The organism is Micromonospora sp. CNZ280 (genome assembly GCF_011759515.1).
Map to the genome: position 1 here is coordinate 835164 of NZ_JAAOYP010000001.1, position 457060 is coordinate 1292223.

Genomic DNA, 457060 nt, shown 5'->3' on the forward strand with positions numbered 1-457060 from the left:
GGTCCCGGGCGCCCCCCGCATCGAGGACGGCCTTCTGGTCTCGACCAGCCCCGCGACCGGCGCCGAGGCCGGGCGCTATCCGATCGCCACCGCGGCCGAGGTGACCGAGGCGGTCAAGCGGGCTCGGGCGGCCGCCGAGTGGTGGGCCGGCCTCGGCTTCGCCGGGCGCCGGCGGCGGCTGCTGCGCTGGCGGGCCCTGCTCGCCCAGCGCATCGAGCAACTCGCCGAGCTGATCCACACCGAGGGCGGCAAGCCGATCGCGGACGCCGTCGTCGAGATCGTCACCGCCGTCGAGCACGTGGACTGGGCGGCCCGCAACGCCCGCCGGGTGCTCGGCCCGCGCCGGGTCCGCTCGCGGCTCGTGCTCGCCGAGTTCTCCGCCCACCTCGAATACCAGCCGTACGGGGTGATCGGCGTGATCGGCCCGTGGAACTACCCCGTCTTCACGCCGATCGGGTCCACCGCGTACGCGCTGGCCGCCGGCAACGCGGTGGTCTTCAAGCCCAGCGAGTACACCCCGGCCGTCGGGCAGTGGCTGGTCGACAGCTTCGCCGAGGTGGTGCCGGAGCACCCGGTGCTCACCGCGGTGCACGGGCTCGGCGACGTCGGCGCGGCGCTCTGCCGCTCCGGGGTCGACAAGATCGCGTTCACCGGCTCCACGGCGACGGCGAAGAAGGTGATGACCGCCTGCGCCGAGTCGCTGACCCCGGTGCTGCTGGAGGCCGGCGGCAAGGACGCCATGATCGTGGACGCGGACGCCGACCTGGACGCCGCCGCCGAGGCGTGCGTCTGGGGTGCGCTGACCAACGCCGGGCAGACCTGCATCGGCATCGAGCGGGTGTACGCCGTCGAGCCGGTCTTCGACGCCTTCGTCGACAAGGTGGTGGAGCGGGCCGGGCGGCTCTCCGTCGGCGCGGACGGCGCCGACATCGGGCCGATCACCATGCCGAGCCAGCTCGACGTGATCCGCCGGCACATCGACGACGCGCTGGCCCGGGGCGGGCGCGCGATGCTCGGCGGCGCGGACGCGGTGCAGCCGCCGTACGTGCGGCCGACCGTGCTGGTCGACGTGCCCGAGGACTCCGCCGCCGTACGCGAGGAGACGTTCGGCCCGACGCTGACCATCAACCGGGTCCGCGACGCCGAGGAGGCGGTCAGCCGGGCCAACGCCCTGCCGTACGGCCTCGGGGGTTCGGTCTTCGGGCGGCGGCGCGCGGTGGCGATCGCCCGCCGGCTGCGCTCCGGCATGGCCTCGGTCAACTCCACGCTGACCTTCGCCGGGATGTCCACCCTGCCGTTCGGCGGCGTGGGCGAGTCCGGCTTCGGCCGGATCCACGGCGAGGACGGGCTGCGCGAGTTCGGGCGGGCCAAGGCGATCACCCGCCGCCGGGCCCGCTCGCTGCTGCCCTCGACCACCTTCGACCGGACGCCCGCCGACGTCGCCCGGCTGGTCAAGGCCATCAAGGTGATGTACGGCCGCTGACCGCCGGCCCGCCGTGGGCGGGTGACCGAAGGTGCCCGCCCGGGGCCGCCGTGGGCGGGTGACCGCCGCGGGTCGGCCGCCGGCGGTCAGAACAGGGTCAGCTCGTCACGCTCGATACCGCGCAGCTTGTCGTAGTCCACCACCACGCAGCGGATCCCTCGGTCGGTGGCAAGCACCCGGGCCTGCGGCTTGATCTCCTGCGCCGCGAAAACCCCGGTCACCGGGGCCAGCAGCGGGTCGCGGTTGAGCAGTTCCAGGTAGCGGGTGAGCTGCTCGACGCCGTCGATCTCGCCCCGACGCTTCACCTCGACGGCGACTGTGGCGTTCTGCCCGTCCCGGCAGAGCAGGTCGACCGGGCCGATCGCGGTCATGTACTCCCGGCGGATCAGCGTGAAGCCCTCGCCCAACGCCGTCGGGTTGGCCGCCAGCAGCTCCTGCAGGTGCGCCTCCACGCCGTCCTTGCGCAGGCCCGGATCGACACCCAGGTCGTACGAGGTGTCCTGGAAGATCTCCTCCAGGGTGATCCGCAGCTCCTCGCCGGCCTTGTTGACCACCCGCCAGACGCCCGGGGCCTCCTCCAGCCGGCACGGCGGGCTCATCCAGTTGAGCGGCTTGTACGCCCGGTCGTCGGCGTGGATGGACACCGACCCGTCCGCCTTCACCATCAGCAACCGGGTGGCCGGCGGCAGGTGGGCCGAGAGCCGTCCGACGTAGTCCACCGAGCACTTCGCAATCACCAACCGCACCCGACGAGGGTAGCGGAGGCGCGGGCCGGCGCCACCGAGCGGCACTGGCGTGCCGGTGCGATGCTGAGACGGTGTTCGAAGTCCTCACCGGCACCGGCCTCGCCGCCTCGGCGGGCCTGAACGCCTACATCCCCCTGCTCACCATGGGGCTGCTGGCCCGCTACACCGACCTCATCGACCTGCCCACCGGCTGGCAGTGGCTCGGCAACGGCTGGGTGATCCTCATCCTCGCCGTGCTGCTCGCCGTCGAGGTGGTCGCCGACAAGGTGCCGGTGGTCGACCACGTCAACGACGTGGTGCAGACCGTGGTCCGCCCGACCGCCGGCGGCCTGGCCTTCGGTGCCGGGTCCACGTCGGAGACGGTCACGGTGAGCGACCCGGGGAGCTTCTTCTCCTCCAGCGAGTGGATCCCGGTGGTGACCGGGGTGCTGATCGCGCTCGGCGTGCACCTGCTCAAGTCCGCCGCCCGACCGGTCATCAACGCGACCACCGCCGGGGTGGGGGCGCCGGTGGCGAGCACCGCCGAGGACGCCACCAGCGTGGTGATGTCGGTGGTGGCGATCATCCTGCCGGTGCTGGTGCTGGCGTTCCTGGCCGGCATGGCGCTCTTCCTGTTCTGGCTCCTGCGCCGCCGGTCCGACCGCCGCCGGGAACGCCAGGCCGCCCGCGCCGCCGGCTACCGCGTCTGACCGCTTCTTCCCGCCAGTGGTCGGGCCAGGCTGCCCGCTTTGGACATGCCGCAGGGCCGGCGCCCGGTGGTGGGTGCCGGCCCTGCCGGTGGTTGGTATGTGCTGCTGGCCGGCACCTGTTGGGTGCCGGCCAGCAGTCCCCCTGTGAGGAAAGTGTTTGTTCGGTTGGGTCAGCTGTTCCAGTGCTCGGCGACGAGGTCGGCGGCCTGCTGTTCCCATTGGGCGTAGTGGTCCGGGTAGGCCGACACCTGCACGGTCTGCGCGGCCTTGGTCAGGGGCATGTCCTGCCACCCGTCGACCTGCTTGAGGCCCTTCAGGAACGCCGTGGTCGAGTACTCGGGGTCGGTGATCTGCTCCACCGTGCCCCACCCGCTCGACGGGCGCTGCTGGAACAGGCCCTGCGAGTCGTGGTCGTTGCGCTCGCCCAGGTGACCCAGGTTCTCCAGCTTCGACTCCTGCAGGCTGGTGGCGATGGCCACCACGGCGGCGCGCTCGTCCATGTCGGACGTCTTCGTCGCCGCGATGATCGCCTTCACATTCGCGACCTGCTCGTCGTTGAGGTCGATGCGCGACTGCTCACCCTGCACGCCGTGCGGGATCAGCTTGCCCATGTCCGGCTTGTCAGCCTGCACCGCAACCGCAGCGACCGGCTTGACGGCCTCGACCGGGCCGGTGTCGGCGTGGGTGGCGGGGCCAGCGGCGATGCCACCGGCGAAAGCCAGACCAGCAATACCCAGAACGCTCTTCCGCATGATCGTGTTCATCACACAGCTCCTTCCGGGGGATAACGCCCACCAGCCCAAGGGGGGCAGGCCGACAGGGCGCAAGCACCATCAGGCGCTCAGAAAGACTCGAGAGAAAACATGGCACTCTGACCGGGCGGGGGATACCCGTGGCGCCGGGTGCCCGGCCGACCTGCGGGGCAGGGGGTCGCCCTTCGCGGTGCCGGACTGTGTGCAACGACCGCCAGCCCACCATCATTCCGGGAGCCGCGACCCGCATCGGCCGGAGCCCAGACGCTGCGTTGCTGCGATCGCCGGGTGATGTAACGACCGGCCGCCCGCCATCATTCCGCGAACCCAGGACCCCGGGCCGGCCCTGCCGGCCACGTGCCCCTGCTCGATCGTCCGCATGATGTAACGCCCCCGACCAGGCCCCGATTCCACCACCCGGATGCCACCAACCACACCCACAAACCCGACACACACCCCACCGACCGCATCCCAGCAAACGCCCACCCCGGAGGCTGGGCAAGGTGATCAACTCCGGGTCAGCGGGGAGGGGGCCACCGAGGAACGAGCGGGATACCTCAGCGGCATATCGATGACTCAGAGGTATCACCCTCCCGGACACCATGCCCAGCCCCCGACGACACACCCGACCCGACCAGCCACCGAACCCCACTGGACCGAGCGGACCCGGACCACCACCAACGGTGGCGCACACCGTGACCACACGAACAGAGCCGGACCACGGCGCGGGAGTGGCCTGCCGGGACCGGCGCAGGGACCAAGCCTGACCACCCGAACCAGTCACGGCGGGCCACACGAGCCGAGGCGGCACTGCGATCATCTTGCGGTGCTCGTGAAGATCTCCCGCGTTCGCCTGGTCGCGATCCTCGCCGCAGTGGTCGCGGCGGCCGCCCTGCTGACCGGCCCCAGCCCGCTCCGTACGTCGGCCAGCGCCGGCATGGTCCGGATGCCGGCGACCGCGCCCGCCGCCCAATCCCCCTCGCCCGCGACACCACGGACGTCGGCACCCGCCTCGGCGCCGCCGGTCACCTCCCGGCCCGGAACCGGCCCGGACCTGCCGGGCGCCACCACGGTCGGCAGCCCACCTCCCGTCGTCGACCACGGGCCGCGTACGGGGAACAAGGTGGCGCTCACCTTCGACGCGGACATGACCGAGGCGATGCGGCACCAACTGCGCAGCGGCGCGGTGCGGTCGTACGCGAACCTGAAGATCATCGACCTGCTGGAGCGGGAGCGGGTGCCGGCCACCTTCTTCCTCACCGGCATGTGGGTCGAGCAGTACCCGGCGCTCACCCGCCGGCTGGCCGCCAACCCGCGCTTCGAACTGGCCAACCACACGTACGGGCATCTGGCCTTCACCCGGGACTGTTACGGCCTCCCGCGCATCGCGGACCGGAAGATGGCCGCCGACGTGGCCCGGACGTTCGACCTGATGGCCGAGTACGGCGGGCGGCAGACCCGCTACTTCCGCTTCCCCGGCCTGTGTCACGACCGGAAGGCGCTCGCCGCACTGGCACCGCTGGGGCTGACCGTGGTGGACGGGGACGTGGTGAGCGGCGACCCGTTCGCGACGTCCTGGCGGCCGGTGGTGCGGGCGGCGCTGGCGGACGTCCGCCCGGGCTCGGTGATCATCATGCACGTGACGGAGGCGAACGCGCCGATGACGGACGAGGCGCTGCCGCACATCCTGGCCGGCCTGGCCGAACGCGGCCTGGAGCCGGCTCCGCTCTCGGAAGTGCTCGAGCACGGCTGAATCCCGATCAGGAAGGCCGACAAATCCCTAGAATCTACGCAAGACTAGAGGAGGTCGGCATGACCGCAGCGATGGAGATGCCCCGCGTCCAGGAATGTGTGGTCGCGGCGTGCGCCTACAACCACACCGGCGACTGCCACGCGTTCGCCATCACGATCGGCAGCATGGACCACGCGCACTGCCACACGTTCATCGAAATGCCCGCGGTCCAGGCCGGCGTGGACGGCATGACCGCGCAGGTCGGCGCCTGCCAGCGGGCCGACTGCCGGCACAACGACCAGTTGGAGTGCCACGCGCCGGCGATCAAGGTCGGCCCGGACAACGACATGGCCGACTGCATCACCTACGACCAGCGCTGACCCGTCGCCCGACCGGGGAACCGGCGCTGACCCGCCGCCACCGCCCCGGTGGTCGGTGACGGCGGGGGCCTCAGCGCAGACCGTTGGCCTGCCGAACCACGGTGACGAGCTCGTCGATGATGCCGGTGAGGGCGAAGTCCTTCGGCGTGAAGACCCGGGCCACCCCGGCGGCGCGCAACTGCTCCGCGTCGCCCGCCGGAATGATGCCGCCGACCACCACGGGCAGGTCCGGCCGCCCGGCGGCGCGCAGCCCGTCCAGCACCGCGGGCACCGCGGCCAGGTGCGAGCCGGAGAGCACGGAGAGCCCGACCAGGTCCACGTCCTCCTCGACGGCGGCGGCGACGATCTGTCCGGCGGTCAGCCGGATGCCCTGATAGACCACCTCGAAGCCGGCGTCCCGGGCGCGTACCGCGATCTGCTCGGCGCCGTTGGAGTGCCCGTCCAGGCCGGGCTTGCCGACCAGCAGCCGCAGCCGGCCACTGCCCAGCTCCCGGGCGGTGGCGGCGACCCGCTCCCGCACTCCGGCGAGCCCGGCGTCCACGCCGGCCCCGGCCCCGCCGGCCAGCCCGGTCGGTGCCCGATACTCGCCGAAGACCTGCCGCAGCGCGCCGGCCCACTCGCCGGTGGTCACGCCGGCCCGCACGCACTCCAGCGTCGCCGGCATCAGGTTCGTGCTGGTCGCGGCGTCCGCGCGCAGCCGGGCCAGGGCCGCGTGGACCGCGGCCGCGTCCCGGTCGGCCCGCCATTCACGTACGGCGGCCGCGGCGGACTTCTCCACCGCCGGGTCCACCTGTTCGATCGCCTCGGCGCCGGCCGCGGTCAGCGGCGACGGCTCGGTCTCGGTGAACCGGTTGACGCCGACCACCACGTCGGTGCCGACCTCCATCCGGCGGCGTCGCTCGGCCAGCGAGGCGACCAGCGCGCTCTTCAGGTAGCCGGTCTCCACGGCGGTGACCACGCCGCCCATCTCCAGCACCTTCTCCAGCTCGACCCGGGCGCCGGTGACGATCTCGTCGACCAGGGCGGTCATCACGTGCGAGCCGGCGAACAGGTCGGGGTACTCGAGCAGGTCCGACTCGTACGCCAGGACCTGCTGCATGCGCAGCGACCACTGCTGGTCCCACGGCCGGGGCAGGCCGAGGGCCTCGTTCCAGGCCGGCAGCTGCACGGCGCGGGCCCGGGCGTCCCGGGAGAGGGTGACGCCGAGCATCTCCAGCACGATCCGCTGGATGTTGTTCTCCGGCTGTGCCTCGGTCAGCCCGAGCGAGTTGACCTGTACGCCGTAGCGGAACCGCCGCTGCTTGGGGTTCTCGACCCCGTAGCGGTCCCGGGTGATCTCGTCCCAGAGCGCGCCGAAGGCACGCATCTTGGCGATCTCCTCGACGAACCGCACCCCGGCGTTGACGAAGAACGAGATCCGCTGCACCACGTCGCCCATCCGCTCGGCGGGCACCTGGCCGGAGTCGCGTACCGCGTCGAGCACGGCGACCGCGGTGGCCAGCGCGAAGCCGACCTCCTGCACCGGCGTCGCGCCGGCCTCCTGCAGGTGGTACGAGCAGATGTTGACCGGGTTCCAGCGCGGCATCTCGCGCAGCGTGTACGCGATGACGTCCGCGGTGAGCCGCAGCGACGCCGCGGGCGGGAAGATGTACGTCCCCCGGGACAGGTACTCCTTGATGATGTCGTTCTGCGTGGTGCCCGCGCAGCGGGCCAGCTCGGCCCCCTGCTCGGCGCCGACCGTGCCGTAGAGGGCGAGCAGCCACATCGCCGGCGCGTTGATGGTCATCGAGGTGTTCATCTCGGCCAGCGGGATGCCCTCGAAGAGGGCCCGCATGTCGCCGAGGTGGGCGACCGGCACCCCGACCCGGCCGACCTCGCCGGCGGCGAGTTCGTGGTCCGGGTCGTATCCGGTCTGGGTGGGCAGGTCGAAGGCGACCGACAGGCCGGTCTGCCCCTTGGCCAGGTTGCGGCGGAAGAGCGCGTTGGTCGCGGCGGCCGAGGAGTGCCCGGCGTAGGTGCGCATCACCCAGGGGCGGTCGCGCTCGGGCAGCCGGCCGGGGGGAGCCTTCTCGTCCATGGCCGGAGTCTAAGTTACCGTTCAGTCACCGGCGCTGTGGAAAACCACACAGCTCCATGGAGCGGACGTCCGGGTGCCAATCGCCCGACATGGCGGGGACCACCACACCCCGGCCGGTCGGTGCCACCGCCCAGGTCGCACACTTGACGGCATGGATGACGAGCTCGCGATCTCCGTACGGGGGCTGCGCAAGGCGTACGGGGACACCGTCGCGGTGGCGGGCGTCGACCTCGACGTGCACCGGGGTGAGGTGTTCGCCCTGCTCGGCCCGAACGGCGCGGGCAAGACCACCACGGTGGAGATCCTGGAGGGCTTCCGGCACCGGGACGCGGGCGAGGTCGCCGTGCTCGGTAGCGACCCCGCCCACCAGGCGGCGGACTGGCGCTCCCGGGTGGGCATCGTGCTGCAGGGCACCGGCGAGTTCGACGAGCTGACCGTCGGCGAGGTGGTCCGCCACTTCGCCGGGTTCTACGCCGACGCCGACGACCCGGACAAGGTCGTCGAGCGGGTCGGCCTGGCCGGTAAGGCGAGGGCCCGTACGCACACCCTCTCCGGTGGCCAGAAGCGCCGGCTCGACGTGGCGCTCGGCATCGTCGGCCGACCCGAGCTGCTCTTCCTCGACGAGCCGACCACGGGTTTCGACCCGGAGGCGCGGCGCGAGTTCTGGGAGCTGATCCGGGACCTGGCGGCGGCCGGCACCACCATCGTGCTGACCACCCACTACCTGGACGAGGCCGAGGCGCTGGCCGACCGGGTAGGGGTGATCGCGCGCGGCCGGCTGGTCGAGGTGGCCGCGCCGAACCGGCTCGGCAACCGCCAGGAGGCCCTGGCCACGGTCTCCTGGCGGACGCCGGAAGGGGCGCTGGAGAGCGTCGCGAGCGCGACGCCGACGGCGCTGGTGGCGGAGCTGGCCGCGCGCTTCGGCGGCGAGGTGCCCGGTCTCACGGTGACCCGGCCGACCCTGGAGGACATCTACCTCACCATGATCGGACACGCATGACCGCCACCATGAAGCCGGCAGCGCCGGCCGCCGCGGCACCGGTCCGGCGGCGGGGCCCGGTGTCCCTCGCCCTGCGGCAGGGTCGGCTGGAGATCACCCAGTTCCTGCGCAGCCGGGAGTCCGTCGTGTTCACGATGGGCTTCCCGGTCATCATGATCCTGATCTTCGCGGCGATCTTCAGCGACGAGATCGCCCCCGGGGTCAGCTACACCCAGTACTTCATCACCGGCATGATCGCCACCGGCCTGATGACCGTCAGCTTCCAGAACCTCGGCATCTGGATCCCGATCGAACGCGACCGGGGGGTGCTCAAGCGCTACCGGGGCACGCCGATGCCGAAGTGGGTGTGGTTTGCCGGCAAGGTGCTGATGGTGGTCGCCATCGGCGTCGCGGAGACGGTGCTGCTGCTCGCCGTCTCGGTGGCGCTGTTCGACCTGGCCCTGCCCGGCACCGCCGCGAAGTGGCTGACCTTCGGCTGGGTGTCGGTGCTCGGCGTGACCGCCTGCACCCTGTGCGGCATCGCCATCTCGTCGCTGGCCCGCACCGCGCGCAGCGGGTCGGCCGTGGTCACCCCGGTGGCGCTGGTGCTCCAGTTCATCTCCGGAGTGTTCTTCGTCTTCACCGAGCTGCCGTCCTGGATGCAGCAGGTGGCGGCGCTCTTCCCGCTGAAGTGGATGTGCCAGGGGCTGCGGTCGGTCTTCCTGCCGGAGAGCTTCGGCGCGCAGGAGCCGGCCGGCGGGTTCGAGCTGGGCCGAGTCGCCCTGGTGCTCGCCGCGTGGTGCGTCGTCGGCCTGGTGCTCTGCCTGACCACCTTCCGCTGGACCACCAAGCGCGACGGCTGACCCGGCGGGCCGGCGCCACCGACCCCCGCTCAGCCGCTGGCGGCGAGCGCGTCGCCCAGCGGCGTACGCCAGTAGAGCACCTCGCGCCCGGACCGCCGCTTGCTGATCGCTCCCGCGCCCAGCAGCACCCGCAGGTGGTCGCTCACCGTGCCGAGGGACAGCCCGGTCACCACCACGAGCTGCGAGGTGCTCAGCGGCGTGTCCAGCCGGGCGAGGATGTTGGCCCGGTTCGCGCCGATCAGCCGGGCGAGCCCGTCGGGCGCCGGTGAGCTGGGGTCGACCAGGATCCCGCGCGCCGGGTACACCATCCCGAACCGGGTCGGCCGGTCCCAGACCACCCAGCCGCGCCGGCAGTGCGCCGGGAGGAAGAACAACTGCTCGGCCCCGTCCAGCGACAGCGGCGGCTCCGGGTAGTCGTTGACCTGGAGACGACCGTCGCCCAGCCAGCCCATGTTGCGGTTGAGGTCGGCGAACACCCGGGCCCAGCCGCCCGTGCTCAACGCCGCGGTGCGGGCCACGATGTCCGCCCGGAGCCGGCGTTCCCGCTCCGGCCACTCCGGTTCGACGGTGTGCGTCCAGACCCAGTCGAGGAGCTCCACCACCTGCCCGGTGAGGCCCTCCGCCAGCAGCTCGGCGGCGAGCGGCTCCGGACGGGTGGCCCGCAGGTCGGCCCGGATCCGCTGGTCGGAGAGCCGCCCGACGGCCGCCAGCTCGGCCGCGAACGGGGGATCCGGCGAGGCGGGCGCGATGGTGAGGAAGTCCGCGACCCACCGGGGGTTGAACGACGCGGCCAGCAGCGCCCGGGCCACCGGCCGGCTGCCCAGCATCCGCCGGAACGCCTCGACGTGCGGCCCTCGCCAGGCCCGCTGCCAGGGCGTACGCGGGTCGTACAGCGCGCGCAGCGCGGCGACCGTGTCGACCATCGGGGAGACCGTGAAGCGGCTGCGCGCGAGCAGATCCGATGGCACCTGCCAGACGCCCACGTTTCGCCTCCGGACGTAACTCTACGGGATACCACCCGGCGCCCCGGACGATCGTGCCCGTGAGAACGTACGCAGACCTGTTCGCCGCCCGCGAGTTCCGCAACCTGTTCCTGGCCAACTGCGCGGGGATCGCCGGGCACACCACGTCGGCCCTGGCGCTGGGGGCGTTGACCTACGCGTCGACCGGCTCGGCGCTGCTCACCGCGCTGAGCATGTTCGGCGCACCGCTGGCCGGCGTGCTCGGCAGCCTGACGCTGCTGTCGGCCGCGGACAGCCTGCCGCCGCGCCGGGCACTGACCCTCGCCGCGGTGCTGGTCACCGTCGGAGCGGCGGTGCAGGCCGTGCCCGGGCTGCCCCTCTGGGCCCGCTTCGCGATCATCTTCGTCAGCGCGTACGTCGGCTCGATCACCGGTGGGGCGAGGTGGGCGCTGCTCACCGACATCCTGCCCGCCAACGCCTACGTACTGGCCCGGGCCACCATGAACACGAGCGTCGGGGTGATGCAGATCGCCGGGTTCGGTCTGGCCGGCGCCCTGCTCGTGTGGCTGAGCCCGTACCAGGTGTTCCTGCTCGCCGCGGCGCTCCGGGCGGTGGCCGCCGCGGTGGGCTGGTTCGGGCTGTCCGAACGCCCGGTCCGGGTCACCGAGCGGACGACGGTCGCGCGCACCGTGCGGGTGAACCGGGAACTCTGGGCAGACCCGGGCCGCCGGTCCCTCTTCCTGAACCTGTGGGTGCCCGGTGGTCTGGTCGTCGGGTGCGAGGCGCTCTTCGTCCCGTACGCCGGTGATCGCGCCGGGTTCCTGTTCGCCGCCGCCGCCCTCGGCATGCTGACCGGTGACGTGGTGGTGGGGCGGTTCCTGACCGGGGCTCGCCGGGAGCGGTGGATTCCCGGACTGCGGCTGCTGCTCGCGGTCCCGTACCTGGTCTTCCTGCTGTCACCGCCGCTGCCACTGGCCATGGTCGTCGCGCTGGTCGCCTCGGTCGGCTTCGCCGCCGGGCTGCCGTTGCAGGAGCGGTTGATCGCCCACTCGCCGTCCGAGGCCCGGGGCCAGGTGCTCGGCCTGCACCAGAACGGCATGATGGCCGGGCAGGCGGTGTGTGCCGCGCTCGCCGGCACGATCGCGGACCTGGTCCCGGCCAACCGGGCCGTCGCGCTGCTCGCCGCGGCGGCGCTGGCGGCCACGCTCCTGCTCACCGCCGGACTGCGGCGGACCGCCCCGGCGCCGGTGGGAGCGGTCCGCTGAGCGGCCCGGGAAGCGCGCCGCCCCGATGCCGTCAGTACGTGTAGAAGCCCTTGCCGGTCTTGCGCCCCAGATCGCCGGCGGTGACCATGCGCTGAAGCAGCTCCGGCGGGAAGAACTTCTCGTCGGCGGTGTCGGTGTAGATGTTCTTCGAGGCGTGCAGCAGCACGTCCACGCCGGTCAGGTCCGTGGTGGCCAGCGGGCCCATGGCGTGGCCGAAGCCGAGCCGGCACGCGGTGTCCAGGTCCTCGGCCGACACCACGCCGGACTCGACCAGCTTGACCGCCTCCACCACCAGCGCGGCGATCAGCCGGGTGGTGACGAAGCCGGCGATGTCCCGGTTGACCACGACCACCGTCTTGCCGATCTCCTCGGCGAAGGCCTTCACGGTGGCCAGCGTCTGGTCGCTGGTCTTGTAGCCGCGGACCAGCTCGCAGAGCTTCATCATCGGCACCGGCGAGAAGAAGTGCGTACCGACCACGGCCTCCGGGCGCTCGGTGACCGCGGCGATCTGGGTCACCGGAATGGCCGAGGTGTTGGTGGCCAGCACCGCGTCCGACTTGCAGATCTTGTCCAGCGCCCGGAACACCTCGTGCTTGACGTCCAGCCGCTCGAAGACCGCCTCGACCACGATGTCGGCGTCCGCGGCCGCCTCCAGGTCGGTGGTCGGGGTGATCCGGCCCAGCGCCGCCTCGATCTCGGACGCCTCGATCTTGCCCTTCTCGGCGAACTTCTCCAGCGACTTCCGGATGCCCTCCAGGCCGCGCCGGGTGGCCGCGTCGTCCAGGTCCCGCAGCGTCACCTGCCAGCCCGCCTGCGCCGCCACCTGGGCGATCCCCGAGCCCATCAGCCCGGCCCCGACGACCGCGAGTCGACCCGCCATCTGCTTACTCCCTCGCCTGAATGAGTGTCTGCCAGCACCCTAGTCGGCGAGCCTGAACGACTGCTAAGGCCCTCAGATGGCGACCGCCGGCTCCTCCGGGGCGAAGCCCCGCTCCACCTCGACGCCGAGCGCCCGCAGGTCGGCCACGAAGTCCGGGTAGCCGCGGTCCACGTGGTGCACGTGCGAGACCTCGGTGACCGCGTCCGCGCAGAGCCCGGCGATGATCAGCCCCGCGCCGGCCCGGATGTCGGTGGCGCGTACCGGGGCGCCGGAGAGCCGCTCCCGGCCCCGGACCACGGCGTGGTGGCCGTCGGTCTTGATGTCCGCACCGAGGCGCATCATCTCGTTGGCGAACATGAACCGCCCGTCGAAGATGTTCTCGGTGATCAGCGAGGCGCCGTCGCTGACCGCGGCCAGCCCGATCGCCATCGGCAGCAGGTCGGTGGCGAAGCCGGGATACGGCAGGGTCACGACGTCCACCGCGTGCGGCCGGTCGTCCATCCGCACCCGGAAGGCGCCCGCCCGCGTCTCCACCAGGCCGCCCGCCGAGACCACCTTGTCCAGCGCGACCTCCAGGAACGCCGGGTCCACCCCGGTCACGGTCACGTCGCCGCGGGTCATCGCCGCGCCGAAGGCCCAGGTGCCGGCGACGATCCGGTCCCCCACCGTGGCGTGCCGCACCGGCCGCAGGTCCGAGACTCCCTCGATGTGCAGGGTCGAGGTGCCGGCCCCGGATATCTGGGCGCCCATCTGGTTGAGCATGGTGCAGATGTCGACGATCTCCGGTTCCCGGGCGGCGTTGTCGATCACGCTCGGCCCGCTCGCCAGCACCGCCGCCATCACCAGGTTCTCGGTCGCCCCCACGCTGGGAAAGTCGAGCACAATGTCGGCCCCGCGCAGGCCGTGCGGCGCGGCGGCGATCACGAAGCCGTGTTCGCCGGAGATCTCGGCACCCATCCGGGTCAGCCCGGAGATGTGCATGTCCAGGCCGCGGGAGCCGATCGCGTCACCGCCGGGGTGGGCCACCCGCACGTACCCGCGCCGGGCGAGCAGCGGGCCGAGCACGCAGATCGACGCGCGCAGCCGGCGGACCAGGTCGTAGTCGGCCTCCGTGCCCGGCTGGTCGGGCACGTCGATGGTGACCGACAGGGAGCGGGCGACCCCGCCCCGGGCGACCATCGGATCGACCGGGTCGTCGTCGTCGAAGCGCACCGCGCAGCCGAGCCGGCGGAGCACCTCCCCCATGATCGCGATGTCGGTGATCCGGGGCACGTTGGTGATCACGCTGGGGCCCGGGGCGAGCAGCGCGGCCGCCATCAGCTTCAGGGCGGAGTTCTTGGCCCCCACCACGTGCACCGTGCCGGCCAGCCGGGCGCCGCCGTTCACCCGGATCACGTCGACGTCGTTGACCGCCGGGTCGCCAGCGTCGCCGGGGCCGACCCCGGCCGGCCAGCCGGCGGCGGTGTCCGGCCGCAGCGGGATCGTCAGGTCCGGTATCCGTAGGCTGTGCGTCATGGCCGTCCACCTCACGCGCATCTACACCAAGGCCGGCGACGCCGGCATGACCAGGCTGAGCAACAACGAGCAGGTGCCGAAGACCGATCCGCGGATCGCCGCGTACGCCGACGTCGACGAGTGCAACGCGGCGATCGGCGTGGCGCTGGCGCTGGGCCAGCTCGACGACGAGCTGCGGGCGGTGCTCGCCGTCGTCCAGAACGACCTGTTCGACGTGGGCGCCGACCTGGCCACCCCGGTCGAACCGGACCCGAAGTACCCGCCGCTGCGGGTCACCGAGGAGTACGTCGAGCGCCTCGAGGGCTGGTGCGACGAGTACAACGCACGCCTGAGCAAGCTCGACTCCTTCATCCTCCCCGGCGGCACCGCGGGCGCGGCGCTGCTGCACGTGGCGCGGACGACCGCCCGGCGCGCCGAGCGTGCGGCGTGGGCCCTGGTCAGCCATGACTCCGAGCGGACCAGCACTCTCCCGGCAAAGTATCTCAACCGGCTCTCCGACCTGCTCTTCATCCTGGCAAGAACGGCAAATCCGGACGGAGATGTGCTATGGGTTCCCGGCGGTAAGCGCTGACCGCGCAGCCGCCGGCACCAGCCCTTTCCCGCGTGGGCGGGTTGCACCACGTCGAGATCTGGGTACCCGACCTGACGGCCGCCCGCCGGAGCTGGGGCTGGCTCCTGGGTGAGCTGGGCTGGACGCCGTTCCAGGAGTGGTCGGCCGGCCGCTCCTGGCGGCTCGGCCCGACCTACCTGGTGCTGGAGGAGTCCCCCGCGCTCTCCGGGCGGCGGCACGACCGGCTCGCCCCGGGCCTCAACCACCTGGCCTTCCACGCCGGCCCGCCGGCCGCCGTGGACCGGCTGGTCGCCGCGGCGCCGGCGCACGGCTGGACGCTGCTCTTTCCCGACCACCATCCGCACGCCGGCGGACCGGGAACCTACGCCGCCTACCTCACCGACAACCAGGGGTACGAGGTCGAACTGGTCGCCGCCGTCGACTAGACCGGGGCGGCGGCGACAGGCGCGACGCCGCTATGGTGCGCCGGTGACGGAAACCCGAAACGTGGTGTACGCCGACGGCTGGGACGGATCGGTCGTCAACCCGCTGAGTGGGACGCAAGCCGAGGCGCGCGACGCGGCGGGCACGCCGTACGCGGTGCTGCTGCTGGCGGACGGCCTCCCGGAACGCGTGCTGGCGGTGTCGTGGAGCGACGGTTACTGCGGCACCACCCGCTTCGACCACCGGGGGCGACGGGTGGCCGTCGACGAGTGGCGCCGGACGCCCGACGGCGACCTGTTCCTGCGCTGCCGCCGCACCTGGAACTGCCCGGACGGCGTCGGCGAGCACGAGTTTCCGCACGTGGCGGCCCGGCACGCCACGACGTACCGGCTGGACGGCCGCCGGCACGACATCGACGAACCGCAGGGCGACCGGGGCGGTCGGCTGGACACGTCCCGGATCGAGGCGGCACCCCGGACGCCCCGCCCGGCGTTCGGACGCTGGCACGACCTGCTCGGCCTGGCCGGCGGCGTTCGGCTCGTCGAAACCGCCGACCACGGGTTGCCCGTGACGTCGGGCGAGGAACCGCCCTGGCGGCCGCCTCGGCCGATGTTGCCCGGCGACGTCGAGAACCTCTTCGTCGAGGGATCGGAGCGACCCGTCGCCGGCGGCGCCGAGCGGGCCCGGCTGGAATTACGCCAGGTCGGCGACCTCCACCTGCCGTCCGGGCGGTTGATCGCGACCGACCCGGCGTGGCTGGAGCATGACGCCGTCCCGTACACCGCCACCGTCCCGCCCGGCCGTTACCCGGTGACGCTCAGCCTGGCCCGGATCGGCGACGATCCCCGCCACCTGCGCGTGGCGGCCGCCCGGTTGGCCGTCACCGACCGGCCGGTACGGAGATGGGAGATGGCGCTGCGGCCGGGGCAGGACCCGCTCGACCTGGGCCACGACGAGTTCTTCGGGTTCGGCGTCGACGCCGGGATGGCCTGCTTCGTGGACGCCGACGAGGCCGCCGGCCGGATCGACGCGTGGCGGGAACTCGGGTTCGGCGACGAGGCGTACCTGCGCGCCGGGGACGGCGGGATGGTGCTCTGGCTCAGTGGGTGGGGCGACGGGGCGTACCCGACCTGGATCGGGCGGGACGCCGAGGGCGGAGTGGTCTGCTTCGTGGCGGACATGCTGCTCTGACCCGGGTCCGCCCCCCGGGGCTTTTGATCACCGGCTGCGGAGCGACCGGTCAGGCGGCGGGCCAGTCCTGGGAGGCCAGACGCGGCGAGACCGCCCCGGGTGGGGCGGCCTCGAGCCAGGAGAGGAATCCGGTGACGGTGGAACGCGCCATGGCGATCTCGACCGGAGCGTGCTGGCTGGTACACCGGAGGATCACCCAGTCGGCAGGCATGGAGAGCCGTTCCTGACCCTCGGGGAGGCGGCGGCGCTCCACCGCCAGCCCCTTGCGGGACAGCACCCGCTTGGGGCGCAGGGCGAAGCTGAACATCCGGTACCAGCGGAGTTCGTCGCCGACGAACCGGCCGAAGCCGGGCGACCAGCCGCGGCCGTCGAGCATGGTGGAGACCCGGACGCTGAGCCGGATGATGCCACCGCTACGGGTGACCACCGCTCGCCGGACGAAGAGGATCAGCAGCGCGCCGAGGATCACGGCGATGCCGATTCCGATCCCTTCGACGATCTCCATCGACGGTACGGCTCAGCGGCTCTGCGCGGCGGATACCGGGGTGGCGCTCTCGGCCAGGACGGTCACGCCCTCGGCGCTCACCGACAGGAAGCCGCCGGCCACCTCGTAGGAGACCTGCTCGCCGCCGGCGAGCTTGATGCGTACCTGCCCGGGCTCGGCGAGCTGGCCGAGCAGCGGCGCGTGCCCCGGCAGCACACCCAGCTCACCCTCGGTCGTCCGGGCGACGACCATCTCGGCCTCGCCGGACCAGACCTTCTCCTCGACGGCTACGAGCTCGACGTGAAGCTGCTGTGCCACGCTGTCTCCTTGCTGCGGCGGCGGATTGCCGAAAGTCTAGTCCCGCCGCCGGAGCGCCCCCAAGGCGGGTGGCGAGAGCTACGCCACGCGCTACTTGGTCTTGTTCTGGAAGCCCGGGTGCTCCAGCAGGAACGCGTCCAACTGCTCGTTGTGCAGCGCGGCGAAGAAGTCGTCCACCTCGGGCTTGAAGGCCTCGCCGCGGTACTTGCCGTTCTCGGTCACGCCGCCGCCGGGCAGCTTGACCATCTGGATCGTCTCCGGGCGGATGTTCTTCAGCGCGAGCCCGAAGTCCACCACGCTGTGGCCGCGACCGTTGAAGATCAGCGACTGCCCGGCGGCCCGGAGCACCCGGTCCAGCTTGAGCGGGTTGGTCACCACGTCGGCGCTGAACGCCTGGCCGACCATGGCCTTGACGAACTGCTGCTGGTGGCGCTGCCGGCCGTAGTCGCCGTCCGGGACACCGTTCTTCGGGTAGCGCTGCCGGACGTAGTCCAGTGCCTGCCAGCCCTTGAGGTGCCGGTTGCCCTTCTTGTATTCCGCCTGCGGCCCGATGTAGCCCTCGCCGTTCGGGTTGCCCTTGCGGTGCTTGCCGTCCGGCTCTCGGTGCTCCGAGCGCACATCGCGCTCGATGTACATGTCAACGCCACCCATCGCGTCGACGATCTTCTGGAAGCCGGTGAAGTTGATGATCGCCCCGGCGTCGAAGCGCTTGATCCCGGTCACGTCCTGCACGGTCATGGCGAGCAGTTCGAAGCCGCGGGCCGCGTCGGGATTCTTCCCGGGCACCCGGCTGCCGTACGACATGGCGGCGTTGAGCTTGTCGGTGCCGCCGTTGAAGTCGGCCTTGCTGAACTTCGGGATCTCCACGACGAGATCGCGCGGCATGGAGAAGAGGTAGGCCCGGTCCATCGAGGCGGGCACGTGCAGCACCATGATCGAGTCGGCCAGCGGCGGCGTCTCCGGGTTGCGCGGGTCGATGCCCACCAGCAGGATGTTCAGCGGGCCCTTGATGTCGCTCTTGCGCTCCTTCGCGCCGGCGGCCTGGTCGCCGAAGAGGTCGGCTTTGCCCACCGCGCCCTCGTAGCGGGCCATCAGCGCCTCCGCGCCGACCAGCACCGCCCCGCTGAGCAGCATCAGCACGGCGCCGAACACGGTGCAGACGCGGGCCCACCGGGGCACACCCGCCCAGATGGACGGCCGCTTGCCGCCCTTGCCGGCCTTACCCACGATCATCTCCGTTCGTCACGCCCACGATCAGGAGACGGGCGCACCCAGCCGAATGGTTGCCATAGACCAGCGCTCATTCCGGTGAGCGCGCGAACCGACGGTACCTCGCGCGCGGCACGATCGCCGAGCGCGGGAAACCGGCCAGCGGGCAGGATACGGCGCGAAGATGAACAAAAGGCCGCCCCGGCATTGCCGGGGCGGCCTTTTCTTGCTCACAACGGGCGGGCTCAGCCCTCCGCCATCAGCTCCTTCGCCTTGCGCTCCAGGTCCTCCAGACCACCGCACATGAAGAAGGCCTGCTCGGGGAAGTGGTCGTACTCGCCCTCGCTGATCTTGCGGAACGCCTCGATGGTCTCCTTGATCGGCACCGTCGAGCCCGGCACACCGGTGAACTGCTCCGCCGCGTAGGTGTTCTGCGAGAGGAACCGCTCGATCCGACGGGCCCGGCCGACCGTGACCTTGTCCTCCTCGGAGAGCTCCTCGATACCGAGGATGGCGATGATGTCCTGCAGGTCCTTGTAGCGCTGCAGGATCCGCTTCACCTCGGTGGCCACCTGGAAGTGCTCCTGGCCGACGAACTCCGGGGCGAGGATCCGGGACGAGGACGCCAGCGGGTCCACGGCCGGGTAGATGCCCTTGTCGGAGATCGACCGCTCCAGGTTGGTGGTCGCGTCGAGGTGGGCGAACGTGGTGGCCGGAGCGGGGTCGGTGTAGTCGTCCGCCGGCACGTAGATCGCCTGCATCGAGGTGATGGCCTGGCCCCGGACGGAGGTGATCCGCTCCTGGAGCTCGCCCATCTCGTCGGCCAGGGTCGGCTGGTAACCCACCGCGCTCGGCATCCGGCCGAGCAGGGTGGAAACCTCGGAACCGGCCTGGGTGAAGCGGAAGATGTTGTCGATGAAGAGCAGCACCTCCTGCTTCTTCACGTCGCGGAAGTACTCCGCCATGGTCAGCGCGGAGAGGGCGACCCGCAGCCGGGTGCCCGGCGGCTCGTCCATCTGGCCGTAGACCAGCGCGGTCTTGTCGATGACGCCGGACTCGGTCATCTCGGCGATGAGGTCGTTGCCCTCACGGGTGCGCTCCCCCACGCCGGCGAAGACCGACGTACCACCGAAGTTGCGGGCGACCCGGGTGATCATCTCCTGGATGAGCACCGTCTTGCCCACGCCGGCGCCGCCGAACAGGCCGATCTTGCCGCCCTTGACGTACGGGGCGAGCAGGTCGATGACCTTGATGCCGGTCTCCAGCATCTCGGTCTTCGGCTCCAGGTCCGCGAAGGCCGGGGCCTTGCGGTGGATGCTCCAGCGGTCGTCGGCCTGGAGCGTCTCGCCCTCGGTGAGGTTGAGGACCTCGCCGATCGCGTTGAAGACGTGGCCCTTGACCGCGTCGCCAACCGGAACGGTGATCGGCGAGCCGCTGTCGCGCACCTCCGCACCGCGAACCAGGCCGTCGGTCGGCTGCATCGAGATCGCGCGAACCAGGTTGTCACCCAGGTGCTGGGCGACCTCCAGGGTCAGCGTCTTCTCGCCGCCGGAGAGCGTCACCTCGACGTGCAGGGCGTTGAACAGGTCCGGCATGGCGTCGCGCGGGAACTCGGCGTCGACGACCGGGCCGATGACCCGGACCACGCGACCCGTGGCCGTCTTGGTCTCTACTGGGGCAGTCATCACACTTCACTTCCCGACGCGGCCAGCGCGTTCGCGCCGCCGACGATCTCGCTGATCTCCTGGGTGATCCCGGCCTGGCGGGCCGAGTTCATCTCACGCGTGTACTTCTCGATCATCTCTTCCGCGTTGTCGGTGGCGCTCTTCATCGCCCGCCGCCGGGCCGCCGACTCGCTGGCCGCCGACTCGATCAACGCCGCGTAGATCCGCGTGTTGATGTACTTCGGCAGCAGCGCGTCGAGCAGCGCCTCCGCCTCCGGCTCGAACTCGTACGCCGGCAGCAGGCCCTCGGACCGCGGCCGATCCTCCACCTGCATCGGGCCGATGATCTTCGCCACCGGGGTCTGGGTCATCAGGGACTTGAACTCGGTGTAGACGATGTGCAGCTCGTCGATCCCGAGCACCCCGTCCGGCCCGGCGCCGCCGTCCACGTCGTCCGCGCCGGCCGAGAACGCCTTGATCAGCGTCTCGCCCACCTCGCGGGCGTCGGTGAACGACGGCTGCTCGCTGAAGCCGGTCCAGTTCGCCTCGATCGGCCGGTTGCGGAACCGGTAGAACGTGACGCCCTTGCGCCCGACGACGTAGAGCACCGGCTCCTTGCCGTCGGCCTTGAGCCGGGCGATCAGCGACTCAGCGGTCTTGATCGCGTTGGTGCTGTAACCGCCGGCCAGGCCCCGGTCGCTGGTGACCAGCAGGACGCCGGCCCGCCGCACCCGCGGCCGCGGGGTGAGCAGCGGGTGGTCGATCCGCGCGTTGGACGCCAGCGCCGTGAGCACGTTGGTGATGGCCTGGGCGTACGGCAGGGACGCCTCCACCCGGGCCTGGGCCTTGGCGATCCGGCTCGTCGCCACGAGCTCCATCGCCTTGGTGATCTTCTTCATCGACTTCGCCGAGCGGATCCGTTGACGAAGAACGCGAACCTGGGCCGCCATGGTCAGCCCTTACTGGTTCTCGACCGGGCGGTCGGTCGTGCCGTCGCGGAAGCGGGTCACCGTCTCACGGGCCTCGTCACCCTCCAGCGGGGCGGCCGGCGCCTCGTTGATCCGGCGCTCGTCCTCCTTGCCGAGGAAGACCTGCTTGAACTCCGTGATGGCGGTGTCCAGCGAGCCGATGATGTCGTCGTCCCACTTGTTGTCAGCGATGGCCGCGAGGACGCCCTCGTGCTTGTGCCGCAGGTACTGCAGGAACTCCGACTCGAACCGCCGGATCTCACCCACCGGGATGTCGTCCAGCTTGCCCTCGGTGCCGGCCCAGACCGAGACGACCTGCTCCTGCACCGGGAACGGCGAGTAGTTCGGCTGCTTGAGCAGCTCGACCAGGCGGGAACCGCGCTCCAGCTGGGCCCGGGAGGCCTTGTCCAGGTCGGAGGCGAAGGCGGCGAACGCCTCCAGCTCGCGGTACTGGGCCAGGTTCAGCCGCAGCGAGCCGGCGACCTTCTTCATCGGCTTCACCTGCGCGGCGCCACCGACCCGGGAGACCGAGGTGCCGACGTTGATGGCCGGCCGGACGCCCTGGTTGAACAGGTCGGTCTCCAGGAAGATCTGGCCGTCGGTGATCGAGATGACGTTGGTCGGGATGAAGGCCGAGATGTCGTTGGCCTTGGTCTCGATGATCGGCAGACCGGTCATCGAGCCGCCGCCCATCTCGTCCGACAGCTTCGCGCAGCGCTCCAGCAGCCGGGAGTGCAGGTAGAAGACGTCACCGGGGTACGCCTCGCGGCCCGGCGGGCGGCGCAGCAGCAGCGACACGGCGCGGTAGGCCTCGGCCTGCTTGCTCAGGTCGTCGAAGACGATCAGGACGTGCTTGCCGCCGTACATCCAGTGCTGCCCGATGGACGAGCCGGTGTAGGGGGCGAGGTACTTGAAGCCGGCCGGGTCGGAGGCCGGGGACGCGACGATGGTGGTGTACTCCATCGCGCCCGCCTCCTCCAGGAGGCCCTTGATCGAGGCGATCGTGGAGGCCTTCTGGCCGACGGCGACGTAGATGCAGCGGACCTGCTTCTTCGGGTCGCCGGAGCGCCAGTTGTCCCGCTGGTTGAGGATGGTGTCCAGGGCGACCGTGGTCTTGCCGGTCTTCCGGTCACCGATGATCAGCTGCCGCTGGCCCCGGCCGATCGGGGTCATCGCGTCGACCGCCTTGATGCCGGTCTGCATCGGCTCGAAGACGGACTGCCGGGCCATCACGTTCGGAGCCTGCAGCTCCAGCTCACGGTAGCCCTCGTTGGCGATGTCGCCGAGGCCGTCGATCGGCTGGCCGAGCGCGTTGACCACGCGGCCGAGGAAGGCGTCGCCGACCGGCACGGAGAGCACCCGGCCGGTGCGCTTGACGCGCTGCCCCTCCTCGATGCCGGCGTAGTCACCGAGGACGACGACACCGATGTCCCGGACGTCGAGGTTCAGCGCCACGCCGAGCGTGCCGTCCTCGAACTCCAGGAGCTCGTTGGTCATGGTCGAGGGAAGGCCCTCGACGTGGGCGATGCCGTCGCCGGCGTCGGCGACGGTGCCGACCTCCTCGCGGGAGACGTCGGACGTGTAGGAGGAGACGTAGCGCTCCAGGGCGCCGCGGATCTCCTCCGTCGAGATGGTCAGCTCGGCCATCCTCTGCTTCCTTAAGTATCAGGGGCCCGGGATACCTAGTACCGACCGGTCCGAATGGCGTCTATTCAGGGCGCTGCGCGGCGGGGCCGCCTCAGCGCTTCGCGAGCGCGTTGCGGGTCTCGTTGAGGCGGCGCAGGACGGTGCCGTCGTACAGGTCGGAGCCGACCCGCACGCTCGCGCCACCGAGGACCTCGGGGTTCACCGTCTGCTTGACGGATACCTCCCGACCGTATATCGCGGAGAGGCTCGCGCCCAGCCGGCGCTCCTCCTCTTCACTCAACGGGGCCGCCACGGTCACGTACGCCACCTGCCGGTCGCGCCGGTCGGCGGCGAGCTCGACCAGCCGGGTGAGCGCCCCGGTGAAGGAGCGTCCCCCGAAGCCGGCGAGCGCGACCCCGACGAGGTAGCCGGTGACGGGCCGGGCCTTGCCGGCGAGCAACTGGTCGACCAGGGTGGCCCGCTGCTTGGCCGGCGCCATCCCGTCGGAGAGCGCGTTGGACAGCTCGGGCGAGCCGGCGACGACCTGCCCGAAACGGAACAGCTCGTCCTCGACCTCGCCCAGCTCACCGGCGGAGTCAGCGCCCGCCAGGAGCGCCTCCACGCCGAGCCGCTCGGTGGCGTCGAGCAGTTCCGACGGCGCCGACCACCGGCCGGCGGCCAGCGCGGTGAGCAGTTCGAGCGCGTCCACGCCGACCTTGCCGCCGAGAATCCCGGTCAGCAGGGCGGCCCGGTCCTCGCCGGAGCGGGCCGGGTCGGAGAGCGCCCGGCGCAGCCGCGGCTCCCGCCGCAGCAGCGCGGCGACGGAGAGGATGTCGTCGGCGGTGGTGACCACCGCCGACGCCTCCGCGCCGCGGACGTACGCGTCGAGGCGCTCGGCCGCGACCTTGTACGACTCCCGGCTGGCGGCCTGCATCAGCGGGCCCCCGTGCTCTCGAGACCGCTCAGGAACCGGTCGACGGTGCCCTTGCGGCGCGCCTCGTCGGCGAGCGACTCACCGACGATCTTGCTGGCCAGGTCGACCGCGATGGTGCCGACCTCGGTGCGCAGCTCACGCACGATGGTGGCTCGCTCCGCGGCGAGCTGCTCCTTGCCGGCCGCGATGATCCGGTCGGACTCCTCCCGCGCCTTGGCGAGGATGTCCTGCCGGATGCCCTCGGCGTCGGCCCGGGCGTCGTCCCGGATCTTGGCGGCGTCGGTACGCGCCTCGGCGAGCTGCGCGCGGTACTGCTCGAGCAGCTGGTTGGCCTCGGCCTGGGCGGCCTCGGCGCGCTTGATGCCGCCCTCGATCGCGTCCACCCGAGCCTGGAACGTCTGCTCCATGCGCGGGAAGACGAACTTCATCAGCACGAAGCAGAGGATGGCGAAGGCGATGGTGCCGACCACGACCTCCTGCCAGACAGGAATGATCGGGTTGTGGGTCGACTCACCACCCTCAGCGGCGAGCAGGAACATGGATGACCTCCCGGTCGAGGGGCGGGATTAGAGCTGGCCCTGCCAGATGAAGCCGAAGGCGATGCCCAGCAGCGCGAGCGCCTCGATGACGGCGAAGCCGATCCAGACGTACGGCAGGGTCATCCGGGACGACTCCGGCTGGCGGGCCGTCGACTGGATGTAGGCGGCGAAGACCAGGCCGACACCGATGCCCGGGCCGATGGCCGCGAGACCGTAGCCGATGGCGGCGGTGCTGCCCTCTACCGCGGCGTAGATGTCCATTAGTGGGTTCCTCCTGGTTATCACGCGTGACGGTCACGCGGGACGACAACGGGTGGTGCGGTGGATCAGTGCTCTTCGGCGAGCGCGCCCTGCACGTAGCTGGCGGTGAGCACGGTGAAGACGTAGGCCTGCAGGACGATCACCAGGAACTCGAGGAAGGTGAGCGCGATGGTCATCACCCAGGAGAGGAGCGAGACCGGCGCCAGCCAGGCGTTGGCGTTGAGCATCGCGAAGCCGCCGAGCGTGAAGACCAGCAGGAGCATGTGGCCGGCGAACATGTTCGCGAAGAGACGGACGGCCAGCGAGAACGGCCGGACGAGGAAGGTGGAGAAGAACTCGATCGGGATCAGCAGCGGCAGGATGTACCAGGGCGCCGGCGGGATGAGGGAGTTCTTGATGAACTTGCCGGCGCCGTGGTGCCGGATGCCCGCGTAGATGAAGAGCACGTAGCTGATCACGGCGAGGAACGCCGGGAAGGCGATGTGCGAGTTCGGCGAGATCTGGAGCAGCGGGAAGATCGCGAAGAAGTTGGTCAGCAGGATGAAGCAGAAGAGCGTGGTGAAGTACGGCGCGAACCGCACCCCCGCGTGCCCGATCATGTCGACCGCGATGTTGTTCCGCACGAAGCCGTAGATCGACTCGGCGAACCACTGCTTCTTCGTCGGTACCAGCTGCGGCTTCCGGTAACTGGCCAGGAAGAAGATGATCAGCACGCCGACGGCCAGCCAGACCATCGCGGTGATCTTGGTGAACCAGTAGGAGTTCTCCGCACCCCAGGGCAGGATGCTGGGCAGGTAGAAGTCCTCCACGCTGGGTGGGAATGCTGCCTCGCCCTGAGCCAGAACGTTCGCCGCTCCGAACACCTGCGTCCCTTCCTAAGTAGGCGTGCCGAGTCGGCGGACGACCAGGATGATCCCCCCGGCCATGCCGAGCACGACGCCGATCCCGGTGGCGATGCCCCCGGTGTCGAGCCACTGGTCGACCAGCCAGCCGATGAAACCCCACACGAGCATGCCCGCGATCAGGTACGTGAGCGCGGTCCAACCCTGGCCGGCGCCGGACGGAACGTCGTCCCGGTCGCCGCTGGGTCGGGGGGTTTGGTCACCAGCCATGACGGGGCGAACGATATCAGTCGGGAAGTCGAGGCTGTGCCTCACCCCCCGCACAACCGTCGTTGTGTGGGCGTCGGGCGGGCAGGCTCGTCTGTGGGCACGCTACTCCCCTTCCGCCAGCCTGGAAATGACCAGTGCCGGACACATTTCCGCGCCGTCCGAGGGGTGGGATTCCCGCGGTCAGCGGGTACCGCGGGCGTGCACGGCGGTGAGCCACCAGATGTGCACCCCGGTCCAGACCACCACCCCGGCGGCGATGCCCAGGCAGAGCGGGATCAGGCCGGCCCAGCCGGTCGACGCCACGGCCACCATCACCACCCCGAGCAGGGTGAACTTGGCCGCGTAGAGACCGAGTCCGAAGGGGAGCACCAACTGCGGGTTCACCGAGTCGGCCCAGGCCAGCACCACGGTGGTCAGGGTGTAGCTGGCCACCGTGACGCCCACCCCGGCCGCCGCGCCGAGCGCCGCGTCGGCTCCGCCGGTGACCGCGCCGACCAGCGCGGCCACGGCGGTCAGCAGGCCGCTCGCGGCCAGCAGCACCGGCAGGTGCCGCAGCCGCCAGCGCCGGTCGGCGGCCGCGACCGGCTCGCGCACCCCGGGCTCAGCCACGGGGGTACGCCGGGAACTCGGCGACCAGCTCGGTCACCTCGGACGCGATCGCGGCCAGCCCTTCGGCGCCGCCCGGATCGGCGGGATCGGTGCGCACCGCCCGGGCGATCAGCCCGGCGACCCGGCGCAGCTCACCCTCCCGCATGCCCTGGGTGGTGACGGCGGGCGTGCCGACCCGGATCCCGGAGGCGACCATCGGCTTCTGCGGGTCGTACGGGATGGCGTTCTTGTTCAGCGTGATGCCGGCGGCGTCGCAGCGCGCCTCGGCGTCCGCGCCGGTCACCCCCACCTCGCGGAGGTCGATCAGGGCGAGGTGGGTGTCGGTGCCGTCGGAGACCGGGCGCATGCCCTCGGCGGCCAGCCCGGCGGCGAGCGCCTGCGCGTTACGCACCACCTGGGCCGCGTACGCCTGGAACTCGGGCTGCGCGGCCTCGCGCAGCGCGACGGCCTTGGCCGCGACGGCGTGCATCAGCGGGCCGCCCTGGGTGAACGGGAAGACCGCCTTGTCGATCCGCTGGGCCAGCGGCTCCCGGCACAGGATCATGCCGCCGCGCGGCCCGCGCAGCACCTTGTGGGTGGTGGCGCAGACGACGTCGGCGTACGGCACCGGGGACGGGACGGCCTTCCCGGCGACCAGCCCGATGAAGTGCGCGGCGTCCACCATGAGGTACGCGCCGACCTCGTCGGCGACCTCGCGGAACCGGGCGAAGTCGATCAGTCGCGGGTAGGCGGTCGCGCCACAGATGATCATTTTGGGCCGGTGCGCGAGGGCGAGGTCGCGCACCTCGTCGTAGTCGATCAGCTCGGTGTCCCGGCGCACCGTGTACCCCACGGTGCGGAACCACTTGCCGGAGAAGTTCACCCGGCTGCCGTGGGTCAGGTGCCCGCCGTGCGGCAGGTCCATGGCGAGCACCGTGTCGCCCGGCTGCACCAGCGCCGCGTACGCGGCCAGGTTGGCGCTCGCCCCGGAGTGCGGCTGGAGGTTGGCGTGCTCGGCCCCGAAGAGCTCCTTCGCCCGGGCGATGCCGATCTCCTCGGCCCGGTCCACCTCGGCGCAGCCACCGTAGTAGCGCCGGCCCGGGTAGCCCTCGGCGTACTTGTTGGTCAGCGTCGAGCCGAGCGCGGCCAGCACCGCCGGCGAGGTGAGGTTCTCGCTGGCGATCAGCTGGAGGCCGCCGCGCAGCCGGTCCAGCTCACCGAGCACCACCCCGGCGATCTCCGGGTCGGTGGCCCGGAGCTGGTCGAAATCCGGCCCCCAGAAGGTGCTTTGCGCGGTGTCCACAGCGCCAGAGTCTATTGGGCCGCAGACTGGGGATCGTGAGATGCCTGGTCACCGGAGCAACGGGGTACATCGGCGGGCGGCTCGCCCCTCGCCTGCTGGCCGACGGCCACACCGTACGCTGCCTGGCCCGCAAGGCCGGCCGGCTGCGGGACGTGCCGTGGGCGGGCCGGGTCGAGGTCGCCGAGGGCGACCTGCGCAAGCCGGACACCCTGCCGGCCGCGCTCGACGGCGTGGACGTCGCCTACTACCTGGTGCACTCGCTCGGCCAGGCCGGTTTCGAGGCCGCCGACCGGGAGGCCGCGGCGAACTTCGCGACGGCGGCCCGCGCCGCGGGCGTCCGCCGGATCGTCTACCTGGGCGGGCCGGAGCCGGCGGCCGACCGGTCGGTCCCCTCGGCGCACCTGCGCTCCCGGGCCGAGGTGGGGCGGATCCTGCTGGACAGCGGGGTGCCGACCGCCGTGCTGCGGGCCGCCGTGATCATCGGGTCCGGCTCGGCCTCGTTCGAGATGCTGCGCCACCTCACCGAGCGGCTGCCGATGATGGTCACCCCGCGCTGGGTGCGCAACCGGATCCAGCCGATCGCGGTCCGCGACGTGCTGCGCTACCTGGTCGGCTGCGCGGAGCTGCCGCCGGAGGTCAACCGGGCCTTCGACATCGGCGGGCCGGACGTGCTCACCTTCGAGGACATGATGCGGCGCTACGCCCGGGTGGCCGAGCTGCCCCGGCGGATCATCGTGCCGGTGAAGCCGCTGACCCCGGCGCTCTCCTCGCTCTGGGTCGGGCTGATCACCCCGGTCCCGAACGCGATCGCCCGGCCGCTGGTGGAGAGCCTGGTGCAAGAGGCGGTCGCCCGCGAGCACGACATCGCCCGGTACGTCCCCGACCCGCCGGAGGGGCTCACCGGCTTCGACCGGGCGGTGGAGCTGGCGCTGGCCAAGATCCGCGACGCCGCGGTGGAGACCCGGTGGTCGAACGCGAGCGGCCCGGACGCGCCGGCCGAACCGCTGCCCAGCGACCCGAAGTGGTCCGGCGGCACCACGTACACCGACATGCGGGAGCGCGCCGTGGCCGCCCCGCCGGACGCGCTCTGGCGCGTGATCGAGGGGGTCGGCGGGGAGCACGGCTGGTACTCCTTCCCGCTCGCCTGGTCGGTGCGTGGCTGGTTGGACCGGCTGATCGGCGGGGTGGGGCTGCGCCGGGGGCGGCGCGACCCGCACCGGCTCCAGGTCGGCGAGGCACTGGACTTCTGGCGGGTGGAGGAGATCGTCCCCGGTGAGCTGCTGCGGCTGCGCGCCGAGATGCGGCTGCCCGGCCGGGCCTGGCTGGAGATGCGGGTGCTGCCGGCCGAGGACGGGCACAGCCGCTACCACCAGCGGGCGGTCTTCCTCCCGCACGGCCTGGCCGGGCACGCGTACTGGGGTTCGGTGGCCCCGTTCCACGCGGTGGTCTTCGGCGGGATGGCCCGCAACATCGCCCGGGGCGCCGAGCACCTGGCCGAGTCGTCGGTCAGTTCCCGGTCCGCTCCCCGCTGATCTCGAAGGCGATCGCCTCGCTCGGCGGCACGAAGTCGCGCACCGGCTGGTCGCGCAGCGCGAACGACATCACCTCGGCCACCGCGTCCACCATCCGCCCCTGCACCGCCTGACCCACCCCGTCCCGCGGGTCGTCCGGGTTCGCGGCGATCGCGGCGACCGCGAGCTGCGGGGTGAACGCCACCACGGTCTCCGTGGCGTACCGCTCCGAGCTGCCCGTCTTGCCGGCCACCGGCCGGCCCAGCCGGTCCCGCAGCCGGGTCGCGGTACCACCGTCGCAGCGGTTGTACATGGACTGGTCGCCGACCGGGCAGCGGGCCGCGTCCGCCGCCGCCCGGGCCACCTCGGTGTCGATCACCTGGCGGCAGTCCGGCTTGGCCGCGTCGACCGGACGGCCGGCCGCGTCGGTGATCGAGGTGACCGGCAGCGGCGCGCACCAGGTCCCCTCGGCCGCCAGCGTGGCGTACGCGCCGGCCAGGTCGAGCGGCGTGGTGGTGGCCACGCCGAGCACGAACGGGCCCCAGTTGCGGGCGCCGTGGCGGGCCAGCCGGGCGTCGTCCGGGGAGCGCAGCACGATGCCGAGCCGCTCGGCCATCTCCACCACCCGGTCCGCCCCGACCCGTTCGGTCAGCCAGGCGAAGTACGTGTTCACCGACTCGCCGAAGGCGGTCCACATGTCGTGCCAGCCCGCCATGGACGAGCTGGCGTTCTCCGGGCACCAGTAGCCGTCGCAGCTCGCCGCCCCGGAGGCCGGGTAGCGGGTGACGATCCGGTCCGGCGCGTCGAACTCGGTGCGCAGCGGCAGCCCGGACTCCAGGGCGGCCAGCATGGCGAAGAGTTTGAACGTCGAGCCGGCCTGGTAGCCCTCGATCGCCCCGCCGCCGGCGACCAGCTGGTTGACCGTGTTCGGGCGGTTCTTCTGCCCGGGCGGGTTGGCATCCACCCGGTAGTTCCGGTTCACCGCCATGGCCAGCACCCGGCCGGTGCCGGGCTGCACCACCGCGGTCGGCATCGCCCGGCGGTCGTCCACCCGGTAGATCCGGTGTACCTGCTCGGCGGCGGCGCGCTGCACCGCCGGGTCGAGCGAGGAGACGATGGAAAAGCCGCCCCGGCGCAGCGTCCGCTGCCGCTCGTCCACGCTGGCCCCGAACGCCGGCTGGGCGTTCCACCACCGGGTGAACCAGTCGCAGAAGTAGCCCCAGTCGTTGTGCCCCTCGGGCACCGCCGTGCAGTCGTTCGGCGTCTCGCTGGGGCGCAGCTTCAGCGGCTCGGCCGCGGCCCGGGCGGCCTCCTCGGCCGGCACCTGCCCCGCCTCCACCAGCCGGTCCAGCACGTACGCCCGGCGGCGCAGCGCGCTGTCCGCGTCCCCGTTGATCGGGTCGTCGCTGTGCGGGGAGCGGACCAGACCGGCCAGCAGGGCCGCCTCGCCGAGGGTGAGGTCGGCCGGCGCCTTGGAGAAGTAGCGCTTGCTGGCGGCCGCCACTCCGTACGCCCCGGCACCGAAGTACGCGATGTTCAGGTAGCGGGCCAGGATCTGGTCCTTGCTCAGCTCCCGCTCCAGCGCCAGCGCGTATCGCATCTCCTGGATCTTGCGGGCGGTGGTGATCTCGGTGGCCGCGGCCCGCTGCGCCTCGCTGAGCCGCGGGTCGCTGCTCAGCACGTTGCGGACGTACTGCATGGTCAGCGTGGACGCGCCCTGCCGGGTCTCGCCCGAGCCCTGGTTGACCGTGAAGGCCCGGGCCACGCCCCGCAGGTCCACCCCGCTGTGCTGGTGGAACCGGGCGTCCTCGGCGGCCACGATCGCCTGGCGCATCACCGGCGCCACCTCGGCCAGCGGGACGTCCACCCGGTCCTCCTGGTAGAAGGAGGTGATCAGGGTGGTGCCGTCGCCGGCGTACAGGTTGGACCGCTGGGCGGTGGGCGGGGTGCGCAGCGTGTTCGGCAGCTCCGCGTACGGCGCGGCGAGCGCCGAGAAGCCGATCCCGAAGACCAGCGCGGCCGGCAGGGCCGCCGCCGCCAGGGCCAGGCCGGCCAGCACGCCGGCGATCAGGATGGTCAGCAGTCGGTGCAAATGGGCCCGGGTCATCAGCTCTCCCCGCAGGAGCCGGATCGCGCTAGGACCCGTTCAGAATGACCCGAAACGCCCCTTTCGCCCCCGTGTTTCGGCAAACCCGCAGGAAATTCGCGAGCCGGACACGACACGCGCCGCCGGACACGTCGTCCAGCAGCGCGCCGACGGGGTTGACCATGAAGTTGTTGCCGCGCACATCGGCGTGTCGGGTCAACAACTTCATGATCGACACGCTGGGGCGGGGTGGGGCAGGTGGGCTCAGGGGAACAGGGCTGTGGCGAGGGGGTGCACGGTCTCCTCGATCTCGTCGGCGACCCGGCTGAAGCACTGGTCGCCCCGCCCCCACGGGTCGTCGAGATCGTCGGTGGGCAGCGGACCGGCCCCCTGGCGGGCGGCGTGGGCGGCCTCGACCAGCGCCACTCCGCGGGCGTACACGGCCTCGCCGGTGGCCTCGGCCGGAGGCAGCGCGGCGGCGTCCACCGCGGCCAGCAGCCGGCCGAACTCGCCGAGCACGAAGGTGCGCTCGGCGGCGTCCGGGCGCAGCGCCACCACGTACTCCTGCTGGTCGGCGGTGGCGGTGAGGACCAGGTCGGCCGCGTCGATGAGGTCCGAGCGGAGCTTGCGGGCGGCGAATCCCTCGGTGCTGCCGCCGCGGGTGGTGACCTGGCGGGCCGCCGGCGGGTTCATCTCCTCGCCGGCGTGCCAGCCGCCGGTGCCGGCGCTGTGGCTGTGCAGCAGTTCGTCCGCGCGGGCCGGGTCGAGCCCGCGGCGGGACAGCCGTTCCCGGACGGCGAGGGCGAGCAGCCGCTCGGCCATCGGCGACCGGCAGATGTTGCCCATGCAGACGTGCAGCACGGTGAACGGGGGCACTCAGGCCACCTGGCTCTCGACGATGTCCGGCACCACGTCGCGCAGCTTCTCCAGCGGGATGGCGCCGAGCCGGAGCAGCTGCGGCACCTCGCCGGTGAGGTCCACGATCGTGCTCGGCACCGGGTCCGGGCAGGGCCCGGCCTCCAGGTACGCGCGCACCGAGTAGCCGAGCTGGTCGCGCGCCTCCTCGGCGGTGACCGCGGCCGGCTGGCCGGTCTTGTTCGCCGACGAGACCGCCATCGGGCCGGTCTCCCGCAGCACCTCCAGGGCCACCGGGTGCAGCGGCATCCGCACCGCCACCGTGCCGGTCTTCTCCCCCAGGTCCCACTGCAGGCTCGGCGAGTGCTCGACCACGATGGTCAGCGCCCCGGGCCAGAACGCCTCGACCAGGTCCCGGGCCGCCTGGGGCAGCGAGAAGACCAGCCCGTCGAGGGTGTGCCGGGAGCCGATCAGCACCGGGGGCGGCATCTGCCGGCCCCGGCCCTTGGCGTCGAGCAGCGCCTTGACCGCGTACGGGGTGAACGCGTCCGCGCCGATCCCGTAGACCGTGTCCGTCGGCAGGACGACCAGTTCGCCGTTCTTGACCGCCTCGATGGCCGCAGCGATGCCGCGGTCCCGGTCGGCGGGCGACCGGCAGTCGTAGAGCATCACGAGGAGCCAGTCTGCCACGCCGCGCCGGTGGACCGGTGCTGACCGTCCGCTCGCCGGGACGCGGTGGCGAACCGGGGCCGGCCGGTCAGGTCCGGATGGTCGACGATGTCGGCGTACCGGCCGTCGGCGGCGAGCAGCTCCGGCACCACCCGGCCGTGGCTGTCGTCGTGCTCCACACCGAGGGCGCCGCCCGGCCGCAGCAGCACCGCCGACCGGGTCACCACCGGGCGGATCACGGCCAGCCCGTCGGGTCCGCCGAAGACCGCGTTTGCCGGATCGTGCCGGGCCACCTCGGGTGGCACGGCCACCGCGGCCGGCACGTAGGGCGGGTTGCAGAGCAGCACGTCCACCTGGCCGGCCAGCTCGGCCAGCAGGTCCGGCGCGGTGACGTCCGCGGCGACCACCTCGATCGGCCGGTCCCCCGCCGCGGCCCGCTCGGCCGCGTTGCGTCGCAGCCAGGGCAGCGCCGCCGGCGAGCCCTCCACCGCCACCACCCGGGCCGACGGCAGCTCCTGGGCGACCGCGAGGGCGATCGCGCCGCAGCCGCTGCACAGGTCCACCACCAGCGGGTTGGCCACCCGCGCGGCCTGCTCGACGCCCCAGCCGGCGAGCAGTTCGGTCTCCGGGCGGGGCACGAACACCCCCGGGCCGACGGCCAGCTCCAGGTGCCGGAAGGCGGCCCGGCCGGTGAGGTGCTGCAACGGCTCCCGGTCCGCCCGGCGGGCGACCAGCGCCGCGTACCGGTCGCGCTGCGCCGCGGTGAACCCGTCCGCCAGGGCGAGCCGGCCGCGCGGCACGTCCAGCACGTACGCGGCCAGCAGCTCAGCCTCCGCCCGCGCCGCCTCGACCCCGGCCTCGGCCAGAACGCGGGCCGCCCGGAGCACCGCCACGGACGGACGCTCCCGGTTCGTCCCTTCGGACGGGTGTTGCGGCACGATGGTCACGACATAATCATGAAGCGTCGCGGTTCACATTACGAGCGGGTGCGTGCCGACGCACACCGACAGGAGGTCGCGAGTGGGCTGGCTCGACCGGGTCACCGACCAGGTTGACGCCCTGCGGCAGTCCCGGGCGCTGCAGGAGGCGAGCCGGTCCGCCGAGGCGTACGGCGTGGTCGACCGGGTGATCCGGAGCACCAGCGACCCGTACGCCCGGGCCGACGCGCTGGTGCAGCGGCTCTCCGCCCTGATCAACCTGGGCCGCACCGCGGAGTTCACCCGGGCCATCGAGGAGGCCTCCGGCGCCGTCCGCGACCTCGCCGAGCCCTACCTGCACGGGCACCTGAACGCACTGGCCGCGCTCGCCGCCCACCACCAGGGCGCGCTGGACCGCTGCGTCACCCACCTGGTCAAGTCCGCCCGGGCGCTGAGCGCTGTGAACGACCCGGACCGGGACACCGCCTGGGGTTGGCACGACCTGGCGATGGCCTACTCGTACCTCAGCTTCCACGGCTACGCCCTCGGGGCCATCGAGCGGGCCCGCCAGCTCGGGCAGGCGGCCGGCATTCCCGAGGAAACCTTCGCCGCGCCGGGCATCCGGCTGCGCAACGCGGTGGCGCTGGACCACAACGGCGACAGCGACGGCTGCCTGCGGGTGCTCCGCGACGTCGCCGCCGACCTCGGCCGGTTCATCCGCGGCGGGCGGGCCGGGCGGCTGCGCCCGAGCAGCCTCGCCGCGTACGGCTACGCGGCCGCCCGGCAGGCGGCGCTGGGCGACCGGCTGGAGGTTGGCACCGACGCCGCACCGGCCCGGCTGCTCGGCCACGGCGGGGACAGCGCCCGCGCCCGGGACATGCGCGAACTCGGCCAGGTGTGCCTGGCCATCGCCGAGGGACGGCCGATCGAGGCGGTCACCCGGCTGGAGTCCGTCCGGGTCTCCAGCGAGACGCTTGGCGCCGCCGAACCGGCCCGGCTGCGCAGCATCGCCCTGTCCCGGGCCGGCGACCACGCGGCGGCGCACCGGGCCGACCGGCTGGCGTTCCGGCTCGCCGCCCAGCGCAACGACCGGCTGCGGGACGTCTACATCGACGGCATCGCCGCCCGCATCGACCACGAGGAGATGCGCCGCGAGGCGGCCCGCTACGAGGGCGAGGCACTGACCGACCCGCTGACCGGGCTGCCCAACCGCCGCCGCCTGGAGCGCTACATCGCCGCCGTGGTCGCCCGCGGCGAGCAGGTGGTGATCGGCGTCTGCGACCTGGACGGCTTCAAGGCGGTGAACACCCGGCACGGGCACCACTCCGGCGACCTGGTGCTGCAACGGGTGGCCGGGGTGATCAACCGGGTGATGCGCCGGGGCGACTTCGTGGCCCGCTACGGCGGCGACGAGTTCGTGGTGGTGCTGCCCGGCGCGGGGATGGCGGAGGCCGCCGAGGTGGCCCGCCGGATCGAGGCCGCCGTGCGTACCGAGGACTGGGAGTCGCTGGTGCCGGGCACCCCGGTCGGGGTCAGCATCGGGTTCGCCGAGGTCTCCGGCTCGGGCGCCGGCCTCCGCGACGCGCTCGGAACCGCCTTCGAGATCGCCGACCGGGAGATGCTCCGCGCCAAGACCCGCCCCCGCGCCTCCTGATCCACCCACCCACTGGGCGCTCTTTCACTGAACGAGTGGCTATTTCACGTGGAACAGCCACTCATTCAGTGAACGTGCGGGCCCGGGCCGCCCGCGGGGAGGGGCGGGGGGGCGGGTGGGGTGGGTCAGCGGCGGGTCAGTTCGGGGTCGCCGGCCAGGCGGGCGGCACGGTCGGCCTCGGTCAGGGCGTCCAGCACGCCGTCCAGGTCACCGGCGAGGGCCAGGTCCAGGTTGTACGCGGTGTAGCCGATCCGGTGGTCGGTGATCCGGTTCTGCGGGAAGTTGTAGGTGCGGATCCGCTCCGAACGGTCCACCGTGCGCACCTGCGCCTTGCGGGCGTCCGCGGCGGCCGCGTCGGCCTGCTCCTGGGCCGCCGCCAGCAGCCGGGCGCGCAGGATCCGCATGGCCTGCTCGCGGTTCTGCAGCTGGGACTTCTCGTTCTGGCAGGAGACCACGATCCCGGTCGGCAGGTGGGTGATCCGTACCGCCGAGTCGGTGGTGTTCACCGACTGCCCGCCCGGGCCGGACGAGCGGAACACGTCGATCCGCAGCTCGTTCGGGTCGATGGTGACATCGACGTCCTCGGCCTCCGGCAGCACCAGCACGCCGGCCGCGCTGGTGTGGATCCGGCCCTGCGACTCGGTGACCGGGACGCGCTGCACCCGGTGCACGCCGCCCTCCCACTTCAGCCGCGACCAGACGCCGTTGCCCCCCTCGGGCACACCCCTGGTCTTGATCGCCAGCGAGACGTCCTTCACCCCGCCGAGGTCGGAGTCCTGGGCATCGATCACCTCGGTCAGCCAGCCACGCCGCTCGGCGTACCGGGTGTACATCCGCAGCAGGTCGGCGGCGAAGAGCGCGGACTCCTCGCCACCCTCGCCGGCCTTGATCTCGACGATCACGTCCTTGGCGTCGTGCGGGTCGCGCGGGATCAGCAGCTCGGCCAGGCGCTCCTCGAGCGCCGGCAGGGACGCCGCGATGGACTCGGCCTCGGCCGCGAAGGCGGGATCCTCGGCGGCCAACTCGCGGGCGGCGGCCAGGTCGGCCCGGGCCTGCTCCAGCTCACCGGCGGCCTTGTGCAGCGGGACCAGCTCGGCGTACCGGCGGCCGACCCGTCGGGCGGTGCCCTGGTCGGCGTGGATGGCCGGATCGGCCAGCCGCTTCTCCAGTTCGGCGTACTCGTCGAGGAGGGCGGCCAGGCGCTCGCTGCTCATGCTGGGGTTGCTCCTTCGACGCGACGGACCGGGGGACATACGGACGGCGCCCGCGTCCGGCACGAAACCGGACGCGGGCGCCGAACGAGAAGTTACTTGCCCTTCTTGGCCTGAACCTTGGCGTACTTCTGCTGGAACTTCGCGACCCGACCGGCGGTGTCGAGCACGCGCTGCTTGCCGGTGTAGAAGGGGTGGCAGGCGCTGCAGGTCTCGACGTGGATCGAGCCGCCCTTGGCGGTGCTGCGGGTCGTGAAGGTGTTGCCGCAGGAGCAGGTGACCTCGGTGGTCACGTACTCCGGGTGGATGTTGGGCTTCATGTCGCCTCGGTCCTCTCGTCGGTGGTCGCCGGGTCGCCGTCGCCACCCGTCGCGGTGAGCGACGGGCTCGGGCGTGAACCGGAACCGGTGGCCGATTGACCAGTGTGCCATGGGCGTACGCCGACCCGGCAACCGGGCCGCACAGCGGGTCCGGCATCGACAACACCGGCCCACCCCGCCGCATTCCCGCCGCCTGGCGGGGCATTCACCCCGGGACCGCCGGGCACGGCTGTGCCCCGCCCGGGGTACGCCGGCCCGCCGATCCGTCGGCCGGAGACCCCGGCCGGCGAGCGCTTCCGGCCCCGCCCGTCCGAGCCGACCGGAGTGAGTGATGGCCCGCCTGATCGCGACCCGGGGACTGCCCGCCTCGGGCAAGACCACCTTCGCCCGCACCCTGCAACCCGGGGTGGTCCGGGTCAACCGGGACGACCTGCGCCGGATGCTGCACGGCGAGCGGCTCTTCACCCAGCGGGCGGAGTGGCAGGTGACGCTGGCACAGCGGGCCCAGGTGGAGACGCTGCTGCGGACCGGGGCGGACGTCTGCGTGGACGACACCAACCTGCGCTCCCGGACGCTGCGGGACTGGGCCGACCTGGCCGCCCGGCACGGCGCCGGGTTCGAGGTGCACGACTTCACCGACGTGCCGCTGGCGGAATGCCTGCGCCGCGACGCCGGGCGGCCAGAGGCGGACCGGGTCGGCGAGGCGGCCATCCGCCGGCTGCACGAGCGCTACCTGGAGGGGCGCCCGCTGCCGCTGCCGGTGCCGCAGGCGCGCACCGGCCGCCCCGCCCGGGTGCACCCCCCGTCCGCCGAGCCGCCGGAGATCGTGCTGGTCGACATCGACGGCACGGTGGCGCTGAACGTCTCGCGCAGCCCGTACGACATGACCCGGGTCGGCGAGGACGAGCCGAACCCGGCGGTGATCGCGGCGGTGCGGGCGATGCACGCCGCCGGCCACGGGGTGGTCTTCTGCTCCGGCCGGGACGCCTCGGCCCGGGCCGACACCGAGGCGTGGCTGGCCCGGCACGTGCGGGTGCCGTACCTGGCCCTGCACCTGCGGGCGGTCGGCGACTCGCGGAAGGACTCGGTCGTCAAGCGCGAGATCTACGAGCGCGAGGTCCGGGACCGGTACCGGGTGGTGGGCGTCTTCGACGACCGCCAGCAGGTGGTGCGGATGTGGCGCGACCTCGGCCTGACCGTCTTCCAGGTGGCCGAGGGCGACTTCTGACCCCGGTGGGCTCCCCGCCGTCCGCGGGGAACCCACCGGCGCGCGGTCAGGCGGCGGGCGCCTCCGCCGCCGTCGCCGCGGTCAGGGCGATGCTCGCCTGCGCCCGTTCGCCGTTGACCTCGACGGCGAGGGTGACCTGGGCGCCCGGGCGCAGCGCGGTGAGCCGCCCGGTGACCGGGTCGAAGCGGGCCACGTGCCACGGTCGCAGCCCGGCGGCCGGGCCGATGTGCAGGTTCGGCGAGGCGGACCAGTCCGCGCTCACCGGCGCGGCCACCGGCACCGTACGCCCACCCGGCTGGGTGACCGTGGCGGTGACGGTCGCCGGTGCGCCGACCGCGACGGTCGCCGGCGCCGCCAGCGCGAGCTGGTCGACGTGGGCGTGCGTCTCGGCGCTCACCCAGCGCGGCCCCTCGGCGAGCGGGTCGCGGCGGGCCCGGTCGGCCTCGGCCGGGCTCACCGGGTCCACCCCGAACTCCGTCCAGCCGGTGAAGCCGCCCTGGTCGGCCGGGGTGGACGGGTTCTTGCCGGCGTTGCCGTTGATCACGTACGGCACCCCGTCGACCCGGTCGGCGTGGAACGTGCCGACGTGCCCGCCGACGAAGAGCGCGCCCTTGCCGGTGCGGTGCTGGAAGTCGGCCAGCCACTGCTCCAGCAGCGCCGCCTCCTTCCGGTCGCCGAGCTGGCTGGCCTTGGCCGGGCTCGGGTCGCGCGGCGGGTGGTGGTGCAGTACGACCACCGAGCCGACGGCCGGGTCGCCGGCCGCGGAGTCCAGCGCCTCGCGCAGCATCCGGACCTGGTCGAAGCCGCCGCCGCGGAGCGAGCCGGTGGACGAGTTCAGCGTGACGAACCGGGTGCCCTTGTGGTCGAAGACCCGCTCGGTGTCGCCGAAGACGGCCCGGAAGTTGCTGATCGGGGCGCCCATGATCTCGTGGTTGCCGGGCACGTAGTAGTACGGCAGTTCCCCGCCCAGCTCCTCGTCCAGCACCCGTTTCGCCAGCGCGAAGTCGGCCGGGTACGCGGTGTCCACGAAGTCACCGTTGATCACCAGGAAGTCCGGCCGGGCCGCCTTGACCTCGCGCAGCGTACGGCGGGCCTGGGCGACCAGGTCGCTGTCCGGGTCGGCGGCGACGAACTGCGCGTCGGACAGCACCGCGAACCGCCACGGGGCGTCGTCGACGCCGCCGTCGCGCAGCACCACCCGGTCGGTACGCGGCGCCTCCGTCGGCACGTCGACCGTCGGCGGCACCCGGGCCACCAGGTCGTCGATGATCACTTCGCTGCGGTACTGCGCGGCGGCGTTGGTCTCCGCCACGTAGAAGCGGCGGATCCGCACCGGGTACTGCACCCCGGCCGGGACGGTGAACTCGACGTACCGCCAGCCGGTCCAGGTGACGTAGGGGCCGCGCAGCACGTGCTGGGTGTCCTGCGCGTCGTGCAGGTGCAGGCTGGGCCACTCGCCGGTGCCGTTGCCGTGGATCCACATCCCGAACGCCTGCGGCTGGCCGGCGACCGGGATCCAGGCCGGCGGGTCCGCGTACGCGGCCCGGGTGCCGGTGGACTGGCTGAAGTCGTACGTCATCCGCAGGCCGGTGCCGGTGTGCCCGGGCGCCGGGGCGACCGCGCCGCTGGCCCGGGCCTGGCTGAACCGCCAGGACGCCGCGTCGTCGAAGGTGGCCACCGGCACGTCGGTGAGCCCGACGGTGACCGGCACTGCCGTGCTGCTCCGGCCGACGTGGACGGTGACCAGGGCGGACCCGGTGTCGCGCCGGGCGGTCACGGAGAGGTTGCCGTCCGCGGTCGGGGTGATGTCCAGCAGCTCCCGGTCGTAGTCGAGCCGCAGGTCGGCGGGCTCGATCGGGGCGGTGTTGCCCTCGGCGTCGTAGCCGACCACGCCGAACAGCGCGGTGCCGCCGGTGGCGGTCAGCCCGACCCTGTCCACTGTGGAGTCGATTCGGGCCAGCGGCCCGAGCACGGTCAGGTCGAGGTTGCCCCGAGCTTCGCCGCGCCAGGCGGTGACCGTGGTACGGCCGGGCAGCCCGGCCCGGAAGCGGCCCTCGCGGTCGACCACGCCGTGCACCGCCGGGTCGGCCCGCCACCTGGGCGCGCCGGCCGCCGGGCCGTACGTCTCGTCGTAGCCGGCGGCGGTGAGCCGCCGGGTGAGGCCCGGGAAGACCCGGTCGGGGTGGCCGCCGCGCACCGGGGAGACTCCCGGCGCGGTGGTCGGGTCGCTGGCGGTCTCCAGCCAGTAGCCGGTGAGCCGGCCGCTGCCCTTCGGCGCGTAGAGCGCGAGGCCGTTGGGCACGGCGCGTTCGGTGCCGTCCGACGGGCTGTTCTCGACCTGCACCGCGGCCGCGCCGGGCTCCCGGGCGAGCAGCGTGGAGGAGCCGCCGCCGTCCAAGTTCAGCGCGTGGTGCGCGCCGAGTTCGGCCATCATCCGGCCCATCTCGGTCTGCGTGACGCCGCGGCTGTCCACCTGCCGGCCGTCCACGGTGAGCATGATCATGCGGCGGCCGTCGGCGGAGAACCCGACAGCGGTCCGCGGCGCCAGCGACGCGTCCGCGATGCTCTGCACCACGCCGTCGCGGACCAGCACGTTGCCGCCACCGACCGCCGCGTGCAGGGTGCTGCCGTCTGCCGGCTTGGGCTGGTAGGCGACGTCCACCGGGTCGCCCGGGCGCAGCCCGGCGAGCGCGTCGGCGCCGGCCTCCCGGCCGAGCAGCACGGTGGTGCCGGCCGGGATCGGCCCGCTGCCGGCCGTCGTGTCCACGCTCGCCACCCGGCCGTCCACCACCACGACCTCGGTGACCCGGCTGGCCCCGGCGACCGTCCGCTCCCGGGTGTACGAGCCCCAGAGCGCGGTGAACACGCCGATGCCGTTGGTCTGGACCATGTTGTTGAACTGGGTCAGCGGCACCGGCCCGGTGGGCAGGGTCGCCGTGCCGTCGAAGTTCACCTCGATCACCCGGCCGAGGCCCTCGGTGGTGATCGCGACGGCGTTGCGGTGCCCGCTGACCGCGGACTGCACCAGCTTGCCGCTCTGGATGCCGACGCCCTGCGCGGCGCCGGAGTTGTTGATGTCGAAGAAGTCCCCGTTGACCGCGGCGACGGCGCGGGCGGCGTCCACCGCCCCACGCAGCGGCTCGGCCCGGCTCACCACGCCCGAGTTGACGTAGTCGACGGTGACGCCGCCGGTCAGGTCGGCGGTGAGCGCGTCGGCGCGCAGCCAGCCGTCCGCGTCGTACCGGTCGAACGAGGTGAGCTCCAGGCCGGGGGCGACCGGACGGGTGGTCTTCGTGGTCTCCAGGCCGCCGGCCGGCTCCACGCCGGTCGGCGCCCCGGCTGCCGCCGTGCTCGCGGCCGGGTCGCCGGCCAGCGTCACGGAGCCCGTGGGATGGGAGGAGGCGCGCGGCGCATCCTCGGCGGCGGTGGCGAAGCGGTCGGGCGTCGGGGCCGGCGCCCCGGCGGTCGCCGGCACAGGGCCGGCCAGGGTGAGCAACGGCGTCATCAGCAGGACGCCGGCGAGCCGGGCGGATCGTCTGCGGGTACGCATGGACGACAGTCAACCGGACAATGAATAGAAGTTTCAATACTCTACGACTGAACCGAAGGAAAACTTCGGCACCCGAGCGGGCGTGGCCACCGGCGGGGAGCTGAACGGCCGGTGGCCGCCGGCACGACGAAGGGGCACGGCCGACCGGCCGTGCCCCTTGTCGTCCGTCACCCGGGGAGGGTCACTCCCCCGGCGTCGACTTGGCGATCTGCATCAGGAACTCGATGTTGGTCCGGGTCTGCTTGAGCTTGTCGAGCAGCAGGTCCAGGGCCGCCTGCGAGTCCAGCGAGTGCAGCACCTTGCGGAGCTTGTGGACGATGGCCAGCTCCTCCGGCGCGAGCAGGATCTCCTCCTTGCGGGTGCCGGACGGGTGGATGTCGATGGCCGGGAAGGTCCGCTTGTCGGCGATCTTCCGGTCCAGCTTCAGCTCCGCGTTACCGGTGCCCTTGAACTCCTCGAAGATGACCGTGTCCGCCATGGACCCGGTCTCCACCAGCGCGGTGGCGAGGATGGTCAGCGAGCCGCCGTTCTCGATGTTGCGGGCCGCGCCGAGGAAGCGCTTCGGCGGGTAGAGCGCGGTGGAGTCGATACCACCCGACATGATCCGGCCGCTGGCCGGCGCCGCCAGGTTGTACGACCGACCGAGGCGGGTCACCGAGTCGAGCAGCACGACCACGTCGTGGCCCAGCTCGACCAGCCGCTTCGCCCGCTCGATCGCCAGCTCCGCGACCGTGGTGTGGTCCTGCGGCGGACGGTCGAACGTCGCCGCGATGACCTCGCCCTTCACCGACCGCTGCATGTCGGTGACCTCTTCGGGCCGCTCGTCGACCAGCACCACCATCAGGTGGCACTCCGGGTTGTTGTGCGTGATCGCGTTCGCGATCGCCTGCAGCACCATCGTCTTACCGGCCTTCGGCGGCGAGACGATGAGCGCCCGCTGGCCCTTGCCGATCGGCATGACCAGGTCGATCACCCGGGTGGTGAGGATGTGCGGCTCGGTCTCCAGCCGCAGCCGCTCCTGCGGGTACAGCGGGGTCAGCTTGTAGAACTCCGGCCGGCGCTTGGCCTCGTCGGGCTCCATCCCGTTGATGGTGTCCAGCCGGACCAGCGGGTTGTACTTGTCCCGCCGCTGCTCGCCGTCCCGGGCCGCGCGCACCGCACCGGTGATCGCGTCACCGCGCCGCAGGCCGTACTTCTTGATCTGGGACATCGAGACGTAGACGTCGTTCGGGCCGGCCAGGTAGCCGGTGGTCCGCACGAAGGCGTAGTTGTCGAGCACGTCGATGATGCCGGCCACCGGGACGAGCACGTCGTCCTCGCTGACCTGCGGCTCGCGCCCGCCGTCGCCGCCCTCGGCGCGCTCGCCCCGGCCCCGCCGACGGTCGCGGAACCGGCTGCGCCGGCCACGCCGGCCGCCGCCCTCGCCCTCGTCGTCGGAGTCGTTGTCACGCTCGGCGCGCTGCCCGCGGTCGCCCCGGTCGTTGCGCTCGCCACGCTCGGCGCGCTCGCCACGCTCGCCACGCTCGGCGCGCTCGCCACGCTCGTTGCGGTCACCCCGCTCGTTGCGATCGCCACGCTCGTTGCGATCGCCGCGCTCGGCCCGCTCGGCACGCTCGGCCCGCTCACCGCGCTCCGCGCGCTCGGCGGTCCGCTCGCCGCGCTCGGCACGGTCGCGGCCGCCGCGGCCCTCGCCGCGCTCGGCCCGCTCGCCGGTCTCGGCGGTGGCCTCCTCGGCCCGCGCCTCGGCTGCGGCGGCCCGGCTACGCCGGGACCGGCCCCGGCCCTCGGACTCGGCGGCCGCCGGCGCCGCGGGGGTCTCCGCGGTGCGCCGCTCGGCCTCCGGCCGCTCGCCGGTCTCCCGTACCTCGGCGTGGACCTCGTCACGGGCGGGAGCGGCCGCGGCCGCAACCTCGGCCCGCGGTCGAGGGGTCCCGGCGCCGGCGCCGCCCTGCCGCTCGGAGATCGCGCTGATCAGCTCGCCCTTGCGCATGCGAGCCGTACCGGAGATGCCGAGCGACGCGGCCAGGCTCTGCAGCTCTGGCAGCAGCATCGCCGACAGACCGGTGCCGCTACGCCGACGACGGGCGGGAGCGGCGGTGGTGGCATCGCCAGCGACGTTGGAAACATCCGACGTCACGTCGGTGGTGTCGCTCAATGGATTCCTTCCCTCGATAGGCCGGGACTGCCCGGAGTCGAACAGCAGGTGGCCGGGCGGCCTCGGTGCACCCGCCTCGCATGGACGCGTCGCGGGAGTCTGTGACACAGCAGCCGGTCGGTCTCCCGACTCACCAGCGTCGGTGAGCAGGTCTCGCCGTCTGCGGCGACCTGTGGAAACTGCGGTGCGGCGTGGGCCTAGGCAGGGGTGACGGGCTTACCGCCGAAAGCTTCGGGGGTGCGCCGACCCGCAGGAGATCGCATGCTTCGCGGCTGTGCTAAGTCTAGAGCGTAATCAACTCTTCCGACCTGCGGCAACAGGGTCCCGCTCCGCGTGTCCAAGTCTACCCCGGGCGACCTGTGCGCCGCCTACGTCTGTCTGCAACCGCTGAACCTGCCAACCTGTTCCCGCCGCGAAGCCTTCCGGCGGCTCGGTCAGCGCCAGCACGGTCGGCCCCGCCCCACTGACCACAGCCGCCACACCGGCCGCACGCAGCGCGTCGACCAGGGCGGCGGTGCCGGGCATGCCGGGCGCGCGGTATTCCTGGTGCAGCCGGTCTACGGTGCCCGGCAGCAGCAGCGCGGGATCCGTGGTCAGCGCGTGCACCAGCAGGGCCGCCCGGCCGGCGTTGAACGCCGCGTCGCGGTGCGGCACGGTCGCCGGCAGCGCCGCCCGCGCGGTGGCGGTCAGGCCCCGCTCCTCGGGTACGAAGACGGTGGGGCGGACGCCCTCGGCGACCGGCAGCGACACCGCCCGGGCGCCGGACGACTCCGTCCAGGCCAGGGTGAACCCGCCGAGCAGACAGGGGGCCACGTTGTCGGGGTGGCCCTCGATCTCGGCCGCCAGCCGCAGCGCGCCGGCGCCGTCGAGCCGCCGCTCGCCGTCGGCCACCAGGGCCCGGGCCAGCAGCACCCCGGCCACGATCGCCGCCGAGGAGGACCCGAGCCCGCGGGCCTGCGGGATGCGGTTGACGCACTCGACCGCCAGCCCGGGCGGCTGCGCGCCGAGGGCGTCGAAGGCCACCCGCATGGCCCGCACCACCAGGTGCCGGTCGTCGGCCGGCAGCTCACCGGCGCCCTGCCCGGCGACGGTCACCGCCACGCCGCCCGAGGTGACCTCGGCCGCCACGTCGTCGTAGAGGGTCAGGGCCAGCCCGAGCGCGTCGAAGCCCGGCCCCAGGTTGGCGCTGGTGGCGGGAACCCGGACCCGGACCGGCCCGGGCGCGAAAGTCGTCGGCACCGGCTCATGCTATGGCCCGGCACCGACAGCACGGGTCGCCGTCCGCACCCTGGGACCCCGGACGGAGGCCACCGGGTGGGCCCACGGCCGGCGGCTACCGGACGGCGGTCGGGTCCGGCTCGGCGACCGGGTCGGAGAGCGAGAGCCGCCGGGTGGCGATCCGCCAGCCGACCGCGTAGACCAGCGTGACCAGACCGCAGCCGGCCAGCACCACCCGCTCGTCGACCGTGTCCACCACGGCGGCCACCACCAGCTGGCTGACCGAGATGGCCAGCGTCGCCAGCATCATGTCGGTGGCGAAGACCCGTCCCCGCAACCGGTCCGGCACCTCACCCTGCAACGCGAAGTTCGACATCACCCAGTTGCTGCCACCCGCGAAGTGGGCGACGAAGACCAGCGCCAGCACCAGCGGGAACCAGTCGACCAGCGAGATGCCGAGGTAGGACAGCCCGTACAGCGACATCGACAGGGCCAGGCCCGGCAGCAGCCAGGAGCGGTTGGTCAGCACCCGGCGCATCAGGATCGGCCCGACCAGCGCGCCCGCCCCGCGGACCGCGAAGAGCAGGCCGGTCCCCGTCGAGCCGGCCCCGTACACCCCGGCCAGCAGCGGAAAGACGGTCAGCACGCCGTTGCCCAGGCCCACCGCCGACTTCACGGTGACCAGCGCCAGCACCCGGGGCCGGTGCCCGATGTAGCGCAGCGCCTCGCCGACCGCGGCCCAGGTCTGCGGCGTCGGCCGCCCGCTCTCCCGCGGCGCCTGCAACGGCCGGCGGATGAACGCGGCCAGCCCGGCCGCGAGCACCAAACCGACCGCGGCCACCCAGAAACAGACGTACGGGCCGACCTCCCCGTTGAGCACGCCGCCGAGCGATGCGCCGACGATGGTCATCGTGCCCCAGGCCGACCCGGCGACGGCGTTGCCGGCGGCCAGCTCGTCCGGCTCGAGGACGTTGGGCAGGGCGGCCTGGGCCGCCGGGGAGTAGAACGCCTTGGCCACCGCGACCACGCCGATGCCCAGCAGAGCCAGCCACGCGGTGCCGGCGTCGCGGACACCGAGCAGCAGCAGCACGCCGAACAGCGCGGCGACGTTGGCCGCGATCATGATCTTCCGCCGGTCGAACCGGTCGGCCACGGTGCCGGTGTACGGCAGCAGCAGCGCCACGATCCCGGTGTCCACCGCGAGCACCAGCGCGCCCCACACCCCGCTGCCGGTCAGCTTCGGCAGGAGCACGAGCAGCGGCACCATGACGAACCAGTCGGCGCCGAAGACCACCAGCTCGGCCAGGAAGAGGTTGCGGAAGTTCCGGTTGCGGGTGAGGACCGAGAGGGTGGACGCCACGGACCGGACCCTACCCGTCAGGCCACCGCGGAACCGTCGGAGCGCGGACAGCGTACGCCCCCGACAGGAGACCCGTCGGGGGCGTACGCGGTGCGGCCGGGATTACTCCGTCGGCGGCAGCGGCGAGGTGCGGCTCTTCGGCAGCCGCAGCACCTCGAACTGGTCGGTGCCGTCCACCAGCGCGGCCGACGGGGCCGGGCGGGGCGCCGGCTCGGCGCGCTCCCGGTCACCGGTCCCGCCGGCCGGGACGGCGGCTGCCGGTTCCCGCTCCGCCGCGGGCTCCCCGCCCTCGACCGGCGGGGCCGGCTCGGCCGGGGTGGCAGCGGCGGAACCGTCCCGGCGACGCCGGCGCCGCTGTCGGATCGACTCCTTGGTGTGCTCCACCATGGCGTAGAGCGTCGGCACCAGGATCAGGGTCAGCAGCGTGGAGCTGAGCAGACCGCCGATCACCACGATGGCCAGCGGCTTGGAGATGAAGCCGCCCTCCCCGGTGAGCCCGAACGCCATCGGCAGCAGCGCGAAGATGGTGGCCACCGCGGTCATCAGGATCGGCCGCAGCCGCCGCCGTCCGCCCTCGACCACCGCCTCGGCCACGCCGAGGCCCTGGGCCCGGTACTGGTTGACCAGGTCCAGCAGCACTATCGCGTTGGTCACCACGATGCCGACCAGCATGAGCACACCGATCAGCGCCGGCACGCCGAGCGGGGTGCCGGTGCCCAGCAGCAGCGCGATCGCGCCGGTCGCGGCGAACGGGATGGAGATCAACAGGATCAGCGCCTGGGTGATGCTCCGGAACGTCGCCACCATGATCAGGAAGACGATCGCGATCGCCGCCAGCACCGCCAGGCCGAGGTCGGCGAAGGCCTCCTCCTGGTCGGCGCTGACGCCGCCGATCCGGAACGTCGCGCCCGGCACGTCGATGCCGTCCAGCCGGCGCTGCAGCTCCTGGCTGGTCGCCCCGAGGTTGGAGCCGGTGGCCGTGCCGGTCACCGAGACGCTGCGCTCGCCGTCGATCCGGGTCACCTGCTGCGGACCCGCCGTGGTGGCGATGTCGGCGATGTCGTCCAGCTTCACCGGGCCGACCGGCAGCGCGCGCAGCTGTTCCACCGTGGTCGGCGGCACGGCGGACAGCCGCAGCACCGCGTCCCGCTGCCCGCCGTCGAGCGTCACCTGGCCGAGCGGGGCGCCGCGGAAGGCCTGCGACACCAGCTGGCCGACGGCCGCCTCGGTGAGGCCGAACCGACCGGCGGCGACCCGGTCGACGGTCACCTCCACCCGCTCCACCTCGGCGGCCAGGCTGCTGGCGACGTCCTCCACGCCGGCGATCCCGGCCAGCGCCGCCTGGGTCTCCTTGGCGGCCCGGTCCAGCGTCGCCGGGTCGCTGGCCTGGATTACCACCTCGATCTGGTTGGCCGCGGCGCCCTGCCCGCCACCGAAGCTGAACTCGCCCGCGCCCGCGCCGAGGGCGTCGAACTCCTTGCGCAGGATGCCCCGCATCTCCTTGGCGTCGGTGTCGTCGCTGAGCGAGAGGGACCAGGTGGCGACGTTGTTGCCGCCGCCGCCCGCCCACGGGGTGTCACCGGCCCCGGCGGTCAGCTGGTACGTCTCGACGCCCGCGGTCCGCTCCAGCACCGCCTCGACCTGGCGGGCCGCCGCGTCGGTGCCGGCCAGCCCGGTCCCGACCGGCAGCTCCTGGCGGATGCTCAGGGTGTCCTGGCCGGAGTCGTCGAGGAAGTTGGTCTCCAGCTGCCGGGACAGGCCGAACGTGCCGAACAGCACCAGCACGCCGAGCCCCAGGGTGATCCAGCGGGTGGCCCGCTTCCGGGTGGCGAACCCGATCACCGGCAGGTACGCCCGCTGCAACGGGCTGCGCAGCTCATTCTCCTCCGCCGCCCGGCGTACCGCCTCGTCGTCCGGCGTGTCGCCCTGCGGCTTCAGGAACCAGTAGGCGAGCACCGGAATGACGGTCAGCGAGACCAGCAGCGAGGCGAGCAGGGCCACCGTGACGGTGATCGCGAACGGCGCGAAGAGCTGCCCGACGAAACCGCCGACCAGGGCGATGGGGGCGAAGACGGCGACCGTGGTCAGGGTGGACGCGGTCACCGCGCCGGCCACCTCGCGGACCGCGGTGCGGATCGCGTGGATCTTCTCCTCGCCGTACTCCAGGTGCCGTTTGATGTTCTCCAGCACCACGATCGAGTCGTCCACCACCCGACCGACGGCGATGGTCAGCGCGCCGAGAGTGAGCAGGTTGAGCGAGTAGTCGCCGATCCAGAGCGCGATCAGCGCAACCACCACGGATAGCGGGATGGAGACCGCGGTGACCACTGTGGACCGTACCGACAGCAGGAAGACCAGGATCACCACGACCGCCATCACCAGGCCGAGCAGGCCCTCGGTGGTCAAGCTCTCGATGGACTTCTCGACGAACGGCGCCTGGTCGAAGACGATGGTCAACTCGGCGCCGGAGGCCTCGCGCAGCTGGGCGAGCCGGTCGCGGATCTCGTGGGAGATCTCCACCGCGTTGCCGTCCGGGCTCGCGGTGATCGCGATGCCCAGGCTGTCCTTGCCGTTGGTGCGGGTGATCGCGGTGGCCGGGGCGGTCTGCTCGGAGACGGTGGCCACGTCACCCAGCAGCACCGGGCCGGTCTTGCCCGCCGCCGGGACGACCACGATGCCGCGCAGGTCGTCCAGCGTGCCGAGCGGGGTGCCGACCTGCACCGGCAGCGCCTCGGTGCCTTCGGTGACCGTGCCGACCGGGATCGTCACGCCGTTGGTCTTCAGCGCGGTGCCGATCGCGGTGGGCTGGAGCTTCGCCGCCGCCAGCTTCGCCGGGTCGGGGCTGATCACCACGACCTGGTCCCGGGTGCCGGTGACGTCGACCGACCGGACCCCGTCGATCGCCTCCAGCTCCGCCACCACCGTGCCGCGCAGCCGCTCGGCGAGCACGCGCTGGTCGTCGCCGCCGGACGCGGCCAGCACCACGGCCGGCAGGTCGTCCGTGCTACCCGCAATGACCTGCGGGTCGACGTTCTCCGGCAACTGTGTGTCGATCCGGCTCAACGCGGTCTGCATCTTGTTGACCACGTCGTCCAGGTCGGTGCCGAACTTGTAGAGCACCTGGACGGTCGCGAAGCCCTCGCGGGAGGTCGAGGTGACCTCCTCCAGCCCCGGGATGCCCTGGAGGCTGGTCTCGATGGGCTCGGTGACCTGCGATTCGACGATCTCCGGGCCGGCGCCGGGGTAGGCGGCCACCACGAACGCGGCCGGGAACTCCAGCGATGGCAGCAGCTGCTGCTTGAGCGACGGTACGGCGAACGCTCCGAACGCCGTGGCCACCACCGCGATGAGGGCGACCAGCCCTCGGTTGGCAAGGCTGAATCTGGCGAGCAGCGACATCGGCTCGGCTCCTGAAGAGGGATGGGTGGATACGGAGAGTGTGCCCGACCCGATCTCCCCCACCCCGCGCGCCCCCGCCCTCCGTCCCGCCCACGGGACCGCTCCCACCCACCCCGCCCCTTGACCCCCACCCCCCGGAGGGATCTCGTGTGGACCAACCTCTCCCGGGCCCGTTGATCAAGGGATTTGCGTCAGGACGCGCCGCGGATCTGACTCAAAGCCCTTGATCACCGGCGCTGGCGCGGGCGCCTGGAGGTGGGCCGGTGAAGGATTACAGTCAGGCGAGGTCGAGGGAGCGGGCGGCGGCCAGGGGGTCGTTGGCGATGGTGACCGGGGCCGGGGCGGTGGAGATCGCCCACTCCGGGTCCTTCAGGCCGTGCCCGGTGACCGTGCAGACCACTGTCGAACCGGCCGGCACCCGGCCGGCGGCAGCCTGCTGGAGCAGACCGGCCACGCTGGCCGCGCTACCGAGTTCCACGAAGACGCCGACCTCCCGGGCCAGCAGCCGGTACGCGGCCAGGATCTCCCGGTCGGTGACCGCCTCGATCAGGCCGCCGGAGGCGTCCCGGGCGTCCAGGGCCCTGGTCCAACTGGCCGGGTTGCCGATCCGGATGGCGGTGGCGATGGTGGACGGCTCCCGTACCACCTCGCCAGTCACGATCGGCGCCGCGCCGGCGGCCTGGAAGCCGTACATCTTCGGGGCCCGGGTGGCGTTGCCGTCCCTCAGGTCCTCCTCGTAGCCCATCCAGTAGGCCGAGATGTTGCCGGCGTTGCCGACCGGCAGGCAGTGGATGTCCGGCGCGTCGCCGAGCGCCTCGACGATCTCGAACGCCGCGGTCTTCTGGCCGTGCAGCCGGTCGATGTTGACCGAGTTGACCAGGGCGACCGGGTAGTCCTGGGCGAGCTTCGCGGCCAGCGACAGGCAGTCGTCGAAGTTGCCGTTGACCTGGAGCAGCTTCGCGCCGTGCACCAGCGCCTGGGCCAGCTTGCCCAGCGCGATCTTGCCCTGCGGCACCAGCACGGCGCAGGTCAGCCCGGCCCGGGCGGCGTACGCCGCGGCGGAGGCGCTGGTGTTGCCGGTGGAGGCGCAGATGATCGCCTTGTTGCCGGCCTCGACCGCCTTGGACACGGCGAGCGTCATGCCCCGGTCCTTGAACGAGCCGGTCGGGTTGGCCCCCTCCACCTTCAGGTGGACGTCGCAGCCGAGCCGGGCGGAGAGCACCGGCGCGGGCAGCAGCGGGGTGTCCCCCTCGTGCAGGGTGACGACGGGAGTGGCGTCGGTGACCGGCAGCCGGTCCCGGAAGGCGTCGATCAGGCCCCGCCACATGTCGCTCTCCTCGCTTCCGCCGCTACGCCCCGCCCAGGGCACGTCCAGCCTGGACCAGCCTCGCCCGACGGCCCCCGGCGCACCCGCCATTAACCACCTGGCGGGACGGGAGCGCCAGCGCACCCGCCGACCGGGTCACAGCCCGCCCTCGACCCGCAGCACGCTGGTCACCGAGCGGACGATGTCCAGCCCGCGCAGCTCGCCCACGGTGGCGGCGAGCGCGGCGTCCGGCGCCACGTGGGTGACGATGACCAGCTCCGCGTCGTCGCCCCGGCCACCGGCGGCGGTGCCGCCCGCCGAGCCCTGCCGCACGGTCGCGATCGAGACGTCGTGCCGGGCGAACACCCCGGCCACCGCGGCCAGCACACCCGGACGGTCGGCCACGTCCAGGCTGATGTGGTAGCGGGTCAGCGCCTCCCCCATCGGTCGTACCGACAGGTCGGCGTACGCGCTCTCGCTGGCCGCGCGGACCCCGGCGAGCCGGTTGCGGGCGACCGCCACCACGTCGCCGAGCACCGCGCTGGCGGTCGGCGCGCCGCCGGCGCCGCGGCCGTAGAACATCAGCTGGCCGGCCGCCTCGGCCTCGACGAAGACCGCGTTGAACGCGTCGCCGACGCCGGCCAGCGGGTGGGTCAGCGGGATCATCGCCGGGTGCACCCGCACGCTGACCGTCTCCCGGCCGGCGGCGTCCGCGCCCCGGGCCGCGATGCAGAGCAGCTTGATCGTGCAGCCCATCGCCTTGGCGCTGGCCACGTCGGCGGCGGTCACCTCGGTGATGCCCTCCCGGTGCACGTCGGCCGCGCTCACCCGGGTGTGGAACGCCAGCGAGGCCAGGATGGCCGCCTTGGCCGCGGCGTCGAAGCCCTCCACGTCGGCGGTGGGGTCGGCCTCGGCGTACCCCAGCTCGGTCGCCTCCTCCAGCGCCTCGGCGAAGCCGGCGCCGGTGGCGTCCATGGCGGAGAGGATGAAGTTGGTGGTGCCGTTGACGATGCCGGTGACCCGGGTGATCCGGTCGCCGTGCAGCGACTCGCGCAGCGGGCGCAGCAGCGGGATGGCCCCGGCCACGGACGCCTCGTAGTAGAGGTCGCCGCCGCCCTCGGCCGCCGCGTCGTGCAGCGCCGCGCCGTCCTCGGCGAGCAGCGCCTTGTTCGCGGTCACCACGCTCTTGCCGGCGCGCAGCGCCTCGACCAGCCAGCCGCGGGCCGGCTCGATGCCGCCGACCACCTCGACCACGACGTCGACGTCGTCGCGCTTGACCAGGCCGAGCGCGTCGGTGGTGAACAGCGCCGGATCGACCGGCAGGTCGCCGCGGTCGCGGCCGGGCCGACGGACGGCGATGCCGGCGATCTCGATCGGGGCGCCGATCCGGGCGGCGAGGTCGGCCGACTGCTCGTGCAGCAGCCGGACCACCTCACCACCGACCGTGCCACAGCCGAGCAGCGCCAGGCGCACAGGTGACGTCATCCAACATCCAATGCGAGCAGGTCCTCTTCGGTCTCCCGCCGGACGATCACACGCGCCTGGCCGCCGCGCACCGCGACCACCGGGGGGCGGGGCACGTGGTTGTAGTTGCTGGCCATGCTCCGGCAGTAGGCACCGGTGCCGGGCACCGCGACAAGATCTCCGGGCTGCACGTCGGCGGGCAGGAATTCATCCTTCACCACGATGTCCCCGGACTCACAATGCTTTCCCACCACGCGGGCGAGCATCGGCTCGGCGGCCGACGCCCGGGACGCCAGGGTGGCGGAGTAGGACGCGTCGTAGAGCGCGGTGCGGATGTTGTCGCTCATCCCGCCGTCGACGCTGACGTACGTCCGGATGCCGTCCACGTCCTTGACCGTGCCGACCTCGTAGAGGGTGAACACGGCCGGCCCGACGATGGCCCGACCCGGCTCGATGGAGAGCCGCGGCACGGCCAGCCGCTCGGCCGCGCACTCCCCGTCGACGATCTTGCGCAGTCGCTTGGCCAGGTCGTGCGGCGCGGCCGGGTCGTCCTGCGTGGTGTACGCGATGCCGAAGCCGCCGCCGAGGTCCAGCTCGGGCAGTTCCACCCCGCGCGCGTCGCGGATCTGCGCCTGCAGGGCGAGCACCCGGCGGGCGGAGACCTCGAAGCCGCTGGCGTCGAAGATCTGCGACCCGATGTGCGAGTGCAGGCCGCGCAGTTCCAGCACGTCCTCGTCGAGGATCTTGAAGGCGGCCGCCGCGGCGGCCCCGCCGGCCAGCGAGAACCCGAACTTCTGGTCCTCGTGCGCGGTGGCGATGAACTCGTGGGTGTGCGCCTCCACGCCGACGGTGACCCGGACCAGCACCTTCGGCCGGACGCCGCGTTCGCGGGCCAGCGCGCTGAGCCGGTCGATCTCGGTGAACGAGTCGACGATGATCCGGCCCACCCCGGCGTCCACCGCCCGGGTCAGCTCGGCGACCGACTTGTTGTTGCCGTGGAAGCCGATCCGCTCCGGTGACATCCCGGCGGCCAGCGCGGTGGCCAGCTCGCCGCCGCTGCACACGTCGAGGTGCAGGCCCTCCTCGTCGATCATCCGCACCACGGCACGGCAGAGGAACGCCTTGCCGGCGTAGTAGACGTCGACGTCCGGGAAGGCGGCCCGGAAGTCGCGGCAGCGCGAGCGCAGGTCGTCCTCGTCCAGCACGTACGTCGGGGTGCCGAACTCGGCGGCGAGGCCGCGCACGTCCAGGCCCGCCACGGTGAGCGCACCGTCCGCGCCGCGCGCCACGTTGCGCGGCCACAACAGCGGTACCAGGGCGTTGACGTCGGCCGGCGTACGCAGCCAGGCCGGACCGCGGTTGCCGATGTCGCCGTGCAGCGCACCGGCCTCGTGGGCTCGCATGTCACATCCTCTCGGGCGCGGAGACGCCGAGCAGGAAGAGCCCGTTGGCGATCACCGTGCGGGTGGCGTCGTTGAGCCAGAGCCGGGCCCGGTGCAGGTCGGTGACCTCCTCGTCGCCGCGCGGCAGGATCCGGCAGTTGTCGTAGAACCGGTGATAGGCCCCGGCGAGGTCCTCCAGGTAGCGGGCCACCCGGTGCGGCTCGCGCAGCTCGGCCGCGGTGGACACCACGGCGGGGAACTCGGCGAGCGCCTTGAGCAGCTCGTTCTCCTTCTCGTGGTCGAGCAGCTCGGGACGGAACGCGGCGGCGGCGCCCCGGGTGAGCCCGACCTCGGCGGCGTTGCGCCCCACGCTGGCCGTCCGGGCGGCCACGTACTGCACGTAGTAGACCGGGTTGTCGCGGGTGGCCCGGGTCCACAACTCGACGTCGATGTCGATCGGGGAGTCGCTGGAGTAGCGGGCCAGCGCGTAGCGGGCCGCGTCGACCCCGATCGCGTCGACCAGGTCCTCCAGGGTGACGACGGTGCCGGCGCGCTTGCTCATCCGCATCGGTGCGCCGTCACGGACCAGGTTGACCAGCTGGCCGATGAGGATCTCCAGGTTGCGCTCCGGGTCGTCGCCGAAGCAGGCGGCCATCGCCTTCATCCGGCCGATGTAGCCGTGGTGGTCGGCGCCGAGCATGATGACCACCCGCTCGAAGCCGCGCTCGCGCTTGTCGAGGTAGTAGGCGCAGTCGGCGGCGAAGTAGGTCCAGTCGCCGTTGGACTTGCGCAGCACCCGGTCCTTGTCGTCGCCGAACTCGGTGGTGCGCAGCCAGATGGCGCCCTCGGCCTCGAAGACGTGCCCCTGCTCCCGCAGCCGGCTCAGCGCCAGGTCGAGCTCGCCCCGGTCGTGCAGGTCCTTCTCGTTGAAGTAGGTGTCGAACTCGACCCCGAAGTCGCGCAGCGACGAGCGGATCTCGTCGAACATCAGCGCCACGCCCTCGACCCGGAAGACCTCCTGGGCCGCCGCGTCGTCCAGGGTGAGCACGTCCGGCCGGCGGGCCTGGACCGCCGCGGCGATCTCCCCGAGGTACGCCCCGGCGTAGCCGTCCTCCGGGGTCGGCTCGCCCCGGGCGGCGGCGAGCAGCGAGCGGGCGAACCGGTCGATCTGCGAGCCGGCGTCGTTGAAGTAGTACTCGGTGCCCACGTTGGCACCGGTGGCGCGCAGCAGCCGGCCCAGCGCGTCGCCGACGGCGGCCCAGCGGACCCCGCCGATGTGCACCGGACCGGTCGGGTTGGCCGAGACGAACTCCAGGTTGATCCGCTGCCCGGCGAGCCGGTCGCTGCGGCCGTACTCCGGACCGGCCTCGACGATCGACCGGGCGAGCTGGCCGGCGGCGGCGGCGTCCAGCCGGATGTTGAGGAAGCCCGGTCCGGCGATCTCCACCGACTTGACCCCGGCGGCCCGGCCGAGCTGCTCGGCGAGGGCGCCGGCGAGCTCCCGCGGCGGGACGCCCACCTTCTTGCTGAGCTGCAGCGCCAGCGTCGAGGCGTAGTCGCCGTGCTCGGGGTTGCGGGGTCGCTCCACCGCCGTCCGCTCCGGCAGGGCGGAGCGATCCAGGCCCCGCTCGGTGAAGACGGCGTGGGCTGCGGAGAGGACGACCTCGGCGAGTTCTGCGGGAGTCACCGAACCATGTTATCGGGGGTAGACTCGGCACCCGCGGCGGCGACCCAGCATGTGAACTCCGACCGCCGGCTCCCCTGACCGACCGACCTGACGAGGCACGATGAGCATCAGCACCCCGGGCGGCGAGCAGCGCCGTCCGACCGTGGTCAGCACCGGCAAGAAGCCGGCGGCCCGGCCGGCCGCTGCCGGCAAGCCGGCCGGTGGCAAGGCCGGGTCCGGCAAGGCGACCGGTCCCCGTCCGGGCGCTGGCGGCAAGGGCCGCAAGCCGGTCACCCCGGTCAAGGTCAGCCAGGGCCGGTCCTGGGGCCCGATCGCGCTCTTCGTCGCCGTGGGCGTGCTCGCCGCGTCGATCATCGGCTACGGCGCGTGGGCGGCATTCCAGGGCTCGAAGCCGTGGGAGGACCGGGCGGCCGACATCTCCGGCATCGTGAACTACCGCGAGCTGGACAAGGAACTCGTCAAGGGCAGCAACCACCAGGCCGGCCCGATCAAGTACGAGATCAGCCCGCCGGTCGCCGGCCCGCACAACGCGTCGTGGCAGAACTGCATGGGTGACGTCTACGACGCCCCGATCGCCAACGAGCACGCGGTGCACAGCCTGGAGCACGGCACCGTGTGGATCACCTACCGTCCGGACCTGCCCGCCGACCAGGTGGCCAAGCTGCGTGGCAAGGTCGAGGGCGTGGAGAAGACCATGCTCAGCCCGTACGAGGGGCTGGACAAGCCGATCTCGCTACAGGCCTGGGGCTACCAGCTCAAGGTCGACAACGCCGACGACAGCCGGATCGACGACTTCATCAAGACGCTGCGGGTGAACGCCTCGATCGAGGGGCCGACCGCGCTGTGCAACCAGGGCATCACCGCGACCGGCACCACGCCGCGCGACGGCGCGACGATGCCGCAGGGCTGAGGGGACGATGAGCGCACCGACCACGACCGAGACCCCGAGCCTCGGCGAACCGACCCCGCCGGAGCGCCCGGACACCGGGCGCCGGTGGGGCGTGGTTGCCCTGGCCCTCGCCGTCGTGGTCGGGCTGCTCCTCGGGTACGCCGGCGGCCTGCTGACCCCCCGACTGACCCGCCCCGGTGACGCGTCGGTGGAGGCCGGTTTCGCCCGGGACATGACCACCCACCACGCCCAGGCGGTGGAGATGGGGCTGATCGCCTTCCAGCGGGCCACCGACCCCGAGGTCCGCAGCATCGGCGGCGACATCGCGCTCGGCCAGCAGGGCGAGATGGGCGCGATGCAGTCCTGGCTGCGGTCCTGGGAGCTGGACCCGACCGGCTCGCAGCCGCCGATGTCCTGGATGCCGGACGGCGCGATGACGGTCAAGAACGGGCTGATGCCGGGGATGGCGACGCCGGAGGAGATGGCGGCGCTGCGCGGGGCCCAGGGGCGCGACCTGGAGGTCCGGTTCCTGAACATGATGATCAAGCACCACCTGGGCGGCATCCACATGATCGACGCGGTGCTCGACGCCACCGACGAACCGGACGTCGTCCGCACCGCCCAGACCATGAAGAACACCCAGCAGACCGACCTCACCAACCTCCAGAACGCCCTCAAGCGCCTCAACGGCTGACCCACCCCGCGCCTCCTCGTCGATCAAGAGGTTTGCGTCATCGCCGGCCCCGCCGGCCGACGCAAACCTCTTGATCATTTTTCCGAGCGGGAGGGGTGGGCGGGTTTGGGGGTTTTGGGGTAGTTTGGAGAGTGTGGGCGATTGCGTGGCTAAGGGAGTTTTCTCCGCACATATCGTGACCAGTTGCGATTCGGGCTCGTTGCGCAGGACGTGGGGGTTGCACTCAGAGACGCGCGGCGTTCGGTCACCAGCTGGTGCCGGCGCCACACCATCGGCGGTGACGGGGCGGTGGCAGCCGCCCGTCGCGGACAGCGGCCGGGCGAGCCGGGAACGCTCAGCCGCGAACAGGAACTCGAACTGATCGACGTGCTGCGGGGCGTCCACCCCGACGAGTTCGGCCTGGACGAGGAGCTGTGGACGCGGCAGAGCCTCCAGACGCTCATCCAGCGCCGGTTCGACCTGTCGTTGGACGCCGGCGCGGTCGGGGCGTACCTGCGGGCCTGGGGGTTGGGTCCGCGGGAGCCCCGGGAACGGGCCTGCGGGCTCTGCGTGGGCGCGGTCGAGCGCTGGGTACGCAGCGAGTACCCGGCGATCACCCGGGCGGCCCAGGAACACCTCGCCGAGGTCTACTGGATCGGCCGGGTGCGGCTGCGCGGCACCATGCCGGCGGCCGACGTGATCTCCGCCGTCTCGTCCCGCGGCCGGGTGCGTTTCATGATCACGACGCCGTCGGTCGACCCGCCGCTCCCCCGCGAGTTCGTGCTCCGGCTCAGCGGCGAGGAGCAGCGGACGGTGCACCTCATCGTGGACGGCTCGTGGCCCCGCAACGAGTGGCCGCGCCGGCTGCCCCGCCGCATCGTCCTGCACCCCCTGCCCAGCTGCGGTCGCGCCGTCGCGGCCTGACCGCCGCCGACGCTCCCGTCCACCTCCCGCCGAGGCGAACGGGAGCGTCGGCGTCCCGCCGCGGCCGGTCGGCCGGTCAAGGTCGGTGCGGCCTCGTCGACGTCGAGGCTCCAGCCTGGTCGGGCGGGACGACGCACGCGCGGGGACGCGTACGCCCGTGGGGGGCTGCGGCACCCGCACCGGGATCGACGGTGCGGGCCCGCGGGAGCCCCCGCCCGGCCGGCGCGACGCGCGGCCCGGATACCGATTCGTCGTTCGCGGAGGAGGTTTGCTAGTCTTCTCCAGTCGCTGAGCCCCCGTAGCTCAGGGGATAGAGCACCGCCCTCCGGAGGCGGGGGCGCAGGTTCGAATCCTGCCGGGGGCACCCTGACAACCAGCACTGAAGGCCCCTGACCAGGGAGACCCGGTCAGGGGCCTTCATCGTGCGGCCGACGGCGTCCGGCCGTCAGTGGCCGATGGCGGGCGTCTGTGCCGAATACGTGCCGTAGCGCGGCAGCGACACACGTCACCGGCTCGTTGGCGGGGAGCCACTGCCCGGCACGTTCGGCGAGTGCCCTGCGCCGCATTCGGGCCGAACTCGCCCGCCATCGCCTGCGTCGTGGCGCGTCCGCCCTGGTCAACCCGAGATGATCGCGGGTGGAACATCGCCCTTCCGGAGGCGGGAGCGCAGGGTCGAATCCCGCTGGCGGCACTCCAACCGGCGCCGGTCACCGAACCTGTCAGGTCAGCGGCCGGTTACGCCGGCCGCCGCTCGTGCTCAGCATCCGGGCCGAGATGCCGATCCGTTTCGCCAGCCCGTACATCGTGATCGGGCTGCTGCTGACGGTCTCCTTGTAGAGCACGGCCGCCCGGCCGGTGAGCAGCCACCGCCGCGGAGTGTCGTCGGGGTAGGTGAACTGGATCACCGCGTCCCGACGCCCGAGGCTGACCGGCTGGTGCAGGTAGCCGAACCGGAACGGCCGGAGCGCCTTGCCGCGCACCTGACGGGCGATGCTCCCGGCGACGTGGGCGGCGGTCGGCAGGCCGCTCTGGCAGGTGCCGTGGATGACGCCGTACGCCTGCCGAACCGCGGCGGCATCGCCGATGGCGTAGATCTCCGGGTGCGACACGGAGCGCAGGGTGGCGTCGGTGACGATCCGGCCGGTGTCGTCGGTGACGATCCCGGCCTCCGTGGCCAGCGGCGGCACCCGCACCCCGGTCGTCCACAGCGTGCCGTCAGCCGGCACGACCTCACCCCCGGCGAGTTCCACGCCTTCCGGCAGCACCTTGGCGATCTCGACACCGGTGCGGACGATCACGCCCAACCGGTCGAGTGACGCCCGCAGATAGCCGCGGGCCCGGGCGCCCATCATCGCGCCCGGCTCGCCCCGGGTCAGCAGCGTCACCGTGACGTCCGGGCAGGACTCGGCGATCTCGGCCGCCGTCTCGATCCCGGTCAGCCCGCCTCCGCACACCAGGAAGGTGCTCCGACCCGCGGCCCCGAGGTGTGCGGCCATCCGCCTCGCGTCCGCCGGACTGCTCAGGGTGAAGGCGTGCTCGGCACCCGGAACGCGGGCGGTGTCGGTGGTGCTGCCGATCGCGTAGACGAGATTGTCGTAGTCCAGTGCGACCTCACCGTCCGAGTCGGACACCCGGACCGTGCGGGCGAGCGTGTCGATGCCGGTCGCCCAGCCCTCGACGAAGGTGATCCCGGTGCCGGCCAGAAGCTCCGGGATGCGGTGCTCGGCGAGCGGCTGCCCGGTCGCGAGCTGGTGCATCCGCAGCCGTTCGGTGAACCGCTCCCAGGGGTTGACCAGGGTCACGGTCACCCGGCCCCGGGCTCGGCGTGCCACGCCGAGCGCCGCCAGCATGCCGGTGTATCCGGCGCCGATAACCACGATTCGCGTCTGCCGTGTGTTCGTCATGCCCCACGGACGAGGCCGCGCGCCGCCGCGTGAGGTGGCATGACCCGCGTCACATTCCGCCGACGGCGGTGAGCTTCTCCGGGTTGCCGACCAGGTGGATCTCCCGGGCGCGGCCGTCCACCAGGTGCAGCACGATGACCGCCACCGGGGTCTCGGCGGAGTAGATGATCGCACCGGGGCCGCCGTTGACCTCCGCGATCACCACGCGCGGCGACTCCGGCATGCGTCCGGCGAACGTGACCAGCGCCCGCGCCACCAGCTCGCTGCCGTCGATCGCCTTGCGCGGCGCGGGGGCCAGGCCACCACCGTCGCAGACCAACCGGACGTCGGGCGCGAGGACCGCCATCAGGGCGGTCAGGTCGCCGCCGGTGCTGGCCGCCAGGAACGACTCGGTGACCTTGCGCCGGGTCGCCCGATCGGTGTCATAGCGCCGGCGGCGTCTGCTCACGTGCTCGCGCGCGCGGACCGCCGTCTGGCGTACCGACTCCGGGCTCCGGTCGACGATACCGGCGATCTCGTTGTGCGAGTAGCCGAATGCCTCGTGCAGCACGAAGACCGCCCGCTCCAGTGGCGACAACGACTCCAGGACGAGCAGCATGGCCAGCGACACCGACTCGGACCGGGCCACGTCGTCGGCGACGTCGGGCGCGGTGAGCACCGGCTCGGGCAGCCACGGCCCGACGTACGACTCGCGCCGGGCGACCGCGCTGCGCAGCCGGTCGATGGCCAGCCGGGTGGTCACCCGGACCAGGTAGCCCTCCGGGTCCTCGACCTGTTCGAGGTCGACACCGCTCCAGCGCAGCCAGGCGTCCTGCACCACGTCCTCGGCATCGCTGGCCCGACCCAGCACCCGATAGGCGACGGCCACCAGGAGCGGGCGGTGCTCGGCGAACACCGTGTCGTGCGGCATCGGCCCAGGATACGGAGACGCCGTGCCGACCGTCGCCCGCCGACCGGCCGGACCGGGCGCCGGGCGTGGGTCGGTGTCGCTCAGCCGGCGGCGCGGCGGGCGCGGGCCCGGCGCTTGCCCTCGTGCATGGCCTGGACCCGGGCGACCGGGATGGTGTGGCCCTCGGCGACCAGGTCCGCCGGGAGCGGCTGTGGCCCGGGCATCTGCTCGGCCCACGGGTCGCGGTCGGCGACCAGGCCGGGCACGGTACGGATGGTGAAGTCGGCCGGCGTGACGTCGCCCAGGTCGGCCCAGCCGACCGGGTACGACACCGGCACCCCCGGCCGCAGCCGCGGGCTGTACGCGGCCACCACCGTCGCCCCGCCGGCGCGGGTGGAGTCCACGAAGACCTTGCCGCCCCGGTCCTCGCGGATGAAGGCGGTGGTGGCCAGCGCCGGATCGAGCCGCTCGGCACGGGCCGCGACCGCCCGGGTGGCGGCGGCCATGTCCACGGCGGTGGCGCCGGCCGCCACCGGCACGAAGACGTGCACTCCCTTGGCCCCGCTGGTCTTGACCGCCCCGGCCAGCCCGCAGTCGGCGAGCGCCTGCCGGACCAGCCGGGCGGCGGCCACCGCCAGGGCGAACGAGTCCCCCTCCGGCGGGTCGAGGTCGAGCACCAGGTGGGTCGGGTGGTGCAGGTCGGCGACGGTGGCCAGGGTGGGGTGGTACTCCACCGCCCGCTGGTTGGCGAACCAGAGCAGGGTGCGGTGGTCGTCGCAGAGCGCGTACGACACCTCGCGGTGCGACGCCTCGGCCCACACCGGGGTGCGGCGCACCCAGTCCGGGGTGTATTTCGGCAGGTTCTTCTGCATGAACGGCGCCTGCCCGCGCAGCGCCCGGATCACCGACAGCGGTCGGTCCCGCAGCTGCGGCAGCAGCCGGTCCCGGACCGCGTCGAGGTAGTCGACCAGATCCCGCTTGGTCGCGTCGGCCCCGTCGAACAGCGCCTGGTCCAGGTTGGTCAGCGCCACCCCGGCCCGGTTCTCGTCAGCCCCGCCCATCCGATCACCTTCCCGGCCCGCGGGCCGGCGGTCAACCGGACACGACCGGCGGCCAACCGGGCACGTCCGGTCGCCGGCGGTCAACCGGGCCCGACCGGCGCCCGGCGGCCGGCGGTCCACCGGGCGCGGCGACGGTCGGGGGAAGGCCGCCCCGGCGGGTCAGGGCGCCGTCGGTGGGTCGCCGGCCGCCACGGCGTCGAGCAGCCGGGCGGTGTACGCGCGGGTGGCGGCGTAAAGGCCGGATCCGTGGCTGACCCGGGCCACCCCGAGCGCGGCCAGGCCGGCCCGGCCGAGGGCGCCCGGACGGGCCAGCACGTTCACCGGGCCGGTCACCGCCTCGACGAAACTCCGGAGCTCGCCCGGGTCGGCCAGCATGATCGGGTAGACGCAGTCCGCGCCGGCGGCGAGGTAGCGCCGGCCCCGGCGGACCGCCTCGGCCAACCGTTCGGCCGGGTCCCCGGCGGGCCGCAGGAAGACGTCCACCCGGGCGTTGAGCACCACCGGCACCCCCGCCGCGTCGGCCGCCGCCCGCACCTCGGTCAGCAGGTCGGCCTGCTCCTCGGCGTCAACCAGCGCGCCGGTCCGCGGGTCGGAGTCCTCCAGGTTGAGCCCGACCGCCCCGGCGGCGAGCAGTCGCTCCACCAGTTCGGCCGGGCGCAGCCCGTACCCCCGCTCCAGGTCGGCGGTGACCGGGACGGCGACCGCCCGGGTGATCCGGGCGACCGCGGCGAACATCTCGCCGACCGGGGTGGTCTCGCCGTCGGCGTGGCCGAGCGACTCGGCGACGGCGGCGCTGCTGGTCGCCACGGCCGGGAAACCGGCGGCGACGACGGCCCGGGCCGAGCCGGCGTCCCAGGCGTTGGGCAGGATCAGCGGGTCACCGGGGCGGTGCAGCGCGCGCAGCGCCGCCGCCCGACCCGTCGGGGTGGCGGTCATCCACCGATTCTCGACCGGCCGACGGCCCGCTCTAAGCTCCAATTCCGTGCCGATGGACTGGGCCGCTTTCGGGGTCGACCTGCACCTGGAGCTGGACGCGACGGCCGGCCGCCGCGCCGGGCTGGAACGCGCGCTCCGGGAGGCGATCCGGGACGGGCGGCTGGCCCCGGCGACCCGGCTGCCCGCCACCCGCACGCTCGCCGCCGAGCTGGGCGTTTCCCGCGGCACGGTCAGCGCGGCGTACGACCAGCTGATCGCCGAGGGCTGGCTGGTGGCCCGGGTGGGCGCCGGCACCGAGGTGAGCCCGCTGCTGCGCACCGCGCCGCCGCCGGCCGCCGCCCCGCCGGGCCCGGTCGCGCCCCGCTACGACCTGCGACCGGGCAGCCCCGACGTGGCCGCCTTCCCGGTGACCGCCTGGCTGCGAGCCACCCGGCGGGCGCTGGCCGCCGCCCCGGCGAGCGCCTACGGCTACGGCGACCCGCGTGGGCGCATCGAGCTGCGCACCGCGCTCGCCGGTTACCTGGGCCGGGCCCGGGGGGTGCTGGCCGACCCCGACCGGATCGTCGTCACCACCGGGTACGTGCAGGCACTGGCGCTGCTGGTGGGCGTGCTGCGCGACGCGGGCCGGCCGGTGCTGGCGATGGAGGACCCAGGGCTCGCCTTCCACCGGGAGGTGGCCCGCCGGCACGGCGGCAGCGTGCTGCCGCTACCGGTCGACGACCGCGGCGCCCGCACCGACCTGCTCGGCACCGGCGGGCTGGCCGGGGTCGCCGCCGCGGTGGTGACGCCGGCCCACCAGTACCCGACCGGGGTCACCCTGGCGCCCGAGCGCCGGCACGCGCTGACCGGCTGGGCGCGGGACCGCTACGCGCTGGTGGTGGAGGACGACTACGACGGCGAGTTCCGCTACGACCGGCAGCCGGTGGGTGCGGTGCAGGGCACGGCACCCGAGCAGGTGGCGTACGTGGGCACCGCCGCCAAGACCCTCGGCCCGGCGCTGCGGCTGGCCTGGCTGGTGCTGCCGGCCCGGCTGGTCGAGCCGGTGGTCGAGGCGAAGCGGCACCTGGACCTGCACTCGGAGACGATCGGCCAACTGGCGCTCGCCGACCTGATCACGAGTCACGGCTACGACCGGCAGATCCGGGCGGTTCGCCGGCACTACCGTCGTCGCCGCGACCTGCTGCTCGACCGGCTCGACGCGGCCGGCGGGCGGTACCGGGTGGGCGGCGTCTCCGCCGGCCTGCACGCGCTGCTGCACCTGCCGCCGGACGGACCGGGCGAGGCGGCGCTGCTGGCCGAGGCGGCGCGGCGCGGGCTGGCCCTGGGCGGGCTGGCCGCTCACCGGCACCGCCCGGGCGCCGGCCCGCCGGGCCTGGTCGTCGGCTACGCCACCCCGCCCGGGCACGCCTATTCCGCCGCCCTCGACGCGCTGCTCGCCGTGCTGGGCGCCGCCGAGCCGGGCTGACCCACCGCCGCCGGGAGAGGTTCCCGGTCTCCTCGGCAGCCCCGACCGACGAACCGGCGCCACCGGAGGCCGACCCCGGCTCGGCGGCGACGCTGACCGACGGGCCGGGCCGGGCCGGGCTGTCCGCGCCGGCGACCGTCGACCGGTCGCCCGTCGTTGAGCGCCGGCGGAGGGTGGCCACCGCGACCAGCAGAGCGGCGGTGACCAGGGCGGCGGCCACGGCGAAGGCGGTCCGGTAGCCGGCCGCGAGGGCGGCGGTCCCGGTCCAGCCGGCGCCCCGCAGGCCTTCGGTGCGGGTGGCCGCCAGGGTGGCGAGCGCGGCCAGCCCGAGCGCGCCGCCGACCTGCTGGGTGGTGTTCGCCAGCCCCGACGCGAGCCCGGCGTCGGCCTCGCCCGCGCCGGCCATGGCCAGCGTGGTCACCGCCGGCAGGGTCAGGCCGCCGGCGGCGCCGAAGACCAGCATCGCCGGGAGCACGTCGACCGGGTAGCTGCCGTCGACCGGCAACCGGGCCAGCAACAGGAAGCCGACCACGGCGAGGGCCAGCCCGGTGAGCAGCACGGCCCGGGCGCCGAACCGGGCCACCAGCCGGCCGGCGAGGCCGAGCGAGACCACCGCGATCATCACCGGGGCGGGCAGGAAGGCCAGCCCGGTGGCGGCCGCGTCCAGGGCGAGGACCAACTGGAGTTCCAGGGCGAGCAGGAACTGGAAGCCGAAGAACGCGGCCACCATGAGGAACTGGACAGTGTTCGCGGCGACCAGGTCGGGCGCACGCAGCAGCCGGGGCGGCAGCAGCGGGGTGGCGGTCGTCCGCTGCCGGACCGCGAAGCCGCCGAGCAGGACGGCGGCGAGCCCGGCCGCGCCGAGCGTGCGGGCCGAGGTCCAGCCGTGCTCGCCGGTGCCGACGATCGCCAGCACCGCGGCCATCAGGCCGGCGGTGACCAGCACCGCGCCGAGCAGGTCCAGGCCGGCGCGCAGCCCGAGGCCCCGGTCCGGCGCGATCCGACGCACCGCGGCGACCAGGATGACCAGCCCGATCGGCAGGTTGATCAGGAAGATCGCGGGCCAGCCGGCCAGGTCGGTGAGCACGCCGCCGGCGAGCATGCCGATCGAAGCGCCGGCGGCCCCGGTGAAGCTGAACACCGCGATCGCCCGGGCCCGCTCGGCCGGTTCCGGAAAGAGCCGGACGATCATGCCGAGGCCGACCGCCATGGTGAGCGCCCCGCCGACCCCCTGGGCGAAGCGGGCGGTGACCAGCACCGCCGGCCCGGTCGCCACCGCGCAGAGCAGCGAGGCGAGGGTGAACAACGCCACCCCGGCGAGGAAGACCTGGCGGCGGCCGAGCAGGTCGCCGAGGCGCCCGGCGAGCAGCAGCAGCCCGCCGAAGGCGACCAGGTAGGCGTTGACCACCCAGGCCAGCCCGGTGGCGGTGAAGCCGAGATCGCGCTGGATCGCAGGAAGCGCCACCGCGACGATGCTGCCGTCCAGGATGATCATGAGGCTGCCGGCGCAGAGCACCAGCAGCGCCGACCAGCGGGACGGAACGGTACGGATCATCGAGAGCTCCCCCTAGGTGCATGGTTTGTTACCGAAGCCATCCTCTGTGACCATGAGGCGGAGCGTAAGGAGGCACTTTGATGTCCCAGGGGAACAGCGGTGTGCCCGTGAGCGTCGACCGGGGCCAGGCGTGCGCCGCCGGCGACGCCCCGTTCACCCCGGGGCAGGCCCGGGCGTGCACCGTCCGCGAGGTGCTCGACCGGGTGGGCGGCAAGTGGAGCATCGGCATCCTGGTCGCCGCCTCCCAGGGCCCGGTGCGCTTCACCGAGCTGGAGCGGTGCGTGGAGGGGATCAGCCGGCGGATGCTCACGCTGACCCTGCGCAACCTGGAGCGGGACGGCCTGCTGCACCGCCGGGTGTACCCGACGGTGCCACCGAAGGTGGAGTACACCGCCACCCCGATCGCCCTGGAGCTCTACGAGTCGCTGGTCACGCTGACCAACTGGGCCGAGCGGCACCGGACGGCGATCGCCGAGGCGCGGGCCGCGTACGACCGGGAGCACGGCGCCCCGAGCTGAGCCGGCCGGCGGACCGTGCGGCGGGCCCGGCCGGGCCGTCCCGTGTGGTGAACGCCACCGGATCGGTCTGACCGATCGGTCAGCATCTGACCGATCGGTCAGGCATGCTGGTTCGGGGGTGACCGGCATGGCACGGGTGGTACCGGAGACGCGCGACGAGATCATGGCCGCGGCGGCGCGGCGGTTCGCGGTCAGCGGCTACCGGGGCACCTCGCTGCAGGACATCGCCGGCGAGGTGGGCTGCTCCAAGGCGGCCGTGCTCTACCACTTCGCCAACAAGGACGCCATCCTCACCGAGCTGATGGCTCCGGCGATCGACGTCCTCCGAGCGCTCGACGAGCGGATCGCCGCGCACCACGGCGCGGCCGCCCAGCGGGTGGCCGCCGAGGGCTTCGTCGATCTCGCGGTCCGCTTCCGGCGTGAGATCGCCCTGCTCCGGGGGGAGTTCCCGGAGCTGCTCCAGCAGCCGGCCTTCGCGCACATCCAACGGATCTCCGAGCGTTTGATCGAGGCGCTCGCCGGGCACCCGGAGCGCCCCGCCGCCCGGATCGCGGCGCTGGTGGTGCTCGCCGGCATCTCCGAGGCGTGCGGCGAGTTCGCCGACGTACCTGACGAGGAGTTGCGCGACGCGCTGCTGGCACTCGTCCGGCGGGCGCTGGAGCCCGTCGACTGACTCGTTCCCAACCATCCACGACACGAGGACAAGGAACTCATGGCCACCCTGCTCTACCGGCTCGGTCGGGGCTCGATGCGCCGGCGGCGACTCGTCGCGGCGATCTGGCTCGTCGTACTCGTCGGTCTCGGCCTGGCCGCCGCGACCCTGCGCGGCCCGATCGCTGACAACTTCACCATGCCCGGTACCGAGTCGCAGCGTGCCCTCGACCTGCTCGCCGAGCAGTTCCCGGAGGCCAGCGGCGCGACCGGCACGATCGCGGTCAAGGCGCCGGCCGACGGCGCGCTCGGCAGCCCGCAGGGGCAGGCCGTGGTGAAGGAACTCACCCAGGAGGCCGCGACGCTGCCCGGCGCCGTCGGCGCCGTCGACCCGTTCCAGGTGGGGGCGGTGTCCCCGGACGGCCGCTACGCGCTGGTCCAGGTGCAGTTCGCCACCGGCGCCGACGAGGTGACCGACACCCAGCGCGACGCGTACGAGCAGGTCGGCGCGCGGGCCGAGGCCCAGGGCTGGCAGGTCGCGCCCGGCGGCGAGGTGCTCAACGCCGTGCCGGAGGTCGGCTCGACCGAGGCGATCGGCGTCGCGATCGCCGCGATCGTCCTGGTGGTCACCTTCGGGTCGCTGGTGGCGGCCGGGATGACCATGCTCAACGCGCTGATCGGCGTGGGCGTCGGCATGGCCGGGCTCTTCACGCTCAGCAGCGTGGTCGACCTGACCAGCACCGCGCCGATCCTCGCCCTGATGCTCGGCCTCGCGGTCGGCATCGACTACTCGCTGTTCATCACCTCGCGCTACCGGCAGAACCTGCTCGAAGGGCTGCCGCCGGACGAGGCGGTGGGCCGCGCGGTGGGCACCGCCGGATCGGCGGTGCTCTTCGCCGGCGCCACCGTGGTCATCGCGCTGGCCGGGCTGGCCGTGGTGAACATCCCGTTCCTGACCGTCATGGGTCTGGCCGCCGCCGCCACGGTCACCGTCGCGGTGCTGGTCGCGATCACCCTCCAGCCCGCCCTGCTCGGCTTCGCCGGCCGCCGGGTCCTCCCCCGCAAGCTGCGCGCCTCGGTGCCGGCCGGCGACCGGACGGACGACGACGCCCCGACGGCCGTACCGGCCGCCGAGGATCGCTCCGGCTTCGGGTTCCGCTGGGCGCGCGCCGTCACCCGGTTCCGGGTGCCGGTGATCCTGGTCGGGCTGCTCGGGCTGGGCCTGCTCGCGCTGCCCACGCCGGACATGCGGCTGGCGCTGCCCGACGCGGGCACGGCGCCGGCCGGGTCGCCCGCCCGGGAGTCGAACGACCTGATCACCGAGGGCTTCGGGCCGGGCTTCACCGGCCGGCTCGCGGTGGTGGTCGCCGGGGACACGCCGCAGGCCGCCTCGGCCGCGATCCCGCAGGTCACCGCGCTGCTCCAGCGCACCGACAACGTCCTCGCGGTGGCCCCGCCGCAGCTGAGCCCGGACGGCCGGACCGCGCTGCTCGGCGTGGTGCCGAGGACGGGCCCGACCGACGAGGCCACCGAGACCCTGGTCAACGACGTACGCAACTCGGTCGGCCAGTTCCGCGACGTGGACGTGCTGCTGACCGGCGTGACCGCCATCGGCATCGACGTCTCCGAGAAGCTCTCCGACGCCCTGCCGGTCTACCTGCTGCTGGTGGTCGGGCTCTCGGTGCTGCTGCTGATGCTCGTCTTCCGCTCGCTGCTGGTGCCGGTCAAGGCCGCGCTGGGCTTCCTGCTCACGGTCGCCGCCACCTTCGGCATCACCGTGGCGGTGTTCCAGCAGGGCCACCTCGCCGACCTGGTCGGCCTGGACACGCCCGGCCCGCTGGTCAGCTTCCTGCCGATCCTGCTGATCGGCATCCTGTTCGGCCTGGCGATGGACTACGAGGTCTTCCTGGTCTCCCGGATGCGGGAGGACTTCGTGCACGGCGACACCGCGCAGCAGGCGACCATCAACGGGATGGGGCACGGCGCCCGGGTGGTCACCGCCGCGGCCCTGATCATGATCTCCGTCTTCGGCGGCTTCGTGTTCCTCGACGATCCGGTGATCAAGTCGATGGGCTTCGCGCTCGCGATCGGTGTCGCCATCGACGCGTTCGTGGTGCGGATGACCATCGTGCCCGCGGTGATGTCGCTGCTCGGCCGGGGCGCCTGGTGGCTGCCGCGCCGGCTGGACAGGGCCCTGCCAAACGTGGACATCGAGGGCGAGGGCCTGCGCGCCCACCTGGCCGAACCCACCCCGGCCGCCCCACGCCGCTGACCCGCGCGGCCCCGCGCCGCCACCCATCGAAATGGCCACTCTTTCGCTGAAGGAGTGGCCATTTCGCCCCTCGACGCCACTCGTTCAGTGAATCTGCGGCGCGAGGTCGGTGTCCCGGGGGCGCGCGGGGTGGGGTCATTCTTCGCGGGCCGCGCGTTCCAACTCGGTCGGAGTGCCGGCCATGATGATCCGGGCGTGCCGGGCCACCTGCTCCGCCGGCCAGTTCCACCAGGCGAGGTCGAGCAGTCGCCGTACGTCGTCGTCGTCGAAGCGCCGCCGGATCAGCCGCGCCGGGTTCCCACCGACCACCGTGTACGGCTCGACGTCGGCGGTCACCACCGAACCGGCCGCGATGATCGCCCCGTCGCCGATCCGTACGCCCGGCATCACCAGGCAGCCGCAGCCGAACCAGACGTCGTTGCCGACCACCGTGTCGCCCCGGCTCGGCATGCCCATGGCGAGGTCCAGCGTGGCGTCCCGCCAGGCGCCCTCGAACATGGCGAACGGGAAGGTGGAGACCCCGACCGTGGGATGAGCGCCGCCGGCCATCAGGAACCGGGTGCCGGCGGCGATGGCGCAGTACCGCCCGATGACCAGCCGCTCCGGTCCGTACGCGTAGAGCACGTTGGTGCGCTCGAAGTCGTCCGGACCGGCGGGATCGTCGTAGTAGGTGTACTCCCCGACCTCGATCGTCGGCGAGGTGACCACGGGCTTGAGGAAGGCGACCCGGTCGAAGCCGGGCAGCGGGTGGCGGGTCGTCGGGTTGGGGACGGCGGTCATGCGACTCCTCTCCGCGCGGCGCGCGGCGCGCACCTAAACGCGACTTGTGTTGCGATAGCATCAGCATGCCACCGCTCACGTCGTAATGCAACTGGAGTTGCTTTTGCCGTTCGATCCCGCTCGCCCCGCCGACCGCGCCGCCGGCCCGGGCGGTCCCGCCACCCGGCCCGGCGACCGTCCCGCTCGTCCCGGCGGCCGTACCGCCCGGGTGCGGGCTGCCGTCCGCGCGGCGACCCTGGCCGAACTCGGCGAGAAGGGCTACCAGGGGCTCACCGTCGAGGCGGTCGCCGACCGCTCCGGCGTCCACAAGACCACCGTCTACCGGCGGTGGGGCAGCGTCGAAGGGCTGATCGCCGACGCCCTGGAGCTGGCCAGCGGCGAGCCGTGGCCGGTGCCGGACACCGGCGACCTCGCCACCGACCTGCGGGCGCTGACCCGGGAGGTGCTGACCGGCTTCACGGATCCGGAGACCGGGCCGGTCGCCACCGCCTTCGTCTCGGCGGCCGTGCAGAACCCGGCGGCCGCCCGTGCCCTGCACGCCTTCTTCGCCGCCCGGCACGAACAGTCCGCACCGGTGGTGCGGCGCGCGGTGGCGCGTGGCGAACTGCCCGCCGACACCGACGCCGCCGAGGTGGTCCGGGTGGCCGTCGCCCCGCTCTACTACCGGCTCTTCGTCAGTGGCGAGCCGATCGACCCGGCGGTCGCCGACCGGGCCGCCGACGCGGCGCTGGCCGCCGCCCGGGCCGGCGCGCTGCGCGCCGCCTCCCCACCGGCCGAATCTCCCGCTTCAACTCCACCCACCGACCCCTCACCCGGGTAGTCGCCCGCCGCCCGGTGGCCGACCACCGCGTGCCGGGTGGCCGGTGGCCCCCGGCTCAGACGCCGGCCGGGTAGGTCTCCATCTCGCCCGGCGCGCTGAGCGCGGGCAGCGGGTGCAGGGCGGTCGCCTCGTCGCACCAGATGAACGCGTCGTACCGCTGGCCCAGCCGGGTCGGCACGTAGTTGCCCCACGACTCGAAGGACGGGTCGTAGACCACCCCGATCGCCCGGTGGTCCACGGTGTCGGTGACCCAGCCGGGCTGGTCGTCGCCGCCGAAGACCAGCACCGCCCGCTCCGGCAGCAGTTCGTGCAGCCGCCGCTCGATCGATCCGGGGCGGGCCGGCGGCACCACCATCGCCTCGGCCGGCGAGCCCCAGCGGGGCGCGGCGACGACGGTGCCCCGGTAGCTGCCGAAGCCGACCAGCGCCACCGCGTCGGCGCCGTGCCGCTCCCGGCCCAGCTGCCCGATGTTGACCATGCCGTCGGTGGCCATGTCGGTGGCCCGGGCGTCGCCGACGTGGGTGTTGTGCGCCCAGACGACGCCCCGGGATCCCGGGCCGTAGCGGTCCAGCAGCCGGTCCAGGGTGTCCGCCATGTGGATGTCCCGGACGTTCCACGACTCCGGCCCACCGGCAACCATCAACCGGTAGTAGCGCTCGGCACCGGCCACCACCTCGGCGTTCTGCCACGCCGAGAAGCTGTCCGCGCCGTCCACGGCGGCCTGCTCCCGGGTCCGGGCCAGCAGCCGGACCACCTCCTCCTCGCACCGGGCGGAGACGAACCGGCTGGCCGCCCCGTACTCCTCGACCCGCTTGCCGTACGGCTCGAAGCAGCGGTACGCGTCCTGCGCCGCCTCCAGTGACGCCGGATCCTCCTCGCCCAGATAGTCGAAGATCGCCTGCATCGACTCCCACAGGCTGTAGACGTCCAGGCCGTGGAAGCCTGCCCGGTCCGGCTCGGGGCGCTCCAGGTTCCACGCGCGCAGCCAGCGGCAGAACCGGGCCACCTCGGCGTTCGCCCACATCCAGGTCGGCCAGCGCTCGAAGCGTTCCAGCGCGGTCACCGGCTCGGCGGCTCCACCGGGGGCCGCGGTGACCGAGCGGTGCACCCGGTCGCAGTCCGGCCAGTCACCCTCCACGGCCACGAAGGAGAACCCGCATTCGGCGATCAACCGCCGGGTGAGCTGCTCGCGGAGCCGGTAGTAGTCGTAACTGCCGTGGGTGGCCTCGCCGAGCATCACTATCCGGGCGTCCCGGACGCGTTCCAGCAACGGGTCGAAGTCGCTCGGCGCGCCGAGCCGCTGAACCAGCATGTCCGCGGCTACCCGGCGGGTCCGGCGGGCAAACCGTGGTGTGCCGGGCGGCTGGACGGGTAGCCGGCGGACATGACCGTCACCGGGGTGCAGTTGCAGGAGTACCTGGCCGGGCTCGACTACCCGGTCTCCCGTGAGGACCTGGTCCGCTGGGGCCAGGAGAACGGGGCCAGCACCGAGATGCTCCAGATGCTGCGGGCGCTGCCGGCCGAGCATTTCGACGACCCCGCCGAGCTCAGCGAGGCGCTGAACACGCTGGCCTGACACCGGCCGGCCCCACGACGTGCCCGTGGGGCCGGCCGGGCCGCGGATCAGCGCCGGTCAGCGCGCGTGCAGCAGGCGGAACAGCACCAGCCACTGCTCCGGCCAGACCTGCCCGACCGGGGTGGCCGGGTCGAGCCGGGTCGCCCGCAGCGCGGCGGCCAGCCGGGCCCGCGGCTGGTGCCGCGCCAGCGAGGCCGCGAGCGAGCCGCCGACGCCGTCGAACCCGGTCGCCACCATCCGGCGGTACGCGGGCAGCGCGGCCGGCGGCAGCAGCGGTTCCGACCGCCGCTCCAGCCGCAGGATGCCGGCGTCCACCCGCGGCACCGGCCGGAACGCGGTGCGCGGCACCCGCCCGACCAGCCGCCACCCGAACTCGGGCCAGGTGAGCACGGTGAGCCGGGTCCACCGGCCGTAGTCGCCACTGCGCCGCCGGGCGTACTCCAGCTGGGTGAGCAGCGTCGCCGCGTGCAGCGTTGGGGCGGCCAGGCACCAGCGGACCACCGCCGAGGTGAGCGACCAGGGGATGTTGCCGACCACCTCGAACGGCTCCGGCGGCGGGTCGGTGGCCAGGAAGTCGGCCTGCCGGTGGGTCGCGGTGGGCAGCGCCGCGCAGACCGCGGCCAGCTCCGCACCGGCGACCGGATCCACCTCGTACGCGATCAGGCGCCGGCAGCCGGCGGCCAGCGGCCGGGTCAGCTGGCCGCGACCGGCGCCCACCTCCAGCACCAGCCGGTCGGGGTCGGGGCGGGCCGCCCGGACCAGCCGCGCGATGGCGGCCGGGTCGGCGAGGAAGTTCTGGGAGAGTACGCGACGGGACCGGTCGCGTTCGGTTGCTCGGGTACGGCGGGGTGCCACGGGTCGTCGTCCTGTCTGTCGCCGGTCGGCGACGGTACGGACAGGCGGCACGCGGAGGCGGGCCTGTCCGGTCGGTCAGAGACTCGGACGGCCCTGGTGCGGCGAGCGGGACGGTTCGGCGCGAACAGCACACCCGGGCGCTACCCGGGCAGGCGGTCACTCACGGGCGATGCCGGAGCGTGCGGAGGGTCGATCAGGCGCGGGTCGCGTCCCAGCCGGCCAGGGCCGGACGCCGGACTCGCGGGCGGGCCGACAGCAGCGGCCCGAAGGCGGCCGGCGTACCGACCCCCTCGATCAGCGCGTGCGCAGACATGCCCCGCACCCTAACCCCACCCTCCCCACGCCGCGACCCACTTTCTCCCCACCCCTTGACCCCGTCGATCATGAAGTTGTCGACGCGACACGCCTGGGCGGCCGACAACAACTTCATGATCAACCAGGTGGGGCGGGCGGCGGCGGCACTGTCAGGCGGGGACGGTGATGGTGCAGGAGTTGCGGCGGGAGGTTTCGGCGGCGGTGAGGACGGCGACCACGTCACGGCCGAAGCGGACGTCGCAGCGGTGGTCCCGGGTGCCCGCTTCGATCTCCGCCAGCAGCTGGTCGATGGCCACCCCGTACGCCTCCACCGCGCTCCCCTGCCCGGGCGGCAGCGTCTCGATGCCGTTCTCGCCGTAGCAGACGAACTCGCGGGTCATCGCCTCGGCCGGTGCCTCCAGGGTGAGCGAGACGGTGCTGGTCGCCCCGCCCGCGTGGGTGAGCAGCAGGTGCACGATGCCGCTCGGGCCGTCGGCGGCCGCCACCCGGTCCACCCGGCCGAGCACCGGCAGCAGGATCGACAGCGCGTGCGGGCCGATGTCCCACAGCGCGCCGTGCTCCCGCCGCCACACCGACTCCCCGTACGGGTTGCCGGGCTGGTAGATCGAGGCGAACATGGTCACCCGGGCGTGCTGCCAGCCGCCGGCCGCCGCCGTCGAGGCCAGGAACGCGGTGACGTTCGGGTGGTAGCGCTGGGTGAAGAAGACCACCGAGGCCACGCCGGACTGCTGGGCGGCCTCGACCACCCGGTCGGCGTCGGCCAGGGTGAGCGCGAGCGGCTTGTCGAGCAGCAGGTGCCGGCCGGCGCTGGCGGCCCGCGCCGCGATGTCGGCCTGTACGTCCGGCGGAAGGGCGACGGCGATCGCGTCGCAGGCGTCGATCAGCGCGTCGACGTCGTCGAAGGTGGGCACCCCGAACCGGCTCCCGAGGGCGGCGGCGTTCTCCGGGTTACGTCCCCAGACCCCGACGAGGGTGGCCTTCGGGTGGGCGTCGAGCGCCGCGGCGTGCGTCTCCGCCGCCCAGTGACCGGTGCCGAACAAGCCGAACCGCAGCACGAGAACCCCCGGTGTCGTCGCCGGCCGCGGCGAGCCCCGCGGCCCCTGATCCACGCTAGTCGCCGCGCCCACCGCCCGCCCCCTCGACACCCACGCCGGACGGGCGACCGGGGCGGAAGCCAGTACTACACGGGTTAGTAGGCTGTCCCGGTGACCGAATCGAGCACCCGCCGATGACCGCGGCCGCCGCGGCCGGCTCGCCGGTGGACGGGATCCTGTCCACCGCCGCCATCGTGCTGTCGCTGCTCGTCGCGGCCTGGGCCCTGGTCGCGACGCTGCGGCACCGCGCGCCGGACCGCGTACAGCTGATCGGGCTGGCCGTGCTGGAGGTGGCGCTGCTGGCGCTGGCGGTGCTGGCGCTGGTCGCGCTCGGCGGCGGGGACCAACCGGGCGAGCCCGGCGCGTTCGCCGGCTACCTGGTGACGCTGGTCTGCCTGCCGCCGCTGGCCTGGGTGCTGGCCCGGATGGAGCCGACCCGCTGGGGGTCGGCGATCGTATGCGCGGTCTGCCTGGTCACGCCGGTCGTGGTGGTCCGGCTCCAGCAGACCTGGGAGGTGCTCGGTGGCTGAGGCCCGCACGGCGCCCCGGAACCGCACCAACGCCGGCCCCGGCCGGCTGCTGATCGCCGTCTACCTGCTCTTCGCGATCGCCGCGACCAGCCGGGCCGGGTTGCAGATCGCCACGAAGTTCGGCGAGGCGCCGGTGGCATACCTGCTCTCCGCGCTGGCCGCGCTGGTCTACATCGTGGCGGCGGTCGGGCTCGCGCGGGCCGGCGCCGCGGGTCGGCGGGTGGCGCTGGCCTGCTGCTCGGTGGAACTGGTCGGGGTGGTCGGCGTCGGCGTGCTCAGTCTGGTCGACCCGGAACTCTTCCCCGACGAGACGGTCTGGTCGCAGTTCGGCAGCGGCTACGGCTACATCCCGCTGGTGCTGCCGGTGCTCGGCCTGGCCTGGCTCTGGCGCACCCGCCACGACCCCGCCTGACCTACGACTGCCTCCCCAGGGACGCGGAACGGCCACGCTCACCGGGAGAGCGTGGCCGTTCGTGGTGCGCGGAAGGGTCAGTCCTTGGGGCCGCCGGCGACGTAGATGACCTGGCCGGAGACGAAGGACGCGCCCTCGCTGGCCAGGAACGAGATGGTGTGCGCGACGTCCTCCGGCCGGCCGGTGCGGCGGACCGGGATCTCGGCGGCGGCGTGCTGCTGCAGCGCCTCGAAGTCCACCTTCATCCGGGCCGCGGTGGCCGCGGTCATGTCGGTGACGATGAAGCCCGGCGCGACCGCGTTGACGGTCACCCCGAACGGGCCCAGCTCGATGGCGAGGGTCTTGGTGAAGCCCTGCAGGCCGGCCTTGGCGGCGGAGTAGTTCGCCTGCCCCCGGTTGCCCAGCGCCGAGGTGCTGGAGAGGTTGACGATCCGGCCCCACTTCCGCTCGACCATGTGCTTCTGGGTGGCCTGGCTGAACAGGAACGCGCCGCGCAGGTGCACGCCCATGACCGTGTCCCAGTCCCCGTCGGACATCTTGAACAGCAGGTTGTCCCGGAGCACGCCGGCGTTGTTGACCAGCACGGTCGGCGCGCCCAGCTCGGCCGCGACCCGCTCGACGGCCGCCTCGACCTGCGCCCGGTCGGCCACGTCGGCGCCCACGCCGAGCGCCCGGCCGCCGGTGGCGGCGATGGCGTCGACGGTCTCCTTCGTCGCCGACTCCTCGATGTCGACCACGGCGACCGCCATCCCGTCGGCGGCCAGCCGGCGCGCGGTGGCCGCGCCGATACCGCGCGCGGCTCCGGTGACGATGGCGACGCGGGGCTCCTCCGACATGATTACCTCCCGGTAACTTGGGCTCGATCGAAGGAGCTTAACCCAGGCGTACGCGGCCGAACCCGGCCCGCTCGGCCGGGCTCAGCGGCCCCGGCCGCGGCACAGCCGGATCCAGCGGTAGCCGTAGCCCGCCAGCTTGAGGCGGTCGAGCTTGCCCACCGGCTGGTAGTTGCGGTCGGCGAGCACGTCGATCGGCAGGTCCGCCTCCTCGGCCAGCATGCCGAGGTCCACCTCGGCGTCGACGGTGCCGAGGTTGTGCAGGAAGACCATCGTCCCGGTCGGGCCGTCGGCCCGGTGCGCCAGCACCCCGGGCGGCATCGGCACGTCGATGTGGGTGGTCGAGCCGGAGCCGACCTCCGGGGCCTCCCGGAGCGTACGGATCATGCGCTCGAACCAGGCCAGCAGCGACTTCGGGTCGCCCCGCTGGGCGGTCACGTTGACCTGGTCGTAGCGGTGGTCGCCCCTGTCGATCACCGGGCGGACCAGCTTCTCGGGGTCGGCGGTGGAGAAGCCGGCGTTCGGCTGGTACGACCACTGCATCGGGGTACGGATCGCCTCCCGGCCGGGCAGCGAGAGGTCCTCCCCCATCCCGATCTCCTCGCCGTAGCGCAGCACCGGGGTGCCACGCAGCGAGAACTGGAGCGAGTACGCCAGCTCGATCCGGCGCCGGTCGTTGCCGAGCATCGGGGCGAGCCGGCGGCGGATGCCCCGGTCGTAGATTCGCATGTTCTCGTCCGGGCCGAACTCGGCGTACACCTGGTTGCGCTGCTCGGCGGTGAGCCGGGAGAGGTCGATCTCGTCGTGGTTGCGCAGGAAGGTGGCCCACTGCCCGCCCTCGGGCAGCGCCGGGGTGTCCCGCAGCGCCTCGATGATCGGCTCCGGGTCCTGCCGGGCCAGGGCCAGCATCAGCCGGCCGTTGAGCATGAAGTCGAAGAGCATGTGCAGCCGGTTCGCCGAGCCGCCGGAGTCGCCGAAGAAGGTCGGTAACTGGTCGGGCTCGACGTTCGCCTCGGCCAGCAGGACGCCGTCGCCGCGCCGCCACTGCACGTGCTGGCGCAGCTCGGTGAGGAACTCGAAGTCCTTCGGCGAGTTCGGGTTGCCCGGCTCGGTCAGCTCGATGATGAACGGCACCGCGTCCATCCGGAACCCGGCGACGCCGAGCTGGAGCCAGAACGACATGATCTTCTTGACCTCCTCGCGCACCCGCGGGTTGGCGAAGTTGAGGTCCGGCTGGAACTTGTAGAACCGGTGGTAGTACCAGGCCTTGGCGGTCCTGTCGTAGGTCCAGGTCTCGTTCTGCTCACCGGGGAAGACCATGCCCTGGTGGCGGTCGTCCGGCTCGTGGTCGGACCAGACGTACCAGTCCCGGTACGGCGAGTCCGGCGAGGAACGGGCGGACTGGAACCACGGGTGCTGGTCCGAGGTGTGGTCACCACCAGGTCGATGATCACCCGGATGCCGCGGTTCTGCGCCTGGTGCAGCAGCTCCGCGAAGTCGCCGAGGGTGCCGAACCGGGGGTCCACGTTGTAGAAGTCGGTGGCGTCGTAGCCGTCGTCCCGGTTGGGCGACGGGTGGATCGGGTGCAGCCACAGGCAGGTCACGCCGAGCCGGGCCAGGTAGTCCAGCCGGCCGAGCAGCCCCCGGGTGTCGCCGACGCCGTCGCCGTCGGAGTCCGCGTACGTGTCGATGTCGAGGCAGTAGACGACCGCCTCCGAGTACCACCGGTCAGCCATGCCCGACTACCTTCTCCGATCCGACCACCCGGCAAACACCGGCTCGCGCGCACGGCGCCCCCGCGGCGGTACGGTGCCGGGCATGGACTCCACCCCCGTCCCGGTCGACTGGTCCACCGGGGACTGGTTGAACCCGCCCGCCCGGTCCACCTGCGAGCCCGGCGGCGACCTGGTGGTCGAGCCGGCCGAGGGCAGCGACCTGTGGCGGCACACCAGCTACGGCTTCGTGCACGACGACGCCCCGGCGCTGCTGGCCCCGTTTCCGGTCGACAGCGCTGTGGAGGTGAGCTTCCGGCTCGACTACACCGAGCAGTTCGACCAGGCGGGCGTGCTGGTCCGGGTGGACGAGCGGACCTGGGTCAAGGCCGGGGTGGAGGTCAGCGACGGCCAGCCGCAGGTCGGCGCGGTGGTGACCCGGGAGTTCTCCGACTGGTCGGTCGCCCCGGTGCCGGAGTGGATCGGGCGGGAGATCACCGTCCGGGCCAGCCGTGCCGGTGACGCGCTGACCGTCCGGGCCCGGGCGGGCGAGGAACCGTGGCGGCTGGTCCGGCTCGCCCCGCTGGCGCCAGGGGCGGCGGCGACCGCCGGGCCGTACTGCTGCGCGCCGACCCGGGCCGGGCTGCGGGTCCGGTTCACCGGCTGGCGCCGGGGCCCGGCGGACGCCGTGCTGCATCCGGAGTGAACCGGCGACGGTGGGCGCGGTCACGGTCACGGTGAGGTGTGACCGCCAGGGCATCGGGTAGGGGAGTCAGATCCCCCTTCCCGGCCGGCGGAAAGGATCCCCATGGCTCTCGCCGAGAACGTCGACCCGACCCGACTCGGCGGGCTCACCGGCTGGGTGGCGGGGGTGATCGACGCGGCCGGCGCGCTCGGGGTGGCGCTGCTGGTCGCCCTGGAGAGCATCATCCCGCCGATCCCGAGCGAGATCGTCCTGGCGATGGCCGGCTACCTGGCCGGCGAGGGACGGTTCAACGTGGTGCTGGTGGTGCTCGCGGCCACCGCCGGCTCGCTACTCGGCGCGCTCGTGCTGTACTGGCTGGGCGCGGTGGTCGGCGAGGACCGGCTCAAGCGCTGGCTGGACCGGCTCCCCCTGGTCGACCTGGACGACCTGGAGAAGGCGGACCGCTGGTTCGAGCGGCGGGGCCGGTGGGCGGTCTTCTTCGGCCGGATGGTGCCGGTGGTCCGCAGTCTGGTCTCCATCCCCGCCGGGGCGAACCGGATGCCGCTGACCGAGTTCGCCGTGCTCACCACGCTGGGCAGCGGCATCTGGAACTCGCTCTTCGTCGGGCTCGGCTTCGCCCTCGGCGCCCGCTGGCAGCAGGTGGAGCAGTACAGCAACTGGTTCGACTACGGGATCCTCGCCGTCTTCGTTGTCATGATCGCCTGGTGGGTCGTGAAGAAGAGCCGGCGCCGCCGCTCCCGCCGCCCCCAGCACGCCGACGCCACCCGCTGAACCACCCGGAGGTGGCGCCCCCGCGACCGGACACCGGCCGCGGGGCAGCACGTCTGCGTGATCCGGCGAGCGTCAGGGCAGCGTGTCGAGGTGCGGGGCGACGGTACGGGCGAAGGCGTTGTTGTTGGTCACGTCCCAGTTGACCGACCAGGTCATCGCGCCGCGCAGGCCGGGGTAGGTGCGCGGCGGGTGGAAGCTGCCGCAGTTGGTGCCCCGGGACAGGCAGTCCAGCGCGGCGTTGACCACGCTCGGCGCGACGACGCCCCCGCCGGCCGCGCCCGGCCCGGCCGGCAGGCCCAGGCCCACCTGGTCCGGACGCAGCCCAGCCTCCAACTGGATGCAGGCCAGCGCCACGATGAAGTTGACGGTGCCCTGGGCGTACGCGGCGTTGTTGTCGCAGCCGAGCATCGCTCCCGAGTTGTAGAACTGGGTGTTCACCACGGTGAGGATGTCCTTGATGTCCAACGCCAGCTTGAAGTAGCTGGTGCCGGGCGATTGCATGTCGATGGTCTGCGGGGCCATCGCGATGATCAGGTTGGCGCCGACCCGCGACCGGAGCGAGCGCAGCGCCTGCGCCATGTAGGTCGGGTTGAGCCCGTTCTCCAGGTCGATGTCCACCCCGTCGAAGCCGTAGCGCTGGATCAGCGCGTACACCGAGTCGCTGAAGGCGACCGCGGAGGCGGCGTCGTTGACCGCCACCCGGCCGGTCTCGCCGCCGACCGAGATGATCACCTTGTTGCCCCGGCTCTGCAGGGTGCGCACGTCGGCGGAGAAGTCGGCGTCGGTGTAGCCACCCAGCGCCGCCGACAGCCCGGGATCGACCGCGAAGGTGACCGCGCCGGGCGTGGCGGTGGCCTCGGCGAAGGCGACCGCCACCAGGTCGTACTCGGCGGGGACGTCGCGCAGCCGTAGCTCGACCGCCGGGTTGTCGAAGTTGTGCCAGTAGCCGGTGAGGATGTGCCTCGGCAGGCCGGTGGTCGGCGGCGGCGTGGTCGGCGGCGGGGTGGTCGGCGGTGGGGTCGTGGTGGGTGGCGGCGTGGTCGGGGTACCGCCGCCACACGGGGCGCCGTTGAGCAGGCAGTTGGTCGGAGCGCCCGGGCCGCTGCCCAGGAAGCCGAAGGAGACCGAGGCGCCCGGCGCGATGGTGCCGTTCCAGGACCGGTTGGTGAACGTGTGGCGCTGGCCGGCGGAGGTCAGCAGCGCGTCCCAGTAACTGCCGACGGTGGTGCCGGCGGGCAGGTCGAAGCTGACGCTCCAACCGTTGACGGTGGAGCCGCCGCCGTTGGTGATGGTGTACCTCGCCTCCCAGCCCGACCCCCAGTCGGACGTCTTCACGAAGCTGGCGGTGGCCCCGGCGGCGAACGCCGGCAACGCCACCCACACCGCCCCCACCGCCGCCGACAGCGCGGTGACCAGCGACAACACCAGAGATTTGGAACGTTTCACGGCATCCTCCACACCCGGACGACATCCACAGCCATCAACGTTGGCGCTTATTATTAAGACTGTTAACTGTTATTGTCCAGAGTGGTCGCCGAACCGAACCGAACCGAACCGAACCGGGCCGGAGCGGGAGCACCGGGCCGGGCCCCATGCCACGGGCCCGGCCCGGTGCGGCTCATGGTGCGATCAGCGGCGGAAGGTGAACCAGTTGACGTTGACGAAGTCGTTCGGCTGGCCGCTGCTGAACGTCAGGTAGACGGTTCGCCGACCGGTGGGCCCGGCGACATTGCCGGGGACGGAGCGCCAGCTCTGCCAGCCGCCGGTGTTGGCGATCGCGAAGCTGCCGATCGGCGGGCTGGTCGGGCTGTCCAACCGGACCTCCACCAGGCCGCTCACCCCGGCGCCCGCGCCGGAGGCGACCCGGGCCAGGAAGTCCCGGGGCGGCGTGGCGCCGAACTCCACGTTGTCGAAGCGCACCCAGTCGCCGTTGCGCAGCGCGCCGATGTTCTGCCCGCCCTCGGCGCAGGCCTCGACGATGACGCCGTTCTGGGCGTTGAACGACTCCGCCTGGATGGTCGCGTACGCGTCCCGCGGCCCGCCCGGCGGCGGGGTGGTCGGCGGCGTGGTGCCGCCACCGCGGCTGTAGACGGCGACGTAGTCGACCAGCATCGGCCGGCCCGGGACGGTGGCCGTGGTGGGCGTGGCGGAACCGGCCACCCCGTTCGGGAAGGCGCCGCCCATGGCCACGTTGAGCAGCAGGAAGTAGCCGGCATGGCCGGTCATCTGCGACCAGTACGGCTCGCCGACCCGGGACTGGCTCACGGTGTGGTAGAGCTGCCCGTCGACGTACCAGCGCAACTGCTGCGGGCTGACCGAGGAGTCCCACTCGAACCGGTAGGTGTGGAACGCCGACTGGCAGGTGCTGCCGGGGCAGGCCCGGGATGCGCCGATGCCGTTGAACTCGTCGCACGGCCCGCCCGGGGCGACGCCGCAGTGCAGCACCCCCCACACCGAGTTGATGCCGTTGACGTTCTCCATCACGTCGAACTCGCCGATGGACGGCCAGTTCTGGTAGTTGCCCCGGTAGGGCGAGCCGAGCGCCCAGAACGCCGGCCAGTAGCCGGCCGCCGGCGCGCCGGTCACGTTGGGCATCTGGATCCGGCCCTCGATGGCCAGCACGCCCCCGGACGGCGGCTTGAAGTCGCTGCGGACGGTCTCGATGCGCGCGGAGGTCCACCGGCCGGAGCCGTCCCGCAACGGGGTGATCCGCAGGTTGCCACCGCCGTCGTGGCTGACGTTGGCGGTGCTGTTCGTGTACGTCTGGATCTCGCCGGTGCCCCAGTTGGGCGGCCCGCCGGGGTAGCTGGTGCCGGTGTCGATGATCCAGTTGCTGGCGGACGGCAGCGTGCCGGCCGCGCCGGTGAAGTCGTCGCTCCACACCAGACTCCACCCCGAAGGCGGCGGCGGCACCGCGGCGTTCGCGGTCACGGTGATCCCGGCCAGGACGGTGGTGGTGGCGGTGAGCAGGGCCAACGCCAGCGGGAGCCGGCGTCGTACGGGCAGGGCGGCGGGAGCCGCCGGTGCAGGTCGCATGGGCGTGCCTCTCTGCGGGGACGGGCGAGAGAGCGCTCTCTCAGGAGTTGTACGGGCATCGGACGCAGTTGTCAACGTCGATCGACGCCCGCCCCGGCCGGCGCCGGTCGCGGCCGGCGCAGCACCGCCTGCTCCAGCGCCGACCACGCGGTGGTGGTGACCAGGTAGATCACCGCGGCCAGCGGCAGCACCAGCGCCACCAGAACCGTCCCGTACGGCAGCAGCGGCAACAGCCGGGCCACGGTGGCCGCCCCCGGCCCGTCCGCCGGGGCGCCGGCCACCGTCCCGGTCGCGGCGGCGGCGCGCCGGATCCGGCGCGACATCAACCAGGCCAGCACCACCAGCAGCGCCAGCAGGCCGCCGAACAGCGGCCCGGCGGCGCCGGCCAGCCCGTCGGTCAGGTGGTGCCCGAGCGGCACCCCGGCGAGCCGCTCGTCGAGCAGCCCGGTGCCGCCCTCAGCGGTGGCGAAGAGCCGGTACATCACCAGCAGGAACGGCGCCTGAAGCAGCACCGGCAGGCAGCCGGTGACCGGGTTGGCGCCGGCCGAGCGGTAGAGCCCGAACAGTTCGGACTGCAATCGGGCCGGATCGTCGGCGTACCGGCGATGGAGGTCGCCGACCTGGGGAGCGAGCGCCGCGCGGCGCCGCTCGCCGCGGACCTGCGCGACGGTGAGCGGTGAGATCAGCAGCCGGACGGCGACGGTGAGCACGACGATGGCGGCGGCGGTGGCCGCGCCGCCGGCCAGCGGTTCGAGCAGGTCGGTGAGCCAGGACAGGGCGGCGCCGGCGGCGCCGACGGCATCGTGCAGCGGTGCGAAGGCGAGCATGGTGAGACCCCTCGGTCGATTCCGGGTGGCGCCCGTCGAAGCGGGCGCGGATGACGGCGGAATCGGCCGCGTGGCGGGCGGCTACGCGGCCGAGGGGCACACCCCGGGCGCGCGTGGCCGGGGCCGGCCGGGTGCGTCGGGGTCGACCTGGCGGGGCACCCGGCGACGCCGGGCCCGGGCCCGCAGCGCGGTCGCCCGCCCGAAGGCCGCCGGCGCACCGGCGGCGGCGACCGCGTGCACCGCGAGCAGCGTGGCCAGCAGCACCAGCGCGGCGCCGGCGAGCAGCTCGGCCGGGCGGTCCGCGAGCACGGTCAGCTGGGCGAGCGCGTACGCCCACGTCCCCAGCACCAGTCCCAGCGCTCCCGGCACGGGCCCAGCCTAGGACCCGGTGTCACGCCGCCGCGGGCCGTCGCGCCGCGCCACCCACCGGTGACGCGACACCCGTCGACTCGCCGGGCCGGCGTTTCCGGCCGTGACCACGGTGGGTAACCACTGCCGGCACGGCGGCCGACGGTCGTCGACGGTGCGGAAACGGATGGTGGTCACGATGAGCGGCCAGGTGGCGACGGCCCCGGACGCGACGGCGCGCACTGGCGGGCCGCCCACGACGGCCTGGAGGGCGACGGGGTGGACCTGACCGACGGCGAGCTGCGCCCGGCCTGGCAGTTGCTCGACGATCTCGTGGCGCGGGTCCGCCCGGCCCTGGAGCGGCACGGCGACCTGGCTGAGGTGACCGATCTGCTCGGCGGGCTGCGGCGGCACGGCAGCCGCGCCGCCCGGCAGCGGGCCGTCTTCGCCCGCACCGGCCAACTGGCCGACGTGGTGGCGGACGTCGCGCGGCACACCCGCGGCTGAGCCGTTCGTGACAGGATGATGCCCGTGGCGCAACGGCTCGTGGTGATCGGGGCGGATGCCGCCGGCATGGCGGCGGCGTCCCAGGCTCGACGCCGCCGCGACCGCGACGACCTGGAGATCGTCGCGTTCGAGCGGGGGCACTTCACCTCGTACTCGGCGTGCGGCATCCCGTACTGGATCAGCGGGCTGGTGCCGGAGCGGGACCAGTTGATCGCCCGCTCACCGGAGACGTTCCGCGATTCGTTCGACATCGACGTGCGGCTCCGGCACGAGGTGACCGCCATCGACCTCGACCGCCGCGAGGTGGTCGCCCGCGACCTCGACCGCGGCGGCGAGGTCCGCGCCGGGTTCGACATCCTGATGTACGCCACCGGCGCGGACCCGATCCGGCCGGACTGGGCCCGCGGCGACGTCGGCGGGGTGTTCGGGATGCAGACCCTCGACGACGGTGCGGCGCTGCTGAATTGGCTGGACGCCGACCCGATGCCGCGCCACGCGGTGGTGGTCGGCGGCGGCTACATCGGGGTGGAGATGGCCGAGGCGATGATCCAGCGCGGGCTCTCGGTCACTCTCGTCGAGCGGGACGAACAGCCGATGTCCACGGTCGATCCGGACATGGCCGAACTGGTCGTCGACGCGATGCGCGAGCTGGGCATGCAGATCCGTACCGGACTGTCGGTGACCGGGCTGGAGGAGCGGGACGGCCGGGTGTCCGCGGTGGTCACCGAGGAGGGGGCGATCCCCGCCGACGTCGTGGTCCTCGGTCTCGGCGTACGCCCCAACGTCGCGCTCGCCCAGGCCTCCGGCCTGCCGCTGGGCCCCAGCGGCGGGGTACGGGTGGACCGCCGGATGCGGGTGCCCGGGGTGCCGGGCGTCTGGGCGGCCGGCGACTGCGTGGAGACGCTGCACCGGGTCAGCGGCATGCCGGTGAACGTGCCGCTGGGCACCCACGCCAACAAGCAGGGCCGGATCGCCGGGATCAACATCGGCGGCGGCTACGCCACCTTCGCCGGGGTGATCGGTACCGCGGTGACCAAGGTCTGCGACCTGGAGGTGGGCCGCACCGGCCTGCGCGAGCGGGACGCCGTCGCCGCCGGCTTCGAGTTCGTCTCGGTGGTCGCCCAGTCGACCAACCGCGCGGGCTACTACCCCGGCGCCCGGCCGATGACGGTGAAGCTGATCGCCGAGAAGCCCAGCGGGCGGCTGCTCGGCGCGCAGATCGTCGGCTGGTCCGAGGCGGCCAAGCGGGTCGACACCCTGGCCGTGGCGCTCTGGAACAAGATGACGGTGGACGACATGACGGCGCTCGACCTGGGCTACGCCCCGCCGTACGCGCCGGTCTGGGACCCGGTGCTGATCGCCGCCCGTAAGGCGGTGGACGCGCTGGCCGGCTCCGGCCGCTGACCCACCGCGGCCCGCGCACCCACGCGGCCGCGCAACGCGGCAGGCGGCGTGGCGCGGCAGACGGCGTGGCGCGGCAGACGGCGTGGCGCGGCGGGGCTGTCGGCTTTGGGTGCGCCCGTTGTCGTTGGCGCGACAACAGATGCGCCCGAAGGCCGGTCCAAATGGGCCGGTGCGGTTACCGGAGGATGACGCGCCGGCGCTGCGGTGGCTCCTGTTCGAGCAGTCGGGCATGCTGACCTGGGCGCAGGCCACGGGCGAGCTGAGTCCGGCGAGGGCACACCACATGGACGTCCGGCACTGGGCAGCGGACCTACGGCGACAGAACAAGGTGTGGATCGAGGGTGACCGGATCCTCCGGTTCACCGCGTTCGACGTCCGGCGCCGCCCGGACGAGGTGGCGGCGCAACTGCGCGCCGCCCTGTCCGCAGCCGGCTGGGCCCCCTGACCGCCGGCCCTCACGCTCGGGTGCGTCTGGTGTCGCTGCAGCGACAACAGACGCACCCGTCCTCCCGCCAGGCCGGTCCCGCTGCCACCCGGCCGGCGAGCGCCCGACGGCACCGGCCGGAATCAGTTGTACGGGCCGAGCGGTTCCGGCCAGGATGGCGCGGTGGACGGCGCGCTGCAGATACCGGACGGGTTGGACTGGGTACGCGGCACCCCGGACGGACGGCGGTGGCTGGCGGACCTGCCGGAGCTGCTGGCCGCCTGCGTCGAGCGGTGGTCGCTACGGGTCGGCCCGCCCTTCGGGTACGCGTTCGCCTCGCTGGCCCTGCCGGCCGAGCTGCCCGACGGCACACCGGCGGTGCTCAAGCTCCAGTACCCGGACCCGGACAGCGTGCACGAGGCGACCGCGCTCGACCGGTGGGCGGGCGAGGGTGCGGTCCGGCTGCTCGGGCACGATCCCGAACGCCGGGCGCTGCTGGTGGAGCGCTGCGTGCCCGGCACGCCACTGCACACCGTGCCGCCCGAGCGGGCGCTCGACGTGGTGGTCGGGCTGCTGCCCCGGCTCTGGTGCCCCGCCGGGGCGCCGTTCACCCCGCTGGCCGAGGAGGCGGCCGGCTGGGCGGAACGGCTGCCGGTGAAGTGGGCGCGCACCGGCCGCCCGTACGAGCGGCGCCTGCTCGACGCGGCGCTCGGGCTGCTGGCCGACCTGGTGCCGAGCCAGGGCATGCAGGTGCTGGTCAACCAGGACCTGCACGCCGGCAACGTGCTCCGGGCGACCCGGGAACCGTGGCTGGTCATCGACCCGAAGCCGCTGGCCGGCGAACGGGAGTTCGGGGTGACGCCGCTGGTCCGCGGCGCGGAGCTGGGCCACTCCCCCGCCGCCGTCCGGCACCGGTTGGACCGGCTCAGCGCGGAGCTGGGGCTGGACCGGGACCGGGTGCGCGGCTGGACCATCGGGCAGACGCTCGCCTGGAGCATCGGCGACGACCAGGTCTTCCCTCGCCAGATCGAGGTGGTCCGCTGGCTCCTCGACGGCGACTGACCACGCCGGCCCCGGCCGCCCGGCGCCGGGCACGCGCGGGAGCCCTGGCGGCAGCGGGCGGCGCTCGGCCGCGCAAGACGGCGAACGGTAGCACGACGGCGGACCGACAGCGGGCGGCGCTCGCCGCGAGCAGACCGGAAGCGGTACCGACCGGAGCCGCAGCGAATCAGGCCGGTCGACGGCGGGCGGCGCTCGCCGCACGCCGACCGGAAGCGGTGCCGACCGGAGCCGCGTCGGGTCAGGCCGGTTGGCAGGTGGCGCACCAGTAGAGGTTGCGGCCGGCCAGCGCGCCGCGGCTCACCGCGGTGCCGCAGACGTGGCAGGGCGCGCCGGGGCGACGGTAGACGTACACCTCGCCGCCGTGCCGGTCCACCCGGGCCGGCCGCCCCATCGCCTCGGGCAGGTGGGCGTCCCGGACGGTGTCGATCCGGCCGTGCACCACGGCGCGGCGCATCAGCGCGACCAGGTCGGCCCAGAGCCGCTCCCAGCCGGCCCGGGTCAGCTCCCGGCCGGCCGTGGTCGGCGACAGCCCGGCCCGGAACAGCGCCTCGGTGGCGAAGATCAGCCCGGTGCCGGCCACCACCGACTGGTCGAGCAGCAGCGCCGCCAGCGGCGTCGGGCTGCGGGAGATCCGGGCGTACGCCCGCTCCGGGTCGGCCTCGGCGCGCAGCGGATCGGGGCCGAGCCGCTCGCGCAGCGCCGCCACTTCGGGCGGGGTGAGCAGCTCGCAGGCGGTGGGGCCGCGCAGGTCGAGCCAGTGCCGGTCACTGGTCAGCCGCAGCCGCACCTGGCCGACCGGCTCGGGCGGCTCTCCGGCGCCGTCGGCGAACTTCCCGTACAGCCCGAGGTGCACGTGCAGGGTCAACCCGCCGGCGTAGTGGTGGAGCAGGTGCTTGCCGTACGCCTCGGTGGTTTCCAGGACGGTGCCGGTGAGCCGGGCGGCGCCCTCGGCGAACCGGCCCTGCGGGCTGGCGGCGTGCACCTTGTCGCCGGCGAACAGGTCGGCGTGGCGGGCCGCCAGGCGGTGGATGGTGTGTCCCTCTGGCACGACCACCAACCTAGCCCCGGCCGCGACCGGACCGGCCCACCCGGGTGGTGAACCCACCGGCCAGCGCAGCGGGTGTCAGAAAACGGCCAGCTGGGTATTCCGGGTGGATATCGCGTGGGTGCCGTCCGTTCCATCGGCCACCCCGCATTCATCAGGAGGTGTGTTGTGGTCAAGATTCCTTCGCGGCCGCGCCGGCCGGAACCGGCGACGCCGCGGAACGAGAACCTGCCCGACCGGGATACCACTGCCGCTGACGGCCGGGACCGGCCGACCAACTCCGGAGCCGGCCGGTTCGACAGCCGCGGCGGATCGAACCGGTCGGCGGTGAGCGACCGGGACGAGCCGACGACCTACCGGGGTGGCGCGGCCACCACCACGGTCGACGACCGGGACACCGACGCGGAACGCCGGGCCGGCGAGCGGGCCGCCGTCGCGCGGGCCGCCACCGGCCGTCCTACCGACGAGGACACCCGCCGGTCGGCCGACCCGACCCTGGAGCGCACCGGCGACCGGGACCGGAACGGCACGGCGGCCCGGCCCACCGGGGTCGACCGGGACGGCGACGGGGTGCCCGACCGGGCGGAGCGGCCGGTGGTCGCCGGCCCGAAGCCGCGGGCCAGCCTGCTCGCCACGCTCGGCCTGATCGTCGGCGTGGCCGGGGCGCTCTTCGTGCTCACCGGCACCCTCGCCGGGTACGGCATCGGGCTCGGCGCGCTCGGCGCGGTGCTCGCCGTGCTCGGCCTGGTCGCCACCCGCCGGCGGCACATCGCCGGCAAGACCGACGCGCTGTTCGGCATCGTCTTCGGGCTCGGCGCGGTGGTTCTCGGTGTGCTGGCGATGACCGGCCAGTTCGACTGGCCGACCACCGACGGGGACTGGGTGCAGCGGTTCCGTGAGTGGCTTGATTCACAGTTTGTGGATCGCTTCTAGCGGGCACTGTCCGGCTCGCCGGCGGTGCGCCGGCCGGCTCACCGGTGGTTCACCGGTGGCCAGCCCGACCAGCCTGGTGGTTCACCAGCCGGGCACCCTCTTTCGGGGGCGGCGGTCTCGCCGCCCCCGAAGCGTTCCCAGGGCCGAGCCGGGGTGGGTCCGTCCTCAGCCCCGGCCGGCGCGGACGCAACGATCCGCCGCCGAGTCCGGGCCAGACGCAACGATCGGTCGGGCTGTGCAAGCCTCGACGGTGGATCCTGCCGGGTAGCGCCGCATACCGTTGAGCAACGGCGCCAGCCCGTGGGCCGAAGGTGGCCGGGCGCGCCCGACCCCTGGGAGCAGGACAATGACGATGGACGCCACCAGCCAGCGCTTTCTGATGTGCCGGCCGACGTACTTCGCCGTGGACTACGCGATCAACCCGTGGATGGACCCGACCGCGCCGGTCGACGCCGACCTGGCGATCCGGCAGTGGGAGCAGCTGCGGCAGGTCTACCGCGACCTGGGCCACACCGTCGAGGAGATCGCTCCGGTGCCCGGCCTGCCCGACATGGTCTTCGCCGCCAACGGCGGCACGGTGATCGACGGCAAGGCGATGGCCGTGCAGTTCCGCGACCCGCAGCGCGCCGACGAGGCCCCCGCCTACCGCGCCTGGTTCGAGGCCGCCGGCTTCGAGATGTACGACCCGAAGCACGTCAACGAGGGCGAGGGCGACATCCTGCTCGCCGGTGACGTGCTGCTGGCCGGCACCGGGTTCCGCACCGCGCACGCCTCGCACGCCCAACTGCAGGAGGTCTTCGGCTACCCGGTGATCACCATGCAGCTGGTCGACCCGCGCTTCTACCACCTGGACACCGCGCTGACCGTGCTCGACGAGCAGACCGTGGCGTACCTGCCGGAGGCGTTCTCGCCCGGCAGCCAGGCCGCGCTGCGCCGGCTCTTCCCGGACGCGGTGCACGCCACCATGGCCGACGCCGAGGTGCTGGGGCTCAACGCGGTCAGCGACGGGCGGCACGTGGTGCTGCCCGCCCAGGCCACCGACCTGGCCGCGAAACTGCGCGACCGGGGCTACGAGACCATCGGTGTCGACCTGTCCGAGCTGCGCAAGGCCGGCGGTGGACCGAAGTGCTGCACGTTGCGACTCCGTCAGGGAAAGGCAAGCAAGTGATCGTCGACGACATGCTGCGGACGCCGGGAGCGGTCCGGGACGCGGAACGCTGGACCGCGCACAACTACCACCCGCTGCCGGTGGTGATCTCCTCGGCCGAGGGCGCCTGGCTGACCGACGTGGACGGCCGCCGCTACCTCGACTTCCTGGCCGGCTATTCGGCGCTGAACTTCGGCCACCGGCACCCCAAGCTGATCGAGGCGGCGCACACCCAGCTCGACCGGCTCACCCTGACCAGCCGGGCGTTCATCCACGACCAGTTCGCCGACTTCTGCCGTGAGCTGGCCGAGCTCTGCGGCAAGGACCTGGTGCTGCCGATGAACACCGGGGCCGAGGCGGTGGAGACCGGCATCAAGGTCGCCCGCAAGTGGGGCTACCAGGTCAAGGGCGTACCGGCCGGGCAGGCCAACATCGTGGTCGCCGAGGGCAACTTCCACGGCCGGACGACCACCATCGTGAGCTTCTCCACCGACGAGGACGCGCGCGCCGACTTCGGGCCGTACACCCCGGGCTTCACCGTGGTGCCGTACGGGGACCTGGCCGCGCTGACCGCGGCGATCGACGAGAACACGGTGGCCGTGCTGCTCGAGCCGATCCAGGGCGAGCAGGGTGTCGTGGTGCCGCCGGAGGGCTACCTGACCGGCGTCCGCCGGGTCTGCACCGAGCGGAACGTGCTCTTCATCGCCGACGAGATCCAGTCCGGCCTGGGCCGCACGGGTGCCACGTTCGCCTGCGACCACGAGGGCGTCACGCCGGACATGTACCTGCTCGGCAAGGCGCTCGGCGGCGGGATCGTGCCGGTCTCCGCGGTCGCCGCGGACGCGGACGTGCTCGGCGTGCTCAAGCCGGGTCAGCACGGCTCCACCTTCGGCGGCAACCCGCTGGCCTGCGCGGTGGCCACCGAGGTGGTCCGGCTGCTGGCCACCGGCGAGTTCCAGCTCCGCTCGGCCGAGCTGGGCGAGCGGCTGCACGCCGGCCTGCGCGGGCTGATCGGCAAGGGCCTGGTCGCCGTCCGGGGCCGGGGCCTGTGGGCCGGGCTGGACATCGACCCGGCGCTGATGACCGGCCGGCAGGCGTGCGAGCGGCTGGCCGAGCGCGGCGTGCTCGCCAAGGACACCCACGGGTCCACCATCCGGCTCGCCCCGCCGCTGGTGGTCACCGAGGAGGAGATCGACCACGCGGTCGCCCAGCTCGCGGCCGTCCTGGCCGGCTGAGTTCAGGTACGACAGCGGTGGGCGTCGGGACCACGGTCCCGGCGCCCACCGTCGTCACGGCGACCCGCGGCCACCGGGCGCGGGGCCCGGGCGGTCAGGGGCGCGGCAGGCGCATCGCCATGGTCGGCGCCTCGGCCATCACCGAGGTGGGGGTGTACGGGGCGCCGGCGGGCAGTTCGCCGGGCCGGCCGACCTGGACGCCCGGATAGAGCTCGACCATGTCACCGGCGTCGAGGACCCGGGACTGCTGGGGCTTGAGCGCGATCCGGTCCGGCTCGGCCATCGAGCCGCCCGGCCGGATGCCGGAGCCGTTGGTGCTCACGTCGGTCACGATCACCTCGCCGACCCGCAGCTCGAACCGCACGTGGTTGCGGCTGATCCAGCGCCGGGCCTCGTCGTTGAGCCACTGGCCGAGGGTGATCCCGTCGGTCTGCTCCGGCGCCCGGCCCACCACCACCGGCAGCTCCTCACTGAGCACGAAACGCCGCCGGATCAGCCCGCCGATGCGGACCGCCAACACCTCGGTACGCGGCCGCGGGCCGGCGTCGCCGAGCCGGGTGCCGTGCCGGGGACAGGTGGGCGCACCGCCGCGCAGCGAGGGCGGCGGCTGGCCGGCCGGGCTGCGGTCCACCCGGGCCAGGTCGGCGAAGGCGCCCCCGCCCCCACCGCCACCGAAGAGAGCGCAGCCCGGCTCGGGGCACCGCCACTGGCGGGCGAGCAGCTTGCCGCCGACCGGCGAGCGCTCCCCGGCCACCGGGGTGTCCCCCTTGCCGACGTGGGCCACGAAGACCGGCCCGCCGGGACCGGGCACCGGGGCGAGCACCCGGCCCGGCTGCTCGACCAGCCACGGGTACCGCCCGCGCAGGCCGTCGGCCCGGGCCCGGGTGAGCACCGGCAGGCCGAGCAGGTCGGCCACCTCGAACATCCGGTCGCCCGGATTGTCCAGCACCTCGACCAGCCCGTCGTCGGCCCAGCGGCGGACCACCATCCGCTCGTTCGAGGTCAGGTCCGCGTCGGAGAGCAGCGCCCGGTGCACGATCGCGTACACCGGGACGCTGTCCTCCTCCAGTTGCCGGGCGAGCGCGTCGATGACCATGCCGAGGCGCAGCAGGCTGGCCGGCCGGCCGCCGTCGAGGTCCTGGTAGCGGATCACCTCGGCGAGGTCGACGACGGCGCGGGCCAGCGACGGGTCGGTGCAGACCCGGCCCTCGATGGCGTCCAGCACCTTGCTGATCTCGAATCTCATCGGGCGCTCCGCACGATCTCGTCGATCCGCCGGGCGAGCTCCAGATCACGCCGGGTCACCCCGCCAGCGGAATGGGTGACGCAGCGGAAGGTGAGGGTCCGCCAGCGGATGTCGATGTCGGGGTGGTGGTCGAGTTCCTCGGCCGTCGCCGCGACCCGGTCCACCACCGAGATGGCGTCCGGGAAGCTGGCCAGCTCCACGGTGCGGGTGATCCCGGCGGGGTCTCCCGACCAGTCCGCCAGCGCACCCAGCTCGTCTCGCACCGCCTCCGCGGTGAGCACGTCTGCCATGGGGTGACCCTACCGGGGCAGATCGGGACGACGCCGACCAGCGGGGGCGGGTGGTGTCCGGCCCCACGCGGCCGGTCCGGTCAACCGGCGGGCGCGGCGGGTGGTCGGGGCGACGTGCGGGGCCGGACGGGCTATCGACGTCGGGCGGTGGATGGCGCGGGGTTAGGCTGACCAACGGCCCGGCCCGGGGATCGACCGTCGTCGTCACCCTGGCCCAACCAACACAAGGAGACATCCAGCATGAAGACTCGACGGCTGGCGACCACGGGGGTCGCGCTCGTCGCCGCGCTCGGTCTCGCACTGACCGGCTGCGGCAACAAGTCGGGCGAGGACACACCGGCCGGCAACGGCTCCACCGCGGCGCCGGCGAGCAGCGCCCCGGCCGACGCGCTGGGCGAACTGAACGCCGCCGCGCAGAAGCTCAACGAGCAGAGCGTCCGGATGGACCTGAAGTCGTCCGTGATGAACGGTGGCGGCGTCCTCGACCCGTCCACCAAGACCGGTGACATGACCCTGAACATGGGCGCCTCGGGCAAGTTCCGGATCGTGATCGTCGGCGACGACGCGTACCTGAAGGTCACCGGCATGGCCGGGCTGCCGAAGAAGTGGCTGCACATGGACACCACCAAGCTCGGCGAGAGCGGCCAGCTCAACCTGATGCCGGAGGGCGACCCGGGCGGCGCCAAGAAGCTGATCGACGCGGTAGCCGAGGTCGAGGAGACCAGCGAGGGCAACTACGCCGGCACCCTCGACTACACCCGCACCATGGCCAAGGACAAGGACATCGCGGCGCTGAGCGAGAAGGCCAAGGCCGTGCCGTTCACCGCCAAGGTGGACGACCAGGGCCGGCTCGCCGAGATCGCCATCGACGTCAGCGTGCTGCACGAGTCGCTGGGCACGATGACCACCACCTACTCGGACTTCGGCACCCCGGTCAGCGTCCGCAAGCCGGCGGCGAGCGAGACCCAGGAGGCTCCGGAGGAGCTGATCAAGGCGTTCGGCGCCTGATCCGACCAGCACGGACGGGGGCGGCACCGGTCGGTGCCGCCCCCGTTCCACGTCTTCAGCCGCGCAGCGGCCGACCCACCTCGTGCAGGTGGGCGAGCGCCTGCCGGTACGACTCGACCAGCCCGGCCTCCGCGTACGGGATGCCCCGCTCGGCGCAGTACGCCCGCACGATCGGCACGGCCCGGCGCAGGTTCGCCCGGGGCATGTTCGGGAACAGATGGTGCTCGATCTGGTAGTTGAGCCCGCCCAGCGCCAGGTCGACGAACCGGCCGCCCCGGACGTTGCGCGAGGTGAGCACCTGCTTGCGCAGGAAGTCGAGGCGGTCCGTCGCGGTCGGCATCGGCATGCCCTTGTGGTTCGGCGCGAACGAGCAACCCATGTAGAGGCCCCAGAGTCCCTGGTGGACGGCGACGAAGAGCAGCGCCTTCACCGGCGACATGGCCAGCAGCAGCACGCCGAGGTAGCCGGCGGTGTGCGCGGCGAGCAGCAGCGCCTCGACGCCCCGGTGCCGCATCGGGGTCCGGTACCGGCCGTCCGGTTCCCGCCCGACGACCGCTCGGACGCTCGCCACGTGCAGGTTCAGCCCTTCCAGCAGCAGCATCGGGAAGAACAGCCAGGCCTGCCGGCGGGCCAGCCACCGCCCGAAGCCGCGCGTCTCGATGGCCTGCTCGTACGTCCAGACCAGCGCGCCCGCCCCCACGTCCGGGTCCTCGTCCTCATGGTTCGGGTTGGCGTGGTGCCGGTTGTGCTTGTCGACCCACCAGCCGTAGCTGAGCCCCACCGCCAGGTTCCCGGCGAGCAGGCCGACGAGCTCGCTCGGCCCGCGTCGGCGGAACATCTGCCGGTGGCCGGCGTCGTGCCCGAGGAACGCCACCTGGGTGGTGGCCACCGCCAGCCCGGCGGCCACCAGCAGCTGCGCCCAGCTGTCCCCCACCAGCACCACCGCGGCCCAGCCGGCCAGGAACGCGCCCAGGGTGAGCGCGATCCGCACCGCGTACCACCCCGGCCGCCGGTCCAGCAGCCCGGCCCGGCTGATCCGTCGGGACAACTCCGCGTAGTCACTGCCCCGCCGTACCGGCGGATCCGCCACCGCTCCGAGCATCGTCTCCCGCTCCCGTCCCTCGGTTCGGGCCGTGCCGAGCGGAACGGCCCCACCTCCGAGTCTCCCGAGAACGGTCGCGCTGAGTAACCCTGGCAACCCCCGGATCCCGGGTAGGGCGAGCCCTACCCGATTCCCCTGAGCCCGGCACCGCCCGACCCCGACCCGGACCCCGTCGCCACCGGCCCCGACCCCCGCCCCTCCGGCCCGGGTACGCGGCCGGCTCAGCTCATCCGGCCCACGGCGGCGCGCAGCCGGGCCAGGTCCCGCCGCCGCCGCTCGTAGGTGGCGGCGAGCCCGATCAGCGCGAACCCGCCGACGGCGAGGAAGATCCACCGGGGCAGCAGGTCCCAGCCGCGGCCGAGTTCGTGCAGCGCGAGCAGGGTGAGGGTGCCGCCGCCGAGCAGCACCGGGGCCTGCCACCGCCGGCTCGCCCCGGCCAGCACCACGGTCAGCGCGGCGGCGCCGAGCAGCAGCCGGCGCCACGGCTGCGGCTCCGGTGCCACCAGCACCGTCACGAGGCTGGGCAGCAGCCCGGCGGCCAGCCCGGGGCCGAGCGCGAGCCAACTGTTCAGCCCCGGGCGGGTGCGCAGCGCCAGCGTGCCCGCGCCGAGGGCCAGCGCCGCGGCCGGCAGCGTGTACGCCTCCAGCACCGCCACACCCCCGGCTGCCAGCAGCAGCCAGGCGCCGAGCAGTTCGCTGCCCCCGGCGATGCCGGCGAACGCCCACCGCCGCCCGGCGGGCTCGCCCCGACGTAGCAGCCGCACCGCGACGGCGGCCCCCCAGAGCACGCACACCGCCGCGGCGTGCCGGAGCGCGCCCCCGGTGAGCAGCAGCCCGACCAGCGCCACCGCCTGGGCGGCGGCGTCCAGCGCGGCCGCCGCCGGGTGCCGCCGGCCGGCCAGGGCGGCGGCGACGGCCAGGGTGAGCGCCGCCACGGCCAGCACGGTGAACGCGGCCGTACGCAGCGGCAGACCGCCGGCCAGCGGCGCGGTGACCGCGAGCCCGGCGGCGGCGGCCACGGCGACCAGGCTGCCGGCGAGGCGTACCTCGGCCCGTCGCCCGGCGACACCGACCACGGTCGCGGCCACCACCAGCACGCCGAGGCCGGCGAGGGTGCCGGCCCGGGTGGCCAGCAGGCCGAGCGTCCCGGAGCTGGTCAGCACCAGCCCCACCGGCGCGGTGAGCGGCACGAGTAGCGGGCGCGGCGCTGCCAGGGCGGCGAGCAGCAGCGCCGCCACGCCGAGGGCCAGCACGACGGCCGGCACCACCGGCCAGGGCGCCCCGGCGGCCACCAGCAGCACCGGCGCGGCGGCCACGGCGAACGGCAGGGCGGTGAGCGCGGCCGGCCACCAGCCCTCCGGTCCGCCGGAGTCCGCCGGGTTGCCACCAGTCAGGACGGCCGCACCGGCCGGAACCGCGGCACCGGCCTGGACAGCGGCACCGCCCGGAGGGGTGGTACCGCCCGGAGCTGCCGGAACGGGGGTGGTCGAGCGGTCGCCGGCCCCTCCGGCACGACCCGGCCAACCGGTCAGCGCGGCGGCGAGCGCCAGCACGGCCAGGGCCAGGCCCGCCGGCAGGGCTGCCGGGTCGGGCGCCGCGACCGGCCGCCCCGACCAGGGCGCCGGCGGACCGCCGTACGGGGCGATCAGCGCGGTCAGCACCACCGGGACGACGGCCAGCACGGCCACGGCAAGCAGCACCGCCCCGGCCACCCGCCGGGCGGTCTCGCCGGCCGGCAGCGGCCGCCGGGTCCGGAACCCGCCCAGGGCGACCAGCAGCGCCGCCACGGCCGCGTAGAGCGCCGCCGGCTCGTCGGCCGGCACGGCCAGCGGCCCGAGCCCGACCAGCACGGCCGCCCCGGCCAGCCCCGCCGAGGCGTACCCGGACAGGTCGGGCCAGTGTCGACGGACGGCGTGCAGCACGACCGGCAGCAGCGCGGCGACGCCGAGGGCGGCCCGCGCCTGCCACCAGGCCGGCGCTCCCGCGCCGATCAACGCGACCGCCCCGCCGCCGGGTACCGCGAGCAGCGCGGCCACCAGCGCGCATCCGCCCACCGCCCGCCGCACGGCCGAGCCGCCCCGGCTGGTGGCGGCCGCGGCCATCCCGGCGACCAGGGTCACCGCGAGCGCCGCGCCGGCCCCGGCGGGTGCGGCCAAGCCCACCAGCAGGCCGTGGCCGAGCAACACGGCTCCGGCCGCCGCCGCGGTCAGCACGGTCCACGAGCGAGCCGCTCGGGCCGCCGCGACGACCAGCAGCACCGCCCCGACCGACAGGTCGACGGCGAGCGCGAGCGGCCAGGGCGTCGGCCCGACCGCGGGCAGGGCGAGCGCGACCGCCGCGACGCCGGCCGCGGCCAGCGCCGGGCGCGCCGCCGTGGGCAGCAGCAACGCCACGGCGGCCACGGTGAGCGCCACCGTCACCGGAAGCTGCCAGCCCCAGGCGAAGTCGGGCCCGACGGCGGCGCCCCGCCAGGGCGGCAGCGACCGGGCGACCGCGTCGCCCGCGAACACGACGGCCATCAGCACGGTCAGCTGGAGCAGGCCGCCGGATACCAGCAGCGCGCCGACCCGCGGGCCGGTGCGCGTCCCGGCCGGCAACAGCCGTACCGCGGCGGCCAGCCCGGCCGCGACCAGCGCCGCCGCCACCAGCAGGAGTGACTCCCGCAGCTCGGCCACCGGCCGGAGCAGGGCGCCGGCCAGCACCGGCACCAGCAGCCCGGCGGCCACCGCGCGGAAGACCGCGCCGCCGGTGAGCACCGCCGTGCCCAGCAGGGTCGCCGCCACCAGCAGCAACGGCAGCCCGGCCAGCAGCGGCGTGCCGGCGGCCCGACCGAGCGCGAGCGGCGCCAGGGCGCAGCCGGCCGCCGCGACCAGTGCGGCCGCGTGCGCGATCCAGGCCACGATGCGGCCGGCGATCGCCACACCGGCGGCCCGACCGCGCAACGCCATCAGCACGGCGAGGTTCAGCAGCGCCACCCCGACGAAGACCAGCGACCAACCGGCCGGCCCGGGCCGCGCCTCGACCGCGCACAGCGGCAGCACCGGCTGGGCGGCCAGCATCGCCGCGAACCACGGCACGGTGAGCCGGCTGAGCCGGGCGTACCCGAGGGCGGCCGCCGCGCTGGCCCCCCCGACCAGCGCGGCGTACCGGGTCCCCGGCCAGCCGGCCACCCCGAACAGGTCCACCGTCCAGGCGGCGTAGCCGTCCAGCACCACCAGCAGCAGCCCCACCGCGGCGAACGTCTCCGCGGTGCCCCGCAACCCGCGCCGCACGGCCAGCAGCGGACCGGCCAGCGCCAGCGCGGTCACCGCGGCCAGGATCAGCGCCCGGCCGGCCACCCCGACCGCGGCCCAGGCCACCGCCGTGAAGACCACCGCCGCGGTGCCGAGCAGCAGTCCACCGAGGACGAAGAGCAGACCCTGCACGGTGCGGGTGGAGGCCTCCGCCGCGCCGGGCACGGCAGACGCACCGGCCACCGCGGGCGGCCCGGCCACCGCGGCGGGGCCGGGTCGCGGCGACACGACGGCCGGAACCGGTGGGCGCGCCACCGGGAGCGGGAACTGCGCGCGGATCGCCGCGGCCAGCCGGTCCCGGCGCTGCCGGGTCGTCGCCAGCCGGTCGACCAACTGTTGGTACGTCTGCCGGACCCGCTCCACCTCGGCACCGAGCACGACGATCTCCCGGTCGAGCCGGATCACCTCGGCCGCCGGCGGGAACGGCGGCCGGCCGCAGCCGGAGCAGCCGGAGCGCAGGTCGGCGGGCGCGCCGCAGGCCGGGCAGGGGTAGCCGGTGTTCTCCACCCGGCCATCATCGGCGGCCGGACCTCAGCCGCCCAGAGTGCGCGTACTCAGGGCCGGGTCTGCTCACGCACCCACGCGGCGTACGGCGGGTCGCTCTCCACCCGGGCCACCAGGATCTCCGGCACCTCGTACGGGTGCCCGGCGCGGATCTGGTCGACCAGCGCGGCGACCCGGTCCTCCGTGGTCTTGAACTGCACCGACCACTCGGCGTTGGTCTCCACCGCGGCCCGCCACCAGTAGGTGCTGTCGACCTGGCCGCCCACCTGGGCGCAGGCCGCCAGCCGCGCGTCGACCGCCGCGCCCGCCAGCGCGTCGGCGACCGGCCGTGCGTCCACCACCGTCGTCACCACGCAGATCTGTTCCACGAGCGAACCCTACGCGGGACCGTCCCGGTTGGCCGCGATCCAGTCGTCGATCCGGTGCCACCAGTCGAAGAGCCAGTCGATGCGCTCCTGCCGGTCGGTCGGCACCTTCTCCGGCGGCACCGACCAGAAGCGCATCACGATCCGCTTGTCCATCGGCAGTTCCCGCCAGACGTCCGCGACGGTGAGCATCCGGTCGAGCCCGGTGTGCGCCACGAAGATCACCCCGGCCCCCGGGGCGGCGTCCAGCGCGGCCAGCAGCCCGCCGGGCTGCGGCGCGAGCACGTGCTGCATCCGCTCCGCCCGCAGCGCCATCCGTTCCAGGCCGAGCGAGCGCAGCCGGGCGATGGCCCGCAGCCGGCGTTTCGGGGTGAAGTTGCCGCCCTCCGGGAAGATCACGAACGCGTCGTCGTCGTCCAGGTCGGTGGCCAGGTGCCCGATCTGCTCGGTGACCGACCCGCGCCCGTCGGGCCCCGGCGCGATGAACCGGTTGGGCAGCCGGTTGAGCAGCACGTCGATCGCCGGGTCCCACTGCAGGGTGTCCTTGAGCACGATCCGCGGCTCGCGGCGGAACCAGTTCACCAGGGCATGGATCAGGATGAACGAGTCGCCCGGCCCGGCGTGCCGGCAGAGCACCAGCTCGGGCCGGCCCGGCAGCGCGGTGTCCGGGTCGGTGCCGACCACCTCGATGCTCAGCCGCAGCGTCCACCGGGCCTGCCAGAACAGCAGCCGCAGGAACCACCCGGCGAGCAGGTAGTGCGCCCGCTGGAAGGCCGGGGCCCGGACCCGCCAGCCGCAACCCGAGGCGAGCCAGAGCACGAAGAGCGCGAGCAGTGCGGCGGCGTCCCAGACCAGGTAGACGCAGCCCAACCAGAGCAGCCGCAGCGGCCGCAGCCGCCCCGGGACCAGCGGCGAGGCGGCCGCCGCGAGCAGCGCCCAGATCGGCAGCGTGGTCACCACCAGGAAGGCGAGCAGCACCACCCCGGGTGCCAGCAGCGCCCGGCGGACCCACCGCGGCGGTAGCGGCATCAGCGGTCCAGCTGGGTGGCCAGGTAGCGCCGGGAGGCGGTGTACGCGCGACTGATCCGCCGGCCCACCGCCGCCATGTCCCGGTACGCCCAGGGCGTGTCGTCGCGCGGGTTCAGCCCACCGGTGGGCAGCACGTGCACCTCCACCCCGTCCGGCAGCGCGGCCATTTCCCGGGCGAACCGGTGCCGGCGGGCGATCTCGAACGCGACCTGCGCGATCTCCCACGGCCGGCGGGGCGGGCTCAGCTCCCGCTCGATCCGGCCGACCTGGAGGACGAAGATCTGCCCGGCGCCCGCGGCGACCGCCTCGCCGATCGGGATCGAGTTGACGATTCCGCCGTCGACGAAGTGCTCGTCGCCGATCCGCGCCGGCGGCAGCAGCCCCGGTACGGAGGCGGAGGCGAGCACCGCCGGCACCAGCGGTCCCCTGTCGAACCAGTGCTCGGCCGCCCGTTCGATGTTCGCCGCGCAGCATCGGAACGGCACCCGCAGGTCGGCGAAGGTGGTCTCCGCGCCCAGCTCGTTCTCGAGCAGCTTGCGCAGCGGGCGGGGCGAGTGCAGGTGGGTCCGCGCGGCGAACCGGCGCAGCTGCCGGGCGACCGAGTCGCCGTACACCTCGCTGGCCTCGGGGGAGGCCCAGAGCCGGACCAGCCGGTCGGTGACCGCCTCGGACGGGTCGGCGGCGACCAGCGCGCCGTTCACCGCGCCGATCGAGGTGCCGAGCACCAGGTCCGGCCGGATCCCGGCCCGGAACAGCGCCCGCAGCATGCCCACCTCGACCGCGCCGAGGACGCCCCCGCCCCCGAGCACGAACGCCACCGGTCCCCGCGCCATGTCGTTCATCCTGGCACGGTCGCGCCGGTGCCCCGCCGCGGCGGCTCCGCCGGGCCCCGGCCGCTGCCGTTGACAGGCCGGACACATTCACGCAACCTGATACCGCTCCCACCCCGAGGCAGGTGCGATCCGTGAAGCCAGCGCTGCACCCCGGCCGGTTGCTGGCCCGCCGGTACCGGCTGCTCGACCAGATCGGCGCCGGCGGCATGTCGGTGATCTGGCGCGCCCACGACGAGGTGCTGGACCGGATCGTCGCGCTGAAGGTGCTCGCCCCGTCGCTCGCCGCCGACGCCCGGTTCCGGGACATGGTCCGCACCGAGGCGCGCTCCGCCGCCCAGCTGGTGCACCCGCACGTCACCTCGGTGCACGACTACGGCGAGACGGTCGCCCCGGACGGCTCGATCACCTCGTTCGTGGTGATGGAGCTGCTGGCCGGCGAGGAGCTGGAGCTGCGGCTGACCGAGGGCCCGCTGCCGTGGCCGGAGGCGGTGGAGCTGGGCGCCCAGGTCGCCGACGCGCTCGCCACCGCGCACCGGCTCGGCATCGTGCACCGGGACATCACCCCGACCAACGTGATGATGACCCGGACCGGGGCCAAGGTGCTCGACTTCGGCATCGCCACCCGGGTCGGCGCACCGGACGAGGACGAGGACGGCGAGACCTTCGGCACCCCGGCGTACGTGGCGCCGGAGCGCCTCGACGGGGCGCCCGCGCAGCCGGCCACCGACGTCTACTCCCTCGGCGTGCTGCTCTACCAGGCGTTGACCGGTCGGGTGCCGTACCCGGCCGACACCTGGGATCAGCTCAGCGCCGCGCTGGCGGCGGGCCGGCCGCCGTCGCTGGCCGGAGTGCCCGGGCTGCCACCCGAGGTGGCCCGGATCTGCCTGAGCTGCCTGACCCGGGACCCGGCCGCGCGGCCCACCGCCCGCCAGGTCGCCACCGGACTGCGCGACCAGCTGCTCCCGGCCGATCCGCAGGCGGCCACCATGCTCGCGCCGACCGTTACGCTGCCCGCGCTGGCCCCGGCCGACCCGACCCCGGCGACCCCCGCCTCCAGCCAGACCGGGCCAGCCCTCGTCCCGGGTGACGCCAGGCCGGGCGACGGCAGGCCTGGTGACCGCAGGCCGGGCGGCGCCGGACCGGACCGGGTGGCCGGGGCGACCACGCCGGACGGGGTCGACCGACCGGCGCCGGTGAGCGGCTCGGAGGCCGCTCCGGTCGGCGCGGTCCGCCGCGTGCCGCGGCCCCTGCTGGTCGCGGCGGTGATGCTGCTGGCAGCGGTGGGGCTGGCCGTGCCGGCGCTGTGGCCGGACGACGACCCGCCGCCGGCGGCGCTGCCCACCGCGTCGCCGACGGGGCGGCCCTCGCCCGCCGTACCGGACGCCGCGCCGCCCGGCACGCCGACACCGGCCGCCCGGGGACGTCCCTCACCGACCCGCGCGCTGCCCGGGCCGGAGAGCCTGCTGACCGTGGCCAACCGGCTCGACGGGCTGATCGGCGCGGGGCTCGACGGCGGTGAGATCCGCGCCGACGTCGGCCTGGACCTGCGCAACGAACTGCGAAACCTGACCGCCGCGGTCGGCTCCGGGCCAGCCGATCTGACCGGGCCGGTGGCCCGGTTGCGGGAGAAGGTGGCCACCCGGGTGCGCGAGGGCGGCATCACCCCGGGGTACGCCCGGCGGCTGGACTCGGCGATCGCGGACCTGGCCGCCGCACGGGTCTGACGGCCGCCCGGTCAGCCGCCGAACGGGTCTGACGCCCGCGCGGTCAACAGCCAGCGGACGAGGCGGGGCGGGTGCTCAGGGTGCGGCGCTCAGAGCACCGCCCACCCGCGCGGTTGTCGGCCGCGCTCAGAAAGTGTTGTGATACCTCGGTGTGATCTTTGATGGCTGTGTCGGTAAAGATCACGTCCGTGTCGTTGTGTCTGTAAGCCGGGGTACGAGTCCTCACTGAGCGATCCGCAGTGGGCAGTGATCAAGCCGCTGCTGCCGCGGCGGGATCCACGCCGGGGTGGGCGGCCGCTGGGTTATCCGCGTCGGCTGGTGATCGACACGATTCTGTATGTGCTGCGTACCGGTTGTGCCTGGCGGCATGTCCCGCATGACCTGGCGCCGTGGGATGTGGCCTACCGGTGGTTTCGCTGCTGGAGCGCTGATGGCACGTGGGATCGAGTCCACGACCAGTTGCGAGACGCGGTGCGGGTGGCCGAGGGCCGTGACCCGCAGCCGTCGGCGGCGGTGCTGGACTCGCAGACCGCGCACAGTCACCAAGGCGGGGAGGCGATCGGTTACGACGCCGCCAAACGCACTCGGGGCCGTAAGCGGCATCTGCTCGTCGACACGGCAGGGCTGCTGCTCAAGGCCGTAGTGCACGCCGCGTCTGTGCAGGAGCGTGCCGGGGCCAAGCTGGTGCTGGCAGGCGTCACGGACACGTTCCCGCTGCTGGGCCTGGTCTGGGCGGACGCCGGCTACGTCAACCGCGTTGACGCGAGCCTGCTGGACTGGGCCCGCACCCACGCCGGCATCGAGTTGCAGATCGTGGCCCGCAACGCCGACGTGAAAGGCTTCCAGGTGCTACCCCGTAGGTGGGTGGTGGAACGAACTTTCTCCTGGTTGGGACGGTGCAGACGGTTGGCCCGCGACTACGAGCGCAAGCCCGCGCACGCCGAAGCGATGATCAAGGTGGCGATGATCCGGTTGATGGCCGCGCGCCTGGCCGGTGAGGACGTCGAGCCGCAAGGCCCGATCGAGGCCGAGGCAGCCCGACGCCTCGACGACGAACTCAACCAGAAGTAGCTACCCGGTTACCCAACACTTTCTCAGGCGGGGGCGACCCGGACCGGCTCGCGGATGCCGGTGTGCGGCACCCTCCCGGCGATGAACCGCCGATACACCTCCTCGTAGCCGATTGCGATCCGTTCCGTCGAGAAGCGCTCCTCGACGTGCGCCACGCAGTCGGCCGGGTCGAGGCGGTTCGCCTCGCGCACCGCGTCGGGCAGCTGCTCCTCCCGGTCGCAGATCAGCCCGGTCACCCCGGGCCGGACCAGCTCGGGCACCGCGCCACGATTCAACGCCACCACCGGCGTGCCGGTCGCCATCGCCTCCACCATCACCATGCCGAACGGCTCCTCCCACTGGATCGGCATGATGAGGCAGCGCGCGTCGACCAGCATCCGCAGCGCGGCGTCCCGGTCGGCGTCGAGCACCACCGTGACGTCCTCGCCGAGCAGCGGGCGGACCACCTCCTGGTAGTACCGGCGTTCGGGCGGCTCGTTGCACTTGCCGGCCAGCACCAGCGGCAGACCGGCCGCGCGGCAGGCCCGGATGGCCACGTCCGGTCCCTTGTCCGGGCTGAACCGGGCCAGCCAGAGCACCGGCCCGTCGCTGGGCGCGCGCTTGCTCGGCACGCCGCGCACGTCCATCGCGTTGTGCACGGTGCCCACCCAGGGCAGCCGGGGGTTCAGCCGCCGCTGGGCGTGCGAGATGGCCACCAGTCCGACGCCCTGGTCGGTGTCGCTGAGCACGGTGCCGTACTCGCCCACCGGGTTGCCGTGCACGGTCGCCACCGTGGGGACCGCCCGCCGGCCGGCGACCAGCGGTCCGATGGTGGTGTGGTCGTGGATCACGTCGAAGTCGGCGGCGGTCACCAGTTGGTTAACCCGGGCCAGGTGGGCCAGCTCGGGCAGCGCCTCACCGAGCCGGTCGAACTGCAGGTCGGGCACCGTGGAGACGACGTCGGCGGTGGTCCGGTGCTCCCGCCCCGCACCGAACAGGGTCACCGCGTGGCCGCGCCCGGCCAGCGCGTCCACCAGCACCGCGACCACCTGTTCCAGCCCGCCGTAACCGGGCGGGGGCACCGACAGCCACGGCGGGACCACCATCGCGATCCGCAGGGGCCGCTCCCGCGAACGGTCGGCCGACAGGTGGTTCAAGGCCACGAATCCTCCCCGTCCGTCCCTCGATGCGCGGGCCGTCCGCCGGTCGGCGTCGCCTCGACCGGCCCGGTCAACCGGATCGGTGGCGCATTCCCGGTGGTGATCCCGCTAAACCGGACATCCCGGGGCGCTCACCCACCCACCAGCAGGTGGTCCCGTACCGCCGCCACGCCCTCGGCGGACCAGGCCGTCCGTTCCGCCTGGTCCCGCTCCCACCAGGAGCGGACCACGCCCGCCAGCACGACGGTGTCACCGTCCACGGTCACGGTGACCCGCTCGGTGCCGATACCCCGCGCCAGCGCCCGCTGGATGTCCCGCCGGGTGCGCTCCGAGTCCGGGCGGGTGGCCGGCCGGACCTCCACCAGGTTGGTCACCCCGCGGACACCACGCAGCCGGCGGATCTCGTGCTCGGCGGTACGCCGCTGCCAGCCGAACTCCACCTCGCCGCGGAGCATCACCCAGCCGTTGGCCACCGTCACGTCCAGCCGTTCGGCCGGGACGAAGCTGTCCCACTCCAGGGCCCGGCTGACCGCGACGGCGATGTCCTCGTCGGTCCGCTCGGCCGAGCCGGGCAACCGGACCTCGACGTCGTCGGCCACCACCCGTACGCCACGGACCCGCTGCGCGCAGCGCTCGGCCGCCCACTTCGCCGCGGTGCTGTCCACCCAGCCGGTCAACGTCACCACGCCGTCCCGGACCGTGACGCCGATGTCGTTCGGTTGCACCCGGACGTCCCAGGCCAGTTCCTCGAGCACGTCCCGCTGGATCTGCTCGTCGGTCCGGACGGTCGCTGCCGTGGTCATCGCACCCCTCCCGTACGCCTGCCGGGTCTCCTGCCGACGGTGCCGGCGCGTCGGGTGACGGCGGTTCACCCGGACCGGGTGAACCGCCCGATACAGGAGTGGGCGGCGGGTGACGGGACCAACCCCCTTGGCCCCGTCACCCGCCGCCCGTGGGAGGAGGCAGGCTCGGTACGGATTAGGACGCTTCGGCGAGCGTCACGGTTGCCGTCGACTCGGATCCGTTCCGCTGGTAGGTCACCTCGACCCGGTCGCCGACCTTGCCGGCCTGCACGGCGCCGACCAGGTCGTTCGAGTCGTTGATCACCTTGTCGCCGAAGCGGGTGATCACGTCGCCCTGGCGCAGGCCGGCCTTCTCGGCGGCGCTGCCCGGAGTGACGGCGGCGACCAGCGCCCCGCCGTCCGGGGCGGCGTTGACGCTCACGCCCAGCGACGGGTGGCTGACCTTCTCGCCGCGCTGGAGCTTGCCGGCCACGTCCTTGGCCTTGTTGCTCGGGATGGCGAAGCCCACCCCGATGTTGCCGCTGCCCTGCCCGGCGGTGGCGATCGCGGTGTTGATGCCGATCACCTCGCCGCGGGTGTTGACCAGCGCGCCGCCGGAGTTGCCCGGGTTGATCGGCGCGTCGGTCTGCAGCAGCCCGGAGATCGAGCTGCCCCCCTGGCTCGGATTCTGCCGCTGCTCACCACTGCCGGCCTGGATGGTGCGGTCCCGCGCGCTGAGGATGCCGGCGGTCACCGAGCCCTGCAGGCCCAGCGGGCTGCCCAGCGCCAGCACCTGGTCGCCGACCTGCATGGCGTCGCTGTCGCCGAAGGTGGCCGGCCGCAGGCCGTTGACCCCGGAGGCCTTCACCACGGCCAGGTCGGTCTTCGGGTCGGTGCCGACGATCCGCGCCTGGGCGCTCTTGCCGTCGGCGAAGACCACCCGGACGCTGTTCCCGCCGGCCCCGGCGACCACATGGTTGTTGGTCAGCACGTAGCCGTCGTCGGTGAGGATCACGCCCGAACCCTCGCCGCTGTCCGTGGTGATGGACACGACGCTGTCCTGCACCGAGGCGGCGATCCGCGGCAGGTCCGCGCCGTTGATCACCGGCGCGGCGGAGTAGGTGCGGGTGATGCCGCCCGAGTCGCCGTCCACGGCGAGCGCCAGCGCACCGCCGGCGACGCCGGAGCCGAGCATCAGCGCCAGCACCGCGACGCCCGCACCGGCGAACTTGGCGATCCGGCCGGGTCGCGGCGCGGGGTGCGCCGGCGCCCAGGGCGGGGTCGGCTGGCCCGGGTGCTGCTGTGGGAAGAGCGGTCCGGTGACGCCCGGCTGGCTCCCGCCGGTCCAGCCGGAGTGCTGGCCGGAATACCAGGGGCCGCCGGGGTAGCCGCCGGCGCCCGGGTGGCCGGGCCCGCCGGCCGGGTACGGGTGGCCGCCGGCCGGGGTGTGGCCCGGCCGGCCGGAGGTCGGGTGGTACGGGGCGGCCGAGGCCGGCTGGGCCGCGACGGCCGTCACCGGGACGGTGGGCTCGTCGGCGCTCCGGGCCTGCTCCGGGAACCGGGCCGGGGCGGACGACGTGCCCTCGGCGGTGGGGTGCTCGGCCGGGGCGGCGGCGGGGAAACCGATGGTCGGCCCGACGGGCGGCGTCGGGCCCCCGGCGGACGGCGCGGCCGGCTCGGGGCGCGGCTCGGCGGCCTCGGCGGACCGCGGGGTGGGCTCGGTGGCCGCGGAGGCCGGGCCGGCCTCGGCGGTCGGGGAGTCGGACTGCGCGCGCTCGACGTGCGGCAGCTCGGCGGTGGGGTGCGCCGGCTCGGCGTCGGTGGGGGCCGGCCGGCGCTGCGGGTCGGACTCGTACTCGGTCATGTCTCCACCTTGCCCCGATGCTCTGCGACCAGCCTGGAACGGGCCTGAAGGTTGGCTGAAAGTCACTCGCCGTCGATGTCCGCGTCCGGCACCAGCGGCAGCCGGACCCGGAAGGTGGCTCCCCCGCCCGGGGTCTCGGCCACCTCGACGGCGCCGTGGTGAGCGCTCACCAGCGCGGCGACGATGGCCAGGCCGAGGCCGGTGCCGGTGTTGCCACCGGCCCGCCGGGTCCGGGCCGCGTCCGCCCGGTAGAACCGCTCGAAGACGCGTTCCGCCTGCTCCGGGGCGAGACCGGGGCCGGTGTCGGCCACCTCCACCACGGCCAGGTTGCCCGGCTCGGCCCGCAGCCGCAGGGTCACCGACGCGTCCGGCGGGGTGTGCGTCAGCGCGTTCGTCATCAGGTTGCCGATGATCTGCCGGAGCCGGCCGTCGTCGCCGTACACCACCAGCGGGCCGGAACCCGGCTCGATCTCCAGCTCGACGCGGCGCTGCGGAGCCATCACCCGGGCGGCCTCCACCGCGTCGCTGGCCAGCACCGGAAGCTCGACCGGGGCGAGGGAGAGCGGCCGCTCCCGGTCCAGCCGGGCGAGCAGCAGCAGGTCCTCCACCAGCAGGCCCATCCGGGCCGCCTCGTCCTCGATCCGGCGCAGCAGGTCGGCGGTCTGCTCCGGCGCGCGGGCCGCGCCCTGCCGGTACAGCTCGGCGAAACCGCGGATGGTGGTCAGCGGGGTACGCAGCTCGTGCGAGGCGTCCGCGACGAACTGCCGCATCCGCTCCTCCGAGCGGCGGGCGCGCGCCTCGGACGCCTGCGCGGCGACCGCCGCGTCCCGGGCACTCGCCTCGGCCGAGCGGGCGGCCGTCTCCGAGGCCGCTCGGGCGGTGAAGGCGGCCTCGATCTGGGTGAGCATCGCGTTCAGCGCCCGGGAGAGCCGGCCCAGCTCCGAAGTGGGGCACTCCTGCCCCTCCTCCGGGTCGGGCACCCGCCGGCTCAGGTCGCCGCCGGCGATGGCGGCGGCTGTCCGCTCGATCTCCACCAGCGGTTTGAGGCTGGTCCGGACGATGCCCGCGCCGATCGAGGCGAGCAGGATCAGCACCGCCCCGCCGACCAGCACGTCGATCCAGAGCAGTTGCCGGACAGCGACGTCGACGTCGGCGAGGTTCTGTCCGACGACCTTGAACTCGTCGTCGCTCACCTGGCGGATCATCACCCGCCAGCGGATCCGCTTGTCCGCCGCCTCGGCAGTGAAGGCGCCCTGGTCGGCGTGCTCCTCGTACCAGCGGATGTCGTCGAGGCGGCCGGGCAGGTCTTCCTCCGACAGCGAGCCGTCCCGCACCACCCGGCCTGTTCCGGTGCTCCGGTTGGCCTGGGCCAGCAGGTAGTCCGTCGGCAGGGTCTGGGCCGTGGCCCGGTCGGGCACGATTCCCCGGTCGAGCAAGGCGTTGAGCTGACCGTCGATCCGACCCACCATGTAGCTGTGCAGGAAGTACGCGGTTGCCACGCTGATCACCAGGAGGGCGGCGGTCACCAGGGCCAGCACCGCGGTGACCAGTTTGACCCGGAGCGGGATGCTCCGCACCCGCCCCTTCGCCTGTTGGACCGGGTTCACGCCGCCGGCTTGCGTAGCACGTAACCGACGCCCCGGAGGGTGTGGATCAGCCGGGGCTCGACGTTGTCCACCTTGCGCCGCAGGTAGGAGATGTAGGACTCGACGATGTTGTCGTCGCCGCGGAAGTCGTAGTTCCACACGTGGTCGAGGATCTGCGCCTTGGACAGCACCCGGTTGGCGTTGAGCATCAGGTAGCGCAACAGCTTGAACTCGGTCGGCGACAGCTGCACCCGCTGGCCGGCCCGGTGCACCTCGTGGGTCTCCTCGTCCAGTTCCAGGTCGGCGAAGGTGAGCCGGGACGGGGCCTGCTCGCCGGTGCTGGTCCGCCGTAGCACCGCCCGGATCCGGGCGGTCAACTCCTCCAGGCTGAACGGCTTGGTGACGTAGTCGTCGCCGCCCAGGGTGAGCCCGCGGATCTTGTCGTCGGTGGCGTCCCGGGCGGTCAGGAAGACCACCGGGGTACGGGTGCCCCCCTCCCGCAGCATCCGGATCACCTCGAAGCCGTCCAGGTCGGGCAGCATCACGTCGAGCACCACCAGATCGGGCCGGTGGTCCTTGGCAGCGCTCAGCGCGGAACTGCCGCTGGTCGCGGTGGCCACGTCGAAGCCCGCGAACCGTAGGCTCGCGGAGAGCAGTTCGAGGATGTTGGGGTCGTCCTCGACGACGAGCAGACGTGCCTCGGTCTGGGTAGCGGGCATGTGCCCCATCATCCGCGCCATCGCTGCGTCCGGCCTGGGTGGTGGCTGGAAAAACCCTGTGAGCCGGCCCGCCGGGCGCTGGACGACCGGCCGGGAGCCCGCCGCCGGCGGCGGCGGTCAGCGCAGCAGCCGGCGCAGCCCGTCCAGCGCTCCGTCGAGCAGCCGGACCGCCGTACGCAGCTGGGATTCGCTGAGCCGGCGGGACCGGACCAGCGCGGACACCTCGCCGGTGAACGCGGCCAACCGCTGGTCGAACTCGGCCTGCGCGGCCCGCTCCGACCCGGGCGGCGGGGGCGGGGTGGCGGGCGTGGGCGGGATCCACCGGCCGCGCCGGGTCTGCCGGGTCGCCTCGCGCAGTTCCCGCTTGAGGTCGCGGACCGAGCCGCGTACCTCGCTGCGGATCTCCCCGGCCAGGGTGGAGAGGTCGGCCACCGAGGCGGCGATGTCCGATTCCAGGGCGGCCAGTTCGCCGGCCCGCTGGCTCAGCTCGGCCCGCCCGGCGTCGGTGATCTCGTAGACCTTTCGGCCGCCGGCCGCGGTGTGGCTGACCAGCCCGTCGGCCTCCAGCCGCTGCAGGCGGGGGTAGATGGTGCCGGCGCTGGGCGCGTACAGGCCGAGGAAGCGTTCCTCCAGCAGGCGGATCAGCTCGTATCCGTGCTTGGGACCGTCGTCGAGGAGCTTGAGCAGGTAGAGCCGGAGCCGCCCGTGACTGAACACGGCGGTCACGGCAGCTCCTCCTCGTCGCTGTCCACCGGGCGGGCGAGCAGCGCGATGCTGCCGGACGTGGCGGACGCCCAGAGCTTACCCTCGCCGGCGCCGAGCACCCCCTCGCTGTCGACCACGGCGCCCAGCGCCGCGTTGCCGCGTACGGCCGGGAAACCGCTGGTGATCCGCCCGGACGAGGTGTGCAGCCGGACGGCGAGGTCGCTGTCCTCCCGGACCCGCACGGTGATGCTGCCGGAGATCGTGCTCAGCCGGATGTCGCTGCGCCGGGGGTTGTCGAAGTCGCAGGTGATGGCGCCGGAGACGGTCTGTGCCCGGACCTGGCCGGGGGCGCTGTCGGCGAGGATGACCTCGCCGGAGACGGTCTCCACGTCGAGGTCGCCGGTCACTCCGAGCGCCTCCACCGGGCCCGAGGTGATCTTCGCGGCGGTCCGCCCGCGCAGCCCCATCAGGGTGATCTGGCCGGCGGTCACGTCGGCCCGGGTCTGCCGGCGCAGCCCGGAGGCGACCAGGGAGCCCTCGGTGAGGTGCAGGTCGGCGAGCACGTCGGCGGGGATCGCGACGGAGACGTCGACCCGGGGCAGCCGGGCCAGCGGCCCGGCCCAGAACAGCATGTCCCACCACCGGTTGCCGCGCGGCTGGCGGATGCACAACCGGCCGTCCCGGTGCTCGACGCGGACCGGCCGGCGGCCGACCCGGGTGACGTCCACCCGCGGCGGGCCGTCGGTGGCCACCACGTTGAGCCGGCCGCTGACCAGGCGGACGTCGAGCCGGGTGACCGGCCCGTCCAGGGTGAGCCGCTGCGGGCTGTCGACGGTCCACTCGGTCATGGTTCCTCCCCTCGGCGGGGCGCGGCGCAGCGCGCCCGACGCCGAGGAGACTAACGCGATACATCGCGATATGGCAAATGGAGTGTCGCGTAGCTGGCGGACCGTGCCCAGCCACGCTCCGGCCGATCAGGCAGCCAGGTCGACCTCCCACGCCGCCGGCGCCCGCCGCGCCGGCGGCGGGGCGGCCGCCGGACAGAGGTGTACGGCCGACTCGGCGGCTCGGGCCAGCAGCCGCCGGTCCGCCCCCGGCGCGGGGTGCAGCGCGGTCGTCACGGTCACCGTGAGCACCAGATCGCGGCTGGCCAGCACCCGGCGCAGCGACCGCCACAGGTTCTCGTCGCCGAGGAAGGCCGGTGCGGTGGTCGCGTCCCCGGTCACCGCGTCCCGGTAGCCGATCCGCAGCGGCACCACCGGCGTGCCGGCGTCGACGGCCGCCTGGAACACCGCCGGCCGGAACCCGCCGGCCGGGCGGCAGCCGGTCGCCCCGCCGCACCAGGTGGTGCCCTCCGGGAACACCGCCACCGCCCGGCCGGCCCGCAGCGCGTCCGCCACCCGGTCCACGGTGGCCGGCAGGTCGCGGGGGCGGGCGCGGTCCACGAAGAGGGTGCCGGCGGCCCGGGCCAGCCACCCCAGCAGAGGCCAGCCGCGCACCTCGCGCTTGGCCACCAGCCGGGCCGGCGCGACGGCGAGCACGGCCAGCACGTCCAGCCAGGACACGTGGTTGGCGACCAGCAACGCGCGCCGCCGGGGCAGCCGGCCCCGGACCACCAGGCGCACCCCGAGCGCCCGGGCGGTGGCCCGGGCCCAACCGCCCAGCGCCGCCCGCCGCTCCGCCGCGGGCAGCAGCGGCAGCACCACCGCCAGGCCGGTGCCGAGCACCAGCATCCCGAGCAGGGCGGCCAGCCGCGCGGCCTGGCGGGCGGCCGGCACCCCAGGGGTGCCGCCGGGCCGCGGCAGGCAGTCCGGGCCGCAGCCGGAGGCCGGCCGCCAGAGGTGGTGCCGGCTCACCGGTCCGCCCCGGCCAGGAAGTGCCGCAGGTAGCGCGGGTTCATCCGGTCCAGGGAGAACAGCACGTAGAAGTCCGCGACGCCGAAGTCCGGGTCGTACGCCGGCTCGCCGCAGATCCACGCGCCCAGCCGCAGGTACCCGCGCAGCAGCGGGGGCACCCGGGTCGGGCCGACCGGATCGGGATCCGGGGCCGGCGTCGAGGCGCCCGGTTCGGCGAACCAGGGCCGCAACGGCCGGACCCGCAGCGGTGGCGGGGCCAGGTACCGGGCCTGCGCCCGGGCCCAGACCTCGGCGGCGGCGAGCCCGCCGTCCGCGACCGGCACCGAGGCACAGCCGCCGAGCCAGCGGGAGCCACGCAGGTGCAGGTAGCGGGTGATGCCGGCCCACATCAGGTTGATCACGGCGCCGGAGCGGTGGTCCGGGTGCACGCAGGAGCGGCCGGTCTCGACCAGGACGTCCCGCAGCGGGGCGAGCGGGGCGAGGTCGAACTCGCTCTCGGCGTACCGGCGGGCGGTCCGGCCGGGCGGCAGCAGCCGGTAGGTGCCGACCACCTCGCCGGTGCGCTCCTCGAGCACGACCAGGTGGTCGCAGTACGGGTCCAGCTCGTCGGCGTCCAGGCCGGCGGCGCCCGGAAGGGTGGCCCCGAGTTCGGTGGCGAACACCTCGTGCCGGAGGCGTTGCGCGGCCGCGACCCGGGTCGGGTCGTCGGCGATCAGCAGGGTGTATCCGCTGGTCGTCAGGGGTGCGCCAGCGGCGGGCAGGACAGCCATGGGGATTGTGTAGGCGGCCCGGGTGCCGGTCACGGTGACCAGGAGTGTCGATCCGGTGAACGCCGGCCGGCGACCCGTGGCGCCGTCGAAGCGGGTGGCGACGCCCCTGGCAGGACGCCGCCGGGCGACGGCGCGGCCCGAACGGCGGCGCGGCCGGGTCGCCGGAGCGGGAGGGGTGCGACGCCGCGGTTCCCTGGCGTGCGAGGCTGCCGGAGCGCCCGGCGACCACGCCGGAGCCGCGACCGTCCGGAGGTGCCTCATGATCATCGAGTCCCGCTTCAACGGGCCGCCCGGCTCGGGCAACGGCGGCTGGAGCGCCGGGCTCTTCGCGGCCGCGTACGGCGGGGCCGGGGCGGTCGAGGTGACGCTGCGCCGGCCGCCGCCGCTGGAGACCCCGCTGACCCTCACCGGCGGTGCGGTCCACGACCCGGCGGGGAACCTCGTCGCCGAGGTCCGTGACGCCGGGGAGATCGAGGCGGTGGTGCCACCGGTGGACCGGGCGACCGCCCAGGCCGCCGCGGCGGCGTACCCCGGCCTGGTCGACCATCCCTTTCCCGGCTGCTACGTGTGCGGCCCGCAGCGGGCGGACGGGCTGCGGATCTTCCCGGGTCGGCTGCCGGACGGCCGGACCGCCGCGGCGTTCCGGGCGCCGGCGGCGGTCGAGGCGGCGACCGTGTGGGCGGCCCTGGACTGCCCCGGTGGCTGGTCGGTGATCGCGCCCGGCCGCCCGTACGTGCTGGGCCGGATCGCCGCGGCGGTGCGCGCGCTGCCGGCGCCGGGCGACGAGTGCGTGGTGACCGGCATGACCGTCGGCGGCGAGGGCCGCAAGGCGCTCGTGCACACCAGCCTGTACGGACCGTCCGGTGAGCTGCTCGGCACCGCCCGCGCCACCTGGGTGGCGCTGCCGTCCGGCTGAGGTCCGTCCCGAGGATGATCCCCCTCCTGCCCCGGGTGGAGAGGAAAGTACGGACCGCGCCTGATTGACCTTGTTGCGCCGGGCGGTCACGCTGTGCAACGGCGTACCCCGACGCCATCGCACGGAGGGAGAGTAATGACTGACGGGCAGCGAAGCCCCACCGACGGTCAGATCGTGGTGTCCGGCCTGACGAAGCAGTACAAGAACGTGAGGGCGGTCAACGACCTGTCGTTCACCGTCGAACCGGGGCGGGTGACCGGCTTCCTCGGCCCGAACGGGGCCGGCAAGACCACCACCCTGCGCATGCTGCTGAACCTGGTCACCCCCACCGCCGGCGTGGCGACCATCGGCGGCCGGCGGTACGCCGACCTCACCGACCCGCTGCGGCACGTCGGCGCGGTGCTCGAGGCGTCCAGCGCGCACAAGGGCCGGACCGGCATCAACCACCTCCGGGTGATCTGCGCGGCGGCCGGGCTGCCGAAGCAGCGGGCCGACGAGGCGCTGGCCCTGGTCGGGCTGACCCCGGCGGCGAAGCGCAAGTTCAAGGGCTACTCGCTGGGCATGAAGCAGCGCCTGGGCATCGCCGCGGCGATGCTCGGCGACCCGCGGGTGCTGATCCTCGACGAGCCGGCCAACGGCCTGGACCCGGAGGGCATCCGCTGGATGCGCGGGTTCCTCAAGGGCCTGGCCCAGCAGGGCCGAACCGTGCTGGTCTCCAGCCACCTGCTCTCGGAGATGCAGCTGCTCGCCGACGACGTGGTGATCATCGCCGCCGGCCAGCTGGTCCGGCAGGGCCCGGTCGACCAGGTCATCGGCTCGATGGCGCAGGGCGTCCGGGTGCGGGTCCGCACCCCGCAGGCCGAGGCGCTGACCGCGGCGTTGAAGGCGGAGTCGGCCACGGTCGACGTCGACGAGCACGGCACCCTGCTGGTCGGCGGGGTGGACGCCCCGGCGGTCGGCCGGGTCGCCCTGGCCGCCGGTGTGGAACTGCACGAACTCACCACGGAACGACCCGACCTGGAACGGGTGTTCCTGGAGCTGACGGCCGGAAAGGCGGACATCCGATGAACCTCGTCCGATCCGAGCTGCTCAAGATCCGTACCACCAGCACCTGGTGGTGGCTGGCGATCGGCGCGTTCCTGGCCATCGCGATGGCCTTCGCCTTCAACGCCTGGGCCGCCACCGAGGTGTTCGACGGCAACGGCGAGACCCTGGGCTTCAGCCCGGACCAGTCCACCGTCGCGGCACAGGCGGCGAACATCTACACGTCCGGCCAGTACCTCGGTCTGATGTTCGTGATGCTGATCGGCATCCTGATGGTCACCAACGAGTTCTTCCACCAGACGGCGACCACCACCTTCCTGGCCACCCCGCGACGCACCTCGGTGATCGCCAGCAAGCTCGTCGCGGCCAGCCTGCTGGGCTTCCTGTTCTGGCTGGCCACCACGGTGATCGACCTGGCCGCCGGTGCGATCTTCCTGACCTCCCAGGACCAGGGGGTGCAGCTCGGCGAATGGGCGGTGCAGCGGGCCCTGCTGTTCAACCTGCTGGCGTACGCGATCTGGACGATCCTCGGGGTCGGCATCGGCACGCTGATCACCAACCAGCTCGGTGCGGTGATCACCGCCGCGGTGCTCTACCTGGTCGGCACCCAGGTGGTCGGGCTGCTGTTCCTGCTGCTGTCGAACGCGCTGGACAACCCGGCGGTGGTGAAGTGGCAGGTGATCTGGCCGGCGGTGGCGTCCACCGTGATGATCTCCGAGGGCCAGTCGGAGTTCACCCCCGCGTGGTGGGTCGGCGCGCTGGTGCTGATCGGCTACGCGGTGGTCACCGGGACCTTCGGCGTCCTGATGACCCGGCGGCGGGACATCTCCTGACGCGAGCGGTTCGGGCGGGGGTGGTGCCGACCGGCGCCACCCCCGCCTCGTCTCGGGTGGACAGCGCCGTGACCACCACAACGGCGGCACGGGAAGTGGGCGTCTCCGACACCCCGCGTCCTACCAGCAGTTGTCGGAACACGCAGCGTTTACCGAACTTCTGGCATCTTCTGTGAAACGGACCACGCAGCGGAGGCGGAAATGCCTGCGGCATCCGTACGGCGTAGCCTGGGAGCCGTCTCGTGCGCGCCCCGAAGGGTGGGCGTCGCCGGGCACCGCGTGACACACAAACCCGCGTGAAAGAGGCGATTACCGGCCGTGTCGACCCAGCAGACTTCGCAGGAGAACCCACTGGCGGGTTTCGGCCCGAACGAGTGGATCGTCGAGGAGATGTACCAGCGGTACCTCGCGGACCCCAAGAGCGTCGACTCGGCCTGGCACGACTTCTTCGCCGACTACCGGCCGGCGCCGGGCGCCGCCACACCGCGTGGGGGCCAGCCGACCACCCCCGCCGCCCGTCCCGAGCCCGACGGCCAGCCGGAGGCGACGGCCAAGGTCGCCCAGCCGCCGGCCGCGGCGAAGCCGGCGGAGCCGAAGCCGGCAGCCAAGCCGGCCGAGCCGAAGCCGGCCGCGGCCAAGACCGCCCCGTCGAAGCCGGCCCAGCCCAAGGCGGCACCGGCCAAGGCGGCCCAGCCGACAGCCACCGGCGCGCAGACCACTCCGCTGCGGGGCGTCGCGGCGCGGATCGTGCAGAACATGGACGCCTCGCTGACCGTGCCCACCGCCACCAGCGTGCGCGCCGTACCGGCCAAGCTCCTGGTCGACAACCGCATCGTGATCAACAACCACCTCGCCCGCGGGCGCGGTGGCAAGGTCAGCTTCACCCACCTGATCGGCTACGCGCTGGTCCGGGCGCTGGCGCAGCACCCGGAGATGAACAACTCCTTCGCCGAGGCCGACGGCAAGCCGGCGATGGTCCGCCCGGAGCACGTCAACCTGGGTATCGCCATCGACCTGGTGAAGCCGGACGGCAGCCGCAACCTCGTGGTGCCGTCCATCAAGGCCTGCGAGCAGATGGACTTCCGGCAGTTCTGGCAGGCGTACGAGGACGTGGTCCGGCGGGCCCGCCGCAACGAGCTGACCATGGAGGACTACGCCGGCACCACGATCTCGCTGACCAACCCGGGCGGCATCGGCACCGTGCACTCGATGCCGCGGCTCATGCAGGGGCAGAGCGCGATCATCGGCGTCGGCGCGATGGAGTACCCGGCGCCGTACCAGGGCATGAGCGAGGCCACCCTCGCCGAGTTGGCGGTCAGCAAGGTCATCACGCTGACCAGCACGTACGACCACCGGATCATCCAGGGCGCGCAGTCCGGCGAGTTCCTCAAGGCCATGCACGAGCTGATCCTGGGCGAGCACGGCTTCTACGACGAGATCTTCACCTCGCTGCGCATCCCGTACGAGCCGGTGCGCTGGATGCGCGACGTCGCGGTCGACAGCGAAGGCCAGATCAACAAGACCGCCCGGGTGCACGAGCTGATCCACGCCTACCGGGTGCGCGGTCACCTGATGGCCGACACCGATCCGCTCGAGTTCGAGATCCGCAAGCATCCCGACCTGGACGTGCTCCAGCACGGGCTGACCCTGTGGGACCTGGACCGCACCTTCCCGGTCAACGGCTTCGCCGGCAAGCAGCGGATGAAGCTGCGCGAGATCCTCGGCGTGCTGCGCGACTCGTACTGCCGCCGGGTCGGCATCGAGTACATGCACATCCAGGACCCGGAGGAGCGGCGCTGGATCCAGGAGCGGGTCGAGCGCAAGTACGAGAAGCCGTCCCCGGACGAGCAGAAGCACGTGCTCAACCGGCTCAACGCCGCCGAGGCGTTCGAGACCTTCCTGCAGACCAAGTACGTCGGCCAGAAGCGCTTCTCGCTGGAGGGCGGCGAGTCGCTGATCCCGCTGCTGGGCGAGGTGCTGGAGGCGTCCGCCGAGGGCGGGCTGGACGAGGTCGTCATCGGCATGGCCCACCGCGGCCGGCTCAACGTGCTGGCCAACATCGTCGGCAAGCCGTACGAGAAGATCTTCTCCGAGTTCGAGGGGCACCTGGACCCGCGCTCCACCCAGGGCTCCGGCGACGTGAAGTACCACCTCGGCCAGAACGGCAAGTTCACCACCCCGGACGGCGAGCACTCGGTCAAGGTCTCGGTGGTGGCGAACCCGTCGCACCTGGAGGCCGTCGACCCGGTGCTGGAGGGCATCGTCCGGGCCAAGCAGGACCGGATAGACCTCAAGCTGGAGGGCTACACCGTGCTGCCGCTGGCGGTGCACGGTGACGCCGCCTTCGCCGGCCAGGGCGTGGTGGCCGAGACGCTCAACCTGTCCCAGCTGCGCGGCTACCGCACCGGCGGCACCGTGCACGTGGTGGTCAACAACCAGGTCGGCTTCACCACCGCCCCGGAGTACAGCCGGTCCAGCCTCTACAGCACCGACGTGGCCCGGATGATCCAGGCGCCGATCTTCCACGTCAACGGCGACGACCCGGAGGCCGTGGTCCGGGTGGCCCGGCTGGCCTTCGAGTACCGCCAGGCGTTCAACAAGGACGTCGTGATCGACATGGTCTGCTACCGGCGGCGCGGGCACAACGAGGGCGACGACCCGTCGATGTCCAACCCGCAGATGTACAAGATCATCGACTCGAAGCGCTCGGTCCGCAAGCTCTACACCGAGGAGCTGATCGGCCGCGGCGACATCACCGTCGAGGACGCGGAGGAGCTGCTGCGCGACTACCAGGCGCAGCTGGAGCGGGTCTTCAAGGCCACCCGCGACGCGGCCACCACGCCGCGCCAGCTCGGCCGCCCCAAGCGCGAGGAGGAGCCGGAGCCGCAGGTGGACACCGCGACCGACGCGGCCGTGGTCAAGGCGATCGGCGAGGCGCACGTCAACCTGCCGGAGGGCTTCACCCCGCACAAGCGGATCCAGCAGCTGCTCGACCGGCGGGCCAAGATGTCCGTCGAGGGCAACATCGACTGGGGCTTCGGCGAGATCATCGCGTTCGGCGCGCTGCTGCACGACGGGGTCACCGTCCGGCTCGCCGGGCAGGACTCCCGCCGGGGCACCTTCGTCCAGCGGCACGCCTCGATCGTCGACGCGCGGACCGGCCAGGACCACCTCCCGCTGCAGTCGCTGACCGGCGACGGCGAGCGCTCCCGGTTCTTCGTGCACGACTCGCTGCTCAGCGAGTACGCCGCGATGGGCTTCGAGTACGGCTACTCGGTGGAGAACGTCAACGCGCTGGTCTGCTGGGAGGCCCAGTTCGGTGACTTCGTCAACGGCGCCCAGTCGGTGATCGACGAGTTCATCTCCTCCGGCGAGGTGAAGTGGGGCCAGCGCTCGGCGGTCACCCTGCTGCTGCCGCACGGCCACGAGGGTCAGGGCCCGGACCACACCTCCGGCCGGCCGGAGCGGTTCCTGCAGATGTGCGCCGAGGACAACATGCGGGTGGCGATCCCCACCACCCCGGCGAACTACTTCCATCTGCTGCGCCGCCAGGCCCTCTCGCCGAAGCGGAAGCCGCTGGTGGTGTTCACGCCGAAGTCACTGCTGCGGCACAAGCTCTGCGTCTCCTCGGTCGAGGACTTCACCACCGGCACCTTCCAGCCGGTGCTGCGGGACTCGGCCGCCCCGGCGCCGGCGGGGGTGAAGCGGGTGCTGCTCTGCTCGGGCAAGGTCTACTACGACCTGCTCCAGGCCCGGCAGGAGCGCGGCATCACCGACACCGCGATCATCCGGCTGGAGCAGCTCTACCCGATGCCGGTGGAGGAGATCCGCGCCGCGCTGGCGGAGTACCCGAACGCGGAGGACTTCGCCTGGGTGCAGGAGGAGCCGGCCAACCAGGGCGCCTGGTCGTTCGTCGCGCTCAACCTGCTGGAGCACCTGGCGGACGTCCGGCTGCGCCGGATCTCCCGCCCGGCCGCCGCCGCGCCGGCCGTCGGCTCCGCCAAGATGCACGAGGTGGAGCAGAACGCCCTGCTCGAGGCGGCGCTGCCCCGCCCGTGACCTGACCGCACCGCCGAGCGGGGCAGAGTTCGTCACCACGACGGCTCTGCCCCGCCTCGCGTCGGCCCCCGCACACCACCGGCGGCACGCCGGACGACACCCGAGGACGAAGCATGTACTTCACCGACCGCGGCATCGAGGAACTCGTCGAACGCCGGGGCGACGAGCAGGTCAGCATGGAGTGGCTCGGCGAGCGCCTGCGCGACTTCGTCGATCTCAACCCCGAGTTCGAGACCCCGATCGAACGCCTCGCCACCTACCTGGCCCGGCTCGACGACCCCGACGACGAGTAACCCCCACCCACTCCCCCGTCGATCATGAAGTTGTTGCTGCGACACGCCGGTGCGGCCGGCAACAACTTCATGATCGACGTGCCGGGACGGCCGGGCGAGGGGTCGGTGGGTGGGGTGGGTGGGACGAAGGACCCGGGCGGGCGGCGGCGTGATCTTCTAGGGTGGTGGCGTGGCCCGGAGTGTGTACGTCACCAGCGTGGGATCCGGCGGAGGCAAGTCGACCATCGCTCTCGGGCTGGCCGAACTGCTCTCCCGGCAGGTCGAGCGGATCGGCGCGTTCCGGCCGCTGGTCGGTGGCACCGGTCCGGACCCGATCCTCGCCCTGCTCAGCGACCGCTACCGGATCGAGCCGCCGCTGGCCGACCTGTCCGGCACCACGTACGCCGAGGCGACCACCCTGGTCGCCGACGGGCGGCGGGAGGAGCTGATCTCCCGGATCGTCGAGCGCTACCGGGCGGTGGAACGCCGGTGCCCGGCGGTGGTCGTGGTGGGCAGCGACTTCGCCGACGGCGGTGACGGCGCCGGCCCCCGGGAGTTGGCCTTCAACGCCCGGCTGGCCACCGAGTTCGGCAGCGTCGTGGTGCCGGTGGTGGACGGCTTCGGGCAGGAGCCGGCGGCGATCGCGGCCGCGGTGCGCGGGGCGTACCACGACCTCGCGGACCTGGGCGCCACCGTGCTGGCGGTGATCGCCAACCGGGTGCCCGAGCCGATGCCCCTGCCCGAGCTGCCGGTTCCCGCGTACGCCATCCCGGAGGTGCCGAGCGTGTCGGCGCCGACGGTGGCCGAGGTGGCGGCGGCGCTCGGCGCCACCCTGCTCGCCGGGGACGACGCCGCGCTCGGCCGGGACGTGCTCGACTACGTGGTGGGCGCCGCGCACGTGCCGACCCTGCTGGACCACCTCACCGACGGCGCCCTGGTGATCACCCCCGGGGACCGGGACGACCTGCTGGTGGCCGCCAGTGCCGCGCACGTGGCCGGGCAGGTGTCGGTGGCCGGACTGGTGCTCACCCTCGGCGAGCAGCCCGACCCGCGGGCGATGCGGCTGTTCGAGGGGCTGAACACCGGGCTCGCCGTGCTCTCGGTGACCAGCGACAGCTACGACACGGTGGCCGCGTCCAGCCGGATCGAGGGCCGGCTGAGCGCCGGCAACCCGCGCAAGGTGGAGGCCGCGCTCGGCGCCTTCGAGCGCTGCGTGGACACCGACGACCTGTCCCGCCGGCTGCGGGTCAGCCGGTCCGCCCGGGTCACCCCGCTGATGTTCGAGTACGACCTGATCGACCGGGCCCGGACGCAGTGCCGGCACGTGGTGCTGCCGGAGGGGGCGGAGGAGCGCATCCTGCGCGCCGCGGAGATCCTGCTGCGCCGCAACGTCGCCGACCTGACCCTGCTCGGCCGCCCCGACGACATCGCCCGGCGCACCCGGGAGCTGGGCATCGACATCGGCGGGGCGCGGGTGGTCGACCCGGTGACCAGCGAGTGGCGCGACGAGTTCGCCGTCGAGTACGCGAAGCTGCGCGCCCACCGCGGCGTCAGCGCCGACCTGGCCCACGACATCGTGGCCCAGCCGAACTACTTCGGCACCCTGATGGTGCAGACCGGGCACGCCGACGGCATGGTCTCCGGGGCGACGCACACCACCGCCGCCACCATCCGCCCGGCGTTCGAGATCATCCGCACCGTGCCGGGCGTCTCGGTCGCGTCCAGCGTCTTCTTCATGCTGCTCGCCGACCGGGTGCTGGTCTACGGCGACTGCGCGGTCAACCGCGACCCGGACGCCGGCCAGCTCGCCGACATCGCGATCTCGTCGGCCGACACCGCCGCCCGGTTCGGCATCGAACCCCGGGTCGCCATGCTCTCCTACTCGACCGGCACCTCCGGCGCGGGCGAGGACGTGGAGAAGGTCGCGGCGGCCACCAAGCTGGTTCGCGAACGCCGCCCGGACCTGCTGGTGGAGGGGCCGATCCAGTACGACGCGGCGATCGACCCCGCGGTGGCGGCGACGAAGCTGCCCGGCAGCGAGGTCGCCGGCCGGGCGACGGTCTTCATCTTCCCGGACCTGAACACCGGCAACAACACGTACAAGGCGGTGCAGCGCTCGGCCGGTGCGGTGGCCGTCGGGCCGGTGATGCAGGGCCTTCGCCGGCCGGTCAACGACCTGTCCCGCGGCGCGACCGTGCCGGACATCGTCAACACGGTGGCGATCACCGCCATCCAGGCCAGCGCGGAGGTCGCATGAGTAGCGAGCGCAGCGAGCGAGTCGGCATGCCCGGCGGAGGGCTGGCATGAGCCGGGTCCTCGTCCTCAACTGCGGGTCGTCGTCGGTCAAGTACCGGCTCTACGACGGTGACGAGGTACGCGACAAGGGCACCGTGGAACGGATCGGCGAGCCCGGCGGCGGGCCGGCCGACCACGAGACGGCCGTCCGCGACATTCTCGGCCGGCTCGACCTGGCCGGGCTGATCGCCGTCGGGCACCGGGTGGTGCACGGTGGCCGGCGGTTCACCGAGCCGGTCCTGATCGACGACGCGGTGCTGGCCGCGATCCGCGACCTGGTCCCGCTCGCCCCGCTGCACAACCCGGCGAACCTGGCCGGCATCGAGGTCGCCCGGGCCGCGCTGCCGGACGTCCCGCAGGTCGCCGTCTTCGACACCGCGTTCCACCACACCATGCCGGAGGCCGCCGAGGTCTACGCGATCGACCGGGACACCGCGCAGCGGTACGGCATCCGGCGGTACGGCTTCCACGGCACCTCGCACGCGTACGTCTCCCGGCGCACCGCCGAACTGCTGGGCCGCCCGCACCACGAGCTGAACACGATCACCCTGCACCTGGGCAACGGAGCCAGCGCCTGCGCGGTGGCCGGCGGGCGCAGCGTGGCCACCTCGATGGGAATGTCTCCGTTGCAGGGCCTGGTGATGGGCACCCGCAGCGGCGACCTGGACCCGGCGGTGATCTTCCACCTGCGCCGCGAGGGCGGGCTCTCCGTGGACGAGATCGACGACCTGCTCAACCACCGCAGCGGGCTGCTCGGCCTGACCGGCGCCAACGACATGCGCGAGGTACTCCGGCGGCGGGCGGACGGCGACCCCGCCGCCGCCCTCGCCTTCGACGTCTACTGCCGCCGGATCACCGGGTACGTCGGCGCATACTACGCCCTGCTCGGCCGGTTGGACGCGATCACCTTCACCGCCGGGGTGGGCGAGCACGCCGCCCCGGTCCGCGCGGCGGCGCTGGCCGGCCTGGAGCGGCTCGGTATCGTGGTGGACCCGGAACGCAACGCCGGCAGCGGCGACCGGCTCATCTCGCCGGCGGGCGCCGAGGTGGCCGTCTGCGTTATCGGCACCGACGAGGAGCGCGAGATCGCCCGCACCGCCCGCGACCTGGCCACCGCACGCTGACCGTCCGCCGGCGGACTGGCGGGCGGGCGGTCGCCTACGGGCGGGGCCGTCGTCGCCGGGCGCGGGCGGCGGCGGACGGTCAGCCCAGGGCGAGCCAGGCGACCACGGCGACCAGGACGACCGCGACCACCGCCGCGCCGACCAGCAGCGGCGTCCGGGACGCGGCGGCCGGCGCCTCGGCCTCCGGGGTGTTGGCGAAGGCGCGGAACGCCTCGGTGTTGCCGCTCGGGTCGGTGTAGTTCTCAGCCATGCCGGTGACCCTAGCCAAGCCGGTCCCGGTACACCGCCCCACGCGCGCCGGCCCGGGTCAGGTCGGGCCGGCCGGGGGACCGACTGGCGACCGGGTGGTGAACGGAGCCGGTCCGGACGGCGGGGCCGCGCGGGGCGCCCTGGCACCTACCGTGGAATCGTGGGGATCAAGCGGCTGGTCGCCGCGCTGCTGACGGCGCTGCTGGCCGGCTGCGGGCGGCCACCGCCGCGCCCGGTACGCCGCAACCGGCCCGCCGGGCGCCGGCGGGGGCGTACGCCGTCGGCGTGCGTACGCTCACCGTCGACGCGGCCTCCGCGCGCCCGCTACCGGTCACCCTCTGGCACCCGGCGGACGGGAACGCGGTGGCCGCGGGTCGGTTCCCGGTGGTGCTCTACAGCCACGGGGCTGGACAGCCTGCCCCACCTGCACGCCGGGTTGACCACCCGGTGGGTCGCGGCCGGCTTCGTGGTGGCCGCGACCCGGATGCCGCCCGCCGCCTGCCCGCCGGCGCCAACGCTCCCGCCCTCACCCGCTACGAGACCCGCCCCGCCCCCTGACCGCGCCGCTCGCCGGGATGGTGACCGAACCGCGCACCGGGACGCCTCCGGCCGCGACCGTGATCCCGTGCTGTCGGGGTGCGCGCGTGATCCCGCCGGTGCCGAGGTGCGCGTGATCCTGTGGCGGCGGGGCCGGCGGCACACCTTCCGGCGCGGCGGGCACCAGGGCGGGGAGGACAGGAACGACCGATACCTCAGAGTCATCAAAATGACTCTCAGGTATCGCGCTCGCTGGACACTTTGACGCGCCGCCGCGACACGCCCGGCCGCCACGCCCTCGCCCGCACGCCCAACATTTTCGCGACCGCCGGGGCGCGAGCGACGGTCGGAAACGGCGGTGCGGGGAGGCGGGGCCGCGGTTACGGTCGGCGGGTGGTGGGTGTGGCAGGGCTCGCGGGGCGGCAGTTGGCCAGCATCGGCGAGGTGGTCGAGGTGGCCGGCACAGCCGGAATCGAGGTGTGGCTGCGCGGCGGCTGGGCGGTCGACTTCCATCTCGGCGAGGTGACCCGGCCGCACGTGGACGTCGACTGGTACTGCTGGCGCGCCGACGCCGACCGGCTGGCCGCCCTGCTGCTCGGGTGCGGCTGGCGCCCGGACCCGCGGCTGCCGGTCGACGTCCAACTGGACCTGTTCCGCGACGACGTCGAGGTGAGCTTCGCGTACCTGGCGTGGGACGCCGACGGCCGGGTCACCGTCGGCAGCGGCCCGTGGGCCGGCACGCCGCTGCCGGCGGGGATGCTGGCCGGCCCGCCCGGGCGGATCGGCCCGCTGACCGTCCCGGTCATCGCGGTGGCGGCCCAGGTCGAGTTCAAGCGGATGTACCCGGTCTGGATGCCCGGCCGCCCCCGCCGCGCCAAGGACGCCGCCGACCTGGCCCGCCTCGGCGCCGCCCCGCCGGAGCACCGACCCGAGGCGACCTCGCCCGGGGCGTAGCGCGGGGCAGCCGGCGCGACCGCTCGATCAGGTTGGCCGGCAACCGGTGCGGGACCGGGCGGATCCGCCACGTGCGGCAGGAACGGCACGATCCGGTGGCCGCGCGGGCACGGTCGGTCGATCTCCGGCGGGCCACCCGGACGGGCAGGGCACAATCGGAGCCATGCCGCGTCGCCGCACCCCTGCCCTGCTCGCCTGCGCCCTGCTCACCGCCGGTCTGGTCGGCTGCTCCGGAGACACCGGGCCGGCCCGCCCGCAGGCCGTACCCACCCAGACCCCGGCGGCGACCACCCCCGCACCGCGGGTACCCGCCGGCACCGCGCCGGAGCGGGCCTTCGCGGTGGGCGTACGCCAGCTGAAGCTGAACCGCGACGGCGACCGCCCGCTGCCGGTGACCCTCTGGTACCCGGCGGCCGGGAAGGCCGGCGGTGAGCCCGAACGGTCCGCGCGGGCCGCCGACGGCCGGTTCCCGGTGGTGATGTTCAGCCACGGCCTGGGCGGGCGCCCGGCCGACTACGAGACGCTGCTCACCCGGTGGGCGGCGGCCGGCTTCGTGGTGGCCGCGCCGACCTTCCCGCACACCTCCCGGGGCACCGACGCCAACGTGCTGGACGTGCTCAACCAGCCCGCCGACGTGTCGTACGTGCTGACCCAGGTGCTCGCCCTCGACGGCCGGGCCGGTGATCCGCTGCGTGGCCGGCTGGCTGGCGACCGGGTGGCCGCGGCCGGGCACTCGGCCGGCGGGGTGACCACCATCGGCCTGTTCACCGCCGGCCGGGACGAACGGCTCGACGCCGGGGTGGTGTTCGCCGGCACCGCGCTCGGGGTGGGCACCGCGTTCGCCGGCGCCGCCGCGCCGCAGCTGTTCGTGCACGGCGAGGCCGACGAGGTGGTCCAGTACGCCGCCGGCAAGGAGGCGTACGACAAGGTGCCCTGGCCGAAGGCGATGCTGAGCCTGCCGAACGGCGACCACGGGCGGGCGCTGCTCAGCGACGGCGCCGCGCTGCGGGTGGTCTCGGACACCACCGTCGAGTTCCTGCGCTGGACCCTCTACGGCGACGAGGCCGCCAAGCGGCGCATCCCCACCGGCGCCGCGCGGGGCGACATCGCCGTCCTCGACAACCGCCTCTGACGCCCCGGGAGGCCCCGGCTCAGGCGGTGTGGTCGACGACCACCTTGCCGAAGACCTCGCCGGAGTGCAGGCGGGCGAACGCCTCCTCGACCCGGCTGAACGGGACCACGCTGTCCACCACCGGCCGCACCTGGTGCTCGGCGCAGAAGGCGAGCAGGTCCGCCAGCTCGTCCGGGGTGCCCATCGAGGTGCCCAGGATCTCCAGCTGCATGGCGAAGACCCGGCGCAGGTTGACCTTGGGCTCGTGCCCGGCCGTGGCGCCGGAGACGACGATCCGGGCCATCGGCGCGGCGGACTTCAGCGAGTGGTCGAAGGTGGCCGCGCCGACGGTCTCGATCACCACGTCGACCCGCTCGGGCAGCCGGGCGCCCGGCTCGACGGCGGTCGCGCCCAGCTCGGCGATCCGCTCCCGCTTGGCGGCGTCCCGGCTCGTCGCGTAGACCCGCTTGCCCATCGCCGCGGCGAGCGCGACGGCGGCCGTGGCGACGCCGCCCCCGGCGCCCTGCACCAGCACCGCGTCGGCGTCGCCGACCCGGCCCTTGGTGGTGAGCATCCGCCAGGCGGTGAGCCACGCGGTCGGCAGGCAGGCCGCGTCGGTGGCGGCCAGTCCGGCCGGCAGCGGCACCAGGTTCGACCGGGGTACGGCCACCCGCTCGGCGAGCGTGCCCGGGAAGTGCTCGGAGAGGATGGAGACGCCGCGCGGGTCACCCGGCGTCGCCACCACGGGGTAGACGACCACCTCGTTGCCGTCCGGGTCGACTCCGACGGCGTCGCAGCCGAGGATCATCGGCAACTGGTCGCCGGTGAGCCCGACCCCGCGCAGCGACCACAGGTCGTGGTGGTTCAGCGAACTGGCCCGGACCTGCACGGTGACCCAGTCGTCGTCCGGGTGGGTCGGCTCGGGCCGCTCGCCGACGGTGAGCGCGGCGAGCGGGTCGGCGTCGTCGAAGCGGGAGGCGAAGGCGGCACGCATGATCGGCACGGTAACAAGCGGGACGGGCCGGAAGAAGGGCCCCGCCCTGTGCGACGTGCGACAGGACGGGGCCCTCGGCCCGGGTCAGGCCCGGGCGACGCCGTCGCGGCGGGCCGCCTCGGCCACCGCCTCGGCCACCGCGGGGGCGACCCGCGGGTCGAGCGGGGACGGCACGATCGCCTCCGGGGTGAGCGTCTCGGCCACCACCTGCGCGATGGCGTCGGCGGCGGCCACCTTCATGCCCTCGGTGATCCGGGTGGCCCGGGCGTCCAGCGCGCCCCGGAACACGCCGGGGAAGGCCAGCACGTTGTTGATCTGGTTGGGGTAGTCGCTGCGCCCGGTGGCCACCACCGCGACGTGCCGGGCGGCCACCTCGGGGTGCACCTCCGGGTCCGGGTTCGCCAGCGCGAAGACGATCCCGCCCGGGGTCATCCCGGCCACCGCGGCCTCCGGGATCCGCCCGCCGGAGACGCCGATCAGCACGTCCGCGTCGCGCAGCGCCTCGGTGATGTCGCCCTGCCGGCCGTCGGGGTTGGTGACGGCGGCCAGTTCCGCCTTGGTGTCGGTGAGCCCGGTGCGGTGCCGGCCGATGATCCCCTTCGAGTCGCAGACCACCACCCGGGCCGGGTCCACGCCCCCGGCCAGCAGCATCTTCGTCACCGCCACGCCGGCCGCGCCGGCGCCGCTGACCGCCACCCGCAGGTCGCCCAGCTTGCGGTTGAGCAGCATGGCGGCGTTGCGCAGCGCGGCCAGCACGACGATCGCGGTGCCGTGCTGGTCGTCGTGGAAGACCGGGATGTCCAGGGCCTCGTCCAGCCGGCGCTCCACCTCGAAGCAGCGCGGGGCGCTGATGTCCTCCAGGTTGATCCCGCCGAACGACGGCGCGAGTGCCCGCACCACCGCCACGATCTCGTCCACGTCCTGGGTGTCCAGGCAGACCGGTACCGCGTCCACGCCGGCGAACTGCTTGAACAGCACCGCCTTGCCCTCCATCACGGGCAGCGCGGCGCGCGGGCCGATGTTGCCGAGCCCGAGTACGGCCGAGCCGTCGGTGACGACCGCGACGGTGTGCGACACCCAGGTGTAGTCGTCGACCAGGGTCTCGTCGGCGGCGATCGCCTCGCACACCCGGGCCACCCCGGGGGTGTACGCGAGGGAGAGGTCCTCCCGGCTGGTCAGCGGGACCGTCGAGGCGACGGCCATCTTGCCGCCGCGGTGCAGTCGGAAGACGGGATCAGCAGGGTCCACGGTGGACGGTGACATGGTGACTCCAGGATCTGTCGAGCAGCAGGACCAGCCGGTCGGTACGCGTGGTGAGGCGGCGAGCGGCGGCGCGCGGTGCGGGGGGTCACCCGGGCACTTTCCGAGCATAGTGTTGTCGGGGCCCCGCCGATGTGAGCAGGGTCATAACGGACGGCGGCGCACCCGTCCGGGCCGGGGCCAGTAGCGGGCCACCACCCGGCCGTGCACGTCGGCCACCCCGTACGCCCGGGAGTCGTCGGCGACGAACTCGTTGTCCCCGTACAGCCACCAGCCGCCGTCCTGGGCGCGCACCGCGCGCTTGACGACGAGCAGGTCAGGACGGCTGCGGAAGACCGCGACCACGACGTCGCCGGGGCGCACCGGCCGGCCGCCCCGGCGGACCAGCACGGCGTCCCCGTGACGCAGGGTCGGTGCCATGGACGGACCGCTGACCAGCACCGCCGTCAACGGCCAGCGCAGTCGTCCTACGGCCGCCGGGTGCTCGGCGGTCATCGGTTTCACCTCCACCGGCTTGGGGGAGCCCCGCCAGGAGTAATGTCAGCTTGGATCATCGCAAACTTCCCATGGAGGATCCCGATGCGACTTCCACGCATCCTTGTGCCCCGCGTGACCGCCAGCGCCCACTGCGACCTGCCCTGCGGTGTGTACGACCCGGCGCAGGCCCGGATCGAGGCCGAGTCGGTCAAAATGATCTGCGAGAAGTACCAGGCGAACACCGACCCGGAATTCCGCACGCGGGCCGTCATCATCAAGGAGCAGCGCGCCGAGCTGGTCAAGCACCACCTGTGGGTGCTCTGGACCGACTACTTCAAGGCGCCCCACTTCGAGAAGTACCCCCAGCTGCACCAGCTGTTCAACGAGGCCACCAAGCTCGCTGGCGCGGGCGGCGTGAAGGGCAGCCTCGACCCGGCCACCGCCGACCAGCTGCTGCAGAAGATCGACGAGATCGCCAAGATCTTCTGGGAGACCAAGAAGGCGTGACCCTCGCGGTCCCGCCGGCGATCCGGCCGGCACGTCCAGCGGACGTGCCGGCCGTCGTCGCCATGGTGCACGAGCTGGCCGAGTACGAGCGCGCGCCCGAGCAGTGCCACCTCACCGCGGAGCAGTTGCACGCCGCGCTGTTCGGCCCGGACCCGGCGCTGCACGGCCACGTCGCGGTGGACGACCGGGACTCTCCGGTCGGCTTCGCGCTCTGGTTCCTGACCTTCTCCACCTGGGCCGGCGTGCACGGCATCCACCTGGAGGACCTCTACGTCCGGCCGGCCGCCCGGGGCACCGGAGCCGGCCGGCTGCTGCTGGCCACCCTCGCCGACATCTGCGTACGCCGGGGCTACCAACGGCTGGAGTGGTCGATGCTCGACTGGAACCCGGCCGCCGGCTTCTACGCCGCCATCGGCGCCGAGCAACTGACCGGGTGGATCCCCTACCGGCTCGACGGCGCCGCCCTGGCCGGTCTCGCGGCCCAGGTGACCGCCCCCACACGGCCCGCCCCCTGAGCGGGTAGAGTCCCCGACCGGGGGGATGAGTGGTGACTCAACTGACCGGCCAGCCGACGACCGACGACGACGTCGTGCACCTCACCGTGCCCGCCGACGGCGGCTACCTCGGCGTGCTGCGCACCGCCACGGCCGGGCTCGCGGCGCGGCTGCAGTTCGCCCTCGACGAGATCGAGGACCTGCGCATCGCGGTTGACGAGGCCTGCGCCATGCTGCTCGCCATCGCCACCCGGGACGCCGAGCTCGACTGCCGGTTCGCGGTGACCGAGGACGCGCTCACCGTGGAGGTGACCGTGCCCACCGTCCGCGGCGCCGGGCTGCCCGCCGAGTCGTCCTTCGCCTGGAAGGTGCTCACCGCGCTGACCACCTCGGCGACGGCGAACGTCGCCGGCGGCCGGGCCACCATCTCGCTGCTGACCCGGCGCGCCTCGGGCTACTGACCGCCCTCGGGCGTCCCGAAGCCGAGCGCCCGGCTGGTCGCCGGGCTGACCAGCAGCCAGCTCACCCCGATCCCGAGGGCCATCAGCGGTACGCCGAGCCAGCCCATCCCGCCCTGGACCATGAACCACCCGATCGGCAGCAGCATCAGCTGAAGCACGATCGCCGGCGCCCGCGCCCCGGCCCGGCGCCGCTCCAGCGCCCCGCCGAGGGCCCAGAGCGCGGCGGCGGCGCCGATGGCGAACGCGGTCACCAGCCATGCCGACAACCGGTCGGTGCTGGCTGCGGTGAGGTCGGCCCAGACCAGCCACACGGCGAGCAGGCCCACCGCGACCGCCTCAGCCCGGAGCAGCCGGACCGCCCAGCGGAGCGTGACCGGAATCGGGTCGGAGTCGAGCGTCACGCGCGCCACGATACCTGTGCTACTCCGGGGTACAGTGCCGCCCATGCGGGCCGTCCTGGTGGTCAATCCGAAGGCCACCACCACCAGCGAGCGCAGCCGGGACGTGCTGGTCCGGGCGCTGCGCAGCGAAGTCGACCTCTCCGTGCGGTACACCCGGCGGCGGGGGCACGCGACCGCGCTGGCCCGCGAGGCGGCCGAGGAGGGCGTCGAGGTGGTGGTCACCCTCGGTGGCGACGGCACCGTCAACGAGGTGGTGAACGGCCTGATGACGGCGAAGCCGCCGACCGTGGTCGGCGCCGCCACGCCGGCCGAGCGGCTGCCGGCGCTGGCCACCGTGCCGGGCGGGTCGACCAACGTCTTCGCCCGGGCGCTGGGGCTGCCCCGGGAGTGGTCGGAGGGCACCAGCATGATCCTGGAGGGGCTCCGGCTGGGCCGGCACCGCACGATCGGGCTGGGCCGGGCCGACGACCGCTACTTCACCTTCTGCGCCGGCTTCGGCATCGACGCGGCGGTGATCCACCGGGTGGAGCGGGCCCGCCGCCGGGGTCGGGTTTCCACGCCCGGGCTCTACCTGCGGTCCACGGTGAGCCAGTACTTCCTCGCCTCGGATCGGCGGCACCCGGCGATCAGGTTGGAGCGCCCCGGCGAGCCGGCCGAGAGCGAGTTGGCCACGGTCATCATCCAGAACACCGCGCCCTGGACCTACCTCGGCGACCGGGAGATCAACCCCAACCCGGAGGCGTCCTTCGACCTGGGGCTGGACGTGCTGGCCCTGCGGCGGCTGCGGGTCGCCAGCACCACACGGACGGTGACGCAGTTCTTCTCCCGGCACCCCGATCCGCGCGGCAGACAGGTGCTCAGGATGCACGACCTGGCCGAGTTCACCCTGCTCGCCGAGCGTCCACAGGCGTTCCAACTGGACGGCGACTACCTCGGTGAGCGGGAGGAAGTCAGATTCACATCCATTCCCGCGGCACTGAGAGTAATCTGCTAGGTCTCGGGTACTGCCCTAGGTCGACGCGGTCGCGGCACCGCATCGACGCGGCGCCGCCACACCGGGAGGCAGGTGCCGGAAATGTCAGCAATGTCATGCGGACTGTACTATATTGATCCTCGACTGTGGTACGCCGGGTAACCAGAGCGCTCTGGAACCCGGACAAATGGGTTGTGGGCTTGCTCACCGCGCGGAGTTTTTCCGAGCGGCACCCTTGACATCGCGAGAGTTCGTGAAAGTATTCACAAGCGAACTTGAGTTACCGGGACATTGCCTGGATATGCTCGGCAGGTTTGAGCCGTTCCAGCAGGTCCGCGGGGCCAGCAGCCTGCTCACGCAGTGCCGAATAGCCGGACGCGAACCGTCACCATCGGCGCTGCGGATGCATATAGGAAAAAGCACCAAAGCAATATCTGCCACCCATCCAGAATGAGGAGTGTTGCCGCCATGGACTGGCGTCACCATGCTGTCTGCCGCGACGAGGACCCGGAGCTGTTCTTCCCGATCGGGACGTCCGGCCCGGCTCTCCTGCAGGTCGAGCAGGCCAAGGCCGTCTGCCGGCGCTGCTCCGTGACCGACCAGTGCCTGCAGTGGGCGCTCGAGTCCGGTCAGGACGCTGGCGTCTGGGGCGGGATGAGCGAGGAGGAGCGGCGCGCCGTCAAGCGTCGCGGTGGCCTCCGGGTGCTGCGCGCTCACTCCGCCTGATCAACGCACCAGGCTTCACGCCCCGGCCGGGTCGAACCCGCCGGGGCGTTCTGCTGTCCGCGGCATTGTCGGTGGTCGAATTCGACAGCGCCGCGATCATCGCCATGGCCGGGGCCCGGGCGGTCGGCATCCCCGTCACGCCGCGTGGTCACCGGCATCGTCACGCCAGGTGACCGTCGCTGCGCCGCCGTCCACCCGGCGCAGCACCAGGTCCGCCAGTTCCGGGGCGTCGGTCAGCGGGTCGGCCACCGCCACCGCCCCGGCGTCCCGGCCCGCCGCCGCCACCGCGTCGTGGAACAGGCCGGGGGCCAGGAAGTACGCGGACACCGCCACCCGGCGAGCGCCCCCGGCCCGCAGCCGGGCCACCGCCGCCGCGGTGTCCGGCGGGGCCGCCGAGGCGTACGAGACCCGGATCGGCAGGCCGAGCCGGTCGCCGAGCGCGGCGGCAACCCGACCCACCGAGCACCGGGCCGCCGGATCCCGGGTGCCCGCCGCCGCCAGCACCAGCGCGTCGTGGCGGCCGGGCCCCGCCTCGGCCAACCGGCGGTCCAGGGCCGCCAGCAGGCCACCGTCCACCGCGCCGCCGGTCGGGCCGAGCACGTCGGTGACCCGTACCGCGATCGGCGGGCCGGCCTCCCGGGCCGCCGCGACCGCCGCAGGGATGTCCACCCGCCGGTGGTACGCGGCGGTCAGCAGCAGCGGCACCAGCACCGCCCGGGGGTGCCCGGCGGACGCCAGCGACCGGAGCACCTCGGCCGGCCCGGGCCGGGTGTGGTCCAGCCAGCTGGCCAGCACCGGGATGCCGGGCCGGGCGGCCGACACCGCCCGGACCAGCGCCCGGGTCGCCGCGGCAGCCCGCGGATCACGGCTGCCGTGCGCGACCAGGACCACGGGATCGGTACCCGACCCGGTCAGACGTGCAGCCCGCACTCGGTCTTCTCGAACATCGCCCAGCGGCCGGCCCGCGGGTCCTCCCCCGCCCTGGTGCGCCGGGTGCACGGCCAGCAGCCGATCGAGCCGTAGCCCTGCTTGAACAGCTCGTTGACCGGGATGTTCCAGCGGGCGATGTAGCCGTCCACGTCGGCCTGGGTCCAGGCCGCGATCGGGTTCACCTTGACCTTGCCGCGCCGCGGGTCGAAGGCCACCACCGGCGTGTTCGCCCGGGTCGGCGACTCGTCCCGGCGCAGGCCGGCGGCCCAGGCGTCGTAGCCGGCCAGGGCCCGCTCCAGCGGCTCCACCTTGCGCAGCTGGCAGCAGTCGTCCGGGGACCGGTTGAACAGCCGCGGGCCGTACTCGCCGTCCTGCTGGCCGACGGTGAGCCGGGGGCGGATCGACCGCACGGTCACCGGCAGCGTCCGGGCCACCTCGTCGCGGACCCGCAGCGTCTCGGGAAAGTGCAGCCCGGTGTCGAGGAAGACCACGTCCACCCCGGGCGCGACCCGGGACACCAGGTGGGCCAGCACCGCGTCCGCCATCGAGCTGGTCACGCAGAACCGGTCGCCGAAGGTCTCCGCCGCCCACCGGGCGATCTCCTGGGCGGGCGCCCCCTCCAGCTCCCGGCCGGCCCGCTCGGCCAACGCGCGCAGCTCGTCGGGGTCCCGCCGAGCCGGGTCGGCCGGCCGGGGCCCGCCGACGCCGACCAGTCCGAGGTTCGCCGCGGAGACCAGGCTCATCGGGTCACCGCCCGGGACAGCAGGCCGGCGAACCGGACCGTGAACACCCGGGCGCAGCCGTGGCACTCCCAGGCGCCGTGGCCCTCCTCGCTCGGCCGCAGGTCCTCCTCGCCGCAGTATGGGCAGTACAGGGGTGCCGCTCGGTACTCGCTGCTCATGCCGGCACTCCGCTTCGCTCCGTGTCGTCATGAGGCACCTTCGCGCTGAGCCTGATGATTCGCTCGCTCCACTCGCTCATGCCGGCACTCCGCTTCGCTCCGTGTCGTCATGAGGCACCTTCGCGCTGAGCCTGATGATTCGCTCGCACCACTCGCTCATCGCAGTTCCTCCTCGTCGACTCTGATCACCCACTGGGCGAACGCCTCGCCCGCGCGCCGGCCGGCCAGGTAGCGGCGGGCCAGCCGTTCCACGTACGCCGGAAGCTCCTCGGCGGTGGTCTTGAGGCCGCGCAGCTTGCGGCCGAAACCGGCGGTCTGCCCCTCGGCCATGCCGAGGCCGCCGCCGAGGTGCACCTGGAAGCCCTCCACCTGCCGGCCGTCCGGGCCGACCACCAGCTGACCCTTCAGCCCGATGTCGGCGACCTGGGTGCGGGCGCAGGCGTTCGGGCAGCCGTTGAGGTGGATGGAGATGTCCGCGTCGAAGTCGCGCAGCCGTTCCTCCAGCCGGGCCACCAGCTCCTCGCCGCGGGCCTTGGTCTCGACGATGGCGAGCTTGCAGTACTCGAGGCCGGTGCAGGCCATCGTGCCGCGCCGCCAGGCCGACGGCCGGGCCTCCAGGCCGATCTCCCGCAGCGCGCCGACCAGCGGCTCAATCCGCTCCCCCGGCACGTCCAGCACCAGCAGCTTCTGGTACGGGGTGAGCCGGATCCGGCCGCTGCCGTGCGCCTCGATCACGTCGGCGAGCCGGGCCAGCTGCTCACCGGAGACCCGCCCCACCACCGGGGCGGCCCCGACGTAGTGACGCCCGTCGCGCTGCCGGTGCACCCCGATGTGGTCGACCGGCTTCTCCGGCAGCTCCGGCGCGGGACCGTCCAGCAGGGTGCGGCCGAGGTACTCCTTCTCCAGCACCTCGCGGAACCGCTCCACCCCCCAGTCGGCGACCAGGAACTTCAGCCGGGCCCGGTTGCGCAGCCGGCGGTAGCCGTAGTCGCGGAAGATGCCCACCACGCCGGCCCAGACGTCCGGCACCTCGCCGAGCGGGACCCACACCCCCAGCCGCTTGGCCAGCATCGGGTTGGTGGAGAGGCCACCGCCGACCCAGACGTCGAAGCCGGGGCCGTGCTCCGGGTGGTCGACGCCGAGGAAGGCCACGTCGTTCGCCTCGTACGGGGTGTCCACCAGCCAGGAGATCGAGGTCTTGAACTTGCGCGGCAGGTTGGCGAACTGCGGGTCGCCGACGTACCGGCGGACGATCTCGTCGAGCGCGGGGGTCGGGTCGAGCAGTTCCGCCTCGGCCACGCCGGCGACCGGACTGCCGAGCACGACCCGGGGGCAGTCGCCGCACGCCTCGGTAGTCTGCAGGCCGACCGCCTCCAGCCGGCGCCAGATCTCCGGCACGTCCTCGACCCGGATCCAGTGGAACTGGATGTTCTGCCGGTCGGTGATGTCGGCGGTGTCCCGCGCGAACTCCCGGGAAATCCCGGCGACGGTACGCAGCTGGGCCAGGTCGAGCTGGCCGCCGTCGACCCGGACCCGGAGCATGAAGTGCTCGTCCTCCAGCTCGTGCGGCTCCAGCACGGCGGTGCGTCCGCCGTCGATGCCGGCCTTGCGCTGGGTGTAGAGGCCCCACCAGCGGAACCGGCCACGCAGGTCGGCCGGGTCGATGGAGGCGAAACCCTGGTGGGCGTAAATGTTCTCGATCCGGGCCCGCACGTTGAGCGGGTCGTCGTCCTTCTTGGTCCGCTCGTTGGCGTTGAGCGGTTCGCGGTGACCGAGCGCCCACTGGCCCTCGCCCCGCTGCCGGCGCGGGGCCCGGGCGGGTCGCACCGTCGGGTCCCCCGGCCGGGCCGGGATGCTGCTGACCGCCATCGCGGCGTCCTCCGTTGTCTGCGCGGGTGGGGAGCGCGGTACGCGACGGCCGGCCCGTGGCGTACGGGCCGTGGACGGCGTTGTCGTGGAGGCCGGCGCGGAAGCGCGCCCGAGACGGATGGGTCGGGCGTCGTCAGTGGGCCGGACAGATCGCGCTGCGCACGCGGCCGTAGTCGACGTGGCGGCGGGCCACGAAGCGGCGGACGACAGCGGCGGTCATGGGGCTCATGCTGCCACACCCCGAGCGGGCCGACCAATGACCGCGTGCGGGATCCCACATCACGGGCGACCGGGCCGACGACGTGCCGTCCACCCGCCGGCGCCCTGAGGTTGGGCGATCACCCGCGTGCCCGCGCGGGCGGACGGCGGTGTGGAAGGCTCGGCGCGTGGGCGGATTGTCCAGAGGGTCGCGACCCCGCGGGGCCGACGCGGAGCGGGCCGCCGGCGGGCCGGAGCGGACCGGTCGGCCCCTACCGGTCTGGCCGTGGCCGGCGCTGCTGACGCTGCTGGTGACCCTCACCGGCATCGACAGCGCCCAGCTGTGGCGGGACGAGCTGGCCACCTGGAGCGCGGCCACCCGGTCGGTGAGCGACCTGGTCCGGCTGACCGGCACCATCGACGCCGCCACCGGGCCGTACTACCTGCTCATGCACGGCTGGGTGGCGGTCCTCGGCGACTCGGTGACCGCGCTGCGGCTGCCCGCCGCACTGGCCATGGCGGCGGCGGCCGGGCTCACCGCGCTCCTCGGTCAGCGCCTCGGCGACGCCCGCGCCGGGCTGCTCGGCGGGCTGCTCCTCGCGGTGCTCCCCGGCACCTCCCGGTACGGCCAGGAGGCCCGCCCGTACGCGCTGGCCACGTTCCTCGCGGTGCTGGCCACGTTGCTGCTGGTCGAGGCGCTGCGCCGGCCCGGGTGGGCGCGCTGGGCCGGGTACGCGGCCGCGGCCGCCGCGCTGGGGCTCACCCACCTGATCGCCCTCACCCTGCTCGCCGCGCACGCGGTGGCGGTGCTCGCCGCCCGCCGTACGCCGGAACGGGCCGGTGTGCCGGCGGCGGACGCCCCGGGCCATCCCGGCGCCATGCGTGATCCCACCAGCACGCGCGGTCCCGCCACCACCGCCGATCCCGGCGCGACGGGCGATCCCGCCGGCGGGGGCCCCGGCGCGGTCGGGCCGTGGCGCCGTCCACTGTGCTGGCTGCTCGCCCTGCTGCCGGCCGCGCTGCTGCTGGTCCCGCTGGTGCTGGTCGCCGCCCGGCAGCGCTCCCGGCAGTTGGACTGGGTGGACACCGCCCGACCGGAGGACCTGCCGGCGCTGGCCGGCGGGGTGGCGCAGAGCGGCGTCGTGGGGGGCCTGCTGGTCGGTCTCGCCGCGCTCGGCGCCGCCCGGCTGGGCCGGCGCGCCCTGCTGCCCGGCTGCGCGGTGCTGCTGCCGGTGCTGCTGGTCTTCGCCGCCGGTGTCGCGGTGCCGCTGTGGGTGCCCCGGTACCTGGTCTTCGTGGTGCCGTTCGCCGCCCTGCTGGCCGGGGCGGCGCTGGCCCCGGTGCGGTTGCCCGCGGCGCTGGCCGTGGTGGCGCTCGCCGGGCTGCTCGGCCTGCCGGACCAGGCGGCGCTGCGGCGGACCCACGAGTGGCCGCGCAGTGCCCCGGTCGACTACCGGGGCGCCACCGGGGTGGTCGCGGCGAACCAGCGCCCCGGCGACGTGGTCGTCTACTCACCCCGGGAGAGCTGGCTCTTCCTCGACCTCGGCCTCGCGTACCACCTGCGGGACCGGCGTCCGGACGACGCGCTGGTGACCGCGGACCAGGCCCGCCGGGGCGACCTGTGGGCCGCCGAGTGCGACCGGCCGGCACAGTGCCTGGCCGGCGCCCAGCGGGTCTGGCTGGTCGTCGCCGGCCGCCGGGCCGACCCGGTGGCAGCCGTGCCCGGCGCGAAGGGCGCGGCGCTGCGCGACGGCTTCACCGTCGAGCAGGTCTGGCCGCGCCCCGGCCTGACCGTGGCCCTGCTCACCCGCTGACCGGCCGCGGTGGCCCCGGCAAGCGGCACCGCCCGGGCCGGCACCAGGGCTCAGCCCGGGGACAGCCGCCGGCTCGGCCCGGGACAACGCCCGGCGCAGGGCCGGGCGACAGCGGCCGGCTCAGCTCGGGGAACGGGGGGCGCTGCGGGCCAGCGGGACGACCAGCACCGCCTCGGTGCCGCCCTCCGCGCCGTCACGCAGCTCGATGGAGCCGCGCAGCTCGCCGGTGACCAGCGCGCGGACGATCTGCAGCCCCAGCCGTCCGCTCTGCTCGGCGTCGAACCCGGGCGGCAGCCCGCGCCCGTTGTCGGTCACCGAGACGTGCAGCTGCTTGCGGAACCGGTGCGCCGAGACCACCACCTCCGGCGTGGCCACCGGGCCCGGTGGCTCCGCCCCGCCGGCCGCCGCCTCGCCGGTCTCGGCCGCCTCGGCCGGTGGGAAACCGTGCTCCACGGCGTTGAGCAGCAACTCGTTGAGGACCATCACCAGCGAGGTGGCGATCTCCGCGGGCAGCACGCCGAAGCTGCCCCGGCGCCGCATGCCCACCGTCGACTCGGCCGCCGCCACCTCGGTCGCCGCGCTGGCCACCCGGTCCACGATGCCGTCGAACTCGACCGCCTCGTCGCTGGACATGGAGAGCGTCTCGTGCACCAGGGCGATCGAGGCGACCCGGCGTACCGACTCCTCCAGGGCGACCCGGGCCTCGGGCATCGCCACCCGCCGGGCCTGCAACCGCAGCAGCGCGGCGACCGTCTGGAGGTTGTTCTTCACCCGGTGGTGGATCTCCCGGATGGTGGCGTCCTTGGTCATCAGGGCGCGGTCCCGGCGGCGTACCTCGGTGATGTCGCGCACCAGCACCAGGGCGCCGATCGGCACCCCGGCGGGCATCAGCGGCAGCGCCCGGGTGAGCATGGTAGCGCCCCGGGCGTCGATCTCCCGGCGCGGCGGCGCCTCGCCGCGCAGCGCGGCCAGGATGCCGTTCGCCGCGTCGGTGCCCTCCAGCGGGTCGCCGGCCAGCCGGCGGTGCAGCGCCGCCAGGTCCTCCCCCACCAGGTGCGAGGCGTAGCCCAGGCGCCGGTACGCCGACTGCGCGTTCGGGCTGGCATAGGTGACCTTGCCGTTGGCGTCCAGCCGGACCAGCCCGTCGCCGACCCGCGGCGCGGACGTGGTCTCGCCCGGATGCCGGGGCGGCGGGAAGGTGCCGTCGGCGATCATCTGGGCCAGGTCGTCCGCGGTGGTGAGGTAGTTCAGCTCCAGCTGGCTGGGGGTACGCGCGGTGGAGAGGTTGGTGTCCCGGCCGACCACGGCCACCACCTCGCCGGCCTCGCCGTCGGCGGTACGCAGCCGGACCGGGATCGCCTCGTGCCGGGCCGGCACGTCGCCGTACCAGACCGGGTCGCCCTCCCGCCAGATCCGGCCCTGCCGGTAGGCCACCTCCAGGTGCGCCACCTCCGGCCCGCCGACGATCCGCCCCACCTGGTCGTCGAGGTACGCGGTGGGCGCGGTCGTCGGGCGGACCTGAGCCACGCAGAGATACGTCCCGTCGCCGTCCACCGGCACCCAGAGCAGCAGGTCGGCGAAGGACAGGTCGGACAGCAACTGCCAGTCGCCGGCGATCCGGTGCAGGTGGTCGATGTCGGCCGGGCGGAGGCGGGTGTGCTCCTCGGCGAGGTCGCGCAGCGTGGACACGCTGACCAGCGTGCCACGTCGGTACTCACATCGTCGCGGTGACCTTCTTGAGCCCCCGGGGCGCGTCCGGGTCCTCGCCCCGGGCCAACGCCAGCGCGAGCGCCAGCCGTTGCAGCGGCAGGATGTCCAGCAGTGGGGCGTACCGCTCGTCGACCTCGGGCACGGCAATCCGGGTCGCGCCGGCCACCTCGGCCGAGCCGACCACCACCACGTCGGCGCGGCGCTCGCCCAGCCGGGGCAGCACCTCCCCCATCGAACGCCCGCCGGGCCCGGTGCCGACCACGGCCAGCACCGGCACGTCCGGGTCGGTCATCGCCAGCGGACCGTGCAGCAGGTCGGCGCCGGAGAAGGCGAGCGCCGGCAGGTACGACGTCTCCATCAGCTTCAGCGCCGCCTCCCGGGCGGTCGGGTAGGCGTACCCCCGGCCGGTGGTGACCAGTTGGCCGGCGAACCGGTAGCGCGGGGCGAGTTGGGCCGGGGTGGGGTCGGCCAGGGTACGGGCGGCCAGCTCGGGCAGGGCGGCGAGCGCCTCCCGCTCGGCGGCGGGCGGCACCCCGTCGCCCGCGCGGATCCCCTCGACCAGCATCAGCAGGGCGAGCAGCTCGGCGGTGTACGTCTTGGTGGCGGCCACCGCCCGCTCGTGCCCGGCGGCGATGTCGACGCTGAGCTCGGCGGCGCCGGCCAGCGGGGAGCCCGGCGCGTTGGTGACCGCGAGGGTGAGCGCGCCGGAGGCGCGGGCCGCGCGGAGCACCTCGGTGAGGTCGGGCGAGCCGCCGCTCTGGCTGACCCCGACCACCAGCGCGTCGGAGAGGTCGGGTCGGGCGCCGTAGACGGTGACCGCGCTGGGCGAGGCGAGCCCGGCCGGCAGGCCGAGCCGGATCTCGGTCAGGTAGGCGCCGTAGAGCGCGGCGTGGTCGGAGGTGCCCCGGGCGGTGAACACCACGTGCCGGGGCCGGCGCTCGGCGATCACGGCCGCCACCCGGGCGATCGCCCCGGCGTGTTCGGCGGAGAGCAACCGGTCGTAGCCGGCCGGCTGCTCGTCGATGTCGGCGGCCATCCCGGCCCCTGCACCCGTCACGGAAACTCCTCCCACTGCGCGATTGCCGCGCGTTTCCTGCTCAGTCTTGCACGTTTAATCTGGCCTGAGCAATCTAACGAGCAGTAGTGCGCAGATGATCACCACCCCGGTCCAACATCACCTAGGCTTGCCCGACCTCCCCGAGGAGAAACGACCGAAAGGACGCCGTGTCCGAGGACGACCGCCCGCTGCCCGCGGTGGAGGAGCTGGCCCTGGCCCGGCTGGCGCTGGAGGCCGGCGACCTGCCGCACGCCGCCGGCCACCTCGCCGGCGCGCTCGCCAAGGCCCCGACCCTGCCCGAGGTGCACGAGCTGCTGGCCCGGCTGGCCGCCGCCAGCGGGGACGGCGGCGTCGAACTCTTCCCGCTCGGTCACCGCGTCTTCGTCGGCGCGGTGGTCGCCCGCGCCCACCTGCTCGCCGCCGCCGGGCAGCCGGCCGAGGGGCTGGACCTGCTCGTCGCCGCCTCCGGGCACGTGCCGGGCACGGACTGGGCCGGCGTGCCCTGGGTGACCGCGCCCGAGCTGGCCGAGCGGCTGGACCCGGAGCGGATCGCCCGGATCCTGATGCAGGTCTGCGCCGTCGCCCCCGACCCGGTGCCGTGGGCCGGGCGGCCGGCGCTGGCGCCGTACCTGGCGCTGGCCCGCAACGCGGTCACCGTGTACCCCGAGCACGCCCTGCTGCTGGGCGCGGCGTCCGCGCTGGCCCGACGCCTCGACGAGGTCGCGCTGGCGATCCGCTGGGCCGCCCGTGGGGTGCGCGCGCAGCCGTCGAAGATCGGCGAGGTGTGGCTCGGGTACGCGTACCGCAGCGCCGGACGCACCCGGGAGGCGCTGGCGGCGCTCGGCCGCGCGGTCGAGCACGACCCCGACGACCTCGCCGTGTACGCCGACATCGCCGGCACGCTGGCCGACAACGGCCGGCTCGACGAGGCGCTGGACTGGATCGACCGGGCGCTGGCCCGGGACCCCACCTTCGACTGCGCGGTGCACACCGCGCACCGGCTGCGGTTCCAGCGCGACGGCGACGTGGCGCACCTGGTCGCGCTCGCCGATTTCGTCCGGGAGCACCCGGACGACTCGCACGAGCACGCCGACCTGGCCGAGTGCTGCCGGAGCCGGCCCTGGCTGGGACAGGTCACCCCGGCCGGCGGGGCGGTGGTCGACGCGCTGCGGCTGGCCCTCGCCGGCGACCACGGCGGCCTCGGCGCCGCCGTACGGCTGGACGCGCCGGCGCCGCCGAGCGCCATGCGTACCGCCGCGACCGCCGCGCCGGGGCTGCGGGTCGAGGTGGCCGAGGTGGCCGGGCCGGACCCGCGCGAGCCGCGCCGGGCCGACACCCGGCAGGTCTGGCGTTACGACGGCACGACCGCCGCGCCCGCGGTGCCGGCGCCCTCGGCGGAGGCGGCGGACCGGCTCCGCCAGCTCGCCCACCCGGCCTGGCCGCACCCGCCCGCGGCGTACGACGCGGCGGTCGGCCTGGCCACCGTGGACCTGGCCGACCTGCTCGGCCTGCTGGTGCACCCGCCCGAGCCGCCGGCCGGCGCGCTGGGCCGGGTGCTGGGCGGGCAGGACCCGTCGCTCTGGGTGCGCTGCGTGCAGGTGTGGGCCTGCCTGGGCCTGCTGCACCACCGCACCGACGAGCCGTGGCCGGATTCCACCCGGCGCCGGATACTGCTCGACCTGGTCTGGGGTGTCGAGGACTGGATCACCGAGGCGGCGCTGTTCGCCCTGGTCACCGCCGCCTGGGTGGACCCCCGGGTACGCCCGGACGTGGCCGCGGTGGTGGCCGAACGGCTGGCCGACGTGGCGGCGGTGGCCCGGATGCGCCCGGTGCCGATCGCCACCTCCCTGGCCCACCTGGCCCTGGCCACTCCGGCCCTGGCCCCGGACACCGCCGCCCTCGCCATCACCCTCCTCGCCACCCGCGCCCTCCCCCGCCCCCGCAACCCGCTCCACCCCCTGCGCCGCCTCTGGCGCCGCCTGACCACCCCCCTCCGGCACCCCTGACCCCCACCCCGTCCCCTCCCGCCCGTCCTCCCCCGGTGATCAAGGGGTTTACGTCAATCACGGCGCGATTCTTGACGCGAATCCCTTGATCACCGGGGGCGGGGGGTGGGGGGGGTTAGGAGACTGGGGTTTTGGCGGGGGTGGGTTCGGGGTGGTCGTCGCCGGCCCCCTGGGGTGCCGGGGGTTCGTTGGCGGTGCGCAGCGGGACCTCCTTGATGAACCAGGCCAGCACCGGCACCGCTACGGCGAACAGCACCGCCCACCAGAAGACGTGCGAGATGGCGTCGGCGAGGCCACCGAGCACCAGTTCGCGTGCCTGCGCCGGCAGCTCCTTGAGCTTCGCCAGGTCCATCCCGGCGCCGGCCTCGCCACCGCCGGTGAACGCGCCGCCGGCCGGCGAGTCGGCCAGTCGGTTGGCGAAGATCGCGCCGAACAGCGAGATGCCGAACGAGCCGCCGATCGAGCGGAAGAAGGTGGCCGCGCCACTCGCCGCGCCCAGGTCCTTCTGCTCCACGCTGTTCTGCGCGATGAGCATCGAGGTCTGCATGAGGAAGCCCATGCCGACGCCGAGCACGACCATGTAGAGCGACGACTCCAGCTTGCCGGTGTGCACGTCGAGCAGGGTCAGCAGGGCCATGCCCGCGACCATCACCGCGCCGCCGATGATCGGGTAGCTGCGGTAGCGCCCGGTCCGGGTGATCGCCCGGCCGACCAGCAACGAGACCACCAGCATGCCGAACATCAGCGGGAGCAGCAGCAGCCCGGAGTTGGTCGCCGACGCGCCCTGCACGGTCTGTTGGTACAGCGGCAGGAAGTTCATCGCGCCGAACATCGCGAAGCCGAGCAGGAAGCCGATCACCGAGATCAGCGCGAAGTTGCGATTGGCGAAGAGGCCCAGCGGCAGGATCGGCTCGACGGCCCGCCGCTCGACCACGCCGAAGACCGCCAGCGCCAGCACGGCGAGCGCGGCCAGGCTGAGGATCTGCGGCGAGACCCAGTCGTAGGAGGTACCGCCCCAGGTGGTGATGAGCACGATCGCGGTGATGCCGACCGACAGCAGCCCGGCGCCGAGCCAGTCGATCCGGTGCTCGGTACGGTACTTCGGCAGGTGCATGGTGGTGGCGAGGACCAGCAGCGCGACGCCGCCCAGCGGCAGGTTGACGTAGAACGCCCAGCGCCAGGAGAGGTGGTCGGTGATGAAGCCGCCGACCAGCGGGCCGGCCACCATCGCGATCGCCATGATGCCGGCGATCATGCCCTGGTAACGGCCCCGCTCCCGGGGCGGCACCAGGTCACCGATGATCGCCATCACGCCGACCATCAGGCCGCCGGCGCCGAGGCCCTGGACGGCCCGGAAGGCGATCAGCTCGACCATGCCGTCGCCCGGACCGCCGAACAGGTCGGAGCCGGCCATGCCGCAGAGCGCCGAACCGACCAGGAAGATCACCACGGAGGTGAGGAAGACCGACTTGCGGCCGTAGAGGTCACCGAGCTTCCCCCAGATCGGGGTGGAGACGGTGGTGCCCAGCACGTACGCGGTGACCACCCAGGTGAAGTGGTCCAGCCCGCCGAACTCGCCCACGATCCGCGGCAGCGCGGTGCTGACGATCATGTTGTCGAGCATCGCCAGCATCATGGCGATCATCAGGCCGGAGAGCACGACCCGTACGTTGGGTCGTGCCACGGCCTGGGTGGCCTGAGTCATGGGTAAGCTCCCCCCGAGAAGTGACGCACTTACTTGCCGACCGGCTAGCTACCTTACTAGCCGGACGGTAAGTTGGGTACGGCAACCGGTCAAGCGGATTGGGGTGTGTTGGTGAGGGAGAGCACAGGCGGCACGCGGGAGCGGATCAAGGCCGTCGCGCTGGAGCTCTTCACCGAGCAGGGGTACGAGAAGACCTCGCTACGGGAGATCGCCGAGCGGCTCGACGTGACCAAGGCGGCGCTCTACTACCACTTCAAGAGCAAGGACGAGATCGTCACCAGCTTCGTCGAGGAGCGGCTGGAGCTGATCGACGAGCTCATCGCCTGGGCCGAGGCCCAGCCCGCCACCCTGGAGACCCGCCGCGCCCTGATCGCCCGCTACGCCGACGCGATGTTCAACAGCGAGCGGCCCTCGGTGATGCGGTTCTTCGAGCAGAACCAGACAGTGCTCAAGAGCCTCTCCGCCGGGCAGCAGATGCGCGGCCGGATGCTGAAGCTGGCCGAGGCGCTGTTCCGGGGCGACGACTCGCCGTCGGCACAGCTGCGCGCGGCGCTGTCGCTGTTCGCCGTGCACAGCAGCTGGTTCGCCGTACGGAACCCGCAGATCAGCGACGAGGAGCGGCGGCGGATCGCCCTGGAGGTGGCCGACGAGCTGCTCGCCCCCATCGGTCAGCCGGCCGAACCCGCCCGGTGACGGGCCGCACCGCGGCCGCGGGCGGCGGAACGGGCTCGCAGGCCGAGCACAGCGCGCCGGGCCCCGGTGCGGAACGGGTGCGGAACGGTCGGGAAGCCCCGGTCAGCCGGCCGTGGTGAGGTCGAGGCGCAGGCCGAGCAGTTCCACCCCGGCCACCGGCGACCAGTCCAGCTGGGGCGTTCGGACGAAGCCGCGCCGCTGGTAGAGGCGGTGGGCCGCGGTGGCGAAGCCGCTGCGTACGCAGATCACCACGGCCGAGCAGCCCAGCTCGGTCGCCCGCGCCACGCAGGCGTCGACCAGGGCGAGCCCGACGCCGCGCCCCTGGGCGGCCGGGTCCACGGCGAGCATCCGGAACTCCGCCTCGCCCGGGGCGGACAGCTCGGCGTACCGGGTGCCGGGCAGCACGAAGGTCACCGAGCCGAGCGTCTCGCCGGTGATCTCGTCGACGGCGACCAGCACCTCGCCGTGCTCCGCCCGGGTCGCCACATCGGCCAGCGTCGCGGCGTAGCCGTGCTCGCCCTTGAGCTGCCCGTCCGCCTCGTACGCGGCCACCGTCAGCCGGGCCACCGCCGGAAAGTCCGCCGGGCCGGCCCGGCGGACCAGCAGGCCGCTCAATCGATCACCGCGATCAGGTCGCCGTCCTGCACCACGTCACCCTCGTTCACGGCGAGCTGCCGCACCACGCCGTCGGACTCGGCCACGACCGGGATCTCCATCTTCATCGACTCCAGGATCACCAGGGTGTCCCCCTCGGACACGGTGTCCCCGGCCGACGCGACGACCTTCCAGACGTTCGCCACCATCTCGGCGCGGATCTCCTCGGCCATCTCCACGGCCCTCCCTCTCGCGGGTTACCTGCCGACGTATCCAATCATGAGCCGGGGCACCGACGGGCGGGGAGCGGCCCGCCCCCACCCCGGCCCACTCCGGGTCCCTGGCGGCCCTGCGCGACCTGCCGCGCCGCGGCCCGCCGGCCGCCGGCCGCCGGCCGCCGGCGACGGGCGACAGGGCGTACCGCTGCCGCCCCGGGCGACGGCGGCGGGTGCCCGCCGCACTAGCATCAGCAGGTCGGACCTGGCGCCGGGCGGACCGGTGCGTGCACCGGCGCCGAGGTCGTGCGCAGGCGGATCCGACCATCACGAGGAGGTCACCAATGGCGAAGAAGGCCCGGAAGAAGAAGGCCCGCAAGAAGAGCAACGCCAACCACGGCAAGCGCCCCAACTCCTGAGGCCGCGTGCCGGACGGGGCGGTGCGGCGGACGCACCGGCCCCGATGCCGGAGACACCGGTGGCCCGGGTCGGTCTCGACCCGGGCCACCGGTTTCCCGTCGCGTGAGCGCTCAGTCGGTCAGTTCCCGCGACTCGCTGCTCTCGAAGACCACCAGCTCGGAGATCCGGAGCCGGAGCCGCTCGCGCAACTGCTCGGGTGCGGTCTCGTTGCCGCAGCACCGGGCCACCAGCGCCCTGACCTCCTGCTCGATGCCGTACTCGCGCAGGCAGGGGCCACACTCGTCGAGGTGGTAGCGGATCAGCGTGCGCCGCTCCTCGGCGCACTCGAGGTCGAGGTAGAGGTAGACCTCCTCGAGCACCTCGCGGCAGTCCGTCTCGTGCGGCTTCCCACAGCTCACGTCACACCTCCCGGCCGGCGGCAGCGGTCGAGCCCTTCGACGACGAGGCCGCGCTGAAGCCCCGCTCCGCCGCGTACTGCTCGAGCAGCTTGCGCAGATTACGACGACCGCGGTGCAGGCGTGACATAACCGTGCCGATCGGCGTGCCCATGATGTCGGCGACCTCCTTGTAGGAGAAGCCCTCGACGTCGGTGAGGTAGACCGCCAGGCGGAACTCCTCCGGCAACTGCTGGAGGGCCTCCTTGACGTCGCTGTCCGGCAGCCGGTCCAGCGCCTCGGTCTCGGCCGAGCGCAGCCCGCTGGAGGTGTGCGACTCGGCCTCGGCGAGCTGCCAGTCGGTGATCTCCTCGGTCGGCGCCTGGATCGGCTGGCGCTGCCGCTTGCGGTAGGAGTTGATGTAGGTGTTGGTCAGGATCCGGTAGAGCCAGGCCTTCAGGTTGGTGCCCTGCTCGAACTGGTGGAAGGCGGCGTACGCCTTCAGGTAGGTCTCCTGGACCAGATCCTCGGCATCCGCCGGGTTGCGGGTCATCCGCAGCCCGGCAGCGTAGAGCTGATCGACGAAGGGCATCGCGTCCCGCTCGAAGCGGGCCCTGCGCTCGTCCGTCTTCTCGGTGGTCAACCGCACATCCCCTCGCGTCGGATGCTTTCCCGCCGAGGATACGCGTCCCGAAGGGGTGGCAGATCCACTTCCGTCGGGTGTGCCGGTGCTCACCACCGGACCGGCCGGCGGCACCGCCGCGGGCCACTCCGGACCGCCCAGCAGTTCACGCAGCCGCCGTGCTTCCCGCTCGTCCCGTTCCCGGGCCCGTGTCTCGGTCGGCACCGGTCACCCCCCTCGCCAGAAATGTCGTCCGTGGGGTGCAACGCGAACCGCCGGCCCGATCATTCCGGCTCCGGCCCCCGTTCCTGGTCCCGGCCCCGGTCGGGACCGGCGCTGGGACCAGGAAGGGCCTGGGAGGACCGGTGCCGCCGCCCGAACCGGGCGAACGGCACCAACCGGTGCAACGAACCGGCTCCGCCGACGGAAACGGCCCGTCCGGCGCGCCGGACCGGTCCGGTCAGGTCGCCGCCCAGCCCCGCTCGCGCAGCCAGCCGAGCACCACGGCGGCCGTGCCGGCGGGATCGCCGCGCAGGTCGTGCCGCTCCCCCGGCCGGGTCACCACGCGCACCGCCGGCCCCGGCTCGGGCACCCCGAACGGGTCGCGGTCGCCGTTGACCACCAGCGTCGGCAGGCCGGTCGCCAACTCCGCCGCCCGGGACCGCTCCGGCCGCCCGGGCGGGTGCAGCGGGAACGCCAGCGCCAGCACGCCGGCCGCGTCCGCCGCCCGCGCGGTGCGGCAGGCCACCCGCGCGCCGCTGGACCGGCCACCCACCAGCAGCGGTACGCCGGGGTGCCGGTGCCGCAGCACGGCCAGCACCGCCGTCCACGCCTCGTCGAGGTGCCCGGCCGGGGCCGGCGCGCGGCGGCCGGCCACCCGGTAGGGCTGGGTCACCCGGCACACCACCAGCCCGGCGCCGACCGCCGCGTCACGGACCGCCAGCAGGTCCGGCGCGTCGACCCCGCCACCGGCGCCGTGCCCGAGCACCAGCACGGCGGCGGGTGGCCCGGTGGGCAGGTCGGTGTCCAGCCGGGCAGGACCCCGTGGCGTGGCGATGTCGTCGCTGGTCGGCACCGGCTCATTCTGCGCCCCGCGCCGCCCATCCGGCCGCCGAGTCCCGGCGGGCCCGCCGCCCGACCAGGCCGGACCCGACGTCCCGCGACCCGCGCACCGGTACGACGAACGACCGGCCCGTGATCCACGGGCCGGTCGCGGTCGACTCAGTCGGCGGTCAGCTCAGCGGCACCAGCGCGAGCAGGCGGTCCCGCACCGGCGGCCCGGCCTCGTCGGCGGCGTCCGGATCGGGCTGCACCTCGGAACGCCAGGCGACCAGCATCGCCCGCCGCTCGCGCGGGGTGGTGCCGCCCCACACCCCGTGACAGTCGCCCACCTCCAGCGCCCAGGCCAGGCAGGAGCCCTGCACGTCACAACTGCGGCAGAGCGCAATCGCGGCGTCCGCCGGCTCGTTCGGCGCCGGGAAGAACGTTTCCGGGTCGACGCTCTGGCAGGTTCCTCTGGTCCGCCATGCCTCGTCCTGCCGCCGCTCCCGCAACGCGCGCAGCAGTCGCGGATCTCGTCGTGCGGCGGCCACCTCGTGCGGGCGGGGCATACGTGCCCGTGTCATCCACCCACCTCCCCCGTGGGACCGGCAAGATCGATGGCCGTCGTCCACCCCGTGCGGATCGACAGCCACCACCGGCGCTGTGTTGTATCGCACTTCGCGGGGCCGGGACAAGACTCTGCCGTAAAGTTGGCGGAATATTCGGGCGACGATTCACCCGCAACACTGGCAAATCAGTCGGCGACAATGCGCGCGCCCCGCCGGGGGGCCGACCTGGCCTCCGACGCCGTCAGAACAGCGTCAATTCCTCCGGCTCGGCGGACCGCGTCAGCGGCACCCGGGCGGTCAGCTCCGGGCCGTCGTTGCGGACGTCGCCGACCGCCGGGCCCACCGGGCGGATCTCCAACCCACCGAGCCAGTCCGGCGGCGGCGGACTGAGCAGCGCGTCCGGCTCGCCGCCCGGGGCCAACCACCCCGCCCACCGCTCGCGCGGCAGCAGCAGCGGCATCCGGTCGTGCACCTCGGCCAGCTCACCGAGCGCGGCGGTGGTCAGCACGCTGCAGGTCAGCAGCGGCCCGGCCGGGCCCTCCCAGACCGACCAGATGCCGGCGAAGGCGAGCACCGAGCCGTCCAACGGGGTCATGTAGTAGGCCTGCTTGCCGCCGCCCGCCGAGCGGACCCACTCGTACCAGCCGTCAGCCGGGACGAGACAGCGGCGGCGGGCGAACGCACCCGCGTACGCCCGGCTGGTGGCGACGGTCTCGGACCGCGCGTTGATCATGCGGGCCGCGCCGGCCGGCGACCGGGACCACGCCGGCACCAGACCCCACCGGCCGACGGACAGCGCGCGGTGCCCCTCGGCGGTGACCCGGACCAGCGGCACCGGATCGGTCGGCGCCACGTTGTGGTCGGGAGCGAGCCGGCCGTCGGTGTCGTCGTACGACTCGAACAAGGCGCTCAGGTCGCCCGCGCTCCGGGTCGTCGCGTACCTCCCGCACATGTCGCACACGCTATCCCGCCGGCCGCCGCTCGGCTGTCCCGCCAACCGGGAGCTCACGGATCGGCCGGCACCACCGGCCGGCCGACACGGCAGAATGTAACCGTGGGGAACCTGACCGCGACCCGGCCGCCGCAGCCGTGGACCGCTCCGACCGCCTCCGATCCGGTCGCGGCCAGCGTGCGCCTGCCCGGCTCCAAGTCGATGACCGCCCGTGCCCTGGTGCTCAGCGCGCTGGCCAGCGGGCCGTCGACGCTGGCCGGGCCGCTGCGCGCCCGGGACACCGAGCTGATGGCCGCCGGGCTGCGGGCGATGGGCGCGCACATGTCGATCAGCGACGACGACCGCTGGCTGGTCCGGCCGCACCGGCTGGTCGGCCCGGCCCACGTCGACGTCGGCCTGGCCGGCACGGTGATGCGCTTCGTCCCGCCGGTGGCCGGGCTGGCCGACGGGCGGATCACCTTCGACGGCGACCCGCAGGCCCGGATCCGCCCGCTCGGGCCGCTGATCGGCGCGCTGCGCTCGCTCGGCGTACGGATCGACACCCCGCCCACCGGCAGCCTGCCGCTGACCGTGCTCGGCGCCGGGCGGGTCGCCGGCGGTGAGGTGGTCATCGACGCCTCCGCCTCCAGCCAGCTGGTTTCCGGGCTGCTGCTGGCCGCCCCGCGCTTCGACCGGGGCGTGGTGGTCCGGCACGTCGGCCCGCCGGTGCCCTCCGCGCCGCACCTGCGGATGACCGTGCAGATGCTGCGCGCCGCCGGCGCGGCGGTGGACGACACCACCCCCGACGTCTGGACGGTCGAGCCGGGCCCGCTCACCGGGCGCGGCTGGACGATCGAGCCCGACCTCTCCGGCGCGGTGCCGTTCTTCGCCGCCGCCCTGGTCACCGGCGGTGAGGTGACGTTGCAGGGCTGGCCGCACAGCAGCGCCCAGCCGGTGGAACGGCTGCGCGAGCTGCTCCAGCTGATGGGGGGCGAGGTGACCCTCTCCACCGCCGGGCTGACCGTGCGGGGCACCGGCGTCGTGCACGGCCTGGACGCCGACCTCTCCGACGTCAGCGAGCTGACCCCGGCGCTGGCCGCGCTGGCCATGCTGGCCGACTCGCCGTCCCGGTTCACCGGGGTGGCGCACATCCGGGGCCACGAGACCGACCGGATCGCCGCGCTGGCGCGGGAGTTCACCGCGCTCGGCGCCGACCTCACCGAGTCCCACGACGGGCTGGAGATCCGCCCCCGCCCGCTGCGCGGCGGGGTGTTCCGCACCTACGCCGACCACCGGATGGCGCACGCCGCCGCGGTGGCCGGGCTCGCCGTGCCCGGCATCGAACTCGACGACGTGGCGTGTACCTCGAAGACCATGCCCGAGTTCCCGGCACTATGGTCAGCAATGGTGACCGGCAAGAGCTGACGGGTAGAGGGGACGGGTCCTGGCGACCAGGCGGCGGGAGTACGACGAGGACGACGTACGGGTCCGGCCCGGGAAGTCCTCGCGCCCGCGTACCCGCACCCGGCCCCAGCACGCCGACGCGGTGGACGGCCTCGTCATCGCGGTGGACCGGGGCCGCTACACCTGCGTGCCGCCCGACGCCGGGCCGGACGCGCCGACGGTCACCGCGATGCGGGCCCGCGAGCTGGGGCGCAAGTCGGTGGTGGTCGGTGACCGGGTCGGCCTGGTCGGCGACACCTCCGGGGCGGCCGGCGCGCTGGCCCGGATCGTCCGGATCGCCGAGCGGCGCTCGGTGCTGCGGCGCACCGCCGAGGACGACGCGACCACCGCCGAGGGGCGGTTGGAGCGGGTGGTGGTGGCCAACGCCGACCAGTTGGTGATCGTCAGCGCGCTGGCCGATCCGCCGCCGCGCACCGGGTTCATCGACCGTTGCCTGGTGGCCGCGTACGACGCCGACATCGAGCCGCTGCTCTGCCTGACCAAGGCCGACCTGGCCGGCCCGGACGCGGTGCTCGGCTACTACGCCGAGCTGGAGCTGCCGTACGTGCTGATCCAGCCGGACGCCGAGCTGGACGCCCTGCGCAGCCTGCTCGCCGGGCGGGTCTCGGTCATGGTGGGGCACTCCGGGGTGGGCAAGTCGACGCTGGTCAACCGGCTGGTGCCGGAGGCCGCCCGGGCGGTCGGCGAGGTCAGCGCGATCGGCCGGGGGCGGCACACCTCGACCAGCGCGGTGGCGCTGCGGCTGCCGCCCGCGCCGGGCGGCGACGAGGACGGCGACCCGGGCTGGATCATCGACACCCCCGGGGTGCGCAGCTTCGGGCTGGCGCACGTCTCCGCCGACAGCCTGCTGCACGGCTTTCCCGACCTGGTGGAGGGGACGGTCGACTGCCCGGCCAACTGTCCGCACACCGCCGAGGCGCCGGACTGCGGGCTGGACGCCTGGGTGGCGGCCGGCAAGGCCGACCCGCGCCGGCTGGCGTCATACCGCCGGCTGCTGGCCTCGCGGGCCGGTGAGGGCGACCCGCGCGGCGAGCCCGACCCGCGCGGCGAGCCGCCCCCCGGCGGCTGAGGCCGGATCGGCTAGGTTGCGCACATGACCGGGTACGCCGACGATCTCGCCCTCGCCCATCTGCTCGCGGACGCCGCCGACGCGGTGTCGACGGCCCGGTTCCGCGCGCTCGACCTGCGGGTCGAGGCGAAGCCCGACCTGACGCCGGTCTCCGACGCGGACACCGCCGTGGAGCGGGCGATCCGGGCGCTGCTCGCCGAGCACCGCCCGGCCGACGGGCTGCTCGGTGAGGAGTACGGCGCGTCGCCGGCCACCGGACCGGACGACCGGCAGTGGGTGATCGATCCGATCGACGGCACCAAGAACTACATCCGCGGGGTGCCGATCTGGGCCACCCTGATCGCCCTGCTGGAGGGAGGCCGCCCGGTGGTCGGGCTGGTCTCCGCCCCGGCGCTGGGCCGGCGCTGGTGGGCGGCGCGGGGCCTGGGCGCGTACGCCGGACCGGGCACCGCCGGCGGCGCCCCGATCCGGGTCTCCGGGGTACGCGCGCTCGCGGACGCCAGCTTCTGCTACTCGTCGCTCGACGGCTGGACGGCCAACGGGCGGCTGGACGGGATGCTCGGGATCATGCGGGACAGCTGGCGCAGCCGGGCGTACGGCGACTTCTACGGGTACATGCTGCTCGCCGAGGGCGCGGTGGATGTGATGGTGGAGCCCGAGCTGTCGCTGTGGGACGTCGCCGCGCTGGTGCCGATCGTCACCGAGGCCGGCGGCACCATCACCGACCTGCACGGCACGCCGTCCCCGCCGGCCGGCACGGACGCCGACCAGAGCGCGGTGGCCAGCAACGGCGCGCTGCACGCCGACATCCTCGCCCGGCTCGGTCGGCCCACCGCGCGCTGACCCCGGCCAGCCTCTATCCTCGCCAGGTGTCCACCTCCGGCTGGTGCTTCCTCGCGTCGATGATCGTCGCCTACGGCATCGCCAACCTGCTCCAGTCGGTCGCCGCCGCCCGCACCACCGTGCACCACACCTTCGATCCCGGCCTGCTGCTGCGGCTGGCCGGCCACCGCACCTACCTGGTCGGGCTGCTCTGCCAGGTGGTCGGGTTCGTGCTCGCCTTCCTGGCCCGGCGGGACCTGCCGCTGTTCCTGGTCCAGGCCAGCGTGGCGGCCGGGCTCGGGGTGACCGCGCTGCTCGGCGTGCTGCTGCTGAAGTGGCGACTACCGGTGGCCGAGGTGGTGCTGCTGGTGCTGCTGTTCGGCGGGATCACGGCGCTGGTGCTCGCCGCTCGGCCGGCGCCCTCCCGGCAGCTCGGCACGGCCGGCACGGTGGCCCTGCTGGTGGCGCTCCTCGGGATCGCGGTGCTCGGTTTCTTCGCGGTGCGGCTGCACGGCGCGCCCGGTTCGGTGGCGCTCGGCTCGCTCGCCGGGTTGGCGTTCTCCGCCGCCGCGGTCGCGGCCCGGCCGCTGGCGTCCGCGCCGACCGCCGAGGCGTTCCTCGGCAACCCGCTGCTCTACCTGCTGATCGCGCACTCCGTGGTCGGCCAGTTGCTGCTCGGCCTGGCCATGCAGCGCGGCTCCACCACGGCGGCGGTGGCGGCGATGGACGCGGCCGGGGCGGTGCCCGCGGCGATCATCGGCCTGCTGCTGCTCAACGACAAGATCTGGCCCGGTCGGGAGTGGCTGGCCGCGGTCGGTTTCCTGGTCACCCTGGCCGCGGTGATCGGGCTGACCCGGTACGCCGAGCCACAGCACCACCACGCGGTCGCCGGGGAGCGGAAGCGGGCCCTGGTCGGCGCCACCCGCGCCGGCTGAACCGCAGCGCCACCGGCGGACGGAACCGCCGCGCCGGGACGGGTGGTCAGGCCGCCTCGACCGGCTTGCGGCGGCGCACCACCCGCTCGTAGAGCCGCTCCAAGGCGCCGGCCGTCCGCTCCCAGGTGTAGCTGCACCGCACCCGGTCCACCGCGGCGTGCCCGTACGCGAACCGCCCGGCGTTGTCGGCGAGCAGCCGACGCAGCGTCACGCCCAGCGTCCGCACGTCGCCGGGCGGGACCAGCCGGCCGGTGACCTCGTCGACCACCGCGTCGGCGATGCCGCCCATGGCGTAGCCGACCACCGGCACGCCGCAGGCCATCGCCTCCAGCGACACCCGGCCCGCCGAGGAGTAGTGCGGGGTGCAGGCCACCACGTCGGCCGAGCGGTACCAGGTGGCCATCTGGTCGTGCGGCACCGCGCCGACCAGCTTCACCTGCTCGGCCACCCCGTTCTGTTCGGCCAGCTCGCGCAGCCGGCGGGCCTCGGCGTGGTTGGCCAGCTGCTCGGCCGGCGGACCGCCGGCGATCACCAGTTCGGCGTCGCCGACCAGCCGCATGGCGCGGATCAGGTCGTCCTGGCCGTGGCCGGGCGAGAGGCCGCCGACGGAGAGGATCCGGGCCCGCTGGTCGCGCGGGGCGGCCTCCCCGTCGGGGTGAAACTGCTCGATGTCGACCCCGGCCGGCACCATCGCCACCGAGGTGCGTTGCAGGCCCATCCGGGTCAGCTCGTCGACCTCGTCGTTGCACTGGGCGACAGCGATGTCCACCGCCCGGGTCAGCGCGCGCTCCAGCGGGATCCGCTCGCCGGGGCCGCCGTACTGCTGGCCGAGGTGGCGCAGTTGCTCCACGCCGAGCGAGTGGAAGGTCTGCACCACCGGGATGTCCGTTTCGCGGACCGCGTGCGCGGCGGCCAGCCCGCCGATCCAGTAGTGCCCGTGCACCACGTCCGGGGTCCACTCGCCCGACCAACGATCGGCCAGCCAACGGCCGAACTCCGCCACGTACGGGACCAGTTCGGCGGTGGGCAGCACGGCGGCCGGCCCGACCGGAACCCGCTCCACCCGGTAGCCGTGCACGTCGACGCTCTCCGGCAGTCCGGGGTCGTCCCGGCGTTCGTACACCCGGACGTCGTGACCTCGTGCGGCCAGTTCCGCGGCGACCCGCGCGATGTGCTGGTGGGTGCCGACGGCCGGGCCGTCGGGGTGGCTGGACGGGCCGGCGTGCGCGCAGACGAGGCCGACGCGCATGGGTCACCTCCATGCGATTTTCTCCAGCGGTGGTCCTCCGGTCAGAGGGTCCCATTAACCCGGGGCCCGGGAGCCGAAACCTGGCAGATCGGGAAGAGGCCGGCGGGTAGTTGCGCGGCGGCAAGTGTTGTTCCGGCCTCGGCGACTGGGCCGGGAAGGGCCCACGGCCGGGTAGGCGCACCGCCGGCCGCGCGGCGGCCGGCGGCCTGACCTACGTCGAGGATCCGACCGGTGTCGGTCGCATGACCCCCGGCCAGCCGGGGTACCGGCCAGGAATGCCGCTCACCCGCAGCCTCACCGACGCCACCGTGGTGATCACCGGAGCCTCCAGCGGGATCGGGACCGCCACCGCGTACGCCCTCGCCCGCCGGGGCACCGCCGTGGTGCTGGCCGCCCGCAGCGAGGCCGCCCTGCGCGAGGTGGCCCGCAACTGCCGTGACCTGGGTGGCCGGGCGCTGGTCGTGCCGACCGACGTCACCGACCCGGCCGCGATGGAGCGGTTGGCCGCCCGGGCGGTGGAGGAGTTCGGCCGGATCGACGGCTGGGTCAACAACGCGGCGGTCAGCGCGGTGGGCCTGTTCGACGAGATCCCGGTGCAGGAGTTCCGCCGGGTGCTGGAGGTGAACCTGCTCGGCGCCGTGTACGGCACCCGGGCCGCGCTGCCCCACCTGACGGCGGCCGGCGGCGGGGTGCTGGTCAACAACGCCTCGGTGCTGGCCGAGGTGGCGATGCCGTACCAGTCGGCGTACAACGCCACCAAACACGGCATCCGCGGGCTGGCCGACACGGTCCGCCAGGAGCTGCGGGTCACCGGCCGGGGCAACATCTCGATCTGCACCGTGCTGCCGGCGACCATCGACACCCCGTTCTTCCGGCACGCGGCCAACCACAGCGGGCGGGAACTGGTGCCACCGCCGCCGGTCTATCCGCCGGAGGTGGTCGCCCAGACGATCGTCCGGATGCTGCGCCGTCCGCGCCGGGAGGCGTACGCCGGCGGCGCCGCCCGGCTGATCGGCCTGCAGTGGCGGCTCGCCCCGGCGCTGGCCGAGCGGACCCTCGGCTGGTACGCCCACCGCACCCAGTTCGGGCCGGCGCCCCGGCTGGACACCACCGGAAACGTCTTCGATCCGGACGCCGCGGGCCGCCGCGACGGCGGCTGGCACGGCCGGCGGCGGCAGCTGGTGCGGATGACGGCGGCCTTCGGCCTGGCGGCCGCCGGCACGGCGGTGGGCACGGTCGCCGCGATGGCCCGACGAACCCGGACGGACCGCTGATGGGTCCGGCCGGCCGGTCGGATGCGGGGTCCGCGCCGGGCAGGCAGCATAGGGCGATCATGCCGACCGACGTGCGTTGCCCGGTGGAGACGGACCGGTCGTCCGCCGTGATCCGGGTGACCGGGGTGCTGGACCCGGCCGGGGTCGGCCCGGTGCGCGACGCGCTGCTCGCCCGGCTCAGCGACCGGCCCGGCCCGGTCGTGGTGGACCTCTCCGGGTTGCGGGTGGCCGAGCCGGCCGCCGCCCGGGTCTTCGCCGAGGTACGCCGGGAGGTGCTCAACTGGCCCGCCGCCGACCTGCTGCTCTCCGACCCGTCCGGCACGGTCGCCGGGGTGCCCGCCTGGCCGACCCTGGATGAGGCGATGGCCGCGCTGGCCGCCGCGCCGATGGCCGCCGTGCTGACCGCCGACCTGCCGCCGACGGTCGGCGCCGCCCGGCACGCCCGGCAACTGGTCACCGACGGCTGCCAGCGGTGGGGGGTGCCGGGGCTGTCCGAGCCGGGCTGCATCGCGGTCACCGAGATGGTCAACAACGTGGTCGCCCACGCGCACACCCCGATGACGGTCCGGCTGGCGCCCCGCGACAGCGAACTGCACCTGGCCGTCCGGGATCATTCCGCGCACCGGCCGGCGTACGCCGGGCTGGCCCCGCTGACCTCGACCGGCGGCCGGGGGCTGCTGCTCATCGACACGGTGGCCCGGCGCTGGGGCAGCAGCCCGGTACCGGACGGCAAGGTCGTCTGGTGCGTGCTGCACCCCGACGACGAGGCCGCCGCCCGGGGCTGACCGCACGTCCCTCCGGTCGCCGGGCGTCCCCGGTCCGCCCCCTTGACCGGTTGCGCGGCCGGCGGTGGCGGTTACGGGGGTGCCGGGAGTGGGTAGTGACCGGTCATGCGCGACGACGAGTACCCGACCCCCGTGTCCGACCCCGAGGCGGAGGGCCTGCCCGACACCGCCGACGACGACTCGACCGCCAAGGACGACGTGCTGACCGGGCGCGAGGCGGACGGTCCGGAGCCGGCGCAGATTCCCGGCGACCGGGACCCGGTGGCGGTGGACCGGTTCGGGACCACCGCCGAGGAACAGCTCGACGGCGAGTCGCTCGACTACAAGCTGGCCCGGGAGTCCTTCGAACGCCCGGTCGACGACCCGCTGGCCGGCCCGGTCGACCCGGACATCGCCGCCGAGGCGGACAGCCGGGAGCAGGCGGCCCAGGCGCAGCTCGACGCGGACGTCATCGACCCCGGTCCGACCTCGGACCCGAAGTCGCCGGTCTCCATCTACGACCACGGCCAGCTGGGCAGCGTTGCCGACGCTCAGGTGGGGCGGCTGGTCGAACCGGACGAGGGGGCGCACACCGACCAGGAGACCGACTCGGTAGCGTACGACGCGGGCTCGGCCGGCGGTGGCGCCACCGCGGAGGAGCTGGCCATCCACGAGACGCGCCCGCCGCACTCGGTCTGAATCAGTCGTCCAGCCCGCGCTCGATCGCGTACCGGGTCAGCTCGACCCGGTTGTGCAGTTGCAGCTTGCCCAGCGTGTTCTGCACGTGGTTCTGCACGGTCCGGTGGGACAGCCCGAGCCGCTCGGCGATCTGCTTGTACGACATCCCCTTGGCGACCAGGCGCAGCACCTCGGTCTCCCGGTCGGTGAGCCGGGGTGCCGCGCCGTCCCGGCTCACCGGGGCGGTACCCGTCGGTGCGGTCCCGGCCGGTTCGGCCGCCAGTCGCCGGTACTCGCCGAGCACCAGCCCGGCCAGGCCGGGGGTGAAGACCGGCTCGCCCGCGGCGGTACGCCGCACGGCGTCCAGGAACTCGGCCGGGGCGGCGGACTTCACCAGGTAACCGGTGGCGCCCGCCTTCACCGCGTCCAGCACGCCCTGCGCCTCGCCGCTGGCCGAGAGCATCAGCACCCGCACCTCGGGCAGCGCCGCGCGCAGCCCCCGGATCACCTCGACACCGGAGATGTCCGGCAGTTGCAGGTCGAGCACCACCACCTCCGGTCGGGTGGCCGCCGCGACCCGGACCGCCTGCCGCCCCTCGCCGCTGGTGGCCACCACCTGGTGGCCGGCCTCGGTCAGGTCGCGGGCCACCCCCTCGCGCCACATCGGGTGGTCGTCCACCACCATTACCCGCGCCACGGTTTCCCCCTGTCCACGCTCACGGCGCCACCTTCCGTTCCCGACCGCGGTGCTCGCGGACCCGGGCCGCTCACCGACGCGTCCGGGGCACTGTCAACTCCACCTCGGTGCCGGCGCCGGGCGCCGAGGTGATCCGCACGGTCCCGCCGAGGTCGGCGAGGCGACCCCGGATCGACCGGGCGACCCCGAGCCGCCCCTGGGCCGCCGCCTCGGCCAGCCGGCCGTCGGGGAACCCGGGCCCCTCGTCGCGGACCGACACCGTCACCGTCGCCCCCTCGTCCTCGACCAGCACCCAGGCCCGGCCGTCCGCGTGCCGCTCGACGTTGTCCAGCGCGGCGGCGGTGGCGGCGGCCAGCTCGCGGGCCACCGGCCCGGGCAGCGGCACCGGGGTGGCCGGCGCCGAGAGCGACACCGTCGCCGAGGCGTACCGGCCGAGCAGGGCGCGCAGGTCCACCGGGCCGCCGTCGGTGGCTGCGGGGACCGGGCCGGCCCCGCCGATCAGCGCCCGCAGCGCCGCCTCCTGCTCGCCGGCGAGCCGGGCCAGCTCGCCGGCCTCGCCGTCCAGGTGGGCGCCACGCCGCTGCACCAGCGCCAGCACTTGGAGCACCGAGTCGTGGATGTCCCGGGCCAGCCGCTCCCGCTCCCGGGTCGCGGCCTCCAGCTCGACCGCCCGGTGCAGCCGCTCCTCGGCGGTCACCGCGAGCCGGGCCACGTGCCCCACCACCACGCCGGCGAGCAGCATCAGGATCGTGCCGTTGAGCGCCGACGGGGTGACCATCCCCCGGGTCGCCAGATCGGCGGCGCCGAGCGTCAGGGCGGCGACCGCGCCCCGGCGCCGCCCGCCGGAGACCGCCCAGGCCAGCACCGGCCCGCCCAGCCAGGCCACGGCCAGGGTGGTCACCCCGGCGGCGAGCGCCGCCCGCCCGACCACCCACGGGGTGACCAGCAGGATTCCGAGGACGACCCCGAGGTCGGCCAGGAGCAGCGGCCAACCCCGCCACCGCGGGCGGGCGTACCCGACCGCGGTCACCCCGGTCCAGGCCGCCATCACCAGGACCACCGCGCCCGCCGCGAGCGGGTGGGCGTAGCGGTCCGCGTCGCGGAGCACCACCACGCAGACGTACGCCAGGGAGGCGACCCGGAACACCGCGACGGCCCGCCAGAGCGGGACCTCGAAACCACCGGGTGGGGACGGCACGGAGGCCACGATGCCACAGTGCGGCCGGCGGCCCGCCACCCCGGCCGGTGCGGCCGGAGGAACCCTGACGTACGGTGGAAATACCGCGAACACCTCCGAGATCCGCTGGCGGGACGGGGCCATGACGAACGCTGATCCCCCGGCACCGCGTACGGTTGTGCCCATCGAACCCTCCCTCCTGATCGCCGAAGCCTTCGACCAGGCTCAGGTGACCGAGCTACGCCACTCGGTCACCTCCTGCGCGCGTGCCGCCGGACTGAGCGGGCAGCGGCTGGACGACTTCGTGCTCGCGGTCAACGAATTGATCACCAACGCGGTCCGGCACGGTGGCGGGCGCGGCTGGCTGCGGCTGTGGCGGCAGGCCGGTCACCTGCTCTGCGAGGTCTCGGACCACGGTCCCGGGATCAGCGCCCGGCGGCTGGACGACCGGAGCCGGCCGGCGCCGGACACCGCCGGCGGCTGGGGGCTCTGGCTGGCCCGCGAGCTCAGCGACAGCATGGAGGTCGAGACGGGCGCCGCCGGCACGAGGGTACGGATCAGCGCGGCGGTCGGCGCCCACCAGCACATCGGCCGGCACCGCCGCGACTGACCGGCGGTCACGCCGGCCGCCCGGCCGCTCGGCGTGGCGGTACGGCGTCACCCTGCCCGCCCGCGTCACCGTGCCCGCCGGCGTCACCGGGTGCCCGGCGGCGTGCCGGAACCCCCCAGGCGCCCGGTCAGGCGAAGAGAGCGCTGACCGACTCGCCGTTGTGGATCCGGCGCATCGCCTCGGCCAGCGCCGGCGCCACCGACAGCACCTTCAGCTTCGGCACCCGCTTGTCGGCCGGGATCGGCACCGTGTTGGTGCAGACGATCTCCAGCACCCCCTCCTGCTCGCTGAGCCGGTCGAGCGCACCGCTGGAGAAGAGGCCGTGCGTGCAGGCCAGCCGGATCGAGCGGACCTTCAGCTCGCGCAGGTGCTCCATCAGCTCGATCACCGTGCTGCCCTTGGCGATCTCGTCGTCCAGCACGATCACGTCCCGGTCCGCCACATCGCCGATCACCGCGCTGATCTTGACCCGGTCGTCGCTGAACCGCTGCTTCGCCCCGGCCGCCACCGGCGTGCCGAGCCGCCGGGCGAACGCCGCCGCCTCCTTGGCGTTGCCCAGGTCCGGCGAGACCACCACGGTGTTGCTCAGGTCGTACCCGCTGAAGTGCTCGGCCAGTTCGCGCAGCGCGTGCAGGTGGTCCACCGGCACGCTGAAGAAGCCGTGCACCTGCGGGGAGTGCAGGGTCATCGCCAGCACCCGGTCGGCGCCGGCCGAGGTGAGCAGGTCGGCCACCAGCCGGCCGCCGATGGAGATCCGCGGCGCGTCCTTCTTGTCCGACCGGGCGTACGCGTAGTGCGGGAGCACCACGGTGATCCGGCCGGCCGACGCGCCCCGGGCGGCGTCGATCATGAGCAGCAGCTCCACCAGGTGTTCCTGCACCGGCGGCACCAGCGGCTGGATCAGGAAGACGTCCCGCTCCCGGCAGTTGGCCTGCAACTGCACTTCCAGGCAGTCGTTGGCGAACCGGGACACCCGCACCGGGTGCAGGGGCACCCCGAGGTGGGCGCAGATCTCGGCGGCGAGTTCGGGATGGGCGGTTCCGCTGAACACGGCGATGTCACGCACGTCTGCACATCGTACGGATCACCGGCGGGACCGGGGCCGGACGGGGCCCACCGGCCCGGCGCCGGGCGGCGCACCGCCGCCGGGCCGGGTACGGTGCTGCCGTGACCGGAGAGTACGTCGCCGCCATCGACCAGGGCACCACCTCGTCGCGGTGCATCGTCTTCGACCGGGCCGGGGAGATCGTCTCCGTGGCGCAGCGCGAGCACCGGCAGCTCTTCCCGCAACCGGGCTGGGTAGAGCACGACGCCGAGGAGATCTGGCGCAACGTCGAGCAGGTGGTCCGGGAGGCGCTGGACGCGGCCGGCACCGACGCGGCCGGGCTGGCCGCGGTCGGGATCACCAACCAGCGGGAGACCACGCTGGTCTGGGACCGGGCCACCGGCCGCCCGGTGGCCAACGCGATCGTCTGGCAGGACACCCGCACCGGTCCGCTGCTGCGCGAGCTGGAGCAGGCGTACGGCGAGGAGCTGTTCCGCACCCGCACCGGCCTGCCACTGGCCACCTACTTCGCCGGGCCCAAGCTGCGCTGGCTGCTCGACAACGTCGAGGGCCTGCGGGCGCGCGCCGAGGCCGGCGAGCTGCTCTTCGGCACCATGGACAGTTGGCTGATCTGGAAGCTGACCGGCCGGCACGTCACCGACGTGACCAACGCCAGCCGCACCATGCTGATGGATCTGTCCACCCTCGACTGGGATCCGGAGCTGCTGGACGCGATGGGCGTGCCGGCCGCCATGCTGCCGGAGATCCGCAGCTCCGCCGAGTTCTACGGGGAGGCCACCGGACTGCTCGCCGGGGTGCCGGTGGCCGGCGCGCTCGGTGACCAGCAGGCGGCGCTGTTCGGGCAGACCTGCTTCCAGCCGGGCGAGGCCAAGTGCACCTACGGCACCGGCAGCTTCCTGCTGCTCAACACCGGCGCCAGCCCGGTCTCCTCGGCGCACGGCCTGCTCACCACCGTCGCCTACCGGATCGACGGCCAACCCGCCGCGTACGCCCTGGAGGGGGCGATCGCGGTGACCGGCTCGCTGGTGCAGTGGCTGCGGGACAACCTCGGGCTGATCTCCACCGCGGCCCAGGTGGAGGAGCTGGCCGGCACCGTCGCCGACAACGGCGGCTGCTACGTGGTGCCGGCCTTCTCCGGGCTGTTCGCCCCGCACTGGCGCAGCGACGCCCGGGGCGTGATCGCCGGGCTGACCGGCTACATCACCAAGGGGCACCTGGCCCGGGCGGTGCTGGAGGCGTCGGCCTGGCAGACCCGCGAGGTGGTCGACGCGATGAACGCCGACTCCGACGTCGCGCTGCGCCGGCTGCGGGTGGACGGCGGGATGACCGCCAACGGGCTGCTCATGCAGTTCCTCGCCGACGTGCTCGACGTGCCGGTGGTGCGGTCCCGGATCACCGAGACCACCTGTCTCGGCGCCGCGTACGCGGCCGGCCTGGCGGTCGGCTTCTGGCCGGACCTGGCGACCCTGCGCGAGCAGTGGCGCTCGGACGCCCAGTGGACCCCGGCGATGACCGGGGAGCACCGCGACCGCGAGCTGCGCAACTGGCGCAAGGCGGTCGAGCGCACGTTGAACTGGGTGGACTGACGGCGGCCCGGCCGACGGTGCCGAAGGGGGACCGATGCCGACCCTGGTGTTGGTGATCATGAGTGTGCTCGGCCTGTCCGGGGCGAGCTACGCGGTCGTCCGGTTCCGGCGGGACCTCGACCTGCTGCGCCGGGGCGCCCGGGCGCCGGGCGAGGTGGTGGGACTGCGACCCGTCACCTTCGGCTACGGGCCCCGGACGTATCACCCGGTGGTTCGGTTCCGGGCGGCCGACGGCCGGGAGCTGACCGCGACGCCGGGGCGCTGGCGGCAGACCCCGCTGTCGGCGGCCCCCGGGCCGGTCACCGTGGTGCACGAGCCGTCCCGGCCGACCCGGATCCTCGTCGAGGCGCCGGGGATCGGCGGCACGTCGTCCGTGATCGTCCCCTTCGTCACGCTGCTCGGCGTCAGCGTGATCGTGCTGGTCGTCGGCGTCGCGGTCTTCCTGCGCCTGAGCTAGGGTCCGGCGACCGCCCGCCGACCCTCCATGGTGGGTGGTGGTCGGCAGGGGCTACGGTCGGCCCCGCAGCACCGACGGACGACACGGGAATGGGGGCACGATGACCGGGCCGAACGGGAACGCGCCGACGGGCGACGTGATGGCGCAACTGATGGAGCGGATGCGGGAACAGCTGAACCGCGGAGAGGAGCTGCGCACCCGGCTGGCCGGCCTGACCGGGCGGGCGGAGAGCGAGGACGGGCTGGTCCGGGTCGCCTGCACCGCTGAGGATCCCGCCCACGAGCTGCACATCGACCCGCGCGCGCTGCGCCTGCCGGCGACCGATCTGGCGGAACTGCTCGGCGACCTGCTCCGCAAGGCCCGGGCCGACCTGCAGCGGGAAACCAGCGAGGCGCTGCGCGAGCTGACCGGCCCGGCCGGCCCGGAGGCGCTGGTGCACGACCCGGCGGCGGCGCAGGCCAAGCTGGCACAGCTCAACGACCTGGTCAGCGGGCCGCTCCGGGAGAGCACCCAGATGTTGGAACGGCTGCGGCGCCAGCTGGGCGTCTGACGGGACCGGCCGGGAGCGGGGTCAGCGGCCGCGCCGCGCCCGCTTCGCGGCCGCCCGCAGGAACACGACGGCGAGCGCCACCAGCACCGCCAGCAGGGCGGAGCCGACCAGCAGCGGGGCGACGAGCCAGCTCATCAGGTTCACCGTGGCCCGGGTGTCGTTGCCCCAGCCGCCGACCTGCTCGCCCTCGCGTACCGAGCCGCCGCCCACCGGGCCCTGGACCACCGTGCCGTCGGAGAGCTGCCAACTGCCGCGGCACCGCTCGGTCGCCTTCGGACCGTCGAGGTCGCAGGACTCGACCCGGATGGTCACCCGCTCGGCGTCGATCGCGTTGCGTCCCAGGCCGATCGGGAGCGCCAGGGCGACGGCGACCAGGACGACCGGCACCAGCAGCCGCTGCCAGCGCGGCCGGCGGGCCATCCGGGACACGTAGTCGTCGGGCGGCGTCGGGGCGGGTCGTCCGGGCGGCATGGCTCGGAGGCTACCAGCGCGGGGCATCCCGCCCCAGCCATGATCCGGTAGGCTGTCCGCGCTCCGGCCGCAACGGACGTCGATCGCGCCAACGGGGAGGGCCGATGATCGAGGTGGACCCGCCGGCGATCCGTGCGCTCGGCGAGACGATCGAGCGTGAGGTCGGCCCGGCCCTGGACGCCTGCACGGATCTGCTGGAATCCGCCCGCGCCATCACCCACAGCAACTTCACCTCGGTGGTGCCCCACCTGGCGGTCGCCTACGTCGGTGCCGTCGAGTTCGTCGAGGAAGAGCTGCGCAGCAAGCGCGAGCACCTCACCGAGATCCGGTCGCGGTTGTCCGCCACGGCGGACAACTGGGAGGCCACCGAGACCGCCAGCACCATCGCCGCCCGCTGAGGACGCCGGAGAGACCCGATGGCAGACCCGACCTACCCCGCGATCGCCGCCAAGGCCGCGCTGGTGGAGATCTCCGTGGCCGCGGCGGTCATCCCGGCCGCCTGGCCGGTCGCCCAGATCGTCTACTTCAACCAGTGCGATCCGGAAACGATCATGCGCAAGGGCGGCGACTGGCTCTCGATGTACGACCAGCTCGGCACCGCCCGCGACAACCTCGACTCGGCCGTCGGCACGCTGACCGCCGCCCAGTGGAGCGGCCGCGACCGGGACGCGTTCGGCGTGCACGTCCGCAAGTACGACGTCCAGGTCGTCGGCACCCAGGTGCTCGCCGTCACGGTGGGCGTCACCATGCTCTGCGTCGGCGCCATCCTGCTCTGCCTGGTGGTGGCGTACACGGTGGTCTCCACCATCCTGTTCGCCTTCGCCACCTTCATCGCGGCCGCCGCGGCGACCGTCGTCGGATCGCCCGCCGCGGCCTCCGCCCTGGCCACCGCGAACTCCTTCGCCGCCTCGGCGCTCGGCTTCCTGAAGGGGATCGAGGCGATGGCCGAGGCCGTCGCCACCGGCGGGGCGGCGGCGATCGCCGCGGCCGGCGCGTTCGACGTCGGGATGCAGCTGGGCACCGGCCGCACCGACGTGCTGAAGGACCTGGTCCAGGCCACCGTCGACGGGCTCGACAACGTGGCCGCCGGGTTCCTCTCCAAGTGGGAGCGGGACTTCGTCGGCTACGGCATCCACAGCAGCGGCCGGCACATCGCCGGCTCCCCCAACGGGCCGGGCTACCTGATCTACGGCGGGATGACGCAGGTGGCGCCGGCCGGCGCGGACGCCGACGGGGACACCGTCTGGGGCACCTCGGGTGTGGTGGACAACGTCTGGTCGCGGGTCTTCGGCGGGGACGTCTGGAACCACTGAGCGCGCCGCCGGTCCGCCCGGCGTCCGGCATCGCGCGGCCGGCGACCGCGTGCCGCGATCAGCTCCAGCGGTTGCCGGTGAGCCGCTCGTAGACGTCCACGTAGCGGGCCCGGGTCGCCTCGACCACCTCGGCCGGCACCTCGGGGGCCGGTGCCTGCTTGTCCCAGCCGCTGTCGGTGGCCCAGTCCCGGACGTACTGCTTGTCGTAGGAGAACTGGACCCGCCCCGGCTGGTACGACTCGGCCGGCCAGAACCGGGACGAGTCCGAGGTGAGCAGCTCGTCGCCGAGCATCAGCGTGCCGTCCGCCGCCCAGCCCAGCTCGATCTTGGTGTCGGCGACCAGAATGCCCCGGTCCGCGGCGAGTTCGGCGCCCCGCCGGTAGACGTCGAGGGTGATCTGCCGCAGCCGCTCGGCGGTCTCGGCGCCCACCTTGTCCACCACCTCGGCGAAGGTGATCGGCTCGTCGTGCTCCCCCACCGGCGCCTTGGTGGACGGGGTGAAGATCGGCTCGGGCAGGATCGACGCCTCGACCAGGCCGCGCGGCAGCGGCACCCCGGAGACCGCGCCGGTGCGCTGGTACTCCTGCAGGCCGCCGCCGGTCAGGTAGCCCCGGGCGACGCACTCCACCGGGACCATCTCCAGCCGCCGGCAGCGGATCGCCCGGCCGGCGAGTTCGTCCGGCACGTCGGTGGCGGAGAGGATGTGGTTGGGCACCAGGTCGGAAAGCTGATCGAACCACCACAGCGAGAGCGCGGTGAGCAGCTTGCCCTTGTCCGGGATCGGCGTGGGCAGCACCACGTCGTAGATCGAGATCCGGTCGGAGGCGACCAGGATCAGGTCGTCGCCGTCGGCGTAGACGTCCCGGACCTTGCCCGAGTGCAGAAGTTCCACGTGCCCTAGTACACCACGCGCCCGACGCACGCCCGGTCGCCGGTGCTGCCGGCGGAACGCCGCATCCGGCCGGGACCGGGTGTGGCCGGACGGCCGTTGACACCCTCCGGCGGCGCCTGCGTGAATGATCCGACCGCCCGCCCGCACCCAGGAGGCCCCGTGCCCGCCGCCCGTCCCGCCTCGCACCGTCCCGGCGCGGATCCGGGTCGACGCCGGGTGCTCGCCGCGCTGCTGGGCGCTCCGGTCGTGGGGCTGGCCGGGTGCACCGCGGAGGAGGCCGCCCCGACCGACGACGGGCCGGTCGAGCTGTCGGTCTTCTGGTGGGGCGGCACCGCGCGGGCCGAGCGGACCGAGAAGGCGCTGCGGCTCTACTCCGAGCGGAATCCCCGGGTCACCTTCCGGGTCACCTGGCAGGGCAGCGGCGGCTACTACGACCGGCTGGCCACCCAGGCCGCCGGCGGCAACGTGCCCGACCTGTTCCAGCTCGACGACGGCGTGCTCACCGAGTACGCGGAGCGCCAGATCGTCCTCGACCTCGGCCGGTACGTCGCCGACCGGCGGCTGGACCTGAGCGCCCTGCCCCCGGGCCTGGCCCGGTACGCCGAGGTGGCCGGCCAGCCGGTCGCCGTCGCCGCCGGGCAGACCGCGGCCGCCCTGGTGGTCAACCGCGACCTGCTGCGCCGGCTGCGGGTGGCGGAGCCGAGCACCGGGATGAGCTGGGACCAGTACGTCGCCTGGGCACAGCAGGTCAGCCGCGCCGGCGGCGGCCGGGTCGCCGGCACCATGGACGCGTCCGGCGACTACCGGGCACTCTGGCTCTGGCTGCGGGGCCGGGGCGGCGAGTTCTACCGCAGCCGGCAGCTCGGCTTCGCCGCCGACGCGCTGGCCGAGTGGTTCGCCCTGTGGGAGCGGGCCCGGGCGGGCCGGGCCACGCCGAGCTCCACCCTGGTGGAGCAGGCCGACGGCGGCGAGCCGGCCCGGCAGCTCGTGGTCACCGGGGCCACCGCCGCCTCGTTCGCCTGGTCGCACCAGCTACCGGAACTGCAACGGCTGGCCCGGGACGAACTGGCGCTGGCGGCCCTGCCCGGGCCGCCGGCCGCCCAGTGGGCCCGGGCGTCGATGTACTGGGCGGCCTTCCGCGGCACCCGGCATCCGGCCGTGGCGGTGGACGTGCTGAACTTCCTCACCACCAACGGCGAAGCCGGCGCCGTGCTCGGGCACGACCGGGGCCTCAGCGCCAGCCTGGCCGTCCGCCGCTACACCGAGGGCCTGCTCGCCGACCCGGTGGAACAGCGGGCCGCCGCCTTCGGCGCCACGCTGGCCGACGGGCTGGGCCCGGCACCGAACCCGCCCCCGGCGGGCCATACCCGGGTCCGCGCGCTGCTGCTCGATGCCGCCGAGAGCGTCCGGGCCGGCCGGGCCGACGCCCAGGCCGCCGCGACCCGGTTCCTGGCCCAGGCCAACGCGGTGTTGGCCTGACGGGTCGACCGGCACCCGGACGTCGCCCGGGCGGACGGATCAGCGCGGCGGGCCGCCCCGGCGGTTGCGGGTCATCCGGAACACCAGGTAGACGATGACGGCGACCACCACCAGGCAGCAGAGCAGCCCGAAGAACCCGAAGCCGCCGCCGCGCCGCCGCCGGGCGGCCTCCACGACCAGCTCACCCGTGCCGGTCGACGCCCAGGCCGCCACGGGCACGAAGACGGACAGCACCACCGCACCGAGGACCGCGCTCAGCCGGCCCCACCACTTGCCGAAAGCAGACATGTCCCCATCCTCGCCGAGAACCGCAACCCGGGCAGGACGGTCGACCGTGAATCGCCGCCGTGCGGATGTGTCGGCACGGGAAACGCCGAAGGGCCCCGGAGATCATCGGGGCCCTTCGGGACAGTAGCGGGGACAGGATTTGAACCTGCGACCTCTGGGTTATGAGCCCAGCGAGCTACCGAGCTGCTCCACCCCGCGTCGGCCTCACCACTCTATCTCATCCGAGTCGGGATGATCAGCCACCCCCCGGATCCCCGCCGTCGCATGGCCGCCGACCACGTCACACGCCGGTGGGACGGTTGCGGCGCCGGGACGACGCTGAGACAGCCGGCGTGCGCGGAGCCCGGCCGGCCGCGGGGGTCGAGACGCGAATCGGCCCCGAGGGGAACTACCTCGGGGCCGATTCGATGTGGTAGCGGGGACAGGATTTGAACCTGCGACCTCTGGGTTATGAGCCCAGCGAGCTACCGAGCTGCTCCACCCCGCGTCGGTCCGTCAACCGTAGCGCACCACCCCGGCGTGCCGCAAAACGGCCCCTCGGCTCACCCCAGCCAGTCCTCGACGGCGGCCACCGCCCGGCGGCTGTCGGCGTCGACCTGGGACCGCTCGCTGGAGGTGTTCTCCCAGCCCTGCTCCCACAGCACGGTCACCACGTCGCCGACCCGGATCGCCCGGACCAGGCGGATCTCGTCGCCGCCGGTCGGGTCGCCGTTGACGTCCCGCGCCGCCGCCCGCATCTCGAACAGCACCGACTCGTCGCCGTAGCCGCTGTCCGGGAGCAGTCGCTGCCGGGAGGTCGCCGGCGTGCCGTTGCTCTGCCCCTCCTGCTCCGGGCAGTCGCGGACCGCCTGGCGCAGCTCCCGGAGGAAGTCGTCGGCCCGGCCGGACCGGTAGATGGTGATGGTGTGCGCGTAGCTGCCGTCCGGGACGTACCCCTCCGGGGTGGCGGCCAGCTTGTAGGCGAGGTTGCGGGTTCGACTCTGCGCGACCGCGGCTTCGCTCGGGAAGCGGGCGTCGCAGAGCTTCGGCAGCGGGGCCGTGTCCCGGAAGACCGGGTCCATGCCGGTGCGGTTCGCCTTCGCCAGGGTGAAGAACGCCCGGTCGGGGATCGAGGTGGGCGTGCGGGCGGCCCCACCGGTCGGCGCACCGCTCGGGCCGGCGCCCGCTGCCGCGGACGTCGACGGCGATGACGGCGTGGCGGACGGAACGGTCGGCGTCGGCGTCGGCGTCGGCGTCCCGGCGGGCTGCGGGACGGGAGCCGGGTCTGCGGAAAGGGTCAACCGGGCGCCGGTCGCCACCCCGCCGACCAGTACCGCCACGGCGAGTGCGGTGCCCGCGGCCCGGACCCGGGCCCGGCGGTCGGCCTGGCGCCGGAGCGTCTCCGGGAGCGCCAACTGCCCGCGGTCGGCATCCTCGGCGAGCGAATGGTAGAGATCGGACAGTTCACGCGACATCGTGGGCCTCCAGCTCCGGGGAGTAGTCGGGCAGCAGCGCCGCCAGCCGGGAACGGCCCCGGGAAAGCCAGGACTTCACGGTGCCGGTCGGCACCTCCGTCTCCCGGGCGATCTCCTCCACCGACATGTCGAAGAGGTAGTGCAGGGCGAGGGCCTGCCGCTGGGCGGCCGGCAGCTGACGCAACGCGTTCACCAGGAGCACGCTGTCCTCGTTGGGCGCGGGCACCGACGCCGGTGGACCGCTGCGGCTGAGCACGCCGCGGAGACCGTGCAGGCGGCGCCACCGGTCGGTGGCCAGCCGGGCCATCACCAGGCGTAACCAGGCCTCGGGGGCCGGATGGTCGACCAGCTTGTCCCACTGCCGCCAGGCCCGGGCGAACGCCTCCTGCACCAGGTCCTGAGCCTCCGTGTAGTCGCCGGCGACCGCGTAGCCGTACCGGAGCATCCGCCGGGAGGTACTCCGGTAGAACTCGTCAAAACTGTGTGCATCTCTCATGAGCCGACCACGCTTCCCCCGGACCTCGCCGTGTGTTGCAGACAGGACGGAGCAACGCGCCAGCAGGTTGCATGCCCCGGTCGAGTATTCGGTCAGGTAAACGACACAGCCCCCGGCGCCGGGACCGGGTCGGTCCGCGAGGCCGGGGGCTGCGTCGTGGTACGGCGGGTCAGCCGCCGCTCGGGGTGGGTGGCGCGCTGCCGCTCGGGCTCGCCGCCGGGCTGCCGCCCGGGGTCGGGGTGGTCGCCGGGGCGGCCGCCTGCTGCGCCTGCTGGAACGCGGTCAGCGCCTCGTCGAGCGCCTTCAGCGCGCGGCCGTACCGCTCGAAGTCGCCGGACGCCTGCGCGGCCCGCACCTCGGTGATCGCGGCCTGGACCCGGTTGGCGGCCTCGGCCAGTTCGCCGGTGAGCGCCGGCGGGGTGGTCGGCGTCCCGGGCGGCGGCGGGGTGCCGCCGGTGGGCGGCGGCGGGGCACCCTGGGCGGCCCGCTTGCCCTGCTCGACGAGCTGCTTGATGCCGTCGGTGAGGTTGTCGGCCAACGCCACGTAGGAACCGCCGTCGCCGTACGACAGCAGCACCTTCTGCAGCAGCGGGTACGCGTCCTGCTGGTTGCTCTTGACGTAGACCGGCTCGACGTAGAGCATCCCGTCGCCGAACGGCAGCGACAGCAGGTTGCCGTACTGCACCTGGGCCTGGTTGGAGGAGAGCAGGTTCAGCTGCTGGCGGATGTTGGCGTTGTTCGTCATCTGCTGGTGCACCTGCACCGGGCCGGAGATCCGGGTCTGGTCCGGCAGTTCCAGCACCTCCAGCCGCGGCTGCCCGTCGACGTACGACCCGGAGATCAGCGCGGCCAGGTTCTGCCGCCCGTTCGGGGTGACCGCCGAGGTGAGCTGGAACCGCGGCGCTTCCTGCCCCGGGAACTGGGTGAACAGGTAGTACGGCGGCTGCTTCTGCCCGCTGTCCGGCGCGTCCGGCACGTTCGGCACCTGCCAGAAGTCCTGCGCGGAGTAGAAGTCGCCGGGGTTGGTGACGTGGAACTTGGTGAGCAGGTTGCGCTGCACCTTGAACAGGTCGGCCGGGTAGCGGAAGTGCTCGGCCAGCTCCGCCGGGATCTGCGCCTTGGGCAGCACCAGGTCACCGCCGAACGCCTTGTTCCAGGCCTTGAGCACCGGGTCGGTGTCGTCGAACTCGTAAAGCCTGACCGTCCCGTCGTACGCGTCGACGGTGGCCTTGACCGAGTTGCGGATGTAGTTGACGTTCTCCCGGGCCAGCTGGAACGTGCCCCGCCCGGTCAGCTCGTCGGTGGTCTCCTGCTGGAGGTTGACCCGCTCGGCGTACGGGTAGGTCGCCGAGGTGGTGTAGCCGTCCACGATCCACTGCACCCGACCGTCGATCACCGCCGGGTACGGGTCGCCGTCGAGGGTGAGGAACGGCGCGACCTTCTCCACCCGGTCCCGCGGGTTGCGCACGTAGAGCAGCTTGGAGTTGTCGTTGACCGCCTCGGAGAGCAGGAAGTTCGACTCCTGCTCCTTGATGGCGTAGAGCAGCCGGCGCATGAACGAGCCGATCTCGACGCCGCCCTCACCGGTGTAGGTGTAGTAGGCCTCGCCGGCCTCGCCACCCTCACCGACCGGCCGGTCGAACTCGGCCGGCTCGGCCTCCGGGTCGGCCTTGCCGACGATCGCGTAGTCGCCGGCCTCCATCCGCTCGCCGTAGTAGATCCGCGGCTGGCTGGCCGGGATCTGCTCGGTCTGCGAGGAGCAGGCCTCCTGCGCCTTCTCGCCGAGGAAGCCGGAGACGAAGAACGGCTGGCCACCGCAGACCACCTGGTTGGCCGGCGCGGCCACCAGGCCGTAGCCGTGGGTGTAGACGGTGTGCCGGTTGATCCAGTTGGCCTGCTGGGCGGTCAGCTCGCCGTAGTTGATCTCCCGGACGCCGACCACGTAGTCGGAGGTCTTGCCGTTCACCCCGTACCGGTCGATGTCCAGCTTGGGGCCGAAGTCGTAGAAGCCGCGCACCTGCTGGAGCTGGGTGTAGGTCTCGCTGACCAGCTGCGGGTCGAGCAGCCGGACGTTCGGCACCACCGAGGTGTCGGTGGCCAGGCTCGGCGGCGGGGTCAGGTTCGCCGCCGCGTACGGCGTGGTCTTCGTGACGTCCAACCCGAACGCGGCCCGGGTGGCGTCGATGCTGCGCTGGATGTACGGCGCCTCCTTGTCCCGGGCGCTCGGCTTGACCTCGAAGGTCTGCACCGCCCAGGGGTAGATGCCGCCGATCGCGACCGCGGAGACGCCGAGCAGGGCCAGCGAGATGCCCGGCCAGACCAGGTTCCGCATCCACGCGTTGGAGAACACGATGATCGCGATGGCCACCACGACCGAGATGTAGGCGAGGATCTCCTTGGCCGGCAGCAGCGCGTTGACGTCGGCGTAGCCGGCGCCGTAGACGTTGGCGCCGTCGTTGTACTCCAGCAGCATGGCCCGCCGGTCCAGCACGTACGCGACCGCTTTGAGCAGCACGAAGACCGCGACCAGGGTGCTCAGGTGGGCCCGGGCGGCGTTGCTCATCCGATCGCCCACGCCCTGCAGCCGGACCCCGCCGAAGATGTAGTGCACGGCCAGCGCGCCGATCAGGGAGAGCACCACCGCGGTGAAGCCGACCCCGAGCAGGTAGCGCCAGAACGGCAGCTCGAAGACGTAGAAGCCGATGTCCACCCCGAACTCCGGGTCCTTGACGCCGAAGTCACCGCCGTTGCGGAAGAGCAGCCACTGGTTCCACCGGCTCTGCGCGCTCAGCCCGGCGAAGAGGCCGATGACCGCCGCGACCAGCGCGATCCACAGCCCGAGCCGGGGGCTCAGCAGCATCCGGTAGCGCTCCAGGGTGGCCTGCTCGGGCGAGTGCGGACGCATCCGCGGGCGCAGCCGGTGGGCGAGCCAGAGGTTGCCGCCCACGATCACCGCCATGCCCAGCCCGACGCTGAGGAAGAGCAGCAGCCGGGTGGTCAGCACGCCGGTGAAGACCTGGGTGTAGCTGACCTCGTCGAACCACAGCCAGTCCGTCCACGCCTGTACACCCCAGCCCAGCAGGGTGAAGAGCACGAACACCCCGACCAGGACGCCGATCGTGACGCGTCCGCGTCGGCTCATCCTCGGCAGGGGGCTGCTGCTACGCATGACCACTGTTGGCTCCGCACGCTCGATGTGATCGGCTCCGACCAGGCACCCAGAGTACGGGGTCTTCCTGAACGTGTCGGGTCACGGTCGTGCGGCAGCCGCGTGCCGCCCGCCGCGGCCCGCCCGCCGGGCCCTTCAGCGACCCGCTCCACAACCACCGCCGGGCCGGTCAGCGACCCCGTCCGGGCCGTCACACCGGGCGGGACGGCCGGGCCGGCACGGCCGGTGCCGGCCCGGTGGGCCGGCGGTCAGCAGTGGGTGGGCTGGCCGCCCGCGCGCAGCGTCTCCAGGGCGGCGAGCGCCTCGTCCAGCGAACCCACCTTGACCAACGGCAGGCCGGGCTGCGGGTTGCGGACCGCCTCCGCGCAGTTGTCCGCCGGCACCAGGAACGCCGTCGCGCCGGCCTGCTTGGCCCCGACCAGCTTCTGTGCGATGCCGCCGATCGGACCGACCCGGCCCTCGTCGTCGATCGTCCCGGTGCCGGCGATGATCCGGCCGCCGGTCAGGTCCTCCGGGGTCAGCTTGTCCACGATGCCGAGGGCGAACATCAGGCCGGCGCTCGGGCCGCCGATGTCCTCCAGGTCGATCTTGATGGTGAACGGGTGCGGCTGCTGCTGCTCGATCTCGATCCCGATCCGGGGCCGGCCGTCCTGCTCGCGGCTGGTCACCGGCGCGGTGGCCGCCGCGCCGTCCCGGGTGTAGCCGATGGTGAGCCGGCTCCCGGCCGGCTTGGCCCGGATCAGCTCGGTCAGCCGGGACGCCACCGGCACCGGCTGCCCGTCCACCGAGGTCACCACGTCGCCGGGCTTGAGCACCCCGGCCGACGGCCCGTCGGCGGCGACCGTCTTGACCACCACCCGCACCGGGAAGCCCAGTTCGCGCAGCGCCGCGGTCTCCGCGCTGGTCTGCGAGACCTTGAAGTCCTCGGCGTTGCGCTCCTCGACCTCCTGCTGGGTCTCCCCCGGCGGGTAGACCAGCTCGCGCGGCACCACCGCCTCGTCGTCGGAGAACCAGCCGGCCAGCGCCGACCGCAGCTTGACCGAGGGCTGGACGCCGACCGTGGTCAGCCGCAGCTGCCCGGCCGAGGTCGAGGTCTCCCCGCCGGTCACCTCGATGACGTCCTTGCCGTCCTCCTTGCCCAGCGTGTTCACGGTCGGCCCGGGACCGAGCACCACGTACGGGATGGGTGCGCCGAGCACGCCGATGCTGAGCAGGGTGGTGAGCAGAGCACCGAGCAGGACGGTCACGCCGCGACGTCTCATGCGGCAGAGCGTACCGACCGGGGTGGGGCGTCCCGGCGGGCGAACCGCGACTTCGCCCTCAGCGCAACGCCAGCGGGGGTGACCCGGGGCGCGGCACGCGTACCGTAGACGTCGTGCCTGATATTCCGTTCGGTTTCGCGCTACCGGGTGGGCAACCACCAGACCCCAACGACCCCGCGCAGATGCAGCAGTTCATGTCGCAGTTGCAGCACCTGCTCTCCGCGTCGGGCAGCGGGCCGGTCAACTGGGACCTGGCCCGGCAGGTGGCCGCCAGCCAGCTCGCCGCCGCGGGCGACCCGGCGGTCTCGCCGTACGAGCGCAACGCGGTGGAGGAGGCGCTGCGGCTCGCCGACCTCTGGCTGGAGCCCGCCTCCGCGCTGCCCTCGGGCATCCAGACCTCGGTGGCCTGGAACCGCAACGAGTGGATCTACAAGACCCTGGACGTCTGGCGCAAGCTCTGCGACCCGGTGGCCAGCCGGATGGTCGGCGCGATGGGCGACCTGGTGCCGCCGGAGGCGCGCGCCCAGCTCGGCCCGATGCAGTCGATGGTGGCCACCCTCGGTGGCGCGCTCTTCGGCGGCCAGCTCGGCCAGGCGCTCGGCTCGCTCGCCGCGGAGGTGCTCTCCGCCGGCGACATCGGGCTGCCGCTCGGCCCGGCCGGCACGGCCGCGCTGATCCCGGCCAACATCCGGGCGTACGGCGAGGGCCTGGAGCTGCCCGAGGACGAGGTCCGCCTCTACGTGGCCCTGCGCGAGGCCGCCCACCAGCGGCTCTTCCAGCACGTGCCGTGGCTGCGCGGGCACGTCCTGAGCGCGGTGGAGACGTACGCCGCCGGCATCCGGGTCAACCGGGAAGCGATCGAGGAGGCGATGGGCCGGGTCGACCCGACCGACCCGGAGTCGATGCAGGCGATCGCGCTGGAAGGCATCTTCACCCCGGAGGACAGCCCCGCCCAGAAGGCGTCCCTGGCCCGGCTGGAGACCGCGTTGGCGCTGGTCGAGGGGTGGGTCTGCCACGTGGTGGACAGTGCCGCCGGCGGCCGGCTGCCGAACGTGGTCCGGCTCGGCGAGGCGTTCCGCCGGCGCCGCGCCGCGGGCGGCCCGGCCGAGCAGACCTTCGCCGCGCTGGTCGGCCTGGAGCTGCGGCCGCGCCGGCTGCGCGAGGCGGCGGCGCTCTGGGCGGCGCTCACCGAGCACCGCGGAATCGCCGGCCGGGACGCCCTCTGGGGTCACCCCGACCTGCTCCCCTCGGACGACGACTTCGCCGACCCGGTGGCCTTCGCGATGGCCGAGTTCGACCTCAGCGAGCTGGAGAACTTCGACTTCTCCGCCCCGGGCGGCCCGGCGGAGCAGCCGCCGGGCGGCCCGGAGCGGCGCACCGACGACTCCGACGGCGACGACGACCGGCGCTGACACCGCGTCCGGCTCGGATCGGCCGGACGCACGCCCGGTCGCGTCGGTCGAAGCCGCCCGGCTCGGGTCCGTGGGGGACGCGCGGGTCGGGTCAGCCGGGTTGGCCGGCGCCGGAGAGCAGCGCGCGGGTGGCCTCCCAGCCCTCCACCGCCGGGTCGAGCCGGCCCAGGTCGCCGGGGCCGCGGAGCCGGTGCCAGCCCTGGGTCACCGCGAGGTCGCCGGGGCTCGGTGCCGCCGTGCGTACGGCCGCCGGCTGCCCGCACTCCAGATCCACCGCCGGCAGCCACTCCGGTACGGGCAGCCGGGCCGCCACCCCGAGCAGGCCGGGACCGCCCTCGACCGGCGCGACCGCCAGCGGCCGGCTGGTCAGCGGCCGGAGCAACTTGCCGATGGTCAGTCCGGGCACGTCCGGGGCGTCCCCGGCGATGACGGCCGCCTGGTCGTAGCCGTCGAGAGCGGCGAGCACCGCGTTCGGGGTGGGCTCGGGCACCTCGTAGACCTCGGTGCCGGGCCAGACCACCGCGTCGGCGAGCCACCGGTCGGCCGGGGTCACCGCCACCGCGGTGTGCACCTCGTTGAGCGTGGCGAGCAGGTCGACCACGTCCTCGGCGAGCGCGGTCCGCCAGGCCGCCGGTTCGATGCCCGGTGGCGCCCAGCTCACCGGGCCGAGCAACGCCACCACCACACGTCGTGCCACGCCCCGACCCTACGCTGATCAACTCCGCTTCCGGGATATCGCGGTATCAACGACGATCCGACGCCCCGATGCGCGGCAGACGGAGTGGATCACGAGGCCGTGCCCGGGCGGCGCGGCGTGGGGGCCGGGAGCGTCAGTCGGTCAGTGGTGCGCCGGCGGCGGCGACGCCCTCCAGGTAGCCCCGGGCCCGCTCGGTCTTCGGGTACCGGCCGACCAGCGCCCAGAACCGGGCGTTGTGGCTGGGGACGATGAGGTGGGCCAACTCGTGCAGGAGCACGTAGTCGATGACCCAGTCGGGCATGTCCTGGACCCGGTGGGAGAGCCGGATGGTGCCGTCGGCGGGGGTGCAGGAACCCCAGCGGCCGTTCTGGTTGGTGACCCAGCGGACGCTCGCCGGGACCGCCTGCGCGCCGTGCTCGGGCAGGTAGAGCTTGATCAGCCGGGTGGCCCGGACCAGCAGTTCGTCGTCGGAACGGGCCAGCCGCCCTTCCCGGGCGGCGAGCCGGGCGAGCATCCGGTCGACCCACTCGCTCTCCTCGGCCCGGGAGAACTGGTCGGGAATGAGGACGACCACCCGCTCACCGTCGCGGTAGGCGGACACCGTGCGTCGCCGGCGCTGGCTGCGCCGCACTTCGACGACCGGCTTCCGCACCCCTGCCATCAGCGGGCCGCGCAGCCTCGGATTCCTGCCACGAAGGAAAGCTACTGCGTAGTGACCAGGGGTCCGCAAGAGTCAACCCCTCGACACGCGCCCGGAAAATGGGGATTGGTCGCCAGGAGTCCCGAAAAATTCTTAGCCGGACCTGCGCGGCGCACCACCGTCACCCTTCGTGGCGGACGGCGGGCCGCGCACACCGGCTCCGCTCCACGGTAGGTGATCACCGGTTCGGACGCCGCTCGGGGGGCCGAGGACGGCTTTCGGGACGGTTCGGTCGGCGTGTCCCCGCCAAACTGACTTATCCGACGTAATTCGCCATGCACACTCTCGACGTCGACTTCCTCACAGTGTCGATGCACAGCTGACATGGAACCGCCCAGACCTGGGTAGGGTCCGCGGACCAGCGGTCACGTGGGTGGCCGCGGAGAACGACCCAGCGCCGGCGCCCCGCGTGGCCCGCCGCCGGGACAACCGCCGGTAGGCAGTGACCGGCGGACGAGACGAGGAGGGCACCGTGGCCGACCAGGCCCAGACCTACAACGGTTACTGCGTCAAGTGCAAGGAGAAGCGGGACTTCGAGGGGCACATCGAGGTCAGCAAGACCGGGATGAACATGGCCAAGGGCAAGTGTCCGGTGTGCGGCACAACAGTGAACCGCATCCTGGGCAAGGCGAAGGTCTGACCCGGATCGGGTGTGCGGGAGGGGTGGCCGAGGGCCACCCCTCCCGCTTTTCGTTCCCACTGTCGGGTGGCCGACACGACTACCGGCCGGTTGTGGATATCTCGCCAAATCCTGTGGACAACCCTGGACAGGCTGCCGCGCACCTGTGGACAACGATCGACGGACAGCAGGGGAACGGTCACGATCCGTCGCATGACCCGTCCCGCGCAGCCCCGGTCCACCCCGCTGCCCCGGCCCACCCTGCTGCCCGGGATCACCCGGCTCTGGCGTGACCGGCACACCCTCCAGCTCGGCGTCGAACCGGGCCGGGCCGTCCTGCTGGAGGTCGCCGACCCCCGTGCGGCCCGGCTGCTCGACCTGCTCGACGGCAGTCGCAGCGAACGCCGCGTCCTGGCGTACGCGGCCGACGCCGACGTCCGGCCCGACCACGCCCGTACGCTGCTCGACGCGCTGCTGGCGGCGGGCCTGGTGGTGCCCGCGCACACCCTGCTGCCGCGGGAGCTGGCCGGACCGGCCCGGGCCCGGCTCGCGGCGGAGGCCGGCGCGCTGGCCCTGGCCACCGCCCGGCTGCCCGGCACCCCCGCCCAGGTGCTGCGCCGCCGGCTGGCCGCCCGGGTGATGGTCAGCGGGGCCGGGCCGCTCGGCGCCGCGGTCGCCGTCGCGCTGGCCCAGGCCGGCGTCGGGCACGTGCACCCGGGCCTGACCGGCCCGGTTCGACCGGCGGACCTGGTCGGCACCGGCATCCCGGCCGCCGAGGTCGGCCGTCCGCTCGCCGCGGCGGCACGCGACGCCGTCGACCGGGCCGCCCCCGGCACCCGCACCGGACCGCTCCGGCGGGGCCGGGTCGACCTGGTGGTCCGGCTCGGCGCCGACCGGCCGGCCGCGTTGCTCGCCGCCGGGTACGCCCAGCGGCGCCAGCCGCACCTGCTGGTCGCCCTGCGGGAGGGCGTACCGGTGATCGGGCCGCTGGTCCGCCCCCCGGTCGGGCCCTGCCTCAACTGTCTCGACCTGCACCGGACCGACCGCGACCCGGACTGGCCGGCGCTCGCCGCGCAGCTCGCCGCCGGGCGTCCGGAGCCGGCGTGCGCCGCCGCGACGCTGCTGGCCGCCGGCGGGTACGCGGCCGCCGAGGCGCTGGTCCAGCTCGACGGCGGCACGCCGGAGACGCTCGGCTGCGCGGTGGAGGTGGCCGGACCGGGCCGGTTCCGGCGCCGGGTCTGGCCGCCGCACGCCCTGTGTGGGTGTTCCCGAGCACGGCGGTGAGCACCGAGGGCGGCGCAGAGCAGCAGCGGGCCCCTCGCGTCGGTAACAATGACCGGGTGACCGACATCCCGCGCCGGGCCGTGTCCCGGACCGCAAAGCTCGCCGCTCTGCCGCTCGGCTTCGCCGGTCGGACCGTCCTCGGCATGGGTAAGCGCGTCACCGGGCTCGCCTCCGACGTGATCTCCGCGGAGATCCAGCAGCGCACCGCCGAGCAGCTGTTCAGCGTGTTGGGGCAGCTCAAGGGCGGGGCGATGAAGTTCGGCCAGGCGCTGTCGGTCTTCGAGGCGGCACTGCCCGAGGAGATCGCCGCCCCCTACCGGCAGGCGCTGACCAAGCTCCAGGAGGCCGCGCCGCCGCTGCCCGCGGCCAGCGTGCACAAGGTGCTCGCCGAACAGCTCGGGCCGGACTGGCGCGACCGGTTCGTGGAGTTCGACGACACCCCTGCCGCCGCGGCGAGCATCGGTCAGGTGCACCGGGCGATCTGGCGGGAGGCGGGGTACGGCCCCTCCGGCGCCCCGAACACCCGGGACGTGGCCGTCAAGATCCAGTACCCGGGCGCCGGTGACGCCCTGCTCGCCGACCTCAAGCAGCTGTCCCGACTCGGCGGGATGTTCCGGGCGATCCAGCCCGGACTGGACGTCAAGCCGCTGCTGGTGGAGCTGCGGGAACGGATCACCGAGGAACTGGACTACGAACTGGAGGCGGAGTCGCAGCGCGCCTTCGCGTCCGCGTACGCCGACGACCCGGAGATCTACATCCCGGCGGTGGTCTCCGCCTCGCCCCGGGTCCTGGTCACCGAGTGGGTCGAGGGCACCCCGCTGGCCGACATCATCCGAGCCGGCAGCGAGGAGCAGCGCGACGAGGCGGGCCGGCTGATGGCCATCCTGCACCTGTCCGCGCCGCAGCGGGCCGGCCTGCTGCACGCCGACCCGCACCCGGGCAACTTCCGGCTGCTGCCGGACGGCCGGCTCGGTGTGATCGACTTCGGCGCGGTGGCCCGGATGCCGGAGGGCACCCCCGAGCCGATCGGCCGGATCGCCGCGCTCGCCCTGCGCGGCAACGCCGACGAGGTGGTGACGGGCCTGCGGGCGGAGGGCTTCATCGGCTCCGCCGAGGAGATCGACGCCCAGGCGGTGCTCGACTTCCTCCGGCCGATGCTGGAGCCCATCGCGGCCGAGGAGTTCCGGTTCACCCGGGCCTGGCTGCGCGGCGAGGCGGCCCGGCTGGCCAGCCCCCGCTCCCCCGCCTACCAGCTCAGCCGGCAGCTCAACCTGCCGCCGTCGTACCTGCTGATCCACCGGGTGACGCTGGGCTCGATCGGCGTGCTCTGCCAGCTGGAGGCGAAGGCCCCCTACCGGGGCATCCTGGAACGCTGGCTGCCCGGATTCGCCCCGGTCGCCTGAACCGGGAGAGACGCCGAGGGGCGGGTGGCCGGGGAGACCGGCCACCCGCCCCTCGTGATCGGTGGGTGTCAGAGAACGCCCAGGTCGCGCGCCGACTGCTTGCGGCTGTTCATGGCGACGCTACGGGCGGATCGGGTTGCCTCAGTGCTCGTGGTGGTACGACCGGCCTGAGGCCGGCGCATTCGAGCCCGGGACAACGCTTCATGGAGTAGTTGCATCTCGAAGGCTCCGTTCGGAACGTGCAGCATGGTGGTCAGCTCTCTCGTGGCCGGCATGGCACCGGCGGGGTGGATACGGATCGGGTTCATGTCAGGCCGCCAGCCGGACCGCGTTCCGCGCCCCGGACAGCCCACTGGCCGCCAGGCGCGCCTCGGCCTCGACCCGGAGCGCGGCGTCCCGGGCGACGTCCTCCTTGCGCGGACGGCCACGGGGCCGCTTGCGCGGGACGACCGCGCCACGCTCGAAGATCTCGCCACCCCAGACGCCCCAGGGCTCGGCCCGCTCGACCGCGCCCGCGAGGCACTCGACGCGCAGCGGGCAGTCCCCGCAGAGCGACTTGGCCAGCTCGAGCTCGGCGGGCGAGTCGGAGAACCACAGGTCGGGGTCGAACTTCCGGCAGGGCAGGTTCGCCTCCAGCTCAACGCTCACGTCGAGCGGGGCCAAGGCCAGACTCATCGCCCGGTCACCTCTCTCTCACTTCGATCTCGTGGATCGCATTTCCGACGTACTTCGGCGGGACAAAAACTGAGGCCGCGGATCCCGGTATGCGGGTTCCGCGGCCTCGAGGTGAGCCGGTGGTCTGGTGGTCAGACCGGTCTACCTCGAGGTGGAACGCCGCGGACATCCGTGCGCTTCTTGGCGCCATCGATGCCCATGCCGGTGAAGCCACTGGTCCCCTGGACTCCGTTCGGCACGGTGGCGAGAATCAGCTCGGCCTGAGCCTCGACCTGGTGCACCTGCGGAGCCGACGGTCGCGTGGCCGCGACGGCAACCCGGACAGCCGACAGCGGAGCGACGGCAGCGGGCAGCGCCGCCGGACGCTCGTTGGTGTAGAAGATCTCCATTGGTGCCACCTCCCTGACGTTCACTCGTGATCGGCTCGGTCTCAGCCTCTTGAGCAGCCCGAATGGCGCCGCTCGCGAGGTGTGCCATGAGGCTATTCCTCGGCCCCCGGCGAGGGCAAACGATTTACGGCCAGATTTCAAAAGTTTTCTTCGGGCAGAACGTCGTCGACCGCCGCGCCGCCCACCAGCGCCAGTACCGACTCCCCGTAGAGGCCCAGTTTGCGTGGCCCGATCCCGGCGATCGCGATGAGTTCCTCCGGGCGGCCCGGCCGGCGTTCGGCGAGTGCGGTCAGGGTGGCGTCGGTGAACACCACGTACGCCGGGACCTTCTGCGCGCCGGCCACCCGCGACCGCCACTCGTGCAGCCGCTGGTGCAGTTCCTCATCGATGTCGGACGGGCAGGTCGCGCAACGGCCGAGCTTGCGGTCCGGGCCGGCGAGCAGGGTGGCGCCGCAGATCCGGCAGGAGACGATCTGGGTACGGCGCCGCTCCGTGCGCCGGGCCGGCCGGGCACCGGCCCGCTCGGCGCCGCCCCCGGAGCGGTCCAGCTGGGGCAGGAACCGGGTCGGCCGCCGGGCCCGCCCGCCCGGCGAGCGGGCCGCGGCGTACGACAGCCAGAGCCACTCCCGGGCCCGGGTGATGCCGACGTAGAGCAGCCGGCGCTCCTCCTCGACCTGCTCGACGGTCTTGGCGTACGTGGTGGGCAGGGTGCCCTCGGCGAGCCCGACCAGGAAGACGGCGTCCCACTCCAGGCCCTTGGCCGAGTGCAGGGAGGCCAGCGTCACCCCGTCCACGGTCGGCACGTGCTGGGTGGCGGCCCGCCGGGCCAGCTCGTCGTTGAAGTCGGCCAGGGTGACCGGGCGCTCCACCGCGGCGGCTGGGCCGATCGGCAGCACCTCGGGGGTGGCCGCGTACTCCTCGGCGAGCTGGACCAGCGCGGCGAGCGCCTCCCACCGCTCCCGGGCGGCGCCGCCGGCCGGGGCGGCGTCGGGCGCCCAGCCGACCGCGCCGAGCGCCTCGACCACGGCGGTGGGCAGCGGAGTCTCTCCCGGGATGGACCGGGTGGCGGCCCGCAGCGCCACCATCGCCTGCCGCACCTCGGCCCGCTCGAAGAACCGCTCCGCCCCCTGCACCTGGTACGGCACGCTCGCCTCGGTCAGCGCCTTCTCGTACGCCTCGGACTGCGCGTTGGTGCGGAACAGCACGGCGATCTCGCGGGCCGGGGTGCCCGCGTCGACCAGCGCCCGGCAGCGAGCCGCGACCGCGGCGGCCTCGGCCGGCTCGTCCGTGAAGATCCGCAGCTCCGGCTCGGGGCCTGGTGGGCGCTGGCCGACCAGCTCCAGCCGCAGCCGCGCCTCGGCGCCGCGCGCCTGCGAGATCACCGCGTTGGCCAGCCCGACCACCTGCGGGGTGGACCGGTAGTCGCGGACCAGCCGGACCACCGTCGCCCCCCGGTAGCGGCGGGGAAAGTCGACCAGGTAGCCGGAGGTGGCCCCGGTGAAGGAGTAGATGGTCTGGCTGGCGTCGCCGACCACCGTCAGGTCGTCGCGGCCACCCAGCCAGGCCTCCAGCAGCCGCTGCTGGAGCGGGTTGACGTCCTGGTACTCGTCGACGACGAAGTGCCGGTACTGGCCCCGGACCTGCTCGGCGACGTCGGCGTGTTCCTCGATCCCCCAGACCGCGGCGCGCAGCATGTCCTCGAAGTCGATCACCCCGTTGGCCCGCTTGAGCCGTTCGTACGCGGCGAAGACGTCGGCCACCTTCGCCGGCTCGTGCGGCGTGTCGCGCAGCGCCTTGGCCGCCGCCACCACGTACTCCGCGGGCTCGACCAGCGACGACTTGGCCCACTCGATCTCACCGGCGAGGTCGCGGGCGGCGGCCCGGTCGGTGCGCAGGCCCACCTTGGCGGCGGCGAGGGTGACCAGCCGGACCTTGCTGTCCAGCAGCTCGGGCATGGCCCGGCCCTCCAGCAGCCGGGGCGCGAAGTAGCGCACCTGGCGCAGCGCCGCCGCGTGGAAGGTCCGCGCCTGGACGCCGCTCACCCCGAGCGCGGTGAGCCGGGCCCGCAGCTCGGCGGCGGCCCGGGCGGTGAAGGTGACCGCCAACACGTGTCGGGGCGGGATCTCGCCGGCGAGGGCCCGGTAGGCGATCCGGGAGGTGACGGCCCTCGTCTTGCCGGTGCCGGCGCCGGCCAGGATGCAGACCGGGCCGGCCGGGGCGGTCACCGCGGACCGCTGCTCCGGATCCAGCCCGGCGAGCACCCGTTCGGTCGCTGAGTGAACCCCCACAGCCCGGAATTCTCGCAGCCGCGCCGGACGTTACAGCGGTTAGCCCGGGCTTGATCGGCAAGCCGTGGCCGACTGTTGGAGGATCTGACCATGTTGACGATGTATTCCACCCCCTGGTGCGGCTACTGCCACCGGCTGAAGTCGCAGCTCGATCGGGAGGGCATCGGATACGAGGTGGTCGACATCGAGCAGGACCCGGAGGCCGCGGAGTTCGTGATGAGCGTCAACGGCGGCAACCAGACCGTCCCGACGCTGCGCTTCGCCGATGGCAGCGCCCTGACCAACCCCTCGATCACCCAGGTCAAGCAACGCCTGGCCACCCTCGCCAGCTGACCCACAGCAACCCACCGGAGCGGCCGCCCCCGGGCGGCCGCTCCGCCGCATCTCCCCCCGGTCATCCCCGTTGATCATGAAGTTAGTGGCCGCGCCGCCGGCGTGTCGTGACAACAACTTCATGATCGACCGGGCGGCGCGGGGTGGGGAGCGGGGGGCGGTGGGTTGGGGAGTGAGGTGGGGGTGGGGTGAGGGTGCGGTGGTGCCAGAGGTAAGTGCCGACGAGCAGGGTGGCCAGGCCGATCAGGGCGAAGAGCAGCCGGTAGTCCAGCACGCCGACGAGTAGGGCGCCGGCCCCGATGGAGAGTGCCTGCGGGCCGCTGACCACCGCCTCCGCGGCCGCGGCGACCCGGCCGATCAGCCCGGCCGGGGTACGCCGCTGGATGAGCGTGTGCAGCCCGACCATGGTCAGCGGCAGCGAGACCCCGGCCAGCAGCACCGCCGCGAAGCCCAGCCACAGGCTCGGGTACGCCAGCGCCAGCGCCGCCGGCCCGAAGAGGGCGACCCCGGCGGCGAGCGTGCCGACCTCGCCCACCCGGCGTACCACGCCGGCCGAGAGCAGCCCGCCGAGCAGTCCGCCGATCCCCTGCACGGTGACCAGCACGCCGACGAACGCGGCATCCCGGCCGAGCCCCCGGTCGACGTACGCGAAGATCAGTGACTCGCTGAAGCCCATCACCAGCGAACCCAGGCCGTAGCCGAACAGCGCCCGGCGCAGCGCCGGCTCGCCGGCCAGGTGCCGCAGCCCCGCCCCGAGTTCGGCCGGCCAGCGCAGAGCCGCGGTCGCCGCCGGGCTCTCGGGCACCCGCAGCGCCCCGACCACGGCGGCCGCCACTGCGAAACCGACCATCGCCAGCGCGGCCAGCAGCCACCCACCGACGGCCGCGTAGAGCCCGGCGCCGGCCAGCGGGCCGATCAGCCGCAGCCCCTGCCGGACGGTCTGCAGCACGCCGTTCGCCTCGGCCACCAGGTCGGCCGGGACCAGTTGCCGGATCAGCCCGCTGAGCACGGCGCTCAGCGTGATGTACGACAGGCCGTACAGCGCCGCGACCGCGTAGATGATCCACACGTCGGCCCGGTCGCCGACCGCGAACAGCGGCGTGAGCAGCGCCGCCGTGACCAGGTTGGCCACCACGAAGAATGGTCGGCGGGGGTGGCGGTCGACGAACCAGCCGACCAGCGGCGCCAGGGTCATCGGCGCGATGACGGCGAAGATGGTCGCGCCGGCCAGGCCGTCCGACCCGGTCAGGTCCTTCACCCAAACGGCGAGCGCCAGCAGCAGGATCGACTCCGCGGCCATGCTGGCCAGCAGGCCGGCGAAGAGCAGGCGGAAGTCCGGGCGGCGCAGGACGGTGCGCATGGGTCCCCCTCCGGCGGGATGGCCCGCGCCCGAAGACGCGGTCGGGGCGGCGGTGGTCGGGCCCGGCGGCGGGTCACCGACCAGCCGCACCCCTCCACGGTCCTCTTTTCTGCGAGACACGCCCTCGCCGGAACCACCGACGCCGGCCGCGCCGTCCATACTGACCGTGGGGGGCGAATGTCATACAGTTACCGTCGCGTCCGCGGCGGTCGACGGGAAAGAGGACGCCGTGCCTCCTGCCTCACCCAGCCCGATCCTGCGTCGCCGCAGGTTGGGCACCGAGTTGCGCCGGCTGCGCGAGGCCGCCGGTCTCACCGGAGACCAGGTCATCGAGCGGATCGGCTGGGCTTCCGCGTCCAAGCTGTCCCGGTTGGAGAACGGGCGCAGCCGGCCCGACCCGCAGGACGTGCTCGACCTGCTGGACCTCTACGGAGCGGACGAGGCGCTGCGCGAGGAGTTGCTGGGCATCACCCAGGAGGCCGGCGACATGCGTGGCTGGCTGCGGTCGTTCCCGGCGATGACCCCGCAGCAACGCGGCTTCGCCGAACTGGAGGCCGGCTGCGCGGAGATCTCCGAGTACAACCCGGTACTGGTGCCCGGGCTGTTGCAGACCCCGGGCTACGCGCGGGTGCGGATCGCCTCGGCCCGGCAGGTCGGCGAGGACGCCGGCGACCCCGACGCCGAGGACACCGAGACCCAGGTACAGGCCCGGCTGGCCCGCCAGAAGCTGCTCACCCGGGGCACCGACGCGCCCCGCTACACGGCGGTGCTGGAGGAGGCGGCGCTGGGCGGCCGGGCCGGGCCGCCGGAGGTGCTCCGCGAGCAGGTGATCCAGCTCTGCGAGCTGGCCATGCTGCCGAACGTCACGCTGCACGTGCTACCGAGGGACACGCCGATCGGCGAGTGGTACCTCCCGCCGACCGCGTTCTCCCTCTACCGGTTCGCCGATCCGCTCGATCCGGAGACCCTCGCCATCGAGGGTGGGTTCACCGACGTCATGTCCACCGAGGTAAACACCCTAAATCGCTATAAAGTGGCGTTCGAGTGGTTATGTACGGCGGCGCTCTCCGCATCGGACACCCTCTCCTGGCTGATCGAGGCGACGGGGCGGCTGGCCGAGGCGGCGACCCCGTCCACAGTGGCGTTCGGACCGGCAACGACGCCGGTCCAGCGCCGCCGGCATTCCGGACGCCTGACCGAACGGTGATCCACGGGGGACCCCGGTCGGGACGTGCAGCGACCGCTCGAGCCATCGCAACGGTTCACCTCAGGAGTGGCACGATGAACGAATTCCGCAACACGCCGTCCGTCCTCGCGCAACTGGCGGACGCCCCGTGGCGTACCAGCACGCGCAGCCAGACCTCCAACTGCGTCGAGGTCGCCCCGCTACGCACTGGCCCGGCTGCCGTCGCCCTGCGGGACAGCAAGGACCGCGGTGGCCCGGTGCTGCTGTTCGACCGGGCCGGCTGGCTGGGCTTCCTCACCGGCACCAAGAACGGACAGTTCGACCTGGACTGATCCGGTGAACGGGACGGGGCCGTCGGCAGCGCGCCGGCGGCCCCGTCGACCGTCCGACCATGCCGGCCCGCCATCCGTTGATCGGACGAGGCTGCGGGCCGATCACGCCGTATGGGTTGCTGACTCGACCACGCGGCGTAACATGACCCCAAAGTGACGTGGAACTTCCACCCGTTCCCATCCGTCGCGGTACATCCGGAGACCGACATGCGGTTCCTGATCGTTCGCACCGACATCCGCGCCGCCGCCGACGTGGACATCGCCGCCGCCTGGGCCGGCGGGGTCCGACTGCGGGACGAGACCACCACCCCCGAGCCGCGCCGCCAGATCGTCCACGCCGAGGATCGGGACGCCGCGATGCTGCTGGCCCGGGCACTGTCGACGGTCGGCGCGGTACGCGCCGGCCGGCAACGGGTGAAGGTGCTGCCGCTCGACGCGCCGGCCCGGCCACACCGGCCGCCCGGCCCCGGCAGCTGACCGACGTCCGTCGTGGTCGGACCGGCTCCCCCGCCGTGTTCCTTGCCCCGCCGACCACGGCGGCCCGTGTTCCCGGCTCGTGACCGTCGCGGCAACGGCGGCCACGAGCCGGGACCGCACGGACATCCGGTCAGCGCCCGCCGTCCAGCCAGCGGTGGATCAGGAAGAGCGCGATCGACGACGGCGGCGGCAGGACCAGCCGGGCGCCGCCCACGTCCACCGTCCGCCCGGCCAGCGCCGCACCGATCTCCCGCCGGGTGAACCACCGGGCGTACGCGATCTCCGCCGGGTCGAGCCGCACTGGATGCTCCGGGTCGGCGGTGGCCAGGAAGCCCAGCATCAGCGAGCCGGGGAACGGCCACGCCTGGCTGCCCACGTACGCGATGCCCTCGACCGGGACACCGACCTCCTCGTGCACCTCGCGCAGCACCGCCGCCTCGGCCGACTCCCCCGGCTCCACGTAGCCGGCCAGGCAGGAAAATCGGCGCTCGCCCGGCACGCCCGGCCAGGTGGCGTTGTTGCCGAGCAGGCACCGCCCGTCCGGGCCGGGCTGCCCGTCGTGCACCAGCACGATCATCGCCGGGTCGGTACGCGGCCAGATCCGGTCGCCGTCCGCGTCGATCCGGGACCAGCCCGCCTCGTCCACCTCCGTCGGGTGGCCGCTGGCCGACGAGTAGCGGTGCCGCAGGTGCCAGTTGACCAGCGCGAGGGCGGTGGTGAACAGCCCGGCGTCCCGGTCGCCGAGCAGGTGCCCCACCTCGCGCAGGTGCGCCGCGCGGGCGCCCGGCACCGCCGGCAACGGGGCATCCACCGCGAAGACCGGCACCCCGTCCGGCTCGACGCCGAGGAACATCCGCGCGGCGCCGGCGGTCGGCGGCACGTCGTCCGAACCGAGCAGCACCAGCACCGGCGGGGTCACGTCGGCACGCACCAGCGCCCGACCCTCGTTCGCCGAGTCGAGCACCAGCACCCGGGCCTGCGACCACGCCCGCGCCAGCCAGTCCGGGTCGGTACGCCGGTGCGCCGCCCGGTCCAGCGTGGACCGGGCCAGCGGTGGCTCGGCCTCCCCGCTCACGCCCCCACCGGCTGGACATCGACCGGGGTCAGCGCGGCCAGCGCCGGTGCGATCCGCTCAGCGTCACCCAGCACCACGGTGACCGCCCGGGCCGGGGCGAGGTAGCGGGCGGCGGCCGCGGCGACGTCGTCCACGGTCGCCTTCGCCAGCCGGGCGGCGTGCTCGGCGAGGAACTCCAGGCGCAGCCCGTTGCCGGCGTACGCGCTGGTCAGCGAGGCCAGCCCGGCCTGGGTGGCCATGCCGAGCTGGAGCGTGCCGAGGGCGTACCGGCGGGCCTGCTCCAGCTCGTCCGGCTTCGGCGGCAGCGAGGCCAGCCGGCCCAGCTCGTACGTCGTCTCCAGCAGCGCCGGCCCGGTCACCTCGGTGGCCACCTCGGCGGCGGCCACCAGCACCGAGCCGGCCACCGAGTGCTCCACCAGCGAGTGCGGCCCGTAGGTGTAGCCCTTGTCCTCCCTGATGTTCTCCACCCACCGGGACGAGAAGTAGCCGCCGAAGACCAGGTTGGCCAGTTGCAGCGCGGCGTGGTCGGGGTGGGTGCGCGGCACCGCCGGCAGCGCCACCCGCAGCGAAGACTGCACCGAGCCGGGCCGGTCGACCAGCAGCAGCGGACCCGGCTCCAGCGGCGGGGCGGGCGGCAGGTCGGCGGTGTGGCCGGCCCCGTTCCACCCGGACAGCGCCTTCTCGGCCGCGTCCAGGGCCCGCTCCGGCTGCACGTCGCCGACCAGCACCAGCACCGCGTCGGCCGGGTGCACCCGCTGGGCGTGCAGGGCACGCAGCACACCCGGCCGGACCGCGCGGACCTGCCCCGGCTCCGGGGTCTGCACCGCGTACGGGTGCCGGCCGTAGATCCGCTTGAGCAGCGCGGTGCGGGCCAGGTGCGCCGGTTGGCTCCGCGCCACCTGGATCCGGTCGACCAGCCGGTCCCGCTCGGTGGCGACCTCCCCGCTCGGGTAGCTCGCCCCGGTCAGCACCTCGCCGAGCAGCTCCAGCATCCGGTCCAGCCCGGTGACCAGGCTGGCGCCGGAGAGCATCAGCCGGTCCGGGTCGATGCCGGCGGAGAGCCCGCCGCCGACCTTCTGCAACTCGGCGGCGAGCTGCACGCTGGACATCGTCTCCGTGCCGGAGAGCAGGGTCTGCGCGAGCATCGCGCCGCGGGCCAGGGGTGCGCGGCCGAACGGCATCCAGAGCCGCAGCTCGACCAGGGGCACCGCGGACCGGCGTACCGCGATCACGGTGAGGCCGTTGCCGAGCGTGCGCTCGGCCTGCCGGGGCAGCTTGAGCTTGCGGTGCGGACCGAGCGGCGGCAGCGTCCGCGGCCCGGTCGCCGTCCCCTCGCCGTCCGTCCGCGACGCCGCGGCCCGCTCACTCCTCGCGCTCACCGGAGCGCGCCTTTCGTTCGCGACTGCGGGGCTCGCAACCCCGGCTCACTCCTCGCGCTCACCGGAGCCCGCCTTTCGTTCGCGACTGCGGGGCTCGCAACCCCGGCTCACTCCTCGCGCTCACCGGAGCCCGCCTTTCGTTCGCGACTGCGGGGCTCGCAACCCCGGCTCACTCCTCGCGCTCACCGGAGCCCGCCTTTCGTTCGCGACTGCGGGGCTCGCAACCCCGGCTCACTCCTCGCGCTCACCGGAGCCCGCCTTTCGTTCGCGACTGCGGGGCTCGCAACCCCGGCTCACTCCTCGCGCTCACCGGGCACCTCCCGGAATGACCTCGACGGACGCGCGGCGCTCCGGCCGCAGGGTGGCGGCGGCGGCCCGGATCTGCTCCTCGGTGACCTCGCCGACCAGCCGGGGCAGCTCGTTGAGCAGCCCCGGCTCGCCGCGCTGCTGTTCCAGCACGGCCATCCGAAGCGCCCGGGTGAGCACCGCGTCGGTGTCGCGTAGCAGGTGGGTGGCCATCCTGGCCTGGGTGCGGCCCAGCTCGCCGTCGGCCAGCCCGTCGGTGGCCAGCCGGTCCAGCTCCTCGTCAACGGTGCGCAGCACCTTGTCCACGTCGCCACCGGGCGGCAGGTGCGCCTGGAGCAGCAGCGCCGTCGGGTCCCGCACGTCGAACGGGTCGCCCATGAAACCGAGATAGCCACCGACGCTGGTGACCGTCCGGTCCCGCAGCACCAGCCGCTCGACCAGCCGGGACGCGTCGCCGTCGGTGAGCACCTCGGCGAGCACCACGTACGGCAGGTAGCCGGCGAAGTCGGCGAGCGGGTCGGGCACCCGCCAGGCCGAGGCCACCGCCGGCAGCGGGGCCAGCTTGTCGGTGTACGCGGTGCGCCGCTCGACGGTCAGGTCCGGCTCGGCGAAGTCCGGCCGCTCGGGCGCGGGCCGGGCCGGCACGTCCCCGAAGTGCCGGCCGATCAGCTCGGTCGCCTCGGCCACGTCGATGTCGCCGCTGACCGCGAGCACCGCGTTGCCGCTGGCGTAGTAGCGGCGGAAGAAGTCGGCGGCGTCCGCGACGGTGGCCGACTCCAGGTCGACGAAGGAGCCGTAGCCGTCGTGCGCGTTCGGGAAGGTGTCGAACATGACCGGCGGCAGGGTCAGCCAGGGGAACCCGCCATACGGGCGGTTGAGCACGTTGACCCGGATCTCCTCCTTGACCACGTCGACCTGGTTGCGCAGGTTCTCCTCGGTCAGCCGGGGGCCGCGCATCCGGTCGGCCTCCAGGAAGAGCGCCCGCTCCAGCGCGTTGCCCGGCAGGGTCTCGAAGTAGTCGGTGTAGTCCAGGTGGGTGGAGCCGTTGAAGGTGCCGCCCGCGCCCTGCACGTGCCGGAAGTGGGCCAGCTTCTCCAGGTTCTCCGAGCCCTGGAACATCAGGTGTTCGAAGAGGTGGGCGAAGCCGGTGCGGCCCTCCGGTTCGGAACGGATGCCGACGTCGTAGACGACCGCGACGCCGATCACCGGTGCGCTGCGGTCCGGGGTGAGCACCACCCGCAGGCCGTTGTCGAGGCTGAACCGTTCGGCCGGGTACTTGGTGACTGGGATTCTCGCTCTCCGCGTCGGCACGTGATCGACTCTAACGCGTCGGCACCCCCGTGCCGGTGACCTCCGCCGAGCCGGGACCGGGCGGACGCGGCGCCAGACGGCGTGGCCGGGCCGGTGCCCCGCCGACCCGACCACGCCTCGCACCCCGCGACCGGGCCCGCCCCTCCGCGGGCGCCGGTCCGGCCGGGGTACGACGACCGCGGCTCAGCCGGCGGTCGGGTCCATCCGCCCGGACGGGCCGGGCTCGTCCACCGCGCCGGCCGGGCTGTGCAGCTCCACCGGGCCGGCCGGGGCGGCCCCGCCCGGCCTGGCGTGCCAGGGCGTGAAGACCGCGACCATGGCGAGCAGCAGCCCGGCGGCGGCGACCGCGACCACGAACAGCAGCTCACGCAGCGCCGTCGAGCCGGTGTCGCCCGCCATGGTCACCCCTCCCGCGTCGAGCCGATCAGCCCGGCTGTCTCCCCGCCGTCAGCCTCGACCACGGGCGGCGCCGGCACAGTCGGCCACCCGACCCAGCCGGCGCTGATTGCCGACTCAGCAGGCGACCGGCGCCGGCGTCGCGCCGAGGCCAGCAGGGTGACGGTGCCCGACGCGTCGGCCGGCGTCAGGAGGCGCGGGGGCGGCGCGGGCGGCGCGGCCGACCGGAGGCGCGATGCGGAGTGCGGCCGGCCGTGCCGCTGGCGCGGGCGGCCGGGGCTGGCGGGGCGGCGATGGTCACCGGTACGCCGGACGGCTCGCGGGCACCGGTCGTCCGGACCAGCGTCGGGTCGCCGGGGCGGACCTGCGCCGCCTGCGGCCGGATGCCGGCGGCCGCCATCAGCCGCGAGACGTCCCGGCGCTGCTCGGGCAGGACCAGTGTGACCACCGTGCCGGACTCGCCGGCCCGGGCGGTCCGCCCACCCCGGTGCAGGTAGTCCTTCGCCTCGGCCGGCGGGTCCACGTTGACCACCAGGTCCAGCCCGTCGACGTGGATGCCCCGGGCCGCGACGTCGGTGGCGACCAGCGCGGTCACCTGCCCGGTGCGGAACTGCTCCAGGATCCGGGTGCGCTGCGGCTGCGACTTGCCGCCGTGCAGCGCCGCGGCGCGGACCCCCTTGGCCAGCAACTGCCGGGCCAGCCGGTCGGCGCGGTGCTTGGTGCCCATGAACAGGATGGTGCGACCCTCGCGGGCGGCGATCTGGGCCAGCGTGGCGGGCTTGTCGACCGCGTCGACGTGCAGCAGGTGGTGGGTCATCGCGGTCACCGTGGCGGTGCCCGGGTCGACCGAGTGGGTGACCGGGGCGCTGAGGAACCGGCGGACCAGGCGGTCCACGCCACCGTCCAGGGTGGCCGAGAAGAGCATCCGCTGCCCGTCCGGGGCGACCTGCTCCAGCAGCTTGGTGACCTGCGGCAGGAAGCCCATGTCGGCCATCTGGTCGGCCTCGTCCAGCACGGTGGTCGCGACCTGGTCGAGCCGGACGTCACCGCGGTTGATCAGGTCGTGCAGCCGGCCGGGGGTGGCCACGACCAGTTCCGCGCCGGCGCGCAGCGCGTCCGCCTGGCGCCCCAGCGAGAGGCCGCCGACCACGGTGGCGCAGCGCACCCCGACGGCGCGGGCGTACGGGGCGAGCGCGGTGCTGACCTGCTGGGCCAGCTCTCGGGTCGGCACCAGCACCAGCGCCAGCGGGCGGCCGGGCCGGGCCCGGTCGCCGGCGGTGCGGTGCAGCAGCGGGAGCCCGAAGGCGAGCGTCTTGCCGGAGCCGGTGCGGCCCCGGCCGAGCACGTCCCGGCCGGCGAGCGAGTCGGGCAGGGTGGCCGCCTGGATCGGGAACGGCTCGGTGATGCCCTGCGCGGTCAGCGTGGTGAGCAGGGCCGGCGCCAGGCCGGTGCCGGCGAAGGAGGGTACGACGGTGGTCAACGGGAAGCCTTCCTCGAGGCGGCACGTGTCGAGGAAGGCGCCGGAGGCGGCGCTGTCACCGGCGGAACCAGGCCGCGGTGGTCACAAGCACGAACCGAGGGGGTACGGGGCCGGCCCGCCGTGCAGTGGGGCGGGCCGGCCCCGTCACCGCGCCCGGAGGGCGCGGCGGAGGTGCCTAACTACGGGTGTCGCCGCAGATCAGAGCGGGCGGATGTTCTCCGCCTGCGGGCCCTTCTGGCCCTGGGTGATCTCGAACTCGACCCGCTGGTTCTCGTCCAGGCTCCGGTAGCCGGAGGACTGGATCGCCGAGAAGTGGGCGAAGACGTCGGCGCCGCCGCCGTCCGGGGTGATGAAACCGAAGCCCTTGTCAGCGTTGAACCACTTGACGGTGCCAATAGCCATGCTTGTCTCGTCTCCTTGACGGAACGTCGAACCCGCACCTGTTGCGGGCTCGAGAGGAGCGATCCACGCGGAGTGCGTGGCTCGCCTGTCGCTGCTGGTCGCCCCGCCCGGAGAACTCCGGACACAACAAAGAGCGCCTGGGGCCACAATCCGCCAGGCGCACACAGAGTCTCTGGTAACCAAAACTGCAACGCACCGAACCTATCACGGCTGGCGGGCGTTGTCTCCCGGAACTTCCGGCACGGCGGCGATCAACGCGGTCAGCCCGTCCGCGTCGAGCAGGTCCGCCGGGCGTACGGTCACCCCTTCCCGGACGTAGTGGAACGCCGCGCCGACCCGCTCCACCGGCACGCCCGCCAGCTCCGCCCAGGCCAGCCGGTAGACCGCCAGCTGCACCGCGGCGACGTCGGCCGCGGCCCCGGTGGGCTGGCCACCGGTCTTCCAGTCGACCACGTCGAACCGCCCGCCGGGCCGGGTGAAGACCGCGTCCATCCGGCCCCGGACCACCACCCCGGCGATCACCGTGGCGAACGGCACCTCCACCTCGACCGGCACCCGGTCGGCCCATTCGCTGGCCAGGAAGCGCTCCTGGAGTTCGGCGAGCGCCTCGTCGGGCGCCGCGTCCGCGTCCGCCGCGCCGGGCAGCTCGTCCACGTCGAGCAGCCGGTCGGCCCCGAACCGCTGCTCCAGCCAGGCGTGGAACGCGGTGCCCCGGCGGGCGTACGGGTTGGGTTCGCTGGGCAGCGGGCGGCGCAGCGTCCGGGCCAGCGCGGCCGGATCGCGGCGCAGCGCCACCAGCTGGGTCACCGAGAGGTGCCCCGGCAGCGCCACCTCGACCGCGCCGGCCTGCCGGGTCAGCTCGGCCCGCTCGGCGAGCAGCAGGTCGGCCTCCCGCCGCCAGCGCGCCACCTCCGGGTCGTCAGCCAGCGGATCGCCGCCGGCGGGGTCGCCGTCGCCGTCGGCGAGGAACCGGCGGACCAACGCCGCCGCCTCGGCCAGCGCCGGCCGGCGGGCGCCCAGCGGGTCGGCCGGCCATTCGGCCCGCAGCACCACTTCGGCCGTCGGGTTGGTCGCGTCCGGCGGAGGCTCCGGCGCCCACTCGTCGACCAGGTGCCCCGCACCGCCGTCCAGGCAGGCGTCGTGCACCTCACCGAGCAGCACCGACGGGCCGCGCGGCCGCTTGGTGCCCTCCCCCCACCAGTAGCCGGAGCAGAGCAGCAGCCGGCGCGGCCGGGTCACCGCCACGTACGCCAGCCGCCGCTCCTCCCGCTCGTCGTGCGCCCGCCATGCGTCGGTGAAGTCCTCCAGCGCCCGGGCCATCCCGCGCTGATCCTCCGCCCCGGCCAGACCCAGCTCGGGCAGGCCGTCGGCGTCACCGCGCAGCGGGAAGGGGAGCACGCCGAGCCCACCGAGCCAGTGGTCGGAGTTGCGCACCGGCCCCGGCCACACGCCCCGGCACAGCCCGGCCACCGCAACCACGTCCCACTCCAGGCCCTTGGCGGCGTGCGCGGTGAGGATCTGCACCGCTCCCTCGACCACCTCCACCTCGCCCGGGGTGAGCCCGCGCTCCTCGTCCTCGGCGGCGGCCAGGTAGGCGAGGAAGGCCGACAGGGTGGCGCCCGGGGTCTCCCCGCTGAACCGGGCGGCGACGTCGCCGAGCGCGTCCAGGTGCCCCCGGGCCAGCCCCGCGTCGCCGGCGCCGTCCCGGCCGGCCCGGACCGCGACCTCCACGTCCAGGCCGATGGTCCGCTCGATGTCGGCGATCAGGTCCGGCAGCGACTGGTCCAGCCGGTAGCGGAGCAGCCCCAGCTCCCGGGCGTACGCGCGCAGCCGCGCGTAGCCCTCGGCCGAGTAGGCCTGCGCCGGGCCGAGGTCGGCCAGCGCCTCCACCAGCGTCGCCTCGTCCAGCGCGTCCGGGGTGATCTCCGGTGTGCCGTCGTCGGCCAGTTGCCGGCGGGCCGCGGCGATCGCCCGCGCCCGGCGGTGCAGCGCCACCAGGTCCCGCGGCCCGATCCGCCAGCGGGCCCCGGTGAGCAGCCGCAGCAGCGCCGCCCCGTCGGTCGGGTCGGCCAGCACCCGCAGGGTGCAGACCACGTCCCGCACCTCCGGGGTGTCCAGCAGTCCACCCAGCCCGACCACCTCCACCGGCAGGCCGCGGGCGCGCAGCGCCGACTCGATCGCCGGGATCTGGCTGCGCAGCCGGACCAGCACCGCCGTCGTCGGCCGCAGCGGCACCGGGATGTGCTCGGGCAGCGCACCGGGCGTGCCGGCCGCGCCCCGCCAGGCGTTCAGCACGCTGTCGGCGATCCACTCCGCCTCGTCGGCGTACGTCGGGAGCAGCGCGCAGTGCACGGTGCCGCCGGCGGCGCCGCGGGCGCTGCGGTGCGGCACCGGGTCCTTGACGCTCAGCGCCGCGTGCAGCTCCGGGACCCGGGCGCCGGCGGCCCGCAGCGGGGTGGCCAGCGCGTTGGCGACCCCGAGGATCTCCGGACGGTTGCGCCAGCTGGTGGTGAGGCTGAGCACCTCGGCCGGGGCGCCGCCGGCACGGGCGAACTCGGTCGGGAAGCGGTCCAGGGTGCCGGCCGACGCGCCGCGCCAGCCATAGATGGACTGGCACGGGTCACCGACCGCGGTCACCGGGTGCCCGCCGCCGAAGAGCGCGTTGAGCAGCACCACCTGGGCGTGGCTGGTGTCCTGGTACTCGTCGAGCAGCACCACCCGGAAGCGGTCCCGCTCGATCTCGCCGACCCCGGGGTGGTCGCGCGCCACCCGGGCCGCCCGGGCCAACTGGTCGGCGAAGTCCATCGCCTCGAAGTCCTCCTTGCGCCGGGCGTATGCGCGCACCAGCGGGAGCAGCTTCAGCCGGGTCTGCTGGAGAACGAGCGCCTTGCGCACGTCGGCGTAGACCCGGCCGGGGCGGGCCTGCACCTCGGCGAAGAAGCGCCCGGTCCAGGCGGCCAGGTCGTCCGGGTCGACCAGGTGCTCGTCCAGCTCGCCGGCGAGCGCCAGCACCGCGTCGGTGATGGTGCTCGGCATCCGGTCCACCTCGGACATGTCGCCGTCGTAGTTGCGCACCAGCAGGTCGACCAGCTGCCAGCGGGACGCCTCGGTGAGCAGCCGGGTGGACGGCTCGTAGCCGGCCCGCAGCCCGTGCTCGGTGACGATCCGGCCGGCGTACGAGTGGTAGGTGGAGACGGTCGGCTCCCCGGCCAGCGGGTCGTCGAGCGGGTCGCGGCCCTGCCGGCCGAGCCGGCGCACCAGCTGGTCCAGCCGGGTACGCACCCGGTGCGCCAGCTCGCCGGCGGCCTTGCGGGTGAAGGTGAGCCCGAGCACCTGCTCCGGGCGCACGTACGCGTTGGCCACCAGCCAGACCACCCGGGCGGCCATCGTCTCGGTCTTGCCCGACCCGGCGCCGGCGACCACCAGCAGCGGCTCCACCGGGGCGGCGATGATCGCCGCCTGCTCCCGGGTCGGCGCGGGCAGCCGCAGCAGCTTCGCCAGCTCGACCGGGGTGTACCGGGGGCCGGCGTCGGCCACCCGGGGCGCCGGGGTCGCGGCGCCGAAGAGCGTCGGCTGGGTCACGACGCCTGCTCGGTTCGCGACTGCGGGGCTCGCAAGGCTCACTCCTCGCGGACGGTGGGCGGCTCGACCACCTGGCGCCCCTGCCCGGAGACCGGGCAGCTCGTCCGCACCGGGCAGACCCGGCACTTGGAGTTGGCGACCGCGGCGAAGGTGGCGGCGGCCATCGTATCGGCGGTGCGCCGGACCAGCGCGGTCGCCCAGCCCGCCTCCGGGCCCTCGCCGGCCGGCGGCTGGCTCTGTTCCTTGGCGTCCTTCGCCCCGGTGCCGAGCTGCACCAGGGCCGCCCCGCCGGAGGAGTCGCCGAACTCGGCGAACGCCCCCGCCTCCACCGCCGCCTGGTACGCGCCCAGCTGCGGGTGCTCGGCCAGGTCGGCGGCGGTCACCGCGGTGGACTTGCCGGTCTTCAGGTCGACCACCACCAGCCGGCCGTCCGCGTCCACCTCCAGCCGGTCCACCCGGCCGGTGAGCTGGACCGGGTGGTGCGGGTCGTCGAGGCGTACCGCGAACTCGTGCTCGATCGCGAGCAGCCGGCGCGGGTTGGCGGCCAGCCAGCGCAGCAGCTTGTCCACCATCGCCTCGGCTCGGGCCCGCTCCGGGCCGGCCATCCAGCGGGCGGCCAGCTCGATCGCGTCGAACCGGGCGGCCACGTAGTCGAGCAGCGCGCCCCGGTCGGCGCTGGCGTCCTCGGCCAGCATGGCGGCGGCGTGCACCAGGTTGCCGACCCCCTGCGCGGCGCTGGCCGGGGCGCTGCCGCCGTGCCGTTCCAGCAGCCAGCGCAGGCTGCACCGCAGCGCGCTCTCCATCGCCGACGGGGTGACCCGGACCGGTTCCCCGTCGTCCACCAGCGGGCGGTCGTCGGAGAGCGGGCGCAGCCCCCACCAGTCGTCCGGGTGCGCGCCGGACACCCCGGCGGCGGCCAGCCGGGCCAGCTCGGCCGCGGCGGCGCGCCGGCGGGCGTACGGCAGGTCGGGGTCGCTGACCGCGGTCCGCAGCTCCGCCACCAGCGCCGGCAGGGCCAGCGCCCGCGGCGGCCGGCTCACCGGCAGGGTGCGCGGCCGCTCCTGGCCCGCGTCGCCGGTGGGCCGCCCCGGCCCGGGCGCGTCGTCGTCCGGACCGCGGTCGTCGGGCGGCGGCGGGCGGTCGTCCGTCGGGTGACCGCCGGGGTCGATGGGGCCGAGTTCGTAGAGGAAGCGGCTCGGCTGCTCCTCGTGGTCGTCACCGCCGACGGCGGCGGAGGCCACCGCGCTGACCAGCAGCCGGCGCCGGGCCCGGGTCACCGCGACGTGGAACAGCCGGCGTTCCTCGTCGAGCAGCGCCGAGGTCTGCCCGACCAGGGTGGCCACCCCGCCCCCGCCGGCCCGGCCGGCGAGCACGTCGACCAGCCGTTCCGAGCCGAGCAGGCTGCCGCGCAGCCGCAGGTCGGGCCAGACGCCCTCCTGCACCCCGGCCACCGCGACCAGGTCCCATTCCAGTCCCTTCGCCGCGTGCGCGGTGAGCAGCCGGACCGCCTCGCCCCGGTCGGCGGTCGGCGCCAGGGTGTCGGCGGGCAGATCCTGACCGAGCACGTGGTCGAGGAAGACCTCGGTCCGCGCGCCGGGCAGCCGGTCGGTGAACCGCGCGGCGGCGTCGAAGAGCACCATCACCGCGTCCAGGTCACGGTCGGCCGCCTCGGCCCGGCGCCGGCGCGCCGCATCGCCCTCGCCGGGCGCCGCCGCACCCCGGCCGATCGCGGACGACCAGAGCTCGGCCAGCCCGCTGGCCCGCCAGACCGCCCAGAGCACCTCCTCGGCGGTCGCCCCCGGCCGGGCCGCCGCCTCCCGGGTGACGGCGAGCAGGCCGGCCACGGTCTGTGCCGGTTCCGCCCAGCGGCGCTCGATCCCGGCCAGTTCGACCGGGTCGCGCAGCGCCTCGACGATCAGCTCACCGGACGGGCGGCGGTCACCGGCGGCCAGCGCGAGCGCCCGCAGCCCCTGCCGCAGTCGCCGCTCGGCGAGCGGGTCGGCGCCGCCCAGCGGCGAGTGCAGCAGGGCGACCGCTGCCTCCTCGTCGAGCCGCTCCGGCTCCAGCGCGCAGCGCAGCAGGAGCAGCAGCGGCGCCACCGCCGGTTGCAGGTGCAGCGGCAGGTCCTCACCGTGCACCACGGTCGGCACCCCGGCGGCGTGCAGCGCTCGTTGCAGCGAGGGCAGCTGGCGCGCGGTGGAGCGCACCAGCACCGCCATCTCCGACCAGGGCACCCCGTCGAGCAGGTGCGCCGCCCGCAGCGCGTGGGCCAGCCAGGCCGCCTCGCTGGTCGCCGAGCGGAAGGTGTGCACCTGGACCGACCCGGGCGCCGCGTCGGGCAGCGGGCGCAGCCGGCGGTGCGCCGCCGGGCCGCGCAACCGCCGGGCCAGCCGGGCGGACGCGGACAGCAGCCGGGGCCCGGCCCGGTAGGAGGTGGTCAGCACCACCTGCGCGGCGGGCGCCCCGGAGGCGGTGCGGAACCGGTGCGGGAAGGTGGTCACCCCGGCCGGGTCGGCGCCGCGGAAGGCGTACGTGGAGGAATCCGGGTCGGCGAAGGCGACCAGCGGCTTGCCGCCCCCGGCCACCGCCGCGAGCAGGTCGAGCTGGGCCGGGTCGGTGTCGGCCAGCTCGTCGACGTAGACGTACGCCAGCCGGCGCCGCTCGGCCGCGAGCAGCTCCTCGTCGTCGAGCAGCATGCCGGTGGCGGCCCGGACCAGCTCGGCCGGGTCGTACGCGATGGAACCGCGGTTGCTGACGTCGCGCAACGCGAGCACCGCGACGTACTCGCGCAGGAAGCGGGCGGCGGCCGGCCAGTCGGCACGGCCGAGCTTCTCGCCGAGCCGGGCCAGCTCGACCGGCCCGACCCCGCGCTCGGCGGCCCGCATGAGCAGGTCGCGCAGCTGGGCGGCGAAGGCCCGGGTGCGCAGCGCCGGTCGCAGGTCCTCCGGCCAGCCGACCGGGTCGTCGTCCGGCTCCTCGCCGACCACGTCCAGCAGCTCACGGATGATCAGATCCTGCTCCGGGCCGGTGAGCAGCCGGGGCGACGGCTCGCCCCGCTCGGCCGCGGCCCGGCGCAGCAGGCCGAAGGCGTACGCCGGGAAGGTGCGGACCAGCGGCTCGCGGAGCACCCGGGAGCTGCCCCGGGCGACCCGCGCCTCGATCCGGTGCCGCAGGTCGGTGGCGCCCCGCCGGCCGAAGGTGAGCACCAGGATGCGTTCCGGGTCGACGCCCTCGGCCACCCGGGCGGCGACCGCCTCGACCAGGGTGCTGGTCTTGCCGGTGCCCGGGCCGCCGAGCACCAGCATCGGCCCGTCGGTGTGCCCGACCACCTCCGCCTGCACCGGATCGCTGCGCCGCGGCACGAGCTCCTCGGTCGGCCGCCCGGTCGACCCGAGCTCCTCGGTCGGCCGGTCAGGCCGACGCACCAACCGGTACGCCTGCATCCGCCCATCCCACCACGCCGGTACGACACCCCCTCTCCGACACTCCACCCGTCCCGGGCAGCCCCCATCCCGGACCGGCCGGGACGGCGGGCCTGGCGGGTCAGGTGAGGCGGGACTCGATGGCGTCGAGGGCGGCGGGGACGGTGTCCACCACGGTGAGCAGGCCGAGGCCGGCGGGCTTGAGGAAGGTGGCGTCGGCGAGCGTGCCCAGCCAGTCGAGCAGCGGCCGGTAGAAGCCGTCCGTGTCGAGCAGCACCATCGGCTTGGCGTGCAGGGCCAGGGTGGCGGTGGTCCAGACCTCGAAGAGCTCGTCGAGCGTGCCGAGACCGCCCGGCAGGGTGAGGAACGCGTCCGACTTCTCGATCATGAGGTTCTTCCGGCTGGCCATCGAGTCGGTGACCAGCAGCTCGTCCGAGGCCAGGTCGGCGACCTCCAGGTCGACCAGCGCCTGCGGGATGACCCCGAGGGTCGGGCCGCCGGCCGTCCGCGCCCCGTCGGCGACCGCGCCCATCATGCCGACGCACCCACCGCCGCTGACCAGGGTGTGCCCGCGCCGGGCGATCTCCGCGCCGGCCTCGGCCGCGAGGTCCAGCCAGCGCCGGTCGAGGGTTCGGGAGGACGCGCAGAAGACGCAGATAGCGGCCACGGTCAGCCCGCGCCTTCCCCGTCGCCCGCCGGGCGGGCCGGACCGGCCGGCCGCTCGCCCGAGCGGTCCCCGCCGACGCCGGTGACCCGGCCGGGCCGGTCACCGGTAGGCCCGCCACCGACCGGCGCGGCGGCTCCGCCGCCGGCCGCCCGGTCACCGTTGGTCGCCTCGCCCGCCACGTGCTGGTCGGCCGCGGCCCGGGCGACCGCCTCCTCGCGCACCGCCTCCTGCTCGGCGGAGAGGGTGGCCTCGGCCTCCACGATGTGCCGGACCGCCGCGTTGACGTCGTCGGTCACGCAGATCAGCTCCAGGTCGACCGGCCCGATCTTGCCGCTGGCCGCCATCGTGTCGCGCAGCCAGTCGAGCAGCCCGCTCCAGTAGTCGGCGCCCATCAGCACCACCGGGAACCGGGTGACCTTGCCGGTCTGCACCAGGGTGAGCGCTTCGAACAGCTCGTCCATGGTGCCGAAGCCGCCGGGCAGCACCACGAACGCCTGGGCGTACTTGACGAACATGGTCTTGCGGGCGAAGAAGTAGCGGAAGTCGATGGCGAGGTCGACCCAGTCGTTGAGGCCCTGCTCGAACGGAAGCTCGATGCCGAGCCCGACGGAGAGCCCGCCTGCCTCGCTGGCACCCCGGTTGGCCGCCTCCATCACCCCTGGCCCGCCGCCGGTGATCACCGCGTAGCCGGCCCGGGCCAGGGCGGCGCCCAGCGCCTCGGCCAGCTGGCACTCCGGGCTCTCCGGCAGGCTGCGGGCGGAGCCGAAGACGCTCACCGCCGGCGGCAGGTCGGCCAGGGTGTCGAACCCCTCGACGAACTCGGAGAGGATCCGCAGTGCCCGCCAGGCGTCCTTGGTCTTCCAGTCGCTGCGGGCCCGGGAGTCGAGCAGCCGCTGATCGGCGGTGCTGGTGGGAATCGCCTGCCGGCGCAGCGTGACCGCACCCCGGTGCCGCTCCTGCCCGGGAGCGCGGCCGGCCTCCCGCCCGTTGCTCTGACTCATGGGAGCAACCGTAGTGGAGTCGTACCGGCCGGGTGCGCGGGGCGACGAGGCCGGGAAATTGTTCGCGATCTTGGGCAACTATTTCGCTGGCTCGTACGTCTTACTATTCACATACCGGGTATGCCCCGGCGCGCGCCTTCGGGGGAGGAGTCAGCGTGATCAGCAACAGCGAGATGATCCGGATCCGCCGGCAGATGCAGCGGCGGATCCGCGACGTGGTGGCCGAGCGCCGCCGCGCCCGGCAGATGGAGCCCGTCGCCGCCGACCCGGCCGGCGACCCCACGGAGGTCCGCTCCACCCCGGACACGTCCCTGCCCATCTGACCACCCACCGGCGCCTACACCCGCCGGGTCCGTCCTCGATCAAGAGGTTCGCGTCACCGGGCACAACCCGGTGGACGCGAATCTCTTGATCATGCGTAGGACCGGCCGGTCAGACACCCCAGGAGCTGAGGTGTCAAGCAGCGGTGGGTAGGGCGGTTCGGTGTGACCAAGCGGTGGTTTGGTCGTAATGGGTGTTGGTCTTGAGGCAGCCGTGGAGGATGCCGACGAGGCGGTTGCCGATCTGGCGTAGGGCGGCGGGGTGGCTGACGTCGCGGGCGCGGAGTTCGTTGTAGTAGGCACGGACGGCGGTGTCGTGCAGGATCGCGGCGCCGGCCTGCATGTGCAGGGCGTTGACGAGTCGGTCGTTGTGCACGAACCGGGCGTGGACGGTTTTGGTTTTGCCGGATTGGCGGGTGATGGGTGCGGTGCCGGCGTAGTTCTTGCGGGATCTGGCGTCGGTGTAGCGGCCGGGAGCGTCACCGAATTCTGCGAGCACCCGGGCGCCGAGGATGGCGCCGATGCCGGGCTGGCTGAGGTAGACCTCAGCGTCCGGGTGCTGGCCAAAATGGGCCTCGACCTGGCCTTCCATGGTGCGGATCTCGGTGTTGAGGGTCTGCAGGATTGCCACTGTGGCCCGGACGGTCGCCGCGTATGCGCCGGTGACGATCTCGGACTGGCCCAGGTGCGCGGTGCGCAGTGCCTGCCGGATCGCTGCCGCCTTGGTGGGGATGTCGCGTCGGCGGGCCCGTTTGAGTGCGGCGCTGATCTGCGCCACGGTCAGCTTGGCCGCCGCAGCCGGTGTCGGGGCCTTGGCCAGCAGTTCCAGGGTGTCCGAACCGGTGAGCGTCAGGACCTCGTATGCCTGCAGCGCGGCGGGGAAGTACTCCCGCAGCGCGGCCCGCAGCCGCAGCGTGTGCCGGGTGCGTTCCCAGATCAGCGTCTGGTGGGCCCGGGCGGCGACCTTGACCGCCTCGGCGATGTCGGAGTCCGCGGCGACCTGCCGCAGCTGGTGCCGGCGGGTCCGCACCATGTCCGCCAGGGTGCGCGCGTCGGCCTTGTCGCTCTTGGCGCCCGAGATCGACATCAGCTCCCGATGCCGGGCGGCCTGCTTCGGGTTGACCCCGTAGACCTGATAGCCGGCCGCGACCAGCGCCCGCACCCACGGGCCACGGTCGGTCTCGATACACACCAGCACCTGCGCCGGCGAGGCATCCTCCGGCAAGAACCCGGCCACCAGGTCATGGAAACGAGCCACGCCGTCCACACCCTCGGGCAGCCGCACGGCCCGCAACGTCCGGCCGCGCTCGTCCTGCACCTCTACATCGTGATGATCTTCTGCCCAGTCGTCCCCGACGAACAGCACACCCGCCTCCGCTTCACCACACCGACCACTCTCGGCAGCCCACGGAAGAGCCCGGCGGCCTAATGGACCAGTGCTCACGCGCAGCGGCGGGCACGACACCCCATCAGCCGTTCCTCTCCCGACCACGAGCGGGGGCACGCTCTGACCCCAGGACTTCCAAGTCCAGGCGAGGGGAGTGCTCACCCACCCGCGGCTACCGGTGTCGAGTCTGCCAACGGCTCACCCGACAGCTCCCATTAGGCGGGGGCCAGCCAGCGGTGCAGGGTGACGGCGCCGTCGCGGATCTTGCTGATCTCGACGTGCTCGTCCCGGTGGTGGGCCAGGTTGGGGTCGCCCGGGCCGAAGTTCAGCGCCGGGATGCCCATGGCCGCGAACCGGGCCACGTCGGTCCAGCCCAGCTTGCCGATCGGCGCGGCGCCGACGGCGGCCAGGAACTCCTGTGCCGGCGGCGCGTCCAGCCCGGGCGGCGCGCCGGCCGCCGCGTCCGTCACCGCCAGGTCGAAGCCGGCGAAGACCTCGCGCAGGTGGGCCTCGGCGGCCGCCGGGTCGCGGTCCGGGGCGTACCGGTAGTTGATCTCGATCTCGCAGCGGTCGGGGATGACGTTGCCGGCCACCCCGCCGGTGATCCGGACCGCGTTGAGCCCCTCGCGGTAGTCGCAGCCGTCGATGGTCACCCGGCGCGCCTCGTACGTGGTCAGCCGGCGCAGCACCTCGCCGGCCCCGTGGATGGCGTTCACCCCGTGCCAGGACCGGGCCGCGTGGGCGCGCTCGCCGTGGGTGGTGACGATCGCCCGCATGGTGCCCTGGCAGCCGGCCTCGACGATGCCGTACGTCGGTTCGAGCAGCACCGCGAAATCGGCCACCAGCCACTCCGGGTGCGCCGCGCCGACCAGCTCCAGCCCGTTGTACTTCGACTCGATCTCCTCGGCCTCGTAGAACAGGTACGTCACGTCGTACCGGGGGTCGGGCAGGGTCACCGCCAGGTGCAGCGCGAACGCGACGCCGGACTTCATGTCCGAGGTGCCGCAGCCGTACATCAGGTCGCCGCGCATGGTGGACGGGAAGTTGTTGTTCAGCGGCACGGTGTCCAGGTGCCCGGCGAGCACCACCCGCTGGCTCCGCCCGAGGTCGGTACGCGCCATCACCGTGTTGCCGTACCGGAAGGTGGTCAGGTGCGGCACCCCGCGCAGCACCTCCTCGACGCAGTCGGCGATCGCCTTCTCGTTGCGGGAGACGGACTCGATGTCGACGAGGGCGCGGGTCAGCGCCACCGGATCGGCGAGGACCTCGGGGGTCAGCGGGTTCTCCATGGTTCGCACGGTACCGTCAGTTCAGGTGAGCGCGAGGAGTGAGCCTGCGAGCCCCGCAGCCGCGAACGAAAGGTGAATCAGTGACGTCCGCAGTTTCCGCCTGGGGCATCGGCCTGGCCACTGTCACCGCCGACGACCAGGTGCTCGACACCTGGTACCCGACCGGGAAGCTGGGGCTCGGCGAGCTGCCGCTGGTGCCCGGCGAGGACCAGGCCGACGTGCTCGACCTGCCGCCGGGCGCGGTCGGCGAGCGGTCGCTGCCCGGTCTGCGTACGGTCGAGGTGACCACCGTGATCGGCTCGCTGGACGACCCGATCTCCGACGCCGCCGACGCGTACCTCCGGCTGCACCTGCTCTCCCACCGCCTGGTCCGGCCCAACGAGGTCAACCTGGACGGCATCTTCGGCAAGCTGGCCAACGTGGCCTGGACCTCGGCCGGGCCATGCCCACCGGAGCGGGTGGACGAGCTGCGGGTGATCGAGCGGGCCGCCGGCCGCCACCTGGTCGTCCACGGGGTGGACAAGTTCCCCCGGATGACCGACTACGTGGTCCCCTCCGGCGTCCGGATCGCCGACGCCGACCGGGTCCGGCTCGGCGCCCACCTGGCCTCCGGCACCACGGTGATGCACGAGGGCTTCGTGAACTTCAACGCCGGCACGCTCGGCGCCTCCATGGTCGAGGGGCGGATCGTGCAGGGCGTGCTGGTCGGTGACGGCTCGGACATCGGCGGCGGCGCCTCGATCATGGGCACGCTCTCCGGCGGCGGCACCGAGAAGGTGCGGATCGGCGAGCGGAGCCTGGTCGGCGCGAACGCCGGCGTCGGCATCTCGCTCGGCGACGACTGCGTGGTCGAGGCCGGCTGCTACATCACCGCCGCCTCCAAGATCACCCTGCCGGACGGCCGAGTGGTCAAGGCCCGCGAACTCTCCGGCCTGGACGGCCTGCTCTTCTGGCGCAACTCGGTGACCGGCGCGCTGGAGGCCCGGCCGCGTACCGGCCGGGGCATCGAGCTGAACGCGGCGCTGCACGCCAACGACTGACGGCAGCACCTCCGGGTCCGCGGCACGCCGCGGACCCGGAGGCGGTACGCCTCAGCGCAGCCGGTACGCCTGAATGATCCGGGTGGTCACCGTGTTGCCGGCGGTGTCCCGGGCGGTGGCCCGCAGCGACACGTGACCCGCGCCGGCCGGATGCCGCACGCCGGCCGCCCAGCCGTCGCCGGCCGGCCGGACCCGGGCCCGCTGCCAGGTCACCCCACCGTCGTAGGAGACCTCGACGGTCAGCGCGGCGACCCGTCCGCCCGGCGCGCCGGGCTGCCGCCGCACCTGGACCGGGATCACGAACTCCCGGCCGGCCGGAGCCGCGTTGCCGGCGTCCAGCCGCGGCGCGAACCGGATCGCCATCGCCGGCAACCGGGCGTAGTCCTCGCCGGCCACGTGCCGGGACCGGAACGTCCAGGCCGTGGCCACCTCGGTGCTGAGGTCGGTGAAACCACGCCGGGACAGCGTCTCCAGCCGGTAGTCCGCGGCGCCCGGCGGCACCTCGAACTCGCCGTAGCCCGGCTCGGCGTTCTCCCCGACCAGCACGCCGTCGCGGTAGAGGGCGGTCCGGGCGGTGTCGGCGACCGAGCCGCCGGCGTGCCCCTCGGCGTCACTGTGCAGCGGCACGTCCAGCACGATCACGTCACCCTGCCGGGTGACCCCCTGCCCTGGCCAGCGCGGCACCGGGAAGGACGGGCCGTACGGCGCGGAGTTCCAGCTCTCCCGCAGGTGCCGGCCGGCCCGGTAGGCCCGTGCCTCGGACGCCAACGCGGCCCGGGGTTCGAGCCAGCCGTCGTCGGTCCGCACCCCGAACAGCAGCTCCGACGACCACCGCACGCCCCGGGTGTTGTAGTGCTCCACCCGCTGCCCCGGCACCGCCGTCGGCAGCACCGCCGCCCAGCCGCCGACGTCCGGCTCCAGGTGCGCGAAGACCATCCGTTCCGCGGCCAGGTCGGGATAGCCGCCCCGGAACCGCTGGGTGACGGTGGCCAGGTCGCGCGCCCGGTAGTGCCGGTCGAAGCCGGCCGGCATCCGGCCGGGGAACCCCTCGCTCAGCGCGTAGAGGTACGGGCTGCTGGCCGCCTCGCGGTCGGCCCACTGGCTACTCACCGTGCCGACGAAGCGCTCGGCCGAGCCGGCCGGGCCGACCTGTCCGCTGGCCATCCCGGTGAAGTCGAAGCCCAGCAGGCCGAAACTGTAGGAGCTGCCGTCGGCGGCGGTGAAGTTCGCGCCGACGTCGACCAGCACCGGGGTGGCGTCCCGCCGGGGCACGGTGGTGCGGACCGGCTTCGCCCGCCGCAGGTCGACGGTGATCGCGGTGTCCCGGTCGAGCACCAGCTCGGGCCGGGCCAGGATCGCGGAGTCGGTCACCTGGTCGCCGTCCACGGTGAACAGGTAGCTGGACAGGCCGTACCGCCCCTTGGGCACCCGCAGTTCGGCGGTGCCGTCCGGGTCGTACAGGTCGTGGACGACGAAGCCGTCCAGTCCGGCCAGGGTGGTGCTGTGCCGGTCGGTCGGCGCGCCGTCGCGCCCCAGGTGCCGGACGGTGAGCGTGTAGCTCTCCACCTCCCGGTTCACCGCCAGCGGGGTGATCGCGACGGTGTCGCCGGAGCGGGCGACGATCCGGCCGGTGTAGTGGCCGTCCGGGCCGTCGAGCCGGGTGTCGGCGGTGACCGTCGCAGTGGCCGTGCCGCCGGCCGGGACGGTGACCCGGTTCGCGCTCAGGGTGAACATGCCGGCCGGCGCCGGGGCGCCCGCCGGACCGGTGGCCTCGACGGTGAGGCCGAGGGTGAGCTCGGCCGGTCCGGTGTTCCGCCAGGTCACCTCCCGGGTGATCGGGGTGTCGTCGGCGTGCGGCCAGGGCGCCCGGCCGAACGACACGCTCGCCGGCTCGCTGGTCACCCGCTGGTCGATCGCCCGCGCCACGTCGACCCGGCCGGCGCCCTGCTCGTACGCGGTCTGCTCCGGGTGCGGCTTCGCCGCGGCCATCAGGGTCGCCTTGAGTTGGCCGGCGGTCCAGTCGCCGTGCCGCTGGGCGAGCAGCGCCGCCGCGCCGGCGACGTGCGGGGCGGCCATCGAGGTGCCGGAGAGCGAGACGTACCCGTCCCCCGCCGGGTCACCGATCACCCCGTCCGCGGCGCGGGCGGCGACGATCTCCACGCCCGGCGCGGTGAGGTCCGGCTTGAGGGCGTCGTCGCCGACGCGGGGGCCACGGCTGGAGAAGTAGGCGAGCGCGTCATCCCGGTCGACGGCGCCGACGGCGAGCGCGTCGTCCGCGGTGCCCGGCGAGCCGACCGGGGCGAGGCCGCCGTCGTTGCCGGCGGAGACCACGAAGAGCGCGCCGGTCTGCGCGGTCAGCTCCTGCACGGCCGCCTCCAGCGGGTCGACCTCCGGGGTGTCGCCGCCGGTGAGGCTCATGTTGATCACGTCTGCCCGCTGCTCGACGGCGGCCCAGTGCATGCCGGCCAGGATCGCCGAGTCGGTGCACCAGTTCGTCTCGCACACCTTGCCGGAGAGCAACGTCGCGTCCGGCGCCACGCCCCGGTAGCGCCCACCCGAGGCGGCGCCCCCACCGGCGATGATCGAGGCGACGTGGGTGCCGTGCCCGATCACGTCGCCCGGCACCGCCTCCTCGGTGAAGTTGCGCGCCTCGGCCACCCGACCGGCCAGGTCCGGGTGCCCGGCGTCGACGCCGGTGTCCAGCACCGCGACCCGTACGCCCCGACCGGTGAAGCCGGCCTGGTGCGCCGCCGGAGCGCCGATCTGCGGGACGCTGCGCTCCAGCGTGATCCGCCGCCGGCCGTCCAGCCAGACCCTGTCGACACCCCCCGCCGTGTCGACCCGGGCGCCGGCGGCGGCGAGCGCCGCCCAGAGTTCCCCGGTGCGTTGCTTGGCCGCCCGGGCGGCCACCCCGCCGATGGCGGGCAGGTCGCGGGTGACCGTCACGCCCGCGGGTGTGGCGGCGCGCCGGGCGTTCCCCGCGCCCCCGGCGATCAGCACCGGCAGGTCGGCCCGCCGGGCGTCGTCGTAGCCGGCCGCGATCAGTTCGGTGACGTCGAAGAGCCGCCGGTCGACCCGGCCGGCCCGGATCAGCGGCAGGGCGTCGTGCGGCACGACCGAGAGGTGGCCCCGCTCCCGGCGGGTCAGGAAGCGGACGCCGTCCCGTCCCGGACCCGGCCGTACGCTGGCGGAGCCGGTGGCGGTGACGGTGACCCGGTCGCTTGTGAGCAGGGTGACGCTGGCGGATCGCCCGGCGGTCGGTGCGCTTGGCCGGGCGGCGGCGTCCGGCCCGGCCGAGGTCGGGGCGGTCGGGGCCTCGGCCACGGCCAGGCCGGGGGTGCCCAGCACCAGACCGAGCGCGAGGCCGAGGCCGGCCAGTTTTCTGATTCGGTGCAACGGATCCTCCTCGGGAAGCGTTCATCCACTGAGAGACACATTGACGACCGTCAGAATTGCATACCGGGTATGCATAAGGAAGACGGAAAGATGACGGAGTAGCCAACACGTCGACCGGCCGGGCGGGCATGATCGGCGGGTGACGTCCATGCGGGAACGGATGCTCGCCGGCGCGCCGTACATCGCCGACGACCCGGCCATCAACGCCGACCTCGACCGCGCCGCCGAACTGGTGGAACGCTTCAACACCAGTCCCGCGGCCGACCCGGAACGCCGCCTCGCCGCCCTGCGCGAACTGCTCGGCGAGGTGGGCGAGGGGGCCTGGGTCCGGCCCCCGTTCTACTGCGACTACGGCTGGCAGATCCGGCTCGGGCCGCGCACCTTCGTCAACTACCACGCGGTCTTCCTCGACGTCGCGCCGATCACCGTGGGCGCCGACGTCCAGGTCGGACCGAACGTGCAGCTGCTCACCCCGACCCACCCGGTGGAGCCCGAGCCCCGCCGGGCGAAGTGGGAGGCGGCCAGACCGATCACCCTCGGCGACAACGTCTGGCTCGGCGGCGGCGCGATCGTGCTCGCCGGGGTCACCGTCGGTGAGAACACGGTGGTCGGCGCGGGCGCCGTGGTGACCCGGGACCTTCCGCCCAACGTCGTCGCGGTCGGTAACCCGGCCCGCCCGATACGCCAGCTCGGCTGACGCGATCAAGGCCACGACCTGCACAAACAGCTCCTCGGTGGATGGCGGATCGCTCACCGACCAGGCACTGTGGGTGGTGACGTCGTCACCCAGGAGGCGGGGATGGTCGGTCGCGTCCTCGAACTGCGCGTGCACGGGGTGTCCAACACCCCGCCGCACCAGACCCTGGGCCTGCGCGGCGAAGCGGGCGCCGATCCGCCCCGGCCGTGGCTGGTCGCCGGCGGCCCGGTCACCGGTTTCTACCGCTCGACGGCCACCGGCCCGGACGACCCGGTCGTCGTCGAGGCGTACAGCTGGGGGCAGTTGACCTCGGGCGCGCGGACCGCGCGCGACGTCGAGCGGGCCCTGTGGACGCTGCTGCTCCCGTTCACCCTGGCCAACGTCGCGCTGCACGCCCGACCGGAGATCCCGGCCGACCCGGACGCCGAACGCTGGCGCAGCCGGGCCGGCCTCACCGCCTGGCTGATCCGGCTGTTCTGCCTCAGCATGACCGGCACCCTGATGCTCACCCTGTCCGGCGTGGGCGTCGACCTGATCGGCTGGCAGTGCGTGGACCGGGAGTGTCTGGCCCGAGCCCCCGGACCGTGGGAGTTCCTCGCCCATGGCTGGTGGCGCGAGGGCGCCCGGTCGCTCGCCGTCGGCCTGGTCGTGCCGCTCGGCCTGCTCACCGTGCTCGGCCTGGTGGCCTGGCGGACCTACCAGTACGAGGCGGAGATGCCGGCCGCCCCGACCGCCCCGGTGACCGGCCGGGCACCGGCCGGTGTGCCGGTGGGCGGACCGCCCGCCGTGCCGCAGCCGGAGACGGCGCCGCCCCCGCCGGAGCCGCCCCCGGGCCGGCCGGTGAACCCCTTGCAGGACCCGACCTTCTGGTCCGGGGAGGGCCAGCTGCGCCGCGCCGGCCTGCTGCACCTGTGCACCGGCGCCGCCGTCGCGGCCGCAGTGCCGCTCGGTGCGGTACTCGCCATGGACCCGCCCCGCGGACCGCGCGCCGCGATCGCCTGGGCGACGGTCGCGTGCCTCGCCGCGGTGCTGCTCTGTACCGTGGTCGTGCTGGGCCGGCCGTGGCTGACCCGGCGCGCGGGGCACACCCCGCTGGGCCGGTTGAGCGGCGGCCTGTTCGCGCTCACCGGGCTCGGGCTGGCCGGCACCGTGCTGCTCCTGCTGCTGCCGGACGGCCCGGCCGGCACGCCCCTGGCCGCGCTGCGCCCACCGCCCGGCTGCGCCCGGGACCCGGCCGGCCCCGGTTGCGCGGCCGACCGGTCGCTGCCCGGCTTCGACTGGATCATCACCTGGCTGGGCACCGGCCAACTGCTGCTGCTGATCGCCATCGGCGCGGTGTCCCGCTCCGGCCGGCGGGCCCTGGCGGCACCGCTCGCCGCCGGCCTGCTGCTCCCCCTCGGCGTCGGATGGCTCTCCGGCTGGCTACCCGGCCTGCCGGCCGCCCCGCGGCAGCTGGAGATCTGGCTGGTCGCCCTGGTGGCGATCGTCCTGGCCGGCACCGGCCTGCTGCTCCCCCGGACCCGGTCCGCCGTCGACACCCAACCGCTGGCCGCGCACACCGACCTGGCCTGGGGCCGCCGCGGACCGGCGGTGATCGCCGGCTTCGGCTGGGTGCTCTGCATCTCCTACAGCGGTGGGCTGCTCTACTGGGTCACCGACCGGCTCGACACGGCTCCGTCCGGTGCCCCGCCCACCGTCGTGCCGCCGGTGCCGGTGATGTGGGCCGGGCTCGCCTTCGCCGTCGCGTTGCTGGCTCTCGCCGGCACACTGGCCGTGGCCGGCCTGCTCTTCCACCGGCTGCGCCGGCAGGAGTACGCCGCGCTGGTGCCGCCCGGGCACGCGCTCTCCGGCCACGACCTGCGCCGCAGCCGGGACGTCAGCACCTTCCGGGCGCTGCACCGCCTCGTCGGCGAGCACGGCCTGCGGCTGGTCGGCGGGTACGCCGTCGCCGCCGCGGCGGTGGTCACGCTCGGCTGCGCCGCCGTGCTCACCCGGTCCCCGCCGCACCCGGTCACCGCGACCGGCGGCGCGGCGGTGGTCCGGGCCGCCGCCGACGCGGGCGACGCGCTGCTCGGCTGGCTACCGGCGCTGGTCGCCACCATCGGCCTGCTGGTCTACCGCAACGACACGGTGCGCCGTACGGTCGGCGTGGTCTGGGACGTGGGCACCTTCTGGCCCCGGGCCGCACATCCGCTGGCCCCGCCGAGCTACGCCGAGCGGGCCGTGCCGGAACTGCAGACCCGCACCGCCGGGCTGCTGGCGCTGGCGCCGAACGACCATCGCCGGATGGACGGGATCATCCTCTCCGGACACAGCCAGGGCACCGTGCTCTGCGCCGCGGTGATCCTCCAGCTGCCGACCCGGTGGCGGCGCCGGATCTGGTTCTTCTCCTACGGCTGCCAGCTCACCCGCCTCTACGGGCGGGTCTTCCCGGCGTACTTCGGGCCGGACCGGTTGCCGGTGCTGGCCGAGGCGCTGCGCCGGCCGGGCGGGGGCACCGGCTGGACGAACTTCTGGCGGAACACCGACCCGCTCGGCTGGCCGGTCACCGCCGGAGAACGCGACGTGGCCGTCCGCGACCCGGATGCGCTGCACCCCACCGCCGGCGAGGTGGCCGACCCGCCGATCCGCAACCACAGCGGCTACCCGGACTCGTCGGAGTTCCACCGGGAGCGGTCCCGGGTGGCCTGGCTGCTGCGGCAGGCGGTGCCGTCACCCCGGCGGGGGTTCGGCTAGCCGGACCACCAGGTCGGCCCGGTCGGCGGTGCCGGCGACCAGGGTGGCGTTGGCCTCGTCGCTGCCCATCGCCCAGGCCCGGGCCTGCTCCGGCGACCGCCCGTACGCCACGTGCCGGGCGGTCAGCCGGCGCAGCCGCAGCTCGGCGTCCAGGTCGAGGAACCACGCCTCGTGCAACAGCGCCCGCACCTCCTCCCAGGGGAAGTCGGGCAGCAGCAGGTAGTTGCCCTCGGTGACCACCAGCCGGACCTCCGGCGGCACCTCGATCGCACCGGCGATCGGCTCCTCCAGGTCGCGGCGGAACGCCGGCGCCCATACCGAGGTCGGCTCCAGCCGGCGCAACCGACGCAGCAGCGAGACGTAGCCGTTGGCGTCGAAGGTGTCCACCGCGCCCTTACGCTCGGCCCGGCCCAGCCGGTGCAGCTCGGCCTGGGCGAGGTGGAAGCCGTCCATCGGCACCAGCCGGGCGGCCGGGCCGACCGCCGCGACCACCCGCTCGGCCAGCGTCGACTTGCCGGCGCCGGGCGCGCCGGCGATGCCGAGCAGCTGCCGTGGACCGGCCTCGGCCAGGGCGCGCGCCCGCGCCACCAGCTCGTCGACGGGGAGGATCCGGGCCGCCGGCATCAGCCCAGGACCGGCTCGCTGATCGCGAACCGTGCCTGCACGGTCGCCTGGACAGGCTGCGGCTGCGGGTCGAGTTCCAGCTCCGGCAGCCCGCCGGCGGCCTCCCGGTACGCGGCCCGGGCGAACATCGGCTGCTCGGTGGCGGCGGCGTCGGCCAGCTCGATCAGGGCGGTCACCCGGGCGCCGAGCGCCTCGGCGTACTCCCTGGCGCGCAGCAGCGCGTCGGCGATCGCGGCGTGCCGCGCCTCCCGGTGGACCGGGCTGTCCGGGCGCAACGACCACCAGGGCCCGGCCACCTCGACCTGGTCCTGGTCGGCCAGGCGGAGCATCAGCTCGCCCAGCGCCGTGAAGTCGCCGAGCGTCACGGCGGTGGTCACGCTGCCGTGCCAGGCCACCACCCGCTCCGTGGCCCGCCGGGTCTCGGGGCGGACGCGCAGCTCGCCGGTCTCCCGGCGCTCGATCGTCGGGCCGTACCCCTCGAGCAGCACCCGGACCGCGGCGGCCCGCTCGGCCAGCCGGGCCAGGGTGGCCTCGCGGTCGCGGTCGCGGGCCCGCGCGGTCACCGTGAACCGGGCGATCTCCGGCGGCACCTCCCGGTACGCCTCGCCACGCACCGCCACCACCGGCCCGTCCACCATGCCCTCACCCTAACGGCGGCCCGACCGCCGTGCGTCCGATGCCCGGCCGCCGCCTCAGGACGCCCCGGGGGCCGCCGGCCCGTCCGGGCGGTGGCCGGTGTACGACACCGTGCCGGCGTCGACCCGGCACCGGGTCAGGTAGCCGCCCGCCGCGCCCAGCTCCAGCAGGTACGCCAGCTCGGCCGCGTGGTCGCCGTCGACCGGGAAGTCCCGGTGGTGCGGGTGCAGGTCGCGGTCGAGCAGGGCGGTGCGTACCTCCCGGGCCCGCCGGTAGTGCCCGACCAGAGCGTCCATGTCGTCCGCGCGCAGCGCGGCGGCCAGCTCGCCGAGCACCGCGGTCACCTGGTCGAGCTGCCGGACCACCTGCTCCCGGTTGTTGAAGAGCATGTCGGCCGTACGCTTCGCCGGCGTACCGGCCACCCGGGTGCCGTCCCGGAAGCTGCCCGCCGCGAGCCCGAGCACCGCGTCGCGTACCGCCGAGCCGGCGACCGCGCCAGCGAGCCCGCCGGCCAGCAGGTGCGGCACGTGCGAGGAGAGCGCGACCACCGAGTCGTGCACGCACGGGGACATCGGGACCACCCGGGCGGCGAAGACGTCCAGCACCAGGTCGGCCAGCAGCCGGAACGCCGGCAGCCCCTCGGCGGCCGGGCAGAGCACCCAGGCCGCCCCCTCGAACAGCGCCGGGACGGCGGCGGTCAACCCGGACCGCTCGGTGCCCGCCATCGGGTGCCCGGGCACGAACCGATCGGTCAGCCCGTGCTCGACGGCGAACGCCGACACCGCGCCCTTGGTGCTGCCGACGTCGGTGACGACGCAGCCGTCGGGCGCGTACTTGGCGACGGTGAGCAGGGTTTCCGGCAGGGTCGGCAGCGGCCCGCAGAGGAGCACCACGTCGCGGTCCCGGACCGCCTCGCCGAGGTCGTCGGGGAAGGTCACGCCGAGCCGGCGCCCCTCGACCCGGGTCGCCGCGTCCGGGTCCCAGCCGGTGACCGGCACGCCCGACTCGTGCAGCCGGAGCAGGATCGACCCGCCGATGAGGCCGGTGCCCACCACGGCGGCCCGCAACTGCTCACCGGGCCTGTCCACCATCACGCACCTCGGCGTTTCGGTCGGTACGAGTCGAGGACACCCCGACTCGGTTCGGCGCCGAGGATATCGCTTTTCCAGCAGCCCTTCGGCCCCGCGGTCAGTCCCGGAGCCGGCCGGGAACCGCCGCGACGTGCTCGTCCGACTCGGTCAGCGCCACCCGGACGTGCTGCCCGCCGGCCGGGCCGTAAAGAGCGCCGGCGGCGACCAGGATGCCCCGGCGGGCCAGCCAGTCGACCGTCTGCCAGCAGTCCTCACCCCGGGTCATCCACAGGTAGAGCCCCGCCTCGGAGTGCTCGATGGTGAACCCGGCGGCGGTGAACGCGGCGTGCAGCCGCTCGCGCCGGGCCCGGTAGCGCTCCCGCTGCTCGTCGGCGTGCCGCTCGTCGCCCAGCGCGGCCACCATGGCGGCCTGAACCGGCGCCGGCACGATCATCCCGGCGTGCTTGCGGACCTTGAGCAGCTCGGCCACCAGCGCCGGGTCGCCGGCGACCAGACCGGCCCGGTAGCCGGCGAGGTTGGACCGCTTGGAGAGCGAGTGCAGCGCCAGCACCCCGTCGTACGAGCCGCCGCAGACCTCGGGCGAGAGCACCGAGACCGGCTCGGCGGACCAGCCCAGCGGCAGGTAGCACTCGTCGCTGGCGACCACCGCGCCCCGCTCGCGGGCCCAGTCGACGACCTTGCGCAGGTGGGCGGCGGGCAGCACCCGGCCGGTCGGGTTGCCGGGCGAGTTGACCCAGACCAGCCGCACCCGGGGGGTCGGGCCGACCGCGGTCAGCGAGTCGGTGCGCACCGTGGTGGCGCCGGCGAGCCGGGCGCCGTCCTCGTACGTGGGGTAGCAGACGGACGGGATCACCACCACGTCGCCGGGGCCGAGCCCGAGCAGGGTGGGCAGCCAGGCCACCAGCTCCTTGGAGCCGATCGTCGGCAGCACGCCCAGCCCGTCGACGCCGGCCCCGCAGGCGCGGGCGACCCAGGCCGCGATCGCCTCCCGCAGCGCGGGGGTGCCGGCGGTCAGCGGGTAGCCGGGGGCGTCCGACGCGTCGGCCAGCGCCCGTCTGATCACCTCGGGGACCGGGTCGACCGGCGTACCCATGGAGAGGTTGATCATGCCGTCCGGATGCGCCGCGGCCAGTGCGGCCGCGGCGTCCAGGGCGTCCCAGGTGAACTCGGGCAGCCGCGACGAGACCGGCCCGGGCCGGTTCAGTGGCCCTCTCCGCGCGGCGGTTGGGCGGCGACGAAGGTCGCGTCCTTCTCCACCTTGCCGATCTTCGAGGCCCCACCGGGCGAGCCCAGGTCCTCGAAGAACTCGTAGTTGGCCGCGGTGTAGTCCTTCCACTGCTCCGGGACGTCGTCCTCGTAGAAGATCGCCTCGACCGGGCAGACCGGCTCACAGGCACCACAGTCGACGCACTCGTCGGGGTGGATGTAGAGCATCCGGTTGCCCTCGTAAATGCAGTCGACCGGGCACTCCTCGATGCATGCCTTGTCGAGCACATCCACGCACGGCTCGGCGATGATGTAGGTCACCGATCTTCTCCTCCGCAAGACACGCCGCGATCACCCGCGACGGTTAGAGCCTAGTATCTCGCCGGGGAGGGGGTCGATCGTGCTCGGTCAGCAGGATGTGGGCCACCGGGTGGTGGTCCGCCGGATTGTGGGGATTCGCGAAGGCAGACCCCTGTTCTCGGACGCCCTCGGCGAGCTGGTCGAGCTGAGCGAGACCCATCTCACCCTCACCACCGAGCAGGGGCGGCTCCAGGTGCCCCGGTCCGAGGTGCACCGGGCCAAGCGGGTGCCGCCGTCGCGCCGGCCGACCGCCGCCGCGGTGGCCGCCCTGGAACTGGCCGCCGACGAGGCCTGGCCCGCGCCCACCCGGGAACGTCTCGGCGGCTGGCTGCTGCGCAGCGCCGACGGCTGGACCGGCCGGGCCAACAGCGCGCTGCCGGTGGGCGACCCGGACCGCCCGCTGCCGGCGGCGGTCGACGCGGTCGTCCGCTGGTACACCGAGCGCGGGCAGCCGGCGCTGGTGAACACCCCGCTGCCGCTCGCCGCGCCCGTCGGCGCCGAACTGGACGCGCGGGGCTGGCAGAGCCGCCCGCTGGTGCTGGTGCAGACCATGCCGCTGGCCGCGCTGCCGCCCGGCCCGCCGGAGCACGCCGGGGTGCCGCCGGTCGAGCTGGTCGACACGCCGTCCGACGACTGGCTGGCGATCGCCGCCGGCCGCAAGGGCGGCCTGCCGGACGCCGCCCGGCACGTGCTCACCGCCGTGGACCAGGTCCGCTTCGCCCAGGTGTCCGCCGCCGGCACGCTGGTCGCGGTGGGCCGGGGCACGGTCACCGGCGGCGGGCGCTGGCTGGGGCTGAGCCTCATCGAGGTGCTGCCCGAGGCGCGGCGGCAGGGGCTGGCCGGCCGGGTGATCCGGGCGCTCGCGGCCTGGGGGGCGGCGACCGGGGCCAGCCACGCCTTCCTCCAGGTGGAGCAGCGCAACACCGGGGCGGTGGCGCTCTACCGCGGGCTCGGTTTCACCACCCACCACACGTACCTGACCCGGGTCGCTCCGCACTGATCAACACGAGATCAGGGATACCGGGGTGTCCTCGTGACCAGGACACCGCGACATCCCCGGACAGCGAGCCGCGCGGCGCCGGATCAGCGCCGGACCGGGCGGCGCGGCTTGGTCATCTTGATCTCGGCGTACCGCTTCAGGGTCTGCGAGCGGTGATCGAGGCCGAGCGCGGTGAGGACCAGGTAACCGAGCAGCACCCCGGCCGCCGTGGCGGCGAGGTAGAGCCAGATCTGGGCGAAGAACGTGCCGGCGCCCCCGCCGAACGGGTTCTGGCCCACCAGCAGCGGCCCGACCAGCACGGTCAGCAGCAGCGCCAAGCCCACCCCGGCGGCCATTTCGGCCGCCCAGCGGCGCACCGGCCAACGCCGCCCCCAGACGAACGCGAGCACGGCCAGGACCAGGCCGATCACCACGAACATCCCGAGCGACACCCGGTCGGCGGCGGTGGTGTCGTCGGCACCGTCGAAACCGAACCGGATGATCAGCCGGGCGACCACGTTGACCGCGAACAGCGCGACCGCGAGCAAACCGATCGCGCGCCACCGCTCCCTCATCGCACGCCTCCCGCCGTACCCGCGCCCGCCGCGGCGGCGGGCTTCCTGGCAGGAATACTTACCACCGGAAGCTGTGTGCCGTCAGTCCCCCGCACGCACCGGCGGCGGCGCCGCCAGGATCTGCCGGAAGCCCATCACCGCGAAGGTCATCGCGCCGGCCACGATCATCGCCAGCCCGACCCAGTTGTCCCCGGCGAGCAGCAGGTCGCCCTCGTCGGTGCGGACCGCGGCCACCGCCATCAGCGCGAACCAGGGCACCGCGGGCAGCGCCACCGCCCACCGGCGGCCGACCGCCTCGTGCGCGAACCAGCTCAGCGCGATGTTCGCGCCGATCGCGACCAGCGCCGAGACGCCGATCAACTGCCCGCCGACCCGGACCGTGGCGAGCAGCAGCTCCAGCAGCCCGGTCGCCACCCCGGCGAGCACCGCCACCAGGCCGCCGGCCCACCGCAGCGCGAGGTCGAGCAGCGGGTGCGGCCGCCTGGCCGGCGGCGGGGTGGTCTCGTCCGGGGCGACCGACATCGGCGCGGCGGGCAGGGTCACCGGAGACCGGCCGCCGCGACCGGGGACCGGTCCGGGCCGTCGGCCACGTCCAGCCCGGCGAACAGGTCGTCCTCCCAGCCGTACGGCCCGGAGCCCGGCCCCTTCTCGCCCACCGCCAGGGTGTAGTACTCCACGCCCATGAACTCGCTGCCGAAGTTGCCGGCGATCGAGTAGAGCCAGGAGGTGGCCGGGATCTGGGTGGCGTGCGCGCGCATCGCCGCCTCCTTGGCGGCGTGCTGCTCGGTGGCGTCGATCCGGGCGGCGATCTCCGCGTCGGGGGTGCCGAAGGGCAGCTCGGTGAGGTCCTCGATGCCGGCGAAGGGGTTGTCCGACGACTCGACGAAGTGGTTCATGCCGGCCTCCAGCACGCTCAGCGGCATGGCCGTCCAGTAGACCTTCGCCGGGGCGAAGCCCTCGGCGGCGGCCAGCTGGTGCGCGCGCATCGCGACCCGGTGCGCCTGGATGTGGTCCGGGTGGCCGTAGAAGCCGTTGCCGTCGTACGTGATCATGACCTGGGGGCGTACCTCCCGCATGATCTCCACCAGGTGCCCGGCGGCCTCGTCGAGGTCGGCCTGCCAGAAGGCCCGGGGGTGCTCGTTGGTCGACAGCCCCATCATCCCGGAGTCTCGGTAGCGGCCGGCGCCGCCGAGGAAGCGGTGGTCGGTGACGCCGAGCGCGGCGCAGGCGGCGTTCAGCTCGGCGATCCGGTAGCCGCCGAGCTGGTCGGCCTCGGCGGCGGCGAGCTGAGCCAGCGCCGGCACATGGATCTCACCCTCCTCGCCGAGGGTGCAGGTCACCAGCGTGACGTGGGCGCCGGTGGCGGCGTAGTGGGCCATGGTCGAGCCGGTGCCGATGGACTCGTCGTCGGGGTGCGCGTGGACCAGCAGCAGGCGTCGGTCGGGCAGCGTCGTCACGACGGTCACTCTAACCGGCGGTTCTGCCCCGCCGACCCGTACGCGTCCAGGCAGGTCGGCCACATCACCCCGGAGCCCGCTCTACGATCTGGCCTGTGGACTTTCCGGAGCTGGCCGCCCGTACCCGCCGGTTCAGCCACGGTGCGCCGCGTGCCGTCTCGGTGGCCGAGGACGGTTCCCGGGTGGTCTTCCTGCGCTCCGCCGGCCCGGAGGATCCCGCCGACGCGCTCTGGCTGCTGGACGTCGCCAGCGGCGAGGAACGGCTGGTCGCCGACCCGGCCGCGCTGCTCGGCGCGGACGCCGACAGCGCCGCGCTCGGTCCGGGTGAGCGGGCGCTGCGCGAGCGGCTGCGGCTGAGCGCCGCCGGCATCGGCTCGTACGCCCTCGACGGGGCCGGCCGGGTGGCCGTGTTCGCGCTGGCCGGGCGGCTGTTCCGGGCCGACCTGGTGCACGGCGACGTGGTCGAGGTGGCAGCGGTCGGGTCGGTGCTCGACCCCCGGCCCGACCCGACCGGGGAACGGCTGGCGTACGTGACCGACGCCGCCGAGGGGGTGCGCCGCGGGCAGTTGCGGGTGGTCGAGCCGGACGGCACCGACAACCTGCTGGCCGGCGAGGACTCCGGCGTCACCTGGGGGCTGGCCGAGCACATCGCGGCCGAGGAGTTCGACCGGTTCCGCGGCTACTGGTGGGCGCCGGACGGCCGCTCGGTGCTGGCCGCGCGGGTGGACGAGTCCCGGCTCGACCGGTGGCACCTGCACGACCCGGCCGACCCGGCGAGCCCGCCGACCACCGTCGCGTACCCCCGGGCGGGCGGGCCGAACGCCGAGGTCAGCCTGCATCTGCTCGACCTCGACGGCGGCTGGGTCGACGTGCACTGGGACCGCGAGACCTACCCCTACCTGACCTCGGTGCAGTGGGCCGACGGCGGGCCGCTGATCACCGTGCTGCGCCGCTCCCAGCAGCACGGGCTGGTGCTGGCCGTCGACCCGCGCACCGGCGAGACGCAGGTGCACGCGGAACTGGCCGACCCGCGCTGGGTGGAGCCGATCGCCGGCACCCCGGCGCACCTGCCGGACGGCCGGGTGCTGGTCGGCGGCGAACTGGCCCACGACGGGTACGACGCCCGCTGCCTCTTCGCCGACGGCACCCTGCTCACCCCGCCCTCGCTCTACGTGCGCCGGGTGGTGGGCCGGCTGCCGGGCGGCTCCGGCCCGGCCGACCTGCTGGTCGAGGCGAGCGACGGCGAGCCGAGCGAGCGGCACCTGTTCCGGGTCCGGACCACCATCGGCGGCGGTGTGGACGCCCGCCGGCTCACCACCGACCCGGGCTGGCACACCGGCGCGGTCGGCGGGGACGTGCTGGTGGTGGGGAGCGCCTCACTGGACCATCCGGGCGTCCGGTGGACGGTGTACCAGGGCGACCGGGAGGTGGCGGTGCTCCGCTCGCTGGCCGCCACCCCGCCGTACTCCCCGCTGCCGCTGCTGGAACGGGTGACCGACCGGCGGCTGCCGAGCGCGGTGCTCTACCCCGACAACCACGTCACCGGTCGCCGGCTGCCGGTGCTGCTGGACATCTACGGCGGCCCGGGGCACCAGGAGGTGGTCTCCGCCCGGGCGGCCTGGCTGGAGCGGCAGTGGTGGGCCGACGCCGGCTTCGCGGTGGTGGTGGTGGACAACCGGGGCACGCCCGGGGTGGCCCCGTCGTTCGAGAAGGCGATCCACCGGCGGGTGGCCGACGTGATCCTGCTCGACCAGGTCGACGCGCTCACCGCGCTGGCGGAGAAGCATCCCGACCTCGACCTGGGCCGGGTGGCCGTCCGGGGCTGGTCGTTCGGCGGCTGGCTGGCCGGGCTGGCGGTGCTGCGCCACCCGGAGCTGTTCCGGTGCGGCATCGTCGGCGCGCCGGTGACCGACTGGGCCCTCTACGACACCGCGTACACCGAGCGCTACCTGGGCCTGCCCGACGACGGGATGGACGTCTACGCGCACCACTCGCTGGTGGAGCTGGCCGGCGAGCCGGTGACGGCCCCGGAGCAGGCGCGGCCGCTGCTGCTGGTGCACGGCCTGGCCGACGACAACGTGGTGGCGGCGCACACGCTGCGGCTCTCGGCGGCGCTGCTGGCCACCGGCCGCCCGCACAGCGTGCTGCCGCTGACCGGGGCCACCCACATGGCCGCCGGCGGCACCGCGGAGCGGCTGCTGAAGCTGGAGCTGGATTTCCTCCGCACCCACCTCTGAGCGCCCACGAGCGGGATCTCTGGTTTGGTTGCGTCTGTTGTCGCTCGGGCGACAACAGACGCAACCGATGGCGGAGCAACCCGCCCCGGTGCCAGGGGATCAGCCGCCGCGGGGAGCTAGGGACCCGGTCGACGGTCGGCGCGGCAACGCGGTGGCCCCCGGCCGACGACGTTGTCGACCGGGGGCCAGTCCCTGGGTGTTACGGCTCGACGGCTGGCGTCACTGCTTGATGTAGGCGTTCACGAAGCTCGCCCAGCCGAAGATGCTGCCGACGAAGACGCCGCCGGCCTTCTCGCCGTGGGCGAGCGAGACGACCTCGGTGTACAGCGGCACGGCCGGGGCCGACTCCTTCATCAGCCGCTCGTCCAGCTTGCTCCACTCCTCGGCCTGCTTGGCCGGGTCGAGCGCGAGCACCCGGTCGAACTCCGCGTTGATCGCGTCGTTGTTCAGCTGAGAGGTGTTGCTGTTGCCCTCGGCCCTGATGTTCCGGCCGTCGAAGAGCACCGGCAGGATCGAGGCGCCGCTGGGCCAGTCGGCGGCCCACGAGTCGACCCAGAGGTCCCACGGGTTGGTCTTCTTCTTCACGTGGTCGAGGTAGCCGTCCTCGGGGATGACCTTGACGGTCACGGTGAGGCCGGCCTTCTCCAGGGCGTTCTTGATCTGGGTCGCGGTCTCCTGCGACGGGGTGTCGTCGGCGGTGCCGAGCACCAGGTTGGCGGTCTTGCCGGCGAGCACCTCCTTGGCCTTGTCCGGGTTGCCGGTCTCGCCGGCCGGGTAGGCGTCGAACTGCTTGTAGCCGAGCGTGGTGGGCGGCAGCAGCGTGGTCAGCGGCACGGCGCCGTACGGGCCGCCGAGGTTCTTGGTGATGCTGCTGCGGTCGATCGCGTAGTTGATCGCCTGGCGCACCGCCAGGTCGGTGACCCGGCTGGTGTTGATGCTCAGCCGGTACGCGTTCGGCGTGGCCGCGACGATCATCCGCTCCTTGAGCGCGGGGTCGCCGGTGACCTTGGCGATCAGCTCGGACGGGACACCGCCGGTGGCCACCGCGGCGGCGTCGTTGCCGGTGCCGGCGAGCACCCGGTTGGTCTGGGTGGCGTTGTCCGCGCCGAACGACCAGACGAACTTGTCCGGATACTGGTGCCGCACCGCGTCGGTGGCCGGGTCCCAGTGCTCGTTACGCTCAAGCACCATCTCCACGCCGGGCGTGTGCTTGGTGATCTTGTAGGGGCCCGAGGAGAACGGGTGGTTGTCCAGGTTGACGCCGGTGTCCTTGTCCGCCGGCAGCGGCGCGGTGGCCGGCAGCGAGACGGCGAACGGCAGGTCACAGCGGGGCTTGTTGAACTCGAAGCGCAGCGTCCGCTCGTCCGGCGTGGTCAGCCCCGGGGGCAGCGAGGTCTTGTTGGCCTTGAAGTCCCACTTGGTGTCGTACTGCGGGTCGTCGACCAGCCACTCCTGGATGTAGGTCGGGCCGCCGGTGAGGTCCGGGTCGAAGGAGCGGGCGATGCCGTACGCGACCTCCTTGCTGGTGATCGGCCGGCCGTCCTCGAACTTCACGCCCTGCTTGATCTTGAATTCCCAGACCTTGCAGTCGTTGTTGACGTTGGTGCCCGGGGTCTCCGCCAGGTCGCCGACCAGGGTCACGTTCCCCTTGCCGTCGTCCTTGAAGGTGGTGAGGTAGCGGGCGTAGAGCTGGCTCCCCATCAGGCCGGCGAACGAGTAGACCCGCTGCGGGTCCAGGTGGGAGATCTTGCTCTCCCGCAGGATGTAGAAGGTGCCGCCCTTGGTGGCGCCGGGCACCTCCGGCGCCGGGCCGAGGGAGTCCTTGGGGTCGGTCGCGATGGCGCCGGTGCGCGGCGTGTTGGTGTCCACGCCGGCGGCGTTCTCGCCGGTGTTCTCGCTACACGCACCGAGGGCAACCACCAGTGCGATCGCACCGCCCATGGCGGTGAGGTGTCTTGCTCGCATACTCACTCCTCCGGATCGCCGATGAAGAAAAGCTTCGCCTAGCTTTCGATGTTGGTAAATTTCGATCAGATAACGGGGCCACAACGATCGGCACCCGGCACGGCGGTCAGCCGAGGCGTACCCGCGGGTCGATGAAGGCGTAGAGCAGGTCGACGACGACGTTGGCGACGACGACGAAGAGGGCGGAGATCAACACCGTGGCCATGATGGTCGGCAGGTCGCCCTGCCGGACCGCCTCCACGGCGGTGCGACCCAGACCCTGGATGCCGAAGGTGGTCTCGGTGATCACCGTGCCGCCGAGCGCCGCGCCCACGTCCAGACCGGCGATGGTGACGATCGGCGTGATCGCCGCGCGCAGCGCGTGCCGCCCGTACACCTGCCGCTTCGGCATGCCCTTGGCCCGCGCGGTGCGGACGAAGTCCTCGGAGAGCGTCTCCAGCATCTGCGCCCGGGACAGCCGCGCGTAGATCGCGGAGAAGAGCAGCGCCAGGGTCACCCAGGCCAGCACCAGCCCGCGGGCCCACTCCACCGGATTCTCGAAGATGGGCACGTAGCGTGGTGTCGGCAGGATCTTCAACGCGTAGACGAAGATCAGCAGCAGCACCGCGCCGACGAAGTAGAGCTGCAGCGACGCGAAGGTCAGGGTGAGCCCGATCGAGATCCGGTCCAGCAGCGAGCCCCGGCGTAGTGCCGAGATCATGCCGAGCCCCACCCCGATGGCGAGCCAGAGCACCGCCGCCGGGATGACGATGTTCAGCGTCACCGGCAGCACCCGGGCGAAGGTGTCGGTGACCGCCTCGCTGTTGACGTAGGAGTAGCCGAGGCAGGGCGCCGCGCACTCGCCGCCCTGGGCGCTGCCCAGGTCGCGGCCCACGAAGATGCCCTTCATGTAGTTGGCGTACTGCTCCGCCTTCGGGTCGTTGAGCCCCAGCTCGGTCCGTACCCGCTCCAGCCGCTCGGCGTTGCAGTTCTTCGGACACATGCCGGTCACCGGGTCGCGGGGCAGCGCGAAGAACATCAGGAAGCTGACCACGCTCACCGCGAGCAGCACCGAGACCGCCAGCAGCACCCGCTTCAGCAGGAAGCGCACCATGCGTAGACCCCTTACCGTGACGACTTCGGATCGAGCGCGTCACGCAGCGCGTCGCCGAAGAGGTTGAACGCCAGCACGAGCGCGAAGATCGTGATGCCGGGGAAGAAGACGTAGGCCGGGTCGGTCTGCAGGTAGTCGATGCTGCGGTAGATCATCCGACCGAAGCTGGGCACGGACTCGGGCAGCCCGACACCGAGGAAGGACAGCGCCGCCTCGCCGGTCACGTACGACGGCACCAGCAGCGAGAACGACACCAGGATCGGGGCCCAGATGTTCGGCAGCAACTGCCGGAAGAGCATGTGCCCCAGCCCGGCGCCGCTGGCCCGGGCCGCCTCCACGAACTCCCGCTCGCGCAGCGACACCACCTGGCCGCGAACCAGCCGGGCGGTGCTGGTCCAGCCGAACGCGGCGAAGACCACGATCAGCGTGGTGACCGCGAACCAGGTCGGCACGGCGTCCCGCGGGCCGTAGAAGCGCAGCGAGAACGTCGGCACCACGGCCAGCGCGAAGACCAGGAACGGCATCGCCAGCGCGACGTCGGTGAACCAGCTGATCACCGAGTCGACCACCCCGCCCAGATAGCCGGAGATGATGCCGAGCACCACCCCGATGGTCGTGGTGATCAGGGCAGCGCCGAGGGCGATCAGCAGCGAGGTGCGGATCCCGAAGATCATCCGGATGAAGATGTCCCGGCCCAGGCCGGGCTCCAGCCCGAACCAGTGGTCGCCACTGACCCCGCCGACGTAGCCGAGCGGCATCCCGGTGGCGTCCAGCAGCTCGCCGAACTGCTCGTTCGGCGACATCCCGTACAGCCGCTGGATCAGCGGTGCGCCCAGCGCCAGCAGCACGAAGACCACCAGCACCACGCCGCTGACCAGCGCGGTACGGTCGCGCCGCAGCCGGCTCCAGACGAGCTGGCCCGGCGAGCGGCCGACCAGGGCCTTCTCCTCCGGGCCGTCGCCGGTGGACTCGATCTCGGCCAGGGCCACGCCCTCGGTCGGGGACAGGCTCATCGGGTCACCTCCTCGGCGGTCGCGTCGACCTCGTCGCTCCCCGCGGGCGAGGCGCCGTCGCCGGCCGCCGCCCGGCCGGCGCCGATCGGGCCTTTCTCCGGGAAGTGGCAGGCGGTGGCCTGGTCGCCGCCGCGCGGCACGAGAGCCGGCTCCTCGGCCGCGCACCGCTCCTGCGCCTTCCAGCAACGGGTGCGGAAGCGGCAGCCGGACGGCGGGTCGAGCGGCGTCGGGACGTCCCCGGCCAGCCGGATCCGCCCCGAGGCGCCGAGCTGGGTGATGTCCGGAATCGCCGAGAGCAGGGCCCGGGTGTACGGATGCTGCGGGCGCTCGTAGATGTCGGCCCGATCGCCGATCTCCACGATCTTGCCCAGATACATCACCGCCACCCGCTGGCAGAAGTGCCGGACCACGGCCAGGTCGTGGGCGATGAAGACGAACGCCAGGTCCAGGTCGCGTTGCAGGTCGCGGAGCAGGTTGATGACCTGCGCCTGGATCGAGACGTCCAGCGCGGAGACCGGCTCGTCGGCGACGATCAGCTTGGGCCGCAGCGCGAGCGCGCGGGCGATGCCGATCCGCTGCCGCTGGCCGCCGGAGAACTCGTGCGGGTAGCGGTTGTAGTGCTCCGGGTTGAGCCCGACCAGCTCCAGCAGCTCCTGGACCCGCTTCTTCACCCCACCCGGCGGCTTGACTCCGTTGACCTCCAGCGGCATGGCGACGATCCGGCCCACCGTGTGCCGCGGGTTCAACGACGCGTACGGGTCCTGGAAGATGATCTGGAGGTCCTGCCGCAGCGGCCGCAGCTCCCGGCGCCCGGCGTGGGTGATGTCCCGCCCGTCGAAGCTGAGCGTGCCGGCGGTCGGCTCCAGCAGCCGCACCAGCATCCGGCCGGTGGTGGTCTTGCCGCAGCCGGACTCCCCGACCAGGCCGAGCGTCTCGCCCCGGCGCACGTCGAAGTCCAGGCCGTCCACCGCCCGCACCACGCTGCGGTTGCGGAACCCGCTACGCACCGGGAAGTGCTTGGTCAGCCCGCGCACCCGCAGCAGCGGCTCATCGACCGTCGCCGGCGCGTTCCCCGCGCTCACCGAGCCACCCCCACCTGTGCGATGTCCTCCTGGTAGAGCCGGGTCCGCTCGGCGGCGGGCAGGTGGCAGGCGACCAGGTGGCCGTCCTCGCCGGCCGGCCCCAGCCGCGGCACCTCCGTGCGGGACTTGCCGCCGTTGCGGTCGGCGTACCGGCAGCGCGGGTGGAAGGCGCAGCCGGACGGCAGGTTGATCAGGCTGGGCGGGTTGCCCCGGATCGGCACCAGCTCCGCGTCCGCGTCGCCGTGCAGTGACGGCACGCTGGAGAGCAGCCCCCAGGTGTACGGGTGCTGCGGCCGGCGCAGCACCTGCTCGACACTGCCGTGCTCGACCGCCCGGCCGCCGTACATCACCAGCACGTCGTCGGCCACCTGGCTGACCACGCCGAGGTCGTGGGTGATCATGATGATCGCGGAGTGGAACTCGGCCTGGAGGTCGGCCAGCAGGTCCAGGATCTGCGCCTGCACGGTCACGTCCAGCGCGGTGGTCGGCTCGTCGGCGATCAGCAACTCCGGGTCGTTGGCCAGCGCCATCGCGATCATCGCGCGCTGGCGCATGCCGCCGGAGAACTCGTGCGGGTACTGGTCGAACCGGCGCGCCGGCTGCGGGATGCCGACCCGGCCGAGCATGTCCACCGCGCGCTGCCGGGCCTCCCGCTTGCCGGCCCGCGGGTGGTGCACCCGGTACGCCTCGACGATCTGCTTCCCCACCGTGTAGTACGGGTGCAGCGCGGAGAGCGGGTCCTGGAAGATCATCGCCATGTCCCGGCCGCGCAGCCGGCGTACCTCCGCCTCGGGCAGGCCGACCAGTTGACGGCCGCCGACGTGGATCTCCCCGGTGACGCTGGTGCGCTTCGGGTTGTGCAGACCGAGAATGGCCAGCGAGGTCACACTCTTGCCCGAGCCGGACTCACCGACGATGCCGAGCGTCCGGCCACGCTCCACCGCGAACGACACCCCGTCGACCGCGCGCACCACGCCGTCCTCGGTGTCGAACCGCACCCGCAGGTCGTCCACCCGCAGGTAGGGCGCGTCGGTGCCGCGCTGCTCCGGCACGCTGGGGCGGTCGTCCGGTTGCCCGGACGGCGCCGACTCCGGCATGTCCACGACCGCCTCCCTCAGTAGTGAAGAGAACCTACAGCAAATCCCTGAGGGCGAAAATAAGCTACAGAGCCGGAAGCTGTCAGCGGCCGTCAGCGTAACGAGTCGGCAACGGCGTGAACAGCCCTCACCAGGCGATCCACGGTCGCAACTCGGTGAGCCCACGTCCAGCCGCACTTCGGGTGCGACCATGGTTGCGGCAGTCACGAGAGGATTCGCGCCGGCACGAGGTGGAGGTGACCATGACCGCGGCGGTGTTCGGCCACGACGGCCCGTGGACCGAAGAGGAGTACCTCGCCCTCGGCGAAACGTCCCAGCGCGTCGAACTCTTCGACGGGAGCCTCCACGTGACCCCAGGGCCCACCCCTCTTCACCAGAACATTTCCGGTGAGCTTCGTGCCGCTCTCCGGACACCGGTCCGGCAAGCCGGCCTTCGAGTGCTGGAGGCGGTCAACGTTCGGCTCCGACCTGGCCGCATTCCGATACCCGACCTTGTCATCACGAACGACGTCGACCTTCGCGCACTGGTCATCGATGCCGCCGACGTCCGTCTGGTGTGCGAGATCATCTCGCCGAGCAACGCCGCAACCGACAAGGTGCTGAAGATGCACTACTACGCGGCAGCCGGGATCGAGTGGTACCTACTAGTCGAGCAGGAGACCCTGACGATGCACCTCTACCAACGGCAGGGTGGTCACTACGTCGAGCGATCGGTCACCAAGGCTGGCGAGGTCTTGCAACTGACCGAGCCCGTCCGGGCCACGATCCGGCCGGAGGATCTGCTCGCCTGACGAGTGTCGGTGCGCTCGCCTAGGGTCGGTCGCATGACCGAGTTCGACGCGGCGACCGCCGCGGTGCAGGCCGCGCTGGACGCGGGAGCCCGGTACGCCGACGCCCGCGTGATGCACCGTCGCTACGAGTCGATGTCGGCCCGCAACGGTGAGATCGAGGAGCTGACCCAGGACGAGAGCATCGGGCTGGGCGTACGCGCGCTGGTCGGGTCGAGTTGGGGCTTCCACGCCGTACCCGACCTGTCGGACGCCGCGGCCCGGGACGCCGGCCGGCGCGCCGCGCGGACGGCCACCGCGAGCGCCCGGGTGCCCGGCCCGGCGGTCGACCTGGTGCCCACCGAAGCGGCCACCGCGAGCTGGGCCTCGCCGTGCACCGTGGACCCGCTCGGCGTCCCACTGTCCAGCAAGGGCGACCTGCTGGTCGGCGCGACCCGCACGATGGCCGAGCACGGCGCCGACGTGGCCGAGGGGCTCTACCAGGTCTGGGACACCGCCAAGTGGTTCGTCTCCAGCGAGGGGCACCGGATCGACCAGCGGATCCGGGAGTGCGGCGGCGGCATCTCCGCCACCTCGATCGGCGACGGCGAGACCCAGCGCCGCTCCTATCCCAGCTACCGCGGCCAGTACGGCACCAGCGGCTGGGAACTGGTCGACTCGCTCGACCTGGCCGCGCACGCGGCGCGGATCGCCGAGGAGTCCCGGGCGCTGCTCACCGCGCCGCTCTGCCCGGCCGGCGAGACCGACCTGATCCTCGGCGGCGAGCAGCTCGCGCTGCAGATCCACGAGTCGGTCGGGCACGCCATCGAGCTGGACCGGATCCTCGGTTGGGAGGCCGCCTTCGCCGGCACCTCCTGGCTCGACCTCGCCCAGCTCGGCTCGCTGCGCTACGGCTCGGAGTTGATGAACGTGACCATCGACCCGACCATCCCCGGCGCGCTCGGCAGCTTCGGCTACGACGACGAGGGCTCCCCGGCGGTGCGCCGTGACGCGGTGCGCGAGGGGCGCTGGGTGGGCGTGCTCGCCGGTCGGGACTCGGCCGCCGTCGCCGGCTTGGACTGCGGCGGCAGCGTACGGGCCGACGGCTGGGCCCGGCTGCCGATGGTGCGGATGACCAACGTGGGCCTGGAGCCCGGTCCGCACACCCTGGAGGAGATCATCGCCGCCACCGACGACGGGGTGCTGATGGACGTCAACCGCTCCTGGTCCATCGACGACAAACGGCTCAACTTCCAGTTCGGCTGCGAGATCGGCTGGGAGGTGCGGAAGGGCCGGCGCGGGCGGATGCTGCGCAACCCCACCTACACCGGCATCGGCCCGCTGTTCTGGCGGTCGATGGACATGCTCTCCGCCGAGATCGTCGCCTGGGGCACGCCGAACTGCGGCAAGGGCCAGCCCGGCCAGGTCGGGCACACCGGCCACCCGGCCGCGCCGGCCCGCTTCCGCAACGTCCGGGTGGGGGTGCGGGCATGACCGAGCCGGAACTCGCCGAGCTGGACCTCGCCGGGCAGGTGGTGGAGCTGGTCCGCCGGCTCGCCGGGCCGGACGCGCAGGCCGAGGCGGTGGTGACCCGCAGCGACCTGGCGCTGACCCGGTTCGCCAACTCGTTCATCCACCAGAACGTCGCCGACTCCACCGTCGGCGTCCGGCTGCGGCTGCACGTCGACGGCCGGACCGCGGCCGGCAACGGCAGCCTGGTCACCGCCGACGGGCTGCGCGCGCTGGTCGAACGCACCCTGGCCGCCGCCCGGCTCTGCCCACCCGACCCGGGCTGGCCGGGGCTGACCCCGCCGGTGCCGGTGGCGGCCGGCGTCGCCGTCGACGAGGCCACCGCGTACGCCGAGCCGGACGAGCGGGCGGCCCGGGTCCGCGCCTTCGTGGACGCGGTGGATGGCCTGGAAGCGGCCGGGTACTGCCGTACGTCGTACCGGTCCGGGGCGTTCGTCAACTCCGCCGGCCACTCCGCGCAGGGGCGGGCGGCGGAGGCGGCGATGGACGGGATCGCCCGCGCCGGCGGCTCGGACGGGGTGGCGCGCCGCTGCGCGGACCGCCTCGCCGACCTCGACGGCGCCGCCCTCGGCAGCCGGGCGGCGGCCAAGGCGCGCGCCGCGGCCGAGCCGGTGGAGCTGCCCCCGGGCCGCTACGAGGTGGTGTTCGAACCGGCCGCCGTCGCCGACCTGCTGCAGAACCTCTCCTGGTTCGGCTTCAACGGCAAGCGGTACGCCGAGCGGCAGTCCTTCGCGGAGCCGGGCCAGGCCCAGTTCGACCGGTCGGTGACCCTGGTGGACGATCCGCTGCACGGCTCCGGCCTGCCGTACGACCTGGAGGGCACGGCGCGCCGGGAGCTGACCCTGGTGGACGCCGGGGTCACCCGCGCGGTGGCGCACGACCGGCGCAGCGGCGCCGGCGTCGGCGTCGGCGCCAGCTCCACCGGTCACGCCTCGCCCGGCGGGGCCACGTTCGGCCCAATCCCGCACAACATCCGGCTGCTCGCCCCGTCCGTCGCCGGCGGCACGCCGGACGGCGGAGCGGTGGCCGGCGGCGGCGCCCCGGCCGCGACCGGGGTGGCCGGGGCGGTGGCCGACGCCGACACGGCGGCGCTGGTCGCCGGGGTCCGGCGCGGGCTGCTGGTCAGCGACCTCTGGTACACCCGGGTGCTGGACCCGAAGAGCCTGGTGGTCACCGGGCTGACCCGCAACGGGGTCTGGCTGGTCGAGGACGGCGTGGTCACCCACGCGGTACGCGACCTGCGCTTCACCGAGTCGTACCCGCGGGCGCTCGGCCCGGGCGCGGTGCTCGGCCTGGGTCGCCGGGCGGTCCGCCAGCCGGACCGGGTCGACGGGGTCTGGTGGGAGGCCCCGCCGCTGCGACTGGCCGCGTGGAACTTCACCGGCGGCGCGTCCGGGTGAGCCCGCCCGGCGGGCCGGCGGCGCGGGCAGTGAAGTTCTTAACATCGCGACATCGATCTTCATTCGGGGCTTTCCACCAGCCAGGACACACGGGACACTGCCTTGCGCGGACGGCCCGCGGAGATCGGCGTAACGTGTGTCACTTAGCTGCGCCGGTTCGCCCGGCGTGGTCGTTGGTGTGCGCATGACGTGGCAAGCGGGTGCGGGTTCGCGGTCCGCGTGCCGACCGGAGGAAGATCCGCCCGCCTGTCGCGGGCCGGCGCCAGGGAGACGACTCGAATGACATCAACGGCAACGAAGCCGCGGGGAGCGCGGAGCCGCGCCGCCATCGCGGCGAAGACGTTGCGCACCGACCGCTGGTGGTTCGCCCCACTGATCACCGTCGTCGGTCTCAGCGCCTGGGTCGCGTACGCGACGGTCCGGGTCTTTCAGCACGACAACTACTGGGTCGAGGACTACCACTACCTGACCCCGTTCTACTCCCCCTGCGTGACGGACCGGTGCCTGCCCGACGCCGCGCACTTCGGACGGTTTCTCCCCGACTGGTGGATCATCCCGGACGCCGCACTGACCCTGCCGTTCCTGCTGCTGTTCCGGCTCACCTGCTACTACTACCGCAAGGCGTACTACCGGTCGTTCTGGCTCTCGCCGCCGGCCTGCGCGGTGCCGGACGGGCACAAGTCGTACAGCGGGGAGACCCGGTTCCCGCTGCTCGGGCAGAACCTGCACCGCTACTTCTTCTACGCCGCGGCGATCATCTCGCTGATCAACACCTGGGACGCGATCCTGGCCTTCCACTCGCCGGAGGGCTTCGGGTTCGGGCTGGGCAACCTCATCCTGCTCGGCAACGTGGTGATGCTCTGGGCGTACACCATCTCCTGCCACTCCTGCCGGCACATCATCGGCGGGCGGCTCAAGCACTTCTCCAAGGCTCCGCTGCGCTACCGCGCCTGGACCGGCGTGTCCTGGCTGAACGTCCGGCACATGCAGCTCGCCTGGATCACGCTCGGCACCCTGGCGCTGACCGACTTCTACGTCATGGCGGTCGCGGCCGGCTGGTTCAACGACCTGCGGTTCATCAACTAAAGGGCCCCTGGACATGACTACGACCACTCGCATCGAACGACACCACTACGACGTCGTCGTGATCGGGGCCGGCGGCGCCGGCCTGCGCGCGGCGATCGAGGCCCGGCTCGCCGGCAAGAAGACGGCGATCATCTCCAAGTCGCTGTTCGGCAAGGCGCACACGGTGATGGCCGAGGGCGGCGCCGCCGCCGCGATGGGGAACGTGAACAGCCGGGACAACTGGCAGGTGCACTTCCGGGACACCATGCGCGGCGGCAAGTTCCTGAACAACTTCCGGATGGCCGAGCTGCACGCGAAGGAGTCGCCGCAGCGGATCTGGGAGCTGGAGACGTACGGTGCGCTCTTCGACCGCACCAAGGACGGGAAGATCTCCCAGCGCAACTTCGGCGGCCACGAGTACCCGCGGCTGGCGCACGTCGGCGACCGGACCGGCCTGGAGCTGATCCGCACCCTCCAGCAGAAGATCGTCTCGCTCCAGCAGGAGGACAAGCGCGAGCACGGCTCGTACGACGCGCGGATCCGGGTCTTCGCCGAGACCACCATCACCGAGCTGCTGCTCGACGGCGACCGGGTGGCCGGCGCGTTCGGCTACTACCGGGAGTCCGGCGAGTTCGTCCTCTTCGAGGCGCCGGCCGTGGTGCTGGCCACCGGCGGCGTCGGCCGCTCCTACAAGGTCACCTCGAACTCCTGGGAGTACACCGGGGACGGGCACGCGCTGGCGCTGCGGGCCGGCGCCACGCTGATCAACATGGAGTTCCTCCAGTTCCACCCGACCGGCATGGTCTGGCCGCCCTCGGTGAAGGGCATCCTGGTCACCGAGTCGGTCCGGGGCGACGGCGGCGTGCTGAAGAACTCCGACGGCAAGCGGTTCATGTTCGACTACGTGCCCGACGTCTTCCGCAAGCAGTACGCGGAGACCGAGGAGGAGGCCGACCGCTGGTACACCGACCCGGACAACAACCGCCGCCCGCCGGAGCTGCTGCCCCGCGACGAGGTGGCCCGGGCGATCAACAGCGAGGTCAAGGCCGGTCGGGGCACCCCCGCCGGCGGCGTCTACCTGGACATCGCCAGCCGGCTGCCGGCCGAGGAGATCCGCCGCCGGCTGCCGTCGATGTACCACCAGTTCAAGGAGCTGGCCGACGTCGACATCACCAAGGAGCCGATGGAGGTCGGGCCGACCTGCCACTACGTGATGGGCGGCGTCGAGGTGGACCCGGACTCCGGTGCCGCGTTCGGTCACGTCCGCGGCCTCTTCGCCGCCGGTGAGGTCTCCGGCGGCATGCACGGCTCCAACCGGCTGGGCGGCAACTCCCTGTCCGACCTGCTGGTTTTCGGCAAGCGCGCGGGCGGCCACGCCGCCTCGTACGCCGACGGGCTGACCGCCCGGCCGAAGGTGTCCGTCGGCGCGGTGGAGGCCGCGGTGGAGACGGCGCTGGCCCCGCTGCAGCGGGACACCGGCGAGAGCCCGTACACCCTCCAGCAGGACCTCCAGGCGGTGATGGGGGATCTGGTCGGCATCATCCGGCGTGAGGGTGAGCTGGTCGACGCGCTGGGCCGGCTGGCCGAGCTGCGCGAGCGGGTGGCCAAGGTCAGCGCGTCCGGCGGTCGCCGGTACAACCCGGGCTGGCACCTCGCGCTGGACCTGCGGAACATGCTGCTGGTGTCGGAGTGCACCGCGAAGGCGGCGCTGGAGCGGCGGGAGTCGCGCGGCGGGCACACCCGGGAGGACCACCCGGCGATGGACCCGTCGTGGCGCCGGGTCAACCTGGTCTGCTCGCTCGACGGCGACACCGTACGCCTGGAGCGCAAGCCGCTGCCGAAGATCCGCGCGGAGCTGATCCGCCTCTTCGACCGGGCGGAGCTGGCCAAGTACCTCACCGACGAGGAGCTCGCCGAGTTCGACGCCCTCGTCACCGACGCCGAGGCCGAGGAGGCGGGCAAGTAATGGCGGAGCAGAAGTCCACCGGGGCCGGCAAGTCCGGCACGAAGCGCCAGTTCCGCATCTGGCGGGGTGACGAGAGCGGTGGCGACCTCCAGGACTACATGGTCGAGGTGAACGAGGGCGAGGTCGTCCTCGACGTGATCCACCGGCTCCAGGCCACCGACGCCCCCGACCTGGCCTGCCGGTGGAACTGCAAGGCGGGCAAGTGCGGCTCCTGCTCGATGGAGATCAACGGCAAACCGCGGCTGAGCTGCATGACCCGGATGTCGACCTTCGAGCCGGACGAGACGGTGACGGTCACCCCGCTGCGCACCTTCCCGGTCATCCGGGACCTGGTCACCGACGTCTCGTTCAACTACGAGAAGGCCCGGGAGACGCCGGCGTTCGCGCCGCCGGCCGACCTGGCGCCGGGCGACTACCGGATGCAGCAGGTCGACGTCGAGCGCTCGCAGGAGTTCCGCAAGTGCATCGAGTGCTTCCTGTGCCAGAACGTCTGCCACGTGATCCGTGACCACGAGGAGAACAAGCCGGCCTTCTCCGGGCCGCGGTTCTTCATCCGGGCCGCCGAGCTGGACATGCACCCACTCGACGCGAAGAGCGACCGCAAGGAGTACGCGCAGCAGGAGCAGGGGCTCGGCTACTGCAACATCACCAAGTGCTGCACCGAGGTCTGCCCCGAGCACATCAAGATCACTGACAACGGGATCATCCCCATGAAAGAGCGGGTCGTGGACCGCAGGTACGATCCCCTTGTGTGGCTTGGTAGCAAGATCTTCCGTCGGGGTGAGACGCCCCAGACCAGCGTGACCACCCCCCGTCCGGGCTCGGCGGCGGCCGCCGGCGGCCCCGCCGGGGTGCACTCGCACGCGGGCGGCTCGCACGACCCGCGTGCCGAGCTGCAGGCGCAGCGCGGGGTGAACTGGCACCGCGAGGTGCCGCACCCGACGGCTCCGGCGGTCGACGACCGCGGCAAGCTGCCGCTGACCGAGCTCACCTTCGACCGGGCGGCGGCACCCTCGCCGTTCGGCGACGACGTGACGTTCCCGCTGCCGCCGGAGCACCTGAACTTCGCCCACCCGGAGCAGGACAAGCACTGAGGACCACAGTGACGACGGGGGCCGCGGCTGTTGCCGCCGGCCCCCGTCCCGTTTCCGCCCGCCTGTCCGGTTCGACGGGCGGGTCCGGGCGCTGCCCGGCCGCCGGCGGGGCGACCGGCGGGCACGGCGGTCAGCCGCGCGCGAGGATCGGGCGCAGCGCGGCGACGATCGGCGCGTCGGCCGGCAGCCAGGTGACGTCGTCCAGTTCGACGGCGGTGAGCCAGCGCAGCGCCGAGTGCTCCAGCGCCTGGGGCCGGTCGCCGTGCAGCAGGCGGGCCGCGTACACCTTGAGCACCGATCGGCCGTGGGCCATCCGGACGTTGCGGCCGACCCGCTCACCGATCTCCACGCGTACGGCGAGCTCCTCGGCGCACTCGCGGACCAGCGCGGCGGTCTCGCTCTCCCCCGGCTCGACCTTGCCGCCGGGGAACTCGAACATCCCGGCGACCTCCGGCGGGGCCGACCGGGCGCAGGCCAGCACCCGCCCGTCCTCGATGATCGCCGCCCCGACGATGACCTTCAGGTCCCGTCGCTCGATCTGCCCGCCGTGGTTAGCCCGTTCGGTCCGCACGGGCGTCCAGCGTGCCAGATCAATCGGCGGTTTGGGTAGCTTGGCCGACCGTCAGGCCAGGAAGACACGGAAGTGTGGGCGTGGACACACCATCCGTGCGACGACAGACTAGAGGGCACCGACAAGACACGGGATGGCGACGATTTGGCCACAAGCCGGCAACGGCGCCTGGGAGGTGCGGTGATGCGCGCGCTGTTCAGCGGTCGTGCGAAGCGCGACTACCTCAGCGACGCCCTCGCTCTGCTGACCGGATGGGTCCGCGAGGGCGAGCAGATCCGACGGACTCTCGTGATCGACGACTCGCAGCACGCGGCCCTGACCGAGCGGGTCAAGGTGGTCGCCGACGCCCTGCACCTGCGCCCCGAGATCAGCCGCCGGGCCGACCACACCCAGATCCGCGTCGGGCACGGCAACGCGCCGCTGACCGAGGGCGAGGTCCTGCTGGCCGCCCGGATCGAGGACGCGTACCGCGCGGTCACCGAGCCCTGACCTACGCGGAACAGATGGTCTTCGTCGACGATCGCCCGGCGGCGGTGGCGGGCGCCCGGGCGGTGGGCACCCCTGCCGTGCCGCACCGGACGGACACCCGGACCGTCAGTGACATCGAGCGGTGGTTGAGCGCCGCCTGAGGTGGCCGTCGCGGTCCCGGTGCCGGCGTGGCGTGGGATCGACTTTAAGTTTTGCTTATCAGGGCTCCTGATCCACCTGCAAGATCGGTACCTTGCCCGAATGCGACACATCGGAACCGTGATCGCCGCCGCCGTCGTGGGTCCGCTGGCCTGGGTCCTGTTCGCCCTCGGCCAGGACCGGTCGGCGCAGGCGTTCGCCGACGCAGCGGACGGCGGCTCGCTGGACGGCACTGACTTCGTACGACCGGCGCTGGTGCTGGCCGCCGCCGGGCTGCTGCTCGGGCTCATCGGCACGCTCCGGTTCTCGCCGCTGGGCGCGGCGGTGACCGGCCTGGTCTACTCGGCCAGCTACCTGGGCCTGCTGGTCAACCCGAACGCGGCGCTGAACCTGGTCGACCACGAGCCGACCCTGATCGGTCACCAGGTCGATCTGGCCGCACCGGTCCGCAACGGAACGACCCTGCTGGTGGGCGCGCTGCTGCTGGTCGGGGTGGTCAGCATCCGCCGATGGCAGCGCTGGCCCCAGCCAGCGGTGGCCGACGACCCGCCCGCGGCGCTGGTGCCGGACGAGGTCATCCCGCCGCTGGCGCGTCGGGACCGCCCGCTCGGTGCCGACGGGCTCGGCCTGGGCAGCCCGCGGGAGAAGGCGCCGGAGCCGGAGCCGGTCCGCACCGGTGGATCGGACTGGGCCGGCCGTTCGGACTGGGCCGGCCTGGTGTCGAGCGACGCCGGGGACAAGACCGCCGGGTCGACGGACTGGACCCGCCAGCCGTCGCGCTGAGCAGCGACGGCTCAGGCATGCGCCGGGTTCCGGTGGGGCGGCCGACGCCCCACCGGAACCCGGCACCGGCTCAGCCCGCGTCCTGCGGATACCAGCGCAGTTCGACCGAGTTGCCGTCCGGGTCGCGCACGTAGATCGAGGTCGCGCTCCCCCGCGCCCCGAACCGGCCGACCGGCCCCTCCAGCACCTCGAAGACGCCGGACGCGACCACCTCGGCCCAGTCCAGCGGCTCGACCACCAGGCAGAAGTGGTCCACGTTCGACTCGCCCCGCGTGCGGTGGACCAGATCGATGATGCTCTCCGGGCTGACCCGTACCGAGGGGAACGGCACCTTGCCGGCCCGCCACTCGTCGACCCGGACCGGGGCCAGCCCGAGCACCCCGCAGTAGAAGTCGAGGGCCCGCTCGACGTCGGCCACGTTGAGCACCAGGTGGTCGAACGCCTTCACCCGCACCGCGCTCACTTCGCCTCCAGGTGTCCGTGCCACATCGCGCCGGCCGAGGCCGGCAGCGCCGACCCGATGACCGGTTCGCGCTTCTCGCCGATCTCCCGGCGCGGCCCGTCGAGGCCGGCCGGGTAGTCGGTGACTGTCGTCGTCTGCATGCCGTTCACGATCCCTTGCCCCGCGACCGCGACCAAGGCATGATCGGGCTACGATCGTTGATCCCGGTTCAACGATGGGACGTGACGTGCTCGAACGGTACGAGGTGGAGACCTTCCTGACTCTCGCCGAGGAGCTGCACTTCGGCCGCACGGCCGAGCGGCTCGGGGTGACCACCGGGCGGATCAGTCACGTGGTCAAGAAGCTGGAACGCCGCGTCGGCGCGCCGCTGTTCGCGCGGACCAGCCGGGTCGTCCAGCTCACCGCGATCGGCCGCCAACTCGCCGACGACCTCGCCCCGCTGGTCGCCGGCATGGACGAGGCGGTACGCCGGGCCGTCGACGCCGGGCGCGGCGTCACCGGCCGGCTACGGGTCGCCTTCCTCGGCGAGTGGACCGCGCCGGTGCTGCTCAAGGCGGTCGCCCTGTTCACCGAGCGGCACCCGGAATGCCAGGTGGAGGTGCACGAGGTGCAGCTCTACAACTCGCGGCCGAGCCTGGTGGACGGCTCGATCGACGTGCTCATGGCGGCGTACCCGTTCGACGGGATGGCCTGCGGCCCGCCGCTGCTGATCGAGCGCCGGTTGCTCGCGGTGCCGGCCGGGCATCCGTTGACCCGTGCGGCGTCGGTCTCCCTGGAGGTCCTCGCCGACCATCCGGTGGTCCAGTACCCGGCGGTGACCTCGGCGGAGTTCAAGCGCGACCGCACCCCCGAGCACACTCCGTCGGGCCGGCCGGTGCCGAAGGGCCCCATCGGGAACACGTTCTCCGAGATGCTGACCCTGGTGGCGCTGGGCCGCGGGGTGCTGCCGGTGGGCGAGCACACCCGGCACTACTACCCCCGCCCGGATGTCGCCTACGTGCCGATCCACGACGCACCGCCGATCCGGCGCGGCCTGGTCTGGCGGGAGGACAACACCACGGCCCGGGTCCGCGAGTTCGTCCGCGCCGCCACCGACGCGAACGCGTGAGGCGATCCACCGCCATGCGACACGGGGAGTTCCGCGATCCACGGCTGGTGACCGTCTACGACGCGGAGTGCCCCTGGTCGCGGGACGACGCCTACTTCGTGGCCGTGGTCGGCGAGACTCCCGCCGCCCGGGTCCTCGACCTCGGCTGCGGCACCGGCCGGCTCACCCTCGCCCTGGCTGCCGCCGGGCACACCGTCACCGGCGTCGATCCGGCGGCCGCGTCGCTGGCGGCGGCCCGGGCCAAGCCGGGCGCCGACCGGGTGACCTGGATCGAGGGCACCTCGGCACGGCTGCCGGCCCGGGCGTACGACGTGGCGGTGCTGACCAGCCACGTGGCGCAGTTCCTGGTGACCGACGCCGAGTGGGCGGCCACCCTGGCCGACCTGCGCCGGGCGCTGGTTCCCGGCGGCCGGCTGGTCTTCGACTCGCGCGACCCGGCGGACCGGCGGTGGGAGCGGTGGAACCCGGTCGACTCCCGGCGGCGGATCCCCCTGCCCGACGGCGGCCTGGTGCGGGCCTGGACCGAGGTGACCGAGGTGACCGCGGTGACCGGCGCGGTGGTGAGCTTCGTCCACCACTACCTCCTTCCGGGCGGCGACGAGTTGCTCAGCTCGGCCACGCTGCGATTCCGCACCGGGGAGGAGCTGCGCGGCTCGCTGCGCGCGGCCGGGTTCACCGTGGAGCGGATCCACGGTGGCTGGGGCGGGGAGCCGGTGGGGCAGGGTGACGGCGAGTTCATCGTCCTGGCCCGGGCCGACAGCGACGATCTTGTCGGTGGCGCGCCGGACCTACCGTGAGGGGCATGGCGAACGCGACCTATGACCGCAAGGAGCAGTTCCAGCAGATCCAGAGCGGGCTGCTGGACGGAGAACAGATCATCGCCGTCTACGACGCGGTCGGCACCGGCACCGGCTTCATCGGGTTGACCGACCGGCGCGTCATCATCCAGGACCGCTCCTTCATCGGCAAGCGGTACGCCATCACCAGCATCCCGTACTCGAAGATCACCAGCGTGAGCGTGGTGAGCAACAAGTCGTGGGGCGGGTCGTTCTTCTCCACCGGTGCCATCGCCATCCACGTCGGCACGCACACCTACGAGGTGGAGTTCCGCGGCGCCCAGAAGAGCCACCACGTGCACAACGTCATCCTGCACTACATCAGCTGATCAGGTCTCGCTGGCCGGGCAGCCGGCGCGTGCAGGGCCCGTCGTGATCCGCCCGGAGCAGGCAGCGCCGGCCACCCGGCAGGAGCACGTCACAGAAGACCCGGTGCCGCAGATACTGCTCGTCCTCACCGGACACGGTCGTCTCGCCCGGGCCGGTCTGCGGCAGCACGCTCGACCAGCGGGCCACCAAGCGGCCAGCCGTAACGCGTCACCCAGGTCGTGGGCGACCACCGGCAGGTGAATGACGAACCGCTGCTGGGCGGTGGCCATCAATCCATCATTGCAAGATAGCTCTGATGGATGTTCCCTACCGGGACACCAGGCTTGGCTCATGACCATCGATCCACGCTCGCACACGCCGGTGTACGTGCAACTCGCCGACCTGATCCGCGAGCAGATCGAGTCGGGCGTCCTTCCGCCGGAGGCGAGCATCGGCAGCGAGACCCGGTTGAGCCAGGAATACGGCGAGGTCGAGCTGGTCCGCCCGCCTTCGACCTGAACCGCCGCCTGTCGGCGTAAGGTCGAACGGGCCTGCGCCACCCGGCCACGCCTACCGTCGGTTCGCACCGCTCACACCCTCGCTGCCCGGCAGTTGACATCACCTTTCCCGGTCACGGCCGTTCATCCTTTGATGACCGCTGACGAGGGGACGCCGTGAAGGAATATCCGCCGGTCGAGGACCACGGGATCATCGGCAACCTGCAGACCGCCGCGCTGATCGCTCGGGACGGGACGCTGGACTGGTTCTGCGCTCCGCGGTTCGACTCGCCCAGCATCTTTGCCGGGCTCCTCGATCGGCAGCGCGGCGGATTCTTCCGGGTCACCCCGGACGCCGTCCGCTACGTGTCCAAACAGCTCTACCTGCCGGACACGCCGATGCTCATCACCCGGTTCATCAGCGCGGACGGGGTCGGCGAGATCACCGACTTCATGCCCGTCGCGGGCGAGCAGGTCACCGACCGGCACCGCATCGTGCGGATCATCAAGGTGGTCCGCGGCAGCATGCGGTTCCGGGCCGAGTGCCGCCCACGGTTCAACTACGGGCGCGAGACCCACCAGATGGAGCGGTACCCGGAAGGGGTTGTCTTCAGCGCCGCGTCGATGGCCCTGACCCTGCACACCACGCGGGCGCCCGGGCGGCTGATCCCGGAGAAGAACATCAGGAGCGAGAACGGGGACCTGATCGCCTTCGCGGACCTGCACGAGGGCCAGACCGGCGCGATCGTCCTGGAGACCGCCGCCCCGAGCGGTCCGCAGGCCTTCCCGTTCCACGAGATCCAGACGATGTTCGAGCAGACCCGCGACTACTGGCGGCGCTGGCTGGACCGCTCCCACTACACCGGACGGTGGCGGGAGATGGTGGAACGGTCCGCGATCACCCTGAAGCTCATGACGTACGCGCCGACCGGCGCGATGATCGCCGCGCCGACCGCCGGACTGCCCGAGAAGATCGGCGGAACCCGCAACTGGGACTACCGCTACACCTGGGTCCGGGACACGTCGTTCTCGGTGCACGCCCTGCTCGGGCTCGGTTTCACCGAAGAGGCCCACCGCTACGTGGACTGGATCGACGAACGCGTCCGCCAGGCCGGCGACAACCATGTGCCGCTGAAGATCATGTATCGCGTGGACGGCACGTCCGACCTGCACGAGGAGACGCTCGACCACCTGGAGGGATACCGTGGCTCGGCACCGGTCCGGATCGGCAACGGCGCCGCCGAGCAACTCCAACTCGACATCCACGGCGACGCCCTGTACGCCATGTACTTCGCCGACCGGCACGGCATCCGCGCCCCGCACCAGGTGTGGCTCAGCACGGTGCGGCTGGTCGACTGGCTCTGCCGCAACTGGGACCAGCCCGACGCGGGCATCTGGGAGAGCCGCCACCACCCCCGCGACTACACCCACAGCCGGGTCATGTCCTGGGTCGCCTTCGACCGGGCGGTCCGCCTCGCCGAACGGCACGGCCGACCGGGCGAGATCACGCGCTGGGTCGAGCAGCGCAACGCCGTGTACAACCAGATCATGGAACGCGGCTACCACCGGGGGCGCCGCTCCTTCGTACAGAGCTATGGCGGAGGGGTCGTCGACGCCGCCCTGCTCATGATGCCGATGGTCGGCTTCGTCGCCCCGAACGACCCGATCTGGCAGTCCACCCTCCGCACGATCGAGGACGACCTGGTCTCCGACAGCCTCGTCTACCGCTACGACCCGACCCACGCCCCCGACGGGCTGCCCGGCGACGAGGGCACCTTCAACATGTGCACCTTCTGGTACGTCGAGGCCCTCGCCGAGGCCGGGCGCCTCGACGACGCCCGGCTCACCTTCGAGAAGATGCTCACCTTCAGCAACCACCTCGGCCTCTTCGGCGAGGAGATCGCCCCCACCGGCGAGCAGTTGGGCAACTTCCCCCAGGCGTTCAGCCATCTGGCGCTGATCAACACCGCCCTCGCGCTCAACCGACTCCTCGACGAGACCCGCCGGTAGGAGCCGTCCGGTTCGCCCAGGCCAGGTCGGCTGCCTGGCCCCGGATCACACGCTGCTCGGCCGGGTCGGGTCGAACACCTCGCTCACCAGCCCCCGGTCGAGCGCCTTGAGCAGCGCGTCGGTGCCGTCGGTCAGCTTCAGCTCGATCTCGGCCGGATGCAGCGGTACGACCGCGAGCAGCTTGATCTGCCGCCCCCCGTCGGTGACGACGGTCCGCGCCTCAGGTGCGCAGCGCACCATCGGCGTGACCACCGCCGCCACGAACGGCACGTCCGGGGCGTACGGCTGCGCCGGGTCCCCGTTCGGCACCGAGTGCCACGCGCCGATCCAGGTGTCGTACTCGTGGGGCAGCCGCGCCACCGTCTTCAGCAACCGGATCGGCCAGTACGCTCGCTCGTCCCCGAACGCCTCCTGAGACAGCGGCCAGTCCGCCGGTAGGCACATCATCAACTCGGCGTACGGGCTGACGCCGGCCTCCGCCGGCACCGCCATCGGCAGATCGCTCATGCCCGAGGTGACGAGGGTGATCCAGGGCCGGTCCTCGGTCGGCTCGACCACGTGCACGTCGATGTGAACCAGGTCGGAGGCCAACTCGTGCCAGACGAACGCGATCGGTCCGAAGTGCCGCCCGATGTGCCGGTCCACGGCCTCGACGGTGTCCGCCTCGCCGGCGCCGGCCGGCTCCCAAGGCCGCTCACGGGGTGGGTGGCGGAGAATCTCGGAGCCGCGAGGACCCGGCGCGGAAGAAGATCGCATGCGGCTTAGCGTAGGGGCCGGCCGGCGGCCTGTCCGACCCGGTCGACGGCTACACGACCGGTGCCACGTCGGTGCGGTCGAGGTCGTCCGCGCGGTCCGCCAGCCAGCCCACCCGCCATGGCTCGGTCCACGCGAGCCGGCGGTCTCCATGGAATCGGCGTACGGCGTCAGCGCGGCGTACGGAAGTCGGCCGCGTGGTCGCGCGCCCACTGGCGGAACGTCCGGGCCGGGCGTCCGGTCACCTCCGCCACCGTGTTCGTCACCGACTCCGGTTCGTGCACCAGGCGGGCCCAGTAGCTGAGCGCCTCGTCCACGAAAGCGGGGTCGGCCCCGCCGGCGAGCATCTCCGCGCGGGCCTCCGCCACCGGCTGCTCCGCGAAGCGGACGGGTCGGCCGATCGCCTCGCCGATCAGGCGGGCCTGTTCGGCCTGGGTGACCACCTCCGGGCCGGTCAGCTCGTACGCCTGCTTGTCGTGTCCGTCGCCGGCCAGCGCGGCCACCGCCACGGCGGCGATGTCGGCCTCATGGATGAGCGACCGGGCGGCATTGGCGAAGGGTGCCCGCACGACGCCCTCGGCGCGGACCTGCTCGGCCCAGCCGAGCGTGTTGGTCGCGAACCCGCCGCAGCGCAGGAACGTCCAGCCCAGCCCGGACCGCTCGATCAGCTGCTCGACCCCGCCCCAGACGGTGTCCGGCCCGTCCACCGCCTGCCGGGCGGAGAGGTAGACGACGCGGCTCGCGTGTGCGGCGATGGTGTCCACGACCGACGCCGCCCCCTCGACGGAGTAGGACGGCCAGAGCAGGAACACCGCGTCCACACCGGTGAGCGCCTCGGTGAGGGAGTCCGGATCGGTGAGGTCGCCGCGCACCGCCTCGACGCCCCGGGGCAGGCCGGCGGCGGCGGGGTCACGGGTCAGGGCCCGCACCGGGCCAGGCAACTGCGACACCACGTGCCGCCCGACGTTTCCGGTCGCGCCGGTCACCAGGATCGTGTTTCGTTCCGTCATGCCACGATGCTCGGACTTCAACCGAGGTTGAAGTCAAGGGGTACCGGTGAGCCCGAGGTGCGGCAGCCCTGCGGTGCCAACAGAACGGCTCTCGGAGGTGGTCGAGGGTGGTCGACCGGGAGAACGTGCCCAGGCTGTGTCAGGTGGTGCTCGACTGCACCGACGCCAGGGCTCTGGCGGAGTTCTACCGGCGCCTGCTGGGCCTGGTCTACCGACCTGGCGACGAGCCGCCGGCGGCGGGACAGGTCGACGAGGGCGGTCGCGACTGGCTCGTCCTGAGGACTCCCGGCGGCGTCCCTCAGCTGGCGTTCCAACAGGTGGATCACCTGCCGGAGGTGACCTGGCCGGAAGGTCCGGTGGCCCAGCAGCTGCACCTGGACCTGACCGTGGAGTCGGTCGAGGAGTTGCGGGTCCAGCACGAACGCGTCCTGAACCTCGGTGGCCGGCTGCTCTACGACCGCATCGACGACCCCGACGAGCCGCTCCGCGTGTACGCCGACCTGGCCGGGCACCCCTTCTGCGTCTTCGTCGCCGCGTACAGATCCGGGCTCTCAGGGCCCGCGTGACGGATCGGTGTCAGGACCTGCCTGATCCACCTTTGCGATACTGAGCCGCGTGATGGACACCCAACGGCTCAGCCTGATCCCACTCGACCGCGCCACAGCGCAGGCGATCGTGGACGATGACCGTGCCGGCAGGGCCTGGCACGAGCAGTTCCCCCGCGAAGACGACCGCGACGGGGTCAACGCGTGGCTGCGCCAGGGCGACCCGGTGTTCGGCAACTTCGTCATCGTCGAACAGGCGTCCGGCCAGGCCGTGGGCACCATCGGCTTCTTCGGCCCGCCCGACGAGACCGGCACGGTGATGGTCGGCTACGGCCTCGTCGAGCCGGCCCGCGGCCACGGCTACGCCACCGAGGCGCTGCGGTCGCTGGTCGATTACGCGGCGCGGCAACCGGCTGCCAAGCGCGTGGTCGCCGATACCGAGAAGGACAACCTGCCCTCGCAGCGGGTGCTCGACAAGGCCGGCTTCGCCAAGACTCACGAGACCGACGACGCCTGCTGGTACGCGCTGGACCTCTAGGTCTGCTGGGTCCGCACCTTCGACTACCTGTGACGACTCCGGAGGGAATCCCTCGTCATCAACGTCTGGCCGGACGGGTCACCTGTCATCCGACACGGGTCTGGCGGGTTCAGACGTTGAAGCGGAACGCAGTACGAATTCCCCGGTAAGGCGGGACTTGGCATTGACCTGACGCATGGGCTGCTGGCTGGCTGCCGGCTGTCGTACTCCGCTTGATGCGTTACACGGTGACTTCAGTTGATGGGCTACACGGGCCTTGAGCATGCCGGATACGGACCGTGACGCCGACTGTCCACGACGACTGGTGCCAGGCATCCGCTTCTGCCGAGAAGCGGATGCCACCGCCGTTGGGTAGATACCCGTCCTCAAGAGGGCGGAGGGGGCGCTATGACGTGTCGCAGGGAGTATTCAGCGGTGGTGTAGGCACCGCCTTGAAAGGCGGCGGCGTCGATCGGGGCTTCTGAACCGGGCACCCGAGCGGCATAACTTTCCGCGTCGTCTACCGGCTGGTAGCCGAGCTGCGCCCCGGCGGCGGTATCCCAGAATGCGCGGGTATTGGCGGAAACGGCATAGGCGGTCACGAAGTGCACGCCCGACGCGGTGATAGCCGCGCGGATGAAGCCGACGCCGTCGCGCGGGCTCAACCAGGTTGCCAGATGTCGGGGTTCGGTCGGCTCCTCCTCGAAACTGCCGATTCGCAGGCAGACCACCGACAGTCCGAACTTGTCGGCGTACAGGCGCCCGAGTGCTTCGACGGCTACCTTGCTCACCCCGTAGAACCCGTCCGGCCGAACCGGTGCGTCCGGTACGACCAGCTGCCCGACCGGGTAGAAGCCGGTGACACGGTTGCTACTGGCCAGGACAACTCGCCCTACCCCCTGTCGGCGGGCGGCCTCCAACACGTGGTACGTGCCCAGCACGTTGCTGTCCAGCAGGTCGGCCAAGGGCGCCTCATCCGGAAGCCCGGCCAGATGCACTACGGCGTCCGCCCCCTCCAACGCGGCAACTACGGCGTCAAGGTCTGCCAGATCCAGTTGTCTCGCCCGCTCTACCGGAGCCTGTGGATGCAATGGAATCCGATCGACAAGCACGAGTTGACGAACCTCATCGCGCAGGTGTTGGCAGACTGCCGAGCCGATCCGACCCGCCGCACCCGTGACCACGACCGTGCCCAGATGTGAACTCATGGCCCACATTCTGGCGGCACGGACCGACAAAATGATCACCGCCAATCTTGCAAGGGCAAGCTCGGCTCGCGCACCGAACGCCCGCTCGCCGCGTGTGGAAGTTGTTTACGCGCGCCGACTGTGACTGGTGACGCACCCTGAGCTATGACTACCTCTCCCGCTTTCGGCCCCGGTGTCGTCTCTCCTGATCGTGTTGTTCTCCGTGCGGCGGTTGCCGCCTACCTCGGTCGGTACCGTGGTAACACGCGGTTGCACACCGAGTCCGACCTGCGTGTCTTCCTGACCTGGTGCACTGGCCAGGAGCTGCAGCCACTGTCGACCACACGCGCGGACATCGAGCGGTACGTGCGCTGGCTCCAGGACGTGCGCCGCTTTCAGGCCTCGACCGTCTCCCGCCGCCTGTCTGACCGCGCCCGCAAGAACCTCGACCGGCACCCCAACTACATCCTTGCCGCCTACATGGCCTCCGGAACGTAGCGACCACAACGAGCGGATCTGCCGAATAGCGGATGCCTGCGGGTGAGGGTGAGAGGGTGGCCTACGCGCCGGCGTCGAGCCTACGTGGATGCCGTCGGCGGGTCCGAGATGCTGCCCGCCAGGTCACTGCGGTGGGATGCGTGCCGCGATCTGCTCCCGCGCGTGCGGGCGCTGAAGCAGTACCCGTACAAGATGTCCACCTCGGTGTATGTCAGCACGGCGCGGATGGCCCGGCAGGCACGAGCGCCCCCGAACTACCGATGAGAGGGTGCGCCGCTGGTCCGGTCTAGACAACTCAGAAACCCTCGGACTGCATCCTCTACGGCGTTCATCATCCGGCTGCGCCGGTCGGTCTTTGGCGGCTCGCCTGACAATCGGGATCCGTCCGGTGGCTCCGCTTCCGTCAGGCATTAGGGCCCGGATCTTCGTCCGGTGACGGCGCCCCGGTGGGTGGTACCGGAGACAGATCCCGGCGGGTGCCGGTGATCCCAGCCGCCTGTTCGTGCGCCCGGTTCAGGATCGCCTCCGCCTCCCGTCGGGCGGTGGTTACGATCCCCTCGGCTTCGAGCCGCGCCTCGGCGCGGTGGTCGTCGGCCTGCTCCTTGGCGAGTCTGAGAATCTGTTCTACCCGGGTGCCCAGGCCGCTGAGGGTTGGCCGCTGCTGGTTCCGCCGTCGTCGTTCCGCTGCGACCGCGGTTCCTGTGGTCGTCCCGTCGCCTGCCACCCCGGCGTCCTCGTCGCGGTCGATCAGGCCGTCCCCGACGAGATCGGACTCGGTCGTACCGACCAGGGAGAGCGCGACGCCGAGCGCGGCGATCGCGACGCCGGACCAGACGGCGGCCGGCCCGAGGGATGGACCGACCGTGGCGCCGACGCCGAGCCCGAAGAGGACGGCGGCAGTCTTGGCCGGCTTGCGCACAGGTCCTCCTCGGGTGGTGCGGGCGTGGGGCTTCCGATTCCAGCATGACAATCGAGTCAACCCGGGTCGGTCCCCGACGGAAGGTCCCGGGCGCACGAGGGGCGCCGGATCAGCCGAGCTCGAAGTCCCCAGTGGCGAACGATCGAATATCCGAATCTGCCGCTGATCGGGCGTCTAGACCGGCGTCGAGGATCGCATGCCCTAGCGATAGGCGGCACGCCAGCTACGCGCTGTGACAGCCGAGCCCGGAGAGCGCCGGCCAACTGTCAGTGCCGCTCACCGTCGACCAGGTGCGCGCGCTCGCCGACGCGATTGCCGCCCGCGACCGGGCGATGGTCGTCGCTCAGGCCGGGTTGGGTCTTCGTCTCGGAGAGCTGCTCGCGCTGCGTGTCCAGGACGTCGACTTCACCGCCCGCCTGGTGTGCATTGAGTGGCAGTTCGCGCCGCAGTCCAAGGTGCGAACAGAGCCCAGGACGCCCCGGTCGCGCCGGCCGATGACGGCACCATCTTCACGACCCATGACCTGCGCCACCACTACGCCTCAGTCCTGCTGGTGCAGGGCGAGTCGGTTATCACCGTTGCCGAACGGCTGGGGCACGAGAATGCGACCCTAGTGCTGTCAACGTACGGGCACCTGATGCCGGACTCGGAGGAGCGCACCCGCCGGGCGGTCGAAGAGGCGCGGGGCTGTGCCCCCGGTGTGCCCCAGGGTGCGGCGCCAACCTCCTGACCTGCCAAAGCGGGCCGGGTTCAGACGTTGAAGCGGAACTCCACCACGTCGCCGTCCTGCATGACGTACTCCTTGCCCTCGATCCGGACCTTGCCGGCCGCCTTGGCGGCGGCCATGCTGCCGGCCGCGACCAAGTCGTCGTAGGAGACCACCTCGGCCTTGATGAAGCCACGCTGGAAGTCGGAGTGGATCACCCCGGCGGCCTCCGGCGCGGTCGCGCCGATCGGGACGGTCCAGGCCCGGGCCTCCTTGGGCCCGGCGGTGAGGTACGTCTGGAGCCCGAGCGTCCGGAAGCCCACCCGGACCAGCTGGTCGAGGCCGGGCTCGCTCTGCCCGATCGACTCCAGCAGCTCGCGGGCCTCCTCCTCGGGCAGGTCCACCAGCTCGGACTCGATCTTGGCGTCCATGAAGATCGCCTCGGCGGGGGCGACCAGCGCGCGCAGCTCGTCGAGGAACTCGGCGTTGCCCAGCTCGGCCTCGTCGACGTTGAAGACGTACAGGAACGGCTTGGTGGTGAGCAGGTGCAGCTCACGCAGGTGCTCCAGCTCGATGCCGGCGTCCTTGGCGCCCGCGTACAGGGTGACGCCGGTGTCGAGCAGCTCGACGGCCTTCTTGGCGGCGGTGGCGGCGGCGGCCCGGTCCTTGCGGAGCTTGGCCTCCTTCTCCAGCCGCGGCACCGCCTTCTCCAGCGTCTGGATGTCGGCCAGGATCAGCTCGGTGTTGATCGTCTCGATGTCGTCGGCCGGGGAGACCTTGCCGTCGACGTGCACCACGTTCGGGTCGGAGAACGCCCGGACCACCTGGCAGATCGCCGAGGCGTCGCGGATGTTGGCCAGGAACGCGTTGCCCCGGCCCTGCCCCTTGGAGGCGCCGCGCACCAGGCCGGCGATGTCGACGAACGACACCGGGGCGGGCAGCACCTTCTGCGAGCTGAAGATCTCGGCGAGCTTGTGCAGCCGCTCGTCCGGCAGCCCGACGACGCCGACGTTGGGCTCGATGGTGGCGAACGGGTAGTTCGCCGCGAGCACGTCGTTCTTGGTCAGCGCGTTGAACAGGGTGCTCTTGCCGACGTTGGGCAGGCCGACGATGCCGATGGTGAGACTCACGACGGGCCAGCTTACGCCGTCCGCCCCCGTCAGCCGGAACGCGGTGCGGTGTCGCCGACCACTGCCGATCGGATCTCGGAAGCAAGCGGCCCCCGACGGCCCGCTTCCGTTCCAAGATCCACCGGGTCAGCCGAGCAGTCGGGGCTCGATCGGGGTTTCCCGGGGGGTGCCGTCGGGGGTGCGGGTGACCTCGTACGCCGAGACGCCGGGGCGGTCGGCGACCGCCTCGACCAGCTTCTCGCCCCGGTAGAGCAGCCCGGTGCCGTCGTCGGTGCAGTGCGCGGTCGGCAGCGTGCCGTCGCCGACCAGCCGGTGCATCAGCGGCCGGCGCTGCTCCTCGCTGTCGTAGTGCACGCCGTTGCCGTAGGGCAGCCACCCCAGGCCGTCGGTGAAGCCGCGCAGGTTGGTGCCGAAGCTGTCGGTGGCGCCGCCGACGTGCCAGCAGATCGAGCCGGCGGAGACGCCCCCGAGCACCACCCCCGCCTCCCAGCACTCGCGCAGGATCTCGCCGAGGCCGTGCACCCGCCAGACCGCGCAGAGGTTGGCGACGCTGCCGCCACCCACCCAGACCACGTCCTGGCCGAGCAGGTGGGCGCGGATGTCGTCCACGTTCGGCATGGGGAACAGCGCCAGGTGCGACATCCGGAACCGGCTACCGGCGAACGCCTCGTAGACCCGGGTCAGCGTGGTGGGCTGGTCGCCCTCGGCCTGGTTGAGGAAGCAGATCTTCGGCTGCGCCCCGGCGCCGGCCAGCTCGGCGGCGAGATCGAAGACCGGGTTGATCCGGCGCTGCTCGCCGTCTCGGCGCGGCGCGTAGATGCCCATGCTGGTGGCGAGGATGGTCGGTTCGCTGGCGGGCACGGGTCCTCCTTCCGTCGAGGGCTGACGCTGCCCATCCTGCCCGAGCCGGCGATCCCGGCGACCGCCGGGCGCGGTCCGCGGGCCGGTCACCGCTCCCGGTCGGTGATCGCGCCGAGCAGCGTACGGAGCAGGTCGGCGAGGCGGTCCTGGTCCTCGGGCGGCAGCGCGTCGAGCAACCGGCGCTGCACGGTCAGCCCCGCCTCGGCGGCCTCCTCGACCAGTTGTCGCCCGGCGGGGGTGAGCGTGACCTGGAGCCCCCGCCGGTCGGCCGGGTCGGGCGAGCGGCGGACCAGCCCGGCCCGTTCCAGCCGGTCCAACCGGCCGGTCATCCCACCGGAGGTGAGCATCATCGAGGCGGCGAGCTGCTTCGGCGCCAGCGTGTACGGCTCACCGGAGCGCCGCAACGTGGCCAGCACGTCGAACTCGCCCCGGCTGATCGACCAGCGCGCGTAGGTGCGTTCCTGCTCGTCGCCGACCAGCCGGGCGATCCGGTAGATCCGGCCGAAGACCGCCATCGGCTCGGGCCGCATCCCGGGCCGCTCGCGCCGCCACTGCTCGACGATGCCGTCCACGTCATCCCGCTGCGCCACTCCCGGATTGTGCCGCACGCCGCACTTCCCCTTTCGCTTGACCTCAAGTAGCTTAGCCCTAAGCTATTTGTCGTCAAGCTATCTCGGGAGCACCGATGGACCGCCGCTGGGCCGACCCCCTGCTCACCGCCGTCACGCCGATCACCTGGGGCACCACGTACCTGGTCACCAGCGAGTTGCTCCCGCCCGGCCGACCGCTCTGGTCCGGCGTGATCCGGGCCCTCCCGGCCGGCGTACTGCTGCTCGCGCTCACCCGGCACCGCCCGCACGGCGCGTGGTGGTGGCGGTCGGCGGTGCTCGGCGCGCTGAACATCGGGGCGTTCTTCCCGCTGCTCTTCTACGCCGCCTACCACCTGCCCGGCGGCACCGCCGCGGTGCTCGGCGCCACCCAACCGTTGCTGGTCGCCGGGCTGACCGTGCTGCTGCTCGGTGAACGGCCCCGGCCCCGGGCGCTGGCCGCCGCGGTGGCGGCGCTGGTCGGGGTGACCCTGGTGGTGCTGCGCCCGACCGCCGGGCTCGACCCGGCCGGCATCGCAGCCGGACTGACCGGCACCGCCGCGATGGGCACCGGCCTGGTGCTGACCCGCCGCTGGGGCCGGCCGCCCGGGGTCGGCACGCTCACCGCCACCGGCTGGCAGCTCGCCGCCGGTGGGCTGATGGTGGTGCCGCTGGCCCTGGCCGTCGAGGGTCGGCCGCCGACGCCCGACCTGGCCGGCCTGGCCGGGTACGCCTGGCTGACCCTGGCCGGCACGGCGCTGGCCTACGCGCTGTGGTTCCGCGGCGCCGCCCGACTGCCGGTCACCCAGGTCTCGCTGCTCGGGGCGCTCAGCCCGCTGACCGCCGCGGTGCTCGGCTGGGTGGTGCTCGGTCAGGCCATGTCCGGCTGGCAGCTGGCCGGCTTCGCGGTGGCGGTGGGCGCCACCGTGGCCGGGCAACTGCCACCCCGACCGGTCGGCGCCGGTCAGCCCCGCTCGGCCGGGCCGGGCTGGCGGGGGATCATCGCCGCGATCCGCCCAGCGGCGTCGGAACCGGGCCGGGACGTGGTCGGCGCGGCCGGTGCGAACGGCTCGGCCGCCGGTGGCCGGCCGGTCGCCGCCCCGGCCACCGGCAGCTCCCCGGGCGCGAGCGACCCCGGCGGCATCTCGCCGGCCGCGACCAGGGGCAGCGTGAAGCGGGCGTCGGCGGCCGGGCCGGCCGCGTACGACTCGCGGAGCATCCAGCGCACCTCGTCGGCCGTCCAGCCGAGCCCCGGGCGGCCGGCGATCTCGCGGAGCAGGCGCAGCCCCACCCGGGTGTCGTCGTCGTAGAACCGCATGCACCAGTGGTGCACCCACATGCCGAGCGCGCGCAGCCCCGGGGCGTCGAGGGAGCGGACCAGCCGGCCGCAGGCCGTGTCGCCGAAGGCGCGGCCCGGGTCGCCGGCCCGGTCCCGTTCGATGGCGCCGACCGCGGCCGGGGCGACCGCGCGCATCCGGACGTAGAAGCCCTGCACCACCGCCCGGTCCAGCGGGGGGCGCCCGTCCCGTGTCGACGCCGCTTCCCGACCCGCCACGCTCGCCATCGCTCGCACCCCTTCTTGAGTTGGTGCCGGGACGGTACCGACCACAACCGACAGTTTCGGCGGTCGACGGCGCCCGGCACCGCCACCGCCGGCCGGTCACCGGCCGGTGTCGTCCGCCGCGGACGGGCCGCCGGGCGCCCGGCCCCGGCGTCGGTGACCCCAGTCGACCAGCGGTTGCAGCACCGTCATCAGCTCGGCGCCGTCGCGGGTCTGGGCATAGCGGATCTGCACCGGGGACGTCGGGATCACGGTGCGCTCGATGAGCCTGTCGGCCTCCAACCCCTTGAGCCGCTGGGCGAGCAGCCGGTCGGAGATCCCGGTCACCGCCGCCCGGTACTCGCCGAACCGGCGGGCGCGGTCCGGGGCGCCGGCGCGGGCGCTGGCCGGCCGTCCCGGCGGTGGCGGCGGACGCCGGCCGCACGGCCATGTCCGATTCCCGCGAGCCAGGGGCCGCCAGCAGGAGCATCATCGGTGTCGTGGAATTGGACTTCGAACGGTGCTACCGGGCCGTCGACAGCCGCGACCAGCGGTTCGACGGGTGGTTCTACACCGGGGTGACCTCGACCGGGATCTACTGCCGGCCGTCCTGCCCGGCGATGACGCCGAAGCGGCAGAACGTCCGGTTCTTCCCGTCCGCCGCGGCGGCCCAGGGCGCCGGGCTGCGTGCCTGCCGCCGGTGCCGGCCGGACGCAGCGCCCGGCTCGCCGCAATGGGACGTGCGCGCCGACGTGGTGGGCCGGGCGATGCGGCTGATCGCCGACGGGGTGGTGGACCGGGAGGGCGTGCCGGGGCTGGCCGCCCGGCTCGGCTACACGGAGCGGCACCTGCACCGGATGCTGCGTACGGAGATGGGTGCCGGGCCGCTCGCGCTGGCCCGGGCACAGCGCGCGCAGACCGCCCGCACCCTGATCGAGACCACCGACCTCGGCCTGGCCGAGATCGCGTTCGCGGCCGGGTTCGGCAGCGTACGGCAGTTCAACGAGACGGTCCGCGAGGTGTACGGGGTGCCCCCGAAAGAGTTGCGGGCCGCCCGGCGGCGGCCGGCGCCGGGCGGGGCGGGCACGATCACGCTGCGGCTGGCGTACCGCCCACCGCTGCACGCCCGCGCGCTGCTGGACTTCCTCGCGCTGCGCGCGCTGCCCGGCATGGAGGAGGTGCGTGACGGCACCTACCGGCGCGGCCTGCGGCTGCCGCACGGCACCGGCGAGGTGGCGCTCACCCCGGCCGACGGGCACGTGTCGGCGACGCTGCGGCTGACCGACATGCGCGACCTCGCCCCGGCGGTGGCCCGCTGCCGCCGCCTGCTCGACCTCGACGCCGATCCGGCCGCCGTCGACCAGACCCTGGCCGCCGACCCGGCGCTGGCTCCGGTGGTCGCCGCCGAGCCCGGGATTCGCCTCCCCCGCTCGGTCGACGGCTTCGAGATGGCCGTCCGCGCCATCGTCGGCCAGCAGGTCTCGGTCACCTCCGCCCGCACCACCCTCACCCGTCTCCTCACCCACACCGCCCCCACCCCCTCCCCCACCGCCGACCGCGTTGATCATGAAGGTGTGGTCACCGGCAACGGCGTGTCGCGTCGACAACTTCATGATCACCGGGCCGAGGTCGCGGGTGGGAGCGGCGAGGGCGGGGGGTTGCGGGGGTTTCCGGGGGCGGAGGAGGTGTTGGCGCTGGCGGATGGGGCGTTCGGGATGCCTGCCGGGCGGCGGGAGACCATTCGGGCGCTCGCCCGGGCGGTTGCCGGTGGCGAGCTCGACCTCGATCCGGGTGGGGACCGGGAGGAGGCGGTGCGGCGGCTGCTGGCGCTGCCCGGGATCGGGCCGTGGACCGCCGGCTACGTGGCCATGCGCGCGCTCGGCGACCCGGACGTCCTGCTCCCCACCGACCTGGCCGTACGCCGCGGCGCCGCCGCCCTCGGCCTGCCCACCGACCCGAAGACCCTCGACGCGTACGCCGAACGCTGGCGCCCCTGGCGCTCGTACGCGGTGATCCGACTCTGGAGAGCAGCATGAGCACGACCATCGACAGCACCGTCCTCACCACCCCGACCGGGCCGCTGAGCATCCTCGTCGACGCCGACGGCGCGGTCCGGGCGGCCGGCTTCACCGCCGACCCGCAGCAACTGCTGCCGGTGATGCACCCGAGCCTGCGGGCGCCACTGCGGCACCGGGCCGACCTCGGCCCGGTCACCGCCGCCGTGGCGGCCTACCTGGACGGCGACCTGACCGCGATCGACGGGGTGCCGGTACGGCAGCACAGCGGCGGCGCCTTCCTGGCGCACGCCTGGGACGTGCTGCGCGAGGTCAAGCCGGGCGAGCCGGTCACCTACACCGGGTTCGCCGGGCTGGCCGGCCGCCCCCAGGCGGTACGCGCCGCCGCGGCGGCCTGCGCCCGCAACGCAGCCGCGCTCTTCGTCCCCTGTCACCGGGTGCTGCGCACCGACGGGACGCTGGGCGGCTACCGCTGGGGGCTGGACGTGAAGAAGTGGCTTCTCGGTCATGAGCGGCGGTTGACGGCAAGCTGACACCTGTCAATCTCCTATTTGCCGATACCGTCGGGTAGTGCCTGCGGAGAGCGACGGCAACCCGGCTCCCGGGGTCGCGGCTGGCCGGCATCCGCTGCACAACCTCTGGCGACTGCGCCACTACCTGCGCCCGTACGCGGTCGAGTTCGGCTGGCTGCTGCTCGCCGCGCTGGCCGCCACCGGGGCCAGCATCGCGATCCCGCTGGTGGCGCAGCGGGTGGTCGACGGGCCGGTCGCCCGGCAGGACCCTGCCGGCCTGTTCCGGCTGGCCGGGCTGGCCCTGCTGCTCGGCCTGGCCGAGGCGCTGCTGATCTTCGTCCGGCGGTGGGTGCAGTCGTCCTCGTCGGTCGCCATGGAGGCGGCCATCCGGGCGGACGTCTACGCCCACCTGCAACGCCTGCCGGCCAGCTTCCACGACAGGTGGCAGTCCGGCCAGCTGCTCTCCCGGATCACCAGCGACCTGTCGGTGATCCGCCGGTTTCTCTCCTTCGGCCTGTTCTTCCTGGTGCTCAACCTGGTCACCTACCTGGTCGTGGTGGTGCTGCTGATCCGGCTGCACCCCCCGCTGGGGCTGCTGGTCGCGGCCAGCGCGGTGCCGCTGCTGCTGATCAGCCGCCGCTTCGCCCGCGCGTACCACACCGCGTCCCGGCGGATGCAGGACCAGCAGGGCGACGTCGCCACGCTGGTCGAGGAGACCGCGCAGGGCCTACGCACCATGAAGGCGTACGGCCGGGGGCCGGAACTGGCGGCCCGGTTCGCGGCCGGCGCGCGGGCGCTGCACGACACCGGGGTGGGCAAGGGGCGGCTGCTCGCCCGCACCTCCGCCCGGCTCGACCTGGTGCCGAACCTGACCCTGGGCGTCGTACTGGTGGCCGGGGCCGCGGCGGCCGCCGCCGGGGTGCTCACCATCGGCGAACTGGTCGCCTTCGTCAGCCTCCAGCTGATGCTGATCTGGCCGGTGCAGTCGCTGGGCTGGATCATCGCCAACGGGCAGGAGGCGGCCACCGCGGCGGACCGGGTCCAGGAGGTGCTGGACACCCCGCCAGCCATCGTGGACGCTCCCGGCGCGGTGTCGCTGCCCCGCGCCGCGGTCCGCGGCCGGCTCCGCTTCGAGCGGGTCTGCTTCCGCTACCCGGGCGCCGGCACGCCGGTGCTACGCGACGTGGAGTTGACCGTCGAGCCCGGCGAGACGCTGGCCCTGGTCGGCGCGACCGGCTGCGGCAAGAGCACGCTGCTCTCCCTGGTGCCCCGGCTGCACGAGGTGACCGGTGGGCGGATCACCCTGGACGGACACGACCTCCGGCAGGTGCGGCTGGCCTCGCTGCGCCGGCTGGTCGGGGTGGCGTTCGAGGAGCCGACGCTGTTCTCCATGTCGGTCTGGGAGAACCTCACCCTGGGGCGGCCGGACGCCGGCGAGGACGAGGTCCGAGCCGCGCTCGCGCTAGCCCAGGCCGACTTCGCGTACGACCTGCCGTGGGGGCTGGCCACCCGGGTCGGCGAGCAGGGGCTCTCCCTCTCCGGCGGGCAGCGGCAGCGGCTCGCGCTGGCCCGGGCGGTGCTCGGCCGGCCGGCGCTGCTCGTCCTCGACGACCCGCTCTCCGCCCTCGACGTGCAGACCGAGGCGCTGGTGGAGGCGGCGCTGAAGCGGGTGCTGCGGGAGACCACCGCGCTGCTGGTGGTGCACCGGCCGTCGACCATCGCCCTCGCCGACCGGGTGGCCCTGCTCCACGGCGGAAGGATCGCCGCGGTCGGCCGGCACACCGACCTGCTCGCCACGGTGCCGGCGTACCGCGCGGTGCTCTCCGCCGAGCCGCCGGACGCGGCCACCGAACCGGCCTCCGGCGGTCGCGGCCTGGTGCGGTCGTGACCGCCGAGCCCGGGCGGGGCGAGGAGGCCGACGACGGGCCGGACCTGGCCCGGTGGCGCGGGATCGCCACCGATCCGGAGGCCGACCGCAGCCGGGCCGAGGAGGCCACTCCCGAGGCGGTGGCCCGGCTGCGGGCCCGCAGCCGGGCGCTGCTGCGCGACCTGCTCCGCCCGCACCGGCGTCGGCTCGGTACCGCGGTCGCGTTGCTGCTGAGCCAGAACGCGGCCGCGATGGCCGGACCGTACCTGGTGATGCTCGGCATCGACCGGGCCATCCCGCGGCTGCGCGCCGGCGACGCCGGCCCACTGGTCGCGGTCGCCGGTGCGTTCGGCGCGGCCACCGCCGTCGAGTTCCTGGCCCGGCGCGGTTTCCTCACCCGCTCCGCAAAGATCGGCCAGGCCGTCCTGCTCGACCTCCGCCGGCGGGTGTACGGGCACTTCCTGCGCCTGCCGGTGGCCTTCCACGAGCGGTACACGTCGGGGCGGATGATCTCCCGGCTGACCAGCGACCTCGACTCGATCGCCGAACTCGTCGACGGCGGCATCGACAGCCTGGTCCTCGCCGTGCTGTCCATCGTCTCGGTGGCCGCCATCCTGTTCTGGCTGGACCTGCCGCTGGCCGCCGTGACGCTGCTCGCGTTCCCGTTCCTGTTCTGGCTCTCCCGCTGGTTCGCCCGCGCCTCGGCCGGCGCGTACCGGCGCACCCGGGAGGCGATGGCGCTGGTCATCGTCCACTTCGTCGAGTCGACCCGGGGCATCCGCGCGGTACAGGCGTTCCGCCGGGAGCCACGCAACCAGCACATCTTCGACGCCGTGAACGACGACTACCGGCGGGCCAGCCGGGACGCGTTCCGGCTGATCGCGACGTACTCGCCGGGGATCAAGGTGATCGGCAACGTCACGGTGGCGGTGGTGCTCTGCTACGGCGGCTGGCGGGTGCTGGGCGGAGCCACCGGGGTCGGCGTGCTCGCCGCCTTCCTGCTCTACCTTCGGCGGTTCTTCGAACCGATGCAGGAGTTGAGCCAGTTCTACAACTCGTTGCAGTCGGCCACGGCCGCGCTGGAGAAGCTTGCCGGGGTGCTCGACGAACGACCGGCGGTGGCCGAGCCGGCCCGGCCCGTACCGCTGCCCGCCGGGCCGCCGCGCGGGGCGGTGGCCTTCCGTGCGGTCACCTTCGGCTACCGGCCGGAGACGCCCATCCTCACCGAGCTGGACCTGATCGTCCCGGCGGGGCAGACCGTCGCGCTGATCGGGCCGACCGGGGCGGGCAAGTCGACCGTCGCCAAGCTGCTCGCCCGGTTCCACGACCCGCTCGCCGGCACGGTCAGCCTGGACGGGGTCGACCTGCGGGACGTGGCCGACGCGGAGCTGCGCCGGGCGGTGGTGCTGGTCACCCAGGAGACCCACCTGTTCAGCGGCACGGTCGCGGAGAACATCCGCTTCGGCCGGCCGGGCGCCGACGACGACGCCGTCGAGGCCGCCGCCCGGGCGATCGGCGCGCACGACTTCGTCACCGCCCTTCCCGACGGGTACGCCACCGAGGTGCACCGCCGCGGCGGCCGGCTCTCCGCCGGGCAGCGGCAGCTGGTCGCGTTCGCCCGGGCCTTCCTGGCCGACCCGACGGTGCTGATCCTCGACGAGGCGACCTCCTCGCTGGACGTGCCCACCGAGCGGCTGGTGCAACGCGCGCTCGGCACCATCCTGCGCGACCGCACCGCGCTGGTGATCGCGCACCGGCTGTCCACCGTGGAGGTCGCCGACCGGGTGCTGGTTCTCGACGGCGGCCGGATCGTCGAGGACGGCCCGCCCGCGCGGCTCGCCGCCGGCGGCGGCCGGTACGCCGAGCTGCACCGGCAGTGGCGCGAATCGCTGCTCTGACTAGAATCGGCCAGCCACTGCGCCGCCGCATCGGCAGGATCGCGGGCGCGGCGCCGGACACACGGGGGAAGGTGTGGGCGTGCGGACACGACGGCGCATGATCATCGCGGGGCTGGCCACAGCCGCCTGCGTACTGGGGACGACGGCGGTGGTGCTGGCGTCCGGGGCGGACCGGGAGCCGGCGGGCAACCCGCTCGCCGCGGCGACGGCCGGCGCGACCGACGCGGGCCCGAGCGAACCGGCCGGGACGGCCGGCCTCGGCGCGGCCAAGCGCTCACCGGCCCCGGGCGCCACCGCGGCCGGCGCCGCCCGCCCGGCCGACGCGGTCGCCGAGGACGGTCCGGCGTCCACCTCCTACCTGCGGGACCGCTACCGGGTCGGCGCCGACGAGGCGGCCCGCCGGCTCGCCCTCCAGGAGCTCTCCGCGCCGCTCGCCGAGGAACTGACCACCCGCTTCCCCGACCAGTACGCTGGCATGTGGCTGGACCAGGCCGGCGGCGGCGTGCTCACCATCGCGGCCACCGACCCCGCGCCGCTGCGCGCGGCGGTGGCCGGCCTGCCGGACGCGGCGCACGTCAAGGTGGTGCCGGTGCGGCACTCGCTGCGGCAGCTCACCGCCGGGACGACCCGGCTCGCCTCGGCCCTGGACGTCACCGCCGGCAGCGACGTGGTGGTCGACGTGCAGGCGAACGAGGTGGTGGTGCTCACCGGCGACGTGGTGGCGGCCGACGACCCCCGGCTGGCCGACGCGCTCGGCGCCGCCGGGGTGCCGGCGCGGGCGCGCACCCGCCTGCCCGCCGGCATCGTGCAGAAGGCGTGCGACCCCCGCTACTGCGCGCAGGCGCCGATGCGCGGCGGCATCCGGCTCGACGTGCCCCGCGACGACGACACGGTCGGCGGCTGCACCTCCGGCTTCAACCTCCGCGCCCGGTCCGGGGCGTACTACGTGCTGACCGCCGGGCACTGCGTGGTCGGCGGCCGGCACCAGGAGCAGGACCGCACCTGGCACCAGTTCCTCGGGCCGAAGGTGCCGGTCGGGGTCGAGTCGACCAGCCCGGTGCTGGCCGAGAACGCCTACCCGAGCGACTACGCGGTGATCCCGTACCAGCCGGGCGCGGCGGACCGCTGGGCGTACCCGCGCCGCGCCACCACCGACCCGGTCAACCTGGTCAACTACTGGTGCGTGCCGGACAACCCGCACTGCACCGACGAGCAGGGCAGCCGGGACGTGCCGATCACCGGGTACGTCGCGGCGAGCGCGGTCCAGGTCGGCTGGATCGTCTGCGCCACCGGGTCGGCGTACACGCCGAAGGCGGGCGAGACGTACGTCGACTCGGGCGCCGGCGCCGGCTACGTGCCGGGCACCCGGTGCGGGGAGGTCTTCGGCAAGGCCAGCGGCGGCATCGACGTGCACATCTGTGCCCGGCCGGGCGACAGCGGCGGGCCGCTCTTCGTCGAGTCGACCGGCAAGGCGCTGGGCATCCTCTCCGACGGCGACCCCGGCCAGGGCGCCTGCACCAACCCGGACGAGCGCAACTACTACGCCCCGGTCTCCACCATCCTCGACCGGGTGAACGCGCGCACCGGGCTCGGCTTCCAGCTGCCCACCCGCGGCCCGCTGCTCGGCCCGATCGCACCCTGACCGGCCCGCCGCCGGCATCCGGGCCGGCGGCGGGAAATCGGCTCGCGGCGCGCGGGTCAACGCGTGGTCCGGTCACCGGCTGCTGCCTACGATCGACGGATGACCGATACGGCGAGGACGGCCCGCGCCGGCGTCCCCGAGCGTCCCACCCTGGACGGGCTCGAGGAGACCTGGGCGCGCCGCTGGCAGGAGGACGGCACGTACGCGTTCGACCGCTCGAAGCAGCGCTCGGACGTCTACGCGATCGACACCCCGCCGCCGACCGTATCGGGCGAGCTGCACATGGGGCACGTCTTCTCGTACACGCACACCGACCTGGTGGCCCGGTTCCAGCGGATGCGCGGCCGGGCAGTCTTCTACCCGATGGGCTGGGACGACAACGGCCTGCCCACCGAACGGCGGGTGCAGAACGTCTACGGGGTACGCTGCGATCCCGCCCTGCCGTACGACCCGGGCCGGCGGCCACCGGCCACCCCGGTCAGCGACGCCGCCCGCCGCGACCCGACGCCGATCTCCCGGCAGAACTTCATCGAGCTGTGCGAGCGGCTGACGGTCGCCGACGAGCAGGTCTTCGAGGCGCTCTGGCGCCGGCTCGGCCTGTCGGTGGACTGGTCGCTGACGTACACCACGATCGGCCGGGTGGCCCGGGCCACCTCGCAGCGGGCGTTCCTGCGCAACCTGGCCCGGGGCGAGGCGTACCAGGCGGAGGCGCCGACCCTCTGGGACGTCGGGTTCGCCACCGCTGTCGCCCAGGCGGAGCTGGAGGACCGGGAGCGTCCGGGCGCGTACCACCGGCTGCGGTTCGCCGGGCCGGGCGGGCGCGAGGTGCTGATCGACACCACCCGCCCGGAGCTGCTGCCGGCCTGCGTGGCGCTGGTCTGCCACCCCGACGACGAGCGCTACGCCGACCTGGTCGGCGGCACCGTGCGCAGCCCGCTCTTCGCGGTCGAGGTGCCGGTGCGCGCCCATCCGCTGGCCGACCCGGCGAAGGGCACCGGCATCGCGATGGTCTGCACCTTCGGCGACCTGGCGGACGTGACCTGGTGGCGCGAGCTCCAACTGGACACCCGGGTGGTGATCGGCCGGGACGGCCGGCTGCTGCCCGAACCGCCGGCCGGCGTGCCGGCCGAGCCGTACGCCGCGCTGGCCGGGCAGACCGTCAACGGCGCCCGACGGACCATCGTCGAGCTGCTGGCCGACGCGGGTGAGCTGGTCGGCGAGCCGCGGCCGATCACCCACCCGGTGAAGTTCTACGAACGCGGCGACCGGCCGTTGGAGATCGTCTCGACCCGGCAGTGGTACCTGCGCAACGGCGGCCGGGACGACGCGCTGCGCGACGCGCTGCTGGCCCGGGGCCGTGACCTGCGCTGGGTGCCGGAGCACATGCGGCACCGTTACGAGCACTGGGTCAGCGGCCTGACCGGCGACTGGCTGGTCAGCCGGCAGCGCTTCTTCGGCGTGCCGGTTCCGGTGTGGTACCGGCTCGACGACGCTGGCGAGCCGGACTGGTCCCAGCCTCTCACGCCGGCGGAGTCCGCGTTGCCGGTCGACCCGTCCAGCGACGCCCCGCCCGGGTTCGACGAGTCCCAGCGCGGGCGGCCGGGCGGCTTCGTCGGCGACCCGGACGTGCTGGACACCTGGGCCACCTCGTCGCTCACCCCGCAGATCGTCGGCGGCTGGGAGACCGACCCGGACCTGTTCGCTCGGGTCTTCCCGATGGACCTGCGCCCGCAGGGTCAGGAGATCATCCGGACCTGGCTCTTCTCCACGGTGGTCCGCGCCCATCTGGAGCACGGCGTGCTGCCCTGGCGGGACGCGGTGCTCTCCGGCTGGATCCTCGACCCGGACCGGAAGAAGATGTCGAAGTCCAAGGGGAACGTGGTCACCCCGATGGCGCTGCTGGAGCAGCACGGCTCCGACGCGGTGCGGTACTGGGCGGCGAACGGCAAGCCCGGCATGGACCTCGCCTTCGACCCGGCACAGATCAAGGTGGGCCGGCGGCTCGCCACCAAGCTGCTCAACGCGTCCCGGTTCGCCCTCGGGTTGGGCGCCGCCGACGCGTTGCGCGCTTCGGCGACCGAGCCGCTGGACCGCGCCATGCTCGCCGAACTCTCCGGCCTGGTCGCCACCGCGACGTCCGCGCTGGAGGCGTACGACCACACGGCGGCGTTGCAGGTCACCGAGGCGTTCTTCTGGCGGTTCTGCGACGACTACATCGAACTGGTCAAGGAGCGCGCCTACGGCTCCGGGCCGGGGGCCGAGTCGGCGCGGGCCGGGTTGGCCAACGCGCTGTCGGTGCAGTTGCGGCTCTTCGCCCCGGTGCTGCCGTTCGTGACCGAGGAGGTCTGGTCCTGGTGGCGGTACGGCTCGGTGCACCGGGCGCCGTGGCCGACCACCTACGAGGTGGGCCGGGCGATCCAGGGCGAGGGCGATCCGGAGCTGCTGCGGCTCGCCGGCGAGGCGCTCAGCCAGGTGCGGCGGGCCAAGTCGGAACGGAAGCTGTCGATGAAGTCGGAGGTGCCGCTGGCCGAGGCGCTCGGCCCGGCCGCGCTGCTGGAGAAGCTGACCCTGGTCGCCGACGACCTGCGGGCCGCCGGCCGGATCAGCAAACTGGACCTGCTCCCCGACCGTACGCCCGAACTCGTCATCGCCTGCGCGTTCTGACCGCGACCCCGCCGCGGGTTCACCAGCCGCGCAGGAAGCGCAGGCCGAGCAGGAAGGAGATCACGGCCGGGCCGACCAGCAGCGTGATCGCCTGGAGCCGGTACGGCATCCGGTGCCGGGTCAGCTCGACCGCGTTGCCGAGCACGATCACCCCGGCCAGCATCAGGTACGCGCCCCACCAGCCGGTGTCGCCGAAGTCCACCAGACCGGCCCGGATCAGCTGGAAGGTACCGCCGAGCAGGGCGCCGGCCAGGGCCAGCAGGGCGGCGGCCCGGTGCAGCCCGCGGGCCAGCGGATGCGCCGGCCGCCACAGGTAGGTGCCGGCGACCGCCAGGCAGGGCAGGATGATCATGGTCGGCCAGCCCCGGCCCATCACGCCGAATATCAGCAGCGCACCGACCGCGAAGACCAGCGTGCCGACGCAGGCGACCACGTACCCGGCGAACGCCCGCCCGCCGCCGCGGGCCAGCAGCGGCCCGCCGGTGGCCGCGATCAGCGCGCCCGGGATCAGCACGAACCCGGCCCACCAGTGGAAGTGACCGCTGCCCTGCGCCGCCGTCGTGGTCACCGCGGCCGCCAGCCCGGCCGCCGCGAGGCTCACCAGCCAGTGCCGCGCGGTCGGGTACGGCCGGCGCGGCAGGACGTGTCCCGCTCTTGCACTCACCCGTCCAGCCTCGCCGACCGGGCCGGCCCGGTCCATCCGGCCAGCCCTACCATCCGCCCACCGGTTCACCGGACGCCCCCGGTGACCAGCCCGTACGGCGCAAGCGTGATACCGCGGGATCGTCCTGACTCCGCGGTATCACGCTCGTGGAACCATGCCGCCCCGGCCGCGTGACGGGCACGTGGCCGGCGCCGCTCAGCTGGTCTCGCCGGCCACGCTGAACGAGCGCAGCCGGTCGATCGCCAGCACTGTGAAGCCGACGCTGATCAGCGTGGTCATCACCACCGCCACCGGCACCGAGACGTCCGCCTCCAACAGCCCGGTGGGGGCCAGCCGGTCGGCGAGGGCGATCACGTACTGCTGGATGGAGAGCACCTTGGTGCCGCTGACGAAGTTGCCCAGCAGCCCCTCCCAGATCAGCACGTAGACCAGGCCGAGCAGGACCGGTCGCCGGGTGACCAGGCTGAGCGCCACGAACAGTGCCGAGTAGGCCAGCGCCCCGGCCGACGCGGCGGCGGCCAGCGCGAGTCCGAGGCGTACCGAATCGGCCAGCACGCCCGCGACGTAGAGCGGCACCGCGACGGTGACCGCGCTGACCCCGGTGGCCACCGCGAGCTTCGGCAGCACGATCTGCCAGCGCGGCAGCGGCTTGGTGAGGATGTGCACCACGGTGCCGTCGTCGATCTCGGCGCCCAGCACGCCGGTGCCGACGATCAGGGCCACCACCGGCAGCACCACGGCCAGCCCGAGGCCGACCAGCACCGCCGGGCCCCACTCGCCCGGGTCCACCCCGAGCGCGCGGGACAGTACGGCGAGCAGCACCAGCACCACCGGGAGCGGCAGCAGCAGGAGGAACCGGCGACGGCCGAACAGTCCCCGCGCGGTGATCCAGGAAACGGTCGACATGTCAGGCCTCCACCAGGTAGGAGAAGACGCTCTCCAGGGACTCGTCCTCGGGCACCAGCTGCCGGACCCGGATGCCGTTGGCCAGCGCGATCCGCGGCAGCGCCCGGGTGAACGCGCCGTAGTCGCCGGCCCGCACGGTCAGCCCGGTGCGGTCCAGCTCGACGCCGGTCACCGACGCCTCGGCCATCAGCGCGACCGCCAGCGCCCGGTCGTCGGTGGAGCGCACCGCGAACACGTGCGGCCGGTTGGTCATCAGCCGGCGGATGGTACGGAAGTCGCCGGAGGCGGCCAGCCGGCCGGCGACCATCACCTGGACCGTGCCGGAGACCTGCTCGACCTCCTCCAGGATGTGCGAGCTGAACAGGATCGTCCGGCCCGCGTCGCCGAGGCGGTGCAGCAGCTCCATCATGTGCAGCCGCTGGCGCGGGTCCATCCCGTTGAACGGCTCGTCGAGCAGCAGCACCTGCGGGTCGTGCACGAGCGCCGCCGCCACCCGGGCGCGCTGCCGCATGCCCTTGGAGTACGTGCCGATCCGGCGGTCCTGCGCGCTCTCCAGCTCGACCAGCGCGATCGCCCGCCGGGCCGCCTCCGCCGGGTCGGGGAGCCGGTGCAGCTTCGCGCTGGCCAGCACGAACTCGTGCGCGGTGAGGAAGGCGTGCACCGCCTCCCGCTCGCTGACCAGGCCGAGTCGCCGGTAGACGTCGGGGTTGCGCCAGGTGGGCCGGCCGTCCAGGGTGACCGCGCCGCGCGACGGGGCCAGGAAGCCGGCCATCATGTGCAGCAGGGTGGTCTTGCCCGCGCCGTTCGGGCCGAGCAGCCCGGTGACGCCCGGGCCGAGGCTCATGCTCACGTCGTTGACCGCCACCACGTTGCCGTACCAGCGGGAGACGCCGGCCAGCTCCAGGGTGCTCACGGTCGGGGCGGACGGTTCGCCGGCCGCCATGGGCCGGGTGTCGGCACTCGTCGTGCTCATCGGGCGGCCACCTTCCGGTACCGGGCCAGCAGCAGGGTGACGCAGGCGGCCACCAGCAACACGGCGGCGACCGCGTAGACCGGTCCGAAGTCGCCGATCAGCGATTCGGCCTGGCCCGCGCCGTCCTCGGTGATCAGCAGGTCGCCGAGGGACCAGACCCCCACGCCCTGCACCAGCGTCGACGGCGAGGCGAGGAAGGCCAGTTCGTTCACCGCCCGGGACGGCATGACCGACAGGGTGGCGACGATCGGCGTGGTCATCAGGAAGACCGCGACGATGCCGCCGGCGGCGAAGGCCCGCTTGCCGGTGAGCGAGGCGACCAGCAGACCGATCGAGGCGAAGACCACCGCCCACAGCCCGGCGTAGAGCAGCCCGGGCAGCAGGTCGAGCAGCTCGTTCCAGACCCCGCGCATGCCGTCGCCGGTGGTGAAGGCGGCGCCCAGGAACATCACCAGCTGCGGCGCGCCCAGCAGCAACCAGAGCGCGGTCGTCATCGCCAGCAGCTTGGCCAGCGGGTAGTCCGACCGGGGCAGCGGCCGGGAGAAGTAGAGCGGCAGCACCCCGCTGCGCAGGTCCCGGGAGACCAGCTCGGGGGCGACCACCGCGACGAAGAAGATGACCAGCCAGCTCATGTTGTCGGCGAACTGGGCGTACGTCATCACCACCTCGCCGATCTGGCTGCGGACGGCGGTGGCGCCGGCGGCCACCACGGTGACGATGCCGACCACCAGCCAGGGGAAGATCTTGGCCTTGGCGCTGCGGCCGAGGCCGAAGGCGGTGCGCAGGCCGTGCAGGTAGAGCGCGCCGAAGACCTGGCGGCGCCCCAGCCGGGGACCGGTGTAGCGCTGGTATCCGATGTCGTGGATGACGCCGGTGGGCTCAGGCATGGCTGGGCTCCCTCGTGGCGAAGAGCTCGGCCACCCGGTGCCGGCGCTGGTCCAGCCGGTGCAGCGGCAGGTCCAGCTCGGCGACCGCGCCGAGGATGAGGTCGTAGGTGGCGTCGTCGGCGAGTTCGACGAGCAGCAGCCGCCCGTCCCGGCGGACCGGCAGGCGCAGCGCGGCGAGCCGGGCGGCGAGTTCCTCGGTGCCCTCGCTGACCTCGACGGCGAGCACGTCGGTGGCCGAGGTCATGGCGGAGATGTGGTCGGCGCGCAGCAGCCGCCCGCCGTCGATGGCGACCAGGGTGTCGCAGATCCGCTCCACCTCGCCGAGCAGGTGCGAGCAGACCAGTACGGAGATGCCGAACTCGGTGCCGATCCGGTGCACCAGGGCCAGCATGGCGTCCCGGCCGGCCGGGTCGAGGCCGTTGGTGGGCTCGTCGAGCAGCAGCAGGTCGGGGTCGTGCACCAGCGCCTGGGCGAGCTTCACCCGCTGCTTCATGCCGGTGGAGTAGCCGCCCACCGGGCGGTAGCGCTCCTCGTAGAGCCCGACGTGCCGCAGCGCCTCGGAGGCCCGCTCGCGGGCCACCGTACGCGGCAGGCCGCTGATCCGGCCGAGGTGGGTGACCAGTTCGGCGGCGGTGAGGTCGGGCGGCAGGGCGTCGTGCTCGGGCATGTAGCCGACCCGCGCGCGGACGCCCGCGGATTCGGTGGTGGGGTCGAGGCCCAGCACCCGCACCCGGCCGCTGGTCGGGGCGAGCAGGCCGAGCAGGATCTTGATCAGCGTCGACTTGCCAGCGCCGTTCGCGCCGACCAGGCCGATGATCCCGGGCTCGACCGCGACGGTCAGGTCGGCCAGCGCGGTGACCCCACCCCCGTACGTCTTGGTCAGCGACTCGGTCGCGATGAGTGTCACGCCGCCCAGCGTAGGCACTCCGCGCCCGCCGCGGGCCTGGTGGACCCCTGGCGCTCCCCTGATTCTGTCGCCGGGGTCCCCTAGGGTCCGGACGCCCCGCCCCCACAGCCGGCGACACCGCGACCAGAATGGTGCCGATCGTTGCGGCTGTCCGAAACCAGGCACCGCCGGCGTCGCCCGCGGGCGGCGCGACCTGAGCGGTGACGAGCCCACCGGAGGAAGCATGACTCTCGACTCCAGGACCCCGCGGGTCAGCGTCGTGGTTCCGGTGTACAACAGTGGACCGCACATCGAGAAGCTGGTCGCCTCGCTGCTGCGCCAGTCGCTGCCACCCGGCGAGTTCGAGGTGATCTTCGTCGACGACGGCTCGACCGACGGCACGCCCGCCCGGCTGGACGAGCTGGCCGCCGCGCACCCGCACCTCCACGTGCTGCACATCCCCAACTCCGGCTGGCCGTCCCGACCGCGCAACCTGGGCATCGAGCGGGCCCGGGGCGAGTACGTCTTCTTCGCCGACGACGACGACTGGTTCGGCGACGAGGCGCTCGAACGCCTGCACGACTGCGCGACGGAGCACGACGCCGACGTGGTGGTCGGCAAGATGGCCGGGCACCGCCGCCGGGTGCCTCGCGAGCTGTTTCGCCGCAACCGCTTCGATGCCACGCTCGCGAACTCGCCGCTGATCGACAGTCTGACCTGCCACAAGCTGTTCCGGCGGTCCTTCCTCGACGAACACCGGCTGCGCTTCTCGGAGGGGCCGCACCTGCGGCTGGAGGACCACCGGATGGTCGTCCGGGCCTACCTGCGTTCCCGGTGGACCTGCGTCCTGGCCGACTACACCTGCTACCACCACCGGCGGCGCCAGGACGCCGGCAACGTCACGGCCCAGAAGTTCTTCGACCCGGCCAGCTACTTCGCCGGCCTGCGCGAGGCGCTCGACATCGTCGACGCGCACATTCCGCCGGGTGAGGTGCGGGACCGCCTGCACCGACGGTGGCTGCGCCACGAGATGCTCAACCGGCTGCGCCGGCGGCGGCTGCTGGACGCCCCGCCGGAGTGGGCCGACCAGGTCGCCCACGAGGTACGGCAGATCATCCGGGAACGCTTCGCGCCCGGCGTCGCCGCCGGGCTGCCGCCTCTGCAGCGGGTCGCCGCCCACCTCGCCGAGCACGGGCGGGTCGAGGATCTGCGCCGGCTGGCCGAGTGGGAGACGGGCATCGCGGCCACCGGCGCCGTGGACCGCCGTGAGCTGAGCGGCTCGACCCTCACCGTCGCCGTCTCCGCCCACCTGGAGTCCGGGGGCCGACCGGTGACCTTCGCCGCCGACGGCGGCCGGGAGGTGCTGGTGCTGCCGGTGACGGACGTCGACCCGGCGCTGAGCGACTCGACCGGCACGCTCGACAAGAGCCGGCTCGACCTGATCGCGCGGCGCCGGGAGACCAACGAGGAGGTCTTCCTGCCGGTCACCTTCCACGCCGAGAAGGTGACCGCGGACGGCGGCACGCTGCACCTCGTCCACCACGCCACCGCCACTATCGACCTCGACCGGCTCAACTCCGGCCGGACGAAGGGCACCTGGTTCCTCAAGGCCCGGATCACCAGCGCGGGGTGGACCGTGGACACCCCCCTGGCGCTCGTCCTGCACTTCGCCGCCAACGGTGGCCGACCGGTGGTGCGCGACCGGGTTGGGCTGTGGTGGCGGGCCCGCTGGGCGGTCAGCCGCCGCCTCCCCCGGTGATCACCTCGCCGTCGTGCAGGCTCTCGGTGCGCTGCTGGATCAGCGTGCGCAGCTGGCCGGCGTCGCGGTCCACGGCCGCGACGTCCACCCCCCGCAGCCCCTCGACCTTCTCCCAGTAGAACCACAGGCCGGCGGTGTCGCAGTAGACGCTCCACACGCCGTACCCGCCGTCGGGCGCCGTGGCTGTCCGGCGCCAGTCGGGCGGCGAGTTGCTCCCGCAGCGCCGGCGCCCGGGCCGTGTCGACCAGGTACTTGATCTCGTACCGGTTGACGGCGTGCAGCCTGCTCGGCGCGCGCAGCGCGTGACCGGCCTGCTCCGCGTCGCGGCGAGGGCTCGCCGGACGTCCGGCCGCCGGGGCGGCGCCGGCCTCGGCGGCCCGGTCAGGCGGACGGGTGGAACGGGTGAACCGTGGTCGCACGGACCTTCCTCCGGTCGTCACTCGGTGCGGACCGGTGGAAGGGAACCGACCAGGATGCGAAGGCCATGTGAACGACCTGTGGACGAGCTATGGACGCTCGGGGCGGCCCGGTCCGGCGGGATCTGCGGGAGACGGTTCGGCGGGATCGGTAAGGGTCCCGTAACCGGTCGACCCGGTGACCGCCCGCCGGCCGGCGGCGAGACTGGACGCCATGCGCAGCCGCCTGTTCCGTACGCCCCTGACCTGGCTGGTGCTCGCCGCGGTCGGCGCGGGAGCCGCCCTTGGCCTCTGGTGGTTCCAGCCGTGGAAGCTGGTCACCGACACCGAGGTCGACGAGGAACTGTCGGTGGTGGCCACCGCCGCGCCGAGCGGGCCGGCGGTCCCCGCCGACGCCCCGGCATCCCCGCCCATCGGGCCGACGGTGATCCGCAGCGGCGCGTTCGTCACCCACGAGCACGACACCTCCGGCACCGCCCGGATCGTCCGGGGCGCGGACGGCCGGCACCGGCTGGAACTGGTCGGGCTGGACACGTCGAACGGGCCGGACCTGCGGGTCTGGCTCACCGACCAGCCGGTGCGCACCGGCACCGCGGGGTGGCGGGTCTTCGACGACGGCCGCTGGGTCGAGCTGGGCCGGCTCAAGGGCAACCGGGGCGACCAGGGTTACCCGATCCCGGCCGGGGTCGACCTGGCCGGGTTGACCAGCGTCTCCATCTGGTGCAAGCGGTTCGCCGTCTCGTTCGGCGCCGCGCCGCTGGACCCCGCCGGCTGATCCCCGCACCGCACCGGCCCCCGGTCACCGCACCCCCACCCGACCGGGTCGCCGCACCCACCGGCCGGTCGCGCCCGCCGACCCGGCGGGAGTGGAGTGGCGCTCTCGACCGATTCACGGTCGACTGAGAAACTGTGTGCCGGTCAGCGGGTTGGGGGTCTGATGAGCAACGGATGGGTGCTGCCCGACGAGGTGCTGCGGGACGCGCCGGCGTACACACCGCGGCCCGGCGAGCTGGCCGATCTGGAGCTGCTGCTGATCGGGGCGTACGCCCCGCTCACCGGCTTCATGACCCGCGCCGACCTGGTCTCGGTCAGCCGCCGCGGCCGGCTCGCCGACGACACCCCGTGGCAGGTCGCGGTGACCCTCCAGGTGCCCGCGGCGCTGGCCCAGGGGCTCGACCCGCGTGACCCGGCGCGCCGGGTGCTGGTGCTCACCGACGGCGAGGGCGCCCCGGTGGCCGCGCTGGACGTGGCCGACGCCTGGCAGGTGCGCGACGGGGTGGCCGGCGTCGGCGGCACGGTACGCCGGCTCGGCGACGGCGGCCACGGTCCGTTCCAGCGGCTGCGCCGCACTCCGGAGGAGGTCCGCGCGCTGCTGCCCCCGGGCCGGGTGCTCGGGGTGGTGGCCGACCGGCCGCTGCACCGGCCGCAGCTGGCCCAGATCGCGCACGCCGCCCGCACCCTGGCCGCGCACCTGCTGGTGATGATCCCGGTCGGCGAGGACGGCACCGGCGGGCTGCCGCCGGAGGCGCTGGTGCGCAGCATCTTCGCCGCCCGCGACCGGATGCCGCCGGCCACGCTGGTGGCGGTGCCGCTGTCCCGCCGCCGCGACGAGATCAGCGACGCGCTGCTGCGGGCCCGGGTCTCCGCCGCGTACGGGGTGACCCACCTGCTCTCCACCGGCGAGATGCTCTCCGGGGCCGGGCTGCGGGTGCTGGTGCCCCGGGAACTGGCCTACGACAACCGGGACGGGCAATGGCGCTGGCGGGAGGACATCCCGCCGCGCAACCGGCGGCTCGCGCTCACCCAGGCCGAGATCGACGACCTGCTCGACCGCGGTTTCCCGCTGCCGGAGTGGCACACGCCGCCGGCGGTCGCCAAGGAGCTGGCCCGGGCCCGGCCGCCCCGGCGACACCGGGGCCTGGTGGTCTTCCTGACCGGCCTTTCCGGTTCCGGCAAGTCGACCATCGCCCGCGGGCTGGCCGACGCGCTGCGCGAGCAGGGCGACCGGACGGTCAGCCTGCTCGACGGCGACGTGGTGCGCCGGGAACTCTCCGCCGGCCTGGGCTTCAGCAAGACCGACCGGGACCTGAACGTACGCCGGATCGGCTGGGTCGCCGCCGAGATCGCCCGGCATCGGGGAGTCGGCATCTGCTGCCCGATCGCCCCGTACGCGCAGGCGCGGGCGACCGCCCGGGAGATGGCGTTGGCGGCCGGGGCGGGCTTCCTGCTGGTGCACGTCGCCACCCCGCTGGAGGTCTGCGAGCAGCGCGACCGCAAGGGCCTGTACGCGCGGGCCCGGGCCGGTCTGCTCACCGGGATGACCGGCGTCGACGACCCGTACGAGGAGCCGACCGATGCCGACCTGGTCATCGACACCACCGAGCTGACCGTCGACGAGGCGGTGCAGGCGGTGCTGCACCACCTGACGGAGACGGGCTGGGTCGAGCCGCGGCTCCAGTCCACCTGATCACCCGCTGCCGGGGTTCCCTCCCGGGGTCGAGCCGTACGCGCTAGTGTTCATTCTTGTTGGAACACGTTCGACCGCGTGAGAGTACGCGGCTGGCGCGGGAGGTGCGGCGCGATGCTCGCCCAGCAGCGGCAGGCGGCCATCCTCGACCGGGTGCGGAGCACCGGCGGGGTCCGGGTCACCGAGCTGGCCGCCGAGTTCGGCGTCTCGGACATGACCATCCGACGCGACCTGGAGGCGCTGCACGACCGCGGCCTGCTGGCCAAGGTGCACGGCGGAGCCACCACGGCCGGCCCCGGCTCCACCGACGAACCCGGCTTCCGGGCCAAGTCGGTGCGGCAGCTGCCGGAGAAGGCCGCCATCGCCGGCCGGGCCGCCGAACTGGTCCGGCCCGGTGCGGCGATCGCCCTCTCCGCCGGCACCACCACCGCCGAGCTGGCCCGCCGGCTGGTCGACGTGCCCGGCCTCACCGTGGTGACCAACTCCCTGCCGGTGGCCGAGATCCTGCACGCCGGCGGCCGCTCCGACCAGACGGTGGTGCTCACCGGCGGCGTGCGTACGCCGTCGGACGCGCTGGTCGGGCCGCTGGCCGTGGCCGCGATCCGCTCGCTGCACCTGGACCTGCTCTTCCTCGGGGTACACGGGATCAGCGAGCGGGCCGGCTTCACCACCCCCAACCTGATGGAGGCCGAGACCGACCGGGCGCTGGTGGCGGCGGCGGACCGGCTGGTGGTGCTGGCCGACCACACCAAGTGGGGCACGGTCGGCATCTCCTCCATCGTCGAGCTCTCCGCCGCCCACGTGCTGATCAGCGACGACCGGTTGCCGGTCGACGCCCGCCGGGTGCTCGCCGAGCGGGTGGGTGAGCTGGTGACGGTTTCCGGGACGGCCGGGGCACGGACGACCACCCCGACGAGTGAAGAGGTGGCGGAGTGAAGCGCACCGCGATCAGGCTGGCCGACGGCCGCGAGCTGATCTACTTCGACGAGCGGGACGACGCGGTCCGCGACCAGCCGGACCGCCGGGAGCTGCCCCCGCTCCCGGCCGCCTCGCAGCTGCGCCACGACCCGCTCACCGACGAGTGGGTGGCCGTCGCCGTGCACCGGCAGACCCGCACGTTCCTGCCCCCGGCGGACGAGTGCCCGCTGGACCCGTCCGTCGGTGAGCGGCTCACCGAGATCCCGGCGCCGGACTACGACGTGGTGGTCTTCGAGAACCGCTTCCCGTCGCTGAGCGGCCGGGTGGCCGACGAGCCCGGCCAGATCACCCCGTTCACCCCGGTCCGCCCTGGGCTGGGGCGCTGCGAGGTGGTCTGCTTCACCGCCGACCACGACGCCTCCTTCGCCAGCCTGCCGCCGAGCCGGGTCCGTACCGTGCTGGACGCGCTCGCGGACCGGACCACCGCGCTGGGCGAGCTGCCCGGGGTCGAGCAGGTGTTCTGCTTCGAGAACCGGGGCGTGGAGATCGGCGTGACCCTGCACCACCCGCACGGCCAGATCTACGCGTACCCCTTCGTGACGCCGCGTACCCGGTCGCTGCTGGCCGCCGCCCGCCGGCACGCCGAGCGCACCGGCGGCGGCAACCTCTACGCGGACGTGCTCGCCGCGGAGCGGGCCGCCGGCGAGCGGGTGGTCGCGACCAACGAGCACTGGACGGCGTACGTCCCGGCGGCCGCCCGCTGGCCGTTCGAGGTGCACGTCGCCCCGCACCGGCCGGTGCCCGACATCCCGGCGCTGGACGACGCGGAGCGGGACGCGTTCGGCCAGCTCTACCTGGACCTGCTGCGCCGCTTCGACGCGCTGTTCGACCTGCCGATGCCCTACATCGCCGCCTGGCACCAGGCCCCGGTCCGGGTCGACCGCGAGCTGGGCCACCTGCACCTGCAGCTGTTCAGCATCCGGCGGGCGAAGGACAAGCTGAAGTACCTGGCCGGCTCGGAGTCGGGGATGGGTGTGTTCATCAACGACATCGCCCCGGAGCGGGCCGCCGAACTGCTCCGCGCCGCCTGACGGGCCTGGCCGCCGCATGACGGGCCCGGCCCGCACCTGACGAGCCTGGCCGTCAGCGGAAGGTCCGGACAAGGCGCGGGGGGCCCGGGACAGGGCGCGGGGGGCCCGGGACAGGGCGCGGGGGGCCCGGGACAGGGCGCGGGGGGCCCGGGACAGGGCCCCCCGCAGGGAAGGGACGGCTGGCTGTGCACGACAGCCGGGAAGGCTGGCTGATCGGCACTCTGCCGCGAGGCGACCGCGTCAACCCTCCTGGACGCGACTGGCATCTCGTCCACCCAGGTCAACGAGGCGCGCCGACGTTGGTGACGCTGCGTGCGTGTCGTGCCGCGACACGCCGCCGCGCCGGCCGGGCCGGCGGCGTGCTCCACGCCAGGTCGAGCACCCGCCCCGGGACGGCGGAAGCCCGCCGGCGGGTGCCGACGGGCTTCCGGGTGGTGCTGGTCGACGACTCAGGCGGCGAGGCGGCGCGCCAGGTTCTCGTCGAGCGCGTTCATGAACTCGTCGGTGGTCAGCCACGGGGCGTCCCGCGAGATGAGCAGCGCGAGGTCCTTGGTCATCTGGCCGCCCTCGACGGTGTCCACGATGACCTGCTCCAGCGTGTTGGCGAACTCGGTGACCGCCGGGGTGCCGTCCAGCTTGCCCCGGTGGGCGAGGCCCCGGGTCCAGGCGTAGATCGACGCGATCGGGTTGGTCGAGGTCTTCTCGCCCTTCTGGTACTGCCGGTAGTGCCGGGTGACCGTGCCGTGCGCGGCCTCGGCCTCGACCGTACGGCCGTCCGGGGTCATCAGCACCGAGGTCATCAGGCCCAGCGAGCCGAAGCCCTGCGCGACGGTGTCGGACTGCACGTCACCGTCGTAGTTCTTGCAGGCCCAGACGAAGCCGCCCTCCCACTTGAGCGCCGCGGCGACCATGTCGTCGATCAGCCGGTGCTCGTAGCTGATGCCGGCGGCCTCGAACTCGGCCTTGAACTCGTTCTCGAACACCTCGGCGAAGATGTCCTTGAACCGGCCGTCGTACGCCTTGAGGATGGTGTTCTTGGTGGACAGGTAGACCGGGTAGCCGCGGTCGAGGCCGTACCGCATGGAGGCGCGGGCGAAGTCGCGGATCGACTCGTCGAAGTTGTACATGCCCATGGCGACGCCGCCGCCGGGGAAGTTGGCGACCTCCATCTCCATCGGGGCGGAGCCGTCGGCCGGGGTGTAGGTGATGGTCACCGTGCCCGGGCCGGGGACGACGAAGTCGGTGGCCTTGTACTGGTCGCCGTGGGCGTGCCGGCCGATGATGATCGGCTTGGTCCAGCCGGGGACCAGCCGCGGCACGTTGGACATGATGATCGGCTCGCGGAACACGACGCCACCGAGGATGTTGCGGATGGTGCCGTTCGGAGACCGCCACATCTTCTTGAGGCCGAACTCCTCCACCCGGGCCTCGTCCGGGGTGATCGTCGCGCACTTGACGCCCACGCCGTGCTCCTTGATGGCGTTGGCGGCGTCGACGGTGACCTGGTCGTCGGTCTCGTCGCGGTGCTGGATCGACAGGTCGTAGTAGTGCAGGTCGACGTCGAGGTAGGGCAGGATCAGCTGCTCCCGGATCTGCTTCCAGATGATCCGGGTCATCTCGTCGCCGTCGAGCTCCACGACCGGGTTGTTTACCTTGATCTTCGCCATCGGCCGGCGCTCCTCTCGGGGGACACGTGCTCAAGCAGTACGAGCGTACTGGAACCGGCTGGCGTTCCCCACCCGGCCTCCGTCGGCGCGCTGACCAGCCCGGATGCGGGCGCGGGAAAACGGGGATGCCCGACCACGGGATCGGTGGCACCATCGCCCGATGCCGCCGAACCGCACCCTCGGGTCTATCACGGTCACCGCGCTCACCGACGGCGAGGGGCCGTTCTTCCAGCCCCGCGAGGAGGCGTTCCCGCACGCCACGACGGAGCAGTGGCGTGCGGCCGACCGGCGGGACCCGGACTCGGTCACCACCGACGGGCGGTGGTGGCTCCGCTTCCGCAGCTTCGCCCTCCGAGCCGGGGACGGTCCGGTCACCCTGGTCGACGCCGGCATCGGCCCGGCCGGCTCCCCCGCGGCCAGTTGGGCGCCGGTGCCGGGCCGGCTCCCCGCCGAGCTGGCCGCCGCCGGCATCGACCCGGCCGACGTACGCACCGTGGTGCTCACCCACCTGCACAGCGACCACATCGGCTGGGCGGTCACCGGCTCACCGGGCACGCCGTACTTCCCGAACGCCGAGTACCTGGTCCAGCGGGCCGAGCTGGACGCGATCGAGTCGATCAACCCGGGGCTGCCGGCCGGCCTGGTCGCGCCGTTGCGCGCCGCCGGCCAGCTCCGGGTGGTCGACGGCGAGGCCACCATCGGCCCGGGCGTACGGCTGCTGCCGACACCCGGGCACACCCCCGGGCACCAGTGCGTGCTGCTCGACGACGGGCCCGAGCGCCTGCTGCTCACCGGCGACCTGCTGGTGCACGCCGTCCAACTGGTCGACCCGACCCTGGCGTACGCCCACGAGATGGACCCGGATACCGCCCGCACCTCCCGCACCACCGTCCTGCGCACCCTCTCGGCACAGGCCCCCACACTCCTGGCCACCCCCCACCTGAACCCCCCGTTCCTCCCCCTGGCGGCGCGTTGATCATGAAGTTGTTGCCGCGACACTCCGGCGCGGGGGCAACAACTTCATGATCGACGGAAAGAGGCGGGGGCGGAGACGCGGAAGGGGCACGCCGGAATCCGGCATGCCCCTTCGCGGGTGGTGGTGCTCAGGTCACATGTTGGCGACGTCGGCCTGCTTGGCGCGGACGGCCTCGGCGGCCTCCTTGAGGCTGGCCAGCTCGTCGGCGTCCAGGTCGGTCTCGACGACCCGCTTGACACCCTCGGCGCCGATCTCGGCCTCGACGCCCAGGTAGACGCCGGAAATGCCGTACTGGCCGTCGACCCAGGCGCAGACCGGCATGACCTCGCCGGAGTCCTCGGCGACCGCCTTGGCCATCCGGGCCGCGGCGGCCGACGGGGCGTAGTACGCCGAACCGGTCTTGAGCAGCGCGACCACCTCGGCGCCACCGTTGCGGGTCTTGACCACCAGCTCCTCGATCTGCTCGGCCGGCATCGCGTCGCGCAGCGGCTTGCCGTTCACCGTGCTCTTCGACGGCACCGGCACCATGGTGTCGCCGTGCGAGCCGAGGGTCAGCGTCTTCACCGACTTCACCGGTACGTTCAGCGCCTCCGCCACGAAGTTGGTGAACCGGGCGGTGTCGAGCATGCCGGCCTGGCCGAGCACCCGGTTGCGCGGGAACTGGGTGGCGATCTGGGCCAGCGCGGTCATCTCGTCGAGCGGGTTGGAGACCACGATGACGACGGCGTTCGGGGCGTACTTGGCGACGTTCTCGGCCACCTGGCGGACGATCTTGGCGTTCGTCTCCAGCAGGTCCATCCGGCTCATGCCCGGCTTGCGGGGCAGGCCGGCGGTGATGACCACGACGTCCGAGCCCTCGATCGCCTCGTAGCCCTCGCCGTTCGGGCCGGTGGTCACGCCGACCACCTTGGTCTCGAAGCCCTCGATGGCACGCGACTGGTTGAGGTCCAGGGCGAGACCGGCGGGCTTGCCCTCCACGATGTCGGTGATCACGACGGTGTCGAAGACGTCGTACTCGGCCAGGCGCTGTGCGGTGGTCGAGCCGTAGAAGCCGGCGCCGACGACAGTGACCTTCTTACCCATGGTCGTCCCACTCCCTGATACCAGTCGGTTTTCCGGACCGTATCAGTCATCCTGGCACCGATCCGGCCAGGGGCGGACGGTTATGACCCCGATGGGCGGAAGCCGTTCCGCCGGGCCGGAGGCCGCAGCCGGTCAGCCCCGCTCGGCGCGCTCGACCACGTTGGTGAGCAGCATGGCCCGGGTCATCGGGCCGACACCGCCCGGCATCGGCACCAGCGCCCCGGCCACCTCGGCGACCTCCGGAGCCACGTCGCCGGTGTAACGGCCCTTGCCGTCCGGACCGATCACCCGGGTGATGCCCACGTCGACCACCACCGCACCTGGAGTGACCATGTCCGCGGTGAGCAGCCCGGGCACCCCGGCCGCCACTATCACGATGTCCGCGGCCCGGGTGTGCGCGGCCAGGTCGAGGGTGCCGGTGTGGCACAGCGTCACGGTGGCGTTCTCGCTGCGCCGGGTGAGCAGCAGGCCGAGCGGGCGCCCGACGGTGTTGCCCCGGCCGACCACGGCGACCTTCGCGCCGCGCAGCGCCACGTCGTGCCGGCGGAGCAGCTCGACGATGCCGCGCGGGGTGCACGGCAGCGGGGCGTCGTAGCCGAGCACCAGCCGGCCCAGGTTCACCGGGTGCAGGCCGTCGGCGTCCTTCTCCGGGTCGATCAGCTCCAGCACCCGCTGGGTGTCCAGCTGGGCCGGCAGCGGCAGTTGGACGATGTACCCGTGGCAGGCCGGGTCGGCGTTCAGCTCGGCGAGCACCTCGTCGACCTGCTGTTGGGTCGCGTCGGCGGGCAGTTCCCGGCGGATGGAGGCGATCCCCACCTCGGCGCAGTCGCGGTGCTTGCCGTCGACGTACGCCTGCGAACCCGGATCGGCGCCGACCAGCACCGTGCCCAGCCCCGGGGTGATGCCACGTTCGGCCAGTGCCTTCACCCGCACCCGCAGCTCGTCCTTGATCTCGGCAGCGGTTGCCTTGCCGTCCAGAAGCGTCGCCGTCACGCCCAGATCGTCTCACGGCGGACGGCCTCGGAGCCGATGACCTCGATCAACGGGTCATACCCGATCCTTGGTAACGGTGAGTCACGGATCTCCAATCACTATCGGTAATTGGCTGTGAATCGCGTCATAACCGGATCCGGACGGACGCACCCACTCTCTTCCGCGCCGGACAGACGCCCCAGCCAGGGCGCAGATGCCTCTCGACCCACCGGACGGGTGGACAAGGATCGCAGATCAGCACCGACGGAACGGCCATTCCTTTAGCAGGGTCGGATCAACCGGGCAAGGGGTGGTGGCACCGACCGTTATCGCATCGTTGTCGAAGCCGATTGCCCGGCCTACCGTTGCCCAACGTTGCGCAGCGTCAACCCAGCGTCGGGCCTGACTGCGCTGCGTGAGGAGATGAGGAGGCTCAATGCGCGTTCGTAGGCTCGCCGCCTGGACCGCCCTCCCGCTCGCGGTGACCCTGGGCCTGGCGGCCTGCGGCTCGGGCGGCAGTGGTGGATCCGGCAGCAGCAACCCCGACGCGGCCGTGCGGATCGAGATCGCCGAGCCGCAGCACCTGGTGCCCACCAACACCAACGAGACCAGCGGCTCGCAGGTGCTCGCCGCCCTGTTCAGCCCGCTGGTCGACTACGACGAGGCCAACAAGCCGTACGAGGTGGCGGCCGAGTCCGTGACGTCGTCGGACAACACCGTCTGGACGGTCAAGCTCAAGGACGGCTACACCTTCCACAACGGCGAGAAGGTCACCGCCGACAACTACATCGACGCGTGGAACTACGGCGCGTACGCCCCGAACGGCCAGAACTCGAGCTACTTCTTCGAGAAGATCGCCGGCTACGAGGACCTGCAGGGCGAGACGCCGAAGGCCAGGACGCTCGCCGGCCTGAAGAAGGTCGACGACCTGACCTTCACCGTCACGCTGTCCCAGCCGTACAGCGAGTTCAAGTCGATGCTCGGCTACACCGCCTTCTACCCCATGCCGAAGGCCGCGTTCTCCGCGCCCGGCGTGCTGGCCGAGGGCTACGAGCAGGCGCCGATCGGTCAGGGCCCGTTCAAGATGAAGGGCACCTGGCAGCACGACGCCAAGGTCGAGGTGGAGAAGTACGACGCCTTCCCCGGCGAGAAGCCGAAGGTGGCCGGCGTCGAGTTCCGGATCTACCAGCAGCTCACCGCCGCGTACGCGGACGTGCTGTCGGACAACCTCGACGTGATCAAGACGATCCCGACCGAGAACCTGTCGACCGCCGCCACCGACCTCGGTGACCGGTACCAGCAGAGCCCGGCCTCGTCGTTCCAGTTCCTGGCCTTCCCGACCTTCGAGAAGGAGTACAGCAACCCGGACGTGCGCAAGGCCATCTCGATGGCGATCGACCGGGACGAGATCACCAAGTCGATCTTCAAGGACTCGCAGACCCCGGCCCGCTCGTTCGTGTCGCCGGTGGTCGGCGGCTACCGCGCGGACACCATCGGCGCGGCCGGCACGTTCGACCCGGCCAAGGCCAGGGCCCTGTACCAGGCCGCCGGCGGCCCGTCGAAGATCGAGCTGTCGTACAACGGCGACGGTGGCCACAAGGACTGGGTCGACGCCACCTGCAACCAGCTCAAGACCAACCTGGGCGTGGAGTGCGTCGGCACCGCCGAGCCGAAGTTCGCGGACCTGCTGACCAAGGTCAAGGCCAAGCAGCCGGTCGGCCTGTTCCGGATGGGCTGGGTCATGGACTACCCGTCCATGGAGAACTACCTGGGCCCGCTGTACAGCACCAACGGTTCGTCGAACTACTACGGCTACAGCAACCCGGAGTTCGACAAGCTGCTCGCCGAGGGCGCCAGCGCCCCGACCGAGGAAGCGGCGATCAAGAAGTACCAGCAGGCCGAGGATCTGCTGGCCAAGGACATGCCGGTGATCCCGCTCCGGTACGGCCAGAACAACTTCGGGCACTCGACCAAGGTCAAGAACGTCGAGATGGATCTCTTCGACCGGGTCGACCTGCTGAAGATCGAGGCCGTGAACTAACAACAGCACGGCAGCGGAACGGGTCGGGCCACCGGTGGACGGTGGCCCGACCCGCCTACGTCTTCGCCCCTTTTCGGGAAGACTGCCAAGTATGTTCCGCTTCATCCTGCGGCGACTGCTCCAGATGGTGCTCGCGTTCTTCGGCACCACGCTGATCGTGTACGCGCTGATGTTCGCCGGCCAGGGCGATCCCATCCAGGCGCTCGCCGGCGAGCGTCCGGTCACCGCCGCGCAGCGGGCATACCTGACGGAGAAGTTCCACCTCGACCGCACCGGGGTCGGCGGCTTCTTCTACCGCTACTTCGACTACATCAGAAACCTGCTCCAGGGCGACCTCGGGCAGTCCCTCACCGGCCGCTCGATCGGCGACATCCTCGCCGCCGCCTGGCCGGTCACGGTCAAGCTGGCGCTGATCGCGATGGCGGTCACCATCCTGTTCGGGGTCACCGCCGGCGTGCTCGCCGGCATCCGGCGGGCCAGCGTCTTCGACAACTCCACCCTGCTGCTGACCCTGCTGGTACTCGGCATCCCGACCATCGTGCTGGCCCCGCTGGCGCAGTACCTGCTCGGCGTGCGGTGGCAGCTCTTTCCGCCGACCGCGGGTGCCGACCCCGACCTGTACGCGCTGCTGCTGCCCGGCATCGTGCTCGGCTCGCTCTCGCTGGCCACCGCGCTGCGGCTGACCCGGACCTCGGTGGCGGAGAACCTGCGCGCCGACTACGTCCGCACCGCCCGGGCCAAGGGCCTGGTCAGGCGGCGGATCGTCAGCGTCCACGTGCTGCGCAACTCGCTCATCCCGGTGGTCACCTTCCTCGGCGTCGAGCTGGGCAACCTGATGAGCGGCGCGATCATCACCGAGGGCGTGTTCAACATCCCCGGCGTCGGCTTCAACCTCTTCCGCGGCATCCGCACCGAGGACGGGCCGCTGGTGGTGGGCATCGTCAGCGTGCTGGTCGTGGTGTACCTCGTCTCCAACCTGGTGGTGGACGTCCTGTACGCCGTACTCGACCCGAGGATCCGCTATGAGTGAGCGCAGCGAACGAACCATCAGCGCAGCGTGCCTCGGCACTCACGCCGGGACCGAGCGGAGCGAGGTGCCGGCGTGAGTGACTTCGAGACCGTGGCGGCCACCGAGAACCAGGCCGCGCGGCGCGGGCCGTCGGGCGAGCCGGGCGCACCGGGCCAGGTCTCGCAGAAGCCCCGCAGCCTGGCCGGCGACGCCTGGCGCGACCTGCGCCGCAACCCGATCTTCTGGATCAGCCTGGCGCTGGTGGTGTTGGTGGCCGCGATGGCCGCCGTCCCCGGGCTGTTCACCGCGAACGACCCGCGCGACTGCGTGCTCTCCCGGCAGCACGCCGGGCCGTCCGGCGGGGCCATCTTCGGGTTCGACTTCCAGGGCTGCGACACCTACTCCCGCGCGGTGTACGGGGCCCGCGCCTCGCTGCTGGTCGGCGCGCTCTCGGCGCTGCTGACCGGGGTGATCGCGCTGGTGGTCGGGATGCTGGCCGGCTACTTCGGCCGCTGGGTGGACGCGGTGCTGTCCCGGGTGATCGACATCGTGCTCGGCATCCCGCTGCTGCTCGCCGCGATCGTGCTGCTCAAGCGGGTGGGCAGCGACAACGCCACGGTCCGGATCGGCGCGGTGATCTTCGTACTGGCGGTGCTCGGCTGGACCACCGCGGCCCGGGTGGTCCGCTCCTCGGTGATCACCGCGAAGGAACAGGACTACGTCGCCGCCGCCCGGATGCTGGGTGCCGGAAACGGCCGGATCATGGTGCGGCACATCCTGCCGAACGCGCTGGCTCCGGCCATCGTGGTGCTCACCATCGCGCTCGGCTCGTTCATCGCGGCCGAGGCGACGCTGAGCTTCCTCGGCATCGGCCTGCGGGCGCCGACCATCTCGTGGGGCATCGACATCGACTCCGGCCGGGTGCACATGCGCGAGGCGGCGACCCCGCTCGTCGTCCCGTCGGCCTTCCTCGCGCTGACCGTGCTGGCGTTCATCATGCTCGGCGACGCGATCCGCGACGCCTTCGACCCGAAGCTGCGGTGACCCGCCCATGAGCCACTCCACCGTCCAACCCACCCCCGCCTCGGCCACCCCGGAGGGCGGGCACCTGCTGGAGGTGCGGGACCTGTACGTCGAGTTCCGCACCGGTGAGGGCGTCGCCAGGGTGATCAACGGCGTCTCGTACCACCTGGACGCCGGCGAGACGCTCGCGGTACTCGGCGAGTCCGGCTCGGGCAAGTCGGTCACCGCGCAGACGATCATGGGCATCCTGGACACCCCGCCGGCGGTGGTCCGCTCCGGGGAGATCCGCTACCAGGGCAGCGACCTGCTCGCGATGAGCGAGGAGCAGCGCCGGCAGGTACGCGGCACCGAGATCGCGATGATCTTCCAGGATGCCCTCTCCGCGTTGAACCCGGTCTTTCCGGTCGGCTGGCAGATCGGCGAGACGATGCGTCAACGCGCCGGGATGTCCAAGGCCGACGCGCGCCGGCGGACCGTCGAACTGATGGACCTGGTGAAGATCCCCGGCGCCGCCAACCGGCTCGGCGACTACCCGCACCAGTTCTCCGGCGGCATGCGTCAGCGGGTGATGATCGCGATGGCGCTGGCCCTGAACCCGAAGGTGCTGATCGCCGACGAGCCGACCACCGCGCTGGACGTGACGGTGCAGGCGCAGATCATGGACCTGCTCGCCGACCTGCGCCGCGACCTCGACATGGCGATGATCCTGATCACCCACGACCTGGGCGTGGTGGCCGGCGTGGCGGACCGGATCGCGGTGATGTACGCCGGCCGGATCGTCGAGCACGCCGACGTCCGCTCGCTCTACCGGGCGCCGGCCCACCCGTACACCAAGGGGTTGCTGGAGTCGATACCGCGACTGGACGTGCGCGGCCAGGCGCTCGCCACCATCAAGGGGCTGCCGCCCAACCTGATGCGCATCCCCGGCGGCTGCCCGTTCCACCCCCGGTGCCCGTACGTCCAGCAGGTCTGCGTGGACGTGGTGCCGCACGACCTGGTGCTCGGCGACGGCCGGACCAGCGCGTGCCACTTCGCCCAGGAGGTCCGTGATGACAGCGCCCGCTAGCCCGACCAAGGTCCGGGGCGAGACGATCCTCTCGGTCGACAACCTGGTCAAACACTTCCCGATCACCCGGGGTGTGCTGTTTCAGCGGCAGGTCGGCGCGGTCAAGGCGGTCGACGGGGTGAGCTTCGAACTGCGCCGGGGCGAGACCCTCGGCGTGGTCGGCGAGTCCGGCTGCGGCAAGTCGACCCTGGCCCGGCTGCTGATGCGGCTGGAGACGCCGACCGCCGGCCGGGCCACCCTGGAGGGGAAGGACCTGTTCGGCGCCTCGGGCGCCGAGCTGCGCCGGCTGCGGCGCAACATGCAGATGGTGATGCAGGACCCGTACACCTCGCTGAACCCGCGGATGACGGTCGGCGACATCATCGGCGAGCCGTTCGAGATCCACCCGGACGCGGCGCCGAAGGGCAGCCGCCGGCAGCGGGTGCAGGACCTGCTGGACGTGGTCGGGCTGAACCCGGAGCACGTCAACCGGTACCCGCACCAGTTCTCCGGCGGGCAGCGGCAGCGCATCGGCATCGCCCGGGCACTGGCCCTGCGGCCCGAGATCATCGTCTGCGACGAGCCGGTGTCCGCCCTGGACGTGTCGATCCAGGCCCAGGTCATCAACCTGCTGGAGCAGTTGCAGGACGAGTTCGGGCTGTCGTACATCTTCATCGCGCACGACCTGTCGGTGGTCCGGCACATCTCCGACCGGGTCGCGGTGATGTACCTCGGCCGGATCGTGGAGATCGGCACCGAGGAACAGATCTACGAGCGCGCCACCCACCCGTACACCCAGGCGCTGCTGTCTGCGGTGCCGGTGCCCGACCCGGAGGCCCGCGACGCCGGCACCATCATCCGGCTCACCGGCGACGTGCCGAGCCCGGCGGACCCGCCGTCCGGCTGTCACTTCCGCACCCGCTGCTGGAAGGCGCAGGAGGTCTGCGCCCGCGAGGACCCGGCGACGGTGCCCCGCGCCGCAGACCCCCACCCGTCGGCCTGCCACTTCGCCGAACTTCCCGCCCCACCCGCCGCAGGCCGTTGATCATGAAGTTGTTGGCGCGACACGCCGGTACGCCGCGCAAACAACTTCATGATCGACGGTGCCCCGCAGGGGCTGCGGGTCAGTGGAAGAAGTGGCGGGTGCCGGTCAGGTACATGGTCACGCCGGCCTGCTTGCAGGCGGCGATGACCTCCTCGTCGCGGATCGAGCCGCCGGGCTGGACGATCGCGCGCACCCCGGCCTCGATGAGGATCTTCGGACCGTCGGCGAACGGGAAGAACGCGTCCGACGCGGCGACCGAGCCACGCGCCCGGTCCGCACCGGCCCGGCTGACCGCTAGCTGCGCGGAGTCGACCCGGTTGACCTGGCCCATCCCGACGCCGACCGAGGCGCCCTCCCGGGCCAGCAGGATCGCGTTGCTCTTCACCGCGCGCACCGCCCGCCAGGCGAAGACCAGGTCGCGCAGGGTCGCCTCGTCGGCCGCCTCGCCGGTGGCGAGCCGCCAGTTGGCCGGGTCGTCGCCGGCGGCGTCGATCCGGTCCCGCAGCTGCACCAGCACGCCGCCGGTGACCTGCCGCCACTCCGCCGGCAGCGGGGCGTACTCCGGCGCGCGCAACAGCCGCACGTTCTTCTTGGCCTGGAGGATCTCCAGCGCGCCGTCGTCGTAGCCGGGCGCCACCACCACCTCGGTGAAGATCTCGGCGACCTGCCGGGCCATGTCCACGCTCACCGGGCGGTTCACCGCGATCACCCCGCCGTACGCGGAGACCGGGTCGCAGGCGTGCGCCCGGCGGTGCGCCTCGGCCACGTCCGCGCCGACCGCGATCCCGCACGGGTTGGCGTGCTTGATGATCGCCACCGCCGGCTGGTCCGGGAAGTCGTTCGCGGCCCGCCAGGCGGCGTCCGCGTCGACGTAGTTGTTGTAGGACATCTCCTTGCCGTGCAACTGCTCGGCCTGGGCCAGCCCGGCCGGGCTGGCCGGGTCGGTGTACACGGCGGCCTCCTGGTGCGGGTTCTCGCCGTAGCGCAGCACCGCCTCGCGGCGCAGGGCCAGCCCCGCGAACCGCGGCCAGCCGTCGGCGGGCGGGGCCAGCGTGGTGGCGAACCACTCGGCGACGGCCACGTCGTACTCGGCGATGTCGGCGAAGGCACGGGCGGCCAGGGCACGGCGCTGGGCCAGCGTGAAGCCGCCCTCGTCAATTGCGGCCAGCAGCGCCGGGTACGCCGCCGGATCGGTGACCACCGCGACCGAGGCGTGGTTCTTGGCGGCCGCCCGGACCATCGCCGGGCCGCCGATGTCGATCTGCTCCACGCACTCGTCGGCCGACGCGCCGGAGGCGACCGTGGCCTGGAACGGGTAGAGGTTGGACACCAGCAGGTCGATCCCGGCGATGCCGTGTTCGTCGAGCTGGGCGGTGTGCGATTCCTTGCGCAGGTCGGCCAGGAGTCCACCGTGGATCTTCGGGTGCAGGGTCTTGACCCGGCCGTCGAGGATCTCCGGAAAGCCGGTCACCGTCTCCACCGGGGTCACCGGCACCCCGGCGCCGGCGATGGTGGCCGCCGTGCTCCCGGTCGAGACGATCTCTACCCCGGCCGCGTGCAGGGCCCGGGCCAGCTCGACCAGGCCGGTCTTGTCGTAGACGCTGACCAGCGCCCGCTTGATCGGGCGGCGCTCGTCCTGAGTGGAACTCACGGAACCGTGACCTTTCTTCCGGTGATCGTCCAACCTTCACGGACCAGCCGGCCCACCTGCTCGACGAGCTGGCGCCGCTCGGCTTCCTTGATGCGCTCGGTGAGCGTCTCCACGTCGTCGCCGTCGAGCACCGGCACGGCGACCTGCGCGACGATCGGGCCGGTGTCCATCCCGGCGTCGACGAAGAAGAGGGTGGCCCCGGTGATCTTCACGCCGTAGGCGAGGGCGTCGCGCGGGCCGTGGATGCCGGGGAACGCCGGCAGCAGGGTGTTGTGCGTGTTGAGGTAACGGTCGCCGAACGCGGCCAGGAAGTGCGGGCCGACCAGCTTGAGGAAACCGGCGGAGATGACCAGGTCGGGGCGGTGCTCGGCGACGTGCGCGGTGAGCGCGGCGTCCCAGTCCTCCCGGGAGGGGTACGTCTTCAGCTCGTCCACGAAGGTCGGCACGCCGGCCGCCGCGGCGCGCTGCACGCCACCGGTGCCGTGCCGGTCGGCGCCGACGGCCACCACCCGCGCGCCGTACGCCGGGTCGGCGCACGCGTCGAGCAGCGCCTGGAGGTTGCTCCCGGAGCCGGAGACCAGGACGACGATGCGGGCTGCGGACGCGGGCTCGGTCACCCGGTCACCCTATCCGGCAGGTCAGCGCGCCCACCCGCTGGGCCGCACGACATTCGCTGACAGCCAAGCTGGCGGGAACCAGGTACGCTGCCCGTCGCTCGGGCTGGGCGCACGTCCGGCCCGCACCCCGTCAGTGAACCGGCACGCGCGCCGTGTCGATGGAATGAGGAGTCCCCCACGATGCAGCCCGGATACCAGCCCCAGCAGCCGCCGCCGATCAACAACAACATGGCGATGTCGATCGTCGCGATCTTCCTGTTCTGGCCGCTGGCCATCCCGGCCATCATCAACGCCTCCAAGGTCAACCCGCTGCTCCAGCAGGGTGACTACGCCGGCGCGCAGGCCGCCGCCGCAGAGTCGAAGAAGTGGTCCAAGTGGGCCCTGATCGTCGGCATCGGCTGGTACGTGATCGTCCTGGTGTGCTGCCTGCTCGGCGGCCTCGCCGGGCTGATGGGCGCCGAGACCAGCAGCACCAACTGACCGATCCCAAGCGAGGAGCCTCCACGACATGCAGCCCGGACAGCCCGGTCAGGACCCGTACGGCCAGCAGCCCACCTCGGGCCAGCCCTACGGCCAGCCCAACGACCCGTACGCGCAGCCCCCGGCCGCGCCGTACGGCCAGCAGCCCACCTCCGGCCAGCCCTACGGCCAGCCCAACGACCCGTACGCGCAGCCCCCGGCCGCGCCCTACGGCCAGCAGCCCACCTCCGGCCAGCCCTACGGGCAGCAGCCGTACCAGGACCCGTACGCCCAGCAGCAGCCGTACGGCGCCGCGCCGTCCTACCCGAACGCGGGCTACCCGCAGGGGCAGGGCCAGCAGAACACCCTCGGCCTGGTGTCGTTGATCCTCGGCATCGCGTCGATCCCGCTGGTCTGCTGCTTCTACCTGGGCATCCCGGTCGGCATCGCCGCCGTGGTGACCGGTTACCTGGGCAAGCAGAAGGCGGACCAGGGGCTGGCGTCCAACGCCGGCCAGGCCAAGGCGGGCCTGATCTGTGGCGCCGTCGGCGCCGGACTCGGCATCCTGCTCATCATCCTGGGTGTCGTGGCCAACGTGGCCCTGCCGACCCAGTCCTGAGCACCACGCGAGACAGGGGCGTCCCGGATCCGTCCGGGGCGCCCCTTGCCGTCTGCCGGGTCGCCCGCAGCCCGACGAGCGGCACCCGGCGACGCCGCCGGCCTGGCCCTCAGCGCGCGGCGGGGCGGGCGAGCACCTTGGTGGTGGCGGCGCCGAGCAGCGCGCCGACCCCGATCACGGCAGTCGCCACGGCGGCCACCTGCCAGCCGACCGGGCCGATCTCGGCCAGCCGGCCACCGCCGAGCGGACCGGCGGAGGCGGCGGCCGCCGCGCCGAGCAGCAGGCCGGCCACCGGCCCGGCGAGCGCCGCCGGCCCGAGCAGCCCGGCCCAGCCCAGCGTCGCCCGCTCCTCGGCGGCCAGCCGGACCAGCCGGCGGGCCAGCAGGCAGCCCGCCGCCATCCCGGCGAGGACCGGCACCGCGAGCAGCCCGGCGCCGAGCCCGTCCACCGGCCCGCGCGGCAGGCCGGCCAGCAGTGGTACGGCCGGCAGCGCGGCGACCGAGACCTCGCTGGTGCGGACCGCCGTGTCGGTGCCCACCGCGAAGCCCGGGCCGAGCAGGTAGCTGGCCGACCAGACCGTCGCGTTCGGCGCGTAGGCGAGGCTGACCAGGGTGATCCCGGCCTGCCCGGCCACCCCGGTGCGGTATGCGCCGATCATGTCGGCGGCGTCCCCGCCCCCGGTCGCCACGGCGAGCCCGGCCGCTCCGCCGCCCGCCGCGAGCAGCAGCAGCCCGGCGACCAGGCCGGTGCGGAGCGCGTCCCGCAGCGGAGCCGGGGCGCGCGCGGCGAGCAGGCCGGCCACCCCGGTGGTGCGGGCGGCGCCGACCAGGGCGGCGAGCCCGCCGAACACACCGAGCGTCGCCCCCGCCCGCACCGGCGACACGCCGGGTCCGCCGGTGCTGACCGCGAGCGCGGCGAGCGCGCCCAGCACGGCGTACGCGACGCCCACCGCAACGGCGGCGGTGACCGCCCGGGGTACCGACCGGCTGCCGCGGGCACCGATCGCGCGGCTGGTGTGCACGCCCGCCCGGGTCAGTCGCCAGAGCGCCAGCACGGTGAGCGCCAGCGGGGCCAGCCCGACCGGGCCGGCGCCGGTGTCCAGCGGGACGCCGTGCCCGAGCAGCCAACCGGCCAGCCCGGCGCGCAGGGCGCCGAGCAGCGACGCGGCGTCCTCGCTGAGCTGGAACAGCCAGAGCACGACGAGGACCGGCAGGCACGAGGTGATCGCCGCCCACCCGGCGGCCACCCCGGCGGCGACGGCGAGCGGTGCCCGGCGGCGGGGCGGCTCCCCGGCCCGGGGGGCGGGCACCCGCCGACCCGCACCGGCCCGGCCGGACGGCCGGGCGTCGGGACCGACGTCGACGGGACGGCTGGGCTGGTCAGGGGTGACGGAGGACATCACGTCTACTCTGGCATGCCGCGCGGGCGACGGCAGTCCGATACCGCCGCGTGCCGGCGGCGAGTTCCGTGATCCACCGCCGTCGGCTCCGGATCCGGTTTAGCCTCGGCCCAGGACGCGACGGCAGTCGCGGCACCGACCGCCCGGAGGCAAGCCGTGAACGCTCCGTATCCACCGCCGCCGCCCGCCCGCGGCCGGGACCGGACCACCCTCTGGGGCATCCTGGGCATCATCACCGGCCTGCTCTGCTGCGGCATCCTGGGCATCATCTTCGGCTGGCTGTCCATCCGCGACGCGAAGCGGTCCGGCCAGTCGCCGGTGCTGGGTTACCTGGCCATCACCTTCGGCGTGATCAACATCATCGGCAGCGCGATCCTGCGGGCCACCGGGAACTACCCGGGCTGGAACGACTGAGGGGGCCGACCGGACCCGGTCGACCCCTTCACTACGTCAGCCGTCCGGTCAGCCGGCGGACATGATCTCCCGCATCAGGCGCGCGGTCTCGGTCGGCGTCTTGCCGACCTTGACCCCGACCGCCTCCAGGGCCTCCTTCTTCGCCTCGGCGGTGCCCGCCGAGCCGGAGATGATGGCGCCCGCGTGCCCCATGGTCTTGCCGGGCGGGGCGGTGAAGCCGGCGATGTAGCCGACCACCGGCTTGGTCACGTTCGCCTTGATGAACTCGGCGGCCCGCTCCTCGGCGTCGCCGCCGATCTCACCGATCATGACGATCGCGTCGGTGTCCGGGTCGGCCTCGAATGCGGCCAGGGCGTCGATGTGAGTGGTGCCGATGATCGGGTCACCGCCGATGCCGACGCAGGTGGAGAAGCCGATGTCGCGCAGCTCGTACATCATCTGGTAGGTCAGCGTGCCGCTCTTGCTGACCAGGCCGATCCGGCCGGAGCCGGTGATGTCGGCCGGGATGATGCCCGCGTTGGAGGCGCCCGGCGAGGCGATGCCGGGGCAGTTCGGGCCGATGATCCGGGTCTTGCCGCCCTTGGCCAGGTTGTACGCCCAGAACGCGGCGGTGTCGTGCACCGGCACGCCCTCGGTGATCACCACGGCCAGCTCGATGCCGGCGTCGATCGCCTCGATCACCGCGGCCTTGGTGAACTGCGGCGGCACGAAGATGACCGTGACGTCCGCCCCGGTCTCCTTCATCGCGTCCGCGACGCCTGCGAAGACCGGCAGCTCGGTGCCGTCGAAGTCGACCGTCTGGCCCGCCTTGCGTGGGTTGACGCCGCCGACGATGGTGGTGCCCGCGGCGAGCATCCGCCGGGTGTGCTTGGAACCCTCGGAGCCGGTCATCCCCTGCACGATGACCTTCGAGTCCTTGGTCAGCCAGATAGCCATTGTCAGACCCCCGCAGCGGCCAGCTCGGCGGCCCGCTCGGCCGCGCCATCCATGGTGTCGACCCGCTCGATCAGCGGGTTGTTCGCGCCGTCGAGGATCGCCCGGCCGGCCTCGGCGTTGTTGCCGTCGAGCCGGACGACGAGCGGCTTGGTGACCTGCTCGCCGCGCTGCTTCAGCAGCTCCAGCGCCTGCACGATGCCGTTGGCGACCGCGTCGCAGGCGGTGATGCCGCCGAAGACGTTGACGAAGACGCTCTTGACCGACGGGTCGGAGAGGACGATCTCCAGCCCGTTCGCCATCACCGCGGCGCTCGCGCCGCCGCCGATGTCGAGGAAGTTGGCCGGCTTGACGCCGCCGTGCCGCTCACCGGCGTACGCGACCACGTCGAGGGTCGACATGACCAGACCCGCGCCGTTGCCGATGATGCCGACCTCGCCGTCGAGCTTGACGTAGTTGAGGTCCTTCTCCTTGGCGGCCTGCTCCAGCGGGTCCACCGCGGCCTGGTCGACCAGCGCCTCGTGGTCCGGGTGCCGGAAGGCGGCGTTCTCGTCCAGGCTGATCTTGGCGTCGAGCAGCAGCAGCTTGCCGTCGCCGGTCTTGGCCAGCGGGTTCACCTCGACCAGGGTGGCGTCCTCGGCGACGAAGGCCTTCCACAGCCCCACGGCGACCTCGACGACCTGGTCGGCGACCTCGGCCGGGAAGCCGGCCGCGGTGACGATCTCGCGCGCCTTGGCCTCGTCCACGCCCTCGACCGCGTCGATCGGCGCCTTGACGACCTTGTCCGGGGTCTCCGCCGCGACCTGCTCGATGTCCATGCCGCCGGCGACGCTGGCGATGCAGAGGAAGGTGCGGTTCGCCCGGTCCAGCAGGTAGGAGAAGTAGTACTCCTCGGCCACGTCCGCGGTCACGGTGATCATGACCTTGTGGACGGTGTGGCCCTTGATGTCCATGCCGAGGATGTCGGTGGCCCGGGCCACCGTCTCCTCCGCGCCCTCGGCCAGCTTGACGCCGCCGGCCTTGCCCCGGCCGCCGACCTTCACCTGCGCCTTGACGACCACCCGACCGCCGAGGCGTTCGGCGATCGCGCGGGCCTCCTCCGGGGTCGTGGCGACGCCGCCGGCGAGCACGGGCAAGCCGTGCCGCTCGAACAGGTCCCGCCCCTGGTACTCGTACAGGTCCACGTTTGCGCGTCCCGTCCCGTCTCCGCGGCGCGCCGTCGCGCCGCCACCAGCGTTATGGAAAACAGTTTGACGCCTGTCATCAGTTGAAACAGGCCATTGGGCGCAGCCTAGCGAGGTGGGCACCGCCGGCAACCGAGCGGGTGCGCGGTGTGCGGTAATGCACAGCCGCCGCCGGCCGGGCCTCCGTTCGCCCCGCCGTCAACCGTCCGGGGGATGTTCAGGCGGGTGCGTAACCCCCTGCCGGGGGCGTCGTTGAGTCAGGTGTCGGAGCGCTGCTCAGCGCGAAGACGGGAGACGGCCGATGCCCTGTCGGTCGAGGGGTGGCGGCGGGGCATCGTGCATAGAGGGGCCGGACGTGTGAGGGGTGCGTCCGGCCCCTCCCCCGTGTCCGCGTCCCGCCGGCCCGCCGCCCGCGGGCGTCTCGGGCGCCCCGACGGGCTTCCGCCCGGCGCGCGTCTCCGGCATCCCGCCGGGCCGCCGTCCGCCGTCGCGGCTGGGCGGGCCCCGGCCAGGTCAGCCGACCGGCTGCGCCACGTTCGCCCGCACCCAGTCGACGATGGACTGCGTGGTGGCGCCCGGCGTGAAGATCTTGGCGACGCCGAGCTGCTCCAGCTCGGGGATGTCGGCGTCCGGGATGATGCCGCCGCCGAACACGACGATGTCCCGGGCGTCCCGCTCGGCCAGCAGCTCCAGCACCCGGCGGAAGAGCGTCATGTGCGCCCCGGAGAGCACGGAGAGCCCGATGCCGTCGGCGTCCTCCTGGATCGCGGCCTCCACGATCTGCTCCGGGGTCTGGTGCAGACCGGTGTAGACGACCTCCATGCCGGCGTCCCGGAGGGCACGCGCGACGACCTTGGCGCCGCGGTCGTGGCCGTCCAGGCCCGGCTTGGCGACGACGACCCGAACACGAGAGCTCATCTGCGCATCCCTTTCACCGGCTCCGCGGCTTCACCTGAACGAACGGTAACCCGCCGGCCCGGCGCCGGGAAATCCGGGCCGCGCAGTCGGTGCCGTGCCGCGGGTGGCGGGCGGGGTCCGCCGCCGTGCCGGTCGCGGTCGCGGGAATCCCCGCCGCAGGCCGGTGACACGCTCCCGTCAAGCCGGACGACTCCGCCGTTCGGTCACGCTCCGCGACGAACGGGCAGTAACGAGGGTGCCGATCGACGGGCACGAGGCATGACAATCGCGGACGCATTTGGACAGAACGCAGCACCAATTCGGCGCTCCGGCTTGTGACTCGTCTGGTGGTTGGCTACCGTGTCCACGGTTGTCATCAGGTCCACGGACGGGTGGCGACGCGGTCAGCAGACGTTCACCACGGCTTCACGAACGTCGGCCCGGCCGCTTCGAGACCCCGACAACGGAGGGTGTGCGTGCGCCAGCGCCTGTCGTCTGAGCCCGATCGATATCGCGGCCGCCGCCGCGTACCCACCCCCCCGCGGAGCCGCTACGCCGCCGTCATCACCACCGCGTTCGTCGGAGCCGGTGTGGTGGCCCTCGGCGCAGGAGCCATGCCGGACGCGAAGAGCGTCGACCCGTCGGTTCTCGACGAACTCAAGGCGGCCTCCACCCTGAGCCAGGACGCGGCCGCCCGCGCCGACTCCGCCGACCGCGCCTCCCGCGACAGCGGGCGCGCCGACGAGGCCGCGGAACCCGAGGTCTGGCTGCTGCCGCTGCAGGGCTACGACTTCAAGTCCCCCTACGGCGTGCGGTGGGGCAAGATGCACACCGGCGTCGACCTGGTCGCCCCCGAGGGCACCCCGTACGTCGCCATCCACGACGGCACCGTCACCACGGCCGGCTGGTTCGGCGGCTACGGCTACACCGTGATCGTCCAGCACGCCGACGGCAGCGAGGCCATCTACGGCCACTCGCAGGCGCTGAGCGTCCAGGTGGGGCAGCAGGTCAAGGCGGGCGACCAGCTCGGCCTGGTCGGCAACACCGGCCACTCCTACGGCTCCCACCTGCACCTGGAGATCCATGTCAAGGGCGAGCCGCGCGACCCGGTGCCCTACCTCCAGGAGCGCGGAGTGGACATCCAGCTACAGGTCGAGGCAATCTACAACGAGGTAGCCGCTTCCTGACGCTGCGTATTGACCGATGACCGCCCGGATCTGCCGATCCGGGCGGTTTTTCGTTGCCCACCGGCCGGCAAAGTCTCCCGGGTCACAGTCGGCGGTGTGACGCAGAGCACCTACCCGCATGATCACTTATCTGGACGTATGGGCCCCAGACCGGGACAACCGTTCCTCCCGGCACCCGTGGTCGACGCCGCCACCATCCTCCCGGTACCCGGCACGGATCGGGCCGACACCAGTATTTCGAGGTCAAGTGCCCCTCGACTGTGAAGGTCAACCGTGCAGGAAGACAGCTCCATCCAGAACGAGAAGACCCCGAACGCCCCAGCCCGGCACCGGCGGCGGATGGGCGGGCGCACCCGGCAGATGGTCCTCGCGGCGGCGGTCCTGGTCGCCCTCGGCCTCGGCGGTGTCGCCGTGGCGACCACCGGCGCCGGCGACGACCCGGCCGCCGTTTCCCTGGACGCGCAGGCCCGGGCCGAGGCCGCCGCACGCGCCGACCGGTCCGACCGGGAGTCGACGGCGCCGGTCACCCCGAGCGCCACCCCCGCCAGCCCCACGCCCAGCCCGTCGACGGCCAGCCCCTCCGCCAAGCCCAGCCCGGCGGCGACCACCAGCAAGCCGAAGCCGAAGGCCAAGCCCAAGCCGACCTGGGTCATCCCGATGAAGGGCGCCCAGATCACCTCCTGCTACGGCCAGCGGTGGGGCACCCTGCACGCCGGCATCGACTTCGCCATGCCCGCCGGCACCCCGATCCGCGCCGCCTTCGGCGGCACCGTCGTCAAGGCCGGCGACGTCGGCGACGGGTACGGCATCTCGGTCTTCATCGACCACGGCAACGGCTACCTGACCCACTACGCGCACCAGAGCCGCACCGCCGTCGGCGTGGGTGACAAGGTCAGCGCCGGCGAGGTCATCGGCTACGAGGGCTCCACCGGCGACTCCACCGGCCCGCACCTGCACTTCGAGGTGCACAAGGGGCAGATGTGGAACCAGATCGACCCCGCGCCGTTCCTGCGCGCCCGGGGCATCGACGTGGCCTGCTGACCTCTGTAGGTTCTCCGGCCGGCGGCCTCGGCCGGCCGGCCGAGGCCGGTGCGCCGAGGCCGGTGCGCCGAGGCCGGTGCGCCGAGTACGGCCCCTCTGGTTACTGAAGCCGATGCTGGACGTGGGCGTCGGTTTCACGCGCCCTGCTACGGCGCCCACACCTGCGTCAAACGTCCGTGATCAGGACCTGGTTGGCCTGCCGTGGCCCGCTCTGGAACATGGTCAGCAGGCTCTCGCCCTCGGCGACGACGGCGTCCCGCTCACCCGTCGTGAGGGTACGCAGCAGCGTGATCCGCAACGTCGCCGCGCCGTCGTCGACGGTGACCGCCCAGGTGCCAGCGACCCGGCCGTCGACCAGCAGGAACCGGGCACCCGTGACGCTCAGCCCGCGATGCTCGGTGTCGATGACGCGGCTGCGGTCGTCGTAGCCGAGCACCGCGTTGTCGAACGCCGGCAGGAAGCGCGGCGGCGCCGGGGTCTCCGGGTCGGGCAGCGCGCCGTCGGGCACGTCGAGCAGCTCGCGGCCGCGCTCGTCGCGGAACGTCCGCAACGACGGTCGCAACCGCTGGATGGACTCCCGCAGCCCGCTCAGCCCCGACCAGGCGCGGATGTCAGCGCTGGCCGCCGGGCCGTAGGCGGCGAAGTAGCGCAGGACCAGCGCGTCGACGGTGGCCGGCGACTCCGGCTCCAGCGGACGGCCCAACCACGCCTCGATCGTGGTGTTGTACGCGGCGCCGCGCTCGCCCCAGACGCCGCGGGGCGGCACCTGCACGAGCGGCACGAGCGTGCTGAGCGCGTCACCCAGCCAGCGCGGCTCCACCCCTGGCCAGCGGTCGGCGATGGCGCGGGCCGCCTCGGTCAGCATGCGCGGCCGCTCCTCGAACAGCGGCCGGCCCAGTCTCGTCAGCTCGTCGAGGTCAACCCCGGGCAGCATCCGGCGCAACGTCGACCACATGCGTGAGACCAGCATTGCCTGGTGCGCGGGCCGCAACGCGAGGCAGTCGCGCGCCGTCACCAGGTGCAGGGTGCGGCGCATCAGCAGAGTGCGGACCGCCCCGCGGCTCAGCAGAAGCTCGGCCAGCGCCGGCGGCTGGAAGCCGGCCAGCCGGCTCCACAACCCGACGTACGGCTCCAGAGGCTCCTGCGCCTGCAACCCCACCAGGTGTTCAAGCGCGTCGACGACCGGCATGTCGTGCCGCCGCAGCAGAAGCTGGCGGGCCAGAAGCGACCGGTTGAGGGCGCGGCGATCGAGCACGGTCATGGCGGTGACGCTATCGCCCACCCCAGACACTCCGCCCACTCGTACCGGCCCATCCGCGTCAGGACCTCCACCACCGCCGGACCGGGCGACGCGTGCTCAGAGTTTGTCCAGCGGCGCGTGCCGCAGCACCAGCCACATCGTCTGGTCGCCGAAGTCGATCTGGGCCCGGGCGCTCGGGCCGTGCCCCTCCACGGCGAGCACCCGGCCCAGCCCGTAGCGCTGGTGGTTGACCCGGTCGCCGGCGGCCACCTTCGGCCCCTGCGGCAGTTCGCTCGCCGTGGCGAGCCGGCTGCCGTCGACCCCGAGCCGCTTGGCCAGCTGCGCCGCCTTTGGCGTACCGCCGGTGAAGCCGCCACGCCCGCCGGGCGTGCGGTCCGCGCGGCCGCCGACGCCGCCGCCTCCGCCACCCCACGAGGTGTACGACCCCTCGGTGCGCTCCCAGCGCACCAGCTCCGGTGGCAGCTCCTCGACGAACCGGGAGGGCGGGTTGTAGGCCGGCGCGCCCCACGCCGAGCGGGTCACCGCCCGGGAGAGGTAGAGGCGCTGCCGGGCCCGGGTGATGCCCACGTACGCCAGCCGGCGCTCCTCCTCCAGCTCACGGGTGTCGCCCAGGGATCGCAGGTGCGGGAAGACGCCGTCCTCCAGCCCGGTCAGGAACACCACCGGGAACTCCAGCCCCTTGGCGGTGTGCAGCGTCATCAGGGTGACCACGCCCTGGTGGTCGGGGTCGTCGGTGGGCACCTGGTCGGCGTCGGCGACCAGCGCGACCTGCTCCAGGAACCCGGCCACGGTGGCCCGTTCCCCCTCGGCGCCGAGCGCCTCGACCCGCTCGGTGTACTCCCGGGCGACGCTGACCAGTTCCTGGAGGTTGTCGACCCGGCCGGCGTCCTGCGGATCCAGGCTCTCCTCCAGCTCGGTGAGGTAGCCCGAGCGGGTCAGCAACGCCTCCAGCACCTCCTCCGGGGTGCCGGTCTCGGCCAGCTCACGCGCGCCGTCGAGCAGGGCGACGAACTCGGCGATGCCGTTGGCCGCCCGGGTGGAGATGCCCGGCGCGTCCTTTGCCCGGCGCAGCGCGGCGCCGAAGGAGATCCGGTCGCGGCTGGAGAGCGCCTCCACGCACGCCTCGGCGCGGTCGCCGATGCCCCGGCGCGGGGTGTTCAGGACCCGGCGCAGGCTGACCGTGTCGTCGTCGTTGACCACGGCCCGCAGATAGGCCAGCGCGTCGCGGACCTCCTTGCGTTCGTAGAAGCGCACCCCGCCGACCACCTTGTAGGGGAGGCCGACCCGGATGAACACCTCCTCGAACACCCGGGACTGGGCGTTGGTGCGGTAGAAGACGGCCACGTCGCCGGGGCGGGTCTCGCCCGCGTCTACCAGCCGGTCGATCTCCCGGGCCACCCAGTCCGCCTCGGCGTGCTCGGTGTCGGCGACGTAGCCGACGATCTGCTCGCCGGCCCCCGCCTCGCTCCACAGCCGCTTCGGCTTGCGCGAGGTGTTCCGGTCGATCACCGCGTTGGCCGCGTTCAGGATGGTCTGCGTCGAGCGGTAGTTCTGCTCCAGCAGGATCGTCCGGGCGTCGGTGAAGTCCCGCTCGAACTCCAGGATGTTGCGGATCGTCGCGCCGCGGAACGCGTAGATCGACTGGTCGGCGTCGCCGACCACGCAGAGTTCGGCCGGCTCCACCCCCTCGGTGCCGGAGACCAGCTCCTTGATCAGCACGTACTGGGCGTGGTTGGTGTCCTGGTACTCGTCGACCAGCACGTGCCGGAACCGCCGGCGGTAGCTCTCCGCCACGTGCGGGTGCGACTGGAGCAGGTGCACCGTGGTCATGATCAGGTCGTCGAAGTCCAGCGCGTGCGCCTCGCGCAGCCGCCGCTGGTAGAGCGTGTAGGCCTCGGCCAGCGCCCGCTCGTTCGGGCCCTTGGCGCGGCCGGCGAACTCCTCCGGGTCGACCAGCTCGTTCTTCAGGTTGGAGACCTGGGCTGCCAGCCCGCGCGCCGGGTAGCGCTTCGGATCGAGATCCAGCTCCCGGGCGACGAGCTGCATCAGCCGGCGGGAGTCGTCCGCGTCGTAGATGGAGAAGGTCGACTTCAGCCCGGCGTGCTCGTGCTCGGCGCGCAGGATGCGGACGCACGCGGAGTGAAAGGTCGACACCCACATCAGCCGGGCGCGCGGCCCGACCAGGGCGGCCACCCGCTCCTTCATCTCGCCGGCGGCCTTGTTGGTGAAGGTGATCGCGATGATCTCGCCCGGATGCACGTCGCGCGCGGCGAGCAGGTAGGCGATCCGGTGGGTGAGCACCCGGGTCTTGCCCGAGCCGGCGCCGGCCACGATCAGCAGCGGCGAGCCGGCGTGGGTGACCGCGTCGCGCTGCGGCCCGTTCAGGCCGGTGAGCAGGGCCTGCGGATCCAGGCGGGCAGCGGCCGACCCGGGCCGCCGCGCAGGCGTCGGCGTGCTGGTCGGCGCGGGCGGGGACGCGGGGATGTCGAAGAGAGGATGCATCGCACGGCGAGTCTATGCCGCCGGCCGGACACTTCCCCGCCGTGGACGCCCGGCGGGCCGCCGCCGGCAGCCGGGTTGCCGGTTTCCTTGCGCCGGACGCGGGCCGGGCGGCATACTCGACGGCGTGTTCGGTCAGCGCTTCTACTTTTACTACGGCTCCGGGAGTCCGGCAGCCGTGGGTCGCGCCTGATCAACCAGACCTACGAAAAAGCCCCGGGCTCCTGGAGCCCGGGGCTTTTTCGTCCCGGGATCCCGGCACCGGGCACCACAGCGCGAGGGGTACCCGATGATGACAGACGTGGTGGAGCAGAGCGGCGGACCGGCCCGGCCCGGCGGGGGCGGCTCGGACGCCGACACCCCGGCCGCGGCGGCCGACGGCACGGCTGCCCGGCCCGGCTCGCCCGGTGCGCCGGTCCCGGGCACCGGCGCCCTGGAACCGTCCGCCGCCGCCCGGATCGTGGAGATCCGCGAGCGGATCGACGAGATCGACCGGGCCCTCATCGAGCTGTGGCAGGAGCGGGCCCGGCTCTCCCAGGAGGTCGGCGCGACCCGGATGGCCTCCGGCGGCACCCGCCTGGTGCTCGCCCGCGAGCGGGAGATCCTGGAGCGCTTCCGGGTCGCCCTCGGCGCCGACGGCACCCAGCTGGCGCTGCTGCTGCTCCGCGCCGGGCGCGGGCCGCTCTGAGCCGTACGCCGGCCGGGCCCGCAGACGCGGAACCGCCTGCCGGCGTCGTGGCGACGCGGGCAGGCGGTTCCGGTGGGGTCACGCCTCGTGGGTGGCGACGATCTCCCGCTTCTCGGCGAAGTGGCAGGCGCTCGGGTGGTCCGAGCCCCGCCGGATCTCCAGCAGCGGCACCTGCTCGGCGCAGACGTCCTGCGCCTTCCAGCACCGGGTGCGGAACCGGCAGCCCGAGGGCGGGCTGACCGGCGACGGCACGTCACCGGTCAGGCGGATGATCGCCTTGTTGTCCCGCACGGTCGGGTCCGGCACCGGCACCGCCGACAGCAGCGCCTGGGTGTACGGGTGCGTCGGCCGCTCGTAGATCTCGTCCTCGGTGCCGACTTCGACGATCTTGCCGAGGTACATCACCGCGACCCGGTCGGAGAGGTGCCGCACCACGGACAGGTCGTGCGCGATGAACACGTACGACAGGCCGAACTCACTCTGCAGCTGCTCCAGCAGGTTCATCACCTGGGCCTGGATCGACACGTCCAGCGCCGACACCGGCTCGTCGCAGACGATGATCTCGGGCCGCAGGGCCAGCGCCCGGGCGATGCCGATGCGCTGCCGCTGCCCGCCGGAGAACTGGTGCGGGTACCGGTTGATGTGCTCCGGGTTGAGGCCCACCAGGTCGAGCAGTTCCTTGACCTTGTTCCGGCGGCTGCCCTTCGGGGCCACCTCCGGGTGGATCTCGAACGGCTCGCCGATCAGGTCACCGACCGTCATCCGCGGGTTCAGCGAGGTGTACGGGTCCTGCATCACCAGCTGGATCTGCCGGCGCAGCCGCCGCAGCGCACCGCCGGAGAGCTTGGAGATGTCCTGCCCCTTGTAGTGCACGCTGCCGGCGGTCGGCTTCTCCAGGTTCATCAGCACCCGGGCCAGCGTCGACTTGCCGCAACCGGACTCGCCCACCACGCCGAGGGTCTCGCCGGCCCGCAGGTCGAAGGAGACCCCGTCGACGGCCTTGACGTGACCGATGGTCTTCTTGAACACCACGCCGCGGGTGACGGGGTAGTGCTTGACCAGGTCACGGACCTCGAGGATGTTCTCAGTCACGGTTCACCAGCTCCTCGGCGAAGTGGCAGGCGCTGGCCCGGCCGGCACCCACCTGCAGCAGCGGCGGGACCTGCTCCCGGCAGACCGGCTGCGCCATGGGGCAGCGCGGGTTGAACGGGCAGCCCGGCGGGATGTTCATCAGGTTCGGCGGGAGGCCCTTGATCGTCCGGAGCTGCTGCCCCTTCTCGTCGAGCCGGGGGATCGAGTTGAGCAGGCCGAGCGTGTACGGGTGCGCCGGCTTGGCGTACAGGTCGTACACGTTGGCTTCCTCGACGATCCGGCCGGCGTACATGACCGCGATCCGGTCCGCGACGTCGGCGACCACGCCGAGGTCGTGGGTGATCAGGATCATGCCCATCTGCCGCTCCCGCTGGAGCTCGGCCAGCAGGTCCATGATCTGGGCCTGCACCGTCACGTCCAGCGCCGTGGTCGGCTCGTCCGCGATCAGCACCTCCGGGTCGAGCGCCAGCGACATCGCGATCATGGCGCGCTGCCGCATACCGCCGGAGAACTGGTGCGGGTAGTTGTTGAACCGGCCCTTGGCGTTCGGGATCTTCACCTGGTCGAGCATCTCGATCGCGCGCTTCTTGGCCTCGGCGCGACCCAGGCCACGCCGGACCCGGAACTGCTCGGCGATCTGGAACCCGACGGTGAAAACCGGGTTGAGCGCGGAGAGCGCGTCCTGGAAGATCATGGCGATCCCCTCGCCGCGGATGCGGCGACGCTCCTCGGCGGACATCTTCAGCATGTCCTTGCCGTGGAAGCGGACCTGACCACCGGTGACGAAGCCGGGGGGCGTGTCCAGGATGCCCATGATCGTCTGGGCGGTGACGCTCTTGCCGGAGCCGGACTCGCCGAGCACGGCGAGGGTCTCCCCCGCGTCGACGTGGTACGTGACTCCGTTGATGACCTTGGCGACGCCGTCCCGGGTGCGGAACTCCACGCGCAGGTCGTCGACCTCCAGCAGCCGGCCGGCGGGGCGCCCGGAGGCGCCTGCCGCGGACTGCTCGGACACGAGAATGTCGGACAACTGAATCGCCCCTAGCGGAGTTTCGGATCGAGGGCCTCGCGGACCGCCTCGCCGAGCATCACGAAGCTCAGCACGGCGGTGACGAGGAACGCGGCGGGGAAGAACAGCAGGAACGGCGAGACACGGATGTAGTTCTGCGCCTCACTGATCATGATGCCCCAGGACACCACCGGAGTCTTCAGGCCGACGCCCAGGAACGACAGCGTCGCCTCGGCGCCGATGAACGAACCCACCATGATCGTGCCGTACACCAGCAGCGGCGCCAGGCAGTTCGGCAGCAGGTGCTTCAGGATGATCCGGCCGGTGCCGGCACCCAGCGCCCGCGCGGCCACGATGTAGTCCGCCTCCTTGGTGGCCAGCACCGAGGAGCGCATCAGCCGCATCACCACCGGCCAGCTCAGCACCGTCAGGGAGAGGATCACCAGACCCATGATCTCCGGGGTGCTGTTGTCGGTGCCCGAGCCGTTGAACGTGGTCAGGATGACGATCGCGCCGAGCACGAACGGCAGGCCGAAGAAGACGTCGGCGATCCGGGACAGCAGGCCGTCCACCCAGCCACCGCGGTAGCCGGCGATGATGCCCATCGTGCCGCCGATCAGCAGCGTGCCGGCCACCGAGAGCACCGCCACCACGATCGAGGCGCGGGCGCCGTAGATCACCCGGGCGAACACGTCACGGCCCTGCACGTCGTAGCCGAACCAGCCGTTGGCCCCCGGCTCCACCCGGCTGTTCGACAGCGAGCCGTTGACCGGGTCGCCATTGGTGAACAGCGACGGGAACGCCGCCATCACCAGGAACAGCACGATGAACATGGCCGAGATCCAGAACAGCGGCTTACGGCGCAGATCCTGCCAGGCGTCGCCGAGCAGACCCCGCGGCTTCTCCTTGCGGGCCTTCTCCGGCAGCCCCGCGTCGGCCGGCGCGCCGAGCTGGCTCGGCTGCTCGGGACGGGGGGTGCTGACGATCGATGCGGTGCTCGGGTCACTCATAGCGGATCCTCGGGTCCAGGGCGGCGTAGAGCAGGTCGACCAGCAGGTTCATCAGCAGGTAGACCAGCACCAGGACCACCACGATGGAGACAACGGTAGCGCTCTCCTTGGTGACGATCGCTCGGAAGACCTGGCGACCGATCCCGTTGATGCCGAAGATGCCCTCGGTGACGATGGCGCCGCCCATCAGGGCGCCGAGGTCGGTGCCGAGCAGCGTGACGACCGGGATGAGGGAGTTGCGCAGCAGGTGCACTCCGACCACCCGGCGCATGGGCAGGCCCTTGGCGATCGCCGTGCGCACGTAGTCGGCCCGCCGGTTCTCGGCGATGCTCGTCCGCGACACCCGGGCGATGTACGCCATGGAGGCGCTGCCCAGCACGAAGCCGGGCACGATGAGTTCGGAGATCCGCATCTCGCTCGAGACGGTCGGCTTGACGATGCCCCACTGCACACCCAGCACCCACTGCAGCACGAAGCCGATGACGAAGACCGGCAGCGCGATCAGGAACAGGGTGGAGACGAGAACCAGGTTGTCCAGGAAGCCGTTGCGGCGCAGACCGGTCAGCACGCCCGCGGTGAGACCGATGAGGGCCTCGATGGCGAGGGCCACCACGGCCAGCTTCAGCGTGTTCGGGTACGACGTGGCGATGATATCGCCGATCGGCCGGCCACCGAAGGTGGAGCCGAAGTCGCCCTGGAACAGGTTCTGCATGTAGTTGCCGTACTGGACGAAAATGTTCTCGTTCAGCTTGAACTTCTCGGTCATCATGTTGACGTACGCGTCCGGGCAAGCGCGCTCACCGCACTTGCCGGCGAACGGGTCGCCCGGCACCGACCACACGAGCCAGTAGATGAGGAACGTGGTGCCGATGAAGACCGGAATGAGTTGGAGCAGCCGTCTCAACAGATAACGGCCCATGGGGTGGTCCTCCAGACAGGGGGCGCGTCGGACGGCCGACACGGGGATGACAGACCTTGCGGGGAGATGTTGTAACACCTCCTCACGGAACGGCCCGGGTCGGGCCCACCGGTAGGTGAGCCCGACCCGGGGTCAGACCGTTCGGATCAGAGCTCGACCGAGGTGATGTCGAGCTCGCCGACGTTGGTCAGCTCGAGCTTCTTGATCTTCTCCGAGTGGCCGGACTGCTGGCCACCGAAGTAGATCGGCACCGACGGAACGTCCTGGTCGATGAGCTTGACCGCCTCGGCGAACTTGGCGTGCGACTCCTCGATGTTCGCCGCGGAGCTCGCCTCCTTGGCCAGCCGGTCGACCTCCTTGTTGCTGTAGAGGCCGTCGTTCGAGGAACCACCGGTCACGTAGAGCGGGTTGACCCAGTTCTCCACGTCCGGGTAGTCCTGCTGCCAGCCGGCGCGGTACATGCCGGTCATCTTGTGGGCGTTGATGTTCTGGCGGAACACCGCGAAGGTCGGCACACCCTCGGCGACGGCGTCGATGCCCAGGTTGGTCTTGATCTGCTGGGCGACGGCCTCCATCCACTCCTTGTGGCTGGCGTCCGCGTTGTAGGCCAGGGTCAGCTTGCCCGTGAAGCCACCGGCCTCGGCCAGGAGCTTCTTGGCCTCCTCCGGGTTGAACTGGCAGGAGGTGCAGTTACCCGGCGCGGCACCCGGGGTCAGCGGGTTCGCCCAGCTGTCGGCCGGCTTGCGGTTGCCGAAGAAGATCTTGTCGCTGATCTCCTGGCGGTTGATCGACAGCGAGATCGCCTTGCGGAGCTTGGCGTTCTGGAAGCGCTTGTCGTAGATCGGGAAGGCGATGATACCGGTCGACGGGGTGGTCGAGGCGATCGCCCGCTCGCCCAGGTCGGTCTTCCACTTGTCGCCCGCGAGCGAGGAGACCGGAACCTGCTGCATGAAGTCGATGTTGCCGGACAGCAGGTCGTTGTAGGCGGCCGTGTCGTCCTGGTAGATCCGGACGTTGACGTCCTTGATCTTCATCTTGTCGCGCAGCTGGTAGTCGTCGAAGCGAGTCAGCTTGATCATCTGATCGTCTTCCCACGACACGAACTTCACCGGGCCGTTACCGATCGGCTTGCGGCCGAAGTCATCCGGCTTCTGGGTGAAGAAGGCGTCCGGCAGCGGCATGAAGGTGCTGTAGCCGAGCTTGGTCGGGAACACGGCGGTCGGAGCCGCGAGGGTGACCTCGAAGGTCCAGTCGTCCAGGACCTTCAGGCCCTTCATCTCCTTGGCCGTCGGCTCGGGGGCCTTCTGCGGGCCCTCGGCGCCGTCCGGGTCCTCGGTGTGGACCTCGGTGAAGCCGTCGATGTCGGCGAAGAAGCTGCCGTTCTGGGCACCGTTCGGGGAGTACGCGCCCCAGTTCCAGGCGTCCACGAAGTTCTTGGCCTTCACGACGGTGCCGTCGTGGAACTTCGTGTTCTCCTTGATCTTGATCTTGTAGACCTTGGAGTCGGTCGTCTCGATCGACTCGGCGAGAGCGTTCCGCGGAGCACCACCGTCGTTGGGGTACTCGACCAGGCCGGTCCACATCCAGTCGATGATCTTGCCACCACCGGTCTCGGTGGTGTTCGACGGCACCAGGGGGTTCTCCGGCTGGGTGCCTTCGATGGTGATCGCGCCGTCGCTGCTGGCGCCGGCGTCGCCGCCGTCGCTGTCGCTGCCCGAGCAGCCGGACGCGACGAGCGCGAAAGCCGCGCCCAGCGCGACCGCGCCCGTTGCCCGCTTCGAGACTCTCATTCCGAGGGGCCTCCTCTTTCTAACCTGGTTCGTCGTGGGTTTCACGCACGTTGGGGGTGACGCCGCCGGCGGCTCCGTACCACGGGCCGCCGGTCCTACCGCAGAGAAATCGGGACACCCTGAGGTACCGATCCGCCGGGCCACCTCACCCATCAAGTTCGGCACGCGCACGCGTCACGACCACCAACCGCGCCGCACGCGACGGCGGAGGGTGGTCGCAGGTCGTACGGAGTGCCTCACACGAGGGGTGAGGTGCTGCCACTGTGACACTCACTTGCCCGTTGCGTGAAGGTGCCGTTATCAAGCCGTTAGTTGGTCGCCACGTTGCCGATACTTGAGAAAAGATCATGAACCATCTCAACGGCACCGCCCTGAGCAGGGAAGATACACCCACGTAGGGCTCCGTGACAGGTGCGGACGGAGCGGCTGTGAGGTTCCCCGCGCCGGCTCCGGCGCGCTCCGAGGTCAGCCGCGCGCCGACCGTGTCCGACCATCCGGAGGATGTGGATTTCGGCTGTGCGGGCACGATAGCAAGCTGGGTGGACGAGGGGCGCACGGGCCACGCGCTCGTCGCCGGCCCGATCGAGCCGGTCCAGTCACGATCGCCTGACGTCCCGACCGCGAGGACGGCGTGCCCCGCCCCGCCGTGGGTTCAGCCGATCACGACAGCGTGGTTGAGTGGGGCGGCCCCGGCGCCCACCTGTGGCGGCGGGTGCCGGGGCCGGGGTCGAGCTACGGTGGATCAGGCGGTGAAGCGGACCTTGCGGCGCCGGACCACCAGGACGGTGACCGCGCCGGCGGCCAGCAGCACCAGACCGGCGGTGATCGCGGTGGCGATCGGGGAACCGGTCAGCGGCAGGTCCCCGCCGTTGGAGGCCGGCGAGGTGGACGGCGCCGGGCTCTCGGCCGGGGCCGACGGCGACGGGGTCTCGGCCGGCGTGCTCGGCGTCGGGGTCGGGGTCGGCGACGACGGGGCGGCGGTGAAGGTGGCGGCGGCCTTGGCGGTCACCGTCTCGTCGGTGCTGCCACCGAGGATCAGCTTCTGCGCCTTGCCGCCGGTGTAGAGGAAGACCCGGCCGAAGGAGACCGAACCCTTGGCGGAGAGCGTGACCTCGACCTCGCCCGCCTCCTCGGCGGTCAGCCAGAACTGGCCGCCGTTGGTGGTCGCGGTGACCGGCTTGCCCTCGGCGTCGACGGCCACGCCGCCGGTGACCTTGAGGGTGATCTCGCCGGCCGGGCCCTTCACCGTGAACGGACCGGCCTTCTCGCCGACGGTCGCCTTGGCGTTCGTCGGGTCGACGGTCAGCTCGGCCTTCGGCTCGGGCTGGTCGGTGGCGTTGGCCACCAGGTAGTCGTGCACCTTCTTGACCACGTCGTACTGCTGCTTGCCGAGCAGGCCCTTGTCCTTGACCCAGGCGCCCAGCTCGATGCCGTCGCTGAAGTGCCAGACGGCGGTCTGGGTGCCGAAGTAGAGCAGGTTGTTCCGCTTGGCCTCGTCCAGCTTCTCGGGCATGGTGGCACCGGCGGCGGCCAGCAGCTTCGCCTGGTCGGCGTTCGGGTAGCCGTGGGTGAGCACCCACTGCACCTTGCCGAGGTTCTTCACCTGGGACTCGTCCCAGGTGCCCTCGGCGTACTTGCCGTCGATCGCCACGTTGGTGTGGTAGTCGATGCAGAACGCGGGCAGGGTCTTGCCGTCGATCTTCAGCGCCAGGGCGCTGGCCGGCTTCGCCTTGCCGTTCAGCAGCAGCGTGACCCTACTGCCGGGAACCGACTTGGCCACACCGGTGGCCGGCTCGGCGGCGGCCGGCGCGGCGAAGCCGAGCGCCAGCGCACCACCGGCGACGACGCCCAGGGCGATCCGGGCCCAGCGCCGTCCTCGTTCTCCGATCATGAAATGTGTACCTCTCCCCAGGGGTGACCCGCTCCGGGCGGGTTGCGTGGGCCGCCGTTCCCGCGGGATGCGCACCACCCGCGCGCGAGAACGCGACGGGGCATTATCGAACGCGAATTGATCGTTTGTCAGCCCCTGCGGGCCAGATCCGTGGCATCTGTCCGGATTGGCCGGGAGGCGGAATAGGTCACACCAGGCGTCGATCGGCCGCCCAGCGGGACAATTCGTACCGGTTGGACATCTGGAGCTTGCGGAGCACGTTCGACACGTGCGTCTCGACCGTCTTGATCGAGATGTAGAGCTCCTTGGCGATCTCCTTGTACGCGTACCCCCGGGCGAGCAGCCGGAGCACCTCGCGCTCCCGGTTGGTCAGCTGGTCCAGCTCGGGGTCGGCCACCGGGGCGTCCGGCCGGGCGGCGAAGGCGTCCAGCACGAACCCGGCCAGCCGGGGACTGAACACCGCGTCGCCGTCGGCCACCCGGCGGATCGCCGCGGCCAGTTCGTCCGGCGAGATGGTCTTGGTGACGTAGCCCCGGGCACCGGCCCGGATCAGCCCGATCACGTCCTCGGCCGCGTCCGAGACGCTCAGCGCCAGGAACTTCACCTGCGGGTGGGTACGCCGCATCGCGTCCAGCACCGCGCGGCCACCGCCGTCGGGCATGTGCACGTCGAGCAGGACCACGTCGGGCAGGGTGGCGGCGATCCGGCTGACCGCCTCGGCCACGGTGCTCGCCTCGCCCACCACCTCGACGTGCGCGCCCAGTTCGGCGCGGACCCCCGCGCGGAACATGGCGTGGTCGTCGACGAGGAACACCCGCAGCCGTTCCGCGCCGGCACCCGCTCCCTCGACCGGTTCCATCGACTGCTCGGCCATCACTTGTCCCTTTCCGCCGTGGACGAGTCCCGGGAGATCGGCAGGATCAACCGGACCTCGGTCCCCTCCCCCGGCTCGGACCGGATCTCCGCCCGGCCGCCGTGCCGCTTCATCCGCCCGATGATCGAACCCCGGACACCGTGCCGGTGATCCTCCACCGTAGCCGGGTCGAAGCCCTTCCCCCGGTCCCGGACGAAGACGCTGACCTGATCGGGCTCGACCTCGGCGTAGAGCGAGACGGTCTGCACGCCGGCGTGCCGGGCCGCGTTCACCAGCGCCTCACGAGCGGCCGCGACCAGCGCGCCGACCCGCTCGTCGGTCTCCCGGTCGCCGACCACCACCGCCTCGACGGTGATCGCGAAGGTGTCCTCCACCTCGGCGGCGGCCTGCTCCAGCGCGGCGGCGAAGCGCTCGGTCGGCGACCCGGTCGGCTTGTAGAGCCAGTTCCGCAGCGAGCGTTCCTGGCCGCGGGCGAGCCGCTGCACCGTCTTCACGTCGCTGGCGTTGCGCTGGATCAGCGCGAGGGTGTGCAGTACCTGGTCGTGCACCATCGCCGCCAGCTCGGCCCGCTCCTGTTCGCGGATGCGCCCCTCGCGCTCGGAGCGGAGCTGGTTCCAGGTCCGCCAGAGCACCGGCGCGGCCACCACGCCGACCCCGGCCAGCCCGACCAGCGCGAAGATGACCCCGTTGAGCACGGCGTCGAAGTTCTGCGCCGGGGAGTAGACAGCGGCCACGCCGATGATGCCGACCGCGACCAGCACCCCGCCGCCGATGAACCGGAGCACGAAGGCCCGCCGGTCGCTCTCCTCCACCACCGCGCCCAGCCACGGCACCGGCATCGACTCGCCCCACCGCCGGCGCCGCTCCGGGGCCGACTGGTGCCAGATCACGCCGGCGCCGACCGCGATGATCGCGACCAGCCAGCCGGCGGTGCCGGCCGCGCCGACCGAGTCGAAGACCATCACCTGGACCAGCAGCACGCCGAGGCCGATCGCCACGAACGGCAGCAGCTGGGCGACGTCCCGCCGGGGCGGCACCGCGGTGTCGCCCGGCCGCAGCGGCACCACCGCCCAGAACGCCGCGTAGAGCAGCAGCCCGAGCCCGCTCAGCCCGAGCAGCACCATGAAGGCGATCCGCACCCGGACCACCGAGATGCCGAGATGGTCGGCGATGCCGGCGGCCACCCCGGCGGCCATCCGGTGCTCCGGGGCGCGGTAGAGGCGCGGTGGCTGGGTCACGGTGCTGATCGGAGGCTCCCTGGTCGGCTGGGCACGGGGCGGGCGGCGGTCCGCTGCCGGCGCCGGTTCGATCGTCACACGCTGCGCCGCCGCCCGGCCACGGGGACGCCCCCGACATTCGGGGTGCCGGGATCTCAGGGTGGGGTCAGGGTCGGTTCCTGAGGCCGTCCGGGCGGTCGGCGCAGCAGGATCGAGGGCATGACCGAGGAAGCTGCCCAGTCTCCCCGTCCCGGGGCGGCGCAGCCGGGTGGACCGCCACCCGGCACACCCGCCGGCGGGACCGCGTCCGGCACGTTCGGGACGCCGCCGCCGGTGGGCGCGCCCGGTGGCGCCGCGGGGACGCCGCCACCACCTGGCGCGGGGACGCCGCCGCCCGGCCCGGGCGCGCCGCCACCGCCGGGCGCTGCCGGCTTCACCACGCGGTACGGGCTGGTGCGCCCGCGCGACGGTCGTTACCTGGCCGGCGTCTGCGCGGCGATCGGCCGGGCCACCAACACCGACCCGGTGCTGTGGCGGGTGCTGCTCGCGGTGCTCGGCTTCTTCGGCGGCATCGGCATCCTGGTGTACGTCACCGCGTGGCTGATCATCCCCGGCGAGGGCGACAGCGCCTCCCCGGTCGAGTCGATGCTGGGCCGGGGCCGGTCGAGCATGTCCCCGGTCACCGTGATCGTGCTCAGCATCCTGGTCGCGGTCAGCTTCGGCTACATCGTCACCGACGCGTTCCGCGCGGTGCTGCTCGGCGCGGCCATCCTGATCGGCGGCGCGCTGCTGCTCAACCGGGAGAACCAGGGCCGGCCGGCGGCGGGACCGGTCCCGCCGGCCCCGGCGCCGCCGCCCGGCCCGGTCCCGCCGGTCAGCTACCCCGCCCCGGCCGCGTACCCGGCGCCGGCGGCCGGGCCGGTCGCGCCCGCCGCGGCACCCGCCCCGGCGACCGGTGAGCCGGGCGCGCCGCCGGTCTCCGGCCAGCCGGCCGAGGCCACCGCCGAGCTGCCCGCCTGGCCGCCGGCCGCCCCCACCCAGGGCCACCCCCCGGTGGCCGGCCCGGCCACCGGCTGGCCGCCCGCCGCGCCCACCTCCGGCTGGCCCGCGCCGACCAGCGGGCAGCCGGTCACCGCGCCGCCGCCGGCCGGCTACCGGCCGCCGTTCGCCCCGCACGGGCCGTACGCCGGGCAGACCGCGCCCGCACCCAAGCCGCCCAAGCCGCCGAAGCCGCCGAAGCCGCCGAAGCGGCCGCGCGAGCGGTCCCCGCTGGGTGCGGTGACGTTCTCGCTGATCTTCCTCGCCCTGGGCGTGGTCGCCGTGCTGGACCTGCTGGACGTCTTCGCCGTCGGCGCGTCGGCGTACTTCGCGGCGGCGCTGGCCACCATCGGTCTCGGCCTGCTGGTCGGCACCTGGTTCGGCCGGGCCCGCTGGCTGATCGCGCTCGGCCTGGTGACCGCCGCCGCGCTGGCCGTGGCCACCGTCGCCGAGTCGTACGACCGGGTGCGCGGCGTGGACGGTGCGGTGACCTGGGCACCGACCGACTACCGCGACCTCGCCGTCCGGTACGAGAACAGCTTCGGCGACGCCGTGCTCGACCTGCGTGCGGTCGACTTCGACAAGAAGGACACCGAGATCACCGTCTCGATCAACTTCGGTGAGGCCACCGTGGTGGTGCCGCCGAACGTGGACGTCACAACGGTCGCGGATGTCAACGCCGGTGACGCGAACGTCTTCGGCCGGCGCTCGGGCGGGCTGGACGGCCCGCTGCGGGAGACCACGGACCTGGGCCCGGACGGTCCCGGTGGCGGCAAGCTGCGCCTCTACATCCACGTCAACGCCGGCAACCTGGAGGTGACCCGGTGAAGGCCCACCGCACGGACGTCGTCTCGTTCGCCTTCGGGCTGATCTTCGTCGGGCTCGCCGCCTGGTGGCTGCTCGCGCAACTGCTCGGGCTGGCCCTGCCGCCGGTGGGCTGGTTCCTGGCCGGCGCGCTGATCCTCATCGGCCTGCTCGGCCTGCTCGGCGCGCTGCGCTCGGGCCGCTCGGCCAACCGCGAGGAGCAGCCCGGCACACCGGCCACCGAAGAGCCGGCCGCCGGCACCGCCGCTGCCGGGGACGCCGCCGGTACCGACGAGGCGGCCGGCGCCACGGGCGTCGACCCGACGGCCTGGGACCTGCCGGCGGTCCCCGGTCGACCGCTCTCCGACGCCGGCGAGCCGAGCTGGCCGACCGCGGACACCGACGGGTCGGGCTGGCCGGCCGCCCGGTCCGAGTGGGAGGTGTCCGCTCCGATGTCCGGTGCCCCGGTGTCGGGCCCGGGCCGGGCCGGCCGGGACGAGGCCGACGAGTGGCCCACCGAGGCGGTCACCGACCGGCCGGTCGACGGGGTCGAGGACCGGCCCGCCGACGAGGACCGGCCGCCAGGCATGGACCGACCCGACGGGGAGCGGGAGAACCCGCCGGCCACCGAGGAGCCGTCCGAGCGGCCCGCCGGGGCGCCGGTCACCGGGCCGCCGGCCGGCGAGGAACGGTCCCGCGGCTGACCGCTGCCGGTGCGACCCCGGCCCGGGGCCGCCTATGCTGGCCGGTGGAGATTTCGCCTTCGCCGGCCGGCCGTGCCGCCGTGGCGGTCCCGCCGCGATGCCCGTCGCTACCCCGTCAGGAGCCCGTCCGACATGACCCAGTCCCCCGCCGTGCGCACCCCCGGCCGGTCCGGTCCGGTCCGCTTCGGCGAGCGAGCCGCCCGTACCCTCGTCGCCGAGCTCGCCCGGATCAACGACCCGAAGGCCGCCCTGCTGGTCGGCGCCGCCCCGGAGTCCGCGGTGCTGGCAGCGGCGATCGAGGCGCTGCTGCCGGGTGACACGCTCACCCTCGTGCCGGCCGGGACGGCCAGTTCGGCCGGGCTGCGGGAGCACGTGACCGCCCAGGGCCGCTGGGTCGCCGAGCGGGTCCGGGTGGTGGACACGCTCGCCGAGGCCGAGCCCGCCGCCGTGGTCGTCGCGGGCGAGGCGTTCGTCGGCACCGCCGACGAGGCCCGCAACAGCATCGAGTCCCTGACGAAGTACCTCGCCGACGGCGGGGTGCTCAGCGTGGCCACCGCCCCCGGCCGTACCGCCGGAGCGGCGGCCGAACTCGACCGGCAGAGCGCGCTGTACGGGGTCGGCAACGACCTGGTGCTGCGCAACAACCCGCCGGTACGGGTGCACCGGCTGCGCTTCACCCCGGCCGACGTCGCCACGGCGGACCGGCTGGCCCCGGCCTACCGCCCGTCGAGCGTGCCGCTGACCCGGACCATGCACATCGACTCGAACGGGGTGGCCGCGGCCGGTATCACCCTCGGGCTGGCCGCGCTGGCCCGCCTCGCCCGGCCCAAGTCGAAGCTCTGGCTGCTGCCCGCGCTGGCCGCCGCTCCGGTGGCGGCGTTCTTCCGGGACCCGGAGCGGGACGTGCCCGAGGACCCGTCGGCCGTGGTCGCCAGCGCCGACGGCCAGGTGCTGTCGGTGCAGCGGCTGCACGACGAGCGCTTCGGCGACGGCGAGTGGCTGCGGATCGCGGTCTTCCTGTCGGTGCTGGACGTGCACGTCAACCGGTCCCCGGTTGCCGGCAAGGTGGTGGACTACTTCGTCGCCGACGGCGGTTTCGTCAACGCGATGAAGCCGGACGCGGAGCACAACGTGGCGGCGTACACGGTGCTGGACACCACCCACGGCACGGTCGTGGTGGCGCAGCGGACCGGCCTGATCGCCCGCCGGATCGTGCAGCGGGCCCCGGTCGGCACGCTGCTGGCCCGGGGCGAACGCTTCGGGCTGATCCGGTTCGGCTCGCGGACCGACGTCTACCTGCCCGCCGAGGCCGCCGAGCCGCTGGTCGGCCCGGGCGACAAGGTGGTCGGCGGGTCGACGGTCATCGCCCGCTGGCGCTGAGCAGACGCGGAAGGGGGGCGCCGCTGGTAGCGGCGCCCCCCTTCGCGATGTCCGGGTCAGGCGGTGCGGCGTTGGCGCAGCCAGAGCACCGGGCCGCTGACCAGGTAGCCGACCACGACCAGGGCGAAGGTCAGCCGGACGTCGACCAGCGCGCCGATCACCGGAGCCAGCCACACCCACGGCGGCAGCTTGACCAGCCGGGCGAGCTTGGCGTACGGGAAGCTGGAGACCATCGTGAAGGCCAGCACGGCCACCCCGGCCACCAGCACCGGGCCCGGCACGGGCAGCCCGATGGCGACGGTCAGCGCGAGCACCGCGGCGGCCATCGTGGTGGGCACCCCGCAGAAGAACCTGCCGTCCTTGGGCGAGACGTTGAACCGGGCCAGCCGGATCGCCGCGCACGCCGCGACCAGCGCGCAGGCCACCGCGGCGGCGGGCGTGGAGACCGAACCGGCGAGCGAGGCGTAGACCACCACCGGGGCGGCGAGGCCGAACGAGCACATGTCGGCGAGCGAGTCCATCTGCGCGCCGAACGGGCTGGCCACGCCGAGCTTGCGGGCGAGCGCGCCGTCCAGCCCGTCGAAGGCGACGCAGGCGATCAGGCAGAGCGCGGCCACCCGCACCTCGCCCTGCATGGCGAGGAAGATCGCCAGCATGCCGAGCATCAGGCTGGCCAGGGTGCACGCGTTGACCACCGCGAACTTCATCCGGCGGCCGGCCGTCCGCTCGCCGGGCAGCAGCGGGATCGACATCGAGGGTGACTCGTCGACCGGCGCGGCGGGCGCGAGGGCCGGGCTGACCGGCATGACCGCCTCGACCTCGGCTCGACGGATCCGGCTCAGGCCGTACCGGCGACCGGGTCGGTCGGCGTAACGGTGCTCCGGCAGCGCGACGTCGGTGGCGGACTGGGGACCGCCGTCACGGCGACCCACCCGGACCAGCAGCACCTGGCGGGCGAACGTGCTGCTGCGGCGCAACGGGCCCGCCCAGCGACGCCCTGCGGGGCGCGGACTGTCAGTCGTACGACGCCGGCGCCATAGGGCTCTCGGCACGTTTCCTCCATCACCGGATCGGCTGGCCGCCGCGAGGGCGGGAGCGTCCGGCTGTCTCGTGCCGGACCGCTTCGGCCCGGCAGCCGTTTTGCGGAGTACACCATCGCATAGGGGAACGGGGATTGGCGATAGCTGCCGGCGGTACTTATATCTCCCTTAAACCGCGCGAACCGCTCTCTTCTTCCCATCCCGGGCTGCATCGCCCGTTTCCTCCACCAACCCCACCCCGACTGTACCGGAGCGGGCCAACCTCAGCTCGGTGGGCGGGTGCTGTCCGCCCGGCCGTCCGGTTCCCGCCACGCAACGGTGACCGGCGGGGCCGTCAGCGCCCCGGACGCGGGACCACCTTCGCGGCGATCTCGGTGAGCGGGAGGCCGGCGAGCTGCTCCGGGGTGAACCAGGCGGCCCGAGCGGTGGAGCCGCCGGCCAGCTCGGTCACCCGCGCCTCGGTGGGCGCGTCCACCGCCACCCGGTAGATCACCCGGACGCCGTGCCAGTCCAGCGGGCGCCCCTCCGGGCCGAGGGCGGCGGGGTTGTGCAGGTTGTCCACCCCGATCAGCTCGACCACCCGGCCGAGCTGGCCGCCCTCCTCGACCAGCTCCCGCAGCAGCGCGGCGACCGGCTGCTCGCCGTGGTCGGTGCCGCCGCCGGGCAGGTGCCACCGACCCGCCCCCGGGTAGCCGTCCGCGATCATCGTCAGCAGCACCCGCCCGGCCGGGTCGGTCACCAGCCCGTACGCCCCGAAGCGCAGCCGCCGGTCGGGGTGCGGCGGGGCGGCCTGCCGGGCCGGCAGCGACCGGGGCAGGCCGGGCGGCAGGGGCGACACGGGCAGCCCGAGCAGCTCGGCGGTGAACGGCATCAGCGGCACCCCGGCCGCCTCGGCGGGGGTGAACCGGGCCAGTTCGTCGCTGCCGCCAGCCGGCTCCGGCCGCGGCTCGCCGCCCCGCACGACGACGTCGAAGACCAACCGGTCGGTGTGCACGGCGACGCCGTCGTCGGGGAAGGTGGTCACGTCCGCCAGGACAGCCCGCAGCCCGGTCACCTCGACGGTGAGGCCGGTCTCCTCGGCGAACTCGCGGACCACGGCGTGCGCCGGGTGCTCGGCGTGCTCCACCCCGCCGCCCGGCAGCTGCCAGACCCCCGGGTACGGGCACTCGGCCGAGCCCCGGGCCAGCAGCACCCGCCCGGCGTCCTCGCACACCCCGTACGCCGCCACCCGCCGCGCTTCCCGGACCACCCGCCGCTCCCCCGCACCGCCGGCTCCACCCCGTCGATCATGAGGTTAGCGGTACCCGGGTCGGCGTGTCGCCCGGTCAAACTCATGATCAACGCGGCTGGAGGCGGAACCGGGTCAGGCGAGACGGGCGGCCTGGACGGCCTCGGCGGTGACCTCGGTGAGCCGGTCGGTGGGCAGGGCGCCCAGCTCGGCCGGGGCGAACCAGCGGGCCTCGCAGGTGGAACCGCCGACGTCGGCGACCGTGGGCGGAGCGGGCTGGTCGACCACCACCCGGTAGAACGCGCGGACGCCGTGCCAGTCGATCGGGTAGCCCTCGGGGCCGAGCGAGGCGGCGTCCCGGTGGCTGGCCACCCCGAGCAGCTCGACCAGCCGCCCGGTCTGCCCGGTCTCCTCGACCAGTTCCCGGATCAGCGCCGCGCCCGGCTGCTCGCCGTAGTCGGTGCCGCCGCCGGGCAGGTGCCAGCAGCCCGCGCCGGGGTAGCCGTCGGCCACCCGGGTGAGCAGCACCCGCCCCTCCGGATCGGTGCAGACCGCGTACGCGGCGAAGCGCTGCGCCCGGTGCAGCCCGTCGGGGCCGGGCACCGCGTAGAAGGAGGGGAACTCCGGCGGCTCGTCCGGCACCACGTCGGCCGAGGAGGCGGGCAGGTCGAGCGCGCGCGCGGTGAACGAGCGCAGCGGCAGCTCGGCGGCCTCCTCCCGGGTGAACCAGCGGGCCAGGTCGGTCGGCCGGTCGACCCGGTCGGTGAGCGTCCCGCCACGGACCGATACCCGGTAGATCAGCCGGTCGGTGTGGATGGTGATGCCCCGCTCGGGCAACGCCCGCATGTCGGCCAGCACGTCGTCGAGGCCGTCGACGGTGACCGAGAGCCCGGTCTCGGCAGCGGTCTCCCGGACCACCGTGTGGTTCGGGTCCTCGCCGTGGTCGACCGCCCCGCCGGGCAGCGACCAGGTGCCCGGTGTGCCGGACCGCTCCGACGCGCGGACCAGCAACACCCGGCCGATCGGGTCAGCACAGACTGCGTATGCCGCGATCCTGCGGAGCGGCTTGAGCGTGGTGGTCACGAGAGGAAATTCTCCCCGGCGCCGGTTACCGGCATCGAAAAGAGTCAGATTCCTGACTCAATGCTCCCGAATCAGGGGCCGGTCAGGGTAGAGGTCCGGGCGGTCACCGAGGTCGATCCGGCCGGCCGCGCGGAGGGTTGAGGCATGACACACACCAGCCCTCCCCAGGCCCCGTACAAGCAGCTCCGCCGCCCGACCACCGACCGGATGGTGGCCGGGGTGGCCAGCGGCCTCGGCCGCTACTTCGCCGTCGACCCCACCCTGGTCCGGGTCGTGTTCGCCGTCACCGGCCTGCTCACCGGCGGGCTCGCGCTGCTCGCGTACCCGATCATGTGGTTCCTGATGCCGGAGGAGCCGGCGGACGCCCCCGCGTGGCCGAACCCGGCGGAGACCGCGCCACCCACCGTGGCGCAGCCGGCGCCGCCGGCCTACCCGCCGGCCGGGTGAGCCGGAGTCACTCCCACTCGATGGTGCCCGGCGGCTTGCTGGTCACGTCCAGCACCACCCGGTTGACCTCGGCGACCTCGTTGGTGATCCGGGTGGAGATCTTCGCGACCACCTCGTACGGCAGCCGGGACCAGTCGGCGGTCATCGCGTCCTCGCTGGAGACCGGGCGCAGCACCACGGGATGCCCGTAGCTGCGCCCGTCGCCCTGCACCCCGACGCTGCGCACGTCGGCCAGGAGCACCACCGGGAACTGCCAGACGCCCCGGTCCAGCCCGGCCGCGGTCAACTCCTCGCGGGCGATCAGGTCGGCCCGGCGCAGCACGTCCAGCCGCTCGCGGTCCACCGCGCCGATGATCCGGATGGCCAGGCCCGGCCCCGGGAACGGGTGCCGCCAGACCATCGCCTCGGGCAGGCCGAGCTGGAGGCCGAGCGTGCGGACCTCGTCCTTGAAGAGCGTGCGCAGCGGCTCGACCAGGGCGAACTTCAGGTCCTCCGGGAGACCACCGACGTTGTGGTGGCTCTTGATATTGGCGGTGCCGGTGCCGCCGCCGGATTCCACCACGTCCGGGTAGAGGGTGCCCTGCACCAGGAACTCGACGTCGCCGTGCGCGGCGACCTCGCGGGCCGCGGCCTCGAAGACCCGGATGAACTCCCGGCCGATGATCTTGCGCTTCTGCTCCGGGTCGGTCACCCCGGCCAGCGCGCCGAGGAACCGGTCGGCGGCGTCGACCACCTTCAGCTTGATGCCGGTGGCGGCGACGTAGTCCTTCTCCACCTGCTCGGCCTCACCGGCGCGGAGCAGGCCGTGGTCGACGAAGACGCAGGTGAGCTGGTCACCGACGGCCTTGTGCACCAGCGCGGCGGCGACCGCCGAGTCGACCCCGCCGCTCAGGCCGCAGATGACCTCCTTGTCACCGACCTGCTCGCGGATCCGGGCCACCTGCTCGTCGATGATGTTCTCCGGCGTCCAGGTGGGCTCGATGCCGGCGATGTCGTAGAGGAACCGGCGGAGCATCTCCTGGCCGTGCGCGGTGTGCCCGACCTCCGGGTGGAACTGCACGCCGGCGCGGCGGCCGGCCAGGTCCTCGAACGCGGCGACCGGCGCGCCCGCCGACTCGGCGGTCACCGTGAAGCCGGCCGGGGCCTCGGTGACGCAGTCGCCGTGGCTCATCCAGACCGGCAGGTCGTCCGGCAGCTCGCGGAGCAGCACGCCGGCCTCGGGGCGGGCGCGCAGCGGGGTGCCGCCGTACTCGCGGTTGCCGGTGCGGGCCACCGTGCCGCCGAGCGCCTGGGCCATCGCCTGGAAGCCGTAGCAGATGCCGAAGACCGGCACCCCGGCGTCGAACATGCCGGCGTCGATCTGCGGCGCCTCCGGGGCGTAGACGCTGGCCGGGCCGCCGGAGAGAATGATCGCGGCCGGGTCCCGGGCCAGCATCTCGGCCACCGGCATCGAGTGCGGCACGATCTCCGAGTAGACGTTGGCCTCGCGCACCCGGCGCGCGATGAGCTGGGCGTACTGGGCTCCGAAGTCCACCACGAGGACGGGGCGAGGCGTGCTCATGGCAGCAAATCCTACCGACGACGCCGCTGCGGTCCCCGCCGGTCCGTCACCGCGCCGCAGCGTTCCCACCGCGGGGCCGGGCGACGTCGTCCTCGACCGCCGGGGCGTACCCCTCGGCGACGCTGACCTTGCGCGCGATGACCCCGAGCAACACGCCGTACACGACCTTGGAGGTGATGTCGGCCACGGTGTAGGTGATCTGTCGCGCCACGACGCCGTCGGCGGAGTCCCACATGGCCGGCATCAGGTAGGCGCCCGGATAGAGCATCCAGGAGGCGAGCACCAGCCACCAGACGGCCCGGGCGACGCCCCGGGCCGACTCCGGTAGCCGGGTCAGGCTGCCGAAGATCACCCGGGCCACCAGGGCGAGCAGGAACAGGAAGAACGCCGTGCTGACCAGGCCCCAGATCCAGTACGGCGCCGAGCGGTCCGCCTCGTGGAACTGCCCGGCGTAGCCGGTGTAGATCATCCCGAGGCCGCCGACGACGAACATCACCCAGTTCCGGTGGAACGCCCGGCCGGTGACCCCCAGCACGATGAGCAACTGGATCAGCAGGACGGGGACGTCGATGGACCAGTTCATGTACCGGTAGCCGTTGGAGAAGAGCACGTCCGACTGGACGTAGGCCGTCCCGTTCCAGGTGAACGCCTGGCGCCAGCGTTCCGCGAGCACCCACAGCTCGAAGAAGGCCGACACCATCACCACGGCGGAGAGCACCGATGCGAGCTGGTAGCGCGGCGCGGCCGAGCCACGGGTGGCGAGGAAGTAGACCAGCCCGGCAGCCATCACCGCGAAGCCCAGCGTGAGCACGTGGGACACCAGCGTGTACTGGACGACGTTGTAGCCGAACAGATTCTCGACGTTCATGGCGACATCAGAGCTCACCGCCGAATCGCATCTATTAGACATATTGGTCTTTTCGTGTGTATAGGATATCTGTACCGGACGGCACGGGCTTCCCGAACGACCACCCGCCGGCAACGGAGACCGGGGCGCCGCCGGGGCGGAAGGCCGGTCGAACGGGTGTGGCACGCCTGAACGGGGCCGAGGAGCGGGCATGACCGAGTGGTGGCTGTGGATGTACGTCGCCGCCATGGCCGCCGGGGTCGTGCTGTTCACCCGCTGGCAGGCCAACCCGCGGGGAGTCCCGCTCGGCGAGTACCGGGTGGCGATCGCGATCCCGCTCTGGTCCGGCTTCTGGTACCTGGTCATGGCGCTGGGCGGCGGCCGGGCGGAGGTGGCCGGCCACACGCTCTACTGGGCCCGGTACGTCGACTGGGCGGTCACCGCCCCCCTGCTGCTGGTGGCGTTGATGCTCACCGCGACGCACTCGCTGCCCGGGCGCCGCTGGGGACTGGCCGGTGCCCTCGTCGGGACGAACCTGGTGGTGTTCCTCAGCGGGGTGACCGCCGAGCTCGCGGCGGACGCCACGATCCGGTACACCCTGTTCACGATCGGGGTCGTGGCGTTCCTCGGGCTCTATGGCCTGGTCTGGGGACCGCTGCGCGCCCACGCGCACCGCCAGCCGGAACCGATCGCTGCGGTGTACACGGAGGCCGCCCTGGTGCTCAGCGTGCTCTGGGTGGGCTACCCCCTGTTCTGGATGATCGGCCCGACCGGTCTCGGCCTGATCAGCTCCGCCACCACCAGCCTGCTCTTCGTCCTGCTGTCCATCCTCACGAAGGTGGGCTGGAGCATCCTCGATCTCGGCCGGCTACGCGCCCTGTCCGACCGTGGTCACCTCACCGTCGTCTGACCCGGCGCGCGGGGTCGGCCCCCGAGTGCCGATGGCGGACGGCCGGACCGCACGGCCGCCGTCGGGCGCGACCGACGCGGCGGAGGGCCCGCGAATACCGGACCGGCTGCTGCGGCGCGCCGGGACGGTGTCGCAGCTCGCGCTCGGCGGACTGCTGGCACTGTCGCCGCTGATCGACGCCGACGGGCCGGTCAGCTCGCCGGCCATCCTGCTCGCGGGGCTGCTCCTCGGGCTCCCGCACGGCGCCGTCGACCACCTGGTGCCCGCCTGGCTGTCGGCGCGCGCCCGCCCGGTGTCGGCGCGCGTGGCGCTGCTGGTCGCCTACCCGGCCGTGGCCGGCGCCGGGCTGGCGGCCTTCCGGGCCGCGCCGGACCTGGCGCTGGTCGGCTTTCTCATCGTGTCGGTTGTCCACTTCGGCACCGCCGACGAGGCGTTCCATGCCGAGCGGGACCGTCGACCGATCCGGCCGAGGGTGGCCGCCGTGCTCGCGTACGGGGGACCGCCGGTGGTCGTCCCGTTGGCGCTGTGGCGGGACCAGGTCGACCCGTTGCTGGCGGCGGTGGCCCCACGGGCACCGGCGCTGCTCACCGTCGAGGTGAGGACGCTGGCACTGGCCACCGTGCTGTGCGCGGTCGCGGTCACCGCGATCCGGGACGTGCGTGCCGGCCGCGCCCGGGACGCCGTCCCACCGGCCCTGCTCGCCGCGCTGTTCAGCACCGTGCCGCCGGCCCTGGCCATCGGGGCGTACTTCGCGGCCTGGCACTCCTGCCGTCACGTCGCCCGGTTGCTGCGACACGATCCGGGGAACGCGGCCGACCTGGCGGCCGGGCGGGTCGGACCGCCGCTGCGTCGCTTCGCCCGGCAGGCGGCGGCCCCCACGGTGATCGCCGTCGCCGCTCTGCTCGCCCTGGTCACCTGGCCCGGCCACCGGGCGGACCCGCTGCCCGCGACGGTCGCCGTGCTGGCCGCGCTGACCCTCCCGCACACGGCACTGGTCGCCTGGACGGACCGGCGCGTACCCGTGCTCCGACGCCCGACCGGTTGACCCGGGCGCCGGCCCCGGTCACGTCCGGAGGGCGCCGGGGGCGTCGGCCGGGACCGCGGGCTGGCGTGGGGGGACCGGGTCCAGGCGGCGGTACGGCTCACCGAGCGGGGGTCTCGGGTCCTCCTCGCCCTTGTTGGGCCAGAACGACATGGCGCGTTCGGCCTGGGCGGTGATGGTCAGCGACGGGTTCACCCCGAGGTTCGCCGAGACCGCCGCGCCGTCCACCACGTGCAGCCCGGGGTGCCCGTAGACCCGGTGCCAGGGGTCGATCACCCCGTCGGCGGCCGTGGCGCCGATCACCGCCCCGCCCAGGATGTGCGCGGTCATCGGGATGTCGAACGGCTCGGTGAGCGAGCCGCCGGGCACCCCGCCGATCTCCTCGGCGAGCAGCCGGGCGGCGGTGTTGCCGGCCGGGATCCAGGTCGGGTTGGGCGTGCCGTGGCCGGGGCCGGAGACCAGCCGCCGGCCGAACCGGCCACGCCGGAACCGGGTGGTCAGCGAGTTGTCGGCGGACTGCATGACCAGGGCGATCACCGTACGCTCCGACCAGCCGCGCACGCTGAGCATCCGGGCCGCCGTGCCGGGCTGGCGCAGCAGGATGCCCAGCCAGCGGCGCACCCGGTGCGGCCCGCCGTCGACCAGTAGCGACTGGAGCAGCCCCATCGCGTTGGAGCCCCGGCCGTAGCGGACCGGCTCGATGTGGGTCTGCGGGTCGGGGTGGAACGAGCTGGTGATCGCCACCCCTTCGGTGAAGTCGATCCCCTGCGCCCGGGCCTGCCGGCGGGGCACCGAGGCGCCGAGGATGGCCTCCGAGTTGGTCCGGGTCAGCTCACCGAGCCGGGGCGAGAGCGCGGGCAGCGCGCCGGTGGCCTTCATCTCGTGCAGCAGCCGCTGGGTGCCGAGCGCGCCGGCGGCGAAGACCACCTGGTCGGCGTGGATCACCTGGCGGCGCCGGCGCAGCCAGGCCCCGGTGCGGACGGTCTCCACCGCGTAGCCGCCGTCGGCGGCCGGCCGCACCGCGGTCACCGTGGTCAGCGGATGCACCCGCACGCCGAGCCGCTCGGCCAGCCAGAGGTAGTTCTTCACCAGGGTGTTCTTCGCCCCGTGCCGGCAGCCGGTCATGCAGGCGCCGCAGTGCGTGCAGCCGGTGCGCTCCGGGCCGGCGCCGCCGAAGTACGGGTCGGCGACCCGCTCGCCGGGGCGGCCGATGTGCACCCCGACCGGGGTGGCGTGCACGGTGTGCCCCACCCCCATCCGCTCGGCCACCGCCCGCATCGCCCGGTCCGCGCCGGTGACCATCGGGTACGTGGTCACGCCGAGCATCCGCTTCGCCTGGTCGTAGTGCCGGGCCAGTTCGTCACGCCAGTCGGTGATGTCCCGCCACTGCGGGTCGGCGTAGAAGGCCGGCAGCGGCTCGTAGAGGGTGTTCGCGTAGACCAGCGAACCGCCGCCGACCCCGGCCCCGGAGAGCACCATCAGGCCGCCGCCGGCCCGGCGGTCGGCGGGGCGGAGCAGGGTGATCCGTTGCAGGCCGTAGCAGCCCAGCTTCGGGGCCCAGAGGAAGCGGCGCAGCCGCCAGGAGGTCTGCGGGAACTCGTCGTCGGCGAACCGTCGCCCGGCCTCCAGCACGCCGACGGTGTAGCCCTTCTCGGCCAGCCGCAGCGCGGTGACGCTGCCGCCGAAGCCGGACCCGATGACGAGCACGTCGTACCGCATGGACGCATCATTACCGGTCAGTAGCTGTCGCGCCAGGGGCAGTTTTCGCGCGATCATGCACCCCGTCCACCGCCCGCCGCCCCGGACGCAACCCGAGGCCGCCGTCGGAGCGTCGAGTCAGGTACGGGGAGAGGGGTCGACATGGTCCTCCGATCGCGGGTGCCACGCCGCCGCTGGCTGCTGGGGCTGGCGGCGCTCACCGCCGTGCTGATGGCGGCCACGGCCGCCGTGGTGGTGACCCGGCTGGTCGGCTCCGACGGCGGGTCCGGGACACCGACCGCCGGCACCCCGAGCGCCACCCCGACCGGCACGCCGAGCGCCAGCCCGAGCCCGACCGGCCCGCCGCCGGGCGCGGACATCACCGGCCCGCTCAACCTGCTGCTGGTCGGCGTGGACACCCGGGTCAGCGTGCCCGGCTGGGAGCCGCACGCCGACGCCGTACTGGTGCTGCACGTGCCGAAGGGGCTCGGCCGGGCATACCTCTTCTCGCTCCCCCGCGACCTGGTGGTGGACATCCCGGCCTTCCCCGCGGCCGGCTACCGGGGCGGGCGAACCAAGCTGACCCACGCGATGAGCTACGGCAGCCGGGTGCCGGGCAAGCCGAAGCAGCCGAGCACCGCGCAGGGGTACGAGTTGCTGCGCAGCACCGTCAGCGGCTACACCGGGCTGCGCATCGACGCCGGCGCGGTGGTCACCTTCGGCGGCTTCGACAAGCTGGTGGACACCCTCGGCGGGGTGGACATCTACGTCGACCAGCGGGTGGCCTCCCGGCACCGCCGCCCGGACGGCCGACACCGCGACCCGGCGCCGGGCGGCTACACCGGGCCGCAGATGATCTACGAGAAGGGCCAGCGGCACCTGACCGGCTGGCAGGCGCTCGACTACGCCCGGCAGCGCTACCTCACCGGCGGCGACTACGCCCGGCAGCGGCACCAGCAGCAACTCGTCCGGGCTCTGGTCCGCAAGATCCTCGACCAGGACCTGGCCCGCCAGCCGGAACGGGTCGAGCAGGTGGTCGCCGCGCTCGGCGACACGCTGGTCTACTCCGCCCTCGGCGGGCGGCGGATCATCGACTTCGCGTACGCCCTCGGCGAACTGCCGGCGGAACGGTTCGTCCTGGTCGGGCTGCCGGGCGGGGCGGTCGGCCGGGGGCAGCGGCTACCGGGGCGAGCAGCTCACCAAGGTGGGCCGGGACTTCCTCACCGCGCTGCGCGCCGGCCGGGCGGACGCGTACCTCGCCGAGCACCCGCAGCTGCGGGTCAAGACCTGACCCAGGCCGGGCGGCGCTGCCCGGGTGCCGCCCGGGCCAAGCTGGGCCCGGCGCCGCCCCGGGCGGTGCCGTCCGGGTGGGTCGGGGTCAGCGCCGCTCGGGGCGGGCGGGGCGCTCGGTGCCGTAGAGCCAGTCGTCGAAGAGGTCGTCCAGCCGCTCGCCGGAGATCCGTTCGGCCAGCGCCACGAACTGGGCAGTGGTGCCGTTGCCGTGCCGCTTCTCCGCCGCCCAGGTCTTGAGGATCTCGAAGAACGCCTTGTCGCCGACCGCCACCCGGAGCGCGTGCACGGTCATCGCGCCGCGCTGGTAGACCGACTCGCCGAACAGGTTCTCGACCCCCGGCTCGCCCGGCGGGGTGCGCCAGACCCGGCTCGCCGCGCCGGCGTACCGCGCGTCGAAGGCCTGCGCGGCGGTGCGCCCGCCGTCGTGCTCGGTCCAGAGCCACTCGGCGTACGTGGCCAGCCCCTCGTTGAGCCAGATGTCCTGCCACTTCGTCAGCGCCACGCTGTTGCCGAACCACTGGTGGGCCAGCTCGTGCGCGACCACCCCGGTGTTCTCGCCCTGGCGGAAGAAGGACGCGGCGTAGACCGGGCGGCTCTGCGTCTCCAGCGCGTACCGGATCCGGTCGTCGGAGACCACCACCCCGCCGTACGACTCGAACGGGTACGGCCCGAAGAGCCGCTCCAGGTAGTCGGCGACCCGCACCGTCCGGGCGATCGACCGGTCCGCCGCCCCCTCGGAGAGCTTCGTGGTGACCGCGTGGAACACCGGCCGTCCCTTGTGCTCACTCCGGGTGAGCCGGAACTTGCCGATCACCACCATGCTCAGGTAGCTGGCCATCGGGTTGCGCTCGGCCCACCTCCAGGTGGTCCAGCCGTCCGCGCTGCTCCGGCCCACCGGTACGCCGTTGCTGACCGCGGTCAGCCCTTCGGGCACGGTGATCTCGAAGTCGTAGCTGGCCTTGTCGGAGGGGTGGTCGTTGACCGGGAACCAGGTGCTCGCCGACTCCGGCTGGCCGAGCGCGATGGCGCCGTCGGAGGTGTGCAGGAAGCCGCCCTCGCCGAGGGTCTCGTTACGCAGCGCCGCCGGCTCGCCGTCGTAGCTGATCTCGGCGACGAAGCCGTTGCCGGCGATCAGGCCGCGCGCCGGGGTGACCACCAGCTCGTCGCCCTTGCGGGAGTGCCGGGCCGGGGCACCGTCCACGGTCACCTCGCGCACCTTCAGCCCGGCCAGGTCCAGGTTGAACGCGGACAGGTTCGCGGTCGCGGCGGCCTGCACGGTGGTGGTGCCGGTGAGCCGGTCCGTCGCCGGGTCGTAGCGCACCTTGACCGTGTACCGGCCGACGTCGTAGCCGCCGTTGCCGTACGTCGGGAAGTAGTCGTCGCCCACCCCGGCGCCGCCGGGCCGGAACTGCCGACTGCTGCTCGGCGACGGGGCTGCCGAGCCGGCCTCCAGCTCCGCCGACGATCCGCACCCGCTGACGCCGAGCGCCCCGGTGACCAGCAGACCGGTAACCAGCCGAACCCGCCGCGGCAGCGCCATCGCCTCGCCCCTCCCTGTGCCGAGCGGCCGTCCCGCCGGCCGGTCCGGCCGGGCGGCGGCCACCGGGGGACCCGCGTCGCGGCCGGCCCGCCCGGCGGCAGCCTACCGACCGTCGATCAGGGACCCGTCACGGCAGGGCGGGGGCGCTGCCGCCGACCAGCCAGGCGTCGAAGAGCGGGCCCAGCGGCCGGCCCGCGACCCGTTCGGCGTGCGCGATCAGGTCGGCGGTGGTGGCGTTGCCGTTCCGCCGCTCGGCGGTCCAGCCCCGCAGGATGCGGAAGAAGGTCTCGTCGCCGACGGTACGGCGCAGCGCGTGCACGGCCAGCGCGCCGCGCTTGTAGACGGCGGAGCCGAACATCTGCGTCGGTCCCGGGTCGACGGACGGCCGGGACCAGTCGGTGGCGGCGTACTGGAGCTCGAAGTTGTGCTGCGCGGTGCGGCCGCCGTCGTGTTCCTCCCACAGCCACTCCGCGTAGCTGGCGAACCCCTCGTTGAGCCAGATGTCGCTCCACCGGGTCAGTGCCACGCTGTTGCCGAACCACTGGTGGGCCAGCTCGTGCGCGACCACCCCGGTGTTGGGCCGCCCGCCCCGGAAGAAGCCCGGCCCGTACACCGGCCGGGACTGGGTCTCCAGCGCGTAGCCGATCCGGTCGTCGGTCACCACGATGCCGCCGTACGAGTCGAACGGGTACGGCCCGAAGCGGCTGGCCAGGAAGTCGGCGACCTCCCCGGTCCGGGCGAGCGAGGCGGCCTCCGGGCCGGTGGCCGGCAGGCCCGCCGGTACGGCGGTGACCATCGGCTTGCCGGCGTGGGTGCCGGTCCGCACCTGGTAGTCGCCGATCACCAGGGTGGTCAGGTAGCTGGCCATCGGGGCCCGCTCGGCCCACCGCCAGGTGGTCCAGCCGCCGGCGGTCGTCCGCTCCCCCGGCACCCCGTTGCTCAGCGCCGCCAGCCCTTCCGGGACGGTCACCTCGATGTCATAGGTGGCCTTGTCGGACGGGTGGTCGTTGACCGGGAACCAGGTGGCCGCCGAGCGCGGCTGGCCGAGCGCGATCGCGCCGTCGGCGGTGTGCTGGAAGCCGCCGTTGCCCAGCACGCCGTCCGGGACCGGGGCCGGCACCCCGGCGTACTCCACCTCGACCGCGAACTGCTGGCCCCGCGGTACCCCGTCGGCCGGGGTGACCACCAGCTCGTCGCCGTCGCGCCGGTGCTCGGCGCGCTTGCCGCCGACGGTGACCGCGCTGACGTCGAGACCGGCCAGGTCGAGGGTGAACCGGGACAGCCCGTGGCTCGCCGTCGCGGTGACCGTCGCGCGTCCGCTCAGCCGGTCGGTCGCCGGGTCGTACCGGACCGCCAGCCGGTAGTGCGAGACGTCGTACCCGCCGTTGCCGGCGCCCGGCACGTACGGGTCGGCGAGGTCGGCGCTGCCCGGGCGGAGACCGTCGGGGTCGCCCTCCCGGTCGTCGGAGCCGGGGCAGGCGGTCAGCAGCCCGACCGTCGCCACGGTGGCGAGCGCCAGCGGGATCAGGTCACGAGTACGACGCACCGGCCGAGCCTATCGGCGCGGCCGGTGCGGGTGGTGTCTCTTCGTGCCGGGTGCGGGTCCGGGGCCGCCCTCGGCGGGACCCGTCCAGCGTCAGCGGTCGAGGACCAGGCCGACCTTCTGGAACTCCTTGAGGTCGCGGTAGCCGCACTTGGCCATCGCCCGGCGCAGCCCGCCGAAGAGGTTGAGCTGCCCGTCCGGCTCGTCGGCGGGGCCGAAGAGCAGCTGCTCCATCGAGCCGAGCGGCTCGCCGGCCACCTCGAACGCGCCGCGCGGCAGCGACGGGTGGCTGGCGGCGGAGTGCCACCAGGCGCCGCCGGCCGGCGCCTCGGTGCAGAGCGACAGCGGCTCGCCGAGCATCACCGCGTCCGCGCCGCAGCCGAGCGCCTTGGCGATGTCGCCGGAGGTCTGCAGGTCGCCGTCGGCGATCAGGTGCACGTACCGGCCGCCGGTCTCGTCCAGGTAGTCCCGCCGGGCCGCCGCGGCGTCGGCGATCGCGGTGGCCATCGGCACCCGGATGCCGAGCACCGACTCGGTGGTGGACCACTCGTCGCCGCCGATGCCGACGATCACCCCGGCCGCGCCGGTACGCATCAGGTGCAGCGCGGTCTTGTAGTCGGTGCAGCCACCGACGATGACCGGCAGGTCGAGGTCGGCGATGAACTCCTTGAGGTTGAGCGGCTCGTCGGTGGTCGAGACGTGCTCGGCGGAGACGATGGTGCCCTGGATGACCAGGATGTCCACGCCGGCGTCCAGGATCACCGGGGCCAACGCCAGGGTGTGCTGCGGGGAGACCCGGACGGCCACCGTCCCGCCGCCGGCGCGCAGCTCGCGGACCCGCTCGGCGATCAGGTCCGGGCGGATCGGCTCGGCGTAGACCTCCTGGAGCCGCTTGGTGGCGCGGGCGTCCTCGTCGAGCGCGGCCAGCTCCTCGAGCACCTTGGTCGGGTTCTCGTAGCGGGTCCACAGCCCTTCGACGTTGAGCACGCCGAGGCCGCCGAGCTGGCCGAGCCGGACCGCGGAGGCCGGGCTCATGGTGGCGTCGGAGGGGTGCCCGACGCAGGGGATGCCGAACTGGTAGGCGTCGAGCTGCCAGTTGGTCGAGACGTCGTCGACGTCCCGGGTCCGGCGGCTCGGCACGATGGCGATGTCGTCCAGGTGGTAGCCGCGTTGCGCGGTCTTACCCAGCCCGATCTCGACCACGTCACGCATGGGGGACTCCAGGTGGTTGGGGGTGGTGGTTCAGCGGGTGTGGTAGTTGGGCGCCTCGACGGTCATCTGGATGTCGTGCGGGTGGCTCTCCTTGAGCCCGGCCGCGGTGATCCGGATGAGCTGGCCCCGGCTGTGCAGCTCGGGGATGCTCTCCGCGCCGGCGTACCCCATGGCGAGCCGCAGGCCACCGACCAGCTGGTGGGCCACCCGGGCCAGCGGCCCCCGGTACGGCACCTGACCCTCGACGCCCTCGGGGACCAGCTTCTCGTCGCTGGTCACGTCCTGCTGGAAGTAGCGGTCCTTCGAGTAGGACTTGGCCTGGCCCCGGGACTGCATCGCGCCGAGCGAGCCCATCCCCCGGTACGCCTTGAACTGCTTGCCGTTGACGAAGATCAGCTCGCCGGGGCTCTCCTCGCAGCCGGCCAGCAGGCTGCCGAGCATCACCGTGTCGGCGCCGGCGACGAGCGCCTTGGCGATGTCGCCCGAGTACTGGATGCCGCCGTCGCCGATCACCGGCACGCCGGCCGGACGGGCGGCCCGGGCCGCCTCCATGATCGCGGTGATCTGCGGTACGCCGACGCCGGCGACGATCCGGGTGGTGCAGATGGCGCCCGGGCCCACCCCGACCTTGACCCCGTCGGCACCCGCCTCGACCAGCGCCCTGGCCCCGGCGTACGTGGCGATGTTGCCGCCGACGATGTCGACGCCCACGTCCTTCTTGAGCCGGCGGACCATGTCCAGCACGGCCCGCTGGTGGCCGTGCGCGGTGTCCACGATCAGCACGTCCACGCCCGCGTCGACCAACGCCCGGGCCCGCTTGTACGAGTCCTCGCCGACGCCGATCGCGGCGGCGACGCGGAGCCGGCCGGCCTCGTCCTTGGTCGCGTTCGGGTACTGCTCGCTCTTGGTGAAGTCCTTGACGGTGATCAGCCCGCGCAGCTTGCCGGCCCCGTCGACGATCGGCAGCTTCTCGACCTTGTGCTGGCGCAGCAGGGCCAGCGCCTCGTCCTTGCTCACGCCGACCGGCGCGGTGACCAGCGGCGTCCGGGTCATGATGTCGCGGACCGGGGTGGCCGGGTCGGTGACGAAGCGCATGTCCCGGTTGGTCACGATGCCGACCAGCTGGCCCTCGCCGTCCACCACCGGCACACCCGAGATGCGGTAGCGCCCGCAGAGCGAGTCGACCTCGCGCAGGGTGTCGTCGGGGCTGGCGGTGACCGGGTTGGTGATCATGCCGGACTCGGAGCGCTTGACCAGGTCGACCTGGAGGGCCTGGTCCTCCACCGACAGGTTGCGGTGCAGCACGCCGATGCCGCCCTGGCGGGCCATCGCGATCGCCATCCGCGCCTCGGTCACCGTGTCCATCGCGCTGGACAGCAGCGGGATCGAGAGGCTGATGTTGCGGGTCAGCTTCGTCACGGTGTTGACCCGGCTCGGCACCACGTCCGACTCGCCCGGCTGGAGCAGCACGTCGTCGAAGGTCAGCCCGAGCGGCACCACCCGGGCGGAGCCGGCGGGCAGCTCCGGCAGGTGACCGCCCAGCTCGCCGTGGTCGGCGCCGCTCGACAGGTCGGTGCTGGGCGAAATTTCCACGATTGCTCCCCTGAGCTGCTCGGACGGGCTTCAGCGAGGTGGCGCGGACGGGCACCGGCGTACGCCGGGTGACGGCGCGTCGCCCCATCGTACCCAGTGACCTGGGCCGGACCCGCCGGCGGCGGGTGCGGACGCCGCCGGCCGGGGGGCGGGCGTCGCCGCTGCGGTAGGTCTACGGTGATGGTGTGCACGACGAGCCCATCGACCCGTTCAACGGCGACCCGGCGGATCCGGCAGCGGGCCTGCACGATCCCGGGGACGACGCCACGCTCGACCCGCTGACCGAGGGCGAGCGGCAGGACGTGCTGGAGGATCTCGCCGACCTGGAGATCTACCAGGCGCTGCTGGCCCCGATCGGGATCCGCGGGCTGGTGATCGAGTGTGAGGACTGCCGGGAGCCGCACTACTTCGACTGGGACCTGCTCCGCGGCAACCTGCGCCACCTGCTCAACTCCGGCCGCCCGCGGGTGCACGAGCCGGCCTACGACCCGGATCCGGACCACTACGTCACCTGGGACTACGCCCGCGGCTACGCCGACGGGGTGCACGACACCCTGACCGAGGGCACCGAGGACGAGCCCGGCTCCGCCGACTGACCCCGACGGGCGACGCCCGGAAGGCGGCGGCGTGCGCGGGTCAGGCCACCAGGCCGGCTCGGAAGCCGGCGGCCACCGCGTGTGCCCGGTCCCGGGCGCCGAGCTTGCGGAAGAGCCGGCGGGCGTGCGTCTTGACGGTGTCCTCCGAGACGAACAGCTCGCGGCCGATCTCCGCGTTGCTCTTGCCCTCCGCCATGCCGAGCAGCACCTGGAGTTCCCGCTCGGTGAGCCCGACCGGCGGCCGGCTCGGCCGGCTGCCCGGGGCGCTCCGCCGCGTCTCCGGCGCCTCCGGCTCTCCGTCGGCCGGGTCGGCCGGGTCGGCCGGGTCGTCACCGCGCTGCGCCGGCACCACCGCCGGGGCGCCACCGGTGCCCTCGCCGGACCCGGCCGGCCAGGGCGGGTTGGCTTCGCCCGAGGGCCGGCCGCCCTGCGCCGGGCGACCCGGGCCGCCGACCGCGGCGGTGTCCCGGGCCGGGTCGGTGATCCGGTGCCGGGCCGCGCGGCCGGGCGCGGAGAGTAGCAGCAGCGCCTTGGCCACCGCGCTGGTCAGGTCGTGGTCGGCGCCCTGGATCAGGCCCCGGGCGCCGGCGCTGATGGTGGCGGCGGCCGCCTCCGACTCCTCCGTCCCGAGCAGCACCACGGCGGCCTGCGGCGCGCGGGCCAGCACCCGGCGGACGAAGCCGGCGCTGTCCGGCCGGGTGAGCGCCGTGTCGGCGAGCACCACGTCGGCCGGCCGCTCGGCCAGGCGCAGCATCACCTCGGGATCGGAGACAGCGGTCCGGACGACCGCGGACAGCCCGAGCCGGGCCGCCGCCGAGGTCAGGTGCTGGGCGGCGAGTGGTGTCCGAACGCACACGAGAACCGTACGCACAGTGGGTCTCCTCTCCGCCAATGAGCAGACCATGACCGGGCGCGCCGCCGAGGGGGTTCCCGGCAATCCTCCGAACTTTTCCGACAGTTGGGGCATATGCCGCAAGTTGCCGGAAGTTTTCGATCACAGAAGTGTGAGTCGGCAACAGCTCGGGTACCGGGAGGTCCAGGCCGGGAAGGTGCGCCTGCGCGGCGCCGCCGCCCGGTGAGCCGGCCATGAGTATCTCGCGGTGCCGCGCGGGAGGAGGGGTGCTGATGTCGAACGTACGTAGACTGCCCGGACCCATCGTCGATCTCTGGGACTGGCAGCGGCTCGGTGCCTGCCGGGGCCGCGACAGCGCCCAGTTCTTCCACCCCGACGGCGAGCGCGGCTCTTCTCGCCTGCGCCGCGAGTCCGGCGCCAAGGCGGTCTGCCGCACCTGCCCGGTGCGCGCCGAGTGCGCGGCGCACGCGCTCTCGGTCCGGGAGCCGTACGGCGTGTGGGGCGGCTTCAGCGAGTCCGAGCGGCTGCGGCTGCTCGCCATGGGCTGGGAGGACCTGGCCGACCGCCGGCAGACCCGGGTCGACGTGGCCCGGCTGGAGGCCCGCCTGGGCCGGCCGCACAAGTCGGCCGTCCCCGCCCAACGCAAGATCGCCTGACCCACCCACCCCACCCCGTTGATCATGAAGTTGGTGACGCGACACGCCGGCACCGGTCAACAACTTCATGATCAGCGGGGCTGTGGCGGGGCGGGTGGGGGTTAGCGGATGGTTAGGGGGACGGTGTGCCAGCCGGTGGCGCCGTCGGGGGCGACGTCCTGGCGGCGGGCGGTCTGGGTCTCGCCGGTGGCGTCGGTCGCCCGGACCTGGAGGGTGTGCTCGCCCGGCGTGGCGTCCCACCGCCACGACCACTGCACCCAGGTGTCCACCGAGACCGCGGCGGCCAGCTCCGCCTCCTGCCAGGGGCCCTCGTCGACCCGTACCTCCACCCGGCGGATACCCCGGTGCTGGGCCCAGGCCACCCCGGCGACGGTGATCGGGCCGGCGGTGAGCCGGTTGCGCGCCCGGGGCGTGTCGATCCGCGACTGGGTCTTCACCGGCCCCTGCGCCGACCAGCCGCGCGGCACCCAGTACGCGTCGAAGTCGGCGAAGCTGGTCAGCTCCAGCTCGGTGACCCACTTGCAGGCCGAGACGTAGCCGTACAGGCCGGGCACCACCATCCGCACCGGGAAGCCGTGCTCGACCGGCAGCGGCTCGCCGTTCATCCCCACCGCCAGCAGGGCGTCCCGCCCGTCGCGCAGCACCGCCGTGGGGGTGCCGCAGGTCCAGCCGTCCACCGACCGCCCGACCACCTGGTCGGCACCCTCCTCGGGCTCCACCTCGTCGAGCAGTTCCTTGAGCGGCACGCCCAGCCAGCGGGCGTTGCCGATCAGGTCGCCGCCGACCTCGTTGGACACGCAGGCCAGCGTCACGTACCGCTCGACCAGCGGTCGGGCCAGCAGGTCGGCGAAGCTGAGCGTGAGTGGCCGGCGGACCCGGCCGTGGATGCGCAGCCGCCAGGTCTCCGGGTCCACCTGCGGCACCACCAGCGCGGTGTCGATCCGGTAGAAGCCGAAGTTCGGCGTGACGTAGGGGGCGAGCTGGGTCAGCGACAGGTCGGCCCCGGCGGGCACCGGCGGCGCGGCGGAGACCGGCGCGGGCAGCCGCACCGCCGCCCGGGCCGCTGAGACGCCCCGCCGCCCGGCCAGCCACCGCCCACCCAGACCGGCCACGGTGGCCGCACCGAGCAGCACCCCGGCCCCGGTGAGGAACCGCCGCCGCGACTCCGGATCGGTGCGTTCCAGCGGCTCCCACCCGCCTGCCGACCTCGGCTCCGCCGCCCGTTCCCCGGCCGTGGGCCGACGCTCCCTGCCGTCCGCCGGCTCGGCCCGCGCAGGCCGGCTCTCCGCTTCGCCCGCCGCCGGTTCGGCCGTCGCGGCCCGGTTCCCGGGCAGATCGGTGGCCGCCTCGGCGTCCGGCTCCCCGGCCGGTCCCGGGCTGGTCGGGCGCACGGCGGAGGGCAGCGGCTCGGGTGGCGACCAGGGCCAGGGGTCGAGTTCCAGCGGGCCGGCCACGAAGAGCCAGAGCACCAGCGCCCCCGCCCCGGCACCGAGCAGCGCTGGCAGGGCGTCGGCGAGGTCCGCGCCGGCGCGGGTCAGCGCCGCGACCACCCCGAGCGCCGCGAAGGCGGCGACGCCGGCCAGCGCCACCGCCAGCCGGCGGACGGCCAGCACCCCGAGCAGCGCGGCCGCCGCGCCGAGCAGCAGCGCCGTCCCGACCAGCAGCGCGACCTTGTCGTACGTGCCGAACAGCCCGATGCCGAGCTGCTTGAGCGGCTCCGGCACGGTGTCGACGACCAGTCCGCCGACCGCGACCAGCGGAGCCGAGCGGGGGCCGGTCAGCACCGCCACCAGTTCGGCGGAGCCGATCGCCACCGCGGCGGCGGTGAACCCGGCCAGCGCGGCGTACCGGCGCGTCGTGGTGCTCATCGGGCCAGTCTTTCCGATCGGTCGGCCCGGCCGGTAGCCGCGTCAGCGTTCCGTAATGCCGCCCGGCCGGCGACGGCCCGCGGCCCGTACACCCCGGAACCGCGGCCGGGGCACACCGTCGGCGTGACGGTGTGCCCCGGACCGGGCGTGCTACCGGGTCAGAAGCCCGGGCCGTGCTGGTGGCTGTGGCCGTGGCCGTGCGAGTGCCCGTGCCCGGCGGCGGCCGGCTCCGGCTCGGCCGGCTTCTCCACCACGAGGCTCTCGGTGGTGAGCAGCAGGCCGGCGATCGAGGCGGCGTTGCTGACCGCGTTGCGGGTCACCTTCACCGGGTCGACGATGCCGGACGCGGCCAGGTCGACGTACTCGCCGGTGGCCGCGTCGAGGCCGTGGCCCCACTCCTTGCCGACCACCTTCTGCACCACGACGTAGCCGTCGTGGCCGGCGTTCTGGGCGATCCAGCGCAGCGGCTCGACCAGCGCCTTGCGCACGATCGAGACGCCGACCTTCTCGTCACCGGTGAAGCCCAGGTCGTCGTCGAGCGCCGGGAGGATCTGCGCCAGCGCGGCGCCACCGCCGGGGACGGTGCCCTCCTCGACCGCGGCCTTGGTCGCCGCGATGGCGTCCTCGATGCGGTGCTTGCGCTCCTTCATCTCGACCTCGGTCGCCGCGCCCACCTTGATGACGGCGATGCCGCCGGAGAGCTTGGCCAGCCGCTCGGCGAGCTTCTCCCGGTCCCACTCGGAGTCCGAGGCCTCGATCTCCTTGCGGATCTGGGCCACCCGGTCGGCGACCTCGCTGGCCTGGCCGCCACCGTCGACGATGGTGGTGTTCTCCTTGTCCACCACCACGCGGCGGGCGGTGCCGAGCACCTCCAGGCCGACCTGGTCGAGCTTGTAGCCCAGCTCCGGGGCGACCAGCTCGGCGCCGGTCAGGATGGCCATGTCCTGCAGCATCGCCTTGCGGCGGTCGCCGAAGCCCGGGGCCTTGACCGCGCAGACCTTGACGGTCTTGCGGATCGCGTTGACCACCAGGGTGGACAGCGCCTGACCCTCGACGTCCTCGGCGATGATCAACAGCGGCTTGCTGTTCTGGAGGACCTTCTCCAGCAGCGGCAGCAGCTCCTCGATCGCCGAGATCTTCTGCGTGGTGATCAGGATGTACGGGTCCTCCAGGACCGCCTCCTGCGCCTCCACGTCGGTGACGAAGTTCGGCGAGATGAAGCCCTTGTCGAACTGGAGACCCTCGGTCACGTCCAGCTCGGTGTGCAGGGTGGAGCCTTCCTCGACGGTGATGACGCCGTCGCGGCCGACCTTCTCCATCGCCTCGGCGATCAGGTCGCCGATCGTGGCGTCCTGCGCGGAGACCGTCGCGACGTGCGCGACCGCCTTCTTGTCGGACACCTCGACCGCCCGGGCCAGCAGCGCCTCGGAGACCTTGTTGGCCGCCGCGTCGATGCCCCGCTTCAGGCCGGTCGGGTTGGCGCCGGCCGCGACGTTGCGCAGGCCCTCCCGGACCATCGCCTGGGCCAGCACGGTCGCGGTGGTGGTCCCGTCGCCGGCGACGTCGTTGGTCTTGGTCGCCACCTCCTTGACCAGCTGCGCGCCGAGGTTCTCGTACGGGTTGGTGAGCTCGATCTCCTTGGCGATGGTCACACCATCGTTGGTGATCGTGGGCGCACCGAACTTCTTGTCCAGGACGACGTTGCGCCCGCGCGGGCCGAGGGTGACCTTGACCGCGTCCGCGAGGGCGTTGACACCGTGCTCAAGCAGGTGCCGGGCGTCGTCCGAAAAGCTCAGGATCTTCGCCATGGATGTCCCTTCGAAGCGACGCTGCCCCGGCCCGGCGAGCCGGACCGGGGCAACGACACTGATCGGTTGCTTACTTCTCGATGACCGCGAGGACGTCGCGGGCGGAGAGCACCAGGTACTCCTCGCCGGCGTACTTGACCTCGGTGCCGCCGTACTTCGAGTAGAGGACGGTGTCGCCGACCTTGACGTCGATCGGCACGCGGTTGCCCTTGTCGTCGATCCGGCCCGGGCCGACAGCGAGGACGGTGCCCTCCTGCGGCTTCTCCTTGGCGGTGTCGGGGATCACGATGCCCGACGCCGTGGTGGTCTCAGCCTCGTTCGCCTGGACCACGATCCGGTCCTCGAGCGGCTTGATCGCAACCTTGGTCGCGGTAGTCACGGGCATACCCTCCTGGGGTACTGGTTTCGTTACCGGTCGGCGGGCCGACCAGCGTCAATCTGCCACATGCCACCGGGCGGGGCCGTCGTCGCGGGTGCCGGTCCGCCTGGCGTTCAGCGCCCGGACCGAGCGGCCCGGAAGCTGGCACCCTCAGGGTGAGAGTGCTAATCGCAGGTTATTCCTCGGCTAGCACTCCGTCAAGGAGAGTGCCAACGCCCCGGACCTCGTGTCGCCACTGTTCCGCCAGTGTTCCGCCACGGGACACCGCGACACGCCGGCAACGCCTCGCCACACCGTGATCAGCCCCCTACTCTCCGGTGCCGGCGCGATGTCGAAGGGAGGGAGCGACCGGATGTCCCGGGTACCGACACTGACGTTTCCTGCGCGACCAGCTCCGTCGGGCCCGCCAGGCGCGCGGGCTCAGCCAGGAGGAGCTGGGCAAGCTGATCAACTACTCGTCGTCCCAGGTGAGCGCCGTCGAGATCGGCGAGCGGCCGGTCCAGCCGGACTACCTGGCCGGGTCGACGCGGTGCTCGACACCGGCGGCCTCTTCGTCGCCATGCTGGAGCTGATCCGCTTCCACGCGGCCCCCGCAGATGATCGACACCAGGCCGCCGACGTGGGGCTATCCGACGCCGCCCAACACCCCCACATCGCCGACATGGCGCCGCCAGCACCCGCAGCCGCGCGACGGGACGGCCCGGGCGGGCTGCGAGGCCGGGTCGGCGTGACGGCGTCCGGGCCGCGGGACACCGCGGTATCGCCGGCATGACGGCGTGCGCGGAACGCGGAGCGGGGCCGGGACAATGGGCGGGTGGATCTGGATCAGCTCGCCGCCCTGCGTACCGCCGAGGGGTCGGCCGCGCTCGCCGCGGCGGCCGAGGTGGCCGGCGGCGACCCGCTGGCCGCGGCGTCGGCGCTCCGCTCGGCCGGCGTCCCGGCCGGGCTGGCCGCCGCCGCGCTGACCCAGGTCGAGCTGCGCCGCCGGGCGGCCGGCAAGTTCGGGCCGGAAGCCGCCGGCATGTTCCTCACCCGGCCCGGGCTGGAGCAGGCCACCCGCCGGGTGGCCGCCGACCGGCGGGCCGAACGGTTGCGCGCCGCCGGGGTGCGCACCCTGGCCGACCTGGGCTGCGGGCTCGGCGCCGACGCGCTCGCCGCCGCCCGCGCCGGGATCCGGGTGTACGGCGTCGAGGCCGACCCGGTGACCGCCGCGATGGCCGCGGCGAACGCCGAGGCGGCCGGTGTGGCCGAGCTGTTCACCGTCGAGTGCGGCGACGCCACCGCCTTCGACGTCGACCGGGTCGACGCGGTCTTCTGCGATCCGGCGCGGCGGAAGGCCGGCACCGGCCGGCGGGTGTTCGACCCGAGCGCCTACTCGCCGCCGTGGGACTTCGTGCTCGGGCTGGCCGAGCGGGTGCCGTACACCGTGGTGAAGGTGGCGCCCGGGCTGGACCACGCGCTGATCCCGCCGGGCGCCGAGGCGGAGTGGGTCGGCGTGGACGGTGACCTGGTCGAGGCGACGCTGTGGTGCGGCCGGCTGGCCGAGGTCCCCCGCCGGGCCACCGTGCTGCGTGGCGCGGCGGCACACGTGCTGACCGGCGCCGGCGACCGGCAGGCGCCGGTCGGGCCGGTGCGCCGCTACCTGTACGACCCGGACCCGGCGGTGGTCCGCGCCCACCTGGTCGCCGAGCTGGCCGACGCCCTCGACGCCACGCTCGCCGACCCCGACATCGCCTACCTGTACGCCGACGCGCCGGCCGCCACGCCGTACGCCCGCTGCCTGGCGGTCACCGACGTGCTGCCGTTCTCGCTCAAGCGGCTGCGGGCGCTGCTCCGCGAACGGCGGGTGGGCCGGGTGGAGATCCTCAAACGCGGCTCGGCGCTGGAGCCGGAGCGACTGCGCCGCGACCTGAAGCTGGCCGGCGACAACGCCGCCAGCCTCGTCCTCACCCGGGTGGCCAACGCCCCCACCACGCTCCTCTGCCACCCCGTCCCACCCACCTGACAGCCCCCGCCACCCACCTCCCCGCCCATCACCCGCCGCCCACCTCCCCGCGATCTTGCACTTTCGGCCCCTGATTCGCGCGCTTCACCCGGAATGCCGGGGCCCGTAGTGCAAGATCGCGGGGGCGGGGGTGGGTATTGGGTGGCTTGGCGGGTGGTGCGCCGATAGCTTGTCCGGCATGGCGGGACAGGGAACGCCGGCGACGGCGCTGCTGGCGAAGCGGAAGATCGCCCACAGCACCCATCCGTACGACGTCTCCCCGGACGCGCCGAACTATGGCGGGCTGGTCGCCGAGGCGCTCGGCGTGCCGCCGGAACGGGTGTTCAAGTCGCTGGTCACCGAGGTCGACGGGGTGCTCACGGTGGCGGTCGTGCCGGTGACCGGTGAGCTGGACCTCAAGGCGTTCGCCGCTGCGGTCGGCGGCAAGCGGGCTGCGCTGGCCGACCGTACGGTGGCCGAACGGGTTACCGGCTACGTCCGGGGCGGGATCAGCCCGCTGGGCCAGCGCAAGCGGCTGCCCACCGTGCTCGATTCGTCGGCGCTGAACTTCCAGACCATCTACGTCTCCGCCGGCCGGCGCGGCCTCCAACTCCAACTCGCCCCGGCCGACCTGATCACCCTCACCGCCGCCCAACTCGCCCCCCTCTCCACCACCCCCTGACCCGCCCCCACCCCCAGCGGGTTGATCAAGGGGTTTGGGGCGGGAAATCGCGCTGGGTACGACGCAAACCTCTTGATCAACACGTCGGTGTGACGGCGGCGGGGGTGGGAGCGCTTTCTTGGGGGTGTCGGGGGCGTTGCTGAATTGTTACCGCTGCCAACAAACTCATGACCTCGGCACCCTTGTGGTCGGGTCGGGGGGCGGAATACGTTGCCGGGCACAACAAAACAACACCTACCCCCACCCTCGAAAGGACCCTGCACATGCGCAAGGGCTTCCTCACCTTCGCCGCCGTGGGCCTCCTGACCGTCGGCAGCGTGGCCGCCTGTGGCGACGAATCCGGCAGCGGTGACCAGGCCGGCAGCGCCAAGACCCCGAAGATCGGCGTCATCCTCCCGGACAGCAAGTCCTCCGCCCGGTGGGAGGGCGCCGACCGCAAGTTCCTGGAAGAGGCGTTCAAGGCCGCCGGCGTCCAGTACGACATCCAGAACGCCCAGGGCGACAAGACCCAGTTCCAGACCATCGCCGACCAGATGATCACCAACGGCGTCACCGCCCTGATGATCGTCAACCTGGACTCCGGCACCGGCAAGGCCGTCCTGGACAAGGCCAAGTCGCAGGGTGTCGCGACCATCGACTACGACCGGCTCACCCTCGGCGGCTCCGCCGAGTACTACGTCAGCTTCGACAACGAGGCGGTCGGCAAGCTCCAGGGCGAGGGTCTGGCCAAGTGCCTGACCGACAAGGGCGCCAAGAACCCGGTCGTGGCCTACCTCAACGGCTCGCCGACCGACAACAACGCCACCCTGTTCAAGAACGGGTACGACTCGATCCTCAAGCCGAAGTTCGACTCGAAGGAGTACACCAAGGGCCCGGACCAGTCCGTGCCGGACTGGGACAACGCCCAGGCCGCCACCATCTTCGAGCAGATGCTGACCCAGACCGGCGGCAAGATCGACGGTGTGCTCGCCGCCAACGACGGGCTGGGCAACGCGGCCATCTCGGTGCTGAAGAAGAACAAGCTCAACGGGAAGGTCCCGGTCACCGGCCAGGACGCCACCCCGCAGGGCCTGCAGAACATCCTCGCCGGCGACCAGTGCATGACCGTCTACAAGGCGATCAAGGAGGAGGCGAAGGCCGCCTCCGACCTGGCCATCGCGCTCGCCAAGGGTGAGAAGAAGGAGACCGGGCAGACCGTCAAGGACCCGGAGGGCGGCCGTGACGTCGCGGCCGTGCTGCTCACCCCGAAGCTGATCTACAAGGAGAACGTCAAGGACGTGATCGCCGACGGCTTCGTCACCAAGGACGAGGTCTGCACGGCCGACTACGCCAAGCTCTGCGCCGACGCCGGCATCAGCTGACCGACGCTCCACGTCGTACCCGCCGAGGCGAGCCGCCCGGCACGGGACTCCCCCGTGCCGGGCGGCACTCGCCGGACGGGCTCCGAGATCTCCCCTCCATCCGAAGGAGACACCCCGTGTCCGCAACACCACTGCTGGAGCTACGCGGGATCGACAAGAGCTTCGGTCCCGTCCAGGTCCTGCGTGACGTCGCCTTCGCCGCCCACCCCGGCGAGGTGACCGCGCTGGTCGGCGACAACGGCGCCGGCAAATCGACCCTGGTCAAGTGCATCAGCGGCATATACCAGACCGACGCCGGCGAGTTCCTCTTCGACGGCCGGCCGGTGACCATCAACAGCCCCCGGGACGCCGCCGCGCTCGGCATCGAGGTCGTCTACCAGGACCTGGCGCTCTGCGACAACCTCGACATCGTGCAGAACATGTTCCTCGGCCGGGAGAAGCGCAGCGGCATCGTCCTGGACGAGCCGACGATGGAGCAACTCGCCGCGGAAACGCTGGCCGGGCTCTCCGTCCGCACCGTGAAGTCGTTGCGGCAGCACGTCTCCAGCCTCTCCGGCGGCCAGCGCCAGACGGTGGCCATCGCCAAGGCGGTGCTCTGGAACAGCAAGCTGGTCATCCTCGACGAGCCGACCGCCGCGCTCGGCGTCGCGCAGACCGCGCAGGTGCTCGAACTGGTCCGCCGGCTGGCCGACAACGGCCTGGCCGTCGTGCTCATCTCGCACAACATGAACGACGTCTTCGCCGTCTCCGACCGGATCGCCGCGCTCTACCTCGGCCAGATGGTCGCCCAGGTGAAGACCACCGACATCACCCACGCCCAGGTGGTGGAGCTGATCACCGCCGGCCGCTCCGGCGGGCTCGGCCTCCCCGCCGAGGCGGCCAGCAACGGCCACGGCGCCGAGCCGACCCAGACCACCACAGGAGGCGTCCAGTGACCACCACGGTCGTGCAGAAGGAAGGCCCGGCGGCGGTCACACCGGTGCCCACCCTCGGCAGCCACGTACGCAACTACGTCGGCCGGGTACGCGGTGGCGACATCGGCGCGCTGCCGGCCGTGCTCGGCCTGATCGTGCTCTGCACGGTCTTCTCGATCATGCGGCCGTCGTTCCTCACCGCCGGCAACTTCGCCAACCTGTTCACCCAGGGCGCGGCAGTCACCCTGATCGCCATGGGTCTGGTCTTCGTCCTGTTGCTCGGCGAGATCGACCTCTCCGCCGGCTTCGCCAGCGGCGTCTGCGCCGCGGTGCTGGCCAATGTGGTGACCGTGCTCGGCTACCCCTGGTACGTCGCGGTGGTCGCGGCCCTGGCCACCGGCGTGGTGATCGGCACGACGCTGGGCTTCCTGGTCGCCAAGATCGGGATCCCGTCCTTCGTGGTGACCCTCGCCGGCTTCCTCGCCTTCCAGGGTGTCGTGCTGATGCTCATGGAGGAGGGCACGAACATCTCGGTGCGGGACGACGTCCTGGTGGCGATCGCCAACCGCAACCTGCCGCCCGTCCTCGGCTGGCTGCTGGCCGCCGTCGCGGTCGCCGGCTTCGCGGCGGTGCAACTGCTGCGGCACCGCAACCGCGCCAACCGGGGGCTGGTCACCGACCCGCTCGCCGTGGTGTTCGTCCGGATCGGCGGCCTCGCGGTGATCCTCGGCGTCGCGGTCTTCATCCTCAACCTGGAGCGCAGCCGCAACGTCCTGATCAGCTCGCTCAAGGGTGTGCCGATCGTCGTGCCGATCATCGCGCTGCTGCTGGTCCTCTGGACCTTCGTGCTCCAGCGCACCAGCTACGGCCGGCACGTCTACGCGGTCGGCGGCAACAAGGAGGCGGCGCGCCGGGCCGGCATCAACGTGGACCGGATCCGCATCTCGGTCTTCATGATCTGCTCCTCGATGGCCGCCGTCGGCGGCATCGTGGCGGCCAGCCGGGCCAACTCGGTGGACCCCAACACCGGTGGCAGTAACGTACTGCTCTACGCCGTGGGCGCGGCGGTCATCGGCGGCACCAGCCTCTTCGGCGGCAAGGGCCGGGTGCTGGACGCCGTGCTCGGTGGCGCGGTGGTCGCGGTGATCGACAACGGGATGGGTCTGATGGGGTACAGCTCGGGCGTGAAGTACGTGGTCACCGGCGTGGTGCTGCTGCTCGCCGCGAGCGTGGACGCCTTCTCCCGGCGCCGTTCCTCGGCGACCGGCACGCGCTGACTCCCGCGGTACCGACGTGGCGACAGTAATGCGCGCAGGGCCGAGCCAGGACGAGATCCGCCGGCAGAACCTCGGTGCGCTGCTGCGCTACGTGCACGTCCACGGGGCGACCACCCGCGCGGAGCTGACCACCGCGCTGGGGTTGAACCGCAGCACCATCGGCGCGCTGACCGCCGACCTGGCCGGCGCCGGGCTGGTCAGCGAGGGAACGCCGAAGGAGACCGGCCGGGCCGGACGACCGTCGCTGGTCGTCCGGCCCGAGTCGGCGCGGGTGTACGCGTACGCGTACAGCATCGAGGTGGACCGGCTGCGGGCCGCGCGGGTCGGGCTCGGCGGCACGGTGCTCGACCGCCGGGAGCTGGACCGGCCCCGCGGCCTGACCGCCGCGGAGGCCGCGCCGCTGCTCGCCGGGGCGGTCAAGGAGATGCAGCACGGGGTGCCGGGCGAGTCGATCTGCGTCGGCGCGGGGGTCGCGGTCTGCGGCATGGTGCGCCGCGCCGACGGCCTGGTGCGGCTGGGCCCGACCACCGGCTGGGTGGACGAGCCGATCGGCGCGGCGCTCGGCGCGGAACTCGGCTGCGAGGTGCCGGTCACCGTCGGGAACGTGGCCGACGTGGCGGCCTTCGCCGAGCACGCCCGGGGCGCGGCGGCCGGTTGCGACAACGTCATCTACCTCTACGGCGACGTCGGCGTGGGCGCCGGCATCATCGCCGGCGGCCGGCGGGTGACCGGGCACGGCGGGTACGGCGGCGAGGTGGGCCACATGAAGGTGGTCCGCGACGGCGAGCGCTGCGAATGCGGCTCCCGGGGCTGCTGGGAGACCGAGATCGGTGAGCACGCGCTGCTGCGCCACGCCGGCCGCTCGGACGCCCGCGGGCGGGACGCGCTGCTGGCCGTCTTCGACGCCGCCGACCGGGGCGACGCCCGGGCCCAGTCGGCGGTCCGCCAGGCCGGCGACTGGCTCGGTTTCGGGGTGGCCAACCTGGTCAACATCTTCAACCCGGAGATGGTCATCTTCGGCGGCACCATGCGCGACCTCTACCTCGCCGCGGCGGCCCAGGTCCGCAGCCGGCTCAACTCCAACGCGCTGGCCGCCTGCCTGGAACACGTCCGGCTGCGCACCCCCAAGCTGGGCGAGGACGCCGCCCTGGTCGGTGCGGCCGAGCTGGCCTTCGAGCGGCTGCTCGCCGACCCGCTCGACGCCGGCTGACCGGCGGCACCAGGGCTGAGCGGCGACGCGGGCCGGCTGCGAGCACCCGGCGGTGATCGGCGACGCCGGGGCTGAGCGGCGACGCCGGCCGGGGGACACTCGGCTGACCGGCGGACCCGCCGGAGCGCGGTTCCTGCGTAGCCTGTCCCCCGTGGACGTCCAGTTGCGCGCCTCCGACGACGACCGGCACCGGGTGGTCGCCGAGCTGCAACGGCACACCGCCGCCGGCCGGCTCACCCTGGACGAGTTCGCCGACCGGGCCGGTTCCGTCTGGACCGCCCGTACGCTCGGCGACCTCGCCGCGCTCACCCGGGACCTGCCCCCTCCGGCCGCCCCGGCCGCCGCCGACCCGGCCGCCACGCACGGCCGGCGGGAACTGCTGGCGATCTTCGCCGCCGCCGCGCTCACCCTGCTGCTGCTCGGTCTGGTGCTGGCCGCCGTCCGCTGACCGCCACCGCAACGGGAATGAACTGATCGGACGATCAGCCCGTACCAGTGGGCGGACGGGCGGCCGGCGGGATGCGGCCCGCCCGGCGGAGGCGTTCGGCCCGGACCGAGGAGGCAGCACAGACATGGCATCGCTCAGTTCCGCCCGCCGTCGGCAGGTGCACCGGACCCGTCGGCTGGCGGTGCTGCTCGTCACGATCGCCGCCGGGCTGGGCGTGCTGCCCGGCATGGCCGTCGCCGCGCCGGTCGGACAGCAGCTCAACGCCGCCGACGCCGCCCTGCTCAACGGCGTCCGGCTGGCCGGGCTCTGGGAGATGCCGGCCGGGCAGATGGCCGCCGAGAAGGGCCAGTCGGCCAAGGTCCGGGAGATCGGCGCCGGCATCGCCACCGAGCACGAGGAGCTGGACCGGCTGACCGTGGAGGCGGCCAACAAGCTGGGCGCGACCATCCCGACCGACCCGACGGACGAGCAGAAGGGCTGGTTGAAGGAGATGCAGAACGCCACCGGCGCGCGCTTCGACCAGATCTTCGTCACCCGGCTGCGGGTCGCGCACGGCAAGATCTTCCCGGTGATCGGGGCGGTGCGGGCCAGCACCCGCGACCCGATCGTGCGCAAGCTCGCCGAGGACGCCAACCGGTTCGTCATGCACCACATGCAGATGCTGGAGAGCACCGGCCTGGTGCGGTGGCCGGAACTCCCGCCCGCCGCGCTGCCCGCCCCCGGCAACGACGGGCTGCTCGCCGCCGCCTCGGCCAACACCGGTCCGCAGATGGGCGTCAGCAGCACCGTGGTCTGGCTGGTCTTCCTCGCCGCGCTGGGCACCGGCGGGATCGCCACCTACCGGATGCTCCGCCGCACCTGACCCGCCCGGGCCGCGGCCGGTCGGCGGTGGTGCGGCCGCCGGCCGGCTACTCGTTCTGGGTCGGTCCGAGCAGGCGGATCTCCTCGATGTCCAGCACGGCCTGCACCTCGCGCAGCACGATGTCGTCGATCTGGTTCGTGTCGCGCAGCCGGGTGACCTCCCGGCGCTTGTGTTCGAGGACGGCGAGACGCAGTTGGCGGTCCAGCTCCCGGGTCTGCTCCGGCTCCTCCCCCCGCTCCTCGGCGGCGACCGAGGCCAGGTGCTTCTGGTACTCGCCGCGCATCCGTTCGACGACCTCCTGCTCGATGCCGAGTCGGGCGGCCACCTCGGGCAACGCCGCCAGGCCGGCCTCGGTGGCCCGCCGCCGGGCCAGCCGGACCTCGTTCTCCCGCTGTTCGTCGCCGACCAGGCCCGCCCAGCGGACCACGGCCGGCAGCGTGGTGCCCTGGATCAGCATGATCAGCAGGATCACCACCACCGTGGTGAAGATGATCAGGTCGCGTTCGTGCACCGGGGCGCCGGCCGTGGTGGTCACCGGAACCGCGAGCGCGGCCGCCAGGGAGACGGCACCGCGGAAGCCGGCCCACCCGGTCGCGGTCCGCACCCGCCACGACACCCGCGTGGCCCGTTGGGAGCTGCGCCGGTCGACCGCCTGGATCAGGGCCGTGGTGACGTGGACGTAGAGCAACCGGATCGCGATGACGACGCCGGTCACCCCCACCGCGATGGTCAGCGCCTGCGCGGCGGAGGTGCTGGTGAGACTGCGCAGGGCGCGCGGGATCTGCATCCCGAGCAGGATGAAGAGGCTGCCGTTGATCAGGAACGTGGACAGGTCCCAGAAATCGAACGCCATGATCCGGGAGCGGGCCCGGATCACCCGCGGGCTGGCGTAGGCGACCATCAGCCCCGCGACCACCACCGCCAGGACGCCGCTGGCGTGGATCTCCTCGGCGAGGAAGAAGGCGGCGAACGGGGTGAGCACGCTCAGCCCGCCCTCGCGCAGCGGGTCGTCGAGCCGCTTCCGGATGAGGATGACCAGCAGGCCGACCACGAGGCCGGCGGCGACGCCGCCGGCCGACGCGACGAGGAACCGCTCCGTCAGCGCGAACAGGCCCGGCTCGACGCCGCCGACGACCAGGCCCACGGCGACCGAGAACAGCACGAGCGCGGTGCCGTCGTTGATCAGGCTCTCCGCGTGCAGGGTGGTCAGGATCCGGCGCGGCATCCGCTTGGCCAGCCCGGCGACCGCCGCGGCGTCGGTCGGCGCGAGCACCGCGCCGAGCACCCAGGCCGCGGCGGGTTCGATGCCGAACCGCTCCACGAAGATCGTCACCGCGACCATGGTCACGATCACCAGGCCCACCGCGAGCAACGTGATCGGCACCAGGTTGGCCCGGATCTCCCGCAGGCTGGTGGTGATGCTCTCCCGGTAGAGGATCGCCGGCAGGAAGAGCAGCAGCACCACCTCGGGGTCGAGCACCACGTGGGACAGCGGGGGCAGTAGCGCGAGCAGCGCGCCCATGGTGATCAGCAGGACCGGCGGCGCCACGCTGTACCGGCCGCCCAGCGTGGTGCCGACCAGCACGGTGGCGCCCAGCACCACGATCAGTACCAGCGCCTCCACACCCCACCCCCGCACACATGGTGGTACGGCGGACCGGCGGCGCACCGCCGTTCGTCCGAATTGGCGCAGGCCGGTCAGCGGACCGGCCAGAGCCGGTCAGGCCGGTCAGGGCCGGTCGCCGTGCCAGGAGCGCCAGAGGGCGGCGTACGGGCCACCGGCCGCGACCAGCTCGTCGTGCGGGCCGAGCTCGGTGATCCGGCCGTCCTCGACCACCGCCACCCGGTCCGCGTCGTGCGCCGAGAAGAGCCGGTGCGCGATGGCGATCACCGTCCGGCCGGCCAGCACGGCGGCCAGCGAACGCTCCAGGTGCCGGGCGGCCCGGGGGTCGATCAGCGAGGTGGCCTCGTCGAGCACCAGGGTGTGCGGGTCGGCCAGCACCAGCCGGGCCAGCGCCAGCTGCTGTGCCTGGGCCGGCGAGAGTGGGTGCCCGCCGGCGCCGACCACGGTGTCCAGCCCGTCCGGCAGCGCCCGCGCCCAGTCCAGCGCGTCGACGGCGGCCAGCGCCGACTCCACGGCCGCCTCGTCGGCGCCCGGCCGGACCATCGCCACGTTCTCCCGGAGCGTGCCGATGAAGACGTGGTGCTCCTGGGTGACCAGCGCGACGTGCGAGCGCAGCTCGTCCAGGGGCAGTTCGTCCAGCCGCCGGCCGGCCACGGTGACCGAGCCGGAGCGGGGCGCGTGCACCCCGGCGAGCAGCCGCCCCAGGGTGGACTTGCCGGCGCCCGACGGGCCTACCATGGCCAGCTTCTCGCCCGGCTCCGGCACCAGGGTCACTCCGTGCAGCACGTCCCGGCCGGGCCGGTAGGCGTACCGGACGTCGCGGGCGGCGAGCCGCCGGTCCCCGTCCGGCCCCGCGCCGCCCGCCGGTTCGCCGGTGGCCGCGCGGGCCTGAGGCACGGCGGGGCCGGCCTGGGTGGCGGCGGGGTTGGCCGGGGCGGCGGGCGGGTCGCCGGCCACGCCGAGCAGCCGGGCCATCGAGGCGCCGCCGACCTGGAACTCGTCCAGCCAGGAGAGCAGCCGGTCGATCGGGTCCACGAGCTGCTGCACGTAGAGGGTGGCGGCGGTGACCTGACCGAGGCTGACCCAGCCCTCCAGGTAGAACCAGCCACCGACCAGCAGGGTGGCGGCCACCGGCACCACGTACCCGATCTCGGCGACCGGGAAGAAGATGGTGCGCAGCCAGAGGGTGTACCGCTCGGCCGCGTACGACCGGCGGATGTCGGCGTCGATGCGGGCCCGCCGGCGTGCCTGCTGCCGCAGCGCCTCGGTGGTCCGCGACCCCTCGACGGTCTCGCTGATCCCGTCGGTGATGTCGGAGTAGGCGGCGTTCTCCCGCAGGTAGCCCTGCGGCGCGCGGCGCAGGTACCAGCGGGTGCCGGCCCAGAGCACCGGCACCGCGATCAGGCAGGGCAGCGCCAGCAGCGGGCCGACCAGCACCAGCGCGCCGATGATGAAGCCGGCGGTGACGATCGCGATGAGCGTCTCCGGCACCGCGAAGCGGACCGTGCGGGACAGCGCCGAGACGTCCCGGGAGGTACGGGTGAGCAGGTCGCCGGTGCCGGCCCGCTCGACGGTGGCCAGCGGCAGGGCCAGCATCCGGTCGACGAACTCCTCGCGCAGCTCGGCCAGCACCCGCTCGCCGAGCCGGGCCGAGGCCAGGTGGGCGAAGCGCACCAGCACCGACTGCACCACCACGAACCCGGCGATGAGCAGGGCGATCCGGTCCACCGTGGTGCCGGTGGTGCCGCGAGAGATCCCCTCCACCAGGTCGCCGAGCAGCCGCGGCGCGACCAGGCCGGCCGCGGCGGCCAGCGCGTGCAGGGCCAGCGCCGCGGCGAGTGCGCGCGGGTGCCGGCGGACCAGGCCGCGCGCGTATCGGCGCACCTGCGCCGCGTCGGCGACCGGCAGTGCGGTGCCCATCAGTCCTCCTCCCGGCTCACCGTGGCCCGGTAGCGCGGTTCGGTGTCGCGCAGCTCGGCGTGCGTCCCCTCGGCCACCGCCTTGCCGTCCTCCACGAAGATCACGTGCTCGGCCCGGCCGAGCACCAGCGGGCTGGTGGTGCAGACCAGGGTGGTGCGCCCGGCGCGGGCGACGGCGAGCCGGTCCGCGATCCGCGCCTCGGTGTGCGCGTCGACCGCGCTGGTCGGCTCGACCAGCAGCAGCGTTTCCGGGTCGGCGACCAGCGCCCGGGCCAGCCGCAGCCGCTGCTGCTGCCCGCCGGAGAACTCCCGGCCCCGCTCGGCGACCGCGCTGTCCAGCCCGTCGGGCAGCGCGTCGACGATGTCCGTCGCGCTCGCCGCGGCCAGCGCCGCCGCGATCGCCGCGTCGTCGGCCGTGTCGTGCGGGTCCAGCTCCGCCCGGAGCGACCCGGTGAACAGGTGCGCGTCGTTGTCGGCCACCATGATCCGCTCACGCACCGTGGCCAGCGGCAGGTCCCGCAGCGGTACGCCGTGCAGGGTCGCCTCCCCGTCGACGTACCGGCCGAGCCGGTCCACGATCGCCGCCGCCTCCTCGGGCGCGGTCGCGGCGAGCGCGGTGAACCGGCCGGGGCGCAGCGTCACCCCGGACTCGACGTCCACCAGCTCGCCCGGACCGTCCGGCAGGCGCGCCGGACGCGCCGGGTCGGCCAGCTCCGGGGTGAGCCGGAGCAGCCGGACCACCCGTCGGGCGGCGACGTGGCCGCGGGTCAGCTTGTCCACCGTCTCGGTGAGCTGCCGCAGCGGGCTGACCAGGAACGCGGTGTAGCCGTAGAAGGCGACCAGCTGACCGGCGCTGATCTCGCCGCGCAGCGCGAACCGGGCGCCGAGCCAGGTGACCAGCACCAGGAAGGCGCCGGGGAGCAGCACCTGCGCCGCCTCCAGCAGCGACTCGACCCGGGCCACCCGTACGCCGTCGGCGCGCAGCGCCTGCGACTGCGCCCGGTAGCGGGCGGACAGCATTGGCTCGCCGCCGACGCCGCGCAGCACCCGCAGCCCGGAGACGATGTCACCGGCCCGGGTGGTCAGCGCCCCCTCGGAGTCCCGGTACGCCTGCTGCTGCCGGTGCAGCGGCCGGATGAGCAGGCCGACCACCGCCATCAGCAGCGGCACGCCGAGCACCACGACCAGGCCGAGCGGCACCGAGGCGCCGAGCAGGATCACCGCGACGGTGACGATGGCGACCACCGCGCCGGTGCCTCGGGCGGTGATGTCGATCGCGTGGCCGATGTGGCTGATGTCGGCGGTGCCGATGCTCACCACCTCGCCGGCGGCCACCCGGCGGGGCAGGGCGGCGCCGAGCCGGTTGGCGGTCTGCACGGTCAGCTGCACCGTCCGGTACGCTGCGGCGAGCCAGTTGAACACCGCGCACCGGTGCCGCAGGATCCCGGCGACCGCCTGGAGCACGCCCAGGCCGAGCAGCACCAACCCCCAGGTGACCAGGGCACCCTCGTCGCGGCGGGTGAGCCCGTCCACGGCCCGGCCGACGGCGGCGGGCATCAGCGCCTGGGCGACCATCCAGAGCACGCCGAGGGCGATGCCGGCGCTGAACACGGCCTTGTGCCGCAGCGCCAGCCACACCAGGTAGCGGGTCGCCGACCGCGAGTCGGGTACGCCGGGATCGCCGGCCGGTAAGGAGCGCATAGCCCCTCGACGCTAGACGTCGGGCCGCTCGCCCCGCGAACCAATTACCGGCCGATGATCAGCGGTCGACCTGGGTGAAGTCCCACGAGTGCGGGGGCCGGGCGAGCAGCGTCGGGGGCGGATCGGGCAATGGGCGCGGGTTGCCCCGCCACTTGGAGATGACCACCACCCGGTGGTCGGTGGAGGAGAACACCTCGCTGGACAGGTGCAGCGGGTCGTGGTCGAACTCCGGCAGTGCGGTGTCGCAGACCCAGGTGATCAGGTCGGCCACCCCGTACGGCTCGGCGCGCGCCTCCCACATCCGGACGATCACATCGGCCCCCGTCACACGCTGACAGTGGTGAGCGGCATGGCGGAGTCGGCGGGCAGATCCAGCCGGCTCGGGGCGACGCCCGCCGCGACCAGGTGCGCGCCGAGCGCGGCCACCATCGCGCCGTTGTCGGTGCAGAGCTTCGGCCGGGGTGCCCGGACCCGGATGCCGTGCTTGGCGGCGCGGTGCTCGGCCATCGCCCGCAGCCGCGAGTTGGCCGCCACGCCGCCGCCGATCACCAGCGTGTCGATGCCGTCCGCCCGGCAGGCGTCGATCGCCTTCGCGGTCAGCACGTCGCAGACCGCCTCCTGGAAGGAGGCGGCGACGTCGGCGACCGGCACCGGCTCGCCGGCCCGCTGCCGTGCCTCCACCCAGCGCGCAACGGCGGTCTTCAGCCCGGAGAAGGAGAAGTCGTAGCGGTGGGCGGCGAGGTCCTTGGCGGCGGTCAGGCCGCGCGGGAAGGCGATCGCCGCCGGGTCGCCGGCCCGCGCCTCCCGGTCGATCGGCGGGCCGCCCGGGAACGGCAGCCCGAGCAGCCGGGCGACCTTGTCGAACGCCTCACCGGCCGCGTCGTCGATGGTGGCGCCGAGCGGGGTGACGCCGCGGGCTAGGTCGTCGACCCGGAGCAGGGACGAGTGGCCGCCGGAGACCAGCAGGGCGATCGCCGGCTCGGGCAGTGGGCCGTGTTCGAGGGTGTCCACCGCCACGTGCGCGGCGAGGTGGTTGACCCCGTAGACGGGCTTCTCGGCGGCGAGCGCGTACCCCTTGGCCGCGGCCACCCCGACCAGCAGGGCGCCGGCCAGGCCCGGGCCGGAGGTCACCGCGATGGCGTCGATGTCGGCGAGGGTCACCCCGGCCTCGGCCAACGCCCGGTCCATGGTCGGCACGATGGCCTCCAGGTGGGCCCGGCTGGCCACCTCGGGCACCACGCCGCCGAACCGGGCGTGCTGCTCGACGCTGGAGGCGAGCGCGTCGGCGAGCAGCGTGTGCCCGCGCACGATGCCGACCCCGGTCTCGTCGCAGGAGGTCTCGATGCCGAGGATCAGTGGTTCGTCAGCCACGGTCGGTCCCATCTCCGGTCGCCGCCTCGGCGCGCTGCATGACCAGCGCGTCGGTGTTGCTCGATTGGTAGTAGCCGCGTCGTACGCCGATCGGTTCGAAGCCGTACGCGGCGTAGAGCCGCTGGGCCGGGGCGTTGTCCGCCGCGACCTCCAGCAGGGTGCTGCGGACGCCGAGCCGGGCGGCCTCGGCGAGCAGCGCCTCCAGCAGCAGCCGGCCGATGCCGCGACGCTGGGCGTCCCGGCGGACGGCGATGTTCTGCACCCAGGCCTCGTCCGGCAGCGCGGCGGTGAGCCCGGCGTAGCCGAGCACCGTGCCGTCGTCGTCGCGGGCCACCAGGTAGAAGTGCCCGTTGGCCAGTTCGTTCCAGAACATCGCCGCCGACCACTGCTCGGGGCCGAACAGGTCCGCCTCGATGGGCAGCACCTCGTCGATGTGCCACCAGCGGAACCGTTCCAGGTGGACCACGCTCACGGCAGGACCGGCTTGCGCGCGGTCGCCGCCACGGCGTCCGGGCGGCGCAGGTACAGCGGGGTGAGCCGCTCGCCCGGGGCGCCGGCCCGGATCCGCTCGGCGGCCAGCGCGGCCAGCGACGCGGGATCCGGGTAACGCGGCTCCGCCCGCAGCGGCAGTCCGAGCGCGTCGGCGTACCGGTGGGCGCCGTCGCCGACCGCCAGGGTGACCGCCAGGCCCCGGGCCCGCTCGGCGGCGACCGCCGGCGCGGAGACCTCCGGCCCGACCAGCCGCTGGCCGGCGCCGTCGTAGACCGCCCAGTAGATCTCCTTGCGCCGCGCGTCGCTGGCGGCCAGCACCGGCTCGCCGGCGGCCGCCGGGTGGCCGATCGCGTCCAGCGAGCAGACACCGTACGTGGGGATGCCGAGCACCTGGCCCATCGTGGCGGCGGTGACCAGCCCCACCCGCAGCCCGGTGAACGGGCCGGGACCGAGGCCGACGACGATCGCCGCCAGGTCGCCCGGACGGGCATCGGCGTCGGCGAGGACCGCGTCGACCTGCGGGGCGAGCAGTTCGCCGTGCGCGCGGGCGTCGACGGTGCTCCGCTGCGCGCGGAGCGCGACACCGCCGGCCGAGACCTCCATCAGGGCCGCGGTCACCGCGGGGGTGGAGCTGTCCACCACGAGTACGAGCACGGTATGCCAGCCTAGCCGCCCCGCCCCCACCCCCGACGCACGCCCGCCCCGCCCGTCCAACCCTCGGCACGGCCCGCCCGCGCCCACCTGTCCGCGCACGTCACCCGCCGGCTTCATCTGGCTCTGCCCGCACCTCGGCTCAGGGCTGGGCGGTGGGCGTGTCGTCGGGATCGGACATGTTGCTCTTCGAGCCTGATACCTCAGAGTCATATTGATGACTCTGAGGTATCAGCTCTTCCCCGAATGGCCCACCATGCCGGGATGTCATCCCGTCTGGTCACCCTCCTCGGCACCACGGTCCGGCGGCAGCGCGAGTTGCGTGAACTCAGCCAGCGTGAGCTGGCCGAGCTGGTCGGGGTCAGCCAGGCGGCAGTCGCACGCATCGAGCGCGGCGACCGCTCGCCCAGCGTGCCGCTGCTGGAGCGGCTGCTCGCGGCCATGGATCTCCAGTTGGCGGTCGCGGTGGAGCCGCTCGACGCGCAGCTTGACGCCCGAATGGCCGAGCTGGCCGCCCGGCCACTGGCCGAGCGGATCGACGACCTGGGACTCGACCGGATCCTGGACCGCCTCGGCGACCTGCCGCACGTGCTGACGGGTGCCACCGCCGCGGCGCTACAGGGTGCGCCGGTGCCGGTCGCCGCTGTGGAGATCGCGGTCCGCTGGCGCGACTCGGCCCGGTTCACCGCCTGGCTGAGGGCCGCCTACGGGCAGCGGTGGCACGACCGGTGGGGCGAGTTCGGCGGGGTGCCGGTTGAGCCCGAGGAACCGGGCGCGCACCGGTGGCTGACCCGGTACGGCGAGCTGCGGGCCGTGATGTGCGACGAGCTGCCCGAGACCGTCGAGGTGCGGCACGGCGACCGCGGCTACCGGGTGGTGCCGCTGGTCGCCCTGGAGCTGACCGACCCGGGCGCCGCCGGGCTGCTGCGCCGCTACCGGAGCCGCGCACAAACCGCCGCGAGCGGCCAGGCGGCCCCCTGACGGACCGGCAACACGGCCCGCGAACCGAGCCCGCCAGCCGTCAGCCGGCCGAGCGCTCCCAGTCGATGGTGGGCAGGCCGGCGTCGGCCAGCGCCTTGTTGGCCGCGCTGAACGGACGGCTGCCGAGGAAGCCCCGGGGGTTCATCGGGCTGGGGTGGCCGGCCTCCAGCACGACGTGCCTGGGGTTGGTGACCAGGGCGGCCTTCTTGCGCGCGTAGCCGCCCCAGAGCAGGAAGACCACCCGGGTGTCCAGCGCGTCCAGGGCCCGGATGGTGGCGTCGGTGAACTCCTCCCAACCGGAGTTCGCGTGCGAGCCCGGCGTGCCCTGCCGGACGGTCAGCACCGAGTTGAGCAGCAGCACCCCCTGGGCGGCCCAGCCGTCGAGGTTGCCGCTACGCGGCTTGGGCACGCCGAGGTCCTCCCCCAGCTCCTTGAAGACGTTGCGCAGCGACGGCGGCACCGTCACCCCCTCGCGGACGCTGAAGCTCAGCCCGTGCGCCTGCCCGGCCCGGTGGTACGGGTCCTGCCCGAGGATCAGCACCCGGCAGGCGTCCGGCGGGCAGAGCCGGTAGGCGGAGAAGAGGTCCTCGACCGGCGGGTAGACCGTCGCGGTCGCGTACTCGCGGGCGACGAAACCGGCCAGCGCGGCGGTACGGGCCGGGTCGAGGTGCGGGGTGAGCACCGCCCGCCAGTCCGCGGGCAGCAGCGCCAACAGGTCGAGGGTGGGGGCGTCGTCGGGCATCGGCAACCTTTCGCCGGTCGAATCGGTCGGCCGAACTCTAGGCAGCGGGTACGACAGCGCTCAGCCCAGGCCGGCCAGGCGCTGCGCCCAGTCGCCGCCGACCGGCTCCAGCTCCACCACCCTGGTGTCGTCGTCCCGCCGGTCGATCCGCACCCGCAGGTGGGCGTCGACCAGCTGCTCGACCATCCCCTCGCCCCACTCGACCACGGTCACCGACTCCTCCACCGAGGTGTCCAGGTCCAGGTCGTCGATCTCGGCCCGCGGGTCGGCCGCGTCGCCCAGCCGGTACGCGTCGGCGTGCACCAGCGCCACCCGGCCGCCCCGGCCCCGATCGGGCTGGTGCACCCGGGCGATCACGAAGGTCGGCGAGGTGATGTCCCCGCGTACCCCCAGCCCGGCGCCGATGCCCTGGGTCAGCGCGGTCTTGCCGGCGCCGAGCGGACCGGTGAGCAGCACCAGGTCGCCGGCGCGCAGCACGCCGGCGAGCCGGCGACCGAACTCGTGGGTGTCGGCGGCGGTGGGCAGCTTGACCACGTGGGTCACGGTTCCTCCATGCTCACAACGATTCGAGGAAGCGCGCCAACGCGGCGTTGACCTCGTCGGCGTGCTCCAGCATCACCACGTGCCCACTGTCGTTGATCTTGACGAACTCGGCGTGCGGCAGCCGCCGCACGATCTCCTCCGAGTGGGTCACCGGGGTGATCATGTCCTTGTCGCCAACCACCACCAGCACCGGCGTGTCGGTCAGCGCGGCCAGCGCCGGGAACCGCGAATGGGTGGCCAGCGTGCGCAGGTACCGCGTCACCGTGTCCGCCGAGGTGCGCGAGTTCATCGTCTCCACGTACGAGACCAGGGCCGGACTCGGGTTCCGGGTGCCGAAGCCGTACCGGCGGGTGAGCAGCCAGGCGACGTTGGTGGTGGACTTGCGGGCCCGGTCGATCACGCCGCCGCCGTAGCGGGTGACGTTGCCGACCATGTAGAGCACCGGCGCGCCGACCCTGCCGAGCAGCGCCGGCGCCACCAGCTTGGTCTCGGCGAGCAGGCCGCCCGAGGTGGCCATCAACACGGTGCCGACCACCCGGTGGCCGAACATCTCCGGAAAGAGTTCGGCGAAGGCCATGATGGTCATCCCGCCCATCGAGTGGCCGACCAGCACCAGCGGCCCCTCCGGGGCGGTCCGGTCGATCACCGCGCGCAGCGTGCGGCCGAGCGCGGTGAGGTCGTACTCGCCGGTCTCCAGCCGGCCCGAGCGACCGTGGCCGGGCTGGTCGTACGCGACCACCCGGTGCTCGCCCCGCTCGGCGAGCATCTTGCGCTGGAAGTGGAAGGTGCCCATGTCCAGGCAGAAGCCGTGCACCAGCACCACCGTCGGGTTGCCGGCCACCGGCCGGGTCGGCTCGACCACCTCGACGTGGATGTCGGTGCCGTCCGGCATCTCCAGCCGGAACGACTCGTCGTACCGCTGCTCGCCGAAGACCTCCTGGGCGTACCGGTCGGTGGGGTCGGCCTTGAGCCGGCGGACCAGCGCGCGCTCGGTGGCGACGCCGGCGGCGAGCCCGGCGGCGGCTACCCCGACCGCGGCCCCGACCAGGCCGGCGACCTTGCCCGTCGCGGTACGCGGGCGCGGGATGCGGTGTTTCTGACCGCTCACGGCGCCACCCTGGTTCGCGACTGCGGGGCTCGCAGACCCGGCTCACTCCTCGCGCTCACGGACGCTCGCCGGCGTAGACCCGGGGCACCCGGCTACCGCCGAACCGGGTGACGATCTCGTAGTTGATGGTGCCGACCGCCTCGGCCCAGTCGTCGGCGGTGGGCTCGCCGTCGACGCCGCTGCCGAACAGCGTGACCACGTCGCCGGCGGCCACCGGGTCGTCGCCGCAGTCGAGCACGAACTGGTCCATGCAGACCCGGCCCGAGATCGTCCGGCGCTTGCCGCCGAGCTGCACCGGGCCGCTGTTGGAGGCGTGCCGGGGCACCCCGTCGGCGTAGCCGAGCGGCACCACTGCCAGGTTCGCCTCCCGCTCGGTGGTGTAGGTGTGGCCGTACGAGACGCCGGAGCCGGCCGGCACCCGCTTGGTGAGCATCACCCGGGCCCGGACGGTCATCGCCGGTCGCAGCCCGTAGGCCTCGCCGGCCACCGGGGAGAGGCCGTACACGGCCAGCCCGGGCCGGACCAGGTCGAAGTGGGTGTCCGGCCGGGTCAGGGTCGCCGCGGAGTTGGCCAGGTGCCGGTAGCGGGGGCGCAGCCCGGCCTGCTCGACCATGGCCAGCCCCTCGTGGAAGACGGCGAGCTGCCGGTCGGTGGTCGGGTGCCCGGGCATGTCGGCGTAGACGAAGTGGCTCCACACCCCGACCACCTCGACCAGGCCGTCCGCCTGGGCCTTGGCCGCGGCGTCGAGCAGCGCCGGCCAGTCGGCGACCGTCGCGCCGCCCCGGGACAACCCGGTGTCGATCTTGAGGTGCAGCCGGGCCGGGCGGCCGGCCAGCCGGCTCGCCTCGATCATCTCGTCGAGCTGGGGCAGACTCGCCGCACCCAGGTCGATCCCGGCGGTGACCCCCTCGTGCAGCGGAAGCCCGGGGACGAGCAACCAGGCCAGCACCGGGGCGGTGATGCCGGCCGCCCGCAGGCGCAGCGCCTCGTCCAGGGTGCAGACGCCCAGCCAGTCGGCGCCCGCGTCGAGCGCCGCCCGCGCGGCCGGGACCATGCCGTGGCCGTACCCGTCGGCCTTGACCACCGCCATCAGCTCGGCACCGGTGCCGGCGCGCAGCCGGCTGACGTTCTCGCGGATCGCGTCGAGGTCGACCCGCATCTCGGCCTGCCACATGGGCCCAGCCTACTTTCCGGGCCGATCACGTCGGCCGAGGCCGGCCGAGCCCGCCGATCAGCCGAGCCCGGCCAGCACCGGGCGCAGCGCGTCCGCCACGTCGGGCGCGGTCACCGGGCCACCCCGGGCCGCCTCCCGGCCGGCCAGCCCGTGCAGGTACGCGGCCATCGCGGCCGCCCGGTCCGCCGGCACCCCGGCCGCGAGCAGCGAGCCGAGCAGCCCGGCCAGCACGTCCCCGGTGCCGCCGGTGGCCAGCGCCGGGGTGCCGGTCGGGTTCACGTACGCCCGCCCGTCCGGCGTGCCGATCACCGTGCGGTCCCCCTTGAGCAGCACCACCGCGTTCATCCAGGCGGCCAGCCGCAGCGTGGCGGCGACCCGGTCGGTGCCCGGGCTCTCCCCGCAGAGCCGGGTGAACTCGCGGTCGTGCGGGGTGACCACGATCGGGGCGTCCCGCTTGCGCAGCCGGTCGGCGAGCGAGCCGTCGACCAGCAGGGTGAGCGCGTCCGCGTCGAGCACCACCGGCACCGGGGCGGCCAGCACGGCCCGCAGCTCACCGGCCGCCTCCTCGCCGGTGCCCAGCCCGGAGCCGCAGACCCAGGCCTGGACCCGGCCGGCGTCGGCGACCCGGCCGGTGGCGATCACCGAGGGGTGCTGGTGCAGCACCTCCGCCCGGGCGCCACCGGCGTAGCGGACCATGCCGGTCGGGCCGGCCAGCGCGCCGCCGACCGAGAGCACCGCGGCGCCCGGGTACGTCGCCGAGCCGGTGGCCACCCCCACCACGCCCCGGCTGTACTTCTCCGACGCCGCGCCCAGCCGGGGCCACCAGTCGACCACGTCCGACCACTCGATGACCCGCAGCGCCGGGGTGCCGCGCAGCCACGGCGCCAGCCCGATGTCGACCAGCTCCACCTGACCGGCGAGCGGGGCGGCCGGGCCGACCACCAGTGCGGGCTTCAGCGCGCCGAAGGTCACCGTGACGTCGGCGCGGACCGCGTTCGGCCGGCCGGAGGCGGCCGGCGGGACGTGGCCGGTGTCCACCGCCACCCCGCTCGGCACGTCCACCGCGACCACGGTGGCCCGGTCGCCGTCGCGCCCGCAGTGCCGCACCAGGCTGGCCGCCAACTGGTCGGCGGTCTCGCGGAGCCCACCGCTGCCGCCGATCCCGACGATCCCGTCCAGCACCAGGTCGACCACGGCGGGCGGCCGGTCGACCAGCCGGCCACCGGCGGCCCGGAACGCGGCCAGCCCGCCGGCGTGCGCCCGGCCCGGGTTCAGCAGCAGCGCGGACACCGCCGCGCCGCGCCCGGCCAGCCGCGCGCCCGCGTAAAGGGTGTCGCCGCCGTTGTCCCCGCTGCCGACCAGCAGCAGCACCCGGGCCGCGTACACCCCGCCCCGGTCGGCGAGCAGCAACGCGCAGCGGCGGGCCAGCCCAGCGGCGGCGCGCTGCATCAGCGTCCCCGGCGGCAGGGTGGCCATCAGTCCGGCCTCCGCCGCCCGTACGTCCGCGACCCGCCACACCGGTCTCATGCCACTCCGTCCCGGCGCGCCGGCGCGGCACGCCTCCGATCACCGTTCCGCGACCACCACGGCCGAGGCGATCCCGCCGTCATGCGACAGCGAGAGGTGCCAGCGGCTGACCCCGCGCTCGGTGGCCGCCGCGGCGACGGTGCCGGAGACGGTCAGCCAGGGGCGGCCGTCCGGATCCGGCACGATCTCGCAGTCGTGCCAGCTCAACCCGGCCGGCGCGCCGAGCGCCTTGGCCACCGCCTCCTTCGCGGCGAACCGGGCGGCCAGCGACTCGGGCGAGCGCGGGTTGCCGGAGCGGGTGTACCGCTCGGCCTCGGTGAAGAGCCGATCGGCGAGCAACGGCGTGCGGGCGAGGGCCCGGGCGAACCGGTCGACCAGCACGACGTCGATGCCGACAGCCACGATCACGAACCCACCCTACCGGCGTGGCGGGCGGCAGATTAGCCGCCGACGTCGTTCCCGGCAACGCCTGTGGACAACCGGGGCGGGCGGTCGGGGCCGGTTGTCCACAGGGCAGCCGGCACGCTGCCGCCGGCGCCTAGCGTCGGGCCGGTAGGTGTTCCAGCGGCGAGGCGGGGGCCGGATGAGCGACGAGGCGATCAGCGTCCGACCGGAGGCGTTGCGGCGGGCCGCGGGGCGGCTCGCCGACGAGAGCTACCGGCTGGCGCACGGGCTGGCCGGGGTGCCCGGTCTGGTGGTGCCGGCGCCGGGCTGGGCGGCCGGTGCCGCGCTGGCCGGGCTGGAGGCGGCGGTGCACGGCTGGTGCGGCCGGCTCGGCGCGCGGGTGGCGGCGACCGGCGAGGCGGTCTCGGCGGCGGTCGAGGCGTACCAGGCGGCGGACGACCGGGCGGCCGCCCGGCTCGCCGCCCTGCCCCGGTGACCGGGCCGAGGACGGCTCGTCCGGCGGGTGCCGCCAGGCCCGCCGGGCGGCCGGTACGATCCGGCGCGACCGGCCCGGCGGGGCGACCGGCCACCGCCGGCGTCAGCTACGCCCAGCTGTGGGCGGCCGATCCGGCTGCCTGGCGGGCCGCCGGCACCGCCTGGGCCGGGCTCACCGGGCTGGCCGACCGGCGGTCCGGTGCGCTGGGCGGTGCCGCCGCCGCGCTCCGAGACGGCTGGTCGGGCGGGGCCGCCGGGGCGGCCGACACCCGGCTGGCCGGGCTGCGGGCCGAGCTGGCCACGCTGCGGCCCGCCCTGATCGAGGCCGACCAGGTGCTCGCCGAGTTCGCCGCCCGGCTGGCCGCGGCGAGGGCCCGGCTGGCCGCCGCCGTGGCGCTGGCCGACGGCTCCGGGGTGCTGGTCGACCGGCACGGTCGGGTCCGCGCCGATCCGGCCAGCCCGGCGACCGAACGGGCCGGGCCGGCGGCCGCCCGGGTCAGCACGGCGATCCGCGCCGCCCTCGACCTCGCCGGGGCGGCCGACCGCGAGGCCACGACGCGGCTGGACGAGCTGTCCACCGCGGCCGGGACCGGCTGGGCGGACGTCCCGCCCCCGGGCCGGCCCGCGCCGGGCGGCGATCCGGCGCTGGTCCGGGCCTGGTGGGCGGGGCTCACTCCGGCCCAGCGCCGGTGGCTGGTGGCGCACGAACCGGGGTTGGTCGGCCGCCTCGACGGGGTTCCGGTCGCGGCCCGCGACCAGGCCAACCGGCTGCTGCTCGGGGCCCGGCGCGACGAGCTGCTCGCCGAGCGGTCGCGGCTGCTCGGCCGGGTCCCGCGCGGGCCGGTCGAGGTGGCCGGGCTGCTCCGGGTCGGGGCGGCGCTGTCCGGGCTGGACGCGCTCGACGCCCGGCTGGCGGCGCCCGGGGCGCCCCGGGCGTACCTGCTCGGGCTGGAGCCGGGTGGTGAGGGCCGGGCGGTGGTCGCGCTGGGCAACCCGGACCGGTCGAGCCGGGTGCTGACGTACGTGCCGGGGATGACCGCCGGCCTCGACGACGCCCCGGGCGAGCTGGGCCGGGCGGGCCGGGTGCTGGCCCGCTGCGACGCCCTCGACCCGGGCGCGGAGACCGCGGCGGTGCTGTGGCTGGACTACGACGCCCCCGACTTCCTGCACGAGGCGGTCTGGCCGGGGCAGGCCCGGGACGCCGGGCCGGCGCTGCACCGGTTCCAGGAGGGGCTGCGGGCCACCCACGAGGGGCCACCGGCCCGGCAGACCGTGCTGGGGCACAGCTACGGCTCGCTGGTGGTGGGCAACGCCGCGCGGGAACACGGGCTGGCCGCGGACGCGCTGGTCTTCGTCGGCTCGCCCGGGGTCGGCGTGGCGCACGCCGCCGAGCTGGGCCTGCCGGCCAACCAGGTCTGGGCGAGCACCGCGGCCGACGACGTGATCCGGCTGGCCCGCCCGCCGGACGAGCTGGCCCGGCGGGCGGTGCTCGGCGCGTCACCGCTCGGCGCGACGGCGGGGGTGGCCGGCGGCCACGAGCTGTGGTTCGGGCGCGACCCCACCGACCCGGGCTTCGGCGGGCGGACGTTCCCGAGCGGCCGGCACGGCCACACCGGCTACTGGGAGGCCGACAACCCGGCCCTGGACGGCATGGCCCGGATCGTGCTCGGCCGGTGAGCCCCAGCGGCCGGGGCCGGCCGATCGCCAGGGTCGCGAGGGACGGCAGTCCGGCCCGGCCGACCGGCTCAGGGCAGACGCCGACACGGGCCGGCCCCGGTCGCCGCCGACGTGACGGACCGGGGCCGGAGGTGCGGGTGAGGCGCTACTCGACGGTGACGGACTTCGCCAGGTTGCGCGGCTGGTCCACGTCGTGCCCCCGGGCGGCGGCGATCTCGGCCGCCAGCACCTGCAACGGCACGGTGGTGAGCAGCGGCGCGAGCAGCGTCGGCGTACGCGGGACGTAGATCAGGTGGTCGGCGTAGCGGACCACCGCCTCGTCGCCCTCCTCGGCGATCACGATGGTGCGGGCGCCACGTGCCCGGACCTCCTGGATGTTCGAGACGACCTTGTCGTGCAGGAGGCCCCGGCCGGCCGGCGACGGCACCACGCAGACCACCGGGGTGCCCTTGTCGATCAGGGCGATCGGGCCGTGCTTCAGCTCGCCCGCCGCGAAGCCCTCGGCGTGCATGTACGCCAGCTCCTTGAGCTTGAGCGCGCCCTCCAGGGCCACCGGGTAGCCGACGTGCCGGCCGATGAAGAGCACCGTCGGCTCGCTCTTCAGCTCCCGGGCCAGTTCGCGGACCGGCTCGATCCGGTCCAGCAGCTCGCGCAGCTTGCCCGGCACCTCCTGGAGCTGGGCCACCACGGCGGCCACCTCGTCGGCGTACTTGATCCCGCGTACCTGGGCCAGGTGCAGGCCGATCAGGTAGCAGGCGACCAGCTGGGTGAGGAACGCCTTGGTGGAGGCGACCGCGATCTCCGGCCCGCCGTGGGTGTAGAGGACCGCGTCGGACTCGCGCGGGATGGTGGAGCCGTTGGTGTTGCAGATCGCCAGCACCCGGGCCTTCTGCTCCTTGGCGTGCCGCAGCGCCATCAGGGTGTCCATGGTCTCGCCGGACTGCGAGATCACCACGATCAGCGTGGACCGGTCGAGGACCGGGTCCCGGTAGCGGAACTCGCTGGCCAGCTCCACCTCGCAGGGGATCCGGGTCCAGTGCTCGATGGCGTACTTGGCGACCAGGCCCGAGTGGTACGCGGTGCCGCAGGCGACGATGAAGATCTTGTCGACGTCGCGCAGGTCCTGGTCGCTGAGGCGGACCTCGTCGAGCGCGATCTCGCCGGTCTCGGTGAGCCGGCCCAGCAGCGTGTCGGCGATGGCCTGCGGCTGCTCCTCGATCTCCTTGAGCATGAACCAGTCGTAGCCACCCTTCTCAGCGGCCGAGGAGTCCCAGTCGATGTGGAAGTCCTTGCCGCTGGCGGGCTGGCCGGCGAAGTCGGTGATCTCGATGGTGTCGCCGGTGATCAGGACGATCTGGTCCTGGCCCAGCTCCACCGCGTCCCGGGTGTGCTCGATGAACGCGGCGACGTCGCTGGCGAGGTAGTTCTCGCCGTTGCCACGACCCACCACCAGCGGCGAGTTGCGCCGGGCGCCGACCACCGCCCCGGGCACCCCGGCGTCGACGGCGAGCAGGGTGAACGCCCCCTCCAGCCGCTGGCAGACCACCCGCATGCCGGCGGCGAGCAGCTGCGGCCCGTCCGGGTGGCCGGCGGCGCGCAGGTCGGCCAGGGCGGCGGAGAGCAGGTGCGCCGCGCACTCGGTGTCGGTGTCGCTGGCGAACTGGACGCCATCGGCCTCCAGCTCGGCGCGGAGCTTGGCGAAGTTCTCGATGATGCCGTTGTGGATGACCGCGACCCGGCCGTCGGGGGCCAGGTGGGGGTGGGCGTTGCGGTCGGTGGGACCGCCGTGGGTGGCCCAGCGGGTGTGGCCGATGCCGATGGTGCCGTCGCCGATGCCGATCGGGCTGGCCGCGCAGGACGTCGGGTCGTCGGCGGCCCGCTCGGAGAGGACCTTCTCCAGGTTGGCCAGCTTGCCAGCCTTCTTCTCGGTCAGCAGCTCGCCGTCGCAGACGACGGCCACCCCGGCCGAGTCGTAGCCGCGGTACTCCAGCCGCCGCAGTCCGTCCAGCACGATGCCCAGCGCCGGGCGCGAGCCGGCGTACCCCACGATTCCACACATGGGTGGCAGCCTAACCCAGTATCGCTCACCAGGTGTGCTCGAAAGCCGGGTAAACGATCACTGAACTTGAGCGATCACGTCTAAAATATGCATCAATCGGGCAGACGGCCCACGCCAGGTCGGCCGGCGCGGAGGCCGGGTTGCGGACCCCGGCGGCGGTACGACAGGCTCGCCCGGGCCGGCGTACCCCGTAAGCGCGCCGGTGCACCTGACCCGGCACCTGGAGCGACAGTGTCCGAGACGACCCCGCCCACCGATCCACCGACCCGGTCCCCGGCGGCGGAGCCCCACCCCTGGGCTCCGCTCGACCCGCGGCCCGAGCCGGGACCACCGGCCCAGCCGGAACCGTGGCTCCCCGCCACCCCGCTGTACGCCGACCCGCCGGCTCCGCGGCCCACCCCCGCCGCGGCCGGTGCCGGCGGTTCCGCGGGCCGCCGCCGGCGGCGCGGGCCGGTGGCCGCCGTGCTCGCCGGCGTACTGGCCCTCGCCGCCGGGCTGGGGTTCGGCGGCTACGAGCTGCTCCGCCCCGACGACCGGCCGCGGGCCGAGCCGGCGATCGGCGAGTCGGGCACCGAGGCCGGTGATCTGCCGCCTCCGGAGATCTCCGCCTCACCGAGCCCCTCGGCCAGCCCGGCGGCCACCCCGTCCCAGGGACCGGGCCGGATCCGGGTGGTCTACGAAGTGACCGGGCGCGGCGCGGCCGACATCCTCTACCACGACGCCAACGGGGCGCCGATCTGGCTGGACGCGGTGCGGCTGCCCTGGCGCACCAGCGTCCGTACCGACCGGCTCGACCTGGTGATGGTGCAGGCCAGCAAGCCCGACGACGCGACCTGGTCGGTCTCCTGCTCGGTCACCGTGGACGGCAGCCCGGCGGCGACCGAGACGGCCGGTCGCGGTGCGTGGCGGGCCAGCTGCTTCGGCGCGGCTTAGGAGTTCACCCCACAGGTCAGCCGCTGGCGCCGGTACGCTGCCACCGGCGTCGCGGACGCCCCACCCGCCCCACCGGAGCTGACCCATGTCCGAAGCCCCGCCGCCCCCAGACCCCGCCCCGTCCACCGGACCGGCCGCACCCGACCCCGCCGCGTCGGGCCCGCCGGCGGCACCCGGGCCGGACGCACCGCCGCCGTGGACCCCGCCGGACCCGACGCCGCCACCCCAGCCCTGGGTGGCGCCCGGCCCGTGGACGCCACCCGGCACGCCGGGCCCGGCCGGCGCCCCGCCGGGCCTCCCGCCGCCGGCCGGTGCCCCGGGGCCGGCCTGGTACCCGTCGGGCCACCTGCCGCCCGGCTACCCACCGCCCGGCTACCCACCGCTGGGCTACCCGCCGCCGTACGTGCCGCCGGCCCCGGCCCGGTCGGGCAACCGGTCGACGGTGGTCGGCGTCGTCGTCGCCGTGACGACCGTCCTCGCGTTCGGGCTCTGCGCCTGCCTCGGCGTCGCCGGCCTCATCTACAGCGCCGACACCCCCTACCCGGACGACCCGTACGCGCAGGAGACCTACGACCCGTACTACGACTACGAGGAGCCGCAGGTCTGGCCGACCCAGGCGCGCCCGACGGTGCGGCCGGCGCTGACCCCGTCCGACGGACCGGGCGAGATCACCGTGGTGTACGAGGTGACCGGCCGCGGCCCCGCGGACCTGGAGTACTACGACGCCAACGGCGACTTCATCCAGGTCGAGCAGGTCACGCTGCCGTGGCGGCGGAGCCTGCGGATGCACGACGCCGGGCGGGTGATGGTCCTGGCGAACCACGGGCATCAGGATCGGATCAGCTGCCGGATCACCGTTGACGGGCGCACCGTCGCGAAGGACGAGCGCGCGTACTGGGTGAACTGCACCGGCTGAGGCGAGGGGTTGAAGCGGCGCCGGCGGGCCGTAGGCTGGCGGGCGTGACGACCACCCCCGCCCAGGTCGACCGGCTGGTGGCGCGGATGCGCCCGTTCGGGACGACCATCTTCGCCGAGATGTCCGCCCTGGCCGTCCGCACCGGCGCGGTCAACCTCGGCCAGGGCTTCCCGGACACCGACGGCCCGCCGGAGATGCTGGCCGCCGCCGCCGAGGCGCTGCGTGCCGGGCAGAACCAGTACCCGCCCGGTCCGGGCGTCCCGGCCCTGCGCGCCGCGGTGGCCGCGCACCAGCGCCGGTTCTGGGGGCTGGAGTACGACCCGGATGGCGAGATCGTGGTGACCGCGGGCGCCACCGAGGCGATCGCGGCGAGCATCCTGGCGCTCTGCGAGCCGGGCGACGAGGTGGTCTGCTTCGAGCCCTACTACGACTCGTACGCCGCTTCGATCGCGCTGGCCGGCGCGGTCCGGCGCCCGGTCACGCTGCGCCCCGGCGCCGATGGCCGGTACGCCTTCGACCCGGCCGCGTTGCGCGCCGCGTTCGGCCCGCGCACCCGGCTGGTGCTGCTGAACTCGCCGCACAACCCGACCGGCAAGGTCTTCACCCCCGCCGAGCTGGCCCTGGTCGCCGAGCTGTGCCAGGAACACGGCGCGTACGCGGTGACCGACGAGGTCTACGAGCACCTGGTCTTCACCGACGCGGCCGCCCCGCACGTGCCGCTGGCCACCCTGCCCGGGATGCGCGAGGGGACGCTGCGCATCTCCTCGGCCGGCAAGACGTTCTCCTGCACCGGCTGGAAGGTGGGCTGGGTCAGCGGCCCGGCCGCGCTGGTCTCCGCGGTGCTGCGGGTGAAGCAGTTCCTCACCTTCGTCAACGCGGCGCCGCTGCAACCGGCGGTCGCGGTGGCGCTGGCCCTGCCCGACGACTACTTCGCCGCCTTCCGGGCCGGCCTGCAGGAGCGGCGGGACCAACTGGTCGGCGGGCTGACCGACGCCGGGTTCGAGGTGCTCGCGCCGGAGGGGACGTACTTCGTCACCGCCGACGTCACCGCCCTCGGTGGGCGGGACGGGGTGGAGTTCTGCCGGTCGCTGCCGGAGCGGTGCGGCGTGGTGGGCGTACCGACCCAGGTCTTCTACGACGACCCGGAGGCGGGCCGACGGCTGGTCCGGTTCGCCTTCTGCAAGCGCCCGGAGGTGCTCGCCGAGGCGGTCACCCGGTTGCGCCGGCTGGCGGCGACCCGATGACCGACGAGTACGCCCAGCGGATCCGCCGGCTGACCGCGCTGCGCGGCTGCGACACCGTGTTCTCCGGCGTACGGCCGGACTCGGTCGCGGAGCAGCTTGCCACGCTGACCGCGATGGCCATTGACGACGCGCTGCCCGACTACTACGCCGAGGGCGGCGCGGTGGCGGAGCTGGAGCACCGGGTCGCCGAGCTGCTCGGCACGGAGGCCGCCGCGTTCTTCCCGACCGGCACCATGGCCCAGCAGGTAGCGATGCGGTACGGCGCGGAACTGACCGGCCGGACGGCGGTCGGGCTGCACCCGCTGAGTCACCCGATACGGCACGAGCGGGACGCGTACGCGGTGCTCGGCGGCCTGCGCGCGGTGTCCACCACCGACGCCCCGCGCAACCCGACCGCCGACGAGGTGGCGGCGCTGGACGAGCCGATCGGCACGCTGCTGCTGGAGCTGCCGCTGCGCGACGTCGGCTTCGTCCTGCCGAGCTGGGCGGAGCTGGTCGCGGTGGTCGACGCGGCCCGCGCCCGGGGCGCCCGGGTGCACCTGGACGGCGCCCGGCTCTGGGAGTCCACCACCCACCTCGGGCACTCGCTGGCCGAGGTGGCCGGCCTCGCCGACAGCACCTACGTCTCGTTCTACAAGTCGCTCGGCGGGCACTCCGGCGCCGCCCTGGCCGGCACCGCCGAGCTGGTCGCGTACGCCCGGGCCTGGCGGCACCGGCACGGCGGCACGCTGTTCCAGCAGTGGCCGGCCGCCCTGGCCGCGCTCGCCGGCCTCACCCACGAGCTGCCCCGACTCGCCGGTTACGTGGCGCACGCCCGCATGGTGGCCACCGCCCTGGCCGGACTGCCCGGCGCGCGGGTGTTCCCGGCGCCGCCGCACACCCACCAGTTCCGGATCTGGCTGCCGCATCCGGCGGACGCCCTGAACGACGCCAACCTCGCCCTCGCCGAGGAGGAGAAGGTCTGGTTCGTGGGCGGCTGGCGGGACACCGAGGTGCCCGGCGTGGCGACGGCCGAGGTGACCGTCGCCGGCCCGGCCACGGAGCTGGACGCCGGGCAGGTGACCGCGCTGGGCGAGCGCTTCCTGCGCCGGCTGCCGGTGGACTGACCGCCGCGGGCCGCCGCGAGCCCCTTCCCTTGCATTGTCGCAATGCATCGCGCAGAGTGTGGTGCAGCACACGGGGAGGCGCGACATGTTCCGGATGGTGTGGGGACAGCTTCGTGGCCGTGCTGGCCGGTCGGTGGCGCTGCTGGTCGGTGTGCTGGTGGCGACCACCGGGTTCGTCGTCCTCACCGGGGCCACCACCACCTCCCGGCTGGCGGTGACCGGCGCCGTCGAGCGCGAGACCCGGTCCGCGTACGACATCCTCGTCCGCCCGACAGGGGCGCGTACCGCGCTGGAGGCCGAGCACCGGCTGGTCCGCCCGAACTACCTCTCCGGCATCTACGGCGGCATCACCCTGGAGCAGTACGAGCGGGTGCGGGCGGTCGCCGGGGTGGAGGTGGCCGCCCCGATCGCGATGCTCGGTCACTCGACGTCGCGCGTGCCGATGTCAGTCGACCTCACCGACGCCGTCGACCGCACCCTGGACCGCCAGGTGATTCGGATCGACCGGACGTACGTCGCCGAGCGCGGCCTCTCCACCGCCCCGGGCCGGCCCGAGTACGTGTACGTCACCCGGTACCCGCTGATCTATCCGGTCATCGAGCCGGACACGATGGACTCGGCCCGGTACACCGACGGTCGCGTCTATTCCTGGTCCGACGAGTGCGGGGCGGTCCCCCGCGAGGTCCAGCCGGACGGGACCAGCCGGCCGATCTGCGACCCGCGGAGCGCCGTCGTCGTCGGCAACCCCGGCTGGTCGGAGCGCGAGATCTGGCGGGTGCTCGCCGCTCGCCTGCTGCCCGACGGCCGCTTCGAGGTAACCCACCGCGCGCTCGGCGCGCCCGTCGGCGCCGTGGATACCGGCCCCGCCACCGTCGAGCGGCTGGCGCTGGAGGAAACGCTGACCGTGCCGTTCCTGATCGCCGCCGTGGACCCGGACGCCGAGCAGCGCCTGGTCGGCCTGGCCGACGCGGTGGTCGGCGGCCGCCCGCTGAACGCGGCGGACACCCTCGCCGACACGTCGGTTCCGGGCTTCGTGCCCGACCGGAGCGTGCCGGCGCTGGTCCCGAGCCGGCCCTTCCTGGACGGCGCGGTGCGCACCCGCCTCACCCGGCTGCCGACAGCCCGCCCGGCGGGGCTGGCGCCAGACGTGTTGGACGGGGCGTTGGGGCGGGCCGAGGGGACCCCGGCCGGCAGTGCCGAGATCGAGCTCGCCGAGAGCTACCGGGGCATGCTCGCCGCCGGCCTCGGTGACGACGCCTTCGACAGCTGCTGCCGGGGCCAACTCCAGGTGCTCGCCCAGCCGGCCCCGGTGGCTCACGAGCGCGCGGCGGACGGCACCCTGCGCATCGCCCGGGTGTCACCGCCCGATCCGGCCATCTTCGGCGACCGGACGGAGATCAGCCTGCTGCCCCGGCCCTGGCTCAGCGACGACACCGGCGCCCGCCAGGTGGGTCGGCTGGTCATCCCCAGCGACGAAGCCCTGCACGACTGGCGGGCGGTGGGCGTGTTCGATCCGGAGCGGCTGACCGGCTTCGGCGAGCTCAGCAAGGTGCCGCTGGAGACGTACGAGCCGCCGACGGCCGAGGGAGCGGACGACCGCAGCCGCGCCGCGCTCGGTGGCGAACCGCTGCTGCCCAGTGGCAACCCGGCGGGCTACCTGTCGGCCCCGCCGCTGGTCCTGACCACTCTGAACAGCGTCCCGAAACTGCTGGAACGGGCGGGCCCGCAGCGTGCTGCCCCAATCAGCGCGGTCCGGGTCCGGGTCGCCGGGGTGGACGGCTACAGCGAGCGGTCCGCCGAGCGGGTCCGGCTGATCGCCGAGCAGATCAACCGGGCGACCGGCCTGGACGTCGACATCACCCTGGGTTCCTCCCCGGCCCCGCAGACCGTCACGCTGCCCGCAGGCGAGTTCGGGCGGCCCGAGCTGCGGCTGACCGAGAACTGGTCGGCGCTCGGGGTGGCTTCCACCATCACCGAGGCGGTGGACCGCAAGAGCGCGGCGCTGTTCGCCCTGGTGCTGGTGGTCTGCGTGCTCTTTCTCGGCAACGCCGTCTCCGCCGCCGTCCGGGACCGCCGCGCCGAGCTGGCCGTGCTCGCCTGCCTCGGCTGGCCGGGCCGGCGCATCGCCGCGCTGATCCTGGGCGAGGTCGCGCTGCTGACCCTGGTGGCCGCCGTCAGCTACGCCTTCCAGGGCGCAGTCGTCGGCAGCCTGCTCGGCGACACCATCGCCCTGACCGTCCGCGGCGCCGACGCCCTCGCCGCCACCGCGACAGTGCTGCTCGGCGCCGCCGCCGTCGCCGACGTGCTCTACCTCAACATCCGGGACCGGGCGAACGAACTGGCCGCCCTGCGCGCCACCGGCTGGACCGACCGCGAACTCGGCCGGCTGGTCGGCTACGAAGGCGTACTCCTCGGCGCACTCGGCGCACTCACCGGCGCCGCACTCGGCATGGCCGGCGCGGCCTGGCTCGTGGAAGCCATCCCGGGCGCGCTGGTCCTGGCCGCCGGGCTCACAGCGGCGGGCGGCGTGCTGCTCACCGCCACCGCGGCGCTGGCACCCGCCACGCTGCTGCACCGCCTACCCACGGCACGACTGCTGGCGGAGGAGTAACACCGCCGGCTCGCGGTCCCGCCGGCCTGTCGGGCGGGACCGGTCCGTCAGCCGGCCGCCCGGCTCGGCCCCGTGCCCTCGGCCGGGGCCGCCGCCACCGGGCGGTCGCGCGCCAGCGCGGCAAGCGTCGCGCCACCGTCGGCGAGCAGCGCCGACTCGGCGTCGTCGACGAAGGCGAGGTCGGCCTCGACGTGCCGGCTGGCGGCCGAGAGCAGCAGCCCGACCACCGGATCCGCCGCGCCCCGGCGCAGCCCGTCCAGGTTGCGCAGCTCCCGCATCAGGTGCCCGCGCTGGTTCGCCAGGACGGACCGCACCGTCTCGGGCGTGCCGGTCCGGGCGGCGGCGGTGACCTTGAGGAAGAAGTCGTCCCGGAAGCCGCCGCTGCGCGGGCTCGGCTCGGAGAGCCAGCGGTCCAGCTCGGCCCGGCCGTCGGGGGTGATCTCGTAGACCACCCGGTCGGGTTTGACCGGCTGCGGCTCCCGTGCCGAGACGACCAGGCCGTCGCGGGAGAGCCGGTCCAGGATCTGGTAGAGGTGGCCGATGTTCAGCGGCCCCCACTGCGGGCCGACGGCGGCCTCGAACGCGCCCTTGAGCTGGTAGCCGTGGCTGGGGCCGCGGGCGAGCAGGGCCAGGACGGCGTGCTGGATCGCCATGTCACCTCCGGATCGGGTCTTGCATTGTCACAATGTATCGCGCAGAGTGTGGGCAGCACACGGGGAGGCGCGACATGCTCAGCTTCGTCTGGAGGCAGCTTCGCGGCCGTGCGGGGCGGTCGGTGGCCCTGCTGGTCGGGGTCCTGGTGGCGACCACCGGGTTCGTCGTCCTGACCGGGGCCACCACCACCTCCCGACTGGACGTCACCGGCACCGTCGAGCGGAACACCCGGGCGGCGTACGACATCCTGGTCCGTCCGAAGGGAACCCGCACTCCGCTGGAGGTCGAGCGGCGGCTGGTCCGCCCCAACTACCTCTCCGGCCTCTTCGGCGGCATCACCACCGCGCAGTACGAGCAGGTCAAGGCGGTGGCCGGTGTCGACGTGGCGGCACCCATCGCGATGCTGGGTCACTCCACCGCGCCGGTGCCGATGTCGTTCGACGTCACCGACGCCGTCGACCGCAGCCTGGACCGGCAGGTGATCCGCATCGACCCGACCTTCGTGGCCGAACGCGGCCTCTCCAGCGCGCCGGCCAAGCCGCGCTACGTGTACGTCACCCGCCACCCGCTGATCTATCCCCGTTTCGAGGGCGATTTGTCCGAGCAGGCGACACCGTACACCGACGGCCAGTCGTACCCGTGGGACGGCGTGTGCGGGCCCGTCCCCCGGGAGGTGCTCCCCGACGGAGGCAGCCGACCGATCTGCGATCCGATGTTCGGCGGCCTGCAGGGCAACCCGGCCACCCTCTCGGAGCGGGAGGTGTGGAGCTTGAACTCGGTGCGGCTGCTGCCGGACGGCCGGTTCGAGGCGGCCAACGGCCTGCTCACACCGGGCACCACGCCCACCACCACCGACCGGCTGGTGCTCACCTACCAACTGACCGTGCCGTTGCTGATCGCGGCCATCGATCCCGTCGCCGAGAACCAGCTCGTGGGACTGGACGCCGCGGTGGTCGGCGGACGGCCGGTCCGGGCCGACGAGCCGGTGACCGAGCAGCGCGGCGGCACCACGGTCACCCGTACCGCGCCGGCGCTCGTCACCAGCCGCCCCTTCATCGACAGCACCGTGCGCGCCCGGTTCACCCGACTGCCCACGGCCCGGCCGGCCACCGTGCCGGCGATCGAACTGGAACGCACCCTGGCCGGCGCCAACGGGATCCCGGCCGGCTCCGCCGAGGTCGACGCGGGCGCCGCCTACCGCGCACAACTGGCGAAGGGGATCACTGGCGAGGCCTGCTGCCACGGCCAGTTCCAGCGGGTGATCCAGGCGGGGCCGGTGACATACCGCGAGTTGCCCGACGGCACCCTGCGCGCCGACGCGGTGCCGCCCGCGGACCCCGAGGTGTACGGCACCCAGTTCACCCACAACTTCCTGCCCCGGCCCTGGCTGGCCGAGGACGCCGGCCTCCGGCCGGTCCGGGCCCTGGCCGGAAAGGAAGGGGGCGCGGCCACGCGGTACCACCAGTGGCAGGCCGTCGGGGTCTTCGATCCGGAGAAGCTCGCCGACTTCAGCGACGTGGGCGCGGTCCCGCTGGAGACGTACGAGCCGCCGGGCGCCGAGGGCGCGGACGAACGCAGCCGCACCGCGCTCGGCGGCCGGCCCCTGGAGCCGAGCGGCAACCCGGCCGGCTACCTCTCCGCGCCGCCGCTGGTGCTCACCAACCTCGCCAGCGTGCCGAAGCTGCTCGAGGGCGGCAACAGCCCGCAGCGCGATGCCCCGATCAGCGCGGTCCGGGTCCGGGTCGCCGGGGTGGACGGCTACAGCGAGCGCTCCGCCGAACGGGTCCGGCTGATCGCCGAGCAGATCAACCGGGCGACCGGCCTGGACGTCGACATCACCCTGGGCTCCTCCGCCGCGCCGCAGACCGTGGAACTGCCGGCCGGCGCGTTCGGCCGCCCGGAGCTGCGGCTGACCGAGAACTGGTCGGCGCTCGGCGTCGCCTCCACCATCGTCCAGGCGGTGGATCGCAAGAGCACCGTGCTCTTCCTGCTCGTGCTGGTGGTCTGCGGGCTCTTCCTCGGCAACGCGGTCGCCGCCGCCGTCCGGGACCGCCGCGCCGAGCTGGCAGTGCTCGCCTGCCTCGGCTGGCCGGCCCGCCGGATCGGGGCGCTGATCCTCGGCGAGGTCGCGGTGCTCGGCCTTGCCGCCGGGGTGCTGTCGGTCGGGCTCGCCGTGCCGCTCGGCGCCGCGCTCGGCATCGACGTCGATTGGCGGCGAGCGCTGCTCGCCGTACCGGTGGCGCTGCTGCTCGCGCTGGTCGCCGGCCTGCTGCCGGCGCTGCGGGCCGCCCGCGCCCACCCGGCCGCCGCGCTCCGCCCGCCGGTCGCCACCGCCCGCTGGGTTCGCCGGCCGCGTACCCTGCCCGGGCTGGCCCTGGTCAACCTGGTGCGCACCCCCGGGCGGACCCTGCTCGGCGCCGGCGCCCTGGCCATCGGCGTGGCGGCGCTGACCCTGGTGGCCGCCGTCGGGTACGCCTTCCGGGGCGCGATCGTCGGCACCCTGCTCGGCGACACGGTCTCGCTCAGCGTGCGCGGCGCTGACGCGCTGGCCGCCGGGGCGACCGTGCTGCTCGGCGCCGCCGCCGTCGCGGACGTGCTCTACCTCAACATCCGCGACCGGGCGACCGAGCTGGCCGCCCTGCGCGCCGCCGGTTGGACCGACCCCGAACTCGGCCGGCTCGTCGGCTACGAGGGGCTGCTGCTCGGCGGGTTGGGCGCGCTCGCCGGCGCCGGGCTGGGTGTGGGCGGCGCGGCCTGGCTGGTCGGGGATGTCCCGGGCACGCTGGTCCTGGTCGCCGGGCTCACAGCGGCGGGCGGCGTGCTGCTCACCGCCACCGCGGCGCTGGCACCCGCCACGCTGCTGCACCGCCTACCCACGGCACGACTACTGGCAGAGGAGTGACACCGATGGACGACAACACCGCCGGTAGCCGCGTCGAGGTCGCGGGTCTGGTGAAGCGGTTCGGCGGCGGCGCGGAGCCGATCAGCGCGGTCGACGGGGTCACGCTGGACATCGCCGCCGGCTCGGTGGTGGCCCTGACCGGGCCGAGCGGTTCCGGCAAGTCGACGCTGCTGCACCTGATCGGCGCGATCGAGCATTCCGACGAGGGCACCGTGACGGTCGACGGGGTGAGCGTGACCGGCCTGCGCCGGGCCGCGCTGGCCCGCTACCGCCAGCGGGTCGGCTTCGTCTTCCAGCGGTACCACCTGCTGCCCGCGCTCACCGTGCTGGACAACGTGATCGCTCCCGTGCTCCCCCGCCGGGGGCACGCCGACCACGCGGCCCGGGCGCGCGAACTGCTCGACGCCGTCGGCCTGGCCGGCCGGGAGCGGGCCCTGCCGGCGCAGCTCTCCGGCGGCCAGCAGCAACGGGTGGCGATCGCCCGGGCGCTGATGGGCGCGCCCGGGCTGCTGCTCGCCGACGAGCCCACCGGCAACCTGGACTCGGCCACCGGCGCACAGATCCTCGACCTGCTGCTCGGCCTGCGTGACCGGCACGGGATGACGATCCTGCTGGCCACCCACGAGCGGGCGGTCGCGGCTCGGTGCGACCGGCTGGTGCGGCTCGGCGACGGCCGGGTGGTGGAGGACGTGGACCTCACCGGCGGCGAGGACCCGGCCACCACGTACGCCCGGGCCAGCGGCCTGCGCCTCTGAAGGTCCGGCCGGCGGCGGCCCCACCGGCTGGGCGGGGCCGCGCGGGCGGCGGGATCAGGCCGGGCTGGCGGTGCGGACCTGCTCGGCGATCCGCTCGGCGATGTCGCGGGCCGTCGCCTCGGTGCCGGCCTCGACCATCACCCGGACCAGCGGCTCGGTGCCGGACGGGCGGAGCAGCACCCGGCCCGTCTCCCCCAGCTCGGCCTCGGCCCGCTCGACCTCGGCCCGGACGGCGGGCGCGGCCGCGCCGACGGTACGGTCGCCGACCGGCACGTTGATCAGCACCTGGGGCAGCCGGGTCACCACCGCGGCCAGGTCGGCCAGCGACTTCCCGGTCGCCGCCATCCGGGACATCAGGTGCAGCCCGGTCAGTACGCCATCGCCGGTGGTCGCGTACGCGGGCATGACGATGTGCCCGCTCTGCTCGCCGCCCAGCGCCAGCCCGGACGCCCGCAGCTCCTCCAGCACGTACCGGTCGCCGACCTTGGTCTCGACCAGCCGGATGCCCTCCCGGGACATCGCCAGCCGCAGGCCGAGGTTGCTCATCACCGTGGCCACCAGAGTGTCGCCGGTCAGCGTGCCGGCCGCCCGCATGGCCAGCGCCAGGATGGCCATCACCTGGTCGCCGTCGACCTCGTCGCCGTCGGCGGTCACCGCGACGCACCGGTCGGCGTCGCCGTCGTGCGCGATACCCAGGTGCGCGCCGTGCTCGACCACCGCGGCGCGCAGCGCCTCGATGTGGTTGGAGCCGCACTCGTCGTTGATGTTGAGCCCGTCCGGCTCGGCGTGGATCGCGATCACCTCGGCGCCGGCCTCCCGGTACGCCACCGGGGCCACCTGGGCGGCCGCGCCGTTGGCGCAGTCGACCACGACCTTGATCCCGTCCAGCCGGTGCGGCACCGTGCCGACCAGGTGCTGCACGTAGTGGTCGGCGCCGTCGAGCAGGTCGTGTACCCGGCCCACCCCGGCGCCGACCGGCCGCTCCCAGGCGGTGGTGGCGTTGGCCTCGACGGCCGCCTCGATCCGCATCTCGATCTCGTCCGGCAGCTTGTGCCCGCCGGCGGCGAAGAGCTTGATGCCGTTGTCCGGCATCGGGTTGTGCGAGGCGGAGAGCATCACCCCGAGGTCGGCCTTGGCCTCCGCGGTGAGGAACGCCACGGCCGGGGTGGGCAGCACGCCGACCCGGACCACGTTCGCCCCGGCGCTGGCCAGGCCCGCCACCACCGCGGCCTCCAGCATCTCGCCGCTGGCCCTGGTGTCCCGGCCGACCACGGCGAGCGGCGGATGGCTCCGGTCCGACTCGGCGAGCGTGTGGGCGGCGGCGACGGCCACCGCCAGCGCCAATTCGGGGGTGAGATCGGCGTTCGCCCGCCCGCGTACGCCGTCCGTGCCGAACAACCGGCCCATACCCGCCAACCTCCGTGGAAACTGCCGATGAAGGAGAAAGCGGAACGGCCGGCCCACCTCCCGTCGCGGGGAGGCGGACCGACCGTCCGTCAGAAGTACAACGTGAAGCTGTTGGTCAGCGCTTCGAGTACTGGGGAGCCTTGCGGGCCTTCTTGAGGCCGTACTTCTTGCTCTCCTTGACCCGGGCGTCCCGGGTGAGGAAGCCGGCCTTCTTCAGCGCCGGGCGGTCGTCCGGCTCGCTGACGATCAGCGCCCGGGCGATGGCCAGCCGGAGCGCGCCCGCCTGACCGGTGGTGCCGCCGCCCCGCAGGTTGGCGATGACGTCGAACGCCTCGGCCTTCTCGGCGGTGACCAGCGGGTCCTTGATCAGCTGCTGGTGCACCTTGCTCGGGAAGTACGCCTCCAGGTCCCGGCCGTTGCAGGTGATCTTGCCGGAGCCCGGCACGATGCGGACCCGGACGATGGCCTCCTTGCGGCGACCCACGGTCTGGATCGGCCGGTCACCACGAGGCGCGCGGGCGACGGGCGCCGGCGCCTCGGTGGCCTCGGGGGCAACCTCGGTGGCGGTGATGTCGGTCATGCTGTTTCCTTCGCCCGCGCTCACTGCGCGATCTGCTTGATCTCGAACGGCACCGGCTGCTGCGCGCCGTGCGGGTGCTCGGCACCGGCGTAGACCTTCAGCTTCTTGATCAGCTTACGGCCGAGCTTGTTGTGCGGGAGCATCCCCTTGACGGCGAGCTCGATGGCCCGCTCGGGACGCTTGGTCAGCAGCTCGTCGTAGCCGACCTGCTTCAGGCCACCCGGGTAGCCGGAGTGGCGGTAGGCGATCTTCTGCTGCCGCTTGTTGCCGGTCAGCGCGACCTTGCCCGCGTTCACGATGACGACGAAGTCGCCCGTGTCGACGTGCGGCGCGAAAGTCGGCTTGTGCTTACCACGCAGCAACGTGGCGGCGTGGGTGGCCAGGCGGCCCAGCACGACATCAGAGGCGTCGATGACGTGCCACTGACGCTCGATCTCACCCGGCTTCGGGCTGTACGTACGCACAGGTCTACCTTGTCTCGTCGTCGGTCTGGGGTCGCGCGCCGAGGTGACCAGCGCGCACGAACGACCAAGCGTACCTCAGGGGCACGCCGCTGGATGTCGTACAACAGCAGGCAACGATACCCGGCGCCCGGTCGGCAGGTCAAAACGGGGTGCCGCCCCGTGCGGCCCGTCCGCGCACCCATGGTAGAGGTCACACCCCGGCCAGCCGCCGCGGCCCCGGCCGCAGGTAGACCAGCCAGGTCAGGGCGAAGCAGACCGCGTACGCGGCGATGAAGGCGAGGTACGCGGCGTCCGCGCTGCCCTGGCTGAGGAAGGACTGCCGGAAGGCGACGTTGACCAGCAGCCCGCCGGAGGCGCCCACCGCCCCGGCGATGCCGATCAGCGCCCCGGTCATCCGGGCCGACCAGCGCTGCGCCCCGGCCGGGTCGCGGCGCCCCGCGTCCACCGCGGCGACCGCCCGGGCCCGGAAGATCGCCGGGATCATCTTGTAAGTCGATCCGTTGCCGATCCCGGAGAAGACGAACAGGGCCAGGAAACCGGTCAGGTAGAGCCCGAACGAGCGCTCCCGCGAGGCGTACAGCACCAGGCCGGCGCCGGTGGCCATCGCCACGAAGTTCCAGAAGGTCACCCGAGCCCCGCCGAGCCGGTCGGCGAGGTGGCCGCCGAGCGGCCGGATCAGCGAGCCGACCAGCGGGCCGAGGAAGGTCAGCCAGGCCGCGTCCACCGCGGTCGGGAAGCGGTCGGCGAACTGGAGCTGGAGCACCTGGCCGAAGGCGAAGCCGAAGCCGATGAACGAGCCGAAGGTGCCGATGTACAGCAGCGACATGACCCAGGTGTGCGGGTCCCGGGCCGCCTCGCGCAGCGCGCCGGGCTCGTTCCGGGCCCCGGAGACGTTGTCCAGCCAGCGCGCCGCCGCGAGCGCGGCCAGCACGATCAGCGGCAGGTAGACCGCCGGCACCAGCCGGGGGTACGCGGCGCCCGCGATGGCCAGCACCGCCAGCCCGACCAACTGCACCGCCGGCACGCCGAGGTTCCCGCCACCGGCGTTCAGCCCGAGCGCCCGGCCCTTGAGGTGCTGGGGGAAGAACAGGTTGATGTTCGCCATCGAGGAGGCGAAGTTGCCGCCGCCGACGCCGGTGAGGCAGGCCAGCACCATCAGGGTGGTGTAGGAGACACCGGGTTCGAGCAGCACCGTCATCGGCACCGCCGGCAGGAGTAGCAGCAGCGCGCTGACGATCGTCCAGTTCCGCCCGCCGAACCGGGCCACCGCCAGCGTGTACGGCAGCCGCAGCACCGCGCCGAGCGCCGCCGGCACGGCGGTGAGCAGGAACTTCCCGGCCGGGTCGATGCCGTACTCCGGGCCGAGGAAGAGAACGGTCACCGACCAGAGGCTCCACACCGAGAAGCCGACGTGCTCGGCGAAGACCGAGACCCAGAGGTTCCGCCGGGCGATCCGGGCTCCGGTCGTCCGCCAGAAGTCGGGGTCCTCCGGGCGCCAGTCGTCGATCCGGTGCCGGCGCCGGGCGGCGGCCGGGGCGGCCTCGGCCAGGGGGGTGGTGGGTGCCAGGGTGCTCACGGCGATTCCTCCTCGTCGGTTGACCTGGAGGAACGCTAGGAACCCGGGATTACCCGGCGGTGCCCGTCGCGGGTCGGGCCGGAAACGGAGATCGCACGTCCGGCCGGGGCCGCCGGTGAGCGGTCAGAGTTGTTGCAGGATCCGCAGCGCCCGGCCGACCCGCTGCATGGTTTCGGTGTCGGCGACGTCGACGCACTCGGTGAACCACTTCTTCATCGGCGAGGAGAGCCGGTCGGGCATCACCACGAAGCCGCCCATCGGCACGGCCAGCGGCGAGTCGCGCAGCAGCGACTCCTCGACCACCTCGGCGACGATCACGATGGGTACGTCGGTGGAGTTGTAGACGTCGGAGCTGATCACCAGGCCGAACCGTTCGCGGGCGCCGGAGATGCGCCAGACCTCGCCCCTACGCAGCACGCGGGCGCCCGCCGAAGAGCACGTCGTCGACCATGCCCACCTCGCGCGCGTCGGCCAGGGCGGCGGACTCCAGGTCCAACCCGGCCCGGCCGACGGCGGCGGCGTGCGCGGTGAAGACCTCGCGCAGCGCCTTCTCCCGGGCCGCCTGGTCCATCCAGGCGGAGAGCGAGAGGCCCTCGCGCTTGGCGAACCGGCGGGCCTCCTCGATCGTCTCGTCGGAGAACGACAGGGTCACCTTGGCTGTCATGCCGGACAGACTACCCATCGGTATGACCGGTAGTCATCCCAGCTGGCGCACCGATTCGCGCCGGCCGCCGAACACGGCAAACCGCCACTGCTTGAAGAAGCAGTCCACGTCCACCAGGCCCGCCTCGGCCAGCCAGCCGCACTGCTCGGCGACCGGCGCCGGCCGGTCGTACGCCATCCGGCCCAGCGCCGCGTCGATCTCGGCCCGGTCGGAGCCGAGTTCGGCGACCCGCGCCAGCCAGACCTCGTGGTAGCGCCGGTCCAGCGCCGGGGTCGGGCCGGCGACCTGTTCGGCGTTGACGAGCACGCCGCCGGGGGCGAGCGCCCGGGCCGCCCGCGCGTAGAGGTCGCGCTTGCCGGCGTCGTCCAGGTGGTGGATGGCCAGTGCGCTGACCACCGCGTCGTACCGCCCGTCGGGCAGCGGGTCGGTCAGGTCGGCGCGCACCGTCCGGTGCGGCACGCCCCGGGCGCGCAACTGGTCGGCGGCGACGGCGAGCATCGCCGGGGCGGCGTCCACCAGGGTCACCCGGACGCCCGGCAGGGCGGCGGTGAGCAGCAGCGAGAGCAGCCCGGTGCCCGCGCCCAGGTCGAGCACCTCGGGCGTACGCCCCGCCGCCAGCGCCGCCCGCAGCGGCGGCGCGGCCACCTCGACCGCCGTGCCGTAGAAGTCGTCGAAGCAGGGCACCAGCCGCCGGCGCGCCTCGTCGTAGCTGCCCGCCACCGCGTCGAAGGCGTCCGCGACGGTCATCCGGTTCTCCCAGGATATAAGACTGTTGTCTCACATCATAGATGCTGCGGTCCGGTCCGTCGCTCCCGTGCGGTGTGAGCCGCTCTTGACAGGACCGAAACAAACGGGACCCGGGCCGGAAACCGCCCCCCGGCACGCTTTGCCGACATGACAGACGGTGCACGGTCGGCGACTCGGCCGGGGTCCGCGCCCCGGGAGGTGGCGACGCACTGCCCGTACTGCGCCCTCCAGTGCGGGATGACACTGCGCGCGGAGGCCGGCCGGGTGGCCGTACTGGCCCGGCAGTTCCCCACCAACCGCGGCGGGCTCTGCCAGAAGGGCTGGACCGCCGCCGAACTGCTCGACCACCCGGAGCGGCTGACCACCCCGCTGCTGCGCGACCCGGCCACCGGCGAGCTGCGCCCGGCCACCTGGGCGGCCGCGCTGGACCGGATCGTCACCGGCATCCGCGCCGTCCAGCGTGGACACGGCCCGGACGCGGTCGCGGTGTTCGGCGGCGGCGGGCTCACCAACGAGAAGGCGTACGCGCTGGGCAAGTTCGCCCGGGTGGCGCTGCGCACCCGGCACATCGACTACAACGGCCGGTTCTGCATGTCCGCCGCGGCGGCCGCCGGGCTGCGCGCCTTCGGCGTCGACCGGGGCCTACCGTTCCCGCTGGCCGACCTCGGGCGGGCCGACACCCTGCTGCTGGTCGGGGCCAACCCGGCGGAGACCATGCCCCCGCTGGTGCGCTGGCTGACCGAGCAGCGCGAGCGCGGCGGCCGGCTGATCGTGGTCGACCCCCGGGTCACCGCCACCGCCCGGCTGGCCGACCTGCACCTGCAACCGCTGCCCGGCACCGACCTGGCGGTGGCCAACGCGCTGCTGCACATCGCGCTCACCGAGGGCTGGGTCGACCGGGCGTACGTGGCCGGCCGCACCACCGGCTTCGAAGCGGTCCGGCGCAGCGTGGCGGGCTGGTGGCCGGCCCGCGCCGAGGCGCTCTCCGGGGTGCCGGTGGCCGACCTGGAGGCGACCGCCCGGGCGCTTGGCACCGCCGAGCGGGCGATCATCCTCACCGCGCGCGGCGCCGAACAGCACGCCAAGGGCGCGGACACGGTCACCGGCTTCGTGAACCTGGCGCTCGCCCTCGGCCTGCCCGGCCGGGCCGGCTCCGGCTACGGCTGCCTCACCGGGCAGGGCAACGGGCAGGGTGGCCGGGAGCACGGGCAGAAGGCTGACCAACTGCCCGGCTACCGGCGGATCGACGACCCGGCCGCCCGGGAGCACGTCGCCGGGGTCTGGGGGGTGCCGGCCGGCGAGCTGCCCGGGCCGGGCGTGCCGGCGTACCAACTGCTGGACGCGCTGGGCACCCCGGCCGGGCCGAAGGCGCTGCTGGTCTTCGGCTCCAACCCGGTGGTCTCCGCGCCCCGCGCGGCCCGGGTCGAGGGCCGGCTGCGCGACCTCGACCTGCTGGTGGTCGCCGACTTCCTGCTCTCCGAGACGGCCGCCCTGGCCGACGTGGTGCTGCCCACCGCGCAGTGGGCGGAGGAGGACGGCACCATGACCAACCTGGAGGGTCGGGTGCTGCGCCGCCGGGCGCTGCGCGAACCGCCCCCGGGCGTCCGCACCGACCTGGCCGTGCTGGCCGAGCTCGCGGCCCGGCTCGCCGCCTCCGGCGACGACGGCGATGTCGAGGCGGCCGCCCACGCGGCGGACCGCTTTCCGACCGACCCGCGGACCGTCTTCGCCGAGCTGCGCCGGGCCTCGGCCGGCGGCCCCGCCGACTACGCCGGGGTCAGCTGGGAGCGGATCGACGCCGCCGACGGGGTCTGGTGGCCCTGCCCGGACGAGGACGGCCCGGACAGCCCCCGCCTCTTCGCCGACCGCTTCGCCACCCCGGACGGGCGGGCGCGGTTCCACCCGGTCGAACACCGGCCGGCGGCCGAGGAGGTCTGCTCCGAGTACCCGCTGCACTTCACCACCGGCCGGGTGCTCGCCCAGTACCAGTCCGGCACCCAGACCCGGCGGGTGGCGGCGCTGCGCCGGGCCGCCCCGCGGGCCTTCGTCGAGCTGCACCCCGACCTGGCCGACCGGCTCGGGGTGGCCGACGGCGAGCCGGTCCGGGTGGTCTCCCGCCGGGGCGAGCTGCGGGCGCCGGCCCGGCTCAGCCCGGGCATCCGCCCGGACACCGTCTTCGCCCCGTTCCACTGGGGCGGCGCCGGGCGGGCCAACTCGGTCACCAACGACGCGGTGGACCCGGTCTCCGGGATGCCGGAATTCAAGATCTGCGCCGTCCGGGTGGAAAGGGTGGTGGAGCCATGAGCGAGCGCAGCGAGCGAATCATCAGGCCCAGCGCGAAGGTGCCTCATGACGGCACGCAGCGCAGCGGAGTGCCGGCATGAGTGAGCGGGTGGTGATCGTCGGCAACGGGATGGCCGGCGCGCGGCTCGCCAGCGAGCTGCACGTCCGGGGCGGGGATCGCAAGGTCACCGTGCTCGGCGCGGAGCCGCACCGGGCGTACAACCGGATCATGCTGTCCACCCTGCTCGCCGGGAAGGTCGGCGAGCCGGACGTGGAGCTGGCCGAGGTCGCCGGCCAGGGCGTCGACCTGCGGACCGGGGTGACGGTGACCGCCATCGACCGGGCCGCGCGCGCCGTACGCACCGCCGACGGCGACCGGATCGGCTACGACCACCTGGTGCTGGCCACCGGCAGCCAAGCCATCGTTCCGCCGCTGCCCGGGCTGGACGGCGACCGGCTGCCCCCGCGGGTGGCCGCGTTCCGCACCCTGGACGACTGCCGGCGGATCCTCGCCGTGGCCCGCGGCGCGCGGAGCGCCCTGGTGCTCGGCGGCGGGCTGCTCGGCCTGGAGGCGGCCCGCGGGCTCGCCGCGCGAGGGCTCGACGTCGGCGTGGTGCACCCGGTGCCGTACCTGATGGAACGGCAGCTCGACCCGGCCGGCGCGGCGGTGCTCGCCGGCACGCTCGCCGGCCTCGGCGTGACCACCCACCTCGCGGTGGCCGCCACCGGGCTGGCGGCGGACGCCGACGGGGTCACCCTGGCCCTGGCCGACGGCCGTACGCTCGCCGCCGACCTGCTGGTGCTCTCCTGCGGGGTACGCCCCGACACCGCGCTCGCCGCGGCGGCCGGCCTGGCCGTGGACCGCGGCGTGCTGGTGGACGACCGGCTGCGCACCAGCGACCGGCGGATCTCCGCGATCGGCGACTGCGCCCAGCACGACGGCACCCTGACCGGGCTGGTCGCGCCGGCCTGGGCGCAGGCCCGGGTGGTGGCGCAGGTGCTCACCGGAGAGGACCCGCTGGCCCGCTACCGGCCCCGGCCGGTGGTGACCCGGCTCAAGGCCGCCGGCATCGACCTGGCGGCCATGGGCGAGCCGGAGGGCGGCGAGGCGGGCGAGGAACTGACCTTCGCCGACCCGGTCCGCGGCACGTACGCCCGGCTGCGGATCCGCGACGAGCGGCTGACCGGCGCCATCCTGCTCGGCGACAACCCGGCGGTCGGCACCGTGATCCAGCTCTTCGACCGGGGTCAGCCGGTACCGGCCGACCGGCGGTCCCTGCTGCTCGGCCGGGCCCTCGGCGCACCCGCCGCGCCGGCCGCGTCCCCGGCGCTGATGCCGGACGCGGCGACCGTGTGCCAGTGCAACAACGTCAGCAAGGGAGCGCTGGTGGGCTGCTGGCGCTCCGGGGCTCGGACGGTCGACGCGGTGGCGGCCGCCACCCGGGCCGGCACCGGCTGCGGCAGCTGCCGGGACGCGGTCGCCGGCATCGTCGACTGGCTCTCCGACGTGGACTCAGTGGAGGTGGCGCGATGAGTGGGCCGAGCGGGCGGACCAGCGAGCCGGACGGGTGTGCCGGCATGAACGGCGGCAGGCTGGTCGTCGTCGGCAACGGCATGGTCGGGCAGCGCTTCGTCGACGCGCTGCAGGCCCGGGACCCGCAGGGCCGGTGGCGGCTGACCGTGCTCGCCGAGGAACGCCGCCCGGCGTACGACCGGGTGCGGCTCTCGGCGTTCTTCGACGGGGTGAGCGCCGACGACCTCGACCTGCACACCCCGCACCCCGGAGTCGAGCTGCGCCTCGGCGAGCCGGCCACCACGATCGACCGGGACCGGCGGGTGGTGACCACGGCGGCCGGCGAGTACCCGTACGACGCGCTGGTGCTGGCCACCGGCTCGTCCGCCTTCATACCGCCGGTCGACGGCGCGACACTGCCCGGGGTCTTCGTCTACCGCACCCTGGACGACCTGGCGGCGATCCGGGAGCACGCCCGCGGCCGGCGCACCGGCGCGGTGATCGGCGGCGGCCTGCTCGGGCTGGAGGCGGCGAACGCGCTGCGGCTGCTCGGCCTGGCCACCAGCGTGGTCGAGTTCGCGCCCCGGCTGATGCCGGTTCAGGTCGACACGGCTGGCGGGGCGATGCTCCGCCGCTACGTCGACGAGTTGGGCGTGGCCACCCACCTCGGTACCGCCACCACCGCGATCCGGTCCGGCCCGGACGGCACGGTCGCCGGTCTGGAGCTGGCCGACGGCGGCACGGTCGACGCCGACCTGGTGGTGGTGGCGGCCGGCATCCGCCCCCGCGACGAGCTGGCCCGGGCGGCCGGCCTGCCGCTCGGCCCGCGCGGCGGGGTGCTGGTCGACGGCACCTGCCGGACGGCCGACGAGCGGATCTGGGCGGTCGGCGAGTGCGCCGCCGTCGACGGCACCTGCCACGGCCTGGTCGCCCCCGGCTACGCGATGGCCGAGGTGGTGGCCGATCGGCTGGTCGGCGGCGCGGCCACCTTCCCCGGCGCGGACACCGCCACCAAGCTGAAGCTGCTCGGCGTGGACGTGGCCTCGTTCGGCGACGCGCACGGCACCACCCCCGGCTGCCTGGACGTCACGTTCACCGACCCGGCCACCCGGGTCTACGCCAAGCTGGTCCTCTCCGACGACGCGCAGACGCTGCTCGGCGGGGTGCTGGTCGGCGACGCGAGCGCCTACCCGACGCTGCGGGCCAGCGTCGGCGGGCCGCTGCCCGCTCCCCCGCTGGCGCTGCTCGCCCCCGAGGGTTCGGCGGGCGCGGGAACCGGCGGGCTGCCCGCCACCGCCCAGGTCTGCTCGTGCAACGCGGTGACCCGCGCCGACATCGACGGCGCGATCGCCGGCGGCTGCGCGGACGTACCGGCGCTCAAGGCGTGCACCCGGGCCGGCACCAGCTGCGGCTCCTGCGTGCCGATGCTCAAGCAACTGCTGGACGCGGCCGGGGTGAGGCAGTCGACGGCGCTCTGCGAGCACTTCGACGCAAGCCGGCAGGAGCTGTTCGACATCGTCCGGGTGCGCGGCATCCGCACCTTCTCCCGGCTGGTCGCCGAGCACGGCCGGGGTCGCGGCTGCGACATCTGCAAGCCGGTGGTCGCCTCGATCCTCGCCTCGCTGGGCAGCGGGCACGTGCTCGACGGCGAGCAGGCGTCGTTGCAGGACACCAACGACCACTTCCTGGCCAACCTGCAGCGCGACGGCAGCTACTCGGTGGTGCCGCGGATCCCCGGCGGCGAGATCACCCCGGAGAGGCTCATCGCGATCGGCGAGGTGGCCCGGGACTTCCAGCTCTACACGAAGATCACCGGCGGGCAACGGATCGACCTGTTCGGCGCCCGGGTCGAGCAGCTGCCGCGGATCTGGCGGCGGCTGGTGGACGCCGGCTTCGAGTCCGGCCACGCGTACGGCAAGGCGCTGCGGACGGTGAAGTCCTGCGTCGGCTCCACCTGGTGTCGGTACGGGGTGCAGGACTCGGTCGGGCTGGCCATCGCGCTGGAGCTGCGCTACCGGGGACTGCGCGCGCCGCACAAGATCAAGTCGGCGGTCTCCGGCTGCGCCCGGGAGTGCGCCGAGGCGCGCAGCAAGGACTTCGGCATCATCGCCACGGAGACCGGCTGGAACCTCTACGTCGGCGGCAACGGCGGCTTCCGGCCCCGGCACGCCGACCTGTTCGCCACCGACCTGTCCACGGCGGCGCTGACCACGCTGATCGACCGGTTCCTCATGTACTACATCCGCACCGCGGACCGGCTGCAACGCACCGCCGCCTGGATCGAGGCGATGGACGGCGGCCTGGACCACCTGCGGTCGGTGATCGTGGACGACTCGCTCGGCCTCTGCGCCGAACTCGACGCGGCGATGGCCCGGCACGTCGAGTCCTACTCGGACGAGTGGCGCGACGTGCTCGACGACCCGGACCGGCTGCGCCGGTTCACCTCCTTCGTCAACGCCCCCGACGTGCCCGACCCGTCCATCAGCTTCACCCTCGAACGCGGCCAGCCGGTGCCGGCCGGCGGCCCACCACCCGCGACCCGACAGCCGGTCGCGCTGGGACTGCCGGAGGTGCGCCGATGACCACCACGATGCTGCTGACCTGGATCCCGGTCTGCCCGCTGGACCGGCTGGAGCCGGACCGGGGCGTCGCCGCGCTGGTCGACGGCGTGCAGGTGGCGCTCTTCCGCACCGCCGGCGAACTGTTCGCGGTGGACAACCTCGATCCGGTCGGCGGGGCGTACGTGCTGTCGCGGGGGATCGTGGGCAGCCGGGGCGGGGTGCCGACCGTCGCCTCGCCGCTGCACAAGCAGGTGTACGACCTGCGTACCGGGGCCTGCCTCGACCTGCCGGGGGTGTCGGTGGCCCGGCACGACGTGCGCTGCCGCGACGGAGTGGTCGAGGTGCGGCTGCGACAGGAGGGGTGATGCGCGACGAACTGGCCGGCTTCACCATCGGGGTGACCGCCGACCGGCGGCGGGACGAACTCGCCGCGCTGCTGCAACGGCGGGGCGCCCGGGTGGTGCTCGCCCCGGCCCTGCGGATCGTGCCGCTGGCCGACGACACCGAACTGCGCGAGGCCACCCGGGCCTGCCTGGACCGGCCGCCGGACATCGTGATGGCTAACACCGGCATCGGGATGCGCGGCTGGCTGGAGGCGGCCGAGGGCTGGGGGCTGGCCGAGCCGCTGCGGTCGGTGCTCGCCGAGGCGTACGTGGTGGCCCGGGGGCCGAAGGCGCGCGGGGCGATCCGCGCCGCCGGCCTGCACGACCAGTGGTCACCGGCCTCGGAGAGCTGCGACGAGGTGGTCGACCACCTGCGCCGGCGCGGCGTCGCCGGACAGGTCATCGCCATGCAGTTGCACGGGGAGCGGCAGCCGGAGTGCACCCTGGCTCTGGAGGCGGCCGGGGCGACGGTGATCGAGGTGCCGGTCTACCGGTGGGCGCCGCCGACCGACCCCGCCCCGCTGCACCGGCTGATCGATCTGGTCGACGCGCGGCTGGTCGACGCGGTCACCTTCACCTCGGCCCCGGCGGTGGAGGCGCTGCTGCGCGCCGCCGGCGACCGCACCGACGCGGTGCTGGCGGCGTTCCGCGGCGACGTGCTGGCCAGCTGCGTCGGGTCGGTGACCGCGGAGCCGCTGCTGCGCCGCGGGGTGCCGGTGAGCGCGCCCAACCGGGCCCGGCTGGGTGCGCTGGTGCGGACCATCGTCGACGAGTTGCCGCGCCGGACGGTCAGCCTGAAGGCGGCCGGCCACCTGCTCACGCTGCGCGGGCACGCCGCCGTGGTCGACGGCGAGCTGCGTCCGCTGGCGCCCGCCCCGATGGCGGTGCTCCGGGCGCTGGCCCACTCCCCCGGGCGCGTGCTGTCCCGTACCGCGCTGCTGCGGACGCTGCCCCGGGGCGCGGACGAGCACGCCGTGGAGATGGCGGTGGCCCGGCTCCGCGCCGGCCTGCGCGCTCCCCGCGTCGTGCAGACCGTTGTCAAGCGCGGTTACCGGCTCCGCGTCGACTAGCCTCCGGGCCGGGTCAGCCGACCGGGGTCGGGAAACCCCGGCCGTGCTCGGCCTGCAGCCGCAGCATGGCGTGCTCGACGACGGTGACCAGCACCTGCTTCACCGACTCGCGCCGCCGGGCGTCGCACATCACCAGCGGCACGTCCGCCGGGATCGCCAGCGCCTCGCGGACCTCGCCCAGCTCGTACTCGGGGGCGCCGTCGAACCGGTTGAGCGCCACCACGTACGGCAGCTTGCGGTTCTCGAAGTAGTCCAGTGGCGCGAAGGCGTCGGTGATCCGGCGGGTGTCCACCAGCACCGCGGCGCCCACCGCACCCCGGATGATCTCGTCCCACATGAACCAGAAGCGGGTCTGGCCCGGCGTGCCGAACAGGTAGAGGATCAGGTCCTGGGCCATGGTGATCCGGCCGAAGTCCATGGCGACCGTGGTGGTCTCCTTGCCGGGCACCTTCGACGGGTCGTCGATGCCGACGCCGGCCGCGGTCATCACCGCCTCGGTGGTCAGCGGAGTGATCTCGGAGATCGCGCCGACCAGGGTCGTCTTGCCCACGCCGAAGCCGCCCGCGACCACGATCTTCGCGGAGATGATCTCCCGGCTGCGGCTCGCCCCGGCGGGGTCATAGTTCGCGAAGTCCACTTAGCACCCTTCCAAGCAGGTTCATCCGCTCCTCGTAGCCCTCGGCCGGAGCGGCGGTGTGTAGCGTCAGCAGGCCCTCGGCCACCATGTCGGCGACCAGCACCCGGGCGACCCCCAGCGGCATCCGGGTGTACGCGGCGATCTCCGCCAGCGACTGCGCCCGGCCCTCGCAGATCGTGGCGATGCGGTGCTTGTCGTGGCCGGCGAACCGGGACTCGGCCACCGCCGTGGGACTGGCGGAGAGCACCGCCTCCAGGGCGATGAGCTGCCGGGGTTCGGTGCGACCGCGGGTGACCGCGTACGGGCGCACGAGTTCGCCACGTGGGTCCGCACGGCGATGCTCCATCCGCTGTCACCTCCTCTCCCCGACCGGAGCCCGACGGCACCGGATCACCTGTCCCTGGTCGGCGCGCCGGCCGGCGCGCCGCCGCCGACTACGACCGCACCGCGTCCCGGGGCAGCGGCACCAGCGCGGCGCCGACCCGCTCGACCAGCAGTGCCATCTCGTAGCCCACCTGGCCGACGTCGCAGCTGCGCGCGGCGAGCACGGCCATCGACGACCCGTCGCTGATGGACATCAGGAACAGGTAGCCGCTGTCCATCTCGATGACCGTCTGCAGCACGCCGCCGGCGCTGAACATCCGCGCCGCACCCTCGGTCAGGCTGACCACGCCGGAGGTGATCGCGGCCAGCTGGTCCGCCCGGTCCGCCGGCAGGTCCCGGGAGGAGGCGAGCAGCAGCCCGTCGGCGGACACCGCCACCACGTGGGCGATACCCGCCACGCTGTCGGCGAAGTTGGTGAGCAGCCAACCCATGTCCTGCATCGCAGCTGGCCTGTTCATCGGCTCGTCTCCTTGGTCGAGGTGCTGTTCTGGTCCGTTCCGGCCGACCGGCCGCGCTGTACACCGCGGTGGTAGGCCGACAACAGGCCGCGTACGTCGTCCGGGGTGCGCCGGGTCCGTGCCCGGCCACCACGCGGTTCGATGCCTCCCGGCACCAGCTGCGCCTGCGGGACCCGCTTGGGCAGCCCGGACCGGGTCGTTCCGCCGGCGGTGGGCTCGGCGGCCCGGCTCGCCCGGGACCAGCCCTCGTCGGCCGCCGTCCGCCAGGCGTCCGGGTCCGACGCGGGGGCCGACGCCGCCGGGTCCGGCCCCGCCGTGGCCGGTGCCGCCGGGCTCGACGCGTCCGCGGCCGGTGGAGTGTACGACGGCGGCGGAGGCTGGGCGGGCGGCGGCGTGGCCGACGCCCCGGGCGACCGGGTGGGCAGCGGTGGCCGCGCGGGCGACGGCGCCGCCGGTTGCTGCGTCCCGGTCGCCGCGGCGGCGGACGGGTCCTGGTCGAAGTTGGGCCGGGCGAAGATGGTAGTGACGTCGTTGCCGTGCGAACGGAACCAGACCGCTTCCATCTCCCGGAAGATCGGCGCCTCGGCCGGCTGCTCGGGGCGCGGGGTGATCGGCGCGGCCGGCTGCGCCAGCGGCGCGGTGGCGGCCAGGTCGGCGCCCAACCCGCGGCCGAAGCCGGCGCTCGGGGCGCCAGCGCTCGGGAAGCCACCGCTCGGGGCGGCGGCGCTCGGGGCGGCGGCGCTCGGGACGCCGCCGGTCGCCCCGAACGGATTCGTCGCGGGCGTGGTGGCGGCGGTGGCAGCGGTGCCGGCCACCGGGCCCGCGGGCAGGAGCGGCCCGCCGTCGGCGGCCGCGCCGGGGGTACGCCGGGGCAGCCGGTCCAGGGTGGAGCGCCCACCGGCCGGCGTACCGGCCTGGTCGGCGCTGAAGCCCGGGTGGGCCGCCGGCGGCGGGGGAAGCGTCGGGTGGGTCGCCGGCAGGCCGGCGGCCTGCACCGGGGAGGCGGTCTCCCGGGCCTGCTCGCGGGCCGGCCACGGCGATGGCGCCGCCGGCTCGGTCCGCCACTGGTCGGGCAGGGTGGCCGCGGCGGTACGCCCGGCCAGCGGCTCACCGAGCCCGGCCGTGGCATGCGGGCTCTGCTCGACCGCGAGCGGCTGGCGCGGCCGGGTGATGGCCTGTCCACGGTCGCGCAGGCTCGGCAGCACCACCGTGGCGGCGGGCAGCGTCACCTGGGCGACGGTGCCGCCCTCGACGTTGCGGCGCAGGTCGACCCGGATGCCGTACCGGGCCGCGAGCCGGCTCACCACGGCCAGACCCATCAGCCGGAAGGCCGCGACGTCGACGCTCGGCGGGGCGGCCAGCCGCCGGTTGAGCGAGTCGAGCTGCTCGTCGGAGAGGCCGAGGCCGCGGTCCTCCACCTGGATCAGCACGTAGTCGCGGATCCGCCGGCCGTCCGCCACCACCACGGTGTTCGGCGGCGAGAACCGGGTGGCGTTGTCGAGCAGCTCGGCGACCAGCCGGACCACGTCGTTGACCGCGTGCGCGGCGACCGAGACGTCGGTGTCGACCGTGCCGAACTCGATCCGGTTGTAGAGCTCCACCTCGGACTGGGCGGCTCGCAGCACGTCCACCAGCAGGGCGTCGTCGCGGCGCGGCACGGCGGAATCGGCACCGGCCAGCACCAGCAGGTTCTCGTCGTTGCGGCGCATCCGGGTGGCCAAGTGGTCCAGCTCGAAGAGCTGGGCCAGCCGCTTCGGGTCCTCCTCGCCGCGCTCGATCGCGTCCAGCTCGCCGATCATCCGGTCGACCAGGGTCTGACTACGGCGGGCCAGGTTCAGGAACATCGCCGAGACGCTGGTCCGCAGCGCGGCCTGTTCGGCCGCGATCCGGACCGCCTCCCGGTGGACCACGTTGAAGGCGAGGGCGACCTGGCCCACCTCGTCCCGGCTGTCCAGCTTGATCGGGTCCCGTACCTCGCGGACGATCTCGTCGACGCCGCCCTCGGAGACGCTGCCCATGTTCTGCAGCCGCTGCACCGCGTCCGGCAGGTCGTGGTTGGCCACCGAGAGGGCGCCCTCGCGCAGCCGGCGCAGCGAGTGGTTGAGCGAGCGGGCCAGCACCACCGCGAGCGTGATCGCGATGAGCAGGGTGAGCAGCACCAGCACCGACTCGATGACGGCCTGCCGGATCACCGCCGAGCGGGCGTCCTCGGCCTGGGCGAGCAGCCGGTCCTGCAACTGGATCTCGGCCCACCGCATCAGGTCGTTGACCGCGCCGATCGCGGTGGTGGCGTCCCGGGCGCTGACCAGGGAGCGCTGCCCGACCGAGCGGGTGATGTCGGCGGCCAGCCGGTCGGCCAGCACGACCGCGTCGCCGGAGACGGTGCTGTCGACCAGGGCGCGCTGGGCCGGGTCGGCGGCCAGGAAGAAGGCGATCAGCGCCTCCTGCTGACTGGTCTGGGTGGCCACGAACGAGGAGAACTGCTCCTCGTCGAGTTCTCCGCCGCTGAGCGCGGTGAACGCGACCGACTCCTGCTCGGCGACCGCCGCCTTGGCGCGGGCGAAGGCCGCCACCGCCCGTCGACTGTCCGCCAACTGCTCGTCACCGGGCAGCTGGGCCAGTCCGTCGCCGTAGGCGACCAGGTCGGCGAGGACCACCCCGTAGCGCAGCGCCGCCTCGGCGACCGCCATCTGCTGCCGGTCCAGCACCTCCTGCCGGGTGCTGTCCAGCGTCTCCAGGTGGCTGTCGATGGCCGCGAGCCGGTCCCGGACCGCCGCCGGCGGCGTACCGATCCGGTTCCGCTCCGCGCGGTACTCGTCGACCCGCTGCTGCGTCTGGCGCACCCGCAGGTTGAACGCGTCGGCCTGCTGCTGCGGGCTGGCCAGAAAGGCGGACGCCGCCATCCGCTCGGCGTGCACGGCCTGGGTGAGCGCGGAGACGTCGATGGAGAGCGCGGTGAGGGCCCGCGCCCGGGTGGCGTCGAACGCCCCCTGACCGACGGAGACCAGCCGGACGGTGGCGAGCGCGAGCACGGCCGCGACCGGCACGACGAGGATCAGCGCGAGCTTGGACCGGATCCGGACGTCGCGCAGGCGGGGCATTCGCCGGCGGGTACGCGAACGCTTGTCGCCACTTTCGGGCAGGGTCGTCGGTCCGGTGCTCACGACATCGCCTCCGTCGTTTCTCCCACGCCTGACCCACCGACCCGTGCCTGGTGCAGCGGCCAGCGCCACGCGCGGCACGGCCGCGATTTCATCAGACGAGAAGTTTTTTGGGAAGCCGCAGGCGGGCAGGAAACGGTCGCACGGCACGCAACCCGTGATCCGGTCAACAGATACCTACATTTCCCCAAGCCCTTGAACAGGGCATGTGACTCCAGAGTGGTCATACCTGCCGGTAGCGTGAGCGTTTGCAAACATCTCGTGACCCCAACATGTGGGATCCGCATCCCGAAATGCCTCCAGCCGCTGCCGCTTGACCGCAGCGCGCGGCGTTGGCATGGTTTTGCAGGCTTCGCGCACACCGTACGGCAGAGACCATACCGTTCCTCTATTGAGGACGGATTACCCGGCGGTGACCGGGCAGTAGTGCCCGCGCCGCACCTGGAGGACTGAGTTGAGCCCCATCCGCTCCGCGACCGCCGCCGCGCTCGCATCGGCCGTGCTGGCCACCACACTCACCGGCTGCCAGTTCGGCGCGGAGGAGCAGGACACGAGTCCGATCGTCATCGCCGCCGACCTGGAGCTCTCCGGCGCGGCCGCACCGGTCGGCAAGGCGTACCAGCGGGCCCTCGAACTCAAGGTCGACCAGCTGAACTCCTCCGGCGCGCTGGACGGCCGGAAGATCGAACTGAAGGTGAAGGACAACCGGTCCGACGCCAGCGAGTCGCTGCGCAACATCAGCGAGTTCAGTGACGACGCCCAGGTCAGCGCGATCATCATGGGCGGCTGCAACGAGTGCGCCGTCGGCGCCGCGCGGACCATCGACGAGAAGCGGATCCCCACCATCGCCCTCGCCGCGTCCGGCGCGGTGGCCGAACCGGTGGCCCAGCGCCGGTACATGTTCAAGCTGGCGCCGAACGCGGCCGACAGCGCCGCCGCCCTCACCGCCGAACTGCGCCGCGCCGGCGTCCGCAAGGTCGGTGTGCTGCACAGCGACGACGACTACGGCCGCGAGGGGCTCGCCGCGCTGCGCCGCGAGTTCGCCAAGGCGAACGTCAGGTCGCAGCGCGAGGTGGCGGTGCCGAACACCGCCACCGAGGTCGGCCAGCAGGTCGGCGTCCTCACCGCGCGCGAGCCGGACGCGCTGGTCGTGTGGACCCCGCCGGAGCAGGCGACGCTCGCCGCGGCCTCGGCCCAGCAGGCCGGCTTCGAGGGGTCGCTCTTCTTCGACGCCTCGGCCGCCGGTGACCTCTTCCTCGGCACCGCGGCGCGGGCCACCGAACGGGCCACGCTGATCTTCACGCAGACCATGGTGATCGATGACGTGATCGCCACCACCCCGGCGAAGGCGGCCCGCCGGCAGTGGTTCCAGGACTACACCGCCCGCTTCGGCGGCTACCATGGCTCCTCGTCGTTCGCCGCAGACGCGGTGCAGCTCATCGCGGACGCCGAACTGCGCGCCGGCGGGCCGGCCGGGCAGGTGAACCGGGACGGCATCCGGGACGTGCTGGAGACGTCCCAGATGGACGGTCTGTCCGGGCCGATCCGGATGACCCCGGACAACCACTCCGGGCTGATGCCGCAGGCGCTCACCACGCTGGTGGCGCGGAATGGGCGTTGGCGGTTGGCGGGCTGATCTTCGGTCTCGTTTCGGCCTGGCGCGGTTCGTCGTAGGCGGGGTGGGCACCGTTGACGGCTGCGGGCCGGCCTCGCATTGGGGCCGGCCCGCCACGCCTTGGGTTGGGGATCTGCAGGGTCCCCTGTCGACGTATCCGTTGATTGAGTCCGTCAGCGGCTGCTGGTGGTCTCGCGGAGCCAGGGGAGGGCCAGGCGCTCGACCATGGAGAGGGCGCTGTAGAGCAGGATGCTCATGGCCGCGATCAGCACGATGGCCGCCCAGGCGGTCGCGGTGTCGCCGATGCCGTTGTACTGCAGGATCTGGTAGCCCAGCCCCGGCAGGTCCGAGTAGAACTCGCCGATCACCGCACCGATCGCGGCCAGCGGCATCGCCACCTTGAGGCCGACGAAGATCTGCGGCAGCGCGGCCGGGAAGCGCACCTTGCGGAACGCCTGCCACCACGAGGCGTTCAGCGACCGGGCCAACTCGGCCAGGTCCGCCGGCGTGGTGGTGAGGCCGGTCGCCGTGGAGAGCACGATCGGGAAGAAGCAGAGCAGGAAGACCATGGTCAGAATGGGCTTCTCACCCCAGCCGACCGAGACCACCAGCAGCGGACCGAGGGCGATCTTCGGCACCGCGTTGACCGCCACCAGCAGCGGCGCGAACATCCGCTCGACCCGGCGGGAGGCGGCCAGCGCCATCCCGATCAGCACCCCGGCGACCGCCGAGAGCAGGAAGCCGACCAGCGTCATCAGGGTGGTCCAGCCCAGTGCCGGCAGCAGCACGTCGACGGTCGAGGTCAGCGACCTCCACACCGCCTGCGGTGGCGGCAGGGACGCCGGATGCACCAGTTCCAGCACCGACGTGACCAGCCACCAGGCGGTCAGCGCGATCACCAGGCCGAGCAGCGGCAGGCCCACCGCCGCCGGGCGTACGTCCGACCGCCGGGCGGCCGGGATCGCCGGCGCGGTGGTGGGCGTCGCTGCCGGGGGTGCGCCGGCCTCGGCCGCCCGGCCCGCCCCGGTGGGGCCGGATCGGGTACCGGTCGTCTCCGTCACGGGTCCTCCTCTCCTGCCGGCCGCGGCCGGCACGCGACGGGGGTGCGCCCTCCGGGGCATCCCGGCGGGTCGCACCCCCGTGGCACGATCGACGTCGATCAGGCCTTCGGCGCGAGGTTGAAGTCGATGATCTGGTCGGGGGTGATGTTCTGCTTGAGCGAGCCGGCGCCCTGCAGGATCGCGATGCTCTTGGCGACCCGGCCGCTGTCCAGGGTGCCGATCGCGGTGCCCGAGTTGCTGGACCGGACGTAACCGGCCATCAGCTGCAGCTCGGCGGCGGCCGCGTCGACGCTGGTGGCGTCCACGTTCTTCTTCAGCAGCTCGGCCGCCTCCTTCGGGTTGGCCAGGCTGTACTCCAGGCCCTTGAGCAGGGCTGCGGTGAACCGCTTGACCATCTCCGGCTTCTCCTTGGCGATCTTCGCCGAGGTGATCAGCACGTTGCCGTAGAGGTCCTGCATCACGTTGCTGTACGGCAGCAGGACGGCCTTCTTCTTGGTCACCGTCTCGATCGTCGGCTGCCCGACGACGAACTGGCCGATGCCGTCCACCTGGCCGCTGGCCAGCGTGCCCATCAGGGTCTGCGCCTCACCGTTGACCCAGGTCACCTTGCTGGCGTCCACGCCGGCCATCCGGGCGTACGTCGGGAAGAGGTTGCGGACCACGGAGCCGGGGGTGTCGGCGAGCTTCTTGCCCTCCAGGTCCTTCGGCGACGCGATGTTCTTGCCCTCGACGGTGGCGATCGCCGCCATGGTGCGCTGCTGGATCGCGGCCACCGCGACGAAGTCCTTCGCCTGGCCGTTGCCGAGCTGGAGCAGGCCACCGGTCAGGTCGATCGGGCCGAACTGGGCCTGGCCGCCGACGATCGTCTGGATGACGGCACCGGTGCCCTGGCCGGGCTTGATCTCCACGTCGAACCCGGCGTCCTTGAAGAAGCCCTTCTCCTTCGCCACCCAGGCGTAGGAGTCGCGGCCGAAGTTGCCGAACGAGGTGAGGTAGGTCACCTTCTCCAGCGCCGCGCCCTCGGGGGCCTTGGCGTCGTCGCCGGAGTCGGAACCACCGCTGCACGCCGATACCAGGGCCAGCGCGGTGGCCAGGGCGGCCGTGGCGACCGTACGGGTCAGCCTTCTCATCAGTGCACCATGTCCTTTCCGACCGGGGCCCGCTGGCCACCGGAGGGGTTGTCTGGCGGCGTCGGCGGAGGGGGTGAAGCCGACACCACCGTCGTGAGGGGACTCTTCGCGGGCACAGCGTACGAGAACCGCACCTTTGTGGTGCCAGGCGTACCGGGTTGCGGAACGGAAACAAAGTGACGTCCACCCCGGACGGTGTGTCATGGGCACGAGCCGGATACCCTGTGCCGCGTTACTGATTGCCCACTCAGGGAAGGCCGCCGGGGATGATCCGACTGTCCGGGGTGTCCCGCACCTTCGACGGCCGTAGCGGGCGGGTCGAGGCGCTGCGCGGCATCGACCTGCACGTCGCGGAGGGCGAGTTCGTCGCCGTGCTCGGCCGCTCCGGCTGCGGCAAGTCCACCCTGCTCCGGCTGATCGCCGGCCTGCTCCCGGTGACCAGCGGCGAGATCACCGTGGCCGGTACGCCGATCACCCGCCCGCGCCGGGACATCGCGATGCTCTTCCAGCGGCCCGCCCTGCTGCCCTGGCGCACGGTGCTGGACAACGTCCTGCTGCCGGTGGAGATCTTCGGTTGGAAGCGGGCCAAGCACCGGGAGCGGGCCCGGCAACTGCTCGACCTGGCCGGCCTGGCCGGTTTCGAGAAGCGCCTGCCGCACGAACTCTCCGGCGGCATGCAGCAGCGGGTCTCGCTGTGCCGGTCGCTGATCGGCGAGCCGCGGGTGATGCTGATGGACGAGCCGTTCTCCGCGCTCGACGCGCTCACCCGCGAGGAACTCGCCGGCGAGCTCCAGCGGATCCACATGGAGAGCTCACCCACCGTCGTCTTCGTCACCCACTCGATCGACGAGGCGGTCCTGCTGGCCGACCGGGTGGTGGTGCTCAGCCCCCGCCCCGGCCGGATCCGCCGGATCCTGGAGGTGGACATCCCGCGGCCGCGCACCCTGGGCCGCAACGCGCACCTGGCCGACGTAGCCCAGGTCAGCGCCGACCTGCACGAGCTGCTGATGGAGCGGGACGTGCCGGCGCCGGCCGGCGCGGAGGGGCGATGAGCGGACGCGGCGGGCGGATCAGCCAGCCTCCCGCCGAGCCGCCCCGCGGCAGGTCGCGTGGCGGAGTGCCGGCATGAGCATGCGGGTCTGCGTCTTCACCGAGCCGCACCGCGGCGCCAGCTACGACGACCAGCTCCGGTACGCCCGGCTGGCCGAGGCGGGCGGCTTCGAGGGCTTCCTCCGGGCCGACCACTACCAGTCGATGGGCGAGGACCCCGGCCTTCCCGGCCCCACGGACGCCTGGCTGACCCTGGCCGCGCTGGCCCGGGAGACCACCCGGATCCGGCTCGGCACGCTGGTCACCTCGGCCACCTTCCGGCTGCCCGGCCCGCTGGCGGTGATGGTGGCCCAGGTCGACCAGATGAGCGGCGGCCGGGTCGAGCTGGGCATCGGCGCCGGCTGGTACGAGCGGGAGCACACCTCGTACGGCATCCCGTTCCCGGGCGTGACCGAGCGGTTCGACCGGCTCGCCGAACAGCTCGAGGTGATCACCGGGCTGTGGCGGACCCCGCCCGGCGAGACGTACAGCTTCACCGGCGCCCACTACCGGTTGGTGGACGCGCCCGCGCTGCCGAAGCCGGTGCAGACCCCCGGACCGCCGGTGATCATCGGTGGGCGCGGTCCGAAGCGCACCCCGGAGCTGGCCGCCCGGTACGCGGACGAGTTCAACATGCCGTTCAAGTCGGTGGCCGAGACCGCTGAGGCGTACGAGCGGGTGCGGGAGGCCTGCGACCGGACCGGACGGGCGGCCTCCGGGCGGGCACCGCTGGTGCTCTCCGCCGGGATCGTGGTGGCGATCGGCCGGACCGACGCCGAGGCCCAGCGGCGGGCGGCCCCGCTGCACGTCAAGAGCGCCCTGCCACCGGAGGACCCGGTGGTGGGCTCGCCGGCGCAGCTGGTCGACCGGATCGGCGAGTTCGCCGCCGCCGGCGCGACCCGGGTGCACCTGCGACTGATCGACTTCGCCGACCTGGACCACCTCGAGCTCATCGCCGCCGAGGTGCTCCCCCACCTGGACGGAGACCGATGACCGAGGTGATCGAGGAACACGAGCTCGGGCCCGTGGGCCAGGAGATCGTGTACGAGAACGACCGGGTACGGGTGTGGCACATCCGCCTCGAACCCGGCGAGCGGCAGCCGCTGCACCGGCACGACCACCCGTACCTGGTGGTGGCGATCCAGGGTGCGAAGAACGTGGTGCAGACGGTCGACGGCACCCGGATCGACGCCGACGAGCCGACCGGCGGCGTGGTCTACCGGGACCCGGGGGCCATCCACATGCTCACCAACGTCGGGGACACCACCTACCTGGCCCGCCTCGTCGAACTCAAGTAGACCCGCCGCGAGCAGGGCTGCCACGCCGCACGGCGCGCCGGTGGCGATCGGGCGCACCGGACCGTAACGTGCCGGACATGGCCTTTCGGACCTGGAGCAGGCTGCTGCTCACGGCGCTCGGGGTGAGCCTGCTGGCCGGCGCCGGCCAGCTCGGGCTCGCGTACGGCTTCGGCATCCTGCGGCTCACCGGCAGCTTCACCGGCGTCACCGTCAACCAGTGGCCGGCCCAGCTCGTCTGGGTGGGCTGGTGCGCGGCCAACGCCGCCGTGGTCGGTGCCGTCCTCACCGAACGCGTCGCCCGGCGCGACGGTGCGCTCACCGGCACCGGACGGCAGTTGGCCGTCGCGGCCTCCGCCGCCCTCGGCGCCACCGTGGTCGCGCCGCTGTGCATGCAGCCCGCCCGGGCCGCCGAGCTCATCTCCGTCGACCCGGTCTGGGCGGCCGGCATCTGCGCCGTCCTCGGCGCGGTGGTGGGCGCGGGCGCCGCGCTGGCCGTCCTGCTCAAGCCACCGGTCGGCTGGAACATGGCGGCGGTCGCCGGAGCGCTGTGGCTGCTCGCGCTGCTGTCGGCCGTACCGTCGTTCTCGGCCACCGGGGCACTGCCGCTGGTCCGGCTCGGGGTCTTCGAGCCGGCGTGGCTCGACGCCGACGCGGCGCAGCGCCTGGCGATGCTGGTGCTACCGACCACGGCGCTGCTCGCCGGGGCGGTGAGTGGGGCGCTGGCCCGCTGGCGCGGGCACCCGCCGCTGGTGGCCGGGGCGACCGGGGTGGCCGGACCGGTGCTGGTGGCGTTCGCCTACCTGGCCGCCGGTCCCGGTGACGCCGTCGACCGCTACCAGCTCGCGCCCTACTACGGCGCCCTGCTCGCGGTCGCCGCCGGGGCACTCGGCTCGGCCGCCGCCGCGCTGGCGCGCCGGCCGTCCGGCGGGTCCGCTGCCGCACCCCAGGCCATCGAGCCGACCGACATCCTACGGCCGCTGCCGGCCGGCCCGCCGCTGCCCGGCGCGCGGCCGACCGGGACCGGAGCGGACCGGGCCGCCGAACCGGGCGACGCCGAGGTGGCCGGCGCCGACCTGGCCGCCGGTCCCGGCCCGGGCGCGGTGGGCACCGTACCCACCGCCGCAGCCGCGGGCCGCTCCACTCCGGCGCACTGGGACTGGCCGGCGGCCGGCGCGACCGGCTTCCCGCCCCGCGCCGCCGACCACGGCCCGGACGCCACCGAAGGCAGGACGGCGGACCGGGCGGGCAGTGCCGGCGTTCCGGCCCCCGCCCCCCGGCCCGCGCACCCGGTCGAGCCGGCGAGGGCCGGTACGCACGAGCAGCCATCCGCCGAACCGACCGCCGCCGCGGCGCCGAACGCGTTCCCCGCACCGCCCGCCGAGCCGGCGACCGCCGGCGCGACGCCAGGGGCATCGGCCGGCCAGGCGCGAGGCGCCGTGCCGTCGCACCCGACGCACGTCGCGGACCCGGCGCACCCCGCCGACCCGGGGCACGCTGCGGACCCGGCGCACGCCGTGGACCCGGGCGCGACGAGCCCGGGCGGCGCTTCGCGCGGCACCGCCGCCAGCGCCCCACCCGGCCGCGACGCGGCACCGAGCGACCTGTCGAGCACCTCGGCAGGGGCCGCCGCCGCGCAGGCCCGCGCGGCGGCGGGCGCCCTGAGCATCTCGACAGGGGCCGACGCCGGGTCCGCGCGCGACGCGGCGACAACGGCACCGGGAGACGCTGTGAGCAGCACCGCGGCGTCGCGAAGGGCCGCGGTGGGCACCCCGCCGGAGCCCGTCCCGAGGGACGACGCGCCCGAGCAGCCGAGTGGTACCGGGCGATCGAGAAAGGGGCGGTCGTCCCGCTCCACGGCGGCGTCGACCGCCGGCCGGTCGTCCCGCCGCGCGACCGCCGCCGAGGAGCCGGCGGCCGCCGAGTCGACCGGCGATGACGCCGGCGCGGCGACGCCCGCCGAGCCCGCCCCCCGGCCCCGCCGGACCCGCAAGCCGAAGGCCACCGCCAAGCGCGCCGACCCGACCAACCCAACCGCCGGCCCGGCGACGACCGGCGGCCCGTCCGCCGCGACGTCGGCACGCGACAGCGCCTCCACCGACCCGGCGTCCAGCGGTGCCTCGACCGGACCGACGCCCGGCAGCCCTTCGACCGGCGCCGCCTCGATCGACCCGGCCGCCAGCGGCGCTTCGACCGGCCCGACGGCGTCCGGCAAAGCCTCGGTCAGCCCGGCGGCGTCCGGTCGCGCCTCGACCGGCCAGGTGGCTGGCCGCGCCTCGACCGGCCAGGTGGCTGGCCGCGCCTCGACCGGCCAGGTGGCTGGCGGCGCCTCGACCGGCCAGGTGCCGGCGGCCGCGGGCACGGCCGACCCCGCCGGGTCCGGCGGCGACGTCGCCGGGACGCGGGCCACCGGCATCGAGCCGGCGCCGACGGCCGCGTGGGCGGCGACCGTCGCCGAACCCGCAACCGGCACCACGGACCCCGCCGCCGCGCCCCCGCGCCCGGCCGCCGGTGACGCACCGGCCGCCGGCACGCGGCGCGAGGGGACGCGGGAGCCGGCCCGACCGGTCCTCAACCCGGTGCCGGCTCCCGTCACGCCCACGGCCGACCGACCGGCCGCACCGCGCTCCACCTGGCCGGTCGCACCGGCGTGGTCGGCGCCGGCCCGGCCCCCCGCCGCGCGGGACGAGCCGACCGGACCGGCCGTACCCGAGGAAGGACACCGGCCCCGGCACCGCGCTCCCCTGCCCGACCTGGAGCGGGCCGCGAGCTGGGAGGCCCTCGCCACCGCCCGGCGCGCCGGGCCGACGGCGCCGGCCGGCACCACATCGGAGGGACCGGACGACGGGGCCGGGACGCCCGGCGGCGCGGTGTCCGGCGAGGCGGAGCAGAACGGCGGGCGACTCCGCGGCCGGCTCGGGCTGTTCCGACGCAACCGTGCCCGCACCGACGAGAGCGGCTCCGGCGCGGTTGAGGCGGAGCCGCTGGCGGAGCAGGACGAGGAGTACGTCGACTGGGTGGCCGGACTGGGCCGCCCGCTGGCGGACAACGAGCCCGAGCAGGAGAGCGGCCGCCGCTCGCTGCGCTCCACCGGCCGTCACCACCGCGACTGACGTCTCTGGGTGCGGTTGTTGCCGCCGGAGCGCCAACAACCGCACCCAGTACACCGGTCACACCCGCCCGGTCCCGTCAGCAGCGGGGCTCCTGGCGCGCCATCGACACCGACCACCCCGGAACATCCGCCGGCGCGGGATCAGGCCAGCGGCAGGTAGACCCGGCCGCCGGAGGAGACGAACTCCGCCGACTTGTCCTTCATGCCGCGCGCCGCGTACTCCTTGAGCTCCTGGGTGATCTTCATCGAGCAGAACTTCGGGCCGCACATCGAGCAGAAGTGCGCCGTCTTCGCCGGCTGCGCCGGCAGCGTGGCGTCGTGGTACGACCGTGCGGTCTCCGGGTCCAGCGAGAGGTTGAACTGGTCCTCCCAGCGGAACTCGAACCGCGCCTTGGACAGCGCGTCGTCCCAGGCCTGCGCCCCGGGGTGCCCCTTGGCCAGATCGGCCGCGTGCGCCGCGATCTTGTACGCGATAACGCCGGCCTTCACGTCGTCCCGGTCCGGCAGCCCCAGGTGCTCCTTCGGCGTCACGTAACAGAGCATGGCGGTGCCGAACATGCCGATCATCGCCGCGCCGATCGCCGAGGTGATGTGGTCGTACGCGGGCGCGATGTCGGTGGTCAGCGGACCGAGCGTGTAGAACGGTGCCTCGTGGCACCACTCCTGCTGGAGGTCCACGTTCTCCTTGATCTTGTGCATCGGCACGTGCCCGGGGCCCTCGATCATCACCTGCACGTCGTACTCCCAGGCGATCCGGGTCAGCTCGCCGAGCGTCCTCAGCTCGGCGAACTGCGCCTCGTCGTTGGCGTCCGCGATGGACCCGGGGCGGAGCCCGTCACCCAGCGAGAACGTCACGTCGTAGCGGGCCAGGATCTCGCAGAGCTCGCGGAAGTTGGTGTAGAGGAAGTTCTCCTCGTGGTGCGCCAGGCACCAGGCCGCCATGATCGAGCCGCCCCGGGAGACGATCCCGGTCACCCGGTCCACCGCCATCGGCACGTACGGCAGCAGCACCCCGGCGTGCACGGTCATGTAGTCGACGCCCTGCTCGGCCTGCTCGACGACGGTGTCCCGGAACACCTCCCAGCTCAACTTCACCGGGTCACCGCCGACCTTCTCCAGCGCCTGGTAGATCGGCACGGTGCCGATCGGCACCGGCGAGTTCCGCACGATCGCCTCGCGAGTCTCGTGGATCCGCTTGCCGGTCGACAGGTCCATCACCGTGTCCGCGCCCCACCGGGTCGCCCAGGTCAGCTTCTCCACCTCCTCGGCCACCGACGAGGTGACCGCCGAGGTGCCGATGTTCGCGTTCACCTTCACCAGGAACGCCTTGCCGATGATGGCCGGCTCGCACTCCGGGTGGTTGACGTTGAGCGGCAGCACCGCCCGCCCGGCCGCGATCTCGTCCCGGACGAACTCCGGCGCCATGCCCTCCCGGATCGCGACGAACTCCATCTCCGGCGTGACGATCCCGGCCCGGGCGTACGCGAGCTGCGTCGGCCGCTTCCCGGCCACCCCGGCCAGCGGGGTGCCGGCACCCCGCACCGGGGCGACGTCCCCGCGCCCGGCGATCCACGGGCCGCGCAGCGGCGGCAGCCCCACCTCCGGGTCCGCGCCCGGCCCCGAGGTGTCGTAGAGCCGCACCGGCGGGTTGTCCCCGGTCAGGTCCACCTCCGCGAACGGCACCCGCACATCCGGCCGGGACCCCTCGACGTACACCTTGCGACGTGCCTGCATGACAGCCTCCCTGGTGATCAAGCGGACCAGCCGAAGTGGTCCAGCGGGCCGCGTCCCGCGCCCAACGTCCAGTCCCGCGCGCCGGCCAGCCCGCGGGTCACGTACTCCTTGGCGGCCCGCACCGCCGCCGGCACCGGATCGCCGAGCGCCAGCCGGACCGCGATGGCCGCCGAGAACGAGCACCCGGTGCCGTGGTTGTGCCGGGTGGCCACCCGCGGCGCCCGCAGCAGCGTGCTCACCCCGCCGCCGTGCAGCACGTCGACCGCCTCGCCGTCGGCGTCCACGTCGCCGCCGGTCACCACCACGTGTGCCGGCCCGCCCGCGGCGAGCGCCTCGGCGGCGGCCACCATCTCCTCGACCGTGGTCACCGGGCGTCCGGTGATGGCCGCGGCCTCCGCGCAGTTCGGCGTCGCCACCTCGGCGTACGGCAGCAGCCGCTCGACGGCGGCGACCACGCCGAGCGTGTGTCCACTGGTGGCGACCAGCACCGGGTCGACGACCAGGTGCGGCAGCCGGCCGTCCCGGGCCGCTGCCGCGACCGCGTCGGCGACCGCCGGGCTGCCGAGCATCCCGGTCTTGACCGCCCGCACGTCGAAGTCGACCAGCACGCTCTCCAACTGGTCGGTGACCGTGCGCGGGGGCAGCGGCAGGACGGCGTCGACGCCCCGGGTGTTCTGCGCGGTGACCGCGGTGAGCACGCTGGTCCCGTACGCGCCGAGGGCGGCGAAGACCTTGAGGTCGGCCTGGATGCCGGCACCGGCGCCGGAGTCGCTGCCGGCGACGGTGAGCACGGTCGTCGGGGTCACGTCGCTCCTCGAGCGTGGAAGGCCGCCGTCAGGGTGGCGGCGGTTTCGGTGGGGTCGTCGGCGCGCATGACGGCACCGAGGACGGCGACGCCCGCGGCACCGGCCTCGACGCAGGCGTGGACGTGGTCCGGGGTGGCGATGCCGCCGAGGGCCAGGACGGGTACCGGGCTGGCGGTGATCAGCTCGGCGAGTCCTCGGGGGTGCAGGGGTGGGCCGTAGCCGGGTTTGCTGCGGGTGGGGAAGACGGGCGAGAGGGTCGCGTAGTCCTCTGTGCTGAGTCTGGCCAGTTCGGCCCGGTCGTGGCAGGAGCGGCCGACCAGGCCTAGCCGGGGTGGCGGGTACGGGCCGGCGGACGGCAGGTGCACGGCGTCGCCGTCGAGCGGGTCGGGTCCGGCGACGACCAGCGTGCCGCCGGCCTCGTCGAGCACGGCCCGCAGGTCGGCGGCGAGGGCGGCGCGCTCGGCGCGGGGCAGGTCCTTCTCCCGCAGCACCACCCAGCGCACTCCCCCGGCCACCGCCGCCGCGACCACGTCGACCAACGCCCCCCGCGCCTGCCACCGATCGGTCAGCACCACGACCCCCGACGGCCGCCGGGAGATCCTGGTGCGGAACGGCCCCGCCACGGGCCTCTTCGCACCAAGATCCGGCGCGGCCGGGCGGACGGACGCGGTCACAGGTCGGGCCTTCCCTCGTCCGGAGTGGAGGCGAGCGCGTGGAAGCGGCGGACGATCCGGCCCGCCCCGTACGCCAACCGGCCGGCCTCGACGGCGAACCGCATCGCGGTGGCCATCGCCACCGGGTCGGCGGCCCGGGTCACCGCGCTGGCCAGCAGCACCGCGTCGCAGCCGAGTTCCATGGCCAGCGCGGCGTCCGAGGCGGTGCCGATGCCGGCGTCCAGGATCACCGGCACGTCCACGCTCTGCCGGATCAGCCGGATGTGATGCGGGTTGGACACCCCCAGCCCGGAGCCGATCGGCGCGCCGGCCGGCATCACCGCCGCGCAGCCCACGTCGGCCAGCCGGCGCGCCAGCACCGGGTCGTCGCTGGTGTACGGCAGCACGGTGAAACCGTCGGCGACCAACTGCTCGGCGGCGCGGAGCAGTTCGACGCCGTCCGGCAGCAGGGTGCGCTCGTCGCCGATCACCTCCAGCTTCACCCAGTCGGTCTCGAACGCGTCCCGGGCCAGGTGCGCCACCTTGACCGCCTCGCCGGCGGTGTAGCACCCGGCGGTGTTCGGCAGCAGCCGCACCCCGCACCGGTCGAGCAGTTCCAGCAGCCCGCCCGACCCGGCCGGGGTGGTGTCCACCCGGCGCAGCGCCACGGTGACCAGTTCGGTGCCGGACGCCCGGATGGCCTGCTCCAGCACGTGCAGGTTGGCCGCGCCGCCGGTGCCCAGGATCAGCCGGGAGGTGAACGGGACGCCGCCCAGGTCGAAGGTCACCACGCTCACCCGCCCTGGGCGGCGCTGAGCACCTCGACCCGGTCGCCGTCGCGCAGCACGGTCGCCGGCCAGCCGCTGCGCGGCACCACCTCGCCGTTGACCGCCACCGCCACGCCGCGCCGCTGCGGTGTGACCTCGCGGACCAGGTCGGCCACCGTGGCATCGCCGGGCACGGTCCGCCCGGCGCCGTTCACCGTCAGTTCCACCTGTCCTCCTCCGTCGTCTGCCGGTCGACGCCGGCGGGCCGAACGTGGCGTCCGCCCTCGGCGGGCGCGACCTCGTCGCGGTGGTCCACCGCCGGGCCGGGCCGCTCGGGGCTCGGCTGCCGGGGTGGGTGGGCCGGCCGGAACCGGTCCGGGGCGAAGGGTGCGAGCAGCGGGTCCGGGTCGCCCCCGGCGGCCAGGTCGGCGACCAGGTCGGCGGTGACCGGGGTGAGCACGATGCCGTGCCGGTGGTGACCGGTGGCGGCCAGCACGCCCGGCCGGCCGGGCAGCGGGCCGAGGATCGGGGCGTTGTCCGGCGTGCCGGGACGCAGCCCGGCGACGATCTCCACCAGGTCGTACTCGGCCAGCTCGGGGAGCAGGTCGGCCGCGGCGCGGAGCAGCCGCAGCACCGCGCCGGCGGTGACCGTCCGGTCGGCGCGCTCCTCGACCGTCGCGCCGACCACCACCTCACCGCCCGCCCGGGGCACCAGATAGACGTGCTCGCCGTCGGCGTACCCCCGGATCACGTGCCGGAAGCCCGGCGGCTCGCCGCCGGGCGTGCGCAGCCGGAGCACCTGCCCCTTCACCGGCCGGACCGGCAGCCCGGTCAGCGCGGCCGCGCCGCAGCCGGCCGCCACCACGGTGACCCGGGCGTCCAGCTCGGACAGTTCGCGCACCGCGCGCGGCACCAGCACCGCGCCGGCCGCCGTAGCGGCCGCCCGCAGCGCCGGCACCAGCAGCCGCGGGTCGACCTGGTGGTCGGTGGGGGCCAGCGCACCACCGCGCACCCGGGGCGCCAGCGCCGGCTCGCGGTCGCGCAGCTGGGTCGGGCGCAGCGGCGTCACCGGCAGCCCCAGCTCCTGCTGGTACGCCCAGAGCCGGCCCGCCTCGGCCAGGTCGTCGGCGGTGAGCCCGACCATCAGGGTGCCCTCGGTGCGGTAGCCGATCGGCAGTCCGGTGGCCTCGGTCAGCTCGGCGGCGAACGCCGGCCAGCGCGCCGCGGACTCGCAGAGCAGCCCGGTCAGCTCCCGTTCCCCGAAGTACGCCTCGGCGACCGGGGAGAGCATCCCGGCGGCCACCGCCGACGCCCCCGACCCCGGGTCCGGGTCGTACCCGACCACCCGCAGCCCGCGCGCGGCGCAGCGCCAGGCGACCGCCAACCCGATCGGCCCCGCGCCGACCACCGCCACGTCCGGCCGGCCCCCGGTCAGCACGTCAACGCCCGGAGCAGCTCGGCGGTGGCCCGGCCCGGGTCGGCGGCGGCGGAGAGCGCACCGACCACCGCCACCCCGTACGCCCCGGCGGCCCGCAGCGCCGGCACGGTCGCGGCGGTGACCCCGCCGATGGCGATCACCGGCACGGCCACCGCGGCGGCTACCGCGCCCACCCCGGCGGGGCCGATCGGATCCGGCAGGCCGGTCTTGGTGCCGGTCGGGTGGCAGGGGCCGACGCCCAGGTAGCTGGCACCGGCGGCGACCGCCTCCGCGGCGGTGCCCGGGTCACGCGCGGTGGCGCCGAGCACGGCGGCGGAGCCGAGCACCCGGCGGGCCGCGCAGACCGGCAGGTCGTCCGCGCCGACGTGGCCGCCGGCGGCACCCACCGCCAGCGCCACGTGCAGCCGGTCGTTGACCAGGCAGGTCGCGTCGTACCCGGCGCAGAGCGCGACCACCCGGCGGGCCAGGTCGTACGCCTCCCGGTCGGTCGCGGAGTCCGCCACCCGGACCTGCACCACCAGCTCGGCGCGGGCCACCGCGAGGGCGGCCCGGACCACGGTGAGCGGATCCCGCCCGGGTCGGGTGTCGGTGACCAGATGCAATCGCCCAAGGGACGGCACGGCAACACTCCTCCCTGCGCCGGCATTACCCGGATCAGGTTCGACGGTCGGGGGCTGTCAGCCCCCCTCTCAGCCCGGTCCACCGGGCTCCCGTGGGTTACGTCCGTGTCACCGTACGACAGATCCGCCGGCCTGCCAAGGCGGGGTCCGCCAACCCCGCTGCGTCGACGGCCCGTCCGGACCACCGAGGCGCACGGCCCTCGATGCCTCGGGCGACCGGGCACTTCGTACGGTCCTGTTCGGAATGTCGCCCGCCGTTGCCAAACCGTTACCGGCCGGCATCTTGCCTGCAACGGATCCAGCGGGATTAATTTGTTCAGCGATTCGACAAAATGCTGGTCCGGACATCCTGGCACGGTGTCCGCTCCGGCCCATCTGGGACGGTCTTCGGCGAGCCGGCCCCCGCGATCCCCTGTCCACCGCGACATAGGAGGCGGCGTGTCCCGATCTCGTCGTGCCCGCGTACCCGTCCTGGCCACCCTGCTACCCCTCGCGCTCGCCGCGAGCACCCTGTTCGGCATCCCCGCCGCACAGGCCGCACCCCCCGCGCAGACCGCACCCGCCGCGCAGGCCGCGCCCCTGGCGGCGCCCGCCGCGCAGACCCAGCCGCTGACCGCGCCCGCCGCGCCGGCGGCCGACGAGCCGTTCGCGGTGCTGGTGTTCTCGAAGACCGCCGGTTTCCGGCACGACTCCATCCCGACCGGCATCGCCGCCATCCAGCAGCTCGGCGCCGAGCACGGGTTCACCGTCGACACGACCGAGGACGGCGCCGCGTTCAGCGACGACAACCTCGCCCGGTACCGCGCGGTGATCTGGCTCTCCACCACCGGCGACGTCCTCGACGGCGAGCAGCAGGCCGCCTTCGAGCGCTACATCCGCGCCGGCGGCGGGTACGTCGGCATCCACGCCGCCTCGGACACCGAGTACAGCTGGGCGTGGTACGGCGACCTGGTCGGCGCGTACTTCGCCAGCCACCCGGCGAACCAGCAGGCCACGGTCAAGGTGGAGGACCACGCCCATCCGGCCACGGCCGGGCTGCCGGAGCGCTGGTCCCGGTTCGACGAGTGGTACAACTACCAGTCCAACCCGCGTCCCGACGTGCACGTGCTGGCCAGCCTGGACGAGACCAGCTACTCCCCCGGCGCGGGGGCGATGGGCGCCGACCACCCGATCGCCTGGTGCCACGACTTCGAGGGTGGCCGCGCCTGGTACACCGGCGGCGGGCACACCCGCGAGTCGTACGCGGAGCCGCAGTTCCTCGCCCACCTGCTCGGCGGCATCCGCTCCGCGGCCGGCGTGGCGGACGCCGACTGCGGCGCCTCGCTGACCGCCAGCTTCGAGAAGGTGACCCTGGACAGCAACACCAGCAACCCGATGGAACTGGACGTCGCCCCGGACGGGCGGGTCTTCTACGTCGAGCGCGACGGTCGGGTGCAGATCGTCAAGCCGGACACCGGCAGCACGGTCACCGCGCTCGACCTGGACGTCTTCACCGGCAACGAGGACGGCCTGATCGGCATCCGGCTCGACCCGGACTTCGCCACCAACAACTGGATCTACCTCTACTACGCCCCGAACGACGGGATCGCCCGCAACCTGCTCTCCCGCTTCACGGTGACCGGTGACAGCATCGACCCGGCCAGCGAGAAGCAGGTCCTGCGGGTGGACACCCAGCGCAACACCTGCTGCCACGCTGGCGGCAGCATGGCCTTCGACAGCGCCGGCAACCTCTACCTGGCCACCGGCGACAACACCAACCCGTTCGAGTCGAACGCGTTCACCCCGATCGACGAGCGGCCGGGCCGGCAGGACTACGACGCGCAGCGCACCTCCGGCAACACCAACGACCTGCGCGGCAAGGTGCTCCGGATCCACCCGGAGGACGACGGGACGTACACCGTCCCGGCCGGCAACCTGTTCCCGCCGGGCACCGCGAAGACCCGGCCGGAGATCTTCGCGATGGGCTTCCGCAACCCGTTCCGGATCGGCGTCGACCCGGGCACCGACACCCTCTACGTCGGCGACTACGGGCCGGACGCCAGCGCCGCCGACCCGGACCGCGGCCCGGAGGGCACTGTCGAGTGGAACATCGTCGCCACCCCGGGCAACTACGGCTGGCCGTACTGCACCGGCGCGAACTACGCCTACAACGACTACACCTTCCCGTCCGGCCCCAGCGGGCCGAAGTTCGACTGCGCCGCGCCGGTGAACGACTCGCCCAACAACACCGGCCTCACCAACCTGCCACCGGCCATCCCGGCCACCGTCGACTACGACTACAGCGGCAACCCGCGCTTCCCCGAAATCGGCGGCGGCGGCGCGCCGATGGGCGGCCCGGTCTACCGGTACGACGCCGAGCTGAACTCGGACCGCAAGTGGCCGGCGTACTACGACGGCAAGGCGCTCTTCGGCGAGTGGAACCAGTCGAAGATGTACACGATGCAGCTCACCGGCGACGGCAAGGGCCTCGTGGACATCAACCAGCTCCTCACCGGGATGACCATGCTCCGGCCGATGGACTTCGAGTTCGGCCCGGACGGCGCGCTCTACCTCATCGAGTGGGGCAGCGGTTTCGGCGGCAACAACGACAACTCCGGCGTCTACCGGATCGACTACATCGCCGGTGACCGGGCCCCGATCGCGGAGGCCAGCGCCGAGCCGACCTCCGGCCCGGCGCCGCTGACCGTCGCCTTCTCCAGCGCCGGCTCCCGCGACCCGGACGGCGGCACGCTCAGCTACGCCTGGGCGTTCGGCGACGGGCAGACCTCGACCGAGCCGAACCCGACGCACACCTACGCCGCAGCCGGCACGTACAACGCGCAGCTCACCGTCACCAACCCGAAGGGCCGTACGGCGGTGGCAAACGTGCCGGTCACCGTGGGCAACACCGCACCGACGGTGACCATCGGGTTCCCGCCGGACGGCGGCTTCTTCGACTGGGGTGACCAGGTCCGCTACACGGTAACGGTGACCGACCCGGAGGACGCGGAGATCGACTGCGACCGGGTCCGGCTCCAGGTGCTGCTCGGCCACGACGAGCACGCCCACCCGCTGGAGCAGCACACCGGCTGCACCGGCACGGTCCAGACGTCGCTGGCCTCCGGGCACGGCGCCGAGGCGAACGTCTTCGCCGTCTTCGAGGCCACCTACACCGACCTGGGCGGCGCCGAGGGCGCCGGCCCGCTCACCGGCCGGGCCATCGAGCAGCTCCAGCCCAAGCGCAAGCAGGCCGAGTACTTCACCGGCACCGGCCGGGTGTCCGGCGCGACCGGCGGCGGAGACCCGGGCGTGCAGCGCGAGACCACCGGCGACACCGCCGGCGGCGGCCAGAACATCGGGTTCATCGAGGACGGCGACTGGTGGTCGCTCGCCCCGGCCGACCTGACCAACATCACGTCGATCCGGTTCCGGGCCGCCTCGGCCACCAGCGGCGGCCGGATCGAGGTCCGCGCCGGCGCGCCCGACGGGCCGCTGGTCGCCTCGGCCACCGTGCCGGGTACCGGCGCCTGGCAGACGTACACCGACGTGACCGCGCCGGTGACCGGCCCGGCGAGCGGGACGCTGTACTTCGTCGCCCGCGACCCGGGCGGCGGTGCTGGCTCGCTGCTCAACGTCAACTGGATGGACTTCCTCGGCCGGGGCGTCACCGAGAACGCGCCGCCGGTGGTCACCGCCACCGCCACCCCGGCGACCGGCACCGCGCCGGTCACCGTGAGGTTCGACGGCACGGCCACCGACGCCGAGGGCGACACCCCGCTGACGTACGCCTGGGACTTCGGCGACGGCGGCACGGCGTCCACCCTGGACGCCACGCACACCTACACCGTCCCGGGCACCTTCACCGCCACCCTGACCGTGACCGACAGCAAGGGCGCGCTGTCGTACACCACGGTGCCGGTGCGGGTGGACGCGCCGAACACGTCCTGCTTCGGGGCGCGCTCGGACGACTTCACCGGCACCAGCCTGGACCGGGCGCGGTGGACCAGCGTGGTCCGGGAGAACCAGCTGTACTCGGTCTCCGACGGCGCGCTCCGGCTGCCCACCGCGGTGGGCGACCTCTACGGCGGCCGTAACGACGCCACCAACCTGGTGCTCCAGCCGGCGCCGTCCGGCGCGTGGCAGGCGACCACCCGGGTCACCCTGCCGGTGACGGCCAACTACCAGCAGGCCGGCCTGCTGGTGTACGGCGACGACGAGAACTACGCCAAGCTGGACCTGCTCTACTCGGGCGGTCGGCGGGTGGAGTTCATCCGGGAGACCGCCGGCGTGCCGCGCAACGAGGCCGCCGACAGCATCGCCGCGCCCGCCGGTGACACTCTGCACCTGCGGCTCAGCAGCGACGGGACGAACCTGACGGCGGCCGTCTCGGCCGACGGGCAGACGTTCACCCCGGTCGGCCGGTCCGCCGAGCTGGCCGGCATCACCAACCCGCGGATCGGGCTGTTCGCGCTCAACGGCGGCACCGACGCGCCGGTGGTGGAGGCGGCCTTCGACTGGTTCCAGGTCTCGCCGGACGCCCCGGCCGGGCCGGTCGACCCGTCGGACGAGTTCACCGGCGACACGCTGGACAAGTGCCGGTGGGACGCGATCCTGCGGGAGAACCCGACGGGCTACCGGGTGACCGGCGGCGCGCTCCGGGTCGACGTGCCCAACGGCGACATCTACGGCTCCGGCAACTCCGGGCCGGCGAACTTCATCCTCCAGAACGCCCCGTCCGGTGACTGGACGCTGGAGACGAAGGTCGACGGCAGCCTGCTGAACGAGCAGTACCAGCAGGCGGGCCTGATCGTGCACGCCGACGACGACAACTACCTCAAGTTCGACTACATCGTCGACAACCAGCCCGGGCAGCCGGTGACGCGGCGGATCGAGTTCCGCAGCGAGATCGGCGGCGCGGTGCAGAACCCGCAGCCGGAGGCGGGCAACCTGACCGCCTCGGTGTGGTACCTGCGGCTGGCCCGCACGGGCGACACCTTCACCGCGTCGTACTCGGCCGACGGGACGGCCTGGACGCCGTTGACGGCGCTCACCAACAGCGCCGTCGGGGCGACCCCGAAGGTGGGTCTGTTCACCCTCGGGGCCAACCAGACCGCGTCGAAGACAGCCGCGTTCGACTACTTCCGGCTCACCACCGGGGCCGCCGACGGGACCGCCCCGGTGACCACGGCCACCGTCTCCGGCACCCCGACCGAGGGCTGGTACACCGGCCCGGTCACCGTCACGCTGACCGCCGCCGACGAGGACGGTGGCAGCGGGGTGGCCGGCACGGAGTACCAGCTCGACGGGGCGACCACCTGGGCCGCGTACACCGGTCCGGTGCCGGTCAGCGGCGACGGCGAGCACGAGCTGCGGTTCCGCTCGACCGACCAGGCGGGCAACGTGGAGTCGACGAAGACCGTCGCGGTCCGGATCGACGCCACCGCGCCGGTCACCTCGGCGACGTTCGCCCCGGCCAACGACGAGGGCTGGCACGACGGGACGGTCCCGGTCGTGCTGACCTCGACCGATGCCGGGTCCGAGGTGAAGACGGTGGAGTGGTCGCTGGACGGCGGCGCGTGGACACCGTACTCGGCGCCGGTCGAGGTGGCCGGCGACGGGCAGCACGAGCTGCTGTTCCGGGCCACCGACAACGCCGGCAACGCCGAGACGCTCAAGTCGGCGGTGTTGCGGATCGACGGCACGAAGCCGACGCTGCTGGTGTCCGGCATCGCCGACGGCCAGCTCTACGGTGACAGCCAGGACGTCCGGGTGTCCTGGCAGGCGGTCGACCCGACCTCGGGCATCGCCTCCGTGGTCGGCGAGCTGGACGGCCGGCCGTACGCCAGCGGCACCCTGCAGGCCATGTACGAGCTGCCGCTCGGCCTGCACGAGCTGACCGTCACCGCGACCGACAAGGCGGGCAACGTCACCACCTCGGAGGTCCGGTTCTTCGTCACCACCTCGTTCCGGGACATGCAGAACCTGCTGGACCGGTTCAAGGCGACGAGCCGGCTCTCGACCAAGGCGCACAAGCAGTTGTCGGCGAAGCTCGACGAGGCGCGCAAGGCCGAGGCGGCCGGCAAGGACGAGCGGGCGATCAAGGCACTGACCGCCTTCCGGGCGCTCGCGGCCGACGCCACCCTGGTGCCCGAGGCCGAGATCCGGGACACCCTGGTCCGGGACGCCGACGCCATGATCGTCCGGCTCGGCGGCACGGCCAGCCGGGCCGGGGTCCGGGCGAACGACGGCGAGCCGGTCGACGGCGCCGGCCGGCTCGGCGGCGATCCCACCCGGATCGCTCCCGGTCGCCGGCTCTGATCCGCGGGCCCCTTCCCACCGCCGGGGCGGTGGGAAGGGGCCCACCCGCACTTCCAGTGAGGAGACGCCCGTGACGCGTACCTGGCAGGCGATCACCGCCGCGCTCGTCGCACTGGCCCTGGCGGCGTTCCTGCCCACCGCCCCGGCCGCCGCACACACCGGGAAACTCAAGCTGACCGTGGCCGGCGACGGGGCCGACGGGGTGACCGTGCAGGCCGTGTACGCCGACGGGCACCGCCTGGACAAGATGGTCCGGCTGACCCTCACCGCCACCGGCCCGGACGGCCGGCGGATCGGGCCGGTGCAACTGGAACCGGCCACCGAGGGGCAGGGCTTCTACGCCAGCGGCCCGATCCTCTCCGCCGGCCGGTGGCGGGTCACGGTGAGCGCCCCCGCGCCGCACCGGGGCGAGGCCAGCGCCCTGGTGGAGGCGCGCGACGCCCAGTCGCCCCCGCCGGTCCCCGCCCCGGTCGCGGCGACCGCTCCGGCGGCCGGCACCGGCGACGCCGCCCGCGACGGAGGTTCCCGGTGGTGGCCGTTCGCGCTGGCCGGTCTCGCGCTCGCCGTCCTGGCGGTGGCGGTGCCGGTGCTGGTCGGCCGCCGCCGACCTCACCCGCGCTGAACCTCGTGGGGCGAAAAACCCCCGCGCGGTTGCGGCGATCCGCAACGACGAAACCGCCGCCCGGGCCGACACCCGGGCGGCGGTTCGTCGACGGGTCAGAGGGTGGCGCGCAGGGCCTCGAGGTCCTCGTCGGTGGGCTGCCAGGAGCCCGCGGCGGCGTTGGCGAGCACCTGTTCCGGAGTGGTGGCGCCGGCGATCACCGACGTCACCGCGGGCTGGGCGGCCAGCCCGCCGATGGCCACCTGGAGCATCGACAGCCCCCGCTCGTCGGCGTACGCCTCGATCGCCTCGATGGTCTCCCAGTCGGCGGCGGCGAGGCGCTGCGCGTACCGGCCGCCGGCGGAGAGCCGGCTGCCGGGCGGCGGGGCCTGGTCCCGCTTGTACTTGCCGGTGAGCAGTCCGTTGGCCAGCGGGAAGAACGGCAGCATGCCGAGCCCGAACCGCTCGCAGGCCGGGATGACCTCGGCCTCGACGGAGCGCTCCAGCAGGCTGTAGTGGTTCTGCGCGCTGATGAACCGGGTCCGGCCGGCAGACGAGGCCACCCAGTCGGCATCCGCGATCTGCCAGCCGGCGAAGTTGGAGTTGCCCAGGTAGCGCACCTTGCCGGCACGCACCAGGTCGTCCAGGGCGGCGAGGGTCTCGTCGATCGGGGTGCCCGGGTCCGGCTCGTGCATCTGGTACAGGTCGATGTGGTCGGTGCCGAGCCGGCGCAGCGACGCCTCCACCGCCCGCGCGATGTAGCGGCGGGCGCCCCGGGCGCCGAAGTCCGGCCCGTTCAGGCCGTGCATGTCCATGCCGAACTTGGTGGCCACCACCACGTCGTCCCGGCGCCCCTTGAGCGCCTGGCCCAGCAGTTCCTCCGAGCCGCCCTGCGGCTCGCCGTAGATGTCGGCGGTGTCGAAGAAGTTGATCCCGGCGTCCAGCGCGGCGTCGACCACCGCCCGGGTGCCGTCGAGGTCGAGCTTCCGGCCGAAGTTGTTGCAGCCGATGCCGACCACGGACACCACGAGCCCGGAGTCGCCCAGCCGGCGGTAGGTCATCTCAGTCACGAGATCAACCCTATGCCGGCCGGACGTTCCGCCGCCCGGCGGACGGCTCAGCCGACGTCCCAGACCGGCTCGGGGGTCTCCACCACCTCGCCGTCGCCGCGGAAGAGCACGAACCGGTCGAACGAGCGGGTGAACCACCGGTCGTGGGTCACCGCGACCACCGTGCCCTCGAACGCGGCCAGCCCGGCTTCGAGGGCTTCCGCGCTGGCCAGGTCCAGGTTGTCGGTGGGCTCGTCGAGCAGCAGCAGGGTCGCCCCGGAGAGCTCCAGCAGCAGCACCAGGAAGCGCGCCTGCTGGCCGCCGGAGAGGGTGCCGAACCGCTGGTCGCCCTGCCCGGCCAGCTCGTAGCGGGACAGCGCCGCCATCGCCGCGTGCCGGTCCATGCCGGCCCGGTGCTCGTCGCCCCGCCAGAGGATCTCCACGAGGGTCTTCGCCATCAGCTCCGGCCGGTCGTGGGTCTGCGAGAAGTGGCCGGGCCGCACCCGGGCGCCGAGGCGGGCCACCCCGTCGTGCGCCACCGGGGCGAGCGCCGCGGCGCCGTCGACCGGGCCGTTGGCCGGGTCCGGGTCGGTGCCGCCGCGGGCGAGCAGCCGCAGGAAGTGCGACTTGCCGGTGCCGTTGGCGCCGAGCACCGCCACCCGGTCGCCGTACCAGATCTCCAGGTCGAACGGGTAGGTCAGGCCGTCCAGCTCCAGCTTGTCGCAGATCACCGAGCGCTTGCCGGTCCGCCCGCCGGTCAGCCGCATCCGGATGTCCTGGTCCTTCGGCGGTACGGGCGGCGGCCCGGCCTCCTCGAACTTGCGCAGCCGGGTCTGCGCGGCCTGGTAGCGCGAGGCCATCCCGTCGTTGTACGCGGCCTTCTGCTTGTACATCAGCACCAGGTCCTTGAGCTTCTGGTGCTCCTCGTCCCAGCGCCGGCGCAGCTCGTCGAGGCGGGCGTGCCGGGCCACCCGCGCCTCGTGCCAGCTGGCGAAGCCGCCCGGGTGCACCCAGGCGCTGCCACCCTCCACCGCGACCACCCGGTCGGCGGTGTGCGCCAGCAGTTCCCGGTCGTGCGAGACGTACAGCACCGACTTGCCGGACTCGCGCAGCCGCCCCTCCAGCCAGCGTTTGCCGGGCACGTCGAGGAAGTTGTCCGGCTCGTCCAGCAGCAGCACCTCGTCCGGGCCGCGGAGCAGCAGTTCCAGCGCGAAGCGCTTCTGCTGGCCGCCGGAGAGCGTGCGCACCGGACGCTCCCGGGCGGCGTCCCAGGGCAGGTCGAGCACGATGGTGGCGACGGTGTCGAAGAGCACCTCGGCGTCGTACCCGCCGGCCTCACCCCAGGCGGCCAGGGCGTCCGCGTACGCCAGCTGGGCCTTGCCGGCGGCGGTGCTGTACTTGCCGCGCACCTCGGCCGCCCGCATGGCCGCCTCGGTCGCGGCCAGCCGGTGCCCGGCGTCGCGCAGCGCGGGCGGGGCGAGCGAGAGCGCCAGGTCGGCCAGCGTCGACTCGTCGCCGATCATCCCGATGAACTGGCGCATCACGCCCAGCCCGCCGGTACGCGCGATCGCGCCGGTCTGCACCGGCAGGTCGCCGGCGACCATCCGCAGCAGCGTGGTCTTGCCGGCGCCGTTCGGCCCGACCAGCGCGACCTTGGCGCCCTCGCCGACCCGGAACGACACGTCGGCGAGGAGTTCCCGGCCGTCGGGGAGGGTGTGCCCGACCGCTGCCACGTCCACGTATCCCACGCCGGCATCCTGCCCGAGCACCCGCCGGACGGCCCAACCAATTACCGGGTGACGCGCAGCACCCGGTAGCCCTTCTGACTGGCCCGCCGCTCGACCTGCCAGCCCTGCTCGACCAGCCAGCGGTGCAGCGAGTCGCCGCCCAGGTGCCGGGCGACCACCAGCCAGGCGACCCCGTCCGGGGCGAGCCGGGGCAGCCAGCGCAGCAGCAGCCGGTGCAGCTCGTCCTTGCCGATCCGGATCGGCGGGTTGGACCAGAGCTGGGCGAAGGTCACCGAGTCGGGTACGGCGTCCGGGGCGGCGACACGTACCCGGTCGGCGGCGCCGGTCCGCGCCGCGTTGGCGGCGGTGAGCGCCCGGGCCCGCTCGTTGACGTCGACCGCCCAGACCGTCGCCGCCGGTGCCGTGTCGGCCAGCACGCAGGTGATCGGGCCGAAGCCGCAGCCGAGGTCGAGCAGGTCACCGGTGGTGCCGGGGGTCGGCAGGTCGGCCTTGCGGAGCAGTACGGCGGTGCCGGGGTCGAGCCGGTCGGCGGAGAAGACCCCGCCGGCGGAGGTGAGCGTGTAGTCGCGGCCGGCGACGGAGAACTCGACCTCGCGCGGCGCGGCGGCGGTCGCGGGTTCAGCGGTGAAGTAGTGGTCGCCGGTCACGCCGGCAATTCTCGCACCGCCGGTGCGCATGCCGGCCGGGGCCGTCCTGACTGCGGGTGCAGCACGACACGAGACGCGCCGCACGACAATTTCCCATTATTACCCCCTAAAGGGACAATGACTCCTACTCTGGGCGACATGGTGTATCGGTACGAGTCCGATGAGGACGCATACGTGGAGTACCCGGGGTCCGGGTCCGACCGGTCGGTGCTCGGCGCCGGTCCGCCACCGCCGGCCGGGCCGTCCCCGTCCCGCTTCCCGACCCCGTCGCTGCCCCGGGCCACCCGGGTGGCGCTGCCGCCCACCGACCCGGCGCCACCACGCGACCCGGCCCCGCCGCGCGACCCGGTGCCGCCGGCCGAGCCGCCCCGCGCCGAGAGCTACGCCGCGTCGCCGCCGGTCGAGCGCCCCCGCGCGGAGACCTACCCACCGCCGGCGCCGGTCGAGCAACCTCGCCCGGAGACCCACGCCCCGCCGCCGGTCGAGCCGCCCCGCGCCGAGCGGTACGCCCCACCGCCGAACGACTCCCCGGGCGCCTACGCCACCGCCGGGCCGGCCGAGCCCTTGCCGCCCCGCCGCGGCGGCGGTCGCATGTGGCAGGTGCTCATCGGCGGCGCCGCCGTCCTCGTGCTGCTCGCCCTCTGCGGTCTCGGTGCCGCCGCCCTGCTGATGGACCGCACCGGCAACCCGACGACGCCGGAGCCCACCACCCAGCCGGGCGTCGCCCAGTCCGCCGCACCCGAGGCCGACCACCTCGACTCGCGGGACACCGATCAGGCGCCGCTCACCGCCAAGGAGGTCTTCCCCGGCAAGCAGCTGACGGTCGCCGACGGCCAGCCCGCGTACCAGGTGCTGAAGATCCAGTCCAGCGCCAGCTGCGCGGTGGCGGCCACCGACGAGGTCGCCGACCTGCTGGTCCGGCTCGGCTGCAGCCAGGTGGTCCGGGCCACGCTGCGCACCCCGGACCGCGACCACCTGGTCACCGCCGGGCTGTTCAACCTGACCGATCGGGCCAGCGCCGAGCGGGCCCGGGACCGCATCCGCCAACTGCTCGACGAGCGGCAGGGCCGGTTCCGGGGCATGGCCGCCGATGCCGGCACCGAGGCGATGGCCACCGCTCCCGCCCGGGTTGGCTGGCAGGTACGCGGCCATTACCTCGCCTACGCGGTGGTCGCCCGCGCCGACGGCGAGACCATCCGGTCCGGCGACACCGCCGTCCGCGAGATCCTCTTCGACATGATCGAGCTGCACCTGAACCAGGGGGTGCTGGAACGGCGGGCCGACGGCGGCGTGGCCGGCCAGCCGACGGCCGGCCGGACCGACGACGGTGCCGGCGCCGACAACGGCCGCCCCGAGGAGGACGAGCGCACGGGCGACTGACCGCTCCGACGAACCCGGGTGCGCGGCCACACCGGCCGCGCACCCGTCGCGTGTGCGGGGCGGTGCGGCGGCCAGCGGTCAGGATTCGGCCGGTACCCGGAGCCTGCGGGTGAGTTCGGCGCGGCGGGCGTACTCGGCCGGGTCGTCGGGGTAGCCGACCGCCACCAGGGTGAGCCCGTGTGCCGGCGCGACGGTCACCTCGCTGGACCGCTCCCGCCGGGTCAGCAGGCCCGCCGGCCAGTCCACCGGCCGGCGGCCGTCCCCGGCCACCAGCATCGCGCCGACCAGGCTGCGCACCATCGCCTGGCAGAACGCGTCCGCCTGCACGGTGGCGACCAGCACCCCGTCCGGGTCGCGCCGCCAGTCCAGCCGGGTCACCTCGCGCAGCGTGGTGGCGTTCTCCTTCCGCCGACAGTACGCGGCGAAGTCGTGCTCCCCCACCAGCCCGGCCGCGGCGGCGTTCAGCGCGTCCAGGTCGAGCGGCTTCGGCCAGGCCAGGATCTCGTGCCGGCGCAGCGGCTCCGCGCCGTACGGGGCGTCGGTGACCCGGTACTCGTAGCGGCGGAAGGTGGCCGAGAACCGGGCGTCGAAGTCGGCCGGCACCTCGGTCATCGCGCGTACCCGCACGTCGGTGGGGAGCAGCCGGGCCAGCCGGCGCAGCAGCGTCCCCTCCCGCTCCCGCCAGACCGCGGTGGGCAGGTCGAGGTGGCAGACCTGACCGGTGGCGTGCACCCCGGCGTCGGTCCGGCCGGCCACGGTCAGCCCGGTCGCGACACCCGCGCCGAGCACCAGGTCGAGGGTCTGCACGAGCACCCCGGCGACCGTGCGCCGGGTCGGCTGGGCGGCCCAGCCGGAGAAGTCGGTCCCGTCGTACGCGACGTCCAACCGCAGCCGGGTGCGCTCGTCCACTCGTACCTCCGCTCCACGGGTCGGGCCCGGCACCCCGAAGGGATGCCGGGCCCGACGAAGCCCAGGATCAGGCCTTGTTCTGCTCGTTGTTCTCCTCGACGGCGAGGTCGCTGTCCTCGCGCGCCGCGGCGGTGTCGCCGGACGCCGACACCGGCGGCTCGGCGTCCTGGTCGCCGGAGTTCGACCGCGGAGTCTCCTCCGCCGGGGCGAGCGCCTCGACCTTGTCCTGCTGGGCCGCCTTGCGGGCGGCGGTCTTCTTGTTCGCCTTCGGCTCGGCGACCTGCAGCTCCTCGACCAGCTCGATGATCGCCATCGGCGCGGCGTCACCCTTGCGCGGACCGGTCTTCACGATCCGGGTGTAGCCGCCGTTGCGGTTGGCGTACCGCGGCGCGATCTGGTCGAACAGGGCGTAGACCACGTCCTTGTCCTTGACGACGCCCAGCACCCGCCGGCGGGACGCCAGGTCGCCGCGCTTGGCCTTGGTGATGAGCTGCTCGGCCAGCGGACGCAGCCGCCGGGCCTTCGTCTCGGTGGTCTGGATCTTGCCGTGCTGGAACAGCGCGGTGGCCAGGTTGGCCAGCATCAGCCGCTCGTGCGCGGGGCTGCCGCCGAGGCGGGGGCCCTTGGTGGGCGTGGGCATGCTTGGTGCTCCTCAGGTGTGGCGGCAGCGCGGACTAGAGCTGCTCGGTCTCGCGGTAGTCGTCGGTGTCGTAGTCGGCCTCGCCGAAGGCGTCCACGACGTGCGCCGGATCGAAGTTCGGAGCCGAGTCCTTCAGCCCCAGCCCCATCCCGGCGAGCTTCATCTTGACCTCGTCGATCGACTTCTGGCCGAAGTTGCGGATGTCGAGGAGGTCGGCCTCGGTACGCCCGATGAGCTCACCAACGGTGTTGATGCCCTCGCGCTTGAGGCAGTTGTAGGAGCGGACCGTCAGGTCCAGCTCCTCGATCGGCAGGGCCAGGTCCGCCGCCAGCTGGGCGTCCTGCGGGGACGGCCCGATGTCGATGCCCTCGGCGGTCTCGTCCAGCTCCCGGGCCAGCCCGAAGAGCTCCACCAGCGTCGACCCGGCGGAGGCCAGCGCGGTACGCGGGCCCATCGACGGCTTGGTCTCGACGTCGATGATCAGCCGGTCGAAGTCGGTCCGCTGCTCGACCCGGGTCGCCTCGACCCGGTAGGTGACCTTGAGCACCGGCGAGTAGATCGAGTCGACCGGGATCCGGCCGATCTCGGCGCCGGCCTGCTTGTTCTGCGCCGCCGTGACGTAGCCCCGACCCCGCTCGACGGTCAGCTCCATGTCGAGCCGGCCCTTGCCGTTCAGGGTGGCGAGCTTCAGGTCCGGGTTGTGCACCGAGACGCCGGCCGGCGGCTGGATGTCACCCGCGGTCACGTCGCCCGGGCCCTGCTTGCGCAGGTACATGCTGACCGGCTCGTCGTGCTCGGAGCTGACGTTGAGCTCCTTGATGTTCATGACGAGCTCGACCACGTCCTCCTTGACCCCGGGGATCGTGGTGAACTCGTGCAGCACACCGTCGATCTTGATCGAGGTCACCGCCGCACCCGGGATCGACGACAGCAGCGTGCGCCGCAGCGAGTTGCCCAGGGTGTAGCCGAAGCCCGGCTCCAGCGGCTCGATGGTGAACCGGGACCGGGTCTCGTTGATCGACTCCTCGGAGAGGGTCGGTCGCTGGCTGATGAGCATGTCTTCTCTTCTCTTCCGGGGCGCCCGCCATATGACGCCCACGACACAAACCGTTCCGGTGGCCCGCCCCGGGTGGGACGGGCCACCGCAACGAGCTCCTACTTGGAGTAGAGCTCGACGATCAGCTGCTCCTGGACCTGGGTGTCGATGACCTGCCGGGCCGGGAGCGAGTGCACGAGGATCTTCATCTGGCTGGGGATCGCCTCCAGCCACGCCGGGACCGTCCGCGAGCCGGCCTCAGCCTGCGCCACCAGGAACGGGGTGAGCTCCTTGCTCTTGCCCCGCACCTCGATGATGTCGTGCTCCTTGACGCGGTACGACGGGATGTCGACCTTCTTGCCGTTCACCGTGAAGTGACCGTGCTTGACCAGCTGACGGGCCATGTCCCGGGACTTGGCGTAGCCGGCCCGGTAGACCACGTTGTCCAGCCGCGACTCGAGGATCTGCAGGAGGACCTCACCGGTCTTGGCCTGCTTGGCCACGGCCTCCTCGTAGTAACCGCGGAACTGCTTCTCCAGCACGCCGTAGACGCGGCGGGCCTTCTGCTTCTCACGGAGCTGGAGCAGGTACTCCGTCTCCTTGGTGCGGCCGCGGCCGTGCTGCCCGGGCGGGAACGGCCGGGACTCGAACGGGCACTTCGGGCCATCGCACTTGCTGCCCTTGAGGAACAGCTTCATCTTCTCCCGCCGGCAACGGCGGCAGTCAGCACCGGTGTAACGAGCCATCTCTCTCTAACCTCTCAGACCCGGCGACGCTTCGGCGGACGGCACCCGTTGTGCGGCTGCGGGGTCACGTCGGAGATCTGACCGACCTCCAGGCCCACGGCCTGCAGCGAACGGATGGCGGTCTCCCGGCCGGAGCCGGGGCCCTTGACGAACACGTCGACCTTGCGCATGCCGTGCTCCATCGCCCGACGCGCGGCGGCCTCGGCGGCCAGCTGCGCGGCGAACGGGGTCGACTTGCGGGAGCCCTTGAAGCCAACCTGGCCCGCGGAGGCCCAGGAGATGACCGCACCGGTCGGGTCCGTGATGGACACGATGGTGTTGTTGAAGGTGCTCTTGATGTGCGCCTGCCCGTGGGCGACGTTCTTGCGTTCCTTGCGCCGGACCTTCTTGACGGCGGCTCCGGCACGAGCCTTCGGTGGCATAAGTCTGTGCGCTCCTAGTTACTTCTTGCCGGGCTTCTTCTTGCCGGCGACGGTCCGCTTCGGGCCCTTGCGGGTGCGGGCGTTGGTACGCGTCCGCTGGCCACGCACGGGCAGGCCCCGGCGGTGCCGGATGCCGGCGTAGCAGCCGATCTCGACCTTGCGGCGGATGTCAGCGGCGACCTCGCGGCGCAGGTCGCCTTCAACCTTGTAGTTACCCTCGATGTGGTCGCGGAGCTGGACCAGCTCCTCGTCCGTGAGGTCCCGGGCGCGCTTGTCCGGCGAGATGCCGGTGGCGGCGAGCGTCTCCAGGGCGCGGGTGCGACCCACGCCGAAGATGTAGGTGAGCGCGATCTCCATCCGCTTGTCGCGGGGGAGGTCGACGCCGACTAGACGTGCCATGTGCGGGCGTACTCCTCGTGGTGTTCTGGCGGAGGTGTGGACCCGTCCCACCCCGCTACCGACCGTCCCGTCCTTCCGGCGCCTTCCGCGCCGGCGACCGGGATCGGTCGCTGCCCGAGCGGGCCCCGGCCTCCGACCGGGGGTCAACCACGCAGATGTACGCGATGCGCACCTCTCGCGGCTGGGACGAGCTAGGTGATCTGTTGTCTGGATCCGCGGCCCGGACCGATCCGACCGGCCGTGTCACGACCGGTGGGACTGGTTCAGCCCTGGCGCTGCTTGTGGCGCGGGTCGGTGCAGATGACCATGACCCGGCCGTGCCGGCGGATGACCCGGCACTTGTTGCAGATCCTCTTGACGCTCGGCTTGACCTTCACGGTTGCCTTACTTCCCATCTGGCCCGGAGTCGCGAGGTGCGACCCGGACGTCGAAGACGGACACGGGACGGCCCGGCCGTCGTCAGGCTTACTTGTAGCGGTAGACGATGCGCCCGCGGGTCAGGTCGTACGGCGAGAGTTCGACGACGACCCGGTCCTCCGGCAGGATGCGGATGTAGTGCTGCCGCATCTTGCCGCTGATGTGAGCCAGCACCTTGTGGCCGTTCGCGAGCTCCACCCGGAACATGGCGTTCGGCAGGGGCTCGATCACCCGACCCTCGATCTCGATGGCTCCGTCTTTTTTCGGCATGTCCTCCGCTGTCCTGACGTCGGTTGCTCCGGACGGCCCACAACGTCTTACACGGGTGACTGACCATGATCAGAAAGCCCGCGCCAGCCGCGGCTCCGAGTCCCACCGAAGCGCTTGGTGGGCATGCCGGAGTGGACGCTGTGCGCCGATCAGTCAGTGTACGCGCGCCTGCGCGCCGCCGCCAAACCGGCCACCAGCGGATTCACCGTACCGGGCAAATCCGGCATCAGGCCGGCACCCCCGACCCGCGCGGGCCGCTACTCGTCCGGGCCGCCGGCCTTCAGTGCCCGTCGGCGGGCCCGCTTCGCCAGCTTCCGCCGGCGCCGGCGCTCCCGCTCGGCCGCCCACCGTCGCGGCTCGCCCCCGGCCAGACCGGTGACGGTACGCACCAACAACACCGCGCCCCACGGACCGGCCACCCAGCCCGGCCAGAAATACAGCAGATCGCGCGCGAACAGGGAGGAAATCGCCCAGATGGCCACGACGATCGGCACCACCTGGAGGTACGGCATCCAGACCTCGGCCAGCCAACGGGCGGTTGCCGGGCGGGCGGCAGCCGGCCGGGCCGGGATGGCGTCCACCTGCTCCGCGAGCGCGGCCGTGGCCGGCGGGGCGACCGCCGGCAGATCCCGCACCAGCGCGTCCAGCTCGGCGTACGTGCGGGCCGCGTAGGCCTGCTGCAACCGCTCGTCGTACTCGTACAGGTTCAGCCGGCCCTCGTCGAGCGCCACCCGCAGCCGGTCGGCCACCGCCGCACGGTCGGCGTCGGCGGCCCGCATCCCGTCGCGCCCCTCCATGCCCGCAAGCATGCCACCGCCCCACCACCCCCACGAAACCCTCCAACCGCCGGCCCCCACCGCGGTGATCAAGGGATTCACGTCAGCGACAGCGACCCTGATGACGCAAACCCCTTGATCAACCACCCCGGTATGGCCCTGGAGGCGCCGACGGGGTCGGGCGGTGATGAAGGGGCTCGTGTCAGGTGCGGCCGCAGGGTGCCGCGAAGGTCTTGGTCAACAAGGCTGAGACGGGTTGGCCGAGACGGGTGGGGGGCCTCGGTCAGGGGGTTGGAGCGGGTTGGCGGGCGGTGACCAGGTCGCCGAGGCGGGCGCGGCCGCCGTCCTCGGCGGTCAGCACCCACACCCCGTCCGGGAGCAGCGCCATCGTGTGCTCGACGTGCGCCGCGATCGACCCGTCCCGGGTCACCACCGTCCAGCCGTCGGCCAGTTCGACGGTACGCGGCGAACCCATCGTGATCATCGGCTCGATGGCCAGCGCCATGCCGGGCACCAGGCGCGGGCCCTTGCCCGGCCGGCCGTGGTTGAGCACGTGCGGGTCCTGGTGCATCTCGGTGCCGATGCCGTGCCCGCCGTAGCCGTCGACGATGCCGTACCGGCCGCCCCGGCGGACCGCGTCCTCCACCGCGTGCGAGATGTCGGTGAGTCGGCCCTTGCCGCTGGCCGCCCCCCGCGCCGCCGCGGCGATACCGGCCCACATCGCGTCCTCGGCCACCTTGGCCATCTTCAGCAGGGTCGGGTCGACCTCGCCCACGCCGACCGTGATGGCCGCGTCGCCGTGCCAGCCGTTCAGCACCGCGCCGCAGTCGATCGAGATCAGGTCGCCCTCGCGGAGCACCTGCTCAGGCGCCGGGATCGCGTGCACCACCTGCTCGTTGACCGACGAGCAGATCGAGGCGGGGAAGCCGTGGTAGCCCTTGAACGACGGGACGGCGCCGGCCCCGCGGATGGTCGACTCGGCGATGGCGTCCAGGTCGGCGGTGCTGACCCCGGGGGCGACCGCCTCGCGCATCCGGCGCAGGGCCTCGGCGACCACCAGACCGGCGGCGCGCATCTTCTCGATCTGGTCGGGGGTCTTCAGCTGGATGTCCAGCTGGGGACGACGCATGGAGCCGTTACCTTTCGTTGCCGAACAGCGAGGCACGCCGGGCGTACCCCGCTGTTCGCACTCTATCCGCCGTGGCCGGGTCGTCAGCCGCCGTACGAGCGCAGGGCGTCGATGGCGCGGACGGTGACGTCCTCCACCGGGCCGGTGGCGTCGATGCCGACCAGCTTGCCCTGGGCGCCGTAGTAGTCGACCAGCGGCGCGGTCTTCTCCGCGTACTCCCGCAGCCGGGCGGCGATGGTCTCCGGCTTGTCGTCGTCCCGCTGGAACAGCTCGGCGCCGCAGCGGTCGCAGATGCCGTTCCGGGTGGTCGGGTCGAACTCGACGTGCCAGATCTTGCCGCAGCCTCGGCAGGTCCGCCGGCCGGAGAGCCGGCGGATCACCTCGTCGTCGTCGACGACCAGTTCGAGCACCAGGTCGAGCGCGGTGCCCAGATCGGCGAGGAGCTTGTCGAGCGCGGCGGCCTGCGGCGTCGTGCGGGGGAAGCCGTCGAGCAGGAAGCCCTCGCTGGCGTCCGGCTCGGCGAGCCGGTCCCGGACCATGTTGATGGTCACCTCGTCCGGCACCAGCTTGCCGGCGTCCATGTAGCGCTTCGCCTCGACGCCGAGCGGGGTCCCCTGGGACACGTTGGCCCGGAAGATGTCCCCGGTCGAGATCTTCGGCACCGAGAGGTGCGCGGCGATGAACTCGGCCTGCGTGCCCTTACCCGCGCCCGGCGGGCCAACCAGAACGAGTCTCATCTACCGCAGGAACCCTTCGTAGTTCCGCTGCATCAGTTGGCTCTCGATCTGCTTCACGGTTTCCAGACCGACGCCGACCATGATGAGCACCGCCACGCCCCCGAACGGGAAGTTCATGTACTGCTGGCTGTCCAGCCAGATGAAGAAGAAGTTCGGCAGGACCGAGATGAGGGCCAGGTAGAGGGCACCCGGCAGGGTGATCCGGCTGAGGATGAAGTCGAGGTAGTCGGCGGTCGGCTTGCCGGGGCGGATGCCCGGCACGAAGCCGCCGTACTTCTTCATGTTGTCCGCGACCTCGGTCGGGTTGAACGTGATCGAGACGTAGAAGTACGTGAAGAAGATGATCAGCAGGAAGTAGACCGTGATGTAGATCGGGCTGGTCGGGTCGACCAGGTTGTTCTGGATCCACGCCTGGGTCTTGCCCGGGTTGGTCTGGTCGAAGAACTGGAGCGCCAGCTGCGGCAGGTAGAGCAGCGACGAGCCGAAGATGACCGGGATGACACCCGCCTGGTTGACCTTCAGCGGGATGTAGGTCGAGGTGCCGCCGTACATCCGCCGGCCGATCATCCGCTTGGCGTACTGCACCGGGATCCGGCGCTGCGCCTGCTCGATGAAGGCGACCGCCGTGATGACCACCAGAACCAGGAGCAGCACCAGGCTGAACATCCCCCAGCCCTTGGTGATCTTGATGTTCCAACCCTCGCTGGGCAGCCGCGCCGCGATCGAGGTGAAGATCAGCACGGACATGCCGTTGCCGACGCCACGGTCGGTGATCAGCTCACCGAGCCACATGACCACGCCGGTGCCGGCGGTCATCGTCATCACCAGGATGGACAGGGTCAGCCAGTCCGGGATGCCGGTGCCCTCCGGGATGATCGGGAACTGGTCGCACTGGTTGTTGAACAGCTGCCCGGAGCGGGCCAGCGCGACGAACGCCGACGCCTGCAGGACACCGAGGCCCAGGGTCAGGTAACGGGTGTACTGGGTGATCTTCGCCTGGCCGGCCTGGCCCTCCTTGCGGAGCTGCTCCAGCCGCGGGATCACGACGGTCAGCAGCTGCAGGATGATCGACGCGGTGATGTAGGGCATGATGCCCAGCGCGAAGACCGAGAGCTGCAGCAGCGCGCCGCCGGAGAAGAGGTTGAGCAGGCTCAGCACGCCAGTGCTGTCGCCCTGGATGGCGTCGAGACACTTCTGCACGTTGCCGTAGGACACGCCCGGGCTGGGCAGCGTGGCGCCGAGCCGGTAGATCGCGATGATGCCTACTGTGAACAGCAGCTTCTTGCGCAGGTCAGGCGTACGGAACGCACTGAGAAAGGCGGACAGCAACTTCTTCCTCCTGCGCGAGGCGGGCCGCCGGTGATCCCTGGCGGGTCGGGGTGGGTGCCGGGCGAGTGCCCGATATCCATAGCTGGGAAGGGACTCTAACAGCCCGATCCCGGTCCGGGCAGATGTGCCCGGCTACATAAACCGAGTTTGATGTTACCCGGCGCACAGGGCCCAGGTAGACCGTGGCGCCCGCCAGTTACGGGCAACTGGACGGGCGCCACGGGTCATGCAGTCCTTACAGCTCGGTGACCGAGCCGCCGGCAGCGGTGATCTTCTCCTTGGCCGACGCGCTGAACGCGTGCGCCGACACCTGGAGAGCCACGCCACCGAGGTCGCCGGTGCCGAGCACCTTGACCGGCTGGCCCTTGCGGACCGCGCCGGCCTCGACCAGCTCCAGCGGGCCGACCTGGCCACCGTTCGGGAACAGCTCGGCGAGCCGGTCCAGGTTGACCACCTGGAAGACCACCTTGAACTTGTTCTTGAAGCCCTTCATCTTCGGCAGGCGCATGTGGATGGGCATCTGCCCACCCTCGAACGCCGCCGAGATGTTCTTGCGGGCCTTCGAACCCTTGGTACCGCGACCGGCGGTCTTGCCCTTGGAGCCCTCACCGCGACCCACGCGGGTCTTCGCGGTCTTGGCCCCCGGCGCCGGACGCAGGTGGTGGACCTTGATCGTCATTACTCGACCTCCTCGACCTTCACGAGGTGGTTCACAGTGAAGATCATGCCGCGGATCTCGGGCCGGTCCTCCTTGACCACCACGTCGTTGATCCGCTTGAGACCGAGCGAACGCAGCGAGTCACGCTGGTTCTGCTTGGTCCCGATCTCGGACCGGACCTGGGTGACCTTGAGACGTGCCATCAGGAAGCCACCCCCGCCCGCGACGCCAGCATGGCGGCCGGCGCGACGTCCTCCACCGGCAGGCCACGGCGCTGCGCGACCGCCTCGGGGGACTCCAGCCCCTTCAGCGCCGCCACGGTGGCGTGCACGATGTTGATCGGGTTGGACGACCCGAGGCTCTTGGAGAGCACGTCGTGGATGCCCGCGCACTCCAGCACGGCACGCACCGGACCACCGGCGATGACACCGGTACCGGCCGAGGCCGGCTTGAGCAGCACGACGCCGGCGGCGTCCTCGCCCTGGACCGGGTGCGGGATCGACTGACCGATCCGTGGCACCTTGAAGAAGTGCTTCTTGGCCTCCTCGACACCCTTGGCGATCGCCGCGGGCACCTCCTTGGCCTTTCCGTAGCCCACGCCGACCGTGCCGTCGCCGTCGCCCACGATCACCAGGGCGGTGAAGCTGAAGCGACGACCACCCTTCACGACCTTGGCGACGCGGTTGATCGCGACGACCCGCTCGAGGTGCGGGGTCTTCTCGACGGGCGCGTTTCCGCGGCCGCCCTCACGGCGGTTGTCGCGGCGACCACCCTCGTTGCCACCGGACCCGCCGCCACGGCGCTGTTGACCTGGCATCAGCAGCCTTCCTTCTCTCTCGTGACGGGGTTGTTAGAACTCGAGCCCGGCTTCGCGGGCGGCATCGGCCAGCGCGGCGACCCGCCCCGCGTACCGGTTGCCACCGCGGTCGAAGACGACCTTGGAGATGCCGGCGGCCTTGGCCCGCTCGGCGAGCAGGGCGCCGACCTTGCCGGCCAGGGCGCTCTTGTCGCCCTCCGCACCGCGCAGCGACGCGTCCAGGGTCGAGGCCGACGCCAGGGTGTGCCCCTTGGTGTCGTCCACGATCTGGGCGACGATGTGCCGCAGCGAGCGGGTGACCACGAGGCGGGGACGCTCGGCGGTGCCGCTGATGTTCTTGCGGACCCGGAAGTGCCGACGCGCACGCCCGACGGCGCGCTTGGCGGCAACGCCGCGGCGGCGCTTGAGCAGCGTGGCGCTCACTTCTTACCTGCCTTTCCAGCCTTGGCCTTGCAGGGGCGGATGACCTCGCCCATTACTTCTTACCTGCCTTACCGGCCTTGCGGCGGATGACCTCGCCCTGGTACTTGACACCCTTGCCCTTGTAGGGCTCCGGCGGACGGATCTTCCGGATGTTGGCGGCGACCTCGCCGACCAGCTGCTTGTCGATGCCGGCCACGTGGAACAGGGTCGGCTTCTCCACCGTGAAGGTGATGCCGTCCGGCGCCTGCACGGTGACCGGGTGCGAGAACCCGAGCGCGAACTCGAGGTCCTTGCCCTTGGCAGTGACCCGGTAACCGGTGCCGGCGATCTCCAGGCTCTTACGGTAGCCCTCGGTGACGCCGACGATCATGTTGGCGACCAGGGTCCGGCTGAGGCCGTGCAGTTCCTTGGCCTTGCGCTCGTCGTTCGGGCGGTTGACGTTCAGCTGCCCGTCCTCGGCCCGCTCGATGGTGATCGGCTCGGCCAGGGTGTGCGACAGCTCGCCCTTCGGGCCCTTGACCTTGACGGTCTGGCCGTCGATGGTGATGTCGACGCCGGCTGGTACCGGGATCGACTTACGTCCAATACGCGACATTTCTACCTGTCTCCCGTTACCAGACGAAGGCGAGGACTTCCCCGCCAACGCTCCGCTTGCGGGCCTGCCGGTCGGTGAGCAGCCCCTGGGACGTCGAAATGATCGCCACGCCCAGCCCGCCGAGCACCCGCGGGAGCCCGTCCGACTTGGCGTACACCCGGAGACCGGGCTTGGACACACGCTTGATGCCGGCCAGGCTCCGCTCCCGGTTCTGGCCGTACTTCAGCTCGACGACCAGTCGCTTGCCGACGGCGCCCTCCTCGGGCTCCTCGACCGACCAGGTGGAGATGTAGCCCTCGGACTTCAGGACCTCGGCGATGTTCGCCTTGATCTTGGAGTAAGGCATCGTCACCCGGTCGTGGTACGCCTGGTTGGCGTTACGCAGACGCGTGAGCATGTCTGCGATCGGGTCGGTCATCGTCATGAAATTCGTCAACCTTTCTCGCCGGGGTTCCCCGGGCACGGCCCGGGGCCTACGGCGAAGAGACAGTTCAGCTGACGCGCGAAGCGCGCCGGGCTATTACCAGGAAGCCTTGGACACGCCGGGCAGCTCACCGCGGTGGGCCATCTCCCGGATGCACACCCGGCAGAGACCGAACTTGCGGTAGACCGCCTTCGGACGCCCGCACCGCTGGCAGCGGGTGTACGCGCGAACCGAGAACTTCGGCTTCGCGGCCGCCTTGAGGATCAGCGCCTTCTTGGCCATCTCAGTTCTCCTTGAACGGGAAGCCCAGGAGCTTGAGCAGCGCCCGGCCCTCGTCGTCGGTCGTGGCGGTGGTGACCACCGTGATGTCCATGCCCCGCTGCCGATCGATCTTGTCCTGGTCGATCTCGTGGAACACCGACTGCTCGGTCAGACCGAACGTGTAGTTGCCGTGCCCGTCGAGCTTGCGCCCGTCCAGACCGCGGAAGTCACGGATACGCGGCAGCGCGATCGACAGCAGCCGGTCCAGGAACTCCCACATCCGGTCGCCGCGCAGGGTCACCTTCGCGCCGATCGGCATGCCCTCGCGCAGCTTGAACTGCGCGATGGACTTGGTCGCCCGCCGCACCTGCGGCTTCTGACCGGTGATCGTGGCCAGGTCGCGGACGGCGCCGTCGATCAGCTTGGCGTCCCGGGCGGCCTCGCCGACACCCATGTTGACGACGATCTTGACCAGCCGCGGCACCTGCATCGGGTTGCCGTAGGTGTACTGCTCGCGCAGCTGGGCCACGATCTCGTTGCGGTACCGCTCCTTGAGACGCGGCATGGTCTTGGTTTCGGTAGCCGTGCTCATCACAGGTCCTTACCGGTGCTACGCGCGATGCGGACCTTCTGGCCGTTCTCGTCGATCCGGTAGCCGACGCGGGTCGGCTTCCCGTCGGAGTCCAGGACCTGCACGTTCGAGACGTGGATCGGGGCCTCCTGGGTGACGATGCCACCGGTCTTGGCGCCACGCTGGGTGGTGCTGATGCGGGTGTGCTTCTTGACCCGGTTCACGCCCTCGACCAGGACCTTGTCCTGCCGCGGGTAGGCCGCGATGACCTTGCCCTTGGCACCCTTGTCCTTGCCGGCGATGACGACGACCGTGTCGCCCTTCTTGACCTTCACGGTCACAACACCTCCGGCGCGAGAGAAATGATCTTCATGAACCGCTTGTCCCGCAGCTCCCGGCCCACCGGGCCGAAGATACGGGTGCCGCGCGGGTCCCCGCCGTCCTTGATGATGACGGCGGCGTTCTCGTCGAAGCGGATGTACGAGCCGTCCGGGCGCCGCTTCTCCTTGGCGGTGCGAACGACGACCGCCTTGACGACGTCGCCCTTCTTCACACCGGCACCCGGGATCGCGTCCTTGACGGTGGCCACGATGACGTCGCCGATGCTCGCGTAGCGCCGACCGGAGCCACCGAGAACCCGGATGCACAGGATCTCCCGGGCACCCGTGTTGTCGGCGACGCGCAGTCGCGACTCCTGCTGAATCACGTCTATCTCCTATGTCTGCCGGTTCTCCGGCCGCACCGCGGCGGCCGGAGCCTGGCGGAACCTGCGCCCGACCGAGACCGGCCGAGCTCGAGCCTTCGCTACTTGGCCTTCTCGAGGATCTCCACGAGCCGCCACCGCTTGGTCGCGGAGAGCGGCCGGGTCTCCATGATCAGGACCCGGTCGCCGATGCCGGCCGAGTTCTGCTCGTCGTGCACCTTCAGCTTGCTGGTCCGGCGCATGATCTTGCCGTACAGCGCGTGCTTGACCCGGTCCTCGACCTCGACCACGACGGTCTTTTCCATCTTGTCGCTGACCACGAGGCCCTCACGCACCTTGCGGCGGGCCCGCGCGGTGGCGGTGGTGTTCTCGCTCATGATGCAGTCACCTCAGTCGGCGCGGCCGAGAGCCCCAGCTCGCGCTCACGCATGATCGTGTAGATCCGGGCGATCTCCCGACGGATGACCTGCAGCCGCCGGTTGTTGTCCAGCTGCCCGGTTGCGGCCTGCACGCGGAGGTTGAACAGCTCCGCCTTGGCCTCGCGCAGCCGCGTGACCAGCTCCTCCTCGGAGAGCTCACGCAGCTCGGCGGCCTTAACGCCCGCTGCCATCAGGATTCACCCACTTCGCGCGTCACAATGCGGCACTTCATCGGGAGCTTGTGGATCGCGCGACGCATCGCCTCTCGCGCGATCTGCTCGTTGGGGAAGGACATCTCGAAGAGCACCCGCCCCGGCTTCACGTTGGCGACCCACCACTCGGGCGAACCCTTACCGGAACCCATCCGGGTCTCCGCCGGCTTCTTGGTGAGGGCCTGGTCCGGGAAGATGGTGATCCAGACCTTGCCACCACGCTTGATGTGGCGGGTCATCGCGATACGCGCCGACTCGATCTGGCGGTTCGTCACGTACGCCGGCTCGAGAGCCTGGATCCCGAACTCGCCGAACACCACCCGGTTGCCGCCCTTGGACGCGCCGCTGCGGTCCGGGTGGTGCGGCTTGCGGAAGCCCTTCGGGGGCTTGCGCGGCATCAGCATCTGTCAGCCCTCCTGCTGCGTTTCTGCCGCGGCGGCGACGGCGGCGGGGTCCACCGCGTCACCACTCGGCGTCTCGGCCTGCTGCGCGAGCGTGGTCGCGGCGGCCCGGCCGGCCTCGGTGCCGCCGGCGGTCGTGCCGGACGAGCCGGACCGACCACGGCGCGGCCGCTCGGGGCGGTCGCCGCGCTCACGGCGCGGGCGCGACGGAGCCTCGGCCGGGGTCTCCCGACCCGGCACCGCGTCGCCCTTGTAGATCCAGACCTTCACGCCGATCCGGCCGAAGGTGGTACGGGCCTCGAAGAAGCCGTACTCGATGTTGGCCCGCAGCGTGTGCAGCGGGACCCGGCCCTCGCGGTAGAACTCGGTCCGGCTCATCTCGGCGCCGCCGAGGCGGCCCGAGACCTGCACCCGGATGCCCTTGCAGACCGGGTTCTTCATCGCCGACTGCATGGCCTTGCGCATCGCCCGACGGAAGCTGACCCGGCTGGACAGCTGCTCGGCCACGCCCTGCGCGACCAGCTGAGCGTCCGACTCGGGGCTCTTCACCTCGATGATGTTGAGCTGCACCTGCTTGCCGGTCAGCTTCTCCAGCTCGCCGCGGATCCGGTCGGCCTCCGCACCCTTGCGGCCGATGACGATGCCCGGCCGGGCGGTGTGGATGTCGACCCGGACCCGGTCCCGGGTGCGCTCGATGTCGACCTTGGAAATGCCGGCGCGCTCCAGGCCCTTGGACATCATCCGGCGGATCTTGACGTCCTCGCCGATGTAGTCCTTGTAGAGCTTGTCCGCGAACCAGCGGGACTTCCAGTCGGTCGAGATACCGAGCCGGAACCCGTGCGGGTGAACCTTCTGACCCATTACTCCGCGCCCTCCGTGTTGCTCTGCGTCTCGGCCGGCGCGGCCTGCTTCGCCGGGGCCGTCTTCTTCGCGGCCTTACGCGGGGCGGCCGGCGCGACGGCCTCGACCGCCACCGTGATGTGGCAGGTGCGCTTCCGGATCCGGTACGCCCGGCCCTGCGCCCGCGGCTGGAACCGCTTCATGGTCGGGCCCTCGTCCACGTACGCCTCGCTGACGAGCAGCGCGTCGGGGTCCAGCCGCTCGTTGTTCTCCGCGTTGGCGATCGCGCTAGCGAGCACCTTGTACACCTGCTCGCTCGCGGCCTGCGGCGCGAACTGCAGCACCGTGAGCGCCTCCTTCGCGGGCAAACCGCGGACGAGGTTGACCACCCGGCGCGCCTTCATCGGCGAGATGCGCACGTGCCGCGCAACCGCCCGCGCGCCCGGAAGCACCGGAGCGTCGCCCTTTCCTGGCATCGCTGTAACCCCTTGTTCCTCTATCCGTATGCCCGCGGCGTCAGCGCCGACGGCTCTTCCGGTCGTCCTTCTCGTGACCCTTGAACGTGCGGGTCAGCGCGAACTCGCCGAGCTTGTGCCCGACCATCGCCTCGGTCACGAACACCGGGACGTGCTTGCGTCCGTCGTGCACCGCGATCGTGTGGCCCAGCATCTCCGGGATGATCGTCGAGCGCCGCGACCAGGTCTTGATGACGTTCTTCGAGCCCTTGTCGTTCTGCGTCTCCACCTTCTTGAGCAGGTGGTCGTCGACGAACGGGCCCTTCTTCAGGCTGCGAGGCATGTCTTATCTCCCTCAGCCGCGCTTACGCGTGGCGTAGCGGCGGCGGACGATCAGCCGGTCACTCGGCTGGCCCTTACGACGGGTGCGGCCCTCGGGCTTACCCTGCGGGTTGACCGGGTGGCGACCACCGGAGGTCTTACCCTCACCACCACCGTGCGGGTGGTCGACCGGGTTCATCGCGACACCACGGACGGTCGGGCGCTTGCCCTTCCACCGCATCCGGCCGGCCTTACCCCAGTTGATGTTCGACTGGTCGGCGTTGCCGATCTCGCCGACGCTCGCGCGGCAGCGGACGTCGACCCGCCGGATCTCACCGGACGGCATGCGCAGGGTCGCGTACGCGCCCTCGCGGCCGAGCAGCTGGATGCCGACGCCGGCCGAGCGGGCCAGCTTGGCGCCACCACCGGGACGGAGCTCCACGTTGTGGATCGTGGTACCGACCGGGATGTTGCGCAGCGGCAGGTTGTTGCCCGGCTTGATGTCCGCGCCCGGACCCGACTCGACGGTGTCGCCCTGCTTCAGGTCCTTCGGCGCGATGATGTACCGCTTCTCGCCGTCGGCGTAGTGCAGCAGCGCGATCCGCGCGGTGCGGTTCGGGTCGTACTCGATGTGGGCGACCTTCGCCGGCACGCCGTCCTTGTCGACCCGCTTGAAGTCGATCAGACGGTACTGGCGCTTGTGGCCGCCGCCGTGGTGCCGGGTGGTGATCCGGCCGTGGGCGTTGCGACCGCCCTTCTTGGGCAGCGGAGCCAGCAGCGACTTCTCGGGCGTCGACCGGGTGATCTCGGCGAAGTCGGCGACGCTCGAGCCACGCCGGCCCGGCGTCGTCGGCTTGTACTTACGGATAGCCATTGTCTACACCCCTCAGCTGACCGGGCCGCCGAAGGCCTCGATACGGTCACCGTCAGCCAGCTTCACCATCGCCCGCTTGGTGGCCTTGCGCTGGCCGAACCCGGTGCGGGTCCGCTTGCGCTTGCCCTCGCGGTTGAGCGTGTTGACCGTCAGGACGCGGACGTTGAAGATCTGCTGGATAGCGATCTTGATCTCCGTCTTGTTCGCGTCCGGGTGCACCAGGAAGGTGTACCAGTTGCGGTTCAGCTCGCTGTAGCTCTTCTCCGAGACGACCGGCGCCACGATGATGTCGCGCGGGTCGGCGATCGTGCTCACTTGCCACCCTCCTCGGTGGTCTCGGCGGTCTCGGCCGCCTGGCCGACCTCCGTCGGCAGCCCGAGGAACTCGTCCAGGGCGTCCTTGGTGAAGACCACGTCGTCGGCCACCAGCACGTCGTACGTGTTGAGCTGGCCGGCCTCGATCAGGTGCACCCGCGGCTCGTTGCGCAGCGACACCCAGTTCAGCTCGTCGGTGCTGCTCAGCACGACCAGCACCCGGCGGGCGTCGGTCAGCTTGGCCAGCGTGGCCAGGGCCGCCTTGGTCGACGGCTTCTCGCCGGAGACGAACGCCTCGACGACGTGCACCTGCCCGGCGCGGGCCCGGTCCGAGAGGGCACCCCGCAGCGCGGCGGCCTTCATCTTCTTCGGGGTCCGCTGGCTGTAGTCGCGCGGCACCGGACCGTGCACCACGCCACCGCCGGCGAACTGCGGAGCGCGGATCGAGCCCTGCCGGGCACGACCGGTGCCCTTCTGCTTGTACGGCTTCTTGCCGCCGCCGGCGACCTCGCCGCGGGTCTTGGTCTTGTGCGTGCCCTGCCGGGCCGCCGCGAGCTGGGCCACCACGACCTGGTGCATCAGCGCGACGTTGGCCTGGGCGTCGAAGATGTCGGCCGGCAGCTCGACGGAGCCCGCCTTGTTGCCTTCGACGTTGAGGACGTCAACGGTGGTCACTTGGCCGCACCGCCCTTCTTCGCCTTGGTCTTGGCCGCGCTGCGGACCAGGACCAGCGCGCCCTTGGGGCCGGGAATGGCGCCACGGACGAGCAGGAGGTTGTTCTCGGTGTCGACCGCCTGGACGGTCAGGTTCTGGACGGTGAAGCGCACGCCACCCATCCGGCCCGCCATCCGGGTGCCCTTGAAGACGCGACCCGGGGTGGCGCAGGCGCCGATCGAGCCGGGCGAGCGGTGCTTGCGCTCGACACCGTGGCTGGCGCGCAGACCGTGGAAGCCGTGCCGCTTCATCGGGCCGGCGTAGCCCTTGCCCTTGGTCTTGCCGGTCACGTCGACCGACATGCCGACCGGGAACTGCTCGACCGTGACCTCCTGGCCCAGCGAGTAGTCCGCGGCGTCGGTGGTGCGCAGCTCGACGATGTGCCGGCGCGGCGCCACGTCCGCCTTCGCGTAGTGCCCGCTGATCGGCTTCTTGACCTTGCGCGGGTCGATCGTGCCGTACGCCAGCTGGACCGCGGAGTAACCGTCCTTGTCGGCGTCACGAACCTGGCTGACGACGCACGGGCCGGCCTGAACCACGGTCACCGGGACAACGCGGTTGTTGTCCCAGACCTGGGTCATGCCGAGCTTCGCGCCCAGGATCCCCTTAACTTGCCTGTCCATTTGTCCGGTCCCTACAGCTTGATCTCGATGTCGACGCCAGCCGGCAGGTCGAGGCGCATGAGCGAGTCGACCGTCTTCGGGGTCGGGTCGATGATGTCGATCAGCCGCTTGTGCGTGCGCATCTCGAAGTGCTCGCGCGAGTCCTTGTACTTGTGCGGCGAGCGGATAACGCAGAAACGGTTGATCTCCGTGGGCAGCGGCACCGGGCCTGCGACCTGCGCCCCGGTGCGCGTCACCGTCTCGACGATCTTCCGAGCCGAGGAGTCGACGACCTCGTGGTCATAGGCCTTGAGCCGGATGCGGATCTTCTGTCCCGCCATGGTGGCTTCTGTTCCTTCTCTCGATGCCGCTGTGTTGCGGGCGCCTGTACCGGCTGGCACAGGCCCACTTCGCCGACCCCCGCGGTCGGGCGTGTCGCGCCCTCGGGCCAGGCTCCGCCCCGGGACTCCGGAGCGATTCTGACCGCGCGGTGGGTCAAGGCGCCGATCGCACTACCGCGACCTGAACGCCGTGCGAGGGTGGTTGGCGGACTGGCCGCCAACCACCCTACGCCCGACTGTCCTACCGCCCGGAGGTTCGGCGAAGGCCGAACACGAGCGACGAACTGTCGTTACGCAACCTGACTAGTATGCCGCACGACCGGCGGCGGGTCTAATCGGGGTTACCCAGCTCACTTGATGATCTTGGTGACGAACCCGGCGCCGACGGTGCGGCCACCCTCGCGGATCGCGAACTTGAGGTTCTCCTCCATGGCGATGGGCTGGATCAGCTTCACCGTCATGGTGGTGTTGTCACCCGGCATGACCATCTCGGTGCCCTCGGGGAGGGTGACGACACCGGTGACGTCCGTGGTCCGGAAGTAGAACTGCGGACGGTAGTTCTGGAAGAACGGGGTGTGCCGGCCGCCCTCCTCCTTGGAGAGGATGTAGACCGTCGCCTCGAACTCCGTGTGCGGGGTCGTGGTGCCCGGCTTGACGACCACCATGCCGCGCTCGACGTCCTCGCGCTTGATGCCGCGCAGCAGCAGACCGACGTTCTCACCCGCGCGGGCCTCGTCGAGCAGCTTGCGGAACATCTCGATGCCGGTGCAGACCGTCCGCTGCGACTTCTCGCGGATGCCGACGATCTCCACCTCCTCGTTCGGCTTGAGGATGCCGCGCTCCGCGCGACCGGTGACGACGGTGCCCCGACCGGTGATCGTGAAGACGTCCTCGATCGGCATCAGGAACGGCTTCTCGGTCTCGCGCTCCGGCTGCGGGATCGCGGTGTCGACGGCGGTCATCAGGTCCATCAGCTTGCCGGTCCACTCGGGGTCACCCTCGAGTGCCTTCAGCGCCGACACCCGGACGACCGGCAGGTCGTCACCCGGGTACTCCTGCGACGAGAGCAGCTCGCGGACCTCGAGCTCGACGAGCTCCAGGAGCTCCTCGTCGTCGACCATGTCGCTCTTGTTGAGCGCCACGACGATGTACGGCACGCCGACCTGGCGGGCCAGCAGCACGTGCTCGCGGGTCTGCGGCATCGGGCCGTCGGTCGCCGCGACCACCAGGATCGCGCCGTCCATCTGCGCGGCACCGGTGATCATGTTCTTGATGTAGTCGGCGTGACCGGGGCAGTCGACGTGCGCGTAGTGCCGCGCCTCGGTCTGGTACTCGACGTGCGCGATCGAGATCGTGATGCCGCGGGCCTTCTCCTCCGGCGCCTTGTCGATCTCGTCGAACGGCGTGTACGGGTTCAGGTCCGGGTACTGGTCGTGCAGGACCTTGGTGATGGCCGCCGTCAGCGTCGTCTTACCGTGGTCGATGTGACCAATGGTGCCGATGTTGACGTGCGGCTTAGTCCGCTCGAACTTCGCCTTCGCCACTGGTGTCCTCCTGTGGACTTTCTTGGTTCGTTCGCCCCGGTGCGCCGGTCGGCGCTTAGGACTCTGTCGACAGCCTTTCCGACCTGACGGCCGGAGAGCCTTTGTGGGTTCTGCGGCGATGAAGCCTACAGGCCCGGATTCACACATTCCGACCGAGGTGGTCGCGGGCGGGAGAACCCTCCCGCGACCAGACCCGGCTCATCGGATCAGCTCAGGCGAGCGTCACTCACCAGTCGCCTTGGCGATGATCTCCTTGGCCACCGAGGCCGGAACCTCGGCGTAGGAGTCGAACTGCATGCTGTAGCTAGCCCGGCCCTGGGTCTTCGACCGCAGGTCGCCGACGTAGCCGAACATCTCCGACAACGGCACCAGGGCGCGGACGACGCGGGCACCGCCGCGCTCCTCCATCGCCTGGATGATGCCACGGCGGGAGTTGAGGTCGCCGATGACGTCACCCATGTTCTCCTCCGGAGTGGTGACTTCAACGGCCATCATCGGCTCGAGCAGCGCCGGGTCGGCCTTGCGGGCCGCCTCCTTCAGCGCCATCGAACCGGCGATCTTGAACGCCATCTCGGACGAGTCGACCTCGTGGTACTGGCCGTCCACCAGAGTCAGCTTGACACCCACCAGCGGGAAGCCGGCGAGGATGCCGTACTGCATGGCGTCCTGAGCGCCCGCGTCCACCGATGGGATGAACTCCCGGGGGATGCGGCCACCGGTGACGGCGTTGGCGAACTCGTAGGTCGGCGACTCGTTGTCCAGCGGCAGCGGCTCCAGGCTGATGATCACCCGGGCGTACTGGCCGGAACCACCGGTCTGCTTCTTGTGGGTGTACTCGACCTTCTCCACCGGGCGGCGGATGGTCTCGCGGTACGCCACCTGCGGCTTACCGATGTTGGCCTCGACGTTGAACTCGCGGCGCATCCGGTCGACCAGGATGTCCAGGTGCAGCTCGCCCATGCCGGAGATGACCGTCTGGCCGGTCTCCTCGTCCAGCTTGACGCGGAAGGTCGGGTCCTCCTCGGCCAGCCGCTGGATGGCGGTGCTGAGCTTCTCCTGGTCAGCCTTGGTCTTCGGCTCGATGGCGACCTCGATGACCGGCTCCGGGAAGGTCATCGACTCCAGGATGACCGGGTTCGCCGGGTCGCACAGGGTGTCACCGGTGGTGGTCTGCTTGAGACCCTGCACCGCGATGATGTCGCCAGCCTTGGCGGAGCTGCGCTCCTCCCGCTTGTTGGCGTGCATCTGGTAGATCTTGCCGATCCGCTCCTTGCGGTCCTTGGTGGAGTTGACCACCTGGGACCCGGACTCGACCACGCCGGAGTAGACCCGGACGTAGGTGAGCTTGCCGAGGTGCTTGTCGGTCTGGATCTTGAAGGCCAGGCCCGAGAACGGCTCCGAGATGGACGGCTTCCGCTGCATCGGGGTCTCGCCGTCGGTGGCGGTGCCCTCGATCGCCGGGATGTCCAGCGGCGACGGCAGGTAGGCGACGACCGCGTCGAGCATCGGCTGGATGCCCTTGTTCTTGAACGCGGTGCCGCAGAGCACCGGGTTGGCCTTGCCGGCGATGGTGGCGCGGCGGATACCGGCCTGGATGTCCTCGACGGAGATCTCCTCGCCCTCGAGGTACTTCTCCATCACCGAGTCGTCGACGTCGGCCAGCGTCTCCAGGAGCTTCTCGCGCCACTCGGCGGCGGTGTCCGCCAGCTCGGCCGGGATCTCCTCGACCGCGTAGTCCTCACCCTTCTGGGTCTCGCCGCGCCAGGTGAGGGCACGCATGCCGACCAGGTCCACGACACCGATGAAGTCGGACTCGGCACCGATCGGCACCTGCAGCACCAGCGGAGTCGCGTTGAGCCGGTCGATCATCATCTGCACGCAGCGGAAGAAGTCCGCGCCGGTCCGGTCGAGCTTGTTGACGAAGCACATCCGGGGCACGTTGTACTTGTCCGCCTGCCGCCAGACGTTCTCCGTCTGCGGCTCCACGCCGGCGACGCCGTCGTAGACGGCGACCGCACCGTCCAGCACCCGCAGCGACCGCTCGACCTCGACCGTGAAGTCGACGTGGCCGGGCGTGTCGATGATCTGGATCGTGTGGCCCTTCCACTCGCACTTCGTGGCGGCGGAAGTGATGGTGATACCGCGCTCCTGCTCCTGCTCCATCCAGTCCATGACGGCAGCGCCCTCGTGGACCTCACCGATCTTGTACGTGATACCGGTGTAGAACAGGATCCGCTCGGTGGTAGTGGTCTTACCGGCATCGATGTGCGCCATGATGCCGATGTTGCGTACGTTGGCGAGCGCGTCTGCGGCGGCCACTTCAATCCCTACTTATCGTCGTCTCGACACAACTGGTGGCGGTTCCGGCGCCTCGTGAGCGCCGGAACCAGGGTGTTACCAGCGGTAGTGCGCGAAGGCCTTGTTGGACTCGGCCATCTTGTGCGTGTCCTCGCGCCGCTTGACGGCGGCACCGAGGCCGTTGCTCGCGTCCAGCAGCTCGTTCATCAGCCGCTCGACCATGGTCTTCTCGCGCCGGGCCCGGGAGTAGGTGACCAGCCAGCGCAGGCCCAGGGTGGTCGCCCGGGCCGGACGGACCTCGACCGGCACCTGGTAGGTGGCGCCACCGACCCGGCGGCTGCGCACCTCGAGGGTCGGCTTGACGTTGTCCATCGCCCGCTTCAGGGTGACGACCGGGTCGGTGCCGGACTTCTCACGGCAGCCCTCGAGGGCCGCGTACACGATGCGCTCGGCGAGCTGGCGCTTGCCGCGCAGCAGGATCTTGTTGACCAACTGGGTGACCAGCGGCGAGTTGTACACCGGGTCAGCGACCAGCGGCCGCCGCGGAGCGGGTCCCTTACGCGGCATGTCAGCTCTTCTCCTTCTTCGCGCCGTAACGGCTGCGCGCCTGCTTGCGGTTGCGGACACCCTGGGTGTCCAGCGAACCGCGGACGATCTTGTACCGCACGCCGGGGAGGTCCTTCACCCGGCCGCCGCGGACGAGCACGATCGAGTGCTCCTGCAGGTTGTGGCCGACACCCGGGATGTAGGCGGTCACCTCGATCTGGCTGCTGAGCTTGACACGAGCGACCTTGCGCAGCGCCGAGTTCGGCTTCTTCGGGGTGGTGGTGTACACGCGGGTGCACACGCCGCGCCGCTGAGGGGAACCCTTCAGCGCCGGGGTCTTGGTCTTGCTCGTCTTCGCCTGGCGGCCCTTTCGGACCAGCTGCTGGATCGTGGGCACCGGGTTTCTCCGCTCCCTTCGGCCGCAGGTGGTGCGGCCGCGCCGTCTGCCGTAGCCGATCTGGTGATCGACCCTCTTACATTCCGACCGGGGCCCCTCGCGGAGGTCCCGGCACCCGCGGTCGGGCGTGTCGCCCAGATCACGGTCCCGGTGCGGACGCTCGCGCACGTACCGGGGTCTGTCGCCGGCACACGACTCTCCGCGTGCCGGGTCTTCTGGCTCTGTCGTGCCTGTCGGCCGCTGTCCGGCTCACCGGAACCAGCGCACGCACGAGTTGCCCGGGCTGGCCCGGGCACAAGGGGAAAGAGTACCTACCACAGCCGTGCAGGTCAAAACGGAATGGCTCGCCCGGACGTCTCACCGCCCGTTGATCGCTCCGTCGCGCCCGACCGCCCGTGATGGGCACCTACAGACACAAGTGTACCGGCTTCTCCGCGGCGCGGCCCGTCGGCCCCGGCCGACCGGTCCCACCTGCTGGACGCCGGCCCGGGTGCCCGACGGCCCGGCCGCTCAGCTCAGCGACAGCAGAACCGCCAGCGCCAGCCCGAGCAGGCAGAGCCCCAGCCCCGCCGCACCGCAGCTGATCCCCGCCACGGCCAGCCCGCGACCGGTGAACCGGACCCCGGGCGGCGCCGCCGGGCGGTGGATCTGCCGCCTGGCGAGCAGGCCGGCCACCACGGCGCCGGCCCCGGCCAGCACGCCCAGCACGGTGAACGCGCCGGAGGCCCAGACGCCGCCGGCGGACGCCCCGGTCGCGCCGAAGCAGAAGACCAGCACCGAAACCAGGATCGCGGCCAACCCGGCCACCAGCGAGCCAACCGCCAGGCCCGAGGTTACCGGTGGTACGTCGAGGTGCACCACGGCGAACGGCGTACCCGGCACCGGGTCGACCCGGCTCGGGCGGGCCGTCTCCCGGGGCGGCGGGGGCAGCCCCGGCCCGCCGGGCGGTGGCCCACCCCAGCCCGGCGCGGGCGGTCCCCACCCGCCGGGAGCCGGCTGCCCCCCGGACGGCTGACCGGACGGGCCACCCCACGGACCCACCGCAGGCTGCCCCGACGGTGCACCCCATGCATTCGCCGGCTGCTGACCCGACGGCGCACCCCACGGGCTCCCGGACGCCTGGCCGGGCGGCGCACCCCATGGGCTCGCCGGCGGCGGGGCCGACGGGCGACCCGACGCGTGCCCCCCCGGCCGAGCAGGCGTCGAGTCCGGCGAGGACGGCGCCGGCGGGTGCCCGGCGGGCGAGCCCGCTGGCGGGGCGGCGTCGGACCCGGCCTCGGGACGGGCCCACCCGCTGCCACTGGCCGGGGCGGCGTCCGCGCTGCCGGCGGCGGGCTGCCCGGGGTCACCGCCGGTGGGGCGCGCCGGTTCCGTCACGAACTCCTCCTGTCGGCCGTCGGCGTCCACCGCCGCGCGACGGACACCGGCCAGGCTACCGTCGCGACGCACGGCGCCCGTGCCCGGCGGGACGGGTTCCCCCGCCGGCGTCAATCCACGTTCGGCGCGAAATCCTGCCCGAAGGGCGCGTCAGCCAGCCGGACCACGCCGACCACCACGGCGGCCACCAGGCTGACCGCGACCAGCAACAGGCCCGTCCAGGCCAGCCACTCACCCCGCCGCAGCCAGGCCGCGCCGGTCAGGAAACCACCCGAGGCGTACGCCTCCCGGCGCGCCTGCCGGGCCAGTTGGAGCGCCACCGTGGCCGGCACCACCCCGCCCAGGAACAGGCCGGTGAGCGCGCCGATCAACCCCAGCGCGAAGACCGCCCTGGCCTTGGTGGCGCGGGCCGGGTCCGGGTCGAGCGGGTGGCGCAGCGGCTGCGGGGCGACGGGCGCCTGCCCGGGTGCGGTCGTCATGCCCACCATCATGCCCCGGCCCTACGTCACCGGCAGGCACTCACCGGTCCGGACACGACGAGGCCCCCGGCGGCTGCCGGGGGCCTCGTGTGTTCGTGCGATCAGCGGTACGACCCGAAGTCGAAGTCGTCCAGCGGCACCGCCTGGCCGCTGGCCGGCCCGAAGCCGTAGTCGGTCTCCGGGTAGCCGGTCATCGAGTAGACCTTGGCCTTCGCCTCCTCGGTCGGCTCGACCCGGACGTTGCGGTACTTGCTGATACCGGTACCGGCCGGGATGAGCTTACCGATGATCACGTTCTCCTTGAGGCCGATCAGCGAGTCGCTGCGGGCGTGGATCGCCGCGTCCGTCAGCACCCGGGTGGTCTCCTGGAAGGAGGCCGCCGACAGCCAGGAATCCGTGGCCAGCGAGGCCTTGGTGATACCCATCAGCACCGGGCGACCGGCGGCGGGCTCGCCGCCCTCCGAGACGAGCCGGCGGTTCTCCGACTCGAACAGCGCCCGGTCGACCAGCACGCCCGGCAGGAACTCGGTCGAGCCGGAGTCGATGACCGTCACCCGCTTGAGCATCTGACGGATGATGATCTCGATGTGCTTGTCGTGGATGAGCACACCCTGCGAGCGGTAGACCTCCTGGACCTCCTGGGTCAGGTGGACCTGGACCGCGCGCGGGCCGAGGATGCGCAGCAGCTCGTGCGGGTCGATGGTGCCCTCGGTGAGCTTCTCGCCGACCTCGACGTGATCGCCGTCGTGGGCCCGCAGCCGGACCCGCTTGGAGATCTTGTCGTAGACGATCTCGTCGCTGCCGTCGTCCGGCACCACGATGATCTTCCGCGACCGCTCGCCGTCCTCGATCCGGATCCGGCCGGGGGTGTCGGCGATGGGCGCCTTACCCTTCGGGACCCGGGCCTCGAAGATCTCCTGGACACGCGGCAGACCCTGGGTGATGTCCTCACCCGCGACACCACCGGTGTGGAAGGTACGCATCGTCAGCTGCGTACCCGGCTCACCGATCGACTGGGCGGCGATGATGCCGACCGCCTCGCCGACGTCCACGGTCTTGCCGGTCGGCAGCGAGCGGCCGTAGCACGCACCGCAGACGCCCAGCTTCGACTCGCAGGTGAGCACGCTGCGCACCCGCACCGACTCCACCCCGGCGGCGACGATCTTGTCGACCAGGACCGAGTTGATGTCCGCGCCCCGCTCGGCGACGACGGTGCCGTCCGGACCCTTGATGTCGTCGGCCAGGGTACGGGCGTGCACGCTGGTCTCGGCGTGCTCGTGCACGATGAGCCGGCCGTCCTCGGTGCGCTGCCCGATCTGCATCGGGATCGCCCGGTCGGTGCCGCAGTCCTCCTCGCGGATGATGACGTCCTGCGAGACGTCCACCAGACGACGGGTCAGGTAACCCGAGTCGGCGGTACGCAGCGCGGTGTCGGCGAGACCCTTCCGGGCACCGTGCGTGGAGATGAAGTACTCCAGCACGGACAGACCCTCCCGGTAGCTGGCCTTGATCGGCCGCGGGATGATCTCACCCTTCGGGTTGGCGACCAGACCACGGATCGCCGCGATCTGCCGGAGCTGGAGCAGGTTACCGCGGGCACCCGAGTTGATCATCTTCCACAGCGGGTTCTCCTGCGGCAGCGCGGTGTCCATCTCCTTGGCGACCTCGTTGGTCGCCTTGGTCCAGATCTCGATGAGCTCGCCGCGGCGCTCCTCGGCGGTCATCAGACCACGCTGGTACTGCTTGTCGATCCGGTCGGCTTCCTTCTCGTACCGCTCCAGGATCTCCGCCTTGCGCGGCGGAGCGATGACGTCCTCCATGCCGATCGTCACGCCGGACCAGGTGGCCCAGTGGAAGCCGGCCTCCTTGAGCCCGTCCAGGGTGGCCGCCAGGGCCACCTTCGGGAAGCGCTCGGCGAGGTCGTTGACGATCGCGGACAGCTGACCCTTGCGGATCTCGTAGTTCACGAAGCGGTAGCCCTGCGGCAGCGTCTCGTTGAACAGCACCCGGCCGAGGGTGGTCTCCACGGTCAGCGGGTCGCCCTCGACCCAGCCCTCCGGCGCGGTCCACGGCTCGGCGCCGGCGCCGTTGTCGACCCCGACCACGCCGCGCAGCCGGATCTTCACCGGAGCCTGCAGGTGCAGCTCGCCGTTGTCGTACGCCATCCGCGCCTCGGCGTCCGAGCTGAACGCCCGGCCTGCACCCTTCTCCTCGGGCGTGAGGTGGGTGAGGTGGTAAAGGCCGATGACCATGTCCTGGGTGGGCATGGTGACCGGCTTTCCGTCGGCCGGCTTGAGGATGTTGTTCGACGACAGCATCAGGATCCGCGCCTCGGCCTGGGCCTCGGCGGACAGCGGCACGTGCACCGCCATCTGGTCACCGTCGAAGTCGGCGTTGAACGCGGTGCAGACCAGCGGGTGGATCTGGATGGCCTTGCCCTCGACCAACTGCGGCTCGAAGGCCTGGATGCCGAGGCGGTGCAGGGTCGGCGCCCGGTTGAGCAGCACCGGGTGCTCGCCGATGACCTCTTCCAGCACGTCCCACACGACCGGCCGCTGCCGCTCGACCATCCGCTTGGCGGACTTGATGTTCTGCGCGTGGTTGAGGTCGACCAGCCGCTTCATCACGAACGGCTTGAACAGCTCCAGCGCCATCTGCTTGGGCAGGCCGCACTGGTGCAGCTTGAGCTTCGGGCCGACCACGATGACCGAACGGCCGGAGTAGTCGACGCGCTTGCCCAGCAGGTTCTGGCGGAACCGACCCTGCTTGCCCTTGAGCATGTCGGACAGCGACTTGAGCGGGCGGTTACCCGGGCCGGTGACCGGCCGGCCGCGGCGGCCGTTGTCGAACAGCGCGTCGACGGCCTCCTGCAGCATCCGCTTCTCGTTGTTCACGATGATCTCGGGCGCGCCGAGGTCGATCAGCCGCTTGAGCCGGTTGTTCCGATTGATCACGCGGCGGTACAGGTCGTTCAGGTCGGAGGTCGCGAAACGGCCACCGTCGAGCTGCACCATCGGGCGCAGGTCCGGCGGGATGACCGGGACGCAGTCCAGCACCATGCCGAGCGGCGAGTTGCGGGTGTTGAGGAACGCCGCGACGACCTTGAGCCGCTTGAGCGCGCGGATCTTCCGCTGCCCCTTGCCCGAGCGGATGGTCTCCCGCAGGTTCTCCGCCTCGGCGTCGAGGTCCATGTTCTGGACCAGCGCCTTGATCGCCTCGGCGCCCATGCCGCCGGTGAAGTACTCACCGAACCGGTCCCGCAGCTCGCGGTAGAGCAGCTCGTCGGTGACCAGCTGCTTCGGCTCCAGCTTGCGGAAGGTGTCCAGCACCTCGTCCAGGCGGTCGATCTCGCGCTGGGCCCGGTCGCGGATCTGGCGCATCTCGCGCTCTCCGCCCTCCTTGACCTTGCGCCGGACGTCCGCCTTGGCACCCTCGGCCTCCAGCTCGGCCAGGTCGGCCTCGAGCTTGGCGGCCCGCTTCTCGATCTCCGAGTCGCGGCTGTTCTCGGCCTGCCGCTTCTCGGCCAGGATCTCGTTCTCGATGGTCGAGAGGTCGCGGTGGCGCGCCTCGGCGTCCACGCTGGTCACGACGTACGAGGCGAAGTAAATGATCTTCTCGAGGTCCTTGGGGGCGAGGTCCAGCAGGTAGCCCAGCCGGCTCGGCACGCCCTTGAAGTACCAGATGTGGGTCACCGGAGCGGCCAGCTCGATGTGCCCCATCCGCTCACGACGGACCTTGGACCGGGTCACCTCGACGCCGCAGCGCTCGCAGATGATGCCCTTGAACCGGACCCGCTTGTACTTACCGCAGTAGCACTCCCAGTCCCGCTGCGGACCGAAGATCTTCTCGCAGAAGAGCCCGTCCTTTTCCGGCTTCAGGGTGCGGTAGTTGATCGTCTCAGGCTTCTTGACCTCGCCGTGGGACCACTGACGGATGTCGTCAGCGGTGGCGAGGCCGATACGCAGCTCGTCGAAGAAGTTGACGTCGAGCACTATGTCCCCTATGTCGTCGTCTGTACTGCTTAGCTAGTGGGTGGGGTCGGGAGCCGGCGAGCCGGCTCCCGACCGCTCACCTCAGACCTCTTCGACCGAGCTCGGCTCGCGCCGGGACAGGTCGATGCCCAGCTCCTCCGCGGCCCGGAACACCTCGTCGTCGGTCTCGCGCATCTCCAGGGCCACACCGTCGCTGGAGAGCACCTCGACGTTGAGGCACAGCGACTGCAGCTCCTTGAGCAGCACCTTGAACGACTCCGGGATGCCCGGCTCGGGGATGTTCTCGCCCTTGACGATGGCCTCGTAGACCTTGACCCGGCCGAGGACGTCGTCGGACTTGATGGTCAGCAGCTCCTGCAGCGCGTACGCGGCGCCGTACGCCTGCATCGCCCAGCACTCCATCTCACCGAAGCGCTGGCCACCGAACTGCGCCTTACCACCCAGCGGCTGCTGCGTGATCATCGAGTACGGGCCGGTCGACCGGGCGTGGATCTTGTCGTCGACCAGGTGGTTGAGCTTCAGGATGTAGATGTAGCCGACCGCGATCGGGTCCGGCAGCGGCTCACCGGAGCGACCGTCGAACAGCTGCGCCTTGCCGCTGGAGCCGATCAGCTGCTTGCCGTCCCGGTTGGGCAGGGTCGACGCGAGCAGACCGGAGATCTCCGCCTCGCGGGCACCGTCGAAGACCGGCGTGGCCACGTTGGTGTCCGGCTCGGACTCGTGCGCCTCGATCGAGCGGAGCTGGCGCTTCCACTCGGCGTCGTCACCGTCGACGCTCCAGCCGGTCTTGGCCACCCAGCCGAGGTGCGTCTCCAGCACCTGGCCGATGTTCATCCGGCTCGGCACACCGAGCGGGTTGAGCACGATGTCGACCGGGGTGCCGTCCTCCAGGAACGGCATGTCCTCGATCGGCAGGATCTTGGAGATGACGCCCTTGTTGCCGTGCCGGCCGGCGAGCTTGTCACCGTCCTGGATCTTCCGCTTCTGGGCGACGTAGACCCGGACCAGCTCGTTGACACCCGGCGGCAGCTCGTCGCCGTCCTCGCGGGAGAAGGTACGCACGCCGATGACCGTGCCGGTCTCACCGTGCGGCACCTTCAGCGAGGTGTCCCGGACCTCGCGCGCCTTCTCACCGAAGATCGCGCGGAGCAGCCGCTCCTCCGGGGTCAGCTCGGTCTCACCCTTGGGCGTGACCTTGCCGACCAGGATGTCGCCGGGGACGACCTCGGCGCCGATCCGGATGATGCCGCGCTCGTCGAGGTCGGCGAGCATTTCCTCGCTGACGTTCGGGATGTCGCGGGTGATCTCCTCCGGGCCGAGCTTGGTGTCCCGGGCGTCGACCTCGTGCTCCTCGATGTGGATCGAGGTGAGCACGTCCTGCTGCACGAGGCGCTGCGACAGGATGATCGCGTCCTCGTAGTTGTGCCCCTCCCAGGTCATGAACGCCACGAGCAGGTTGCGCCCGAGCGCCATCTCGCCCTCGTCGGTGCACGGACCGTCGGCGATGACCTGGCCGGCCTCGACGCGGTCGCCCTCGAAGACCACCGGCTTCTGGTTGACGCAGGAGCCGGCGTTGGAGCGGCGGAACTTGTGCAGCAGGTAGGTACGACGGTGGCCGTCGTCCTGGTGCACGGTGATGTAGTCGGCACAGAGGTCCTCTACCACACCGCCGACCTCGGCGACCACCACGTCGCCGGCGTCGACCGCGGCCCGGTACTCCATGCCGGTGCCGACCAGCGGCGCCTCGGCCTTGACCAGCGGCACGGCCTGGCGCTGCATGTTCGCGCCCATCAGCGCCCGGTTGGCGTCGTCGTGCTCGAGGAACGGGATCATCGCCGTCGCGACCGAGGTCATCTGCCGCGGCGACACGTCCATGTAGTCCACGGCCGCCGGCGGGACGTCCTCGGTCTCGCCGCCCTTACGGCGGACCAGGACGCGGTCCTCGGCGAACGAGCCGTCCGCCTTCAGCGGCGCGTTGGCCTGCGCCTTGACGAAGCGGTCCTCCTCGTCCGCGGTCAGGTAGTCGATCTGGTCGGTGACCCGACCGTCAACGACCTTCCGGTACGGCGTCTCGATGAAGCCGAACGGGTTGACCCGGGCGAACGTGGACAGCGCACCGATCAGGCCGATGTTCGGGCCTTCCGGCGTCTCGATCGGGCACATCCGGCCGTAGTGGGACGGGTGCACGTCACGGACCTCGAAGCCGGCCCGCTCCCGGGACAGACCACCCGGGCCGAGCGCGCTCAGCCGGCGCCGGTGGGTCAGACCCGCCAGCGGGTTGGTCTGGTCCATGAACTGGGACAGCTGCGAGGTGCCGAAGAACTCCTTGATCGCCGCCACCACCGGGCGGATGTTGATCAGGGTCTGCGGCGTGATCGCCTCGACGTCCTGGGTGGTCATCCGCTCACGGACGACCCGCTCCATCCGGGAAAGGCCCACCCGGACCTGGTTCTGGATGAGCTCGCCCACGGTACGCAGGCGCCGGTTGCCGAAGTGGTCGATGTCGTCGGCCTCGTAGCCCTCCTCACCGGCGTGCAGCCGGCAGAGGTACTCCACGGTGGCGACGATGTCGTCCTCGGTCAGCGTGCCGGTGGTGATCGGCACGTCCAGCTGGAGCTTCTTGTTGAACTTGTACCGACCGACCTTGGCGACGTCGTACCGCTTCGGGTTGAAGAAGAGGTTGTCGAGCAGGGTCTGGGCGTTCTCGCGCGTCGGCGGCTCGCCGGGGCGCAGCTTGCGGTAGATGTCGAGGAGCGCCTCGTCCTGGCCGGCGATGTGGTCCTTCTCGAGCGTGGTCATCATCAGCTCGGACCAGCCGAACCGCTCACGGATCTGCTCGGCCGACCATCCGATGGCCTTGAGCAGGACCGTGACGGCCTGCCGGCGCTTGCGGTCGATGCGCACGCCGACCGTGTCGCGCTTGTCGATGTCGAACTCCAGCCAGGCACCCCGGCTCGGGATGACCTTGACGCTGGAGAGGTCGCGGTCGGAGGTCTTGTCCGGCTGCTTGTCGAAGTAGACGCCCGGGGACCGGACGAGCTGGCTGACGACGACGCGCTCGGTGCCGTTGATGATGAAGGTGCCCTTCGGCGTCATCATCGGGAAGTCACCCATGAACACCGTCTGGCTCTTGATCTCGCCGGTGGTGTTGTTGGTGAACTCCGCGGTCACGAAGAGCGGCGCGCAGTAGGTGAGGTCCTTCTCCTTGCACTCCTCGATCGAGGCCTTGACCTCGTCGAAGCGCGGAGCCGAGAAGGAGAGCGACATGGTGCCGGAGAAGTCCTCAATGGGACTGATCTCGTCGAGGATCTCCGCGAGACCCGAGCGTGCGTGCGGGTCGTCCGCCGACCGGCCCTGCCAAGCCTCGTTGCCGACCAGCCAGTCGAAGGACTCGTTCTGGATGGCGAGGAGGTTGGGGACCTCGAGGTGTTCGGTGATCCTGCCGAATGAAACTCGGCGGGGAGCGAAAGCGCTCGACGTACGACTGGTCTTCGCAGGGCGGGAAGCTGCCAAGATGCGTCCTTCCGAGGACCGGTGCTGCAGAACGGCTGGTACGCGTGCACTCCAATGACCCCACCAGAAATATCCGGAAACGGACATTTCCGAGCAGGGGTCAAGTCGGAAGGCAGCGCAAACTAGCAGTGTAGCCGAGAGGCTAACCGCTGTCCAGCCCACCCCGCAGGTCGTCGCGGAACGTGCCTCGGGACCCCTGGGAACCGGGTCGACCGGGCCGCTCGGAACGCAACGTTCCCGCTGGGCCGCTCGGGTGCCGCGGCCGGTGGTGCTGCCGCTGCCATTACCCAAGTGGTGGCCGTTGCAAGCGCGGAAGGTCTTGCTGGTGTCAGCGTGCCTGGCAGGCCGGTGCCGCGTCAAGGGCCGGTACCCGGGTCGCGTGTCTTTCCCACCGACGGACTACCGACACCGGGACGCCGCACGCTCCGCACCGGACGACGGACGCCCTGCTCACGCCGCTGCCGGCCGGTCCCACCAACACAGCGGGCGGCGATCCGTCCCCGGATCACCGCCCGCCGCGACGCGGTGTGCCCCGGCTCACGTGAGCCGGACGCGCGCCTGGTCGTACCTCAGATCACTTGAGGGTGACCTTGGCGCCCTCGCCCTCGAGCTTGGCCTTGGCCTTCTCGGCGGTCTCCTTGTTGGCCTTCTCCAGGACGGCCTTGGGCGCGCCCTCGACCAGGTCCTTGGCCTCCTTGAGGCCCAGGCCGGTCAGCTCGCGCACGACCTTGATGACCTGGATCTTCTTGCCACCGTCAGCCTCGAGGATGACGTCGAACTCGTCCTTCTCCTCCTCGGCCGGGGCGGCAGCACCGCCGGCGGCCGGGGCACCCGCGGCCACGGCGACCGGGGCGGCGGCGGTGACCTCGAAGGTCTCCTCGAACTGCTTCACGAACTCGGAGAGCTCGATCAGCGTCATCTCCTTGAACGCGTCGAGCAGCTCTTCGG

Annotated in this window: 419 protein-coding genes, 3 tRNA genes, 10 pseudogenes and 1 riboswitch (2 of these 433 only partly in view); of the genes and pseudogenes, 169 read left to right on the plus strand and 263 right to left on the minus strand. The window is 73.4% G+C overall.

All coding sequences use genetic code 11. The annotated features are described in order from the left end of the window. A protein-coding gene (locus FHX32_RS03960) for an aldehyde dehydrogenase family protein (protein ID WP_167179503.1) crosses the window boundary here: on the plus strand, positions 1 to 1483 show its 3' portion. It extends 14 nt beyond the left edge of the window; only the last 1483 of its 1497 coding nucleotides appear in the window; the start codon falls outside the window, past its left edge; its stop codon occupies positions 1481 to 1483. Positions 1484 to 1569: 86 nt separating this feature from the next. Here FHX32_RS03960 and nucS read toward each other — a convergent pair whose 3' ends face one another. Then, the gene (gene nucS / locus FHX32_RS03965) at positions 1570 to 2229 is read right to left on the minus strand and encodes an endonuclease NucS (RefSeq protein ID WP_167179504.1); all 660 of its coding nucleotides are present in this window, start codon (positions 2227 to 2229) and stop codon (positions 1570 to 1572) included. A 71-nt stretch (positions 2230 to 2300) separates the two neighbouring features. On the opposite strand from nucS, the gene FHX32_RS03970 reads away from it, so the two are divergent. Then, positions 2301 to 2918: a DUF4126 domain-containing protein gene (locus tag FHX32_RS03970; RefSeq protein WP_167179505.1), complete on the plus strand. Its 618-nt coding sequence runs from the start codon at positions 2301 to 2303 to the stop codon at positions 2916 to 2918. A gap of 170 nt (positions 2919 to 3088) precedes the next feature. Here FHX32_RS03970 and FHX32_RS03975 read toward each other — a convergent pair whose 3' ends face one another. After that, positions 3089 to 3682 carry a hypothetical protein gene (locus tag FHX32_RS03975; protein ID WP_167179506.1) on the minus strand — a complete coding sequence of 198 codons (594 nt, stop codon included), beginning with the start codon at positions 3680 to 3682 and terminating at the stop codon, positions 3089 to 3091. 814 nt (positions 3683 to 4496) lie between these two features. Here FHX32_RS03975 and FHX32_RS03980 point away from each other — a divergent pair. Continuing rightward, entirely contained in the window at positions 4497 to 5423 is a 927-nt protein-coding gene (locus FHX32_RS03980; RefSeq protein WP_486480901.1) for a polysaccharide deacetylase family protein, read from the plus strand. 59 nt (positions 5424 to 5482) lie between these two features. Continuing rightward, positions 5483 to 5782, plus strand: a complete 300-nt coding sequence (locus FHX32_RS03985; RefSeq protein ID WP_167179508.1) for a DUF1540 domain-containing protein — start codon at positions 5483 to 5485, stop codon at positions 5780 to 5782. Positions 5783 to 5852: 70 nt separating this feature from the next. Here the strand turns inward: FHX32_RS03985 and FHX32_RS03990 are convergent, their stop codons facing one another. Then, on the minus strand, positions 5853 to 7859 hold the full coding sequence (locus FHX32_RS03990) for a protein meaA (RefSeq protein WP_167179509.1): 2007 nt from the start codon (positions 7857 to 7859) through the stop codon (positions 5853 to 5855). A 151-nt stretch (positions 7860 to 8010) separates the two neighbouring features. On the opposite strand from FHX32_RS03990, the gene FHX32_RS03995 reads away from it, so the two are divergent. Together FHX32_RS03995 and FHX32_RS04000 are read left to right on the plus strand one after the other, a co-directional pair. Beyond that, a complete protein-coding gene (locus FHX32_RS03995; RefSeq protein WP_167179510.1) occupies positions 8011 to 8859 on the plus strand; it encodes an ABC transporter ATP-binding protein in 849 nt (282 codons plus the stop codon). Beyond that, the gene (locus FHX32_RS04000) at positions 8856 to 9701 is read left to right on the plus strand and encodes an ABC transporter permease (protein ID WP_167179511.1); all 846 of its coding nucleotides are present in this window, start codon (positions 8856 to 8858) and stop codon (positions 9699 to 9701) included. Before FHX32_RS03995 ends, FHX32_RS04000 begins: the two co-directional genes overlap by 4 nt. A 29-nt stretch (positions 9702 to 9730) precedes the next feature. Here FHX32_RS04000 and FHX32_RS04005 read toward each other — a convergent pair whose 3' ends face one another. Next, complete coding sequence (locus tag FHX32_RS04005; RefSeq protein WP_208417945.1) at positions 9731 to 10624, minus strand: helix-turn-helix domain-containing protein; 894 nt, start codon at positions 10622 to 10624, stop codon at positions 9731 to 9733. 119 nt (positions 10625 to 10743) lie between these two features. On the opposite strand from FHX32_RS04005, the gene FHX32_RS04010 reads away from it, so the two are divergent. Then, complete coding sequence (locus FHX32_RS04010) at positions 10744 to 11928, plus strand: MFS transporter (protein WP_167179513.1); 1185 nt, start codon at positions 10744 to 10746, stop codon at positions 11926 to 11928. A 31-nt stretch (positions 11929 to 11959) separates the two neighbouring features. Here FHX32_RS04010 and FHX32_RS04015 read toward each other — a convergent pair whose 3' ends face one another. Together FHX32_RS04015 and murA are read right to left on the minus strand one after the other, a co-directional pair. Beyond that, positions 11960 to 12808 (minus strand): 3-hydroxyacyl-CoA dehydrogenase family protein, encoded by an 849-nt coding sequence (locus FHX32_RS04015; protein ID WP_167179514.1) that lies wholly within the window; start codon positions 12806 to 12808, stop codon positions 11960 to 11962. 72 nt (positions 12809 to 12880) lie between these two features. After that, positions 12881 to 14323 (minus strand): UDP-N-acetylglucosamine 1-carboxyvinyltransferase, encoded by a 1443-nt coding sequence (murA, locus tag FHX32_RS04020; protein WP_167179515.1) that lies wholly within the window; start codon positions 14321 to 14323, stop codon positions 12881 to 12883. On the opposite strand from murA, the gene FHX32_RS04025 reads away from it, so the two are divergent. The 3 genes from FHX32_RS04025 to FHX32_RS04035 are packed head-to-tail and all read left to right on the plus strand — an operon-like array spanning position 14322 to position 16508. Next, positions 14322 to 14894, plus strand: coding sequence for a cob(I)yrinic acid a,c-diamide adenosyltransferase (locus FHX32_RS04025; protein ID WP_167179516.1), 573 nt, complete (start codon positions 14322 to 14324; stop codon positions 14892 to 14894). The genes murA and FHX32_RS04025 overlap by 2 nt on opposite strands. Positions 14895 to 14926: 32 nt before the next feature. Then, entirely contained in the window at positions 14927 to 15319 is a 393-nt protein-coding gene (locus FHX32_RS04030) for a VOC family protein (RefSeq protein WP_167179517.1), read from the plus strand. 43 nt (positions 15320 to 15362) lie between these two features. Further along, the gene (locus FHX32_RS04035) at positions 15363 to 16508 is read left to right on the plus strand and encodes a DUF4241 domain-containing protein (protein ID WP_167179518.1); all 1146 of its coding nucleotides are present in this window, start codon (positions 15363 to 15365) and stop codon (positions 16506 to 16508) included. 49 nt (positions 16509 to 16557) lie between these two features. On the opposite strand, the gene FHX32_RS04040 is transcribed toward FHX32_RS04035, so the two are convergent. From FHX32_RS04040 to FHX32_RS04100, 13 genes are all read right to left on the minus strand, one after another. Then, positions 16558 to 17013, minus strand: coding sequence for a DUF2550 domain-containing protein (locus tag FHX32_RS04040; protein ID WP_167179519.1), 456 nt, complete (start codon positions 17011 to 17013; stop codon positions 16558 to 16560). 12 nt (positions 17014 to 17025) lie between these two features. Next, complete coding sequence (locus FHX32_RS04045; RefSeq protein WP_088992202.1) at positions 17026 to 17310, minus strand: F0F1 ATP synthase subunit epsilon; 285 nt, start codon at positions 17308 to 17310, stop codon at positions 17026 to 17028. A gap of 90 nt (positions 17311 to 17400) precedes the next feature. Continuing rightward, positions 17401 to 18543: an LCP family glycopolymer transferase gene (locus FHX32_RS04050; RefSeq protein ID WP_167179520.1), complete on the minus strand. Its 1143-nt coding sequence runs from the start codon at positions 18541 to 18543 to the stop codon at positions 17401 to 17403. Positions 18544 to 18764: 221 nt separating this feature from the next. Continuing rightward, positions 18765 to 20204: a F0F1 ATP synthase subunit beta gene (atpD, locus tag FHX32_RS04055; protein ID WP_167179521.1), complete on the minus strand. Its 1440-nt coding sequence runs from the start codon at positions 20202 to 20204 to the stop codon at positions 18765 to 18767. Continuing rightward, entirely contained in the window at positions 20204 to 21133 is a 930-nt protein-coding gene (locus FHX32_RS04060) for a F0F1 ATP synthase subunit gamma (RefSeq protein WP_167179522.1), read from the minus strand. Before FHX32_RS04060 ends, atpD begins: the two co-directional genes overlap by 1 nt. A 9-nt stretch (positions 21134 to 21142) precedes the next feature. Then, positions 21143 to 22798 (minus strand): F0F1 ATP synthase subunit alpha, encoded by a 1656-nt coding sequence (gene atpA, locus FHX32_RS04065; protein ID WP_167179523.1) that lies wholly within the window; start codon positions 22796 to 22798, stop codon positions 21143 to 21145. 91 nt (positions 22799 to 22889) lie between these two features. Continuing rightward, on the minus strand, positions 22890 to 23711 hold the full coding sequence (locus tag FHX32_RS04070; protein ID WP_167179524.1) for a F0F1 ATP synthase subunit delta: 822 nt from the start codon (positions 23709 to 23711) through the stop codon (positions 22890 to 22892). After that, positions 23711 to 24250 carry a F0F1 ATP synthase subunit B gene (locus FHX32_RS04075; RefSeq protein WP_167179525.1) on the minus strand — a complete coding sequence of 180 codons (540 nt, stop codon included), beginning with the start codon at positions 24248 to 24250 and terminating at the stop codon, positions 23711 to 23713. The genes FHX32_RS04070 and FHX32_RS04075 overlap by 1 nt, the downstream gene beginning before the upstream one ends. 27 nt (positions 24251 to 24277) lie before the next feature. Then, complete coding sequence (locus FHX32_RS04080) at positions 24278 to 24511, minus strand: ATP synthase F0 subunit C (RefSeq protein ID WP_043966050.1); 234 nt, start codon at positions 24509 to 24511, stop codon at positions 24278 to 24280. 65 nt (positions 24512 to 24576) lie between these two features. Continuing rightward, positions 24577 to 25374 (minus strand): F0F1 ATP synthase subunit A, encoded by a 798-nt coding sequence (gene atpB / locus FHX32_RS04085; protein WP_088992195.1) that lies wholly within the window; start codon positions 25372 to 25374, stop codon positions 24577 to 24579. Between the two features lie 12 nt (positions 25375 to 25386). After that, positions 25387 to 25623, minus strand: a complete 237-nt coding sequence (locus FHX32_RS04090; protein WP_088997430.1) for an AtpZ/AtpI family protein — start codon at positions 25621 to 25623, stop codon at positions 25387 to 25389. A gap of 180 nt (positions 25624 to 25803) precedes the next feature. After that, a complete protein-coding gene (locus tag FHX32_RS04095) occupies positions 25804 to 26232 on the minus strand; it encodes a hypothetical protein (RefSeq protein WP_167179526.1) in 429 nt (142 codons plus the stop codon). Continuing rightward, entirely contained in the window at positions 26225 to 27514 is a 1290-nt protein-coding gene (locus tag FHX32_RS04100; RefSeq protein WP_167179527.1) for a serine hydroxymethyltransferase, read from the minus strand. The genes FHX32_RS04095 and FHX32_RS04100 overlap by 8 nt, the downstream gene beginning before the upstream one ends. Positions 27515 to 27549: 35 nt before the next feature. Between FHX32_RS04100 and FHX32_RS04105 the strand changes: the two genes are divergently transcribed. Continuing rightward, a complete protein-coding gene (locus tag FHX32_RS04105) occupies positions 27550 to 29046 on the plus strand; it encodes an SDR family oxidoreductase (RefSeq protein ID WP_167179528.1) in 1497 nt (498 codons plus the stop codon). Here the strand turns inward: FHX32_RS04105 and FHX32_RS04110 are convergent. From FHX32_RS04110 to prmC, 5 genes are read right to left on the minus strand one after another with little or no spacing between them, the layout of a single operon-like run. Next, the gene (locus FHX32_RS04110; protein WP_167179529.1) at positions 29021 to 31132 is read right to left on the minus strand and encodes a transglycosylase domain-containing protein; all 2112 of its coding nucleotides are present in this window, start codon (positions 31130 to 31132) and stop codon (positions 29021 to 29023) included. The genes FHX32_RS04105 and FHX32_RS04110 overlap by 26 nt on opposite strands. 28 nt (positions 31133 to 31160) lie before the next feature. Beyond that, entirely contained in the window at positions 31161 to 31340 is a 180-nt protein-coding gene (locus tag FHX32_RS04115) for a hypothetical protein (RefSeq protein WP_167179530.1), read from the minus strand. Positions 31341 to 31375: 35 nt separating this feature from the next. Further along, on the minus strand, positions 31376 to 31987 hold the full coding sequence (locus tag FHX32_RS04120) for an arsenate reductase/protein-tyrosine-phosphatase family protein (RefSeq protein WP_167179531.1): 612 nt from the start codon (positions 31985 to 31987) through the stop codon (positions 31376 to 31378). Further along, positions 31988 to 32656, minus strand: a complete 669-nt coding sequence (locus tag FHX32_RS04125) for an L-threonylcarbamoyladenylate synthase (RefSeq protein ID WP_486480902.1) — start codon at positions 32654 to 32656, stop codon at positions 31988 to 31990. It abuts the gene before it with no gap. Then, a complete protein-coding gene (gene prmC / locus FHX32_RS04130; protein WP_486481075.1) occupies positions 32635 to 33573 on the minus strand; it encodes a peptide chain release factor N(5)-glutamine methyltransferase in 939 nt (312 codons plus the stop codon). Before prmC ends, FHX32_RS04125 begins: the two co-directional genes overlap by 22 nt. 82 nt (positions 33574 to 33655) lie before the next feature. Between prmC and FHX32_RS04135 the strand changes: the two genes are divergently transcribed. Then, positions 33656 to 35206, plus strand: a complete 1551-nt coding sequence (locus FHX32_RS04135) for a GGDEF domain-containing protein (protein ID WP_167179533.1) — start codon at positions 33656 to 33658, stop codon at positions 35204 to 35206. Between the two features lie 125 nt (positions 35207 to 35331). Here FHX32_RS04135 and prfA read toward each other — a convergent pair whose 3' ends face one another. After that, positions 35332 to 36420, minus strand: a complete 1089-nt coding sequence (gene prfA, locus FHX32_RS04140) for a peptide chain release factor 1 (protein WP_167179534.1) — start codon at positions 36418 to 36420, stop codon at positions 35332 to 35334. 92 nt (positions 36421 to 36512) lie between these two features. Next, positions 36513 to 36737 carry a 50S ribosomal protein L31 gene (rpmE, locus tag FHX32_RS04145; RefSeq protein WP_012184056.1) on the minus strand — a complete coding sequence of 75 codons (225 nt, stop codon included), beginning with the start codon at positions 36735 to 36737 and terminating at the stop codon, positions 36513 to 36515. Between the two features lie 331 nt (positions 36738 to 37068). On the opposite strand from rpmE, the gene FHX32_RS04150 reads away from it, so the two are divergent. Next, the gene (locus tag FHX32_RS04150; protein WP_167179535.1) at positions 37069 to 37965 is read left to right on the plus strand and encodes a phosphatase domain-containing protein; all 897 of its coding nucleotides are present in this window, start codon (positions 37069 to 37071) and stop codon (positions 37963 to 37965) included. Positions 37966 to 38011: 46 nt separating this feature from the next. Here the strand turns inward: FHX32_RS04150 and FHX32_RS04155 are convergent, their stop codons facing one another. From FHX32_RS04155 to argS, 9 genes are all read right to left on the minus strand, one after another. Further along, positions 38012 to 41515 (minus strand): phosphodiester glycosidase family protein, encoded by a 3504-nt coding sequence (locus FHX32_RS04155; protein ID WP_167179536.1) that lies wholly within the window; start codon positions 41513 to 41515, stop codon positions 38012 to 38014. Positions 41516 to 41696: 181 nt separating this feature from the next. After that, on the minus strand, positions 41697 to 43670 hold the full coding sequence (rho, locus tag FHX32_RS04160; protein WP_167179537.1) for a transcription termination factor Rho: 1974 nt from the start codon (positions 43668 to 43670) through the stop codon (positions 41697 to 41699). A gap of 294 nt (positions 43671 to 43964) precedes the next feature. Beyond that, positions 43965 to 44909, minus strand: a complete 945-nt coding sequence (gene thrB / locus FHX32_RS04165) for a homoserine kinase (protein WP_167179538.1) — start codon at positions 44907 to 44909, stop codon at positions 43965 to 43967. A gap of 94 nt (positions 44910 to 45003) precedes the next feature. Continuing rightward, on the minus strand, positions 45004 to 46248 hold the full coding sequence (locus tag FHX32_RS04170) for an MFS transporter (protein ID WP_167179539.1): 1245 nt from the start codon (positions 46246 to 46248) through the stop codon (positions 45004 to 45006). 102 nt (positions 46249 to 46350) lie between these two features. Beyond that, a complete protein-coding gene (locus FHX32_RS04175; protein WP_167179540.1) occupies positions 46351 to 49647 on the minus strand; it encodes an efflux RND transporter permease subunit in 3297 nt (1098 codons plus the stop codon). A 277-nt stretch (positions 49648 to 49924) separates the two neighbouring features. Next, positions 49925 to 50974: a threonine synthase gene (thrC, locus tag FHX32_RS04180; protein WP_167179541.1), complete on the minus strand. Its 1050-nt coding sequence runs from the start codon at positions 50972 to 50974 to the stop codon at positions 49925 to 49927. A 135-nt stretch (positions 50975 to 51109) separates the two neighbouring features. Further along, positions 51110 to 52426 carry a homoserine dehydrogenase gene (locus tag FHX32_RS04185; RefSeq protein WP_486481076.1) on the minus strand — a complete coding sequence of 439 codons (1317 nt, stop codon included), beginning with the start codon at positions 52424 to 52426 and terminating at the stop codon, positions 51110 to 51112. Between the two features lie 8 nt (positions 52427 to 52434). After that, the gene (lysA, locus tag FHX32_RS04190; protein ID WP_167179543.1) at positions 52435 to 53820 is read right to left on the minus strand and encodes a diaminopimelate decarboxylase; all 1386 of its coding nucleotides are present in this window, start codon (positions 53818 to 53820) and stop codon (positions 52435 to 52437) included. A 1-nt stretch (position 53821) separates the two neighbouring features. Beyond that, the gene (gene argS / locus FHX32_RS04195) at positions 53822 to 55486 is read right to left on the minus strand and encodes an arginine--tRNA ligase (RefSeq protein ID WP_167179544.1); all 1665 of its coding nucleotides are present in this window, start codon (positions 55484 to 55486) and stop codon (positions 53822 to 53824) included. A 100-nt stretch (positions 55487 to 55586) separates the two neighbouring features. On the opposite strand from argS, the gene FHX32_RS04200 reads away from it, so the two are divergent. The 4 genes from FHX32_RS04200 to FHX32_RS04215 all read left to right on the plus strand — a co-directional run bounded on the left by FHX32_RS04200 (position 55587) and on the right by FHX32_RS04215 (position 58336). Next, positions 55587 to 56396, plus strand: a complete 810-nt coding sequence (locus FHX32_RS04200) for a thioredoxin-like domain-containing protein (protein ID WP_167179545.1) — start codon at positions 55587 to 55589, stop codon at positions 56394 to 56396. A 7-nt stretch (positions 56397 to 56403) separates the two neighbouring features. Next, positions 56404 to 57069: a DUF305 domain-containing protein gene (locus FHX32_RS04205; protein WP_167179546.1), complete on the plus strand. Its 666-nt coding sequence runs from the start codon at positions 56404 to 56406 to the stop codon at positions 57067 to 57069. Between the two features lie 210 nt (positions 57070 to 57279). Continuing rightward, positions 57280 to 57972 carry a winged helix-turn-helix domain-containing protein gene (locus FHX32_RS04210; RefSeq protein WP_167182206.1) on the plus strand — a complete coding sequence of 231 codons (693 nt, stop codon included), beginning with the start codon at positions 57280 to 57282 and terminating at the stop codon, positions 57970 to 57972. Between the two features lie 292 nt (positions 57973 to 58264). Beyond that, positions 58265 to 58336 (plus strand) — tRNA-Arg (locus FHX32_RS04215). A 355-nt stretch (positions 58337 to 58691) separates the two neighbouring features. Here FHX32_RS04215 and FHX32_RS04220 read toward each other — a convergent pair. The 4 genes from FHX32_RS04220 to FHX32_RS04235 form a co-directional block, all read right to left on the minus strand. Then, positions 58692 to 59876, minus strand: coding sequence for an FAD-dependent oxidoreductase (locus FHX32_RS04220; RefSeq protein WP_167179547.1), 1185 nt, complete (start codon positions 59874 to 59876; stop codon positions 58692 to 58694). Between the two features lie 49 nt (positions 59877 to 59925). Continuing rightward, on the minus strand, positions 59926 to 60786 hold the full coding sequence (gene sigJ, locus FHX32_RS04225; protein WP_167179548.1) for an RNA polymerase sigma factor SigJ: 861 nt from the start codon (positions 60784 to 60786) through the stop codon (positions 59926 to 59928). An 80-nt stretch (positions 60787 to 60866) separates the two neighbouring features. Beyond that, the gene (gene ligD, locus FHX32_RS04230) at positions 60867 to 61826 is read right to left on the minus strand and encodes a non-homologous end-joining DNA ligase (protein WP_167179549.1); all 960 of its coding nucleotides are present in this window, start codon (positions 61824 to 61826) and stop codon (positions 60867 to 60869) included. Between the two features lie 159 nt (positions 61827 to 61985). Beyond that, positions 61986 to 62762 carry an isocitrate lyase/PEP mutase family protein gene (locus FHX32_RS04235; RefSeq protein ID WP_167179550.1) on the minus strand — a complete coding sequence of 259 codons (777 nt, stop codon included), beginning with the start codon at positions 62760 to 62762 and terminating at the stop codon, positions 61986 to 61988. A gap of 52 nt (positions 62763 to 62814) precedes the next feature. On the opposite strand from FHX32_RS04235, the gene pdxR reads away from it, so the two are divergent. Continuing rightward, positions 62815 to 64227, plus strand: coding sequence for a MocR-like pyridoxine biosynthesis transcription factor PdxR (gene pdxR, locus FHX32_RS04240; protein WP_167182209.1), 1413 nt, complete (start codon positions 62815 to 62817; stop codon positions 64225 to 64227). Between the two features lie 385 nt (positions 64228 to 64612). Here the strand turns inward: pdxR and FHX32_RS04245 are convergent. After that, positions 64613 to 65782: pseudogene (locus FHX32_RS04245) on the minus strand (MFS transporter); the annotation flags it as partial. Between the two features lie 80 nt (positions 65783 to 65862). Here FHX32_RS04245 and FHX32_RS04250 point away from each other — a divergent pair. From FHX32_RS04250 to FHX32_RS04260, 3 genes are all read left to right on the plus strand, one after another. Further along, positions 65863 to 66300, plus strand: coding sequence for a winged helix-turn-helix transcriptional regulator (locus FHX32_RS04250; RefSeq protein WP_167179551.1), 438 nt, complete (start codon positions 65863 to 65865; stop codon positions 66298 to 66300). A 127-nt stretch (positions 66301 to 66427) separates the two neighbouring features. Continuing rightward, the gene (locus FHX32_RS04255) at positions 66428 to 66973 is read left to right on the plus strand and encodes a TetR family transcriptional regulator (protein WP_167179552.1); all 546 of its coding nucleotides are present in this window, start codon (positions 66428 to 66430) and stop codon (positions 66971 to 66973) included. Positions 66974 to 67012: 39 nt separating this feature from the next. Continuing rightward, positions 67013 to 69223 carry an MMPL family transporter gene (locus FHX32_RS04260; RefSeq protein ID WP_167179553.1) on the plus strand — a complete coding sequence of 737 codons (2211 nt, stop codon included), beginning with the start codon at positions 67013 to 67015 and terminating at the stop codon, positions 69221 to 69223. 135 nt (positions 69224 to 69358) lie between these two features. Here the strand turns inward: FHX32_RS04260 and FHX32_RS04265 are convergent, their stop codons facing one another. Beyond that, a complete protein-coding gene (locus FHX32_RS04265; RefSeq protein ID WP_167179554.1) occupies positions 69359 to 70003 on the minus strand; it encodes a CatB-related O-acetyltransferase in 645 nt (214 codons plus the stop codon). A 103-nt stretch (positions 70004 to 70106) separates the two neighbouring features. On the opposite strand from FHX32_RS04265, the gene FHX32_RS04270 reads away from it, so the two are divergent. After that, on the plus strand, positions 70107 to 70823 hold the full coding sequence (locus tag FHX32_RS04270) for a TetR/AcrR family transcriptional regulator (protein WP_486480903.1): 717 nt from the start codon (positions 70107 to 70109) through the stop codon (positions 70821 to 70823). A gap of 55 nt (positions 70824 to 70878) precedes the next feature. Here FHX32_RS04270 and FHX32_RS04275 read toward each other — a convergent pair whose 3' ends face one another. Continuing rightward, positions 70879 to 72135 carry an erythromycin esterase family protein gene (locus FHX32_RS04275; RefSeq protein WP_167179556.1) on the minus strand — a complete coding sequence of 419 codons (1257 nt, stop codon included), beginning with the start codon at positions 72133 to 72135 and terminating at the stop codon, positions 70879 to 70881. Between the two features lie 72 nt (positions 72136 to 72207). On the opposite strand from FHX32_RS04275, the gene FHX32_RS04280 reads away from it, so the two are divergent. Beyond that, the gene (locus tag FHX32_RS04280) at positions 72208 to 72399 is read left to right on the plus strand and encodes a DUF2795 domain-containing protein (protein WP_088992164.1); all 192 of its coding nucleotides are present in this window, start codon (positions 72208 to 72210) and stop codon (positions 72397 to 72399) included. A gap of 57 nt (positions 72400 to 72456) precedes the next feature. Here FHX32_RS04280 and erm read toward each other — a convergent pair whose 3' ends face one another. Together erm and FHX32_RS04290 are read right to left on the minus strand one after the other, a co-directional pair. Beyond that, complete coding sequence (gene erm / locus FHX32_RS04285) at positions 72457 to 73254, minus strand: ErmE/ErmH/ErmO/ErmR family 23S rRNA (adenine(2058)-N(6))-methyltransferase (protein WP_167179557.1); 798 nt, start codon at positions 73252 to 73254, stop codon at positions 72457 to 72459. Between the two features lie 464 nt (positions 73255 to 73718). Beyond that, positions 73719 to 74624, minus strand: a complete 906-nt coding sequence (locus FHX32_RS04290) for a Gfo/Idh/MocA family protein (protein ID WP_486480904.1) — start codon at positions 74622 to 74624, stop codon at positions 73719 to 73721. A 173-nt stretch (positions 74625 to 74797) separates the two neighbouring features. Here FHX32_RS04290 and FHX32_RS04295 point away from each other — a divergent pair, with 173 nt between their 5' ends. Together FHX32_RS04295 and FHX32_RS04300 are read left to right on the plus strand one after the other, a co-directional pair. Further along, positions 74798 to 75193, plus strand: a complete 396-nt coding sequence (locus FHX32_RS04295) for a hypothetical protein (protein ID WP_088992162.1) — start codon at positions 74798 to 74800, stop codon at positions 75191 to 75193. After that, complete coding sequence (locus FHX32_RS04300) at positions 75186 to 75605, plus strand: hypothetical protein (protein ID WP_167179558.1); 420 nt, start codon at positions 75186 to 75188, stop codon at positions 75603 to 75605. Before FHX32_RS04295 ends, FHX32_RS04300 begins: the two co-directional genes overlap by 8 nt. 77 nt (positions 75606 to 75682) lie before the next feature. Here the strand turns inward: FHX32_RS04300 and fabG are convergent, their stop codons facing one another. Together fabG and FHX32_RS04310 are read right to left on the minus strand one after the other, a co-directional pair. Continuing rightward, a complete protein-coding gene (gene fabG / locus FHX32_RS04305; RefSeq protein WP_167179559.1) occupies positions 75683 to 76441 on the minus strand; it encodes a 3-oxoacyl-ACP reductase FabG in 759 nt (252 codons plus the stop codon). A gap of 81 nt (positions 76442 to 76522) precedes the next feature. Next, positions 76523 to 78174, minus strand: a pseudogene (locus FHX32_RS04310) (alpha-amylase family protein). A gap of 82 nt (positions 78175 to 78256) precedes the next feature. On the opposite strand from FHX32_RS04310, the gene FHX32_RS04315 reads away from it, so the two are divergent. Then, entirely contained in the window at positions 78257 to 78856 is a 600-nt protein-coding gene (locus FHX32_RS04315; RefSeq protein ID WP_167179560.1) for a DUF1349 domain-containing protein, read from the plus strand. A gap of 102 nt (positions 78857 to 78958) precedes the next feature. After that, complete coding sequence (locus tag FHX32_RS04320; protein WP_167179561.1) at positions 78959 to 79627, plus strand: DedA family protein; 669 nt, start codon at positions 78959 to 78961, stop codon at positions 79625 to 79627. Between the two features lie 72 nt (positions 79628 to 79699). On the opposite strand, the gene FHX32_RS04325 is transcribed toward FHX32_RS04320, so the two are convergent. From FHX32_RS04325 to FHX32_RS04340, 4 genes are all read right to left on the minus strand, one after another. Further along, positions 79700 to 81073: a cellulose binding domain-containing protein gene (locus FHX32_RS04325; RefSeq protein WP_167179562.1), complete on the minus strand. Its 1374-nt coding sequence runs from the start codon at positions 81071 to 81073 to the stop codon at positions 79700 to 79702. 183 nt (positions 81074 to 81256) lie between these two features. Next, positions 81257 to 82663, minus strand: coding sequence for a carbohydrate-binding protein (locus FHX32_RS04330; RefSeq protein ID WP_167179563.1), 1407 nt, complete (start codon positions 82661 to 82663; stop codon positions 81257 to 81259). A gap of 71 nt (positions 82664 to 82734) precedes the next feature. Further along, positions 82735 to 83490, minus strand: a complete 756-nt coding sequence (locus FHX32_RS04335) for a membrane protein insertase YidC (RefSeq protein ID WP_167179564.1) — start codon at positions 83488 to 83490, stop codon at positions 82735 to 82737. An 81-nt stretch (positions 83491 to 83571) separates the two neighbouring features. Then, complete coding sequence (locus FHX32_RS04340; RefSeq protein WP_167179565.1) at positions 83572 to 83859, minus strand: DUF6412 domain-containing protein; 288 nt, start codon at positions 83857 to 83859, stop codon at positions 83572 to 83574. 258 nt (positions 83860 to 84117) lie between these two features. Between FHX32_RS04340 and FHX32_RS04345 the strand changes: the two genes are divergently transcribed. The 4 genes from FHX32_RS04345 (at position 84118) to FHX32_RS04360 (ending at position 87235) form a co-directional block, all read left to right on the plus strand. Beyond that, positions 84118 to 84345: a hypothetical protein gene (locus FHX32_RS04345; RefSeq protein WP_486480905.1), complete on the plus strand. Its 228-nt coding sequence runs from the start codon at positions 84118 to 84120 to the stop codon at positions 84343 to 84345. Between the two features lie 24 nt (positions 84346 to 84369). Next, positions 84370 to 85749 (plus strand): FAD-dependent oxidoreductase, encoded by a 1380-nt coding sequence (locus FHX32_RS04350; RefSeq protein ID WP_167179566.1) that lies wholly within the window; start codon positions 84370 to 84372, stop codon positions 85747 to 85749. Positions 85750 to 85918: 169 nt separating this feature from the next. Next, positions 85919 to 86194: a hypothetical protein gene (locus FHX32_RS04355; protein ID WP_167178308.1), complete on the plus strand. Its 276-nt coding sequence runs from the start codon at positions 85919 to 85921 to the stop codon at positions 86192 to 86194. A gap of 162 nt (positions 86195 to 86356) precedes the next feature. Then, complete coding sequence (locus FHX32_RS04360) at positions 86357 to 87235, plus strand: aminoglycoside phosphotransferase family protein (RefSeq protein WP_167179567.1); 879 nt, start codon at positions 86357 to 86359, stop codon at positions 87233 to 87235. Positions 87236 to 87473: 238 nt separating this feature from the next. Here the strand turns inward: FHX32_RS04360 and FHX32_RS04365 are convergent, their stop codons facing one another. After that, positions 87474 to 88283, minus strand: coding sequence for an Fpg/Nei family DNA glycosylase (locus tag FHX32_RS04365; protein ID WP_167179568.1), 810 nt, complete (start codon positions 88281 to 88283; stop codon positions 87474 to 87476). Positions 88284 to 88607: 324 nt separating this feature from the next. Here FHX32_RS04365 and FHX32_RS04370 point away from each other — a divergent pair, with 324 nt between their 5' ends. The 3 genes from FHX32_RS04370 to rocD all read left to right on the plus strand — a co-directional run bounded on the left by FHX32_RS04370 (position 88608) and on the right by rocD (position 91595). Beyond that, positions 88608 to 89213 (plus strand): hypothetical protein, encoded by a 606-nt coding sequence (locus FHX32_RS04370; RefSeq protein WP_486480906.1) that lies wholly within the window; start codon positions 88608 to 88610, stop codon positions 89211 to 89213. A gap of 352 nt (positions 89214 to 89565) precedes the next feature. Next, positions 89566 to 90381: a dimethylargininase gene (ddaH, locus tag FHX32_RS04375; RefSeq protein ID WP_208418303.1), complete on the plus strand. Its 816-nt coding sequence runs from the start codon at positions 89566 to 89568 to the stop codon at positions 90379 to 90381. Then, positions 90381 to 91595 (plus strand): ornithine--oxo-acid transaminase, encoded by a 1215-nt coding sequence (gene rocD, locus FHX32_RS04380; protein ID WP_486481077.1) that lies wholly within the window; start codon positions 90381 to 90383, stop codon positions 91593 to 91595. Before ddaH ends, rocD begins: the two co-directional genes overlap by 1 nt. Before the next feature lie 94 nt (positions 91596 to 91689). Here rocD and FHX32_RS04385 read toward each other — a convergent pair whose 3' ends face one another. Beyond that, a complete protein-coding gene (locus tag FHX32_RS04385) occupies positions 91690 to 92841 on the minus strand; it encodes an FHA domain-containing protein (protein ID WP_167179570.1) in 1152 nt (383 codons plus the stop codon). Beyond that, on the minus strand, positions 92838 to 93131 hold the full coding sequence (locus FHX32_RS04390) for a 4a-hydroxytetrahydrobiopterin dehydratase (protein ID WP_167179571.1): 294 nt from the start codon (positions 93129 to 93131) through the stop codon (positions 92838 to 92840). The genes FHX32_RS04385 and FHX32_RS04390 overlap by 4 nt, the downstream gene beginning before the upstream one ends. A 240-nt stretch (positions 93132 to 93371) precedes the next feature. Here FHX32_RS04390 and FHX32_RS04395 point away from each other — a divergent pair, with 240 nt between their 5' ends. After that, the gene (locus FHX32_RS04395) at positions 93372 to 94139 is read left to right on the plus strand and encodes a hypothetical protein (protein ID WP_167179572.1); all 768 of its coding nucleotides are present in this window, start codon (positions 93372 to 93374) and stop codon (positions 94137 to 94139) included. Between the two features lie 55 nt (positions 94140 to 94194). Here FHX32_RS04395 and FHX32_RS04400 read toward each other — a convergent pair whose 3' ends face one another. The 5 genes from FHX32_RS04400 to FHX32_RS04420 form a co-directional block, all read right to left on the minus strand. Next, positions 94195 to 95241 carry an acyl-CoA desaturase gene (locus tag FHX32_RS04400; RefSeq protein ID WP_167179573.1) on the minus strand — a complete coding sequence of 349 codons (1047 nt, stop codon included), beginning with the start codon at positions 95239 to 95241 and terminating at the stop codon, positions 94195 to 94197. Between the two features lie 221 nt (positions 95242 to 95462). After that, positions 95463 to 99041 carry an SCO7613 C-terminal domain-containing membrane protein gene (locus FHX32_RS04405; protein ID WP_167179574.1) on the minus strand — a complete coding sequence of 1193 codons (3579 nt, stop codon included), beginning with the start codon at positions 99039 to 99041 and terminating at the stop codon, positions 95463 to 95465. A 47-nt stretch (positions 99042 to 99088) separates the two neighbouring features. After that, complete coding sequence (gene cutA, locus FHX32_RS04410) at positions 99089 to 99406, minus strand: divalent-cation tolerance protein CutA (RefSeq protein WP_167179575.1); 318 nt, start codon at positions 99404 to 99406, stop codon at positions 99089 to 99091. Between the two features lie 9 nt (positions 99407 to 99415). Then, positions 99416 to 100432, minus strand: a complete 1017-nt coding sequence (locus tag FHX32_RS04415; protein ID WP_167179576.1) for a 1-acyl-sn-glycerol-3-phosphate acyltransferase — start codon at positions 100430 to 100432, stop codon at positions 99416 to 99418. Then, positions 100432 to 101265 (minus strand): patatin-like phospholipase family protein, encoded by an 834-nt coding sequence (locus FHX32_RS04420; RefSeq protein ID WP_167179577.1) that lies wholly within the window; start codon positions 101263 to 101265, stop codon positions 100432 to 100434. The genes FHX32_RS04415 and FHX32_RS04420 overlap by 1 nt, the downstream gene beginning before the upstream one ends. Positions 101266 to 101396: 131 nt before the next feature. On the opposite strand from FHX32_RS04420, the gene FHX32_RS04425 reads away from it, so the two are divergent. Together FHX32_RS04425 and FHX32_RS04430 are read left to right on the plus strand one after the other, a co-directional pair. Further along, complete coding sequence (locus tag FHX32_RS04425) at positions 101397 to 102989, plus strand: serine/threonine protein kinase (RefSeq protein ID WP_167179578.1); 1593 nt, start codon at positions 101397 to 101399, stop codon at positions 102987 to 102989. Between the two features lie 225 nt (positions 102990 to 103214). Then, positions 103215 to 104060: an IS5 family transposase gene (locus FHX32_RS04430; RefSeq protein ID WP_109901909.1), complete on the plus strand. Its 846-nt coding sequence runs from the start codon at positions 103215 to 103217 to the stop codon at positions 104058 to 104060. Positions 104061 to 104083: 23 nt separating this feature from the next. On the opposite strand, the gene FHX32_RS04435 is transcribed toward FHX32_RS04430, so the two are convergent. From FHX32_RS04435 to FHX32_RS04475, 9 genes are all read right to left on the minus strand, one after another. After that, positions 104084 to 105145 (minus strand): glycosyltransferase family 4 protein, encoded by a 1062-nt coding sequence (locus FHX32_RS04435; RefSeq protein ID WP_167182218.1) that lies wholly within the window; start codon positions 105143 to 105145, stop codon positions 104084 to 104086. A gap of 185 nt (positions 105146 to 105330) precedes the next feature. Continuing rightward, positions 105331 to 106002, minus strand: a complete 672-nt coding sequence (locus tag FHX32_RS04440) for a BON domain-containing protein (protein ID WP_167179579.1) — start codon at positions 106000 to 106002, stop codon at positions 105331 to 105333. Between the two features lie 175 nt (positions 106003 to 106177). Continuing rightward, positions 106178 to 107845 carry a trypsin-like peptidase domain-containing protein gene (locus FHX32_RS04445; protein ID WP_167179580.1) on the minus strand — a complete coding sequence of 556 codons (1668 nt, stop codon included), beginning with the start codon at positions 107843 to 107845 and terminating at the stop codon, positions 106178 to 106180. Between the two features lie 62 nt (positions 107846 to 107907). Continuing rightward, positions 107908 to 109452, minus strand: a complete 1545-nt coding sequence (locus FHX32_RS04450) for a sensor histidine kinase (RefSeq protein ID WP_167179581.1) — start codon at positions 109450 to 109452, stop codon at positions 107908 to 107910. Continuing rightward, positions 109449 to 110150, minus strand: a complete 702-nt coding sequence (locus tag FHX32_RS04455; RefSeq protein WP_088992133.1) for a response regulator transcription factor — start codon at positions 110148 to 110150, stop codon at positions 109449 to 109451. The genes FHX32_RS04450 and FHX32_RS04455 overlap by 4 nt, the downstream gene beginning before the upstream one ends. A 117-nt stretch (positions 110151 to 110267) precedes the next feature. After that, a complete protein-coding gene (locus tag FHX32_RS04460) occupies positions 110268 to 110876 on the minus strand; it encodes a PadR family transcriptional regulator (RefSeq protein WP_167179582.1) in 609 nt (202 codons plus the stop codon). Next, the gene (locus tag FHX32_RS04465) at positions 110873 to 111703 is read right to left on the minus strand and encodes a DUF4097 family beta strand repeat-containing protein (RefSeq protein ID WP_167179583.1); all 831 of its coding nucleotides are present in this window, start codon (positions 111701 to 111703) and stop codon (positions 110873 to 110875) included. The genes FHX32_RS04460 and FHX32_RS04465 overlap by 4 nt, the downstream gene beginning before the upstream one ends. Positions 111704 to 111829: 126 nt before the next feature. Continuing rightward, a complete protein-coding gene (locus FHX32_RS04470; RefSeq protein ID WP_167179584.1) occupies positions 111830 to 112711 on the minus strand; it encodes a lysophospholipid acyltransferase family protein in 882 nt (293 codons plus the stop codon). Further along, positions 112708 to 113481 carry a GNAT family N-acyltransferase gene (locus FHX32_RS04475; RefSeq protein ID WP_167179585.1) on the minus strand — a complete coding sequence of 258 codons (774 nt, stop codon included), beginning with the start codon at positions 113479 to 113481 and terminating at the stop codon, positions 112708 to 112710. The genes FHX32_RS04470 and FHX32_RS04475 overlap by 4 nt, the downstream gene beginning before the upstream one ends. A gap of 259 nt (positions 113482 to 113740) precedes the next feature. Between FHX32_RS04475 and FHX32_RS04480 the strand changes: the two genes are divergently transcribed. The 7 genes from FHX32_RS04480 to FHX32_RS04510 all read left to right on the plus strand — a co-directional run bounded on the left by FHX32_RS04480 (position 113741) and on the right by FHX32_RS04510 (position 124024). Next, positions 113741 to 114397 (plus strand): hotdog family protein, encoded by a 657-nt coding sequence (locus tag FHX32_RS04480; protein WP_167179586.1) that lies wholly within the window; start codon positions 113741 to 113743, stop codon positions 114395 to 114397. A 135-nt stretch (positions 114398 to 114532) separates the two neighbouring features. Beyond that, positions 114533 to 115465, plus strand: a complete 933-nt coding sequence (locus FHX32_RS04485) for an ATP-binding cassette domain-containing protein (protein ID WP_167179587.1) — start codon at positions 114533 to 114535, stop codon at positions 115463 to 115465. Next, positions 115462 to 116274: an ABC transporter permease gene (locus FHX32_RS04490; RefSeq protein ID WP_167179588.1), complete on the plus strand. Its 813-nt coding sequence runs from the start codon at positions 115462 to 115464 to the stop codon at positions 116272 to 116274. Before FHX32_RS04485 ends, FHX32_RS04490 begins: the two co-directional genes overlap by 4 nt. A gap of 318 nt (positions 116275 to 116592) precedes the next feature. Beyond that, positions 116593 to 120333, plus strand: coding sequence for a multifunctional oxoglutarate decarboxylase/oxoglutarate dehydrogenase thiamine pyrophosphate-binding subunit/dihydrolipoyllysine-residue succinyltransferase subunit (locus FHX32_RS04495; RefSeq protein ID WP_167179589.1), 3741 nt, complete (start codon positions 116593 to 116595; stop codon positions 120331 to 120333). Between the two features lie 113 nt (positions 120334 to 120446). Next, the gene (locus tag FHX32_RS04500) at positions 120447 to 120626 is read left to right on the plus strand and encodes a DUF6104 family protein (protein ID WP_088992124.1); all 180 of its coding nucleotides are present in this window, start codon (positions 120447 to 120449) and stop codon (positions 120624 to 120626) included. 169 nt (positions 120627 to 120795) lie between these two features. Beyond that, positions 120796 to 122862 carry a phosphate acetyltransferase gene (gene pta, locus FHX32_RS04505; protein ID WP_167179590.1) on the plus strand — a complete coding sequence of 689 codons (2067 nt, stop codon included), beginning with the start codon at positions 120796 to 120798 and terminating at the stop codon, positions 122860 to 122862. Between the two features lie 46 nt (positions 122863 to 122908). Continuing rightward, complete coding sequence (locus FHX32_RS04510) at positions 122909 to 124024, plus strand: acetate kinase (protein ID WP_167179591.1); 1116 nt, start codon at positions 122909 to 122911, stop codon at positions 124022 to 124024. Between the two features lie 79 nt (positions 124025 to 124103). Here the strand turns inward: FHX32_RS04510 and FHX32_RS04515 are convergent, their stop codons facing one another. Next, a complete protein-coding gene (locus tag FHX32_RS04515; protein WP_167179592.1) occupies positions 124104 to 124274 on the minus strand; it encodes a hypothetical protein in 171 nt (56 codons plus the stop codon). 284 nt (positions 124275 to 124558) lie between these two features. Here FHX32_RS04515 and FHX32_RS34390 point away from each other — a divergent pair, with 284 nt between their 5' ends. The 3 genes from FHX32_RS34390 to FHX32_RS04530 all read left to right on the plus strand — a co-directional run bounded on the left by FHX32_RS34390 (position 124559) and on the right by FHX32_RS04530 (position 126896). Then, complete coding sequence (locus tag FHX32_RS34390; protein WP_208417949.1) at positions 124559 to 124831, plus strand: hypothetical protein; 273 nt, start codon at positions 124559 to 124561, stop codon at positions 124829 to 124831. A 372-nt stretch (positions 124832 to 125203) separates the two neighbouring features. Beyond that, the gene (locus tag FHX32_RS04525; protein WP_486480907.1) at positions 125204 to 125764 is read left to right on the plus strand and encodes a nucleotidyltransferase domain-containing protein; all 561 of its coding nucleotides are present in this window, start codon (positions 125204 to 125206) and stop codon (positions 125762 to 125764) included. Positions 125765 to 125927: 163 nt separating this feature from the next. Continuing rightward, entirely contained in the window at positions 125928 to 126896 is a 969-nt protein-coding gene (locus tag FHX32_RS04530; protein WP_167179593.1) for an alpha/beta hydrolase, read from the plus strand. Positions 126897 to 126915: 19 nt separating this feature from the next. Here the strand turns inward: FHX32_RS04530 and FHX32_RS04535 are convergent, their stop codons facing one another. From FHX32_RS04535 to FHX32_RS04545, 3 genes are all read right to left on the minus strand, one after another. After that, complete coding sequence (locus FHX32_RS04535) at positions 126916 to 127878, minus strand: zinc-binding dehydrogenase (RefSeq protein WP_172899269.1); 963 nt, start codon at positions 127876 to 127878, stop codon at positions 126916 to 126918. A 75-nt stretch (positions 127879 to 127953) separates the two neighbouring features. Further along, positions 127954 to 129132, minus strand: a complete 1179-nt coding sequence (locus FHX32_RS04540) for an NAD(P)-dependent malic enzyme (RefSeq protein ID WP_167179594.1) — start codon at positions 129130 to 129132, stop codon at positions 127954 to 127956. Positions 129133 to 129273: 141 nt separating this feature from the next. Next, positions 129274 to 129624, minus strand: a complete 351-nt coding sequence (locus FHX32_RS04545) for a S26 family signal peptidase (protein ID WP_167179595.1) — start codon at positions 129622 to 129624, stop codon at positions 129274 to 129276. 84 nt (positions 129625 to 129708) lie between these two features. Here FHX32_RS04545 and sodN point away from each other — a divergent pair, with 84 nt between their 5' ends. The 3 genes from sodN (at position 129709) to FHX32_RS04560 (ending at position 131068) form a co-directional block, all read left to right on the plus strand. Beyond that, complete coding sequence (gene sodN, locus FHX32_RS04550) at positions 129709 to 130113, plus strand: superoxide dismutase, Ni (RefSeq protein ID WP_167179596.1); 405 nt, start codon at positions 129709 to 129711, stop codon at positions 130111 to 130113. Between the two features lie 62 nt (positions 130114 to 130175). Beyond that, the gene (locus tag FHX32_RS04555) at positions 130176 to 130628 is read left to right on the plus strand and encodes a GNAT family N-acetyltransferase (RefSeq protein ID WP_167182224.1); all 453 of its coding nucleotides are present in this window, start codon (positions 130176 to 130178) and stop codon (positions 130626 to 130628) included. A 32-nt stretch (positions 130629 to 130660) separates the two neighbouring features. Then, positions 130661 to 131068, plus strand: a complete 408-nt coding sequence (locus FHX32_RS04560) for an ATP-binding protein (RefSeq protein ID WP_088992114.1) — start codon at positions 130661 to 130663, stop codon at positions 131066 to 131068. Here the strand turns inward: FHX32_RS04560 and FHX32_RS04565 are convergent. Next, positions 131062 to 131514, minus strand: a complete 453-nt coding sequence (locus tag FHX32_RS04565; protein ID WP_208417950.1) for a hypothetical protein — start codon at positions 131512 to 131514, stop codon at positions 131062 to 131064. The two genes, FHX32_RS04560 and FHX32_RS04565, sit on opposite strands and share 7 nt — an antisense overlap. Here FHX32_RS04565 and FHX32_RS04570 point away from each other — a divergent pair. Together FHX32_RS04570 and FHX32_RS04575 are read left to right on the plus strand one after the other, a co-directional pair. Beyond that, entirely contained in the window at positions 131513 to 132463 is a 951-nt protein-coding gene (locus FHX32_RS04570) for a diacylglycerol kinase family protein (RefSeq protein WP_167179598.1), read from the plus strand. The genes FHX32_RS04565 and FHX32_RS04570 overlap by 2 nt on opposite strands. Positions 132464 to 132910: 447 nt before the next feature. Further along, positions 132911 to 133168 carry a WhiB family transcriptional regulator gene (locus FHX32_RS04575; RefSeq protein WP_007072794.1) on the plus strand — a complete coding sequence of 86 codons (258 nt, stop codon included), beginning with the start codon at positions 132911 to 132913 and terminating at the stop codon, positions 133166 to 133168. A gap of 135 nt (positions 133169 to 133303) precedes the next feature. Here the strand turns inward: FHX32_RS04575 and FHX32_RS04580 are convergent, their stop codons facing one another. The 4 genes from FHX32_RS04580 to FHX32_RS04595 all read right to left on the minus strand — a co-directional run bounded on the left by FHX32_RS04580 (position 133304) and on the right by FHX32_RS04595 (position 136868). Further along, the gene (locus FHX32_RS04580; RefSeq protein ID WP_167179599.1) at positions 133304 to 134098 is read right to left on the minus strand and encodes a CbiX/SirB N-terminal domain-containing protein; all 795 of its coding nucleotides are present in this window, start codon (positions 134096 to 134098) and stop codon (positions 133304 to 133306) included. Beyond that, positions 134080 to 134841, minus strand: a complete 762-nt coding sequence (locus FHX32_RS04585; protein ID WP_167179600.1) for a phosphoadenylyl-sulfate reductase — start codon at positions 134839 to 134841, stop codon at positions 134080 to 134082. Before FHX32_RS04585 ends, FHX32_RS04580 begins: the two co-directional genes overlap by 19 nt. After that, positions 134838 to 134999, minus strand: a complete 162-nt coding sequence (locus tag FHX32_RS04590; protein WP_167179601.1) for a hypothetical protein — start codon at positions 134997 to 134999, stop codon at positions 134838 to 134840. The genes FHX32_RS04585 and FHX32_RS04590 overlap by 4 nt, the downstream gene beginning before the upstream one ends. Positions 135000 to 135155: 156 nt before the next feature. Then, positions 135156 to 136868, minus strand: a complete 1713-nt coding sequence (locus tag FHX32_RS04595; protein ID WP_167179602.1) for a nitrite/sulfite reductase — start codon at positions 136866 to 136868, stop codon at positions 135156 to 135158. Between the two features lie 494 nt (positions 136869 to 137362). Here FHX32_RS04595 and FHX32_RS04600 point away from each other — a divergent pair, with 494 nt between their 5' ends. Further along, positions 137363 to 138880, plus strand: coding sequence for a glycosyltransferase family 39 protein (locus FHX32_RS04600; RefSeq protein ID WP_486481078.1), 1518 nt, complete (start codon positions 137363 to 137365; stop codon positions 138878 to 138880). A 120-nt stretch (positions 138881 to 139000) separates the two neighbouring features. Here the strand turns inward: FHX32_RS04600 and FHX32_RS04605 are convergent, their stop codons facing one another. After that, on the minus strand, positions 139001 to 140569 hold the full coding sequence (locus FHX32_RS04605; RefSeq protein ID WP_167179603.1) for a PAS domain-containing sensor histidine kinase: 1569 nt from the start codon (positions 140567 to 140569) through the stop codon (positions 139001 to 139003). A gap of 25 nt (positions 140570 to 140594) precedes the next feature. Then, positions 140595 to 141626: an SIS domain-containing protein gene (locus tag FHX32_RS04610; RefSeq protein WP_167182230.1), complete on the minus strand. Its 1032-nt coding sequence runs from the start codon at positions 141624 to 141626 to the stop codon at positions 140595 to 140597. A 188-nt stretch (positions 141627 to 141814) separates the two neighbouring features. Here FHX32_RS04610 and FHX32_RS04615 point away from each other — a divergent pair, with 188 nt between their 5' ends. After that, entirely contained in the window at positions 141815 to 143653 is a 1839-nt protein-coding gene (locus tag FHX32_RS04615; protein ID WP_167179604.1) for a tetratricopeptide repeat protein, read from the plus strand. Positions 143654 to 143768: 115 nt separating this feature from the next. Here FHX32_RS04615 and FHX32_RS04620 read toward each other — a convergent pair whose 3' ends face one another. Continuing rightward, positions 143769 to 145358, minus strand: a complete 1590-nt coding sequence (locus FHX32_RS04620; RefSeq protein ID WP_167179605.1) for an MDR family MFS transporter — start codon at positions 145356 to 145358, stop codon at positions 143769 to 143771. A gap of 105 nt (positions 145359 to 145463) precedes the next feature. On the opposite strand from FHX32_RS04620, the gene FHX32_RS04625 reads away from it, so the two are divergent. Further along, positions 145464 to 146051 (plus strand): TetR/AcrR family transcriptional regulator, encoded by a 588-nt coding sequence (locus FHX32_RS04625; RefSeq protein WP_486480908.1) that lies wholly within the window; start codon positions 145464 to 145466, stop codon positions 146049 to 146051. A 102-nt stretch (positions 146052 to 146153) separates the two neighbouring features. Here the strand turns inward: FHX32_RS04625 and FHX32_RS04630 are convergent, their stop codons facing one another. Together FHX32_RS04630 and FHX32_RS04635 are read right to left on the minus strand one after the other, a co-directional pair. Further along, positions 146154 to 146666: a GNAT family N-acetyltransferase gene (locus FHX32_RS04630; RefSeq protein ID WP_167179607.1), complete on the minus strand. Its 513-nt coding sequence runs from the start codon at positions 146664 to 146666 to the stop codon at positions 146154 to 146156. After that, positions 146663 to 146884, minus strand: a complete 222-nt coding sequence (locus FHX32_RS04635; protein WP_363709585.1) for a biotin/lipoyl-binding carrier protein — start codon at positions 146882 to 146884, stop codon at positions 146663 to 146665. The genes FHX32_RS04630 and FHX32_RS04635 overlap by 4 nt, the downstream gene beginning before the upstream one ends. A gap of 320 nt (positions 146885 to 147204) precedes the next feature. On the opposite strand from FHX32_RS04635, the gene FHX32_RS34865 reads away from it, so the two are divergent. Then, complete coding sequence (locus tag FHX32_RS34865; RefSeq protein WP_373292824.1) at positions 147205 to 147279, plus strand: 50S ribosomal protein bL37; 75 nt, start codon at positions 147205 to 147207, stop codon at positions 147277 to 147279. A gap of 111 nt (positions 147280 to 147390) precedes the next feature. Here FHX32_RS34865 and rsrA read toward each other — a convergent pair whose 3' ends face one another. The 5 genes from rsrA to FHX32_RS04660 all read right to left on the minus strand — a co-directional run bounded on the left by rsrA (position 147391) and on the right by FHX32_RS04660 (position 150838). Continuing rightward, positions 147391 to 147678 carry a mycothiol system anti-sigma-R factor gene (gene rsrA, locus FHX32_RS04640; RefSeq protein ID WP_167179608.1) on the minus strand — a complete coding sequence of 96 codons (288 nt, stop codon included), beginning with the start codon at positions 147676 to 147678 and terminating at the stop codon, positions 147391 to 147393. Between the two features lies 1 nt (position 147679). Then, positions 147680 to 148501 (minus strand): sigma-70 family RNA polymerase sigma factor, encoded by an 822-nt coding sequence (locus FHX32_RS04645; protein ID WP_167179609.1) that lies wholly within the window; start codon positions 148499 to 148501, stop codon positions 147680 to 147682. 235 nt (positions 148502 to 148736) lie between these two features. After that, positions 148737 to 149351, minus strand: coding sequence for an alpha/beta family hydrolase (locus FHX32_RS04650; protein WP_167179610.1), 615 nt, complete (start codon positions 149349 to 149351; stop codon positions 148737 to 148739). 157 nt (positions 149352 to 149508) lie between these two features. Continuing rightward, complete coding sequence (locus FHX32_RS04655) at positions 149509 to 149901, minus strand: WhiB family transcriptional regulator (protein ID WP_167179611.1); 393 nt, start codon at positions 149899 to 149901, stop codon at positions 149509 to 149511. Positions 149902 to 150127: 226 nt separating this feature from the next. Then, complete coding sequence (locus FHX32_RS04660) at positions 150128 to 150838, minus strand: SOS response-associated peptidase (RefSeq protein ID WP_167179612.1); 711 nt, start codon at positions 150836 to 150838, stop codon at positions 150128 to 150130. Between the two features lie 102 nt (positions 150839 to 150940). On the opposite strand from FHX32_RS04660, the gene aroA reads away from it, so the two are divergent. From aroA to FHX32_RS04680, 4 genes and pseudogenes are all read left to right on the plus strand, one after another. After that, complete coding sequence (gene aroA, locus FHX32_RS04665; RefSeq protein ID WP_167179613.1) at positions 150941 to 152242, plus strand: 3-phosphoshikimate 1-carboxyvinyltransferase; 1302 nt, start codon at positions 150941 to 150943, stop codon at positions 152240 to 152242. Between the two features lie 121 nt (positions 152243 to 152363). Further along, on the plus strand, positions 152364 to 153350 hold the full coding sequence (gene rsgA, locus FHX32_RS04670; RefSeq protein ID WP_486480909.1) for a ribosome small subunit-dependent GTPase A: 987 nt from the start codon (positions 152364 to 152366) through the stop codon (positions 153348 to 153350). Positions 153351 to 153374: 24 nt separating this feature from the next. After that, entirely contained in the window at positions 153375 to 154193 is an 819-nt protein-coding gene (gene hisN / locus FHX32_RS04675; RefSeq protein ID WP_167179614.1) for a histidinol-phosphatase, read from the plus strand. 59 nt (positions 154194 to 154252) lie between these two features. Then, positions 154253 to 155199, plus strand: a pseudogene (locus FHX32_RS04680) (hypothetical protein). On the opposite strand, the gene FHX32_RS04685 reads toward FHX32_RS04680, so the two are convergent. After that, positions 155154 to 156356 carry a glycosyltransferase gene (locus FHX32_RS04685; RefSeq protein WP_167179616.1) on the minus strand — a complete coding sequence of 401 codons (1203 nt, stop codon included), beginning with the start codon at positions 156354 to 156356 and terminating at the stop codon, positions 155154 to 155156. The pseudogene FHX32_RS04680 and the gene FHX32_RS04685 overlap by 46 nt on opposite strands. Before the next feature lie 275 nt (positions 156357 to 156631). Here FHX32_RS04685 and FHX32_RS04690 point away from each other — a divergent pair, with 275 nt between their 5' ends. The 3 genes from FHX32_RS04690 to FHX32_RS04700 all read left to right on the plus strand — a co-directional run bounded on the left by FHX32_RS04690 (position 156632) and on the right by FHX32_RS04700 (position 159093). Next, a complete protein-coding gene (locus FHX32_RS04690) occupies positions 156632 to 157630 on the plus strand; it encodes an SDR family oxidoreductase (protein ID WP_167179617.1) in 999 nt (332 codons plus the stop codon). Positions 157631 to 157689: 59 nt separating this feature from the next. Further along, on the plus strand, positions 157690 to 158415 hold the full coding sequence (locus tag FHX32_RS04695) for an ATP-binding protein (RefSeq protein WP_486480910.1): 726 nt from the start codon (positions 157690 to 157692) through the stop codon (positions 158413 to 158415). A gap of 105 nt (positions 158416 to 158520) precedes the next feature. Further along, on the plus strand, positions 158521 to 159093 hold the full coding sequence (locus FHX32_RS04700) for a DUF5709 domain-containing protein (RefSeq protein ID WP_167179619.1): 573 nt from the start codon (positions 158521 to 158523) through the stop codon (positions 159091 to 159093). Position 159094: 1 nt separating this feature from the next. Here FHX32_RS04700 and FHX32_RS04705 read toward each other — a convergent pair whose 3' ends face one another. Beyond that, complete coding sequence (locus FHX32_RS04705; RefSeq protein WP_167182236.1) at positions 159095 to 159757, minus strand: response regulator transcription factor; 663 nt, start codon at positions 159755 to 159757, stop codon at positions 159095 to 159097. 82 nt (positions 159758 to 159839) lie between these two features. After that, a complete protein-coding gene (gene macS / locus FHX32_RS04710) occupies positions 159840 to 160967 on the minus strand; it encodes a MacS family sensor histidine kinase (RefSeq protein ID WP_486480911.1) in 1128 nt (375 codons plus the stop codon). A gap of 121 nt (positions 160968 to 161088) precedes the next feature. Here macS and FHX32_RS04715 point away from each other — a divergent pair, with 121 nt between their 5' ends. Then, positions 161089 to 161556 carry an ATP-binding protein gene (locus FHX32_RS04715; RefSeq protein WP_167179621.1) on the plus strand — a complete coding sequence of 156 codons (468 nt, stop codon included), beginning with the start codon at positions 161089 to 161091 and terminating at the stop codon, positions 161554 to 161556. 127 nt (positions 161557 to 161683) lie between these two features. Here FHX32_RS04715 and FHX32_RS04720 read toward each other — a convergent pair whose 3' ends face one another. Next, positions 161684 to 162622 carry a ribose-phosphate diphosphokinase gene (locus FHX32_RS04720; RefSeq protein ID WP_167179622.1) on the minus strand — a complete coding sequence of 313 codons (939 nt, stop codon included), beginning with the start codon at positions 162620 to 162622 and terminating at the stop codon, positions 161684 to 161686. Between the two features lie 101 nt (positions 162623 to 162723). On the opposite strand from FHX32_RS04720, the gene glpK reads away from it, so the two are divergent. From glpK to FHX32_RS04735, 3 genes are all read left to right on the plus strand, one after another. Next, positions 162724 to 164208 carry a glycerol kinase GlpK gene (gene glpK / locus FHX32_RS04725; protein WP_167179623.1) on the plus strand — a complete coding sequence of 495 codons (1485 nt, stop codon included), beginning with the start codon at positions 162724 to 162726 and terminating at the stop codon, positions 164206 to 164208. Between the two features lie 34 nt (positions 164209 to 164242). Next, a complete protein-coding gene (locus FHX32_RS04730; RefSeq protein WP_167179624.1) occupies positions 164243 to 164665 on the plus strand; it encodes a DUF3592 domain-containing protein in 423 nt (140 codons plus the stop codon). A 100-nt stretch (positions 164666 to 164765) separates the two neighbouring features. Beyond that, positions 164766 to 165215, plus strand: a complete 450-nt coding sequence (locus FHX32_RS04735) for a YbaB/EbfC family nucleoid-associated protein (protein WP_167179625.1) — start codon at positions 164766 to 164768, stop codon at positions 165213 to 165215. Between the two features lie 21 nt (positions 165216 to 165236). Here the strand turns inward: FHX32_RS04735 and FHX32_RS04740 are convergent, their stop codons facing one another. Continuing rightward, entirely contained in the window at positions 165237 to 165686 is a 450-nt protein-coding gene (locus tag FHX32_RS04740; RefSeq protein ID WP_167179626.1) for a hypothetical protein, read from the minus strand. A gap of 104 nt (positions 165687 to 165790) precedes the next feature. Between FHX32_RS04740 and FHX32_RS04745 the strand changes: the two genes are divergently transcribed. Together FHX32_RS04745 and FHX32_RS04750 are read left to right on the plus strand one after the other, a co-directional pair. Further along, positions 165791 to 166084 carry a hypothetical protein gene (locus FHX32_RS04745; protein ID WP_167179627.1) on the plus strand — a complete coding sequence of 98 codons (294 nt, stop codon included), beginning with the start codon at positions 165791 to 165793 and terminating at the stop codon, positions 166082 to 166084. 18 nt (positions 166085 to 166102) lie between these two features. Further along, on the plus strand, positions 166103 to 166999 hold the full coding sequence (locus FHX32_RS04750) for a hypothetical protein (protein ID WP_167179628.1): 897 nt from the start codon (positions 166103 to 166105) through the stop codon (positions 166997 to 166999). A gap of 58 nt (positions 167000 to 167057) precedes the next feature. On the opposite strand, the gene FHX32_RS04755 is transcribed toward FHX32_RS04750, so the two are convergent. Next, a complete protein-coding gene (locus FHX32_RS04755) occupies positions 167058 to 167891 on the minus strand; it encodes a phosphoribosylaminoimidazolesuccinocarboxamide synthase (protein ID WP_167179629.1) in 834 nt (277 codons plus the stop codon). Between the two features lie 159 nt (positions 167892 to 168050). Here FHX32_RS04755 and FHX32_RS04760 point away from each other — a divergent pair, with 159 nt between their 5' ends. After that, positions 168051 to 169370, plus strand: a complete 1320-nt coding sequence (locus tag FHX32_RS04760) for an extracellular solute-binding protein (RefSeq protein WP_167179630.1) — start codon at positions 168051 to 168053, stop codon at positions 169368 to 169370. Between the two features lie 39 nt (positions 169371 to 169409). Here the strand turns inward: FHX32_RS04760 and FHX32_RS04765 are convergent, their stop codons facing one another. The 7 genes from FHX32_RS04765 to FHX32_RS04795 all read right to left on the minus strand — a co-directional run bounded on the left by FHX32_RS04765 (position 169410) and on the right by FHX32_RS04795 (position 176039). Continuing rightward, complete coding sequence (locus FHX32_RS04765) at positions 169410 to 169658, minus strand: hypothetical protein (protein ID WP_088992075.1); 249 nt, start codon at positions 169656 to 169658, stop codon at positions 169410 to 169412. Between the two features lie 124 nt (positions 169659 to 169782). Continuing rightward, positions 169783 to 169856: transfer RNA gene (locus FHX32_RS04770), tRNA-Met, on the minus strand. A gap of 212 nt (positions 169857 to 170068) precedes the next feature. Then, a tRNA-Met gene (locus tag FHX32_RS04775) sits at positions 170069 to 170145 on the minus strand. Positions 170146 to 170200: 55 nt separating this feature from the next. Then, positions 170201 to 171112 (minus strand): hypothetical protein, encoded by a 912-nt coding sequence (locus FHX32_RS04780; protein ID WP_167179631.1) that lies wholly within the window; start codon positions 171110 to 171112, stop codon positions 170201 to 170203. Continuing rightward, positions 171102 to 171608, minus strand: a complete 507-nt coding sequence (locus FHX32_RS04785) for a SigE family RNA polymerase sigma factor (protein ID WP_167179632.1) — start codon at positions 171606 to 171608, stop codon at positions 171102 to 171104. Before FHX32_RS04785 ends, FHX32_RS04780 begins: the two co-directional genes overlap by 11 nt. 169 nt (positions 171609 to 171777) lie before the next feature. Beyond that, positions 171778 to 174777 carry a UPF0182 family protein gene (locus FHX32_RS04790; protein ID WP_167179633.1) on the minus strand — a complete coding sequence of 1000 codons (3000 nt, stop codon included), beginning with the start codon at positions 174775 to 174777 and terminating at the stop codon, positions 171778 to 171780. A 248-nt stretch (positions 174778 to 175025) separates the two neighbouring features. Continuing rightward, on the minus strand, positions 175026 to 176039 hold the full coding sequence (locus FHX32_RS04795) for a YlbL family protein (RefSeq protein ID WP_167179634.1): 1014 nt from the start codon (positions 176037 to 176039) through the stop codon (positions 175026 to 175028). Between the two features lie 113 nt (positions 176040 to 176152). On the opposite strand from FHX32_RS04795, the gene FHX32_RS04800 reads away from it, so the two are divergent. Further along, the gene (locus FHX32_RS04800) at positions 176153 to 177451 is read left to right on the plus strand and encodes a zinc-dependent metalloprotease (RefSeq protein WP_167179635.1); all 1299 of its coding nucleotides are present in this window, start codon (positions 176153 to 176155) and stop codon (positions 177449 to 177451) included. 91 nt (positions 177452 to 177542) lie between these two features. On the opposite strand, the gene FHX32_RS04805 is transcribed toward FHX32_RS04800, so the two are convergent. Together FHX32_RS04805 and FHX32_RS04810 are read right to left on the minus strand one after the other, a co-directional pair. Continuing rightward, positions 177543 to 178148: a hypothetical protein gene (locus FHX32_RS04805; RefSeq protein ID WP_167179636.1), complete on the minus strand. Its 606-nt coding sequence runs from the start codon at positions 178146 to 178148 to the stop codon at positions 177543 to 177545. Between the two features lie 133 nt (positions 178149 to 178281). Beyond that, the gene (locus FHX32_RS04810; protein ID WP_167179637.1) at positions 178282 to 178809 is read right to left on the minus strand and encodes a M48 metallopeptidase family protein; all 528 of its coding nucleotides are present in this window, start codon (positions 178807 to 178809) and stop codon (positions 178282 to 178284) included. 511 nt (positions 178810 to 179320) lie between these two features. Here FHX32_RS04810 and FHX32_RS04815 point away from each other — a divergent pair. The 3 genes from FHX32_RS04815 (at position 179321) to FHX32_RS04825 (ending at position 182154) form a co-directional block, all read left to right on the plus strand. Next, complete coding sequence (locus FHX32_RS04815; RefSeq protein ID WP_007072829.1) at positions 179321 to 179488, plus strand: DUF5679 domain-containing protein; 168 nt, start codon at positions 179321 to 179323, stop codon at positions 179486 to 179488. Positions 179489 to 179680: 192 nt separating this feature from the next. Beyond that, a complete protein-coding gene (locus tag FHX32_RS04820) occupies positions 179681 to 180751 on the plus strand; it encodes a ThiF family adenylyltransferase (protein WP_167179638.1) in 1071 nt (356 codons plus the stop codon). A 56-nt stretch (positions 180752 to 180807) separates the two neighbouring features. Further along, entirely contained in the window at positions 180808 to 182154 is a 1347-nt protein-coding gene (locus FHX32_RS04825) for an ABC1 kinase family protein (protein ID WP_167179639.1), read from the plus strand. Between the two features lie 309 nt (positions 182155 to 182463). On the opposite strand, the gene FHX32_RS04830 is transcribed toward FHX32_RS04825, so the two are convergent. The 3 genes and pseudogenes from FHX32_RS04830 to FHX32_RS04840 form a co-directional block, all read right to left on the minus strand. Further along, positions 182464 to 182829, minus strand: a complete 366-nt coding sequence (locus tag FHX32_RS04830; RefSeq protein ID WP_167179640.1) for a WhiB family transcriptional regulator — start codon at positions 182827 to 182829, stop codon at positions 182464 to 182466. A gap of 131 nt (positions 182830 to 182960) precedes the next feature. Continuing rightward, a complete protein-coding gene (locus tag FHX32_RS04835) occupies positions 182961 to 183218 on the minus strand; it encodes a hypothetical protein (RefSeq protein ID WP_109903841.1) in 258 nt (85 codons plus the stop codon). Positions 183219 to 183342: 124 nt separating this feature from the next. After that, positions 183343 to 185506 (minus strand): annotated as a pseudogene (locus FHX32_RS04840) (ATP-dependent DNA helicase UvrD2). Positions 185507 to 185596: 90 nt separating this feature from the next. Here FHX32_RS04840 and FHX32_RS04845 point away from each other — a divergent pair. Then, the gene (locus FHX32_RS04845; RefSeq protein WP_167179642.1) at positions 185597 to 185839 is read left to right on the plus strand and encodes a mycoredoxin; all 243 of its coding nucleotides are present in this window, start codon (positions 185597 to 185599) and stop codon (positions 185837 to 185839) included. 82 nt (positions 185840 to 185921) lie between these two features. On the opposite strand, the gene FHX32_RS04850 is transcribed toward FHX32_RS04845, so the two are convergent. Further along, complete coding sequence (locus FHX32_RS04850; protein WP_167179643.1) at positions 185922 to 187199, minus strand: MFS transporter; 1278 nt, start codon at positions 187197 to 187199, stop codon at positions 185922 to 185924. Positions 187200 to 187428: 229 nt separating this feature from the next. Between FHX32_RS04850 and FHX32_RS04855 the strand changes: the two genes are divergently transcribed. From FHX32_RS04855 to FHX32_RS04865, 3 genes are all read left to right on the plus strand, one after another. Continuing rightward, on the plus strand, positions 187429 to 188406 hold the full coding sequence (locus FHX32_RS04855) for a Scr1 family TA system antitoxin-like transcriptional regulator (protein ID WP_167179644.1): 978 nt from the start codon (positions 187429 to 187431) through the stop codon (positions 188404 to 188406). A 74-nt stretch (positions 188407 to 188480) separates the two neighbouring features. Then, positions 188481 to 188717 (plus strand): DUF397 domain-containing protein, encoded by a 237-nt coding sequence (locus FHX32_RS04860; protein WP_167179645.1) that lies wholly within the window; start codon positions 188481 to 188483, stop codon positions 188715 to 188717. A gap of 207 nt (positions 188718 to 188924) precedes the next feature. Then, a complete protein-coding gene (locus FHX32_RS04865) occupies positions 188925 to 189194 on the plus strand; it encodes a hypothetical protein (protein WP_167179646.1) in 270 nt (89 codons plus the stop codon). 130 nt (positions 189195 to 189324) lie between these two features. On the opposite strand, the gene nudC is transcribed toward FHX32_RS04865, so the two are convergent. From nudC to FHX32_RS04915, 10 genes and pseudogenes are all read right to left on the minus strand, one after another. Then, positions 189325 to 190269, minus strand: a complete 945-nt coding sequence (nudC, locus tag FHX32_RS04870) for an NAD(+) diphosphatase (RefSeq protein ID WP_167179647.1) — start codon at positions 190267 to 190269, stop codon at positions 189325 to 189327. Further along, positions 190266 to 191648, minus strand: coding sequence for a M16 family metallopeptidase (locus tag FHX32_RS04875; protein ID WP_167179648.1), 1383 nt, complete (start codon positions 191646 to 191648; stop codon positions 190266 to 190268). The genes nudC and FHX32_RS04875 overlap by 4 nt, the downstream gene beginning before the upstream one ends. A 306-nt stretch (positions 191649 to 191954) precedes the next feature. After that, the gene (locus FHX32_RS04880) at positions 191955 to 193265 is read right to left on the minus strand and encodes a M16 family metallopeptidase (RefSeq protein ID WP_167179649.1); all 1311 of its coding nucleotides are present in this window, start codon (positions 193263 to 193265) and stop codon (positions 191955 to 191957) included. A 183-nt stretch (positions 193266 to 193448) separates the two neighbouring features. Continuing rightward, positions 193449 to 193664: a hypothetical protein gene (locus FHX32_RS04885; RefSeq protein ID WP_167179650.1), complete on the minus strand. Its 216-nt coding sequence runs from the start codon at positions 193662 to 193664 to the stop codon at positions 193449 to 193451. A gap of 184 nt (positions 193665 to 193848) precedes the next feature. After that, positions 193849 to 195141 carry a DEAD/DEAH box helicase gene (locus FHX32_RS04890; protein WP_167179651.1) on the minus strand — a complete coding sequence of 431 codons (1293 nt, stop codon included), beginning with the start codon at positions 195139 to 195141 and terminating at the stop codon, positions 193849 to 193851. Between the two features lie 198 nt (positions 195142 to 195339). After that, entirely contained in the window at positions 195340 to 195543 is a 204-nt protein-coding gene (locus tag FHX32_RS04895; protein WP_007072850.1) for a cold-shock protein, read from the minus strand. 204 nt (positions 195544 to 195747) lie between these two features. Beyond that, positions 195748 to 199125 (minus strand): ATP-dependent DNA helicase, encoded by a 3378-nt coding sequence (locus FHX32_RS04900; RefSeq protein ID WP_167179652.1) that lies wholly within the window; start codon positions 199123 to 199125, stop codon positions 195748 to 195750. A 38-nt stretch (positions 199126 to 199163) separates the two neighbouring features. Then, a complete protein-coding gene (locus FHX32_RS04905; protein ID WP_167179653.1) occupies positions 199164 to 202568 on the minus strand; it encodes an ATP-dependent DNA helicase in 3405 nt (1134 codons plus the stop codon). Positions 202569 to 202668: 100 nt separating this feature from the next. Next, the gene (locus FHX32_RS04910) at positions 202669 to 203214 is read right to left on the minus strand and encodes a TIGR00730 family Rossman fold protein (protein ID WP_167179654.1); all 546 of its coding nucleotides are present in this window, start codon (positions 203212 to 203214) and stop codon (positions 202669 to 202671) included. Between the two features lie 167 nt (positions 203215 to 203381). Then, a pseudogene (locus FHX32_RS04915) lies at positions 203382 to 204215 on the minus strand (LOG family protein); the annotation flags it as partial. Between the two features lie 155 nt (positions 204216 to 204370). Between FHX32_RS04915 and FHX32_RS04920 the strand changes: the two are divergent. Beyond that, positions 204371 to 204538 (plus strand): hypothetical protein, encoded by a 168-nt coding sequence (locus FHX32_RS04920; protein WP_167179655.1) that lies wholly within the window; start codon positions 204371 to 204373, stop codon positions 204536 to 204538. A gap of 133 nt (positions 204539 to 204671) precedes the next feature. On the opposite strand, the gene FHX32_RS04925 is transcribed toward FHX32_RS04920, so the two are convergent. Beyond that, entirely contained in the window at positions 204672 to 205901 is a 1230-nt protein-coding gene (locus FHX32_RS04925; protein WP_167179656.1) for an IS110 family RNA-guided transposase, read from the minus strand. A gap of 236 nt (positions 205902 to 206137) precedes the next feature. Further along, on the minus strand, positions 206138 to 207211 hold the full coding sequence (gene dapE, locus FHX32_RS04930) for a succinyl-diaminopimelate desuccinylase (RefSeq protein WP_167179657.1): 1074 nt from the start codon (positions 207209 to 207211) through the stop codon (positions 206138 to 206140). Between the two features lie 80 nt (positions 207212 to 207291). On the opposite strand from dapE, the gene dapD reads away from it, so the two are divergent. Beyond that, positions 207292 to 208251, plus strand: coding sequence for a 2,3,4,5-tetrahydropyridine-2,6-dicarboxylate N-succinyltransferase (gene dapD / locus FHX32_RS04935; protein ID WP_167179658.1), 960 nt, complete (start codon positions 207292 to 207294; stop codon positions 208249 to 208251). Positions 208252 to 208302: 51 nt separating this feature from the next. Here the strand turns inward: dapD and FHX32_RS04940 are convergent, their stop codons facing one another. Continuing rightward, positions 208303 to 211647: a S8 family serine peptidase gene (locus tag FHX32_RS04940; RefSeq protein WP_167179659.1), complete on the minus strand. Its 3345-nt coding sequence runs from the start codon at positions 211645 to 211647 to the stop codon at positions 208303 to 208305. 139 nt (positions 211648 to 211786) lie between these two features. Between FHX32_RS04940 and FHX32_RS04945 the strand changes: the two genes are divergently transcribed. Further along, complete coding sequence (locus FHX32_RS04945; RefSeq protein ID WP_167179660.1) at positions 211787 to 212344, plus strand: sugar O-acetyltransferase; 558 nt, start codon at positions 211787 to 211789, stop codon at positions 212342 to 212344. A 102-nt stretch (positions 212345 to 212446) separates the two neighbouring features. Next, a complete protein-coding gene (locus FHX32_RS04950) occupies positions 212447 to 215080 on the plus strand; it encodes a hypothetical protein (RefSeq protein ID WP_167179661.1) in 2634 nt (877 codons plus the stop codon). Here the strand turns inward: FHX32_RS04950 and FHX32_RS04955 are convergent. The 5 genes from FHX32_RS04955 to fdxA all read right to left on the minus strand — a co-directional run bounded on the left by FHX32_RS04955 (position 215057) and on the right by fdxA (position 218958). Next, complete coding sequence (locus FHX32_RS04955; RefSeq protein WP_167179662.1) at positions 215057 to 215704, minus strand: nucleoside/nucleotide kinase family protein; 648 nt, start codon at positions 215702 to 215704, stop codon at positions 215057 to 215059. The genes FHX32_RS04950 and FHX32_RS04955 overlap by 24 nt on opposite strands. Continuing rightward, on the minus strand, positions 215704 to 216342 hold the full coding sequence (locus FHX32_RS04960; RefSeq protein ID WP_167179663.1) for an SIMPL domain-containing protein: 639 nt from the start codon (positions 216340 to 216342) through the stop codon (positions 215704 to 215706). Before FHX32_RS04960 ends, FHX32_RS04955 begins: the two co-directional genes overlap by 1 nt. 54 nt (positions 216343 to 216396) lie before the next feature. Continuing rightward, positions 216397 to 217431, minus strand: coding sequence for a prephenate dehydrogenase/arogenate dehydrogenase family protein (locus tag FHX32_RS04965; protein WP_167179664.1), 1035 nt, complete (start codon positions 217429 to 217431; stop codon positions 216397 to 216399). A gap of 97 nt (positions 217432 to 217528) precedes the next feature. Next, positions 217529 to 218635, minus strand: a complete 1107-nt coding sequence (gene dapC / locus FHX32_RS04970) for a succinyldiaminopimelate transaminase (protein ID WP_486481079.1) — start codon at positions 218633 to 218635, stop codon at positions 217529 to 217531. Next, a complete protein-coding gene (gene fdxA, locus FHX32_RS34395) occupies positions 218632 to 218958 on the minus strand; it encodes a ferredoxin (RefSeq protein WP_088992046.1) in 327 nt (108 codons plus the stop codon). Before fdxA ends, dapC begins: the two co-directional genes overlap by 4 nt. 79 nt (positions 218959 to 219037) lie before the next feature. Between fdxA and FHX32_RS04975 the strand changes: the two genes are divergently transcribed. Beyond that, on the plus strand, positions 219038 to 219997 hold the full coding sequence (locus tag FHX32_RS04975) for a GNAT family N-acetyltransferase (RefSeq protein ID WP_167179666.1): 960 nt from the start codon (positions 219038 to 219040) through the stop codon (positions 219995 to 219997). A gap of 83 nt (positions 219998 to 220080) precedes the next feature. Here the strand turns inward: FHX32_RS04975 and FHX32_RS04980 are convergent, their stop codons facing one another. The 3 genes from FHX32_RS04980 to mshB form a co-directional block, all read right to left on the minus strand. After that, positions 220081 to 220551 (minus strand): hypothetical protein, encoded by a 471-nt coding sequence (locus tag FHX32_RS04980; protein ID WP_167179667.1) that lies wholly within the window; start codon positions 220549 to 220551, stop codon positions 220081 to 220083. Between the two features lie 81 nt (positions 220552 to 220632). Continuing rightward, positions 220633 to 221073, minus strand: coding sequence for a hypothetical protein (locus FHX32_RS04985; protein ID WP_167182239.1), 441 nt, complete (start codon positions 221071 to 221073; stop codon positions 220633 to 220635). Between the two features lie 17 nt (positions 221074 to 221090). Next, positions 221091 to 222017, minus strand: a complete 927-nt coding sequence (mshB, locus tag FHX32_RS04990) for an N-acetyl-1-D-myo-inositol-2-amino-2-deoxy-alpha-D-glucopyranoside deacetylase (RefSeq protein ID WP_486480912.1) — start codon at positions 222015 to 222017, stop codon at positions 221091 to 221093. Positions 222018 to 222103: 86 nt separating this feature from the next. Here mshB and FHX32_RS04995 point away from each other — a divergent pair, with 86 nt between their 5' ends. Beyond that, positions 222104 to 224245: a prolyl oligopeptidase family serine peptidase gene (locus FHX32_RS04995; protein ID WP_167179669.1), complete on the plus strand. Its 2142-nt coding sequence runs from the start codon at positions 222104 to 222106 to the stop codon at positions 224243 to 224245. Between the two features lie 219 nt (positions 224246 to 224464). Here FHX32_RS04995 and FHX32_RS05000 read toward each other — a convergent pair whose 3' ends face one another. The 5 genes from FHX32_RS05000 to FHX32_RS05020 form a co-directional block, all read right to left on the minus strand. Continuing rightward, positions 224465 to 226210, minus strand: coding sequence for an ABC transporter substrate-binding protein (locus FHX32_RS05000; protein WP_167179670.1), 1746 nt, complete (start codon positions 226208 to 226210; stop codon positions 224465 to 224467). A gap of 106 nt (positions 226211 to 226316) precedes the next feature. After that, positions 226317 to 227303, minus strand: a complete 987-nt coding sequence (locus FHX32_RS05005; protein ID WP_167179671.1) for an ABC transporter permease — start codon at positions 227301 to 227303, stop codon at positions 226317 to 226319. Positions 227304 to 227314: 11 nt separating this feature from the next. Next, complete coding sequence (locus FHX32_RS05010; RefSeq protein ID WP_167179672.1) at positions 227315 to 228316, minus strand: ABC transporter permease; 1002 nt, start codon at positions 228314 to 228316, stop codon at positions 227315 to 227317. Further along, complete coding sequence (locus FHX32_RS05015; RefSeq protein WP_167179673.1) at positions 228313 to 229398, minus strand: dipeptide ABC transporter ATP-binding protein; 1086 nt, start codon at positions 229396 to 229398, stop codon at positions 228313 to 228315. Before FHX32_RS05015 ends, FHX32_RS05010 begins: the two co-directional genes overlap by 4 nt. After that, on the minus strand, positions 229395 to 230495 hold the full coding sequence (locus FHX32_RS05020; protein ID WP_167182242.1) for an ABC transporter ATP-binding protein: 1101 nt from the start codon (positions 230493 to 230495) through the stop codon (positions 229395 to 229397). Before FHX32_RS05020 ends, FHX32_RS05015 begins: the two co-directional genes overlap by 4 nt. Positions 230496 to 230737: 242 nt before the next feature. Between FHX32_RS05020 and FHX32_RS05025 the strand changes: the two genes are divergently transcribed. The 6 genes from FHX32_RS05025 (at position 230738) to FHX32_RS05050 (ending at position 238317) form a co-directional block, all read left to right on the plus strand. Further along, positions 230738 to 231286, plus strand: a complete 549-nt coding sequence (locus FHX32_RS05025; RefSeq protein WP_167179674.1) for a Uma2 family endonuclease — start codon at positions 230738 to 230740, stop codon at positions 231284 to 231286. A 33-nt stretch (positions 231287 to 231319) separates the two neighbouring features. Further along, positions 231320 to 232756 (plus strand): TldD/PmbA family protein, encoded by a 1437-nt coding sequence (locus tag FHX32_RS05030; RefSeq protein WP_167179675.1) that lies wholly within the window; start codon positions 231320 to 231322, stop codon positions 232754 to 232756. After that, a complete protein-coding gene (locus tag FHX32_RS05035; protein ID WP_167179676.1) occupies positions 232753 to 234192 on the plus strand; it encodes a metallopeptidase TldD-related protein in 1440 nt (479 codons plus the stop codon). Before FHX32_RS05030 ends, FHX32_RS05035 begins: the two co-directional genes overlap by 4 nt. A gap of 279 nt (positions 234193 to 234471) precedes the next feature. After that, entirely contained in the window at positions 234472 to 235278 is an 807-nt protein-coding gene (locus FHX32_RS05040) for a hypothetical protein (RefSeq protein WP_167179677.1), read from the plus strand. 13 nt (positions 235279 to 235291) lie between these two features. After that, positions 235292 to 237223, plus strand: a complete 1932-nt coding sequence (locus FHX32_RS05045; RefSeq protein WP_167179678.1) for a fumarate reductase/succinate dehydrogenase flavoprotein subunit — start codon at positions 235292 to 235294, stop codon at positions 237221 to 237223. Continuing rightward, positions 237223 to 238317 carry a succinate dehydrogenase/fumarate reductase iron-sulfur subunit gene (locus tag FHX32_RS05050; protein ID WP_167179679.1) on the plus strand — a complete coding sequence of 365 codons (1095 nt, stop codon included), beginning with the start codon at positions 237223 to 237225 and terminating at the stop codon, positions 238315 to 238317. Before FHX32_RS05045 ends, FHX32_RS05050 begins: the two co-directional genes overlap by 1 nt. 130 nt (positions 238318 to 238447) lie before the next feature. Here FHX32_RS05050 and FHX32_RS05055 read toward each other — a convergent pair whose 3' ends face one another. Next, positions 238448 to 238888, minus strand: a complete 441-nt coding sequence (locus FHX32_RS05055) for a (deoxy)nucleoside triphosphate pyrophosphohydrolase (RefSeq protein ID WP_167179680.1) — start codon at positions 238886 to 238888, stop codon at positions 238448 to 238450. Positions 238889 to 239071: 183 nt separating this feature from the next. On the opposite strand from FHX32_RS05055, the gene FHX32_RS05060 reads away from it, so the two are divergent. The 3 genes from FHX32_RS05060 to FHX32_RS05065 all read left to right on the plus strand — a co-directional run bounded on the left by FHX32_RS05060 (position 239072) and on the right by FHX32_RS05065 (position 240298). After that, positions 239072 to 239377, plus strand: coding sequence for a 4a-hydroxytetrahydrobiopterin dehydratase (locus FHX32_RS05060; protein ID WP_167179681.1), 306 nt, complete (start codon positions 239072 to 239074; stop codon positions 239375 to 239377). A gap of 14 nt (positions 239378 to 239391) precedes the next feature. Next, entirely contained in the window at positions 239392 to 239517 is a 126-nt protein-coding gene (locus FHX32_RS34870; protein WP_486480913.1) for a hypothetical protein, read from the plus strand. A 100-nt stretch (positions 239518 to 239617) separates the two neighbouring features. Then, positions 239618 to 240298 (plus strand): hypothetical protein, encoded by a 681-nt coding sequence (locus FHX32_RS05065; protein ID WP_167179682.1) that lies wholly within the window; start codon positions 239618 to 239620, stop codon positions 240296 to 240298. Positions 240299 to 240368: 70 nt separating this feature from the next. On the opposite strand, the gene FHX32_RS05070 is transcribed toward FHX32_RS05065, so the two are convergent. Then, positions 240369 to 240761: a VOC family protein gene (locus tag FHX32_RS05070; protein WP_167179683.1), complete on the minus strand. Its 393-nt coding sequence runs from the start codon at positions 240759 to 240761 to the stop codon at positions 240369 to 240371. Then, positions 240758 to 240901, minus strand: coding sequence for a hypothetical protein (locus tag FHX32_RS05075; protein WP_167179684.1), 144 nt, complete (start codon positions 240899 to 240901; stop codon positions 240758 to 240760). Before FHX32_RS05075 ends, FHX32_RS05070 begins: the two co-directional genes overlap by 4 nt. A gap of 86 nt (positions 240902 to 240987) precedes the next feature. Here FHX32_RS05075 and FHX32_RS05080 point away from each other — a divergent pair, with 86 nt between their 5' ends. The 3 genes from FHX32_RS05080 to FHX32_RS05090 are packed head-to-tail and all read left to right on the plus strand — an operon-like array spanning position 240988 to position 243034. Next, positions 240988 to 241869, plus strand: coding sequence for a LysR family transcriptional regulator (locus FHX32_RS05080; protein WP_167182244.1), 882 nt, complete (start codon positions 240988 to 240990; stop codon positions 241867 to 241869). 14 nt (positions 241870 to 241883) lie between these two features. Then, positions 241884 to 242666 (plus strand): class I SAM-dependent methyltransferase, encoded by a 783-nt coding sequence (locus FHX32_RS05085; RefSeq protein ID WP_167179685.1) that lies wholly within the window; start codon positions 241884 to 241886, stop codon positions 242664 to 242666. Positions 242667 to 242671: 5 nt separating this feature from the next. Next, positions 242672 to 243034 carry a PH domain-containing protein gene (locus FHX32_RS05090; RefSeq protein ID WP_167179686.1) on the plus strand — a complete coding sequence of 121 codons (363 nt, stop codon included), beginning with the start codon at positions 242672 to 242674 and terminating at the stop codon, positions 243032 to 243034. On the opposite strand, the pseudogene FHX32_RS05095 reads toward FHX32_RS05090, so the two are convergent. Continuing rightward, positions 243027 to 243304: pseudogene (locus FHX32_RS05095) on the minus strand (hypothetical protein). The gene FHX32_RS05090 and the pseudogene FHX32_RS05095 overlap by 8 nt on opposite strands. A gap of 61 nt (positions 243305 to 243365) precedes the next feature. Between FHX32_RS05095 and FHX32_RS05100 the strand changes: the two are divergent. Together FHX32_RS05100 and FHX32_RS05105 are read left to right on the plus strand one after the other, a co-directional pair. Continuing rightward, complete coding sequence (locus tag FHX32_RS05100; protein WP_167179687.1) at positions 243366 to 243533, plus strand: GntR family transcriptional regulator; 168 nt, start codon at positions 243366 to 243368, stop codon at positions 243531 to 243533. Positions 243534 to 243688: 155 nt separating this feature from the next. Further along, positions 243689 to 245521: a glycoside hydrolase family 15 protein gene (locus FHX32_RS05105; protein WP_167179688.1), complete on the plus strand. Its 1833-nt coding sequence runs from the start codon at positions 243689 to 243691 to the stop codon at positions 245519 to 245521. A 45-nt stretch (positions 245522 to 245566) separates the two neighbouring features. On the opposite strand, the gene FHX32_RS05110 is transcribed toward FHX32_RS05105, so the two are convergent. Continuing rightward, positions 245567 to 246166, minus strand: coding sequence for a suppressor of fused domain protein (locus FHX32_RS05110; RefSeq protein ID WP_486480914.1), 600 nt, complete (start codon positions 246164 to 246166; stop codon positions 245567 to 245569). Positions 246167 to 246444: 278 nt separating this feature from the next. Then, positions 246445 to 247284, minus strand: a complete 840-nt coding sequence (locus FHX32_RS05115; RefSeq protein WP_167179690.1) for an NAD(P)H-binding protein — start codon at positions 247282 to 247284, stop codon at positions 246445 to 246447. Positions 247285 to 247391: 107 nt separating this feature from the next. On the opposite strand from FHX32_RS05115, the gene FHX32_RS05120 reads away from it, so the two are divergent. Further along, positions 247392 to 247850, plus strand: coding sequence for a VOC family protein (locus FHX32_RS05120; RefSeq protein WP_167179691.1), 459 nt, complete (start codon positions 247392 to 247394; stop codon positions 247848 to 247850). A gap of 52 nt (positions 247851 to 247902) precedes the next feature. After that, on the plus strand, positions 247903 to 248367 hold the full coding sequence (locus tag FHX32_RS05125) for a GNAT family N-acetyltransferase (RefSeq protein ID WP_486481080.1): 465 nt from the start codon (positions 247903 to 247905) through the stop codon (positions 248365 to 248367). A 365-nt stretch (positions 248368 to 248732) separates the two neighbouring features. Here the strand turns inward: FHX32_RS05125 and FHX32_RS05130 are convergent, their stop codons facing one another. Further along, the gene (locus FHX32_RS05130) at positions 248733 to 249554 is read right to left on the minus strand and encodes an NAD-dependent epimerase/dehydratase family protein (protein ID WP_167179693.1); all 822 of its coding nucleotides are present in this window, start codon (positions 249552 to 249554) and stop codon (positions 248733 to 248735) included. A gap of 249 nt (positions 249555 to 249803) precedes the next feature. Here FHX32_RS05130 and FHX32_RS05135 point away from each other — a divergent pair, with 249 nt between their 5' ends. Then, positions 249804 to 250031: a site-specific integrase gene (locus FHX32_RS05135; RefSeq protein WP_167179694.1), complete on the plus strand. Its 228-nt coding sequence runs from the start codon at positions 249804 to 249806 to the stop codon at positions 250029 to 250031. Between the two features lie 403 nt (positions 250032 to 250434). Here the strand turns inward: FHX32_RS05135 and FHX32_RS05140 are convergent, their stop codons facing one another. Continuing rightward, on the minus strand, positions 250435 to 250950 hold the full coding sequence (locus FHX32_RS05140) for an ATP synthase F0 subunit B (protein ID WP_167179695.1): 516 nt from the start codon (positions 250948 to 250950) through the stop codon (positions 250435 to 250437). Between the two features lie 332 nt (positions 250951 to 251282). On the opposite strand from FHX32_RS05140, the gene FHX32_RS34400 reads away from it, so the two are divergent. After that, positions 251283 to 251564, plus strand: coding sequence for a hypothetical protein (locus FHX32_RS34400; RefSeq protein WP_486481081.1), 282 nt, complete (start codon positions 251283 to 251285; stop codon positions 251562 to 251564). Next, positions 251504 to 251680, plus strand: a complete 177-nt coding sequence (locus FHX32_RS34405) for a hypothetical protein (protein ID WP_486480915.1) — start codon at positions 251504 to 251506, stop codon at positions 251678 to 251680. Before FHX32_RS34400 ends, FHX32_RS34405 begins: the two co-directional genes overlap by 61 nt. A gap of 20 nt (positions 251681 to 251700) precedes the next feature. On the opposite strand, the gene ychF is transcribed toward FHX32_RS34405, so the two are convergent. From ychF to FHX32_RS05160, 3 genes are all read right to left on the minus strand, one after another. After that, on the minus strand, positions 251701 to 252786 hold the full coding sequence (gene ychF / locus FHX32_RS05150; protein ID WP_167179696.1) for a redox-regulated ATPase YchF: 1086 nt from the start codon (positions 252784 to 252786) through the stop codon (positions 251701 to 251703). Between the two features lie 126 nt (positions 252787 to 252912). Beyond that, on the minus strand, positions 252913 to 253647 hold the full coding sequence (locus tag FHX32_RS05155) for a peptidase E (protein WP_167179697.1): 735 nt from the start codon (positions 253645 to 253647) through the stop codon (positions 252913 to 252915). An 86-nt stretch (positions 253648 to 253733) separates the two neighbouring features. Continuing rightward, positions 253734 to 254237, minus strand: a complete 504-nt coding sequence (locus FHX32_RS05160) for a MarR family winged helix-turn-helix transcriptional regulator (RefSeq protein ID WP_486480916.1) — start codon at positions 254235 to 254237, stop codon at positions 253734 to 253736. Positions 254238 to 254332: 95 nt separating this feature from the next. Here FHX32_RS05160 and FHX32_RS34875 point away from each other — a divergent pair. Next, a pseudogene (locus FHX32_RS34875) lies at positions 254333 to 255100 on the plus strand (EamA family transporter); the annotation flags it as partial. Between the two features lie 263 nt (positions 255101 to 255363). Here FHX32_RS34875 and FHX32_RS34880 read toward each other — a convergent pair. Further along, positions 255364 to 255798 (minus strand): annotated as a pseudogene (locus tag FHX32_RS34880) (hypothetical protein); the annotation flags it as partial. A 96-nt stretch (positions 255799 to 255894) separates the two neighbouring features. After that, positions 255895 to 256245, minus strand: a complete 351-nt coding sequence (locus FHX32_RS34885; protein WP_167182248.1) for a winged helix-turn-helix transcriptional regulator — start codon at positions 256243 to 256245, stop codon at positions 255895 to 255897. Positions 256246 to 256274: 29 nt separating this feature from the next. On the opposite strand from FHX32_RS34885, the gene FHX32_RS05175 reads away from it, so the two are divergent. The 6 genes from FHX32_RS05175 (at position 256275) to valS (ending at position 266372) form a co-directional block, all read left to right on the plus strand. Continuing rightward, complete coding sequence (locus FHX32_RS05175) at positions 256275 to 257810, plus strand: AlkA N-terminal domain-containing protein (RefSeq protein ID WP_167179699.1); 1536 nt, start codon at positions 256275 to 256277, stop codon at positions 257808 to 257810. Continuing rightward, positions 257807 to 258322, plus strand: coding sequence for a methylated-DNA--[protein]-cysteine S-methyltransferase (locus FHX32_RS05180; protein ID WP_167179700.1), 516 nt, complete (start codon positions 257807 to 257809; stop codon positions 258320 to 258322). Before FHX32_RS05175 ends, FHX32_RS05180 begins: the two co-directional genes overlap by 4 nt. A gap of 37 nt (positions 258323 to 258359) precedes the next feature. Then, a complete protein-coding gene (locus FHX32_RS05185; protein ID WP_167179701.1) occupies positions 258360 to 260189 on the plus strand; it encodes an ABC transporter ATP-binding protein in 1830 nt (609 codons plus the stop codon). Continuing rightward, positions 260186 to 262066: an ABC transporter ATP-binding protein gene (locus FHX32_RS05190; protein WP_167179702.1), complete on the plus strand. Its 1881-nt coding sequence runs from the start codon at positions 260186 to 260188 to the stop codon at positions 262064 to 262066. Before FHX32_RS05185 ends, FHX32_RS05190 begins: the two co-directional genes overlap by 4 nt. 79 nt (positions 262067 to 262145) lie before the next feature. Continuing rightward, positions 262146 to 263708 carry a trypsin-like serine protease gene (locus FHX32_RS34415; RefSeq protein WP_208417958.1) on the plus strand — a complete coding sequence of 521 codons (1563 nt, stop codon included), beginning with the start codon at positions 262146 to 262148 and terminating at the stop codon, positions 263706 to 263708. A gap of 99 nt (positions 263709 to 263807) precedes the next feature. Next, a complete protein-coding gene (gene valS / locus FHX32_RS05200; RefSeq protein WP_167179703.1) occupies positions 263808 to 266372 on the plus strand; it encodes a valine--tRNA ligase in 2565 nt (854 codons plus the stop codon). Between the two features lie 19 nt (positions 266373 to 266391). Here valS and FHX32_RS05205 read toward each other — a convergent pair whose 3' ends face one another. The 5 genes from FHX32_RS05205 to FHX32_RS05225 form a co-directional block, all read right to left on the minus strand. After that, positions 266392 to 267036, minus strand: coding sequence for a hypothetical protein (locus FHX32_RS05205; protein ID WP_167179704.1), 645 nt, complete (start codon positions 267034 to 267036; stop codon positions 266392 to 266394). Positions 267037 to 267231: 195 nt separating this feature from the next. Next, the gene (locus FHX32_RS05210) at positions 267232 to 267942 is read right to left on the minus strand and encodes an ABC transporter permease (protein WP_167179705.1); all 711 of its coding nucleotides are present in this window, start codon (positions 267940 to 267942) and stop codon (positions 267232 to 267234) included. A 1-nt stretch (position 267943) separates the two neighbouring features. Next, entirely contained in the window at positions 267944 to 268915 is a 972-nt protein-coding gene (locus tag FHX32_RS05215) for an ABC transporter ATP-binding protein (protein ID WP_486480917.1), read from the minus strand. Beyond that, on the minus strand, positions 268912 to 269802 hold the full coding sequence (locus tag FHX32_RS05220; protein ID WP_167179706.1) for an ABC-2 transporter permease: 891 nt from the start codon (positions 269800 to 269802) through the stop codon (positions 268912 to 268914). The genes FHX32_RS05215 and FHX32_RS05220 overlap by 4 nt, the downstream gene beginning before the upstream one ends. Continuing rightward, entirely contained in the window at positions 269795 to 270709 is a 915-nt protein-coding gene (locus FHX32_RS05225; RefSeq protein ID WP_109903694.1) for an ABC transporter ATP-binding protein, read from the minus strand. Before FHX32_RS05225 ends, FHX32_RS05220 begins: the two co-directional genes overlap by 8 nt. Positions 270710 to 270932: 223 nt before the next feature. Between FHX32_RS05225 and FHX32_RS05230 the strand changes: the two genes are divergently transcribed. Next, the gene (locus FHX32_RS05230; protein WP_167179707.1) at positions 270933 to 272447 is read left to right on the plus strand and encodes a glycosyltransferase family 2 protein; all 1515 of its coding nucleotides are present in this window, start codon (positions 270933 to 270935) and stop codon (positions 272445 to 272447) included. On the opposite strand, the gene FHX32_RS34420 is transcribed toward FHX32_RS05230, so the two are convergent. Further along, complete coding sequence (locus tag FHX32_RS34420; RefSeq protein WP_208417959.1) at positions 272425 to 272604, minus strand: hypothetical protein; 180 nt, start codon at positions 272602 to 272604, stop codon at positions 272425 to 272427. The genes FHX32_RS05230 and FHX32_RS34420 overlap by 23 nt on opposite strands. A gap of 473 nt (positions 272605 to 273077) precedes the next feature. Between FHX32_RS34420 and FHX32_RS05240 the strand changes: the two genes are divergently transcribed. From FHX32_RS05240 to galT, 4 genes are all read left to right on the plus strand, one after another. Then, the gene (locus tag FHX32_RS05240; RefSeq protein WP_167179708.1) at positions 273078 to 273638 is read left to right on the plus strand and encodes a DM13 domain-containing protein; all 561 of its coding nucleotides are present in this window, start codon (positions 273078 to 273080) and stop codon (positions 273636 to 273638) included. Positions 273639 to 273800: 162 nt separating this feature from the next. Next, the gene (gene cysC / locus FHX32_RS05245; RefSeq protein WP_167179709.1) at positions 273801 to 275330 is read left to right on the plus strand and encodes an adenylyl-sulfate kinase; all 1530 of its coding nucleotides are present in this window, start codon (positions 273801 to 273803) and stop codon (positions 275328 to 275330) included. Positions 275331 to 275444: 114 nt separating this feature from the next. Further along, entirely contained in the window at positions 275445 to 276266 is an 822-nt protein-coding gene (locus FHX32_RS05250; RefSeq protein ID WP_167179710.1) for a DeoR/GlpR family DNA-binding transcription regulator, read from the plus strand. Continuing rightward, the gene (gene galT / locus FHX32_RS05255) at positions 276263 to 277339 is read left to right on the plus strand and encodes a galactose-1-phosphate uridylyltransferase (RefSeq protein WP_167179711.1); all 1077 of its coding nucleotides are present in this window, start codon (positions 276263 to 276265) and stop codon (positions 277337 to 277339) included. Before FHX32_RS05250 ends, galT begins: the two co-directional genes overlap by 4 nt. Before the next feature lie 449 nt (positions 277340 to 277788). Here the strand turns inward: galT and FHX32_RS05260 are convergent, their stop codons facing one another. Continuing rightward, positions 277789 to 279006, minus strand: a complete 1218-nt coding sequence (locus FHX32_RS05260; RefSeq protein WP_167179712.1) for an NADP-dependent isocitrate dehydrogenase — start codon at positions 279004 to 279006, stop codon at positions 277789 to 277791. A gap of 160 nt (positions 279007 to 279166) precedes the next feature. Here FHX32_RS05260 and FHX32_RS05265 point away from each other — a divergent pair, with 160 nt between their 5' ends. Continuing rightward, on the plus strand, positions 279167 to 279982 hold the full coding sequence (locus FHX32_RS05265; protein ID WP_167179713.1) for an MBL fold metallo-hydrolase: 816 nt from the start codon (positions 279167 to 279169) through the stop codon (positions 279980 to 279982). A 132-nt stretch (positions 279983 to 280114) separates the two neighbouring features. Here FHX32_RS05265 and mdh read toward each other — a convergent pair whose 3' ends face one another. Then, on the minus strand, positions 280115 to 281065 hold the full coding sequence (gene mdh, locus FHX32_RS05270) for a malate dehydrogenase (RefSeq protein ID WP_167179714.1): 951 nt from the start codon (positions 281063 to 281065) through the stop codon (positions 280115 to 280117). A 132-nt stretch (positions 281066 to 281197) separates the two neighbouring features. Then, entirely contained in the window at positions 281198 to 282058 is an 861-nt protein-coding gene (locus FHX32_RS05275; RefSeq protein WP_167179715.1) for a bifunctional methylenetetrahydrofolate dehydrogenase/methenyltetrahydrofolate cyclohydrolase, read from the minus strand. A gap of 415 nt (positions 282059 to 282473) precedes the next feature. Here FHX32_RS05275 and FHX32_RS05280 point away from each other — a divergent pair, with 415 nt between their 5' ends. From FHX32_RS05280 to FHX32_RS05300, 5 genes are all read left to right on the plus strand, one after another. Further along, the gene (locus FHX32_RS05280; RefSeq protein ID WP_167179716.1) at positions 282474 to 284078 is read left to right on the plus strand and encodes an ABC transporter substrate-binding protein; all 1605 of its coding nucleotides are present in this window, start codon (positions 282474 to 282476) and stop codon (positions 284076 to 284078) included. A gap of 91 nt (positions 284079 to 284169) precedes the next feature. Next, positions 284170 to 285108: an ABC transporter permease gene (locus FHX32_RS05285; RefSeq protein WP_167179717.1), complete on the plus strand. Its 939-nt coding sequence runs from the start codon at positions 284170 to 284172 to the stop codon at positions 285106 to 285108. Positions 285109 to 285180: 72 nt separating this feature from the next. Continuing rightward, a complete protein-coding gene (locus tag FHX32_RS05290; protein WP_167179718.1) occupies positions 285181 to 286131 on the plus strand; it encodes an ABC transporter permease in 951 nt (316 codons plus the stop codon). A 7-nt stretch (positions 286132 to 286138) separates the two neighbouring features. Continuing rightward, on the plus strand, positions 286139 to 287176 hold the full coding sequence (locus tag FHX32_RS05295; protein WP_167179719.1) for an ABC transporter ATP-binding protein: 1038 nt from the start codon (positions 286139 to 286141) through the stop codon (positions 287174 to 287176). Then, positions 287160 to 288200 (plus strand): dipeptide ABC transporter ATP-binding protein, encoded by a 1041-nt coding sequence (locus FHX32_RS05300; RefSeq protein WP_167179720.1) that lies wholly within the window; start codon positions 287160 to 287162, stop codon positions 288198 to 288200. Before FHX32_RS05295 ends, FHX32_RS05300 begins: the two co-directional genes overlap by 17 nt. Positions 288201 to 288279: 79 nt before the next feature. Here FHX32_RS05300 and purH read toward each other — a convergent pair whose 3' ends face one another. Beyond that, positions 288280 to 289851 (minus strand): bifunctional phosphoribosylaminoimidazolecarboxamide formyltransferase/IMP cyclohydrolase, encoded by a 1572-nt coding sequence (gene purH, locus FHX32_RS05305; protein WP_167179721.1) that lies wholly within the window; start codon positions 289849 to 289851, stop codon positions 288280 to 288282. Beyond that, a complete protein-coding gene (gene purN, locus FHX32_RS05310; protein ID WP_167179722.1) occupies positions 289848 to 290468 on the minus strand; it encodes a phosphoribosylglycinamide formyltransferase in 621 nt (206 codons plus the stop codon). The genes purH and purN overlap by 4 nt, the downstream gene beginning before the upstream one ends. Positions 290469 to 290648: 180 nt before the next feature. Here purN and FHX32_RS05315 point away from each other — a divergent pair, with 180 nt between their 5' ends. Then, positions 290649 to 290948: a CD225/dispanin family protein gene (locus FHX32_RS05315; protein ID WP_167179723.1), complete on the plus strand. Its 300-nt coding sequence runs from the start codon at positions 290649 to 290651 to the stop codon at positions 290946 to 290948. 28 nt (positions 290949 to 290976) lie between these two features. Continuing rightward, the gene (locus FHX32_RS05320) at positions 290977 to 291546 is read left to right on the plus strand and encodes a DUF4190 domain-containing protein (RefSeq protein WP_167179724.1); all 570 of its coding nucleotides are present in this window, start codon (positions 290977 to 290979) and stop codon (positions 291544 to 291546) included. A 109-nt stretch (positions 291547 to 291655) separates the two neighbouring features. On the opposite strand, the gene FHX32_RS05325 is transcribed toward FHX32_RS05320, so the two are convergent. After that, on the minus strand, positions 291656 to 292945 hold the full coding sequence (locus FHX32_RS05325) for a cell division protein PerM (RefSeq protein WP_167179725.1): 1290 nt from the start codon (positions 292943 to 292945) through the stop codon (positions 291656 to 291658). 156 nt (positions 292946 to 293101) lie between these two features. On the opposite strand from FHX32_RS05325, the gene FHX32_RS05330 reads away from it, so the two are divergent. Then, positions 293102 to 293359, plus strand: coding sequence for a hypothetical protein (locus tag FHX32_RS05330; RefSeq protein ID WP_088991987.1), 258 nt, complete (start codon positions 293102 to 293104; stop codon positions 293357 to 293359). A gap of 48 nt (positions 293360 to 293407) precedes the next feature. On the opposite strand, the gene sucD is transcribed toward FHX32_RS05330, so the two are convergent. From sucD to icmB, 3 genes are all read right to left on the minus strand, one after another. Beyond that, positions 293408 to 294295 carry a succinate--CoA ligase subunit alpha gene (gene sucD, locus FHX32_RS05335; RefSeq protein WP_167179726.1) on the minus strand — a complete coding sequence of 296 codons (888 nt, stop codon included), beginning with the start codon at positions 294293 to 294295 and terminating at the stop codon, positions 293408 to 293410. 2 nt (positions 294296 to 294297) lie between these two features. Continuing rightward, positions 294298 to 295476 (minus strand): ADP-forming succinate--CoA ligase subunit beta, encoded by a 1179-nt coding sequence (gene sucC, locus FHX32_RS05340; RefSeq protein ID WP_167179727.1) that lies wholly within the window; start codon positions 295474 to 295476, stop codon positions 294298 to 294300. 513 nt (positions 295477 to 295989) lie between these two features. Continuing rightward, positions 295990 to 296394: a coenzyme B12-dependent isobutyryl CoA mutase small subunit gene (gene icmB / locus FHX32_RS05345; protein WP_088991984.1), complete on the minus strand. Its 405-nt coding sequence runs from the start codon at positions 296392 to 296394 to the stop codon at positions 295990 to 295992. 455 nt (positions 296395 to 296849) lie between these two features. On the opposite strand from icmB, the gene FHX32_RS05350 reads away from it, so the two are divergent. Next, entirely contained in the window at positions 296850 to 297560 is a 711-nt protein-coding gene (locus tag FHX32_RS05350; RefSeq protein ID WP_167179728.1) for a M23 family metallopeptidase, read from the plus strand. Positions 297561 to 297833: 273 nt separating this feature from the next. Continuing rightward, entirely contained in the window at positions 297834 to 298601 is a 768-nt protein-coding gene (locus FHX32_RS05355; protein ID WP_486480918.1) for a M23 family metallopeptidase, read from the plus strand. Positions 298602 to 298767: 166 nt separating this feature from the next. On the opposite strand, the gene FHX32_RS05360 is transcribed toward FHX32_RS05355, so the two are convergent. Both FHX32_RS05360 and pcrA read right to left on the minus strand, forming a co-directional pair. Continuing rightward, positions 298768 to 299862, minus strand: coding sequence for a winged helix DNA-binding domain-containing protein (locus tag FHX32_RS05360; RefSeq protein WP_167179729.1), 1095 nt, complete (start codon positions 299860 to 299862; stop codon positions 298768 to 298770). A gap of 96 nt (positions 299863 to 299958) precedes the next feature. Next, positions 299959 to 302364 carry a DNA helicase PcrA gene (pcrA, locus tag FHX32_RS05365; RefSeq protein WP_167179730.1) on the minus strand — a complete coding sequence of 802 codons (2406 nt, stop codon included), beginning with the start codon at positions 302362 to 302364 and terminating at the stop codon, positions 299959 to 299961. A gap of 286 nt (positions 302365 to 302650) precedes the next feature. Between pcrA and FHX32_RS05370 the strand changes: the two genes are divergently transcribed. Beyond that, positions 302651 to 303049, plus strand: a complete 399-nt coding sequence (locus FHX32_RS05370) for a chorismate mutase (protein ID WP_167179731.1) — start codon at positions 302651 to 302653, stop codon at positions 303047 to 303049. A gap of 78 nt (positions 303050 to 303127) precedes the next feature. Here FHX32_RS05370 and FHX32_RS05375 read toward each other — a convergent pair whose 3' ends face one another. The 8 genes from FHX32_RS05375 to FHX32_RS05410 all read right to left on the minus strand — a co-directional run bounded on the left by FHX32_RS05375 (position 303128) and on the right by FHX32_RS05410 (position 312830). Then, entirely contained in the window at positions 303128 to 304141 is a 1014-nt protein-coding gene (locus tag FHX32_RS05375) for an ABC transporter ATP-binding protein (RefSeq protein WP_109899659.1), read from the minus strand. Beyond that, a complete protein-coding gene (locus FHX32_RS05380; RefSeq protein ID WP_167182267.1) occupies positions 304134 to 305156 on the minus strand; it encodes an ABC transporter ATP-binding protein in 1023 nt (340 codons plus the stop codon). Before FHX32_RS05380 ends, FHX32_RS05375 begins: the two co-directional genes overlap by 8 nt. Before the next feature lie 26 nt (positions 305157 to 305182). Continuing rightward, entirely contained in the window at positions 305183 to 306160 is a 978-nt protein-coding gene (locus FHX32_RS05385) for an ABC transporter permease (protein ID WP_167179732.1), read from the minus strand. Further along, on the minus strand, positions 306153 to 307079 hold the full coding sequence (locus tag FHX32_RS05390) for an ABC transporter permease (protein WP_167179733.1): 927 nt from the start codon (positions 307077 to 307079) through the stop codon (positions 306153 to 306155). Before FHX32_RS05390 ends, FHX32_RS05385 begins: the two co-directional genes overlap by 8 nt. Positions 307080 to 307225: 146 nt before the next feature. After that, positions 307226 to 308869 carry an ABC transporter substrate-binding protein gene (locus FHX32_RS05395; RefSeq protein ID WP_167179734.1) on the minus strand — a complete coding sequence of 548 codons (1644 nt, stop codon included), beginning with the start codon at positions 308867 to 308869 and terminating at the stop codon, positions 307226 to 307228. A 742-nt stretch (positions 308870 to 309611) separates the two neighbouring features. Next, positions 309612 to 310760, minus strand: a complete 1149-nt coding sequence (locus FHX32_RS05400; RefSeq protein WP_167179735.1) for a thioester domain-containing protein — start codon at positions 310758 to 310760, stop codon at positions 309612 to 309614. 187 nt (positions 310761 to 310947) lie between these two features. Then, positions 310948 to 311634: a response regulator transcription factor gene (locus tag FHX32_RS05405; protein WP_167179736.1), complete on the minus strand. Its 687-nt coding sequence runs from the start codon at positions 311632 to 311634 to the stop codon at positions 310948 to 310950. Beyond that, entirely contained in the window at positions 311634 to 312830 is a 1197-nt protein-coding gene (locus FHX32_RS05410; protein WP_208418359.1) for a PspC domain-containing protein, read from the minus strand. Before FHX32_RS05410 ends, FHX32_RS05405 begins: the two co-directional genes overlap by 1 nt. Before the next feature lie 240 nt (positions 312831 to 313070). Between FHX32_RS05410 and FHX32_RS05415 the strand changes: the two genes are divergently transcribed. The 3 genes and pseudogenes from FHX32_RS05415 to FHX32_RS05425 all read left to right on the plus strand — a co-directional run bounded on the left by FHX32_RS05415 (position 313071) and on the right by FHX32_RS05425 (position 316777). Beyond that, on the plus strand, positions 313071 to 314717 hold the full coding sequence (locus FHX32_RS05415; protein ID WP_167179737.1) for a PspC domain-containing protein: 1647 nt from the start codon (positions 313071 to 313073) through the stop codon (positions 314715 to 314717). Beyond that, positions 314714 to 314980: pseudogene (locus tag FHX32_RS34890) on the plus strand (hypothetical protein); the annotation flags it as partial. The gene FHX32_RS05415 and the pseudogene FHX32_RS34890, both read left to right, overlap by 4 nt. Positions 314981 to 315529: 549 nt before the next feature. Next, positions 315530 to 316777 (plus strand): phosphatidylserine decarboxylase, encoded by a 1248-nt coding sequence (locus FHX32_RS05425; RefSeq protein WP_167179738.1) that lies wholly within the window; start codon positions 315530 to 315532, stop codon positions 316775 to 316777. Between the two features lie 56 nt (positions 316778 to 316833). Here FHX32_RS05425 and FHX32_RS05430 read toward each other — a convergent pair whose 3' ends face one another. The 3 genes from FHX32_RS05430 to FHX32_RS05440 form a co-directional block, all read right to left on the minus strand. Then, positions 316834 to 317754, minus strand: a complete 921-nt coding sequence (locus FHX32_RS05430) for a CDP-alcohol phosphatidyltransferase family protein (protein ID WP_167179739.1) — start codon at positions 317752 to 317754, stop codon at positions 316834 to 316836. Between the two features lie 397 nt (positions 317755 to 318151). Then, the gene (locus FHX32_RS05435) at positions 318152 to 319066 is read right to left on the minus strand and encodes an NUDIX domain-containing protein (protein WP_167179740.1); all 915 of its coding nucleotides are present in this window, start codon (positions 319064 to 319066) and stop codon (positions 318152 to 318154) included. 114 nt (positions 319067 to 319180) lie between these two features. Beyond that, entirely contained in the window at positions 319181 to 320128 is a 948-nt protein-coding gene (locus FHX32_RS05440; RefSeq protein ID WP_167179741.1) for an NUDIX domain-containing protein, read from the minus strand. Between the two features lie 144 nt (positions 320129 to 320272). Between FHX32_RS05440 and FHX32_RS05445 the strand changes: the two genes are divergently transcribed. Further along, a complete protein-coding gene (locus tag FHX32_RS05445; protein WP_167179742.1) occupies positions 320273 to 320575 on the plus strand; it encodes a PspC domain-containing protein in 303 nt (100 codons plus the stop codon). A 7-nt stretch (positions 320576 to 320582) separates the two neighbouring features. Here FHX32_RS05445 and guaA read toward each other — a convergent pair whose 3' ends face one another. Continuing rightward, a complete protein-coding gene (gene guaA, locus FHX32_RS05450) occupies positions 320583 to 322136 on the minus strand; it encodes a glutamine-hydrolyzing GMP synthase (protein ID WP_167179743.1) in 1554 nt (517 codons plus the stop codon). Between the two features lie 46 nt (positions 322137 to 322182). Further along, positions 322183 to 323004 carry a bacteriorhodopsin gene (locus tag FHX32_RS05455; RefSeq protein ID WP_167179744.1) on the minus strand — a complete coding sequence of 274 codons (822 nt, stop codon included), beginning with the start codon at positions 323002 to 323004 and terminating at the stop codon, positions 322183 to 322185. A gap of 190 nt (positions 323005 to 323194) precedes the next feature. Between FHX32_RS05455 and FHX32_RS05460 the strand changes: the two genes are divergently transcribed. After that, on the plus strand, positions 323195 to 323893 hold the full coding sequence (locus FHX32_RS05460) for a bacteriorhodopsin (RefSeq protein WP_167179745.1): 699 nt from the start codon (positions 323195 to 323197) through the stop codon (positions 323891 to 323893). 31 nt (positions 323894 to 323924) lie between these two features. Next, positions 323925 to 324938, plus strand: coding sequence for a Brp/Blh family beta-carotene 15,15'-dioxygenase (locus tag FHX32_RS05465; RefSeq protein WP_167179746.1), 1014 nt, complete (start codon positions 323925 to 323927; stop codon positions 324936 to 324938). A gap of 18 nt (positions 324939 to 324956) precedes the next feature. On the opposite strand, the gene FHX32_RS05470 is transcribed toward FHX32_RS05465, so the two are convergent. Next, positions 324957 to 326654 (minus strand): GMC family oxidoreductase, encoded by a 1698-nt coding sequence (locus FHX32_RS05470; RefSeq protein ID WP_167179747.1) that lies wholly within the window; start codon positions 326652 to 326654, stop codon positions 324957 to 324959. Positions 326655 to 326795: 141 nt separating this feature from the next. Here FHX32_RS05470 and FHX32_RS05475 point away from each other — a divergent pair. After that, positions 326796 to 327924: pseudogene (locus tag FHX32_RS05475) on the plus strand (LCP family protein). Positions 327925 to 328011: 87 nt separating this feature from the next. Here the strand turns inward: FHX32_RS05475 and FHX32_RS05480 are convergent. From FHX32_RS05480 to guaB, 4 genes are all read right to left on the minus strand, one after another. After that, positions 328012 to 329466, minus strand: a complete 1455-nt coding sequence (locus FHX32_RS05480) for a M1 family metallopeptidase (RefSeq protein ID WP_167179748.1) — start codon at positions 329464 to 329466, stop codon at positions 328012 to 328014. 127 nt (positions 329467 to 329593) lie between these two features. After that, a complete protein-coding gene (locus FHX32_RS05485) occupies positions 329594 to 331012 on the minus strand; it encodes a M1 family metallopeptidase (protein WP_486480919.1) in 1419 nt (472 codons plus the stop codon). A 90-nt stretch (positions 331013 to 331102) separates the two neighbouring features. Further along, entirely contained in the window at positions 331103 to 332221 is a 1119-nt protein-coding gene (locus tag FHX32_RS05490; RefSeq protein WP_088991960.1) for a GuaB3 family IMP dehydrogenase-related protein, read from the minus strand. Positions 332222 to 332251: 30 nt separating this feature from the next. After that, a complete protein-coding gene (gene guaB / locus FHX32_RS05495) occupies positions 332252 to 333814 on the minus strand; it encodes an IMP dehydrogenase (protein ID WP_167179749.1) in 1563 nt (520 codons plus the stop codon). Between the two features lie 185 nt (positions 333815 to 333999). Between guaB and FHX32_RS05500 the strand changes: the two genes are divergently transcribed. Next, entirely contained in the window at positions 334000 to 334410 is a 411-nt protein-coding gene (locus FHX32_RS05500) for a DUF5319 domain-containing protein (RefSeq protein WP_167179750.1), read from the plus strand. Between the two features lie 40 nt (positions 334411 to 334450). Here the strand turns inward: FHX32_RS05500 and FHX32_RS05505 are convergent, their stop codons facing one another. After that, on the minus strand, positions 334451 to 335281 hold the full coding sequence (locus tag FHX32_RS05505; RefSeq protein ID WP_167179751.1) for a response regulator transcription factor: 831 nt from the start codon (positions 335279 to 335281) through the stop codon (positions 334451 to 334453). Positions 335282 to 335535: 254 nt separating this feature from the next. Between FHX32_RS05505 and FHX32_RS05510 the strand changes: the two genes are divergently transcribed. After that, entirely contained in the window at positions 335536 to 335919 is a 384-nt protein-coding gene (locus FHX32_RS05510) for a WhiB family transcriptional regulator (RefSeq protein ID WP_167179752.1), read from the plus strand. 101 nt (positions 335920 to 336020) lie between these two features. On the opposite strand, the gene FHX32_RS05515 is transcribed toward FHX32_RS05510, so the two are convergent. The 3 genes from FHX32_RS05515 to groES form a co-directional block, all read right to left on the minus strand. Beyond that, positions 336021 to 337787 carry a molybdopterin-dependent oxidoreductase gene (locus FHX32_RS05515; protein WP_167179753.1) on the minus strand — a complete coding sequence of 589 codons (1767 nt, stop codon included), beginning with the start codon at positions 337785 to 337787 and terminating at the stop codon, positions 336021 to 336023. 158 nt (positions 337788 to 337945) lie between these two features. Next, a complete protein-coding gene (gene groL / locus FHX32_RS05520) occupies positions 337946 to 339595 on the minus strand; it encodes a chaperonin GroEL (RefSeq protein WP_167179754.1) in 1650 nt (549 codons plus the stop codon). A 70-nt stretch (positions 339596 to 339665) separates the two neighbouring features. Then, on the minus strand, positions 339666 to 339980 hold the full coding sequence (gene groES, locus FHX32_RS05525) for a co-chaperone GroES (RefSeq protein ID WP_018222648.1): 315 nt from the start codon (positions 339978 to 339980) through the stop codon (positions 339666 to 339668). Between the two features lie 374 nt (positions 339981 to 340354). Here groES and FHX32_RS05530 point away from each other — a divergent pair, with 374 nt between their 5' ends. From FHX32_RS05530 to FHX32_RS05575, 10 genes are all read left to right on the plus strand, one after another. Beyond that, the gene (locus FHX32_RS05530; protein WP_167182276.1) at positions 340355 to 340546 is read left to right on the plus strand and encodes a helix-turn-helix domain-containing protein; all 192 of its coding nucleotides are present in this window, start codon (positions 340355 to 340357) and stop codon (positions 340544 to 340546) included. After that, entirely contained in the window at positions 340504 to 340746 is a 243-nt protein-coding gene (locus FHX32_RS05535) for a hypothetical protein (RefSeq protein WP_167179755.1), read from the plus strand. The genes FHX32_RS05530 and FHX32_RS05535 overlap by 43 nt, the downstream gene beginning before the upstream one ends. Before the next feature lie 42 nt (positions 340747 to 340788). Continuing rightward, entirely contained in the window at positions 340789 to 341979 is a 1191-nt protein-coding gene (locus FHX32_RS05540) for a THUMP-like domain-containing protein (RefSeq protein WP_167179756.1), read from the plus strand. Between the two features lie 178 nt (positions 341980 to 342157). After that, the gene (gene ybaK / locus FHX32_RS05545; RefSeq protein ID WP_167179757.1) at positions 342158 to 342640 is read left to right on the plus strand and encodes a Cys-tRNA(Pro) deacylase; all 483 of its coding nucleotides are present in this window, start codon (positions 342158 to 342160) and stop codon (positions 342638 to 342640) included. Between the two features lie 263 nt (positions 342641 to 342903). Continuing rightward, a complete protein-coding gene (locus tag FHX32_RS05550; protein ID WP_167179758.1) occupies positions 342904 to 344001 on the plus strand; it encodes an ABC transporter substrate-binding protein in 1098 nt (365 codons plus the stop codon). 116 nt (positions 344002 to 344117) lie between these two features. Then, positions 344118 to 344936 carry an ATP-binding cassette domain-containing protein gene (locus FHX32_RS05555; RefSeq protein ID WP_167179759.1) on the plus strand — a complete coding sequence of 273 codons (819 nt, stop codon included), beginning with the start codon at positions 344118 to 344120 and terminating at the stop codon, positions 344934 to 344936. Next, the gene (locus FHX32_RS05560) at positions 344933 to 346192 is read left to right on the plus strand and encodes an ABC transporter permease subunit (RefSeq protein WP_167179760.1); all 1260 of its coding nucleotides are present in this window, start codon (positions 344933 to 344935) and stop codon (positions 346190 to 346192) included. Before FHX32_RS05555 ends, FHX32_RS05560 begins: the two co-directional genes overlap by 4 nt. A gap of 28 nt (positions 346193 to 346220) precedes the next feature. Further along, the gene (locus FHX32_RS05565; protein ID WP_167179761.1) at positions 346221 to 347402 is read left to right on the plus strand and encodes an ROK family protein; all 1182 of its coding nucleotides are present in this window, start codon (positions 346221 to 346223) and stop codon (positions 347400 to 347402) included. 151 nt (positions 347403 to 347553) lie between these two features. Next, a complete protein-coding gene (locus FHX32_RS05570; RefSeq protein WP_167179762.1) occupies positions 347554 to 347850 on the plus strand; it encodes a DUF1707 SHOCT-like domain-containing protein in 297 nt (98 codons plus the stop codon). A gap of 124 nt (positions 347851 to 347974) precedes the next feature. Next, positions 347975 to 348712 (plus strand): DUF4142 domain-containing protein, encoded by a 738-nt coding sequence (locus tag FHX32_RS05575; protein ID WP_167179763.1) that lies wholly within the window; start codon positions 347975 to 347977, stop codon positions 348710 to 348712. Between the two features lie 46 nt (positions 348713 to 348758). Here the strand turns inward: FHX32_RS05575 and FHX32_RS05580 are convergent, their stop codons facing one another. The 7 genes from FHX32_RS05580 to tsaB form a co-directional block, all read right to left on the minus strand. After that, complete coding sequence (locus FHX32_RS05580) at positions 348759 to 350336, minus strand: Na+/H+ antiporter (RefSeq protein WP_167179764.1); 1578 nt, start codon at positions 350334 to 350336, stop codon at positions 348759 to 348761. 105 nt (positions 350337 to 350441) lie between these two features. Continuing rightward, positions 350442 to 352256, minus strand: a complete 1815-nt coding sequence (locus FHX32_RS05585) for an ABC transporter ATP-binding protein (RefSeq protein WP_167179765.1) — start codon at positions 352254 to 352256, stop codon at positions 350442 to 350444. Next, positions 352256 to 353956, minus strand: coding sequence for an ABC transporter ATP-binding protein (locus FHX32_RS05590; RefSeq protein WP_167179766.1), 1701 nt, complete (start codon positions 353954 to 353956; stop codon positions 352256 to 352258). The genes FHX32_RS05585 and FHX32_RS05590 overlap by 1 nt, the downstream gene beginning before the upstream one ends. Positions 353957 to 354014: 58 nt before the next feature. After that, positions 354015 to 354269 (minus strand): hypothetical protein, encoded by a 255-nt coding sequence (locus tag FHX32_RS05595; protein WP_167182278.1) that lies wholly within the window; start codon positions 354267 to 354269, stop codon positions 354015 to 354017. 11 nt (positions 354270 to 354280) lie between these two features. Further along, complete coding sequence (tsaD, locus tag FHX32_RS05600; protein WP_167179767.1) at positions 354281 to 355327, minus strand: tRNA (adenosine(37)-N6)-threonylcarbamoyltransferase complex transferase subunit TsaD; 1047 nt, start codon at positions 355325 to 355327, stop codon at positions 354281 to 354283. Further along, positions 355320 to 355799, minus strand: coding sequence for a ribosomal protein S18-alanine N-acetyltransferase (rimI, locus tag FHX32_RS05605; RefSeq protein ID WP_486480920.1), 480 nt, complete (start codon positions 355797 to 355799; stop codon positions 355320 to 355322). The genes tsaD and rimI overlap by 8 nt, the downstream gene beginning before the upstream one ends. Further along, on the minus strand, positions 355796 to 356473 hold the full coding sequence (gene tsaB, locus FHX32_RS05610; RefSeq protein ID WP_167179768.1) for a tRNA (adenosine(37)-N6)-threonylcarbamoyltransferase complex dimerization subunit type 1 TsaB: 678 nt from the start codon (positions 356471 to 356473) through the stop codon (positions 355796 to 355798). Before tsaB ends, rimI begins: the two co-directional genes overlap by 4 nt. A 261-nt stretch (positions 356474 to 356734) precedes the next feature. On the opposite strand from tsaB, the gene FHX32_RS05615 reads away from it, so the two are divergent. Beyond that, positions 356735 to 357451 (plus strand): helix-turn-helix domain-containing protein, encoded by a 717-nt coding sequence (locus FHX32_RS05615; RefSeq protein ID WP_167179769.1) that lies wholly within the window; start codon positions 356735 to 356737, stop codon positions 357449 to 357451. Between the two features lie 40 nt (positions 357452 to 357491). On the opposite strand, the gene ung is transcribed toward FHX32_RS05615, so the two are convergent. The 6 genes from ung to FHX32_RS05645 all read right to left on the minus strand — a co-directional run bounded on the left by ung (position 357492) and on the right by FHX32_RS05645 (position 362953). Continuing rightward, the gene (ung, locus tag FHX32_RS05620; protein ID WP_167179770.1) at positions 357492 to 358193 is read right to left on the minus strand and encodes a uracil-DNA glycosylase; all 702 of its coding nucleotides are present in this window, start codon (positions 358191 to 358193) and stop codon (positions 357492 to 357494) included. A gap of 60 nt (positions 358194 to 358253) precedes the next feature. Beyond that, the gene (tsaE, locus tag FHX32_RS05625; protein WP_167179771.1) at positions 358254 to 358736 is read right to left on the minus strand and encodes a tRNA (adenosine(37)-N6)-threonylcarbamoyltransferase complex ATPase subunit type 1 TsaE; all 483 of its coding nucleotides are present in this window, start codon (positions 358734 to 358736) and stop codon (positions 358254 to 358256) included. Between the two features lie 13 nt (positions 358737 to 358749). Next, positions 358750 to 359823, minus strand: a complete 1074-nt coding sequence (locus tag FHX32_RS05630; RefSeq protein WP_486481082.1) for an alpha/beta fold hydrolase — start codon at positions 359821 to 359823, stop codon at positions 358750 to 358752. A 76-nt stretch (positions 359824 to 359899) separates the two neighbouring features. After that, complete coding sequence (alr, locus tag FHX32_RS05635) at positions 359900 to 361018, minus strand: alanine racemase (RefSeq protein WP_167179773.1); 1119 nt, start codon at positions 361016 to 361018, stop codon at positions 359900 to 359902. Positions 361019 to 361075: 57 nt separating this feature from the next. Continuing rightward, positions 361076 to 362545 carry an NAD(P)H-hydrate dehydratase gene (locus FHX32_RS05640; RefSeq protein WP_167179774.1) on the minus strand — a complete coding sequence of 490 codons (1470 nt, stop codon included), beginning with the start codon at positions 362543 to 362545 and terminating at the stop codon, positions 361076 to 361078. A gap of 39 nt (positions 362546 to 362584) precedes the next feature. Further along, entirely contained in the window at positions 362585 to 362953 is a 369-nt protein-coding gene (locus FHX32_RS05645; protein ID WP_167179775.1) for a holo-ACP synthase, read from the minus strand. Between the two features lie 175 nt (positions 362954 to 363128). Here FHX32_RS05645 and FHX32_RS05650 point away from each other — a divergent pair, with 175 nt between their 5' ends. Further along, positions 363129 to 363425 (plus strand): hypothetical protein, encoded by a 297-nt coding sequence (locus tag FHX32_RS05650; RefSeq protein WP_167179776.1) that lies wholly within the window; start codon positions 363129 to 363131, stop codon positions 363423 to 363425. Continuing rightward, positions 363422 to 365101: an alpha/beta hydrolase gene (locus FHX32_RS05655; protein WP_167179777.1), complete on the plus strand. Its 1680-nt coding sequence runs from the start codon at positions 363422 to 363424 to the stop codon at positions 365099 to 365101. Before FHX32_RS05650 ends, FHX32_RS05655 begins: the two co-directional genes overlap by 4 nt. Before the next feature lie 145 nt (positions 365102 to 365246). Here FHX32_RS05655 and glmS read toward each other — a convergent pair whose 3' ends face one another. Beyond that, on the minus strand, positions 365247 to 367160 hold the full coding sequence (glmS, locus tag FHX32_RS05660; RefSeq protein WP_167179778.1) for a glutamine--fructose-6-phosphate transaminase (isomerizing): 1914 nt from the start codon (positions 367158 to 367160) through the stop codon (positions 365247 to 365249). 231 nt (positions 367161 to 367391) lie between these two features. Between glmS and FHX32_RS05665 the strand changes: the two genes are divergently transcribed. The 5 genes from FHX32_RS05665 to FHX32_RS34895 all read left to right on the plus strand — a co-directional run bounded on the left by FHX32_RS05665 (position 367392) and on the right by FHX32_RS34895 (position 373970). After that, the gene (locus FHX32_RS05665; RefSeq protein WP_167179779.1) at positions 367392 to 368093 is read left to right on the plus strand and encodes an MmpS family transport accessory protein; all 702 of its coding nucleotides are present in this window, start codon (positions 367392 to 367394) and stop codon (positions 368091 to 368093) included. An 85-nt stretch (positions 368094 to 368178) separates the two neighbouring features. Then, positions 368179 to 369009, plus strand: a complete 831-nt coding sequence (locus tag FHX32_RS05670; protein ID WP_167179780.1) for an MmpS family transport accessory protein — start codon at positions 368179 to 368181, stop codon at positions 369007 to 369009. 35 nt (positions 369010 to 369044) lie between these two features. Beyond that, positions 369045 to 370253 carry a pyridoxal phosphate-dependent aminotransferase gene (locus FHX32_RS05675; protein WP_208418375.1) on the plus strand — a complete coding sequence of 403 codons (1209 nt, stop codon included), beginning with the start codon at positions 369045 to 369047 and terminating at the stop codon, positions 370251 to 370253. Further along, entirely contained in the window at positions 370250 to 371359 is a 1110-nt protein-coding gene (locus tag FHX32_RS05680; protein WP_167179782.1) for a low specificity L-threonine aldolase, read from the plus strand. Before FHX32_RS05675 ends, FHX32_RS05680 begins: the two co-directional genes overlap by 4 nt. Before the next feature lie 85 nt (positions 371360 to 371444). Beyond that, positions 371445 to 373970: an FtsX-like permease family protein gene (locus tag FHX32_RS34895; protein WP_486480921.1), complete on the plus strand. Its 2526-nt coding sequence runs from the start codon at positions 371445 to 371447 to the stop codon at positions 373968 to 373970. Positions 373971 to 374017: 47 nt separating this feature from the next. Here the strand turns inward: FHX32_RS34895 and FHX32_RS05690 are convergent, their stop codons facing one another. Then, complete coding sequence (locus FHX32_RS05690) at positions 374018 to 374623, minus strand: PadR family transcriptional regulator (RefSeq protein WP_167179783.1); 606 nt, start codon at positions 374621 to 374623, stop codon at positions 374018 to 374020. Positions 374624 to 374697: 74 nt separating this feature from the next. On the opposite strand from FHX32_RS05690, the gene FHX32_RS05695 reads away from it, so the two are divergent. Further along, positions 374698 to 377526, plus strand: a complete 2829-nt coding sequence (locus tag FHX32_RS05695) for an ABC transporter permease (RefSeq protein ID WP_167179784.1) — start codon at positions 374698 to 374700, stop codon at positions 377524 to 377526. Between the two features lie 5 nt (positions 377527 to 377531). Next, the gene (locus tag FHX32_RS05700) at positions 377532 to 378281 is read left to right on the plus strand and encodes an ABC transporter ATP-binding protein (RefSeq protein ID WP_167179785.1); all 750 of its coding nucleotides are present in this window, start codon (positions 377532 to 377534) and stop codon (positions 378279 to 378281) included. A gap of 54 nt (positions 378282 to 378335) precedes the next feature. On the opposite strand, the gene glmM is transcribed toward FHX32_RS05700, so the two are convergent. From glmM to FHX32_RS05735, 7 genes are all read right to left on the minus strand, one after another. Further along, the gene (gene glmM / locus FHX32_RS05705; protein WP_167179786.1) at positions 378336 to 379688 is read right to left on the minus strand and encodes a phosphoglucosamine mutase; all 1353 of its coding nucleotides are present in this window, start codon (positions 379686 to 379688) and stop codon (positions 378336 to 378338) included. A 115-nt stretch (positions 379689 to 379803) separates the two neighbouring features. Next, positions 379804 to 380268 (minus strand): 30S ribosomal protein S9, encoded by a 465-nt coding sequence (gene rpsI, locus FHX32_RS05710; RefSeq protein ID WP_030501567.1) that lies wholly within the window; start codon positions 380266 to 380268, stop codon positions 379804 to 379806. 20 nt (positions 380269 to 380288) lie between these two features. Next, positions 380289 to 380732, minus strand: a complete 444-nt coding sequence (gene rplM, locus FHX32_RS05715; RefSeq protein WP_018720634.1) for a 50S ribosomal protein L13 — start codon at positions 380730 to 380732, stop codon at positions 380289 to 380291. Between the two features lie 190 nt (positions 380733 to 380922). Continuing rightward, positions 380923 to 382308 (minus strand): MFS transporter, encoded by a 1386-nt coding sequence (locus FHX32_RS05720; protein WP_167179787.1) that lies wholly within the window; start codon positions 382306 to 382308, stop codon positions 380923 to 380925. A gap of 123 nt (positions 382309 to 382431) precedes the next feature. Then, positions 382432 to 382725: a type II toxin-antitoxin system PemK/MazF family toxin gene (locus FHX32_RS05725; protein ID WP_088991920.1), complete on the minus strand. Its 294-nt coding sequence runs from the start codon at positions 382723 to 382725 to the stop codon at positions 382432 to 382434. Next, positions 382715 to 382972 (minus strand): DUF6364 family protein, encoded by a 258-nt coding sequence (locus FHX32_RS05730; protein WP_208417965.1) that lies wholly within the window; start codon positions 382970 to 382972, stop codon positions 382715 to 382717. Before FHX32_RS05730 ends, FHX32_RS05725 begins: the two co-directional genes overlap by 11 nt. Before the next feature lie 33 nt (positions 382973 to 383005). Continuing rightward, positions 383006 to 383719: a methyltransferase domain-containing protein gene (locus FHX32_RS05735; protein ID WP_167179789.1), complete on the minus strand. Its 714-nt coding sequence runs from the start codon at positions 383717 to 383719 to the stop codon at positions 383006 to 383008. 147 nt (positions 383720 to 383866) lie between these two features. Between FHX32_RS05735 and FHX32_RS05740 the strand changes: the two genes are divergently transcribed. From FHX32_RS05740 to FHX32_RS05760, 5 genes are all read left to right on the plus strand, one after another. Beyond that, entirely contained in the window at positions 383867 to 386023 is a 2157-nt protein-coding gene (locus FHX32_RS05740; RefSeq protein WP_167179790.1) for a molybdopterin oxidoreductase family protein, read from the plus strand. Between the two features lie 76 nt (positions 386024 to 386099). Further along, on the plus strand, positions 386100 to 387536 hold the full coding sequence (locus FHX32_RS05745) for an FAD-dependent oxidoreductase (protein ID WP_167179791.1): 1437 nt from the start codon (positions 386100 to 386102) through the stop codon (positions 387534 to 387536). 44 nt (positions 387537 to 387580) lie between these two features. Continuing rightward, positions 387581 to 390097, plus strand: a complete 2517-nt coding sequence (nirB, locus tag FHX32_RS05750) for a nitrite reductase large subunit NirB (RefSeq protein ID WP_167182284.1) — start codon at positions 387581 to 387583, stop codon at positions 390095 to 390097. Beyond that, entirely contained in the window at positions 390094 to 390441 is a 348-nt protein-coding gene (gene nirD, locus FHX32_RS05755) for a nitrite reductase small subunit NirD (protein ID WP_167179792.1), read from the plus strand. Before nirB ends, nirD begins: the two co-directional genes overlap by 4 nt. Then, positions 390441 to 391529, plus strand: a complete 1089-nt coding sequence (locus tag FHX32_RS05760) for a uroporphyrinogen-III synthase (RefSeq protein ID WP_167179793.1) — start codon at positions 390441 to 390443, stop codon at positions 391527 to 391529. The genes nirD and FHX32_RS05760 overlap by 1 nt, the downstream gene beginning before the upstream one ends. 13 nt (positions 391530 to 391542) lie before the next feature. Here the strand turns inward: FHX32_RS05760 and FHX32_RS05765 are convergent, their stop codons facing one another. The 4 genes from FHX32_RS05765 to FHX32_RS05780 form a co-directional block, all read right to left on the minus strand. Next, positions 391543 to 392166: a GTP-binding protein gene (locus FHX32_RS05765; RefSeq protein WP_109901213.1), complete on the minus strand. Its 624-nt coding sequence runs from the start codon at positions 392164 to 392166 to the stop codon at positions 391543 to 391545. Then, entirely contained in the window at positions 392147 to 392512 is a 366-nt protein-coding gene (locus FHX32_RS05770) for a DUF742 domain-containing protein (RefSeq protein WP_167179794.1), read from the minus strand. Before FHX32_RS05770 ends, FHX32_RS05765 begins: the two co-directional genes overlap by 20 nt. Positions 392513 to 392600: 88 nt before the next feature. Continuing rightward, positions 392601 to 393008 (minus strand): roadblock/LC7 domain-containing protein, encoded by a 408-nt coding sequence (locus FHX32_RS05775; protein ID WP_030329975.1) that lies wholly within the window; start codon positions 393006 to 393008, stop codon positions 392601 to 392603. Continuing rightward, on the minus strand, positions 393005 to 396172 hold the full coding sequence (locus tag FHX32_RS05780; RefSeq protein ID WP_167179795.1) for a nitrate- and nitrite sensing domain-containing protein: 3168 nt from the start codon (positions 396170 to 396172) through the stop codon (positions 393005 to 393007). Before FHX32_RS05780 ends, FHX32_RS05775 begins: the two co-directional genes overlap by 4 nt. Before the next feature lie 451 nt (positions 396173 to 396623). Between FHX32_RS05780 and FHX32_RS05785 the strand changes: the two genes are divergently transcribed. Further along, a complete protein-coding gene (locus FHX32_RS05785; protein WP_167179796.1) occupies positions 396624 to 397805 on the plus strand; it encodes an ABC transporter substrate-binding protein in 1182 nt (393 codons plus the stop codon). A 152-nt stretch (positions 397806 to 397957) separates the two neighbouring features. Here FHX32_RS05785 and FHX32_RS05790 read toward each other — a convergent pair whose 3' ends face one another. Together FHX32_RS05790 and FHX32_RS05795 are read right to left on the minus strand one after the other, a co-directional pair. Further along, entirely contained in the window at positions 397958 to 398845 is an 888-nt protein-coding gene (locus tag FHX32_RS05790) for an ABC transporter permease (protein ID WP_486480922.1), read from the minus strand. A gap of 98 nt (positions 398846 to 398943) precedes the next feature. After that, on the minus strand, positions 398944 to 399975 hold the full coding sequence (locus FHX32_RS05795) for an ABC transporter substrate-binding protein (protein WP_167179797.1): 1032 nt from the start codon (positions 399973 to 399975) through the stop codon (positions 398944 to 398946). A gap of 266 nt (positions 399976 to 400241) precedes the next feature. Here FHX32_RS05795 and FHX32_RS05800 point away from each other — a divergent pair, with 266 nt between their 5' ends. From FHX32_RS05800 to FHX32_RS05815, 4 genes are all read left to right on the plus strand, one after another. Then, entirely contained in the window at positions 400242 to 401027 is a 786-nt protein-coding gene (locus FHX32_RS05800; protein ID WP_167179798.1) for an ABC transporter ATP-binding protein, read from the plus strand. A 79-nt stretch (positions 401028 to 401106) separates the two neighbouring features. Next, positions 401107 to 402057, plus strand: coding sequence for an LLM class F420-dependent oxidoreductase (locus FHX32_RS05805; protein ID WP_167182288.1), 951 nt, complete (start codon positions 401107 to 401109; stop codon positions 402055 to 402057). Further along, on the plus strand, positions 402054 to 402362 hold the full coding sequence (locus FHX32_RS05810; RefSeq protein ID WP_167179799.1) for a cupin domain-containing protein: 309 nt from the start codon (positions 402054 to 402056) through the stop codon (positions 402360 to 402362). Before FHX32_RS05805 ends, FHX32_RS05810 begins: the two co-directional genes overlap by 4 nt. A 77-nt stretch (positions 402363 to 402439) precedes the next feature. Beyond that, a complete protein-coding gene (locus FHX32_RS05815; protein ID WP_167179800.1) occupies positions 402440 to 405472 on the plus strand; it encodes a hypothetical protein in 3033 nt (1010 codons plus the stop codon). 140 nt (positions 405473 to 405612) lie between these two features. Here FHX32_RS05815 and thiC read toward each other — a convergent pair whose 3' ends face one another. From thiC to thiE, 7 genes are all read right to left on the minus strand, one after another. Beyond that, complete coding sequence (gene thiC, locus FHX32_RS05820; RefSeq protein WP_167179801.1) at positions 405613 to 407205, minus strand: phosphomethylpyrimidine synthase ThiC; 1593 nt, start codon at positions 407203 to 407205, stop codon at positions 405613 to 405615. A 17-nt stretch (positions 407206 to 407222) separates the two neighbouring features. Beyond that, on the minus strand, positions 407223 to 408011 hold the full coding sequence (gene thiD / locus FHX32_RS05825) for a bifunctional hydroxymethylpyrimidine kinase/phosphomethylpyrimidine kinase (RefSeq protein WP_167179802.1): 789 nt from the start codon (positions 408009 to 408011) through the stop codon (positions 407223 to 407225). Further along, entirely contained in the window at positions 408008 to 408634 is a 627-nt protein-coding gene (locus FHX32_RS05830; RefSeq protein ID WP_167179803.1) for a thiamine phosphate synthase, read from the minus strand. Before FHX32_RS05830 ends, thiD begins: the two co-directional genes overlap by 4 nt. 47 nt (positions 408635 to 408681) lie before the next feature. Next, positions 408682 to 409461, minus strand: coding sequence for a thiazole synthase (locus FHX32_RS05835; RefSeq protein ID WP_167179804.1), 780 nt, complete (start codon positions 409459 to 409461; stop codon positions 408682 to 408684). Beyond that, complete coding sequence (gene thiS / locus FHX32_RS05840; protein ID WP_167179805.1) at positions 409458 to 409658, minus strand: sulfur carrier protein ThiS; 201 nt, start codon at positions 409656 to 409658, stop codon at positions 409458 to 409460. Before thiS ends, FHX32_RS05835 begins: the two co-directional genes overlap by 4 nt. After that, entirely contained in the window at positions 409649 to 410869 is a 1221-nt protein-coding gene (gene thiO / locus FHX32_RS05845; protein WP_486480923.1) for a glycine oxidase ThiO, read from the minus strand. The genes thiS and thiO overlap by 10 nt, the downstream gene beginning before the upstream one ends. After that, on the minus strand, positions 410863 to 411489 hold the full coding sequence (gene thiE, locus FHX32_RS05850) for a thiamine phosphate synthase (RefSeq protein WP_167179806.1): 627 nt from the start codon (positions 411487 to 411489) through the stop codon (positions 410863 to 410865). Before thiE ends, thiO begins: the two co-directional genes overlap by 7 nt. Continuing rightward, positions 411484 to 411593: riboswitch (TPP riboswitch) on the minus strand. It overlaps the preceding gene by 6 nt. A 334-nt stretch (positions 411594 to 411927) precedes the next feature. Between thiE and FHX32_RS05855 the strand changes: the two genes are divergently transcribed. Both FHX32_RS05855 and FHX32_RS05860 read left to right on the plus strand, forming a co-directional pair. Further along, a complete protein-coding gene (locus FHX32_RS05855) occupies positions 411928 to 417786 on the plus strand; it encodes a ThuA domain-containing protein (RefSeq protein WP_167179807.1) in 5859 nt (1952 codons plus the stop codon). Between the two features lie 70 nt (positions 417787 to 417856). Next, on the plus strand, positions 417857 to 418408 hold the full coding sequence (locus tag FHX32_RS05860; protein ID WP_167179808.1) for a hypothetical protein: 552 nt from the start codon (positions 417857 to 417859) through the stop codon (positions 418406 to 418408). A 95-nt stretch (positions 418409 to 418503) separates the two neighbouring features. Here FHX32_RS05860 and FHX32_RS05865 read toward each other — a convergent pair whose 3' ends face one another. From FHX32_RS05865 to FHX32_RS05875, 3 genes are read right to left on the minus strand one after another with little or no spacing between them, the layout of a single operon-like run. Beyond that, positions 418504 to 419448: an aldo/keto reductase gene (locus tag FHX32_RS05865; RefSeq protein WP_167182294.1), complete on the minus strand. Its 945-nt coding sequence runs from the start codon at positions 419446 to 419448 to the stop codon at positions 418504 to 418506. 56 nt (positions 419449 to 419504) lie between these two features. Next, entirely contained in the window at positions 419505 to 421184 is a 1680-nt protein-coding gene (locus tag FHX32_RS05870; protein ID WP_167179809.1) for an ATP-binding cassette domain-containing protein, read from the minus strand. Between the two features lie 41 nt (positions 421185 to 421225). Continuing rightward, complete coding sequence (locus tag FHX32_RS05875; protein WP_167179810.1) at positions 421226 to 421831, minus strand: methyltransferase; 606 nt, start codon at positions 421829 to 421831, stop codon at positions 421226 to 421228. 138 nt (positions 421832 to 421969) lie between these two features. Here FHX32_RS05875 and FHX32_RS05880 point away from each other — a divergent pair, with 138 nt between their 5' ends. After that, complete coding sequence (locus FHX32_RS05880; protein WP_208417967.1) at positions 421970 to 423211, plus strand: hypothetical protein; 1242 nt, start codon at positions 421970 to 421972, stop codon at positions 423209 to 423211. A gap of 78 nt (positions 423212 to 423289) precedes the next feature. Here FHX32_RS05880 and truA read toward each other — a convergent pair whose 3' ends face one another. The 42 genes from truA to rplL all read right to left on the minus strand — a co-directional run. Beyond that, a complete protein-coding gene (gene truA, locus FHX32_RS05885) occupies positions 423290 to 424120 on the minus strand; it encodes a tRNA pseudouridine(38-40) synthase TruA (protein WP_167179811.1) in 831 nt (276 codons plus the stop codon). Between the two features lie 67 nt (positions 424121 to 424187). Further along, positions 424188 to 424760, minus strand: coding sequence for a 50S ribosomal protein L17 (gene rplQ / locus FHX32_RS05890; RefSeq protein ID WP_167179812.1), 573 nt, complete (start codon positions 424758 to 424760; stop codon positions 424188 to 424190). Positions 424761 to 424794: 34 nt separating this feature from the next. After that, positions 424795 to 425817 (minus strand): DNA-directed RNA polymerase subunit alpha, encoded by a 1023-nt coding sequence (locus FHX32_RS05895; protein ID WP_088991893.1) that lies wholly within the window; start codon positions 425815 to 425817, stop codon positions 424795 to 424797. Positions 425818 to 425915: 98 nt separating this feature from the next. Continuing rightward, positions 425916 to 426542, minus strand: a complete 627-nt coding sequence (gene rpsD, locus FHX32_RS05900) for a 30S ribosomal protein S4 (RefSeq protein ID WP_109898769.1) — start codon at positions 426540 to 426542, stop codon at positions 425916 to 425918. A gap of 14 nt (positions 426543 to 426556) precedes the next feature. After that, the gene (gene rpsK / locus FHX32_RS05905; protein ID WP_007073011.1) at positions 426557 to 426964 is read right to left on the minus strand and encodes a 30S ribosomal protein S11; all 408 of its coding nucleotides are present in this window, start codon (positions 426962 to 426964) and stop codon (positions 426557 to 426559) included. An 18-nt stretch (positions 426965 to 426982) separates the two neighbouring features. Further along, entirely contained in the window at positions 426983 to 427363 is a 381-nt protein-coding gene (gene rpsM, locus FHX32_RS05910; RefSeq protein ID WP_109898768.1) for a 30S ribosomal protein S13, read from the minus strand. Between the two features lie 263 nt (positions 427364 to 427626). Further along, positions 427627 to 427740, minus strand: coding sequence for a 50S ribosomal protein L36 (gene rpmJ, locus FHX32_RS05915; RefSeq protein ID WP_012184307.1), 114 nt, complete (start codon positions 427738 to 427740; stop codon positions 427627 to 427629). An 88-nt stretch (positions 427741 to 427828) separates the two neighbouring features. Then, the gene (gene infA / locus FHX32_RS05920) at positions 427829 to 428050 is read right to left on the minus strand and encodes a translation initiation factor IF-1 (protein WP_007073013.1); all 222 of its coding nucleotides are present in this window, start codon (positions 428048 to 428050) and stop codon (positions 427829 to 427831) included. A gap of 257 nt (positions 428051 to 428307) precedes the next feature. Then, a complete protein-coding gene (locus FHX32_RS05925) occupies positions 428308 to 428847 on the minus strand; it encodes a DUF1707 SHOCT-like domain-containing protein (RefSeq protein ID WP_486480924.1) in 540 nt (179 codons plus the stop codon). A 262-nt stretch (positions 428848 to 429109) separates the two neighbouring features. Beyond that, positions 429110 to 429955 carry a type I methionyl aminopeptidase gene (gene map / locus FHX32_RS05930; protein ID WP_167179813.1) on the minus strand — a complete coding sequence of 282 codons (846 nt, stop codon included), beginning with the start codon at positions 429953 to 429955 and terminating at the stop codon, positions 429110 to 429112. An 83-nt stretch (positions 429956 to 430038) separates the two neighbouring features. Beyond that, a complete protein-coding gene (locus tag FHX32_RS05935) occupies positions 430039 to 430692 on the minus strand; it encodes an adenylate kinase (RefSeq protein ID WP_167179814.1) in 654 nt (217 codons plus the stop codon). Then, positions 430693 to 432021: a preprotein translocase subunit SecY gene (gene secY / locus FHX32_RS05940; RefSeq protein ID WP_167179815.1), complete on the minus strand. Its 1329-nt coding sequence runs from the start codon at positions 432019 to 432021 to the stop codon at positions 430693 to 430695. Positions 432022 to 432256: 235 nt separating this feature from the next. Continuing rightward, positions 432257 to 432700 carry a 50S ribosomal protein L15 gene (gene rplO, locus FHX32_RS05945; protein ID WP_088991891.1) on the minus strand — a complete coding sequence of 148 codons (444 nt, stop codon included), beginning with the start codon at positions 432698 to 432700 and terminating at the stop codon, positions 432257 to 432259. Further along, complete coding sequence (gene rpmD, locus FHX32_RS05950) at positions 432700 to 432882, minus strand: 50S ribosomal protein L30 (protein ID WP_012015110.1); 183 nt, start codon at positions 432880 to 432882, stop codon at positions 432700 to 432702. Before rpmD ends, rplO begins: the two co-directional genes overlap by 1 nt. After that, complete coding sequence (gene rpsE, locus FHX32_RS05955) at positions 432882 to 433496, minus strand: 30S ribosomal protein S5 (RefSeq protein ID WP_088997381.1); 615 nt, start codon at positions 433494 to 433496, stop codon at positions 432882 to 432884. The genes rpmD and rpsE overlap by 1 nt, the downstream gene beginning before the upstream one ends. A gap of 33 nt (positions 433497 to 433529) precedes the next feature. Next, positions 433530 to 433919, minus strand: a complete 390-nt coding sequence (gene rplR, locus FHX32_RS05960) for a 50S ribosomal protein L18 (RefSeq protein WP_073834923.1) — start codon at positions 433917 to 433919, stop codon at positions 433530 to 433532. A 52-nt stretch (positions 433920 to 433971) separates the two neighbouring features. Then, positions 433972 to 434514 carry a 50S ribosomal protein L6 gene (gene rplF / locus FHX32_RS05965; RefSeq protein ID WP_167179816.1) on the minus strand — a complete coding sequence of 181 codons (543 nt, stop codon included), beginning with the start codon at positions 434512 to 434514 and terminating at the stop codon, positions 433972 to 433974. A 16-nt stretch (positions 434515 to 434530) separates the two neighbouring features. After that, complete coding sequence (gene rpsH / locus FHX32_RS05970; RefSeq protein WP_088997380.1) at positions 434531 to 434938, minus strand: 30S ribosomal protein S8; 408 nt, start codon at positions 434936 to 434938, stop codon at positions 434531 to 434533. Positions 434939 to 435034: 96 nt separating this feature from the next. After that, complete coding sequence (locus tag FHX32_RS05975; RefSeq protein ID WP_007073023.1) at positions 435035 to 435220, minus strand: type Z 30S ribosomal protein S14; 186 nt, start codon at positions 435218 to 435220, stop codon at positions 435035 to 435037. 1 nt (position 435221) lies between these two features. Continuing rightward, positions 435222 to 435791 (minus strand): 50S ribosomal protein L5, encoded by a 570-nt coding sequence (rplE, locus tag FHX32_RS05980; RefSeq protein ID WP_167179817.1) that lies wholly within the window; start codon positions 435789 to 435791, stop codon positions 435222 to 435224. Continuing rightward, positions 435791 to 436111, minus strand: a complete 321-nt coding sequence (gene rplX / locus FHX32_RS05985; RefSeq protein ID WP_172896341.1) for a 50S ribosomal protein L24 — start codon at positions 436109 to 436111, stop codon at positions 435791 to 435793. The genes rplE and rplX overlap by 1 nt, the downstream gene beginning before the upstream one ends. Then, positions 436108 to 436476: a 50S ribosomal protein L14 gene (gene rplN, locus FHX32_RS05990; protein ID WP_007073026.1), complete on the minus strand. Its 369-nt coding sequence runs from the start codon at positions 436474 to 436476 to the stop codon at positions 436108 to 436110. The genes rplX and rplN overlap by 4 nt, the downstream gene beginning before the upstream one ends. Positions 436477 to 436574: 98 nt before the next feature. After that, entirely contained in the window at positions 436575 to 436850 is a 276-nt protein-coding gene (gene rpsQ / locus FHX32_RS05995; RefSeq protein ID WP_088991889.1) for a 30S ribosomal protein S17, read from the minus strand. Next, complete coding sequence (gene rpmC / locus FHX32_RS06000; RefSeq protein ID WP_088991888.1) at positions 436847 to 437083, minus strand: 50S ribosomal protein L29; 237 nt, start codon at positions 437081 to 437083, stop codon at positions 436847 to 436849. The genes rpsQ and rpmC overlap by 4 nt, the downstream gene beginning before the upstream one ends. Next, entirely contained in the window at positions 437083 to 437508 is a 426-nt protein-coding gene (gene rplP / locus FHX32_RS06005) for a 50S ribosomal protein L16 (protein ID WP_007465292.1), read from the minus strand. Before rplP ends, rpmC begins: the two co-directional genes overlap by 1 nt. A 3-nt stretch (positions 437509 to 437511) precedes the next feature. Continuing rightward, positions 437512 to 438366, minus strand: coding sequence for a 30S ribosomal protein S3 (gene rpsC / locus FHX32_RS06010; RefSeq protein ID WP_088997378.1), 855 nt, complete (start codon positions 438364 to 438366; stop codon positions 437512 to 437514). Then, positions 438366 to 438821: a 50S ribosomal protein L22 gene (gene rplV / locus FHX32_RS06015; RefSeq protein WP_088997377.1), complete on the minus strand. Its 456-nt coding sequence runs from the start codon at positions 438819 to 438821 to the stop codon at positions 438366 to 438368. The genes rpsC and rplV overlap by 1 nt, the downstream gene beginning before the upstream one ends. A gap of 40 nt (positions 438822 to 438861) precedes the next feature. Continuing rightward, a complete protein-coding gene (rpsS, locus tag FHX32_RS06020) occupies positions 438862 to 439143 on the minus strand; it encodes a 30S ribosomal protein S19 (protein WP_007073032.1) in 282 nt (93 codons plus the stop codon). A 12-nt stretch (positions 439144 to 439155) separates the two neighbouring features. Continuing rightward, positions 439156 to 439995 carry a 50S ribosomal protein L2 gene (gene rplB, locus FHX32_RS06025; RefSeq protein WP_088997376.1) on the minus strand — a complete coding sequence of 280 codons (840 nt, stop codon included), beginning with the start codon at positions 439993 to 439995 and terminating at the stop codon, positions 439156 to 439158. A 12-nt stretch (positions 439996 to 440007) separates the two neighbouring features. Continuing rightward, complete coding sequence (gene rplW, locus FHX32_RS06030; protein ID WP_088997375.1) at positions 440008 to 440310, minus strand: 50S ribosomal protein L23; 303 nt, start codon at positions 440308 to 440310, stop codon at positions 440008 to 440010. Further along, positions 440307 to 440984 (minus strand): 50S ribosomal protein L4, encoded by a 678-nt coding sequence (gene rplD / locus FHX32_RS06035; protein ID WP_167179818.1) that lies wholly within the window; start codon positions 440982 to 440984, stop codon positions 440307 to 440309. The genes rplW and rplD overlap by 4 nt, the downstream gene beginning before the upstream one ends. Then, positions 440981 to 441646, minus strand: a complete 666-nt coding sequence (rplC, locus tag FHX32_RS06040; protein WP_167179819.1) for a 50S ribosomal protein L3 — start codon at positions 441644 to 441646, stop codon at positions 440981 to 440983. Before rplC ends, rplD begins: the two co-directional genes overlap by 4 nt. 11 nt (positions 441647 to 441657) lie before the next feature. Next, on the minus strand, positions 441658 to 441966 hold the full coding sequence (gene rpsJ, locus FHX32_RS06045; RefSeq protein WP_007073037.1) for a 30S ribosomal protein S10: 309 nt from the start codon (positions 441964 to 441966) through the stop codon (positions 441658 to 441660). A 350-nt stretch (positions 441967 to 442316) separates the two neighbouring features. After that, positions 442317 to 443510, minus strand: coding sequence for an elongation factor Tu (gene tuf, locus FHX32_RS06050; protein ID WP_167179820.1), 1194 nt, complete (start codon positions 443508 to 443510; stop codon positions 442317 to 442319). A gap of 222 nt (positions 443511 to 443732) precedes the next feature. Next, entirely contained in the window at positions 443733 to 445829 is a 2097-nt protein-coding gene (fusA, locus tag FHX32_RS06055; protein ID WP_167179821.1) for an elongation factor G, read from the minus strand. A gap of 75 nt (positions 445830 to 445904) precedes the next feature. Continuing rightward, entirely contained in the window at positions 445905 to 446375 is a 471-nt protein-coding gene (gene rpsG / locus FHX32_RS06060; protein WP_046567226.1) for a 30S ribosomal protein S7, read from the minus strand. Position 446376: 1 nt separating this feature from the next. Then, positions 446377 to 446751 (minus strand): 30S ribosomal protein S12, encoded by a 375-nt coding sequence (gene rpsL / locus FHX32_RS06065; RefSeq protein WP_014440718.1) that lies wholly within the window; start codon positions 446749 to 446751, stop codon positions 446377 to 446379. A 510-nt stretch (positions 446752 to 447261) separates the two neighbouring features. Next, a complete protein-coding gene (locus FHX32_RS06070; protein ID WP_486480925.1) occupies positions 447262 to 447633 on the minus strand; it encodes a hypothetical protein in 372 nt (123 codons plus the stop codon). A 605-nt stretch (positions 447634 to 448238) separates the two neighbouring features. Then, the gene (locus tag FHX32_RS06075) at positions 448239 to 448607 is read right to left on the minus strand and encodes a hypothetical protein (RefSeq protein WP_167179822.1); all 369 of its coding nucleotides are present in this window, start codon (positions 448605 to 448607) and stop codon (positions 448239 to 448241) included. 101 nt (positions 448608 to 448708) lie between these two features. Further along, positions 448709 to 452599: a DNA-directed RNA polymerase subunit beta' gene (locus tag FHX32_RS06080; RefSeq protein ID WP_167179823.1), complete on the minus strand. Its 3891-nt coding sequence runs from the start codon at positions 452597 to 452599 to the stop codon at positions 448709 to 448711. Between the two features lie 81 nt (positions 452600 to 452680). After that, positions 452681 to 456112, minus strand: a complete 3432-nt coding sequence (rpoB, locus tag FHX32_RS06085; protein ID WP_167179824.1) for a DNA-directed RNA polymerase subunit beta — start codon at positions 456110 to 456112, stop codon at positions 452681 to 452683. Between the two features lie 574 nt (positions 456113 to 456686). Then, positions 456687 to 457060, minus strand: partial view of a 50S ribosomal protein L7/L12 gene (rplL, locus tag FHX32_RS06090; RefSeq protein WP_167179825.1) — the 3' portion only. 16 nt of this gene lie beyond the right edge of the window; the window shows 374 of its 390 coding nt (coding positions 17–390); its start codon lies off the right edge, out of view; it ends in the stop codon at positions 456687 to 456689.

Coding starts and splice junctions, on each gene's coding strand:
- rplP (WP_007465292.1), bottom strand. CDS start 437,508: ATGCTGATGCCGCGCAAGCCCCCGAAGGGCTTCCGCAAGCCGCACCAC.
- FHX32_RS05740 (WP_167179790.1), top strand. CDS start 383,867: ATGACAGACGGTGCACGGTCGGCGACTCGGCCGGGGTCCGCGCCCCGG.
- map (WP_167179813.1), bottom strand. CDS start 429,955: ATGCGTCGTCCCCAGCTGGACATCCAGCTGAAGACCCCCGACCAGATC.
- FHX32_RS04455 (WP_088992133.1), bottom strand. CDS start 110,150: ATGCCCGCTACCCAGACCGAGGCACGTCTGCTCGTCGTCGAGGACGAC.
- FHX32_RS05125 (WP_486481080.1), top strand. CDS start 247,903: ATGGACACCCAACGGCTCAGCCTGATCCCACTCGACCGCGCCACAGCG.
- rpsC (WP_088997378.1), bottom strand. CDS start 438,366: ATGGGTCAGAAGGTTCACCCGCACGGGTTCCGGCTCGGTATCTCGACC.
- FHX32_RS05410 (WP_208418359.1), bottom strand. CDS start 312,830: ATGGCCGCCGGGGTGGCCGCCGGCATCGCCGACCATCTCGGCATCTCG.
- FHX32_RS04740 (WP_167179626.1), bottom strand. CDS start 165,686: ATGCCGCCCGGACGACCCGCCCCGACGCCGCCCGACGACTACGTGTCC.
- FHX32_RS04555 (WP_167182224.1), top strand. CDS start 130,176: ATGGTGCACGAGCTGGCCGAGTACGAGCGCGCGCCCGAGCAGTGCCAC.
- rpsH (WP_088997380.1), bottom strand. CDS start 434,938: ATGACGATGACCGACCCGATCGCAGACATGCTCACGCGTCTGCGTAAC.
- FHX32_RS04415 (WP_167179576.1), bottom strand. CDS start 100,432: ATGCCGCTACCGCCGCGGTGGGTCCGCCGGGCGCTGCTGGCACCCGGG.
- FHX32_RS05265 (WP_167179713.1), top strand. CDS start 279,167: ATGCCGCCGAACCGCACCCTCGGGTCTATCACGGTCACCGCGCTCACC.
- FHX32_RS04905 (WP_167179653.1), bottom strand. CDS start 202,568: ATGCAGGCGTACCGGTTGGTGCGTCGGCCTGACCGGCCGACCGAGGAG.
- FHX32_RS05815 (WP_167179800.1), top strand. CDS start 402,440: ATGGCCTTTCGGACCTGGAGCAGGCTGCTGCTCACGGCGCTCGGGGTG.
- thrC (WP_167179541.1), bottom strand. CDS start 50,974: ATGTGGCGGGGCCTGATCGACGCCTTCCGGGACCGGCTGCCGGTCACC.
- FHX32_RS05325 (WP_167179725.1), bottom strand. CDS start 292,945: ATGTCCTCCGTCACCCCTGACCAGCCCAGCCGTCCCGTCGACGTCGGT.
- FHX32_RS03985 (WP_167179508.1), top strand. CDS start 5,483: ATGACCGCAGCGATGGAGATGCCCCGCGTCCAGGAATGTGTGGTCGCG.
- FHX32_RS34870 (WP_486480913.1), top strand. CDS start 239,392: ATGGTCTTCGTCGACGATCGCCCGGCGGCGGTGGCGGGCGCCCGGGCG.
- rpsI (WP_030501567.1), bottom strand. CDS start 380,268: ATGACCGACATCACCGCCACCGAGGTTGCCCCCGAGGCCACCGAGGCG.
- FHX32_RS04075 (WP_167179525.1), bottom strand. CDS start 24,250: ATGTTCCTGCTCGCCGCTGAGGGTGGTGAGTCGACCCACAACCCGATC.
- FHX32_RS05490 (WP_088991960.1), bottom strand. CDS start 332,221: ATGCGTGACGTGGTCGAGATCGGGCTGGGTAAGACCGCGCAACGCGGC.
- FHX32_RS04835 (WP_109903841.1), bottom strand. CDS start 183,218: ATGGAGATCTTCTACACCAACGAGCGTCCGGCGGCGCTGCCCGCTGCC.
- FHX32_RS04485 (WP_167179587.1), top strand. CDS start 114,533: ATGACTGACGGGCAGCGAAGCCCCACCGACGGTCAGATCGTGGTGTCC.
- FHX32_RS04445 (WP_167179580.1), bottom strand. CDS start 107,845: ATGACCGAGTACGAGTCCGACCCGCAGCGCCGGCCGGCCCCCACCGAC.
- FHX32_RS05370 (WP_167179731.1), top strand. CDS start 302,651: ATGATGACAGACGTGGTGGAGCAGAGCGGCGGACCGGCCCGGCCCGGC.
- FHX32_RS05415 (WP_167179737.1), top strand. CDS start 313,071: ATGACCGAGGAAGCTGCCCAGTCTCCCCGTCCCGGGGCGGCGCAGCCG.
- FHX32_RS05100 (WP_167179687.1), top strand. CDS start 243,366: ATGACCATCGATCCACGCTCGCACACGCCGGTGTACGTGCAACTCGCC.
- FHX32_RS04255 (WP_167179552.1), top strand. CDS start 66,428: ATGGCACGGGTGGTACCGGAGACGCGCGACGAGATCATGGCCGCGGCG.
- FHX32_RS04275 (WP_167179556.1), bottom strand. CDS start 72,135: ATGCTGGTTCAGCGGCTCGGCGCGCCGAGCGACTTCGACCCGTTGCTG.
- FHX32_RS04795 (WP_167179634.1), bottom strand. CDS start 176,039: ATGAGACGTCGCGGCGTGACCGTCCTGCTCGGTGCTCTGCTCACCACC.
- FHX32_RS04765 (WP_088992075.1), bottom strand. CDS start 169,658: ATGTCTGCTTTCGGCAAGTGGTGGGGCCGGCTGAGCGCGGTCCTCGGT.
- FHX32_RS04385 (WP_167179570.1), bottom strand. CDS start 92,841: ATGAGATTCGAGATCAGCAAGGTGCTGGACGCCATCGAGGGCCGGGTC.
- FHX32_RS05010 (WP_167179672.1), bottom strand. CDS start 228,316: ATGAGCCTGTCCCCGACCGAGGGCGTGGCCCTGGCCGAGATCGAGTCC.
- FHX32_RS34895 (WP_486480921.1), top strand. CDS start 371,445: ATGTTCCGGATGGTGTGGGGACAGCTTCGTGGCCGTGCTGGCCGGTCG.
- FHX32_RS05075 (WP_167179684.1), bottom strand. CDS start 240,901: ATGCAGACGACGACAGTCACCGACTACCCGGCCGGCCTCGACGGGCCG.
- FHX32_RS05020 (WP_167182242.1), bottom strand. CDS start 230,495: ATGCCGGAGTCGGCGCCGTCCGGGCAACCGGACGACCGCCCCAGCGTG.
- FHX32_RS03990 (WP_167179509.1), bottom strand. CDS start 7,859: ATGGACGAGAAGGCTCCCCCCGGCCGGCTGCCCGAGCGCGACCGCCCC.
- FHX32_RS04420 (WP_167179577.1), bottom strand. CDS start 101,265: ATGGCGCGGGGACCGGTGGCGTTCGTGCTCGGGGGCGGGGGCGTCCTC.
- FHX32_RS04295 (WP_088992162.1), top strand. CDS start 74,798: ATGACCGCGGCCGCCGCGGCCGGCTCGCCGGTGGACGGGATCCTGTCC.
- rpsD (WP_109898769.1), bottom strand. CDS start 426,542: ATGGCTCGTTACACCGGTGCTGACTGCCGCCGTTGCCGGCGGGAGAAG.
- FHX32_RS04150 (WP_167179535.1), top strand. CDS start 37,069: ATGGCCCGCCTGATCGCGACCCGGGGACTGCCCGCCTCGGGCAAGACC.
- FHX32_RS04490 (WP_167179588.1), top strand. CDS start 115,462: ATGAACCTCGTCCGATCCGAGCTGCTCAAGATCCGTACCACCAGCACC.
- dapE (WP_167179657.1), bottom strand. CDS start 207,211: ATGGAGAACCCGCTGACCCCCGAGGTCCTCGCCGATCCGGTGGCGCTG.
- FHX32_RS05025 (WP_167179674.1), top strand. CDS start 230,738: ATGACCGCGGCGGTGTTCGGCCACGACGGCCCGTGGACCGAAGAGGAG.
- FHX32_RS04265 (WP_167179554.1), bottom strand. CDS start 70,003: ATGACCGCCGTCCCCAACCCGACGACCCGCCACCCGCTGCCCGGCTTC.
- FHX32_RS05975 (WP_007073023.1), bottom strand. CDS start 435,220: ATGGCCAAGAAGGCGCTGATCCTCAAGGCGGCCGCGAAGCCGAAGTTC.
- FHX32_RS03995 (WP_167179510.1), top strand. CDS start 8,011: ATGGATGACGAGCTCGCGATCTCCGTACGGGGGCTGCGCAAGGCGTAC.
- FHX32_RS05735 (WP_167179789.1), bottom strand. CDS start 383,719: ATGACCGTCGCGGACGCCTTCGACGCGGTGGCGGGCAGCTACGACGAG.
- FHX32_RS05730 (WP_208417965.1), bottom strand. CDS start 382,972: ATGACAGCCAAGGTGACCCTGTCGTTCTCCGACGAGACGATCGAGGAG.
- cysC (WP_167179709.1), top strand. CDS start 273,801: ATGAGCAACGGATGGGTGCTGCCCGACGAGGTGCTGCGGGACGCGCCG.
- nirB (WP_167182284.1), top strand. CDS start 387,581: ATGAACGGCGGCAGGCTGGTCGTCGTCGGCAACGGCATGGTCGGGCAG.
- FHX32_RS04540 (WP_167179594.1), bottom strand. CDS start 129,132: ATGTCACCGTCCACCGTGGACCCTGCTGATCCCGTCTTCCGACTGCAC.
- FHX32_RS04005 (WP_208417945.1), bottom strand. CDS start 10,624: ATGGTCGACACGGTCGCCGCGCTGCGCGCGCTGTACGACCCGCGTACG.
- FHX32_RS05260 (WP_167179712.1), bottom strand. CDS start 279,006: ATGGCGAAGATCAAGGTAAACAACCCGGTCGTGGAGCTCGACGGCGAC.
- rplC (WP_167179819.1), bottom strand. CDS start 441,646: ATGGACAGGCAAGTTAAGGGGATCCTGGGCGCGAAGCTCGGCATGACC.
- FHX32_RS04200 (WP_167179545.1), top strand. CDS start 55,587: ATGAGCATCAGCACCCCGGGCGGCGAGCAGCGCCGTCCGACCGTGGTC.
- FHX32_RS04965 (WP_167179664.1), bottom strand. CDS start 217,431: ATGGTGGACAGGCCCGGTGAGCAGTTGCGGGCCGCCGTGGTGGGCACC.
- glmS (WP_167179778.1), bottom strand. CDS start 367,160: ATGTGTGGAATCGTGGGGTACGCCGGCTCGCGCCCGGCGCTGGGCATC.
- FHX32_RS04860 (WP_167179645.1), top strand. CDS start 188,481: ATGAACGAATTCCGCAACACGCCGTCCGTCCTCGCGCAACTGGCGGAC.
- FHX32_RS04480 (WP_167179586.1), top strand. CDS start 113,741: ATGATCATCGAGTCCCGCTTCAACGGGCCGCCCGGCTCGGGCAACGGC.
- FHX32_RS04060 (WP_167179522.1), bottom strand. CDS start 21,133: ATGGCGGCCCAGGTTCGCGTTCTTCGTCAACGGATCCGCTCGGCGAAG.
- FHX32_RS05690 (WP_167179783.1), bottom strand. CDS start 374,623: ATGGCGATCCAGCACGCCGTCCTGGCCCTGCTCGCCCGCGGCCCCAGC.
- FHX32_RS04790 (WP_167179633.1), bottom strand. CDS start 174,777: ATGCGTAGCAGCAGCCCCCTGCCGAGGATGAGCCGACGCGGACGCGTC.
- FHX32_RS05445 (WP_167179742.1), top strand. CDS start 320,273: ATGACACACACCAGCCCTCCCCAGGCCCCGTACAAGCAGCTCCGCCGC.
- FHX32_RS04830 (WP_167179640.1), bottom strand. CDS start 182,829: ATGAGTCTGGCCTTGGCCCCGCTCGACGTGAGCGTTGAGCTGGAGGCG.
- rplQ (WP_167179812.1), bottom strand. CDS start 424,760: ATGCCCACGCCCACCAAGGGCCCCCGCCTCGGCGGCAGCCCCGCGCAC.
- ddaH (WP_208418303.1), top strand. CDS start 89,566: ATGGACGCCACCAGCCAGCGCTTTCTGATGTGCCGGCCGACGTACTTC.
- FHX32_RS05045 (WP_167179678.1), top strand. CDS start 235,292: ATGACTACGACCACTCGCATCGAACGACACCACTACGACGTCGTCGTG.
- FHX32_RS04515 (WP_167179592.1), bottom strand. CDS start 124,274: ATGGCTGAGAACTACACCGACCCGAGCGGCAACACCGAGGCGTTCCGC.
- FHX32_RS05650 (WP_167179776.1), top strand. CDS start 363,129: ATGAGCGACGAGGCGATCAGCGTCCGACCGGAGGCGTTGCGGCGGGCC.
- FHX32_RS05060 (WP_167179681.1), top strand. CDS start 239,072: ATGCGCGCGCTGTTCAGCGGTCGTGCGAAGCGCGACTACCTCAGCGAC.
- glmM (WP_167179786.1), bottom strand. CDS start 379,688: ATGGGCCGGTTGTTCGGCACGGACGGCGTACGCGGGCGGGCGAACGCC.
- FHX32_RS04395 (WP_167179572.1), top strand. CDS start 93,372: ATGAAGACTCGACGGCTGGCGACCACGGGGGTCGCGCTCGTCGCCGCG.
- FHX32_RS05880 (WP_208417967.1), top strand. CDS start 421,970: ATGGTGTATCGGTACGAGTCCGATGAGGACGCATACGTGGAGTACCCG.
- fabG (WP_167179559.1), bottom strand. CDS start 76,441: ATGTCGGAGGAGCCCCGCGTCGCCATCGTCACCGGAGCCGCGCGCGGT.
- FHX32_RS04440 (WP_167179579.1), bottom strand. CDS start 106,002: ATGACCACGGCAGCGACCGTCCGGACCGACGAGCAGATCCAGCGGGAC.
- FHX32_RS05360 (WP_167179729.1), bottom strand. CDS start 299,862: ATGACCGTGCTCGATCGCCGCGCCCTCAACCGGTCGCTTCTGGCCCGC.
- rpsJ (WP_007073037.1), bottom strand. CDS start 441,966: ATGGCGGGACAGAAGATCCGCATCCGGCTCAAGGCCTATGACCACGAG.
- FHX32_RS05085 (WP_167179685.1), top strand. CDS start 241,884: ATGCGACACGGGGAGTTCCGCGATCCACGGCTGGTGACCGTCTACGAC.
- FHX32_RS04820 (WP_167179638.1), top strand. CDS start 179,681: ATGACCCGTCCCGCGCAGCCCCGGTCCACCCCGCTGCCCCGGCCCACC.
- guaA (WP_167179743.1), bottom strand. CDS start 322,136: ATGAGCACGCCTCGCCCCGTCCTCGTGGTGGACTTCGGAGCCCAGTAC.
- FHX32_RS05695 (WP_167179784.1), top strand. CDS start 374,698: ATGCTCAGCTTCGTCTGGAGGCAGCTTCGCGGCCGTGCGGGGCGGTCG.
- FHX32_RS05030 (WP_167179675.1), top strand. CDS start 231,320: ATGACCGAGTTCGACGCGGCGACCGCCGCGGTGCAGGCCGCGCTGGAC.
- FHX32_RS04465 (WP_167179583.1), bottom strand. CDS start 111,703: ATGACCGAGTGGACCGTCGACAGCCCGCAGCGGCTCACCCTGGACGGG.
- FHX32_RS05210 (WP_167179705.1), bottom strand. CDS start 267,942: ATGTCGACCGTTTCCTGGATCACCGCGCGGGGACTGTTCGGCCGTCGC.
- FHX32_RS05575 (WP_167179763.1), top strand. CDS start 347,975: ATGGCATCGCTCAGTTCCGCCCGCCGTCGGCAGGTGCACCGGACCCGT.
- FHX32_RS05180 (WP_167179700.1), top strand. CDS start 257,807: ATGAGCACGACCATCGACAGCACCGTCCTCACCACCCCGACCGGGCCG.
- FHX32_RS04845 (WP_167179642.1), top strand. CDS start 185,597: ATGTTGACGATGTATTCCACCCCCTGGTGCGGCTACTGCCACCGGCTG.
- FHX32_RS05935 (WP_167179814.1), bottom strand. CDS start 430,692: ATGAGACTCGTTCTGGTTGGCCCGCCGGGCGCGGGTAAGGGCACGCAG.
- FHX32_RS04115 (WP_167179530.1), bottom strand. CDS start 31,340: ATGAAGTTGTTGACCCGACACGCCGATGTGCGCGGCAACAACTTCATG.
- FHX32_RS04155 (WP_167179536.1), bottom strand. CDS start 41,515: ATGCGTACCCGCAGACGATCCGCCCGGCTCGCCGGCGTCCTGCTGATG.
- FHX32_RS04015 (WP_167179514.1), bottom strand. CDS start 12,808: ATGGCGGGTCGACTCGCGGTCGTCGGGGCCGGGCTGATGGGCTCGGGG.
- murA (WP_167179515.1), bottom strand. CDS start 14,323: ATGACGCACAGCCTACGGATACCGGACCTGACGATCCCGCTGCGGCCG.
- FHX32_RS05400 (WP_167179735.1), bottom strand. CDS start 310,760: ATGATCGGAGAACGAGGACGGCGCTGGGCCCGGATCGCCCTGGGCGTC.
- rplO (WP_088991891.1), bottom strand. CDS start 432,700: ATGACGATCAAGGTCCACCACCTGCGTCCGGCGCCGGGGGCCAAGACC.
- FHX32_RS04040 (WP_167179519.1), bottom strand. CDS start 17,013: ATGGAGATCGTCGAAGGGATCGGAATCGGCATCGCCGTGATCCTCGGC.
- FHX32_RS05770 (WP_167179794.1), bottom strand. CDS start 392,512: ATGGAGCATCGCCGTGCGGACCCACGTGGCGAACTCGTGCGCCCGTAC.
- FHX32_RS04980 (WP_167179667.1), bottom strand. CDS start 220,551: ATGAGGGAGCGGTGGCGCGCGATCGGTTTGCTCGCGGTCGCGCTGTTC.
- FHX32_RS04620 (WP_167179605.1), bottom strand. CDS start 145,358: ATGACTCAGGCCACCCAGGCCGTGGCACGACCCAACGTACGGGTCGTG.
- rpsE (WP_088997381.1), bottom strand. CDS start 433,496: ATGCCAGGTCAACAGCGCCGTGGCGGCGGGTCCGGTGGCAACGAGGGT.
- FHX32_RS04315 (WP_167179560.1), top strand. CDS start 78,257: ATGGACTCCACCCCCGTCCCGGTCGACTGGTCCACCGGGGACTGGTTG.
- FHX32_RS04070 (WP_167179524.1), bottom strand. CDS start 23,711: ATGCAGGCCGCCAGCCGGGAGTCGTACAAGGTCGCGGCCGAGCGCCTC.
- FHX32_RS05130 (WP_167179693.1), bottom strand. CDS start 249,554: ATGAGTTCACATCTGGGCACGGTCGTGGTCACGGGTGCGGCGGGTCGG.
- FHX32_RS04565 (WP_208417950.1), bottom strand. CDS start 131,514: ATGGGCGGCACTGTACCCCGGAGTAGCACAGGTATCGTGGCGCGCGTG.
- FHX32_RS05480 (WP_167179748.1), bottom strand. CDS start 329,466: ATGGCGCTGCCGCGGCGGGTTCGGCTGGTTACCGGTCTGCTGGTCACC.
- FHX32_RS05805 (WP_167182288.1), top strand. CDS start 401,107: ATGCGGGTCTGCGTCTTCACCGAGCCGCACCGCGGCGCCAGCTACGAC.
- FHX32_RS05215 (WP_486480917.1), bottom strand. CDS start 268,915: ATGAGCACGACGAGTGCCGACACCCGGCCCATGGCGGCCGGCGAACCG.
- FHX32_RS05775 (WP_030329975.1), bottom strand. CDS start 393,008: ATGAACAGGCCAGCTGCGATGCAGGACATGGGTTGGCTGCTCACCAAC.
- FHX32_RS04865 (WP_167179646.1), top strand. CDS start 188,925: ATGCGGTTCCTGATCGTTCGCACCGACATCCGCGCCGCCGCCGACGTG.
- rpsK (WP_007073011.1), bottom strand. CDS start 426,964: ATGCCACCGAAGGCTCGTGCCGGAGCCGCCGTCAAGAAGGTCCGGCGC.
- sucD (WP_167179726.1), bottom strand. CDS start 294,295: ATGGCTATCTGGCTGACCAAGGACTCGAAGGTCATCGTGCAGGGGATG.
- FHX32_RS05550 (WP_167179758.1), top strand. CDS start 342,904: ATGCGCAAGGGCTTCCTCACCTTCGCCGCCGTGGGCCTCCTGACCGTC.
- FHX32_RS04530 (WP_167179593.1), top strand. CDS start 125,928: ATGCCGCGTCGCCGCACCCCTGCCCTGCTCGCCTGCGCCCTGCTCACC.
- FHX32_RS04025 (WP_167179516.1), top strand. CDS start 14,322: ATGGCCGTCCACCTCACGCGCATCTACACCAAGGCCGGCGACGCCGGC.
- FHX32_RS05065 (WP_167179682.1), top strand. CDS start 239,618: ATGCGACACATCGGAACCGTGATCGCCGCCGCCGTCGTGGGTCCGCTG.
- FHX32_RS05565 (WP_167179761.1), top strand. CDS start 346,221: ATGCGCGCAGGGCCGAGCCAGGACGAGATCCGCCGGCAGAACCTCGGT.
- FHX32_RS04175 (WP_167179540.1), bottom strand. CDS start 49,647: ATGTCGCTGCTCGCCAGATTCAGCCTTGCCAACCGAGGGCTGGTCGCC.
- FHX32_RS05460 (WP_167179745.1), top strand. CDS start 323,195: ATGACCGAGTGGTGGCTGTGGATGTACGTCGCCGCCATGGCCGCCGGG.
- FHX32_RS05795 (WP_167179797.1), bottom strand. CDS start 399,975: ATGAGAAGGCTGACCCGTACGGTCGCCACGGCCGCCCTGGCCACCGCG.
- FHX32_RS05465 (WP_167179746.1), top strand. CDS start 323,925: ATGGCGGACGGCCGGACCGCACGGCCGCCGTCGGGCGCGACCGACGCG.
- FHX32_RS04250 (WP_167179551.1), top strand. CDS start 65,863: ATGTCCCAGGGGAACAGCGGTGTGCCCGTGAGCGTCGACCGGGGCCAG.
- FHX32_RS04730 (WP_167179624.1), top strand. CDS start 164,243: ATGCCGACCCTGGTGTTGGTGATCATGAGTGTGCTCGGCCTGTCCGGG.
- thiC (WP_167179801.1), bottom strand. CDS start 407,205: ATGCAGGCACGTCGCAAGGTGTACGTCGAGGGGTCCCGGCCGGATGTG.
- FHX32_RS05395 (WP_167179734.1), bottom strand. CDS start 308,869: ATGAGAGTCTCGAAGCGGGCAACGGGCGCGGTCGCGCTGGGCGCGGCT.
- FHX32_RS04610 (WP_167182230.1), bottom strand. CDS start 141,626: ATGGCCGCCGACATCGACGAGCAGCCGGCCGGCTACGACCGGTTGCTC.
- rpsQ (WP_088991889.1), bottom strand. CDS start 436,850: ATGAGCGAGAACACCACCGCCACCGCGCGGGCCCGCCGCAAGGTGCGT.
- FHX32_RS04590 (WP_167179601.1), bottom strand. CDS start 134,999: ATGAGCAGCGAGTACCGAGCGGCACCCCTGTACTGCCCATACTGCGGC.
- rpmE (WP_012184056.1), bottom strand. CDS start 36,737: ATGAAGCCCAACATCCACCCGGAGTACGTGACCACCGAGGTCACCTGC.
- FHX32_RS05000 (WP_167179670.1), bottom strand. CDS start 226,210: ATGCGAGCAAGACACCTCACCGCCATGGGCGGTGCGATCGCACTGGTG.
- infA (WP_007073013.1), bottom strand. CDS start 428,050: ATGCCGAAAAAAGACGGAGCCATCGAGATCGAGGGTCGGGTGATCGAG.
- FHX32_RS04735 (WP_167179625.1), top strand. CDS start 164,766: ATGACCGGGCCGAACGGGAACGCGCCGACGGGCGACGTGATGGCGCAA.
- atpA (WP_167179523.1), bottom strand. CDS start 22,798: ATGGCCGAGCTGACCATCTCGACGGAGGAGATCCGCGGCGCCCTGGAG.
- alr (WP_167179773.1), bottom strand. CDS start 361,018: ATGTGGCAGGCCGAGATGCGGGTCGACCTCGACGCGATCCGCGAGAAC.
- FHX32_RS06075 (WP_167179822.1), bottom strand. CDS start 448,607: ATGACGACCGCACCCGGGCAGGCGCCCGTCGCCCCGCAGCCGCTGCGC.
- ybaK (WP_167179757.1), top strand. CDS start 342,158: ATGGCGGGACAGGGAACGCCGGCGACGGCGCTGCTGGCGAAGCGGAAG.
- FHX32_RS04260 (WP_167179553.1), top strand. CDS start 67,013: ATGGCCACCCTGCTCTACCGGCTCGGTCGGGGCTCGATGCGCCGGCGG.
- FHX32_RS05700 (WP_167179785.1), top strand. CDS start 377,532: ATGGACGACAACACCGCCGGTAGCCGCGTCGAGGTCGCGGGTCTGGTG.
- nirD (WP_167179792.1), top strand. CDS start 390,094: ATGACCACCACGATGCTGCTGACCTGGATCCCGGTCTGCCCGCTGGAC.
- FHX32_RS05515 (WP_167179753.1), bottom strand. CDS start 337,787: ATGAGCACCACGACGCGCCGGTACGCCGCGCTGGCCGGGTTCACCGCC.
- FHX32_RS04595 (WP_167179602.1), bottom strand. CDS start 136,868: ATGGCGGTCAGCAGCATCCCGGCCCGGCCGGGGGACCCGACGGTGCGA.
- rpmC (WP_088991888.1), bottom strand. CDS start 437,083: ATGGCAGCGGGCGTTAAGGCCGCCGAGCTGCGTGAGCTCTCCGAGGAG.
- rplB (WP_088997376.1), bottom strand. CDS start 439,995: ATGGCTATCCGTAAGTACAAGCCGACGACGCCGGGCCGGCGTGGCTCG.
- FHX32_RS04475 (WP_167179585.1), bottom strand. CDS start 113,481: ATGGCTGTCCTGCCCGCCGCTGGCGCACCCCTGACGACCAGCGGATAC.
- FHX32_RS04110 (WP_167179529.1), bottom strand. CDS start 31,132: ATGACCCGGGCCCATTTGCACCGACTGCTGACCATCCTGATCGCCGGC.
- rpsS (WP_007073032.1), bottom strand. CDS start 439,143: ATGCCTCGCAGCCTGAAGAAGGGCCCGTTCGTCGACGACCACCTGCTC.
- FHX32_RS04435 (WP_167182218.1), bottom strand. CDS start 105,145: ATGGTGGTCCCGCCGTGGCTGTCGGTGCCCCCGCCCGGTTACGGCGGG.
- FHX32_RS05220 (WP_167179706.1), bottom strand. CDS start 269,802: ATGCCTGAGCCCACCGGCGTCATCCACGACATCGGATACCAGCGCTAC.
- FHX32_RS04660 (WP_167179612.1), bottom strand. CDS start 150,838: ATGTGCGGGAGGTACGCGACGACCCGGAGCGCGGGCGACCTGAGCGCC.
- sigJ (WP_167179548.1), bottom strand. CDS start 60,786: ATGCCGCACGACACGGTGTTCGCCGAGCACCGCCCGCTCCTGGTGGCC.
- FHX32_RS04545 (WP_167179595.1), bottom strand. CDS start 129,624: ATGACCGCCGAGCACCCGGCGGCCGTAGGACGACTGCGCTGGCCGTTG.
- rpsG (WP_046567226.1), bottom strand. CDS start 446,375: ATGCCGCGTAAGGGACCCGCTCCGCGGCGGCCGCTGGTCGCTGACCCG.
- FHX32_RS05590 (WP_167179766.1), bottom strand. CDS start 353,956: ATGCGCTCCTTACCGGCCGGCGATCCCGGCGTACCCGACTCGCGGTCG.
- FHX32_RS04705 (WP_167182236.1), bottom strand. CDS start 159,757: ATGGTGGTGGACGACCACCCGATGTGGCGCGAGGGGGTGGCCCGCGAC.
- FHX32_RS04320 (WP_167179561.1), top strand. CDS start 78,959: ATGGCTCTCGCCGAGAACGTCGACCCGACCCGACTCGGCGGGCTCACC.
- FHX32_RS05390 (WP_167179733.1), bottom strand. CDS start 307,079: ATGGGCCGTTATCTGTTGAGACGGCTGCTCCAACTCATTCCGGTCTTC.
- FHX32_RS04780 (WP_167179631.1), bottom strand. CDS start 171,112: ATGTCGCGTGAACTGTCCGATCTCTACCATTCGCTCGCCGAGGATGCC.
- FHX32_RS04885 (WP_167179650.1), bottom strand. CDS start 193,664: ATGGCGGGCGACACCGGCTCGACGGCGCTGCGTGAGCTGCTGTTCGTG.
- FHX32_RS04700 (WP_167179619.1), top strand. CDS start 158,521: ATGCGCGACGACGAGTACCCGACCCCCGTGTCCGACCCCGAGGCGGAG.
- FHX32_RS05585 (WP_167179765.1), bottom strand. CDS start 352,256: ATGGGCACCGCACTGCCGGTCGCCGACGCGGCGCAGGTGCGCCGATAC.
- FHX32_RS04715 (WP_167179621.1), top strand. CDS start 161,089: ATGACGAACGCTGATCCCCCGGCACCGCGTACGGTTGTGCCCATCGAA.
- FHX32_RS04335 (WP_167179564.1), bottom strand. CDS start 83,490: ATGCTCGCCTTCGCACCGCTGCACGATGCCGTCGGCGCCGCCGGCGCC.
- FHX32_RS05295 (WP_167179719.1), top strand. CDS start 286,139: ATGAGCCACTCCACCGTCCAACCCACCCCCGCCTCGGCCACCCCGGAG.
- FHX32_RS05800 (WP_167179798.1), top strand. CDS start 400,242: ATGATCCGACTGTCCGGGGTGTCCCGCACCTTCGACGGCCGTAGCGGG.
- FHX32_RS04220 (WP_167179547.1), bottom strand. CDS start 59,876: ATGACGAACACACGGCAGACGCGAATCGTGGTTATCGGCGCCGGATAC.
- ligD (WP_167179549.1), bottom strand. CDS start 61,826: ATGGGCGGGGCTGACGAGAACCGGGCCGGGGTGGCGCTGACCAACCTG.
- FHX32_RS05470 (WP_167179747.1), bottom strand. CDS start 326,654: ATGCGGTACGACGTGCTCGTCATCGGGTCCGGCTTCGGCGGCAGCGTC.
- FHX32_RS04050 (WP_167179520.1), bottom strand. CDS start 18,543: ATGATCGTGGGTAAGGCCGGCAAGGGCGGCAAGCGGCCGTCCATCTGG.
- FHX32_RS04585 (WP_167179600.1), bottom strand. CDS start 134,841: ATGAGCCTGGTCTCCGCGGCGAACCTCGGACTGGTCGGCGTCGGCGGG.
- mdh (WP_167179714.1), bottom strand. CDS start 281,065: ATGGGTAAGAAGGTCACTGTCGTCGGCGCCGGCTTCTACGGCTCGACC.
- FHX32_RS05280 (WP_167179716.1), top strand. CDS start 282,474: ATGCGCGTTCGTAGGCTCGCCGCCTGGACCGCCCTCCCGCTCGCGGTG.
- FHX32_RS05385 (WP_167179732.1), bottom strand. CDS start 306,160: ATGAGTGACCCGAGCACCGCATCGATCGTCAGCACCCCCCGTCCCGAG.
- FHX32_RS03975 (WP_167179506.1), bottom strand. CDS start 3,682: ATGAACACGATCATGCGGAAGAGCGTTCTGGGTATTGCTGGTCTGGCT.
- FHX32_RS05680 (WP_167179782.1), top strand. CDS start 370,250: ATGACCGACGAGTACGCCCAGCGGATCCGCCGGCTGACCGCGCTGCGC.
- valS (WP_167179703.1), top strand. CDS start 263,808: ATGACCGATACGGCGAGGACGGCCCGCGCCGGCGTCCCCGAGCGTCCC.
- FHX32_RS04080 (WP_043966050.1), bottom strand. CDS start 24,511: ATGGACATCTACGCCGCGGTAGAGGGCAGCACCGCCGCCATCGGCTAC.
- FHX32_RS04950 (WP_167179661.1), top strand. CDS start 212,447: ATGGTCGGTCGCGTCCTCGAACTGCGCGTGCACGGGGTGTCCAACACC.
- FHX32_RS04960 (WP_167179663.1), bottom strand. CDS start 216,342: ATGGTGGACGGGCCGGTGGTGGCGGTGCGTGGCGAGGCGTACCGGGAG.
- FHX32_RS05455 (WP_167179744.1), bottom strand. CDS start 323,004: ATGAACGTCGAGAATCTGTTCGGCTACAACGTCGTCCAGTACACGCTG.
- FHX32_RS05005 (WP_167179671.1), bottom strand. CDS start 227,303: ATGGTGCGCTTCCTGCTGAAGCGGGTGCTGCTGGCGGTCTCGGTGCTG.
- rpmD (WP_012015110.1), bottom strand. CDS start 432,882: ATGGCACGTCTCAAGGTCACCCAGGTCCGGTCCGAGATCGGGACCAAG.
- pdxR (WP_167182209.1), top strand. CDS start 62,815: ATGGACTGGGCCGCTTTCGGGGTCGACCTGCACCTGGAGCTGGACGCG.
- FHX32_RS05035 (WP_167179676.1), top strand. CDS start 232,753: ATGACCGAGCCGGAACTCGCCGAGCTGGACCTCGCCGGGCAGGTGGTG.
- FHX32_RS04330 (WP_167179563.1), bottom strand. CDS start 82,663: ATGCGACCTGCACCGGCGGCTCCCGCCGCCCTGCCCGTACGACGCCGG.
- FHX32_RS05050 (WP_167179679.1), top strand. CDS start 237,223: ATGGCGGAGCAGAAGTCCACCGGGGCCGGCAAGTCCGGCACGAAGCGC.
- FHX32_RS05925 (WP_486480924.1), bottom strand. CDS start 428,847: ATGGAGGGGCGCGACGGGATGCGGGCCGCCGACGCCGACCGTGCGGCG.
- FHX32_RS04000 (WP_167179511.1), top strand. CDS start 8,856: ATGACCGCCACCATGAAGCCGGCAGCGCCGGCCGCCGCGGCACCGGTC.
- lysA (WP_167179543.1), bottom strand. CDS start 53,820: ATGCGAGCCCACGAGGCCGGTGCGCTGCACGGCGACATCGGCAACCGC.
- FHX32_RS05315 (WP_167179723.1), top strand. CDS start 290,649: ATGCAGCCCGGATACCAGCCCCAGCAGCCGCCGCCGATCAACAACAAC.
- prfA (WP_167179534.1), bottom strand. CDS start 36,420: ATGAGCAGCGAGCGCCTGGCCGCCCTCCTCGACGAGTACGCCGAACTG.
- FHX32_RS04510 (WP_167179591.1), top strand. CDS start 122,909: ATGAGCCGGGTCCTCGTCCTCAACTGCGGGTCGTCGTCGGTCAAGTAC.
- rplE (WP_167179817.1), bottom strand. CDS start 435,791: ATGAGCACGGCTACCGAAACCAAGACCATGCCGCGTCTCAAGGAGCGG.
- FHX32_RS05510 (WP_167179752.1), top strand. CDS start 335,536: ATGTCGAACGTACGTAGACTGCCCGGACCCATCGTCGATCTCTGGGAC.
- FHX32_RS04390 (WP_167179571.1), bottom strand. CDS start 93,131: ATGGCAGACGTGCTCACCGCGGAGGCGGTGCGAGACGAGCTGGGTGCG.
- ung (WP_167179770.1), bottom strand. CDS start 358,193: ATGCCCGACGACGCCCCCACCCTCGACCTGTTGGCGCTGCTGCCCGCG.
- FHX32_RS04850 (WP_167179643.1), bottom strand. CDS start 187,199: ATGCGCACCGTCCTGCGCCGCCCGGACTTCCGCCTGCTCTTCGCCGGC.
- FHX32_RS05300 (WP_167179720.1), top strand. CDS start 287,160: ATGACAGCGCCCGCTAGCCCGACCAAGGTCCGGGGCGAGACGATCCTC.
- FHX32_RS05670 (WP_167179780.1), top strand. CDS start 368,179: ATGTCCGAAGCCCCGCCGCCCCCAGACCCCGCCCCGTCCACCGGACCG.
- FHX32_RS05760 (WP_167179793.1), top strand. CDS start 390,441: ATGCGCGACGAACTGGCCGGCTTCACCATCGGGGTGACCGCCGACCGG.
- FHX32_RS05090 (WP_167179686.1), top strand. CDS start 242,672: ATGGCGAACGCGACCTATGACCGCAAGGAGCAGTTCCAGCAGATCCAG.
- FHX32_RS05745 (WP_167179791.1), top strand. CDS start 386,100: ATGAGTGAGCGGGTGGTGATCGTCGGCAACGGGATGGCCGGCGCGCGG.
- FHX32_RS04400 (WP_167179573.1), bottom strand. CDS start 95,241: ATGCTCGGAGCGGTGGCGGATCCGCCGGTACGGCGGGGCAGTGACTAC.
- FHX32_RS04500 (WP_088992124.1), top strand. CDS start 120,447: ATGTACTTCACCGACCGCGGCATCGAGGAACTCGTCGAACGCCGGGGC.
- FHX32_RS04685 (WP_167179616.1), bottom strand. CDS start 156,356: ATGCGCGTCGGCCTCGTCTGCGCGCACGCCGGCCCGTCCAGCCACCCC.
- FHX32_RS05250 (WP_167179710.1), top strand. CDS start 275,445: ATGCTCGCCCAGCAGCGGCAGGCGGCCATCCTCGACCGGGTGCGGAGC.
- FHX32_RS04655 (WP_167179611.1), bottom strand. CDS start 149,901: ATGACACGGGCACGTATGCCCCGCCCGCACGAGGTGGCCGCCGCACGA.
- icmB (WP_088991984.1), bottom strand. CDS start 296,394: ATGAGCTCTCGTGTTCGGGTCGTCGTCGCCAAGCCGGGCCTGGACGGC.
- atpD (WP_167179521.1), bottom strand. CDS start 20,204: ATGACTGCCCCAGTAGAGACCAAGACGGCCACGGGTCGCGTGGTCCGG.
- FHX32_RS05810 (WP_167179799.1), top strand. CDS start 402,054: ATGACCGAGGTGATCGAGGAACACGAGCTCGGGCCCGTGGGCCAGGAG.
- FHX32_RS05895 (WP_088991893.1), bottom strand. CDS start 425,817: ATGCTCATCAGCCAGCGACCGACCCTCTCCGAGGAGTCGATCAACGAG.
- FHX32_RS04785 (WP_167179632.1), bottom strand. CDS start 171,608: ATGAGAGATGCACACAGTTTTGACGAGTTCTACCGGAGTACCTCCCGG.
- FHX32_RS05230 (WP_167179707.1), top strand. CDS start 270,933: ATGACTCTCGACTCCAGGACCCCGCGGGTCAGCGTCGTGGTTCCGGTG.
- FHX32_RS04570 (WP_167179598.1), top strand. CDS start 131,513: ATGCGGGCCGTCCTGGTGGTCAATCCGAAGGCCACCACCACCAGCGAG.
- pcrA (WP_167179730.1), bottom strand. CDS start 302,364: ATGCATCCTCTCTTCGACATCCCCGCGTCCCCGCCCGCGCCGACCAGC.
- rpsM (WP_109898768.1), bottom strand. CDS start 427,363: ATGGCACGTCTAGTCGGCGTCGACCTCCCCCGCGACAAGCGGATGGAG.
- rplF (WP_167179816.1), bottom strand. CDS start 434,514: ATGTCGCGTATTGGACGTAAGTCGATCCCGGTACCAGCCGGCGTCGAC.
- FHX32_RS04690 (WP_167179617.1), top strand. CDS start 156,632: ATGCCGCTCACCCGCAGCCTCACCGACGCCACCGTGGTGATCACCGGA.
- sodN (WP_167179596.1), top strand. CDS start 129,709: ATGCGACTTCCACGCATCCTTGTGCCCCGCGTGACCGCCAGCGCCCAC.
- groL (WP_167179754.1), bottom strand. CDS start 339,595: ATGGCGAAGATCCTGAGCTTTTCGGACGACGCCCGGCACCTGCTTGAG.
- FHX32_RS05425 (WP_167179738.1), top strand. CDS start 315,530: ATGACCCAGTCCCCCGCCGTGCGCACCCCCGGCCGGTCCGGTCCGGTC.
- FHX32_RS05405 (WP_167179736.1), bottom strand. CDS start 311,634: ATGGCCGAGCAGTCGATGGAACCGGTCGAGGGAGCGGGTGCCGGCGCG.
- rplV (WP_088997377.1), bottom strand. CDS start 438,821: ATGCCAGGAAAGGGCGACGCTCCGGTGCTTCCGGGCGCGCGGGCGGTT.
- FHX32_RS05115 (WP_167179690.1), bottom strand. CDS start 247,284: ATGACGGAACGAAACACGATCCTGGTGACCGGCGCGACCGGAAACGTC.
- hisN (WP_167179614.1), top strand. CDS start 153,375: ATGACCGGGTACGCCGACGATCTCGCCCTCGCCCATCTGCTCGCGGAC.
- FHX32_RS05320 (WP_167179724.1), top strand. CDS start 290,977: ATGCAGCCCGGACAGCCCGGTCAGGACCCGTACGGCCAGCAGCCCACC.
- groES (WP_018222648.1), bottom strand. CDS start 339,980: ATGCCCGTGACTACCGCGACCAAGGTTGCGATCAAGCCGCTCGAGGAC.
- FHX32_RS04235 (WP_167179550.1), bottom strand. CDS start 62,762: ATGACCGCCACCCCGACGGGTCGGGCGGCGGCGCTGCGCGCGCTGCAC.
- FHX32_RS04695 (WP_486480910.1), top strand. CDS start 157,690: ATGCCGACCGACGTGCGTTGCCCGGTGGAGACGGACCGGTCGTCCGCC.
- FHX32_RS05285 (WP_167179717.1), top strand. CDS start 284,170: ATGTTCCGCTTCATCCTGCGGCGACTGCTCCAGATGGTGCTCGCGTTC.
- FHX32_RS04895 (WP_007072850.1), bottom strand. CDS start 195,543: ATGGCTATTGGCACCGTCAAGTGGTTCAACGCTGACAAGGGCTTCGGT.
- FHX32_RS05615 (WP_167179769.1), top strand. CDS start 356,735: ATGTCATCCCGTCTGGTCACCCTCCTCGGCACCACGGTCCGGCGGCAG.
- FHX32_RS04810 (WP_167179637.1), bottom strand. CDS start 178,809: ATGGCAGGGGTGCGGAAGCCGGTCGTCGAAGTGCGGCGCAGCCAGCGC.
- FHX32_RS34400 (WP_486481081.1), top strand. CDS start 251,283: ATGGTCGTCGCTCAGGCCGGGTTGGGTCTTCGTCTCGGAGAGCTGCTC.
- FHX32_RS04745 (WP_167179627.1), top strand. CDS start 165,791: ATGATCGAGGTGGACCCGCCGGCGATCCGTGCGCTCGGCGAGACGATC.
- FHX32_RS04205 (WP_167179546.1), top strand. CDS start 56,404: ATGAGCGCACCGACCACGACCGAGACCCCGAGCCTCGGCGAACCGACC.
- FHX32_RS05865 (WP_167182294.1), bottom strand. CDS start 419,448: ATGACCTACCGCCGGCTGGGCGACTCCGGGCTCGTGGTGTCCGTGGTC.
- FHX32_RS04955 (WP_167179662.1), bottom strand. CDS start 215,704: ATGCCGGCGGCCCGGATCCTCCCCGTCGACGAGCTGGTGGCGCGGGCG.
- FHX32_RS04750 (WP_167179628.1), top strand. CDS start 166,103: ATGGCAGACCCGACCTACCCCGCGATCGCCGCCAAGGCCGCGCTGGTG.
- FHX32_RS05040 (WP_167179677.1), top strand. CDS start 234,472: ATGACATCAACGGCAACGAAGCCGCGGGGAGCGCGGAGCCGCGCCGCC.
- FHX32_RS04575 (WP_007072794.1), top strand. CDS start 132,911: ATGGACTGGCGTCACCATGCTGTCTGCCGCGACGAGGACCCGGAGCTG.
- FHX32_RS04090 (WP_088997430.1), bottom strand. CDS start 25,623: ATGGCTGGTGACCAAACCCCCCGACCCAGCGGCGACCGGGACGACGTT.
- FHX32_RS05240 (WP_167179708.1), top strand. CDS start 273,078: ATGCGCAGCCGCCTGTTCCGTACGCCCCTGACCTGGCTGGTGCTCGCC.
- FHX32_RS05640 (WP_167179774.1), bottom strand. CDS start 362,545: ATGAGACCGGTGTGGCGGGTCGCGGACGTACGGGCGGCGGAGGCCGGA.
- FHX32_RS04280 (WP_088992164.1), top strand. CDS start 72,208: ATGACCGTCACCGGGGTGCAGTTGCAGGAGTACCTGGCCGGGCTCGAC.
- FHX32_RS04985 (WP_167182239.1), bottom strand. CDS start 221,073: ATGTCGGTCGCCCCGGACGAGACCACCCCGCCGCCGGCCAGGCGGCCG.